Origin of the sequence: Acetobacterium wieringae (assembly GCF_026646375.1) — a bacterium.
Lineage (GTDB): Bacteria > Bacillota > Clostridia > Eubacteriales > Eubacteriaceae > Acetobacterium > Acetobacterium wieringae_A.
This window is the reverse complement of record NZ_JAIPPU010000002.1, coordinates 1-364,358: the sequence shown is the minus strand read 5'-3', so window position 1 is coordinate 364,358 and position 364,358 is coordinate 1. Positions and strand designations below refer to the sequence as shown.

Annotated in this window: 343 protein-coding genes, 6 tRNA genes, 2 pseudogenes and 1 riboswitch; of the genes and pseudogenes, 307 read left to right on the top strand and 44 right to left on the bottom strand. The window is 43.2% G+C overall.

The features are described from left to right. Window positions 1-271: 271 nt before the first annotated feature. From Q7P33_RS03440 to Q7P33_RS03235, 42 genes are all read left to right on the top strand, one after another. On the top strand, window positions 272-1,153 hold the full coding sequence (locus Q7P33_RS03440; protein ID WP_303867392.1) for a DegV family protein: 882 nt from the start codon (window positions 272-274) through the stop codon (window positions 1,151-1,153). Window positions 1,154-1,442: 289 nt separating this feature from the next. Continuing rightward, entirely contained in the window at window positions 1,443-1,751 is a 309-nt protein-coding gene (gene rpsJ, locus Q7P33_RS03435; RefSeq protein ID WP_014357213.1) for a 30S ribosomal protein S10, read from the top strand. A gap of 54 nt (window positions 1,752-1,805) precedes the next feature. After that, window positions 1,806-2,435: a 50S ribosomal protein L3 gene (gene rplC, locus Q7P33_RS03430; RefSeq protein WP_303867391.1), complete on the top strand. Its 630-nt coding sequence runs from the start codon at window positions 1,806-1,808 to the stop codon at window positions 2,433-2,435. 29 nt (window positions 2,436-2,464) lie between these two features. Beyond that, window positions 2,465-3,085: a 50S ribosomal protein L4 gene (gene rplD / locus Q7P33_RS03425; protein ID WP_303867389.1), complete on the top strand. Its 621-nt coding sequence runs from the start codon at window positions 2,465-2,467 to the stop codon at window positions 3,083-3,085. Then, window positions 3,085-3,375 carry a 50S ribosomal protein L23 gene (gene rplW, locus Q7P33_RS03420; RefSeq protein WP_148637298.1) on the top strand — a complete coding sequence of 97 codons (291 nt, stop codon included), beginning with the start codon at window positions 3,085-3,087 and terminating at the stop codon, window positions 3,373-3,375. Before rplD ends, rplW begins: the two co-directional genes overlap by 1 nt. A 52-nt stretch (window positions 3,376-3,427) precedes the next feature. Next, entirely contained in the window at window positions 3,428-4,261 is an 834-nt protein-coding gene (rplB, locus tag Q7P33_RS03415) for a 50S ribosomal protein L2 (RefSeq protein WP_303867386.1), read from the top strand. Window positions 4,262-4,303: 42 nt separating this feature from the next. After that, a complete protein-coding gene (rpsS, locus tag Q7P33_RS03410; RefSeq protein WP_070369934.1) occupies window positions 4,304-4,582 on the top strand; it encodes a 30S ribosomal protein S19 in 279 nt (92 codons plus the stop codon). A gap of 18 nt (window positions 4,583-4,600) precedes the next feature. After that, the gene (gene rplV / locus Q7P33_RS03405) at window positions 4,601-4,936 is read left to right on the top strand and encodes a 50S ribosomal protein L22 (protein ID WP_041669084.1); all 336 of its coding nucleotides are present in this window, start codon (window positions 4,601-4,603) and stop codon (window positions 4,934-4,936) included. Between the two features lie 11 nt (window positions 4,937-4,947). Beyond that, window positions 4,948-5,673: a 30S ribosomal protein S3 gene (gene rpsC, locus Q7P33_RS03400; protein WP_070369935.1), complete on the top strand. Its 726-nt coding sequence runs from the start codon at window positions 4,948-4,950 to the stop codon at window positions 5,671-5,673. A gap of 18 nt (window positions 5,674-5,691) precedes the next feature. Further along, window positions 5,692-6,132, top strand: coding sequence for a 50S ribosomal protein L16 (gene rplP / locus Q7P33_RS03395; protein ID WP_026393630.1), 441 nt, complete (start codon window positions 5,692-5,694; stop codon window positions 6,130-6,132). Beyond that, entirely contained in the window at window positions 6,129-6,332 is a 204-nt protein-coding gene (gene rpmC, locus Q7P33_RS03390; protein ID WP_070369936.1) for a 50S ribosomal protein L29, read from the top strand. Before rplP ends, rpmC begins: the two co-directional genes overlap by 4 nt. Before the next feature lie 28 nt (window positions 6,333-6,360). Beyond that, a complete protein-coding gene (gene rpsQ, locus Q7P33_RS03385; RefSeq protein ID WP_070369937.1) occupies window positions 6,361-6,618 on the top strand; it encodes a 30S ribosomal protein S17 in 258 nt (85 codons plus the stop codon). Between the two features lie 27 nt (window positions 6,619-6,645). Continuing rightward, the gene (gene rplN / locus Q7P33_RS03380) at window positions 6,646-7,014 is read left to right on the top strand and encodes a 50S ribosomal protein L14 (RefSeq protein ID WP_026393627.1); all 369 of its coding nucleotides are present in this window, start codon (window positions 6,646-6,648) and stop codon (window positions 7,012-7,014) included. 14 nt (window positions 7,015-7,028) lie between these two features. Continuing rightward, a complete protein-coding gene (rplX, locus tag Q7P33_RS03375; protein ID WP_070369938.1) occupies window positions 7,029-7,343 on the top strand; it encodes a 50S ribosomal protein L24 in 315 nt (104 codons plus the stop codon). A 20-nt stretch (window positions 7,344-7,363) separates the two neighbouring features. Beyond that, window positions 7,364-7,906 carry a 50S ribosomal protein L5 gene (gene rplE / locus Q7P33_RS03370; protein WP_303867379.1) on the top strand — a complete coding sequence of 181 codons (543 nt, stop codon included), beginning with the start codon at window positions 7,364-7,366 and terminating at the stop codon, window positions 7,904-7,906. Window positions 7,907-7,919: 13 nt separating this feature from the next. Next, on the top strand, window positions 7,920-8,105 hold the full coding sequence (locus Q7P33_RS03365; RefSeq protein ID WP_111887948.1) for a type Z 30S ribosomal protein S14: 186 nt from the start codon (window positions 7,920-7,922) through the stop codon (window positions 8,103-8,105). 32 nt (window positions 8,106-8,137) lie between these two features. Beyond that, window positions 8,138-8,536: a 30S ribosomal protein S8 gene (gene rpsH, locus Q7P33_RS03360; RefSeq protein ID WP_070369940.1), complete on the top strand. Its 399-nt coding sequence runs from the start codon at window positions 8,138-8,140 to the stop codon at window positions 8,534-8,536. A 24-nt stretch (window positions 8,537-8,560) separates the two neighbouring features. Beyond that, the gene (gene rplF / locus Q7P33_RS03355; protein ID WP_303867377.1) at window positions 8,561-9,097 is read left to right on the top strand and encodes a 50S ribosomal protein L6; all 537 of its coding nucleotides are present in this window, start codon (window positions 8,561-8,563) and stop codon (window positions 9,095-9,097) included. Between the two features lie 40 nt (window positions 9,098-9,137). Beyond that, window positions 9,138-9,506 carry a 50S ribosomal protein L18 gene (gene rplR / locus Q7P33_RS03350; RefSeq protein ID WP_070369942.1) on the top strand — a complete coding sequence of 123 codons (369 nt, stop codon included), beginning with the start codon at window positions 9,138-9,140 and terminating at the stop codon, window positions 9,504-9,506. Window positions 9,507-9,523: 17 nt separating this feature from the next. Continuing rightward, window positions 9,524-10,030 (top strand): 30S ribosomal protein S5, encoded by a 507-nt coding sequence (gene rpsE, locus Q7P33_RS03345; RefSeq protein ID WP_070369943.1) that lies wholly within the window; start codon window positions 9,524-9,526, stop codon window positions 10,028-10,030. An 11-nt stretch (window positions 10,031-10,041) separates the two neighbouring features. Then, a complete protein-coding gene (gene rpmD, locus Q7P33_RS03340) occupies window positions 10,042-10,224 on the top strand; it encodes a 50S ribosomal protein L30 (RefSeq protein ID WP_286945103.1) in 183 nt (60 codons plus the stop codon). A gap of 11 nt (window positions 10,225-10,235) precedes the next feature. Beyond that, window positions 10,236-10,679, top strand: coding sequence for a 50S ribosomal protein L15 (gene rplO, locus Q7P33_RS03335; protein ID WP_070369945.1), 444 nt, complete (start codon window positions 10,236-10,238; stop codon window positions 10,677-10,679). A 1-nt stretch (window position 10,680) separates the two neighbouring features. Continuing rightward, a complete protein-coding gene (secY, locus tag Q7P33_RS03330) occupies window positions 10,681-11,940 on the top strand; it encodes a preprotein translocase subunit SecY (protein ID WP_303867374.1) in 1,260 nt (419 codons plus the stop codon). A 23-nt stretch (window positions 11,941-11,963) separates the two neighbouring features. Then, entirely contained in the window at window positions 11,964-12,623 is a 660-nt protein-coding gene (locus Q7P33_RS03325; protein ID WP_303867372.1) for an adenylate kinase, read from the top strand. A 2-nt stretch (window positions 12,624-12,625) separates the two neighbouring features. Further along, complete coding sequence (gene map / locus Q7P33_RS03320; protein WP_303867370.1) at window positions 12,626-13,375, top strand: type I methionyl aminopeptidase; 750 nt, start codon at window positions 12,626-12,628, stop codon at window positions 13,373-13,375. Window positions 13,376-13,387: 12 nt separating this feature from the next. Further along, window positions 13,388-13,690, top strand: a complete 303-nt coding sequence (locus tag Q7P33_RS03315; protein WP_303867368.1) for a KOW domain-containing RNA-binding protein — start codon at window positions 13,388-13,390, stop codon at window positions 13,688-13,690. A gap of 3 nt (window positions 13,691-13,693) precedes the next feature. Continuing rightward, window positions 13,694-13,921, top strand: coding sequence for a translation initiation factor IF-1 (gene infA, locus Q7P33_RS03310; protein ID WP_070369950.1), 228 nt, complete (start codon window positions 13,694-13,696; stop codon window positions 13,919-13,921). 13 nt (window positions 13,922-13,934) lie between these two features. Further along, on the top strand, window positions 13,935-14,048 hold the full coding sequence (gene rpmJ / locus Q7P33_RS03305; protein ID WP_013382261.1) for a 50S ribosomal protein L36: 114 nt from the start codon (window positions 13,935-13,937) through the stop codon (window positions 14,046-14,048). Between the two features lie 144 nt (window positions 14,049-14,192). Beyond that, complete coding sequence (gene rpsM / locus Q7P33_RS03300; RefSeq protein WP_070369951.1) at window positions 14,193-14,555, top strand: 30S ribosomal protein S13; 363 nt, start codon at window positions 14,193-14,195, stop codon at window positions 14,553-14,555. A 13-nt stretch (window positions 14,556-14,568) separates the two neighbouring features. Further along, window positions 14,569-14,961, top strand: a complete 393-nt coding sequence (gene rpsK / locus Q7P33_RS03295) for a 30S ribosomal protein S11 (RefSeq protein ID WP_070369952.1) — start codon at window positions 14,569-14,571, stop codon at window positions 14,959-14,961. Window positions 14,962-14,977: 16 nt separating this feature from the next. Beyond that, the gene (gene rpsD, locus Q7P33_RS03290; RefSeq protein WP_303867360.1) at window positions 14,978-15,607 is read left to right on the top strand and encodes a 30S ribosomal protein S4; all 630 of its coding nucleotides are present in this window, start codon (window positions 14,978-14,980) and stop codon (window positions 15,605-15,607) included. 71 nt (window positions 15,608-15,678) lie between these two features. Continuing rightward, window positions 15,679-16,638, top strand: a complete 960-nt coding sequence (locus tag Q7P33_RS03285; RefSeq protein WP_303867358.1) for a DNA-directed RNA polymerase subunit alpha — start codon at window positions 15,679-15,681, stop codon at window positions 16,636-16,638. Window positions 16,639-16,642: 4 nt separating this feature from the next. Next, window positions 16,643-16,984 carry a 50S ribosomal protein L17 gene (rplQ, locus tag Q7P33_RS03280; RefSeq protein ID WP_026393609.1) on the top strand — a complete coding sequence of 114 codons (342 nt, stop codon included), beginning with the start codon at window positions 16,643-16,645 and terminating at the stop codon, window positions 16,982-16,984. Between the two features lie 99 nt (window positions 16,985-17,083). Further along, entirely contained in the window at window positions 17,084-17,929 is an 846-nt protein-coding gene (locus Q7P33_RS03275) for an energy-coupling factor transporter ATPase (protein WP_303867353.1), read from the top strand. Next, the gene (locus Q7P33_RS03270) at window positions 17,920-18,774 is read left to right on the top strand and encodes an energy-coupling factor transporter ATPase (RefSeq protein ID WP_303867351.1); all 855 of its coding nucleotides are present in this window, start codon (window positions 17,920-17,922) and stop codon (window positions 18,772-18,774) included. The genes Q7P33_RS03275 and Q7P33_RS03270 overlap by 10 nt, the downstream gene beginning before the upstream one ends. Before the next feature lie 4 nt (window positions 18,775-18,778). After that, entirely contained in the window at window positions 18,779-19,600 is an 822-nt protein-coding gene (locus tag Q7P33_RS03265; protein ID WP_303867350.1) for an energy-coupling factor transporter transmembrane protein EcfT, read from the top strand. A gap of 17 nt (window positions 19,601-19,617) precedes the next feature. After that, the gene (truA, locus tag Q7P33_RS03260; RefSeq protein ID WP_303867348.1) at window positions 19,618-20,352 is read left to right on the top strand and encodes a tRNA pseudouridine(38-40) synthase TruA; all 735 of its coding nucleotides are present in this window, start codon (window positions 19,618-19,620) and stop codon (window positions 20,350-20,352) included. A 180-nt stretch (window positions 20,353-20,532) separates the two neighbouring features. Next, window positions 20,533-20,970 (top strand): 50S ribosomal protein L13, encoded by a 438-nt coding sequence (rplM, locus tag Q7P33_RS03255; RefSeq protein ID WP_070369959.1) that lies wholly within the window; start codon window positions 20,533-20,535, stop codon window positions 20,968-20,970. A 23-nt stretch (window positions 20,971-20,993) separates the two neighbouring features. Beyond that, a complete protein-coding gene (gene rpsI / locus Q7P33_RS03250; protein WP_070369960.1) occupies window positions 20,994-21,386 on the top strand; it encodes a 30S ribosomal protein S9 in 393 nt (130 codons plus the stop codon). A gap of 84 nt (window positions 21,387-21,470) precedes the next feature. Beyond that, complete coding sequence (gene typA / locus Q7P33_RS03245; protein WP_303867345.1) at window positions 21,471-23,285, top strand: translational GTPase TypA; 1,815 nt, start codon at window positions 21,471-21,473, stop codon at window positions 23,283-23,285. 198 nt (window positions 23,286-23,483) lie between these two features. Then, window positions 23,484-23,825: a hypothetical protein gene (locus Q7P33_RS03240; RefSeq protein WP_303867344.1), complete on the top strand. Its 342-nt coding sequence runs from the start codon at window positions 23,484-23,486 to the stop codon at window positions 23,823-23,825. A 125-nt stretch (window positions 23,826-23,950) separates the two neighbouring features. Then, entirely contained in the window at window positions 23,951-25,141 is a 1,191-nt protein-coding gene (locus Q7P33_RS03235) for an AI-2E family transporter (protein ID WP_303867342.1), read from the top strand. A 74-nt stretch (window positions 25,142-25,215) separates the two neighbouring features. Here the strand turns inward: Q7P33_RS03235 and Q7P33_RS03230 are convergent, their stop codons facing one another. Further along, complete coding sequence (locus Q7P33_RS03230; protein ID WP_303867340.1) at window positions 25,216-26,064, bottom strand: Mbeg1-like protein; 849 nt, start codon at window positions 26,062-26,064, stop codon at window positions 25,216-25,218. A gap of 42 nt (window positions 26,065-26,106) precedes the next feature. Further along, window positions 26,107-26,946, bottom strand: a complete 840-nt coding sequence (locus Q7P33_RS03225; protein ID WP_303867339.1) for a putative ABC transporter permease — start codon at window positions 26,944-26,946, stop codon at window positions 26,107-26,109. Window positions 26,947-27,166: 220 nt separating this feature from the next. Here Q7P33_RS03225 and Q7P33_RS03220 point away from each other — a divergent pair, with 220 nt between their 5' ends. Both Q7P33_RS03220 and Q7P33_RS03215 read left to right on the top strand, forming a co-directional pair. Next, window positions 27,167-27,757: a secondary thiamine-phosphate synthase enzyme YjbQ gene (locus Q7P33_RS03220; RefSeq protein WP_303867338.1), complete on the top strand. Its 591-nt coding sequence runs from the start codon at window positions 27,167-27,169 to the stop codon at window positions 27,755-27,757. Between the two features lie 76 nt (window positions 27,758-27,833). Continuing rightward, the gene (locus Q7P33_RS03215; RefSeq protein ID WP_303867336.1) at window positions 27,834-30,380 is read left to right on the top strand and encodes an MrcB family domain-containing protein; all 2,547 of its coding nucleotides are present in this window, start codon (window positions 27,834-27,836) and stop codon (window positions 30,378-30,380) included. 104 nt (window positions 30,381-30,484) lie between these two features. Here the strand turns inward: Q7P33_RS03215 and Q7P33_RS03210 are convergent, their stop codons facing one another. Beyond that, window positions 30,485-30,916, bottom strand: a complete 432-nt coding sequence (locus Q7P33_RS03210) for a CBS domain-containing protein (RefSeq protein ID WP_303867334.1) — start codon at window positions 30,914-30,916, stop codon at window positions 30,485-30,487. A 191-nt stretch (window positions 30,917-31,107) separates the two neighbouring features. Between Q7P33_RS03210 and cdaA the strand changes: the two genes are divergently transcribed. The 8 genes from cdaA to hydG all read left to right on the top strand — a co-directional run bounded on the left by cdaA (window position 31,108) and on the right by hydG (window position 40,242). Further along, window positions 31,108-31,956: a diadenylate cyclase CdaA gene (gene cdaA, locus Q7P33_RS03205; RefSeq protein ID WP_303867333.1), complete on the top strand. Its 849-nt coding sequence runs from the start codon at window positions 31,108-31,110 to the stop codon at window positions 31,954-31,956. Beyond that, a complete protein-coding gene (locus Q7P33_RS03200) occupies window positions 31,943-33,157 on the top strand; it encodes a YbbR-like domain-containing protein (RefSeq protein ID WP_303867331.1) in 1,215 nt (404 codons plus the stop codon). The genes cdaA and Q7P33_RS03200 overlap by 14 nt, the downstream gene beginning before the upstream one ends. A 143-nt stretch (window positions 33,158-33,300) precedes the next feature. After that, a complete protein-coding gene (gene serC / locus Q7P33_RS03195; RefSeq protein WP_303867329.1) occupies window positions 33,301-34,389 on the top strand; it encodes a 3-phosphoserine/phosphohydroxythreonine transaminase in 1,089 nt (362 codons plus the stop codon). Between the two features lie 29 nt (window positions 34,390-34,418). After that, complete coding sequence (locus Q7P33_RS03190) at window positions 34,419-35,588, top strand: phosphoglycerate dehydrogenase (protein WP_070369970.1); 1,170 nt, start codon at window positions 34,419-34,421, stop codon at window positions 35,586-35,588. Window positions 35,589-35,659: 71 nt separating this feature from the next. Then, window positions 35,660-36,904 carry a DUF1015 domain-containing protein gene (locus Q7P33_RS03185; protein ID WP_303867327.1) on the top strand — a complete coding sequence of 415 codons (1,245 nt, stop codon included), beginning with the start codon at window positions 35,660-35,662 and terminating at the stop codon, window positions 36,902-36,904. A gap of 481 nt (window positions 36,905-37,385) precedes the next feature. After that, window positions 37,386-37,664 (top strand): TM1266 family iron-only hydrogenase system putative regulator, encoded by a 279-nt coding sequence (locus Q7P33_RS03180; protein ID WP_303867325.1) that lies wholly within the window; start codon window positions 37,386-37,388, stop codon window positions 37,662-37,664. Beyond that, window positions 37,657-38,697: a [FeFe] hydrogenase H-cluster radical SAM maturase HydE gene (gene hydE, locus Q7P33_RS03175; protein WP_303867324.1), complete on the top strand. Its 1,041-nt coding sequence runs from the start codon at window positions 37,657-37,659 to the stop codon at window positions 38,695-38,697. The genes Q7P33_RS03180 and hydE overlap by 8 nt, the downstream gene beginning before the upstream one ends. A 126-nt stretch (window positions 38,698-38,823) precedes the next feature. Next, window positions 38,824-40,242: a [FeFe] hydrogenase H-cluster radical SAM maturase HydG gene (hydG, locus tag Q7P33_RS03170; protein WP_303867323.1), complete on the top strand. Its 1,419-nt coding sequence runs from the start codon at window positions 38,824-38,826 to the stop codon at window positions 40,240-40,242. Between the two features lie 35 nt (window positions 40,243-40,277). Here the strand turns inward: hydG and cls are convergent, their stop codons facing one another. Further along, a complete protein-coding gene (gene cls / locus Q7P33_RS03165) occupies window positions 40,278-41,741 on the bottom strand; it encodes a cardiolipin synthase (protein ID WP_303867322.1) in 1,464 nt (487 codons plus the stop codon). 488 nt (window positions 41,742-42,229) lie between these two features. Here cls and raiA point away from each other — a divergent pair, with 488 nt between their 5' ends. The 8 genes from raiA (at window position 42,230) to Q7P33_RS03125 (ending at window position 53,379) form a co-directional block, all read left to right on the top strand. Next, entirely contained in the window at window positions 42,230-42,760 is a 531-nt protein-coding gene (gene raiA / locus Q7P33_RS03160) for a ribosome hibernation-promoting factor, HPF/YfiA family (RefSeq protein ID WP_303867320.1), read from the top strand. Between the two features lie 245 nt (window positions 42,761-43,005). Then, a complete protein-coding gene (locus Q7P33_RS03155; protein WP_303867319.1) occupies window positions 43,006-44,691 on the top strand; it encodes a DUF5317 domain-containing protein in 1,686 nt (561 codons plus the stop codon). 139 nt (window positions 44,692-44,830) lie between these two features. Further along, entirely contained in the window at window positions 44,831-47,341 is a 2,511-nt protein-coding gene (gene secA / locus Q7P33_RS03150; protein ID WP_303867317.1) for a preprotein translocase subunit SecA, read from the top strand. A gap of 200 nt (window positions 47,342-47,541) precedes the next feature. Then, window positions 47,542-48,634 (top strand): peptide chain release factor 2 gene (gene prfB, locus Q7P33_RS03145; protein WP_303867401.1). Its coding sequence is split into 2 segments (ribosomal slippage): window positions 47,542-47,616 and window positions 47,618-48,634, totalling 1,092 coding nucleotides; the frame shifts between segments, so codons are not numbered across the junction. 43 nt (window positions 48,635-48,677) lie between these two features. Continuing rightward, a complete protein-coding gene (locus Q7P33_RS03140) occupies window positions 48,678-49,844 on the top strand; it encodes a homocysteine biosynthesis protein (RefSeq protein ID WP_303867316.1) in 1,167 nt (388 codons plus the stop codon). Beyond that, window positions 49,841-50,245: an NIL domain-containing protein gene (locus Q7P33_RS03135; protein WP_303867314.1), complete on the top strand. Its 405-nt coding sequence runs from the start codon at window positions 49,841-49,843 to the stop codon at window positions 50,243-50,245. Before Q7P33_RS03140 ends, Q7P33_RS03135 begins: the two co-directional genes overlap by 4 nt. A gap of 2 nt (window positions 50,246-50,247) precedes the next feature. Next, window positions 50,248-50,979, top strand: coding sequence for a UPF0280 family protein (locus tag Q7P33_RS03130; RefSeq protein ID WP_303867313.1), 732 nt, complete (start codon window positions 50,248-50,250; stop codon window positions 50,977-50,979). 33 nt (window positions 50,980-51,012) lie between these two features. Next, complete coding sequence (locus Q7P33_RS03125) at window positions 51,013-53,379, top strand: homocysteine S-methyltransferase family protein (RefSeq protein ID WP_303867312.1); 2,367 nt, start codon at window positions 51,013-51,015, stop codon at window positions 53,377-53,379. Between the two features lie 292 nt (window positions 53,380-53,671). Here Q7P33_RS03125 and ade read toward each other — a convergent pair whose 3' ends face one another. Beyond that, window positions 53,672-55,387 carry an adenine deaminase gene (ade, locus tag Q7P33_RS03120; protein WP_303867310.1) on the bottom strand — a complete coding sequence of 572 codons (1,716 nt, stop codon included), beginning with the start codon at window positions 55,385-55,387 and terminating at the stop codon, window positions 53,672-53,674. Window positions 55,388-55,597: 210 nt separating this feature from the next. On the opposite strand from ade, the gene Q7P33_RS03115 reads away from it, so the two are divergent. The 4 genes from Q7P33_RS03115 to Q7P33_RS03100 all read left to right on the top strand — a co-directional run bounded on the left by Q7P33_RS03115 (window position 55,598) and on the right by Q7P33_RS03100 (window position 58,342). Beyond that, entirely contained in the window at window positions 55,598-56,335 is a 738-nt protein-coding gene (locus Q7P33_RS03115) for a flavin reductase (RefSeq protein ID WP_303867309.1), read from the top strand. 184 nt (window positions 56,336-56,519) lie between these two features. Then, entirely contained in the window at window positions 56,520-57,173 is a 654-nt protein-coding gene (locus Q7P33_RS03110; RefSeq protein ID WP_303867307.1) for a TetR/AcrR family transcriptional regulator, read from the top strand. After that, the gene (locus tag Q7P33_RS03105; protein WP_303867306.1) at window positions 57,145-57,417 is read left to right on the top strand and encodes a DUF2087 domain-containing protein; all 273 of its coding nucleotides are present in this window, start codon (window positions 57,145-57,147) and stop codon (window positions 57,415-57,417) included. Before Q7P33_RS03110 ends, Q7P33_RS03105 begins: the two co-directional genes overlap by 29 nt. Before the next feature lies 1 nt (window position 57,418). Then, window positions 57,419-58,342: an alpha/beta hydrolase gene (locus Q7P33_RS03100; protein WP_303867304.1), complete on the top strand. Its 924-nt coding sequence runs from the start codon at window positions 57,419-57,421 to the stop codon at window positions 58,340-58,342. Between the two features lie 84 nt (window positions 58,343-58,426). Here Q7P33_RS03100 and Q7P33_RS03095 read toward each other — a convergent pair whose 3' ends face one another. The 4 genes from Q7P33_RS03095 to Q7P33_RS03080 form a co-directional block, all read right to left on the bottom strand. Continuing rightward, window positions 58,427-59,881: a sigma-54-dependent Fis family transcriptional regulator gene (locus Q7P33_RS03095; protein ID WP_303867303.1), complete on the bottom strand. Its 1,455-nt coding sequence runs from the start codon at window positions 59,879-59,881 to the stop codon at window positions 58,427-58,429. 121 nt (window positions 59,882-60,002) lie between these two features. Continuing rightward, window positions 60,003-61,418: a trimethylamine methyltransferase family protein gene (locus tag Q7P33_RS03090; RefSeq protein ID WP_303867301.1), complete on the bottom strand. Its 1,416-nt coding sequence runs from the start codon at window positions 61,416-61,418 to the stop codon at window positions 60,003-60,005. A 31-nt stretch (window positions 61,419-61,449) separates the two neighbouring features. Then, entirely contained in the window at window positions 61,450-62,898 is a 1,449-nt protein-coding gene (locus tag Q7P33_RS03085) for a trimethylamine methyltransferase family protein (RefSeq protein WP_303867400.1), read from the bottom strand. Between the two features lie 38 nt (window positions 62,899-62,936). Then, window positions 62,937-63,716, bottom strand: coding sequence for an aspartate/glutamate racemase family protein (locus Q7P33_RS03080; protein WP_070369987.1), 780 nt, complete (start codon window positions 63,714-63,716; stop codon window positions 62,937-62,939). A gap of 671 nt (window positions 63,717-64,387) precedes the next feature. Between Q7P33_RS03080 and Q7P33_RS03075 the strand changes: the two genes are divergently transcribed. From Q7P33_RS03075 to dxs, 13 genes are all read left to right on the top strand, one after another. Further along, on the top strand, window positions 64,388-66,046 hold the full coding sequence (locus Q7P33_RS03075) for a BCCT family transporter (RefSeq protein WP_303867297.1): 1,659 nt from the start codon (window positions 64,388-64,390) through the stop codon (window positions 66,044-66,046). A gap of 461 nt (window positions 66,047-66,507) precedes the next feature. After that, the gene (locus tag Q7P33_RS03070) at window positions 66,508-67,725 is read left to right on the top strand and encodes an NAD/NADP octopine/nopaline dehydrogenase family protein (protein ID WP_303867295.1); all 1,218 of its coding nucleotides are present in this window, start codon (window positions 66,508-66,510) and stop codon (window positions 67,723-67,725) included. Window positions 67,726-67,868: 143 nt separating this feature from the next. Then, window positions 67,869-68,723 (top strand): 3-methyl-2-oxobutanoate hydroxymethyltransferase, encoded by an 855-nt coding sequence (gene panB / locus Q7P33_RS03065; protein WP_303867293.1) that lies wholly within the window; start codon window positions 67,869-67,871, stop codon window positions 68,721-68,723. Between the two features lie 26 nt (window positions 68,724-68,749). Further along, window positions 68,750-69,373 carry a corrinoid protein gene (locus Q7P33_RS03060; RefSeq protein WP_303867292.1) on the top strand — a complete coding sequence of 208 codons (624 nt, stop codon included), beginning with the start codon at window positions 68,750-68,752 and terminating at the stop codon, window positions 69,371-69,373. A gap of 357 nt (window positions 69,374-69,730) precedes the next feature. Next, window positions 69,731-70,615: a DMT family transporter gene (locus Q7P33_RS03055; RefSeq protein WP_303867291.1), complete on the top strand. Its 885-nt coding sequence runs from the start codon at window positions 69,731-69,733 to the stop codon at window positions 70,613-70,615. Between the two features lie 102 nt (window positions 70,616-70,717). Then, window positions 70,718-72,067: a uroporphyrinogen decarboxylase family protein gene (locus Q7P33_RS03050; RefSeq protein ID WP_303867289.1), complete on the top strand. Its 1,350-nt coding sequence runs from the start codon at window positions 70,718-70,720 to the stop codon at window positions 72,065-72,067. Between the two features lie 126 nt (window positions 72,068-72,193). After that, window positions 72,194-72,823, top strand: coding sequence for a B12-binding domain-containing protein (locus Q7P33_RS03045; protein WP_303867288.1), 630 nt, complete (start codon window positions 72,194-72,196; stop codon window positions 72,821-72,823). 9 nt (window positions 72,824-72,832) lie between these two features. After that, entirely contained in the window at window positions 72,833-73,642 is an 810-nt protein-coding gene (locus Q7P33_RS03040; RefSeq protein WP_303867287.1) for a methyltetrahydrofolate cobalamin methyltransferase, read from the top strand. Between the two features lie 60 nt (window positions 73,643-73,702). Continuing rightward, window positions 73,703-74,620, top strand: a complete 918-nt coding sequence (locus Q7P33_RS03035; protein WP_303867286.1) for a GTP-binding protein — start codon at window positions 73,703-73,705, stop codon at window positions 74,618-74,620. Window positions 74,621-74,724: 104 nt separating this feature from the next. After that, window positions 74,725-75,252, top strand: a complete 528-nt coding sequence (locus tag Q7P33_RS03030; RefSeq protein WP_303867284.1) for a hypothetical protein — start codon at window positions 74,725-74,727, stop codon at window positions 75,250-75,252. A 342-nt stretch (window positions 75,253-75,594) separates the two neighbouring features. Continuing rightward, window positions 75,595-77,025 carry an APC family permease gene (locus tag Q7P33_RS03025; protein ID WP_303867283.1) on the top strand — a complete coding sequence of 477 codons (1,431 nt, stop codon included), beginning with the start codon at window positions 75,595-75,597 and terminating at the stop codon, window positions 77,023-77,025. A gap of 235 nt (window positions 77,026-77,260) precedes the next feature. After that, entirely contained in the window at window positions 77,261-79,948 is a 2,688-nt protein-coding gene (locus Q7P33_RS03020; RefSeq protein WP_303867282.1) for an EAL domain-containing protein, read from the top strand. A 120-nt stretch (window positions 79,949-80,068) separates the two neighbouring features. Continuing rightward, window positions 80,069-81,970 (top strand): 1-deoxy-D-xylulose-5-phosphate synthase, encoded by a 1,902-nt coding sequence (gene dxs, locus Q7P33_RS03015; protein WP_303867280.1) that lies wholly within the window; start codon window positions 80,069-80,071, stop codon window positions 81,968-81,970. Between the two features lie 73 nt (window positions 81,971-82,043). On the opposite strand, the gene Q7P33_RS03010 is transcribed toward dxs, so the two are convergent. Beyond that, on the bottom strand, window positions 82,044-82,565 hold the full coding sequence (locus Q7P33_RS03010; RefSeq protein WP_303867279.1) for a helix-turn-helix domain-containing protein: 522 nt from the start codon (window positions 82,563-82,565) through the stop codon (window positions 82,044-82,046). Between the two features lie 311 nt (window positions 82,566-82,876). Between Q7P33_RS03010 and modA the strand changes: the two genes are divergently transcribed. The 22 genes from modA (at window position 82,877) to lpdA (ending at window position 104,672) form a co-directional block, all read left to right on the top strand. Then, complete coding sequence (modA, locus tag Q7P33_RS03005) at window positions 82,877-83,671, top strand: molybdate ABC transporter substrate-binding protein (RefSeq protein WP_303867278.1); 795 nt, start codon at window positions 82,877-82,879, stop codon at window positions 83,669-83,671. Window positions 83,672-83,763: 92 nt separating this feature from the next. After that, the gene (gene modB / locus Q7P33_RS03000) at window positions 83,764-84,447 is read left to right on the top strand and encodes a molybdate ABC transporter permease subunit (RefSeq protein WP_303867277.1); all 684 of its coding nucleotides are present in this window, start codon (window positions 83,764-83,766) and stop codon (window positions 84,445-84,447) included. 3 nt (window positions 84,448-84,450) lie between these two features. After that, a complete protein-coding gene (locus tag Q7P33_RS02995) occupies window positions 84,451-85,524 on the top strand; it encodes a sulfate/molybdate ABC transporter ATP-binding protein (protein ID WP_303867275.1) in 1,074 nt (357 codons plus the stop codon). A gap of 154 nt (window positions 85,525-85,678) precedes the next feature. Beyond that, entirely contained in the window at window positions 85,679-86,638 is a 960-nt protein-coding gene (locus tag Q7P33_RS02990; protein ID WP_303867273.1) for a CHAD domain-containing protein, read from the top strand. Window positions 86,639-86,766: 128 nt separating this feature from the next. Then, entirely contained in the window at window positions 86,767-87,675 is a 909-nt protein-coding gene (gene nadA / locus Q7P33_RS02985; RefSeq protein ID WP_303867272.1) for a quinolinate synthase NadA, read from the top strand. Window positions 87,676-87,688: 13 nt separating this feature from the next. After that, a complete protein-coding gene (locus tag Q7P33_RS02980; protein ID WP_303867270.1) occupies window positions 87,689-88,990 on the top strand; it encodes an L-aspartate oxidase in 1,302 nt (433 codons plus the stop codon). 1 nt (window position 88,991) lies between these two features. Continuing rightward, complete coding sequence (gene nadC / locus Q7P33_RS02975) at window positions 88,992-89,843, top strand: carboxylating nicotinate-nucleotide diphosphorylase (protein WP_369693280.1); 852 nt, start codon at window positions 88,992-88,994, stop codon at window positions 89,841-89,843. A gap of 95 nt (window positions 89,844-89,938) precedes the next feature. Next, a complete protein-coding gene (locus Q7P33_RS02970; protein WP_303867266.1) occupies window positions 89,939-90,451 on the top strand; it encodes a transcription repressor NadR in 513 nt (170 codons plus the stop codon). 314 nt (window positions 90,452-90,765) lie between these two features. After that, window positions 90,766-91,596 carry an AmmeMemoRadiSam system radical SAM enzyme gene (amrS, locus tag Q7P33_RS02965; RefSeq protein ID WP_369693276.1) on the top strand — a complete coding sequence of 277 codons (831 nt, stop codon included), beginning with the start codon at window positions 90,766-90,768 and terminating at the stop codon, window positions 91,594-91,596. Window positions 91,597-91,605: 9 nt separating this feature from the next. Further along, window positions 91,606-93,096 carry a metallophosphoesterase gene (locus tag Q7P33_RS02960; RefSeq protein ID WP_303867265.1) on the top strand — a complete coding sequence of 497 codons (1,491 nt, stop codon included), beginning with the start codon at window positions 91,606-91,608 and terminating at the stop codon, window positions 93,094-93,096. A gap of 141 nt (window positions 93,097-93,237) precedes the next feature. Continuing rightward, entirely contained in the window at window positions 93,238-94,629 is a 1,392-nt protein-coding gene (locus tag Q7P33_RS02955) for a sigma-54-dependent Fis family transcriptional regulator (protein ID WP_303867263.1), read from the top strand. Window positions 94,630-94,766: 137 nt separating this feature from the next. Beyond that, window positions 94,767-95,054 (top strand): thiamine-binding protein, encoded by a 288-nt coding sequence (locus tag Q7P33_RS02950; RefSeq protein WP_303867261.1) that lies wholly within the window; start codon window positions 94,767-94,769, stop codon window positions 95,052-95,054. Next, entirely contained in the window at window positions 95,029-95,802 is a 774-nt protein-coding gene (locus Q7P33_RS02945; RefSeq protein WP_303867259.1) for an ABC transporter permease, read from the top strand. The genes Q7P33_RS02950 and Q7P33_RS02945 overlap by 26 nt, the downstream gene beginning before the upstream one ends. Then, window positions 95,799-96,773 carry an ABC transporter substrate-binding protein gene (locus tag Q7P33_RS02940; protein WP_303867258.1) on the top strand — a complete coding sequence of 325 codons (975 nt, stop codon included), beginning with the start codon at window positions 95,799-95,801 and terminating at the stop codon, window positions 96,771-96,773. Before Q7P33_RS02945 ends, Q7P33_RS02940 begins: the two co-directional genes overlap by 4 nt. Continuing rightward, on the top strand, window positions 96,754-97,506 hold the full coding sequence (locus tag Q7P33_RS02935) for an ABC transporter ATP-binding protein (RefSeq protein ID WP_303867257.1): 753 nt from the start codon (window positions 96,754-96,756) through the stop codon (window positions 97,504-97,506). Before Q7P33_RS02940 ends, Q7P33_RS02935 begins: the two co-directional genes overlap by 20 nt. Before the next feature lie 323 nt (window positions 97,507-97,829). Then, on the top strand, window positions 97,830-98,132 hold the full coding sequence (locus tag Q7P33_RS02930) for a DUF6506 family protein (protein WP_303867256.1): 303 nt from the start codon (window positions 97,830-97,832) through the stop codon (window positions 98,130-98,132). A gap of 30 nt (window positions 98,133-98,162) precedes the next feature. After that, window positions 98,163-98,531 (top strand): Lin0512 family protein, encoded by a 369-nt coding sequence (locus Q7P33_RS02925; RefSeq protein ID WP_303867255.1) that lies wholly within the window; start codon window positions 98,163-98,165, stop codon window positions 98,529-98,531. Between the two features lie 119 nt (window positions 98,532-98,650). Further along, window positions 98,651-99,640, top strand: coding sequence for a thiamine pyrophosphate-dependent dehydrogenase E1 component subunit alpha (locus Q7P33_RS02920; protein ID WP_303867398.1), 990 nt, complete (start codon window positions 98,651-98,653; stop codon window positions 99,638-99,640). After that, complete coding sequence (locus Q7P33_RS02915) at window positions 99,637-100,608, top strand: alpha-ketoacid dehydrogenase subunit beta (protein ID WP_303867254.1); 972 nt, start codon at window positions 99,637-99,639, stop codon at window positions 100,606-100,608. Before Q7P33_RS02920 ends, Q7P33_RS02915 begins: the two co-directional genes overlap by 4 nt. 254 nt (window positions 100,609-100,862) lie before the next feature. After that, window positions 100,863-101,858: an ATP-NAD kinase family protein gene (locus Q7P33_RS02910; RefSeq protein ID WP_303867253.1), complete on the top strand. Its 996-nt coding sequence runs from the start codon at window positions 100,863-100,865 to the stop codon at window positions 101,856-101,858. 80 nt (window positions 101,859-101,938) lie between these two features. Then, the gene (locus tag Q7P33_RS02905) at window positions 101,939-103,255 is read left to right on the top strand and encodes a dihydrolipoamide acetyltransferase family protein (protein ID WP_303867252.1); all 1,317 of its coding nucleotides are present in this window, start codon (window positions 101,939-101,941) and stop codon (window positions 103,253-103,255) included. A gap of 13 nt (window positions 103,256-103,268) precedes the next feature. Beyond that, window positions 103,269-104,672 carry a dihydrolipoyl dehydrogenase gene (gene lpdA, locus Q7P33_RS02900; protein WP_303867251.1) on the top strand — a complete coding sequence of 468 codons (1,404 nt, stop codon included), beginning with the start codon at window positions 103,269-103,271 and terminating at the stop codon, window positions 104,670-104,672. Between the two features lie 109 nt (window positions 104,673-104,781). Here the strand turns inward: lpdA and panD are convergent, their stop codons facing one another. From panD to uraA, 8 genes and pseudogenes are all read right to left on the bottom strand, one after another. Beyond that, window positions 104,782-105,165, bottom strand: a complete 384-nt coding sequence (panD, locus tag Q7P33_RS02895; RefSeq protein WP_303867250.1) for an aspartate 1-decarboxylase — start codon at window positions 105,163-105,165, stop codon at window positions 104,782-104,784. A gap of 278 nt (window positions 105,166-105,443) precedes the next feature. Then, the gene (gene panC, locus Q7P33_RS02890; RefSeq protein ID WP_303867249.1) at window positions 105,444-106,283 is read right to left on the bottom strand and encodes a pantoate--beta-alanine ligase; all 840 of its coding nucleotides are present in this window, start codon (window positions 106,281-106,283) and stop codon (window positions 105,444-105,446) included. Window positions 106,284-106,287: 4 nt separating this feature from the next. Beyond that, a complete protein-coding gene (panB, locus tag Q7P33_RS02885) occupies window positions 106,288-107,124 on the bottom strand; it encodes a 3-methyl-2-oxobutanoate hydroxymethyltransferase (protein WP_303867247.1) in 837 nt (278 codons plus the stop codon). Window positions 107,125-107,145: 21 nt separating this feature from the next. After that, window positions 107,146-108,012, bottom strand: coding sequence for a Rossmann-like and DUF2520 domain-containing protein (locus Q7P33_RS02880; RefSeq protein ID WP_303867397.1), 867 nt, complete (start codon window positions 108,010-108,012; stop codon window positions 107,146-107,148). 494 nt (window positions 108,013-108,506) lie between these two features. Continuing rightward, window positions 108,507-109,430 (bottom strand): CorA family divalent cation transporter, encoded by a 924-nt coding sequence (locus tag Q7P33_RS02875; protein WP_303867245.1) that lies wholly within the window; start codon window positions 109,428-109,430, stop codon window positions 108,507-108,509. Next, window positions 109,417-109,671 (bottom strand): OST-HTH/LOTUS domain-containing protein, encoded by a 255-nt coding sequence (locus tag Q7P33_RS02870; RefSeq protein WP_303867396.1) that lies wholly within the window; start codon window positions 109,669-109,671, stop codon window positions 109,417-109,419. Before Q7P33_RS02870 ends, Q7P33_RS02875 begins: the two co-directional genes overlap by 14 nt. Before the next feature lie 57 nt (window positions 109,672-109,728). After that, window positions 109,729-110,466 (bottom strand): annotated as a pseudogene (locus Q7P33_RS02865) (NYN domain-containing protein); the annotation flags it as partial. A gap of 362 nt (window positions 110,467-110,828) precedes the next feature. Further along, on the bottom strand, window positions 110,829-112,169 hold the full coding sequence (gene uraA / locus Q7P33_RS02860) for a uracil permease (RefSeq protein ID WP_303867243.1): 1,341 nt from the start codon (window positions 112,167-112,169) through the stop codon (window positions 110,829-110,831). Between the two features lie 184 nt (window positions 112,170-112,353). Here uraA and Q7P33_RS02855 point away from each other — a divergent pair, with 184 nt between their 5' ends. Both Q7P33_RS02855 and Q7P33_RS02850 read left to right on the top strand, forming a co-directional pair. Beyond that, entirely contained in the window at window positions 112,354-113,220 is an 867-nt protein-coding gene (locus tag Q7P33_RS02855; RefSeq protein WP_303867241.1) for a shikimate dehydrogenase, read from the top strand. Beyond that, entirely contained in the window at window positions 113,210-113,737 is a 528-nt protein-coding gene (locus Q7P33_RS02850) for a shikimate kinase (RefSeq protein ID WP_303867240.1), read from the top strand. The genes Q7P33_RS02855 and Q7P33_RS02850 overlap by 11 nt, the downstream gene beginning before the upstream one ends. Before the next feature lie 57 nt (window positions 113,738-113,794). Here Q7P33_RS02850 and Q7P33_RS02845 read toward each other — a convergent pair whose 3' ends face one another. Further along, window positions 113,795-114,043 carry a hypothetical protein gene (locus tag Q7P33_RS02845; RefSeq protein WP_070370029.1) on the bottom strand — a complete coding sequence of 83 codons (249 nt, stop codon included), beginning with the start codon at window positions 114,041-114,043 and terminating at the stop codon, window positions 113,795-113,797. 348 nt (window positions 114,044-114,391) lie between these two features. Here Q7P33_RS02845 and Q7P33_RS02840 point away from each other — a divergent pair. The 28 genes from Q7P33_RS02840 to Q7P33_RS02705 all read left to right on the top strand — a co-directional run bounded on the left by Q7P33_RS02840 (window position 114,392) and on the right by Q7P33_RS02705 (window position 140,324). Continuing rightward, a tRNA-Leu gene (locus Q7P33_RS02840) sits at window positions 114,392-114,478 on the top strand. Window positions 114,479-114,483: 5 nt separating this feature from the next. Beyond that, window positions 114,484-114,560, top strand: a tRNA-Lys gene (locus Q7P33_RS02835). 257 nt (window positions 114,561-114,817) lie between these two features. Then, window positions 114,818-114,979, top strand: a complete 162-nt coding sequence (locus tag Q7P33_RS02830; protein ID WP_175440888.1) for a hypothetical protein — start codon at window positions 114,818-114,820, stop codon at window positions 114,977-114,979. Window positions 114,980-115,091: 112 nt separating this feature from the next. Then, window positions 115,092-116,261 carry an SAM-dependent methyltransferase gene (locus Q7P33_RS02825; RefSeq protein ID WP_303867234.1) on the top strand — a complete coding sequence of 390 codons (1,170 nt, stop codon included), beginning with the start codon at window positions 115,092-115,094 and terminating at the stop codon, window positions 116,259-116,261. Window positions 116,262-116,398: 137 nt separating this feature from the next. Beyond that, window positions 116,399-117,517, top strand: a complete 1,119-nt coding sequence (locus Q7P33_RS02820) for a DNA repair exonuclease (RefSeq protein WP_303867233.1) — start codon at window positions 116,399-116,401, stop codon at window positions 117,515-117,517. Next, on the top strand, window positions 117,514-119,823 hold the full coding sequence (locus Q7P33_RS02815; RefSeq protein WP_303867231.1) for an ATP-binding protein: 2,310 nt from the start codon (window positions 117,514-117,516) through the stop codon (window positions 119,821-119,823). The genes Q7P33_RS02820 and Q7P33_RS02815 overlap by 4 nt, the downstream gene beginning before the upstream one ends. 219 nt (window positions 119,824-120,042) lie before the next feature. Continuing rightward, entirely contained in the window at window positions 120,043-120,393 is a 351-nt protein-coding gene (locus Q7P33_RS02810) for a hypothetical protein (RefSeq protein ID WP_148637356.1), read from the top strand. Then, window positions 120,390-120,806 (top strand): ATP-binding protein, encoded by a 417-nt coding sequence (locus Q7P33_RS02805; protein ID WP_286945172.1) that lies wholly within the window; start codon window positions 120,390-120,392, stop codon window positions 120,804-120,806. Before Q7P33_RS02810 ends, Q7P33_RS02805 begins: the two co-directional genes overlap by 4 nt. A 20-nt stretch (window positions 120,807-120,826) precedes the next feature. Continuing rightward, window positions 120,827-122,176 (top strand): [Fe-Fe] hydrogenase large subunit C-terminal domain-containing protein, encoded by a 1,350-nt coding sequence (locus Q7P33_RS02800; protein WP_303867227.1) that lies wholly within the window; start codon window positions 120,827-120,829, stop codon window positions 122,174-122,176. A 90-nt stretch (window positions 122,177-122,266) separates the two neighbouring features. Next, the gene (locus Q7P33_RS02795) at window positions 122,267-122,599 is read left to right on the top strand and encodes an AraC family transcriptional regulator (protein WP_070370037.1); all 333 of its coding nucleotides are present in this window, start codon (window positions 122,267-122,269) and stop codon (window positions 122,597-122,599) included. 1 nt (window position 122,600) lies between these two features. Beyond that, window positions 122,601-123,338 (top strand): PHP domain-containing protein, encoded by a 738-nt coding sequence (locus Q7P33_RS02790; protein WP_070370038.1) that lies wholly within the window; start codon window positions 122,601-122,603, stop codon window positions 123,336-123,338. Between the two features lie 365 nt (window positions 123,339-123,703). Further along, window positions 123,704-124,174, top strand: a complete 471-nt coding sequence (locus Q7P33_RS02785) for an NAD(P)H-dependent oxidoreductase subunit E (RefSeq protein ID WP_070370039.1) — start codon at window positions 123,704-123,706, stop codon at window positions 124,172-124,174. Window positions 124,175-124,183: 9 nt separating this feature from the next. Beyond that, complete coding sequence (locus tag Q7P33_RS02780; RefSeq protein ID WP_276520473.1) at window positions 124,184-124,729, top strand: ATP-binding protein; 546 nt, start codon at window positions 124,184-124,186, stop codon at window positions 124,727-124,729. Window positions 124,730-124,733: 4 nt separating this feature from the next. Continuing rightward, a complete protein-coding gene (locus Q7P33_RS02775) occupies window positions 124,734-125,132 on the top strand; it encodes a ferredoxin (protein ID WP_228881509.1) in 399 nt (132 codons plus the stop codon). A 19-nt stretch (window positions 125,133-125,151) separates the two neighbouring features. Further along, a complete protein-coding gene (gene nuoF, locus Q7P33_RS02770) occupies window positions 125,152-126,951 on the top strand; it encodes an NADH-quinone oxidoreductase subunit NuoF (protein ID WP_303867221.1) in 1,800 nt (599 codons plus the stop codon). 20 nt (window positions 126,952-126,971) lie between these two features. Continuing rightward, complete coding sequence (locus Q7P33_RS02765) at window positions 126,972-128,723, top strand: NADH-dependent [FeFe] hydrogenase, group A6 (RefSeq protein WP_228881512.1); 1,752 nt, start codon at window positions 126,972-126,974, stop codon at window positions 128,721-128,723. Window positions 128,724-128,924: 201 nt separating this feature from the next. Beyond that, complete coding sequence (locus Q7P33_RS02760; protein WP_303867219.1) at window positions 128,925-131,138, top strand: ATP-dependent RecD-like DNA helicase; 2,214 nt, start codon at window positions 128,925-128,927, stop codon at window positions 131,136-131,138. Window positions 131,139-131,285: 147 nt separating this feature from the next. Further along, on the top strand, window positions 131,286-132,035 hold the full coding sequence (locus Q7P33_RS02755) for a ComF family protein (protein ID WP_303867218.1): 750 nt from the start codon (window positions 131,286-131,288) through the stop codon (window positions 132,033-132,035). Between the two features lie 315 nt (window positions 132,036-132,350). Beyond that, window positions 132,351-133,256: a UDP-N-acetylmuramate dehydrogenase gene (gene murB / locus Q7P33_RS02750; protein WP_303867216.1), complete on the top strand. Its 906-nt coding sequence runs from the start codon at window positions 132,351-132,353 to the stop codon at window positions 133,254-133,256. Between the two features lie 158 nt (window positions 133,257-133,414). After that, entirely contained in the window at window positions 133,415-134,146 is a 732-nt protein-coding gene (locus Q7P33_RS02745) for a PHP domain-containing protein (RefSeq protein WP_303867214.1), read from the top strand. Between the two features lie 108 nt (window positions 134,147-134,254). Continuing rightward, the gene (gene rapZ / locus Q7P33_RS02740) at window positions 134,255-135,127 is read left to right on the top strand and encodes an RNase adapter RapZ (protein WP_303867212.1); all 873 of its coding nucleotides are present in this window, start codon (window positions 134,255-134,257) and stop codon (window positions 135,125-135,127) included. Between the two features lie 235 nt (window positions 135,128-135,362). Next, window positions 135,363-136,373 carry a gluconeogenesis factor YvcK family protein gene (gene yvcK / locus Q7P33_RS02735; RefSeq protein WP_303867211.1) on the top strand — a complete coding sequence of 337 codons (1,011 nt, stop codon included), beginning with the start codon at window positions 135,363-135,365 and terminating at the stop codon, window positions 136,371-136,373. A 45-nt stretch (window positions 136,374-136,418) separates the two neighbouring features. Beyond that, window positions 136,419-137,420 (top strand): DNA-binding protein WhiA, encoded by a 1,002-nt coding sequence (gene whiA, locus Q7P33_RS02730; RefSeq protein ID WP_303867209.1) that lies wholly within the window; start codon window positions 136,419-136,421, stop codon window positions 137,418-137,420. Window positions 137,421-137,712: 292 nt separating this feature from the next. Continuing rightward, window positions 137,713-138,111 (top strand): holin family protein, encoded by a 399-nt coding sequence (locus Q7P33_RS02725; RefSeq protein WP_070370051.1) that lies wholly within the window; start codon window positions 137,713-137,715, stop codon window positions 138,109-138,111. Between the two features lie 199 nt (window positions 138,112-138,310). Next, window positions 138,311-138,664, top strand: coding sequence for a D-Ala-D-Ala carboxypeptidase family metallohydrolase (locus Q7P33_RS02720; protein WP_303867207.1), 354 nt, complete (start codon window positions 138,311-138,313; stop codon window positions 138,662-138,664). A gap of 257 nt (window positions 138,665-138,921) precedes the next feature. Beyond that, on the top strand, window positions 138,922-139,146 hold the full coding sequence (locus tag Q7P33_RS02715; RefSeq protein WP_070372874.1) for a DUF1659 domain-containing protein: 225 nt from the start codon (window positions 138,922-138,924) through the stop codon (window positions 139,144-139,146). 32 nt (window positions 139,147-139,178) lie between these two features. After that, a complete protein-coding gene (locus Q7P33_RS02710) occupies window positions 139,179-139,403 on the top strand; it encodes a DUF2922 domain-containing protein (protein ID WP_084633895.1) in 225 nt (74 codons plus the stop codon). Window positions 139,404-139,745: 342 nt separating this feature from the next. Beyond that, the gene (locus tag Q7P33_RS02705; protein ID WP_303867203.1) at window positions 139,746-140,324 is read left to right on the top strand and encodes an RNA polymerase sigma factor; all 579 of its coding nucleotides are present in this window, start codon (window positions 139,746-139,748) and stop codon (window positions 140,322-140,324) included. 128 nt (window positions 140,325-140,452) lie between these two features. Here the strand turns inward: Q7P33_RS02705 and Q7P33_RS02700 are convergent, their stop codons facing one another. Next, window positions 140,453-141,508, bottom strand: coding sequence for a PocR ligand-binding domain-containing protein (locus Q7P33_RS02700; RefSeq protein WP_070372872.1), 1,056 nt, complete (start codon window positions 141,506-141,508; stop codon window positions 140,453-140,455). A 569-nt stretch (window positions 141,509-142,077) separates the two neighbouring features. Here Q7P33_RS02700 and Q7P33_RS02695 point away from each other — a divergent pair. The 4 genes from Q7P33_RS02695 to Q7P33_RS02680 all read left to right on the top strand — a co-directional run bounded on the left by Q7P33_RS02695 (window position 142,078) and on the right by Q7P33_RS02680 (window position 148,352). Beyond that, window positions 142,078-142,689: an RNA polymerase sigma factor gene (locus Q7P33_RS02695; protein ID WP_303867201.1), complete on the top strand. Its 612-nt coding sequence runs from the start codon at window positions 142,078-142,080 to the stop codon at window positions 142,687-142,689. After that, window positions 142,686-143,810 (top strand): hypothetical protein, encoded by a 1,125-nt coding sequence (locus Q7P33_RS02690; protein ID WP_303867200.1) that lies wholly within the window; start codon window positions 142,686-142,688, stop codon window positions 143,808-143,810. The genes Q7P33_RS02695 and Q7P33_RS02690 overlap by 4 nt, the downstream gene beginning before the upstream one ends. Window positions 143,811-143,813: 3 nt before the next feature. Further along, complete coding sequence (locus Q7P33_RS02685) at window positions 143,814-144,014, top strand: hypothetical protein (RefSeq protein WP_303867199.1); 201 nt, start codon at window positions 143,814-143,816, stop codon at window positions 144,012-144,014. Window positions 144,015-144,527: 513 nt separating this feature from the next. Beyond that, window positions 144,528-148,352: a hypothetical protein gene (locus tag Q7P33_RS02680; RefSeq protein WP_303867197.1), complete on the top strand. Its 3,825-nt coding sequence runs from the start codon at window positions 144,528-144,530 to the stop codon at window positions 148,350-148,352. Window positions 148,353-148,545: 193 nt separating this feature from the next. Here the strand turns inward: Q7P33_RS02680 and Q7P33_RS02675 are convergent, their stop codons facing one another. The 8 genes and pseudogenes from Q7P33_RS02675 to Q7P33_RS02640 all read right to left on the bottom strand — a co-directional run bounded on the left by Q7P33_RS02675 (window position 148,546) and on the right by Q7P33_RS02640 (window position 156,254). Then, on the bottom strand, window positions 148,546-149,028 hold the full coding sequence (locus tag Q7P33_RS02675; RefSeq protein WP_369693279.1) for a transposase: 483 nt from the start codon (window positions 149,026-149,028) through the stop codon (window positions 148,546-148,548). Between the two features lie 1,417 nt (window positions 149,029-150,445). After that, window positions 150,446-151,213 carry an IS21-like element helper ATPase IstB gene (gene istB / locus Q7P33_RS02670; RefSeq protein ID WP_303867195.1) on the bottom strand — a complete coding sequence of 256 codons (768 nt, stop codon included), beginning with the start codon at window positions 151,211-151,213 and terminating at the stop codon, window positions 150,446-150,448. Continuing rightward, window positions 151,203-151,757: pseudogene (locus tag Q7P33_RS02665) on the bottom strand (IS21 family transposase); the annotation flags it as partial. The pseudogene Q7P33_RS02665 and the gene istB, both read right to left, overlap by 11 nt. Before the next feature lie 96 nt (window positions 151,758-151,853). Next, a complete protein-coding gene (locus Q7P33_RS02660) occupies window positions 151,854-152,870 on the bottom strand; it encodes a site-specific integrase (RefSeq protein WP_070371933.1) in 1,017 nt (338 codons plus the stop codon). Next, window positions 152,867-153,838 (bottom strand): tyrosine-type recombinase/integrase, encoded by a 972-nt coding sequence (locus Q7P33_RS02655; RefSeq protein WP_303867193.1) that lies wholly within the window; start codon window positions 153,836-153,838, stop codon window positions 152,867-152,869. The genes Q7P33_RS02660 and Q7P33_RS02655 overlap by 4 nt, the downstream gene beginning before the upstream one ends. Next, complete coding sequence (locus Q7P33_RS02650) at window positions 153,835-155,079, bottom strand: site-specific integrase (RefSeq protein ID WP_070372705.1); 1,245 nt, start codon at window positions 155,077-155,079, stop codon at window positions 153,835-153,837. Before Q7P33_RS02650 ends, Q7P33_RS02655 begins: the two co-directional genes overlap by 4 nt. Before the next feature lie 132 nt (window positions 155,080-155,211). Further along, on the bottom strand, window positions 155,212-155,646 hold the full coding sequence (locus tag Q7P33_RS02645) for a hypothetical protein (RefSeq protein ID WP_303867188.1): 435 nt from the start codon (window positions 155,644-155,646) through the stop codon (window positions 155,212-155,214). Next, window positions 155,640-156,254 carry a hypothetical protein gene (locus tag Q7P33_RS02640; protein WP_303867187.1) on the bottom strand — a complete coding sequence of 205 codons (615 nt, stop codon included), beginning with the start codon at window positions 156,252-156,254 and terminating at the stop codon, window positions 155,640-155,642. The genes Q7P33_RS02645 and Q7P33_RS02640 overlap by 7 nt, the downstream gene beginning before the upstream one ends. Before the next feature lie 247 nt (window positions 156,255-156,501). Here Q7P33_RS02640 and Q7P33_RS02635 point away from each other — a divergent pair, with 247 nt between their 5' ends. The 12 genes from Q7P33_RS02635 to Q7P33_RS02580 all read left to right on the top strand — a co-directional run bounded on the left by Q7P33_RS02635 (window position 156,502) and on the right by Q7P33_RS02580 (window position 173,957). After that, complete coding sequence (locus Q7P33_RS02635) at window positions 156,502-156,768, top strand: DUF4160 domain-containing protein (protein ID WP_148637377.1); 267 nt, start codon at window positions 156,502-156,504, stop codon at window positions 156,766-156,768. 11 nt (window positions 156,769-156,779) lie between these two features. Further along, on the top strand, window positions 156,780-157,016 hold the full coding sequence (locus Q7P33_RS02630) for a DUF2442 domain-containing protein (RefSeq protein WP_148637378.1): 237 nt from the start codon (window positions 156,780-156,782) through the stop codon (window positions 157,014-157,016). A gap of 610 nt (window positions 157,017-157,626) precedes the next feature. Then, window positions 157,627-157,851 (top strand): hypothetical protein, encoded by a 225-nt coding sequence (locus Q7P33_RS02625; protein WP_369693275.1) that lies wholly within the window; start codon window positions 157,627-157,629, stop codon window positions 157,849-157,851. A gap of 3 nt (window positions 157,852-157,854) precedes the next feature. Continuing rightward, window positions 157,855-158,343: a helix-turn-helix domain-containing protein gene (locus Q7P33_RS02620; RefSeq protein ID WP_369693278.1), complete on the top strand. Its 489-nt coding sequence runs from the start codon at window positions 157,855-157,857 to the stop codon at window positions 158,341-158,343. A gap of 58 nt (window positions 158,344-158,401) precedes the next feature. Then, window positions 158,402-159,160 (top strand): transposase, encoded by a 759-nt coding sequence (locus Q7P33_RS02615; protein ID WP_148637561.1) that lies wholly within the window; start codon window positions 158,402-158,404, stop codon window positions 159,158-159,160. After that, window positions 159,141-159,344: a type II toxin-antitoxin system HicA family toxin gene (locus tag Q7P33_RS02610; RefSeq protein ID WP_207707162.1), complete on the top strand. Its 204-nt coding sequence runs from the start codon at window positions 159,141-159,143 to the stop codon at window positions 159,342-159,344. The genes Q7P33_RS02615 and Q7P33_RS02610 overlap by 20 nt, the downstream gene beginning before the upstream one ends. A gap of 31 nt (window positions 159,345-159,375) precedes the next feature. Continuing rightward, window positions 159,376-159,762 carry a type II toxin-antitoxin system HicB family antitoxin gene (locus Q7P33_RS02605; RefSeq protein ID WP_148637380.1) on the top strand — a complete coding sequence of 129 codons (387 nt, stop codon included), beginning with the start codon at window positions 159,376-159,378 and terminating at the stop codon, window positions 159,760-159,762. Window positions 159,763-159,813: 51 nt separating this feature from the next. Beyond that, on the top strand, window positions 159,814-160,812 hold the full coding sequence (locus tag Q7P33_RS02600; protein WP_148637381.1) for an AbrB/MazE/SpoVT family DNA-binding domain-containing protein: 999 nt from the start codon (window positions 159,814-159,816) through the stop codon (window positions 160,810-160,812). Beyond that, complete coding sequence (locus Q7P33_RS02595) at window positions 160,787-161,365, top strand: hypothetical protein (RefSeq protein WP_148637382.1); 579 nt, start codon at window positions 160,787-160,789, stop codon at window positions 161,363-161,365. Before Q7P33_RS02600 ends, Q7P33_RS02595 begins: the two co-directional genes overlap by 26 nt. Window positions 161,366-161,946: 581 nt before the next feature. Then, on the top strand, window positions 161,947-163,950 hold the full coding sequence (locus Q7P33_RS02590) for a hypothetical protein (RefSeq protein WP_243134771.1): 2,004 nt from the start codon (window positions 161,947-161,949) through the stop codon (window positions 163,948-163,950). A 201-nt stretch (window positions 163,951-164,151) separates the two neighbouring features. Beyond that, complete coding sequence (locus Q7P33_RS02585; RefSeq protein ID WP_303867186.1) at window positions 164,152-169,749, top strand: triple tyrosine motif-containing protein; 5,598 nt, start codon at window positions 164,152-164,154, stop codon at window positions 169,747-169,749. A 257-nt stretch (window positions 169,750-170,006) separates the two neighbouring features. After that, window positions 170,007-173,957 (top strand): hypothetical protein, encoded by a 3,951-nt coding sequence (locus Q7P33_RS02580; protein ID WP_286944893.1) that lies wholly within the window; start codon window positions 170,007-170,009, stop codon window positions 173,955-173,957. A gap of 302 nt (window positions 173,958-174,259) precedes the next feature. Here Q7P33_RS02580 and Q7P33_RS02575 read toward each other — a convergent pair whose 3' ends face one another. The 3 genes from Q7P33_RS02575 to Q7P33_RS02565 all read right to left on the bottom strand — a co-directional run bounded on the left by Q7P33_RS02575 (window position 174,260) and on the right by Q7P33_RS02565 (window position 177,715). After that, on the bottom strand, window positions 174,260-174,757 hold the full coding sequence (locus Q7P33_RS02575) for a hypothetical protein (RefSeq protein WP_303867184.1): 498 nt from the start codon (window positions 174,755-174,757) through the stop codon (window positions 174,260-174,262). 265 nt (window positions 174,758-175,022) lie between these two features. Then, window positions 175,023-176,318 (bottom strand): glutamate-5-semialdehyde dehydrogenase, encoded by a 1,296-nt coding sequence (locus Q7P33_RS02570; RefSeq protein WP_303867182.1) that lies wholly within the window; start codon window positions 176,316-176,318, stop codon window positions 175,023-175,025. A 284-nt stretch (window positions 176,319-176,602) separates the two neighbouring features. Then, entirely contained in the window at window positions 176,603-177,715 is a 1,113-nt protein-coding gene (locus tag Q7P33_RS02565; protein ID WP_148637387.1) for a tyrosine-protein phosphatase, read from the bottom strand. Between the two features lie 108 nt (window positions 177,716-177,823). Here Q7P33_RS02565 and hemW point away from each other — a divergent pair, with 108 nt between their 5' ends. The 7 genes from hemW (at window position 177,824) to Q7P33_RS02530 (ending at window position 185,494) form a co-directional block, all read left to right on the top strand. Continuing rightward, window positions 177,824-178,993 carry a radical SAM family heme chaperone HemW gene (gene hemW, locus Q7P33_RS02560; RefSeq protein ID WP_303867180.1) on the top strand — a complete coding sequence of 390 codons (1,170 nt, stop codon included), beginning with the start codon at window positions 177,824-177,826 and terminating at the stop codon, window positions 178,991-178,993. Between the two features lie 148 nt (window positions 178,994-179,141). Beyond that, window positions 179,142-180,176: a heat-inducible transcriptional repressor HrcA gene (gene hrcA, locus Q7P33_RS02555; RefSeq protein WP_303867178.1), complete on the top strand. Its 1,035-nt coding sequence runs from the start codon at window positions 179,142-179,144 to the stop codon at window positions 180,174-180,176. Between the two features lie 8 nt (window positions 180,177-180,184). Further along, window positions 180,185-180,757: a nucleotide exchange factor GrpE gene (gene grpE / locus Q7P33_RS02550; RefSeq protein ID WP_070371776.1), complete on the top strand. Its 573-nt coding sequence runs from the start codon at window positions 180,185-180,187 to the stop codon at window positions 180,755-180,757. 135 nt (window positions 180,758-180,892) lie between these two features. After that, window positions 180,893-182,719 (top strand): molecular chaperone DnaK, encoded by a 1,827-nt coding sequence (dnaK, locus tag Q7P33_RS02545; protein WP_228882480.1) that lies wholly within the window; start codon window positions 180,893-180,895, stop codon window positions 182,717-182,719. A gap of 361 nt (window positions 182,720-183,080) precedes the next feature. After that, window positions 183,081-184,253, top strand: coding sequence for a molecular chaperone DnaJ (dnaJ, locus tag Q7P33_RS02540; protein ID WP_303867174.1), 1,173 nt, complete (start codon window positions 183,081-183,083; stop codon window positions 184,251-184,253). Window positions 184,254-184,579: 326 nt separating this feature from the next. Beyond that, a complete protein-coding gene (locus Q7P33_RS02535; RefSeq protein ID WP_263993002.1) occupies window positions 184,580-185,014 on the top strand; it encodes an Rrf2 family transcriptional regulator in 435 nt (144 codons plus the stop codon). 48 nt (window positions 185,015-185,062) lie between these two features. Continuing rightward, window positions 185,063-185,494 carry an MOSC domain-containing protein gene (locus Q7P33_RS02530; RefSeq protein WP_286945020.1) on the top strand — a complete coding sequence of 144 codons (432 nt, stop codon included), beginning with the start codon at window positions 185,063-185,065 and terminating at the stop codon, window positions 185,492-185,494. Between the two features lie 74 nt (window positions 185,495-185,568). On the opposite strand, the gene Q7P33_RS02525 is transcribed toward Q7P33_RS02530, so the two are convergent. From Q7P33_RS02525 to Q7P33_RS02515, 3 genes are all read right to left on the bottom strand, one after another. Continuing rightward, window positions 185,569-186,825 (bottom strand): S-methyl-5-thioribose kinase, encoded by a 1,257-nt coding sequence (locus Q7P33_RS02525; RefSeq protein WP_286945022.1) that lies wholly within the window; start codon window positions 186,823-186,825, stop codon window positions 185,569-185,571. Between the two features lie 100 nt (window positions 186,826-186,925). Further along, window positions 186,926-187,393 carry a EutP/PduV family microcompartment system protein gene (locus Q7P33_RS02520; protein WP_070371783.1) on the bottom strand — a complete coding sequence of 156 codons (468 nt, stop codon included), beginning with the start codon at window positions 187,391-187,393 and terminating at the stop codon, window positions 186,926-186,928. A 4-nt stretch (window positions 187,394-187,397) separates the two neighbouring features. Next, the gene (locus tag Q7P33_RS02515) at window positions 187,398-187,748 is read right to left on the bottom strand and encodes a BMC domain-containing protein (RefSeq protein WP_070371784.1); all 351 of its coding nucleotides are present in this window, start codon (window positions 187,746-187,748) and stop codon (window positions 187,398-187,400) included. A gap of 406 nt (window positions 187,749-188,154) precedes the next feature. Here Q7P33_RS02515 and prmA point away from each other — a divergent pair, with 406 nt between their 5' ends. The 14 genes from prmA to Q7P33_RS02445 all read left to right on the top strand — a co-directional run bounded on the left by prmA (window position 188,155) and on the right by Q7P33_RS02445 (window position 200,007). Then, entirely contained in the window at window positions 188,155-189,093 is a 939-nt protein-coding gene (gene prmA, locus Q7P33_RS02510; RefSeq protein ID WP_070371785.1) for a 50S ribosomal protein L11 methyltransferase, read from the top strand. 1 nt (window position 189,094) lies between these two features. Further along, a complete protein-coding gene (locus Q7P33_RS02505; protein ID WP_070371786.1) occupies window positions 189,095-189,841 on the top strand; it encodes a 16S rRNA (uracil(1498)-N(3))-methyltransferase in 747 nt (248 codons plus the stop codon). Between the two features lie 16 nt (window positions 189,842-189,857). Further along, a complete protein-coding gene (gene mtaB, locus Q7P33_RS02500) occupies window positions 189,858-191,180 on the top strand; it encodes a tRNA (N(6)-L-threonylcarbamoyladenosine(37)-C(2))-methylthiotransferase MtaB (protein WP_303867169.1) in 1,323 nt (440 codons plus the stop codon). Window positions 191,181-191,193: 13 nt separating this feature from the next. Continuing rightward, on the top strand, window positions 191,194-191,538 hold the full coding sequence (locus tag Q7P33_RS02495; protein WP_070371788.1) for a histidine triad nucleotide-binding protein: 345 nt from the start codon (window positions 191,194-191,196) through the stop codon (window positions 191,536-191,538). 106 nt (window positions 191,539-191,644) lie between these two features. Then, window positions 191,645-191,827: a 30S ribosomal protein S21 gene (gene rpsU, locus Q7P33_RS02490; RefSeq protein WP_013379247.1), complete on the top strand. Its 183-nt coding sequence runs from the start codon at window positions 191,645-191,647 to the stop codon at window positions 191,825-191,827. Window positions 191,828-191,838: 11 nt separating this feature from the next. Further along, a complete protein-coding gene (locus Q7P33_RS02485) occupies window positions 191,839-192,282 on the top strand; it encodes a GatB/YqeY domain-containing protein (RefSeq protein ID WP_070371789.1) in 444 nt (147 codons plus the stop codon). A 304-nt stretch (window positions 192,283-192,586) separates the two neighbouring features. Then, the gene (locus Q7P33_RS02480; protein WP_303867159.1) at window positions 192,587-194,977 is read left to right on the top strand and encodes a cation-translocating P-type ATPase; all 2,391 of its coding nucleotides are present in this window, start codon (window positions 192,587-192,589) and stop codon (window positions 194,975-194,977) included. A gap of 186 nt (window positions 194,978-195,163) precedes the next feature. Then, a tRNA-Pro gene (locus Q7P33_RS02475) sits at window positions 195,164-195,240 on the top strand. Window positions 195,241-195,261: 21 nt separating this feature from the next. Beyond that, window positions 195,262-195,338, top strand: a tRNA-Ile gene (locus Q7P33_RS02470). Window positions 195,339-195,363: 25 nt separating this feature from the next. Then, window positions 195,364-195,439: transfer RNA gene (locus tag Q7P33_RS02465), tRNA-Phe, on the top strand. A gap of 178 nt (window positions 195,440-195,617) precedes the next feature. Further along, window positions 195,618-196,925, top strand: coding sequence for an amidase domain-containing protein (locus tag Q7P33_RS02460; protein ID WP_303867157.1), 1,308 nt, complete (start codon window positions 195,618-195,620; stop codon window positions 196,923-196,925). A gap of 150 nt (window positions 196,926-197,075) precedes the next feature. Then, window positions 197,076-198,422, top strand: a complete 1,347-nt coding sequence (locus Q7P33_RS02455; protein WP_303867155.1) for a M23 family metallopeptidase — start codon at window positions 197,076-197,078, stop codon at window positions 198,420-198,422. 280 nt (window positions 198,423-198,702) lie between these two features. Continuing rightward, window positions 198,703-199,266, top strand: a complete 564-nt coding sequence (locus Q7P33_RS02450) for a hypothetical protein (protein ID WP_303867153.1) — start codon at window positions 198,703-198,705, stop codon at window positions 199,264-199,266. A 48-nt stretch (window positions 199,267-199,314) separates the two neighbouring features. After that, window positions 199,315-200,007 carry a regulatory protein RecX gene (locus Q7P33_RS02445; protein ID WP_303867151.1) on the top strand — a complete coding sequence of 231 codons (693 nt, stop codon included), beginning with the start codon at window positions 199,315-199,317 and terminating at the stop codon, window positions 200,005-200,007. A gap of 89 nt (window positions 200,008-200,096) precedes the next feature. Here Q7P33_RS02445 and Q7P33_RS02440 read toward each other — a convergent pair whose 3' ends face one another. Further along, window positions 200,097-200,948, bottom strand: a complete 852-nt coding sequence (locus Q7P33_RS02440; RefSeq protein WP_303867148.1) for a pyridoxamine kinase — start codon at window positions 200,946-200,948, stop codon at window positions 200,097-200,099. A 99-nt stretch (window positions 200,949-201,047) separates the two neighbouring features. Here Q7P33_RS02440 and Q7P33_RS02435 point away from each other — a divergent pair, with 99 nt between their 5' ends. The 10 genes from Q7P33_RS02435 to Q7P33_RS02390 all read left to right on the top strand — a co-directional run bounded on the left by Q7P33_RS02435 (window position 201,048) and on the right by Q7P33_RS02390 (window position 208,428). Then, complete coding sequence (locus tag Q7P33_RS02435) at window positions 201,048-202,442, top strand: PLP-dependent aminotransferase family protein (protein ID WP_303867145.1); 1,395 nt, start codon at window positions 201,048-201,050, stop codon at window positions 202,440-202,442. Between the two features lie 97 nt (window positions 202,443-202,539). Further along, a complete protein-coding gene (locus Q7P33_RS02430; RefSeq protein ID WP_303867142.1) occupies window positions 202,540-202,929 on the top strand; it encodes a competence type IV pilus major pilin ComGC in 390 nt (129 codons plus the stop codon). A 9-nt stretch (window positions 202,930-202,938) separates the two neighbouring features. Continuing rightward, window positions 202,939-203,430 carry a prepilin-type N-terminal cleavage/methylation domain-containing protein gene (locus tag Q7P33_RS02425; protein ID WP_303867140.1) on the top strand — a complete coding sequence of 164 codons (492 nt, stop codon included), beginning with the start codon at window positions 202,939-202,941 and terminating at the stop codon, window positions 203,428-203,430. Then, window positions 203,420-203,830 (top strand): hypothetical protein, encoded by a 411-nt coding sequence (locus tag Q7P33_RS02420; RefSeq protein ID WP_303867138.1) that lies wholly within the window; start codon window positions 203,420-203,422, stop codon window positions 203,828-203,830. The genes Q7P33_RS02425 and Q7P33_RS02420 overlap by 11 nt, the downstream gene beginning before the upstream one ends. Beyond that, window positions 203,823-204,326 carry a type II secretion system protein gene (locus tag Q7P33_RS02415; protein WP_303867135.1) on the top strand — a complete coding sequence of 168 codons (504 nt, stop codon included), beginning with the start codon at window positions 203,823-203,825 and terminating at the stop codon, window positions 204,324-204,326. The genes Q7P33_RS02420 and Q7P33_RS02415 overlap by 8 nt, the downstream gene beginning before the upstream one ends. Further along, window positions 204,323-204,745 carry a hypothetical protein gene (locus Q7P33_RS02410; RefSeq protein ID WP_303867134.1) on the top strand — a complete coding sequence of 141 codons (423 nt, stop codon included), beginning with the start codon at window positions 204,323-204,325 and terminating at the stop codon, window positions 204,743-204,745. The genes Q7P33_RS02415 and Q7P33_RS02410 overlap by 4 nt, the downstream gene beginning before the upstream one ends. A 4-nt stretch (window positions 204,746-204,749) precedes the next feature. Further along, window positions 204,750-205,712, top strand: a complete 963-nt coding sequence (gene pilM, locus Q7P33_RS02405; RefSeq protein WP_303867133.1) for a type IV pilus biogenesis protein PilM — start codon at window positions 204,750-204,752, stop codon at window positions 205,710-205,712. After that, window positions 205,684-206,274: a PilN domain-containing protein gene (locus Q7P33_RS02400; protein ID WP_303867131.1), complete on the top strand. Its 591-nt coding sequence runs from the start codon at window positions 205,684-205,686 to the stop codon at window positions 206,272-206,274. Before pilM ends, Q7P33_RS02400 begins: the two co-directional genes overlap by 29 nt. Further along, complete coding sequence (locus Q7P33_RS02395; RefSeq protein ID WP_303867129.1) at window positions 206,275-206,970, top strand: hypothetical protein; 696 nt, start codon at window positions 206,275-206,277, stop codon at window positions 206,968-206,970. 99 nt (window positions 206,971-207,069) lie between these two features. Next, on the top strand, window positions 207,070-208,428 hold the full coding sequence (locus Q7P33_RS02390; RefSeq protein WP_303867127.1) for an HdeD family acid-resistance protein: 1,359 nt from the start codon (window positions 207,070-207,072) through the stop codon (window positions 208,426-208,428). A gap of 57 nt (window positions 208,429-208,485) precedes the next feature. Here Q7P33_RS02390 and Q7P33_RS02385 read toward each other — a convergent pair whose 3' ends face one another. Continuing rightward, on the bottom strand, window positions 208,486-209,106 hold the full coding sequence (locus Q7P33_RS02385; RefSeq protein WP_303867126.1) for a MarR family transcriptional regulator: 621 nt from the start codon (window positions 209,104-209,106) through the stop codon (window positions 208,486-208,488). A gap of 420 nt (window positions 209,107-209,526) precedes the next feature. On the opposite strand from Q7P33_RS02385, the gene Q7P33_RS02380 reads away from it, so the two are divergent. The 10 genes from Q7P33_RS02380 to Q7P33_RS02335 all read left to right on the top strand — a co-directional run bounded on the left by Q7P33_RS02380 (window position 209,527) and on the right by Q7P33_RS02335 (window position 222,323). Continuing rightward, entirely contained in the window at window positions 209,527-210,621 is a 1,095-nt protein-coding gene (locus Q7P33_RS02380) for a BMP family ABC transporter substrate-binding protein (protein WP_303867124.1), read from the top strand. A gap of 63 nt (window positions 210,622-210,684) precedes the next feature. Continuing rightward, entirely contained in the window at window positions 210,685-212,223 is a 1,539-nt protein-coding gene (locus Q7P33_RS02375) for an ABC transporter ATP-binding protein (RefSeq protein ID WP_303867123.1), read from the top strand. After that, entirely contained in the window at window positions 212,208-213,272 is a 1,065-nt protein-coding gene (locus Q7P33_RS02370; RefSeq protein ID WP_303867122.1) for an ABC transporter permease, read from the top strand. Before Q7P33_RS02375 ends, Q7P33_RS02370 begins: the two co-directional genes overlap by 16 nt. Then, on the top strand, window positions 213,273-214,205 hold the full coding sequence (locus Q7P33_RS02365) for an ABC transporter permease (protein ID WP_303867121.1): 933 nt from the start codon (window positions 213,273-213,275) through the stop codon (window positions 214,203-214,205). It abuts the gene before it with no gap. Between the two features lie 414 nt (window positions 214,206-214,619). Next, complete coding sequence (gene aroB, locus Q7P33_RS02360) at window positions 214,620-215,687, top strand: 3-dehydroquinate synthase (RefSeq protein WP_303867119.1); 1,068 nt, start codon at window positions 214,620-214,622, stop codon at window positions 215,685-215,687. Between the two features lie 21 nt (window positions 215,688-215,708). After that, the gene (gene aroA / locus Q7P33_RS02355; RefSeq protein ID WP_303867117.1) at window positions 215,709-217,010 is read left to right on the top strand and encodes a 3-phosphoshikimate 1-carboxyvinyltransferase; all 1,302 of its coding nucleotides are present in this window, start codon (window positions 215,709-215,711) and stop codon (window positions 217,008-217,010) included. After that, on the top strand, window positions 216,988-218,067 hold the full coding sequence (aroC, locus tag Q7P33_RS02350) for a chorismate synthase (protein ID WP_303867116.1): 1,080 nt from the start codon (window positions 216,988-216,990) through the stop codon (window positions 218,065-218,067). Before aroA ends, aroC begins: the two co-directional genes overlap by 23 nt. Before the next feature lie 11 nt (window positions 218,068-218,078). Continuing rightward, entirely contained in the window at window positions 218,079-218,375 is a 297-nt protein-coding gene (locus Q7P33_RS02345; RefSeq protein ID WP_303867115.1) for a chorismate mutase, read from the top strand. A 2-nt stretch (window positions 218,376-218,377) separates the two neighbouring features. Continuing rightward, window positions 218,378-218,707 carry a hypothetical protein gene (locus tag Q7P33_RS02340; protein ID WP_303867114.1) on the top strand — a complete coding sequence of 110 codons (330 nt, stop codon included), beginning with the start codon at window positions 218,378-218,380 and terminating at the stop codon, window positions 218,705-218,707. 187 nt (window positions 218,708-218,894) lie between these two features. Next, window positions 218,895-222,323, top strand: coding sequence for a pyruvate carboxylase (locus Q7P33_RS02335; protein ID WP_303867112.1), 3,429 nt, complete (start codon window positions 218,895-218,897; stop codon window positions 222,321-222,323). An 83-nt stretch (window positions 222,324-222,406) separates the two neighbouring features. On the opposite strand, the gene Q7P33_RS02330 is transcribed toward Q7P33_RS02335, so the two are convergent. Continuing rightward, complete coding sequence (locus Q7P33_RS02330; protein WP_303867111.1) at window positions 222,407-224,737, bottom strand: Ig-like domain-containing protein; 2,331 nt, start codon at window positions 224,735-224,737, stop codon at window positions 222,407-222,409. Window positions 224,738-225,148: 411 nt separating this feature from the next. On the opposite strand from Q7P33_RS02330, the gene Q7P33_RS02325 reads away from it, so the two are divergent. The 8 genes from Q7P33_RS02325 to Q7P33_RS02290 all read left to right on the top strand — a co-directional run bounded on the left by Q7P33_RS02325 (window position 225,149) and on the right by Q7P33_RS02290 (window position 234,786). Continuing rightward, the gene (locus tag Q7P33_RS02325) at window positions 225,149-225,451 is read left to right on the top strand and encodes an STAS domain-containing protein (RefSeq protein WP_286808418.1); all 303 of its coding nucleotides are present in this window, start codon (window positions 225,149-225,151) and stop codon (window positions 225,449-225,451) included. A gap of 10 nt (window positions 225,452-225,461) precedes the next feature. After that, window positions 225,462-227,183: a GH3 auxin-responsive promoter family protein gene (locus Q7P33_RS02320; protein ID WP_303867109.1), complete on the top strand. Its 1,722-nt coding sequence runs from the start codon at window positions 225,462-225,464 to the stop codon at window positions 227,181-227,183. Beyond that, window positions 227,180-228,853 (top strand): GH3 auxin-responsive promoter family protein, encoded by a 1,674-nt coding sequence (locus Q7P33_RS02315; RefSeq protein ID WP_303867107.1) that lies wholly within the window; start codon window positions 227,180-227,182, stop codon window positions 228,851-228,853. The genes Q7P33_RS02320 and Q7P33_RS02315 overlap by 4 nt, the downstream gene beginning before the upstream one ends. Window positions 228,854-228,856: 3 nt before the next feature. Further along, the gene (locus Q7P33_RS02310) at window positions 228,857-230,596 is read left to right on the top strand and encodes an ABC transporter ATP-binding protein (protein ID WP_303867105.1); all 1,740 of its coding nucleotides are present in this window, start codon (window positions 228,857-228,859) and stop codon (window positions 230,594-230,596) included. Then, complete coding sequence (locus Q7P33_RS02305) at window positions 230,593-232,365, top strand: ABC transporter ATP-binding protein (protein ID WP_303867102.1); 1,773 nt, start codon at window positions 230,593-230,595, stop codon at window positions 232,363-232,365. Before Q7P33_RS02310 ends, Q7P33_RS02305 begins: the two co-directional genes overlap by 4 nt. A gap of 32 nt (window positions 232,366-232,397) precedes the next feature. After that, entirely contained in the window at window positions 232,398-233,321 is a 924-nt protein-coding gene (locus Q7P33_RS02300; protein WP_303867101.1) for a RimK family alpha-L-glutamate ligase, read from the top strand. Beyond that, window positions 233,315-234,232 (top strand): RimK family alpha-L-glutamate ligase, encoded by a 918-nt coding sequence (locus Q7P33_RS02295; protein WP_303867099.1) that lies wholly within the window; start codon window positions 233,315-233,317, stop codon window positions 234,230-234,232. Before Q7P33_RS02300 ends, Q7P33_RS02295 begins: the two co-directional genes overlap by 7 nt. Window positions 234,233-234,309: 77 nt before the next feature. Further along, window positions 234,310-234,786 carry a DNA-deoxyinosine glycosylase gene (locus Q7P33_RS02290; protein ID WP_303867097.1) on the top strand — a complete coding sequence of 159 codons (477 nt, stop codon included), beginning with the start codon at window positions 234,310-234,312 and terminating at the stop codon, window positions 234,784-234,786. An 18-nt stretch (window positions 234,787-234,804) separates the two neighbouring features. Here the strand turns inward: Q7P33_RS02290 and Q7P33_RS02285 are convergent, their stop codons facing one another. Beyond that, the gene (locus Q7P33_RS02285) at window positions 234,805-235,968 is read right to left on the bottom strand and encodes a GGDEF domain-containing protein (RefSeq protein ID WP_303867096.1); all 1,164 of its coding nucleotides are present in this window, start codon (window positions 235,966-235,968) and stop codon (window positions 234,805-234,807) included. A 463-nt stretch (window positions 235,969-236,431) separates the two neighbouring features. Then, window positions 236,432-236,507: transfer RNA gene (locus Q7P33_RS02280), tRNA-Ala, on the bottom strand. Window positions 236,508-236,906: 399 nt separating this feature from the next. Between Q7P33_RS02280 and Q7P33_RS02275 the strand changes: the two genes are divergently transcribed. The 38 genes from Q7P33_RS02275 to Q7P33_RS02090 all read left to right on the top strand — a co-directional run bounded on the left by Q7P33_RS02275 (window position 236,907) and on the right by Q7P33_RS02090 (window position 279,583). Then, window positions 236,907-238,160 carry a PocR ligand-binding domain-containing protein gene (locus Q7P33_RS02275; protein WP_070371825.1) on the top strand — a complete coding sequence of 418 codons (1,254 nt, stop codon included), beginning with the start codon at window positions 236,907-236,909 and terminating at the stop codon, window positions 238,158-238,160. Window positions 238,161-238,162: 2 nt separating this feature from the next. Further along, window positions 238,163-239,281, top strand: coding sequence for a response regulator (locus Q7P33_RS02270; RefSeq protein ID WP_303867093.1), 1,119 nt, complete (start codon window positions 238,163-238,165; stop codon window positions 239,279-239,281). A gap of 296 nt (window positions 239,282-239,577) precedes the next feature. After that, entirely contained in the window at window positions 239,578-239,853 is a 276-nt protein-coding gene (gene eutM / locus Q7P33_RS02265; protein WP_070371827.1) for an ethanolamine utilization microcompartment protein EutM, read from the top strand. A 28-nt stretch (window positions 239,854-239,881) separates the two neighbouring features. Further along, window positions 239,882-240,667, top strand: coding sequence for a propanediol utilization microcompartment protein PduB (gene pduB / locus Q7P33_RS02260; RefSeq protein ID WP_303867090.1), 786 nt, complete (start codon window positions 239,882-239,884; stop codon window positions 240,665-240,667). Window positions 240,668-240,711: 44 nt separating this feature from the next. Further along, window positions 240,712-242,373 carry a propanediol/glycerol family dehydratase large subunit gene (locus tag Q7P33_RS02255; protein WP_303867394.1) on the top strand — a complete coding sequence of 554 codons (1,662 nt, stop codon included), beginning with the start codon at window positions 240,712-240,714 and terminating at the stop codon, window positions 242,371-242,373. Between the two features lie 16 nt (window positions 242,374-242,389). Beyond that, window positions 242,390-243,037: a propanediol/glycerol family dehydratase medium subunit gene (locus Q7P33_RS02250; protein WP_303867088.1), complete on the top strand. Its 648-nt coding sequence runs from the start codon at window positions 242,390-242,392 to the stop codon at window positions 243,035-243,037. Window positions 243,038-243,052: 15 nt separating this feature from the next. Continuing rightward, on the top strand, window positions 243,053-243,556 hold the full coding sequence (locus Q7P33_RS02245; protein WP_303867086.1) for a diol dehydratase small subunit: 504 nt from the start codon (window positions 243,053-243,055) through the stop codon (window positions 243,554-243,556). A gap of 34 nt (window positions 243,557-243,590) precedes the next feature. Next, complete coding sequence (locus Q7P33_RS02240) at window positions 243,591-245,405, top strand: diol dehydratase reactivase subunit alpha (RefSeq protein ID WP_303867083.1); 1,815 nt, start codon at window positions 243,591-243,593, stop codon at window positions 245,403-245,405. Window position 245,406: 1 nt separating this feature from the next. Next, window positions 245,407-245,781, top strand: coding sequence for a glycerol dehydratase reactivase beta/small subunit family protein (locus Q7P33_RS02235; RefSeq protein WP_303867081.1), 375 nt, complete (start codon window positions 245,407-245,409; stop codon window positions 245,779-245,781). Window positions 245,782-245,793: 12 nt separating this feature from the next. Further along, on the top strand, window positions 245,794-246,168 hold the full coding sequence (locus Q7P33_RS02230) for a BMC domain-containing protein (RefSeq protein WP_303867078.1): 375 nt from the start codon (window positions 245,794-245,796) through the stop codon (window positions 246,166-246,168). 58 nt (window positions 246,169-246,226) lie between these two features. Continuing rightward, window positions 246,227-246,880: a phosphate propanoyltransferase gene (gene pduL, locus Q7P33_RS02225; RefSeq protein WP_303867076.1), complete on the top strand. Its 654-nt coding sequence runs from the start codon at window positions 246,227-246,229 to the stop codon at window positions 246,878-246,880. 4 nt (window positions 246,881-246,884) lie between these two features. Further along, window positions 246,885-247,709, top strand: a complete 825-nt coding sequence (eutJ, locus tag Q7P33_RS02220) for an ethanolamine utilization protein EutJ (protein WP_303867393.1) — start codon at window positions 246,885-246,887, stop codon at window positions 247,707-247,709. Window positions 247,710-247,733: 24 nt separating this feature from the next. Further along, entirely contained in the window at window positions 247,734-248,573 is an 840-nt protein-coding gene (locus tag Q7P33_RS02215; protein ID WP_303867074.1) for a flavoprotein, read from the top strand. A 16-nt stretch (window positions 248,574-248,589) separates the two neighbouring features. Next, window positions 248,590-248,868 carry a EutN/CcmL family microcompartment protein gene (locus tag Q7P33_RS02210; protein WP_014356937.1) on the top strand — a complete coding sequence of 93 codons (279 nt, stop codon included), beginning with the start codon at window positions 248,590-248,592 and terminating at the stop codon, window positions 248,866-248,868. A gap of 9 nt (window positions 248,869-248,877) precedes the next feature. Further along, on the top strand, window positions 248,878-249,891 hold the full coding sequence (locus Q7P33_RS02205) for a cob(I)yrinic acid a,c-diamide adenosyltransferase (RefSeq protein ID WP_303867066.1): 1,014 nt from the start codon (window positions 248,878-248,880) through the stop codon (window positions 249,889-249,891). Window positions 249,892-249,920: 29 nt separating this feature from the next. Continuing rightward, window positions 249,921-250,331, top strand: coding sequence for a heme-binding protein (locus Q7P33_RS02200; protein WP_303867064.1), 411 nt, complete (start codon window positions 249,921-249,923; stop codon window positions 250,329-250,331). A 36-nt stretch (window positions 250,332-250,367) separates the two neighbouring features. Beyond that, window positions 250,368-251,777: an aldehyde dehydrogenase family protein gene (locus tag Q7P33_RS02195; protein ID WP_303867061.1), complete on the top strand. Its 1,410-nt coding sequence runs from the start codon at window positions 250,368-250,370 to the stop codon at window positions 251,775-251,777. A gap of 14 nt (window positions 251,778-251,791) precedes the next feature. Continuing rightward, window positions 251,792-253,117 (top strand): 4Fe-4S dicluster domain-containing protein, encoded by a 1,326-nt coding sequence (locus tag Q7P33_RS02190; protein ID WP_303867058.1) that lies wholly within the window; start codon window positions 251,792-251,794, stop codon window positions 253,115-253,117. A gap of 23 nt (window positions 253,118-253,140) precedes the next feature. After that, on the top strand, window positions 253,141-254,097 hold the full coding sequence (locus tag Q7P33_RS02185; protein ID WP_303867056.1) for a hypothetical protein: 957 nt from the start codon (window positions 253,141-253,143) through the stop codon (window positions 254,095-254,097). A 58-nt stretch (window positions 254,098-254,155) separates the two neighbouring features. Then, window positions 254,156-254,704 carry a BMC domain-containing protein gene (locus Q7P33_RS02180; protein WP_070371842.1) on the top strand — a complete coding sequence of 183 codons (549 nt, stop codon included), beginning with the start codon at window positions 254,156-254,158 and terminating at the stop codon, window positions 254,702-254,704. A 141-nt stretch (window positions 254,705-254,845) separates the two neighbouring features. Next, window positions 254,846-256,222 (top strand): hypothetical protein, encoded by a 1,377-nt coding sequence (locus Q7P33_RS02175; RefSeq protein ID WP_303867053.1) that lies wholly within the window; start codon window positions 254,846-254,848, stop codon window positions 256,220-256,222. 155 nt (window positions 256,223-256,377) lie between these two features. Beyond that, a complete protein-coding gene (gene dnaX / locus Q7P33_RS02170) occupies window positions 256,378-258,126 on the top strand; it encodes a DNA polymerase III subunit gamma/tau (protein WP_303867050.1) in 1,749 nt (582 codons plus the stop codon). 87 nt (window positions 258,127-258,213) lie between these two features. Then, window positions 258,214-258,558, top strand: coding sequence for a YbaB/EbfC family nucleoid-associated protein (locus tag Q7P33_RS02165; protein ID WP_070371845.1), 345 nt, complete (start codon window positions 258,214-258,216; stop codon window positions 258,556-258,558). A gap of 6 nt (window positions 258,559-258,564) precedes the next feature. Continuing rightward, window positions 258,565-259,164 (top strand): recombination mediator RecR, encoded by a 600-nt coding sequence (gene recR, locus Q7P33_RS02160; protein ID WP_303867048.1) that lies wholly within the window; start codon window positions 258,565-258,567, stop codon window positions 259,162-259,164. Between the two features lie 27 nt (window positions 259,165-259,191). Then, window positions 259,192-260,925, top strand: coding sequence for a phosphoenolpyruvate--protein phosphotransferase (ptsP, locus tag Q7P33_RS02155; RefSeq protein WP_303867045.1), 1,734 nt, complete (start codon window positions 259,192-259,194; stop codon window positions 260,923-260,925). 23 nt (window positions 260,926-260,948) lie between these two features. Then, a complete protein-coding gene (locus tag Q7P33_RS02150; RefSeq protein WP_070371848.1) occupies window positions 260,949-261,212 on the top strand; it encodes an HPr family phosphocarrier protein in 264 nt (87 codons plus the stop codon). A 96-nt stretch (window positions 261,213-261,308) separates the two neighbouring features. After that, on the top strand, window positions 261,309-261,686 hold the full coding sequence (locus Q7P33_RS02145) for a YtxH domain-containing protein (RefSeq protein WP_303867038.1): 378 nt from the start codon (window positions 261,309-261,311) through the stop codon (window positions 261,684-261,686). 16 nt (window positions 261,687-261,702) lie between these two features. After that, window positions 261,703-262,059 carry a DUF948 domain-containing protein gene (locus Q7P33_RS02140; RefSeq protein WP_303867034.1) on the top strand — a complete coding sequence of 119 codons (357 nt, stop codon included), beginning with the start codon at window positions 261,703-261,705 and terminating at the stop codon, window positions 262,057-262,059. 89 nt (window positions 262,060-262,148) lie between these two features. Then, a complete protein-coding gene (locus tag Q7P33_RS02135) occupies window positions 262,149-262,469 on the top strand; it encodes an STAS domain-containing protein (RefSeq protein ID WP_303867031.1) in 321 nt (106 codons plus the stop codon). 22 nt (window positions 262,470-262,491) lie between these two features. Next, window positions 262,492-262,905, top strand: coding sequence for an ATP-binding protein (locus Q7P33_RS02130; protein ID WP_303867028.1), 414 nt, complete (start codon window positions 262,492-262,494; stop codon window positions 262,903-262,905). After that, window positions 262,895-263,647: a SigB/SigF/SigG family RNA polymerase sigma factor gene (locus Q7P33_RS02125; protein ID WP_148637435.1), complete on the top strand. Its 753-nt coding sequence runs from the start codon at window positions 262,895-262,897 to the stop codon at window positions 263,645-263,647. Before Q7P33_RS02130 ends, Q7P33_RS02125 begins: the two co-directional genes overlap by 11 nt. A gap of 100 nt (window positions 263,648-263,747) precedes the next feature. Further along, the gene (fusA, locus tag Q7P33_RS02120; RefSeq protein ID WP_303867027.1) at window positions 263,748-265,829 is read left to right on the top strand and encodes an elongation factor G; all 2,082 of its coding nucleotides are present in this window, start codon (window positions 263,748-263,750) and stop codon (window positions 265,827-265,829) included. A 185-nt stretch (window positions 265,830-266,014) separates the two neighbouring features. Beyond that, entirely contained in the window at window positions 266,015-266,608 is a 594-nt protein-coding gene (locus Q7P33_RS02115; RefSeq protein ID WP_303867025.1) for a xanthine phosphoribosyltransferase, read from the top strand. A 4-nt stretch (window positions 266,609-266,612) separates the two neighbouring features. After that, entirely contained in the window at window positions 266,613-267,425 is an 813-nt protein-coding gene (locus Q7P33_RS02110) for a glutamate racemase (protein WP_303867023.1), read from the top strand. An 83-nt stretch (window positions 267,426-267,508) separates the two neighbouring features. Continuing rightward, window positions 267,509-268,519 carry a tryptophan--tRNA ligase gene (gene trpS, locus Q7P33_RS02105; protein ID WP_303867021.1) on the top strand — a complete coding sequence of 337 codons (1,011 nt, stop codon included), beginning with the start codon at window positions 267,509-267,511 and terminating at the stop codon, window positions 268,517-268,519. Between the two features lie 389 nt (window positions 268,520-268,908). Beyond that, complete coding sequence (locus Q7P33_RS02100; protein ID WP_303867018.1) at window positions 268,909-272,259, top strand: PD-(D/E)XK nuclease family protein; 3,351 nt, start codon at window positions 268,909-268,911, stop codon at window positions 272,257-272,259. Continuing rightward, entirely contained in the window at window positions 272,243-275,941 is a 3,699-nt protein-coding gene (gene addA / locus Q7P33_RS02095; protein WP_303867016.1) for a helicase-exonuclease AddAB subunit AddA, read from the top strand. Before Q7P33_RS02100 ends, addA begins: the two co-directional genes overlap by 17 nt. Window positions 275,942-276,115: 174 nt before the next feature. Beyond that, on the top strand, window positions 276,116-279,583 hold the full coding sequence (locus Q7P33_RS02090; protein ID WP_303867013.1) for an FtsX-like permease family protein: 3,468 nt from the start codon (window positions 276,116-276,118) through the stop codon (window positions 279,581-279,583). Window positions 279,584-279,656: 73 nt separating this feature from the next. Here Q7P33_RS02090 and Q7P33_RS02085 read toward each other — a convergent pair whose 3' ends face one another. Next, window positions 279,657-281,423: a S8 family serine peptidase gene (locus Q7P33_RS02085; protein WP_303867010.1), complete on the bottom strand. Its 1,767-nt coding sequence runs from the start codon at window positions 281,421-281,423 to the stop codon at window positions 279,657-279,659. A 474-nt stretch (window positions 281,424-281,897) separates the two neighbouring features. Between Q7P33_RS02085 and Q7P33_RS02080 the strand changes: the two genes are divergently transcribed. The 13 genes from Q7P33_RS02080 (at window position 281,898) to Q7P33_RS02020 (ending at window position 296,217) form a co-directional block, all read left to right on the top strand. Continuing rightward, on the top strand, window positions 281,898-282,134 hold the full coding sequence (locus Q7P33_RS02080) for a TM1266 family iron-only hydrogenase system putative regulator (protein WP_303867007.1): 237 nt from the start codon (window positions 281,898-281,900) through the stop codon (window positions 282,132-282,134). Window positions 282,135-282,140: 6 nt separating this feature from the next. After that, window positions 282,141-283,148, top strand: a complete 1,008-nt coding sequence (locus Q7P33_RS02075; RefSeq protein WP_303867004.1) for an ABC transporter substrate-binding protein — start codon at window positions 282,141-282,143, stop codon at window positions 283,146-283,148. After that, window positions 283,138-283,911 carry an ABC transporter permease gene (locus Q7P33_RS02070; RefSeq protein WP_303867002.1) on the top strand — a complete coding sequence of 258 codons (774 nt, stop codon included), beginning with the start codon at window positions 283,138-283,140 and terminating at the stop codon, window positions 283,909-283,911. Before Q7P33_RS02075 ends, Q7P33_RS02070 begins: the two co-directional genes overlap by 11 nt. Further along, window positions 283,896-284,534 (top strand): ABC transporter ATP-binding protein, encoded by a 639-nt coding sequence (locus Q7P33_RS02065; RefSeq protein WP_303867000.1) that lies wholly within the window; start codon window positions 283,896-283,898, stop codon window positions 284,532-284,534. The genes Q7P33_RS02070 and Q7P33_RS02065 overlap by 16 nt, the downstream gene beginning before the upstream one ends. Window positions 284,535-284,640: 106 nt before the next feature. Continuing rightward, window positions 284,641-285,024 (top strand): RidA family protein, encoded by a 384-nt coding sequence (locus Q7P33_RS02060; RefSeq protein ID WP_303866998.1) that lies wholly within the window; start codon window positions 284,641-284,643, stop codon window positions 285,022-285,024. Between the two features lie 117 nt (window positions 285,025-285,141). Beyond that, complete coding sequence (locus Q7P33_RS02055; protein WP_303866996.1) at window positions 285,142-285,786, top strand: transcriptional regulator; 645 nt, start codon at window positions 285,142-285,144, stop codon at window positions 285,784-285,786. A 387-nt stretch (window positions 285,787-286,173) separates the two neighbouring features. Further along, the gene (locus Q7P33_RS02050; RefSeq protein ID WP_303866994.1) at window positions 286,174-286,884 is read left to right on the top strand and encodes an isoprenyl transferase; all 711 of its coding nucleotides are present in this window, start codon (window positions 286,174-286,176) and stop codon (window positions 286,882-286,884) included. Beyond that, window positions 286,868-287,752, top strand: a complete 885-nt coding sequence (locus Q7P33_RS02045; protein ID WP_303866992.1) for a phosphatidate cytidylyltransferase — start codon at window positions 286,868-286,870, stop codon at window positions 287,750-287,752. The genes Q7P33_RS02050 and Q7P33_RS02045 overlap by 17 nt, the downstream gene beginning before the upstream one ends. An 8-nt stretch (window positions 287,753-287,760) precedes the next feature. Further along, entirely contained in the window at window positions 287,761-288,555 is a 795-nt protein-coding gene (locus Q7P33_RS02040; RefSeq protein WP_303866989.1) for an RIP metalloprotease, read from the top strand. Between the two features lie 9 nt (window positions 288,556-288,564). After that, a complete protein-coding gene (ispG, locus tag Q7P33_RS02035; protein ID WP_303866987.1) occupies window positions 288,565-289,629 on the top strand; it encodes a flavodoxin-dependent (E)-4-hydroxy-3-methylbut-2-enyl-diphosphate synthase in 1,065 nt (354 codons plus the stop codon). A gap of 10 nt (window positions 289,630-289,639) precedes the next feature. Then, window positions 289,640-293,911, top strand: coding sequence for a PolC-type DNA polymerase III (locus Q7P33_RS02030; RefSeq protein WP_303866985.1), 4,272 nt, complete (start codon window positions 289,640-289,642; stop codon window positions 293,909-293,911). 79 nt (window positions 293,912-293,990) lie between these two features. After that, window positions 293,991-294,659, top strand: coding sequence for a TetR/AcrR family transcriptional regulator (locus Q7P33_RS02025; protein ID WP_303866983.1), 669 nt, complete (start codon window positions 293,991-293,993; stop codon window positions 294,657-294,659). A gap of 358 nt (window positions 294,660-295,017) precedes the next feature. Continuing rightward, window positions 295,018-296,217 carry an MFS transporter gene (locus Q7P33_RS02020; RefSeq protein ID WP_303866981.1) on the top strand — a complete coding sequence of 400 codons (1,200 nt, stop codon included), beginning with the start codon at window positions 295,018-295,020 and terminating at the stop codon, window positions 296,215-296,217. A 107-nt stretch (window positions 296,218-296,324) separates the two neighbouring features. Here Q7P33_RS02020 and Q7P33_RS02015 read toward each other — a convergent pair whose 3' ends face one another. After that, the gene (locus tag Q7P33_RS02015; protein WP_369693277.1) at window positions 296,325-297,479 is read right to left on the bottom strand and encodes a 1-deoxy-D-xylulose-5-phosphate reductoisomerase; all 1,155 of its coding nucleotides are present in this window, start codon (window positions 297,477-297,479) and stop codon (window positions 296,325-296,327) included. A 228-nt stretch (window positions 297,480-297,707) separates the two neighbouring features. Between Q7P33_RS02015 and Q7P33_RS02010 the strand changes: the two genes are divergently transcribed. From Q7P33_RS02010 to Q7P33_RS01960, 11 genes are all read left to right on the top strand, one after another. After that, window positions 297,708-298,856: an iron-containing alcohol dehydrogenase gene (locus Q7P33_RS02010; protein WP_303866979.1), complete on the top strand. Its 1,149-nt coding sequence runs from the start codon at window positions 297,708-297,710 to the stop codon at window positions 298,854-298,856. Between the two features lie 252 nt (window positions 298,857-299,108). Beyond that, window positions 299,109-300,338, top strand: coding sequence for a murein hydrolase activator EnvC (locus Q7P33_RS02005; RefSeq protein WP_303866978.1), 1,230 nt, complete (start codon window positions 299,109-299,111; stop codon window positions 300,336-300,338). Window positions 300,339-300,718: 380 nt separating this feature from the next. Continuing rightward, window positions 300,719-301,408 (top strand): cell division ATP-binding protein FtsE, encoded by a 690-nt coding sequence (ftsE, locus tag Q7P33_RS02000; RefSeq protein ID WP_070371876.1) that lies wholly within the window; start codon window positions 300,719-300,721, stop codon window positions 301,406-301,408. Beyond that, window positions 301,374-302,315: a permease-like cell division protein FtsX gene (gene ftsX, locus Q7P33_RS01995; RefSeq protein WP_303866977.1), complete on the top strand. Its 942-nt coding sequence runs from the start codon at window positions 301,374-301,376 to the stop codon at window positions 302,313-302,315. The genes ftsE and ftsX overlap by 35 nt, the downstream gene beginning before the upstream one ends. Window positions 302,316-302,351: 36 nt before the next feature. Beyond that, window positions 302,352-303,521, top strand: coding sequence for a murein hydrolase activator EnvC (locus Q7P33_RS01990; RefSeq protein WP_303866976.1), 1,170 nt, complete (start codon window positions 302,352-302,354; stop codon window positions 303,519-303,521). 102 nt (window positions 303,522-303,623) lie between these two features. Further along, entirely contained in the window at window positions 303,624-304,823 is a 1,200-nt protein-coding gene (locus Q7P33_RS01985; RefSeq protein WP_303866975.1) for a S41 family peptidase, read from the top strand. 150 nt (window positions 304,824-304,973) lie between these two features. Then, window positions 304,974-306,950: an excinuclease ABC subunit UvrB gene (gene uvrB / locus Q7P33_RS01980; RefSeq protein ID WP_303866974.1), complete on the top strand. Its 1,977-nt coding sequence runs from the start codon at window positions 304,974-304,976 to the stop codon at window positions 306,948-306,950. Window positions 306,951-307,111: 161 nt separating this feature from the next. Continuing rightward, window positions 307,112-309,919, top strand: a complete 2,808-nt coding sequence (gene uvrA / locus Q7P33_RS01975; protein WP_303866973.1) for an excinuclease ABC subunit UvrA — start codon at window positions 307,112-307,114, stop codon at window positions 309,917-309,919. A gap of 276 nt (window positions 309,920-310,195) precedes the next feature. Continuing rightward, entirely contained in the window at window positions 310,196-310,420 is a 225-nt protein-coding gene (locus tag Q7P33_RS01970; RefSeq protein ID WP_303866971.1) for a ferrous iron transport protein A, read from the top strand. 84 nt (window positions 310,421-310,504) lie between these two features. Next, window positions 310,505-312,526 (top strand): ferrous iron transport protein B, encoded by a 2,022-nt coding sequence (feoB, locus tag Q7P33_RS01965; RefSeq protein ID WP_303866969.1) that lies wholly within the window; start codon window positions 310,505-310,507, stop codon window positions 312,524-312,526. 51 nt (window positions 312,527-312,577) lie between these two features. Next, window positions 312,578-312,742, top strand: coding sequence for a FeoB-associated Cys-rich membrane protein (locus Q7P33_RS01960; protein WP_303866965.1), 165 nt, complete (start codon window positions 312,578-312,580; stop codon window positions 312,740-312,742). Between the two features lie 82 nt (window positions 312,743-312,824). Here the strand turns inward: Q7P33_RS01960 and Q7P33_RS01955 are convergent, their stop codons facing one another. Both Q7P33_RS01955 and Q7P33_RS01950 read right to left on the bottom strand, forming a co-directional pair. Beyond that, window positions 312,825-313,025, bottom strand: a complete 201-nt coding sequence (locus Q7P33_RS01955; RefSeq protein WP_070371881.1) for a cold-shock protein — start codon at window positions 313,023-313,025, stop codon at window positions 312,825-312,827. A 295-nt stretch (window positions 313,026-313,320) separates the two neighbouring features. Beyond that, a complete protein-coding gene (locus Q7P33_RS01950) occupies window positions 313,321-313,569 on the bottom strand; it encodes a hypothetical protein (protein ID WP_070371882.1) in 249 nt (82 codons plus the stop codon). Window positions 313,570-313,687: 118 nt separating this feature from the next. Between Q7P33_RS01950 and uvrC the strand changes: the two genes are divergently transcribed. From uvrC to Q7P33_RS01920, 6 genes are all read left to right on the top strand, one after another. After that, on the top strand, window positions 313,688-315,523 hold the full coding sequence (gene uvrC / locus Q7P33_RS01945; protein WP_303866960.1) for an excinuclease ABC subunit UvrC: 1,836 nt from the start codon (window positions 313,688-313,690) through the stop codon (window positions 315,521-315,523). 83 nt (window positions 315,524-315,606) lie between these two features. After that, window positions 315,607-316,581 (top strand): HPr(Ser) kinase/phosphatase, encoded by a 975-nt coding sequence (hprK, locus tag Q7P33_RS01940; RefSeq protein WP_303866958.1) that lies wholly within the window; start codon window positions 315,607-315,609, stop codon window positions 316,579-316,581. Window positions 316,582-316,617: 36 nt separating this feature from the next. Continuing rightward, entirely contained in the window at window positions 316,618-317,385 is a 768-nt protein-coding gene (locus Q7P33_RS01935) for a phosphatase (RefSeq protein WP_303866956.1), read from the top strand. Between the two features lie 48 nt (window positions 317,386-317,433). Continuing rightward, window positions 317,434-318,312 (top strand): DegV family protein, encoded by an 879-nt coding sequence (locus Q7P33_RS01930; protein WP_303866954.1) that lies wholly within the window; start codon window positions 317,434-317,436, stop codon window positions 318,310-318,312. Between the two features lie 69 nt (window positions 318,313-318,381). Next, on the top strand, window positions 318,382-319,452 hold the full coding sequence (prfA, locus tag Q7P33_RS01925) for a peptide chain release factor 1 (RefSeq protein ID WP_303866951.1): 1,071 nt from the start codon (window positions 318,382-318,384) through the stop codon (window positions 319,450-319,452). A gap of 270 nt (window positions 319,453-319,722) precedes the next feature. Continuing rightward, window positions 319,723-320,112, top strand: a complete 390-nt coding sequence (locus tag Q7P33_RS01920) for a 4Fe-4S binding protein (RefSeq protein WP_070371888.1) — start codon at window positions 319,723-319,725, stop codon at window positions 320,110-320,112. Window positions 320,113-320,190: 78 nt separating this feature from the next. Here the strand turns inward: Q7P33_RS01920 and Q7P33_RS01915 are convergent, their stop codons facing one another. Next, window positions 320,191-321,585 carry a glycine--tRNA ligase gene (locus tag Q7P33_RS01915; protein WP_070371889.1) on the bottom strand — a complete coding sequence of 465 codons (1,395 nt, stop codon included), beginning with the start codon at window positions 321,583-321,585 and terminating at the stop codon, window positions 320,191-320,193. Between the two features lie 665 nt (window positions 321,586-322,250). Here Q7P33_RS01915 and Q7P33_RS01910 point away from each other — a divergent pair. The 45 genes from Q7P33_RS01910 (at window position 322,251) to Q7P33_RS01690 (ending at window position 364,187) form a co-directional block, all read left to right on the top strand. Beyond that, entirely contained in the window at window positions 322,251-323,987 is a 1,737-nt protein-coding gene (locus Q7P33_RS01910) for a Na/Pi cotransporter family protein (protein ID WP_303866949.1), read from the top strand. Window positions 323,988-324,114: 127 nt separating this feature from the next. Then, window positions 324,115-324,199, top strand: a riboswitch (cyclic di-GMP riboswitch). Window positions 324,200-324,559: 360 nt separating this feature from the next. Beyond that, window positions 324,560-326,023 carry a flagellar hook-length control protein FliK gene (locus Q7P33_RS01905; RefSeq protein WP_303866945.1) on the top strand — a complete coding sequence of 488 codons (1,464 nt, stop codon included), beginning with the start codon at window positions 324,560-324,562 and terminating at the stop codon, window positions 326,021-326,023. Between the two features lie 13 nt (window positions 326,024-326,036). Beyond that, window positions 326,037-326,465 carry a flagellar hook assembly protein FlgD gene (locus Q7P33_RS01900; protein WP_303866942.1) on the top strand — a complete coding sequence of 143 codons (429 nt, stop codon included), beginning with the start codon at window positions 326,037-326,039 and terminating at the stop codon, window positions 326,463-326,465. 32 nt (window positions 326,466-326,497) lie between these two features. After that, entirely contained in the window at window positions 326,498-326,908 is a 411-nt protein-coding gene (locus Q7P33_RS01895) for a TIGR02530 family flagellar biosynthesis protein (protein WP_303866940.1), read from the top strand. Between the two features lie 72 nt (window positions 326,909-326,980). Beyond that, window positions 326,981-328,483, top strand: a complete 1,503-nt coding sequence (locus tag Q7P33_RS01890; RefSeq protein WP_303866938.1) for a flagellar hook-basal body complex protein — start codon at window positions 326,981-326,983, stop codon at window positions 328,481-328,483. A 184-nt stretch (window positions 328,484-328,667) separates the two neighbouring features. Beyond that, entirely contained in the window at window positions 328,668-328,862 is a 195-nt protein-coding gene (locus Q7P33_RS01885) for a flagellar FlbD family protein (RefSeq protein WP_148637465.1), read from the top strand. 31 nt (window positions 328,863-328,893) lie between these two features. Beyond that, window positions 328,894-329,745 (top strand): motility protein A, encoded by an 852-nt coding sequence (locus tag Q7P33_RS01880; protein WP_303866934.1) that lies wholly within the window; start codon window positions 328,894-328,896, stop codon window positions 329,743-329,745. Window positions 329,746-329,762: 17 nt separating this feature from the next. Beyond that, window positions 329,763-330,503: a flagellar motor protein MotB gene (locus Q7P33_RS01875; RefSeq protein WP_303866931.1), complete on the top strand. Its 741-nt coding sequence runs from the start codon at window positions 329,763-329,765 to the stop codon at window positions 330,501-330,503. Window positions 330,504-330,533: 30 nt separating this feature from the next. Then, window positions 330,534-331,547, top strand: a complete 1,014-nt coding sequence (locus tag Q7P33_RS01870) for a flagellar motor switch protein FliM (RefSeq protein ID WP_303866928.1) — start codon at window positions 330,534-330,536, stop codon at window positions 331,545-331,547. Then, complete coding sequence (gene fliY / locus Q7P33_RS01865) at window positions 331,544-332,650, top strand: flagellar motor switch phosphatase FliY (RefSeq protein WP_303866925.1); 1,107 nt, start codon at window positions 331,544-331,546, stop codon at window positions 332,648-332,650. Before Q7P33_RS01870 ends, fliY begins: the two co-directional genes overlap by 4 nt. Before the next feature lie 52 nt (window positions 332,651-332,702). After that, window positions 332,703-333,065, top strand: a complete 363-nt coding sequence (locus tag Q7P33_RS01860; RefSeq protein ID WP_070371898.1) for a response regulator — start codon at window positions 332,703-332,705, stop codon at window positions 333,063-333,065. 17 nt (window positions 333,066-333,082) lie between these two features. Then, window positions 333,083-333,439 (top strand): flagellar biosynthetic protein FliO, encoded by a 357-nt coding sequence (locus Q7P33_RS01855; RefSeq protein WP_303866921.1) that lies wholly within the window; start codon window positions 333,083-333,085, stop codon window positions 333,437-333,439. Further along, window positions 333,432-334,220 carry a flagellar type III secretion system pore protein FliP gene (fliP, locus tag Q7P33_RS01850; protein ID WP_303866918.1) on the top strand — a complete coding sequence of 263 codons (789 nt, stop codon included), beginning with the start codon at window positions 333,432-333,434 and terminating at the stop codon, window positions 334,218-334,220. The genes Q7P33_RS01855 and fliP overlap by 8 nt, the downstream gene beginning before the upstream one ends. Before the next feature lie 14 nt (window positions 334,221-334,234). Beyond that, window positions 334,235-334,501 carry a flagellar biosynthesis protein FliQ gene (gene fliQ, locus Q7P33_RS01845; protein WP_303866915.1) on the top strand — a complete coding sequence of 89 codons (267 nt, stop codon included), beginning with the start codon at window positions 334,235-334,237 and terminating at the stop codon, window positions 334,499-334,501. A 34-nt stretch (window positions 334,502-334,535) separates the two neighbouring features. Further along, on the top strand, window positions 334,536-335,291 hold the full coding sequence (fliR, locus tag Q7P33_RS01840; RefSeq protein WP_303866914.1) for a flagellar biosynthetic protein FliR: 756 nt from the start codon (window positions 334,536-334,538) through the stop codon (window positions 335,289-335,291). 24 nt (window positions 335,292-335,315) lie between these two features. Continuing rightward, on the top strand, window positions 335,316-336,383 hold the full coding sequence (gene flhB / locus Q7P33_RS01835) for a flagellar biosynthesis protein FlhB (RefSeq protein ID WP_303866911.1): 1,068 nt from the start codon (window positions 335,316-335,318) through the stop codon (window positions 336,381-336,383). Continuing rightward, window positions 336,380-338,440, top strand: a complete 2,061-nt coding sequence (gene flhA, locus Q7P33_RS01830; RefSeq protein WP_303866908.1) for a flagellar biosynthesis protein FlhA — start codon at window positions 336,380-336,382, stop codon at window positions 338,438-338,440. Before flhB ends, flhA begins: the two co-directional genes overlap by 4 nt. A gap of 36 nt (window positions 338,441-338,476) precedes the next feature. Then, complete coding sequence (locus Q7P33_RS01825; protein WP_303866907.1) at window positions 338,477-339,340, top strand: sigma-70 family RNA polymerase sigma factor; 864 nt, start codon at window positions 338,477-338,479, stop codon at window positions 339,338-339,340. 31 nt (window positions 339,341-339,371) lie between these two features. Next, a complete protein-coding gene (locus tag Q7P33_RS01820; RefSeq protein WP_303866904.1) occupies window positions 339,372-340,133 on the top strand; it encodes a flagellar hook-basal body protein in 762 nt (253 codons plus the stop codon). Between the two features lie 77 nt (window positions 340,134-340,210). Continuing rightward, on the top strand, window positions 340,211-340,912 hold the full coding sequence (locus Q7P33_RS01815; protein ID WP_303866901.1) for a flagellar hook-basal body protein: 702 nt from the start codon (window positions 340,211-340,213) through the stop codon (window positions 340,910-340,912). Window positions 340,913-340,956: 44 nt separating this feature from the next. Then, entirely contained in the window at window positions 340,957-342,396 is a 1,440-nt protein-coding gene (locus Q7P33_RS01810; protein WP_303866899.1) for a DUF342 domain-containing protein, read from the top strand. 35 nt (window positions 342,397-342,431) lie between these two features. Next, the gene (locus Q7P33_RS01805) at window positions 342,432-343,049 is read left to right on the top strand and encodes a chemotaxis protein CheC (RefSeq protein WP_084633694.1); all 618 of its coding nucleotides are present in this window, start codon (window positions 342,432-342,434) and stop codon (window positions 343,047-343,049) included. Continuing rightward, window positions 343,046-343,534, top strand: a complete 489-nt coding sequence (locus Q7P33_RS01800) for a chemotaxis protein CheD (protein ID WP_070371908.1) — start codon at window positions 343,046-343,048, stop codon at window positions 343,532-343,534. The genes Q7P33_RS01805 and Q7P33_RS01800 overlap by 4 nt, the downstream gene beginning before the upstream one ends. A 361-nt stretch (window positions 343,535-343,895) precedes the next feature. Further along, a complete protein-coding gene (locus Q7P33_RS01795) occupies window positions 343,896-344,399 on the top strand; it encodes a chemotaxis protein CheW (protein ID WP_026395950.1) in 504 nt (167 codons plus the stop codon). A gap of 14 nt (window positions 344,400-344,413) precedes the next feature. Further along, complete coding sequence (locus Q7P33_RS01790; protein WP_303866884.1) at window positions 344,414-345,445, top strand: chemotaxis response regulator protein-glutamate methylesterase; 1,032 nt, start codon at window positions 344,414-344,416, stop codon at window positions 345,443-345,445. Window positions 345,446-345,732: 287 nt separating this feature from the next. Then, a complete protein-coding gene (locus Q7P33_RS01785) occupies window positions 345,733-346,038 on the top strand; it encodes a flagellar biosynthesis anti-sigma factor FlgM (RefSeq protein ID WP_303866881.1) in 306 nt (101 codons plus the stop codon). 49 nt (window positions 346,039-346,087) lie between these two features. Continuing rightward, window positions 346,088-346,585 carry a flagellar export chaperone FlgN gene (flgN, locus tag Q7P33_RS01780; protein WP_303866878.1) on the top strand — a complete coding sequence of 166 codons (498 nt, stop codon included), beginning with the start codon at window positions 346,088-346,090 and terminating at the stop codon, window positions 346,583-346,585. Window positions 346,586-346,606: 21 nt separating this feature from the next. After that, window positions 346,607-348,211, top strand: coding sequence for a flagellar hook-associated protein FlgK (gene flgK / locus Q7P33_RS01775; RefSeq protein WP_303866875.1), 1,605 nt, complete (start codon window positions 346,607-346,609; stop codon window positions 348,209-348,211). A 56-nt stretch (window positions 348,212-348,267) separates the two neighbouring features. After that, a complete protein-coding gene (locus Q7P33_RS01770; RefSeq protein ID WP_303866872.1) occupies window positions 348,268-349,284 on the top strand; it encodes a hypothetical protein in 1,017 nt (338 codons plus the stop codon). 22 nt (window positions 349,285-349,306) lie between these two features. Next, window positions 349,307-349,912, top strand: coding sequence for a hypothetical protein (locus Q7P33_RS01765; protein WP_286808296.1), 606 nt, complete (start codon window positions 349,307-349,309; stop codon window positions 349,910-349,912). A 310-nt stretch (window positions 349,913-350,222) separates the two neighbouring features. Then, complete coding sequence (locus tag Q7P33_RS01760; RefSeq protein WP_303866864.1) at window positions 350,223-351,530, top strand: flagellin; 1,308 nt, start codon at window positions 350,223-350,225, stop codon at window positions 351,528-351,530. 253 nt (window positions 351,531-351,783) lie between these two features. Beyond that, entirely contained in the window at window positions 351,784-352,209 is a 426-nt protein-coding gene (locus tag Q7P33_RS01755; protein ID WP_303866862.1) for a hypothetical protein, read from the top strand. After that, complete coding sequence (locus tag Q7P33_RS01750) at window positions 352,199-354,049, top strand: motility associated factor glycosyltransferase family protein (protein WP_303866859.1); 1,851 nt, start codon at window positions 352,199-352,201, stop codon at window positions 354,047-354,049. The genes Q7P33_RS01755 and Q7P33_RS01750 overlap by 11 nt, the downstream gene beginning before the upstream one ends. Beyond that, entirely contained in the window at window positions 354,049-355,029 is a 981-nt protein-coding gene (locus tag Q7P33_RS01745) for an NAD-dependent 4,6-dehydratase LegB (protein ID WP_303866857.1), read from the top strand. Before Q7P33_RS01750 ends, Q7P33_RS01745 begins: the two co-directional genes overlap by 1 nt. 56 nt (window positions 355,030-355,085) lie before the next feature. Next, on the top strand, window positions 355,086-356,132 hold the full coding sequence (locus Q7P33_RS01740; protein WP_303866855.1) for a sugar phosphate nucleotidyltransferase: 1,047 nt from the start codon (window positions 355,086-355,088) through the stop codon (window positions 356,130-356,132). Beyond that, window positions 356,125-356,769, top strand: coding sequence for an acetyltransferase (locus Q7P33_RS01735; protein ID WP_303866853.1), 645 nt, complete (start codon window positions 356,125-356,127; stop codon window positions 356,767-356,769). The genes Q7P33_RS01740 and Q7P33_RS01735 overlap by 8 nt, the downstream gene beginning before the upstream one ends. Continuing rightward, window positions 356,766-357,761 carry an N-acetylneuraminate synthase gene (neuB, locus tag Q7P33_RS01730; protein WP_303866851.1) on the top strand — a complete coding sequence of 332 codons (996 nt, stop codon included), beginning with the start codon at window positions 356,766-356,768 and terminating at the stop codon, window positions 357,759-357,761. The genes Q7P33_RS01735 and neuB overlap by 4 nt, the downstream gene beginning before the upstream one ends. Continuing rightward, window positions 357,758-358,351 (top strand): HAD family hydrolase, encoded by a 594-nt coding sequence (locus Q7P33_RS01725; protein WP_303866849.1) that lies wholly within the window; start codon window positions 357,758-357,760, stop codon window positions 358,349-358,351. The genes neuB and Q7P33_RS01725 overlap by 4 nt, the downstream gene beginning before the upstream one ends. Continuing rightward, window positions 358,332-359,024 carry a class I SAM-dependent methyltransferase gene (locus tag Q7P33_RS01720; protein ID WP_303866847.1) on the top strand — a complete coding sequence of 231 codons (693 nt, stop codon included), beginning with the start codon at window positions 358,332-358,334 and terminating at the stop codon, window positions 359,022-359,024. Before Q7P33_RS01725 ends, Q7P33_RS01720 begins: the two co-directional genes overlap by 20 nt. Further along, window positions 359,021-359,710 carry a TylF/MycF/NovP-related O-methyltransferase gene (locus Q7P33_RS01715; RefSeq protein WP_303866845.1) on the top strand — a complete coding sequence of 230 codons (690 nt, stop codon included), beginning with the start codon at window positions 359,021-359,023 and terminating at the stop codon, window positions 359,708-359,710. Before Q7P33_RS01720 ends, Q7P33_RS01715 begins: the two co-directional genes overlap by 4 nt. 12 nt (window positions 359,711-359,722) lie before the next feature. After that, on the top strand, window positions 359,723-360,655 hold the full coding sequence (locus Q7P33_RS01710; RefSeq protein ID WP_303866843.1) for an ATP-grasp domain-containing protein: 933 nt from the start codon (window positions 359,723-359,725) through the stop codon (window positions 360,653-360,655). Further along, a complete protein-coding gene (neuC, locus tag Q7P33_RS01705) occupies window positions 360,652-361,806 on the top strand; it encodes a UDP-N-acetylglucosamine 2-epimerase (RefSeq protein WP_303866841.1) in 1,155 nt (384 codons plus the stop codon). Before Q7P33_RS01710 ends, neuC begins: the two co-directional genes overlap by 4 nt. 15 nt (window positions 361,807-361,821) lie before the next feature. Next, window positions 361,822-362,478 carry a PIG-L deacetylase family protein gene (locus Q7P33_RS01700; protein WP_303866840.1) on the top strand — a complete coding sequence of 219 codons (657 nt, stop codon included), beginning with the start codon at window positions 361,822-361,824 and terminating at the stop codon, window positions 362,476-362,478. A gap of 12 nt (window positions 362,479-362,490) precedes the next feature. Beyond that, window positions 362,491-363,198 carry a cytidylyltransferase domain-containing protein gene (locus tag Q7P33_RS01695; RefSeq protein ID WP_303866838.1) on the top strand — a complete coding sequence of 236 codons (708 nt, stop codon included), beginning with the start codon at window positions 362,491-362,493 and terminating at the stop codon, window positions 363,196-363,198. Continuing rightward, window positions 363,195-364,187 carry a radical SAM/SPASM domain-containing protein gene (locus tag Q7P33_RS01690; protein ID WP_303866835.1) on the top strand — a complete coding sequence of 331 codons (993 nt, stop codon included), beginning with the start codon at window positions 363,195-363,197 and terminating at the stop codon, window positions 364,185-364,187. Before Q7P33_RS01695 ends, Q7P33_RS01690 begins: the two co-directional genes overlap by 4 nt. Window positions 364,188-364,358 lie beyond the last annotated feature (171 nt).

Sequence of the window (364,358 nt, the reverse complement as noted above, 5' to 3'; positions counted from 1 at the left end):
GGTGGCCGTACTGTTGGTTCTGGTGTTGTTGCCAAAATGCTGGAAGACTAATAACAGAGCAAATACAGACTAAATAAATGTCTTATGGATATTTAAATTAGCAACCCACATAAAAATCAACCGTCCTTTTTGGGGACGGTTTTTTTATTTGGATATTGTTAAAATTATAAGTTAGTGATAAAATGATTACTTAGAGAAAATGATAAATAGATATCAATAAGCAGTATGGATAAGTTGAAAATTGCTGGCTGCAATTGGAAAGAAGTGAAAAATGATTAGACTCTTAGTAGACAGTATGTGCGATCTGCCAAAAGATTATGTAAATCATCCCAACCTGGATATGGTTTCATTAAATGTGATTATTGAAGGGGTGGCTTATAGGGATAAACGGGAAATTGATGTGGACGGCATGAATAAATTCATGGCCCGGGGAATCGTGCCAACCACATCCCAGGTGAATCCGGGGGACTTTCTGGAATACTTTGAAGAATGTGCTAAGAACAATCAGGAATGCCTGTATCTGGCTTTTACGTCGAAGCTGTCGGGAAGTTATGAGACGTCGCGCCTGGTTCTAAAAGAAGTGATGGAAAAATATCCCGATTTCAAATGTCGGATCGTTGACAGCCTCCACAGTGGCGGAAGCATTGGTCTGATTGCGGTTGAGTTATTGAAATTGATTGATCAGGGCAAAGATCTTGATTATCTAGCTGCTGCGGCGCTAAAATTTATTCCCCATGCTCATTTTTATTTCAGCATTGAAGACCTTAACTGGCTTTATATGGGGGGGCGGGTATCTAAGGGTACAGCAGTAGTTGGCGGTTTCTTAAAAATTCATCCAATCGTTTCAGTGGAAGAAGGGGAGCTAAAAATCATTGGCAAATCCCGGGGGCCTAAGAAAGCGCAAAAGACGATTATTGATAAAACGGCTGTGAACATTGTCGGCTATCTGGATCAACACGTTGGCATTGCATTTAACGGCTCGATGAAGCCGGTGGAGGAATACGAGGCGGCACTTCGTTTGATGGGTGTTAAAAATATTGAACCCGTACCGATCGGCTGCGTGTTGGCTGCTCATTTGGGACTTCAGGGGACGGGTATTTATTTTTTTGACACGGCGCCGGAGACGATCTTGAAGCAAGAAGAAAAAAATTGAAAATTGTTGTAAAATATGAAAAAACGCTTGCCAAAGGCGTTTTTTTCTTGTATAATGTGAAAGGTTGACACTCTGCGATGAAGTGAGAGGTTGCTGTCGCCTTAGGCAGGTTTTTCCCATGGAGTATGTCACGATCTTAGAATCGGACGACAACCACGAAAATCATGATTTTTATGCAAAATGATCCGTCATTTTGCTAAAAAATAATGATGAAACACCCGGATGGGTTGACGAGTGGTTGGAGTACCTAAATGACGAGTAAAAATTGATAAGGAGGTAAAATTTAGGTATGGCAAAACAAAAAATTAGAATCAGATTAAAAGCGTTTGATCACAAACTGTTGGATCAATCTGCTGAACGAATTGTGGAAACAGCAAAGAGAACAGGTGCGAGCGTTTCTGGCCCCGTGCCACTGCCAACAGACAAAGAAATCATTACAATTCTGCGAGCAGTACACAAGTATAAGGATTCCAGAGAACAATTTGAAATGCGCACTCACAAACGGTTGATTGACATTTTAAACCCAACACCAAAAACCGTAGACGCATTAATGCGATTGAACTTACCAGCAGGCGTTGATATAGAAATCAAACTATAAGCCCCAATTGGTATTATGATTGCAAAGCAATCCAATGATATTTAGGAGGAAATAATGAAAAAAGCGATTATCGGACGAAAAATTGGAATGACTCAGATTTTCACAGAAAATGGAACAGTAATTCCAGTAACTGTAGTTGAAGCAGGGCCCTGCGTTGTGCTTCAAAAGAAAACCATCGAAGCTGACGGATATGAAGCAGTGCAGTTAGCATTTGGCGAAGTGAAAGAACGACGCATGACGAAACCGCTAAAAGGTCACTATGATAAAAACAGTGTCGAGTATAAAAAAGTAATCCGGGAATTCAAACTTGACGATTATGCAAGTTATGAAACCGGTCAATTAATTCAGGCTGATGTGTTTGAAGCTGGCGAACGTGTGGATATTTCAGGAACTTCAAAAGGTAAGGGATTCCAGGGGGTTATTAAACGACATAACCAATCTCGGGGACCAATGGCCCATGGTTCAAAATATCACCGTAGTCCAGGTTCCATGGGAGCATCTTCTTCGCCTTCACGAGTATTCAAAGGCAAGAAACTTCCGGGCCAGATGGGAAACAAAAATGTAACTGCAGTTAATTTGGAAGTTGTTAAAGTCGATGCGGAGAACAATGTACTTTTAATCAAAGGTGCAGTACCAGGCATTCGAGGAGCACTTATTACAATTAAAAGCAGCGTTAAAGCATAAAAAAATCAAGCCTGAAAGGAGGAAATCAAATGCCTAAAATTGACGTTTTAGATGTAAAAGGAAATGTTGTTGGTGATGTCGAATTAAGCGAAGGAATCTTCGGAATCGAACCCAACGAACATGTAGTACATGAAGTAGTGGTTGCACTGCTTGCAAATAGACGACAGGGAACACGTTCCGCCTTGACTCGATCAGAAGTCCGTGGTGGTGGTCGAAAACCCTGGAGACAAAAAGGAACAGGCCGGGCTCGAGCCGGTACTATCCGATCTCCATTATGGAAGGGTGGCGGTGTGATCTTTGCACCAAAATCAAGAGATTACAGTAAAAAAGTTAACAAAAAAGTTAAAGCCTTAGCAATGAAATCTGTTTTCTCGGCAAAGGCTCAGGACAACGAACTGCGTGTTCTGAATCAATTGGTGATGGATGCTCCAAAAACCAAAGAAATGGTAGCGGTGTTGAACAATATCAACGCTCAAAAAGCCTTGATTGTACTGCCGGAAAACAACGAAGCGATTATCCGCTCCGCAAACAATATTCCTAAAGTTGCAACGACTACAGTCAACGAATTAAACGTATATGATATGTTGAAATATGACGTATTGATCATGACTCAGGAATCATTACAAAAAATTGAGGAGGTATACGCATAATGAAAAATCCTCGCGATATTATTATCAAGCCAATTATTACCGAGCGTAGTATGGCTGATGCCGAAGAAAAAAAATTCACGTTTAAAGTAGACAAACGAGCGAATAAAATTGAAATCAAAAATGCAGTTGAAGTTATTTTTGGTGTTGAAGTTGAAAAAGTAAGCACGATGAACATGAAGGGTAAACTGAAAAGAACCGGACGTTTCGTTGGTCGCAGATCAGACTGGAAAAAAGCAATCGTAAAATTGACACCGGCTAGTAAGGGTATTCAATTCTTCGAAGGCGTATAAGCAATAACGAGACTACAACCCGAGAAGCATACAAAAAAGGAGGTAGCGATTAATGGGTATTAGAAAGTATAAACCAACGTCCCCAGGACGTAGAAATATGAGCGTCAATACATTCGAGGAAATTACCAAGCACGAGCCTGAGAAATCCTTACTGAAGCCACTTAAAAAACATGCTGGTCGTAACGCATATGGACGCATTACTGTTAGACATCATGGTGGTGGAGCGAAGCGAAAATACAGAATTATTGACTTCAAAAGAAATAAAGATAATATTCCCGGAAAAATTGCCGGAATTGAATATGATCCTAACAGAAGTTCAAATATAGCGCTGGTTCACTATGCAGATGGTGAAAAACGTTATATTATTGCGCCACTTAAGTTAAAGGTTGGAGATGTTATTTTCTCTGGGCCAGAATCAGATATTACCGTTGGTAACTGTCTGCCACTGAAAAACATTCCTGTTGGTACAACGGTTCACTGTGTTGAACTGAAAGCTGGAAAAGGTGCTCAAATGGTGCGTTCCGCTGGTGCCAGCGCTCAGCTGATGGCGAAAGAAGGAAATTACGCAACATTGCGTTTACCTTCAGGCGAAATGAGACTGGTTCGAATTGAATGTCGAGCTACCATTGGTCAGGTTGGAAACCTTGATCATCAGAATGTCCGGATTGGTAAAGCGGGACGTACCCGTCACATGGGCATCCGCCCAACTGTCCGTGGTTCTGTAATGAATCCAAATGACCATCCACACGGTGGTGGTGAAGGACGTGCCCCAATCGGACGTTCTGGTCCAGTTACACCATGGGGTAAACCAGCACTTGGTTATAAGACACGTAAGAAAAACAAGCCTTCCGATAAATATATCGTAAGAGCCCGAAACAAAAAATAAGCACTCAACCATAAAGATAACGAACCGAGAGGAGGTTGAAAAATGGGTAGATCACTTAAAAAAGGACCTTATGTTGACGAAAAGTTACTTAAACGTATCGAAGCAATGAACGAAAAAGGTGAAAAGAATGTGCTGAAGACCTGGTCTAGAAGCTCCACACTTTTCCCACAAATGGTAGGACACACCATCGCCGTACATGATGGCAGAAAACATGTTCCAGTTTATGTTACCGAAGATATGGTAGGACACAAACTTGGAGAGTTTGCACCGACCAGAACCTTTAGAGGTCATGCTGGAGAAAAGAAATCTAAATTAAGATAGCCAGAAGGAGGTATACGAATGGAAGCAAGAGCGACAGCTAAATATGTACGTGTTTCATCCAGAAAGGCTAAGTTAGTGGCTGATTTAATTCGAGGCAAAAGCATTGGAGAAGCATTAAGTATTCTAGCATTAACACCAAATAAAGCAGCGAAAATAATTGACAAAGTTGTAAAATCTGCTTTGGCAAATGCTGAAAATAATTTCAATATGAACCCTGAAAACTTATATATCGATCAGATTTATGCAAATCAGGGTCCAACATTAAAACGATTCAGAGCGGGTGCACAGGGACGTGCAACAATCATTCGAAAAAGATCGTCTCATATTACAGCCGTATTAAAAGAAAAAGAGTAAGGAGGGCATAGATGGGTCAAAAAGTCAATCCTCACGGATTAAGAGTTGGCGTTATTAAGGACTGGAATGCAAAATGGTTTGCGAACAACAAGGATTTTGCAGATTGTTTAATTGAAGACTATGATATTCGTAAATATATAAAAGTAAATCAATACCAGGCGGGCATTTCTAAAATTGTCATCGAACGTTTTGGTAACAAGGTAAAGATTCATATCTATACTGCAAAGCCAGGTATGATCATTGGTCGTGGTGGTGCAGGAATCGATGCTTTACGACTTGAACTTGAAAAAATGACCAAGAAAACCGTTTTTATTAACATCGTTGAAGTTAAAAATGTTGACATGGACGCTCAATTAGTGGCCGAAAACATTGCTGCTCAACTGGAACGACGAATTTCCTTCCGACGGGCAATGAAACAAACCATGCAACGAACCATGAGAGCTGGCGCTAAGGGTATTAAAACTGCTGTTGCAGGCCGTTTAAACGGTGCTGAAATGGCACGTAACGAACATTATGCCCAAGGTCAGGTTCCGCTGCAAACCCTCCGAGCTGACATTAGCTATGGCTTTGCTGAAGCTGATACCACCTATGGTAAATTAGGTGTAAAAGTTTGGGTCAATAAAGGCGAAATTTTAACTGGACGTGAAGATATTTTAGCAGTAACTGCTGAAGATGACGCAAAAGCTAAGAAAAGCGCACCCCGCCGAAAAGCTCCTACTAACAGGACAGAAAACTAAGAGAGGAGGCCAACGCATATGTTAATGCCTAAACGTGTAAAACGTAGAAAACAACATAGAGGTCGTATGAAAGGAAAAGCACTTCGTGGTAACAAAATCACTTACGGAGATTTCGCTATTCAAGCATTGGAGCCAGCATGGATTACTGCTAATCAGATCGAAGCTGCCCGTATTGCCATGACCAGATATATTAAAAGAGGTGGCCAGGTTTGGATTAAAATATTCCCAGATAAACCTGTGACACAAAAACCAGCAGAAACTCGAATGGGTTCCGGTAAAGGATCTCCTGAGTATTGGGTTGCAGTGGTAAAACCAGGTAGAGTAATGTTTGAGATCGCCGGAATTTCTGAGGAAGTAGCTCGGGAAGCCATGCGTCTTGCACAACATAAATTACCAATTAAAACAAAATTTATCACTCGTAAAGATCAGGAAGCACAAGAAGTGGGTGATGAAGCATGAAACCAAGTGAATTAAGAGAATTAACAACGATCGAACTTGAAGCAAAATTGGGTGATCTGAAGGAAGAATTATTCAACTTAAGATTTCAACATGCGACTGGCCAGTTGGAAAACCCCATGCGGATTAAAGAAGTTAAGAAGACTTATGCACGGATCAAAACAATTATCCAGGAACGTGTCATGAAGTCAGATGAAGCATAATAAACCAATAGATAAGGAGGTTTAGCTTATGGAAGAAAGAGGTTACAGAAAGACTCGAATCGGTAAGGTAACCAGCGATAAAATGGATAAAACCATTGTTGTAGCTGTCGAAAGTTTTGTAAAACATCCGCTTTACACAAAACGAGTTAAGCATACTGTAAAGTTCAAAGCCCATGACGAACAAAACGAATGTAATATCGGTGATACCGTTAAAATAATGGAAACAAGACCACTCAGCAAAGACAAACGCTGGAGATTAGTAGAAATCGTAGAAAAAGCACTATAAGTCAATGTGCGGAAGGAGGTATTTCGGATGATTCAACAAGAAACGAGACTGAAAGTAGCAGATAATACCGGTGCAAAGGAATTACTGTGCATCCGAGTTCTTGGTGGTTCCGGTCGTCGATATGCAAATATCGGGGACATTATCGTGTGTGCTGTTAAAAGTGCGGCACCCGGTGGCGATGTTAAAAAGGGCGACGTTGTAAAAGCCGTTGTCGTACGAACAAAGAGCGGAATCAGAAGAGACGATGGCAGTTACATCAAATTTGACCAGAATGCAGCGGTTCTAATAAAAGATGATAAAAACCCAAAAGGTACACGTATTTTTGGACCTGTCGCACGAGAATTACGGGACAAGAAATACATGAAAATCGTATCTTTGGCTCCTGAAGTACTTTAAGGAGGAAATGAAAGATGCATGTAAAAAAAGATGATATCGTAATGGTAATTTCCGGTAAGGACAAAGGAAAAAAAGGAAAAGTGATTCAATCTTATCCTAAAGATGGAAAAGTCCTTGTGGAAAATGTAAACATGGTTACTAAACACCAAAAACCAACACAGCAAATGCAACAGGGTGGAATTATCCGTCAAGAAGGGCCAATTCAGGCTTCCAATGTATTAATTTACTGTGCAAAGTGTGATAAAGGCGTTAGAACCGGTCATAAAGTTCTAGGTGACGGAAAGAAAGTCAGATTTTGTAAAAAATGTAATGAAACATTTAATAATTAATTTCGGGAAGGAGGATCAATATGCCCAGATTAAAAGATAAATATCTAACCGAAGTAATTCCAGCATTGATGGAAAAATTTCAATATAAAAACATCATGGAAGTTCCTAAACTCGAAAAAGTTGTGATCAACATGGGTTTGGGAGACTGCAAAGACAATTCCAAAGCTTTAGAAGCCGCCGTGATCGACCTTGGAATTATTGCTGGTCAAAAACCAGTGGTAACGAAGGCAAAAAAATCAGTAGCTAACTTTAAAGTCCGAGAAGGCATGAACATTGGAGCGAAAGTAACTTTGCGAAGTGATCGTATGTATGAATTCGCCGATAAGTTATTCAACGTTGCCCTTCCTCGAGTGCGTGACTTCAGAGGTTTATCCAATAAATCCTTTGACGGACGTGGTAATTATGCTTTTGGTATCAAAGATCAACTCATTTTCCCTGAAATTGATTATGACAAAGTAGAACAGGTTCGCGGCATGGACATCATGTTTGTCACAACGGCAAAAACAGATGAAGAAGCTCACGAACTGTTAAGACTGCTTGGCATTTCATTCAGTAGAGCATAAGGAGGACGGTACAGTGGCAAAAAAAGCGATGAAGGAAAAGCAACAACGCAAAGCAAAACATTCAACTCAGGCATATACACGCTGCCGAATCTGTGGACGACCACATTCAGTTTTACAGAAATTTGGTATTTGTCGTATATGTTTTAGAGAATTAGCATATAAAGGCGAAATCCCTGGCGTAAGAAAAGCAAGCTGGTAAAAAATACCAGCAAAGAAAAGGAGGTACCGAGTATGGTTATGACTGATCCTATTGCGGATATGTTAACACGCATCAGAAATGCAAATGATGCAGGTCATAAAACAGTTGAGATGCCTGCTTCAAAAGAGAAAAAAGCAATTGCTCAGATTCTTTTAGAAGAAGGTTATATTAATAAAGTTGATTACATTGCCGATGAAAAGCAAGGTGTCATTAAAATTACTCTCAAATACGGAGAAAACAAAAGTCGTGTCGTTGCAGGCATCAAACGAATCTCAAAACCGGGTTTAAGAGTATATGCCGGAAAAGACGAAGTGCCAAAAGTATTAAACGGTTTAGGCATTGCTATCGTTTCAACATCTAAAGGCGTAATGACAGATAAAAAAGCAAGAAAAGCCGGCGTTGGCGGCGAAGTGATATGTTACGTTTGGTAACAAATTAAGACAGGAGGTAAAAAGATGTCAAGAGTAGGAAAAGCACCTGTTGCAATCCTCCCAGGAGTCGACATAAAAAAAGACGGTCAAACGTTGACGGTCAAAGGTCCATTAGGACAACTCGTTAGAACGTTTCATCCTGATGTCATCATCGATGTCCAAGAAAGCGAAGTCGTTGTCACCCGACCATCTGAAAGTAAGCTGCATAAATCGCTTCACGGTTTAACCCGAGCTTTAATTCAAAATATGGTTACTGGTGTCAGCACCGGCTTTACACGAACCCTGGAAATCAGTGGAGTCGGGTATAGAGCAGAAAAAAAGGGTAATAAGCTGGTTATGAATTTAGGGTACTCACATCCCGTTGAGATGGAAGATCCTGAAGGGGTAGAAGCTGTTCCAGAAACCAATACTAAAGTCGTAATTAAAGGCATTAGCAAAGAAGCCGTTGGCGCACATGCCGCCAATATTCGAGCAAAGCGCCCGCCGGAACCCTACAAAGGTCATGGCGTACGATATTCTGACGAAGTAATAAGACGTAAAGAAGGTAAAACAGGTAAATAACCTGCCAACCCGTCAAAGATGATGAAGGGAGTAAAACTCGATGATCAAGAAACCCATTAAAAATAAAATACGTATTGCTCGTCACTATCGGGTCCGAAACAAGGTTTCTGGAACTGAAATGAGACCACGTTTAAACGTATTTCGAAGTAATAAAAACATTTATGCTCAAATTATAGATGATACCAAAGGTATCACTTTGGTTTCTGCTTCTTCCAATGACTCTGAACTTAAAGGTCAGTTATCAAAAGGTGGAGATAAAGCAGCAGCTAAAGCTGTCGGTCAGGCCATTGCCAAACGTGCACTTGAAAAAGGCATTGAAGCAGTTGTATTTGATCGAGGCGGTTATGTATATCATGGTAGAGTAAAAGAATTGGCTGACGGCGCTCGTGAAGCCGGCCTGAAATTCTAAGTAAAGGAGGTCATTTGATGCAAAACAAGAAAATCGATCCAAGTACATTAGATTTGAAGGAAAAAGTCGTTGCCATCAACCGTGTAACCAAGGTTGTAAAAGGTGGTCGTAACTTCAGATTCAGCTGTCTTGTGATTGTTGGAGACGAAAACGGTCATGTTGGCGTCGGTAAAGGAAAAGCGATGGAAATTCCAGATGCAATTCGTAAAGGTATCGATGCAGCAAAAAAATCATTGATCAAAGTGCCAATGGTTGGAACAACCATTCCTCACTTAGTTAATGGTGAAGCTGGTGCGGGTCATGTATTACTAAAACCTGCTGGAAAAGGTACTGGCGTTATTGCTGGCGGACCTGTCCGTGCAGTATTGGAACTCGCTGGAATCAGAGATATTCGAACTAAATCTTTAGGATCTAATAATGCCCGTAACATGGTTAATGCGACGATGGCAGGCCTTGCAGAACTGACTACTGTTGAAGAAGTGGCAGCAAAACGCGGTAAGAAACCTGAAGAAATTTTAGATTAGGAGGAATCATTATGGCTAAGCAATTAGAAATTACACTAAAGAAAAGTTTGATTGGTCGAAACCCAAAACAACGGGCTACCATTCAAGCTTTAGGCCTGAAGAAAATTGGCCAAACCGTAACACATAATGATACACCTCAGATTCGTGGCATGATACATCGAACAGACTTCATGCTCGAAGTAAAAGAAGTATAGGAGGTGTCGAGATGAAGTTACATACTTTAAGTCCAGCCCCAGGTTCAAAAAAGGCACCCAAGCGAAAAGGACGAGGTACAGGTTCTGGTCTTGGAAAAACAGCTGGTCGTGGACAGGATGGACAAAAATCACGTTCCGGTGGTGGCGTACGACCAGGTTTTGAAGGTGGACAAATGCCTTTGGCGAGACGTTTACCAAAACGCGGTTTTTCAAACGCACGATTCAAAAAAACATATGCAATAGTTAATGTTGGTGAGCTGAATGCTTTTGACGCAAACACAGTGATTACTCCAGAACTATTGATGGAATACGGATTTGTCCGTAAATTAAATGATGGTTTAAAAATCCTGGGCAACGGCGAAGTTGAAAAGGCATTCACCATCAAAGCACATAAAATCAGCAAATCAGCTGAGGAGAAAATTCTCGCTGGAGGAGGAAAGGTAGAGGTGATCTAGTATGGTCTCTACCTTGAAGGATGCTTGGAAAATTCCAGATCTACGACGAAAAATAATATTTACGTTAGCGATGCTGTTTATATATCGTTTGGGATCCTTCATACCGGTTCCTTTCATCGATACCGAACAGCTTAGTCAACTCGTCAACGATAGTGGAATTTTTGGTCTGTTTGATATTATATCCGGTGGTAACTTTGGCAATTTTACTATTTTTGCCATGAGTATCACCCCGTATATTAATGCTTCAATTATCATGAACCTTCTGGCATTTGCAATTCCGGCTTTGGAAGCGCTACAAAAAGAAGGTGAAGAAGGACGAAAAAAACTGGCTCAGTATACGCGGTACCTTACCATTATTCTGGCACTGATTCAGGCACTGGGAATGAGCTTATCCTTCGGAGACTTGCTAGTTGAAAAAACACCATTTACTGTCTTTACGGTTGTATTATGTATTACGGCTGGGACTGCGTTTTTAATGTATCTGGGTGAGCAAATCACTGAAAATGGTATCGGCAACGGTATCTCTTTGATTATCTTTATCAGTATCATTTCCCGTATTCCAACGGCAATCGGCCAAATGTATCAATACCTGACAATTGGAACTTTAAATATCATCACCCTGATTGTGTTTTTGGTTTTTATTGTTGTGGTGATCTTAGGGGTGGTTGCTGTTCAGGAAGGACAACGACGCATTCCGGTTCAGTATGCAAAGCGGGTTGTTGGCCGAAAAATGTACGGCGGACAAACCACACACATCCCGATGCGTGTGAATATGGCAGGCGTTATTCCGGTAATCTTTGCCAGTTCGCTAACACTATTTCCAGCGACACTTGCCAGCTTTTTTCCGACATCGGCTTTTGCAAACTTTATTTCAACCTATTTTGCCTGGGGATCCTGGCTCACTAATATTATTTACATCACACTAATAATTGCGTTTACCTATTTTTATACAGCTGTAACATTTAATCCGTTTGATATCGCAGAAAATATCAAGAAACAAGGTGGTTATATTCCTGGGATCAGACCTGGAAAACCAACTGTAGAGTATTTGTCGAGAATTATGAACCGATTAACATTATTTGGTGGCGTCTTTTTAGCGATCATTGCTGTTATTCCTATTTTTGTAGGTAATTTTATGGGTGTCAATCTTCAATTCGGCGGAACAAGTTTGCTGATTGTGGTTGGGGTAGCCCTTGAAACGGTTAAGCAGATTGAAGCAGAAATGATGATGAGACACCATCAGGGATTTTTAAAATCTTAAAATGAACTGGAGTTAAGTGAAAAATGAGAATTGTATTATTAGGACCTCCGGGAGCTGGCAAAGGGACACAGGCGAAGCGAATTTGTGAAACTTATGGTATCCCTCATATTTCTACTGGCGATCTCTTTCGAGAAAACATGAGTAAAGATACGCCACTTGGAAAAAAAGCTAAAGAGTATATGGCACAAGGTCTTTTGGTTCCAGATGACTTAGTTGTTGATATGGTTGAAGATCGGTTGACACACGAAGATGTATTGGCTGCCGGGTATGGCTATTTGCTGGATGGATTCCCACGAACGGTTCATCAGGCAGAAGCGTTATGTCGGATCAATGCCAAACGTGATTGTGAGTTGGATTTTGCAATCAATCTTGATGTGCCTTTTGACATTTTGATTGAACGGGTTTCAGGTCGCCGGATTTGTCCGACATGCCATGCAACCTATCATATCAAGTACAGTAAACCGAAGGTCGAGGGTGTCTGTGATTTAGACGGAACACCTTTATACCAACGGGAAGACGATAAAGTCGAAACCGTTAAGAAGCGAATTGAAGTATATCAAGATCAGACAGAACCATTAATCGAATTTTATGAAGACAAACAAAAGATCATTAATATTAATGGATTGCAACATATGAAGGATGTTTTTGATAATATCGAAAAAATCCTAAATGGAGTTAATTAAAGATGATAACCATAAAATCCCAAAAGGAAATTGATCTAATGCGCCATGCCGGAAAAATTGTGGCAGGCGCTCATGCCTTAGTAGAGACAATGATCAAGCCTGGGGTAACAACACAAGAACTGGACCACGCAGTTGAAAAGTATATTCGTGATGCCGGAGCAGTTCCAACATTCAAAGGCTATGGTGGATTCCCTAACTCAATTTGCGCTTCTATTAATGAAGTGGTTGTCCATGGGATTCCTGAGAAGCGACGTTTGCAGGATGGTGATATCATCAGTATCGACATTGGAGCGACATTCAAAGGTTACGTTGGTGATGCGGCTGTTACACATGGCGTCGGCACGATTTCTGATGAAGCAGAAAAGCTGATTCGAATCACAAGAGAGTCCTTTTATAAGGGGATTGCTTATGCCAGAGATGGCTATCGCTTGTCAGACATTTCGAATGCGATTCAGAAATATGTTGAGGACAACGGTTTTTCAGTGGTCCGGGACTATGTCGGCCATGGTGTTGGAAAACAAATGCATGAAGATCCACCGATTCCTAACTTTGGGCCTAAGGGTCGCGGACCACGGCTACGGCAGGGAATGACATTGGCCATTGAACCAATGGTAAATGCCGGAACGTATGACGTTGTTACGTTAAAAGACGGTTGGACGGTGGTAACCACTGACGGAAAGCTTTCTTCACATTATGAGCACACCATTCTGATTACCGGAACGGGTGATCCCGAGCTTTTAACAGTAATATAAGTTGGTGTTTGAATGAATGAATATAGAGTTGGACAGGTGGTTCGTTCAAAAGCTGGCCGGGATAAAGGTCAGTATATGGTGGTTATTGAAGTGGTGGACGAACAGTTCACCATGGTATCAAATGGAAAGCTTCGAAAAGTGAGTAATCCAAAAAAAAAGAAGGTCAAACACTTGGCGAAGACGAATCACATAGCCACAGATATTCGTGATAAAATATTAAATGGAAAAAATGTAACTAACGCTGAGATTAGAAAAATACTCGAGTCCTATCACATGCCTGATGGTATTGGGGATGAGAATCGTGAGGAGGTTTGATCAATGGCCAAAAAAGATGTTATCGAGGTAGAAGGCTCAGTGATTGAGTCATTACCAAATACTATTTTCTTAGTAGAATTGGAAAATGGACATCAGATAACTGCGCATATTTCGGGAAAACTTCGCATGAATTATATCAGAATTTTACCCGGAGATAAAGTAGTTGTTGAATTATCCCCATATGATTTGACCCGCGGTCGTATCGTATGGCGTGGAAAAGGGAAATCATAAAGGAGGCATACAAATGAAAGTTAGACCATCAGTTAAACCGATTTGTGAAAAATGCAAAATTATTAAGAGAAATGGTCGTGTTATGGTAATTTGTGAAAATCCAAAACACAAACAAAAACAAGGTTAAACCGTCGAGTCCAGAAAAAAAGAACATGGCCGCGGCAATTTTAGTCATGTTCATGATATAAAACACCCTGGGTTTTAATTTCGTTACGTCACTAACGTGATTAATTGACCAGCATTTAGAAAATAATTAGGAGGTACACACCCTATGGCAAGAATTGCCGGAGTCGATTTACCCCGAGATAAGCGGGTAGAAATTGGATTAACTTATATCTACGGTATTGGACATTCAACATCACTGGAAATCTTAAAAGCTTTAAACATTAATCCAGATACCAGAGTTAAAGATCTTACAGAAACTGAAGTAAATGATCTGCGAAATACGATAGACAAATACACCGTTGAAGGTGACCTTCGTAGAGAAGTCAACTTAAACATCAAACGACTGATCGAAATTGGATCTTATAGAGGATTACGTCATCGTCGAGGACTTCCTGTTAGAGGGCAAAAGACAAAAACGAATGCCAGAACTCGAAAAGGTCCGAAACGTCTCGTAAGCAAAAAGAAATAAGGAGGGCTAAAGAATGGCAGTTAAAAAAGCACGAAGAAAAGTTAAAAAAATTAAAAAGAATATCGAACGTGGCCAGGCCCATATTCAATCTTCTTTCAATAATACGATTGTTACCATTACTGATATCTCCGGAAATGCGCTTTCGTGGGCAAGTTCAGGTGGATTAGGCTTTAAAGGATCACGTAAAAGCACCCCTTTTGCGTCTCAAATGGCTGCAGAAGAAGCTGCAAAAGCGGCTATGGAGCACGGCCTTAAAAGTGTCGAAGTTTTAGTTAAAGGCCCTGGTTCCGGACGTGAGGCAGCAATTCGGGCCTTACAGGCGGCGGGATTAGAAATTACCCTGATCCGTGATGTAACGCCTATTCCACATAACGGTTGTCGACCACCTAAGCGACGACGAGTATAACAGGAGGGCGAAAATAATGTCAAGAAATATAGAAGCATCATGCCGACAATGTAGACGTGAAGGTGCAAAACTGTACCTGAAGGGAGAACGTTGTTATTCTACAAATAAATGTGCGTTTGAAAGACGACCAACACCACCAGGCCAACATGGCAAAAGACGAACAAAATTATCTGAATATGGTCTTCAGTTAAGAGAAAAACAAAAAGCAAAACGTATTTACGGTGTGCTTGAAAAACAATTCCGTGGCTATTTTGAAATTGCTGAAAAGCAAAAAGGGATCACTGGTCACAACTTATTGATTCACTTAGAATCACGTATGGATAATGTTGTTTATCGGTTGGGTCTGGCAACCTCTCGTAAAGAGGCTCGTCAGTTGGTCGATCATGAACATTTCCTGGTCAACGGAAAAAAACTGAATATTCCTTCTTACATCATGAAAGAAGGCGATGTCATTGAAGTTCGACCAAGAAGCAAAAAATCACAGAAATTCAAAGATATTTTAGAAGCGACTGAAAATCGAACCATGGCTTCATGGTTGTCGAGAGATGTTGACACACTATCAGGAAAAGTCATTGGCAGACCGGCAGTAGAAGACTTAGATGTCGAAATTGCTGAACATCTTATTGTTGAATTGTATTCTAAATAGGCTACATGTTCGGGAACCAATTAACCCTCATGTTAATGTATGGATTATAAATAAGTAGGAGGGTCTGATAAATGATCGAATTCGAGAAACCAGTCATCGAAATTGTTGATAAAAAAGACGACGATACCTACGGGCGGTTTGTTATTGAACCTTTAGAACGGGGATACGGAACCACCCTTGGTAACAGTCTGAGACGAATAATGCTGTCATCCCTGCCGGGTGTGGCAGTCACATCAGTAAAGATTGAAGGCGTATTACACGAATTCTCTACTATTCCAGGGGTTAAAGAGGATGTTATAGAAATCCTTCTGAACCTTAAAGGTTTGGCAGCAGAAATTTATACCGATGAGCCTAAGGTTATTTACATTGAGGCTTCAGAAGAAGGTGAGATCACCGCTGGTGATATTATTGCCGATGCGGACGTCGATATCCTTAATCCGGAAATGCACATTGCTACCTTGTCCAAGGGGTCTACTCTGAACATGGAAATGCGCATTGAAAAGGGACGAGGCTATGTGGCAGCAGATAAAAACAAATATCCGGGTATGCCGATTGGAACCATCCCAATGGATTCAATCTTCTCTCCGATTATCAAAGTTAATTTTCTCGTAGAAAATACCCGAGTCGGTCAGATTACCGATTTTGATAAATTGACCATCGATATCTGGACTGATGGAACCACAACCCCGGAGGAAGCGCTTTCTTTAGCGGCGAAAGTGTTAAGTGAACATCTCAACCTGTTCATTAACTTGACCGAGCATGCCACTACGGTGGAAATCATGGTGGAAAAAGAAGAAAGTGAAAAAGAACGTATTCGCGAAATGTCCATCGAAGAATTGGAGCTTTCTGTAAGATCCAGTAATTGTCTGCGACGGGCAAATATCGATACAGTTGAAAAATTAACACAACGAAGCGAAGAGGACATGATTAAAGTCCGAAACCTCGGTCGTAAATCCCTGAATGAAATCAAGCACAAACTAGCAGAAATTGGATTGTCCTTGAGTCAAGAAGAAGAAAAGGCAAAGGAGTAACACTATGGCGGGATATCGAAAACTAGGCCGTCCCTCTGATCAAAGAAGAGCATTACTACGTAATCTTACCACTGCCCTTTTAGAACATGGTAAAATTGAAACAACCGTAACCAGAGCGAAGGAAGTAAAAAGAATTGCAGATAAAATGGTCACTTTAGGTAAAAGAGGCGACTTACATGCCAGAAGACAGGCAATTTCATATATCACTCAGGAAGCAGTGGTAAAACAATTGTTTGACGAAATTGCACCTAAATATACTGAACGAAACGGTGGTTACACACGAATTTATCGTGTTGGACCACGTCGTGGCGACGGCGCCGAAATGGCGATAATTGAATTAGTATAATTTAAGAGGCATACAGGGGATTAAGATGTTATTGACGCTTAATCCCTTTCTTGTATTATAAAGTTAATTAACACCCAAAGAAGGTGATTACACGTGATAATGGATAGTAAAAAAAGAATGATTGATGTGCAGGATGTGTATTTCAAATATCCTCATAATAACGAAAACGAATCCGTCGTAGCCTTGGATGGCGTCAGTTTACATATTGAAAAAGGTGAATTTGTCGGAATCATCGGACATAATGGTTCGGGGAAATCCACCCTTTCCAAATTACTTAATGCGATTATCTTTCCGACTCAAGGTGATGTAATTGTCAGCGGGCTCAATACCAAGGACCATGAAAGCTTATGGACAATTCGTCAGACTGCTGGAATGGTATTCCAAAACCCCGATAATCAGTTGGTTGCGACGATTGTTGAAGAAGATGTGGCCTTCGGGCCTGAAAATCTGGGGGTACCACCCCAAGAAATCAGAGAACGGGTAGATCGGGCTTTAGCTGTGGTGGAAATGCAGGCCTACGCCCATCAGAAACCCCATCAATTGTCAGGTGGTCAAAAACAGCGGATTGCGATCGCCGGAATTTTAGCGATGGAACCCGAATGTATCATATTCGATGAACCCACAGCGATGCTGGATCCATCCGGACGACGGGAAGTGATGGAAACAATCAAGCGACTTAATCGTGATAAAGAAATGACGGTTATTCATATCACTCATTTTATGGAAGAAATCGTCGATGCGGACCGGATTATTGTGCTGGACAAAGGCAAGGTAGTTATGGAAGGTGAACCGCGGACGATCTTTAAACAGGTAAAACGGCTCAAAGAAATTGGTCTGGATGTACCCCAAATGACGGAGTTGGCGTATGAACTGCGAAGTGCCGGACTTGAAATTGCGGATGATGTTCTAAGCATCGAGGAAATGGTGGATGTCTTATGTCAGTAGAAATAAAAAATCTATCCCATACCTATTCGGAGGGTTCACCCTTTGAATTCAAAGCCCTCAAGGATATCAATCTTACCATCGAAGATGGCAGTTTTATTGGCATTATCGGACACACTGGTTCAGGTAAATCGACGCTGATTCAGCATCTTAACGGCTTATTAACCCCGACATCAGGAACCGTTCTGGTCGATGGGAAAGATATCTTCGAAACGAAAAAAACCGAATTGATTCAACTCAGACATCAGATTGGACTGGTCTTTCAATATCCGGAACACCAATTGTTTGAGGAAACCGTCCAGAAAGATGTCGCTTTTGGCCCCAGAAATCAGGGGCTCACGGAGGACGAAATTGATCAGCGGGTCAGACAATCAATTAAAATGGTGGGTCTTGATTTTGATGCAATCAAAGATAAGTCGCCCTTTGAATTATCGGGGGGACAGATGCGACGGGTGGCCATTGCGGGTGTTCTTGCGATGGAACCTGCGGTACTGATCCTCGACGAACCAACCGCTGGTCTTGATCCCCGCGGCCGGGAAGAAATATTGGCACAGATCAAATCATTGCATCGTCAGAAACAAATAACGGTTATTCTGGTGTCTCATAGTATGGAAGATATTGGAAAAATGGTCGATAAGATTCTGGTTATGAATGAAGGGGAAGTTGTTTTTTATGATACACCAAACCGTGTGTTTACAGAAATATCCACCCTGGAGCGCATTGGCCTGGCGGTACCAGAGGTAACCTATCTGATGCGGCGACTGAAAGACAAGTATCCAGAAATTAGAGAAGATATTTTTACGGTGGAAGCAGCCAAAAAAGAAATTCTCAAAGTCATAAGAGGATAATAAAATGTTAAAAGATGTTACGATTGGTCAGTATTATCCAACCGGTTCAGTGATTCACAAACTGGATCCGAGAACGAAAATACTGTTTACCACAGCATTTGTTGTGATGTTGTTTTTTTTAAATAACTTGTGGGGATATCTTGCCACATTTTTGATTCTGGCAACCATCACCCTGTTATCCAAAATTCCGATGGGTTATATTATCCGTGGAATTAAAGGGTTAGTTCTGATTATTATGTTGACGGTTGTTCTCAATCTGTTTATGACGCCAGGAACCGTAGTGGCAACTTTAGGACCGCTGACAGTGACGTTGGAAGGATTAAAAGTGGCAACCTATATGGCTCTGCGCTTGATTTTTTTGGTGGTTGGTACCAGTATTATGACACTAACGACCTCACCGATTGATTTAACTGACGGGATGGAGTGGTGTATGCGATATATTCCCTTCGTCCGGCGATATGCGCATGAGTTAGCGATGATGATGTCGATCGCGCTTCGCTTTATCCCAACATTGATGGAAGAAACCGAGCGAATCATGAAAGCCCAAAAAGCCAGAGGGGCAAATTTTGAAACCGGAAATATTATTTCCCGGGCTAAGAATTTGATCCCAATTTTAATTCCATTGTTTATATCTGCATTTCGCAGAGCTGATGAACTGGCTACAGCCATGGAAGCACGCTGCTACCGGGGGGGCGAAAACCGAACCCGGATGAAGCAATTGGCTTTTGAATTCAGGGATGGTGCCAGTCTGGTGTTGATGTTTCTGATGATCGTGGGGCTTTATCTGACTACCTGGATTCAAATACCGCTATTATTTCCGGTTTAAGAATAAAATTCAGTGTAATGAGAAATATCCAATTAATAATCAGCTATTGTGGTACCGGTTATTGTGGTTGGCAGATACAACCCAATGGAGTGACCATTCAGGAAGTCATCATCAATGCAATCCGGGAGTTAACGGGCGAAACGGTCAATCTGATCGGATCTGGCCGAACCGATGCTGGTGTCCATGCTTTGGGGCAAAGTGCCAATTTCTTAACCAGATCCACAATTCCAGCAGAGGCATTTCATCGGGCATTGAACACGAGATTGCCGTCAGATATTCGAATTATTAGGAGTAGCGAACGAGAGCTTGACTTTCATAGTCGTTATCATGCCAGAGGGAAGAGTTATATCTATAAGATTTACGAAAGTCCAGTTGGCAGTCCCTTTTACTCAGATCGGGCGTTTTATGTGAGTCGTACCCTGGACTGGCAGAAAATGAAGGAAGCCGCATCCTATTTTATCGGTGAGCATGATTTTACGGCATTTATGGCTAGTGGCAGTTCGATCAAAACAACGATCCGTACCATTGAAGAAATTTCATTTGACAAAAACGGTGATCTTCATGAGATAACATTTCGGGGTAATGGCTTTCTCTACAATATGGTCAGGATTATGGTCGGAACCCTTTATGAAGTCGGCTATCAACGTCGAAAACCGGAGGAGATAGCTGGAATCATTAAAAGTCAAGAACGTAGTCAGGCTGGAATAACGGCTCCCGCTCAGGGGCTTTACTTAAAGGAAGTATATTATTAAAAATAAAAAGATTCGACGACATAAATTACTTGACACACCCGGAAAGATGCTATAAAATTAACGATGGACGTTAATGTATCACTAGCCCGGATACAATAAAAAACGATTTCTGATAACTCCCACTTATCAGAAAGCCAATAGATAAAATAAAGAAATTATTAACTGAGGAGGACTTTTGAGATGAATGCGAACGCCACAAAAATGGCCAAATCTCATGAAATAGACCGTAAATGGTATGTGATTGATGCAGAGGGTAAGGTATTAGGACGACTGGCGACAGAAGTTGCAAATATTTTACGAGGAAAAAACAAACCAATCTTTTCACCACATATGGATTGCGGAGATTTTGTAATCATTATTAATGCCGATAAGGTTGTGTTAACCGGAAATAAACTGGATCAGAAATTATATAAAACATATTCTGGATATTGCGGTGGGTTAAAAGAAATGACCTACCGAAAATTCTTAGCTGAAAAACCAGAACTTTTGGTTTTCAAGGCAGTAAAGGGAATGATCCCACATAACAAATTGGGTGATAAAATTGCGACTAAACTTAAAGTTTATGCTGGTAATGAACATCCACATGCTGCACAATTGCCTGAAGTTTACGAATTTTAATGCTGAGAAGGAGGAAATAGAGAATGGCTAAAGTACAATATTTTGGAACTGGACGAAGAAAAACCTCGGTTGCCCGAGTTCGATTATTACCAGGGAGTGGAAAATTCACTATTAACGGACGTGATATTGATGAATTTTTCGGAATGGAAACATTAAAGGTTATCGCCAGACAACCTTTAACATTGACCGATACACTAAATACCTTTGATGTGATTGTTAATGTTCACGGTGGCGGTTTTACCGGACAAGCTGGCGCAATCCGCCATGGGATTGCCCGTGCTCTGCTTGAAGCAGACATCAACCTACGACCAGCACTGAAACGTGCAGGTTACTTAACTCGAGACTCTCGTATGGTTGAACGAAAAAAATACGGTCTCAAAAAAGCGCGTCGTGCACCACAGTTTTCAAAACGTTAATATCAGACTTATTACAAGTCCTGCGACATTCAATGTTGCAGGACTTTTCAGTGTAACACTAGTTAATTAAGAAAGCAGGAATTTATGAATAACAAACAACCCATTATTAACATTGCAGTCATCGCCCATGTCGATGCCGGAAAATCTACCCTGGTAGATGCCCTTTTAGGACAAAGCAATGTTTTTAGAGAAAATCAGGAGGTCGTGGACTGCGTAATGGACAGTAATGACCTTGAACGCGAACGCGGAATCACCATTTACTCAAAAAACTGCTCCATTATGTATAAAGATATCAAAATTAATATTGTCGATACTCCAGGCCATGCTGACTTTTCTTCAGAGGTTGAACGAATCCTGAAAACTGTTGATACTGTTGTTCTGCTGGTCGACTCCAGCGAAGGACCAATGCCACAAACCCGTTTTGTTTTGAATAAGTCACTGGAAAAGGGTCTTAATCCGATTTTATTTATTAATAAAATTGATAAAAAAGATCAACGGGCAGAAGAAGTTGTTGATATGGTCTTCGATTTGTTTGTGGAACTTAAGGCCAATGACAAACAGTTGGATTTCCCGGTACTATATGGGATTGCTAAAGAAGGGATCGCTATTCGCGATATGGATGATGAAGGGGTGAACTTGGAGCCGCTTTTTGAGACCATTGTTGAACATGTCGGTCTGCAGGACGATCTGAGCCTGGAACCATTGCAGATGCAGGTTTCTTCCCTGGCATATGATGATTACATTGGCCGTTTGGGGATAGGTAAGATTTATTCAGGCACGATTCATGCTGGCGAGCAAATTGAAATATGTAAAACAGATGGGTCATTTAAAAAAGAAAAAATCAACCAGGTCTTCGTTTATCGCGGTTTATCCCGGGTCGAGGTCAAAGAAGCAAAGGCAGGCGATATTGTGGTTGTTTCGGGGATACCCGATATCTCCATTGGTGAAACCATTGGCGAAATCAACCAGGTACAACCGATGGAACTGATTGAAATTGAACAGCCAACCTTGTCAATGAACTTCCTGGTCAACAAATCGCCGTTTGCCGGTGACTCCGGAAAATTTGTAACAACCCGACACATTCGGGCTCGACTGGAAAAAGAACTGGAAGTTAATGTTGGTCTACTCGTTGAAGAACTGGAAGATACCACCGATGGTTTTAAGGTTTCCGGACGGGGCGAGCTGCATCTATCGATTCTTTTGGAAAACATGCGTCGTGAAGGTTACGAAGTAGCTGTTTCCAAACCCGAAGTAATTATGCACCGGGATGAAAATGGTAAACTGTTGGAGCCGGTTGAATTGGTAATTATTTCAGTGCCGGAAAAATACTCGGGTGCCGTTATTTCAAAGCTTAATATCCGGAAAGGTCGGATGGAGAGTATGTATACCGATGAAGCATGGACACGAATGGAATTTTTTGTGCCGACGCGAGGCTTGCTGGGCTATCAGAGTGAGTTTATCAACGATACCCATGGTGAAGGAACCATGGTTCGGCGTTTTGCTTCCTTTGAAGAGCATAAAGGCGATATTCCGCAGCGTCTCAATGGGGTATTGATTTCTCAATTCAGTGGTGAAACCATGGCATACTCGCTCTTTAACCTCAGTGATCGGGGTGAAATGTTGGTTGGTCCTGGAACCAAGGTTTATGAAGGGATGATCATTGGGATTAATAACCGGAGTGATGATATGACCGTTAATCCGACAAAAAATAAAAAGATGACCAATGTCCGATCTTCCGGGACTGATGAGGCGTTAAAATTGATTGAGCCGCGAATCATGACACTGGAGCAGGCACTGGAATTTATCAACGATGATGAATTAGTGGAATTGACACCCACTGACATCCGGATTCGAAAGAAAATCCTCGGGGAGCTGGAACGAAAACGTAGCGCCCGATAAAAGTTTTGGAACGCCGAACCGGCGTTCCTTTTTAAATGACAGCGAAAAATGAAATATCAGTACCGGTCCGTGAAATAACGATTGACCGCTAAACTTTCAGTGTGATATTATATATACGGTATAAGGTTTTACCAAAAAATAACAAAATGGATGGTGGCTTTTCTGCTGTTGTCTGAACTAAAGTGGAGGTAATACGATTTGATTAATATTGATAAACAAGAAGCTGAAGATGGCAAAATCATGGCAGTTTTTGCCTATATTATCTTTCTTATTCCGTTGTTTGCCGCCGGAGACAATCAATTTGCCCGCTATCATACCAATCAGGGTTTGGTGTTATTTCTGGCATGGCTGGTATGTACCATTGCAGGAATAATTATTGGCGTTGTTCCCATCATTGGCTGGATTCTTTCGACCATCCTTTTTAGTGCAGTGCCCTTGGCTTTTGTTGGTTTTGCCATTTATGGGATCATCAATGTGATCCAGTTAGAGGCCAAACCGTTGCCATTAATTGGCGGAATTACCTTGATCAAGTCCTACTAAATTGTTCTTCATACATCATAATAAATTTGTAAAAAGCATTGCTTACACAGGCGATGCTTTTTACTTGCAAAATAGTAGTACCAAAACGTTTTGGAAAACAACCCAAATATAAAGGCGGTGAACCCGTGGAAAACAACACTGAGAACAATAACGAAAATCACGATATGAGCGATAAAAATTTTCGGAATTATTTCTTTCTGATTACCTTTGGAATCTGTTTACTGGTGGCCCTGTTGAATATCAGATATCTGGTCAACTATTTAGGGTTATTTGTGAATATTATCACGCCAGTGCTAATTGCACTGGGCATTGCGTTTGTCTTAAACATCCCAATGACCTTTATCGAAGGACATTTTCTGGGTTTTATGAATCGCATAAAAAATAAAAAGAATCGAGATCTGAATAAAGGCAAACGAATGATTGCAATAACGTTGACCTTCGTATTTGTGATTGGAATTTTAGCAGGTTTGATTACCTTTGTTATCCCACAGGTGAGCGAAAGCGTTGATACATTAATGGTCAAATTGCCAGAGTATATCGATTCATTTAATACGCTAGTGGATGATGCGTTGGCATTCTTTAATCTGCCGGACACACTGTGGAATGATATTGCCATTGAATGGGATTCTTTGATGGAACAGTTTGGTAGCCTTCTGATTGATTCCGTGCCAGAAATATTCAATGCTACGAAAAACTTTACGGTTGGTTTTTTCAATGCGATTATGGGGATCGTCATTTCCATCTATTTACTGGCTGATAAAGAAAACTTGTTGGCAGTTAAAGATAAACTGATCTATGCTTATATTCGAAAAGACCGGGCTGATTTTATCCAGGACGTCAGTATCACCGCCAATCAAGTCTTTCACGGATTTATTGCCGGGCAAATAACGGAAGCATTTATTCTGGGAACCCTCTGTACGGTTGGGTTGGCTATTTTGCAGATCCCTTACGCTTTGCTGATTGGGGTATTGGTTGGTATGACCAGCGTGATTCCAGTGTTTGGCGCTTTTTTGGGCGCCGTACCCAGTGGCTTTATTCTATTGGTAGTCAACCCGATTTATTGTCTGATCTTCGTGATTTATATTATCGCTTTGCAACAGGTGGAAAGCAATGTGATTTATCCCCGGGTCGTGGGAGGATCCATTGGCTTATCCGGTTTATGGGTGCTCGTTGGAATGATTATTGGTGGTAGCTTGTTTGGCTTCCTGGGAATCATTTTGGGGATTCCTTCATTCGCGGTTTTCTATGCGGTATTTAGAAAAATTACCAATGAGCGGATTGAGAAAATGGAAATGGAACAGCAAGAGTCAGCCTAAAAGAAATGTAACTAAAAAAGCGTCCGGGAGTGGATTGCCCAGTTGGGTCAGTCGCTTCGAGGACGCTTTTTCCATTATTTTTTTGTTGAGCGTGTCTTTTCCAGTTGTTGTATGGCTTTGGAAGCCATTTGGGTTAAACTGACCGTGAAATTCTGGAAACCAGCATAAAAAGGATGGCGCATATCCAGGTTGCGAATTTCGCCATGCTGATCCAGCAGGCGATTGGGAGGATGATTGTTATGGGGGAGTTTGGATTCACTTCCGACGACAACTCGTTTTCCAGCGATGCTGTTAAGTAGGATATTAACCACATCCCAGGCCGACTCATAGGCAATGATTTTATCTTGATTAGCGATAATTTCCGTGGCATATTTGCGGATGAATTCAGCTGAAAACCCCTGACTGTTAAAGGTCACACAGCGACTAATCTTGGCGCCTGCAACAACGGTAATATACTGACCATTGTTGCCGCCTTTGGAATGACCGGTTAAGGTATAGTGCTCCATATCAAAGGCCGCATCAACAGAACGATAAAACTCCAGGGCTTTTAGTTGTTGTGGGGTATCAGTCAGAAACCCACCTTGAATATTGTCGATCCATCCGATGCCGGTGGTACCCCGAAAAGCGATGATACCAGAGTTTGGGATAACATCAGAAAAACAATACGCGACGAGTCCGTTTTCGGGCTGATTTGTGTATGCGAGTACCTTTAGGGCAGTGAGGTGTGGATTAGCCATCATCAGATGCAGGGATTGATCCCATTCGGAGGATGACATGGCGCAATCACCCTGAAGATTATTGACATTTTGCAATAGTGCCGCAACCATTTCACCCACTGAATAATCAGGTAATCGGGATGGTTCGACCGGCAGGTTCAGGGCAGCCAGCTGGCTGATCAAATTTAGTTCACTATGATACAACATGCTCTTACCTCCCTTGGTAAGAAATTAAATCGCAATGCAAAACTAGTTTGCATCAATCTCGGAATGTTTGGATTTGTTTTTTTCCATAAAGGCTTTATAGAGTTCCAATGAATTTTGATGGTATTGATGGGACATCTTGGGAAAAGCATTCATAATTCGGCGATGTGAATAACGATTGATAACTTTGTTTTCGCTGATGCGATTGGTTAGTGAGACAATCAGCTGGTGGGCTGAATCTTTGGCTTCGGTCAGGGTCCCTTCTTTAAGATCCCGTACTTTGGCTGTCACCTCGTGAGCGGTGGTGATCCCTTTCTCTTTTAAATGATCTTTAAGCTCAGTGGTTGCTTCGTAAACACTGCCCAGTTTTTTGTTGAAGGAAGCGGTTTCCCGGGTCGATTCTACCAGATCACTGACAAAGAAGACTGCCGCAATGGTGGCAATAACCTGAATCCAGAAAGCGGAGAAACTGTTAACCAGATCATTGACGATGGGGTGAACCACATACATCAGAATCACGCACAGTAGACCAAAAAGAAACGAATTCAACAGACAGACGCGTCCGTTGATGTTAAATTTATGATCGGAGTAGTCCCACCATTTGGCATGAAAGAGTTTTTCCATCCCCCAACTGGTGATATATTCCAAGGTACTGGTGAGAATAATGCCAATGAAAAAAACCAGAATCGGATCACTGACATAGGGCATCAGGAACATAATGATGATCAGTGCTCCAACGCCATAAATCGGGCAGTAGGGGCCATTTAGAAAGCCCCGGTTAATAAACTTTTTTTCCGGGATGGAGCAATACACGACTTCACACATCCAACCGATGATGGCATAAAGAATAAAATAAACAAATAGCAGACTCAGATTATAATACATAAATGATTCCTCTCAAATTATTAACTTTGAATCATTTTAACACATCAGTTTATGGTCATAAAGAAAAATCGTTCATAAAACGCCGCTTGAATCGTTGACTGCAAATATTTATCTAAGATGGGTGGATATGTTTTTGTTTTTTTAAATTGGATCGTTTATAATGGTTGATATACCCCAAATGACAATAAAGCAACCAAAAATCAATAAAAAGGGAGCATAAATGAAATACAATAGAATTGAGATAACAAGAAGCGAACAACTCATCGACATTACCGCAGCGATTCGGGAATTTGTTGACCAGTCCCGATTAAAAGATGGTTTTGTACAAATCCAAGTTCCCGAGCGAACCGCAGCAGTGATGATTTCCATTAATGATGACTGGCGGCTGGAGCGGGAGTTTTTTGATAAGTTGAATCATCTGATGCCCAAGTATGATGGCATGAAATTTACCGGTTGGACAACCGCCTGTGTCAAAGCTACGATTTTTGGACCATCGCTGCAGGTGATGGTAAGTAGCGGAACGTTGATGTTGGATAAAAATCAAAGTGTATATTTTGTTGAATTCCAGGGGCCCGGTGAACGTCAGTATTTTATCAGCAGTTTTGGCACAACCCTGGCAGAACATGAGGAAGCGTCAATGCCGGAAGAACTGGCTTTGATTTTTGAAACGCGTCAAGCTTATGAAGCTGAACAGCAACAGATAGCTGAAGAAATGCGCAACGAATGGCGTCTACGGGAAGCGAATCGGTTGAAACAGGAAGCCGAAAGCAGAGAAACAGTCGTTGCAGAAAACGATACCGATGGCGATTGATAAAAACACATACCACAATGAGCAAGAATCAAGAAAGGCAGTAACAATGAGCTGGGAATTAACAGGAGTGGATCAAATGATCAAAATTATGGAACTTGCTGACTTTAAAAGTACGGAAATGCTTGTTCCAGCTGAACGAATTGGTTTTTTTGGCGACGTAGGAGACCGATTGGCAATTATTTATCAGAATCGGGAATACCCGGCATATCTGGAAGCTGAAGGCGGAAATACCATACTGAAATGGAGTAAGGTATTGATTCGCAAACTGGGTGAAACCTTTCCTGATTATGAGTCATGGTTTCAGGGCGAGCAGTCGGATTTTTTACTGCCAAGAATGGAACTGACAAAAAGCAACGATGTATTTAGTCTGCGCCTAATAACGAGTGATGCAGTGACAGTTGGTGATGCGGTCAAAGCCAGTGATGGGGTCAAAAAGACCCTCCCGGCCGGAGCGGGGCTTCGGGAGTTGCTATTAAAATGGATTGTCGGGTACCCCAACTATTATCCCCGGGACTTTCGCTTTTCCTTTAAGGATATTATCAACGAAGAAATTCCCAAGGTGATTGAAAACTTTGAAGCGATCCAATCTGGCCATTATCAGGTTCGGGGTTTTGCCGGGGACACCCAATGGGCGGAGATTCCCTGGGTTAAAGTGGTTGACAAAAACGATCAGCGGTTGGATCATGAGGATCTGTATCTGGCATATTTACTGGCGAAGGACAGCGACAAACTTTACTTGGCGATTGTCTATGGTAAAGAAGGTCTGGGAATTCGAAGTCTTTCGGAGCAAGCCGCCAAATACCGGGAAAAGATTGTGACCGGAAATTATCAAACCAGTCATCAGGAGGTTTTACTGGCCAGTGCCACCCTGGTATCCGGGATTGTCTGCTATCGGGAATATAGCGAAACGGATATGCCTGAAGATGGGATACTGGCAACAGAATTTGAAGCGTTCAGGAAAATGTATGAACAGTGTTTGACGAAGAATCGGGACGCAAACGAAACCCTGGTCAGTGATGAAACAATTGATGAAATCAGCATCGAGAGAGAGTGGGGCAAGACCGACAAAACGGTGAGCGCCAGCCGGACAATAGAAGCAGCGGCGGATCTAAAACCAGTGGAGGAAGCGCCGGAAACAGTGGCAGAACCGCAGCAAACAAAAACCAATGCAGTGGTTGCAAAAGACCTGGATGGGAATCGTTCGGATGAAGTTATTGACTCGGATGAATTGATTAGCAGTGAAGAAAGTTTGCTCAGTAACGCAGAGGATAGCGGAGAACGACAGTCTTTTTCTGCTTCACCCCTCTCTGACACAGCAATGGACATGGAAACGGTGGTGCCTTGCGAAAGCCGAAATCCGGAAGAAATCCCTTCTGAGCAGGAAGCCGCGGGTGCCAAAAATGGTCAAATAATCAGCGGCGAAATCCAGAAACCGTGTGAGCCAGCCGCATTAAAGGTGGATCAAGTGAACGCTCAAGAAGCCAATAAAACGACCCCAGTCGAAGAGTTGACCCGGACACTGATCCGGTATCCGGCTCAAAATGATGAGCTCACTCCAGCACTTCGGTTGGTTCAGGCAAAAATGGGAAATAGAGGCTATTACTATCCGGCCGAATTAATTAAGCGTTATTATCTGTCGGTTAAGTCCAAACCCTTCGTGATGATTAACGGTCGAGTAGGGAGCGGTAAGACAAGTTTTCCTCGGCTCTTTGCAGAGGCTATTGGTGCCACACCGGAAAACGGTCGCTTTAAACGGGTGTTGGTGGGGAAGAATTGGGATGATGACAGCCATCTTTTTGGTCGTCTGGATGGTCGGGGACACTATCTTCCCGGCCCTGTCATGCAGATGTTAAAGGCAGCGAAAGAATGTCCCGAGAAACCCCATTTTCTACTGTTGGATGAAATGGATCAGTCGCCGGCAGCACATTATCTGCGGCTTTTGCTGGAAGGAATCAATGGCAGTAAGGATCCTTTTTTAACCCGGGAGTATTTTGGTGCCGATATTACGGCGTTTCGGGAATATGGCAGTTTGGCTTTTCCGGATAATTTGTATATTATTGCTACCATCAATGAAGGGCCGGGGCATTTTCCGATTCCGGAGGGAATTGTCGACAGTGGTAATGTGATTCAGATGCCAGTCGTTGAAATTGGGATTTTCCCCGATTATGGCAATCTTTCGGGTGACAGCAATTGGGAAAACAGCGCCTTTAAAATTCGCAGTCAGGCCAAGGGTTTGCCGGAAATTCTGGAGCGACTGATGAATTTACTAAAAGAGCTCCAATCATTGCTAATTGGGTATGACTGCCCGATGGGATATCGGGGCAAAAATGAAATCCTGGCTTTTGGAATTAACAGTGGAGCCGAGGGCTTGTTCACAGAACAGGAGATCATTGACTTGGCCATTGTTCAACGGATTCTGCCAGCACTGGCGCTTGATCCGCAAACCGATCGTGTCATCTATCAGGAATTAGCATGCTTTTTACTGGATAATGCGCTACGGGAAAAATTGCTGAATCTACCGCGCGATCATTTTATCAGCAACTATGAAGTTCTACTCAAAGACAAAGTCATTCCCTGTCCCAGAAGTGGTCAGGCGGTGCTAAAGTTACTAAAAACCAAATAGGATCAACAAAAAAGCCAATTAACAAAGTCATTGTCCCCTGGTCAGCATGGTCTGACCAGGGGACAATGATTGGTTAATTGGCTTGACTTATGAGCAGAAGTTTATTAGCCAGCTTCCTGCTCGGCTACCTTATCCGATAAAAAACTAATCAGTTCTTTGATCAGCTCCTGACGACGGAGGATGCCGATAAAAATACCCTGGTCATCGACAAGGGGAATAAAGTTCTGTTTGACCGCCAGCTCCACCAGATGTTCGTAGCTTTCGTTGATTCGGGCCACTTCCAGATTAATTTTAAAATCAATATCTTTGATTTCAAAAGACTCCAAATCAATTTCCGGGTGAGTGAGACTCAACGACAGTACCCGGAGCAAATCACCCTCACTGATGGTTCCGACATACTGCCCTTTCTTGTTAATAACCGGTAAGGCGGTGTAATTGGTAATGACAAACATATTATAAGCTTGATTAAATGAATCGGTGTTGGTTAAAAAGACGGTTTCACTTTTGGGCAATAAATAAAACAGATGGTTTTTCATGCAAATGATCTCCTTTTCTTAAAAAAGATGGGAAGGCTTCAATTAAAATTTATTTTAACATGCGTTTCACAAGTCTCCCTTAAAAAAATTCTTAATGATGATTGTAAAAATATGAAAAAAAACAAATTCTCTTTCACGAAACGGCCTGATTAGTGTATAATTAATAGCAACGAATGAACGAGGGAACTAAAATGGAAGAGTTTTTGTTATATATTCAATCGAGAATCACCGTCGCCAGTATCATTGAGATCGTCATTATTTCGATTATTGTCTATCGACTATTGATGTGGATTCGGGGAACTCAGGCTGAACAGGTTTTTAAAGGCTTGATTGTGTTGCTTTTTTTGGCACCCATCAGTGAATGGTTGGGTTTCACTACCCTGAATCTGATTATCACCAGCGCTTTTACCTGGGCGTTTATTTTTATTGTCGTGGTATTTCAGCCGGAATTCCGTTCAGCTCTGGAACAATTGGGAAATTATCGGATTTTTAAAGAGATGATGAAAAAACCCTCAATGGATTTTCTGGAAGACGATGTGGATAAAATCATCAAAGCCGTGGGAAAATTGGCTTGCGAGCGAACCGGTGCTTTGATTGTATTGGAGAAAGATACCGGTCTTAATAATATTGTTCAAACGGGAACGGAGTTGGATTCAGACATCAGCAGTGAATTACTGGAAAATATTTTCACCCCCAATCGGCCCCTTCATGACGGAGCAGTGATTATTAAACTGTGGTCCAGACAAATCCGAGCGGCTGGTTGTTTGCTGCCGCTTTCAGACAATCGCGATTTAAGCAGCGAATTGGGAACCCGCCATCGGGCAGGGTTGGGAATGACTGAAAAATCCGATGCCTTGGTCATCATTGTATCGGAAGAAACCGGTCAAGTTTCCTATGCCTCAAAAGGTACTTTGTATCAGGACATCATGATTGAGGTGCTCAAACAGATTATCATGGAAAACTACACCGTTAACGAGGATGGCAATATTGACAACGGATGGATTGACAAACTTTGGGGGCGATTAGATGGCAGCAAATAAAAAGAAAATTTCGTTTCGTGAACGACTGATTCGAATGCTTGCATCTGTCGGTATTGCGATCACGCTCTGGTTTATGGTCAATGGGAATGCAGATATGCTTATTACCCAGGATTTTAACAGTATTCCGATAACCTTGACCAATGTTGAATCGCTGTCAGAAAAAAATCTGGTTCTGACCGATGATAAGACCTACTACCTGAATATGCAAGTTAAGGGGACGGACAAGAGTTTAAGAAATGTCAATATGAAAGAAATAACTGCCGAAGTTGATCTTGGCGATATCGATGAGAAGGGGACCTACGATCTGGATGTGGAGGTTAAGGGACTGGCCAACTCGGTGATTATCACCAGTATGAATCCGTCCAGCCTTCAGATAGATGTGGATAATATCATCAAAGAAGATATGGATGTGGATATTGTTCAGGAAGGGAAACCCGCCGATGATCTGGCGGTGATCTCTGCCGAGTCTCAGGAAACCGTGGAAGTAAAAGGGCCTCAGGAGTCCATTGCCCGGATTGATAAAATTACAGCAACGGCCAATGTCAATGGGTTAAAAGAGGATACCACCCAAAATCTGGAAGTAACTGCTTATGATACTGCCGGAAATCCGATTACCGATTTGGAGATCTTGCCCAATGTGGTGGAAGTGGAAATCATCCTCGGCAAAACAAAGTCGATTGGGATTGTTCCATCAACAACCGGAGACCCAGCCAGCGGATATATTGTCACGGGTGTTCAGGTTGAGCCCTCCAAGGTGCTAATTGGAGCCAAGGAAGAGCTGCTCAATACCATTGAGACGATTCCGATGGATGCTATTGATGTATCGGGACAGTCCAAAACATTTACCAAAGACGTTAATTTGTCGCTGCCGACAGGATTTTATTTCCTCGATGGAAGCGGAAAAGTCAAGGTGACGGTATCCGTCGAAACGCCGGTGGAAAAAAGCTTTACCATTGATAAGGTGAGTGCTAAAAATCTGGGAACTGGCCTGGTAACGTCTAAGATCAAGGACTCTCGAGTGGTGGTTAAATTAGAAGGTGCCAGCAGCATTTTAAACAGTTTAAATGCAGCTCAGATTGAAGCCTTTGTAGATTGTGCCAACTTGGGTCCAGGGGAATATGAATTACCGATTCAGACGAATTTATCCCAGTCTTTGGTTAAATCAATTACCCCGGCAAAGACAACAGTAATAATTGAATAAAAAAAATTAGCAAACAATAATTTTTACATAAAATTTAATACAAAATCTTGCATTTGACAAACTTTTAACATATAATAGCAAGAAGTAATTTTTTCAGAGAATTACATTCACACCAAAAACACTATTTAAGGAGGAAATTAAAAGTGAAAAGAGTTTATAATTTTTCAGCTGGACCATCTTGTTTACCACTCGAAGTCCTGGAAAAAGCTGGGTCTGAAATGGTATCCTATGGAGATGCAGGCATGTCCGTAATGGAGATGAGTCATCGATCATCCTATTTTGATGATATTCTTCAAGCTGCCAAAAGTCTTTACCGAGAACTGATGAATGTTCCAGACAATTATGAGATTCTGTTTTTACAAGGTGGAGCATCAACTCAGTTTGCCATGGTTCCATTGAATCTTTATTCAAAAACCAATAAAGCCGATTTTATGATTACTGGCAGTTGGGCAAAAAAGGCTTATCAGGAGTCAGCCCGTTATGGAGAAGCAAAGGTTATTGCGTCATCACAGGATCAAACCTTTTCCTACATCCCGAAGGTGGATCCAAAGGATTTTACACCCGATGCGGATTTCTTCCATATTTGCGTAAATAATACCATCTACGGAACGCGATTTAAACCTGAAAATATTCCTGATACTGGAAATGTACCACTTGTTGGGGACATGTCTTCCAATATCTTATCTGAAGTTTATGACGTTTCTAAATTTGGCCTGATTTATGCCGGCGCTCAGAAAAATATGGGACCTGCTGGCGTTACCGCTGTGATCATTCGTAAAGACTTACTGGGTCATGCCAAAGATTTCACCCCGACCATGCTGGATTATAAAATTCATGCGGATAACGATTCTTGTTACAATACCCCACCTTGCTACAGTATTTATATCTGTAAACTTGTTTTTGAATGGGTTAAAGCCAATGGCGGTGTTGCCGGAATGGAAGCGGTCAATAAAGAGAAGGCTCAAAAACTGTATGACTTCATTGATAACAGCAAACTGTATAAGGGTACCGTTGTGCCGGAAGACCGTTCTCTGATGAATGTGCCGTTTATTACCGGATCTGATGAATTAGATGCGCTATTCGTTAAAGAAAGTAAAAAAGCCGGAATGGAAAACTTAAAAGGTCACCGTAGCGTTGGTGGAATGCGCGCAAGCATTTATAATGCCATGCCGATGGCAGGGATTGATACCCTGATTGAATTCATGCAGAAATTTGAAAAAGAAAACGCCTAGACGTTTTTGCTAAGAAAGGAAACACAACAGTGAATTATAAAGTTCAGACCCTCAATAATATTTCAAAAAAGGGACTAAAATTATTAGGTGAAAATTATACGGTTTTAGATCAACCGGAGAATCCCGATGCAATTTTACTGCGAAGCTTTAAAATGCACGATATGGATATTCCAGCATCCGTTAAATTTGTTGGCCGGGCTGGTGCCGGGGTCAATAACATTCCTCTGGATAAATGTTCCGAACAGGGCATTGTTGTCTGCAACTCGCCGGGGGCGAATGCCAATGCGGTAAAGGAACTGGTGATCGCAGGGATGCTGATTTCATCACGTAAGGTTGTTGATGGGATCGCCTGGTCAAACACCCTGGCAGATAAAGGTGACGAAGTCCCTGCACTGGTTGAAAAGGGCAAAGGCGCTTTTGGTGGGCCGGAATTATACGGCAAAAAAATGGGTGTCATCGGTCTAGGGGCCATTGGGGTGCTGGTTGCCAATATGGCTGTTGATTTTGGCATGAAGGTTTATGGTTTTGACCCCTTCATTTCAATTGATAATGCCTGGGGTTTAAGCCGCAAAGTTAAACGAGCCGTCAGCAAAGAAGAAATCTTTAAGAATTGCGATTATATTTCACTTCATATTCCTTATATGGATGAAACCAAAGATTACGTGAATGCCGATTTATTAAAGGATACCAAAGAAGGTCTGCGACTGCTTAACTTTGCTCGAGGTGGACTGGTAAACTATGATGCACTGGAAAATGCCATTGAAGAAGGGATCATCGCCACCTACATTACCGATTTCCCTAACGAACGTTTGTTGAAAATGAAAAATGTCATTAACATTCCTCACTTAGGGGCATCAACGCCAGAAAGTGAAGAAAACTGTGCTGAAATGGCCATTCATTCATTAAAAGAGTACCTGGAAAATGGTAACATCATCAATTCGGTCAATTATCCGGATTGCAACATGGGCGTTTGTGAAGCAGAAAACCGCATCACGGTGAATCACGCCAATGTGCCAAACATGTTGGGACAGATCACTAAGATTTTAGCCGACCATGATCTTAATATCGCCGTGATGACCAATAAAAACCGAGGAGCCTGGGCTTACACCATGATTGACGTTGACAGTAATGTTGGCGAAGACGTGAAAACAGCGTTAAAAGCCATTAAAGGGGTTACCCGAGTACGGATTTTAAAATAATCTACAATATGACAAAGAAGTGGTCTTCGTTCATCCGAAACCACTTCTTTATTTAAAAATAGGAGGAAAAAATGGCAACAATCAAACCCTTTAAAGCGGTGCGTCCGCTGCCGGAAAAAGCTCAGGATGTAGCAGCCCTGCCGTACGATGTCTATAATCGTGAAGAAGCGGCCATTGCCGCCCGTGGCAAACTGGACTCTTTTTTACGGGTTGACCGACCAGAAACGACCCTGGATCCTCGGATTAAAATCAATGACCCGTTTGTTTATGAAACCGCCAGAAAAAACCTGGAAAAATTGTTTCACCGCAAGGCTTTGACCCAGGATACCCAGGACTGTTTGTATATTTATGAGCTGATCATGGATGGCCGCAGTCAGGTGGGACTGGTCGTCTGTACGGCGATCGATGAATACCTTGATAATACCATCAAAAAACATGAGCTGACTCGGGCCGATAAAGAAGAAGACCGAATCAAGCACGTCGATGCCTGCAATGCCAATACCGGTCCGATTTTTCTGACCTACCGAGCTCAGGACGCCATTAACGCCATGGTTGATGGTTGGCGCAATGCGCATCAGCCGGTTTATGACTTTGTCGCTGACGATGGAATTACCCACCGGGCCTGGGTTGTTGATGATGAGACCGTGATTAACGGCCTGGTCGAAAAATTTCGTCAGGTTCAGAATCTCTATATTGCTGATGGTCATCACCGTTCGGCTTCCGCTGTTAAGGTTGGCCTGATGCGTCGGGAAGCAAATCCCAATTATACCGGTGATGAGGAGTTCAACTACTTCCTGTCAGTACTATTTCCTGATGAACAGCTGTACATCATGGACTACAACCGGGTTGTCAAGGATCTTAACGGACTCAGCGTTGAGGAATTCATCAGTGCGTTATCAGAAAAATTCGAAGTGACACCAAACGATACAGAGCCAGTGAATCCACCGCAAAAAGGTAGTTTTGGTTTATTTGTGGATGGCAAATGGTATCTGCTAACGGTTAAAGAGGGGGTCTATGATCCGGCAGATCCGGTTAATTCACTGGATGTGGCGATTCTGCAAAACAATGTGCTGGTGCCAATTTTGGGCATTGGCGACATTCGAACCGACAAACGAATCGACTTTGTCGGTGGCATCCGGGGCTTAAAAGAGTTGGAACGTCGGGCCAACGAAGACATGGTTCTGGCTTTTTCAATGTATCCCACTTCGATTGAAGAGCTGATGAATATTGCCGATGCTGGTTTGCTGATGCCACCAAAGTCTACCTGGTTTGAACCCAAATTAAGAAGCGGATTATTTATTCATAATCTTTACTAGTCAGTTATGAACTAAATGAATACTTAAAAAGGCGATTGTTTAACCGCGTTCCAGCCGAAATCTTTCGATGAGGCCGGGCGGGGAAAAATGATTACCTTTTTTTATTTTTGGTTGTTTATTTAGCGGCTGCGGATGAATCGGGACAAAATTTTCCCTGTCATTATGATTGAAGATTTAGATAATATATGATATCCTTTTCAACAACAGTGAACTAAAAGATGATGAAAAAACAGATTCTGACAGCAAACTGTAAAAGCTGTATAAGTATTTACTAAAATCAAAACAAAGTTATCGTACTGATACCATCCGGGTTCGTCCCTAATGGAAAGGCGAGAGAATCATGTGTCATTTATCCATTTCATTTTTTTGGAAGTGAATGGGTTATTTGCGTGTTTCCCTGTGCCCTCTGGTACAGGGTTTTCTGTTTTTTTGAGGATGTTATGGGTAACTTGTCAAAAAGAAGGTGAATAAGGAGAACGAGATGGAAAAAAGGATTGGATTGATTGCGATTGTTGTTGAAAAAAAAGATGCTGTAGAAAAACTGAATCAGGTACTGCATGATTACGGCGAACATATTGTGGGAAGAATGGGTATCCCCTATCATCAGCGCAATGTATCGGTAATCAGTGTTGTGGTGGATGCGTCCACCAATATTATCAGCTCGCTGTCCGGGAAGCTGGGAATGATCGAGGGAGTCAGTATTAAGACCGTTTATTCAAAACTACCGAAGGGTGAAGAAGTGGAAAACAATAATGAATAACATAACGAAAAAGCTGGAAAAAGAGCAGTTCCTGAAGCGGGACGAATTTAAATGGCTACTGGAAAACAACACGCCGGAATTAAGGGCGGATCTTTCAAACCGGGCTCAAAGAGTGGCAGGTGAAACCTTTGGTAAGGGCGTCTATGTTCGTGGGCTGATTGAATTCAGTAATTATTGTAAAAATGATTGCTATTACTGCGGCATCCGTCAGGGCAACGAAGCAGTCCATCGCTATCGCTTAAGTGAACAGGAAATTCTTGACTGTTGTGCTCTAGGATACGATTTAGGCTTTCGCACCTTTGTCTTGCAAGGCGGTGAAGACCCGGGTTTTTCCGATGAACAGATGGGGGCACTGATTAAGAAAATCAGAGCGGGGTACCCGGACTGTGCGATTACCTTGTCGCTGGGAGAACGTTCTCGGGAAGTTTATCAGGCATTTTATATCGCTGGGGCCAACCGCTATTTGCTCAGACACGAAACCGCCACGGCGGAGCATTATAAAAAACTCCACCCCCGGGAACTATTGCTGGAAAACCGTAAAGCATGCCTTCAGGATCTCAAAGCAATCGGCTTTCAGGTTGGCACCGGCTTTATGGTCGGCTCGCCGCACCAAACCGTTGAAAATCTGGTGGCGGATCTGGCCTTTATCAAAGAACTAAACCCCCAGATGATCGGGATCGGCCCCTTCATTCCCCATCAGCATACCCCTTATAAGGATGCCAAGGCTGGCACCCTGGAAGAAACCCTGCTTCTGATTTCAATTTTACGGCTAATGCTACCCAAAGCGCTGATTCCGGCTACCACAGCCTTGGGAACGATTGATCCGAATGGCCGGGAATTGGGAATTTTGGCTGGGGCCAATGTGGTTATGCCCAACTTGTCGCCAGTATCGGTTCGAAAAGACTACAGCCTTTATGACAATAAGATCTGTACTGGCGATGAAGCTGCTGAATGCCGGGAATGTTTAAGCAAACGGATGAGCGGAATTGGCTACGAAATTTTAACTCACCGGGGAGACTACCCCCAAAAATAAAATTCAGGAACGTGTTTTAATAAACCAAAAGAAAATAGGTAATTGGGAAATGCACTCAAAGTAACCATGGCTCGATATTTATTTGTTTCGAAATTACCTACAAAATAAAAACTTGAGGAGCGTAAAATGTATAATGTAATGTCAAAAAAAGCGGTTGAATTTATTGATAACCAGGAAATTTTGGACACCCTGGCCTATGCTGAAGCAAATAAAAGAAATGCTGTCCTGATTGATGAAATCATTGAAAAAGCCGGTACCTTTAAAGGATTGACCCACCGGGAGGCAGCGGTATTACTGGCTTGTGAGCTTGAAGAACAAAATAACCAGCTGGTTAAACTGGCGATGGCGATCAAAAATAAGTTTTATGGCAATCGTATTGTTATGTTTGCGCCCCTTTATTTGTCAAATTATTGTGTTAATGGTTGCATCTATTGTCCCTATCATGCCAAAAATAAAAATATCAGCCGTAAGAAGCTGACCCAGGAGGAAATTGCCAAAGAGGTGATCGCCCTGCAGGATATGGGCCATAAGCGGCTGGCACTGGAAGCAGGGGAAGATCCTAAAAATAATCCCCTGGAATATATCTTAGAAAGCATCAAAACCATTTACAGCATCAAACATAAAAACGGCGATATTCGCCGGGTCAATGTCAATATCGCGGCCACCACGGTAGATGACTACCGACAGTTAAAAGAAGCTGGCATCGGAACCTATATTTTATTCCAGGAGACCTATCACAAGAAAAATTATGAAATGCTTCATCCTACCGGCCCGAAGAGTGATTACGCCTGGCACACCGAAGCCATGGATCGGGCGATGGAGGGCGGCATCGATGATGTTGGTATTGGGGTGCTCTTCGGACTGAATATGTACCGCTACGATTTTGTGGGGATGCTGATGCATGCCGAGCATTTGGAAGCGGCCATGGGGGTTGGGCCCCATACCATCAGTGTGCCACGGATTTGTCCGGCTGACGATATTGATACCAGTGATTTTTCCAATGCCATTTCTGATGAAATCTTTGAAAAAATCGTTACTGTACTGCGCATTGCTGTACCCTACACCGGGATGATCATTTCCACTCGGGAGTCCCAGGCTTCCCGGGAGCGGGTCTTAAAGCTGGGAGTCTCCCAGATCAGCGGGGGCTCAAGTACCAGTGTTGGTGGGTATGATACGCCCGAGCCGGAAGATGAAAATTCCGCACAATTTGAACTCAATGATACAAGAAAGCTTGACGAAATCGTCAACTGGCTGTTGGAAATGGGTCATATTCCCAGCTTCTGTACCGCCTGTTACCGGGAAGGTCGTACCGGAGACCGCTTTATGCAACTGGTTAAATCTGGCCAGATTGCCAACTGCTGTCAACCCAATGCGATTATGACCCTCAAAGAATACCTGGAAGACTATGCCGCTCCGGAGACCAAATTAAATGGAGAAAAAACCATTGCCCGGGAGCTGGCATCGATTCCCAACGATAAGGTTCGCAGAATTGCTGCCGACCATCTCACCGAACTGAGTTCCGGCAAGCGGGATTTTAGATTCTAAACACAAAAGCCTCCCATGCGGGAGGCTTTTGTGTTTTACAATAACGGGGAGAACAGCCGGGATATTGATTCTTTGATCTTGACCCGGCGGCTCCGGTTGCGATAGAGTTCTTTGTTATAGTAGGTGCATTTCTTGATATCCTCGACAAAGATATTTTTTAGCCTGGTGGCAACTTTGCGGTCATAAATAAAGGCGTTGGTTTCAAAATTTAATCGAAAGCTGCGGATATCAAAGTTGCAGGAACCCACCGAACAGACTGAATCATCCACGACAATGGTTTTAGCGTGAAGGAAACCATTTTCATAAATAAAAATTTTGGCACCATATTCAATCAGCTCACCGACATAAGCCAGGGTGACCCAGTAAATAAAGATATGATCCGGTTTATTGGGGATCATTATCCGGACATCAATGCCGGATAATAGGGCGATTTTGAGCGCTTCCAGGATGCTTTCATCGGGCACAAAATAGGGTGACTGAATCAGGATATAATCCTCGGCAGTATTGATCATCCGCAGGAACCCCTGCTTGATCTGCTGGTTGATATTGTCGGGACCACTGGAAACAATTTGAATGCCAGCACCAGATTTTTGCGGAATGACGGGAAAATACTGATTGAGTTTGGTGTCGTCAATCAGGAGCTCCTCATTAGAACTGGCCCGCCAGTCCAGCAGAAAACGGTGCTGCAACTCGTAAGCCGCCGAACCGACCACTTTTAAATGGGTATCCCGCCAATAGCCCATTTTTTTCTCGAGACCCAGGTATTCATTGCCGATGTTAAACCCACCCACAAAACCGGTGACACCGTCAATGATCACGATCTTGCGATGATTTCGGTAATTGACCCGGAGATTGAGCATTTTAAACCGGGATGGGAAAAAAATGCCAATTTTACCCCCGGCGGATTCGAAGGCTTCAAGAACCGTTCGGGGAAGATAGCGGCCACCCATGGCATCAAAAAGTAGCCGTACTTCGACACCTTCCAGGGCTTTCCGGGTTAGAATATCAAAAAGTTTAGTCGACAGGGTGTCATTTTTGATAATATAGTATTCCACATGGATGGAGGATTGGGCCTCTTCCATGGCATGAAAGAGGGCATCAAATTTTTTATAACCATCGGTAAAAATCTGTACCTCATTATTATTGGTATAGAGGGATTCACTGACATTTAAATGAAATTCGATGGAATGTCGGTATTTCTCGATGGGACTATCCGGATCAATGGCGATAATACGGGACAGTGACCGTTGTTGTTGCCTCAACAGTTGGTGATACTGAATGTTTTCCGGGGTATTATAGCGAAAAATTTTTCGTTTGGTTAAATTCTGAGAAAACAGAATATAAAATAAAAAACCTAAGATTGGTACCATCCATAAAAAGAGTAACCAGGCATAGGTGCTTTGCGGATTTTTGCGTTCCAGAAAAATGATGGTGAAGGTCAGAGTAATATTTACAACAAAAACAATGGTTGAAAATATTGCGGCAATACCCAATAACATAAAAACCTCCGTAAATATATTTCACCTATTATAGCATAAATGGCAACAAATGGAATAGTCCAGATTTTGAATGATTTGATTTTGCTTGACATTATTGTGATATGAAACTTATAATAGACGTTGTCTCAGGTTTGTGGTTGAAAGTCGATGCCAGATGCAGGCGAAGCGATCCACGTAAGACAATTCAATAGCGAATTGTTGAGCATAGTGCGTCTTAGAAGTAAGTCCAGCCGGGTATACCGAGAGAAGGAGTTGTGATGCGAACACTGAGCTAAACTTCCAGCTGGCGAGTGTGGGGGAAAAGACCAGGTCAACTGAGGCAGCTTAAAAATGATTAACTTTGTTTTAGATGATATTTTGTGACAAGAATTTGACACAAAAGATTTTGACTAAAAGGGATTGGATTGGGTATAATAAGAATATACTTAAAAGCACTCAATTAATGAGTGTAAACGAGTAAGGTTGACCTTTTGAAAGGAGTTGTCGTTATGAGATTCACAATTTACGGAAAAAATATGCATGTATCAGAAGGTTTAAAAGAAACATTAAAAAAGAAACTGGGAAAATTTGATCGTTACTTTGGTCAGGAAACTGAAGTGTATGCGACCTTCAGCAAAGAAAAGAATTACCAGATGCTGGAAGTAACCATTCCTGTGGGAAAAACCATTTTAAGAGCTGAAGAAAGATCCGAGGACATGGTGACATCGATTGAAGATGTTGTCAATAAACTTGAAGGTCAGCTTAGAAAACATAAAACTAAATTGCAGAAGCGCAATCAGGATGAAGCAGCGAAGTTTAACTTGGAAGGGATTGAAGGGCTCGAAGATGATGTGTTCCAACCAAAAGTCGTTCGAACCAAAAAATTTGCGGTCAAACCCATGAATGTTGATGAAGCAACCTTACAGATGGAATTGCTGGGATATGATTTCTTTGTTTTTCTCAACGGCGATACTGATGATGTCAATGTTGTCTACATGAGAAAAGATGGGAATTACGGCTTGATCGAGCCAACTTTCTAAAATTTCTTAAGAAAAAACTGAAAAGAACGACAAACACCCCTTGAATAATCGATTTGAGGGGTGTTTTTGATGAAGTTGTTTTATGAATTCACTTTATTTTCAAATTTATACATTATTTAGGCATAAAGTTTTGACAGAACTTTTCTTTTGTTTTAAAATAGATCTATATGCATTTATATCAAACATCGATACAGATGAGAATACCTAAGAAATGATTATAAATAAATAGTGGGGTTAAAATAAATATGTTAATACTAATTGCAATTATTTTAGGTTTTTTAATTGGAAAAATTCGCAGGGGAAGTTTGCGTGGCTTCAAAGTCAGAAAAATTTCCTTGCTACCGGTAGGGATTTTAGGGATGGTGCTGCAGATTGCTTTGCATCTTTACATCTACACTGGCGGTATTTCGTTGGTTGAACCCTATCTGGAGATTGTTAATTTTGCCAGTTATATCCTGATATTAGTCATGCTGGTGTTTAATCTGGATGATTTCTGGGTTATTCTGATGGCAGTGGGGATTACTTCAAATTTTGTTGTGATTTTTATTAATGGTGGTCACATGCCTGTTTCTCAAGGCATTATTGATACGCTGCCAGCAGCTTTTGGTGAGCAAATCGTTCAGGGTTTGAGTCCTTTATACGCATTGATTCAACCGAATACGCTGTTATGGTTTTTGGGGATTAATTTACCGCTTCCGGTGCCCTATGTGCCCCTGATCATGAGTCTTTACGGATCGGTGGCTGGAGTAACGGTCGGTACGATTGTAACGCTCATTGGTTTAATTGGTTTTATTCAATATGTGATGAATAAAAAGGCTTCCATCATGCAGGATGATCACAATGATCAAGGTGAAGACGAAGGTATTTTTGGCGATGACGATGATTATGAAATCAGCGGGGTCTCGCTCCAGAACAGTTATCAGGAAGGTTATGACGAACCGGAAGATATTGACGATTATTATCGGGACATGGCGGCGACCGGAGGGATTCGTGGTGATCGGGATGAAAATGCCACGACTGTTATTCCTGCCGAAGGCTTTAGAAATACCGACAACAGCAGTGTTCAAGATAGCTTTGAAACCCGATTGATTCCGGCAGCTCTGGATGAGGTGGACTCCGGAATCGGAACGGAAACGGAAGAAATTGTCATCAGTAAGAGTGATACCCAGGAAACCCGGATCATGGAACCAGTGGATGATGGCAGTACCAAGATTATTAGTAATATCCAGGATGTTGGCACCTATGTCAAGGGCGAAAAAGAACTGGAAGCCGCAGATATGGAAGAAATTCTCAACAGTGATGATGCCGGCTTTTTTACCAAAAAGTATTATGAAGAAAAACTGGCAGTTGAAAAAGAACGGTTGATTCTGCAAATGCGGGAAATGGAACTGAATAAGGTGGCAAAATCCCTTAGTGATCCCGATGGAGAACCCCATCCTGTACCGGAATCCGACTTACGGATCGTGGAAAGCTTCAAACTTACCGATCTTGACCAACCGTTTGTATTACGGAGCGAAACCAGTACCTATGATAGCGGTGTAAAAAGCAAAGATGAAGACGATGTGGAGTTTTCTGAAGATGAGATGCTCAATGTCTGGCAGCGCCTGAATCTGGAAGACGAAAAACGTAAAGCCGAACGACGTAAACAATTGATGCGAGAAACCAGTAAAGAGGCAGAAACGCTGATCAGTGGTTCTCCCCGAGATGAGGTTGCCATTCCGTTAAAGGAAATTGAAGAGGTGACGGAACCGGTGGTGGGTCGGGTATACGACAGTACCAATGAAGACAAAGATAAATTGCTGGCCAATATGGATGATGATGAACGCAAGAATTTCCAGGAAACCGTCGATGAAAGAAAGCGGGCTGGCTATGAATTGGTTGAACTGAAGTTGGACGGAAAAGATGTGGCTTTTTGGCGCAAGAAGAAATAAATGATAAATAATTATAAAAAAGGGGACTGTATCAAAAAATACAGTCCCTTTAAAATTATATAAGTTTCATTAAAGAGAGTATGCTATAATAAAGTTTAGTGTATAAATACAGCAAGAAAGTTACAAAGGAGTGAAAAGATTGGGAATTTTAGATCAGATATTTGATAGTAATAGAAAAGAATTAAAACGGATGCAAAAAAAGGTTGACCAGATCCTGGAGCTGGACAGCCGCTATGCAGCCATGAGTGATGATGAATTAAAGGGTCAAACCCTTATCTTAAAGGAACGACTGGCTCAGGGAGAAACCCTTGATGATTTGTTGGTTGAGGCTTTTGCCACTGTACGGGAAACGGGGTTCCGGGTTTTAGGCATGAAACATTTTCCAGTTCAGCTTTTGGGGGGGATGGCCCTTCACGAAGGCAATATTGCCGAAATGAAAACTGGGGAAGGTAAAACCCTGGTATCAACCCTGCCCGCCTACCTCAATGCCTTGGATGGTCGGGGGGTTTATATCGTCACGGTCAATGATTATCTGGCAAAACGTGACAGCGAGTGGATGGGAAAAATTCATGAGTTTTTAGGTCTGAAAGTAGGCCTGGTCGTCCATGGTCTGTCATTTCAGGAAAAGCAATATGCCTACGCCTGCGATATTACCTACGGCACCAATAATGAGTTTGGCTTCGACTACCTGAGAGATAACATGGCTTCGGTGAAAGTCCAGCAAGTGCAGCGGGAACTTAACTATGCGATTATCGATGAAGTGGACAGTGTACTTGTTGATGAAGCCAGAACGCCACTGATCATTTCCGGTAGTGGGGATAAAAGCACCAAGATGTACGCCTTGGCGAACAGCTTTGCGAAAAGCCTGAAGGCCGATGATTACATCAAAGATGAAAAAGCCAAGTCAGTGATGTTGTCGGATGATGGGGTAATTAAAGCTGAAAAGTATTTTAACCTCACCAATCTGGCGGATATGGAAAACATGGAGATTTCTCACCATATCAACCAGGCTCTCCACGCCAACACCCTGATGTTTAAAGATCGTGATTATGTGGTAAAGGATGGCGAAATTATTATCGTTGATGAGTTTACCGGTCGTTTGATGCCGGGGCGTCGTTATTCCAACGGTCTGCATCAGGCCATTGAAGCCAAGGAAAATGTTAAGGTTAATCGGGAATCGAAAACCCTGGCAACCGTTACCTTCCAGAACTATTTTAGAATGTTTAATAAACTTTCCGGGATGACCGGGACGGCCAAAACCGAAGAAGATGAGTTTCAGACCATTTATAATCTCAATGTTTTGTCGATTCCCACCAATAAACCGCTGATTCGTCAGGATCTTAATGATTTGATTTATAAAAGTGAACAAGGCAAGTTTCTGGCTGTCACGGAAGAAGTTAAGCGGCGTCATGCCACCGGTCAGCCGATTCTGATCGGAACCATTTCGATTGAAAAGTCGGAACTGCTCAGTGGCTATTTAAAACGTTCTGGGGTTAAGCACAATGTCTTAAATGCCAAATTTCTGGAGAAAGAGGCTGAAATTGTCGCCAATGCCGGTCAAAAAGATGCGGTTACGATTTCGACCAATATGGCCGGTCGTGGAACCGATATCGTTTTGGGTGAAGGGGTCAGAGAACTGGGCGGTCTTCATATCCTGGGAACCGAACGTCACGAGAGTCGTCGGATTGATAACCAGCTTCGTGGTCGGGCCGGTCGTCAGGGGGATCCTGGTTCCTCACAATTTTTTGTCTCGTTGGAAGATGATCTGATGCGGGTATTCGGATCAGAAAAAATTCAGGGACTGGTTGAATCGATTGGTTTGGATGAAGAAACGCCGATCGAAAATAAAATGCTGACCCGGGGCATCGAGAATTCTCAGAAACGGGTGGAAGGTCGAAACTTTGACATCCGGAAACATGTGCTTCAATATGATAATGTCATGAATCGCCAGCGAGAGCTGATCTATGAACAGCGGCAGCAGGTTATTGATGGCAAAGATATGGAAAGTGAAATCTGGAGTATGACCGAAACACTGATCAATGCCTATGTCAGTATGTATACCGGCGATGGTCAGTATTATGACGATTGGGATCTGGAAGGGTTGCACAAACATCTGGAGGCCAATGTTTTGCCGAAGGACAGTTTCACCTTACCGGAAAAACCGGAAAGTACCGAAGTACTGGTAGAAGCGATTCTGGACGAATGCCGCAACGTGCTGGAAGATAAAAAAGAAAAGCTGGGCCTGGAACAGTTGCAAAATATTGAGCGGATGATTTTGTTAAGAAGCGTCGATTCTGCCTGGATGGAACATATTGATAACATGGAGCAGCTGAAACAGGGGATCGGACTGCGGGCTTACGGACAAAATGATCCAGTTAAAGAGTACACCAAAGAGGGTTTTGATCTGTTTGATGACATGATCATGCGGATTCAGGAAGATACAGTTAAGTACTTATTCAATTTAAATATTCAGGTAGTTCCGGCGGAAGAAGCTCAGGCAAAATCGGTGGATTTCAGTCAGATGAAGACCAACGAAAATGAAATTGAAGGAAAACCGAGTGGGCCGGCCAGTGCTCAAAACAAGGTTGGCCGCAACGATCCCTGTCCCTGTGGCAGTGGGAAAAAGTATAAGAAATGTTGTGGCGCATAAAAATAATTAAGGTTGTCGCTAAACTACCGTACCGACCAATTGTTAATCTGTTGTACGCTGCGGAATCGGACAGGCGATGCCGTGTCCGCTCCGATGCGTACAACATGATGTAACAATTGTCGGTACTGGGTTAGCTTTTAAGTCGATCTGAAATAATTTTTATTATTAGTTAACAGTAAAAAAGAAGGGGTGTGATCGTGATGATCGATTTGTATGAGGAAAAACAAATCATCAATGCAATGGCGACTAAACTGAAGGAAATGGGGAATTCACTTTGACTTGCCACGGCTTGTCAATGAAATGGAGGCCTTAGAAAAAAAAACTGAGGACCCGGAATTCTGGAATGATCAGAAAAGTGCACAAATTGTTTTAAAAGAACTAAAAATTATAAAAATCAAGGTGGATCATTATAATGCGTTGGCTGAAGCCTTGGATGATGTCCAGGTGATGCTGGAGCTGGCCGAAGAAGGCGAGTTACTGGAAGGCTTTAGTGAGTCGATTCGGGAGCTTGATGAAAAGCTGGATAATTTTCGAACCGAAACCCTGCTTTCCGGTGAATTTGACAGCAATAATGCCATTATTTCGCTGCATCCCGGAGCAGGTGGAACTGAGTCTCAGGATTGGGCTTCGATGCTGTTGCGGATGTATACCCGATGGGCAGAAAAGAAGGGGTATAAGGTTAAAACCCTGGATCTTCAGCCTGGCGATGTGGCTGGAATTAAAAGTGTCACCCTGTTGATTGAAGGGGTCAACGCCTACGGCTATTTAAAAACCGAGCGGGGCGTACACCGACTGGTGCGGATCTCTCCCTTTGACTCATCAGGCCGCCGACATACCTCGTTTGCATCCCTGGATGTGATGCCCGAGGTGGATGAATCGGTGGAAATTGAAATTCAACCCGACGAAATCCGGATTGACACTTTTCGCTCCAGCGGTGCCGGGGGTCAGCACGTTAACACCACCGACTCGGCGATTCGGATTACCCATTTAAAAACCGGGATTGTAGTGCAGTGTCAAAACGAACGCTCCCAGCATCAGAACAAAGAGGTGGCCATGAACATGCTAAAAGGCAAGCTGGTGGAAATCATGGAGCAGGAAAAGATGGATCACATTGAAGATATTAAGGGTGACTACAGCCAGATTGCCTGGGGTAGCCAGATCCGTTCCTATGTGTTCCATCCATACAACATGGTAAAAGACCACCGAACCAATGTCGAGGTCGGCAATGTCGGTAGCGTTATGGATGGCGATCTGGACGGTTTTATGAATGCCTATCTCAATACGATGGTATAGAAAAATTGTGGTACTAATTTAAGAAAAATTGTTGGAGGGGAAAATGGCAAAGAGCTATCAGGAAATTAACGAAAAAATTGCCCGGGGCGAGGCGGTGGTTGTTACCGCCGAAGAAGTCATCGGAATTGTCAAAGAACGAGGTGTTAAAGAAGCCGCCGACTATGTGGATGTGGTTACTACCGCCACCTTCGGACCGATGTGCTCATCGGGTGCCTTTTTGAATTTTGGACATTCGGATCCACCGATCCGGATGGGTGAGATCAGCATGAATGGGGTAGATGCTTATGGTGGTCTGGCCGCCGTGGATACCTATCTGGGAGCCACCCAACCGTCAGCGGACAAGGGCATTGAATATGGCGGGGCCCATGTGATTCATGACCTGATCGCCGGCAAAGAAGTTCATCTGGTGGCAAAATCTCAGGGAACTGATTGTTACCCCAGAACCGAGCTGGATACCTGGGTCAAACTGGAGGATTTAAATGAAGCCTACCTGTTTAATCCCAGAAACGTTTATCAGAATTACAATGCCGCCATTAATGGCTCCAGCCAGCGGCTTTACACCTATATGGGAATTTTACAGCCGAATATGGGCAATATTACCTATAGCACCGCCGGTGAATTAAGCCCACTGCTTAATGACCCGCTACTTAAGACCATTGGCATGGGTACCCGGATCTTTTTTGGTGGCGCTCAGGGCCATGTGTCCTGGATGGGAACCCAGTTTAATACCGCCTGTCCCCGGGACGAAAAGGGCTATCCCCAGACTCCCGGTGCGACCCTGGCGTTAATCGGAAACATGAAAGAAATGGATCCCAAATATATTCGCGGCGCTGTTTATGAAGGTTATGGCACCTCGATGTTTGTTGGGGTGGGGATCCCGATTCCGATACTCAATGAAGAAATAATGGCTTTTGTGGCGGTGGAGAATAAAGATCTGTACACCAATGTGATTGACTACAGTGTCCCCAAAAAAGCCAAGCCAGTTTTGAAAAAAGTCTCTTATGCTGAGCTGAGAAGCGGTTCGGTGGATATCAATGGCAAGAATATCAGAACCTCACCACTTTCCAGTCTGAAAATGGCTAGAGAAATTGCTGAAGAGTTGAACAATTGGATCAAAAAAGGCGAGTTTTTCCTGCAGGAGCCGATTCAGAGCTTCCCGATGGGAAATTCCCTTAAGGGTCTGGAAATCAAGGAAGGAGAATCCCGATGATGACAAAAAAAATACTCTTGTCGTTTCCTCAAAAGGCTGCCGGTCAGCCGATGGCGATGGAACTGATCAAAACCTACCATCTGGATTTCAATATCCTTAAAGCTTTTATCGATGACAATATTAAAGGAACCCTGCTGCTTGAAATAAAAGGTGAAGAAGCCGATATTGAAGCCGGGATTGTCTATTTGCGTCAACATCAGATTGGGGTCAGAGACATCGAGTCGGTGGTTGAGGTGGATCCTGACAAATGTGTTTCCTGTGGCGCCTGTACCGCGGTCTGCGCAGTCGGTGCCCTGGAAATGACGGCTGACTGGTCGCTTATTCATCACGATGACAAATGTCTGGAGTGTATGCTGTGTGTTAAAGCCTGCCCGATGCGAGCCATTCACGCGCTGATCTGAGTATGCAATACGAACCCCGAACCTATCGAAAGATGATGAAAGCCGAGGATCTGGATTATTTCCAGATCCTCGAATTTGAATCCGACCTTTTTATTGGTGTCGATCATGGCCGGATCACCCCGGAACTGATCGAGGCGGTACAGACTGAAGTACAGACGCTCCGTCAGACTATTTTTGACTACTATTATAAACATCCGGATTTTATTAAATCATTGTTGCCATTACCGCTAAATCCTGCTGCCGCTCCGATTGTAGCAGATATGCTAAAAGCTGGAAAAACAGCTGGGGTAGGACCGATGGCAGCGGTAGCTGGTGCGGTCTCAAAATATATCGGAAGGATGCTGGAGTCCCACACGAACGAGATAGTGGTGGAAAACGGCGGAGATCTGTTGATCTGGACAAAAAAAGTGCGCCGGGTGGCGCTTCATATCACCAATTCCCAATTTGCCGATCTGGGTATCATGATAAAACCCCGGGAAAAGCCGCTGGGGGTTTGTACCTCATCTGGCGTGATGGGGCACTCCCTGAGTTTTGGGAAGGCCGATGCCGTCACCGTGATCAGTGAAGACATCCCGCTGGCGGATGCGGTGGCAACCGCCCTGGGAAATCGCATCAAAAAAACGGAAGATGTGGAAAAAGGACTGGACTGGGTAAGAAATATAAAAGGAATCCTCGGGACTTTGATTATCATAGACGATCAATTGGGAGCCTGGGGTGAACTCGAACTATGCTAAAACAAGCAATCTGTCTAAAGGAAAGGAGAACCAATGAAACTAGGAGAAATACTTAAAAATAAGCGGCTGTATCTCGATGGTGCCATGGGGAGCCTGCTACAGAATAAATTGGCAGCCATTGGCCCGGTTCCCGAAGTGCTCAACCTGACCCATCCGGAGCTGATTAAAGAAATCCATCAACTATACATCGATGCCGGGGCCAATATTATTCTTTCCAATACCTTTGGGGTTAACGGCTATAAGCTCAAGGGTTGCGACTATACTGTTGAACAATTGGTGACGGCTGGGGTACACAATGCAAAAGCCTTGAAGCCCGACTATGTGGCCCTGGATGTGGGACCATTGGGAACCTTGATCGGGGCTCTCGGGGAGATGTCTTTTGATCAGGCTGTTGATTATTTCAAAGAGATTGTTGCCGCCGGTGATCAGGCGGGTGCCGATCTGATTGTCATTGAAACCATCACCGATATCTGTGAGGCCCGGGCAGCCCTGATTGCTGCCAAAGCTGTATCGGATTTGCCGGTGATTGTATCGATGACCTATGAGGAGAATGCCCGGACGCTTACTGGCAGTGATGCCTTAACGGTCGTCAACATTCTGGAGGCCCTTGGTGCAGATGCCATCGGGATTAACTGTTCCACTGGACCGGATGCGATGCTGCCGATTATCGCCGATCTGGTTCGCTATGCCTCGGTACCAATTATGGTGGAGCCCAACGCCGGTTTGCCGCACATGAAAGAGGGCAAAACTGTCTACGACATCACCATTGATCAGTTTACGCAATATATGGTAGAAATTGCCGGGATGGGAGCCTTAATTCTCGGTGGTTGCTGCGGAACCACTCCGGACTATATCAAAAAAATGAAGCAGGCGACTGTGGATCTGCCGCTTTCTTCGGTAACTGATAAAGGCTTTACCGCCGTCTCTTCCAGTACCAAAACGATAATCCTGGGCGATGACATTCACATCATTGGCGAGTGCATCAATCCCACCACAAATCCAATACTGAAGGCCTCTTTACGTCAGGGCGAACTTGCAGTGGTCACCCAACTGGCGGTTGATCAGAAAAAAGATGGGGCCAATATTCTCGACATCAACCTGGGACTGCCGGATATTGATGAAGAAACGATGATGCAGCAAGTTGTCGATACAGTCAGTAAGCTGGTGGACTGTCCGTTACAGATTGATTCATCCAATCCGGAAGTCATCGAAGCGGTACTCAGAAGCTATCCCGGCAAAGCGATTATTAATTCGGTCAATGGCGAGCAGTCGTCAATGGCAGCGATTTTTCCGATTGCTAAAAAATACGGAGCTCTGGTGCTGGGTCTGACCATGGATGAGAGCGGTATCCCCAGTCTGGCGGCCGATCGTTTTGCTATTGCCGAAAAAATCATCACAACGGCGGAATCTTATGGAATTCCTAAGAAAAATATTCTGATTGATGCCCTGGTGTTAACCGCCTCGGCCCAACAGGCAGAAGTACGGGAAACCATTAAAACGCTGGAAAAATTGCGGGCTCAGCTAGGTGTGCCAACGGTACTGGGGGTTTCCAATATTTCTTTTGGACTGCCCAACCGCGAGCTTTTAAATCGAACCTTTTTGGCGATGGCGCTGGAAGCGGGACTGACTACCCCGATTATCAATCCAGGCGATCAGGAGATGATGGACACCATCAAAGCATTCCGGGCTCTCTGGGGCTTTGATGGGCAGTGTATTGCCTATGCCAACGCCTACAAAGATAAAAGCGCCAGTGTAACCAAAGCAGAAACCGGGCGGACGTCTCTGGGACTGAAAGCGATCATTGAAGAAGGTTTGACGGATCAGGCGGCCGCAGCCACGGCCATTCTTTTAAAAACCCGAGAACCGTTGGATATTGTCAATAATGAGATTGTACCGGCCCTTGATGCGGTGGGAGATGCCTTTGAAACCGGCGAATGCTTTTTGCCCCATCTGATTTTTGCTGCCGAAACTGCCCAACAAGCCTTTGAGGTGATCAAAGAAACGATGGCTCAAGCGGGCCAGACTCAGGTAGCCAAGGGCAAAATTGTGCTGGCCACCGTTGAAGGCGATGTTCACGATATTGGCAAGAATATTCTCAAGGTGATTCTGGAGAATTACGGTTACGAAATTGTCGATCTCGGTAAGGATGTCAAGGCTGATACCATTATTCAGACCATCAACGCCGAAGCGATTAAACTGGTCGGTCTCAGTGCTCTGATGACAACCACTGTCAAGAATATGGAAAAAATCATTAAAGAAATCAAAGCCAGCTGCCCGAGAACCATCGTCATGGTTGGTGGAGCAGTACTAAACCCTGAATATGCAGAGACTATCGGTGCCGATTATTATGGCAAAGATGCCCGGGAAGGGGCCGGGATTGCCAAAACCGTATTTGCGTAACAGTAAAACAGAATTCTATGGCGGTCTTTTCAGACTGTCAAAGAAGATAACCCAGTACCGACAATTGTTACATCATGTTGTGCGCATCGGAGCGGACACGGCAAAGCCTGTCCGATTCTGCGCGCAGGCAACGAGCCAATCATAAGCTTGCTTATAGTTGGCGACTGCCCGCGACCAATGCGAAAGGAGCAAAGCGGATTTCGCATGGCGCAGCGAACAACAGATTAACAATTGGTCGGTACGGTAGTTTATCGACAACCAAAAAAGACAGCTTAAAGCTGTCTTTTTTTGGTCAGTCGTTAATCAATTGGAAGGCTTCCACATCAAAAAGTCCCAGATCGGTTAGGCGCAGGGCGGGGATTACCGGCAGGGCCATAAAAGAAAGGGTGATAAAAGGATCAACCCCGGAAGCGACGCCTAATTGATGGGCGCTGGCAATCAGTGCGGACACCTTTTGCTGAACCAGCTCCCCGGGCTCAAGACTGATCAGACCGGCCAGAGTCAGCGGTACCGAACCAATGATGCGGTGATTGCCAGCCACCACATAACCGCCACCAATTTCTGCGAGATGCTTAACAGCCAGCAGAATATCGGTGTCATTATCGCCAACGACAATCATATTGTGCGAATCATGGGCGACAGTGGTGGCAATGGCCCCATTGCGGATGCCAAAACCCTTAATAGCTGCGACACCGACGTTGCCGGAGTGGCCATGCCGTTCAATGACACACAGCTTATCATAGTTTTCATCGGGGCAAAAGGTGCCATCGATTCCTGGCAGGGCTTCAATCAAATGATGTGTTTCAATCTGATCTTTGATAATTTCGATCACATGATTCGTTTTGCCAAGGGGGAGTCGTAGTTTTTCTGGCGTGAGGGTGCGGATATGAACCGAATCGAGTAGTTTAGGATCAATCGGGTGCTGAGAGGGATGGGCCCAGGTAGCATCATCCACCAGCTGACCATTTCGATAAACCTGCTCCACCTGCATGGTGCCCAAATCCGACAGGATCACCAGATCAGCCCGGTATCCCGGGGCAATGGCACCGAGTTTTTTGAGTCCATAGGCCTGGGCGGTGTTAATGGTGGCCATCTTGATTGCCTTGATCGGGCAGAGGCCCAAATCGATGGCTTGTTTGATATTAAAGCGAATATGGCCCTCCCGATGAATATCTTCTAAATGCTTGTCATCGGTACAAAAAAGAAATCGATCCATCGGACAGTCACTTTCCAATAAGCCACTGATGATGGCATGAAGGTTTTTGGCTGCAGAACCTTCCCGAACCAGAATATAAAAGCCCGCCCGCAATTTTTCAAGGGCTTCGGACCAACTTGTGGATTCGTGCTCACTGTGGATTCCGGCGCTGGCATAAGCCTGCAGGGCTTTACCGGAGAGCCCTGGGGCGTGGCCATCAGCCAATGCGTTGCGGCACAGGGTCAGTTTGTCAAGAATCACCAGATCGCCAGCCAGCACAGCGGGATAGCACATGACTTCACCCAATCCCAGAATCCGGGGATGATCAAGATAAGCTTGCATATCGGCGGCTAAAAAAGGCCCTGCGCCGTTGGTTTCAAAGGGGGTAGCGGGTACCGATGAGGGTAGCATCACAAAAACATTTAAAGGAATTTGTTCTGTGGCAGCTAGCAAATAATCCAGTCCAGTCTTTCCTGCTACATTTACCAGTTCATGGGGATCGGCAATAATCGTGGTGGTGCCAGTAGGAACAATGGCTCGAGCGAGTTCATTGGGAGTAACCATGGTGGATTCAATATGCATATGGGCATCAATAAATCCTGGGACAATATATTGGCCCGACAACTCCACCTCATAAAGACCCTGATACGTTCCAATTCCAACAATGGCGCCATCGTTAATGGCCAGATCGCCGACACAGATTTCTTCAGAAAATACGTTGAGAATCTTAGCGTTTTTAAAAACCAGTTCAGCTTTTTCAAAGCCATTGGCAACAGCAATGTTTTTTTTGAGACATTCGTTATATTTTTTCATGTTTCATCCTATCTTGGTTTATTTGCGGCAAAGAATAATGTCAAGCTCTTATATGCCCTTTTTTTACAAAAAAATGCAATAGTGATATGAATCTTATCAAAAAAGGTTTATAATGAAAAGCAGAACATCAATTTTTTCCTGTACTTCAAGATGCTTTTAAATTATAATTATTATAAAGTAGAAAGTAATTCTAAGAAAGTGGTGAATAAAATGAAGAAATGGCGCTGCACAGTATGTAATTATGTACATGAAGGTGATACTCCACCCGACAAATGCCCGATCTGCGGAGTGGGACCGGATAAGTTTATATTAATTGAAGAAACGGAAGCTGTTGCCCCTGTTAAGGAGAAGAAATGGCGTTGTACCGTTTGTAATTATATTCATGTGGGAGATACGCCCCCCGACGTTTGCCCGGTCTGCGGAGTGGGACCAGAAAAATTTGTGTTGGTTGAAGAAGTCGAGGATGGTTTAACGGATAAAGAAAGAGAAGCCTTACAGACCTTATTGTTCAATGTCAGCTACGGCTTATATATTATTTCATCGGTCAGGGATGAAAAACTCAATGGGATGGTTTCCAATACCTTTATTCAGGTTACCAGTACTCCCTTAAAAGCCAGTGTCTGCCTGGGAAAAGGAACCTTAACCTCAGAATATGTTCGAGAATCCGGTGTCTTTGGGGTTTCGATCCTGGGTAAAGACAACCATGATCTGATCAAACATTTCGGCTACCAGAGCGGAAGAGATGTCGATAAATTTAAAGAACTCAGCTATATTACTGGTAAAACTGGCTGTCCCGGGTTGCTGGAAACGCTCTGTTTTCTAGAATGTGAAGTGGAACAGACGATTGATCTGGGTACCCACTATATGTTTATCGGCAAAGTTGTCGACGGGGATGGATTCAGCAAAGAAGAACCGATGACCTACGCCTATTATCACGCAACCCGATAATAAAAAAAACATGCAAACCATGCGAAAAAAATCGCATGGTTTTTTTATTTGCGCGGCAGATTGTTAGGCGTAGTTCAATTAGAGCTGACGTAAAGCTTTAGCAAAATGTCAGGTGCAGATATTGACAAAAATCCTCCCGGATGATATATTGAATATAAATTCAATATATCATCCGGGAGGAAGCATGGCTCGATCAAAGGAACAAAATGAAAGAATGCGGGAAACCCGTAAGGAAAAGATTCGCACTGCGGCATTGGCACAATTTGTTAAACAGGGGTTATTTGCCACCCGGATTCAGGATATTGCAGCTGAAGCTGGTATTGCTCAGGGATTGTTATATCATTATTACGGATCAAAAGAAGAAATCTATGTAGATCTAATCAATGATGCACTGGATAAAACCATTGAAGCATCCTATTCGGTTCGGGATATGGAGGCGGAACCCGGTGAAAAAATCCGCTTTGCTTTGGAACGACTGGTTGAGACCATTGAAAACAGCCAGACTTTTTTGGATACTTGTCGGTTGATTACCCAAGCAACCAATTCAACCGCAATCCCTCAGGGAGCCCAGGATCTGATTCGGGAAAAACGGAATATCCCATATCTGGTAATCGAAAAAATTATGGCGGCGGGACAAAAAGAAGGAACGATTGTAGCTGGAGATCCTAAAATGCTGGCTATTTTTTTCTGGACGAGCATTAATGGCCTGGCAATATACTATTCCAACAATAATAACAGAGAAGTAAAACTGGATTATCGTGTCATTGCATCGATGTTTTTGATTGAAAGCGAAAGAGAGGATAAAAATCATGCAAAAGATCAAACCGTTTTTAAATGAAGAAGGGCAAATCACCCAGGTTCCGGCAAAACAATCAAAAAAACTACTGGTTTATAAATATTTGGCAGAAAAATTCGAGTGTGATCAGGAATACTCCGAAAAGGCAGTTAATCAGTTAATTAATTCGTGGCATACCTTTGGAGATTCTATTTTGTTAAGACGTGGGTTAGTGGAAAACGGTTTTTTATGTCGCATGCCAGATGGCAGTAAGTATTGGAAAAATATGGAAAAGGAACAAGTGTAAGATGAGTACAAAAGCTAAAATGATGCACTATACCCTGAAGTATCGGCATCTTTTTAAAGGGCAATTACGTCCGGAAGTGATTGATAAAAACACGTCGATCGAAAAATTGCGGCAGGACTGTGATGAAACAGCCACCCGTTTTTTTAAACCAATCCCGGGGATCAGTTATATCTCCAGTGACTATCCGGGGTTTTATGCGGAGTGGGTTGAGAGTGAAAATGCTTCTGAAAAAAAAGTGGTACTTTATTTTCATGGCGGCGGTTTTGTGATGGGTAATGCCCGGTCACACCGAAATATGGTGGGCAATTTCGTCAAACATTTAGGGATTAAAGCGCTGGTGTTTGACTATCGGCTGGCGCCAGAACATCCGGCACCAGCCGCTGTCAATGATTCAGCAGCGATTTACAGCTGGTTGCTGGAACAAGGGTATCAATCAGAAAATATTGGTTTTGCTGGCGATTCGGCGGGTGGTGGGATCGCGCTGGCGACCCTTTTAAAATGTAAGGATGACCAGATCCCCTTACCGGGAGTTTGCGCCGTATTTTCGCCATGTACCGATATGACAATTTCAGGTGAGTCCCATATAACGCGGGTAAAGGCCGATCCCTGTACGCCCAAAGGGGCCAATGAAACGTATCTGGGCTATTACGTTGGCAGTGGCGATCCCAAACATCCCTATGCATCGCCATTATTCGGCGATTTAAGTGGTTTGCCACCATTGATTATTCAGGTTGGTGATAACGAAACGCTAAGAGATGATTCAACCCGTTTCGGTGAAAAAGCCAAAGCAGCTGGGGTTGATGTGCAATTGAAGGTATGGAACGGGATGTTTCATTGCTTTCCTCTATTATCACCACTTTTTCCGGAGGCAACGGTGGCTCTGGAAGAGGTTTGTCAATTTATCAGAAAAAATCTGAACGATTGAGGCTTTCATAAACGAATAGTACTTGATAAAAGAAGGTAATTAAAGAAGTAAAAAAGGTTTCCGCCAATTCAGGCGGAAACCTTTTTATAGTTCATCATCGGAGCTTTTAATCCCATGCAAACGGATCTTATACTGTAAATTCTGACGTGAGATACCTAGGTCACGGGCGCTTTTTGAGATGTTCTGATCATTGCCCTGCAAGACGTCGATGATCATTTGCTTCTCAATCTTATTGAGGGTATTTTTTAGATTTTTGTCGTCCATACTGGCCGATAAATATTTTTCATAGATTTTTTTATCGGCAGTATTTTTTCTTAAATAAGCTGGCAGTAAGTCAGGGGTCAGAATCGTATCCTGATATTGGGCAATATAGATGGCATGGGTCACAGCATGCTTTAACTCCCGGATATTGCCTGGCCAGTCATGGCTGAGCAGAATTTCCTGGGCCTCGTCAGATACCTTAAACAGCTGTTTTCCCATGGCCGCTCCTTCGGTGGAAAGGAAGGCCGGTACCAGATCCAGAATGTCCTGTTTTCGGTCTTTAAGTGGTGGCAAGTGAATCGAGAAGACGGCCAGTCGGTAATATAAATCGGAGCGCAGTCTTTTTTCTTCAATGGCTTTTAGGGGATCTTGGTTTAAAGCACTGAGTAGGCGGATATTGGCGGTTATTTCTTTGTGCCCGCCGACCTTCCGGTATTTGCCGGTTTCTAAAACCCGCAGCAGTTTGGATTGGAGGCCCATGTGCATGGAGTTGATTTCATCCAGAAAAATGGTGCCCCCTTCAGCGGTTTCCAGCAGTCCGACGGAATCAACCGCCCCGGTAAACGAACCTTTAACGGTGCCAAATAAGGTGCTCTCGAGCAGATTTTCCGGGATCGCACTGCAGTTGATGGCCACAAAATGTTTGTGGGCCTGGGGACTGGCATTGTGGATGCTTTGGGCAAAAACTTCTTTACCGGTACCAGTCGGACCGGCAATCAGAATTGGGGCGGTGGTTAGTGCTGCAATTTCCGCATGGTGAATGCATTCCGCCATTGGGCCACTGCTGCCAATAATGTCTTTGAAAGTAAATTGGGTGCCATTGTTTTTCAGTTGCTGGGATTTTAAGTCATTTTGAAGCTTATTGATGGTATTGGCCATGTGAATATAGTCCGAAATATCCCGGTAGATACAAATGGCGGCCTCGACCTTTTTTGGATCAGTTTTCGAAAAAACTGGGTAGGTGCTACTGATCACATCGGCAACTTTTCCGGAAGGGGAGGTATATTTGACATGGACATCCTGAACCTTTTTTCCGGTCTTCAAAACCAGGGATTCCATCGATTCATTTTCAAGATAATCATAAATATCAGACATGTTTTTACCAATGACGTCTTCGTGTTTCATATTCTCGATGATTTCACAGCCCTTAGAGTAACAGATGATTTTTCCACTGGCATCAACAACATGAATGCACACATCTTCGATGCGTTCAACATCCTGAATAGGAAAAGAATTTTCACCAAAAGCTTCTAAAATATGCTCGTTTTTTACTTTCACTGGTATTCTCCGTTTCGGGTTTACTGGTTAAGACAGTATGATAACATGAAATCCAAAAAAATCATAGAGACAACCCAGAAAAGGGGTTGTCCGTCTGATTGATAAGGGGATTAAACACAGATTATTGATAATTTTTTTCGATTTTTTCAATCTCGGCCAGGATTGAAGCTTCCAGAGCCGGAACCTCGTGGGTTTCCAGAATTGCATCAATTTTGGCATTGACCATGTCAAGAATATCGGACTGATCGGGATTAACCATCCGGCGCTTAAAGAATTCCGGATACCAGACGCTTCTAAAATTACTGAGGGTGTGCATTTCATTAAGGTAGTGACCGCCATGGCCAACACCTTTAATGACATCCATGGCCAGGGTTTCTTCATTCACTTCGACCCCGCTGGAGTAGGCCGACAGCTCGTTGATCATTTCATTGGCTAAAACCACCATCGCGGGCGCTACCGAGTTGCAATGATCCAGGACGCCGATATCATGAACGATGTTGGCCTTGCTTAAAATCGAAGAGAACAGTTCCATTTGAACCTCAGCAACCGACTGGGGATCGACGGTTTTGGCATCGCTGCAGCCCGCTGTGCCATAGAAGGGCAGGTTGTAATAGTTGGCCAGCTCTGAAGCCGCCGCCACCGACTTATGGAATTCAGGGGCACCATAGGAACCGATGGTGGTTTGCATGTCAAAGACAGTTGGCATCGAACCGTATATCAGTGGCGCACCTTCATTAACAGCTTGGGTTATAACGACACCAGCTAAAATTTCAGCGTTATTCTGGGTTAGCGCACCGGCGATGGTAATCGGGGAGGTGCCACCCATCATGCTGTACGGCATGTAAACCACCGGGATTTTATTGGTCGCACTGATAAAGAGTTTTTCAGTGCTTTCCACCGGATGGGTCAGTGGTGGAATCGGCTCGCAATAGTTAAAAATAAAGGGTTTTTCAGCCAGTTCTTTGTGTCCACCGGCAACAATGGCAGCGATGTCAATGATTTCCTGAAGTGATTCGATGTCATTGGTCGAAAAATTGATGGTTTTGTCAAAGTTTTTCAAGGTTTCAATAAAGGTCACCTGAGATTGGACCAATGGATCCACGTCGGCACACATCCCCACTGACAGAATAAAGCTGATGTTGGATAAATAGCTGCCCAGTTTACACATGTTTTTAATATCCGCCTTCAGATAGGGGCGGGCCATATTGGTTTTATGATCAAGGATCTCCAGTTGATCGGAATGGGTTCCGAAATAGACATTGTTTTTGCTGTTGATGACCATATTGGGTTTGCCGTCCCGGGTATATAAGGTCAATTCTTTGGGGATGGTGTTCAGGGCCTTGTCAACAACGGCTTTGGGGAATTTGACCATGTCGCCATCAACGCTACAGCCATACTTTTTCAGCAGTTCAATGGTGCGGGCACCAACGATGCGCATACCAAAATTTTCCAGCAGATCCATACTCTTTTCGTGAATGGTTTCGATTTTGTTATTATTTAATACATTGAATTCAATATTTCTTTGCGTGGTTTCCATAATGTCTCCTTAAGTCTTTAGATGATCGCTATTAAATGCGTTCGCGATAGTTTGCCGGAATATAGTCGTTCAGCAGGGCAGCTTGTTCGTTGGTGATATCTGGCGGCGTATAGGAAGCCAGACGTTCGCTGACAGCGGCCTGAACGTCATGCAGAACCGGCTTGCTGCCATTTTCCTGCCATTGGTTGGGATCTTCTTTATTAAAATATTTGGGAACAAAGAATTCTTCTTTGAACATCTTTGGAGTCCGGCCCTGGAGGAAGTTACCCCGGGGTCCGATTTTGGCAATCAGATCATGACAGAGGTAGCTTTCTTCAGTTTTGATTCCTTTTAACAGACGGCGATTCATCCGATAGGTATCTTCGTCCATCAGGAATTTTTCAAAACTCAAGATATTAAAGCTACCCAGAATTCCACAGGAATGCAGCACCAGATCGGGGGCAGCTTCCAGGGTGGAGCGAATCATCATATCGGATTCAATTCCGGCTTGCATATCAAAATCTTTGGCATCACTCAAACCGCCGCCGGTTCGGCAAGGCAGTTTGTAAAAATCGGCCAATCCCCGGGTGGCATAAGAAATTAAAGCGGTTTCCGGAGCGCCGATGCTCAGCTGAACCGTGCGTAGGTTGGTGGAAGCCGAGGTTTGGCCATATACTACCGGCAAACCGGGCTTGACCAGTTGAGACATGACCATGCCGGCCAATACTTCTGCATTGGTCATGGCAATCAGTCCGGCCACCGAAGGCGGTCCGGTGAGCACTGGCATGGCACAAGGGCTGAACCAAACGGGCTGATTCATATCAGCAGCAATCAGGAATTTTTCCAGTGGGTCATGGTCAAAACATAAGGGCGATAAAGAATTGACATGGACGATATTATTGTATACGCCACGGCGGCCTTCAAATTTTTCGATCAGTTCCAGACCTTTTCGAAAAGATTCCCGGATGTTGGATTTTAACGGGAAGGTATTGGCTTGTAAATGTAAGGCCGTTTTATTGGAATATTTTAAGATCATGGCGATGGGGCTGAAGACCCGTTCATCCAGAGACAGGTTTTTGTCATCGAGGAAAATATTAAAGTAATTACAATTGATGACATCACTGGTATCGGACAACTTAAACTGATCAACGGCATCGTCATTGGTCATCTTATGTAAGTGGCCGTTTTCCAGTCGGAAAATATTCCCGACACCAGGCATTAAAATCAGGCTGCCACCGCCAAGGGTGTGGTTGCCTTTGGAGTTTTCGATGGTAAAGCTTTCCGGTATGGTGGAAATAGCCGTCATGATTAATTTTTCATCGAGAAAGACGGTCTCCCCATCAATCCGGGCACCATGATTTTTGAAAATCTCCAGGATTTCCGGATGCTCGAATTTGATTCCAACTTCGTTGAGAATTTTCAGTGATTCGGCATGGATATTCTGGATATCTTCTTTAGAGACGTATTTTTCATATGGTTTCATAGTTATAATCCCCTTAATTGAGTTTTTTCTTTACAGACGAGCGTTTTGGACACGATTTAGATATCACCATAGTAATCACGATGAGAAACACAGGAGTAAGCATAATCCAGCAAAGTTCCCCAACTGAACACAGGTAGATCCACCGCCCGTTGAATGGCTCGGGCAAAAGGTTGCATACCGGTACATTCTAACATGATGGCCTTAATATCCGGATGTTTGGCGATGAATTCTTTTGTTATGCGAATCATATCCTTTTCGGATTCATCATAATAGCTTTCCGGAATCTCAGGTCGTTTTTCATGATCCCAGAGGGTGTCGAATTGCGGGCAGCCGTATTCATCCTGGGCCCCGGCGATATAGAAGTTACTGTTTAGATCAATGCCAACTTTTTCCAGATGCGTATCAGTCAGGAACCGTTTTTGAGCGCAGATAATACCAACGGCACTATCGGGACCGATGGTTTGCTGAATAAAGGGAACCTGTAGCAGACTGGACATAAACACCGGAATGTCAACGGCAGCTGCAACATCTTGTTGGAAATAAGCAAAATAACCGCATTCAGCTGCGATCGCTTTACAACCCATTCGTTCCAGGTTTTTCGCCGCCTGAACAATCGGAGCCCGACAGGGTGTTTTATCCTGTTCCCATACCAGGGTGTAGTTATCTACTCCCTGAGCAATTTCATACTGAATCGGAAAACCCCAGGCACTGGCATTACGGACATCGCCAGGAAAACCGGGATAGGCATCATCCAATACCATAATACCAATACCCATCCCATAACAGGTATGGTTTTTTCGGGTAGTCATGTAATTAATTCCTAAATCTCTTTGCATTTCTTCCTCCTGAATCGTTAATATGTATTTAATAGAGTTTTGCTATTTGCTGATTTAATACAAGCAAGTCTTGTGCCAAGATCTAAAACTCTTACAACGAAAGCAAAAAATGTAGTACTCTGTAGGCAGCTTAAAAAAGATCAGCAGCAGAACTTCGTTGGGTGAGGCGATCAGCACGATTCGGGTCTCAAATTAATGAAAGAAATACGGAATTGACATTATAATAGAAGACAAACAACGAAACAAAAATAATGAGTGATCCAAACAAAAGGACGATGCAGTAATTTTTAAAGAAATACCAGATTAGATGCAAAAAATAATGGCATGCAAAAAATAATGATGGTTGGCAGAAATCCCAGTTTTAAGCAGGTTTTTGTAATGGTTTTCAGGCAATCTGATTAGGCGGTGCATAATCTTTTGCAGGACTACGGAATCATTGTAAAAATGACGGCTTAAAATAGGCTTAAAACTGCAGAAATTTAAAGATCGGATTATTTTACGAATTGGCACAAAGCTTGCGATAGATACCGGATATAAAGCAGTGGCTAAATATCTGTGGGAGGTGTCAAAAAAAGCAGACGGGTTTTATGGCAAAACTGTAATTTTGGGGAAATCATTATTCTTATGTGTTTACAGGTTTAAAACAGAAAAAATTAGGAGGAGAGAATCTTATGTTAAAGCGAATACGTATTGTTCCGGTTGCGATTCCCATCGTATTAATGGGTATTATTCTCATTATCGGGTTTATCAGTCCCGATGAGTTTACTACCATTATGACTGATTTCTTTATCGCATTGATGGAGAATGCTGGTTGGATGGTTTCCATCGGGGTATTGATCTTTGTAGGCTGCATGGCACTGTTGTTTTTGCATCCCTTCGGGAGCATTAAATTTGGCGGGAAAAACGCCGTACCCAAGTATAAAACCTGGATCTGGTGGGCGATCTCACTTTGTGCCGGGATTGGAACTGGAATTGTTTTCTGGGGTGCAACCGAGCCACTGATGCACACCTTTACACCACCACCGTCAGTTGGTTTGGAACCCGGCAGTCTGGATGCGGTCATCTGGGGGATGAGCAAATCCTTCCTGCATTGGTCGTTTTCACCTTATTCCATCTATGCGGTAGCTGGGATCACCATTGGTTATGCTTACTATAATATGAATAAAAGCTATACTGCCAGTGCCGGTCTTGTTTATTTAAACGATGGTAAAGAACTGAATGCCAAGATTAATACCATCATTGACGGGATCATTCTTTTTGCCATCTGTGGTGGGGTCGCCGGTTCACTTGGTTACGGACTGCTGCAGATTGGTAGCGGACTCAATTTCGTCTTCGGGATTGAACCGGGGCCAATGGTTTGGGCGATTATTGCCTGCGTCATTATTACTTCCTACACCATTTCCAGTGCTACTGGTCTCGATCGTGGGATTGCCTGGCTCAGTGATAAAAATGCCTGGATCTTTATTGCCCTGATGATCTTTGTGTTGATTTGTGGACCGACTGCTTATGTATTCAATCTGTTTACTCAGTCATTTGGTTATTTTGTCAATAATTTTATTGATCTGAGTCTGTTCACCCAACCAATGGTGGATAGTGATTTATGGCCGCAATGGTGGGATATGTACTGGATGGTTGACTGGTTGTCCTTTGGACCCATCGTTGGTTTGTTCCTGGTGAAACTGTCCTACGGCCGAACCATCCGTGAGTTTATTGTCGTCAATGTCATTCTGCCAGCGATGTTCGGGATTCTCTGGTTCAGTGTTTTTGGCGGTTTGGCTCTGGATCTGCAGCTGCGCGGCGTGGCTGATATGGCCGGCTTCCTGACTGACAATGGCGCTCAGGCCTTTATGATGTACATCTTTGAATTCCTGCCCTTTACCGAATTAATCCGGATTATTATGCTGGTAACCATCGGGTTATCCTTTATTACTCTGGCAGATTCGATGACATCAACCATTTCGACCATGTCATTAAAACAATCCAAAGGTGTAAAAGAAGCACCGCTGCCGATTAAAGTATTCTGGGGCGTCTTCATTGGTTTGATTTCGCTGGTATTTGTTGTCAGCGGTGGGATTGACGGCATCAAGATCGTTAAAACCATTGCCGGGTTCCCGATTCTCTTTATTGAACTGGCGATGATCCTGGGCTTCCTGTATCATTTATTCTCCGGCAAATTGAAACGGGATGAACTGGAGTATGCCGATTTCATGGATGGTGAAGTGGCAGCGGCTGCGGCTGAGGCCGAAGCGGAGCTGGCGGATGCCCATATCCATAAAAAATGGTATACCCTGGATAAGCAAAAAGACAATAAAAAAAATAAAGACGAATAAAGTGTTCCTAAAAAGAGTGTGGCGTTAAGCCAGACTCTTTTTTATATGGGTCACTTGCTTAGTTGGGGATCCTGGTGGGTCTCTGATCAGTTGTTTAAAACAATTGTTAAGCGGCGAAGACAGCCCAGACAAACTCCCCCGGATTTGTAAAAATAAACCATCCGGACGCTGCAAAATACGGTAACATGCAAAAAAAAGTGACACCGTTTAGAAATCCCTTTAAATCGCCACTTATACTGAATTGTTAGACAAATACCGGTTATTGAAGGTCTTTGATGGTTTGAAATTTTGCACCTGAATTTCTGGAGTAAACAAAATGGTCGCCGGCAAACGACACGAAACCCCCGAACACTTAAAAATCAGTGCCGCTTGATATCTTGGCACGAACCTTGCTTTAATACTGCAGTGAGTAAACAAACCATCAATTATTCCAAATTGAGATGATTAAAAGGAGAAAAGATATGGCAGACATGAGTTATTTAAAAGACAAGCCCATTGCAGTATTGGGGGCTGGTGCAGTTGGTAAGGCGATCGCTGGCGACTGTGCTTTAGGCGGTGCAAAAGTCCGCATTTGTGATTTTGAACCGTTCGCCGAAAAAACATTAAAAAATGTCGAAAAAGTTGGGATCAAATTTTTTGGGGAGCAAGTCAATCTTTATGGTTTTGAGCGAGAAGGCTTTGCCAAAATGGATAAAGTAACGACCGATGTGGCTGAAGCGGTCAAAGGTGCGGGCATTATTGTCGTAGCGACACCTACTTTTGGCCATAAACCTTTTTTTGAAAAACTGATTCCCTGTCTGGAAGACGGACAAGTTATTCATATTTTCCCTGACAATTTTGGCAGCTTGATCCTCCGCAAAATGATGCGGGAAGCTGGTTGTACCAAAAATGTCATCGTCGGCGGCTGGTCAAGTTCAACCTACGGTAGCCGGGTCGAAATGCCAGGGGGTGTGATCACCCACAAAATCAGAGTATACTATCGGGCGATTACCCTGCGTGGAGCCGCCATGCCAGCGACGGATACCGAAAGCTTTATTGAAAGCTCGAAATATCTGCCCTCAATGGATGCGGTAACCGAAGGCGAAGGTGCTGTCGCTGGGGATACGGTTTTAGATACCGGCTTCTCCAATGTTAATCCGGTGCTGCACTGTCCCGGTGCCATCCTTGGGGTTTCCACCATGGAAAACTTTGGTACCATTTTTGGCGAAGATAAATTTAAATTCTCAATTTATTCCCATGCCTATTGTCCTTCCATTTCTCAGGTTCAATATACCTTCTATCAGGAAGAATGCCAACTGGCAGACACCATTGGCGTGGGCATTCAACCCTATGAAAAAGAGCATTTCTTCTCCCGGGAAAATGTCCTGGGCCAGGAATACATGGGCCTCGATTACCTGATTCCTTTTGACAAGCAGGATCCAATCCAATACGGTACCGGTCCTTTTACCATGGAAAACCGCTACATCACCGAAGATATTCCGGTTGGCTGTTACGTTTATCAGCAACTCGGTGATGTCTATGGGGTCAATACCCCCGTTGTTGACTCGATGATCAGTCTGGCCTGCGCCATCCTCGGTCGAGACCTGACTGCCAATGGCTATACTCTGGAATACATCGGAATTGATAACATGACCAAAGAAGAATTAAACGATTATTTAAGAACCGGAAAACTCAAATAATCACCCTGCTATCCTCAGACACCCCTTAAAATAAGATAAACCAAGACCCTCAACCTTTCGCACGCTTTTTAAGCGTGCGATGGTGGATGGTCTGATAAGCAGACTGGTCTTAAAAAATTAATAAAAACCTTAAGGAGCGAATGATGAAAAAAAGTATTCTTAATTTTAGAGAAATGGCTGAAAAGAAAGAAAAAATTGTCTATATTACCGGCTATGATTATTTAACGGCCAAATATGAAGAACGGGCTGGCGTCGATATGATTCTGGTTGGTGATTCACTGGGAATGGTAACCTTAGGTTACGAAACGACTTTTCCGGTAACGATGGATGATATGATTGCTCATTCATCAGCGGTCAGACGGGGTGCGCCCAATACCTTTATTGTTGGTGATATGCCGTACATGTCTTATCAGATTTCTGATGAAGAAGCGGTCTTTAATGCCGGACGTTTTACCAAGGAAGCCCTGGTCGATGCCATAAAGCTCGAAGGTGGAACCGAATCGGTTTGTAAACGAATTAAAGCCATTGCTGATGTGGGTATTCTGGTTATGGGACACATTGGCTTGACACCACAGTTTGCCGCCCAAATGGGTGGTTACAAGGCCCAGGGTAAAAGTGCTGGAGCCGCCATGGAATTATTGCGACAGGCCCTAGCCATTGAAGCGGCCGGAGCCTCCTTTATCCTGGTTGAAGGGGTTCCCGCAGTGGTTGGTAAAGCCATCACCGAACGCCTCAGCATTCCGGTTCTGGGCATTGGCGCTGGTTCGTATACCGACGGTCAGTTATTGATTTATGCTGATATGGTCGGCTATTACGATGACTTTACCCCAAAATTTGTTAAAAAATATGCCAATGTCGGGGCCGAATTGTTAAAAGGCTTTACCGCTTTCTGTGATGAAGTCCGCAACGGTGCTTTTCCGGATGACAGCGTTCACACCTATGTGATTGCCGATGAAGAAGCCGCCGAACTGGAAAAATTGTTAGCCGAAATTAAATAAAGAAAAATGAAGAAGGGTGAAATACTATGTTGAATATAGCCGATTTAGGACAATTTGTAATTGATGGCGATGAAGAGGGGATTATTGAGAATGTTAATCTTCTGATTGAAGCGAAAACCGATCCGATTGCGATCATCAATGAAGGATTATTATCAGGGATGAATGTGGTTGGTGAAAAATTTAAGAATGGGGATATGTTTGTACCCGAAGTGCTGATGGCAGCCCGGGCGATGAATGCCGGAATGGTTATCGTCAAACCGCTGATCGCCGATCAAGACATGCCCAGTCTGGGAACCATTGTTATTGGTACCGTCAAAGGGGACTTACACGACATTGGCAAAAATCTGGTCGTGATGATGCTGGAGAGCGCCGGTTTCAAGGTTGTCGATCTGGGCATCGATGTTAAAGTTGAACAATTTGTGGCGGCTGTCAAAGAACACAACGCCGATATCGTTGGCATGTCAGCGATGCTGACAACCACCATGACCTATATGCAGGAAGTCATCAAAGCCTGTCAGGATGAAGGCTTAACAGTTAAGTATCTGGTTGGTGGAGCACCACTATCACCAGCATACAGCGAAAAATTAGGGGCCATTTATGCTGCCGATGCTTCAGGCGCTGTCGATACGGCTAAAGCGTTAACTGCATAGCTAAGCGTTTAAATAGACGAGACATTAAAGAGTGTGACAGAAAAGCACCCTGACTCAGAAATGCTTGAGGTTATCGATAAACTACCGTACCGACCAATTGTTAATCTGTTGTACGCTGCGGCCAATAAGAAATCCGCTTTGCTCCTTTCTTATTAGTCGCGGGCAGTCGCCAACTACAAGCAAGCTTGTGATTGGCTCATTGCCTTCTCGAAAATCGGACAGGCTTTGCCGTGTCCGATCCGATGCGCACAACATGATATAACAATTATCGGTACTAGGTTATCTTTTTTGATAGTCAGAAGTACTCCGATTCAGGAGTGCTTTTTATAAATATGAAATAAGAAGAATGAGGCAATTATGTCAATGGGAATCATTGCGGCTATGGCTGCCGCATTGGCGGCCGGACTCATTCCGGTATTAACCAAGGCTCTGATGCTGGATGGATTGGATGCCACCACAATTTTATTTTATCGGTATGCCACTGTGTTTATCATGCTGGGACTGACTTTTATCATGAAGAAGGAACGGATCAGGGTCACAAAAAAACAAGCTGTTGAGTTAGTTGTTTTTTCGGCAGTTGGCTATGGTGGATCCACTTTTTTATTGGCCCAGGCCTTTAATTATATGCCAATGGGATTAGCCACGATGCTGTACTTTTCCTATCCACTTTTTGTGATGGTGATAATGGCCCTGATTTTTAAAGAAAAACCCAATCGGATAAAAATGATTGCCCTGGCTATTGCCATCACTGGCATTATTTTTCTGATGAACTTTAGTCTCGATCTTGTCAACTGGGGAAGTGTATTGGCCTTGGGATCAGGACTGGCCTATGGCGTTTATCTGGTCAGCCTTCAGCAAAGCAGTCTAAAAACTCTGGAAAACCGGGTGATTATCTTTTATCTGGGGGGGATTTGTGCCGTATTTTTCGGAATTCAGGGTTGTTTTTTTTCCGGCAACGCGGAGTTTTTGCGATTGCCAGCTAAAGGGATTATTTTGACCGTGGCATTAGGGGCGATCACCATCTTTGTACTGCAGATGGTTACCGTTGCCATCAAGCGCATTGGATCAACCCAAACCGCTTTGATCATCGCGTTTGAGGCTGTGGTTACCCTGATATTGGGAGTAGTATTATACGGTGAGCCCTGGAATGGCAACACCATTGTCGGGGCTGGACTGATGCTGGTATCGGTAATTCTTGTCAGTTGGCACACGGATCCTGATCCGTTATCCACTCATCATTAAGATGCTGGTGTTGGGAGCTAAAACTATAATAATCATCGAAAAAGAGTGGCAGCGTAAAGGTAATTAAAAATAAACGAGAGAAAACAATAATGAGGTAAAGAAATGGGAAAAGATCTGATTTTAAAAACGTTAAGACACGAAACCGTCGATGCGGTACCATGGGTGCCGTTTAGTGGTGTTCATGCCGGTTTTCTAAAAGGCTATACGGCCCGGGACGTGCTGACTGACGGTGATAAATTATTTGAGTCATTAATGGAAGTTCATAAGCTCTATACCCCCGACGGGATGCCAGTGATTTTTGATCTGCAAATTGAAGCTGAAATCCTCGGCTGCGAGCTGTTATGGGCCGAAGATAATCCACCGTCGGTGATGAGTCATCCCTATGCCGGTGAATTGATGGTACCGTGTAAATGCAAGATTCCCAAAATAACCGATGGGCGCATTCCGATGGTGGTTGATGTGATGAAACGGGTTAAAGAAGCAGTTGGGGAGGACACTGCCCTCTATGGTTTGATCTGTGGACCGGTCACTCTGGCTTCGCATATTCGCGGCAGTGAGTTTTTTATGGATATTGTCATGTATCCGGAGTTTGTTAAAGATTTGGTGGGATTTTGCGTGGAAGTCTGTAATGCCATGTCGAGTTATTATATTGAAGCCGGGATGGATGTGATTGCTCTGGTCGATCCGTTGATCAGTCAGATTTCACCAAAATCAATTGAGACGCTATTTTTAGAACCTTTCCAGGCAGCCTTTGATTTTATCCGCAGTAAAGGGGCATTAAGCAGTTTCTTTGTTTGTGGTGATGCCACCGTTCAGCTGGATGTGATGTGCCGCACCAATCCTGACGGGATTTCGATTGATGAGAATGTCAATATTTATGAAGCCAAGAAAATTACTGACCACTACAATATCACCATTGGCGGAAATATCCCGCTGACTACTACCCTGCTGTTCGGCAATCAACAGGACAATATGAAATATATTGTCGACATGCTGGATAACATCAATCATCATAATCTGATTGTCAGCCCCGGCTGCGACATGCCGTATAATGTTCCTGTTGACAATACGGTGGCCACCGTCCAGGCGATAAAACAAACCGAAGCCGTCCGCAAGATGATTGAAAACTATGAGGCTGTTGATGAAGAGATACCTGTGGAACTGCCAGATTATGACAACCTGGAAAAACCGCTGATTGAAATCTTTACTCTGGATTCGGCTACCTGTGCGGCTTGCACCTACATGGTCAAGGGCATCCTATTGGCCGAAGAAGAATTTGGTGATCGGGTTGAGATTAAAGAATATAAATACACCAATAAAGTGGATATTGCCCGGACTAAAAAAATGGGCGTCCAGCATCTGCCATCAACCTATATTAATGGCGAGCTGAAGTGGTCGTCAATGATCCCCAGTAAGCAGGAATTAATTGAAGTCGTTGGTCAATACTTATAGCAATATATTCTTTGCCGGTTTGGATCGATATGACAGCAGGCAAAACGAAGTATTAATTAAAATGTGAATAGAAAAAAATAAGGAGAGCAGTCCCCGAGTTGATAGCGAGGACGGATAAAGAAAATAATGTTAAATTTAAATGAATTGACACAGGCCCTGGGTGATTTGGAAGATGGTCTGGTAATGGATCTGTTAAAAGAATTTGCGGCGACTAATCCATCAGAAGCAGAAGCGCTTGAAGCGGTTGCAGCCTGTCAGGCGGGGATGGCCATCGTCGGGGATCTTTTTGAAAATGGCGAGTATTTTGTTGGTGATCTGATCTTTGCAGGTGAATTACTGACCGAAGCCATCAACGTTTTAAAACCATCCCTGGGCAGTGGCGACACCAAAGTAATGGGAACGATTCTCTTGGGAACCGTTCAAGGGGATTTACATGACATCGGCAAAAATATCTTCAGAAGCATGGCCGAAGCAGCAGGCTTTGAGGTGGTGGATATGGGCATTGATGTTAAAGTTGAAACATTTGTGAGCAAAGCGCAAGAAATAAAACCTCAAATTATCGGCATGAGTGGGGTGTTAACCCTTGCGATTGACTCGATGAAGGATACGGTCGAGGCATTAAAAGAAGCTGGCGTCGATTCAAAAATTATTATTGGTGGAAATCCGGTGACGAAAGAATCTTGTACCTTGGTTGGTGCCGATGCTTTTACGACGAATGCGGCCGAAGGCATCAAAATCTGTCAGGGTTGGGAATAGGAGCAGCATATGATAATCATTGGAGAAAAGATCAATGGCAGTATCCCGGCGGTGAAAACGGCCATCGAAAATCGTGATGCCGCATTTATTGCCGATCGGGCGGTTAAGCAGACAGCGGCGGGAGCTCATTTCATTGATGTGTGTGCCAGTACCGCACCGGAATATGAAGTTGAAACACTAAAATGGTTAATCGACGTTGTTCAGGATGTTACTGAGACGCCGCTGTGCATCGACAGCCCGAATCCCCGGGTGATTGAAGCCGTGTTTAAATATGCCAATAAACCGGGATTGCTTAACTCGATCTCGGAAGAAGGCGATAAATGCGAGGTACTGCTGCCGCTGATGGAAGGCAACACCTGGGAAGTGGTCGGCTTGACCTGCGACGACCGGGGGATTCCCAATAATCTTGAAACCAAATTGGACATTACCAAAATTATGGTCGAAAAAGCTGACAAATATGGAATTACCCCGGATCGGATTCATATTGATCCCTGTGTTATGGCCCTATCGACCGAGAATAACTCGATGCTTAATTTTGCGGAGGAAATTCGATCGATTAAAGCGCTGTTTCCGACCATCCATGTTACCGGAGCCATTAGTAATATTTCGTTTGGATTACCGGCGCGGGGTTTGATTAATAAAACAGCAATGGCCTTTGCCATTGAGGCTGGTATGGATTCAGCCGTGATGGATCCGCTGAACCGGGAGATGATGGAAACCATTTTTGCCACCTATGCGCTACTGGGACAGGACAAACACTGTCGAAAATACAGTAAGGCATTTCGTTCTGGTCAAATCGGACCCGTTGGGAAAAAATAAAGTAAAACCAAACGGAAGCATAAGGTGCTTCCGTTTTTTTCAAATATAAGGAGCAATGGAATGAAGCTTATCTTACTGACCGGATTTTTGGGCGCAGGAAAAACAACCTTGTTAAAAAAAATTTTAAACGAATACCAAAGCCGAAAAATTGGGATCCTGATGAACGAGTTTGGTGAGATCGGGATTGATGGACAATTGATCAAAAACGAAAATTTTGATCTGATTGAATTGAACAACGGCTCGGTTTTTTGTGCCTGCTTAAAAGAAAACTTTATCGGCGGATTGGCTCAATTCTTAAATCATGAACTTGAAATCGTCTTTGTGGAATCCTCTGGGGTTGCTGATCCTGCCAATATGGGAAGCATCCTAAAAACGGTGACTAAAATCGCCGGTAAAGCTTATGATTATCTTGGATCCATTTGTATTGTTGATGGACGCTATTTTCTCAAACAGTTAGATGTGATCGCGGCACTGGAAAGACAGATCATTTATGCCAGTAAGGTTATTATCAATAAAGCCGATCTACAAAATCCGGAAACGCTTCAAGTGATTGCACAAAAAATTACGACAATTAATCCGACTACAGAAATTTTTAAGGCGTCCTTTTGTGAAGTACCTCTGGCTGATCTGATTATGACGATGAAAAGTGACAACGTCAAAACCGGAACGTCGGGAAACACCTGGGAAAGCCGTCCGCAAGCCTGTGTTTTAAGAACAGAAGCACTGCTTGACTATAAAATATTTGAGAAGTTTTTACATGAAATAAAATTTTCCACCCATCGGATCAAGGGATTTGTTCGAACGGATCAGGGTGGTTTTGAAGTCAGCAGCGTACGTGATCTGGCGATCCTGACTCAATGGAATGAACCAATCGAGCAAACCGAAATTGTGATGATTTCAGCAGTCGGCATTCGGATGATCAGTGATTTGCTGCGACTCTGGAAACAGTCTTTTGGTGATACACCAATGCATATATAATTTTGTGGGAGCGACTTAAAGATTGATCGTTAATCAGGACAACGATAATTATCCTTGCCTTCTATTTTCAGTACGGCTATAATTTAACCATACGGAGGTCGAAGATGAAAAAGCTGGGGATAATACTTTTGTTTTTCGTTCTGATAATCGTTGGGCTTTCAGGTTGTGGCATTGTCGACTATTTTACAGCACAAAGGGAGCCTGCTGTCGCGACAAAACTGCCGGAAATGGTATTGAATGAGCCTTTTGTTGTAACCACAGCCAATGGTGATTACAGTGTTACCATCAACGGGGCAAGAACAACGTCGCAAAGAGATGAGGATTCCAAACCAGATCCCAAACAGGTAATCTTTCTTGACTATATGTACGAAAATATCAGCTATGAAAAGCGAAATAATATGGATTTCTTTTTGGCACAAGGGGATTTTATGGTTAGTGATGATGCGGGTAATGAGTTGGAGACTTATAATATCAAGGATCCCAAACGAATGATTCAGGAAACACCCATTGGTGGGAGTTGTGCGGCAAGCATTGCTTATGGCCTGGAAACGGATAGTAAAAATCTCACAGTCACCTTTGTCAGAGGAAAAGGTCGGGAAATCGCCCAGATTATTATTCCGATTGAAAAATAATTTGATAAAATTCAAAGAGTTCCGATTTTTACAAGAAGATCAGGATGAAATAGAGTATAGTAAGTTAAGAAAGACAAAGCAGTCTGATTTCCTTTTGGGATATCAATTGTTTTGTCTTTTTATTTTTGTAAGAATGAGCTTACGTCTAAGTATTTTTTTAGGAAAAAATACAACTCGATATTTTGTGTGTATTCAGGATTGTTTTAGTTGAATAACAATGGGGGCAAAGGTGCTCAGATATCCAATCGGATGTTTGAGCACCTTTTTATATTAAAAAACACACCATCGGGACACTTTTTCAATGACGAATAAGGTGTCAAAAAATTTAAGAAGGAGATTATTATGGAAAATCAGAAAAAATTGGGATTAGGCTCTGCAGTATCGGTCTGTGTCGGTCTGATTGTAGCAACCAGTTGTTTGCTTTTACTTGGTCAGGGAATGGGTTTGGCAGGTTCCGGGTTTATCGTATCGTTAGGAATTGTACTTTTTTTAAATGTTATGCTGTCGCTGACATTTGGCGAACTGCATGCAATCATGCCAGAGGTGGAAGGGGGGCTTGGACAATATACACTGGCGGGACTCGGCCCAGTGGCATCCATTATTTCGAACCTTTCAGCCTATGTTATTACCATGATTTTGGCTTCGTCGGTGGAAATGGCAATGTGTGGAATGGTAATCAATCAGATCTTTCTACCAATGATTCCAGCCCCGATTATCAGTGTGGTATTATTGGCGATTTTATTTATGGTTAATTATAATGGAGTCGATATTTTTGCCAAGGTTCAAAATGTCGTGGTCGTATTACTGATCGGATCTTTGATTGCTCTGGGGATTATCAGCTTTTTTAATCTGGGAACGGGAACCGTGATTACCGCTGCTCAGCAAACACCAGCGCCGGTGACTGGAATCAGCGGATATGCTTCGTTGGCCGCCCTGGCATTCTGGTTGTTCATTGGCATTGAATTTGTTATTCCCATCGCCAAAGATTTAAAGAATCCCAAACGTGATGTGACGCTGTCAATGATTCTTGGTCTATTATTGCTTTTCGGGGTTCAGGCAATGCTTGGAATTGGGATGACGCATTATGTTACCTTGGAAGCCCTGGCCAGTTCAGAAATGCCACATATGTTATTTGCAGAAAATCTACTGGGTCAATTTGGTGTTTATTGGATGGGGATTGTGACCTTGTTGGCTGGAATCAGTACTGCCAACACAGTCTTGGGTAGTGTCAGCAAAATATTGTCGGGGATGGCCCAGGATGAGATGATGCCGAAGGTGTTTGCCAAAAAGAATAAACACCATATTCCGGTGGCGGGTCTGGTGCTGATTTTTGTCGGCGACCTGGCAATGCTGATTACTGGATTCACCCAGTCTTCCGGTTTAGCTACGATTTTATTGGCGGCTTCATGTTTCTGGTTGGCATCGTATATTCTGGTCAATATTTCAGCGTTGGTACTGCGAAGAAAATATCCCGATATACCTGGCCGCAATAAAAAGTTGACCTTCTTTGGGATTCCCCAGCTTCTATGTATTGTTGGCAACATCTATATGATTTGGCATATTGCCGAAGGGGACACCCGATTGCTGGTTTATAAAATATTCTTCGGTCTGTTTGCAATCCTCATTGCTTATTCCGTGATCTGGGTAAAAGTGATTAAAAAAATCTCACTATTTGAAACGGCTGATGTTCATGAAATGAATTTAAGATGTGAAGCGGTAGGCGATACGGGGGGAAAGAATAAGCCGGCGATCATTGATTCAACAATTGTTTAGCGATTAAATCAGACCCAAGATCTGAATGATGTGTAAAAAGTATTAATATAAAACCACTGCTGGTCAATCTGCATGATCAGTGGTGGTTTTTATTTGTATCGCAAATAGAGTTTATGGTGAGGGTATTTGATTGCATCACTGCTATGAGTTTAGTATAATAAATGGCAAAGAAACGATTATCGAAAAAATCGAAAGGATAGTCATGATGGATTCCAAGAATAAACGAATAAAACAAATGCTTACGAATTTTTTGATGATCTTTGTGCCGGGATTCCTTGTTGTGACCATTTTTGCCGGGATTTTTATCAACATCAACATTGAAAACGGTAAAAACATTATTAAGATCAGACAGTTGAATAACAGCGAGATTGTCAGCGTCAACGTCAATTCGATTTTTGAAGATGTCAAGTCAGATGGAAACATTATTTTAAACTCCGGTGAAATAAAAGCGTATGTTAGCAACACGGCAGAAGCGATTAACCAAAATGAATTAAAACGAATCTTTTCCAATATGATGAACAATAAAAAAATCTATGACTCGATCCGGTTTATTGGCGTCGATGGTTACGAAAAGGTTCGGGTTAATGAGGTCGAAAATGGTGCCACAGCAGTGGCAGAAAGTGAGCTGGAATATAAGGGCGATCAGACCTATTTTCAGGAAGGGATCAAGCTTAATCCCGGCGAAATTTATATTTCACCGATGGATTTAAGCATGAAAAGTGGCGTTGTTGAAACACCCCTGAAGCCACTGATGCGGCTGGTGCTGCCGGTGTTCAACGATAAAAACGAACGTCAGGGAATTCTGGTGTTAAACTATCTGGCTAAGAATATGCTGGATCAGATCGAAAATGATTCCAAAAGCAATATGGACATGAAAATACTGCTGTTAAATAATGAAGGCTACTATCTGCTTAGTGAAAACAGCGACAAGGATTTTTCCTTTATGTATGGTGATCAGCAAGGGATCTCATTCAGCCAGGAAAATCCGGAAATCTGGCAGGCTATCCTAAACAAAGGCAGCGGTTATTATGATGACGGCAGAGACCTGTATTTTTACACTCCGATCTATCCCTTAAAAGGCTATCAAAACCTGCATTGGGTCTTGGTTGGGGCTGCACCCCTGGATGTACTGGGGGTTTTTACCAATGAGGATAACCGAACCATTGTGCTCATTGCCGTTTTGTTGATTCTGGTTTTATGTATTATCAGTGTGATTGTTTCATGGTTGTTGCTGATCAGGAAAGAAGCCAGATCCCGGGAAAAAATAACCGATGGCATTTTTAAAAATGCCAAGGAAGGGATTATGATCATGGATGCCGACATGCAGATTGTTTATGTTAATAAGGCATTTTCGACCATCACTGGCTATTCCGAAGGTGAAGCGTTAGGTAAAAAGCCCATTGATTTAAAAACAGCTAAAAAGCTTCGGGAGATCTACAGCAAAATCTGGGAGACCGTTAATGAAGAAGGAAACTGGCAGGGTGAAATTACCGATCAACGAAAAGACGGCACCACTTATCCCAAATATATTTCGATCTCAAAAATGTTTGATCGAAAAAGCAATACTCTCAGTAATTTTCTGGAAGTTTTTGAAGATTTAACCAGTGTCCGAATTACCGAAGAGGCCATCAATAAAATTAAACATTATGACGAAGCCACCGGCTTACCGACTCAGGTGCTTTTTGAAAAGAAAGTTCGGGAATACATCAAGCAAGTAAATCGGATGGCCATCGTTGTGATTCAGGTTACGAATTTTAATGCTCTCCATGATAATTTGGGAAAAAAATCAGGTGCTCTTTTAATCAATGAAGTTTCGCGGCGGATTCAGACTTTTTTGAGCGCTGAGGATCAGTTGGGAATTCTTCACAAAGACCAGTTTATATTAGCGTTGATTGACAATGACGATAAACTGGAAATGGGACACTTAATAAATAAAATGATCGCATATATTAGAGAACCAATCGAAATAGATACCGAGAAGGTTTATTTAAACGCAGCGATTGGGATCGCTGTTTTTCAGGATGACAGCGTTGATCTTGAAAAGCTGACAGAATACGCAAATATAGCCAAAAATTATGCGCTCCAAACCGGTGATAACACTTATGTTTTCTATGAGAAAGAGATCCGTGAAAACTATCTCAATAATCTAAAACTGGAAACAGAGCTGCGAAGCGCTCTGGAAAACAATGAGCTCAGTTTAAACTATCAACCCCAGGTTCAGGTTGGTAGCAGAGCAATTATCGCCAGTGAGGCATTGTTACGGTGGCATAACAAAAACCTTGGCCAAGTCAATCCGGAGGATTTTATTCCTGTCGCCGAAAGGACAAATTTAATCATCCCCATCGGTAATTGGGTCTTGGAAGAAGCCATCAAGCAAAACAACAAATGGCAGCAGCTGACCAATGTACCTCTTGGGGTGGCTGTTAATCTGTCCCCGGTTCAATTTAAAAAATCAGATTTACCGAAAATCATCAAAGAGCTACTGGATAAGTATGACATGCCCGCAGAACTATTGGAAATTGAAATCACGGAGGGGATTCTGGTGGAAAACATGGTCGGAACCGGCAGCCAATTGGAACAGATCAAAGCATTGGGGGTAAAGGTAGCCATCGATGATTTTGGCACAGGCTATTCATCACTAAAATATCTGCAGAATCTGAATTTTGATAAACTAAAAATTGACCGGGAGTTTATTAAAGATTACCCGGAGAATGATAGCGGCAGCATTGCCAAAACAATTCTGAATTTGGCTGCCCAATTGGAACTCCATGTAATTGCTGAAGGCGTTGAAACCCATGAACAGTATTTGTTTTTAAAAGAAAATAATTGTCATGAAATACAAGGGTATTATTTTTCGAAACCGTTATCGGTTTCGGACTTTGAAATGTTGATCACCGAGCAGAATTCAACTGAAGTGGATTAAAGAAAAGTATCGCATAATGTGGTATGATAAAAAACGAAGGTGTAAATCTTTATAAAAATGCTTAATCAATGGCAAGTGTTACGTGGATTTCTTTTAATGATCGATTAAAGGGAAAAAACGGTGAAAGGATTCAAATTGACTTTATTAGAAAAAATTTTGTCTCCCCAGGATTTAATCGGCCTGTCTGATGCTGAGCTTTTAAATCTGGCCGGGGAGCTACGGAGTCGGATTTTAGAAACGGTATCAAAAAATGGTGGTCATCTGGCTTCCAATCTGGGTATCGTGGAAACTACATTGGCCATTCATCGGGTTTTTAATAACCCGGAGGATCAAATTGTATTTGATGTGGGGCACCAGTGTTATAGCCACAAATTGTTAACCGGTCGACAGCAGGCGTTTAGCAGTTTACGGCAATGGAATGGGATTTCTGGTTTTACCAATCGCAAGGAGAGTGACAAAGACGCTTTTGGCGCTGGTCACAGTGGCACCTCGATTTCAGCTGCGCTCGGTCTGGCGATGGCCAATCAGTTGGATGGCAAGGAGAATTATGTTGTTGCGGTTGTCGGAGATGGCTCATTTACCAATGGAATGATCTATGAAGCCTTGAATAACTGTAATAAAAAAAATCTGCGACTGATTATTATTCTCAATGATAATGAGATGTCAATTTCAGAAAATGTCGGTGGACTTTCAAATTATTTATCAAAAATTAGAAACAGTCAGAATTATTTCAATTTAAAACACCAAACCCAGTCGTTGTTACACAAGATTCCAACCATTGGAGATGGTTTGATAGAAGGCACCCGCAAACTAAAAAAACACATAAAAAAACGGGTGGTGGCCGAGAACTTTTTTGAACATCTGGGCCTGGATTATTTGGGGCCGGTTGATGGCTGTGATCTGAAAAAATTGGAATCGGTATTGAGCGAAGCCAAAAGTAAAACCAACTGTTGCCTGGTTCACGTTCATACCGTTAAAGGAAAGGGGTATGTTCACGCCGAGGAACATCCGGAAATGTATCATTCATCAGGGCCCTTCGACCAGATTAAGGGGCTTGAGAAAAAAGCTTCGGAGAACAGCTTTTCGGCAGAGTTTGGAAAAATAATGGTGGCTGCGGCTAACATAGACGATTCCATTTGTGCGATTACGGCAGCGATGACCGGGGGCACCGGTCTGGATCCGTTTCGCCTCGCCCATCCCCAGCGTTTTTACGATGTTGGGATTGCCGAGGAACACGCGGTTACCTTTGCGGCCGGTCTTTCAGCCAACGGGAAAAAGCCAGTTTGTGCCATTTATTCGACCTTTGTCCAACGCGTCTATGATCAACTGATTCATGATGCGGCCATTCAGAAATTGCCGCTGATAATGGCTCTGGATCGCTGCGGACTGGTACCCGGTGACGGCATTACCCATCAGGGAATTTATGATTGTTCATACCTGTCTAGTATCCCGGGAATTGAAATCTACAGTCCGGAGACCTACGATGAAATGAAGCAGAGTTTTGCGACCTGTTTTGAAGCGCCGAAGCTGGCGATCATCCGCTATCCCAAAGGCGCCCAGCAGCAATACGATCGCAGCGGTTTTAATCTTTGCGGCGAGTTTTGTTATCAGGACTTTGATGACACAGGGCGCAACCAGGGAGATCCGGAAATTGTGATGGTCACCTATGGCCGTATCACAAAAAATGTCTATGAAGCAGTCCAATTATTAAAAGCGAACCACCGGATTCGCCTAATCAAACTAATTCAGGTTTATCCGCTAAATAGTCAAAAAATCCTGTCGCTGATTGGTCAGCCGAGGCTTGTTTATGTTTTGGAAGAGGGCATCCGCAGCGGCGGAATCGGCGAAAAGCTGGCTGCGGCCTTCGCCCAGCACGATGGAAATAAACCCGAAAAGATCCGAATCCGGGCGATTGAAGACCCCCTAATGGAACAGGGCGATCTGGCGGCGTTAGATGGCTATTGCGGATTTTTGCCATCGCAGATTGCTGCGGAAATAAAAGAAATAGTGCAAACAAAATAAAAACGGCGTAAGCCGTTTTTATTTTACAGTGATTTGTGGGACAGTGCCAGAATTATTATCAGAGCAGCAAAAACTATTTATAGACAGTAATCGACATCGTTTTAAAGACTGCATAAAGCTCACAGCCTTTGCTGATTTTCATGTTTTCCAGCGATTTTTTGGTAATCAGGGACATGATTGGAATCCCGATGTCTAAAATAACCTTGATGCCATCAGCATTATCAATCAGATCGATTACCTGTCCTTTAAAAATATTTCGGGCGCTGCTGGTAAATGGTTCAAGACTGAGAATGATGTCCTCCGGTCGGATCGAAAGCTTAACTGCTCCAGTTAAGTCGGTGTGAACATGGATATTGACCGTGTCAATTTTGACGAATTGATCATCACCTTCCATAAACACCGTGCCCTGATACTGATTGGCGGCCCCCTTTGATTTTAACAAATAATTTTCGAACTGGGATTGGGAAATACGGAGATGCTTTCCCAAGCGATGGGCATCAAGATCCCCTCGTTTGATCATCTCGTAAACCGTATTTTTGGTAATCTTTAATTTTTGGCTGATTTCTTCTGGGGTGTATAAAAGTTCGTCATTCACGATGATCGCCTCCTTGAGTTATGTATCGATTGACTAATTGTGAGTACGGAAAAACTTCTAAAATTCTGTAATTAAGCTGGATCAAGAAGTAACAAGTTCCTCACAATCCCATGATTACCTCTATTATAACCAATCCTGGGCGAATATTAAAGAATTAAAATGCTCATTTACAGTTAATTAATGAAAAAACGTGATGTAAATGTATATAAAAAATACAGAAGAATCATTTGACTCGGACACGTCTGTTTTGTATAATGTAAAACATCAAAACATAATAAAACATAACAAAAAAAGTGAAAAGGAGAAATGAGATGAAGTTGTTGAAAAGAGGTATTATCCTGGTTGTTTTCATGTCTTTGATTCTTGCCCTTGCTGGTTGCCAGCCTGCAGCCAAGGAGGAAAAGAAATCAGAACCGGTAGCACTGACTATTTCCGCTGCGGCCAGCTTAAAGGAGGCCATGACCGAAATTCAAAGTCTTTATTTAAAAGAGTCACCGGAAACGACCTTGACACTCAATTTTGGTTCGTCAGGATCGCTGGCACAGCAGATTCAGCAGGGTGCTGAAGTGGATGTTTTTATGTCAGCATCAGCAAAGGAGATGACAACATTAAAAGATGCCCAATTGATGAATGATGATACGGTCAAGAATCTATTGGGAAATGAAGTTGTATTGGTCGTACCTAAGGACTCTACCGCCACCATCACCAGTTTTGATCAACTGGTTGATCCGACGATTGCAAAAATTGGAGTTGGCGAACCAAGTAGTGTGCCTGTTGGTCAATATGCAGTTGACGTATTTAATTTTTATAATATAATGGAACAGATTCAGAGTAAAATTATTTATGGTAAGGATGTAAAAGAAGTCCTAACCTGGGTCGAAACAGCAAATGTCGATGCGGGTGTTGTCTACTCAACCGATGCGCGGGCATCGAGTAATGTCAAGGTCGTTGCCACTGCTCCGGCCGATTCCCATAAAGCGATTATTTATCCGGCTGGAGTTGTAAAAGCCAGTAAAAATAGTGATGCAGCAGCGGCATTTGTAACGTATTTAAGCAGCGATGCAGCAAAAGCAGTATTCGAGAAATACGGTTTTACAGTTTTATAAGACGAAAACGTAAGAGTCATCAGTAGTGATCATTGGCTAGCACCATAACGCAGTTTATGAAGCTGCCAGTAAGAAGTAAGGGAGAAGATAGAATGGGGTTTGATTTTTCACCAGCATGGATTTCAATCAAGGTTACCTTAACCGCAACCGCCATTGTCTTTTTTCTGGGATTGGTGATTGCCTGGCTGATGACCAATTATAATGGCCGCTGGAAAGGTCTAATTGATGGCATTTTAACCCTCCCGTTGGTTTTACCGCCAACCGTCGCCGGGTTTGGGATATTATTGTTAATTGGCAAGAATGGGCCAATTGGCAATTTCTTAGAAATATTCGGGGTCAACATTATCTTTTCCTGGTATGCGGCCGTAACTGCAGCGGTAGTTGTCGCTTTTCCATTGATGTATAAAACCACCATGGGTGCCTTTGAACAGATTGATCCCAATATACTCAGTGCCGCCAGAACACTGGGAGCCTCAGAAGTCAAGGTGTTTTGGCGGGTCGCCGTTCCGGTGGCCCGGCCAGGAATCGCTGCAGCGACCGCGCTGACCTTTGCCCGTTGTCTCGGCGAATTTGGAGCGACACTGATGGTGGCTGGTAGTATTCCTGGGAAAACAGAAACCATTCCCATTGCCATTTATTTTGCTACTCAGAGTGGCGAGATGCAGATCGCATTGATCTGGGTACTCATTATCTTTGCCATCTCTTTAACGGTGCTGGTAATCAATAATTATTGGGAGAGTCATAAAAAGAAACAGCAACGGGGTTTGGGAGGTTAATCGATGGCATTCATGATTGATATAAAAAAAAATCTATACGATTTTCAGCTGGCTGTAAAACTCCAATCTCAGGAAGAGATCATTGGTATTCTCGGTGCCTCTGGGTCTGGCAAAAGCATGCTTTTACGCTGTATCGCTGGATTGGTGAAACCGGATCAAGGCCAGATTATCATTAATGGTAAAACTTTTTTTGATTCTGAAAAAAAAATCAATATATCGATGGGAGCAAGAAAGGTAGGATTTCTCTTCCAGAATTATGCCCTCTTTCCCAACATGACGGTGGTTCAAAATATTGGCTTTGGCTTGGATCATTTGCCGAAAAATGAAAAAAAACGACGGATCGATGCGTTGATGGAGAAGTATCACTTGGGTGATATTGGCAATCGCTACCCAACGCAAATATCCGGGGGGCAGCAGCAGCGGGTGGCACTGGCCAGAGCAGTGGCAGTTGAGCCGGATATTCTTTTGCTTGATGAACCCTTTTCAGCACTCGATGTCCATCTTAGAAATCACATGATGAAGGAAATGGCCGAATCACTGAAAGAATTTACGGGATTAACACTGTTTGTCACCCACAACCGTGAGGAAGCCTACCGGTTGGCTGACCATATCGCCATCTTTAATACCGGGAAGCTGGAAGTCTTGGGACACAAAGATATGATTTTCAAGCATCCGGCTTCGTTGGAAACGGCAAAGATTACCGGCTGCAAAAATTTAGTCGAGGCCCGTCGTCACTCGGATTATCAGCTGGACATTCCCAAATGGGGAGTAACGATGCAAACCACCATGAAAATTGTAGCGGAATCCGGGTATATGGGGGTTCGGGCCAATCAGGTCAAGTTTATCAATAATCCGGAATACTCCGGGATTAATCGCTTCAAGGTGTATATCGCCGATGAGAGTGATGGCCCATTTCGAACCTCGCTTTATCTGAAAATTGGCTCCCCGGCCAAAAGCCTGGATGATTATCATCTTCAGGCGGAGATTAGCAGGGACGAGCGGGATCGTTTATTTGATCGATCGCAACCATACGAGATCGAGATCAACCCGGAATCGGTATTTTTTGTGATCGAATAAAATGAGCCGGAAACGGTCTCTTTGTGACAAAAAAGGAAATCAGCTTTTGTTGATTTCTTTTTTTGTTTGCAAAAATAAGTAATTAAAGCATTGCTTTAGAAAAACAGTGGGTATATAACAAATGTTAAAGAAGTTCGAAAGGCAGGAAAACAGAATGATGATGGAGAAACTGTCGCAGTTATTGCACGAAAATCAGGGGCGTTATGATAAAGGTTTACGGCTGCCTCAGATACCACCGATTAAATCAGTATGGGTAGTTGGTCAATCAAGCCTGGATATCAAAGCGAAAAAAAAACTGGTTCCAGCAGCGGAGCTTATTATGAACAGTGGATTTGATGAAATCATCAATGCGTATGATTATTTTCTAAATAATCCCAGTGATCCCGAGGGGGTTCATCAGGTGCGGGTGCGGATTCGCCGGTTTCGGGCTATTCTGGCTTTTTTTGCGCCGATATTCAAGGCCGAAAACTATCAACGGCAACAGGCTGCGCTCAGGCAACTGGCTGGGCAATTCGGTGACGTAAGACAACTGGATGTGTTGTTGGAAGGAATTGCCGAAATCGAAAAAGAAAGCATGCTTAAGATCAATTGTTTTGGAAAAATAAAAAGTTTCCTTCAAGAAAAGCGTGAAGCGGCCTTTGAGTATTTACTGTCAGAACTTAAAACCGATGGCTTTGCACTGGAATTACTGGACATCTGGATCTGGAAATACAATGAGCCCTGGGATGAAACGGCTCCGAATTTGTGTGATTCGATCAAAGATTATTCCGAAAAGCAGATTGCCAGCTGGCACAAAAAAATCAGGCGGAGCATGAAAACGCTGGAAATAAACGATCAGCAGGCTATTCATCGGGTGCGTATCAAAAGTAAAAAACTCCGCTATGTTATTGAACAGCTGTCTTCGATTCTTGATCAAAAAAACCGTAAATCGATGAACGCCTTTGAAAAAATGCAGGATGATCTGGGCTATTATCATGATGTCTTCGCCAACCAACGCTTGCTCGAACAGTTGGTCTCAGCTAGCGATGATAATCAACTGCATTATCAGGCGGGTATCATCATCGGCTGGCAGATGATGGCGGGTAATCGCAAGATCAAAAAGTTTAGTAAATAGGTCAGTACGGTAGTTCAGAAATAAACGTCAATATCTCAAATAAACTTTACAGTCAGCTTGTCAGCTGTAAAGATACGTGCTATACTTTTAATCAAGAAAACCCGATTAAAAGGTGGAGGCATAAAAAAGTGAAAGAGCGCTTGTTAAAAATAGAAAAACTAAAAAAAGAAAAAGATGCAGTGATTCTGGCCCATTACTATGTTAATGATGAAATCCAGGAAATTGCGGATTATATTGGTGACTCCTATTATCTCAGCAAAATTGCTGTTGAGCTGCCCCAAAAGGTGATTGTCTTCTGTGGGGTAACCTTTATGGGCGAAAGTGCAAAGATTCTAAGCCCCGAAAAAACCGTGATCATGCCGGAAGCCCTTGCGGATTGCCCCATGGCTCATATGGCATCCCTTGAAAAAATTGCTGAGGTTCGGAAAAACTATGAGGATCTGGCAGTGGTCTGCTATATCAATTCAACCGCTGAAATCAAAAAAGCGGTGGATGTATGTGTGACCTCCTCCAATGCTTTAAAAATTGTCAGAGCCCTGCCCCAGCAAAATATTTATTTTGTGCCGGATCAAAACCTCGGCCAGTACATTGCCAGCCAGGTGCCGGAAAAAAACTTCATATTCAATGATGGCTATTGTCATGTCCACGACGAAATCATGATTGACGAGGTAGAAGCGGCCAAAGCTGCCCACCCCAATGCCAAGGTGCTGGTGCATCCTGAATGCACGATGACAGTAATCGGTGCTGCCGATTATGTTGGGAGTACTGCCGGAATCATTGATTACGCCACGGCCAGCGATGCCGATGAATTCATTATCGGCACCGAAATCGGCATTTTGCACCAACTCAGAAAAAACAATCCCAACAAAAAATTCTATACCATCAATCAAAATCAGATCTGTCCGAACATGAAAAAGATCACTCTGGCGAAGGTTGCTTATGCACTGGAAAACGGCATCAACCAAATGGAAGTCGATGAGGAGACCCGAAATCGGGCCGTTCTGGCGTTGGAAAAAATGCTGGAACTGGCCAAATGAGGGAGCACCGGTAATGAACGGAAAAACAGATATTATTGTTGTAGGAACAGGCGTATCGGGTTTATTCTATGCCTTGAATATTCCCGATACCAAAAAGGTAGTGATGCTCACTAAAGCAGCTGCAGATGAAAGTGATTCTTATCTGGCCCAGGGCGGGATCTGTGTACTGCGGGATGCCGATGATTACAACAGTTTTTTTGAAGATACCATGAAAGCTGGGCACTATGAAAATGATCCGGCCTCAGTGGATGTGATGATTCGCAATTCCCCGCAAATAATCACGGATCTGATTGATCTGGGGGTTGAGTTTGAAACGAAGGATGGCGAGCTGGTTTATACCCGAGAAGGAGCCCATTCCCGGGCCCGGATTCTGTATCATGAAGATCTGACCGGTGCCGAAATTACCAGTAAATTGCTGGCTCAGGTCAAGAAGCGGCCAAATATTACCATCGTTGAAAACATGGCAATGGTGGATCTGATCTGTCAGGATAATCAGTGTTTTGGGGTGGTGGCCTGTGATCAGGATGGCAACATACAGCTGTACCGTTCGGACTACGTGGTGCTGGCTTCCGGGGGACTGGGCGGGCTGTTCCACAGTTCCACCAACTTGGCCCACCTCACCGGGGATGCCATCGCCATTGCCTTAAAACGTCAGATAACACTTGAAAATATCAGTTATATTCAAATACATCCCACCACCCTATATTCCCGAAAACCTGGTCGTCGGTTTCTGATTTCTGAATCGGTACGGGGCGAAGGAGCGGTGCTGTACAACCGTAAAATGCAGCGCTTTGTGGATGAATTGCTACCCCGGGATCTGCTCACCAAGGCGATTCATGAGCAAATGGAACAGGATGAAAGCGATTTTGTCTGGCTGTCGATGCAGGATATGGGACGGGAGGTCATTATCAATCGCTTCCCCAATATCTTTAAACATTGTCTGGAAGAAGGCTATGATATCACCCGGGAGTGTATTCCAGTTACCCCGGCCCAGCACTATTTTATGGGTGGCATCAAGGTCGACCTCAATAGTCGAACCTCCATGAACCATCTGTATGCCGTTGGTGAAATCAGCTGTAATCGCGTTCACGGCGCAAACCGGCTGGCCAGTAATTCACTGCTGGAAAGCCTGGTTTTTGCCAAACGAGCAGCTCAGGACACTACTGCCAATTATCAGGTCGCAAGCGCGGGCAATCATCCAACGATTGATCTGACGGATTATAAAAATTTAGAGCAGCTGCGCCTAGCCTATAAAACCATCATTCTGGACGAAATCGAAAGGAGTAAAGTGATTGAACGAATTGATAAAGCTTAATATGGACCCGTACCTTTTACAGGCCTTGCAGGAGGACATCCCCAGTGAGGACATCACAACAAATGCGGTCATTTCCGCCGGAATTAAAGCCCGGGTCGAACTGATTGCCAAAGAGAACGGGATCATTGCCGGTTTGGACGTTTTTCGGCGGGTATTTGAACTACTGGAGCCCAGTGCTACGATAGAAACCTTTGTCAGTGATGGGGATACCGTTACCCCTGGTGAGCTGCTGGCGATTGTTTTTGCAGAGGCCCGAACCCTCCTCTCCGGGGAGCGGACCGCGCTTAACTATCTGCAGCGGATGAGTGGTATCGCCACGCACACCCGAAAACTGGTGAGCTGTTTGACTGACACCAAGACTAGATTGCTGGACACCCGTAAAACGACCCCCAACATGCGAATTTTTGAAAAATATGCCGTAACCGTCGGGGGCGGATTGAATCACCGCAACAATCTGTCCGATGGGATATTGCTTAAAGACAATCACATCAATGCGGCCGGTGGTGTCAAAGAAGCCATTGCGGCGGCTCGGACATATGCTTCCTTTGTTCGAAAGATCGAGGTTGAAGTTGAAAATCTGGAAATGCTTCATGAAGCGTTGGAGGCCGGGGCCGATATTATCATGCTGGACAATATGGATGGAGACACCATGAAAGATGCCATTAAAATTATCGATGGTCGGGCCATCAGCGAATGCTCCGGCAATGTGACAGAAAGCCGGATAAGAGAGCTTGGGCAAATCGGAGTGGACTTTATTTCGTGCGGTGCCCTGACCCATTCCTCGCCAATTCTTGATTTATCGATGAAAAATCTGACAATACTATCAGATTCGTTGATGGCAAATAGAAATTGACGGCGACAGCATTGTTCACTATAATAAGTGAGACTACACCCGACTCGGCATAACTTAAAATCTGATTTGAATTATAACTATCAGGAGTGTAAACCATGAAAAAACAACAACGACAGGCAGACATTGTCAAGACCCTCCGGTCATCCCGGGAACCGGTTTCAGGAACCGCCCTGTCAGAAATTTTTCAGGTCAGCCGGCAAAGCATCGTTCAGGATATTGCGCTGCTCAAAGCAGCCCATTTCAATATTATTTCCACCAATAAAGGCTATATTATTGTTGATCCACCGCCCCGGGAAAAGATATTTAAGGTATCCCACAATCATGAAGAAATTGGCGACGAGCTCTACGCTATTGTTGATGCTGGTGGCTTTGTCAGAGATGTCTATATTCTGCATGACATATATGGAAAAATCCAGGTTGATTTGTTTCTGGCCACCCGGGCCGACGTGGATGCCTTTGTTGCCGGACTTAAAGAAAAAAAAACCAGCCCACTGATGAAACTTACCGACACGGTCCATTATCATACCGTTGAGGCGGTTTCTGACAGCATTCTTTCGGCAGTCGAAAAAAGTTTAACGGAAAAAGGCTATTTAATCAGCGTCGGATGATTTTAAAAATAAATATTGGGGTATGAACAGAGTAGCATACAAAAGAAGGAAGACATCAGGAGGTTTTCCTTTTTTATTTGCACCGGAAAGTTCATTTCACAAAAATGAAGCAGACTGTCAAAGAAGATAACCCAGCACCGACAATTGTTATATCATGTTGTCTGCATCAAGGCGGACATGGCGATAGCCTGTCCGAGCTTGCGGCAGACAACAGATTAACAATTGGTCGGTACGGTAGTTATTCGAGAACCTCATTCATTTAACAAAATGAATTGGGATTATTTTAATTGATATCAACGAAGGGTGGAAAAACAGTGAGTAAAATAGCGTGTCAGCTCTGTCCGCATCATTGCAGATTGGATACGGCAGAGATTGGATTTTGTCGGGCCCGGGTTAACCGGTCGGATGTAATAAGCGATTTGAATTATGGGGTAGTTACAGCCATCGCATTGGATCCTATTGAAAAGAAACCGTTGCGCCATTTTTTTCCCGGTTCCCGAATTTTGTCGGTCGGAAGTTTTGGCTGTAATTTAAGATGTCCATTTTGTCAAAATTACGAAATTTCCATGGCGGGCAGTGAAGAAGCCCATGGTCGGCGGATGACGCCTGAGGAACTGGTCGGCAATGCCCGAAGACTGGTTGGTGAGGGAAATATCGGTCTGGCCTATACCTATAATGAGCCGCTGGTGGGTTATGAATTTGTCAGAGATTGTGCCAAATTGATAAAAAAGAATGGCTTAAAAAATGTATTGGTCACCAATGGCTGTTTTTGTGAAGCGCCAGTCCGGGAAATCCTACCCGATATTGATGCGATGAACATTGATCTGAAAGCATTTAATCAAAAATTTTACAAAAAAATCAGCGGCGATCTGGAAACCGTCAAACAGACCATTCGGATTGCCAGCGAAGCGTGTCATGTGGAAGTTACGACCCTGATCGTGCCAGGAGAAAACGACAGTGAGGAAGAAATCCGGGCTTTATCACAATGGTTGGCATCAGTGGGAAAATCAATTCCTCTTCATCTGTCCCGCTTTTTTCCCAGATATGAAATGACCGATCGGAATGCCACCGATGTGGACCAGGTTTATCGACTGGCTGACATTGCCAGTGAATCCCTGAAAAATGTTTATGCAGGGAATTGTTGAGGCACATCAATGGGACACAAACGTTCAAAAAATCTAAATAATCGCCTGGCAAAACAATTAAAAGATATCGAACAACCAATCCGACCAGTCACCGTACCGGTCATCAAAACTGAAACGGAGCTTCATTCAGAAAAAGACGTGTATACCTTTTTTCTTGATCCGGTTGTTGCCACGGCCCCGCAGGTTGAGGCGGGTGAAATCCGCCGATTGGCCAGTGAAGGCTATGGGGGATGGATAGCCGAGGAGCATCAGGAGCCAGAAAGACGGGATGATCTGATGCCGGAGGGCTATTTGCTGCCAACTAAAAATCAGCCGGAACAGCTGCTCCATTTTTTTGCCATCACGGATATTCATATCACGGATGGGGAGTTTCCAGCCCACGGAATTTATTCAAAATTTGGTGGCGGCATCGTCTCAGTGTATTCTGAGATGATGCATTATACTACCCATATTTTAGATGGTGCGATTCATTCCATCAACGCCATTCATCATCACAATCCCCTGGATTTTGGTCTATCCATGGGTGATAACACCAATAACGCCATGTATAACGAATTGCGCTGGTCGATTGACATTTTTGATGGCAAAGAAATAAATTTGGATTTTGGGGTCAGTCCCAATCCCCGGGTCGGTCCCCGGAAGCCTTTTTATGACGAATTTGTGGCGGTGGGGCTGAATCCGCAGATTCCCTGGTATCAGGTTATCGGCAATCATGATCACAGCTGGCCGGATAAACCACTTTTGCCGGTATCGGATGATCCCGCCCGGCGGTTTCTGAGTCGATCAGAATGGATGAAGGAATTTTTTATAACGGAAACGAAGCCCAGCGGACACGGTTTTAGTCTGGAGAACAGTCAAAGTGGTTTTGCCTGCTATAGCTTTGAACCCCGGGCAGAAAAGCCGATCAAGGTGATTGTGCTCGATAACACCCAAAGGGATGATGATCAAAACGTTAAGGGGTATGCCCATGGTTCCCTGGATCGGGAGCGTTTTGACTGGTTGGGACAAGAGCTGGAGGCCGGGCAACAGGCCGGTCAACTGATGATAATTGCGGCGCATATTCCCATTGGGGTGAAATATCAGGAACCACTAACCAGGCCGTTTATGTCATGGAGTACTCTTTCACCAGTTTCGGAACAGGAGCTGCTTGAAAAACTTCAGTCATATTCCAATCTGATTTTGTGGGTAGCCGGACATCGTCATCGCAATACCGTAACCCCGATAAAGTCTCCGGATCCGGCCCAGCCGGAATACGGCTTCTGGGTGGTTGAAACAGCATCCCTCCGGGATTTTCCGCAAAACTTCCGAACCTTTGAAATTCTAAAAAACAGCGATGACACCCTATCCATTGTTACCAGAAATTTAAACCCGACCATCAGAGAAGGCTCCTTTGCCAGTATCGCCCGGTCTTATGCGGTGGCGGCCCAGCAGCTTTTTAATAGTCGGACCGAACTGCTCCCATCCGGCTCCTATAACGGGGAATTGCTGGTCAGGACATAAGCACAACCAACTAACGGCTAAAGCAAGGGGCGCCAGTGAAAAAAGAGCAGCAAAAAATTGAAACATCGATCAACCTGTTTGTTTCCGAACAGACACGGTATTTTTAGAGGAGAACTGACAATTCATGTGGAGGTAAAAGAGATGGAAGTAATGACGCTGATAGAGAAATTGAAAAACGGCGATGCCATGACTCAAGAAATGCGCAATGAGATTGTCGATTCATATAAATTGATGGATGTGGCTTTGGACTCAATTCTCAACGGACTGATGATCATTGACACTGAACTGCGGGTAAGGAAATTTAATCATAAAATCTGTGAGCTGTTTCAAATGGACGAAGCTGCTGTTTTAAAGCTGGACATGAATGCGGTGTTAAAAGAAATTGACGTGGTTGGTAATATTCTGATTAACAAACGAAAATTTTCGTATTCGGATATCACCCTAACAATCGGATCAAAACAAATTGACTGTTTTCTGGATATTACCCCAGTGGTTTTTAATGAGAAGGTCATGGGCGCCGTGCTGGTGATTCGGGAATCCAAACAGGTTCGCAAAGAAATTAATAAACTGGCTGGTTTTCGGGCCAACTACACCTTTGATAAGATCATTACGAAGAATAAAACGATGCTGGAGCTGATTAATACGGCCCGGCGAATTGCCAAAACAAATTGTACGGTACTGATCGAAGGTGAAAGTGGTACCGGGAAGGAGTTGTTTGCCCAGGCCATTCACAACGATAGCCAACGGCGTAATGGCCCCTTTATTGCTATTAACTGTGCCGCCATCCCCAAAGAGTTGGTGGAGAGTGAGTTTTTTGGTTATGAAACCGGCTCGTTTACCGGAGCCATCAAAGGTGGTATGCCGGGGAAATTTGAGCTGGCTAACGGTGGCACCCTGTTTCTTGATGAAATTGGTGAAATACCTCTGGAAATGCAACCCAAGTTGCTGCGGGTGCTGGATGAAAATAAGGTAATGCGAATTGGTGGCAGTTTTGCCAGGGAGTTGGATGTTCGGATTATTGCGGCTACCAATCGTAATCTGCTCAATGAGATGTCAAAATCAGCTTTTCGTCAGGATCTCTACTTTCGACTCAATGTCATCAATTTACGGCTGTTGCCGCTAAAAAGGCGGCCGGAAGATATATTGGTTCTGGGTCGATATTTTCTGGAGCAGCTCAATTGCGAAAATTGTGACATCAAAAAATACTTCAGCAAGTCATTTGAAGAAAAATTGCTGGCCAATGAATGGAAGGGTAATGTCAGAGAACTCAAAAATATTGTGGAGCGCGGCTATTATTTGTCAGCCGGCGTTTTTATTGATTGCATCGAGACACCGACAAAAGAGCAGAATAGTGTTTTGCCGATCCGTGACAGTGATGGGGAAACCTTGAGAGATTTGGAGAAAAACAGCATCGAACAGGCCCTTTTTCTCAATAAGGGCAATGCGGTAAAAGCAGCTGAAGATCTTTGCATCAGTCGGGCGACCATCTATCGGAAAATAAAAGCCTATGATATTCATGTGACCAGTTTATAGATGAATTAAAACATAAATATCAGCCCTTTGAAGAAAATTTTAAATATTTTTTCGAAGGGTCTTTTTTTGGCATGAAACATGCTACAATTAGTTTTGGAAAGAATAGGAAAAATGAAAAGAATAGGAAGGTGAGCATTTTGGCAAAAGTAAATCTAAGCTTACAGGTTTTACCGGTGGTGCCGGACAGAGAAATATATTTCGTCGTCGATCAGGTTATTGAGATGATCCGTCTAACGGGCCTAAAATATGTGGTGGGACCGTTTGAGACATCCATTGAAGGTGAACTCGATGAACTGCTTAACATTGTTAAACGGGCCCAAACCATCTGCACAGAGCATGGAGCCGAGCGGGTGGTTTCAATCGTAAAAATTGATTACAAGGAAGAAGGCGTCACAATTGATGAGAAAGTATCAAAATACCAGTGACAAGCTGATTCCAATCGTATTTCTATTGACCATCCTGATTCTCTGGGAGGCAGCTGTTAACCTGGGGGCTGTGGAGCGATACATTTTGCCATCACCCACCGACATTATTACGGCGCTGATTGCCAATGGTTCGGATTTGATGATGCATACCGGGACAACTTTTTTTGAAGGAATGACAGGACTGCTGGTAGCCGTATGTTTGTCACTGATTATGGCAATTGTAATGGATTTGTTTCCGGTGGTGAAAAAAGCCATCTACCCGGTGCTGGTGATGTCGCAAACCGTGCCGATTATTGTTATCGCTCCTCTGCTGGCGATGTGGTTTGGTTTTGGGATTGCCCCCAAAATTTTTGTGGTGGTACTGGTATGTTTTTTTCCCATCACCGTCAGTCTGATTGAAGGACTTCAGAGTGTCGATGGGGAACTGATCAATCTGGTGCGATCGATGGGTGCAAAAAAGCGTCAGATCTTTACAAAAATCAAGTTTCCCAGTGCCCTACCCTATTTTTTTTCGGGTCTTAAAATTGCCGCCACCTACAGTATTATGGGAGCCGTTATCGGGGAATGGCTGGGTGGCAAGGCCGGTCTGGGCGTTTACATGTTAAGAGCTCGCCATGCCTTTGCGCTGGATCTGGTTTTTGCATCGATTCTGGTAATTGTGGTTTTATCAATTGGTCTTTTTTACGGCATTGCCGGGATTCAAAGGGTCATGATGCCCTGGGAAAAATTAAAGGAGGAAGAGGAATGAAAAAGAAGATCATCGTGTTGACACTGGGAATTGTACTAATGGCATTAACTGGGTGTACAACAAAAGAAAGCGAGAAAATAACAGTGGTTCTGGATTGGGTTCCCAATACCAATCACACCGGTCTCTATGCGGCGAAGGAGCTTGGCTATTTTGAAGCCGAAGGGCTGGAGGTGGAGATCATTCAACCCAGCGAAGGCGGTTCAGCGGATCTGATTGCGGCCGGTCAGGGAGAATTTGGGGTTAGTTACCAGGAACAGGTGACCTACGCCAGAACCGCAGCGAATCCGCTGCCAATTAAGGCCATCGCTGCGATTATCCAGCATAACACATCAGGCTTTGCTTCTCCGGTGGATCGCAACATTTTAAGTCCCAAAGATTTTGAGGGAAAAAAATATGGGGGCTGGGGTTCGCCCATGGAAGTTGCCACTTTAAAAGCTCTTATGGAAGGGGCAAAGGCTGATTTTAGCAAACTGGAAATTGTCGATGTGGGAGCCATGGATTATTTTACCGCTGTAAAAGATCATGTCGATTTCACCTGGATCTTTTATGGCTGGGACGGGGTTGCTGCCGAGCTTAAAAACGAACCGCTTAATTTTATAAAGCTTCAGGATGTTGATAAGAACCTGGATTACTATACCCCGGTAATTATTGCCAATGAAGATTATCTGGCTAAGCATCCAGAAACGGCTAAAAAGTTTCTGCGGGCTGTCACCAAAGGCTATCAGTACGCCATCGAAAATCCGGAAGCAGCCGCGGATCTGTTACTGGTTGACAACCCCGAAATTGACCGGGATCTGGCGGTGGCCTCGCAAAAATATCTGGCCGCTGAATACCAGAGCGATGCCGAAAAATGGGGCCTGATGCGTTTAGATATCTGGGAAAACTATGGCAACTGGATGTATAGCCAGGGTTTGCTGGAAAACCAGCTAAATGCCGATGAGGCCTTTACCAATGAATACCTGCCAGAATAAATGTGTGCTCAAGGTTTCTGGGGTTACCAAGGAGTATAATCATAAAAATATTATCCAGAACATTAATATCCATCTTAATCAGGGCGAGTTTGTCTCGATCCTGGGCCCCAGTGGCTGCGGTAAAAGCACGCTCTTCAATGTCATTGCCGGACTATTGCTCCCGGAAGACGGCCAGGTTTTTGTAGACGAGAAGGAGGTAACCGGGGAAACTGGAAAGGTTAGCTACATGTATCAGAAGGATTTGCTTCTGCCATGGCGCAACGTCATTGACAATGCCATTTTACCACTTGAAATTCGGGGCATTCCGAAAAATGAAGCCCGGGAGAAGGTTAACGCAATGCTGCCGGTTTTTCAACTGGAAGATGATGGAAAAAAATATCCAGCCCAATTGTCAGGTGGGATGAAACAGCGGGTGTCACTGTTGCGAACCACCATGTTCTCACAAGAGATCATGCTGTTGGACGAGCCCTTTGGCGGACTTGATGCCATTACCCGAATGAAGATGCAGGCGTATCTGCTTGAGATACTAGAAAAAATTAAAGGATCGGTGCTGTTTATTACTCATGATATTGATGAGGCCATTTTCTTATCAGACCGGATTTATATCATTAACGGATCACCGGCCCAGATCGTTAAAGAAATGATGGTGCCGATTAAACACGCCAGTCCCGAGGAAATGATGACCGCAGACGCATTGCGTCAGCTGCGTAGTGACATTCTAAAATGCCTGTGAAACGTTTGGGCGAATAATGCCTCCCTTACGAAAGCGGTTAGGCCAGTACAATCACTATAAATCGTATCTCCTGGGGGCGAGGGTCTGCCCCGGGGTTATTCATCGCCTGCAAACTAGCAGTCTCATTTTTGAGACTGCTTTTCTCATTTTGAGACGTCAATTCTCAAAATGAGAAATAATTGTCTCACAATTGGTTGGAGAAAAGCGCTCGGAATCAGAAATCAGCACCGTTTACGTAAACGTTTAAATAACGAGTTGGTTCATCGATTCTGGCATGAATGTTGCTTATCATATAGTTAACGAGAAATCAAGGAGGTTAGAATATGGCGTTAAAGGCAGCATTTATTTTTATTGCCCCCAATGCAGATCCGGCTATTCACCGGTCAGCGGTTGAAACGGAACAGGTCACCCTGATCTCAGTTGGGGTATCGTCCTACGAAGCAGCAGTTGCAGCAGCTGGGCAGCTGGTTGATGAAGGGGTGGTCGCTTTTGAGCTCTGTGGTGGGTTTGGAAATCGGGGGACGGCCATGGTCAGTGAAGCCGTCAAAGGAAAAGCCGCCGTAGGGGTCGTTCGTTTTGACATTCACCCTGGTCTGGATAATAAAAGTGGTGACGATCTCTTTTAACAGCATGGCCACAGCGATTCACGTCAGGAGGTGTTTTTTATTAAAAAATTTATCATTGAATTTGGTATGGGAATGGACTTTCATGGTCAGGATGTCAATAAGGCAGCGGGAAAAGCGATTAAAGACGCTATTTCCCGAAGCTGTCTGATTGGTTTGAATCAGATCCATGGTTTAACGGAAGAAAATCTCAATGAAAAAATGATGATCGAGGCAATTATTGGGGTGTCCCGGCCTGAAGATTTAAACATTGAGATGTTAAAAAAACTATTCCCCGTAGGAAAGGTAACCATTAAAGCCAGGAAAGGAGGATTAACAACTGCCGGTTTATTCTTTCCCGGTTTTGGCGATACCGACGATACCATCGAAGCCGCCATTGTTTGCGTAACGGTGAGTGTGTAACAGGAGGGGCGTTTAATGGGTTCACAGGCGACCTGGAACAGTGTGGTGTTAGCTACGTAACAAGGAACGAGGCGCATTGCGTTTTTAAAACTTAGCAAAGCAGATACAAAGGAGGAAATATTTTGAAAATCTCAAATGAAACGATCATTGAAATGTATGAAAAAATGGTAAAAATCAGGAAGTTCGAAAATAGAGCCATGAATCTTTTTGCTGAAGGCCAAGTTGGCGGATTCGTTCACCTTTATATTGGTGAAGAAGCAGTGGCAACAGGCGTATGCGCAAGTTTACGGGACGACGACTATATCACCAGCACCCATCGAGGGCATGGACATATTTTAGCCAAAGGCGGCGATATGAAATACATGATGGCTGAGCTTTTTGGCAAAGAGTCCGGATATTGTAAAGGCAAGGGTGGCTCGATGCATATCGCCGACGCCACCAAAGGAATTCTTGGGGCCAATGGAATTGTTGGGGCCGGCCATAATATTGCGGTGGGTGCCGGACTGGCAGCTCAATATAAGGGAACCGATCAGGTATGTGCCTGTTTCTTTGGGGATGCCTCCACCAATCAAAGTACCTTCCATGAAGGACTGAATCTGGCCAGTACCTGGAAACTGCCGGTTATCTTTATCTGTGAAAACAATGGCTACGGAATATCTGTGAGCCAGGCCCGTCATCAGAATATCACCGATATTTCCCAACGGGCGGTGTCTTACAATATTCCGGGGATTACAGTGGATGGCAATGATGTCTTTGCGGTTTTTGAAGCGGTTCAGGAGGCCGTTGCCAGAGCCCGTAAAGGTCAGGGGCCAACCTTGATTGAATGCAAAACCTATCGTTGGCGGGGACATTTCGAAGGGGATCCGACGGTGTACCGTCCCGAAGGGGAGTTGGAACAATGGAAGAAAAAAGATCCCATTCCCAGAGCTGAAAAATATATCCTTGATAATCAGGTGATGACCCAAGCAGAAATGGATCAACTTAATGCAAAAATTGATGCTGAGGTTGAAGAAGCCGTTGAGTTTGCCCAGGCCAGTAAATTCCCTGATGTCGCATCCGCTGTTTTAGATGTTTATACCGATATAGTAGAGGAGGGACGAACAAGATGAGAGAGCTCACGTATGGTCAAGGAATCAAAGAAGGTATGCGGATAAAAATGCTGGAAAACCCGGACGTTTTCATTTTTGGCGAAGATGTTGGTCTATTCGGGGGCTGCTTTGGTGTCACCTCCGGTTTGTTTGAAGAATTCGGTGAAAAACGGGTGCGCGATACTCCAATCTCGGAAGGCGCCATCATCGGTGCCGCCGTTGGTGCGGCAGCGGTTGGTTTGCGACCGATTCCGGAGCTGATGTTTGTTGACTTTGCCACGGTTGGAATGGATCAGTTGGTTAACCAGGCTGCTAAAATGCGTTATATGTTTGGTGGCAAACTGAAACTGCCAATGGTGGTGCGGTTACCCTCTGGCGGTGGGGTGGCAGCGGCAGCACAACACTCCCAATCACTGGAAGCCTGGTTTACCCATGTGCCGGGTTTGAAGGTTGTCTATCCCTCGAATGCCCAGGATGCCATCGGATTGATGCTTACAGCCATTGATGATGATAATCCAGTTATCTATCTGGAAAATAAGACCCTCTATGCTGTCCCCGGACAGGTTGAAGATGAGGTCAAACCAATTCCACTGGGAAAAGCCAATATTAAGCGGGAAGGGAATGATGTCACCATCATCACCTATGGTAAACAGGTATATGACTCCCTCAAAGCCGCTGAAATGCTGGAAAAAGATGGCATTGATGCTGAAGTCATCGATTTACGCTCTCTCTATCCGTTGGATAAAGAAGCGATTTTTGAATCAGTTAAGAAAACCCATAAGGTGGTTATTGTGTCCGAAGAAGCCAAACGGGGCAGCTATGCCGGCGAACTGGCTGCGATCATTGCCGATGAGTGTTTCTATGAATGTGATGCTCCGATCAAGCGGGTTTGTGCGCTGAATACCCCGATTCCGTTTTCCGGCAATCTGGAAGCCTATGTGCTGCCAAATGCCGACGATGTGGTTGAGGCGGTTAAATCGTTATTCTAAGGCAGATAATTGAATCGGCCAAACGGGCCAGGGTTCTGGAAATAATGGAGTGAACAGCGATGATCTTATTTCCAGAACTTTTTTAAGGGTTACAAATAGACTCCCGTACCGACCAATTGTTAATCTGTTGTTCGCCGCGGAATCGGACAGGAGATGCCGTATCCGCTCCGATGCGTACAACATGATGTAACAATTGTCGGTACTACGTTATAGCTTACTAATTAGTTTTTAAGACAGAAAAAGGTGGTGGACATATGAATTCAATTGGAATCATTGCCAATCCGGCATCCGGGAAAGATATCAGGCGGCTGGTTTCCCATGCTACGGTGATTGATAATAACGAAAAGATTAATATTGTTGAACGGATTATACTGGGCGCCCAGCAAAATGGCGTAAAAAAAGTATATATGATGCCAGATCCCTATAATATGGGCTACCGGGTGGAGGATAAACTTAAAACCTCTGGCGAGCTTAAGTGTGAGATCGAAGTGTTCGATTTTTATAAGGAAGACACCGTGGAAGACACCTATAAAGCAGTGCAAATGATGAATGAGAAAAACGTCGGCTGCATTGTCACGTTGGGAGGTGACGGCACCAATCGGGCGGTGGCTAAGGATATCCAAGAAATCCCACTGATTTCGATTTCCACGGGGACGAATAATGTCTATCCGGATATGATCGAAGGAACCATTGCCGGCATTGCAGCAGCCGTTGTAGCGTCTCATCAATTTGATAAAGCGGCCTATTCAAATAGAGATAAGATTATTGAGATTGAGACAGCAGGGCAGCTTAAGGATATTGCCCTGATCGATGCGGTAATCTCCCGGGATATCTTTGTAGGTTCCCGGGCGATCTGGAAAGTTGAGGATATTGAGAAAATATTTGTGGCCCGGAGTCATCCGGCCTCAATTGGCTTTTCAGCAGTGGTAGGGGGAAAAACCATTATCACCGAAGCGGACGATTTTGGTGCATATGTCAGCATTGATAAAAATGCTCCTAAAATAAAAATACCCATGGCAGCCGGGATTGTGTTGCCGATTGGTACCAGTGAACCGGTGATTTTGAATTTCGGTGAAAAACATGAGACCACTACCTATTGCCGGGGAACCATTGCCTTAGATGGCGAACGGGAAATTGAATTTCATCAGAATCAGACCTTTATCTTTAAAATCAGCCGCAACGGGCCCTGGCATGTGGATGTAAAAAAAGCCATCGAAGTGGGACAGCAAAACGGATTTTTTACGGTTTGATGGAATCAATAAAGCAATGAGTGTTTGATTTTTTAATTTTCATAAGTTATGTGATTTCAGAATAACAGGAGGAATGCATTATGGCTAAGTTTTTAGTGATGCCCAAGCTGGGATTGACGATGACTGAAGGCAATATTGCCAACTGGCGAAAAGCAGAAGGCGATAGCGTTGCAATGGGCGAAATCATCTTTGATGTGGAAACCGATAAAATAACCAAGGAATTTGAATCTCCGGGGGCTGGCATTATCAGAAAGATACTGGTTGAAGAAGGCACTGTGGCAGTGTTAAAACCGATTGCCATCATGGGTACCGCTGATGAAGATATAACTGCGTTGCTGGCCGAGGCCGAAAGTTTGGCTGACAGTCCAGCCAGTGAAGTAAAATCCACCGCAGCAGAACCGGATTTGGGTGTTACAGTATCACCGCAACCGGTCGCTGGGGGCCGCATCAAAGCATCAGCCCGAACCAAAAAAATTGCGGCAGAACAAAATATTGATCTTACCCAGGTAACCGGTACGGGTCCCCAGGGGGCCATTACCGAAAAAGATGTTAATGAGTTTGCGTTAAGAGCAAAAACAGCGTCACCCAAAATATCTCCGACTGCCGGGGTAGTCGCTGCCGGTTTAGGCATTGATCCGGGACAGATTAACAAGGATGGCCGGATTATGAAGGCCGATGTGCTGGCCTTTAAACAAAATGCCGACCTCCTTAAATTTGCTGACCCTCAGGACAGTAGTAAGCCGATGTCAGCGATGCGCAAAATCATTGCCAGTCGGATGTCGGCCAGCCAGGCAACATCCGCCACCGTTAACTATAACCAGCGGGTGGATACGACCGCGATGAAACAGCTAAGAGAAGAGTTAAAAAGCAGCGCCAAAATTACCTATACCGATATTCTGGTTAAGATTTTAGCTCGGGTACTGTTGGAGTTTCCACTTTTAAACAGCTCGATTGTCGGCACTGACATAATCACCCGCAATTACGTCAATATTGGGGTAGCGGTTGCCCTGCCGGATGGATTGATTGTGCCGGTGGTTAAATTCGCCAATAAAAAAGATCTGGGCGAAATTTCCCGAGAAATCAAGAGTCTGGCTGAAAAAGCCCGAACCAATGAACTGGAAAGCGATGAAATTACCGGTGGCACCTTTACCATCACCAATATTGGGATGTATGGTATGGAATCCTTCACTCCGATTATTAATCAGCCTGAGGTGGCTATATTGGGGATTAATACCATAATCGACACCCCGATGGTGGTGGATGGCCAGGTGGTTATTAAGCCGATGATGAACCTGAGCTTAACAGCCGATCACCGGGTGGTGGATGGTTCGGTGGCGGCGCAGTTTGTTGCTCGTCTCAAGGAGCTCATTGAAAAACCGGGATTATTGCTGTTGTAATGGAGGTGGAATCATGAAGATTGTTATAATTGGCGGTGGTCCGGGGGGCTATGTGGCAGCGATCCGGGCGGCCCAGTTAGGTGCTGCGGTAATCTTGATTGAAAACAAGTATCTGGGCGGCACCTGTCTCAATGTCGGCTGTATTCCCACCAAGGTGCTTCTCCACACCACCGAACTGCTGGACGTTCTTAAAAATGATGCCAAAGAATTGGGCATTGCGCTTTCAGATTATCACGGCGACTGGCCGAAGCTGCAGAAAAGAAAAACAAAAATCATCAAAAAACTGGTCGGTGGGGTGAAGGGATTATTGAAGAACAATGCGATTACCACAATAATGGGCACCGCTGCTTTTGTTAATGCACATCAAATTAAAGTCATCGGTGAAGAACAAGATGAAGTGAACAATGAATCACAGGTTATCGACTTTGATTTTGCCATCATTGCGACTGGTTCAAAACCGGTGATACCACCGATACCGGGGAGCCATCATCCGGATGTGATCACCAGTGATACGGCGCTGTCATTGGACGCTGTGCCGGAAAGCCTGGGGATTATTGGCGGCGGCGTCATTGGTTGTGAATTTGCCAGTATCTACAATGCCTTTGGTTGTAAGGTCACAATCATCGAGATGCTACCGGAAATTGTTGCCAATATGGATCGTGATATTGTCAAGCCGCTCAAAGAAAAGCTGCTAAAAGATGGGGTCGATATTTTTACCAGTACCCGGGTTGAGTCAATCCAGGAAAGCGCGGGCAGTTTAACCATTACGACCAGTTCGCAGACCGGTGAGAAGATTATTACAGTTTCAAAAGTGCTGTTGTCAGTGGGCCGAAAACCGGAGCTTAGTACCCTGAATTTGGATCTGGCTGGCATCGAAACCGCCCGTGGAGCGATTGCTGTCAATCAGAAAATGCAGACCAATGTGCCCCATATCTATGCCATTGGCGACTGCAATGGCGGGGTAATGCTGGCCCATGTGGCCTCAGCTGAAGGAATCGTTGCGGTGGAAACGATCATGGGAATACGGTCACAAATCGATTTTAAAACCATTCCTTATTGCGTCTATACCAAACCGGAATTGGCCAGTGTCGGGCTGACCGAAGCTCAGGCCCGAGAAGCTGGTTATGACGTAAAAGTAGGCAATTTTCCGATGGCCGTCAATGGTAAAGCGATGATTATGGGGGAAACCACCGGGCTGGTTAAATACATAACCGATGCCGCTACCGGAGAAATACTGGGACTACATATGGCAGGTCCCCGAGCCACCGATCTGATTGTTGAAGGTGCTCTGGCCATCCGTCTGGAGGCCACGGTAGCCGAGCTGATGGCTACTATCCACGCCCACCCGACTGTCGGTGAAGCGCTGATGGAAGCTGCCCATGCCGTAGGCGGTCACGCCATTCATTTAATGCGATAGTGATTGAGAGAAAAAAAGGCATTAAAAAATAAACAGGCTGTTAAGTTTTCGGATCAGAATCTGAAAAGTGACAGCCTGTTTGTTTGAGTTAAGATAAAAACAGTGAAAACTAACGACTCTGCCCATGAACCTCATGATCTTTAAGCTCCGTTACCTGATTGTTATCATCAAGAATCAGCACCCGGGGTTTAAAAACCAGGGCTTCCTGCCGATCCATCATGGCATAGGCAATAATGATCACCTGATCGCCGGTGTGAACCAACCGGGCGGCGGCGCCATTGACACAGATCATACCGCTGCCTCGTTCACCGACAATGGTATAGGTTTCAAAGCGTTGGCCGTTATTCACATCCACCACCTGAACCTTTTCACCAGGAAGAATATCCGCCTGCTCCAGCAGCGCTTCGTCAATGGTAATACTGCCCACATAATTGAGATTGGCATCAGTGACAGTTGCCCGATGGAGCTTTGACTTAAATAGGGTGATATACATAATTTACCTCTTAATCTGGATAATATAAAAACAACAAAATCGGAATAACCGAACAATTGTAGCTTTGATGCCAGTTTCACAAACAACCAGAAGAAATCGCAATGCGAATTTCTTCGAGGTCGCAGGCAGTCGCCAACTACAAGCAAGCTTGTGATTGGCTCATTGCCTTTGCGAATTTTGTAACGTGTAGGCGAACAGTTCAGAGAACTGTACGACTTACAGTGTAAAAATTGTTTCGTGCAAACTGGCAGCAAAGCTTATGGCAGTATGGCAATTAACTATAAAATGATATTATCAATCAGCCGGGTACTGCCAAAGCGAACGGCTACTGCCGCCAGGGCCGGTGCGGTGATGGTTTCGATATCGGCCAGGGTTTCAAAATCAAGGATGTCAACATAATCTATCGTCGCCAACGGCATGGTGCCGATTTGGCCGACAATCTGATCTTTTAAGGTTTTAACCTGGTCTACGCCAGATTCATAAAGGGCTTTGGCAGCCGCCAGCGACTGGCTAAGCACCAGGGCCTGGCTGCGCTCTTCCGGACTTAAAAACACATTCCGGGAGCTCATGGCTAAGCCATCGGCTTCCCGGACAATCGGGCAGACAATAAGCTGAACTGGCAGATGTAAATCCCGAACCATTTTTTTAATCACCGCCACCTGTTGGGCATCTTTCTGGCCAAAATAGGCACGGGTTGGCTGGACCAGGTTGAATAAAATATTGACGACAGTGGTCACGCCCTTAAAATGAGTCGGCCGGGATTTTCCGCAGAGTTTTTGGGTGATCTCGCCTGCCACCTCGACAAAGGTGGAAGCGCCGGCCGGATAGATTTCGCCCGGCTCAGGAAAAAACAGCAAATCGGTTCCGGCAGCTGCGGCAAGTCGTGAATCCCGGTCAAAATCCCGGGGGTAGGCATCGAGATCCTCCCCCGGGGCAAACTGGGTGGGATTGACAAAGATACTCACGACCGTGACATCATTTTGACTTCGGGCTTCGTTAATCAGCGAAAGATGACCGTCGTGAAGATAACCCATGGTCGGTACAAAGCCGATGCGTTTACCCCGACCCAGTTCTTCAAGAGCGTTCTTTAATTCTAATATTGTTTTGGCGATCTTCATGGTCTTATTGTTGTAATGCTGCGATAACCGCATCATCAATGGTAAAGGTATGCTTTTCTTCCGGGAACTTCGCTGTCTTCACTTCGGTGATGTAGGCTGTGACAGAATCTTTTATCGTTTCGTTCAAAGCGGCGTAGCGCTTGGAAAACTTGGGTGATTGACCGGAATACATGCCCAGTAAATCATGGATGACCAGCACCTGACCGTCGCAGTAGCGACCAGCGCCAATACCGATGGTGGGTACCGAGATTTTTTGCGTAATTAAAGTTGCCAGTTTTTCGGGAATTCCTTCCAGAACAATGGCAAAGACACCCGCCGCTTCCAGTGCTAGGGCATCATCAATAACTTTTTGGGCCTGGGTGGTGTCCTTACCCTGAACCTTAAATCCGCCGAATAGGTTAACCGATTGGGGCGTCAGACCGATGTGCCCCATGACGGGAATTTGCGCTTTGACAATAGCTTTAACAGTATCAACCTGATCCACACCGCCTTCAAGCTTGACGGCGTGAGCTTTCCCTTCCTGAATCAACCGGCCAGCATTGCGAACAGCGTCTTCCACCGAAATGTGATAGGATAAAAAGGGCATATCGCCAACGATCAGGGCATTCTCGGCGCCCTGGGCAACGGCGCGGCAGTGGTAAATCATGTCGTCCATGGTCACTTCCAGAGTGGATTCATAGCCCTGGACCACCATACCCAGAGAATCGCCCACTAGAATGGAATCGATACCGGCATCATTGACGATTTTGGCCATGGAATAATCATAGGCCGTTAGCATGGTGATTTTTTCCTTGTTTGCTTTGGCTTGTAAAAAAGAACTGACAGTAAATTTGTTTTTCATTTGTTTCTTCCTTTATTTTTATTATTTTAGTAGAGGTTCTAAATGGTTATAGGTTTCGGCATCAATCCGTTTGTCTTTGATCATCTCAATGGTGGATAAACCCATGGTCTGGTAGAGAGACAGAAATTCCGGGGTTTGGGTTTTTAGGGCTTTGATATGTTTGCTGATGGTGTTTTCATCCCCCCGGACCAGCGGGCCGGTAAGGGCGTTGACGGTCCCCAATTTTTCGATATTACCCAGAGTGGCGGTGATCAGTGGCATAAAAGCTTGGATGATTTCATCTTTGGCAATGCCAGTGGTCTTAAGCAGTTCAAAACCCGAATCAACTAAAGTTACCAGATAGTTGGAAAGGATACAGGCGGCGGCATGATAAAGTACCTTATCATTCTTATCAATCACCGAATAGGGATTGCCAGTGATTGCCAGGATTTTTTGCGCAGCAATCCGCCCCGGTTGATTGCCTTCCAGGGTAAAAACGGTTTGCTTTAAATTTTTTGACGCAGTGAGGGGATCCGAAAAACTCATGATCGGATGGAGTGAACACAAACCACACCCGGAAGTTAGTAGCGGGTCAAAAAGATCGGTGGACAGGGCACCACTGGTGTGGATCAAAGTATGATGCTTTGTTAAGCAGGTGGTTTGGAGGAGTTGGTTGATAACAGCAGAAATTTGGTCATCTCCAGTGGTGATAAAAATCACGTCACTTGCGGCAGTAAAGCTGGGAAGGTCGTAGAAAACAGTGGAGTCCGTTACGTTGGCCGCACATTGCGAAGAAGTCTCGCTGCGGCTGAGGTAACCGGTTAGGGAAAGACGATGGTGTTTGAAAAAAATACCCAGAGCGGTGCCGACTTTGCCGGCACCAATAAATCCGATTTTCATGCGTTTCACCTGTTCGTAGTATTTGGCTATGACCGTAAAGAGCAGAGAAACACATATCACGCAAACCTGAGGCTGTTGAAAATCAGAATTTTTATAAGGAAAATAAGGATCGGTAGCACTTGAAATACAAGTTGTCGAAAAAAGCCGACCTGATCAATGATCAAGGGGGTCAGACTCTTGTTAATCTGTTGCAGTAATTGTCAGCACGCTGTTCGATAAACGAAACGGCGGCTGTTTAATTTTAGGCAAAGAAAAAGGTCCTTTGCACTGAAAATAAACAACTGCAAAAAGACCGATCATTACATTATAAAAATGCAAAACAGTATGGTTTTATTCAGTCTCTATCACCAGGGATTAGAGCAGGTTTTTTAATTTTTCATTCATTTTATGCATTAATCATGTGCAGCTCTTGACGATGCCACCATGTGGGTATGATACAACATGCCGAATAACAATGCAAGCGTTTATTTGAGATTAATTTAGAAAATAAAAACAAGCAGCCCTTAAAACCACTTGTTTTTTTTGAAATAAAGCAGGGTGCCAGTAACCACGACGAGGCATAAACCAATTACAAACGGGTAGCCATACTCCCAATGAAACTCCGGCATTATGATGTTCATGCCGTACCATCCGACAATCAGGGTCAGGGGTAGAAAAATAGACGTGACGACAGTGAAAATTTTCATGACATTGTTGAGGTTAATATCGAGCTGCGCCTGGTAGGCTTCCCGCACCTGCGTTCCGTAATCCCGGAGGTTCAGCACATTGGTAAAAAGTCGGTTGATGCGATTGGTGAGGATTTTAAAATAACGGAGATCCTTCTTATCGATCAGTTTATTTTCGTTTTCTTCAATGGCTTCAGAAATTTCAAAAAGTTGTTCATAATATTGTTTCAGACTTAATAGACGTTTTCGAAAAGTAATCAGATAGTCGACCAGGTCATTTTTAATGGCAACAATAAATTCTTCTTCCAGACCGGAGATTTCTTCCTCAATTGTAATCAGCACATCCCGGTCATCGTAGGTCAGCTTGTCAAAAAAGAGGTGAAAAAACTTGCTCAGACCGGATATCTGGATCTCGGCCGTCTGGGTGGCATCAACCAGGTTAGCGAAATAAGTGATCCGATCCGATGCGAAAACAAGCAGGTTGGCACGGAAATAAATTCCGATCCGTTTGGGTTTGACTGTACCGGAAATGGCGTCCGGAATTGATAGGGTAATGAAATCAAAACCATCGTGACTTTCAAACTTACAGGAGTTACCGTTGATGCATTCATCAACCAGTCGTGATCCGATATCCAATTGGGCACTTTCCGCAACAAGTTCGTCAAAATCGAGGATACACAGATATGTCTGGTCGGTGCTGGCAAAAGACTGTGAGGGGGAAACAGCTGTTAGTTGACCTGCCGTCAGTTTATAAACCAGCATTTTTAACCTTCATCTGGGGTTTATTGCGGATGAGTGCTTCCGGATTCTTGGAATTCGCAGTTTTATGGACTTCGATATCAAAGAGGTTGAGGGCTTCCAGCAGTGAACGCAGTTTGGCATAGCCGTAATTTTTACTTTTAAAGGTGGGGTGCTTCTGGGCGATTTGGGAACCAACCAGGCCCAGATTGGCCCAACCGGATGGGTCAGCATTTTCTGAAACAATTAATTGAAAGGATTGAATCAGCTCTTTTTTGAGTTGGATGTCTTTTTGTGATGAACCGTTTTTTTCAGAAGTGATGTTGCGGATTACGTATTTGACATTTTGAGAATTGGCGGTTCGGCGGGTTGTCAGTTCAAATTTATCCAGTGAGGAAAGCAGCGAGCGCAGTTTGGAATAACCATAATTGCGGCTGTCAAAATCTGGATAGCGGTTGTTGAGGCGGGAGCCAACCAGACCCAGATCGGCCCAGCCTTCTTCATCCGAGTTATCGTTGATAATTGTTTTAATCGATTGGATCAGTTGTTTTTTGGAGGCCATTCCTTCTTTGGCAGAAGACTGCTTTTGGTTTAATATTTCTTCCGGTTGAGAAGAATCCGGGTCAGCTGCCAGAACTTCCAGATATTTAAATTTTTCACAGGCCGAGATAAAGGGGGTGGGGGTTTTCTTTTCACCCATCCCCACCACATACATTCCGGCTTCCCGGAGCCGGGTCGCCAGACGGGTGAAGTCGCTGTCACTGGAGACGATACAGAATCCATCCACATTATTGGAATAAAGAATATCCATGGCGTCAATAATTAAGGCGGCATCGGTGGCATTCTTTCCGGTGGTGTAACTGTACTGCTGAATCGGGGTAATGGAATAGTTAAGTAATACCGTTTTCCAGGATCCCAGCTGGGGTTTGGTCCAGTCACCGTAGATGCGTTTAAACGTTGCCATCCCAAGGTTGGAAATTTCATCGAAGATATATTTGATATATTTATCCGAAACATTATCGGCGTCAATTAAGACGGCAATTTTCATATCATTTTTCATGGGTCACCTTTTCTATTTCGTTGGTTTCGATCACTTTGTTAGTCTCAGTATAATTGAAATCACGCTTTTTTACAACCGACCGCCGCCACAAAAAAATAACTGATCAATTCTGATCAGTTGAGGTTGTCGATATACTATCGCACCGACAAATGTTAATCTGTTGTTCGCTGCAATCCGAGAAATCCGCTACACTTCGTTCTCTTTGGTTTGCGGGCAATAAGCAAGCTTATGATTGGCGCGTTGCCTGCGCGCAGAATCGGACAGGTTACGCCGTGTCCGATTCGATGCGTAGGTCTGACCCCTGGGTCACAACAGAATATGACTATTGTTGGTGCCGGGTCAAGTTTTTACAATAGAGAATTTTAAGGCTGGTCGTAAAGATGTTCTTCTTCCCGGTCATTGGTCAGATTCAGTTTGTCAAGAACAAAGAAGATCAGACTTAAAATCATCCCGACCACGGCGGCCAGAACCATTCCTTTGAGCTGGATGCTACCAAAAGTAACTGCAATGCCGGATAGGCCCACCACAAAGACTACTGAAGTCAGAGCCAGATTACGGGATTTGCCATAATCAACCTGGGCGTCGACCAGAATCCGGATCCCGGCGGCGCCGATCATTCCATATAAAAGGAAAGAAATACCGCCGATTACCGGGCCCGGAATGGTGGAAATCAGCATTGAAAGTTTACCGACAAACGAGCAGATAATCGAAATAATCGCTGCACCAGCGATGACCTGTACCGAGTAGACTTTGGTGACCGCCATTACGCCAATGTTTTCGCCGTAGGTAGTGGTTGGCACCGAACCAATTAAACCCGATATCATGGTCGAAAAATTATCAGCAAACAGGGAGCGGTGCAAACCGGGATCTTTTAGCAGATCTCGTCCCACTACCTTGCTGGTGACAATCTGGTGACCAATGTGTTCAGATGCAATAACCAGAAGCACCGGCAAAATGATAATAATTGCTTCCAGATTAAATTGTGGGAACTGGAAATTTGGTAGCGAAAACCAGGGGGCATCAGCCACTGCGATAAAAGTAGCCGGGCCAACAACACCGGTGATCAGAGCAGTAATGTAGCCAGCTACAATCGCAATCAGGATGGGGATAACCGCCAGAAATTTACGAAACATCACCGACCCAAAAACAGCAAAGGCCAGGGTAACCAGAAAGACAATGACGTTTTCAGGAACAATGGCAGTAACCACCTGTTCATAAAGGCCACTGGCTTCGTCCAAAACGTAGCTGGTGTTACTGACGATTCCTGCCGTGCTGGCAGCGGTGCCAGCCAGCTCCAGACCAATCAGCGCCACTACCGGGCCCATAGCCGCTGGCGGCAGAACCACATTGATCCATTCGATTCCGAACTTATAAATAATCCCAGCCAAAATACAGCCGCATAAACCAACCACCACAAAACCGCCGAGGGCATAAGAATAGCCCCAGGTGGCAATAACAATACCGGCTGGTGCCAGAAAGGCAAAACTGGAACCCAGGTAAGCCGGGGCTTTACCCTTGGTGATCACCATGAACAACAGGGTACCCACGCCGTTCATAAAGAGCACGATGGCCGGGTTGATTCCAAAAAGGAAAGGAACCAGAACCGATGCGCCAAACATGGCAAACATATGTTGCAGGCTTAGCGGTACCAGCATTTTCAGTGGCACCTTTTCCTCCACTTGTATAATTCTTTGATTGTCCAAAACTTTTCCTCCGTTCTTTTCATTTTCCTTTGAGATTATAACACAGGAATGAAGCGGAGCAAAGACTTTATACAATTAAATGAATAATAATAAAAAAATCCAGATACCGGCCAGTTGAGAACATTTACCCGCCCGCCAACCTGTGATACAATGCAGCTAGAAGTAAAATCGAAGGAGTCCAAGAATGCGAATTTCAGTTGATACCAAAATATATGCCGTCATCGGCGACCCCATTGCGCAAAGCTTATCGCCCCAATTGCACAATGGATTATTTAAAGCAACCGGGGTGGACGCTTTATACCTGCCGATTGCCGTTAAGTCTGAAGATTTAGGAAAACTGGTGGATGGTTTTCGGTTAATGAACGTAGGTGGGTTTAACGTTACCAAACCCCATAAAATGGAAATCATGAAATATATCGATCAATTGGATCCGCTGGCAGAGAAAATTGGGGCGGTGAATACGGTGCTTTCTCGTGATGGAAAAATGATTGGCTACAATACCGATGGTAATGGCTTCATTAAATCGATTGAAACAAAAATTGGTAACATTCCCAGGTCGGAATTGACCATTCTGATTCTCGGTTGTGGGGGAGCAGTTAAATCGGTAGCAATGGCTTTGGCAGACTGGGGCATAAATAAGGTTATTATTGCTAATCGAACGGTGGCAAAAGCAAAAGAGCTGGCCGGTCAAATTAATGAGAGCTGGTCGGGAAAAGCTCAGGCCATTGACATGACTGCGGAGGCACTAAAAGAAGCAGTTGATGAAGCAACGGTGGTGGTCAACGGTACCAGTTTGGGAATGGCCGATACCGCCGGGCAAACGCCGCTTGACAAAACACTTCTGAAAAAAAATCTGCTGGTTTATGATATGATCTACAGTCCTGCGGTGACCCAGTTTATGAAAGATGCCCAGCAAATCGGGGCACGAACTGAAAATGGGCTGGAAATGTTGTTGTATCAGGGACTTTTAGCCTTTGAATTATGGACCGGAGTATTTCCGGATCCGGTTTTAGGTAAAAAATTACTGGAGGAAGGGATAAATGAAAACTGAAAAAAAGTGTGTTGCATTGATTGGCTTTATGGCAACAGGTAAAACCACCATCGGTTCGTTGTTGGCCCGGGAACTGGAGTATGATTTTGTCGATACCGATGCCATGGTGGAAGCGGAGATGGGGATGCGTGTAACGGAAATTTTTGCCCAACTGGGTGAAGATGCATTCCGGGATGCCGAGCATGAAGCGCTAAAAAAGGCCTTAACGATGGAGAATATAGTTTTGTCCACTGGTGGGGGAATCATTCTGTTTAAAAGAAATCGAAAATTGTTGGCCGAAAAGGCATTTGTTGTCAGTTTGTCAGCTCAGCCGGAAACCATCTATTGTCGTATTAAGGGCGATGATACCCGCCCTTTGCTAAAGAGTGAAAATCCACTGGTGCGAATTCGTCAACTGCTGGCTGAACGTCAGGAGTATTACGATGTTTGTGATTTTAAAATATCAACCGAAACCTGGACTGTCGAAGAATGTTGTCAGAAAATCGATGAAGCTTTTAAACAGTATCAGGCCAAGTAATTTAAAGAACGAATTCGAAAAAAAATACACCGATCAGTTGATCGGTGATAGGCTTCATTACTTCATGGCTTTCAGATCACAAATATAGCAATCTGTCAGTCGTTGAACCGCATCGGGGTTTTTAACGGGCCAGGTGGTTTCCAGTGCCTCGCAATGCCCCGTGGAGGTTTCTTCATCAAAGACAAAATCAATACAGCCATTGCATTTTTTATCTTTGGTTTTTTTAATTAACTCAAGAACAGACTCATTTACAAATTCGCGAAATTCCTTATAAGCGATTGTTTTATGATTTTCAAACATGCTCATCACTTCACCTGACTTTCTGGAAATAAGATTATCGGATAGGCGATTAAATTCTTTGTTAATAACCAATCCGTTACTAAACTTATAGTAACCCATAAATGAAAAAAAACAAGATAATATTTTGTCGTATTTACATTTTAAGAAAATAATTTAAAACGAAAAAAAATGATTGAAATTCTTTTTAAGCTGTGTTATCATTTATGACAGTGTCCTGTGGGACGCTAATAAGATGCGCCGAAGTGATGGAATTGGCATAAGCAGAGAACCCAGATCTTTGATCTGGTGTGAATCGCTTAGTTATCTCTATTGCATTAGTGGTACATCCTTACAACCAAATAAACTATTTTTTTCGCCGAAGTGATGGAATTGGCAGACGTGACGGACTCAAAATCCGTTGTGAGTGATCACGTGCGGGTTCGAGTCCCGCCTTCGGCACCACTTTTGCTCCCTTAGCTCAGTTGGCTAGAGCACCTGACTCTTAATCAGGGTGTCCAGAGTTCGAGTCTCTGAGGGAGCACCAATAATCGCGCATAACAGAGCCGTTTGGAGGCTCTGTTTTTTTATGCCTAATTTAGAATCCAGGCCATTTACAGTGCGTCATGGACATAAAGTGGCGGTTGGGATGGCACCTGAGATATGGGGATTTAAGAAAGCCCAGAGTTGTTTTGATTGATGGTTTTAGTACATATGGGCAATAATTAAAGCGTAATGGGCGCTTGAGTATTACTCAGCAAACTGTTATAATTACACGCAATTAAGATTTATTAGGAGAGTCAAATGGAATCAACAGAAAAAAATGCGTGTTCTTATTTAAACTGCGGTTTTAATGTCAATGGACGTTGTCCGGACATGGATGTCTTAAAGAATCCATATAAAGAGACCGGCTGCATTTTCTATAAAAATAAGAATATCCAGACAGATGATAAAAAAAGCGAATAAAAACACCGAAAGGTGTTTTTTTTATATTTTTTTGCGAAAAAATTAAAGCCCCTGTAATTTTAACGAAAACCATGATAGGATAGAGCAACAAAGAAAAAGCACGAGGTAAAAAATGAAGCAGTTAATAACAGCCCTTGAAGCTGGTTTTAATCCCCAAATATACAAAATAATCCTGAGTAAACCACGAATAAAATCAAATGACTATCAGAAAATCGTCATCAGTCAAATCGGAGAATTCTATCATCTGGAAAAATTCACGGACACCCAGGTCTTTAATGAGAACCTGGCAGCAGATCAGTTGATTGAATTTCTTGGCCAGGCGTTAAGAAACGACTATCAGCAGTATAACGCCTGGAATGATCAGTTTGAGTATATCATCCAGATCAGTAAAAAAGGCAAGGCATCAGTAACCCGTAAAGCAATTACAAATGCGCCACCCAAAGTCATCAGCCACAACCGCAAAAAAAACTACATCTTGCAGGAAGGTATCATTATTCAGCCACTGGTGGATATGGGAGTCTTTACGAAAGAGGGCAAGGTCGTTAAGACAATGACTGATAAATTCCGCCAGATCAACCGCTTTGTTGAGATCGTCGATGATGAAGTAAAAAAACTGCCCCCTGGCACCGAGCTCAATGTGATTGACTTTGGTTGCGGTAAATCCTATCTGACCTTTATTCTCTATTATTACTTGACGGAGATAAAGAACATCAAGGTGCGGATGATTGGTCTGGATTTAAAAAGTGATGTGATTGACCACTGCAATGCCAGTGCCCGGAAATATGGCTACCACCAGCTAACATTTGAACTGGGGGATATCCATGACTATCAGGCAAGCTTTCCGGTGGATATGATCATTACCCTGCATGCCTGCGATACCGCTACCGATTTTGCCCTTTACAATGCCATCAAATGGGATGCTCGGTTGATTTATTCAGTACCCTGCTGTCAGCACGAACTCAATGGTCAAATGGAAACCGGGGAACTGAGCCTGTTGACAAAATATGGCATCATAAAAGAACGAACCGCCGCACTGTTAACCGATGCCATTCGGGGGAACCTGCTTGAAGCCTGCGGCTACAAAGTTCAACTGATGGAATTCGTCGATCTGGCTCACACCCCCAAAAACATCCTGATCCGGGCTCAAAAAGCCAAAGTCAGTGAAAAAAGAAAAGCGCAGGCGCTAACGGAGGTGGAAAACGCCATGCAGGCATTTTCCTTAACCCCTACCCTGTTTAAACTCCTTGAAACAGAGAAACGCATTAATTTTAATAAAATTTAAATGTAAGATCGGTCAAAAGATGATATAATAAAAAATCAGTTAGAAAATAATAACAAAACTCTCTTTGGTCATTGCGAAATTAAAGCACAGCATTTTCGCAAACACCTGGAAATTCGATAGATGAGGAGGCAAAGCGGATGCTGACAACCTTTGTACATACTGGTGATTTTCATTTAGGTCGCCCCTTTACCTTTTTACAACAGGGAAACTACTACGGAAAAAACAAAAGAAAAGAACTCTGGAAAGCTTTTGATGAGATGATTGCATACGTCAAAGAAGAAGAAGTGCCACTTTTGCTGATTGCCGGAGATTTATTTGATAGCGTCAATGTTCTGACCATGGATATAAAAAGAGCTGCCGAAGGATTAGCCAGTCTGGAGAAAACCTGGGTGGTGATTATCACCGGCAACCATGATTATCACGGCGACAGCTCGCCCTACAAAAAAGTTGAGTGGCCCAGAAATGTCTACATCTTTAAAGAAGATGTCTTCCGTTCTGTTTATATCAAAGAATTGAATACCGAAATATATGGGATGTCCTGGGTGAAAAACGAGTACCGGGCCTTTCCCGAACGTTCCTTTAACTGCATTAAATTGAACGACACCCGCTATAACATCCTGATGGCTCATGGCGAAGTGACCAATCAAAGCCTGTATCTCCCCATTGATTTAAGAATGATCGAGAAGAAAGGTTTTGATTATATTGCGCTGGGCCATATTCACAAACCAGGATTGACCCCTGGTGGAGTCGCTTATTGCGGGTCACCGGTACCCCTGAATTTTGGGGAAACAGGCGAACGGGGCTTTATTATTTCGCAGGTAAAAACCGATTATGAAAACCAGACCTTTATTACCAGCAGCGGCTTTAATCCCATCGAATCGCGAAAATACGAAACTATGGAAATTCAGATCGCACCAGAAGATTCCTATCAGGATATTATCAATAAAGCAATCTGCTGTGATAGCGACATAAACCGCCAGCAAAATTATTATCGGATCCGTTTTACCGGCTACATCAACCCCGAAATTCAGATGGATTGGATCAATGATGATCTGGAAGACTCATTTTATTATGTCGAGACAGATACTGCCAAACTGGAACCGGATATTGATCTGGAATTGTTGATCAGGGAGAATATAAACAACCCGATTGGACAGCTGCTGACTGAACTGGGTAAAATAGCCGAACCGGAAGTCCGCAAAAAAGCGATTATTTATAGCATCGAAGCGATGATTGGCGAGGGGGTTTTGAAATGAGAATAAAAACCCTGACCATTAAAGCCTTTGGAAAATTCAAAGATCAGACCATTGCCTTCAAACCGGGACTGAATCTGGTTTACGGCCGCAATGAGGCTGGCAAAACAACAGTTCAAACCTTTATCCAGGGAATGTTCTTCGGGTTTTATAAACCCTACCGCAAAAAGAAAACCTATAGCGAAGAATATGAAAAGTATATGCCCTGGAATCAATTCGACTACAGTGGTTCCCTGGTTTATGAGGTGGATGGCCGGGAAATTCGTCTGGAACGGAATTTTTTAAGAGCCAAAGATTCATTATTCATTTACGATAATATCACCGGGAAAATAATCAACGATCAGTTCAAGTACGATGGGGTAATAAGACAGCACCTGCCACTGGGAAACCAGGGGATGACTGCCGTGATTTATAATAACACCGTCAATATGCGTCAAACTGGCCACGATAACGAAACGGGCAGCCAGGACGAAGTCCGGGATTCCTATATCGAGATGCAAAATTCCAGCGGCATTGAGATTAATTTCAAAGGAATCGCCAGACGATTGGAAGAAAAGAAAAACGCAATTGGCCGTTCAGGCCAAAGTAAGTCAAGAATTGGGGCCGCCATCCGGGAGCGGGATGAGCTTAAGGAACTGTTAAAAGAGGCGGAGGCCGCCTACGCCAAGGTCGCCGAAAACCAGGAAAAAATTATCCGGAATCAGATGAAAATGAAGCGGATCGAAGCAGAAAACGACTATCTCAGTCAGGAATCGATAGTCAAGCGAAAAAAAGAATTGTTGGCCACCTATGAACGCATTAACAAGCTGGAAAAGGAGAACAACCGTTTATCAAAAATAATCAAAGAAGACCAGATTTATGAAGGCTATAACTATAAGACGCTGGAGGGCTTAAAAGCCATTTCCAATCAGGCTGAGCGCCTCAGCGATCAGATGGATTACATTGAAAAGGAAATGGCTGATGCCTCGGAACATTTAAAAACGATCCGTCAAAAAGAAGCGGCAAAACGCAGCTCGCTGGCCGGGCATACCTTGGAGGGCATCACCGAAGACTACGAACTGTTTAAAAAAGAAGAAACCGAAGTGGCTGAGGTGGATAAAAAAACCAATGTGGTCATCAACATCATTGCCACACTGGTGACGCTCCTGGGAATGGGACTGGTGGGATTGGCCAATATGGGGATGATGGGCACCAGTCAGGGAATCGAAAATCTGTCCTTAACCGTTGGGGTGACCATGGCGATTGTCGGTGTTGTCGGCTTAAGCTACGGCATTTCGGCAACCCTTAAAAAGCGACGGATTTTAAAGGAAAAACAAATAATCCCGATTCAGGAAGAAATACTGGCCAAATACCAGTTAAAAGATGGACCCAGTTTTGACAGTTATTATAAAAAAGTAATCAGAAATCAGAAAGAACTGGAGCAGCTTCAAAATGAAGGCGAATTGATTATTATTCAGCACTCCCGTCATCAGGCCGGTTACGAAGTGCTCTTTGAACAGCGTCGGGGAATCATCCGGGAACTGGATCGGAAGTTGGCTGAATATCAGGTTAAAAACATTGCTGAATATGCCGAGCGCTGTGAAAAAGCGCAGCAATTGGAAGAACTGAAAATCCGTTTTAACGGGAACCTGGAATTATTGGAGAATCTGCTCGAAACCGTCAATGGCGGAAAAACAGAGAATGGACAGGCGGTTTGGCATAAAGCCTCCCCAAAATCTGAAGAACTGTTAAGTCTGGGCAAAGAAATTGCCAGACTGGAAGGTGAAAACAGTGCCCTCACCGATGGGATTGGTCTGCCGGTGGAAATACAGGAGACTATTAAATTTCTGGATGCCCAGATCCAGGCCTTTGATACCGAAATCAAAGCCTGCAACGCCGCCCTGGAGATTTTTGCAACCATACAAAAGGAGTATCATCAGGACTCGGCCCCGGAATTGAATAAGAATATTGGTGATATCCTGGATAGCCTCACCCAGTATTACAAAGGGGTGAAAATTGATGAAGCCATGAGGCTTAAAGTGGTCGATCCCAAAGGTGGCGACTTCAGGGATGTTGACCAGTTAAGTGCCGGAACCATGGATCAGGTTCATTTTGCCTTTCGCTATGGCATCAGCGAACTGATCAGTCACGAAATGCCTTTTATTCTGGATGAACCGTTTGTGCGGTATGATAAACAGCGAAAAACCGAGGCGCTCAAGCTACTTGCAGAACTCAGCAGTAGCCGTCAGGTGATCCTGTTTACCTGTGACGAGGTTGAAGAAAACCTGCTCAGATCCTTAGGCGCAAGCTACCATAAAATTGTCTTATAAGTGCGGGATGATCACTACTATTTTTAAGCAGATCATCGCTTGAAACAGGGGTAATCAGCGATCCGCCCTGTTTCAAGAAGCCGTAGCGGTGATTAATAAGCAGAAGTTGCTGAGCAAGCATTATTTCCCGATAATATATTAAAAAAACAGGAAAGACCTTGCTAAATGAATAAGAAATCCTTTACAATACTAGTAATAACTAAAAAAGGAGAACATTCGATGAAATTAAGTCAGGTAAGAGACCTCCTCGATGCTGTTGTTTTATCTGGAGAGAGTCATCTGGAGGAAGAAGTTCACTCTGGTTTTGGCTGTGATCTGATGAGCGATGTGCTGTGTTTCGCCAGAGAGGACGCCATTCTGCTCACTGGTCTGGTCAACAAACAGGTGCTGAATACGGCTGATATGGCAAATATGAACAGCATTATTTTTGTACGGGATAAAATGCCCAGTCAGGAAATGATTGACATGGCCAGAGAACGGAATCTCCTGGTTATGTCCACAAAATATATTCTTTTTGAATGTTGTGGCATTCTCTACTCAAACGGTCTCAAGGGAGCCCATCTTAGATGAGCTACGAACTCGTCTTTGATGTGAAGCGGGGAGATTTTGACACCGCTGGTGAAGCCTCCCGGAAAATTAAACGAACCCTCCAGCAATTAGGGGTTGCCAACAAGGTGATCCGCAAGGTGTCCATTGCTGGCTATGAGGGAGAAATGAATTTGGCGATCCATTCATCTGGCGGAAGAATTGTTTTGCAGGTAGGTGAAGAGGAACTGGTGCTGACGATCGAGGATGTCGGACCGGGGATTGCCAATATTGACCTGGCGATGACGGCGGGTTGGTCAACTGCAGGCGATGAAGTCCGACAAATGGGTTTTGGCGCCGGAATGGGTTTGCCCAATATGAAAAACAATGCCGACAGTTTTGAAATCTCCTCCAAGATTGGAGAGGGGACAAAAATTGTCATGAAATTTTTTGTCTAATCAGGAAGAAGGGGGGACATATGGAAAAATTACTGCATTCAGTATACCTTGATGAGGAAAAATGTCTGGGTTGCACGACCTGTCTGAGAAGCTGTCCCACTGGAGCCATCCGGGTTCGGGGGGGGAAGGCGACCATCAATGAGTCCAAATGCATTGACTGTGGTGAGTGTATTCGGATTTGTCCGCATCATGCCAAGCTGGCCAAAACCGATCCGCTTTCAAAAAAAGATAATTATCAATATACCGTGGCGATGGTGGCACCCGCCATCATTGGTCAGTTTAAACCGAAATATTCCATTAGCCAGATTCTTTCGGCCGTCAAAGCCCTGGGCTTTGATGAGGTGGTGGAAGTGGCCTATGGTGCTGAAATTGTCGGCCAGGCCCTGAAGTATGAGTATCATGCCAAACGATATCCCAGACCGCTGATTTCTTCAGCCTGTCCGGCGGTTGTCAAGCTGATTCAGGTGCGCTTTCCTGAACTCACTGACAATATCTGCCGCTTGAAGTCCCCGATGGCAATAACCGCCAGACTGATTAGAAAGCGGATCAGGGAAGAAGGAATCCATAAAAATAGCGATGTCGGCGTTTTTTTTATTACCCCCTGCGCTGCCAAAGCCACCATGGTCAATAACCCGGCGGCCAGTGAGTACGATAAATATGACCTAATCGATGGTGCCATTGCCATTAAGGACATTTATAGTGATATCGCCCGGCTTATCGGCAAGTGCCCGCATCAGGAAGGCCTGCATAATACCACCCCAGAATCCTGTACCTGGGCTTTGTCTGGTGGTGAAAGTGACTACCTTAAAAATAAAAATGTTCTCCATGTCGATGGAATTCAAAATGTTATTAATGTTCTGGAAGAAATTGAATGCGGTAAACTCGATACCATCGAGTTTTTTGAAGGACTAGCCTGTATCGGCGGCTGCGTTGGCGGTTGTTTGACGGTGGAAAATAATTATGTGGCTAAAATGTACATTCAGGATCGGGCCAAAACCATGAAACAAACCTCCATTATCCACATGTCCGATGAATACGTGCGAAGTGTTTATAATTCCGGGATGATGCACATCAAAGAGCGAATTCTGCCGAGAAGTCCGGAACCTCTGGATCAGGATATCAATCGCGCCATCGAAAAAATGAAGCAAATCGAAATACTCGAAAGTAAACTCCCCGGTCTGGACTGTGGTTCCTGTGGCGCTCCGGGCTGTCGGGCTCTGGCAGAAGATATTGTCGCTGGAAAAGCCAAAGAAATCGATTGTGTATTTGTCTTAAAAGATCGGGTCCGGGATCTCTCAGTTTTAACCAATGAACTGTTGCAGGTCGAACATCCCACCGAAAAACCATTGATCAAAAAAGAAGAAATTTAATACTATCCGCAGTGGCGGCTCATCAGGTTGAATCTTTTTCGCCTGCATCCGCAACAACTGATTAATGATTTATATTAAAGGAGAAAAGGAATGAAGGTTAGTGCGTTATTAGAAAACAAAGAATTCAAGTGTCTTAATCCTCAGGTAGGGATTGAGGGGGTCATTAAAAGTGGCTATGTCGGTGACCTGCTCAGTTGGGTTATGGCCAATGCCGGTCATGGCTGCGCCTGGGTGACGATCCAGACGCATGTCAACATTATTGCTGTAGCGTCGCTGCTGGAGATGAGCTGCGTGATTATTCCTGAAGGGGCTGAAGTTGAAGAAAGTACTCTGGAACGGGCCATCATCGAGGATATCCCGATTATTATTACCGGTCTTAATGCTTTTGAAGTCTGTAAAATTTTAGGAAACGCTGGCATATAAAATGGAAAAGGTAGCCATTGATCTGCACATCCACTCGGCATTATCCCCCTGTGGTGAAGCGGAGATGACCCCCAACAACATTGTCAATATGGCCCTGATTAAAGAACTGGATTTTATTGCCGTCACGGATCACAACACCGCCAAAAATTTACCAGCGGTTATGGCTGTGGCTAAAGAATTGGCCAAAGAAACCGGAACAGGCCTTTGCATTCTGCCGGGTATTGAAGTGACAACCAAAGAAGAAGCCCATGTTCTGGCCTATCTGCCAACCCTGGAGGCGGCCATGAAACTGGATGCCATTGTTTATGACCATCTTCCGGATGTGAAAAATGAAAAAGCGCTGTTCGGCCCCCAAACGATCATGGATGCTGAGGATAATATTATTGGCGAAGTCGATAAATTGTTGATTTCAGCAACTGATATTGGGGTCAATCAGCTCTGGGATCTTGTTACGGACCTGGGCGGGGTGCTGGTACCAGCCCACATCGACCGAAAATCCTATAGTTTAATTTCATCGCTGGGATTTATTCCCCTGGAATTGGCAGTAAAGACCTGCGAAGTGTCAAAAAAAGAAACCTTTGAAAATGTCCGGAAAAACTTCCGTTTTTTTAAAGACTATCAGTTCATTCACGGTTCTGATGCCCATCAATTGGAAGACATGGCCGAGCGGGAATATTTTCTGGAACTACCGGATATGCAAAGGCAGACGCTGATTAACTATCTGGGATCGATTGTTTAAGTCGTACCGACACGTGTTCGATCATGTTGTGACTGAGCGGTCAGACTCTGCGTATCGGAGCGAACAACAGATGAATAAGTGGTTTATACGGTAGTTAGCTGTGAACTTTACAGGTGTTTTTCGAAGCGCCTGTTTTTTTGTGCAAAATTATTACACTTATTTTGAAAAAAAAATAAATGGGTAGAATTTTTACTTCAAAAAACAAAAAAGTTAAAGGTTTTCATAAAAATCCGGGCCAAAAAGAGTGAAAAATTTATCTGTTATAAATATAACGAAATATTTCGTTCTGTGTTATAATGACTTCGTTAGAAAATATGCAATCACAAGCGTAAAGGTTTGCATGATTTAATTAGGAGGTTTGAAAATTGGCTGAATTAATACCAGTTGAAAATTTGGACGTAGTAAAGGCAATAGTCGCCGAGCACAGAGAAGTACCAGGTTGTTTAATGCAGATTCTGCAGGAAACCCAGGAAAAATACGGCTACTTACCACTTGAACTACAGGGAACCATCGCAGATGAGTTAGGAATTCCTCTGACTGAAGTCTACGGTGTGGCAACATTTTATTCACAATTTACACTTAAACCAAAAGGAAAATTCAAAATTGGTATCTGCTTAGGAACCGCTTGCTATGTAAGAGGCGCACAACCAATTATTGACAAGGTTAACAGCATTTTAGGAACACAGGTTGGTGATACAACTGAAGATGGAAAATGGTCAGTTGACGCAACCCGATGTGTTGGTGCCTGTGGTTTGGCTCCAGTAATGATGATTAACGAAGAAGTATTTGGACGTTTAACCGTAGATGAAATTCCAGCGATCCTTGAAAAATTTTAATTAGCTGTTATGAAAGAGTTGTCCCTTCACATTTTGGATATTACCCAAAATTCCATTAGAGCCCAGGCAAAGCTTGTGAAACTGCTGATTATTGAGTCCACGGCAAATAATGAACTCACCATTGTTATCACTGATGATGGGTGTGGCATACCGGCTGATCGGCTTGAGAATATCACAGATCCGTTTGTAACGACCCGAACAACCAGAAAGGTTGGTCTGGGTTTATCTCTATTTAAAGCAGCAGCGGAAGCATGCGGCGGATACTTTGAGATAAGCTCGACCCTTGGTGTTGGCACAAAGGTGATTGGAAGCTTTATGCGAGACCATATTGATCGTGTCCCGCTGGGGAATATGGCCGATACGGTACTCACCATGGTAATGTCTTTTGGAGAGACAGATCTTATTTATCAACACGACTTCAATAACCAACTATTTGTTTTTAATACACGAGAAATTAAAGACACTCTGGAAGTAGAATCGTTAAACGAACCAGCTATACTAAACTGGATTCGGGAATTCGTTTCAGAAGGTCTTGAAGAAATTATGGAGGAATAAATTTATGGCAAAGTCCTTAGCAGAACTAAAAGCGATTCGTGAAAAAAAATTGAACGAAATCAATTTAAGACACGGCAAGAATGGATATCGCGTCGTAGTAGGAATGGCAACCTGTGGTATCGCAGCAGGCGCTCGACCCGTTATGGTTAAACTGATGGAAGAAGTAGATGCAAAAGGTTTGGTCGATGTTACTGTTGCCCAAACAGGTTGTATCGGATCATGTCGATTAGAACCAATTGTTGAAGTTTATGATGCTAACAATGAAAAAGTAACCTATGTGCATATGACACCGGAAAAGGTTGCTAAAGTTGTAGATCAACACTTGGCTCAAGGCAAAGTTGTCGATGAATACACCATGACTGTGGTTGATGGTAAAGTCATTGATCCAACGGTTAAGGGTTAATTGAGGAGGAGAAGAGCAGATGGCATATAAACGTTCGCAGGTACTGATTTGTGGTGGTACAGGATGTACATCCTCAGGATCCATGACATTAGTAAAAGAATTAAAAAAAGAATTAGTCAAACACGATATCCTGGATGAAGTAGAAGTTGTTGCAACCGGTTGTTTTGGTTTGTGTGAACTGGGACCAGTTGTTATTGTATACCCAGAAGGAACATTCTACAGCCGAGTTGAAGCTGCTGATATTCCTGAACTGGTTGAAGAACACCTGGTCAAAGGTCGTCCATTGGATCGTTTGATCTACACCGAAAAAGGTGATGGTCATCACCCACTGTCAATCAATGAACTGGGCTTCTTCAAAACCCAAAAACGTATTGCTTTGGCAAACTGTGGTGTTATCAATCCTGAAAATATTGATGAATATATCGCATTTGATGGTTACCTGGCGCTGGAAAAAGTGCTGTTAACCATGACACCAGTCGATGTAATTAACGAAGTTAAAGCGTCCGGTCTTCGTGGTCGTGGGGGCGGAGGATTCCCAACTGGTCTTAAATGGCAGTTTGCTCACGATGCTGTATCCGAAGATGGCGTAAAATTTGTAGCATGTAACGCCGATGAAGGAGACCCTGGTGCATTCATGGATCGATCTGTACTTGAAGGTGATCCGCATGCACTGATCGAAGCCATGGCGATTGCCGGTTTTGCTGTAGGTGCTTCTAAAGGTTATGTTTATGTTCGAGCTGAATATCCAATCGCTGTTAACCGTCTGCAGATCGCTATTGATCAGGCCAAAGAATATGGTTTGCTGGGAGAAAATATCTTTGATACCGATTTCTCCTTCGACCTGGAAATTCGTTTAGGCGCCGGCGCATTTGTTTGTGGTGAAGAAACAGCGTTAATGAATTCTATTGAAGGTAAACGTGGTGAACCGCGTCCACGTCCGCCATTCCCCGCTAACAAAGGTTTGTTTGGCAAACCAACCGTATTAAATAACGTAGAAACCTATGCAAATATTCCAGCGATTATCTTAAAAGGCGCAGAATGGTTTGCATCAGTCGGAACCGAAAAATCTAAAGGAACAAAAGTATTCGCACTAGGTGGAAAAATCAACAACACCGGTCTACTTGAAATCCCAATGGGAACAACCCTCCGTGAAATCGTCTTTGAAATCGGTGGTGGGATTCCTAATGGTAAAGCCTTCAAAGCAGCCCAAACTGGTGGACCATCAGGCGGATGTATTCCAGCTTCTTTATTAGATACAAAAATTGATTATGATAACCTGATTGCCATCGGCTCCATGATGGGTTCTGGTGGACTAATCGTAATGGACGAAGACAACTGTATGGTTGACGTAGCCCGTTTCTTCCTTGATTTTACTCAGGACGAATCCTGTGGTAAGTGTCCTCCTTGCCGTATCGGTACCAAGAGAATGCTTGAAATTCTGGAACGAATCTGTGATGGTAAAGGGATTGAAGGCGATATCGAACGGTTGGAAGAACTGGCTGTTGGTATCAAAGCTTCAGCTCTTTGTGGATTGGGACAAACTGCTCCAAACCCTGTTCTGTCTACCATCCGTTACTTCCGTGACGAATACGAAGCACATATCAATGACAAAAAATGTCCCGCTGGCGTATGTAAACATCTGTTAGACTTCACAATCAATCCTGATACCTGTAAAGGTTGCGGAATCTGTGCGAAGAAATGTCCAGCCGATGCGATCACCGGTGAAAAGAAAAAACCATATACCATCGATACAGCAAAATGTATTAAATGTGGTGCCTGTATTGAAGCCTGTCCATTTGGCTCCATTTCCAAGGGTTGATTTAGGAGGTCACAAAAACAATGAAAGATGTAACATTTAAAATAAACGGTCAGGAAATGACTGTTCCCGAAGGAACAACCATTTTAGAAGCAGCCAGAATGAGCAATATCGATATCCCAACACTTTGTTACCTGAAAGATGTTAACGAAATTGGGGCTTGTCGTATGTGTCTGGTTGAAATCGCTGGAGCACGAGCACTGCAAGCAGCGTGTGTTTACCCAGTTGCCAATGGCATCGAAGTACTTACCAATTCCCCAGCCGTTCGAAAAGCACGACGCGTAAACCTTGAATTAATCCTGTCAAACCACAACCGTGAATGTACTACCTGTATTCGTAGCGAAAACTGTGAACTGCAGACACTGGCCACCGACCTGGGTGTTTCTGAAATTCCTTTCGAAGGCGAAAAATCAGGTAAACTGATTGACGATTTATCAACAGCTGTTGTCCGTGACGAAAGCAAATGTATTCTTTGTAAGCGATGTGTATCAGTTTGTACAAACGTCCAGAGCGTTGCCGTACTTGGCACCGTTGGTCGAGGCTTTACCTCACAGGTACAACCAGTATTTGACAAATCATTAGCTGAAGTTGGCTGCATCAACTGTGGACAATGTATCATCAACTGTCCAGTTGGCGCTTTAAAAGAAAAATCAAATATTCAACAAGTTTGGGATGCCATTGCTGATCCTACCAAAACTGTTATCGTTCAAACCGCTCCAGCTGTTCGTGCTGGTTTAGGTGAAGACTTTGGCTACCCAATGGGAACATCAGTAACCGGTAAAATGGCAGCTGCATTACGAAGACTGGGCTTTGACAAAGTATTCGATACCGATTTCGGTGCTGACGTATGTATCATGGAAGAAGGAACAGAACTGATTGGACGTGTGACCAACGGTGGTGTTCTACCAATGATCACATCTTGTTCACCAGGTTGGATTAAATTTATCGAAACCTATTATCCAGAAGCGATTCCACATCTGTCAAGCTGTAAATCACCACAAAATATCACCGGTGCTTTACTCAAAAACCACTATGCGCAAGCTAATGGAATTGATCCTAAAGATATGGTTGTTGTTTCAATCATGCCTTGTACTGCTAAAAAATACGAAGTACAACGAGAAGAATTATGTACTGACGGTAATGCCGATGTTGATATCTCCATCACCACTCGGGAACTTGCACGTATGATCAAAGAAGCCCGTATTCTGTTTGACAAATTACCAGATGAAGACTTTGATGATTACTATGGTGAATCCACAGGAGCTGCTGTTATCTTCGGCGCTACCGGTGGTGTTATGGAAGCGGCTGTCAGAACAGTTGCCGACGTACTGAACAAAAAAGACATTCAGGAAATTGAATATCATGTGGTTCGTGGTACCGATGGTATCAAACAAGCCAGTGTTGATGTAACCCCAGACCTGAAAGTCAACCTGTTAGTAGCTCATGGTGGATCAAACATCCGTGAGGTCATGGAAATGCTTAAAGCTGGTAAATTGGCTGATACCCACTTCATCGAGCTGATGGCTTGCCCAGGCGGCTGTGTCAACGGTGGTGGACAACCCATCGTATCTGCTAAAGATAAAATGGACGTCGACATTCGTGTTGAACGAGCAAAAGCTCTGTATGACGAAGATGCCAATGTATTAACCTACCGAAAATCTCACCAGAATCCTTCTGTCATCCGACTGTACGAAGAATACCTGGAAGAGCCAAACAGCCACAAAGCGCACCATATTTTACATACAAAATACTCAGCTAAACCAAAATTGGTTTAATTGCAGTTCGATAAACGAAAAACTCCTTAAACGAAAAAAAGGCCCAATAATGGGTCTTTTTTTGTGTTATAATAAACCGATAGAGTATCGAACAAAAGTAAGCACAGGGGGACGGTTTTTCTTGTGTCAACAATTCGATTAAGAACAATCGGACACAAAAGAACCGTCCCCCTGTGCGGAAAAACAAAACAGGAGCAAAGCATGGAAAGCATTAAGGGTACGGTGGAGCACATCGTCTTTAGAAACGCAAGCAACGGTTATACCGTCGCCCACTTTGATATCGATGGCGATCTGGTCACCGTTGTCGGGAATTTTGACGAACTGAATCATGGCGAGTACTTAAAACTTACCGGTTACTGGACTGAACATAAAAATTACGGTGATCAGTTTACCATGGAAACCTATGCCATGGAAATTCCCACCTCCACCGAAGGCATTATCCGCTATCTATCCTCGGGTATTCTGCCTGGCATAGGCGAAAAAACCGCCAAAGCGATTGTCGCCCGATTTGGAGAAGAAACCCTGGATATCCTGGATAATGACCCCCAGCGATTGTCCGAAATTAAAGGCATTGGCAAGAAAACCCTGGCCGCCATCAAAGAAGTCTACCACGAACAACGGGAAGTCCGTCAGATTATGATTCAGATTCAGGACTACGGCATCTCGGCCAACTGGGCGATGAAACTCTATAAAACTTACAAATTCGACACCATCTCGGTGCTACTAAATAACCCCTACCAGATGATTGATGATATCCGGGGGATTGGCTTTAAAATTGCCGACCAGATTGCCAACCATCTCGGTTTTGAAGCCAACAGTCCCGGTCGGGTTCTGGCGGGAATCAACTATTCACTGGGGGAATGCTATAACCGGGGCAATACCTATATGACTGAAACCGAACTGATCCAAACCAGTTCTCGAATACTTGGCGTCGATGAAGACGAGATTAACGCTCAATTAGGTGAACTGGTGCTGATGGGTCGCATCATTCAGGAGGAGATCGCCGATCAGCGGGTCTACTATCCCCGGAATCTATTTGAAGCTGAGGACAACGCGGCTCTGGCCATGGCCAGAATCAGCCAGATGACCTATAAAATAGCGGATGTCAACATTACGGCCAAAATCAGAAACTATGAGCAGGATATGTCAATCACGCTGGATGATAAGCAGCGGGAAGCCATTGCCGCCGCCATGGATAATGGGGTTATTGTCATTACTGGCGGACCCGGTACCGGTAAAACAACCATTATCAACGGGATAGTGCGAATTTTTAAAGATCTGGGTCTTAAAACCGTGCTGGCCGCCCCCACCGGCCGGGCGGCCAAGCGGATTACCGAAACCACCGGTAACGAAGCCAAAACCATCCACCGGCTGCTGGAATATGAATACAGTCAGGATGATGACTTTCCCAGTTTCAGCAAGGATGAAAGTAACCCCCTTGATGTCGATGCCATTATCGTTGATGAATCCTCGATGATTGATATTCTCCTGATGGACAGTTTGCTGATGGCCATCCAGCCGGGCACCCGGCTGATCATGGTTGGCGATGCCGATCAGCTGCCTTCGGTGGGACCGGGAAATGTTTTAAAAGACATCATTGAAAGCGGGGCGGTCAAGGTATTAAGCCTTGACCGGATCTACCGCCAGTCGGAAGAAAGTATGATCTCGGTCAATGCCTACGAGATTAATCATGGCCGGATTCCGGATATCAATAACGATTCGGATTTTTTATTTCTTAATAAAAATGACAGTGATAAACTGCTCCGGGATATTCTCGAGTTGGTCACCAATCGATTGCCGATGGCCAAAGGTTTTGACAGCACCAGTGACATCCAGGTGATCTCACCGATGAAAAACGGTAAGGTCGGTGTTATCAATCTTAACCGGGAGCTCCAGGCGGTGCTCAATCCGCCCCGGGAGAACCGGGTGCAGCGGGAATTCGGAATGGTGATTTACCGGGAAGGGGATAAGGTCATGCAGATCAAAAACAACTACCGGATCAAGTGGGAAGACACCCTGTCGCTGGAACAGGGCGAAGGGATTTATAATGGTGATATTGGAATTCTGGAAAGCATCAGTAACCGGGAAAAATCCTTTGCCATTCTGTTTAATGACGGCAAGCGGGTCACCTATGACTTTGACCAGATGGACGAAATCACCCACGCCTACGCTATGACCGTCCATAAAAGTCAGGGCAGTGAGTTTCCGGTGGTGGTCATGCCGATCGTCGGCGGGCCGCCCCTCTTTTTAAATCGTAAACTGCTCTATACGGCCGTCACCCGAGCCAAAAAGCTGTTGATTTTGATGGGCAACCAGTACGTTTTCCGGCAAATGATCAAATCCGGCGAATCCCAGGATCGCCAGACCGCCCTCCGGGATCGCATCGTCACCTATATCAAACACCCGATGGTGTAAATAAGACAGGGCGTGACTTGAGGACGATACGGATGTCAGCCCGATAGGGATGAAAGACGTCGCGTCCCCATGTCATCCCGGGCCGGGTAGTCTGATATAATCAGAATCAAAGGTAAAATGTCCCCATGAATGCGAAAAGAGGTAACCATGAACCTGAAACAAACCCTCCTGACCTTTCTTGAGAACAACCTTTTTCTCAAAAATGGCACCTGCCCCATCTGCGGCCGGGTACTTTTTATTACCGACCGGTTTTTGTGCCATCAATGTGAGGATGATCTTCCGGTCATCAGCAATCCGACCTGCAGTCAGTGTGGTCGACCAATTTTTCGTCACCAGCGAAAGGAGTGCAGCCCCTGTGCCAAACTCAATCTGCCTTTTGCCGGTGGTTATGCCCATCTAAGTTATGAGGACTCCGCTAAAAGATTGGTGCAGGCCATTAAATTTAAAGACCGGCCCCATTTGGGTATCTGGATGGGCACCCACATGGGGGCTGCTATTGCCCAATCCCAATGGGTTAACCGTGTGGATCTGATTATTCCGGTGCCCCTGCATCCCAACCGCTTGACTGAGCGGGGCTATAACCAGAGTGAAAAGATTGCCCGGGGTATTTATGACGGTTTAGCTAAAAAAAATTCAAATGCTCCGGAATTGGCCCCGGAAGTCCTGATCCGCAGCCGGGATACGCCGCACCAGCTGGGTCAGGGTCGTGAAGAACGTCTTTCCAATCTGACCGGAGCATTCACGGTTGAAGCAATCGAAGTCATCCAGAATAAAAACATTCTGCTGGTGGATGATGTCCTCACGACCGGGGCGACCCTGGCAGAAACCAGCGCCACCCTTCTGGATGCTGGTGCCGCCCAGGTTTATATCGCAACCCTTTGCGCCGTTGCCGAGTAGCCCAGATAAAAGATTCTTAAAAAGACCCGCAAAGGGCCTTTTTTTGTGGCGAAGCCACGTAAATAATGGTATGATGAACTCATTAAAACCACGGTAGGGTAAGACGTGGTGACTGGTAGGATGAGAAAAGGGGACGTTACGGAGGTCAGCCCAATAGGGATGACGTTCGAAATATCCCCATGTCATGACCAAGCCACGCAGTAGCGATGACAAACAAAATATCCCACTGTCACATCTGAGCATGGCTGTAGTTCTGAAAGACGTTGCAGCACCATGTTATACTTGAGCATCTCTGAAAAAGATAGGAATAATTATATGAAGAATACCATCAAAAAACTGCAAGCCGTCATGGCGATCGAAAATATAAAAGAAAATGAACCGATGAAAGACCATACCTCCTTTAAGGTTGGGGGTCCGGCAGACCTTTTTTTAATGCCCCAGACCCGAAAAGAACTGCAACAGGTACTGGAAATCTGCAAAGAAGCCGAAAAACCCCTCTATATTATGGGTAACGGCAGCAACCTGATCGTCCGGGATAAAGGCTATCGTGGCATCATCGTTAATACCAAGGCCCTCAATCGGGTGGAAGTTCAGGGAACAACCCTGATTGCCGAACCGGGGATCAGCCTTAAAGATCTGGCCAATATTGCGCTGAAAGAAAACCTCACCGGTCTGGAATTTGCTTCCGGCATTCCCGGCAGTCTGGGCGGTGCGGTCACCATGAATGCCGGTGCCTATGACGGCGAAATGAAGGGGGTTATTCAGAGCATTACGGTGATTACCGAAGATGGCAGTCTGAAAACCATCCCTGCCGAGGAGTGCCAGTTTGGCTACCGATCCAGTATCCTGCAACAGCACGGCTGGATTCTGATTCGTGTCGAGCTGGGTCTAAAACACGGCGACTGCCAGGCCATCGAAGCAAAAATGCTTAACTTAAACACCCAAAGACAGACCAAGCAACCGCTGGAATACCCCAGCGCCGGCAGCACCTTCCGCCGACCGGAAGGCTATTATGCCGGTAAACTGGTGCAGGATGCCGGTTTTAAAGGCTATGCCATCGGCGGGGCCCAGGTCTCCGAAAAACATAGCGGCTTTGTTATCAATAAAGGCGACGCCACTGCGGCTGATATTTTAAACCTCATCGGGGCGATTCAGGCAGCTGTTAAAGAAAAATTTGGCGTTGATCTAAAAACCGAAGTCATTGTCATCGGAAACGACTAGGCTAGGATGAGAAAAGGAGACGTTACGCCTGTCAGCCCAGCAGGATGAAAGGCGAAATGTCCCCATGTCATGACCGAGCCACGTTGTAGTGATGACAAATAGAATAGCTCACGGCAGTTTTGCAATTAACCTATCTCAATAATATGTAAGGAAATCTCATGAAAATAACCCATGATATGCACACCCATACAACCTATAGCCATGGCAAAAATACCATCGCAGAAATGGTTGAGCAGGGTCGTAAAATTGGTCTGGAAGCGATCACCATTTCCGATCACGGCCGCAGCCATCCTGTTTTTGGGGTGCGAAAAAAGAATTTTGCCAAAATGCGGGCCGAGATCGATGCTCTTAATCAAAAATACGACGATATTGACATCTACCTTTCGGTGGAATCCAACATCATCGGCGCCAACGGCGACATAGATATTAAAGAGGAAGAAAAAAAATATTGCGACTGGATCTCAGCTGGCTACCACTACGGCTATTTCCCGGCCAGTATCAAAGATATCTTTGTTTTTGCCCTTCCCAACTATGCGGCCCGGGTGCTGCCTTTTTTAAGAAAAGCGGTGGTGGAGATGAACACCCGAACCTATATCAAAATGATGGAACGCTATGACATCAAGCTGATTACCCATCCCGGCGATAAAATGCCTATCAACATCGAAGCGGTTGCCAAAGCCGCCGCCGAACACGGTGTGATCCTGGAAATTAACCCCAGACATAATCATTTAAACGCCGAAGAAATAAAAATCGCCATGAAATACCCAGTCAGCTTTGCCATCAACAGTGACGCCCATAGCATTGCTGCTCTGGGGGATATGCGGGACACCCCAGCGGTTGTCAAAGCCGCCGGCATCCCCATTACCCGCATCGTCAATATCACCGACTAGGTAGGGTGTGACTTGGGGACGTTACGCCTGTCAGCCCAGCGGGATGACAGGCGAAATGTCCCCATGTCATGGCCGGGAGTCACAGTAATTCAAAAAAAGGAGTAACCCATGAAAACCATCATCATCACCGGTATGTCTGGCGCCGGAAAATCCCAGGCCATTCAAATCCTCGAAGATCTGGGTTATTTTTGTGTTGATAACATTCCCCCGCAGCTGATTGTGACCTTCATCAATCTCTGTCAGCAATCGGCCACCGAAATTGAAAAAATAGCCCTGGTCACCGATGTCCGGGGCGATATTTTCCTGGACGGAAAAGATACCCCCCTGGCTGAGTACAAGGCTACCCGGGATGATCTCAAGCTGATCTTTTTAGATGCCCGGGACGAGGTACTGGTATCCCGCTATCAGGAAACTCGGCGTAATCATCCCCTGACCCATTTTGCCAGTAACCTCATCGAAGCGATCCGGGCGGAACGAAAAAGCCTGGAGCATTTTAGAGAAATCGCCGATGAAGTCATCGACACCTCGGACATCAAGGTCAGAGAGCTAAAAGAACAGCTGACAAAGCTGGTTAAATTGGATCGGGATCAGTCCAAACCCAAGGTAAAAATTTATTCCTTCGGTTTTAAATATGCCAGTCCCATGGGGGCCGATTTTGTCTTTGATGTCCGCTTTCTGCCCAATCCCTTTTATAAACAGGAGCTTAGGAATTTGACTGGCGAAGATCAACCGGTGCGAGACTATGTCATGTCGTTTCGGGAAGCGGAGGTTTTTTATCAGAAATTGTGGGATTTGATTGAATTTGTCATTCCCCAGTTTGCCAAGGTTTCCAAAAATACGGTGGAAATTGCCATCGGCTGTACCGGCGGCCAGCACCGCTCGGTCACCTTTGCCTGCCTGTTAAGCCAGGCTCTCAAAGAAAAAGGCTACGAAACCACCCTCAAACACCGGGACATCAAAAGAAACCGCCTCGACCACTAGGGTATGACTTGGGGACTGGTAGGATGAGAAAAGGGGATGTTACGCCTGTCAGCCCATCGGGATGAAAGGCGAAATGTTTCATTGTCTCATCCGAGCAGTGTTGTCGTTCATAAAGACGTTGCGACCCCATGTCATGCTGGCCGAACAGTCAGTTGCACCATCTCGTAGGGGCGATCCGTGATCGCCCGCATACCTGAGCAACGATGTAAAGACAAACAAAAAAGGATGTGATTTCATGGATATGAAAGAATATATAAGGGAGTTTACCTTGAAAGATATTGTCAAAGTAAGAAACCCAAAAGTTGTGGCTGTCGGTGGCGGCACCGGTTTATCGGTGATCCTCCGGGGTTTAAAAAAATATACCGATAATCTCACCGCCATTGTCACTGTTGGCGATGATGGTGGCGGTTCCGGAAAACTCCGGGAAGAACTGGGTATTCTTCCACCTGGCGACATTCGCAGCTGCATTCTGGCTTTGGCCGATGACGAAAACGTCATGCAGGAGCTCTTTAATTATCGGTTTCCCGGTGGTCCGATGGCCGGACAAAGCTTCGGAAATCTGTTTCTGGCAGCGATGAACGGCATCAGTCACGATTTTTACGATGCTGTCCGGCGGACCTCCGATGTGTTGCAGATTAAAGGGGCGGTACTGCCAGTTACCCTCTCCCAGATGGTGCTGATGGCAACCCTGAAAAATGGCCAGGTCATTGAAGGGGAATCAGCCATACCTGGGGCGGCACTGGAACAAAAAAGCCCGATCACCCAGATATTTTTAAAACAGGAAGACACCAGACCCCTGCCCGAAACCATTGAAGCCATCAGAAACGCCGATATGATTGTAATTGGACCTGGCAGTCTGTATACCAGCGTTATTCCCAATCTGCTGATAAGAGATGTAGCCCGGGCGATTTTTGATAGTCGGGCCAAACGTTTCTACATCTGTAACATTATGACCCAACCCGGCGAAACCGACGGTTATACCCAGGAAGACCACATTCGGGCCATTGAAGCCCACCTCGATCAGGCCGAAGGCCGACTGTTCGACTATGTGGTCGCCAACACCGGCAGTCTGCCCAAGAGTATTGAAGAAAAATACCAAAAATGCGCTGCCAATGTGGTCGAAATCATCTCCCCCCTGGAACAGTATGAGTATATTCTAGACGATTATGTCATCATGGAAAACGGTTTTGTCCGTCATGATGCCGACCTCCTGGCCCGTCGCATTTTTGAAACCTATATAAAATAAGGTAAGTACAAAAGAATCGTCCCCCTGTGCGAGAAAGGAGCCGCCATGACATTTTCAGCCATTTTAAAAAAAGATCTTTCCAAGCTTCCCTACGGCTCAAAAGCCTGTCAGCGGGCCGAACTGTCCGGCATGATTGGCGCCGTGGGAACCATCCACATCGAGCAATCCGGGGCCATGACCATCAGTATCAAAACCGAAAACCCCGCCGTGGCGGCCCGCTGCTATCAGTTGATTAAATCCCTGTATCAGATTAAACCAAAAATCAAGATCGAAAAAACCCGTAAATTCAAAGAACACCGGGCCTACCGGGTGGTGGTTGAACAACCATGGACGGCAAAAATAATCTTGGAAGACTGTCAGATTTTAAGTTACAATGCCAATGGCCAGGCGTTTTTTGCCAATCAGGTACCGGAGCCGTTTATCAAGCAGCAAAATCAGACAAAAGCCTACATCCGGGGAGTTTTTTTAGGGTGCGGTTCGATATCCAACCCCGAAAAAACCTATCATCTGGAATTGGTGGGTAAAAAAACGACCATCACGAAAAAAAATGACCGCAGTCCAGTGGTTGCTGGTGAGCAATGTGCCTATCTGCAGAGCATTAAAACGATTCTCGATGGGTACGAGATCAAGTCCAACCTGATCCATCGCAAAGCCCATTGGGTGCTTTACCTGAAAGAAGGGAGCAGTGTGGCCGATTTTCTCAGCGTCATCGGAGCCCATCGTGGCCTGCTGGAAATGGAAAACATCCGGATTGTCAAAGAAATGCGCAATGACGTGAATCGTCAGGTCAATTGTGAAACCGCCAATCTCAATAAAACCATTGCCGCAGCCTACGATCAGGTTGCCGATATTATGCTGATCAAAGAGCAGTTTGGCTTAAAAAATCTGCCCAAAAATCTCTACGACATTGCCGAACTGCGGCTTAACTACCCCGATGCCAGTATCAAAGAGCTGGGTGAACGCCTGGACCCCCCCGTCGGCAAGTCCGGGGTCTATCACCGCCTCAAAAAACTCAACCAGATCGCCGCCGACCTCAAACAGCGCTAGAGCATGACTTGGAAACGTTCGCCTGTGATAGGGCGTGAAAAGGGGACGTTACGCCTGTCAGCCCATCGGGATGAAAGGCGAAATGTCCCATTGTCATGCCCGAGCCACGCATCAGGGATGACGTACGAAATGTCCTCCTTGTCATACCCGGGCCGCGCGCTGTAAATGCGATAAGTTAGACGTCCCCATGCCGAACCATCCTTCACAGGATGGTTTTTTTATGTCATTTTTTCCTAGAAACTGCCATTTAAGGAGTGTACCACTAGTTAAAGAAAGGAGGACAAGCGATGAAATGAAAACAATTCTAGAATCCCTGCCCACGGTGTGTGGGGTGATCGGGTCGGTACTCGGTTTTCTTTTAGGCGGCTTCGACGGGTATTTGTACACCTTGCTGGGCTTTATCCTGATTGACTATTTAACCGGTCTGGCCCTGGCAGCAACCCGTCGGCAGGTATCCAGCCAAATTGGTTTTAATGGAATTCTCAAAAAAATGATGATCGTTGTCATTGTCGCCATGGGTCACCTGTTAGATCAGAACCTGCTAGGCGGTGGTGCGACACTCCGCACAGCGATGATTTTTTTCTATCTGGCCAATGAAGGCATCAGTATCACCGAAAATCTGGCGGCCCTGGGCTTTCCGATTCCCGCCAGTCTCAAAAAAGTTCTGGCCCAGTTGTCTGAAAAAGAATGAGTAGGGTGTGACTGGGGGGCTGGTAGGATGAGAAAAGGATGCGTTACGCCTGTGATAGGGGATGACTTGGGGACGTTACGCCTGTCAGCCCAGCGGGATGAAAGGCGAAATGTCCCCATGTCATGCCCGGGCCACGCTGCAAATGTGACAAGTAAACGTCACCATGTCTCAAAAAATTAAAACGAAGAGGAGAATATCTATGTGTATCAACAACGAACAATTAACCCCCCACTTTAACCGTCAGGAGTTTAAATGCTGCTGTGAAGGCCGTTACTGTGATGGCTTTCCGTCAGAAATGAATAGCGAATTGGTAGGCCGGCTGGAAGCCGTCCGGATGGTGTTGGAAAACCCGATCATCATTACCTCCGGGGTGCGCTGCCCGGTTCGCAATGAAGAAGTCGGGGGGATTCCCCACTCCCGGCACCTGGTTGGCGATGCCGCCGACTGCTATGCCCCGGGGCTCTCAGTTTATGCCCTGGCCGCCGCAGCCACTGCCGCCGGGTTGGGTGTGATCATTTACGAAGATGAAGGTTTTTGCCATCTGGAAATCTAACCAGCGTAAAGATAGGGTGTGACTTGGGGACTGGTAGGATGAGAAAAGGGGACGTTACGCCTGTGATAGTGTATGACTTGGGGACGTTACGCCTGTCAGCCCAGCGGGATGAAAGGCGAAATGTCCCCGTGTCATACCCGAGCCACGCTGCAGCGATGACAAACAAAATGTCCCTTATCCAAATACTTAAAAAAAGATGGCACCTTTTTCCAGTTCATTCCATTTATAAGTATAACCGATGAAAGGAGGTACACAAAATGCCAGTAACTACTGATTTTATCAGCAATAAGCTCCAGGTTCGTTCGAACCATGGGGTGGTCGACGGGAAAGAAGTGATTAAGTCAAAAACTTATTCCAATCTCAAAGAAACCGCCGTTGATGATGATATTTACGCTGTGGCTGAGGCACTTGCCAGCTTGCAGGTTCCCACCATGGAAGAAGTACTCAAAATCGAAACCACCTTACTGATTCCCGGGGTGTAACCCCCATATAATATGAAGAAAGGAGGTAAAATATGGCCGATATTAAAGCAACCATGGTTTTTGCCCGTGCCGATGGCAAAAACGCAACCATTTCCGTATCAGATGCCGATCCGGCGGTGACGCCTGCAGAAATCAATGCAGCAATGGATCAGATTCTGACCCGAAATGTGTTTGCCCCAGATAATATTGCCCTGGTAAAAAAGGTCAGCGGTAAACTGATTTCCACCACCACCCAGGACTTTGAAATGACCGTGTAGCAAAAGGCGGGGGAAACCCCGCCCCCAATGAATAGGATATGAAAAGGGGACGTTTGATGGGGCGAGTCGAGGGGACGTTACGCCTATGATAGGGTATGACTTGGGGACGTTACGGATGTCAGCCCGATAGGGATGACGTACGAAATGTCCCCAAGTCATGCCCGAGCCACGCTGCAACGAAGACAAACGAAACGTCCCCATGTCATGCCCGAGCATTGCAGTAAAAAACGTCCCCATGCTTATAAAAAAACATTTGTTCGCAAAACCGTTGAAATAACAAACCAATTCATGTATAATATAAGAAAAGAACTAACGTTCCATAAGATTGAAAGAGGTGACAAGATGAAAAATAATGAAATGATTCGTTTGGTAAAGGGCGCCCGTCAGCGGGATACCCAGTGCCAGCTGGCTTTGATAGAGGGCTTTAAACCCTTGATGCTCTCAATGATCAGGCGTTATGTGTACGAAGTGGACGCTGTTGACGACTACCTCAGCGAAGCCGCCATCGTTTTGCTCAATGCCGTAGAAACCTATAATGAAGACCGGGGCGTGCCCTTTTCCGGCTATCTCAAAAAAGAGTTGTTCTATTATTTTGTCAATGTGGCCAAAAGCCATAAAAATTGCACCTCCCTGGATTTTTCACCCGGCGTTGACGAAAATCTTTCCCTGCTGGAGGTTCTGCCCGATCCCGCCGATATTGAAGGTGACTATGTCCGGGCGCAAGACCTCTTGGCCTTACGGCAGTATCTGCCCTGCTTAAGGGAACGGCAGCGCTGGATTATTGAAGAACACTATGGCAAAAACCGCAGCTTCCGGGAAATCGCCGCCGCCCTGGGGGTTAGTGCCAACAGCTTGGTCAAACTCCACCGTCGGGCCATTGCTGATCTGCGTACCCATTTCGGCCTCAACCTGATCAACTGACAGGATAGGGCGGGGAAGCACAAGGGGACGGTTTTTCTTGTGTCAACATATTATTCATTCAAAAAGACACAAAAGAACCGTCCCCTTGTGCTCTTAAAAAAGACCACTCGCACGAGTGGTCTTTGGCTTTAATACAGGCTGTTCTTTAAGTTATTAATCTCAATTTTGAGCTTGTCGGAGATTTCATTGAGCATCGACAGCTTTTCATTGATCTCAACCATGGCGGCCTGATGCTCGCCGATGATTTTATAGGATTTGGCCGCCTGCGATTCCACCGAATTCATGCTGACCACAATGCTGTCCAGAATACTTTCGATCTTCTTGGCTGAATCCACACTCATGACCGCCAGTTTCCGAACCTCATCGGCAACCACATTAAAGCCCCGGCCAAATTCCCCGGCCCGGGTAGCTTCAATGGCTGCATTAAGGCCAAGCAGGTTGGTCTGAGTCGCCACATCCCGGATAAACTTAAGAATCGAGTCGGTTTCCTTGACCTTGTTTTTGGAAATGGTGGAAGATTCCAGCAGTTCGTCAGAGGCTTTAATCAAGGCTTCAATCTGAACCGAGAAGTTATTGACCACGTCGGTAACCGCCCGGATATTTTCAAACATATTTTCCGAAATATGCTGGAAGTTCTCGGTTTCATGAACCAGCAGACGGTTGTGATGGCCCATTTTGGAAATGGAGTTGGCAAAAACATACAGCATATCCGCTGCGGCATTGATTTTATCCCGGGGGACAATCGTAATTTTTCTTAGGGCGGCGATATACTCATCCTCATCGACCCCGATTTCCCGGGCGATTTTTCTAAACTTGTCCTCATCCGGTGGCGCATCAAGCACCTGTCCGCCAAGAATTGCCCCGATCTGCACCCCATCTACGACAATTGGCGCCGCAAAATCCACCAGTCCGGCATGACAGGAGTAAACCGCCGGTTTACCAGTGGTACCCGCTTTTTTACCACCATTGACATCACAGGATATACAGCGTTTGTTGCCTTCGGCCGAGCCCCGGGTGTATTTCATGCAAAAATCGGTAAAATTACTGGGCTCGGTAATCGACCCCTTGACATTATCAACAGAAATACTGGCCATCCCCAAAGCCTTGGCAAAACTATCCTGAAACTGCTGCAAGACGTGTAAATCAATGAGCTCATCGACAGTGTAGCTTAATTTCTTCTCCATTTTAAAACTCCTTCATAAAAAATTATCCCTAAGACATCATTTGTGTAATACTGATATCGTGTGCATAAGAAAATGTATTAATACTTATATTCCCATAATAGATACATTCTATCATGTCATTATAAAAAAGTCACCTATAAACCTTAACCCCCCGGAGATAAAAATTCACCCACCTGTTCATCTCCGGGTATCGCCGTTGTAGGGGCGAACCGAGTTCGCCCGAAATCTTAATAAAGCAAAAGAATACAAATTACCAGGCAACCTGTGTTATAATAATAAAGGAAGCAAACCGATCAACCAAAAAAATCCTGGCACACAATCTGCCACACCTTGTCTTTTTCCGATTTATATCAGATAATAGGCAGTACCTATAAACATAGGGGATGACATGGGGAAGCTAGGATGTCCCATTGTCACATCCGGTCGACAAAGTCTTTAAACGTTTGTAGGGGCGAACCGAGTTCGCCCGAAACCTTAATTAAATAAAAGACACAAAAGAACCGTCCCCTTGTGCGGTCAAAATATTTTTAAATCCATGCAATAAAACGTCTTAATAAAACGTTACTATAATGTTGGGGGTTATCCTGATGAAGCTTTTTCTTTCCATGATGGTATTAAACGACACCGTCAGTACAGAAAAACAAAAACTGAATATCGATGAAGCCATCTTCACCCGGATTGCCAATGATGATATGGCAGCTTTCGAAGAATTATACCGCCTGACGGAGCGTACTGTTTACGCCTTTGTGCTGTCAACCCTGAAAAATCATGACGATACCCTCGATGTGGTTCAGGACACCTACTTAAAGATTCGAGCCGCCGCCCATCTCTATCAGCCCATGGGTAAACCGATGGCCTGGGTGTTTACCATCGCCCGGAATCTTTCAATCAGCAAAATCCGCAGCAAACAGAAAAACGACTGCATTGAAATGACCGATCTGGAAAATGACCTGAATTTTTCCTATGTCAGTGACCAGGAAGACCGCCTGGTGATTCAGACCGCCCTGAAAATACTCAGCAGCGAAGAAACCGAAATTATTTTATTACATGCCATTTCCGGCTTTACCCACCGGGAAATCGCCCAAAATCTGGATATGAAGCTTTCAACCGTCCTCTCTAAATATCATCGGGGACTGAAGAAGCTGAAGAAATATCTCATCGAACAGGAGGTGTTAAGATGAGCACCCACAAAAAACTAAATATAGAAGCCTCCCTTTCCCGCAGTATCAGCCAGGCTCCCGGCCTGGATTTTGATAAACTGGCCGCCATCCCGGTCATCAAAATGACTGGGCACGACACGATCACCCGGCAAACCCTGGCCCCGGCTAAAGCCCGGAATACCAGTCAGCGGTATTTCAAGCCCATTTCCATGGCGGTAGCCGGTGCACTGGTCATGATTGTCTGTATCACCACCTGGTTTGGCGAGTTTAAATCGCCTGAGAGCATCATCGCCCTGGACGCCAATCAGAGCGTCGAGATCGTTACCAACAAGCACAAGCAGATTTTGTCGGTTAAAGCCTTTGATCAGGATGTCCAGGAGTTGCTTGATGAAGAGAACCTCAGCCAGTCCAATCTGGAAGACTCGGTGGGGGTCATCATCACTGCCATGATTAAAAACGGCTATCTGGATGAAACCAAAAGTGTGGTGATGATCACGGTCGAAAACCAGAATACCGCCAAAGCCGATGATCTGGCCGTCACCCTTAATCAGGTGATTAAAGACTCGGCCACTGCCGAAAACATCAGTGCCACCGTCGTCCGGCAAACCGTCACCCCGGATAGCCAGGCCGTCACCGAGGCCGAGCAGTACAGTGTCACCACCGGTAAGCTCAATGTGATGAAGGAATTAATCGCCGCTGACAGTACCCTGACCATGGAAAGTCTGGCGGGCATGTCGCTGGCCGATTTACTGGCCGTATCCAAGGAAAAGGCAGTCGATCTCACCAAGGTGATTGTTGTCGATGAACCGGAAAAAGAGACCAAGGAAGTCACCACCCCAGTAGTGGAAACCCCGGCGATTACCCCACCGGCCACCACCGAAACCAGTGTGGATACCAACGGTACCGGCAAGGTAACCAATACGCCAGATCCGGCCGTGGTTGCGACCCCGGAAACCCCGGTGGTTACCACCCCGGAACCCCAACCAACCACCGAACCGGTTGTCTCCCCACCGGATGAAAAAACACCGGAAGCAGTGGATGACGAGAAAACACCGCTAAGCGAAGAAAAAACGCCATTAAGCGAGGAGCAGACACCCTTAAGCGAAAACGATCCGATCAGCGAGCCGCCAACGAGTGAGTAGGGCGTGACTTGGGGACGTACCGCCTGTCAGCCCAGCGGGATGACAGGCGAAATGTCCCCATGTCATGCCCGGGCAGTGCAGCGTGTAGGGGCGTTTATTAATCGCCTGGTTCATGCCCATGCTTTTCAGCAAGTCGAAGATAAAAATAAAAAAAATAAAATCCGGTGCAATAAAACCTCAATCCTGGGCGTTAACCAATTGTAGAGTCAAAAAGCGTTTATTTATTGAAGTTTGAAACCGGAAAGGAGCTGATCGCTGTTATTCTTGAGAAAGGAACCCTTGATTTAAAGTTTGGCAGTCGGCTTGGTCAAAAATTGAAAGTGATGGATACATTGTTTTTCTGAAATATCAGAATGTGTCAAAGATGTGAGCTAAACCCATTATTGTTTCGGTTTTGTAATGTAAAAATCACGAATTTTATTCAAAAAAACATCGATATTTATTGCAAAACATCGTAAGAAGGTGTAGAATCATACAAGAACGCTCTTTCTCGGTTTACCGTTTCACTGTATTAGCAAACCAGCTTTTTTAAAAAGCCCAGGATGGTTTGCATAGCTAAAAATTAGGAAGGAGGAAAGAGGGACAGTTTTAACTGTAAACCAGGAACAACAATAAGGAGCAAGATTAAGCTCTGGAATTTCCAGGCGATTAGTGATGAGCTATTGCTGGAACTTCCGGATAAAAAAACCCAAATTTTAACAACGGAGGAAACAAAGTATGAAGAAGATTACTGTTAGCATTTTAACAACATTGTTAATGCTATCCATGGTATTCTCCTCAAGCGTATTCGCGGCTAATGAAGAAAAAGCATCAGCCTGGGATTCGTTTTTAGGATTATTCAGTGCTAAAACAGCTGCAACATCAGATGTTGGCGTTGAGTACCGTGGACACGTACAAAACAAAGGCGACTTCCCATTGGATGGCTCCTGGATTCAAGGACCTGATCAATTAGGAACCGTAGGCGAAAGCTTAAGATTGGAAGCATTCTGGATCAAGTTAACAAACGAAGTTCCAGCAGGCTTACACATTCAATACCGAGTTCACGTACAGAACAAAGGTTGGATGGCTCCAGTGGAAGACGGTGCTTTAGCCGGAACACAGGGCGAAGGCTTACAGATTGAATCAGTTGAAATCAAACTGGTTGACGATGCTGGTAACCCAGCAGTTGGCTATTCAGTTGAATACCGTGGCCATATCCAGAACAAAGGCGACATGCCAGCTGATGGATCATGGTACAAAGATGGCGAACAGTTAGGTACTGTTGGTGAATTCTTACGATTAGAAGCTCTTGAAGTTAAAATTGTACAGACTAAAGCTGACATGACTGCTTACAATGCAGCTGTTGCTGCAGCTGGTGCTTTAACCGAAGCTGATTACACCGCTGATAGCTGGGCTGCTTTAGAAACTGCTTTAGCTACTGTTGTAACTGAAGACAATACTCAAGCAGAAGTTGATGCTGCAACTGCGGCTATTAACGACGCGATTGATGCTTTAGTAATGGTTACTAGAATTGATACTGCTGTAGCAACTGGTAAAGACAAAATCACTGTTACATTTAATCAAGCTGTAGTAGCTACTGATACATTATCTGTTAAAAAAGGCAGTGTAGTTGTAAATCTTGATGCTATTACATATGCTGAAGACAATATGTCAGCAATAATTGACACAACAAGCAACTTGACCGAAGGTAATTATACAGTTACTCTGGTTTCAGGTGATGCTACTTCATCAGTAACATTTGCGGCAGTAAATGAAAAAGTTGCTTCAATTGTTGTGACCTCTGAAACTGCTCCTTTAAATCCAGCTGGTGTTACTATTACATCTGCTTATAACGCTAACTGTACAATTTTTGTAAATTACAAAGTATTGAACCAATACGGCGAAAGAATGACAGGCCAGACTATTAACTGGACACCTTCTACAGGTGGTGAAGTTGGCGTTAGTACAGCACCTACATCATCAGCTGATGGTACATTGGTAATTGGTAATGCAACAACTAGTACTGTATTTATTCCAGGTGCAACAGTATATCTGACAGGTGTATATCCTACTACAGGTGCTGTTGTAAATGCAAGTTTTGTAGTTGGTCTTGAATCAAAAGCTGATACAGCTGTATTCAAAGGAATTTATGACAACGTAAATGCAGTAATGATCGACACATTGCCTGCTGGTTTTGTTGATGGCAGATATGAATTACTGTATGAAGTAATGGATCAGTATGGTAATAAGATTGCAAGTCCGACAGTTTCACAACTGACAATGACTTCATCATATCCATTATTTGTTGTCGCACCTTCAACTACTGCAGGTACAACAACTCAAACAGTCAATAGTGTTTTATATCAAGGTGTAGCACTTGTTCGAGGAACTTATGCTGATAAAGGTGGTACAACCACTATTCAAGCTATTTCGAACCTGACAGGTAAAACAACAACATTTGATATTACTTCTGAAGCAAAAGCTGCAGTGAAAACATTAACTTTATCTGCTCCAACCACTATTGTGGCTGAAGGAGAAACAGCTGTGATTCCATTTGAAGCTTATGATCAATTTGGAAATGCTGTAACAAAATATTCTGACTTAAACGGCAAAGTAACATTCTCTTCTAATATTGTATTAGGTCAGTATGCAGATGGGACTGCAAAATTAACTTTTACAGCTCCTTCTACAGGTGCTACAAGCACAGCAGATCTACCAGTTTATTTAACATCACTCGTAACTGATGGTGGCAATTTCTCTAGTTTAATGGTTAGTGTTAAAGAAACTGCAGTTCCTACAACTGTAGCTGGTGTTGATACTGCTGATACTACAAGAAATGTCACAACAACAATTGCGCAAGGTGCTAGCCAGGATCTTTATGCAACAGACCTTATGATCCAAGATCAGTATGGACGCACATTAACTGATGCACAAGTTAACACATGGATGAATACTACTGCAAATTCAGCGATCATTCTTGATAGCTCGACAACAGCTAGTTCTCCATTCACTGTAGCAAGTACAGCTAGTGGTGCTGATGCAGCTCGTCACACTATTGCTGCTTCGACAGATAAATTTACTGTAACTGGAAAAACAGCAACAACAGGTTTATCTTCAACTGAGAGTTTAGTATTCTCGCTGTCAACTGCAGTTACACCTGCACCATTGTCAGGAAGTTCTAAATCAGTAACCTTTACTTTGGGAACGCAGTCTGCATATACAAGTTATGAAGTGGCAGATTTAGGAACGATGTACAATGATGGTCTTCCAGGAACACAAACATCGACTTCATATGATAAAACATTAAAAGTGTATGGAGTAAAGGCTAGTGGAGAAAAAGTTTTACTGCCAAGCACACAGTACACAGCAACAACAACTGGAAAGTTAAATATTTCAGGTGCTGGAGTGATCTCTGATAAAGCAGCTAGTGGATATGATGCTACTGAATTCCAGACAAGCACATTGGATACAGCGTATTCAAAAGTTCTGGATGTACCAGTAACTGTTAACGTAAAAGACTCTTCTGGTGCAGCAGCAGCTGTGGTAAATGCTACATTAAAAGTATCACATGCAGCAGCTAAGGTTGCTAGCACAGAGTTCCTGTCTTCACAAGTTACTGATGGCTCTTCGTTTGTAGAAGCAGGGTCTGTTTCTGCTACACGATTGAATGCGGTATTTGATACTACAAAGACAAAAGATCAATACGGTGTAGTAATTTCAGAAAACCCATCAATTACAATTTCAAATCTTGTAAAAGTAACTGGTTCTACATTCGCTGTTACGAGCAATGGGACATCGAGTGTAAGTATTGCTAATGCAACAGCAGGCGATACATTTAAAGCTACATACACATATGCTAGTGGATATGCGGTATCTGTAAACTTTACAGTAACAAGCAATGACGTAACAGCACCAACAATTACTGCTGTTGCACTATCATCTGACAATAGTACAAATACATTAGCAAAAGCTGGTGATACTGTAACATACGATGTCACTGTAAGTGAAGCTGCTACAGCTACAGTTCAAATTGCTTCATCTGCAAATAATATTGCTGGAGCTGTAACAACAGATCTGACAACTGCTTCTGGCACAGCAAAAACTATTACATTCACCGTACAAAGTGGAGATGATGGCGCTGTTACTTTAGCAACAGGTTTATATGTACTGACTGATGCTGCTGGTAATACAACAACTTACACAGCAGGACAGCTTAATACATTAGCAACAGGTTCTGTAACTGCTGATACAACTGCACCGACATTTGTGAGTGCAACTGCAGATTCAGCAACGGCAGCAACTGTTACTTTCTCTGAAAATGTTGCAATTACTACACCAGTAGCAGGTTTATTTGCAGCTAATGTGGCCAATACCGCAGATAGTGCAGCACCTTCTGTTTCAGGCACTGATGTAATATTAACATTCCCAGCCGCAACATTTACGACTGGTACAGGTTCAGTATTAGATTATACTGCTTCAGGAACAGCTGCAAATAATGTAACAGACCTTGCTGGAAATCCAGTTGTATCATTCACGGATCAAACAATTACATCTAATTTCTAAGCATACGGTGCCTGTCACTTAACTTATTCAACTTAACTTATTGAGCTGGAAAGTTTAGAAACAGAGAATAGAGACGATTCGGGTTCTTCGGAACTCGGGTCGTCTTTTTATTGTAAGCGCTTAAATACAAGGTGCCACAAAAAATAAAAAAGAACCGGCGCTAGCAGTAACCAGTTCTGGATAAATCCATTTATTATTTGCATTCCACCTGTATCTGCTCTGACCAGGGCATCAGTTCTTCCAGTACCTCCGGATCATTCTGATAATCCGCATCCGGCATATAAAGCAGCAGGTGATTAAGATAAGTGTGAACATTCAGTCCATTGGCTTTGGCTGTTTCAACAAGGCTGTATATCGCAGCACTGGCAGAAGCTCCTTTGGGTGTATCTGAGAAGAGCCAGTTTTTTCGACCCACCGTGAAGGGGCGAATGCTGTTTTCGGCCAGATTGTTAGAAAGTGAAAAGCGACCGTCAAGGAGGTAGTTTTCCATGTAACGTTTCTGGTTCCGGGCATAGATCACGGCTTTACCGAGTGCGGAGCCCTGCAGAACATTCAAGCTATCAATCCAGCACCAAAAGGCCTCCAGAACCGGTTGTTCCAGTTCCAGACGCTTAAGATAACGTTCATCGGGAGTTAACCCGGAGAGCGTCTCTTCGATTTTAAAAGCCGGTTGCAGTAATCCCGGCCGATTTCAGCCGGGGTAGGTGGCTTGCTTTCAAGGCGTTTGCCCGTGGGTACGGCCTCCAGAGCACAAGGGGACGGTTCTATTGTGCACTTTGCTGGCTGAAAAATACTGAGCAATCTGTCTGGAAAAGTTTTCGCTGGTTGCTCCGGTTTCCAACTTTTGTCTGTTTCCAATCAGTTGCGCCAGTTTCCCAGCTTCTAATCTCACTGAAGAATTTGAATTCTCCAACCAGTCCGTAAGTGCCTCAAAAGATGACGTATAGTAAGTTTGAATTTAACCTGCTATACTGGAGACATCTTATTTGAGGCACTTTTTATAGTTATGGCTAAGTCTGCAACGATCAGGCAGATCCGAAGACCATGGCAGGTATTTTTCAAGCACTTCCGGCTGTTGCAGGTAGTCACTGTTGGGGATTTCAGTCACGAAACACAAGGGGACGGTTCTAATGTGCACTTTGCTGGCTGAAAAATATTGAGCAATCTGTCTGGAAAAGTTTTCGCTGGTGGCTGGTTTAGCACAAGGGGACGGTTCTATTGTGCACTTTGCTGGCTGAAAAATATTGAGGGTGTGACACGGGGACGTTTCTGTTGTCACATTAGTTGAAGAAGTTTGAGCGATCTGACTGAAAAATTTTGTAGTAGTTGCAGTGGCTTTGTGCTTTTGTCTGTTTCCAATGAGTTGAGCTAGTTTAGGATCATCCAAACTCACTTAAGAATCTGAATTCTCCAACTAGTCCACAGTGCCACAAATATTTTCTCCCCAAATTGCCGTCAGTGCCGACAGTTGTGTCAGGCGAATTTAAGTTGTGATCGTTCCGGACTCCAGAGCCAATCGATCTGACGAAAGCGCCATTCAATCCAGACAGGAGTGCCAGTCGATCCGATGTCAGAGCCACCCAATCCGGACTACAGTGCCAGTCGATCTGATGTCAGAGCCACCCAATTCGGACATGGTACCAATAGTTTCGGTGTCAGATTCCAATGATAGTTGTCACCATTGTCGGTACTGTCGGGAAAAACGAATCAAACTAATGTGATCATCACCGCTTCCCCAGAAAAACGTTCCAGATTTCCCCACAATCATCGGTTCCCTGAATCAAACTCCCATCTTAAATAGATATTATAATTTTGAAGATCATTGGCTTAAGTAGTCAATGGTCTTTAATACATTTTTGGAGGAAATCAGTATGAAACTAATGAATGAGACGATGATTCCATTGAGATGTCATTGCTATTCAAGGATTGAGGTGATAAAATAAAGAAAAGAAAAACATGTTTAAAGGTATCACCTTCATTGTAATAAGTTACTGGTTGAATATTTCGGCTGGAAAAACCAGGCTGTCCGGAGGTTCGTGTCTCCGAGTCCGGACAGTGGTTTCAAACGTTTCGGCATCGTGCCAATTGACTATTTAAGTGTTTTTTGAATCAATTCCGTAAATTTCCCGCATGGAGCGATCATGCTCCTTGTCGATATACTGAATTTCGATGCTGTGTGAATCGTGAACAATTCGATCAAGAATGGCATCGGCAACAGTGGCTTCAGGAAATTTGGTGTACCAGCCGAGTGGGGCGAACTGAGAGCAGAAAATTGTGGAAACCTTTTTATGACGGGCGTGGATAATCTCCAGTAAGTCCCTGGCTTCCGTTTCGGTCAGTTTGATCAGCAACCATTCATCAAGGATTAGGAGTGTGTATTTCTGATAGTGCCTGATCGCTTCTTTGAACTTGCCCTCACCCCTGGCTACCGCCAGTTCAGCCAGTAGTTCCGGCAGCCGAATGTATTTTGTGGCGTAGTAGTGTTTGCAGGCTTCCATTCCCAGAGCACAGGCAATGTAGGATTTACCGGTACCCGTTGCCCCGGCAATAATAATATTGTGTGCTTCCCGGATGTATTCACAGGTCATCAGGCGTTCAATCAGTTTTTTATTAAGCTTTCGTCCCGCCTGATAATTGATGTCATTCACATTTGCCTGGGATTGATCAAAACCAGCCTTTTTGATCAATCGCTGCAACCGGTTATTCTTGCGGCTGGTATATTCCCGATCAACCATCAGACCGAACCGGTCTTCAAACGGAATATCTGCCATAGATGAGTCATTCAATTGCAGTCGGAAGGCATCAGCCATTGCTGACAGATGCATTTCAACCAGCTTATTGAGGGTGGCTTCATTCGTCATGATGCTTACCTCCATAATAGCTGGGACCTCGGGTGTAACCGTATTTATTTTCAGCCGATGATTCCGGATTCTGCTCTGGTTGATCGGACAGTTTATCCTGACCAGTTGTGAGAATATTTTTCACACTCTTATAACTGGGATGAGGCGTATAGGACAAGGCCTTTTTACAGGCGGCTTCCAGACGGTTGACCGAATATTTATCAGCCAGCTTCAGCAAACCCATACAGGATTTATATCCCTGTTGTTCGACTTTGAAGGAAGCAAGAATGGATTTGACCGTCGTAACGGTATGGGGCCCGATTTTATGGGCCCATTCAATAAAGCGATCGCCATTCCACTCCAGGTATTTCTGATGATCCTCCGGCATATGTGCCTGAAGCGTACTGTACTGGTTGGTGCGGCCATAGAGGCGTTTGTGGGAGCAGATCCGCTGATTGTGGTAGAACACTTCGACAATTGATCGGGTCAGTCGCACATCCACTTCCTGTTTGATGTATTCATAAGGAACCGAGTAATGCATTTTGTCCACTGAAATATGAAATGACAAGTTTGACAAAATGTAAAGTTGACATGAAAACGGGCACTAATATGCGATCGTCTCCATGTGAACTTTACATTTTACAACCTTGTAAGATGTAAATCAGCAAAGTGATTTAAGCCATTGCATGAGATCCTCGTCTTTTTCCCATGCCGGTAATTGTGGATTGTGCAAAACAGTGTAGGCTGTTTCAAGAGCCTTCCGCTTTTGTTTAGTATCGCAACGGGCATAAATTTCGGTTGTCGCTATTTCGGAATGTCCCAGGTAATCACGGATATAGATAAGTGGGACGCCTGATTGCAGTAAATGCATTGCTTTGCTGTGCCTCAAGGAATGAGGCGAAACTTTTTCCGGCACCAACAGGGGCGCCTTATTTCTTGCACTGCAGACATATTTATCTAAAATATAAGCAATCCCAGCACGTGTGAGTTTGGATTTACTCCTGTTAGAAAACACTGGTTGATAATAATTCTCCGATGAAAGAAGGTGATTTTCATTTAAATACTGCTGAAGTAATTGAACCGTCGGCTTCATTAATGGAACAATTCGTTTTTTATTTCCCTTTCCAGTTAAACGAACAGTAGCCGGATTTTGGAGTCGCACATCACCGACGATGAGGTCTGCAATTTCTTGTACTCTGGCCCCACTGTCATATAAAACGCTGAGCAGAACTAAATCTCGCCTTCCTGAAAAGGAACGGGTGTCAACAGCATCCAGAATAGCCTTTATACCATCAAGTGTTAAATATTCCATGATTTCTTCGGGACACTTTTTAGGCTGTATGGATAAAATTTGTTGGGATATGTGCATGTAATCTGGGGTCTGTGTTTGGATATATTGAAAAAATGCTTTGATCCCCGAAAGACGGATATTTCGGGTCGATATGCTACATTTTCTCACAATCTCAATCCAATTGAGAAAATCAAGGATTAGTTCAACTCCAAGATCGGAAATAACAACTTTAGTTGCATCCATCTTTTTTTCAACTTTAAGAAATTGAAAAAGAAGAATAAATGTATCTCTTCTCGATGCGATGGTATTGGAACTCAGTCCTTTTGTACCGGTTAGATAAACCGTCAGGTACTGACTGATATATTTTGCTAAATCAGTCGGCTTCATTTGTTCACCACTGGAATCACAAATGAGCAGACACTGTTAACGGCCTCCATTACAGCAGGATAAACTTCAGCTGTCATTTTGAGGTATTGACTGGTTGCTGCAATGGATTCATGTCCCAGATACACCGATAATATTGGAAGGACAGCATTGAGATCAACGTCATCCGCAACCGATTTCTGTAAAGTATGACAACAAAATGTATGCCGGATATCATGAATTCTTGGACCATTTCCTCGTCCAGCATGTGGAATACCCGCCTGTTGAAGAAGCTCACGAAATCGATAGTAAATAGCGTGGTGAGAATATGGTTCTCGGGCAATACCAATAAAAAGATAGTCATTAGGAAGATACAGCGGATGCAACATTTCACAGTATTGCTCAAGCACGTTTCTCATACTCGGCGAAAGGGGGATCAATCGATCCTTATCAAACTTAGCATGCTCAATGCGAAGAATACCGTTAACGAGATCCACATGTGCTAACTGAAGTTTCAAGGCCTCATTGATTCGCAGTCCTGTACAGTAAAGGAGTCTGACAAGAATCGGCATAACAAGGTGCATGGTTGATCTGCGATGGGGATAGATTTTGTCGCTACATGAAATAATTGCAGAAATTTCTTGATGCGTAAAAACATAAGCAACATATTTTGATCTTCGACTTCGTTTATTATCGATATGGATCGGAACGTACGCATCATAACCAAGAGAACCAAGATACAAAGCGAATTGGCGGAGACAGGATATCCGTTGTTCTGTGCAATTACGTTGATTCTCAAAGGGTTTCTTATTACACCATGCTTCGGCTAAATTTTTAGACAAGACCGGGTCTGTGATTCCTTGGCTCAGGGTGAATTCAGAAAATTGCTTTAAGTAATGACTTTCCTTTTCATATTTAAAGCCTGTATTTCGTTTGAATTGTACGAATTCGTTGAGAAGATCAGAAAAAGGACCACTAAAATAGTTTTTCATAACAGGAAACCTCCCATCCAGACATTTCCAAGTGGGGGGACTTCAAGCGAACATTGTCGCAGATGACTGACATCAACTTTTAGATAAATCTTTGTGGTATCCGTACAGGTATGTGTTAATGTCTCTGAAATTATCGGCAAAGGTGTATTATGTGCCAGCATTTCAGTTGCAAGACTGGCTCTTAATGCATGGGGTCCATGCCGCTTTCCAGATGGAATGATGATGCCGGCATTACGCATTGCCTGAGTAACAATCGTATGTAGACCGCTTGGTTGTAGCTCTCTAAACGGTTTTTGCAATCGTACAAATATGTGTTTATCCGTTGTTTCTGGACGGCTATGTTGGAGATAATCAATAATGGCATGTCCAACCTCGCTAATTAAAGGTAATACTGCCGACTTCTGATTTTTTTTGGCGATGAAAGAGATCGTGTTCGCTTGCCAGTCGATGTTTTCAAACTTTAACGAACAGATGTCTGAAGCCCGCATTCCAAGGCGAACAGCCAACAATACCATCGCATAGTCTCTTATTCCTTTAGGGTTAGTGCGGTTAAAATGGGTCAACATCGATTCGATTTCATCTGGGGTATAAACAGAAGGAATTCCATCCGTTTTGGGTTTTACTTTTGGCACAAACTTTGAAAGATCCGTTTTTTGGACACCCGTTTTATACAGGTAACGCATTAACAACCTTATGGTTGAAGCAAAACCCTTTAGTGTCGGCAGATGTCCTTCAACAGAAAGATATTTTACAAATCCTACCAGATGCGCACTGTTAAGATCAGTCAGGGATCGAAGATCCAGAGCATCCAGGTAAACAGATAACCTGTTGAGGCAGCAAATGTCCCTGTTTAGAGTAGATAATGAAAAATCCTGCTGTTTTCTGAATTCCACAAAATCAAGTAATTCTGTTTTGTAATGGCATGAAAACCGACAAAGTGAATAGGATTTTGGCAATGTAACAACATCATGCATCAGACAATTAGACAAAATGTGAATCGCCCGTCTCCGGCGTTTGTTAATTGCAGAAAGCTTAGCAAAAGTTTTATCGGTTTCAATCGCATAACGTTCACGCAGAAAAGCGTTCCCAATTGTTTCAGAATAGGCTTGATTCGTGACACTAAGATAATGCTTCAACCCAGTCCATGTATAGGAAAGATGTTTTACATAATCTTGAGTGCACCCATTATCCAACAGTGCTTCACTTGCATAATCAATTAATTCATTAATCGACATGTTCATTTTTTCACCTCATGCTTAAAATTTGGCAGTAGCCTCTTTAAGTATGAGATTAAATGTAAAGACAAACAACGAGAAATTCCCATTTAACTAAGAAAAATCGTCACAACTTTACATTTTGTCAAACTTGTCATTTCATATTAAATGTGAAGCTTCACATTTAATATGATAATTGAACTGTACCGTGGCTTTTTTCCATTGCGACAATTCATAAGGGGCAGGTGGCAATGGCGTAAGAAAAGGCTTTTCATCAGCAAGGTAAACACTGTGCCGACTGCCATCCTTTTTTTGAAAGGGCTTGTGATTGAGCTTTTCCAGCTGAATCTGGATTTCACGATTCAGTTCCTCAAGCGCAAAGAATTTCTCGTTGCGGATGGCCGCTGTAATCCAGTTGGTTACAACATTGACTGAACCCTCGACACCAGGTTTGTCTTTGGGCGCCTTCACTCGTGCCGGTAACACGGCGGTATCGTAGTATTCCGCCATTTCATAATAGGTTTTATTGATTTTTGGCGTATACCAGTCGTTTGTTTTATCAACGCCGGTCTTGAGATTATCAGGTATCAGCATGGTTGTGCTGCCGCCAAAGTATTGATACATATGGATATGGGCGGTAATCCAGCTTTCCAGTTCATTTTGAGAAAGGCTTCCACATAGGCATAGAGACTGTAATTCAGAACCCCGACAAAAATATGGCAGGGGATCATTTCACCGGTATCGGTATCAATGATGTAAGCCAGCTTTCCAGCCCAGTCCACTTCGATTTGCTCGCCGGGCTTGCGGGGAATGTGCATGGTTGCCCGTTTCTTGTCGCTGTACTTCTGATAATGGTGACAGAATTGCGTATACATCAGTGGGATATCTCTATTCTGTCGACAGCTTTCACAGTATTCATTCCAGAGAAGTTTTAGCGTTACCCCACTGCGCAGCATTTCCTTATCGATGTAATCATAGTCCGGAAACTTGCGGTCCGATTTTGGCACGGATTTATCAGGAAACAATAATTTTTCCAGATCTGCATCCGTTGTTTCGGCCGGTAACGGCCAGATGATGTTGCAGGCTTTGGCTCGATTAACAACATCCCGAACTGTTTTTCTGGCACAGCCACAGCTACTGGCAATACCAGTCTGGTTGATGCCAAGGTTGAACAACCTTAGAATTTCACGGTATTTGGTCATGAGAATGACCTCCTAAAATGGATTTACATCAGTTAACTGATGCATATATCCCTTATACCCTGATTGAAACCTGACCGGAACGGTTGAAACGAAAACCCGGAAGCGTTGGCACGAAACACCGAATCGACTGGCACGAATATCCGGTTCAGTTGGAAGATTCGACCGAAATACTCAACTGGTTATGTTCGTGTGTTGTCAATTCGAAAAAAAATGAAAAAATAGTAGTGAACGTGAAAGGACAATAATAATGCCGACAATTAGTATGTTTTATGGAATTATCATTCGGATGTTTTGTGCGCCAGAAGAACATAATCCGCCACATTTTCATGCGTATTATGGGGAATACAAGGCCATTATTGACATTAAAACTTGTGAATTAAAAGAAGGCAATTTGCCAAAGAAACAGCTTAAGCTTGTTTTAGCATGGGCTGAGCTAAGACAGGAAGAACTACTTGCAGATTGGATGCTGGCAATGAATAGTGAGCTTCCATACAAAATTGATCCATTAAAATAGGAGGTCGAATAATGTATTTAGCAGTTATTGATGTAGAACCTTTAAATGATTATAAGTTACTCTTAACTTTTGAAAATGGTGAAAAGAGAATATTCGATGTCAGTCCATATTTGGATAAGGGTATTTTTCAAGAGTTAAAGAATGAGGAGAAATTTAAGACCGTACGTGTTAGATTTGACAGTATTGAATGGTGCAATCAAGCGGATCTTGACCCAGAGTTTTTATTCGAAAAGAGCAAAGCATGTTAGAAGTAATTGACAAAGCTATTCCTCAAAAGCATTGTTGTAGCTGAATCATAGCACAAGGGGACGGTTCTATTGTGCACTTTGCTGGCTGAAAAATATTGAGCAAACTGTCTGGAAAAGATTTAGCTGGTGGCTCAGGTTTCCAGCTTTTGTCTGTTTCCAATTTGTTGGCCAGTTTTTGCCCAGCTAAACTCGCTGAAGAATTTGAATTCTCCAACCAGTCTATTTTTTTTCTCCGAATTGCCGTCAGTGCCGACAGTCGTGTCAGGCAAATTTTGTTCAAATGATTCCGGGCTACAGTGCCAGTCGATCTGATGTCAGAGCCACCCAATTCGGACATGGTACCAATAGTTTCGGTGTTAGTGTCCAATGATAGTTGTCACCATTGTCGGGACTGTCGGGAAAAAAGGATCAAACTAATGTGGCCATAACTGATTTTTCAGAAAATCGTTCTAGATTTCCCCACAATCATCGGTTCCCTGAATAAACCAACACTTCAAATACATATTATTACTTTGATGGTTGTGTCGAAAAATATAAATAACCAAAATATGTTGCAATGTTATAACTTAAGAGTTATAATTAAGTCATGATTGAAAGGTAATAAACGTGTATGTACAAAATAGAATTTTATTGTGACAAAAATGGTAAAGAGCCAGTGTTGCAGTATTTAGAAGAATTAGCAAGCAAAAATGACAAGGATAGCCGGATTAAACTGAATAAAATCAGAGACTACATGAAGATACTAAAAGAACATGGAACAAGAGCTGGTGAGCCTTATGACAAACACATAGAGGGTGAAATTTGGGAATTAAGACCATTAAGGGATCGCATTTAATTTATTGGTTGGGATGGAAATCGCTTTATTCTCCTACATTATTTCATGAAGAAGGTACAGAAAACGCCTAAACGAGAAATTGAACAAGCGAAACGGAATATGAAAGATTTTGTTGAAAGAGTATTGAAAATGAGTAAAACAAAAGTAAGTCCCATTGGATCAAGCTGGGATGAATTTGAGAAAAGAACATTCACCCCGCAAGAAATAATGGAATCTGATTTGAGAGTAGCATTAATAAGCGAATTAATTCGCGCCAGAAATGATCAGGGAATCACTCAAAAGCAGTTGGAAGAAGCCAGTGGTGTTAAGCAACCCGTCATTGCCAGAATGGAAAAAGGCACAACTGATCCCCAATTAATGACCATTTTAAAAATACTAAGACCACTTGGCAAAACTCTGGCTATTGTGCCAATTGAAGAAAAACACCCTCGAAACATTCGTTTGAGAACATTTAAAAAAGGCAGCACATTCAGGCAAAAACCCATGAGATAAGTACAAATAGCACAAAGGGACGGTTCTATTGTAAATTGAAGGTGAGTGAGAATTGGATATGCCGAGAAAAGCACGAACGAGAAGTAGCACTGGGATCTATCATATAATCATGAGAGGAATCAACCGCCAAATTATTTTTGAAGATACAGAAGACTATATTCAATTCTTGGAGTCGCTAACTAGACAAAAAGAGACGAGTGGAATTGAAATTTATGCTTATTGTTTAATGAGCAATCATGTTCATTTGCTAATAAAAGAAGGCAATGAGGATTTGGGAACGGTATTTAAACGAATCGGATCTAGTTATGTTTATTGGTATAACTTGAAATATAATCGGCGAGGACACTTGTTTCAGGATCGGTATAAAAGTGAAGCCGTAGAAGATGATGGCTATTTTTTAACAGTAATTCGTTACATTCATCACAACCCCTTGAAAGCAGGTATTACAAAAGAGCTATCAGAGTATCGCTGGTGCAGTTATAACGAATACACAAACAGAAAAAATATTTGTAATGTTGAAACAGGGCTTGGAATATTTTCCAATGATAGTCAAAAGGCAATCGGTTTATTTAAAGAATTTAGCGCTGATAAAATTGATACCCACGTTTTAGAATATGATGATTACATTAGATGGAATGATTCGGAAGCAAAAGCGTTTATCAAAGATATTGCTTCTGTACAAAATCCGATTGAAATACAGAGCTTTAATAAGGAATTGCGCAACGATTTAATCAGGATATGCAAACAACAAGGGTTATCCATCAGGCAGATTGAACGCTTGACAGGGATTAGCTTTGGTGTTATCCGAAAATTATAACAAAACAACGGCTCCTAGAGACATACTCAAATTACTTGAGAAAAATGGATGGGTCGAAGAACGAATCAAAGGGAGCCATCATGTCATGAAGAAAAATGGTAAAACCGAGATTATCCCTGTTCATGGAAAAGACGTCCCAACTGGCTTACTAAAAACAATTCTCAAAAGGACAGGGCTGAAATAGCCTTGTCACCAATACCAAGGAGGTAATTAAAATGTTAAGTGCATACCCAGCGATTTTTCATGAAGAAGATGGTGCCTATTGGGTAGAGTTTCCAGATCTTCCTGGTTGCCAGACTGTTGGCGAAAGTATTGGTGAAGTGATGGAAGAAGCCCAGGAAGCTTTAGGGTTGTATCTGGCATCATTAATCGAAGATGAAGAAGAGATTAAGCCAGCTTCTGATATTAAAAGTATCGTTGCTGAAGATGATTCATTCACAAGTCTCGTCGCCTGTGATATAACTCAAGATGTAAAATCTGCTAGAGCTATGAAAAAGACCTTAACCATCCCCGATTGGCTCAATAACATGGCTGAAAAGAACAGCATTAATTTTTCTCAAACACTACAAAAAGCACTTATGGAAAAACTGCATATTGCATAGATGTTCTAGTTGATTAAATAGTAGATAAAGTAGGGTTAAAAGAGGTGTTAAATGGATTTAGCAAAAGTTATGTCAGATGGTCAAATCACCATTCCAATTAATATTCGAAAAAAAATGAATCTCAAAGAAGGTGACAAGGTGGCTTTCATTGAAAAAGACGGTTATATCGTGTTAGCTGATTCTGTCATGCTGGCTCTCGAACAAGTTCAGAATGCTTTTCAGGGAGAAGGGGAACGGCTTAATCTAAAAACAGAAGAAAACGTTGTGAATTTGGTTAAAGAAATCCGCGGAGAACGTCTTGAGGAAAATAAGAAAAATAAATTTGAGAAGAATTATCAGTATATTGACGGAATCCTAAAAAAATTAGACATTGAACTGATGTATCCAATAAAAAACAATTCTATTACAATATCTACTGGGAATGATCGACAAGTTCATATGATTCGCCTTGCTAGGCCACAGTTTTTGGCTCTCGCAAAACGTGCGGTAATGATAGAAATGAATGATTTTATTTGGCAGATGTCATTATTAAATTTGCATAAGAAGTTATTATTTTCGAAAATGTTTGTGACTCTTGAAGATATTTTTGGTCCAAATGATGAACAGGGGATTGGAGATGGCTATAAGTGCTCTTTTTGCTTTCATTTTTTACTGAGATTTTCTGATGAAAAAGAAAATCTTGGATATCTGATGATTGTTCACGATCTCAGAGGTGCTATAGATTATGAACTTGCAAAAATTATACCAATAAATGAAAATCTTGATAGAAGTAAGTGTTACAGTCCCTTTGAAGATTTCACAAAAGAAGAAATAAAATATATGATCAAAAATTGTTATGGATATCTCGAAGGCTGGTTTGAAGGTTATCTTGAACGTAAATACGATAGCTTTTTTTATAAAACTGTTGGTAGCGATTTAATAGTTTACGGATACAAAGATGGAAAATTTTTTGATAAAAGTTTTGACGATCAGGATGAATATAATGAGTTCATCAAGTTGATTTCAACTTCATATGAGGTGGAAAATGAAGGAAGTGAAAGAGTGGATTGAAACATTTGAGGATCGTGAGAACTGGAAACAGTTTTTATTGAGTCATTCTAAAGAAAATCTTTCGGAACTGATAATTGACAGAATGTTAAAAGATTTTAGCTTCAGAAGAGAAGTTCATTTGAAATTGGTGAAGAGACAACTTTCTGTAGAAGAGTCAATTGATGATTATAAAGAAAGCGTCACATGCGAAATTAGCAGGAAGATTCCCGATGTAGATTATTTAGTATTGCTCAGCAGTAAATTATTGGAGCATTCAGAAAATACAAACAGTCTCCTGGAAAAGTTGTATTTATATGTGGCTATAATTACAAGCCTAGATTTTGCTATTGATAGTGGGGCAGGTTATAAAAATGAGGACGAATACTTGCTTTTCGAAGTAATGGATAAAAGTCGTGATTTTATGCTGCATGCCATTGAGAATCAGTATCATGAATTGACAACAGGGCAACTAGCGATAGTATCAAATTATCTGAAAAAAGAATCTGAAAGATATCACCCAATTGACTTAGAAAACCGTATCAAAACAGCGTTTAAGAAAATGGATTCTATTTAGCTTTGAGATGGTGCATAATGATAGTAAAGTAATTTTGAATAACAAATTTTTCAAAGGCAGGCGAGAACATGACCAATGAGACATTTCAACAGGCAGTCTTGGAAAAACTGAATCTATTAGAAACGGATAATACATAAGGAAACGAGTTGTAGCATTCGGCAATTGAGTAGGGTGCTGGGAATCGGGAAACGAATAATCGAAAATACGATAAAAGAACAATAAGTAAGAATTTTATCACAGTTTCTTACTTTGGTTGGTTTAGAAACAGTGAATAGAGACGATTCGGGTTCTTCGGGACTCGGGTCGTCTTTTTAAGTTCTTGAAGTGGCTGGAAAATATGGGGGAATCTTTTCTCTCCAAATTGATTTAGCGTTTACAGCCGTGACAGGAGCGTTCCGGACTATAGTGCCACCCGATCTAACCAGCCAATTGCGACGCAGGTGCCAATGGTATCTGTGTTAGAATTTCAATATTTAAGAGTCTGTCAAACTTAGATTGCAAAAAAGGGCATTAAGGTGTAAAATTCTAAGGAGGAGCTAACATGAAGAGAAACATAAAACAAATATAAACGGAGGTACAATGTGAAAAAACTAAGGATAGGTATTATCGTAGGTATGTGCATGATGATCATGGGCTTGCCAACCGGTGTCTTTGCCGAAGAAACAGATACAACATCAGACATGGCTTTTGGTGTGGCTTACCGTACTCATATTGAAAACGAGGGCTGGACTCAGGGCTGGATGCACGACGGCAGCCTTTCTGGTTCAGAAGGCAAAGGTCTTCGTTTAGAAGGAATTGAGATTGAATTATCGGGAGATGTGCCGGATGGTTTAGGAATACAATACCAGACTCATATTCAGAACAAGGGCTGGTTCCAGGGTTGGGTGTCAAACGGTGATCTGGCCGGTTCTGTGGGAGAGGGTCTGCGGCTGGAAGCCATTGAAATCAAACTGACCGGCACAGATGCTGCGGATTATTCAGTCAAATATCGTACACATATTCAAAATCAAGGCTGGGCTCAGGGTTGGGTAGCCGATGGCGCTTTGTCTGGATCAGAAGGTAAGGGTCTGAGGCTGGAAGCCATTGAAATTCAAATTGTTGAAACCCCAGTGAAAATCGCATTTGATGCCTATCAGGCGGCTTTGGCAAATGTTAATGAAGCAGATTATACCAGTGCTTCCTGGACGGTGTATCAGGTTGTGGTGAATGCTAATGTTGTAACAAAAGCGGATATAGCCAATAAAATTACTGAAGCAACAATGGCCATTGAAAAAGCACAGCTGAGCCTGGTCAAAAAAGCAGACCTGACCATTTATAATGACGTGCTGGAAAGCGCTAAAGAAGCCGACTATTCGGCAGAATCCTGGGCGATCTATCAAGCTGTGGTAGAAGCCAATGTGGTAACCGAAGAAAACACCCAGGCCGAAGTGGATGCAGCGACTATTGCAATCATTAAAGCTCAGAAAAATCTGTTCAAACTGGCAGATTTAACAAACTATGAAGCTGCTTTGGCAGCCGTGACCCAGGATATGGTCAAGTCGGGTTGGACGGCATATAAGGCTGTGGTGGATGCCAATGTGGTTACAAACATGAATACCCAGACCGAAGTCGACGCCGCAACAGCTAAAATTTTGGCAGCGCAGAAGAGTCTGGTGCTTTATTCTGATTTAACAAATTTCAATAAAGCAATTGCTTTATATGTTCAGTATGGTCCAGATGCGGCTAATGCGCCATATACGTCGAGTACCTGGAATAGCTATACAGAAAAGTGTGAGAGCTACGGTACACTGACAGACGGTCAATGGGTATATGATGTGATTACCAAAGAAACGGCACAAGCGACGATTGATGCGGCGACGGTTGACATAAACAGCTATATTACAAAACTGATTGCAACTGCCGATCTGACGGCGTTTAATGCCGCCAAGAATATTAAAATCAGTGATGGCCCGTATACCACGGCTTCTTTTACAGCCTATAACAATAACAGCCAGGTCAAGGCTATTGTGGAAATTGCTGCCGATACCCTAAAAGGGTATGCTCAAAGTGTAGTGGACAGTTATACTGCAACTCTGATTGCCCTGCAGCAGTCGATTCTGGTTAAAGGCTCGGATCTGACTGCTTATAATGCGGCACTGACGGCAGTATCTCAGGGGAATTATACAGCGGCTTCCTGGTCGGCCTATCAAACAGTGGTGACGGCAAATGTGGTGACCCCCGATAATATCCAGTCAGCGGTCGATGCAGCAACAGCAAAAATTTTAGCGGCTCAAAACAATCTGGTTTATACCGGTGCTTATGTGATCAGCAAAGCCAAGATCAATTCAACTAATTTTGGGGTGCGCAAGGTTGGAGATAATATTCTGACCCGGGCGGCTGATATGATTACCGCAGCGGGAATCGATAAAACCGATTATACCATCACCTTTAACCGGATTGACAGCGGTACCGCAGTGATTAATCCGACCACGGGTTTAATCACCGATGAAGGCAATACGGTGGCAACGGTCACCTTTACAATCACTCCCCTTGATGGCGGTGCAGCTGGGACAACGGCCAATTTGGATATCTTTATTAATCCATAAAAAACTAAACAAAATTGAATGTATAACTTATTTGTGCAATTGCTGAGGATGAAACAGCAATTGCACTTTTATTTTTATGAGAAAAAATACTAATAAATTGATTAAAAATGTCGATAATACATTCATGTACCATGAATATGTGCTATAATCAAAATAAACGCTTGCAATGCAAATATAAAAAGTTTTAAGGGGGAAAAAGGGATGATAAAACGGATCAATCGATGGCTGAGTATAATGCTGGTATTTATGATGGTATTGACATCAATGCCGCTTAATCTATTGGCAGAAGATGTGTCCATGAAAGTGGCGGCTCAAGAGATTTTCACCTGGACAGAGGTTGATGGTGGAGTTGAGATCACAGGCTATGATATAGGTAGTGGTGGAGCCGCTGTTGAAATTCCGGATACATTGGCCGGAAAAAAAGTCGTGGGCATTGGTAGCGATGTTTTTAAAGACCAGGTGATCACCAGCGTAGAATTTTCCAATAATCTGCTATATCTCAAAGAGGGGGCCTTCAACAATTGTGACGACCTGATGGAAATTGAACTGCCGACTTCCATGACCGATATTTATTCCAACTTAGGCAATCCGACCTTTGGAAATTGCGAAAAACTGGTGAAAGTCAGCATTCCCAAATCGGTAAAGATGTGGGGCTTTGGGATGTTTGCAGGCAGTCCGGTAGAAATATATGGCGTGAAAGATTCACCGGCTGATGACTATGCCTATGAAGCGGATCTCAATTTTCATGAGATTGAGTTTCTGACAGTGGATGATTTTCAAGTCTCACCGGCCAGTGAAATTGCTGTTGGCAATCCGATTACATTGACGGCAACTACGTCCGGAGGAGCCGGGGCAATCAGATACGATTATTTCTGGGATCGGATCAATATTGATAAAACGGAGTCCACCAATAACATTGCCAGCGATACGGCTTTGAGTTCAGTTGCTTTTACACCGGATACAGCTGGTACCTATACTTTTTATGTCAGAGCAAAAGATGAAAATGGCAAGACCGCTCAAAAGACGTATGAGAATATTATCGTGACCAATGAACCAGTGATTGCCGAAAATGGTTTTAAGGCCAGCAAGGCTTCGCCCCAATATTATGACAGTGAAATCCTACTGACGGTCGACACAGTTGCCAATACCGGCAGTGGTACACTCAACTATCGCTTTTACTATACCACTGGTGAAGAAACCCAGGTACTGGATGATTCAGTACTCCCCCAAGCCACCTTTAGACCGGATACCCCGGGCCTTTATAATCTTTATGTGGAAGTGACTGATCAGCAGGGACGGACGGCCAAAAGTGAGATTCTAAACTATAGCATTGTGGATGATCTGGCCATTAAATCATTTACGGCGTCACCGGATAATTCCCAGACCCATCCCATTGGCACGACCATTCTTCTGAATGCCGAAGGTTCCGGTGGGAAAACGGCCTACCAGTATCGTTTTTTTGCGATCTTTGAAGATGGCGGAGAAATACCAATTCAGGATTTTTCAACGGCAGCGACAGCCAGTTTTACCCCACTCAAGGCCGGCATTTATGATCTTTACCTGGAAATAAAAAATGGCAGTGGCAAAATTGTTTCCGAGATTGCTCCCGAAACACCGGCGATCATCGAAAACATGATAATTACTCCGGTTGTTACATTAACAGCAGCCAAAGATGATGGCAGCCCGGCCTATCCTGAGGATCAAGTCAGCCTGAATGCCAGTGTCTCCGGTATCAAGGACACCTATACCTATTCCTATGCCTATTCGCTTGATGAAGGGAAGACCAGGACCCCGATTGAAACCGGGATAGCGGAGACGGTCACCGATTTTCTTTTGCCTTCAGCCGGAAACTACCGCTTCTATGTCGATGTTATTGAAAATGGTGAAGTGGTGGCCCAGGCTGTATCGGATAATTATCCGGTACTGACCAGACCGTCAGCAACTCTGAAGTCAGACAAGGTATCGCCTCAAAACCGTAATACAACCGTAAAATTTACTGCCTCAGCCAGTGGTGGTAAGGGTCCTTATACTTATCAGTTTGCCTGTGACCGCGACGGTGAAGACATTTATCAGGGCGAGGCTGTGGCAACAAACACCGTGAGTCTGCCACTCAACGAAGCCGGGGAATACACCATCAAGGTGATCGCCCGGGATGCCAATGGCAAAGAAGCGGAGCAGGCAACTTTGGTTTATGAGATCCGCGATAATCCCCTGGCCCAGATAACAACCAATCCTGATCAAGAATTAACCCACTATGTCGGGGATGAAGTCATCCTCCAGGCGGATGTAGACGGCGGAACGGCTCCCTTTAAATATCGGTTTTATTATAAATTGGGCTCCAAGACGGTGGAATTGTCCGATCCCGATGTCAATGACAAGGAGGCATCGATCAGCTTTACCCCAACGATTGCCGGTAATTATAGCTTTATGGTTGAAGTGACCGATGATAACGGTTTAAAAACAACCGCAACGCAAACCGGCTACAAGGTTCTGGCAGCTGTGGCCACCAAAAGCTTTGTGACCGATAAACCATCTGGCCAGAATGTAAATACCCCAATCAAGCTGACAGCCAATGGCAGCGGTGGTAAAACACCCTATACTTACAAGTTCACCTATCAATTAAATGATGGCGGTCCGGTTGATGTCGATGAGAATGCATCGTCAACCACCAATACCGTATTATTTGAGCCAACCCAGGTGGGTACCTATACCTTAAATGTTGAAATAACCGATGATAATGGCAAGGGCCAAACCACCACCAAGACCATTGAAAATTACAAAATCGTCAACGGCCCGGTGATTGACAAAATCAGTGCCGTTAATAAAGCTGACCCGGAAACAGCAATTTACGTCAACGATCCCATTCTGATTACGGCAGCACTTAAGGATGGAACCGGAACCGGACCAATTCAATATCATTTTACCATTAAAAATGGCACGAAAGTCGTTAAGAGCGTGACACAGACTGATGTTAACAGCTTGGAGTTTACTCCGCAAACAGCCGGCACCTACAGTGTGACAATCGATGTGATTGATAATGATGGGCTGAAAGCGACCCAAATCCTGAAAAATGTGGTGGTGTTAAAAACACTGATGGCTGGGCTGAAAACGGACAAAGCTTCGGGAACGTCGATAAACAGTGCCATTAAGCTGTCGGCGACAGCAACCGGAGGGAAATCCCCCTATACCTATACCTATGAATGGGAGGATGCTTCGGGAAGTATAGGAAGCATCCCGGCAGAGCTGACCGCAAAAACAGCAGCGCTTACTTTTTACACCCCTGAAGATGTGGGCCTATATACCTTGCGGGTGATAGTAACCGATGCTAATGGAAAACAGGCTGTTTCGGAGATAGCCGGGTATCAGATCAAGAACCCGCCCATTATTGATGATTTCACGGTGCTGCCAGAGAAGGGCACAGCGGTTTATCCGGGTGAAGATATTTCACTAACAGCAGAAGTTCAGGAAAATTCTGGTCAAGCGCTGCTAAGCTATGCCTTCTATGTCAATGGCAGTAAGGAGAAGATTGTCGATGACGACAGTGATCCGACCACGGTGGTATATAAACCCTTATCGGGCGGCACCTATACCTTTGAAGTGGTAGTTTCGGATGGAGTCAGCAGTGTCAGCAAAAAAATAACCAGCTATAAGGTCAATACCGGACTGGAAGTGACCAGTCTTAAAGCCAGTAAAACCGATGGGGTGATCATTGGCGATACGATTCAGTTAACCGCGGCCGGCAAAGGCGGGGTTGCACCCTATACATATCAGTTTTCCTATGAAATTAAAGATGATGAGGAAAATGTAATCAAAGCAGAAACCGATATTTCGCCGGTGGACAATAAACTAAAAACCATTAGTTTTGATAAATTTGATCAAGTTGGCAATTATACTTTTTATGTCGAAATCACTGATAAAAATGGTATGGTCAGCTTAAACTCGGTTGAAAAGCATCTGGCAGTAACGGTAACAGACCCACCAATAATTACCGGTTTGGTGATAACCGATCCTGATGAAGAGGAAGAATTGAACAGTTCCTATGAAAAAGAAGAAATTAAATTAATCGCCAACAAAAAACCGGAGGCTGGTGGTGAGAATTTGACCTATAGTTTTTCCTACAAGGTCGGTTCAAAATCAGAGACCATCGATGCCGCCGATGTAACGGAGAATGTGGCCAGCTTCACACCGCCCGTCGCTGGGACCTACACCTTTTATGTCAGTGCCAGGGATGAGAATACTGGCTTGACCAGTGCCACCTATACCCGCAGTAAATTTGTGGTGCTAAAAACCTTCGGCGTTAAAAGCCTGAAAACCAGCAAACCCACTGGTCAGGATATCAATACCGAAATTAAACTGACAGCCACCCCGGATGGTGGACAGGCGCCGTTTACCTATGCTTTTTACCAGAAACTGCGAGAAGATAAATTGGATACAATCGATGAAACTGATTATGCGGCATGTCTGATCCCGAGCGATAAAACAAAGAATTATGCTACCTTTAAACCGGCAAGCGCAGGAACCTATATTCTGCTGGTGGCGATTACTGATGCCAAAGGCAATACTGCCACCGAAAGCATCGATTTTGATATCAACAATCCCCCGGTGGTGACTTTAACAACCGATCAAACCGGTCAACCGGTCTATGTCAAGGATACCGTTGAACTGACAGCCACGGTGGCTTCTGATACCGGTATTGGGGACTTGGACTATCGCTTCTACTGGACCCGGGGCGCCGAGAAAGGCGATCTGGACACCACATCAGAAGAGGACCGGGTGGCTCAAGCGGAGTTCATTCCGGAAGAGGCCGGTACCTATAACCTCTTTGTGGAGGTAACCGATGAAAAAAATGTGAGCAAAACAGCGAAAATCAGCAGCTTTAAGGTGCTGGGAGATGTCAGTGTCAAAAGTCTGGTGGTAGATAAGAAAACACCTCAGAATATCGGTACATTAATTAAGCTGACGGCCACCGGAACGGGTGGCAAGACCCCTTATAAGTATCAGTTTTATTATCAGCGGGACAGTTTAAATGATGAAGATGATGTGGCAGATTGGGAAAAAATTGGTTCATCCACCACATCCAAGACTGTCAGCTATCGGCCCATGAAACCCGGCCTCTATAGCTTTAAGGTGGAGATTACCGATGCCAACAAGATTGTCAGTAGCTCTGACGAAGAAACAGCCCTACTGAGTGATTATCTGGTGGTCGATCCACCGGTTATCCGGAGCTTCACCGTGTCGCCGACCGGAAAACAATATGAAGACGTACCGGTTACCCTGACCACCACCGTTGCTGGCGGCAGCGGAGTGTTTGACTATGAATTCTATTATCAGCTGGAGAAAGAAGAACGCCAGCCCATCACTGAAGAAGATGATGAGACGCCCGGTACCATCAGTTTTAAACCGGAAGAAGCCGGTACCTATAAGTTTTTTGTCGTGGTAACGGATAACGAGAATGGAGAGGAAGATTCCATTTCTGTTGAAAAAACCATTAATCGTTATACGGTAGTCAAAACGGCCGCGGTCAAAGACTTTACTATCAATAAAACCAGCATGGCATTAGGCAGCAGCGACCGGCTTTCAGCTACCGGACAGGAGGGGATCAGACCCTATTATTATCAGTTCTCCATGAAAAAAGAAGGTGACAGCGAAGAGACGATTATTCGGGCCTTCTCGACAACCTATTACTATTCCTATAAACCATCAACAGCGGGTACTTATACCTTCTATGTGGACATTAAAGATAGCAAAAATGAAACAATTTCTAGAAGTGAAATACAGAATAGTCTTGTGGTAGATTAATAATAGAATAGCCGATGGAATTAAAATTGAGCTCTTTACTGGCTGATGCTGGTAGGGGGCTCATTTCTTTAAGAAAAGCCGTTTTGATTTGAAAATTTGCGGGATTCATTAAAGAATTTTTCTCTTTTGACGATAACATCATCGTGAGAGTATGATATAATTAATTAAAAAAATTTCATTTGGATTTGATGATCGATCAATGATCGATGATATAAGCAATTTAGGACAGATCGTGAAAAATTAAAGGAGGTCTTGTCATGGCAATGAAAAAACGGACAGCGTCGATGTTATCGGCTGTTTTGCTGACTTCGGTGCTTTTTTCGCCGACAGTATGGGCTGAAGGCGCTCAGGCAACAATTGTTACCGAACCGGGAGTTCAGTATAAAACTCATATTCAGGATTATGGCTGGGAAACCACTTGGAAAAGTAATGGCGCTTTGTCAGGTACCGTCGGAGAATCCAAGCGACTGGAAGCCTTACTGGTGGGATTAACGGGCTCGCTACCGGCAGGCGCAAGCATTCAGACTTATGTTCATGTGCAGAACAGGGGCGATTTGGGTCCGTTTGCCATGGGCAATGAAGCCGGAACCAGCGGCCAGGGTCTGCGTCTTGAAAGTATTCGGCTGGTACTCAACAATATGCCGGGCTATCGTCTTTTATACAATGTTCAGGTTCAGAACCGGGGCTGGTTAAAGGATGTTAACAACTCCGATACCTGGTTTAAGAGTGGTGAAACCGCCGGAACATCAGGGCAAGGCTTAAGACTTGAGGGACTCCGAATTAAAATTGTCGAAGTGAATGAGGAGTACGAAACCTATCTTGCGACGCTGAATGCAGTTAATCCCTATTCATATACCAGCGAATCCTGGGCTGATTATCAGGAAATTGTCGATGCCAATGTAATGACAAAGAATAACAGTAAGGAAGAAATTAAACAAGCCATTGCCAACATTACAGCAGCGCAGAAAGATCTGGTGCTGGCAAAGAATTTAACTGCCTATAATGCAGCACTTGCCTCTGTACAGGAAGTGAATTATACCCCGGATACTTGGTCGGTGTATCAGGATGTGGTGGCTGAAAATGTGGTTACGAAGGATGATTCCCAGGCTGATATCAATACTGCTCTAAAAAATATTCTGGAAGCTCAGAAAAAACTGCAGTGGAAGGTTAATCTAACCGAGTATCAGGCAACCTTGGATGCTGTTCGGGAGGAAGACTATACAGCAGAGTCATGGTTAGCTTATCAGAGCGTTGTCTCATCCTATGCCATGACCGAAAACAATACCCAACCGGAAGTCGATGCGGCGGTTAAAAAAATAGATGAAGCCCAGAAAAAAATGGTCAAAAAGTTTGATTTTACCGCTTACAATGCGCTTCTCAACGCAGTAAAAGAAGAAGACTATATTGAAACTACTTGGGCGATTTATCAGGATGTGGTCGATGCCAATTTTGTGGATGAAACCTATACCCAAAGCGATATAGAAAAAGCCATTAAAAATATTGAAGCAGCCCAAAGCAAGTTGGTGAAAAAAGCTGATTTAACCTATTATCAGGCGGTATTGGATGCAGTTAACAAAGAAGACTATACGACGGTGTCCTGGAGTGCCTATCAGAAAGAGGTTCGTTCAGTGGTAGTGAATGCCATGAGCAAACCGGAGGTTATCGATGCGGCTGTTCTTAAAATTTTGTCAGCGCAAATGAATCTGGTACCGGCTGGAGACATGCGTTATTACTATGCCGCCATCAATGCGGTGATTCGAACCGACTATACAACGGCTTCATGGGATGCCTACCAGAAAGTAGTGGCAGCCAATGTAGTCATTCCGGCTGATGGCCAGGAAGCCATTGATGCGGCGACCGAAAAAATCGAAGCGGCCCAGAAAAAGCTGGAGGGAGCGGCTGAAGATCTGGAAGAATACGAAGACTTGATCGGTCTTGATCAGGATAACTATACCTCAGCTTCATGGGCTACCTATCAAAAGGTAATTGACGCCAATTTTCTTAAACCGCAGGATGGCCAGGCTAAGATCAATGCCGCGGTGACAAAACTGCGGGCGGCCAGCCTGAAGCTGGTGGAAAGAGCCGGTGATTATACCGAGTATAACAAAGCCCTGAGATATAATCTCTATCTGGGAAAAGATCCAGATGATACGACGTCGACTAAAGCAATTGTTTTGATGGCGGAAAGTGATTACACCACATCAAGCTGGGCTACTTATCAGAAAGTTCTGGATGCCAACGTCATGGATCCTGACAAATCACAGACTCAGGTCAATACGGCAGTAGCTAATATTAAAAAAGCCCAGTACAAACTATTGCGAGGTGGAAATCTGAGCCGTTATGATACGTTGCTTACCTACAATATTTACTTGGGAAAAGATCCCGATAAAACAAGTGATACCCGAGTTCTTAGACCGATGAAGGAAACAGAGTATACCGCTGCATCCTGGGCCGTTTATGCCAAGGTGCTCAGTAGCAATGAAATGGATCGGGATAAATCCCAGGCGCAAATTGACGCAGCGATAGTCAAGATTGAGCGGGCCCAGATGAAACTGATGGAGAAAGGCCGACTCGATCTGCCAAATGGTTACAACTATATTTTAGCAACGTATGCTGCTGATTTAAGCAATCCGGTGCCGCTGAAGGAATCTGATTTTACTGAGAAAAGTTGGAGTGCCTACCAAAAACAGATATCAGCCAAAGGTTATTTTGTTACAACTGACAACTCTCAGGCGGAAATAGACCGGGCTGTGGAATTGGTTGCAGCAGCGCAACGAAATCTGCTAAAGAAAAAAGGGGATATGACGGCCTTCATAAAAGCCAGAGATGCTTACATTGGAAAGGAAGATAAGTATACAACTTCAACCTGGAATGAATATTTAAGTGTGCTCAAAAAATATAATCTGATATCATCTGAAGACACTCAGGCCAAGATTGATTCGGCAACCAATGATATTATCAATGCCCAGGGTCGATTAAAGTTGGGGGCGGACATGACAGCTTACAACGAAGTCTTGAGTCGGGTTCAAAAAGAAAATTACACAACGGCTTCCTGGGAGGCTTACATGAAGGTGGTTTCGGCAAATGTAAGAACGAAGGATGATCTGCAGACGGCTGTAAATGCGGCAAAATCAGCGATTGAAGCGGCGCAGTTAAAGCTTATTCGCCAGAATGAGGTCGAGCTGAAAGCCTTTAAAGAAACCCTTGAATTGTATCAGCGTAATATCATCAGTCCGGGAGCGATTGAAGCAAAAGCGACAGTTCCGACATGGACTTATTATAAATCGAAAGTTGAAGAGTATGCGAGTTTTGATGGTAGCGGAAACTGGGTGCCAACGCTCATTTCAGCCAGTAGTGCACCGAGTGATATTATCAATGCGACAAAAGTAATTGATGGGGCGATCAGACTACTGATGCCTTCGGATGCAACAGGCTTGGATATTGATGCCTATCAGTTAGCCAAAGCCACTCTGGTTAATCTTGAGGGCTCGCCAGATACATATGTTTATACCAGTAACTCGTATACTGCCTATGTTCAGTTCTGCATCAACAATGGAATTCCGATAAGAAACCTGATTGAAGCAACACAAGGTCAGATTAATACGGCCACGGAGATGATTCCGATTGCGCTAAAAATGTTAAAAACTGCAGCAACAGGCGACGACATCAAAGCTTTTGAGGTTGAAATGGCGCATTCGCAGGCCCTTCGAAAAATTGAAGATCAGTTTACTGCCAATTCCTGGAAGGATTATGCAGCGCTCTATACGACAGTCAGTCTGGATCCGAAAGAAAATGATCAAACTGAATACCAAAATGCGACAGCGGCATTCAAAGCAGCACGTGAAAACCTGATTTATAAAGCTGATATTGTGACAGGACAGGCTAATATTACGAGTATTCGGTTGGCACTCAATGTTAACGACAATCTCAATACGGAAATTAAGCGATTGATGACTGAGAGTATACAGACAAAAATTTCAAGTGGTAGTATTCCAGTGGTATTTGATGTGAATAAGTATACTGTGACGTTTACGCAAAAAAGTGTTGCGGGTGATGCGTCACTTGTAACTGACTCGTCAAGCGCTGATTATGGTAAAATTGTAGATAAGGGGACATCTGGTCAGGCGACAGTTACGATTAAAATCAAGTCAAATGACAGCACCGATATAAGTACGGTAGCCGATTTAGTCATAACAATTGCTGATTAACCAATGTAACCAGTTGTTTAACCGATATTTTTGACGTGAAAAGTTGTAAGAACATTATCGGGTAACGGCCTTTACTTAAGGCTGGTACCCGATGTAATGAGTGATGATTTAAGCAGACGTTATTAATGAAAAAAGACCCTTTCCAAGTCTAATTTTGAACATTGGAAAGGGTCTTTTTATTATCGTAGGAAAAGACAAGCTGATAATAGAAATGAAGGTAGCTTAGGGATAGACTAGACGATTCGATAAAGTTAGAAGACAGACTTTTATTTGCGGCCTACATAAATCTGCGAAATATATTTTCAAGAAACGGTATTAACAACTTTCTCCATTCCCGCCAGATCAAACCCGGTTTCGCAATAAACCGAATAGGTGTATTTATCAGTTTTCCAGGTGGCTAAGCCCATGCCATCGGGGTTGGTCTGGTAGAGAACCGGAATCCCGGAAGCGTTTGCTTTGGTTTCGCCGCTCTGGAATTCGGTGTAAACACCCGCAATGTTGTCGATCATCACATCACCCTTACGAACCGTATAGCTGACACCATCCAGGGTAAAATTGGCCTGGGCAATGTCATCAGAGATGGTGAAGTATTTCACATCCGTGATGCCGGTTGGCAGGGTTTCGAAGGTAAAGCCGATTGCATCCTTAATCGCCTCGCTTGAGGCCTGCTCCACCATCGGGTTGGGCAGTTCGGTTTTGGAATCATCCTTTTTTTCGGCGGCAGGGGTGCAGCCAGTAAAAAGAAGAACCGTGAGAGAAACAAGAATCAAGGGAAACAACAACAGTTTTTTTGATTTCATAATAGACCTCTCTTTATTTTATATTTTAGGTAATTGCAAAACTGCCGTGAGCTTTGCGCCCAGTTTCGCACGAAACAATTTTTACACTGTACGGCGGACAGTTCGCTGAACTGTTCGCCTACACGTTACAAAATTGTTTGTGGAAACTGCACTCAAAGCAATTATTGTTCGATTTTTTTCATTTCGCAATTATCTATTTTATTTTTAGATGTTGGGGCATGTCATGGCAGCGTTTCGTTTGTCATACCGGTTGTTAAATTTGCAGCTAAATCGGACAGTTACTAGCCCTGGCCACATGGGTAAACTGACTCTTGCCGCTGGCATAATCAGCTACGCATTGACCATGACCCAGTAGTTTGTATTTATAACTAAGCAGTCCGTCCAGGCCAACCGGACCCCGGGCATGAAGTTTGCTGGTGCTGATCCCCACCTCGGCGCCGAAGCCGAAACGGAAGCCGTCACTGAAGCGGGTTGAACAGTTCCAAAAAACACCGGCTGAATCCACCAGGGTCATAAAAGTTTGGGCGGTGGTTTCGGTGGTGGTCAGAATCACATCGGTGTGACCGGAACCGTAGGTGTTGATATGGTTAATGGCCGTGTTCAGATCGGGTACAATTTTAATTGACAGGATGTAATCCAGGTATTCGGTTTTCCAGTCGATCTCGGTAGCTGCTTCCACGGCAATGATCGCCTGAGTGGCAGCATCCCCCTTAATATGAACATTTTTGGCCTCCAGTGCCGTTTTAAGTTGCGGCAACAGAGCAGCGGCGATTTTTTCGTTGACAAGCAGCGTTTCCAGGGTATTGCAGGCAGCGACATACTGGGTTTTAGAATCGACAATGATCGCAACGGCCTGGGCCAGATCGGCATCTTCATGAACATAAACATGGCAGATGCCGTCGGCGTGGCCCATGACCGGAATGTTGGAATTGTTCATAATATATTGAACAAAGCTGTTGGAGCCGCGGGGAATAATCAGATCAATGTAGTGATCCAATGCCAGCATGGCAGTGACGTCTTCCCGGGTTTCCAGATTTTGGAGCCAGTCCTTTGGCAGACCCACAGAAGCGGTGGCTTGATTGATAATTTTAGCAAGCAGTCGATTGGTTTCCAGGGCTTCACGGCCGCCTTTTAAGAGTACCGCATTGCCGCTTTTCAGGCAGAGGGTGGAAATCTGAACAAAAGCATCGGGTCGGGATTCGAAGATAACCCCAATGACCCCAATCGGGCAGGTGACCTTATAGAGATCCAGACCTTCATCCAGTTCGGTTGACAACTTGGTGGCTCCCAGGGGATCGGAGAGCTTCATCAGGCTGTGGATTCCCTGGATCACATCATTGATCTTTGCAATATCGAAGGTCAGACGTTTAAGTAGGGGGGCACCCAGGTTTTCTTCCTGAGAGCGTTTCATATCGACTTGATTGGCAGCTGCAAGTGCTTCTTTGTTTTCTTCCAGAGCGTTGGCAATAGCCAGCAGACCGGCATTTCGCAGCTGGCCGTCGGTGGCTGCTAACAGGATGCCCGCCTCCCGGGCGATTTTTCCGCATTGTTCCATTTGCATTGGCATTTCCTCCTAAATTTTGGGATTGGGTTTTTCAGGGCGAGGGTCTGACCCCTTGGTCATCACGGATCGCTCCTACAAACTAATGTGTGATAGTCGTATTTTAATAAACTGTAAAAATGGATTCGTAGGGGCGGGTTTTACCCGCCGGAGGGACGTTTGTATATTGACCAACGTTCCGGGCGAATGCGATTCGCCCCTACACTATGATGTGTGACATTATATGTGTTAACAGAGTTATTGTTTTCTTCGTTGGGGTGGGTAAGCCACCCCAATGACGGCCTTTATTTTGCCAATAAATTCTCTCGAATCTTCTTAAAATCTTTCTCTCGTAAATCAGTTTTTTCCATTAAATAGGTTTCCACATTTCCGAAATTGGTGTTGACATAGTTCATCGAAATCTTTAACCACTCGGGTTTGACACCATAAAATTCCCAGAGGTGATAATTTTCAATGCCCAGTTCTTCAGACATAATGTTACCCAGCAGGTTAAAACTCTCGTCAAAGGTCAGATTCGTCAGCGTATAGTCAGACAGGATCACATCTTCATTAACACCTAAAATACTCAAAATCAGATAGGTCATAAAACCGGTACGATCTTTACCGTTGGTGCAATGATAAAGAATTGGGTATTCCGATGGTTCGGTTAGGTATTTGAGCACTTCGGCAAAGCACTGGGCCCGATCTTCGGTCTGAATTTTATAAATATGGCGCATAAATGCATCAATTACGCCAGGTTGAGTGAAGTCCTGATGGTCCAGTTCCATATCGGCACTGGAAAAAATTGGTAGCAGATGGTATTCGGTATTTTTGGGCAACCGATCAGCCTGACGCATTGATTTGGATTCGTTTCTGAAATCAAAGACGTGTTTAAGGCGCAGGGCCGAAAAATAGTCGACGTCCTTATCGGAAAGGTGGGCCAGTTCTTCACTACGGATCACTTTTCGCCACTTGATTTTGCGACCATCGATTCCCGTGTAGCCGCCGATATCCCGAATGTTGATGGAATTTTCCAGTTGGATCAGACGTTTGCTCAACTGGGTTTCTTCACAAAAAATCAGATTGTTTTCATCTTTGAAATTATATAAGATCCGACCATTGGGGGCAATCAACCCCGGATAGGTGGATTTTTGTGGTTCGGACTTGGAAACAGGAGTAACCTCAGCGGAGGTGGTTTTACTCGGTTTATCAGGATGAGCGGATTCGGTCGTTGTCATACTTACTGGAGGCAAATTTTCAGACAGGGGTTCGTTGAGAATCGTTTCTTTAGTGAGTGCTTCAGACCAGGTGGTAGATGGGGGTGACTGTTTTTTCCGGATTCGTTTGCTAACCAGAAAATAAGCGGGGATAGCAGCAGCTGCGCCAGCAATTATGGCAAGGGTGGTCGTTTTTTTCATTGATGATTTCCTTTCTGTGACTTCCATAGGATCTGTTTTTTGATTCATTATATGTTATGATTATAGCATAAACTTAATCAAAAAGTCCTAAAATGTGAGGAGTTAAGTATGAATACGTTAAGTGTTACTGATGGCCCGGGTCTGGGAATTTACTGTCATATTCCGTTTTGTCTCAAAAAATGTGCTTATTGTGATTTTTCGTCATTCTCTCGTCAGAGTGAGGCAGTAATCAGAGTTTATTTTGCAGCCTTGCATAAGGAAATTAGAAAATTTATCGAAGAAAATAAAAAATTTGCGTTACCAGCAGTGGATACCATCTATTTTGGTGGGGGAACACCTTCTGCGGTTGATGTCAGACACATTGAAGCAACTCTTTTGCTGTTAAACGAAGTATTTCAGGTAAAGGACGACGCCGAAATCACCATTGAAATCAATCCCGGGACGCTGACTGCCGATAAAGCCAGACGCTACAAAAAGGCGGGGATCAATCGGGCCAGCGTGGGGCTGCAGGCCTGGCAGGATTTTCTGCTAAAAATCCTTGGTCGGGTTCACAGTCAAGCCGATTTTATCAAAGCGATGGAGCTCTTAAAAGAAGCAGGATTCAATAATTACAGCGTTGATGTAATGGTGGGCTTGCCAGGACAAAAGATCACCGATGTGATGGAAACCGTACAGGCGGTAATAAATTATGCCCCCACCCACCTTTCCTGTTACAGCCTGATTCTGGAGTCAGGAACACCAATGGCTAACTGGGTAGAGTCAGGTCAGTTGGAGCTGCCGGATGAAGATGAAGAACGGGAAATGCACTGGGCCGTAGATGGTTTCCTAAAAGAACAGGGATTTTTGCATTATGAAATATCCAGCTTCTGCCAACCTGGATATGAGAGTCGTCATAATGTAAAATATTGGGAATTGGTGCCTTATCTGGGTTTTGGACTGGGGGCCCATGGTTATTTTAATGGCCAACGTTATGGAAACAGTAATGAACTTAATGAGTATTGTCAGTTGCTGAAAGCGGACAAATCACCGGCAATTTTTGAACCGGCGATGACGCCGGAGGAGCAAATGCGTGAGTGGATGTTTTTGGGATTACGCAAACTGAGAGGGATTCGGGAGGATGATTTTTGCGCCCGTTTCGGAGAAAGCTATTTTGTCCCGTTTGGCGATGTTATCCAGTCGTTGATCACCGCCAGATTACTGGTATGGGACGGGACGGTTTTGAAGTTGACATCCAGGGGGCAGGACTTTGGAAATCAGGTATTTATGGCTTTTGTCTAGATGCAATCAGGTCGAAAAAATAACTTAAGAAAACTTTAAAAAGTGAGTAAGCCATTATAGAAACTAGTTGACAAAGTAGGGGTAGGGTGTTATATTTAACTCAGATGTTAGCACTCAATTATTGCGAGTGCTAATAACGAGGTGAATCATGGAACTTAACGCACGTAAAAAAAAAATATTGGAAGTGATCATCCGTGACTACATCAATACCGCCGAACCGGTTGGCTCCCGGACGCTTTCAAAAAGATGTAATTTGGGTATCAGCCCGGCCACCATTCGAAATGAGATGGCTGATCTTGAAGAACTGGGTTTTCTGGTTCAACCCCATACCTCTTCGGGACGGATTCCAACCCAGCAGGCGTATCGTTATTACGTTGATGAAATTATGGAGATCCAAAAACTCGAGAAGATGATCCGAACGGATATTCATCGCGGCTTTCTGGATCATACCACTGAACTGGGACTGACGATGTCGCATACTGCACAGGTTTTGTCACAGCTAACTAACTATACAGCAGTAGTTCTGGCACCTCGGGTCACAAATTTTAACTGTAAGCATGTTCAAATTGTTTCTTTAATTAAAAACAGGGTACTTATGGTAGTAGTGACCCAGGAGGGGATGGCTAAAAATATTGAGGTAACCCTTTCTCATGAGGTTGATACCATCCTGGCACTGAAGCTTTCCAATGTGATTAATGGATTTTTAAAAAATACCGTTCTCAGTGAGATGAGTTCGGATTTAATTGATCAAATTCAGGAATTGTCCCCGGCGGAAAGTAAATTGATCCATGAGATTATCCCGCATCTAAAAAAAGCCTTGATGGAGGACGCTTCGGAGGTTCACTCCACCGGATTAACCAATCTATTTAATTATCCGGAGTTCAGCGACGTCAATAAGATTAAGCAATTGATCAATATTGTTCAGGAAAAGCAGGTGCTCTCAGAAATGATGGCATCCAAGGATGGCAATCAGGTCATTCGGATAAAAATAGGGAGTGAAAATGACAATGAAAATCTTAAAGACTTCAGCATTATTACTTCCACCTACGAGTTGGATGGCGAAATGATGGGCGCCTTTGGCGTAATCGGACCCACCCGGATGAACTATGACAATGTGTCGTCGGTTCTTAACTATATCCGCAATGAGTTAAATTTACATATCTCAAATTTATTAATGAAATAGGTGATTAGATGATAAAAGAAGAGGAAATTAAAACAGAAACCGCTTTTGAAACAGATGAAGCGCTTTTAGATGAAGCAGAAACAGTAGCCGATGAGGCCGCAGCAGAGGAAACCGCAGAGACATCTCCGGAAGAGGTATTAAAGGAGATTGTAAAGGAGGATGAGGCCGTCTTGAATCGCCTGATCAGACTTCAGGCTGATTTTGAGAATTTTAAAAAGCGGAGTCAAAAAGAAAAAACAGAAATGTATCAATTTGCATCAGAAAACTTTGCCACCAAGCTGTTGCCGGTAATGGATAATCTGGAGCGGGCGGAAGCCGCCTTGACCGATGCCAGCGAGGAAGCCAAAGGTTATATTGATGGACTGGAAATGGTTTTTAAGCAGCTTAAGGATGTTCTCAAAGAAGAAGGACTGGAAGAAATAATCTGTGAAGGTCCCTTTGATCCCAATCTTCACCATGGCGTTGCTGTTGGTGAGGATGAAGAAAAAGAAGACCAGGAGATCATGGACGTATTCCAGAAAGGTTATAAGTTCAAGGGTAAGGTGATCCGGCCAGCTATGGTTAAGGTTTGCAGCAAATAGTATTGCAGCAGCTTCGCATTTAAAAATGAAATTATTATTAGCAATAGAATCATCCAAAATCGAAAATTCGCTGGTCTCATCACCAGAAACGAGTTTTCATATAAAAAATAGTATACAATTCAGGAGGAAATAGATATGAGTAAAGAAAAAATTATCGGGATTGACTTAGGAACCACAAACTCTTGTGTAGCCGTATTAGAAGGCGGTGAAGCCGTCGTAATCCCCAATGCCGAAGGAAATAGAACGACCCCATCGGTTGTTGCTTTTGCCAAAGATGGTGAGCGACTGGTGGGACAGGTTGCCAAACGACAGGCAGTTACTAACCCGGATCGTACCATTTCGTCAATTAAACGGGATATGGGTACTGATCGCAAAGTAACCGTCGATGACAAAAGTTATACCCCTCAGGAAATTTCAGCTATGATTCTGCAAAAGCTTAAAGCTGATGCCGAAGCGTATTTAGGTGAAACTGTCAGTAAAGCGGTTATTACCGTACCTGCCTACTTCAGTGATGCCCAAAGACAGGCGACCAAAGATGCCGGACGGATTGCCGGTCTGGAAGTACTGCGAATAATCAATGAACCAACCGCAGCAGCGCTGGCTTATGGTTTGGATAAAGATGCCAATGACAAAATTATGGTCTATGACTTGGGTGGTGGAACATTTGACGTATCCATTCTGGAACTGGGGGATGGCGTTTTTGAAGTAAAAGCAACCAATGGAAACAATCACCTGGGTGGTGATGATTTCGATCAGAAGATCATTGACTGGATGGCTTCTGAATTTAAGAAAAGTCATGGAATTGATCTTAAAAATGACAAAATGGCTCTGCAGCGACTTAAAGAAGCAGCTGAAAAGGCCAAAATTGAATTATCGACGGTTATGAAATCAGATATTAATCTACCCTTTATCACCGCCACGGCAGAAGGTCCACAGCATTTGGAATTATCCCTGACCCGGGCAAAATTCGATGAGCTGACTTCAGATCTGGTTAAGAGCACCATTGGACCGGTTGAAAAAGCCATGAAAGATGCCGGCCTTTCTAAAAATGAATTGGATAAGGTAATTCTGGTTGGTGGCTCGACCCGAACCCCATCCGTACAGGATGCCGTTAAAAACATTACCGGTGAAGAAGCCTACAAAGGGATTAACCCGGATGAATGTGTAGCCATCGGAGCGGCGATTCAAGCGGGGGTATTAGCTGGTGAAGTTCATGACGTATTACTGCTTGATGTCACCCCATTATCTCTGGGAATTGAAACATTAGGTGGAGTATTCACCCGGTTGATCGATAGAAACACCACAATTCCAACCAAAAAAAGCCAGACATTCTCAACTGCAGCAGACAATCAAACGGCTGTTGACATCCATGTTTTACAGGGTGAACGAGAAATGTCCAAGGATAACAAGACATTGGGTCGCTTCCAATTAACCGGGATTCCAGCAGCACGACGAGGAATTCCACAAATTGAAGTAACCTTTGATATTGATGCCAATGGTATTGTCAATGTGTCCGCTAAAGACATGGGAACCGGTAAATCTCAAAATGTTGTTATCAAATCGACCACCAACATGAGTGACGAAGAAATTGATAAAGCAGTTAAAGAAGCAGAACAACACGCTGAAGAAGATAAAAAAGTTAAAGCTTTGATTGAAGCTAAAAATATTGCCGATTCCACAATCTATCAAACCGAACAGTCCCTCAAGGAAATGGAAGGCAAGGTTTCAGATGAAGATAAGGCCAAGGTTGAAGCCGCCATTGCGGAGCTGAAAACAGCCAGTGAAGGGGATGATGTGGAAGCCATCACAAAGGCAACCGAAGCATTAAATGAATCCTTCTACCCATTAGCTCAAAAAATGTATGAGCAAGCTGCTGCACAACAGGCACCTGACGAACAGGAAACTACAGATCAGGGTGATGACGATGTTGTGGATGCTGAATATGAGGAAGTTAAAGAGTAAGAATTGCCAGAAACCGGCAAAAACCAGTGGCAGCCAAGGCTGCCACTCTTTTTCGTGGAGGCAACGAGCCAAGCGCAAGCGCGCCTGCAGTTGGCTACTGCCTGCAAACGGCTCAAAATGTGGGTGAGCGTTTTGAAAAGTTTCGTGGAGGCAATTGTAGGGGCGATCCGTGATCGCCTGGAGCGTGGATCAAGAAGCTGACGTTTATGTGCGGGCGATCGAGGATCGCCCCTACGGACCATGATTTGCAGGTGGCTGAAAGAGACGCTTCACGAAAAAAGACTTTAACTCTGCTGTTCAAAAAGGTATAATAAGTAGTTGTTTAGTTGGTGTTTAGGATTCAAAAGAGGTGAGAGTATTTATGAGTGAAAAAAGAGATTACTACGAGGTGCTGGGGGTCGGTAAAGACTCCAGTCCGGATGAGATAAAAAAAGCATACCGAAAAAAAGCCATGGAGTTCCATCCGGACAAAAATCCGGGGAATGCTGAAGCTGAAGAAAAATTCAAGGAAGCCAATGAAGCCTATGAAATTCTAAGTGATGCCGATAAGAAAGCCCGTTATGATCAATATGGTCACGCCGGGGTTGATCCCAATGCTGGTTTTGGCGGCGGTGGCGGCGGATTTTCTGGTGGTTTTGGTGGTTTTGAGGATATCTTTGGCGATATTTTCAGCGCCTTTGGCGGCGGCGGTGGGTTTAGCGGCGGCCGTGGTGGTCGACGTTCCAACCGGGGCTCAGACATGAAGATCAGTATTAATCTGTCTTTCCATGAAGCCGTTTTTGGCATCGAAAAGAAAATTAAGATTAAGCGTAATGAAGAATGTAGTAGTTGCGGTGGTTCTGGTGCTGAAAAAGGATCGACTTCAAAAACCTGTGACCAATGTGGCGGTTCGGGTCAGGTTTATGTCAGACAGCAGACGCCATTTGGAACAGTTCAACAGGTTCACACCTGTGACAAATGTCATGGTGAAGGAAAAATCATTGATAAACCGTGTCCCACCTGTCATGGTTCCGGACTTGAATCCAAAGAACGCACCATCAGCATCAAAATTCCTGCTGGTGTCTATGACGGTTCAATTCTGCCACTGCGAGGTCAGGGCAACGCCGGGCCAAACCACGGCAGTGCCGGTGATCTGCTGGTGTATATAAGCGTTCGGGAAGACCCCTTATTTAAACGCAGTGATGACGATGTTTATTATGAACTGCCCATTACCTATGCCCAGGCGGCGTTGGGTGACAGCATTGTGGTACCGACCATTGACAGCAAAATCAAGCTTAAAATACCAGAAGGTACCCAAAACGGTAAGGTATTCCGACTTAAAGGAAAAGGGATACCCAATGTTAACGGCCGGGGTCGGGGGGATCAGTTTATTACTATTAAGGTGGAAGTACCCCGTAAGCTCAATCGTGAACAGCGTCATGCTTTAAACGAGTATGCCAAGGTAACCGGAGACGATGCGCATCCGGAAGGGAAACGTTTCTGGTCTCGGGTTGAAGCCGAAGAAAAGGAAAATCATCCGAAAAAAGATGCCTGATCATTTTCAGGCGACAAGTTCGAAAGCCCTCGCCAAGCATCATTTGATGTGTATAAGACAACACAACAATTGGCGGTACGCCATGCGTATTAATCAAAAGTTAATTTATGCCGGAGAAATCCGGCATTTTTTAGTTGACAAAGAAAAGCTGGAGGCATATAATGAAAACGAAAAACATATAAAACTGATATGAATTGAGTATGCGATATAAAAATGTGAGAAGTAGAATGCGGAAGGAAGAGGATTGAGACCACAAATCACCAGGCTTATGCGGGGATGTTGTCAGTGCTCAATTAAAACCACCGACTATCAGGAGGATACTGATTATGAAAATATCAACTAAAGGGCGTTATGCGTTGCGGCTGATGCTGGATCTGGCGATAAATAACACTGGGGAATATATTCCCATCAAACGGATTGCTGAGCGTCAGGAAATTTCTGAAAAATATCTGGAACAGATTATTACCCAAATTTCCCGGGCAGGGTTTGTCCGGAGCGTTCGGGGTTCTCAGGGCGGCTATCAGCTGGCCAACCCGCCCGAAGATTATACTGTCGGGATGATTTTGCGGCTGATGGAAGGGGAGTTATCTCCGGTTGCCTGCTTGGATGAACCGGGTGGCTGTGATCGGGCGGATCGTTGTGTTACAGTTGATGTCTGGCGGCAAATAAAAGAAGCAGTTGAAAATGTGGTGGACAATATTACCCTGGCAGATCTGGTAAAGTCCTATCATGAAAAGGGCACCTGCGAGTATTTTATTTAAACACGATGAAGTGGCAATAAAAATATATGAAAGAAGCAGGTGAACCAATTGGGAAAGGTTAGCGCTGTTTATCGAAGCGTAAAAAAGGGTGAGCGCAATCGTCTGGATCAGCCCGCTCTTTTTATCCCGGGGTTTGGACTTGAGGGGGATCATCACGGTGGCCGGGATCAAAGACAGGTTTGTTTGTTTGGCCGTGATGACACCGATCAAATAAAAATAATTAGTGGGGCAGGTTTATGCACGGGGCGGTTTAATGAAAACATCACCACCGAGGGCATCGAGCTGTTTAAATTGCCGCTGGGTACCCGGGTAAAAATTGGCGAAACCGTTCAGGAGATTACCCAGATTGGAAAAAAATGCTTTGGCTGTGAAATCGGTGATGAAAACGGAAAGTGCGTTTTGGCCAATGAGGTTGTCTTTACTGCTGTGATCGTAGGTGGCTATATAAAAGCTGGCGATACCATTGCAGTACTGGTGTAAGCTGTTTTGTGTAGTAACATAAATGCCGCTGTTTTCGTTTTGGAAAACAGCGGCATTTTAGGTGTTGTTAATGATTAAACCAGGTTTTTTAGCAACCGGGTGTAGTCGGTGATCGTCGTGTAGTTTCGATGGTTGAGCAGTAGCTCTTTTGAAATGTCCATGCCCAGTAGCGTCGGAACCAATCGGGCGGCTTCGGGCAGCCGCAGCAGATCGTAACAGATGCCCCGATTAGCCAGTCGTGACATCACATTGACACCGGTGTAGGCAAGGGCGTTTTGCAGCTGATCGGTGAGATAGCCTTCCACATCAAGTGTTTTTAAGCTGTAGCTTTCCTCCCGGTGGGCTTCCACCAGTTGGCGAAATTCCGTTTGGAAGGTGGTATAAAGATCGGTGATGGTATCTCGTAGATAGGCCTGAAAATCGGCTTTTTCCGGGGCGGATTGGGTGTCATCGCCAAACCAGGAAAGATAGTTCAGGGTCAGGCTGGCAGTCAGTCGGCCAAAATCCTGGGCCAGGGGACCGAAACCGGCAAATTCACCATCAATGATGCGGACATCATCGGCGCTGATCATGATGTTGGAGCTATGCAAGTCGGTATGGATCAGGCATTCCCGATCGTTAAGAAACTTGTCTTCCAGCCGCCTAAACTGAGCTTTAATCTGGGGATTTTCAACCAGTTCAGCCCGTTTTTCAGCGGTGCCAGGAATCATCTCCCGTTCCCAGGAAACGCCGATGTTTTCGTGGAAAAGGAAGGGCACCAGGGCAGTATATTCGGGGTTGACAAAGAAGCGTTCAACCTCGGATTTTTTATAATTGGTAAGATGCAGATTGGATGAGTAAAATAGATTGCGGGCAAAAAAAGCGCCGATTTTTTCGGTGAAGTGCCCGTGTTTAACCATCCGGCACAGCTCAAATCGTAGCAGACTCAAATCCATCAGATCTTCCATGACGATGATTCGATTGGGTTCGTCAAAAAGATAAATTTCTGGGCTGATGCCGGGATAAACCGAGTTCCAGAAAATAAGGGTGGCAATTTCAGAACGCATTCGGCCCAGATCCAGAGTCCAGCCTTCGGAATCGGTATCTTCGACGGTATTATTCTTTTCGTCTTCAATCCGAAACCGGGGCATCGAGAGCATTTGTTTCATGACCACTGATTTACCGGTTTGGTCATAGACGTGATAAATTAAATTGACAAAGCCTTCAATACTTTCCTTGACGGCGTGTAAATCCACCACGGTAAGGAAAGCATCAGCCGGAAAGATCGCTTTTTCTTTAAGGTAGTCGGCAACGCCTGCCGTTGTTAAATTGCCATAGCTGTCATAGGTCATGTTTTCACTTCCTTAATTTAAATAGGGTGCGGGCGAACACGGTTCGCCCCTACGAAGTATTAATCAATTAATTGATTAATACGATGCGGTGGTGATATCTTTATTTATTCCGGTGAGGTTCCATAAAATGATGGATGGCGGCTTCCAGTTCGGGGATGCCTTCGCCGGTATAGGAGCTGACCACATAGATGTGTTTGGGATTGATACCGGCATAGATCAGCAGATTACGGCTACGCTTGATATTGCATTCACCCAGATCCGTTTTGGTGATCACCCCGATGGAGGGGATGTTATAGGTGTGAACGAAGTTCGGCGGTACGGCATTCTGAGGATCGACGCAGGAATTGACCAGGATCACCAGTCCGGCATCCATGGTGATATTGATGGCCTGACGTGAAAAAAACGGGAGTTCAATAAACTCCCCCGGGGTATCAATAAACTCGTCATAATATGTGACCATCTGGGTTTTGGAATACTTGAGTTCGTCTTCGCCCAGTCGTTGCATCAGGGTGGTTTTTCCGCTGCCGATTTTTCCGATGAGGGCCACCCGTTTTTTATTGCTGGCCATTGATTTAAGAGTAGGTAATTTTAGGAATGTCGAAACCTAAAATATGATTAAGGGTATTAAGGATTTCGGTCACGGCGGCCTTCACATCAGAGACCCGACCAGTGATGACCAGAGAACCACTGAAACGATCAAGAAATCCGATTTCGACCGGAGCAGCCTTGGTGGCAGCATCAGCGGCAATGATGGCCGCTTCGCTGGGCGTAATGGTTAAAATGCCAATGGCATCAGCATTTTCATCGTCTAAGCCCAATTTAATATAGATTTCATTTTTGGGTTTGGCAATAATGTGGGCCAGGGTTACCTGTTTACCGGGAACGTATTCCTGAATGGTGCGTTTTTTCTTTTCAGTTTCCATCGTGTCACCTTTTCTATCTGTATTTTTGTTTCAGTCTAACAATTGTCGGTATTGTTTTTTTATCTAGAGATAACTTTGAATTAATTTAAGTATGGCCATTATAGCATTAATCGGGAACCGGTTACATCGATTAACGATATTTTACAGAAAGCTGGCAAAAAATTTCTGTACCCGCACTGTGCCGTACCGACTAATTGTTAATCTGTTGTCTGCTGCGGGATCGGACAGGTCTATCGCCTGTTCGCCCCGATGCAGACAACATGATGTAACAATTATCGGTACTAGACTAAGACAAAGAAGTGAAAAAATCTATTTCTTTTCTAAGGTAGATGGGTTATAATGATCAATTGTTAAACATGCGGAAAACGTGGTATAATACCACAACGATTAAACTGGAGGTAAGGGAATGCTTTGGAAAGAAGTTCAAATCACAACAACATTGGAAGCGGAGGAAGCAGTGGTTAATGCTTTTTATGAAGCCGGGGCGGATGGCGTGGCCATTCAGACCTTGCAGGATGCGCTTTTAATTCAGCAAGATCCTAAGGTTAATTTTGTCGATGAAGCCCTTCTGGAAATTGATCCCAATGTTTCCATTGTGCGGGGATATTTCAGCGAGGTGGAAGATACCGAAGAAGCAGTACACAAACTGATTAGCTCAGTGAAGATGCTGCCTTCTTTTGGTCTGGATCCCGGCGCTTGTGAGATGCTGATTACCGAGGTGGAAGAGGAGGATTGGGCCAACTCCTGGAAAAAGTTCTATAAACCCACCAAGGTCGGCAAAAGTATTGTCATCAAACCGACCTGGGAAGCCTATGCCCCCGAAGAGGATGAGATCGTCATCAACATTGATCCCGGTATGGCTTTTGGCACCGGCACCCATGAAACCACTCAGCTTTGTGCCATAAAGCTGGAAGAGTATATTAAGCCTGGCGACGTGGTGCTGGATATTGGCTGTGGTACCGGAGTGCTCTCATTGATTGCCGGTAAACTGAAAGCAAAAAAAGTAGTGGCGGTTGATTTTGATACCCTGGCCGTAAAAATTGCCCGGGAAAATGCGGAGCTCAATGATTTAGGCGCTCTGGTTGAAATCCGCGAAGGAAATCTGTTGGATGTCATCGATGAACAGGCCGATGTGATTGTGGCCAATATACTGGCTGCCGCCATTGTCGAGTTGTCAGGGATCATCAAACCCTATCTGAAAGAAAACGGCATCTTTATTTCTTCCGGCATCATCATTGACCGGTTGGGGGACGTCCTCAATGCTTTGGAAGCGGAAAACTTCAAACTGGTTTATGTTCAGCAAATGGGCGAGTGGGTTGGCGTGGTTGCCCAGAAAAGAGACTAGCATGCATCGCTTTTTTGTCGAACCCGGTCAGATCTCCGGATCCACCGTTGTTATTTCCGGGGAAGATTTCAAACATATTACCAAGGTTTTGCGGTTGGGAAAAGATGATCGCATCGAAGTTTGTGATGGTCTGGGCAATGACTATCTGATTGTATTGGACAGCCCCACAGATCGGACAATTTCCGGCTATATAAAGAGCCAGGAACCATCCCAGGGCGAAACGCCGGAGCTTTTAATCACCCTCTATCAGGGCTTGCCCAAGGGCACCAAAATGGAAATGATTATTCAAAAAGGGGTGGAGTTAGGCGTTTATGAGATCGTCCCCTTTTCTTCATTGCGGGCGGTTGTACAAATCAAAGACAAACAGGATAAAAAAATCGAACGCTGGCAGCGGATTGCCTATGAAGCAGCCAAGCAGTCGAAACGGGGCATCATCCCGCAGATCGGGAAACCACTCACCCTGGCTGGTGTTTTGCAGGAAACGGATCGCTACGATCTGATACTCTTAGCCTATGAGGATGAAAACCGGCAGACCCTTAAAGAAGCACTGACCGCTTTTGAAAAAAAGCATGTCGCTGATAAACCGCTAAGAATTGCGGTGATTATTGGCCCGGAAGGGGGCTTTGATCCCCAGGAAGCGGCGGCCTGCCAAGCTGCCGGAGTGATCAGCGTCAGTCTGGGTAAACGGATCTTACGTACGGAAACCGCCGGGATGATGGTGCTCAGTCAATTAAATTTCTGGAAGTGAGGTGGAAAGAAGCGGTATGAACAACACAAATAACAAAGTTGCTTTTATGACCCTGGGCTGTAAGGTCAACACCTACGACAGCGAGGCGATGATGGAGCTTTTTGAGTCGGCTGGCTATACCATTGTGGATTTTTCCGAGGTGGCCGATGTTTACGTCATCAACACCTGTACGGTTACCCATCTGGGCGATCAGAAATCTCGAAAAATGATGCGCAAGGCCAAGCGGATCAACCCCGAGGCGATTATCTGTGCGGTGGGTTGCTATGTCCAGGTGGCTCCTGCGGAAGTGGAAAAAATAGCGGAAGTGGATTTAATGATTGGCACCAAAAATCGGGGCGATATTCTGTCCTATATTACTGCCCATCGCAATGATGTCAGCCAGCGGGATTTTGTCTCGAATATCATGGATGAAAAGGTATTTGAACCGCTGATGATTTCCGAGGTCAAAGGAAAAACCCGGGCCTTTATTAAAATTCAGGAGGGCTGCAATCAATTTTGTACCTATTGTATTGTCCCCTTTGCCAGAGGTCCGGTGCGAAGCCGCAACCAGCAGCAGATTATTGATGAAGTCAACCGGGTGGTGGCAATGGGCTATCAGGAGGTGATCCTGTCCGGGATTCACATTGCCTCCTATGGGGTTGATCAAGAAAACATCGGTAAATCCGATCTGGTTGATCTGATTGAAACCCTTGACAAAATTGAAGAGCTTAAACGGATTCGGCTGGGGTCGATGGAACCCAAATTTATAACCCCTCAGCGGCTTAAGCGGCTGGCGGCACTTAACAGCTTCTGTCCGCATTTTCATTTATCTTTGCAAAGCGGTAGTGATACCGTGCTCAAACGGATGGGCCGCCGTTATACGACGGCTGAATACATGGAGATCGTCAACCAGATCCGGGAGGTCTTTCCATTGGCCGCCATCACCACGGATATCATGGTGGGCTTCCCCGGAGAAACGGTGGCAGAATTTGCTGAGACGCTCGACTTTGCCAGGGCGGTAGGCTTCTACCAGATCCATGTATTTAAATATTCCCGGCGATCCGGAACAAAAGCGGCCCATTTTCCGGATCAGATCGATGAAAGCCTGAAAAATTCCCGCAGTCATGAACTGAGCGAATTGTCCCGGGAATTGGAAGCGGCCTTTCTTAAAAAAAATGATGACAGTGTGGTTGAGGTGCTTTTTGAAGCAACCCACGATGATGCTGGCTATTCCGGCCACACCAAGAACTATCTGCCAGTGATACTCAAAACCGAGGAAGAAATAAGTGGTAGAATCATCCCGGTTAGGGTATCATATATTAGTCGGTATGCTGATAAGTTAGTCGGAGAATCTATATAATAAGGAGGAAGATATGTCCCAAGACTGTATTTTTTGTAAGATCGTCAATAAGGAAATTCCCGCCGATGTGGTTTATGAAGATGACCGGGTCATCGCCTTTAACGATATTGCGCCCCAGGCCCCGGTTCATGTGATTATTATCCCCAAAGAACATTTTGATTCGATCCTGTCGGTTCAGGCAGGCAATGATATTATTTGCCATGTTCATACGGTAGCCAATCGGATTGCCCTTAAAACGGGGATTGCCGAGAGTGGTTTTCGACTGGTGAATAATTGCGGTAAGGATGGTAATCAGACCGTTCCGCATCTGCATTATCATTTATTGGGCGGCCGACCATTATTATGGCCACCAGGCTGAAAAATAATTGACAGCGCTCTAAATATTGCGTATAATAAAGTTTGACTCATACCATGTTGATTGACAATACCGGAAATTAGCAACGGATTAGAGGGGGGGGTTGAAAATGTCTGAAGTAAAAATCAAAGAAAATGAAACACTCGAAAGTGCATTGCGACGTTTCAAAAGAAAAACTGCAATGGCTGGGGTTATGTCTGAAATTCGCAAAAGAGAGCATTATGAAAAGCCAAGCGTAAAGCGAAAAAGAAAATCAGAAGCAGCTAGAAAAAGAAAGATGAAAAAAAGATAGGATGTGACTAATTGGCATTAAAGGATCAATTACAGGCTGACTTAAAAACAGCAATGAAGGAAAAGGATAAGGTCAAGAAATCGACCGTTACCATGATTCGGGCGGCTATTTTACAAGTCGAGAAGGATCAGCAAGTGGAACTGGCAGATGACCAGATTCTTGAAATTATTGCCAAACAGCTCAAACAACGTCGGGATGGCCTGGCTGAGTTTGAGAAAGCTCAAAGAGACGATTTAATCCAGCAGGCTCGCGAAGAAATAGTAATTATCGAGAGCTACCTTCCTACACAATTAACACTTGATGAAATCAAAGTAATTGTGGCTGAAACAATAACAGAAACCGGTGCTGTTGATGCCAAAGACATGGGAAAAATAATGAGTGCCCTGATGCCGAAGGTTAAAGGTCGGGCGGATGGTAAGCTTGTGAATCAAGTGGTCAGAGAAAGTCTGGCATAGCAAAAAATATTATGACTACACATATGAAGAGGTTTGTCCCTGGGACAGGCTTCTTTTTTTGTCTAAAAATCGAGGTTTTGTTCCGTAGTACCGTACCGACCAATTGTTAATCTGTTGTTCGCTGCGGGATCGGACAGGTTTATCAACCTGTTCGCCCCGATGCGTACAACATGATGTAACAATTGTCGGTACTACGTTTGCTGTATATTATGTGAACGGTATTTTAAGACAGCGGGCAGCTATAAGGTATTTTAAGATTGTGGTGATATAATCGCAGCAGTGAATAAATTACCGGGAGGACTCAATGGAAAATAACATCAACCTTGAAATTGGACTGACGCAAGTCCAGGTTGAAGAAAGGATAGCGGCCGGGAAGGTTAATATCCAACCCCAATCCAAAACAAAAACCATCGGCAGAATTGTCAAAGACAATAGCTTAACTTTGTTTAATATACTTAACATCATCCTGGCCTTGATGGTTATTTTTGTTGAGTCCTTTCAAAATCTATTGTTTATTAATGTTGTTGTTATTAATACCTTAATTGGCATTGTTCAGGAAATCAAGGCAAAAAAAACCATTGATAAACTCTCGCTGATCTCCCAACCCCATGTGACCGTGTTGCGGGAGGGTAATCCTCAGGAAATCGTTTTTGAAAAAATAGTATTGGATGATATCCTGATCTTGACAGCCGGCAAACAGATCCCTGCTGATGCTCAGGTGGTAAAAGGGGAATTGGAAGTCAATGAATCGCTGTTGACCGGCGAGTCGGATTCGATTATGAAATATGAGGGCGATTCGCTGCTGTCCGGCAGTTTTGTGGTTTCCGGGGAAGCCAGCGTTTTGGTGACTCAGGTTGGTCTGGAAAACTATGCCTCAAAACTGGTTGACGCTGTTAAGGTAGCTAAGAAACCAAACTCTGAAATTATGAAGGCGCTGGGCTTTATTATGAAAAGCATCAGCATCGTTATCGTACCGATTGGTCTGCTGTTACTCTATAAGCAGCTGATTGTCCAGGCGTTGCCGCTTCAGGCTGGTGTTACCCAGACGGTGGCGGCATTGATCGGGATGATTCCGGAAGGGTTGGTACTGTTAACCAGTGTCGCCCTGGCTGTTGGGGTAATCCGGTTGGGACAGCATCAAACGCTGGTTCAGGAGCTTTATTGCATCGAGACTTTGGCCCGGGTTGATGTGCTTTGTCTGGATAAAACCGGAACCATCACCGAGGGCAATATGGAAATTTTGTCAATGGAAACCCTTTGTCATGACAAAAATCCGGTTCAGGCGATCCGGGCTCTGATTGCCAATCTGAATGATGATAATGCCACGTATCGGGCTCTCTGTGAAAGTTGCAAGGGCGAGGCGCCCAAATGGCAGTGTGACCGGGTGGTTCCGTTTTCCTCGGAGCGGAAGTGGAGTGGTGCTTTTTTCAGCGAACAGGGCACCTTTGTGATTGGGGCACCGGAATTCATTTTAAAAGAGCGTTACCCGGAAATTCAGGATAAGGTTGAAGGTTATGCCAGTGAAGGCAACCGGGTTTTAATGTTGGGTTATGCTTCGGAGCCGTTTAAAGATGACGGTAGCTTGCCGGATCATATCAAAACGGTGGCACTATTGCCAATGGGCGATAAAATTCGTCAGGAAGCCAAGAAGACCCTCGAGTTTTTCAGAAATCAGGGCGTCACAATCAAGGTTATTTCCGGAGATAATCCGGTAACGGTATCTCAGGTTGCCCATCGGGCAGGTTTGCTGGATTGGGATAATTTTGTGGATGCCGCCACCCTCACCACAGAAGAGGATGTTCGTAAAGCGGCACAGGACTATTCGGTTTTTGGTCGGGTAACCCCGGGGCAGAAACGATTATTAATTGAATCGCTTAAAAATCAAGGTCATACCGTGGCGATGACAGGGGATGGGGTCAATGACGTACTGGCTTTGCGAGAAGCGGATTGCAGCATTGCCATGGCCGAAGGCAGCGACGCAGTGCGCCAGGTTTCACAGTTGGTCTTACTTAATTCCAACTTCGCCAGTTTTACCCGGGTCTTGATGGAAGGGCGTCGGGTTATTAATAATATTACCAGGGCAGCTTCGCTATTTTTGGTGAAAACCATGTTTTCGCTGTTGCTGGCGGTGATTGTGATCATTGCCAATGAGGCCTATCCGTTTGTTCCGATTCAATTGACGTTGATCAGTGCGTTGACAATTGGAGCACCTTCGGTTTTTCTGGCCCTGGAGCCCAATAAGAACCGGATTACCGGGAACTTTCTCGAAAAGGTGCTCAAAAAATCTTTGCCGGGGGCACTGACGGTGGTGTTCAATGTAGTGATGATTATGATTGCCGGTGCGTATCTGTCTCTTGATCATCAGCAAATTTCGACTCTGGCGGTTATTTCCACCGGCTTGATTGGCTTAGTGATTCTTTTTCGGGTCTGCCAGCCACTTGATAATAAGCGATGGGCCTTATTCTTTGCGATGACGGTTTCATTTTTATGCTGTGTGCTGTTTTTGGAAGATTTGTTTTTCCTGACTCCGATTCCGGATTTTTTGCCGGTGATGTTTATCGTGTTGGGCATCACGACCTTGGATATCTATCCTTTGATCAGAATTTTTGACTGGGGGGTTAATCAGGTTGAGGGTTTTCTGAACCGCCGAGAAAAAGAACCAAACGCTGCTAAGGCAACCGTGTTGGAAAAATAGATATGAATAAAGCTTTTTCACAAAAGAATCAAAAAATGATTCTTTTGTGAAAAAAAGACTTGCATTAGGGTTTGCGATCGTGCTATAATGAGCAAGTCGTCAAAGATAAACCGTATCGAAAAGCACAAAGATAAAAAAGTCCTTGACAGCTGAAACAAAAACATTTATAATAGCTAAGTATTGTATCGAGGTGTAGCGCAGTTTGGTAGCGCACATGGTTTGGGACCATGGGGCCGGAGGTTCGAATCCTCTCACCTCGACCATTTTTTTTAGAAATTACTTGGGGGCCTTTAGCTCAGTTGGTTAGAGCAACCGGCTCATAACCGGTAGGTCCGGGGTTCGAGCCCCTGAAGGCCCACCATATTTTTTTGCCAAGTTTTATATATGCCCAGATAGCTCAGTCGGTAGAGCAGGGGACTGAAAATCCCCGTGTCGGTGGTTCGATTCCGCCTCTGGGCACCACCACTTATAAAGATAACAGCGCAAGCTGTTTTTTTTATTTTTTGGATTATTGTCAGGTTTTGGTGGTACAGTATTAATAAATGACTTGCTTGTAGTTTTTTTCAGATCTTCATGGTTTGTTCACAGGAAGTACACATTATGGATGTATAATTGTTACAAATGTTGGAGAGGTGGGGAAATGAAACGAAGAAAAAATGCCATCAGGCGGAAACGAAGACGAACAATGATCGGGCTGGCACTCATGACGATCATGGCAGTGGGTGTCGTATGTATCGGTGTCATGGCAAATTCAGATGTTGTTGCTACCAGTGCTTCGAGTATTTTTGATGCGAAACCAGAAAATAATACGTCTAAGACCGGAGGCAACATAAAAATTCGGGAAAGTGACGAAACAATTGATAGTGCCATGCTAAAACCGATAAATGACTATTTTCAAATCTATTTTCGTGCCATGGCCAATCTGAAAACGGAGGATCTTTCTGGGATTTTTGCCGAGCCCAGCAGTGAAAATGCATGGATCAATCAAAGCGCCATGGACTATCTGATCCAACTGCGACAAAGCCAGAGTAATGATCTGAGAATAAGTGACTATCAAATTGGCTTGACTGTGACAAGCGTTGATACCGAGCTGGATGAGGTCGAAGTAGTTCTGTTGGAAGACCATACCGTCAACTTTGCCTTTATCCCTGATGTAGCGTCTTCCAGTTCCGGGATTACCCACACCTTTTATCTCATAGAGACTGCTGATGGATATGTGATCACTGAACATTATAAAGAAGAGGACAGCTTTTTAATGCTGGAAGAGGCAATTGAAGACAGTTATGACGATCCCGAGGTGGTGGCGGATGAATTGCTGATTAATGCATTGGCTGTTGTCGAGGCGCTGGCCTGGGAAAAGGATGACTTCAACACAGGGGCATGGGAAAGCGCGACAGTAGAAGCGGATAATGACTATGACGCTGATGCGGCGCTGGATTACGCCATGACCTGGGTCGATGCCATTGAAGTAGAGCGAAATGATGCGTATGGCATTTATGATCGTTATGGTGGTAACTGCAACAACTATATTTCACAGTGTCTTTTTGCTGGTGGAATCCCTATGGACAGCGACGGTGACAACAATACCCAGTGGAAGTGGTACGGCGAAGAAGTGGATCTGGATGAAGTGGAATGGGGTCGGAGCCCTGCCTGGACTGGGGTTGAGGAGTTTTACACCTACGCCAGCGAAAATGACGGCTATGGACTGGTGGCATGTGTTGATGAGAACGTCTATTCGGGATCGGTTGGTGACGTATTACAATATGGACAAGATGGAGACTGGCTCCATTCAGTTATCATTACAGATGTGATTACTGACAGCGATGGAAAACTGGCAGATTATCTCATTAATTCGAATACCACGGATCGAATCAATTATCCGGCCAGCGCCTATGGTTATTCAGATTTGAGATTGATTAAAATTTTAGGCTGGAACGATAGTGAATAGTTGCAGCAGTTTTTAGAATCACACCTTTTCTTCCTGATTTATGAAACGAATACCATTGAGAATAAAAAACCTTTAGACATACAAAATACTTGTAAAATATAAAACGATATGGTATCATAATTGTAAATAAATTGTAACAGGAGGAGAGGCATGGAAAAAACTCAGAATTTTTTTGAAAAAGTCCGAGCAAGAATTAAAAAATACCGGTTTAATTGGTCGACCAAGCAAGTTGAACATGATGAATTCGTAGAGATTGAACATGTCAATCACAGGGAAACGTTGAATAAAAACAAAAAACGACTGTTTAAAATGCGGGGCTCCGCAGTAGTGGTTTGTACTTTTTTTGTATTAGTGGGAGCCGGAGCAGTCGATGCCCAAACTCGGGCCTACGAGGTGATTTACAAAGGTACCAGTATTGGTTATGTTGATAGTCTGGAAGTGCTGGAAGCAGCAGTACAAGATACCAGTGCTAATAAAAGTGGACGAAGAAACCGGGAAGGTAGTGATTATGAAATCCGGACAGCCCGATCAACGGATTTTTTGACAACAGAAGAAGTAACCCAAGTCATAACTGCCATCAGGACTCAGGATAAGAATAATGAGCCAGAGGTTTTGGTTGCCCGAGTTGATAACCCGGAACCAGCTGCAGCTTCTCCGGAAACATCCATAACAGATGCCGAAACGCTTCAAACCGCTTCGGTTGAAACTGTCGAAGAAGAACCAATCCTTGAACCGGAGATAACCACTGCCAGTGGGGCTGCGAGTCATACGTCGGAGACACCGGTAAATCCTGAGGAAGAAGTCGCGGCGGTCATGACAGAGGTGCCGGTTGAAGATGTACCCGTTATCGAAGCACCGATGACTGAGGTTGTTGCTGAGGATATTCAGCTGGAGACACCTCCGGCAGATGAAGTACCGGCGGTGGATACGCCTGTGTTAGAAGAGCCAGCTAATGAAGCGCCAGCAGAGGAAAACAACACGACCGCATCACCGGTTACTGAAATTCCGGAAGAACCGGTTGCTGAGGTACCAGTGGTTGAAGCTCCAGCTGCTGAAACTCCAGCGGAAGAACTGGCCAATGAGACACCGCAGGCTCAGTTTATGCTTCCGGCCAGTGGCCGGGTAGGAGAAATTCTCCGCGACTACGATGGCGGCTACTACAGCAACCATTATCGAGCGGCTGCGGTTGATATCTTAAACAGCGAAGGAACCGCCGTTTATGCAGCGGCCTCAGGAACGGTCACCTTGTCCAGCTGGTATGGCGGTTACGGCAAGTGTGTGATCATTGATCATGGTAACGGCTATTCAACCCTTTATGGACACTTCAGTTCTGTGGATGTAGTAGAAGGTCAGACGGTTTCTCAGGGTCAGCGTATCGGGGGAATGGGATCGACCGGGTCGTCCACCGCTAATCATGTTCACTTTGAAGTACGGGTCAATGATGAAGCCCAGCCGATTGGCAACTACTTCAATATCAGTACCGGCGATTATATTTAAACCAAAAGACACTGAAATGACAGTGACTGAGGTTGTCGCAAAACTCCCGTACCGACCAATTATTAATCTGTTGTACGCTGCGGAATCGGACAGGCTCTGCCGTGTCCGCTCCGATGCGCACAACATGATATAACAATTGTCGGTACTGGGTTATCTTTTTTGACAGTCTCAGTTACCGAAATGACGGTGTCTTTTTTTTACCAAAAATCTTGCAGAACATATAAAGATATGGTATCATTATGTAACGAAAACGTAACGAATAACTACAAGAGGTAAATAAATGGACGAGACTGTAAAGATTGAAAGAGAAAAACGACGAATACAACGAAAAAGAAAGCGACAGCGCAGTAGTATTGTCACCATTATGATTTTATTTATTTTGGCATCAGTGGGAGTTGTTAGTGCTCAAACCCAGGGGTATGAAGTTTTTTATCATGGCGAAAGTCTTGGTTATGTGCAGACGTCAGGCGTATTTAAATCGGCAGTTGATCGAATTGAAACAAACCTCAGGGAATGTTACAATTACGATAATATTCATTTGGGTAATGGTTTTGAACTGATTCCGGCACGGGTAGAGAATCCCATGGATTTTGATACCTGTGTTAATGTCTTAAACAGTAAGGGGATTGCGCTTTATGTAGATGGCGCAGCTGTTTTAGTCGATGGTGAAAGAATTGGGACGATGACATCATTGGATGATGCAGAAAGTGTCATTACGGCATATAAGAACTTAAGTAACAACAAAAATGCCAGCGGGATAAAAAGCGTGGAAGTTACGGTGCCGCTATCGGAAACAAAGGATTTTGCAACGATGTTGACGGCCTTAAAAGTCCATTTAAAATAAAATCGATCAAACACCAGCTTGCTGGTGTTTTTTTGCAGGAGGTGAGCGATGGGTGAAATGACGCGGGAAAAAGCTATGGATCTGGCGGTAAAATATCTCTCTTTTAAGTCACGAACCAGCAGTGAAATGGTGGCATATCTGAAGAAAAAGAACGTCCCGGATAAGATTATTTCTGAGGTGATGCAAAAGCTGGATGAATACCATTATATTGATGATGCAGTCTATCTGAAAAATTATCTTGAGAATAATCGACACCTGAATTATTATGGTTCCCGTCGACTGCTTCAGGATCTGAAAAAGCGGGGTATTGAAGATGAATTACTGCTTTCACTGGTTGATCTTTTTCCCAGAGAAATGGAAATGCACTGTTGTGAGATGGTAGCAAAAAAGAGTTTAGTGCGATTAAAAGGTCAAACGCCATTTCAACAGAAAAAGAAACTGTACGAAAAACTGGGACGGATGGGTTACCCCACCGAAATGATTCTGGAAGTGATCAAAAACCTGGTATTAACTGATGAATCCATGGAATTATCGGCGGATGAGTTGGTACGGGAAGAAAAAAAACAGCGGGAAAAGCTGGATCGGGACATTCAAAAATATTTGCGTACTCAGCGCCAAAAAGGGTTGGCGGGGAAAGCGTTGATTTATCAGATCAAAAAGAGTTTGATGGGTCGAGGATATCCCTATGAGTTGATCACTGAAAAGATCGAAGCGATGGAAGAAGAGCTGTTGGACGAATAAAAAATCGGGAGATCAATGATCTCCCGATTTTTTTATAAATATCCGATGGACCAAACCGTGTTACCGGATAGGTCGCTTATATTTTACAGCTATAATCCCAAACGTTTTATCAGATAAGGGATAGCCCGCTCAAAACACACACCATAACGCTTTTCCTGTTGGAGCTCCACCGTTTTGAGAATGCACTCCCGGGTGTAGTCTACGGCGATCTGAGTGGCTTCCTGTAAATTAAAGTCGTTAAGCAGTCCAGCCAGTAGTGTACTTCCAAAAATATCCCCGGTACCATGAAAATAATCAGCTACCCGGTCATTAAAGACGTAGTCGAATGTACGGGATTCTACATCGTAGGTCGCTGCTCCCAGTTTGGAGGGGTCAAATGAAATACCGGTAACCACCACTTTTTTAGAACCCAGTTGGGACAGTCGGAGTAATAAGCCTTCGACATAGTTTTGATCATAGTCTTCGCCAATATATGGTTCATCCAACAGCAAGGCGGCTTCGGTGAGGTTGGGAACGATGATGTCCGCTTTGGCGCAAAGGGTAGTCATTCCCTTGGCCATTTCGGGCGTATAAATCGAATAAAGCTCGCCGTGATCGGCCATTACCGGATCCACCAGAATCAGGTTTGTTTCTATTCGGAAGCGATCAAAGAGACTGGCAACCAAATCGATCTGTTCGAATGAGCCTAAAAAACCGCTATACAATGCATCAAATTCCAGCTTAAGCGACTGCCAGTGATCAGAAATTGGACGGATATCGGCGGTTAAATCCCGGTAGGTAAAGTCCTCGAAACCACCAGTGTGGGTGGATAAAACGGCGGTGGGCAAGACGCTGGTATCAAATCCGGCAGCGGAGATAATCGGCAGTGCTACAGTCAGAGAACATCTGCCGACACAGGATATATCATGGATCGCGGCAACCCGCTTTTGTTTATTTTGCATTTAAATCTCCTTATTTTAATTAATCTTATTATATGCTACAATTGAACCTGTGGAAAGTCTCAGTTAATCAAAAAACTATGGATTCAGATTGGAGGAGCAATGCTTACCATACCATTTAAAAATAAAGGTTCCTTTTTGTATGTAGAAATTTATGAATTTATCAAGAAGGAAATAACCGACGGTAACTTGAAATATGGAGAAAAGCTTCCATCCAAACGAAGTCTGGCCAGTCATCTGGCAGTCAGCGTTAATACTGTGGATACAGCCTATAGTCAGTTGGTAGCGGAAGGCTATCTGGAAGCCATTCCCAAAAGAGGTTATTTTGTTTGTCAGATCGCAACCTATCTTATGAAAGATACGAATCGCATTCAGGATAAAAGCGCCATCATAAAAAGAACAGAAGCGGTTACAATTGATTTTTCTCCCAATGCCATTGATCAGCGTATTTTCCCCTATGAAGCCTTTCGTAAAATATTTAAATCGACGTTTAATGAGTATGACAACAGCTTATTAAACAAACCCGATATTCAGGGGGAACTGGAACTAAGAAAGGCCCTGGTGGATTTGCTCTATCACTCCCGGGGGGTACGATGCCGTGAGGAGCAAATCATCATTGGGTCTGGAACTGATCATCTCCTACAGATTCTAGGTCTTCTGTGGGGCCGCAATAAACCGGTGATATTAGAGAATCCGGTTTACTTAAAAGCCTATCATATTTTTGAAAAAATGGGCAATCCGGTTATTTCCATCGATATTGATGAAAAGGGGATTCAAATCGAACCGCTGAAAAATTATTCAAATGTCGCGATTTATGTGACACCATCCCATCAGTTTCCTTTGGGAATGAGTATGCCGATTGATCGTCGCATTCGGTTGTTGAATTTTGCCAACCAGGAAGAAGGAAACTATATTATAGAAGATGATTACGACAGCGAATTTCGCTATAATGAAAAGCCATTACCGTCGCTACAGAGTATTGACAATAGTGGCCGCGTAATATATATGGGTACCTTTTCAAAATCGATCGCTCCGTCGTTCCGGATCAGTTACATGGTATTACCCGAAGAATTGTTAAAGGTCTATCAGGAGACGGCGGAGGCTATTAGCTCACCGGTTTCCAGTTTGGAACAAAAAATGATTGGAGCCTTTATTGCCAGTGGATTTTTTGAAAAACACGTGAATAAAATGCGGAAAGTTTATAAAGGAAAACGGATTGTTTTGATGAATGCATTAAAAGACCTGGGCAGTCAGGTCAAGATTACCGGGGAAAATGCGGGTCATCATTTATTGGTACAGCTTGATAATGGCCTCACGGAAGAAGAAATGTATCAGCGGGCCCTGGCCCGGGGGATCCGGGTTTATCCAGTTTCACCCTATTTTATTCACGGTTTGCCGGAGCATTACAAAAGCATGGTTTTGTTGGGATATGGTTCACTCACCGATGAACAGATTCACAACGGGATTGGGATTCTAAAAAAAGCATGGAATTTATAATGATTATATTGTGCAAGGAGTAAATAAGCTAAATATTTACTCTTTTTTTTATTTTACAAGAGTGGTAATATCGAGTAAAAAGAGATAGGGGATAAAAATGGGAAGTAAATGCAAAGCAAATGGCAAGCCGAAGCGTCACAGACAAAATGATTTTAACGGTTTTACACTGATGGAAATAATCGTTGTGATTGCAATATTAGGGGCATTGGCTGCTTTAGCTATTCCACGGTTTACCGGTGTTCTCGCAAATTCTCAGGAAAAGACAGATCAGGCGAATATCCGCATTGTTGAGAGCGCCATTGAGCTCTACCAGGCTGAAAAAGGGGAGCTGCCAACAGGGGTGGATACCTTTAACGAACTGGTTACTGAATTACATCGGGTTGGCTATCTAAAAAATGCAGAACTTAAACCGGTGAGCAAGGGAAAGAGTTTTAGTTATGATGCCACATCAGAAGTGGTCAGTTTGGTAGCCAGTCCAGGCAATTAACAGTTCAATATGGAAACGACTACATCACCCCAATTAAGGGAGAATAATAAGTGTTTACGGGAGAATGCTGGGTACACGTTGATGGAATTGTTGGTATCCCTTGCAGTTTTATCGCTGTTGACACTTGCTTTGTATGGCACTGGCTTTGGCAACCGAAGTTCATTTAATCAGAATGCTTATGAAGCAGAGTGTGAACGTGTTTTTTACGCTTTGCTTCAGTATCAGAATGAGGCAATAATGGATGGATACCAGCGACAGGTGCGGTTTTTAAATACGGGGATGCAGGTTATCTGGACTAAAAATGGGGTAAGTCATCGTGATTTTATTGCCGTGGAAACCTTAACTTTCTCAGGAGACTACACCGGTGCGGCGGTATTAAGGCTTTACGAACACGGAACTGTATCCCAGGGGGGGACGGTCTATCTTACTGGGGCAAATGGTGTGGTCAGAAAAATCGTCGTCCAGATAGGAAATGGAAGGATTTATTTAGATGAGCCATAAGCATATAACGGGTATTTGGCAGCTTGTCAAACCACCAGAAGGATATACACTCGTGGAAGCCATTATCGCCATAGCGGTATGTGGATTTGGTTTGGCAATGATTCTGGGGTTATATGGAATGGTCATAAAAACGGAAATAGTATCAAAAGCCATTTTTGAACAATCGGTTGAAATCAATAGCATTGCAGATGAGATTAGTCTTGGCTTAAAAAACGGATCAACAGAAGATCTGCGGGAAGTTATTGAGGTCATCCTGGAAAGCAAGTATCCGGACTACGAGCTGATAGGATTAAGAAAGGACAGTCAAGTCAGTTTGTATCATCTCGAGATTATTCATAAAGGTGAAAAAAATTTGGATAAGTTGTTTCATATTAAGATTTTCTGGAGTCTGCATGAGTAACCGAAAATCTAAAAAGGATCAGGGATTCAGCCTGATTGAAGTGCTGACTGCATTGATGGTAATCTCTCTGATCCTTGGGATGTTGTTATCCGGACTGATCTATATAAACACAATCAGTGATCAGGCGAAAATCAATCAGGAATTGTATTACAACGAGCGCTATATTACACTGTATTTTCAAAAACAGGTGCTGAAATCAGAAAAAATCTATTATAAAAACAATCGGATCTATCTTCAGGATCTGGAAAGTCCGGATCTTTATTATAATTATTATCTCTACAGCAACGGATTTTTAAGACGCTATAAGGTTTTCAAAAATGGCTTAACCCCGATCGGGTCAGGTGGTAATAGTCAGTTTTTGGATCACATTCAGTCATTTTCACTATCACTGGGATCCAATCAGGAAATTATTATCAGGTATAATCTGGCTATTGAAGGTGTTGTATATTATCGGGAAACAATCATTTCCCACGGAAGAGTGGTGGAGTTTGTATGATTAAAACAAATAAGAATGGTTTTGTTTTGCCGCTGGTGGTGGTGGTCATAGCTCTTCTGGCAGCGGCTGCAGGCTATGCGTTAACCCGGGGAATGGCTGAACTTCAGGCGAATGTTCATAACCAGAATTATCAATTGTCGATTTTGACGGGAAAAAATGCGATGGCGATTTTGCAGGCTGAATTGGAAAAAGATGTCAATTATTCGGGAACAAACGGAAAGCAAACCGATGAGAATGGCGGATTTTATGAAATTCGAGTGTTTAAAACTGCGGATCAACTGCGCTATGTGGAGGTCAAAAGTGAATACCGTGATTATCAGAAAAATTTCAGTGGTGCAATCGAATTGCAACCTGATCTGATGGCAGTGCCGGGAGGTCAGATTGTGAAGTTTAACTGGAAAATGTTAGGGGGTGTTTAGTCATTTGAAAAAGAGCAAGCGACTTTGGATCATTGATTGGGGAAAAGCGTTGATTAAAATCGTTTTAGGTGAAGTCAATGATTCGGGATCAGTCCGAATTATCGCATATCGCATCGAAAAAAATCCGAAACAGATTTGGCCTGAAACTGACTCTGAAACAAAGCGGGCAACCAGTAAGCTTTTACGGTCATTATTAAAAGGCTATCACCGTACGGATGAGGTAATCTTGTTAATTGATCAAGCTGAGATGATGGTGGCAACCTTTACCTTTCCAATGATGTCTCTTGCAGATTTGGAAGACGCAATTTTCTGGCAGATGCAACTGCTTACTTCAGAAGACCTGGATCATTGGCGAATTGATTTTGTTGCTCGGGTTCAAAACCAATGGTTTGAATGCCTAGGGATGGATGAACAGACAGTGGATGTAGTGGGCGTTGCGATAAAAAAAGCACGACTGACCAGATATATACGGTTTTTTAAAAAACATGGTCGGAGTTTAAATGCCATCGTTCCACAGTTTTATACACTTGATTCACTTCTGATTGAACAAGACGATCAATCAACTTTGATTATTGATATTGGTAACAGAAGCACCCGGCTTTTCCATTACAAAGGAAACGTCCTCAGTGAGAACAATCAGCTCGAATTGGAAAGCGGTTGGGATGGGATCGTTTATTTGCAGCAGATAATAAAAGCGGTTGAGCAGATCTTTATATCCCCGTTGGGTTGCGAAAAAGTCGGTCGGGATGGAACTATTTATTTGATGGGAGGCGAGAGTCTGCATCCTGGGGTTCGGGAATATCTGTCAAAATCAATGGGAACGGAAGTGCGACCGATCGATGAGCTGCTGGAGTCGAACCAGAGCCTGTTTTTTACCGAACAAATTTCCCGGGCGCAATTATGTTTAATTACACCATGCGTATGCGGTTTGATGAAATATGCACAGATCAGAGGGGGAAAAAATTGATTTGAAGCATGAAATGAATTTGTTACCAGTGAATCCAGTTAAAAAGAAACGGTCCGATAAAACAATATCAAAAGGTTTAATACTTTTTAGCGGAGCACTGTTGGGTGTTTTGATAATTTATGGCTTCTTAACGTTTCTTGAGGAATCCTGTCTGGCAGAGATCAGACAGATAGATATGTTAATTGAGAATAAAGCAAACTACCAGGTTATTTATACCAATCTTAACCAGCAAAAAGCGGTGTTGGAACACCGGCAATTGCTTTTGGAAGCAATCAGTAGTGGAAAGGCATTGCCATATCAAGCGATGTCAGAAATTAATAAAGTGCTGCCCGCCGGGATGCTTTTGTCGAATTACGACTATCAGGAGGGTCGGTTGATTATTTCAGGAGAAACCAAAAAGAAAGAAGAGATTTTTGAGTTTAAAGAAAAACTTGCGAATTTGGCGGTTTTTGAAATGATTAATATGGTTAGTACCGCTCGAAAAAATGATGTTTCGACTGATAAAAACAGTATGGAAGAAATGTGGGGATTTACACTCGACATTCAAATAGCTGAGGTATAAATGGTGAAAAGCAAGACGGCAAGGAAGTCCAGTGAAAGCAACTCAAAAACAGCGCGCCAAATAAATCAAAAAATCAAGGTTCAAAAAGGCATTATTGCCAGCGCAGTGATTGTAACACTGATGGCTTTATTGGTGATCCCCAAATATGAAAGTTATTGTGAACAAAAGCTGATTTTGGCAGAAAAAGAACGTTATACTATGGAATTGCCTGACGAAATGTCCGAAGAGCACTATTTAAATGAGTTAGAAATGATTCGGCAACAATTGGACGATAACCGGAGCAGTTTGCCGGAACGGTTGGATACGGTCAGTTTGTATGAGAACATTGGCAGAATGGCTGAAGTGGCAAAGGTGGGGGTGGTATCTGTGGAGTTTGGAGCAGCGGATATCCAAATTGATGAAAGTCTGGGGATACAGATTAATCGGGATTTTCAGAACAGTGACGAAAAGACGATTACCGGGCCTGATGGTAAGATTTTAACACGCTGCGAATATGTTGTGGTATGCACAGGAAATGATGATACCTTTATTGATTTTCTCAATGAACTGAATCGGTGTGTACCGGTGATTCGGGTTATCAGTTATGAAATAGAAGCAGGAGCGATGGGGGAAAAACGGCTGCGAATGCGACTGGAAAGCTTCGGAATTCTGGCAGATAACCGGGATAATCAAGAGATTGTGCGGGAGACCAATTGAACGAAGCGTTTAAGTAAGTTTGAAACAAGAAAAACAGCTGTGATTTTTGGTTATTGCAAAGAGGATTATAACAACACAGTCGATGAGAGAGGGAAAAAGATGAACGAGAAAAAAACGAAGCGATTCATTGGAACGCTTTCAGGTATTGGGATTGGGGCAATTGGTATATATATGATCAGCCATCCAAGAACTTCGGTGGGACAACTGGTTGTATTGTTGATGGCGGCGCTGGTGGTTTTTGCTTTGATTAATCTGGTCTCGGTCTTTTTTAAATCTCACGATGGTAGCAAACGAATGACCGTAATCGGAGCATTGGTCAATTTAGGTTTTGCGGTGGCGTTGTTTTATTTCCGGCTGACTGTAGCTGAACTGATACCTTATGTATTTGCAATCTATGTGGTGATTAATAGTATTGCAAAATTAATTTCAGCAGTAACCTATTGGCGGGATGGGGTTCCTAATTATGGTTTTTACTTTATCAGTGGGGTACTTAATTTTATTTTTGGTATTTACCTGTTTATCAACAGTTATTTTCAGACGGCGAGCTTTGCAATTGTATCGGGAATCTATCTGGTCTGGTATGGGGTGACGTTACTGTTTGACGCTTTTAATGATTGGGAGACACAGGAACACATGAGCAAGACGGCGAAGCGGATGCAACGAAAAATGCGGATTGCGCTGCCATCGTTACTGGGAGTATTTGTGCCAATGGGGTTGATTAGAAAATATGATGCAAAGGTTGCATCTGAAGATGCCAACGCCTATATATTATCCCAGGAAGTTTTGGTGCCGGAAAAAGCGGGTATTAATCCCATGAACGTGGAAATTCTGGTGCACTTATCCAAAAAATTTATGGAAGCGTTTGGGCATGTTGATTTGATTTTCGGAAATGAAGCTCTGTCTTACGGGAATTTTGATGGACACTCCTACCGTTTGGGCGGAGCCATGAGTGATGGGGTGCTTTTTATCTGTGATAAGGATCGTTATTTGCGAGAATCCGTCATTCATGATGGGAAAGTGTTAATCTCGTTTAAAGTTGCTTTCACCGATAATGAGCTGGCGATCATTAAGGAGAATTATCAACGCTTTCAGGAAAATATGTTTGAATGGTTTTGTGATACCCAATTGGCAGAGCAGGGAATGCTTAAACCAGGTAATTACACGGGTGTGGAAGATGTTATCTACAAAGGTACCGGGGCTCGGTTTTATAAATTTAAGAAGGGGCCGCTAAAGACCTATTTTGCTTTAAATACCAATTGTGTCAAAGTAGCGGATTCACTGTTTGAGAATACCGGCTTTGAAAAGCCGGCGACTGGTAACATTGTTACGCCGGGAGCCTATTATCAATTTCTGATGGGGGCATTGGAACGACCAGGAACTAAAATTTATGAGAAAAAGATATACTCTCGTGAAACCTTTGGCAATTCGGAAGAAATTGACCGTCAGGAGAAATTATAAGGCTGTTCACTTTTAAAAACAAAGCCACTTGTTTGCTAAAACAAGTGGCTGGTAGTATTATTGACGAGTGATAACCTCAGTCAGACTGGATTGAATGGTAACAAACAGACGATGAAGGTCGTTGATCTCCTCCGCTGAGAATTCAGCCAGTGCCTGATTAAAGGGCTCAAATAGTTTGGCGTTAGTGGATTCGAGCTGACTAAAGATAAATTGTCCATTCGGGGTCAAGGTAAAGACCACCTCCCGAACGTTAATCGGCGATTTTTCCTTTTCGATCAATTCTTTTTCAAGCAGTTTGGAGGTGCATTTTGAAATTGCACTTTTTGAAATCCCCAGTTTATTTGCCAATTGGGTCAGATTAATACCAGAAAATTGTCCAATCATATCCAGGGCTTTCAATTCGGAAGGATATAAAGAATAAGTTGATTCACCGATAGTAAAAGTTTGGGGTAAAATAAGAATATTCTGGTAAAGCACAGCAGAATCGATCATCAGTTGCTTTACTGCGGTAGCGTCAGCAACAGAATCCAGGGAAACTGGATTTGACAGGCTGGGTTTCTCTTTTTTGGGAACGGCACCTGCTTTTTTTTCTTCAGTTACACTTTTTTTCTTGGACTCTTTCTTTGAATCTTTTACTTCTTTGTTTTCCGGTTTCTTGCTTTTTTTCTCTTTTTTCAAAATGACACTCCTTTCAATACAAAATGGTTTCCAGGTACATGCAAACTTAAAAATAGTGAGCAAAAATTTGTTTTTTATTCACTTTCATTAATATTTTTGTAATGTGTAGGTGAACAGATCGTCGAATTGTCTACCGTACAGTGCAGAGATTGTATTTTATAAAACTGGACACAATGCCGAGGGCAATTTTGCAATTATCTGTAAGCGACTTTATTAACAGGGTGAAGAATCGGGTTCACCCTGGTTACAGTATAATAATACCGAATTTACAGCTTCAGTGCAATAAAAACATGATCCAAACAGTCGATTTATTCAACTTTTTTAGATTGCATTTTATTTGTTTTTTAGTTAAAATATTATCGTGGCTAAGACTGTTTATCTTAATAGTTCTAGACCAGATTAGAAAATAGGAGGAAGAGAATGAAAAAAAGATTGGGAGTATTGATGCTTGCTCTGGTTTTAGTGGTTGTAAGCGTTGCCGGATGCAGTTCGGGATCAACATCCAAAAAAGATGAAGTTACCAAGGTGGGCTTTATCTACGTTGGGCCAGCGGATGATGGCGGCTGGTCACAGGCACATGACAATGGCCGGGCAAAAATGGTTGAAAACATGGGTGGCAAGGTCGAAACAATTGTTAAAGAAAATGTCCCCGAAGAAAAAAGCGCTGTTGTATCGACGATCCGAGATATGGTCGATCAGGGATGTACCATTATTTTTGGAACCAGTTATGGATTCATGGATGGAATGGTCGAAGCGGCAAAAGAATTCCCTGACGTAAAATTTGAGCATTGCTCCGGTTACATGACAGCGGACAATTTAGGAACTTACTTTGGAAAAATTGAAGAACCTCGATACCTGTCAGGTATTGTTGCAGGTTTAACAACCAAAACAAATAAAATTGCTTATGTTGCGGCTATGCCGATTCCCGAAGTTATCCGTGGAATCAACGCCTTTGCTTTGGGTGTGAAATCAGTAAATCCAGCGGCAACCGTTAATGTTTCCTGGACGAACACCTGGTATGATCCGACTGTTGAAAAAGCCGCTGCTGAAGCACTGATTCAACAAGGCTGCGACGTAACAGCGCAACATCAGGATTCAACAGCAACCATGGAAGCTGCTAAAGAAGCGGGTAAGTTATCGATTGGTTATGACTTAAGTGCAGCAACAACCATGCCGGAAGTCTACATGACTGCACCGCTTTGGGATTTTAGTGGTTACTACACGGATTCAGTTCAGTCAGTGATTGACGGAACATGGAAATCACAGCAATACTGGGGTGGTATGAATGACGGAATTGTTCTTTTGGACGAACTGACAGCTCTGGCACCAGGAACTGCGAAAGGTCAGGTTGAAACTGCTGAGGCAGCAATTAAATCTGGTTCGCTGGTTATCTTTGCAGGCGAGTTAAAAGATCAGACGGGTGCTGTAAAAGTACCAGCTGGTACATCCATGACAGATGAAGCACTGTTGAGCATGGATTGGTTTGTAGATAATGTAGTTGGTAGTTTAAAATAGTAAAAGCGGTTTAACGGACAGAGTCTTTGGGCTCTGTCCGCTATTTTTAGTAAAGGTGAAAGCATGAACAATGATTATGTCGTAAAAATGGAGAACATCACAAAGGTTTTTGGCAAGGTCAAAGCCCTGGATCATGTGGAATTTTCATTAAAAAAGGGAGAAGTACATGCTATATTAGGAGAAAACGGAGCGGGTAAAAGTTCACTGATGAATGTTCTTAACGGTATTTATATGCCGGATGAAGGACAGATTGAAGTGAAAGGACAGCCTGTCAATATAAGTTCTCCTAAGATTGCACTGGATTTGGGTATTGGAATGCTGCCGCAGCATTATAAATTGGTGGATGTATTTTCAGCCATGGAGAACGTGGCCGCCGGCAGTCGAAAAACAAGTCCTTTTTTAAATAAGAAAAAGATTTTAGATGAGATGGGGAAATTGATTGAACAATTGGGGATGGACATTAATCCCAATAAAAAGGTATATGAAATGTCTGTCGCTGAGAAGCAGAGTCTGGAAATCTTTAAGGTTTTGTATCGGGGGGCCGATATTTTAATTCTCGATGAGCCGACTGCGGTTTTAACCCCTCAGGAAATAAAGAATCTCTTTGAAATTGTCAAAAAAATGGTGGCAACAGGTTGTTCGGTCATTATTATTACCCACAAACTGGAAGAAGTCATGGAAATCAGTGACCGAATTACCATTATGCGCAAGGGTACTACCATTCAAACGGTGAATAAGGAAGAAACCACGCCCCAGGAATTGGCAGGAATGATGGTTGGCGACGTGATGGAGCTCAATGTGCCGTATGTTCCAGTTGAACGGGGCCAGAAATGCCTGGAAGTAAAAGACATCACAGCCATTGATCGCAATAAGGTTCATATTCTGGATCATGTCAGCTTCGATCTCTATGCCGGGGAAATTCTGGGAGTAGCGGGTATTGCCGGTAGTGGTCAGAAAGAATTATGCGAAGGAATCGCCGGACTCTACCATATCAAATCGGGAGAAATAATTTTCGAAGGTGAGAACATTGTCGGGAAAAATCCTGAAAAAATCAGTCAGATGGGGATTAGTCTGAGTTTTGTGCCTGAGGATCGTCTGGGGATGGGGCTGGTTTCTTCGATGGATATTATTGATAATGTTTTATTGAAAGACTACCGCAATAAAAAAGGTCTGGGTATTTCCCGGGAGGTTTCTCGTGATAAGGCTGAAGCCCTGGTCGAACGACTCAATGTATCGACGCCGGCCATTGAAAATCATGCCGTCAGTTTGCTTTCTGGTGGTAATATTCAAAAAGTTTTGCTGGGTCGTGAAATTGAATTGGAACCGAAACTGCTGGTGACTGCTTATGCCACCAGGGGTTTGGATGTGGGATCGTCACAAATTATCTACGATTTACTCAATGAACAAAAAGTAAAAATGAAACCGATCATGTATGTAGGAGAAGACCTTGATGTGCTGATGAGTCTTTGTGATCGCATCATGGTTTTATGTGAAGGTCGGGTCACCGGGATTGTCGATCCTAAAAAAACCACCAAAGAAGCCATAGGACTCATGATGTCCGGAGTAAGAAGTGAAGGAGAAGAAGCATGCTCCATATCGTAAAAAAAGAAGTTCCGAAGACTCGGGAAAAAATAATTGTCAGGCTATCAGCCGTTTTGGCAGCTTTGGCCGTGGCATCGATCATTGTTCTGGTGGCTGGGGCGAATCCACTTGAATTGTATATCGGGATTGTCCAGGGCTGCTTTGGTTCACTGTACCGCTTTGCGGCCACTGTCGAAAAGATGGTACCCTTACTGGTTCTATCTTTGGGGGTGCTGGTGGCATTCAAAATGCGTTTCTGGAACATCGGTGCTGAGGGACAGTTTCTGATGGGCGCCGTGGGAACCACCCTGGTGGTACGGCTCCTTCCGGACTTGCCACTGCCGGTTATGCTCGTGCTGATGATCATCGTTTCATTTTTATTTGGGGCCGTCTGGTTGATGATTCCAGCCTTTTTCAAGGCCCGATTTGGAACCAATGAAACCCTGTTCACCTTAATGCTTAACTACATTGCGCTGACGCTGGTAACTGCTTTGCAATATGATTTCTGGAAAGATCCGGCGGCCAATGGGATGCCCAAAATTGCCAATCTTCCGGAAAATGCCTTGCTTCCCAGTGCAGGTGGCTTTAATTTAAGTATTTTGATGGCGGTGATCATTGTGCTGGCAATGTATTATTTTATGAATCGTTCTAAAATTGGCTTTGAAATAGCGGTATTGGGTGAAAGTGAAAACACCGCCCGCTATATTGGGATTAATGTCACCAAAACCATTATCATTGCTGCACTGGTCAGCGGTGGTTTATGCGGGATGGTCGGGATGATGCAAACCACTGGTGTCAGTGGGGCCCTGTCGACTGAAATTACCGGTGGGTTGGGTTTTACTGCTATTATCGTGGCCTGGTTGTCAGGGCTTAAGGTTCCCTTTGTAGTGGTCAATTCTTTTGCTTTTGCAGTGCTGCTTCAGGGCGCTTCTTATATTCAGACGGCTTTTCAGATCCCTGGTTCAGTGGCGGAAATGATTCAGGCGATTATTCTGTTTTTTATTCTGGGCAGCGAGTTTGTACTGCAGTATCGGTTGGTTTCTGATAAAACGAAAAGTGAGGTTGCATAAATGGAATTTGTTTTTTTCTTGGCAGCAGCGGTTAAAGCCGGAACCTGCTTGCTTTATGCAACTCTGGGAGAAATTATTTCAGAAAAAGTTGGACACCTTAATCTGGGGGTTGAGGGGATGATGCAGATGGGTGCTGTCATTGGCTTTATTGCCGGTTTTACCTTTGGCAATCCTTATACGGCGGTTGTTTGTGCCGCTTTGGCCGGTGCTGCCGGAGCCTTGATTTATGGGTTTTTGACCATCAGTTTGAAGGCTAATCAGGTGGTTACTGGTCTTACACTCAGTATTTTTGGCGTGGGTTTCGCTGCTTTTTTTGGTAAGAACTTTGTCGGTAAAAAAGTACCGGATGCCATTACCACTTTTTTTGCTCCGGTTAAGCTACCGATTTTAGGCGACATTCCTTATCTGGGACAGATCTTTTTTAATCAGAGTGGCTATGTTTATTTTTCTTATTTTTTGGTCATTGCCATTTATATTTATCTCTATAAAACCAAATGGGGGCTTAACACCCGGATGGTCGGAGAAAACCCGGTGGCGGCTGATGCCAGTGGTATCCCGGTCGATAAGTACAAGTATTTCAACATTGCCCTCTGTGGTGCTCTGTGTGGGCTGGGTGGAGCCTTTTTATCGCTGGTCTACATCAGTATTTATCCGGTTAATGTGGTCAGCGGCCGGGGTTGGATTGCCGTGGCACTGGTTATCTTTGCAATGTGGAATCCTGGTAAGGCAATGCTGGGGGCCTACTTTTTTGGGGCTCTGGATATTGCCAGCTTCTGGTTGCAGCAATACAACCTGCCGGTTTCGATTTACCTGTTTACTGCGCTGCCTTACCTGGCAACGGTGTTTGTTTTGATCTTTACATCGATGCGTAAGAGCAGCAACAAAAAAGAACCGGCCTGGCTCGGTAAAAACTATTTCAAGGAAGACCGATAAACCCAAGACCGCTGAGTTTATCATTAAACTACCGTACCGACCAATTGTTAATCTGTTGTTTGCTGCGCAATGCGAAATCCGCTATGCTCCTTTCGCATTGGTCGCGGGTAGTCGCCAACTATAAGCAAGCTTATGATTGGCTCGTTGCCTTCGCGCAGAATCGAACAGCTACGCCATGTTCGCTTCGATGCGTAGGGACTGTCCCCTAGTTCACAACAGGATGTAACAATTGTCGGTACTGCGTTAGTGTAACCGTCTTGTTTAAGGCGGTTCTTTTATAAAAAAATCTGTCTTTCACTGAAAGACATGTGTAAACAAAACTCAAACTATTTTAAGGGTGGGAACGTGCTTTATGGTTTTAAATTGAAAAAACTATGATATAATAGAGGTTAAGATTTTAAAGGAGCCGAGAAAATGAAGGAATTAATTTGCAAAACAGAGAATACACACCAGTACCCGATTATTATTGAAAAAGGTATTAAAGGGCGGTTGTCCCAAATGAAAGCGCTCTTTTCCCAGTATCATAAGGTAGTGATTATCACCGATAAAAATGTTGCCAAAGAATACTTAGGTGAGGTGGAACGGCAGGTTCGTCAAGCTGGCCCCAAAGTTTACAGCATTGTCATTCCGGCTGGGGAAGCCAGCAAATGCTTGTCCCAAACTGCCGAGATTTACAACGAACTGATAAAGTGCAATATCACTCGAAGTGATGCCATTCTGACTCTGGGTGGCGGTGTAGTAGGGGATTTAGGCGGCTTTTGTGCAGCCACTTATCTCCGTGGCATCGATCTGATCCAGGTACCCACTTCGTTGTTGGCTCAGGTAGACAGCAGTGTTGGCGGTAAGGTCGGGATTGATCTGGATTATGGCAAAAATTTGGTGGGGGCTTTTCATCAACCCCGTGCTGTGATCATCGATCCCTTATTTTTAGAAACACTGGAAGATCATTATATGATTGACGGTATGGCTGAGGTGATCAAATACGGTTGTATCAGCAGTGCACCACTGTTTGTTAAGCTGATGGGTTATGCCTATTACGAGGATCTGGTCGAAGATATGGAAGAGATCATTGCCAAGTGCTGTCAGATTAAACGGGATGTGGTTCAAACCGATGAGCATGAACAGGGGTTGCGCCGGATCCTTAATTTTGGACACACTATTGGTCACGTTGTGGAAACCTATTTCAAATTCAAGAAATACTCACACGGGGAAGCGGTGGCAATTGGTATGGCTCAGATTACCAAGAAAACCGTTGCTGAAGGGATCAGCCAGAAAGATACCTATGACAACATCATCGAAATTCTGGAGAATTACGGGCTCCCAACTGAACTGCCGAAAATGCCTTTGGACAAGGTTCAAGAAATTCTGTTCACTGACAAAAAATTCGAGAATAACTCGCTTTATATCTGTGCCCTGGAAAAAATTGGCAAGGCCCAGATTGTTAAAATCCAGAAACCCCAGGCCATCGAACTGTTTAGATAATAGAAAATTAAGAGGAAGAAAATGAGAACGATAGAAATTACACCAAGGTTATTAAGCGGCAGTCTGGAAATACCGCCGTCAAAAAGTGTCAGTCATCGGGCAATTATTGCGGCGGGGTTGGCAAAGGGTGAAAGCGTGATTTCAAATGTGCTGATGTCACAGGATATGATTGCCACCTGTGATGCCATGATCGCTTTGGGGGCCAGCATTGAAAAGCAAGAAGAGCAAAACGGTCGTTTTACCCTGACGATTAGGGGCTGCGATTCGCTGGTGCTTAAGTCGGAGACGATCCAGTGCAATGAATCGGGGTCAACCTTGCGGTTTATTATCCCAATTGTGTTGCTGCAGCCGAAGCGGGCGATTATTACCGGAAAAGGGCGGCTGGTTACCCGGCCGATGAAACCTTATTATGATATATTTGCTGAAAAAGGCATCCAGTATGAACATCTTGATAAGGATCAGGATTTACCCCTGGCAGTGGAAGGAATGTTGACGCCAGGCGTCTATCAGATAGATGGCGGGGTTAGCTCACAGTTTATTACCGGGCTGCTTTTTGCCTTGCCGCTACTCAACGGTGATTCGGTGATCGAACTGACATCAACACTGGAATCCAAACCCTACATTGACATCACGCTGGACGTTTTAAAGAGTTTTGGGATTGTGATTATCAATGAGAATGATCAGCGTTTTGTGATCAAAGGGAATCAGGCCTATACTTCCAGTAACTATCGGGTTGAAGGTGATTTCTCGCAGGGAGCATTCTGGCTGGTGGCGGGTACCATTGGTAAACAGATGGATTGTTGCGATTTGAATGTTGCATCGCAACAGGGAGATAAGGTGATTGTTGACATCTTAAAAGAAATGGGTGGCGATATCAGTATTGGCGCAGATAAATTAATTGTCAAAAAAGCCGAAACCTCGGGAACCATTATTGATGTATCCCAGTGCCCGGATTTGGTTCCGATATTGGCAGTTGTTGGGAGTCTGAGTAAGGGAACCACCACAATTATCAATGGCGAGCGGCTCCGTTTTAAAGAATCGGATCGCCTGATGGCCACGGCTGATGTGCTGAACAAACTGGGTGGTAAGGTGGAAGAAACTGCCGATGGTCTGGTGATTCATGGGGTTGACCGTTTCACTGGCGGCCAGGTTACGAGTCATAACGATCACAGGATTGCCATGGCGGTGGCGATTGCATCGATTCGCGCTACCGGAAACGTTATTATTGAGGGCGCTGAAGCCGTCAATAAATCCTACCCCCATTTTTGGGAAGACTTTAAGACAATGGGAGGTGAGTGGATTGGGCTCGACCTGGGGAAATAAATTTAAACTTTCAATTTTTGGTGAATCCCATGGCAATGGCATTGGTGCTGTCATTGATGGCCTTCCGGCCGGGATTGACATTGATCTGGACCGGGTTCAGAATGAGCTAAACCGCCGGGCCGCCCGGGGAAATCCACTGGCCACGCCCCGCAAAGAAGGCGATCAGATTGAAGTCCTCAGTGGTGTTTTCAATGGTAAAACCACTGGGGCTCCGCTGGCCGGATTGATCCGCAATCAAAATACCCGTTCTGGTGATTATGCCAAAACCAAAGATCTGATGCGACCGGGTCACGCTGATTATGCGGCCAGCGTGCGCTATGGTGGCTTTCAGGATTATCGCGGTGGTGGCCACTTTTCCGGTCGTTTGACGGCACCTCTGGTATTTGCCGGAGCCATTGCCAAAGAGATCATCCGGGTGATTCGACCAGAGCTGGCAATCGGTAGTCGGATTGTATCGATCGGGAACGTCAAGGATACTGAGATTTGTGACTGGAAAGTTTACAAAACTTTGATTCAGGGCTTTGCAAACCCGGCCTTTCCCCTTTATCACGCCAAACTGGAAGATGCCATGAAACAGGAGATCATTGCGGCGATGGCCGAAGAGGATTCGGTGGGTGGTACGGTGGAAGGCTTTATTACCGGTCTGGAACCGGGAATTGGCAATCCCTTTTTTGAATCCATCGAAAGCCGGTTATCGGCCTTACTGTTTTCCATCCCGGCAGTCAAAGGGGTGACCTTTGGCGCTGGTTTTGAGGTGGCCAGCCTGCGAGGGTCTCAAACCAATGACGCGCTGCGCATTATGGATGGACAGATCGAGGCTGTTACCAACTATAACGGCGGCATCAATGGTGGAATTTCAAACGGAATGCCAATTGTTTTCCAGGTGGCTTTTAAACCAACACCATCCATCGGTAAGGAACAGCAGACCATTAATCTGGCGGAAAGAAAAGACGCAGCTCTGACTATACAGGGGCGTCATGATCCCTGTATCGTTGTCAGGGCCTTTCCGGTAGTGGAAGCCGCTACCGCCATCTGTCTGGCCGATTTTTTAATTTAAGGAGGTTGCCATTGAAGTCATTAGATGAAATCAGAAATGAAATCGATGCGATCGATGCTCAGATGCGGGTGTTGTTTGAGCAGCGTATGGATTGTATCCAGGCGGTCGCTGAATATAAATACAGTAACCACGGGAATATATTCGATCAAAGTCGGGAAGAAAAAATGTTGGAAAAAAACCTGATCCAGTTGCAAAACAAGAATTATGGAAAAGAATATGAACGGTTTTTGAATGAAATTCTGGTTTCCAGCAAGAAATATCAGAAAGATTGGATCCAAAAAAAGGAAAAGGATGAGCGAGGCAAATAGCAATGGATATCGGAATGTTGATAATTGTATTGGTGATTGTTATTCCTGGATATTTTTTGGTTAGCAGGCTCTCAACGACGCTTTATTCAGATAACCAGAAAATGGAAGCAGAGACCGAAAGACGTTATGGCTTTCAACGTCTGGAAAATGAACGGATCGAAAAAGCCAAAGCAAAGGAAAATAATAAAGTTCGGAGCAATTTGAAACCGTATCAACGAATCCCGAAGCGAATTGTCAAGGCTCCCCAAAAAACTGACATGACGGTGGTAAAAAAATATCGCCACCAGGTTACGGCCGAAAAGTTAAATAAAGTAAATATTAAGCAGAAGTGATGAGAAATCCGTTTTAAGGCGAAATCAGGTAGAACTGCGGACAAAAAAGCAGCAGAAAAAAATAATTTGATAATCCTGAAAAAATAGCTTTAATATTTCTGCACAATTTTATATAATAGCTACAATTAATTTTTTGCAAATGAGAATTAGGATGCATAAAAATGCATGCGGGAAAGTAGAAGGAAAGATGAAGAAGTTTAATAAAGTACTAATCGCCAATCGCGGAGAAATTGCCATCCGGATTATCCGGGCCTGTCAGGAACTGGGCATTCATACCGTAGCCATCTATGCACAGGAAGATAAGCTGTCTCTTTTTAGAACCAAGGCTGACGAGTCCTACCTGATCACTGGCACCGGTGGCCCGGTGGAAGCCTATTTGGATATGGATAAGATCATTACCTTGGCTAAGAAAAAGGAAGTCGATGCCATTCATCCTGGTTACGGTTTTCTTTCAGAGAATCCACTTTTTGCAAAACGCTGTGAAGAAGAAGGAATTGTCTTTATCGGACCAACCCATGAAATGATGGAAAAAATGGGTGATAAGATTCAATCGAAAATTGTGGCCAAAAGTGTCAATGTGCCAACCATTCCCGGGGTTGAAAAACCAATAACCTCAGATTCTGAAGCTCTGGAGTTTGCAAAGAAAGCCGGCTATCCGATTATTCTAAAAGCAGCTGCAGGTGGCGGAGGTCGGGGCATGCGAATTGTCCGGGAAGAAAAAGACCTCTTAAAAGAGTTCCATTCGGCCACCAGTGAAGCAACCAAGGCTTTTGGCGACGGCACCATTTTTGTGGAAAAATATTTGGAAGAACCCAAACATATTGAAGTACAGATTCTTGGAGATCACCACGGCAATGTCGTTCATCTTTTTGAGCGGGATTGCTCGATCCAGCGCCGACACCAGAAAATTGTGGAATTTACCCCGTCATTGAGTATCAATGAGGAGCAGCGCCAGGCCATTTGTAAGGATGCCATCAAGTTGGCCAAGGAAGTCAATTATCGGAATGCCGGAACGATTGAGTTTCTGGTTGATAAAAAGGGCGATCACTATTTCATTGAAATGAACCCCCGAATTCAGGTGGAACACACCGTCACCGAACTGGTTACCGGCATCGATCTGGTTCAGTCGCAGATTTTAATTGCCCAGGGTTTACCACTGGATTCGGCCGAAATTGGCATTCCCAGTCAGGATTCGATTGAGACCCGGGGAGCTGCAATCCAATGCCGAATTACCACGGAAGACCCGAAAAACCACTTTATGCCCGATACCGGACGCTTGGATGTGTACCGAACCGGGAGTGGCTTCGGGATTCGTCTTGATGGCGGCAATGGGTTTACCGGAGCTGAAATTACCCCTTACTATGACAGTCTGCTGGTAAAAAGCACCGCTTTCTCCAGAAACTTTGAAGATGCCCGTCGTAAAGCGGTACGGGGGCTCAAGGAGATGAAAATTGAAGGGGTTCAGACCAATAAAGATTTTCTAATCAATGTGCTTCAGCATCCCACCTTTATCGGAGGAAAATGCGATACCAAGTTTATTGATGATCACCCAGAACTGTTTGAAATAGAAGATCAGAAGAGTGAAGCGTCCAATGTCCTCAAATATTTCGGAAATATCATCGTCAATGAAACCTTTGGCAATAAGCCTGATTATGATGAACCGTATATTCCTGCAATTCCTGTGGATACTGAATTTCGGGGCAGTAAACAGATATTGGATGAACAGGGCCCTGCTGGCTTGGTGCAATGGATCAAGGATCAGGAAAAACTGTTGTTGGTTGATACCACCTTTAGAGATGCGCATCAATCTATCGCAGCAACCCGGGTTCGCAGCCGGGATATGATCAAGATTGCCCGAGAAACTGCCGCTCTGGTGCCAGATCTCTTTGCTCTGGAAATGTGGGGCGGGGCAACTTTTGATGTGGCGTATCGTTTCTTAAAAGAATCTCCATGGCGACGGTTGGATGAACTGCGCAAGCGCGTACCAAATATTCTATTCCAGATGCTCCTTCGTGGCGCCAATGCAGTTGGTTATAAAAACTATCCGGATAACGTCATTCGGGCTTTTGTTCAGGAAGCGGCCAAAAGTGGTATCGATATTTTCCGGATATTTGATTCCCTCAACTGGATGGATGGGATGAAGATTTCCATTGATGAGGTCTTAAAAACCGATAAGATTGCTGAAGTCAGTATCTGTTATACTGGCGATATTCTGGACACCTCGCGAACCAAATATAATCTCGATTACTACCTGAGAATGGCCCGGGAAATTGAAAAAACTGGGGCCCATATTCTGGCGATTAAGGATATGTCCGGCTTATTAAAACCTGGTGCTGCCTATAAGCTGATTGAAGCTCTGAAACAGGAAGTGGCCATGCCAATTCATCTGCATACCCATGATACCACTGGTAACGGAGTAGCCACTGTGCTCTTTGGACAGATGGCTGGCGCTGATATTGCGGATGCGGCTTTAAATGGCGTCAGCGGTTTAACCTCGCAGCCGGCGCTTAACTCGATTGTGGCGGCACTCAAAAATACGCCCCGCGATACTGGATTAAATGAGGATGAGCTCCAGATTTTATCCGATTACTGGGGGACGACTCGGCAGGTTTACAGTAAGTTTGAATCGGAAATGAAATCGGGCTCCACCGAGATTTATAAGCTGGAAATCCCAGGCGGTCAATATTCCAACCTCCGGGCTCAGGTGGAAAGTTTTGGCTTGGGTCATAAGTTTCGAGAAGTTAAAGAAAAATATCTGGAAGCCAACCTGATGCTGGGAGATATCGTCAAGGTAACCCCTTCATCAAAAACCGTTGGAGATTTAGCTATCTTTATGGTTCAGAATGATCTGACCGTCGACAATATTAAAACCAAGGGCAAGGAATTAGCTTATCCGGATTCAGTGGTCGATTTTTATAAGGGTATGATTGGCCAGCCGGAAGGCGGCTTTGATCCGGAGCTGCAAAAGATAGTTTTAAAGGGAATCGAACCGATCACTGTGCGGCCCGGAATCCTGTTACCGGACGAAGATTTTGATAAAATAAAAAAAGATTTCCAGGAAGAGTTTGGCATTGAACTGGATGATCGGGAAGTATTAAGCGTCGCTCTGTATCCCAAGGTCATGAAAGAGTATTTCGAATTCCTTCAGGAATACGGCGACTTCATGCGAATGGAAAGCCATGCCTTCTTCTATGGGCTAAAAGTGGGTGAGGTGATCGACGTTGAAGTGTCCAAGGGCAAACGCTTTATCATTAAACTGGTCAATATCGGCGTGCCAAATGATGAGGGGATGTGTCCGGTGATGTTTGAAGTGGATGGTTTCCGTCGGGAAATCTACATTGAAGATAAGCGCAGTCTCTCTGCCAAGCAGAAGGTTACAATGCTCAAGGCTGATCCCAAAAATTCGAAACAGATTGGTTCAGGGATTCCAGGAACGGTTTTAAAAGTGCTGGTCAACGAAGGCGAAGCGGTTAAACAAAATCAGGCGCTGGTTGTTGTTGAAGCGATGAAAATGGAAACTGAAATGGTCGCCAGTGAAGATGGCAAGGTCAAGCGAATTTACGTCTCCGAAGGTCAAAGTGTCCAATCCGGCGAATTAATTGTCGAAATGGAATAAGTATTCATTACAGGCGTTATAACTAAAAAAGAAGTGATCACCATTAAGTTGGCGGATCACTTCTTTTTAATTTTCTTAATTTGTTATACGATGGTAAGAGAAACTGGGAGACTGACGGCCGTTACCGGTAGGCAACCGGCTTTTGTGTTGGTAATTTCCACATAATAGTAGGTGGTACCCGCTGGTCCGGAAGTATCGACAGCAAAGGTTTTATCGGTAGCGCCATCAATTGGCTTGCCATCGGCGTTGATGGCATCGGTACTTTCAAACCACTGATAGGTGAGTTCGCCGCCGTCACTGACCTGGGCATCCACTGTAAAAGTAGCCGTGGTAATATCGGCCTTGGGGGTGCCAAGGGCAGCTTGGGCAGTCCGGGTCGCTTGGGCTAAACTGGTGGCTAAAGCGACGCCGCTGAGCTGAGAAATGCTGGTCGGTTGTGTATTAATGGTTGGCATTTCAGATAATTCCGTAGTTGTAGCGGAAGGACTGGTTTCATCAATGGCTTCCGGAGCTGCAGCGTCCGGCAAAACTGCCGGATCAGCGCTGGTAACAACGATACCAGCCAAGACTGTTACTGGTTCAGCATTTTCTGACGAGACTACGCAAGTATAATAGTTCGTCCCCGGGGTGCTTGATACCGGCGGGTCATAAATTGGACCCATGATTTCTGGCATTGGAATTTCTGAATCGCCGGAACGGTAAGACCATTGATAGGTTAAGGTCTTGCCTTCAGTGACACTGGCCTCCACAAAGATTGGCGCAGGATCTTCATTTAAGTAGACCCGCTGGGATGTCAGCTCAGAACTGGCAGTAATTAAAGGTTGAGCAGAAACGGTGAGGGCTATGGTCGCTTGGACATTATTCAAGTTGACATAGCCGGCTGGCATGACCAGAGTTCCCGTATAGAGGGTTTCGCCAACCTTTTTAGTATCAACGGTGTTTGGCGTCCAGGTGACAGAACAGGGGAACACATCACTGCCATAGCCTTGAACAATGACCACTACCGGCAGGTTATAACTGCTGTCATAAGCAATGGTCTCAGCAATAGCGTTGTTGGTGGCATTGATGGTATTGATCATAGTGACCGCGGCGATATTGGTTTTAACGGTAATTTTACAGGTATCCGTTTTATTGCCGTCCTGAGTTCGGGCAGTAATCGTGGCTTCACCATTGGCTACGGGTGTGACCACTCCATTGGTGACCGTCGCAACATTAGCGTTGGAGGATTCCCAGATAATCGTTTGATTCGTCGCATTGGCCGGGAAAATAACCGTATTTAGTTTTAAGGTATTGCCCATAATCACATCGGCTTCCACCGGGGTGACCTGAATTGCTTCCACGGGGATGTTAATGGGTGGACTGGGGGGAGTCGGCGGTGATGGTGGTTCGACCGGATCAACTGGGTTCAGAGGCGGTACATCATATTTGGAGTTGATGATCGTTCCCGAGCTACTGGAATCGGAATACCAGCTGCTACTACCGCTACCTGAATTCGTATCGGCGGTACGGTTGGTGTTGGTTGATACCGTCAGTCCGCCATTGGCATCGGTAACCACCGGTTTGGTGGTAATATATACGACATCCGGGGTGATGGTGCCGGTGATATTCAGAACATCATTGGTGGTGGCACTGGTGATACTGCCTTCGCCGGTAATTTCCACCCGGGTTTCGGTGGCCAGGGATGTGATAACGGCATTGTTACCAAGGATGACGTTGGTTCCTTCACCGGTTGCTGTTAATAAGACAGTTCCAACATTAGCATTAAGGGTTAGAGACACCTTCGATTCAGCGACAATTTTTTCAATAACGGCATTGCTTACCAAGGTGGAGCCGCTGGCATTGGTGCCAAAACCAATCAGCTTGGCCGGTGTATTCAGAACGATATCGCTGATACCTCGGGATTGGATGGATTCAATGGTACCATTTTCCTGGGTGGTAATTGATGTTCGGCTGGCAGCTTTATCGACATTCAGCGTTTTTACCTTGCTCTGGTTGTCGACGATGATTGTGGCAGCGGCTCGGGAGGTGAGATTTTCGACCGTTGCTGCACCGAGAAGGACAATTTTTACGCCCTGTTTTTCGAGGGTGACATTCTGGTAGGAACCACCATCCAGATAAACGGTGCCACCGCCTTTGATTAACAATTCTCCTTGAACGGCAGAGTTCGTCAATCGGATATCGCCATCGACGACCGAGTCAACAACAGTTAGATTGCCGGTAAAGGTGGCATTTTCATTGTTGACACCAGAAACCTTAATCTCCCCGTTCTGATAGGTAGCTGTTTCAGTGTAGGTGCCCGCCACAGTATAGCTTTTCATTTCGCTTCCTTCTTGGCTGCAGCCGCGAACAAACAAAATGGCGGTCAGGAGGATAAGTAGGATAATAATAATAGAGATAATAGAGTTCTTTTTCATGACATTCCTTCCCTTTATTTATTTAAAATTTTAATTGAAATCACTGGTTCACAGATTTGTTCTAAGTGTAATGATTTTAACACAAAACATTGTTGTTGTAAATAGAATGTAACGAAGATGTAAAATAAAAATCAATATGTAAATAAAAAACGATAATCGTATCAAAAAGAGGTGCAACCTGATAACAGGTTGGTAATCAGGCTAATTGTCATTTAGATTCATTATTTTATAATATGACAGCGGTGTATTCAGCTACGGTGAATAGTGATACAAGATTACATTTTGAATGCTTTTGCAATTGCACACCGCAAATTATTGTGGTATGATCAATTAAAATTCAAAATAAGAAATCTTTATTCCATTTAAAAAATGCGCAATGATATTATTAATTCAGAAAGAAAGGGTAACAAAATGAAAATTGAAGTAAAACAAGAAGGCGAATTATTTGTAGTAGAACTGGAAGGTCGAATGGACACCAATACCTCTCCCGAGTTTCAAAAAGAGATGGAAGCCTACTACAGCAAAGAAGGATTTCAAATGATCCTGGATTTTGATCAGCTGGACTTTGTCAGTAGCGCCGGGTTAAGAGTATTGCTGTTGATCCAAAAAAAATCCAAGGCCCTTAATGGTAGTCTGGTGATTAAAAATGTTAAACCGGAAATTCAGGAAGTGTTTGATATGACTGGTTTCTCTGATATTTTAACCATCGAATAAGGGTGAAAAAATGACAGCAGATAAAATTTCGGAAGGGATTTCGAATGACAGCTTTAATGCGTATCAGGATGAGTGTATTCCTGAGCATTTAAAAGGAATGTCCAATGAACACTTAATTAAAAATTTTTATATGATGGAAAAAACTCCTGAGGTTACACAATTGCGTGTGCTTCAGGATATTTTAAAATCTGCCCAAAATACTGAGTTTGGAAAAAAAATGGGTTTTTCGGAGATTAAAACAATTGATGATTTCAGAAACAGGATACCATTTTCAGACTATGCTCAGGTAAAAGTCGAAATCGAACGGCTTAAAGCAGGCGCCCAAGATGTTTTTTTTAATGGCGCAGCCGCTAGTTTTATTGCCACCAGTGGTTCCACCGGTGTACCCAAGCTACTGCCGGAAAGCAAAAACGGCGAGCTGGTCAAGGGCCTGGTCTCACAGATTCGCGCCATCATACTGCTGATGCTGGCGCCGGAAGTGATGGTTCCAGGAAAAAAGGTGCTGGCCATTGCCAACCCTTCGGAATATGGAAAAACTGAAGGCGGCATTCCGATTGGTTCAGCGTCTGGTCAAGCGGCCAAGGACATGCCGGTTGAGATGTTAAAAAAAATGGTGTTACCGTCAGAAATGATGCTGGCGAAAGATCTGAGCAACGAAGCGACGGATTATCTAACGATTCGCTATGCCTTAGCAGAAAAGCATCTGGTTGGGGTTGTCTGCAGTAATATTGCTCACTTTAACATCTTGCTTAAAAAAATGAATGCCACTGCCACAGACTTATTGGAAGATATCAGCACGGGGCAGATATCTGAAAAAATCAATATTGGCCAGGCGCTGCGGGAAAAATTGGTTTCACAATGTCAGCCAAACCCGGAGCGGGCGGAGGAATTAAGAACAATTCTTGCGCAAAAAAAGACCCTCGATGTGGCGGAAATCTGGCCGGAATTCTCAGTCGTATCCTGCTGGATGTCGTCCAGTGCGGCAAAAATTGTTGCCGATGTGAAAAAGATTTTACCCCCGACGGTCAAGTTTTTGGAATGGGGCTATGGTGCCAGCGAAGGCAAGTTTAACATCCCTGACCGGCCTCAGGATGCGGCCGGATTACTGGCGCTTTTTGGTTATTTTTTTGAATTCTTGCCAGTGGGGTCAACAGATGGGAAAACACGGTTGGTTCATGAATTGACAGAAGGTGATTATTACGAACTTATTATCACCTCCTATTCCGGATTGTACCGTTACAACATGAAAGACATTGTTTGCGTCACGGAGATCAAGGACCAGAACCCAAGGATTGTTTTTGTCTGCAAGGAATCCGAATATCTGGCAATTGAAAATCAAAAAATCAGAATCTATGAAATCGAAAGATCCCTCCAGGCTGTCGCCTCGAAGCAAAATGAAGAAATTCGTTTTTATCAGATTTTTTGGGATCAAGATGATAAAAAACTGGTCTTTATTCTGGAGCCATATTCGAAAACGCTTAACAGTGAGGTGTTCAAACAGGTGTTGGAAAACCATTTGTGTGAGATGAATTTTTGTTATAAACTGTTGAGAGAAGCGTATCAACTGTTGGCAGCGGAGGTGATCCTTGTCAAAGACGGGTATCGGGACTCACTGTTTACCCGGTCAATTATGCCGGGTAAGAATGTCAATCAGACCAAGCTTCCGACTTTTGTAAAAAAATACCCGGAAAGTGACTGGATCACTCGCTGGGCAAAGGAAGGCGAAAAATGATAAAGTTAATTCCCAAACTGGTCTATTCTCTTAATATCAAAAAGGGGTATAAAAAAATCGAGAATTTTGATCATTTAACTGAAAATGCCCCAGAAATCAATAAACAGCTGATGCTTAATATGCTGAAAAAAAATGCCGATACCGAGTATGGCAAACGCTACCATTTTGATCAGATAAATACCATCGAAGACTATAAAAAAATGGTGCCTTTTTCCATTTACGATGATTATGCTCCCTATATCGAGCGGATGATTGCTGGTGAAACAAATCTGCTGACCACCGATAAGATTGTTCACTATGCCCTGACCTCGGGCAGTGTGGATAATCCCAAGAAGATCCCGGTTTCGGAGCAAACGGTTGACCTGTACCGGGAATATGCCACCCAGTTCAGCTTTGCCATCATTGCCCGGGCTCTGGGGAAAAAATGGCAACGGGGTCGTGGTCTAAACCTGATGGAAGTCAAATTCGAAACCCTGCCCAATGGTTTGTTTGCCGGGTCGATTTCAGGACGGGGCGTTTACAGCATTAAAGATCTGCTGTTTCTGATGTTCACCTCGCCCAAAGAAATTGTCTTTCCCCGGGAAATTATGGACACCAAATATGCCCATCTTCGCTTTGCCCTTGAAGAACGGTCATTATCGTATATTGCTTCAGCTTTTATGACAGCAGTATCGGATTTAATGAAATATCTGGAAATAAACTGGGAATTACTCGTTGAAGATATTGAAAAAGGCACGATCCATCCCGACATAAAGATTCCGGATGATATTAAAGATGAGCTACTTAAGCAGATTAAGCCCAATCCCAAACGGGCAGCGGAATTGCGTAACGAATTTGAAAAAGGCTTTGAGACCCCGATTGTGCCGAGAATCTGGCCCGAGCTGGCCTTTGTACATGCCATCGGCAGCGGTGGATTCTCAGTCTATACCGATAAAATGCGCCATTATTTAGGGGAGATTCCCATTTATTTTAGCGTCTATGCGGCCTCGGAATCGATCATGGCAATCTGCAACGAAATGGAATCCCAGGAATTTGTACTGATTCCGGATTCGGCTTTTTATGAGTTTATTCCCGTCGATCAGGAAGGTGAAGAAACCGTGACCATGGAGCAACTGGAAACCGGCAAGGATTATGAAATTGTCCTGACGAATACCTCAGGTTTTTATCGCTATCGAATCAAAGATGTGGTTCGTGTTGTGGGTTGGTATAAAAAATGTCCCAAGATCCAATTTGTCTACCGGCTTAACCAGATGGTCAGCATTGCTGGGGAAAAGACAACTGAAGAGTGCATTTCCTGGGCGGTTAAAGAATTTGCCAAAGCCACCGACTGTGAACTGGTGGATTATTCGGTTTATGCCGATGTGGCGATATCACCGGGTCGCTATGTAATCTTTATTGAAGCAGAAAAGCGCTTAGCCAGAGAAAAATATCAGGAATATCGGCAAATTATGGAAGAGAAGCTGGGTACGGCCAACCCGTCGATTGGTTCCAAGGTAAAAAGCGGGGTCTTGAGTCCTTCGGAGATTTCCTTTGTTCAGGAAGAAACCTATGCCCTCTATCGTGATTTGATGATCATGCGGGGGATCTCCGGGAATCAGTTAAAACCGGTCCGAGTCATTGACACCCTGGTCAAAGAGAACTTCTTCTTTGCTTTAGTGGATAAGGAGTAGCCAATGGTCAGTTTATTGATTCGGTATTTAAAAGATTATCGACTCCAGATGATTCTGGTTTTTGTATTTGTGCTCAGCCAGGCGGCTGCTCAACTCTATCTACCGACGATGATGGGGGATATTATCGAAAATGGTGTGGCTCAGGGAGATACCCCCTATATCTTGAAAAGCGGCGCAATGATGTTGGGCGTTTCGCTGGTGGCGGCGGTTTGTATGGTGGCGTCCAGCTACTATTCGGCCTATGTAACAGCTTCCTTTACCAGCCGGATCCGGGCTGATGTTTTTGACAAGGTCAAGGATTTTTCCCAGACGGATTTCAACACGTTCGGGGCAGCGACCCTGTTGACTCGCTCCACCACCGATGCTACCCAGATGCAAATTGTGGTCATCAACGGTTTGCGATCATTGCTACTGGTTCCAATCACCGGTGTCGGAGCTCTGATAATGGCCTTTCGGGAGAATGTCACCCTGACACTTTTGCTGCTGGGATCGTTTTTGATTACGACAATCATCATCGGTTTGACCACCGCCCGCAGCATGCCCTTATTTAAGCTGATGCAGCAAAAAGTGGATCGGCTAAACCTGCTAATGAAAGAAAAACTAACTGGGGTTCGGGCGATTCGGGCCTTTAATCGTCAGGATTATGAAACCGAGAAATTTAGTCAGGCCAATCAGGAAGGGATGCAGGCAGCAGTGAAGGCAAATTATGCGGTGGCTTTTTTTGCGCCGCTGATGCAACTGATGATGAACCTGACGATGGTGATTATTCTGTGGCTGGGGGCTCAGGAGGTACAGCAGCAAATTGTCAGTCTCGGCGGTTTGATGGTGTTTATTCAATATGTCTTGATGTTTATGTCGGCCCTGGGGTTGGTATCGGCCTTGTTGATGGCCTATCCCCAGGCGGCTGTTTCAGCCACCCGGGTTAAAGAGGTGCTCGACTTTGATTTCTCAATTCAGGATCGGGAAGAACCGGTTGCATTAAAAAACGTTACCGGACGGATTGAATTTAAAGACGTCAGCTTTGGTTATAGCGGTGCCGAGATCAATGTCCTGGAACGTTTGAATTTTGTCGCCGAGCCGGGAAAAATTACTGCCATTGTCGGAGCCACCGGTTCCGGGAAAACCACCCTGGTCAATCTGATCATGCGGCTTTATGAGGTCAGTGACGGGGCGATTGTGATTGATGGCGTTGACATCCGGGATTGTACTCAGCATGATTTAAGAAGTGTCATTGCCTATGCGCCTCAGGAATCGGTGCTATTTAGCGGCACGGTGCAAGAAAACATCCGGGTTGGTAAGGATGGTGCCAGTGAGGCGGAAGTCACCGAAGCTCTATCAATTGCCCAGGCCCTTGACTTTGTCAATGAACGGGAAGGTGGCCTTAATAGCACGATTTCCCAAGGGGGAAAAGATCTTTCAGGCGGCCAGCGGCAGCGGCTTTCGATTGCCCGGGCGGCGGTCAAAAAAGCTCCGATTACGATCTTTGATGACTGTTTTTCGGCTCTTGATTTTAAAACCGACTCGCTGGTGCGAAAAGCCATTGGTGAAAAATTTGGCGATAAAACGGTGTTGATTGTAGCCCAACGGATCAGTACCATTAAACATGCCGATCGCATTCTGGTGCTTGATAATGGTGCCATTGTTGGTCAGGGTAAACATGAGGAATTGATCCGTGACTGCCAGGTTTATCAGGAAATTCTGAAATCCCAATCCTATAGCGATGGGAAGGAGGAATCACTGTGAAAGCAAAGAAAAGAAAATATAGTTTTGGTGCCCTTGGCAAGCGACTGAGTCATTATTTAAAAGATAAACGACATGTCATCTTTTTTGTGGCCGTCGCACTGATTGCCAGTACTATTTTTGCGATTTTTGCTCCGGTGGTGACCAAGGATGTGACTGATAGCATTGCCGACAGCATTACTAAGAATACCGATATTGATTTTTCCTATATCGGTCAGCAATTGCTGATTTTGGCGGCGCTTTACATCTTAAGTGCCGGTTTTGCCTATTATGCAACCATGCGTACCACCTATCTGTCACAACTGGCGATTAAACGCTTGCGATCAGATATTCAGGAAAAACTCAATAAACTGACGCTAAATGTGTTGGACCAGAGTGAGCGGGGAGATTTACTTTCCCGGGTCACCAACGATGCCACGACCTTATCCGGAGCACTGGAAAGCAATCTGACCCAGATTCTGGTTCAGGCTACCAGTATTATCGGGATTATTGTGATGATGCTGATACTCAATGTGCAGCTGAGTCTGATCTTCTTTGTGGCAATTCCACTTTCTTATTTTGTGATGAAATTGATCACTAAAAAAACTCAGGTGCTGTTCCGGCGGCAACAAAAAGAACTGGGAGCCTTAAACGGACTGATTGAAGAGGTCTATGATGGTCATTTAATTGTTAAATCGTTTAACCACGAAGCAAAGTCGTCAGAAAAATTTGATGCGATCAATCAACGCTTCTTTAAATCCTATCTGAGTTCCCGATTTTACTCGGGCCTTAGCTCACCGCTGATGAAGCTGATCAATAACTTGGCCTATATCGGTATCTGTGTGGTCGGGGGAATTTTTGTTATTACTGGCACCATGACGATTGGGACGATTCAGGCCTTCCTGATTTATGCCAATAATATTGCCAGTCCCACAGCCCTGATTTCTAATAACCTGAACTTTATTCAGGCTGGGGCGGCAGCAGCGGAGCGGATTTTTGAGTTTCTTGATCAGGAAGAGGAGCAGCCGGATCTGGGCACCGAGATACTGGATGTAACCATGGCGACAGGCCGGATTGAGTTTAACCATGTCGAGTTTGGCTATATTCCCGAACGAACGTTGTTTCACGATGTGTCGCTGACCGCCGAGCCGGGCGAAATTCTGGCGGTGGTGGGTCCCAGCGGTGCCGGAAAAACGACCCTGGTCAATCTGTTAATGCGTTTTTATGAAATTAATCAGGGCAGCATCTTACTGGAAGGAAAAAACGTTAAAAATCTGACCCGGCCCAATTTGAGATCTGCTTTTGGGATGGTTCTCCAGAATACCTGGTTGTTTGACGGAACCATCGAAGAAAATATTGCTTACGGCAAAAGCGGGGCAACCCTCGACGAAGTGATCGCTGCAGCAAAAAAAGCTCAATGCGACGAATTTATCAGAAAATTACCTTTGGGCTATGAGACCCGGATCGGTGGTGATTTTACCACCTTGTCTGAAGGGGAATGCCAGCTGTTGGCCATAGCCCGGACGATTATTGCCGATCCCAAGGTATTAATACTGGATGAGGCGACTTCGTCAGTGGATACTCGAACCGAAATTCTGATCACCCAAGCCATGGAAGCGATGATGAAGGGACGAACCACCTTTATTATTGCCCACCGGCTCTTTACCATCAAAAATGCCGATAAGATTATTTTTATGATGGAAGGTGATATTAAAGAGGTCGGCAGCCATGCCGAGTTGATGAAACTGGGTGGTTTATACGCCAATTTATATTTAAGTGCATCAGATAATTAAAAGCTCAGATAAATAAAATCTAGGAGGTTAGAATGAAAGGTTGGTTATTAAGGAATCCTGGTAAAATGGAAGATCCTTCAATTGTGAAAATTATGAAGGTGGTGGAAGAATTGCATGTTGATCTGACAGTGGTCGATCCATTACAGATTCATGTTGTTTGTGACCGTGATTTTGATGGAAAACTCTATGTTGGTGACGAGATCATGGAAGTGCCGGATTATGTGGTGGCAGCCTTCTTTACGGAAAAGAACTATCATACCGCAGCTGCATTGCGAATGCTGGAATCACTGGGGGTACTGTGCATCAATTCGTATGATGCTATCAAAAATGTCGACGACAAGTTGCTGACCTTTCAGTTGGTAGCGGAGTCGATTGAAGCGGTCTGCTTCCCCAAAACCCTATTGGTCACTGAATATACTGAAGCATCCTTTGTCAGCAAACTGTTTGAGTATCCGGTGGTGATGAAGGTGATGCATGGCAGTAAAGGCAAAGGCGTAGTGCTGGTTAACAGTGAAAAAGAACTGGACAACCTGATCAGTATGAGTACTGCCAGTGAAATTGGTGATCAGATTATTATTCAAGAATGCATCAAAGCCTCTTCCGGTCGGGATCTACGGATGATTCTGGCCAACGGAAAATTTGTCAAATCATTTATCCGCCAGAACGAAAAAAGCTTTCGTTCCAATCTGGCCAAGGGCGGTCACATCGTCGAGTATACCCCGCCGGCTGCGGTGATTGAGGCCGCCGAACAGGTCGCCCAGCTACTTAAAATCAATATGGGTAGTGTCGATTTTCTCTTTGGTGAAAATGATACCTTCTATTTATGCGAAGCCAATGCCATGCCGGGAGTGGCCTTTGACATTAAGGTTATGTTTGCTGACTTAGTGACACAAGTCAAAAATCGACCGGAACCGCTTTGGAAAAAACGTCTGCGGGAAGGTGGCAAAACATGTTAGGCTGGTTATTAGTTAATCACGAAACCCTGGCCGAACCATCGATCCAGACAATTATTGCACTGATTGACAAGATGGGTGTCAATATTCGTACTGTCGACGTCAGTGAGGTTCAGGTGATGTGCGAACCGGGGGCAAGTCAGCACTGTTTTATTGGCGGCGAAGCAGTGGATATTCCGGACTTTTCATTGTCGGCTTTCTTTGGAGGCAATAATTACCACAGTAAGGCGGTGGTTAAAATGCTTGAATCCCTGGATGTGCTTTGTGTCAATAGTTCCGAAAGCCTGAACAACACCGCCGACAAGTTGTTGACCTTTCAAAAACTCGGGGCCGCCAATCAGGGGTTTTTATTCCCCAAAACGGTGCTGATGACCCCGAAAACAAAACCGTCTTTTATTGCCAGTGAGCTGGGACTGCCCTGTGTAGTCAAGGTGATGCATGGTAGTAAGGGCAAAGGCGTGGTACTGATTAAAACCGAAAAAGAGCTGGAGAATATTCTTGATCTTTACGCCGCTATGAATTTTGATGATCACATCCTGATTCAGGAGTGCATTGCCGCTTCAAAGGGCCGGGATATGCGGATTATGTTAAGTGGTGGAAAATTCTCCACCGCTTACATTCGGGATAATGGCGATAATTTTAAATCCAATCTGTCACAAGGTGGTGATCTGCAGTTTATTACGCCACCGGATGCGGTGGTAGAAATTGCCGAGCAAGCAGCCGCAGTGCTGGATATCTACTTTGGTAGCATTGATTTTCTGTTTGGCGAAAATGATACGTATTACATCTGTGAAGCCAACTCGATGACCGGGCTGACCTATTCCAAGGATGCGCTCAGCAACAGCCAGAGTAATCCACTGCTGCTGACCCTGAAGAATATTATGGCGGAGGCACAGAAGCGAAAAATAAAATAGAATCATTATTGAACAGTCGACTCCTGCGGGACAGTCGGCTGTTTTTGCTTAACTGAAATTGCTGGAGGATAGAAAAAATGATCCATACTTTTGAACCAGTTTATAATAAAAACTCAAAAATTCTGATCATGGGAAGCTTCCCATCGGTTAAATCACGGGAAAACGGCTTTTATTACCAACATCCCCAAAACCGGTTCTGGAAGGTTATCAGTGCACTGGTTGGCTGGCCAATCCCGGATGTTATTGAAGAACAAAAAAAGATGTTGCTGGAAAACCGGATTGCGATATGGGATGTGATCTATTCCTGTGACATTAATGGCTCAAGCGATAGCACGATCAGAAATGTGATACCAAATGATATTCAGGCATTATTGGATCGGTCTGCCATCATCACAATTTATGCCAATGGTGGCAAGGCTTATGAATTATATAACCGCCATTGTTATCGGGAAACCGGCAAAATGATTATCAAGCTGCCGTCTACCAGTCCTGCCAACGCCAGTTATTCCTTGGAAAAACTGGTGGCACGTTGGGGTGAATTAATAAATTTATAGTGGTATTGTGCGTGAAATTTATTCTTGATAACGTTTGATTTGGTTACGACCGTTTTCTTTAGCCTGATATAGAGCTTGATCAGCCTTCAAGATAAAGTCTTCAAGAGCAGTGGCTTCATTGCTGTGGTTTTCCCGACAGGTATTTGCGACAACATGGACAACATAACCGATGCTTACGGTAACAACACCAAAGGGAGAGGCTTCATGCCTGATTTGCAGAGCTTCAATTGATTGGCGGATCGCTTCAACTAGGGTTGTTATGCGCGCAAGATCAGTCGGTACAATGATGGTTACAAACTCTTCGCCGCCATAACGGGTGGTCAGTCCCTCGAATGGATAGTGAGACAAGCACTGGGCGACTTGTATGAGACATTGATCGCCTTGTAGATGGCCATAGGTGTCATTATAGTTTTTAAAATAATCAATATCAACCATTAACAGGGCAAACGAGGTGTGGGGATGGTTTAAGTAGTAGCTTTCCAACTTCCGGCGATTGGGGATTCGGGTCAGACCATCCAAATCGATGAGGTATTCCAATTCTTTTTTTTGATCCAGGATGGTCTGAGTACTGGCGAGCTGTGTCAGTTTTGAGGTTAAGATTGTCTGGGCGATGACAACGGCAAAAGCGGTGCTGGCAATCACATTGACAAAGTTTCCCTGAACCAACAGGATGGAACCGGGGGTAAACAAAATGGATAATACCAGAACCAGGAAGCTGGGCAAAATGATACAAATCACTTCCAGCAAGGAGAGGTATAGAAAGCTACCAATCAGTAAAACGTTAATCAGGTAGAGAAAGGTGGAGCCTTGTTCGACCGATAAAACAGCCGTAATCAAACTGGCAAAGAGCAGACAAAGCCCAGTGGCGCTATAAAAAAAGATGAACTGTCTTTTCTTTACAGCCTCAGGAGAATAGGGGCTTCCGACACCGATGATGTAAATAATACTTGCCAGTATCCAGCTGATTCGCAAAGTCGCCTCGATGGTGGTTAAACCGCTAAAACCACTGTCTAAATAATAGAGTACTAACAATAATAAATTGACAGATGAACCGATTATTCCAATAATTTTTAAGCGCTTAACATTATCACACATCAAGGTTTTCCTTAATAGTGTGGATTGTGTTTTTTCATACGCCGCATAAGGTTTGAGTGTGCGGATTACCGAATGTAATGTTTTCATAGGGCTCCTTAATTTCAATGACAGTTTTTAAGCTCATTTTAACAGATATCATTGATGAAGAAAAAAGAAATATTTGAGAGGGTAGATTATTTTAAGTGAAGAAAAACAAGGCTTAATAGTATGATGACAAGGAGATAAAAGCTCAATAGCTAAATATTAAAAATTCGAAGGGGAATTTTACATTGAACAGTTTAGAAAAAGAGAAGTTTTTAGCTGAACCAAAATATACATAAGGTTAAAGAAACGAACAATTAAATTCTTCCATAATAAAGGAATTCATTTTCCGGATGATTGGAAGAATAACATACATAAAATGACAGTGTAATCTTATATAAGCTCAGTAACTTTTGATATGGGGCTTTAATTTTTTTAAATAAACACCAAGGTTGGGGATTTTTGAAAACTCAAAGCTTTCAGACAATAAAAAAAGAGAACCTCAACGGTTCTCTGATGCGTTTTTAATTGGTGGAGATGAGGGGACTCGAACCCCTGGCCTTCTGACTGCCAGTCAGACGCGCTCCCAGCTGCGCCACACCCCCAAAGTGTGATAACTTTTGGACACTTGTATAGTATAAAGGGTTAATTGATGAATTGCAAGTATTTTTTCAAAAAAACGGTGAAATAATTAATTTGGTCTAATCTGTGGATAAAGCGGGTGAAAAAGTATAGGTTGTCCGACGATTAAATTAAAAAAACTAAATTATTCCGTAAAACCGATAAAATTCAGCATCGTAGATTTAGTCGAGTCAAGAAAATATCAGATTTAGCAAAAACAGTGAATAATACAAGATTATAAAACAAGATTGTACTGATACAAAGCAAAATATTCTAAAACAGTAAAAAAAATGCCAAAAATTTCCTGTATGTGTTATAATATTACTCAGTGGAAATCGATGTAAAATGAAAATTATGGGATTATTGTCTAAAGGGGTTGTTTTATGAGAGTCTTACTTAAGATTACTGACATTATTGACGTAGAGGTGTTACAGAGAATTCAAGATTCTTTTTCAGACGCCACCGGACTCGCCGCTGTAACAGTTGATTACAAGGGGAATCCGATTACGGAATACAGTAATTTTTCAGAATACTGTACCTGTGTCAGAAAAGAAAGTAGTAACCGGGAGTGCTGTTTTCAGTCGGATGCCCATGGTGGTATTGAATCGGCACGATCGGGAAAACCATCGATTTACATTTGTCATGGTGGATTGGTAGATCTTGCCGTACCCATTATGGTAAAGGGAAATTATCTAGGTGCGATTATGGCCGGCCAGGTAAAAATTGATGAAGAAGAAATGAAGCGTCTGCCTTTTGGTACCAGCCATGAATTAACTGATTTTTCAAAAAACCCTGAAATTTTAGATTTGTATGACAAAACCTTAAAAACGACATTAACTCAGGTAAGGGCGGCGGCAGATCTGCTATACACCATCGCCAATTATTTGGTTGAGAAACAGATGATTCACATTATCCAGGAGGAATTGCATAATAAAAACCTGGAACTGATGGAAGAGGTTAAATTACGCAGCGAGGTCGAGGCGTCATTAAAAGAAGCCGATTTAAAAGCGCTGCAGGCTCAGATTAATCCGCATTTTCTGTTTAATGTTTTAAATACCATTGGTCGCCTGGCCTTGCTGGAAGGGGCAGATAAAACACAGGAAATGATTTATGCATTTTCCGATATGATGCGATACACCCTAAAAAAGGAAAAAAACAATGTCGTTACGCTTAAAGAAGAGATGGAACATGTGCAAAACTATCTGTCAATTCAAAAGATGCGTCTGGGTAATCGTCTGAATTACTTAGTGAAAGTGGATGAAATGGCAGAAGATATCTTATGTCCGTTTATGACCGTCCAACCATTTGTAGAAAATGCTATTATTCATGCGATTGAACCCAATGCCAAGGGTGGTGAAGTTCGAATAACGGCGGATATCCTTAAAGAAATCGCCATTTTGAAGATTGTTGATGATGGGAAAGGGATCCCGGATGATCGCATCCATAAAATTTTGGACGGAACGTATGAAGCCGACGGACGGGAAAAAAACACCGGAATTGGGATTAATAATGCAAATAAGCGACTGATGTATTACTATGGCGTTGATTATGGGGTTGAAATAAAAAGTGAACTGGAAAAAGGTACTGAGATCACAATTAAGATACCTCGTAAATCTCTAACGGGGAGGGGATTATAATCATGTATAAACTGTTTATTGTTGAGGACGAGCATTTAGAAATCGAAGCGATTAAACTCATTCTTAGTCAGCACGGCGAAAACATTGAAGTTATTGGTGAAGCATCTTCTGGATTGGTAGCAATTGAAGAAATCCGTCGGTTAAACCCGGATATTATCCTGTTGGATATTAACATTCCGGAAATTAATGGTATTGATGTATTAAAAACGATTAAAAAGGAAGACCATGAAAAGAAAGTCATTTTGATAACGGCGTTTAATGAATTTGATTTTGCCCATCAGGCCATCAAGGCTCGGGTCGATGATTTTCTGTTAAAACCGATTCGCCCCCAACAACTGATGGATTCCATTAATCAGAGCATTGCTTCATTAAAAAATAATGCCAAAGAACGTTTTGATGAAAAAATGAATGAAGTTATTTTTGCTATTATCCAGAAAAAATACAGTGATGCCAGAACTGCCCTGATCAGTTATCTGGATATGATTTATGATTACCATACCTATGATATTATGTCGGTACAGGCAGAAATCAAGCATTTTATGGAGGAACTTAATATTGTGACCCAGGATATGTGCGGATATGAGCTAAATAGTCCCCTTTGCTCAAGCAATAATATGCAATTTGTCAATGGCTATAAAAATCGTTATGATCTAAAAATCGAAATCATGAAAACTATTGACAAGGTTTTTGATCGAATGCTGGACAATAAAGAAACACGTAAGAACAATATCGAAGATATTTTGAATTATATTGACCGAAACTGTTACAAGGATATTTCCCTTGATCAGGTTGGGGAGTATGCCAATATGAGTTCCTACTATTTGAGTAAGATCTTTAAAAAAGAAACGGGGGTTAATTTTGTAACCTATTTAACGGAACGTAAAATAGAAATAGCCAAAGATATGCTGGCCAATACGGATGTTCCAATTATCAATATTGCATTGGATCTTTCTTACCATGAACCGAATTATTTTAGCAAGGTATTTAAAAAGAGTACTGGAATGACACCCACTGAGTATCGGAAAGAGCGTCGTGGAAATGCGATGGAGGAAGATGAACATGTAGGGAATAACCATCCAAAAGATGAAAAATTCGCTGACAAACATCGGGAAGTATCCTGATAAAAATAATGACAGAATAAGTAAAAAATATCGAACAGGAAAACCTGATGGTGAACCTGTTCTTTTTTATGTCTAAAAAAAGGAAAGGATTACTTTAAAGTGCAGGTATTCGACAAAATATTCCACTGCATTTTTATGAACAGATACAAAAAAACTGCGACAGTAAAAGGTTTTCAAGATGTGCCACAGAAATCCAGAATATTTTTATAAGAACAGCGCAAGTAATTATCATCGGCTTTGCATTAGAATATAGGTAGTTCAGTAACAAAATCTTGTAATTAAGGAGGATAGAGCTTATGACAAACGAAGCTTTAGGCATGATCGAAACCAAAGGTCTGGTTGCAGTAATTGAGGCTGCAGATGCTATGGTAAAATCTGCTAACGTATCATTAGTAGGCTACGAAAAAATCGGTTCTGGATTAGTAACTGTTATGGTTCGTGGTGATGTTGGAGCTGTTAAAGCTGCAGTTGATGCAGGCGCTGCAGCAGCTGACAAAGTTGGACAGGTTGTTTCAGTACACGTAATCCCAAGACCACACGGTGATGTGGAGAAAATTTTACCAAGTCTATAATATTTTATAATTACGGAGGTGTAAATTAATGAAAGATGATTTAATGAACAAATTGATGGAAGAAGTTATGAAGAAAATGAGTGAAGTTGAAGAAACAGGTACTGTTGCTGCTGCAACTGGTGTTTGTGGATTGACCGAATTTGTAGGAACAGCAGTTGGTAACTCAATTGGTTTTGTTATTGCAAACGTGGACAGAACTTTACATGAAGCTATGAAAATTGATCCTAAATACAGATCAATCGGTATTCTTTCTGCTAGAACTGGTGCTGGTCCTCAGATTTTCGCTGCTGATGAAGCTGTAAAAGCTACCAACTGTGAAGTTGTTTCTTGTGAACTGGCAAGAGATACTGAAGGTGGCGCTGGTCATGGTTCTTTAATTATCTTTGGTGCTGAAGATGTATCGGATGCAAAACGTGCTGTTGAAGTTGCTCTTAACGACTTAAACAGAACCTTCGGAGATGTATATGCAAACGCTGCAGGCCACTTGGAATTCCAATATACTGCCCGTGCAAGCTTCGCTTGTAACATGACTTTAGGCGCTCCAATCGGAAAAGCTTTTGCAATTATCGTTGGTGCTCCAGCTGGTATCGGCGTATTAATGTCTGATGCTGCTTTAAAAGCTGCTAACGTAGAACTTTGTGGTTATGCTTCACCTGACAATGGCGGAACAAAATACTCGAATGAGTCAATGATCTTCATTTCTGGAGACGCTGGTGCAGTTCGACAAGCCGTTTATGCTGCTAGAGAAGTTGGTAAACAAGCTTTAGAAGCTCTTGGCGGTCCTTGCCCACCTGTAACAACTCCTTATATTTAAGTAGCTGTTGTTAGTTTTCTAAGAAAGAAGGAGGAATAATGACTATGAAGTCAAAAAGATTTGAAGCTTTAGCAGCTCGTCCAGTTAAAAAGGATGGTTTCGTTAAAGAATGGCCAGAAGTCGGTCTAATTGCAATGAATAGCCCTCAAGATCCAACACCAAGTCTGGTTGTTGAAAATGGGGTAGTTGTCGAGCTGGATGGAAAAAAACGAGCTGATTTTGATATGCTTGATACATTCATCGCTAACTATGCAATTCGTTTAGAAAAAGCCCAAGAATATATGGCAATGGATTCTTTAAAAATTGCCAATATGCTTGTTGATATTAATGTGCCAAGAGACGTTGTTGTTGATATTACAACATCAATCACACCTGCAAAAATTGTAGAAGTACTTGGTCACATGACAGTACTCGAAATGATGATGGCTCAAAGTAAAATGCGAGCTCGTTTAATGCCTTCTAACCAATGCCACGTTACCAACGTCAAAGATAATATGGTTCAAATCGCTGCTGATGCTGCAGAAGCTGCTATTCGTGGATTTGATGAAATGGAAACAACCGTTGGTATCGGCCGTTACGCACCATTTAATGCACTCGCCATCATGGTTGGTGCAAATGTTGGTCGTCCTGGTATCTTAACACAATGTGCTGTTGAAGAAGCGACCGAACTTGACCTTGGTATGAAAGGTTACACCGCTTACGCTGAGACGATTTCTGTATATGGTACAGAACCAGTTTTCATGGATGGTGATGATACTCCATACTCTAAAGCTTTCTTAGCATCAAGCTACGCTTCCCGTGGTTTGAAAATGCGTTTTACATCTGGTTCTGGATCAGAAGTACAAATGGGTTATGCAGAAGGCAAATCAATGCTTTATCTTGAAGCACGATGCTTATACATCACTAAGGGTGCCGGTGTACAAGGAAGCCAGAATGGTTCAGTTTCTTGTATCGGTGTTCCAGCTGGTGTACCAGGTGGTATCCGAGAAGTATTGGCTGAAAACTTATTGGCAGCATGCCTCGATTTAGAGTGTGCTTCTTCTAATGACCAGACCTTTACGCACTCTGACTTACGACGAGTTGCTCGTTCATTAATGCAAATGGTACCAGGAACCGATTATATCTGTTCTGGTTACTCTGCTACTCCTAACTATGATAATATGTTTGCAGGCTCTAACTGGGATGCGGATGATTATGATGATTGGAATGTAATCCAACGTGACTTAAAAATCGATGCTGGCTTACAGCCTGCTGATGAAGATACCGTTGTTGCTGCTCGTGCTAAAGGCGCTCGCGCAATGCAGATCTTGTTCAGAGAATTAGGCTTGACTGAAATCACCGATGCTGAAGTTGAAGCTGCAACTTATGCCCGAGGATCTCAAGATATGCCGGACCGTGATGTTGTAGCTGACTTAAAAGCTGTTGAAGATTTAATGAATCGTGGTGCAACTGCGGTTGACTTCATTAAAGCTCTTGACCGAGGTGGCATGAGAGATGTCGCTGAATCGATCTTTAACATTCAGTTACAGAAATGTGCTGGTGACTACTTACACACTGCTTCTAAATTAAGCTCTACATGGGAATGTATTTCAGCAGTAAACTATCCAAATACCTATCATGGAGTTAAAACTGGTTATGTAATCAGTGATGAAAGATGGGCACAAATCCAAGATATTCCATGGGCTGTTGACCCAGCAAGCATATAGGAAGGGGTGTAATAAAATGGCTATAAACGAACAAATGTTAAAAAGCATTATTGAAGATGTTTTAAAAGAAATGACTGGCGCTGCGCCAGCTTCCGCACCAGCTGCATCTGCTGCCGGCGCTGTGAAACTTTCTCCAGTCGGAGAAGCAAAACAGGGAATGGCAAGTGATGAAGTAGTGATCGGTTTGGCTCCTGCTTTTGCAGAGTCTCAAACAGTAACCATTACCGGTATTCCGCATGATAAAGTACTAAAAGAAATCATCGCTGGTATTGAAGAAGAAGGTTTAAAAGCCCGAATCATTAAAGTTTACCGAAGCTCTGACGTTGCTGTATGTGGTCACACTGCTGCTAAACTTTCTGGATCTGGAATCGGAATTGGCTTACAGTCAAAAGGCACTTCATTGATTCACCAAAAAGATTTACCACAGCTAAGTAACTTGGAATTGTTTTCTCAAGCACCATTGATCGATTTGGAAACATATCGAATGATTGGGAAAAATGCTGCAAAATATGCCAAAGGCGAAAGCCCGGCACCTGTTCCAGTAAGAAACGACCAGATGGCTCGTCCAGCTTACCAGGCAAAAGCAGCCTTATTACATATCAAAGAAACTGAACATGTTGAAGCCGGTAAAAAAGCCGTCGAACAACAAGTTTCGTTTGTATAAGTGGAGGTGACCAGAATGACACAAGAACAAATGTTGGAACAAATCGTTAAACAAGTTATGAGTTCTATGAGTGCTGCTGCAGCTCCATCACCAGCAGCTTGCGGAACTGTTTCAAAAGCTGATTATCCAATCGGAGATAAAAGACCTGAATTGATCTTCTCTGCTACAGGAAAAGCTTATAAAGAATTAACCCTTGATAAATTGCTTTCTGGTGAATTATCACCAGAAGATTTACGAATCAGACCAGAAACACTTGAGCTGCAAGCTCAGGTTGCTGAATCTGTAAATCGTGATGCATTCGCCAGAAATCTAAGAAGAGCTGCTGAGCTGATTGCTGTACCGGATGCACGCTTGCTAGAAATCTACAATGCTCTTCGCCCATATAAATCGACTAAGGAAGAATTATTGGCGATTGCAGCAGAACTAAAAGATAAATACAATGCTCCTATCTCAGCATCTTTAGTTGCTGAAGCTGCAGAAGTTTACTATGCAAGAAAGCGATCTAAAGAATTTATTTAATAAAGCATTTTAGGAAGTGTTGGGAGGACATAATATGATTATTGCAGGAATAGATATTGGTAACGCCAGCACGGAAACCGCGCTAGCCCGATATGTCGACGGGAAACCTGAATTTCTTTGTAGTGGCATTGTTGATACTACTGGAATGAAAGGAACACGTCAGAATATTCATGGAGTTTTCGCCTCTCTCAAACAAGCTCTTGAAAAAGCTGATTTAACCGTAGAAGATGTTGATTTAATCCGGATCAATGAAGCTGCACCCGTTATAGGCGATGTAGCTATGGAAACAATTACGGAAACAATTATTACGGAATCAACCATGATCGGTCACAATCCCTCTACACCAGGGGGATTGGGGATCGGCGTGGGTGTGACTGTAGACATAAGAGAAGTTAATAATTGCGATAAGGGCGAGTCAGTGATCGTTGTTATCCCCAGAGAAGTGGATTTTGAAGATTCCTCTCGGATTATTAACCATGCTGTTAATAACGGCATATTTGTTAATGGTGCCATTGTCCAACGTGATGATGGCGTTTTAATTAATAACCGTCTTATGAAAAAAATTCCGATTGTTGATGAAGTTTCACTGATTGATAAGGTGCCGAGAAACATGCGTGCCGCCATTGAGGTTGCCGCAGCAGGTTCGGTAGTTGAACAACTATCGAATCCATACGGTATTGCAACCGTATTTGATTTAACGTCCGATGAGACCAAGCAGGTTGTCCCTGTATCTCGTGCTCTTATCGGGAATCGTTCAGCTGTTGTTATCAAAACGCCGGCAGGGGATGTCAAAGAAAGAAAAATCCCGGCTGGCCAAATTATTATCCAGGGCACGAACAAAAAAGCCCAGGTTAATGTGGATGATGGTGCTGAAAAAATCATGGATGCAATACGTTCCGTAGCTCCTGTAGAAGATATTAGAGGTGAAGCTGGCACAAATGCCGGTGGAATGCTGGAAAAGGTCAGACAGGTCATGTCGCACTTGACAGATCAACTGCCAAGTGCAATTAAAATTCAGGATTTATTAGCCGTCGATACGTTTGTCCCACAAACAGTCAAAGGTGGGGTGGCGGAAGAGTTTTCCATGGAAAATGCCGTTGGTATTGCCGCTATGGTTAAGGCTGATAAATTACAGATGAACATGATTGCCCATGAATTGGAAGCTGAACTGGGTGTAAAAGTTGAAGTAGGCGGAGTCGAAGCCGATATGGCCATCCGTGGCGCACTTACCACACCAGGTAGCAATAAACCTTTAGCAATTATCGATATGGGTGCTGGATCGACGGATGCAGCAATTATTAACAGGGCAGGTGAAATCAAATCCATTCATTTAGCAGGTGCCGGTAACATGGTTACGCTGCTGATCGCTTCGGAATTAGGACATGACAACATGGCGCTGGCGGAAGATATTAAAAAGTATCCCTTGGCCAAGGTTGAAAGTTTATTCCATATTCGTCATGAAGATGGAACTGTTCAATTTTTTGATAAACCATTGGATCCCAGAACCTTTGCTCGGGTAGTCATTTTAACACCCAACGGAATGGTGCCAATGCCGGGGAACTACTCTTTAGAACGTATCCGAGCTGTCCGACGCGAAGCAAAGACAAAAGTATTTGTTGTAAATGCCATTCGTTCGTTAGAACGAGTGAGTCCGACTGGAAATGTTCGGGATATTGAATTTGTTACTTTGGTCGGTGGATCAGCTCTTGATTTTGAGATTCCCCAATTAGTAACAGACGCCTTATCCAAGTACAGCATTGTTTCCGGGCGGGCGAATATCAGAGGAGTTGAGGGTCCGCGTAACGCAGTCGCTACCGGTTTGGTACTTGCTTACGAAGAAGGTGAATAAGATGCGGATGGATTTTGATGCTCCAAAACCAGAAATAAAAATTGTCCATGGAAAAAATATAATGTTTCAAAAAGTCGTTGATGAAGTATTACACGGAATTGAAGAAGAAGGGGTACCATTTTCCATCGAAGAATTGGAAGATGCCAATCCGGTTGAGCTTGCTTTTCGGGGTGCGGAACTATCGCATCTTGGAGTAGGAATTGGAATTACTGAAAATGAAGTAGTTCTTCATTATATTAAATTAAAAGAGGATCAGCCAATTTTCAGAATTCCAGCTTACAGTAACGAGGCAACATTACGGGCGATTGGAAGCAATGCTGCCCGACTGGTAAAAAAAATGCCTTTTAAAAATCTGGATAATACGGAACTGTCGTAAGGAGGGGTTGATTTGAATAGAGGAGAGGCCATTGGCCTAATAGAAGCTATTGGGTTGGCCACAGCGGTTGAAGCTGCCGATGCGGCAGTCAAGTCAGCAAATGTAAGACTGATTGGCTATGAAGCGTGTAAGGGTGACGGCATGTCAACCATTAAGGTGGCTGGTGACATTGGAGCTGTTAAGGCAGCAGTTGATGCGGCTACAGCTGCTTGTGCTAAAGGTCGTGGCGTTTGGGCAACCAAAGTGATTGCTAGACCCAGCGAAGGAATTGAAAAGCTAATTTATAACAGTGAAACTGTGGGTTATAATCCACCAGTAGAACCAAAAGCTGACGTTGTCACTATAGAAGAAAATGAAGAAACAGCAGAAATAGACTCAGAGGAATAATTGCTGAGTCGGCTGATGGATTCAGACAGAAATGATCTTTTGAAGAAAAGGTGCTAGCATGAACGAAAATGAAAAACAAGTAATTGAGCAAATCGTAATTAACACAGTAAAAAAACTGATTGCTGAAAAAGATAGTCCGAATCGTGTGGTATTGGGAATCTCCAATAAACACATTCATCTTTCGAAAAAAGACATAGAAACACTTTTCGGAGAAGGTTATGAACTGACAAACATGAAAGACTTAAAACAACCTGGACAATATGCGGCCAAAGAATCAGTTAAAGTGATTGGGCCTAAGGGATGTTTTGATAAGGTTCGAATTTTAGGACCAGCCCGTCCTGAAAGTCAGATTGAGATTTCACTGACAGATGCCAGAACACTGGGAATCAAAGCCCCAGTTTGCGAATCAGGACAGCTGGAAGGAACGCCGGGGATTACCCTCGAGGGTCCATGCGGAACAGTTACCCTCACTCATGGCGTGATTGTTGCCCTACGGCATATTCATATGCCTCCTGATATTGCAGAGAAGTTAGGCATTAAAGATAAAGACTGGGTGAGTGTTGAAACATGTGGTGTTAGAAAAACAATTTTCTGCAATGTACTCGCTCGAGTGTCCGATAAATTTGACTATGAAATGCATTTGGATACCGATGAAGCGAATGCGGCAGGACTTAACAACGATGATTATCTTAAAATAATCCCGAATAGGTGAAATGATGGATTGGAAATCTGGTAATGACGCAATATTGGAATTTGCAGAATTAATCCGAGAAAAAAAAGCTAATGCTTACACGGGTGAGCTAAAAGTCGGCGTGGATCTCGGGACTGCGAATATTGTCATCGCAGTGGTTGATGAAAATAATCGTCCCATTGCTGGAGCGACTCAAGGCGCGTCAGTTGTTCGCGACGGAATTGTCGTTGACTATCTCGGTGCGAGTCAAATTGTACGAAAACTCAAAGGTGAGGTTGAAGGTATCCTGGGTGTCGATTTGACATATGCCAAGGCTGCCACAGCCATTCCTCCTGGTATCCTGGCAGGGAATACGAAGATTATTTCCAATGTGGTTGACTCAGCCGACTTTGTGGTAACAAATGTGGTTGATGAACCAACAGCGGCGGCAACGGTGCTTGGCATCCAAAATGGTGCGGTCGTTGACGTTGGGGGTGGAACCACTGGAATTAGTATTCTCAAAGATGGTGAAGTTATTTTCACAGCCGATGAAGCGACCGGAGGGACACATATGAGTCTGGTACTGGCAGGTTTTCATCACATTAGCTTTGAAGAAGCAGAAGAACTTAAAAAGAACGAATCACAGAAAAAAATCTTCCCGATTATTAAGCCCGTGGTACAGAAGATGGCATCCATCGTCAATCGCTTTGTGATCGGGTACGATGTTGACGTTATTTATGTGGTTGGTGGAGCGTGTGTCTTTAATGATTTTGAAAAGATATTTGAAGATGAAACAGGCATCAAAACCATTAAACCGGTAGAACCATTATTGGTAACACCTTTAGGGATCGCCTTTAATTGTCAAAGGTAAGAAATGTGGTGATAGAATTTGGACATGGAGAAAATACTCGAAAATGGATTATTGGATACACTTATTCAAAAAATCGTTGACGAGGTTGTCAGGCGAATAAAAAATCAACCTAAAAAAGCAGTTGTTTTCTTTACAGGAGCTACGATTGGTTTTAAGGATTCGATGGATTCATTGTTGAAATTACAAAAAGATGGTTGGCAATTAAAAGTTGTTCTTTCTGATGATGGCATGAAGGTGTTAGATCCTGATGCCATCCAAAAAGAGTTAAATCTTGATGTAATTTACCACAGTGGTAACATCAAAAGCCAAAAAGAGCTGTATGGATCGGCAGATATGTTTGTGATTGCTACCATGAGTGTGAATACGGCTGCCAAACTGGCGGTTGGAATAACCGATACAGTGCTTTTATCGCTCATTAATCATGGATTTATGGCTGGAACGCCAGTGGTTGCAGCAGTTAATGCCTGTAATCCGGATGATCCTCAAAGAGCATCACTGGGAATGGGTAAATCATCCCCTAAATATCGGGAGATGTTAAATAATAACATTGAAACACTGCGAGATTTTGGGATGAAGTTAGTATGTGGCAAAGACGTATATGCTACTTGTGTTGGTGGAACTCCCACAGAAACAAATGATTTAATCGTTACAAAGACAGCTGTCCCAGTTAAAAACGAAACGGCGGTAATTCAGGTCTCAGCTAGTAATACCAATGAGTGTCTGATTAACAAAAACGTTATCTCACGGGTTGATATTTTGAAGGCCCAGGGATCAAATGTGATTAAGATACCATCAGCATCAATTTTGACAGGGTATGCAGCGGAAGCCGCCAAGGAATTTGGGCTTCAGATTATCAGGGTTTAATAAGGGTGGTGAATATATGCAGTTAGCAAAAGTAGTTGGAAACGTCGTATCAACCCAGAAAGATCCTAATCTTGTGGGATGTAAATTATTGATCATAAAAAAAATTGATGAGTATGGGGAATTTGAAAAATATTCAAGTTCGTCGACAGCAATAGCCGTTGACTCGGTGGGTGCAGGTATTGGAGAAACGGTGATCGTAACGTCGGGGAGTAATGCCCGTTATGTTTACGGTGACAAAATGGCTCCATTAGATATGACCATTGTCGGCATTGTTGATGAAATTCAGATTGTTTAGTGGGGTGATATGATGCCAAATGTATATACCCGAGGAGGGGACAAAGGGGAAACAGGTCTTTTTGGATCCAGTCGCACCCCGAAGGATAATATCCGTGTCGATGCATATGGAACCATGGACGAAGCAAATTCGGCCATTGGTTTAGCATATTCACTTTGTGATGATCAAGAGATCAAAGAAATACTGCACTATTTGCAGAAACGTATTTTTGTTTTAGGAGCAGAACTTGCCAGCGATGAAAAAGGAAAAGCCATGCTGGCGGACAAGATTACTCAGGCAGATGTAGATTACATGGAATGCACGATGGAACAATATTTAGCAATTATTGGACCTCAAAAGGCATTTATTATTCCCGGTGCTAGTCCCGCATCAGCAGCTTTGCATGTTGCTCGCACCGTTGTCAGACGCGGTGAGCGATTGATTGTAAAATACAATCGCGAGAATGAAGAAAGTCGTCCAGAATTGGTCAAATTCGTCAATCGACTCTCGGATACCCTTTTTGTGCTGGCGCGGACAGTTGAGTTTAATGGTGTTGTAAAAGAAATAGTCGAGCGGGTTAAAGTAAAATTGAATCTACTGGAAACTGCGCAAGCAGAAAGTATCAATGAAGAAGCGTGTGAAAAAGAATATAGTCTACTGACACTAGCCAAGAAAATGGCGGCTGCGGCCAGAGTTAAAGCTGAAGAAATCAATGTACCCATTGTCTTTTCTGTGGTCGATTCCGGTGGAAATTTAGCCTACTTTGAACGGATGGAAGATGCGTTGATGGTCAGCATTGATATTTCAGTGAATAAGGCCTATACTGCAAATGCATTGAAAATGTCCACTGATAAAGTTGCCAGCGTTGTTAAAGAGAATGGTTCACTCTATGGCCTTCAATGGACTAATAATGGTCGGATGGTCGTCTTTGGCGGGGGATATCCTTTAAAAGTTAATGGCGAAGTTATAGGTGGAATTGGCGTTAGCGGCGGAAGTGTTGATGAAGATATGATTATTGCAAAGAGTGCGTTAGCTGTGTTATAAAAAAAACTAATTAATCAGGAGGAAGAAAAATGACGACTACTGGAAAATTATTAGATATGGCTAAAAAAATGGCAGAAGCGGCGGCAGCAAAAGCAATCGAAATCGATGTACCAATGGTTATTGTAATTTGTGATGCCAGTGGTAATACCGTATTATTTAACCGGATGGAAGATTCTTTATTGGCCAGTATGGACATTGCAACAAATAAGGCTTACACTGCAGTTGCGCTCAAAATGGGAACCGATCAAGCTGCTGACCTTGCCAAAGAATCGGGACAACTTTTTGGAATCGCAAGTTGTGATAAGGGAAGAATGGTTGTGTTCGGCGGTGGATTCCCGATTTTTGAAGGGGATAAAATCATCGGTGGTATCGGAGTAAGTGGCGGCAGTGTTGCAGAAGACATGACTGTTGCTCAAGCTGGACTAGACGCTATAAAATAAGACAAAAAAATTAACACGATCCAGGAGGTACCTCGTATGAATATAGATACTACAGGTATAGAATATATTGTAAAAAAAGTAATGGCAGAAATCGATTGTGCAGTTGAAGGCGGAAAACCACTTAAAGATGGTGAACTTGGGATCTTTAATGATATGGAGAACGCCATTGATGCTGCTTATGAGGCTCAAAAATCATTCATGAGACAGTCGATGGCCTTTAGAAGCAAATTAATTGCAGCGATGCGAGCAGAAATGCTCAAAAAAGAAAATATGGAAATGATTTGTCAGATGGCAGTTGAAGAAACTGGTATGGGAAATTATGAACATAAACTTTTAAAACATGAATTAGCAACTGTAAAAACACCCGGAGTGGAAGATCTTGTTGCCGATGCCTTCACTGGCGATGACGGGTTAACCTTAATTGAACAGTCTCCGTTTGGCGTGATTGGCTCGGTTTCACCTTCGACTAATCCCAGTGAAACAGTTATCTGTAATTCAATTGGTATGTTAGCAGCAGGAAACACAGTCGTATTTGCACCCCATCCCAGCGCCAAAAAAACCAGTGCATTAACAGTTAAATTGTTAAATAAAGCAATTTTAGAGGTTGGTGGTCCTGAAAACCTGATCGTTACAACAGCTGAGCCGACCATTGACAGTGCCAATACCATGTTTGCCAGTCCCAAAATTACAATGCTTTGTGCTACCGGTGGACCAGGTGTAGTTAAGACTGTATTACAGAGCGGGAAAAAAGCGATTGGAGCTGGTGCTGGAAATCCTCCTGCGCTGGTTGATGAAACCGCTGATATCGAAAAAGCCGGGAAAGATATTATTGATGGCTGTTGCTTTGATAATAACTTGCCATGTATTGCGGAAAAAGAAGTTGTTGTCGTCGAACAAGTTGCTGACTACCTGATCTTCAACATGAAGAAAAATGGCGCATATGAACTCAAAGATGCCAAGAAAATTGCCGAATTGGAAGAGTTGGTTATTCCTGGTGGTCGTCTGAGTCGTGACTATGTGGGACGAAGCGCCAAAGTAATTCTTAAAGGTATCGGAATTGACGTTGACGACTCCATCCGGGTAATCATTATGGAAACCAGCAAAGATCATATCTTTGCTGTTGAAGAATTAATGATGCCAATCCTTCCAATTGTTCGCGTAAAAGATATTAAAGAAGGAATTGATGTCGCTGTTGCTTTGGAACATGGCAATCGACATACCGCGATTATGCATTCAACAAATATCAATAACTTAACTGAAATGGCAAAAAGAGTGCAAACCACTATTTTTGTTAAAAATGGCCCTTCATATGCTGGTATTGGAGTTGGTGGCGAAGGGTATACAACCTTTACCATTGCTGGTCCGACCGGTGAAGGCCTAACATCTGCTAAGACATTTACTCGTAAAAGAAGATGTGTATTAGTAGGAGGATTTACGATTAAATAATAGAGGTGTTGTTCATGAGCGCAAATTTAGTAGAATTGGTACAAAACGCCGGCATTGTTGGTGCAGGCGGGGCAGGGTTTCCAACCCAGGTCAAATTAAATTGCAAAGTTGATACTGTTGTTGTCAATGGAGCAGAATGCGAACCACTATTGCGCGTCGATCAACAACTGATGGCACTGGAGGCTGTTAAAATGTTAACGGCACTCCAGGCTGTTATGGATCACACACAAGCAAAGGAAGGCATTATTGGCCTCAAGAAGAAATATACACCTGCTATTGAAGCATTAAACAAAGAACTGCCAGCATTTCCCCAAATTAGAATGCACTTGTTAAAAAATTTCTATCCAGCTGGAGATGAACAGGTTCTTGTTTATGAAACAACGGGACGGATTGTGCCTGAAGCCGGAATTCCGTTAAATGTTAATACATTAGTTATAAATGTGGAGACACTTTTGAACATTTATGATATAATGGTAGACAATAAACCGGTTACAGATACATATTTAACAATAACAGGTGAGGTTAAGAATAAGCTCACAACAAAGGTACCACTTGGTATTACTGTTCGTGAAGCTTTGGAATTAGCCGGTGGAACAACCATCGAGGATTTTGTCGTGATTAACGGCGGACCGATGATGGGCAAAATCGTCGATTTAGAGTCAACGATTACAAAAACAACGAAAGGACTCATTGTTTTAGCAAAAGATCATCCATTGATAATTTCTAAGACAAAGTCCATCAAGGAAACTATGAAAATGGCAGGGATGGCTTGTATGCAATGTAACTATTGTACCGAGCTGTGTCCGCGATACTCTTTGGGCCATAACCTGGAACCCCATAAGTTAATGCGGATCGCTGCCTATGGTTCAACTTGTGACACGTCCACTCAAGCTACAAACGCTTTTCTATGCTGTGAATGTGGCTTATGTCAATATGCATGTGTAATGGACTTACAACCTTGGAAGTTCAATACCATGCTAAAGCGAGAACTGGGAAGCAAGGGGATCAAAAATCCTCATCACAATGCACCAACATCAGCTGTGCCCTTCAGAGAAGGCAAACAGTTTAACGTCTACCGTTTGGTATCACGATTGGGACTGACGAAGTATGATCTTCCGGCTCCGATGGTTGAAACGGATAAGACGTTTACTAAAGTCAACCTATTATTGTCACAACATATAGGTGCTCCTGCAGTAGCAGTTGTAAACGTTGGTGATCATGTGGAGCGAGGACAACTTATCGGGGATATTCCTGAGGGTAAACTAAGCTCAAAAGTTTTTGCTAGTATTAGCGGTAGGATTTCAGCCGCGGATAGTGAAAAAATCACTATCGAGTCCTAAATCATATTTTAAGGGGGATAATTATGGACTTTACAATGTTAATCGCTGCATTTGGCGGTGGCGTCTTAGCCACATTTATGGGCGGGATCACAGCCTTTGTTTTCACCGGTTTAACCGTTTTGGCGGCAATCATGGGTGGAGATTTTGGGGCACCTGCAATTGGTATTATTAGTTTTGGTTCCTGGTTTGGTCCACATGTAGCCTTCGCTGGTGCTGTAGCTGGTGCTGCGTTTGCAATGACAAGAAATCATATTGAAAATGGTCAAGATATCGTAACACCACTGGTAAAATTTGGTGATCCGATGGTATTGATCGTTGGTGGTATCTTTGGTATGGTTGGCTTCCTGATCCAATACATTGTTGGACCACTGGTTGGACCAATTATCTTTAGTGGTATTCTGGGCGAAGGTGCCGCCGGTTGGACTGATACGGTTGCTTTCACCGTAATGCTGTCTGGTATTATTGTACGTTTAGTATTTGGTAAAACTGGTGTTACAGGAAAAACACCAGCTGGTGAAAAACGCGAATGGGTTACCACTGGAAGCCGTTTAGGATTTGTTCTTACTTACGGGGCAAGTATTGGTATTTTAATTGGTGGCGTTGCTGCTACATTAGGTACATTGGGCTTAGTTGGTGGAAGCCAAGAAGCTGCGTACTTATTCTCAATGACTCCAGTTATTGGATTCTCTGTTGCTGCTATTTCGCTGATTCTGATTATGTGTGGACATTATTTTGAAGGATGGCATCATATTGTTTTACCTTCAGGTTCTACCGCAGTAATCGTATTCTCAGCTACACTTAATCCTTTTGCTGCAATTATTGGAGCAGCAATTACAGGTATGTTCACAGCTTTTGTTGGTGAATGGGCTGCAAAAACTTTCAATAGCCATTGCGATACCCATATCGACCCTCCTGCTGTAACGATCTTCATTACGCAAACAATCAACTTTGTTATTTTAGGCGGATTAATTTTCGTTTAAACCGAATGAACGCAATCTGGTAAAATAAAACATTCACAGTATAGAAAGAAGTGGTATTTTGAAAAAAGCAGTTGGTTTTATGGAATTTAAGAGCATTCCAGTTGGTATAGAATCCACTGATGAAATGCTGAAATCCGCAAATGTTGAGCTGCTGATGGCATCACCCTTATGTCCTGGAAAATACGTCAGTATTATTGCGGGAGATGTCGGTGCTGTCGAAGCGTCAATAAAGAATGGGGCACATGTGGGTGGTATCCATATGTTAGAATCTCACGTTATACCGAATATTCACCCTGATGTTCTGCCAGCAATGTTAGGCGCTGGGGAAATTGGTGATGTGAAATCGCTGGGTATTGTTGAAACGATTAATGCAATTTCTTCAATTTTAATCGGAGATATTTGTGCGAAAGCATCAAACGTAGAACTCCTTGAAATTCGAATTGCAAGAGGCTTGGGTGGTAAAGGCTTTGTATTAATCACTGGCGAAATTTCTTCTGTTAAAATGGCCATTCAGACGGCCCAGACGGAAATGGCAGAATCGAATCTCATTACGAGCTATTCGGTAATATCATCTCCACATAAGGATATCGCTAAAATTCTATTTTAACTGAAGATTAATATTTAAATGTATAAAAAACAAATGGCTTCGGTCATTTGTTTTTTATACATCAAAATTCTATTTTTTATAAGTGTACCAAGGCCATTTATAAAAAATAGAAGGAAAATTACGCATTAAAAGGAGATCGTCATGGCTCGTAAAAGTAAACCTAAATCACAATTAACAAAGGACACAGCTATTCAAAGTGGTTCGGATCTATCGAATTCAAGTGAAGTGGGGAATGAAGAAGTGGGAAAATTGGACGATTTTATAAAAAAGGTTAGCAGAGTGATCACGGGCAAAGAGGAGAATGCCGAGGATTCGAGTGATAACAGTCCCAAGAAATCGGAAACACCAAAAACTGAGGCACAGGTAGAACTGGAAAAAGAGTCACAGTTAAAAGCAATAGCAGAGGCGGAGGAAAAAGCTAAAGCGGAGGCGAAAGCCAAAGCGGAGGCAAAGGCCGAAGCAGAGGCAAAAGCTAAAGCGGAAGCAGAGGCGAAAGTCAAGGCAGAAGCGAAAGCTAAAGCGGAAGCAGAGGTGAAAGCCAAAGCGGAGGCAGAGGCGAAAGCCAAGGCAGAGGCAGAGGCGAAAGCCAAAGCGGAGGCAGAGGCGAAAGCCAAAGCGGAGGCAGAGGCGAAAGCCAAGGCAGAAGCGAAAGCGAAAGCGGAAGCAGAGGCGAAAGCCAAGGCAGAGGAAAAAGCTAAAGCGGAAGCGAAAGCCAAGGCAGAGGCAAAAGCTAAGGCGGAAGCAGAGGCGAAAGCCAAGGCAGAAGCGAAAGCTAAAGCGGAAGCGAAAGCTAAAGCGGAAGCAGAGGCCAAAGCCAAGGCAGAGGCAAAAGCTAAAGCGGAAGCTGAGGCGAAAGCCAAGGAAGCGGCGAAAGCAAAAGCGGAGGCAGAGGCGAAAGCCAAGGCGGAGGCAAAAGCTAAAGCGGAAGCAGAGGAAAAAGCGAAAGCTGCGTCTAAAGCTAAGGCGGAGGCAAAAGCCAAGGCAGAGGCGGAGGCGAAAGAACTTGCTCAAAAAGCAGCAGAAGCAAAAGCAGCGGCAGAGAAGAAGGCGAAAGCAGTGGCAGAAAAATCCAAAGCATTAATCGAAAAAGTTCATCATAAAGTTCAGGAAGAAGCAGCCGCAGTAAAAAAAGCTGCGATTGAGAAACAAGCGTTGGAAGAAGCAAAAAAGCAGGAAGAAGCAAAAAAACAAGCAGAGATTGAAGCCAAAAAAGAAGCTGAGGCCAAGGCAAAATTAAAGGCCGAGCAGGAAGAAGCACAAAAAATTGAGCGAGCTCGTCAAAAAGAAGCCGAAGAAAAGGAAAAAAACAAAATCGAACTGGAGGATCGGTTACGTAAAGAAATCAGGAATAAAGCAAAAGAACTGCATGAATTAACTGAAAGTGCGATTGAACGTGCAATTACAAAAGAGAAAAAAGTTCGCGCTGAAATAGCCGAAAAAAGACAAAAAGCTCAAGCTGAAAAAGAACAGGCAAAAAAGACCAAAAAAGAAAAAGACCTGCCGTTTCATCTTTTATAAAAGTTTAGGAAGTTCCTTTTGATAGTTCAAAAGGAACTTCTTTTTTGATCAATGAGTGTTATAGTGCATGCATGCATTTGACTATACAATTAATCACGATTGTAATATAATAAAGAAGAATAAATTAAAATTAAGTACAGGAAAATGAGGGAACAATGTCATACTTAGCACTCTATCGGAAATATCGGCCACAAACTTTCGATGAGGTTGTGGGACAGGATAGTATTACGAAAATTCTTCGAAATCAAATTAAGTTTAACCGAGTTGGACACGCTTACCTTTTCTCAGGAATTAGAGGAACCGGAAAAACATCGTTGGCAAAGATATTTGCAAAAGCGATCAATTGTCCCAATGGAATCGATGGAAACCCATGCAATCACTGCGATGTTTGTTTGAAAATCGATCGTCCGGGAGTAATGGATATCATCGAAATCGATGGTGCTTCCAATCGCGGTGTTGATGAAATACGCGAAATTCGTGAGCGCATAAAATATCCGCCGACTGTTGGCAAGTACAAAGTATACATTATCGATGAAGTGCACATGCTCACAAAAGAGGCTTTTAATGCGTTATTAAAGACGTTAGAAGAACCACCGGAACACGCCGTATTTATTTTGGCCACAACGGAACCAAATAAGTGTCCAGTGACAATTTTATCCCGTTGTCAACGCTATGAAATCCGTCCGATTCCAAAAGCGTTAATTATCGAACAAATGAAAAAAATTTGTCAGGATATTCAGGTGACCATGTCCGACGAGAGCTTTGATTTTATTGCAACCCGGGGTGAGAACTCAATGCGTGATTCCCTCAGTTTACTGGATCAGATTATTGATCTCAAGGATGAAGCTGGCCATGTCACGGTTGAAGACCTACTGGCGTTTACAGGTATGGCGGAAAAACAGGCTATTGGTGATCTGGTAAAACGGATCCTTGCTCATGACAGCGCAAGTGTCTTGGGTAATTTACGGAACCTGATTGATAACGGTAAAGATTCAATTCTGTTAATGGATCAGATCATCGAATTTCTACGGGGAGTGCTAATTACAAAAACAGCAAAAGACACGGCTAAAGAAATACTACTTTGCAGCGCTGATGACTTTATTGTTTACGAGCAATTAGGAAAAGAATTGACGCTTGATCGGTTATATCGAATGATCAGTCTTTTAATAGAAGAAAAAAACAAGCTAAAATACAGCAATCTACAAGCAATTATTGTTGAAATGGCTTTGTTAAAGATATGCCTGGGCGATCAACTGACAGCAATAATTCCGGCGGTCGAAACAGTTCACCAAAACAATGAAAAAAAACCGTTATCGCAAAGTAGATCTCAGGATAGGTTGGAGAAAACAAGCCGGATGTCAGAAATTCAGGCAGCGTCACTAAAACGTCCAGCTGAATATGGAAAAGTAAAAATTGATATAAACGAGTCGGCGGCAGATGTTTATTCGATATCGTCAAAGATAGCTGAAACAGCTGAAATCGCAGACGAGGAGCCAGAAGGTGAACCAGACAAGGCTCAGGTTCAAGTAAAATCGGATGTTGAAATACAAAGAGGAAGCAGCCGTCACGATGGGATGCTATTCTTTAAAATACTTTGTGAAGAAATCGGAAAAACGAACTCAGGTCAAGCTATGTTTTTAAAGCGCGGTGAACCAACGTTGGAGGATGACGAGCATCTTTCGATTGTTTATTCACTTGAAAACAGGAACTTTTACCAGTTTGTCAATAAACCAGAGTTAATTAAAGGTTTTGAAATAGCTCTTTTGCAAAAGTTGGGCAAGGAAATTTCGATCACAATTAAACTGGAAGACGAGAATTTCAATGAACTTGACCTGGTCGAAAAAACCTTGAGAATCGTTAATGATCAGGCAGTAAAAATAATCAACGTCGATGACGAACTGTAAAATTAGGGTAAAAAGATAGTGATAATCATAGACCATTAGTGTTATAATAATGAAGTTATTAAGAATAGGAAATCACAGGAGGATAGAATGGCAAAAAGAAAATTGCCGGTCGGAATGGGCGGCGGAAACATGAATAACATGATGAAACAAGTGCAGAAAATGCAACAAGATATGGCTAAACTTCAAGCCGAACTGGAAGAACGTGAAGTAGAAGCTACCGCAGGCGGTGGTGCTGTTAAAGTGGTTGCAACAGGGAAAAAAACGATTCTGTCAATTAAGATCGATCCGGAAGTGATTGATGAAGATGATATTGAAATGCTGGAAGACCTGGTAGTTGCTGCGGTCAATGAGGCCATCGTCAAAGCAGAAGACATGGTCAATGCTGAAATGGGTAAAATTACCGGTGGAATGAATATTCCAGGTTTAATGTAGTATTCGATGGGTTATTATCCAAAAACCCTTGAGCGGTTGGTTCTGGAGTTGGGTAAACTGCCGGGGATCGGAGAAAAATCAGCACAACGGTTAGCGTTTCATATTCTCAGCCTCTCAGATGAAGAGATCTCGAGTTTATCTGAAGCACTAACGTCTGCTAAAGCAAAAATTGGACTATGTCATAAGTGTTATACCATCACTGATAAAGAAATCTGCGATATTTGTGAGAATCCGAAGCGGGATCAACAAACCATCTGCGTTGTACAAAACAGCCGGGATATTTTTGCAATTGAAAAAACCCGGGAGTATAATGGGCTGTACCATGTTCTGCATGGCGCCATCTCACCGCTGGACGGGATTGGACCGCAGGACATCAAAGCCAGAGAACTATTACTGCGTCTTGGAGAAAATGACATTAAAGAAGTTATCATGGCAACAAATGCTACCGTAGAAGGGGAGGCCACAGCCATGTATTTAGGGAATCTGATCAGTCCCCTTGGTGTAAAAGTCACCAGGTTGGCAAAGGGTATTCCCATCGGTGCGGATCTTGAATATACAGATGAAATCACATTAATTAAAGCCTTTGAAGGAAGAAGTGAGATATAAATCTCTAATAATTAAAGGAGAATTAAGATGTTTGTTAAAGAAGGAATCATTGCATCACCAGGTATTGTCATTGCGAAGGCACTTGTTTACGAAAAAGTCATAGTTGAAGTAAATAAAAATAAAGTAGAAGACCCAGACAAAGAAATCGAAAAGTTTCAAAATGCGATAAAGAATAGTCATGAGCAGTTGGAAACAATCCGGATAAAAGCAATTAGTGAGCTCGGTGAAGAAGAAGGTGCGATCTTTGAAGCCCATGCCATGGTTTTGGATGATCCGGAATTTGTTGAAGGTGTAGAAGCAGAAATAAATGAAAACCATCTCAGTGCCGACAATGCGGTTAAAATGGTAACCGATCGCTTTTATGAAATCTTTGATCAAATGGATGATCCCTATTTCAGTGCCCGGGCAGCTGATATAAAAGACGTCGGAACACGAGTGCTCCAGAATATTCTGGGAATTGTCCAGGCAGATTTATCGCAACTGGATGAAGACGTGATTATTATTGCCGATGATTTGACGCCATCAGATACGGCACAAATGGATAAAAAGCGGGTGAAAGGTTTTGCCACCAATATCGGCAGTCGAACATCGCATACCGCCATTATGGCCCGTAGTCTGGAAATTCCAGCCGTTCTTGGTTTGTGTGATATTACTGAGACTGTTAAAACCGGAGACTTAATGGTTGTTGATGGTTTGACTGGCAGGGTTTGCGTTAATCCCGGCAGTGAAGAGTTAGAATTCTACGAAAAAGAAAAACAAAAATATCTGGATTATCTAAAAGAGTTAGAAGAATTAAAAGATTTAGATGCAATTACGTTGGATGGCAGAAAGGTCGAGCTGGTTGGAAATATCGGCGAACCCAATGACGTGGCAGGAGTTTTGAAGAACGGAGGAGTCGGTGTTGGGCTTTACCGGACCGAATTTCTGTACATGAACAGCGATGTGATGCCTGGCGAAGAAAAACAGTTTGCGGCTTACCGGTCAGTATTAGAAGCGTTTCCTGATGGGCCGGTAATTATCCGAACGCTGGATATCGGTGGGGATAAAAAACTGCCCTATTTGCCGATGGATGACGAGCTAAATCCTTTTCTGGGTTTACGGGCGATTCGTTTGTGTTTTAAAGAGGTCGGCTTGTTTAAAATCCAGCTCAGGGCAATCCTACGGGCCAGCGTATATGGTCATGCGCATATTATGTTTCCGATGATCTCCTCGATTACCGAAGTGAGGCAAGCAAAAGCCATCCTGCAAGATTGTATGAAAGAACTGGATGATGAGCAGGTTGCTTATGACAAGGACGTAAAAGTCGGAGTTATGATTGAAATTCCGTCGGCAGCGATCGCCGCCGACATTATTTCAAAAGAAGTTGATTTCTTCAGTATTGGCACAAACGATCTCTGTCAATATACTCTGGCGGTAGACAGAATGAATCAGGAAGTCTCATACCTATATGACCCGTTTAATCCAGCTATATTGCGTCTGATTCAATTGGTAACGGCTACGTCGGACAAAAAAGATCAGTTCTTTACCGGGATGTGCGGTGAAATGGCCGGTGATCCTCTGGCGGCAGTCCTGCTATTGGGTCTGGGTCTTGATGAATTCAGTATGAGTGCGTTATCAATTCCCCAGATTAAGAAGATTATTCGTAGTGTTCGCTATGAGGATGCAAAGGCCATCGCCGCTACTGCGCTTAATATGGAGACCGGTGAGGAAATAATGGACTTTGTACAGGAATCAATGAAAAAATTAAATCTATATATTTAAAAACAATCATTAGGAGGATTACAATGATAAAAAAAGAAGTAACAGTTTTAAATGCAACAGGTTTGCATGCCCGCCCTGCGTCAATGTTTGTACAAACAGCCGGGAAGTTTAAATCAAAAATATTTGTGATCAAAGAAGGAAATTCAATTAATGCCAAGAGCATTATGGGCATTATGGCTGGCGGGATTTCTCAGGGAACAACCATTGAGATTCAGGCCGAAGGAGATGATGAAACTGAAGCAGTGGATGCACTGGTGCAATTAATTAATGATAAGTTTGGCGAATAGTTTCTTTGAAATAAAAAAATTGAGAAATAACTGTTAATTAAGGAGATTATGAGGTAAAATGAGATAAATATCACAATGAATAATGGAGGAATTAAAATGAGCAGTAACAAATTATATTTTGTTGGCGGGCTTTTTCTGGGAACCATCATCGGCGGGACATTGGGTGTGTTGCTGGCACCGTCGTCAGGCGATGAAACTCGAAAGAAATTGATTGAAGGCACTGAAGGTGCGCTGGGTAATGCCTATGATCAAGCCGTGGAATATGGTGAAAATCTCAAAGAACAATTCCAGGATATGCAAGAACAATTTACTGAACGGGTAAATGAATATAAGAATCAGATCGAAAGCAAAATTCAGGAAATTCAAGACGAAGTTGAACAGGATATTGCTGATCTGAATGAGGAATTGGAAGCCCTTGAAAAAGAAGAAGCGGAGTCAAGTGAAGAGGCTGAAGTTGCAGCTAAAGAAGAGTAGAGGTTGGAAGTTATAAATGATAACGCTAAATTTTAGCTTGTGGGAACTGGCTCTTTTACTAGTGGGCGTTGCCTTTGTATTCGGAACCGTTTATTTAATTAAGCTGTTTAAAAGTCTGGCAGCAACCTTCGACACAACCACGAAGCTTTTGGAAGAAAACCGTCTGGCTCTTCACAGTATTATTGAAAATACTGACGACATTACGAAATCGACAGCACAGATTGTGGATAAGTCAAATCTGATGGTAGACGAGGTTGAAATGGCGTTTAATACCATTAAACAGGATGTGATTGAACCCGTGGTTAAGGCCGCATCGATCTTGAAGAGAGGCTTGGGAGTTTTTCAAACCAGAAATAGAAAAGATAAGGTATAGGCCGTGGATTACAGCCCTAGGCCCAATGACGGTGATTACCTCATTGGGCCTTGTTTTGAATTACAGATTAATTGTGAAATGGAGATTATATGAGCAGTAATAACATAATTGAAATGGAAAAAACAAGTATGGTTAGTATTAAAGGCGAAATCGACATTTATTCTATTGAAAAATTCAGGGAAATAATTGAAGAAAGAATAAAAACACAGGCCCCGGAAATTATTTTAGACTGTTCAGAGTTATCGTATATGGATAGCACCGGCATGGGGGTTCTCATTGAATTGCGAAATAAAACAAAAGAAATGGGACAAAAAATTATTATGATGAATCCGCGTCCCAACATCAAAAAATTGTTGTCACTCACAGGCGTTGATAAGATCATTGAAATCGTAGACAACCCTGTAAACTAGCAAATTGAGAAGGGGAAGAAGAATGGATAGTATAAAACTGACATTACCGACCAAACCTGAGTATGTCAGCCTGGCTCGGCTAACAATTGCGTCAGTGGCAAATAATATGGGATTTTCAATTGGCGATGTGGAAGATCTGAAAGTTGCTGTATCCGAGGCGTGTACAAATGCCTTGAACCATAGCAAGAATAGCGATACAACCTATGATTTGACCTATGTTGTTGAGAACAATAAACTCGTTTTTACGGTAACCGACCGAGGTGTTGGTTTTGAGCCAGAAACAGTGGCCAAACCGGATCTTAATGGCCAACAATTAGGGGGGTTTGGTTTATTTATCATCAAATCACTAATGGATAGGGTGGAAATAGTTAGTGAGAGAGGATCTGGAACCTCAATTACCATGATCAAGAACCTATCGATGACCCATGAAATATGAAAGAAAAATCAGTAAGGAAGATGTCAAAAAGCTATTTGCCGAGTACGAAGAAACACGGGATCGGGAGCTAAGAGATCTGATTATCGAAAATTATCTTTATATTCCCAAGATTCTGTCCCGGAAATATGGGCATAAGAACGGCGATAATGAAGATATTTTTCAGGTCGCCTGTCTGGGTTTGATGTATGCGGTAGAACGCTTTGACGTCAGTCGCGGCTATGAGTTTGATACCTTTGCCACACCAACGATTATTGGCGAAATAAAGCGCTATTACCGGGATCGGGAATGGCTGATCCGGATACCCCGGAAGGTTCAGGATCTCAATCGGGAGATAAACCAAACACGAACGACCCTGGAACATAAGCTGATGCGGTCGCCAACTATCTCTGAAATTGCCGTATATCTGGAGATATCAGAAGAGAGTATCATAAAAGCGATGGAGAGTAGCAATGCGTACTATCCGAAATCGTTATCAATGGAATACGAAAGCAATCAGGATGGACAGGAAGTCAGTCTGATGGATTTATTGGGAAACCTGGATAACAATATGGAAAATGTCGAAAATATCGATCTTTTAAAGCAAAAAATTCAATCGCTTAATCCGGTTGAACGGATTATTGTGGAACAACGATTTTTTCGGGGTAAAACCCAAAAAGAAGTGGCAGAGTTTATTAACAAATCCCAGATGACAGTTTCGCGAATTGAAAAAAAAGTTATGAAAAAAATAAAAGAAGATCTATAAATAAATCTTTTTGTGGATTATTTTTTAGAAATAATATAAAATAGCTTTATACAAAAAAAACCAATTAAATCATTGGCAAAATAAGCGAGGGGGAAACAGCATGAAAACGTATCCAACAAAGAACATCCGTAACATTCTTATACTAGGTCACGGTGGGAGCGGAAAAACAACCTTGACTGAAGCATTGGCATTTAATGCAGGTGCCGTTGATCGTATGGGAAAAATTGACGAGGGAAATACCCTATCGGACTTTGATCCAGAAGAAAAAAGACGAAAGTTTTCTATTTCATCATCTATTATTCCTTTAGAATTTGGTGGACATAAGATCAATCTTATTGATGTGCCAGGTTATTTTGATTTTATTGGGGATGCCTATGCGGCACTTCGAGTAGCCGATGCCGTTGTTATCGTCGTTGATGCACTGTCGGGTGTTCAGGTCGGAACTGAAAAAGCTATCGAACTTTTGGAAAAAACAAATATTCCAGCATTTATTGTTGTTAATAAAATGGATCGTGAAAATGCCACCTTTGCCAAGGTAATGGACGAATTAAAAGAAACCTTTGGCAATAAGGTTGTGCCTTTTGAATTACCAATGGGTGAGGGTGAGGCGATGAATGGGGTTGTCAACATCGTTGATCTGACTGGCAGCCAGAGAAAAGACAATCGCTGTTTTGATGTGCCCATCACAGACGAGATGAAAGCAGAACTGGAACCCTATCGGGATATGATCATGGAGTCGGTGGCCCAGACGAGTGAAAGTCTGATGGAGAAATATTTTGAAGGGGAAGAACTGACCCGGAATGAAATTCACACCGGGATTCGTCAGGGGATCGATAATGGCGAAATAATTCCGGTATTGTGTACTTCCGCAGTTTTGAATATTGGGGTGGAAACCCTGGAAAACATGATTATCGAATACCTACCGTCGCCCGGCAAGGGGAAATTCGAAATTGGAAAAGACCCCCGGGACAAAAAAGAAATCGAGCGCAAATGTAGCAATAATGAACCATTTTCGGCACTGGTGTTTAAAACGATTGCTGACCCCTATGTTGGTAAGTTATCAATATTCAAAGTGATGTCAGGGGTTTTGGATCATTCCGTTGAAGTATATAATGCAACCCAGGAAGTTAAAGAAAAAGCTAATCATATTTACGTATTAAGAGGAAATAAACAGATCGAGGTCGAAAAGCTGGAAGCTGGAGATATCGGAGCGTTTTCCAAGTTAAATGATACCGTTACCGGGGATACCTTAACCAGCCTCAAGTCGCCCATCGTGTACGATAAAATAGAATTACCCAAGCCGATTATATCGATGGCGATTGAACCAAAAACAAAAGCAGATATCGATAAATTAGCTACCGGCCTACACCGTCTGGTAGAAGAAGATCCAACCATGACAGTGAGTCGAAACAAGGAAACCAAGCAAACATTGGTCTCCGGTTTGGGAGAAATGCATCTGGAAATTATTTCTCAAAAACTGAAACAAAAGTTCGGCGTCGATGTCAATTTGGTTGATATGAAGGTGCCATATCGGGAAACCATTAAGAAGAAAGCAACTGCCGAAGGAAAACATAAAAAACAATCCGGTGGAAGCGGCCAGTTTGGTCATGTCTGGATTGATTTTGAACCCGGCGATGATCCCAATGCACCATTTCAATTTGTTGATAAGGTAGTTGGAGGGGCGGTTCCTCGTAACTTTATCCCGGCCGTGGAAAAGGGTTTGGAAACGTGTATGATTGAAGGTGTTCTGGCTGGCTATCCGGTAACCGGTGTCAAAGCTACGCTATATGATGGCTCCTATCATGCTGTGGACTCCGATGAAATGTCCTTTAAAATGGCGGCCACCTTGGCTTACCGCAAAGGAATGAAGGATGCTGCACCGGTTCTTCTGGAACCGATTTATCACATCGATATTACCGTCCCGGAAGAGTATATGGGTGATATCATGGGTGATTTAAACAAAAAACGTGGGCGTATCATGGGAATGGAATCAGCAGCAGGGGGACGACAGCGGATTTTAGCAGAAGCACCGCTGGCGGAAATGTTCAAGTATGCCACTGAATTACGTTCTATGACGCAAGCCAGAGGCGAGTTTTCAATGGAATTCGTTCGTTATGAAGAAGCCCCAATGATTATTGCTGAAAAAGTTATCGCTGCGGCACAAAAGGAAAAAGAACAATAGATTTGAGTTTACATGAAGCGGGAAGAAATTCCCGCTTTTCTTTGCGTGAAGGCAACGAGCCAATCACAAGCTTGCTTGTAGTTGGCGACTGCCCGCGAACCACGATGAAGCGAAGCGGAATCGTGGTTGTTTAAATCAACAAGAGTATGTTATAATAATTCGATTAGGTTACGAAGGAGCAGTCAATGGAATTATTAGAAGAAAAAATCAGACAAGAAGGTCGTGTCAAAGGCCAGGGAATCCTTAAGGTGGATTCTTTTTTAAATCATCAGTTGGATGTGAAATTATTTGAAGAAATGGGAAAGGCTTTTGCCAAACGCTTTGCCGGAGAGGGAGTCAATAAAATCCTGACAATTGAGACATCAGGAATTGCCATTGCAACCAGTACAGCCAGGTATTTTGACTATTGTCCGGTGGTTTTTGGAAAAAAATATGTGTCGCTTAATTTAGACGAGGAAATTTATTCCAGTGATGTCTATTCCTATACCAAACAGCAGGCGTATAAAATTATGGTTTCAAAAAAATATCTTAACCCGTCAGATCGTATTTTAATTATCGATGATTTTCTGGCCAATGGCAAAGCTGTCGAAGCCTTAATCGATTTAATCAATCAGGCCGGGGCCACCCTGGTTGGCGTGGGGATCGCTATCGAAAAAGGGTTTCAGGATGGCGGGTCGTTAATTCGTGAGCAGGGTGTCGAATTGGAATCTCTGGCAATCATCGATGATATGAGTGAGGAAAAAGGGATCATATTCCGTGATCAATCAAGAAAGAAGTGAAACGATGGACAACAATGGACCCATTGGCGTCATCGATTCGGGCATCGGTGGTTTTACCGTCCTGAAAGCACTTCAAGACCGACTACCCAATGAGAATTATCTCTACTTTGGCGATTCAATGCGAATGCCCTATGGTGAGCGTGAAAATGACGAACTGATCATGCTGGCAAATACCATCATCCGTGATCTTGAAAATAGAGGGGTAAAAGCGGTGGTATTAGCCTGCAACACTCTTTCTTCGCTGATTGTTGAACTGAGTGCACGGGTGCCGCTGTTTAGTGTCATTGAAGCCGGAGTTCAGGAAACGCTCAACTGGCGGGATCGGGGCCTGGTTGGTCTGATCGCCACTACGGCTACCGTTAAAAATCGGGGCTACGAAAAGGAACTGGAACTATGGACCCGGGAGGTCGAGTATATTGCGCAGGGAACTCATACCCTGGCCAAAGTCATTAATGATGGTCAGGGTGATTTGAAAATCCTGAAAAACAATATTCGAGAAGCCGTTGAACCGATTTTACTTAAAGGTATCAAGCAAGGCATCATTATCGAAGAACTGTTACTGGGGTGTACGCACTTTCCGATTGTGGCAGTTACCATCAGACAAATGTACCCGGAGCTTGAGCTGATCAACCCGGCCAATGGCTTGGTTCGCCAGTTGAATAAGCATCTGACCGAGTTTAACTATTTTAATACTCAGGAGGAAGTTGGCGGTACCCAAATTCTCACGACAGCCGATTATGATATTTTCGAGCGAATGATCAAAGAATTGGAACTTGATTGTGATTCGCTGGAACTAACAGAATTGGAATTACCGTAAACCTGCTCAGTACAGAAATTTAATAAGATCATGGCAGTTGGTCGTAAACCAAGAATGAACTGCCAGTAAAATAAGGAGTAACTATGACAACAGAAGCACCAGTAAAAAAAATAGTATACAGCGGCATCCAACCATCGGGAACCTTTACCATTGGCAATTATTTTGGCGCCATGAAAAACTGGGTAACGATGCAGGAGGACTATCGCAGCCTTTTCTGTGTGGTCGATCTGCATGCTATCACCATGCCCCAGAACCCGGCCGATTTGTGCCGACGGACGTATGAATCGATTGCGTTGTTGTTAGCCCTGGGGATTGACCCGGAAAAATCGATCCTTTATGTTCAATCAATGGTACCAGAGCACTCGGAACTGGCCTGGATTCTAAATTGTTCAACCTATATGGGCGAACTGAGCCGAATGACGCAGTTTAAAGATAAATCTCAAAAGCAGGGAGAAAACATCCGGGTTGGTCTGTTTGACTATCCGGTGCTGATGGCTGCAGATATTTTGCTTTATCAAACCGATCTGGTGCCGGTGGGCAACGACCAGCGCCAGCATGTTGAACTGGCCCGGGACATCGCCATTCGTTTCAATCAGAATTTTGGTAATGTTTTTAAGGTGCCGGAAGCGTATTTTGGTGAGTCTGGTGCTCGGATCATGAGTCTTCAGGAACCCAATCGAAAAATGTCTAAATCGGATGAAAATACCAACGCCTTTATCTCGTTGTTGGATGACTCTAAAACGATTGTCAAGAAGTTTAAGCGGGCCGTTACGGATTCAGATATGGCCGTTTACCATAACCGTGAAGAAAAACCCGGCGTTTCCAATTTAATGGAAATTTATTCCTGTGCCACCGGAAAAAGTCTGGAAGAAATCACCCGGGAATTTGAGGGCAAGGGCTATGGAGATTTCAAACTGGCCGTTGGCGAAACGGTTGCCGATACCCTGTTGCCGGTTCAAAACGAGTATCACCGGCTTCTCGGAGAAAAGGCATATCTGGAACAGATTATGCATGTTCATGCTGAAAAGGCTTCCCAGATAGCCTGGAGAACTTTGTCAAAGGTGCGTAAAAAAGTCGGTTTTGTGACCGTATAATAAGAGTTTGCCGGCTTTAGAGTTTTCGTACTGACCAATAACCGAAGGGTCAGACCCTTGTTAATCTGTTGAATGCGCACCATGCGAAATCCGCTTTGCTCCTTTCGCATTGGTCGCGGGCAGTCGCCAATTATAAGTTTGTTTGTGATTGGCTCGTAGTCTTCACAAAATTCGTATAGTTGCATTTACCGGTTAGAAAATTTAGACGTTTGTATGCAGCTGTTCGCTTTGAGGCACAGGTCTGCCCCCTTGGGTACAACAGGATATAATAATTGTCGGTACGATGGTATTCTTTATCGACAGTTTTGATCACCATCTTCTAAAAAGAGATGGTGATTTTTTAAAATGGCGGATAATTAAGTGGGGTAAAATTCAGAAAGGAAAAACGGATGGGTATTACAATGATCGTCGGCCGACAATCTCAGCGTTTGAGTGAGGAAGTCTATCGCCAGATCGGTTCGGCCTTGGATGCGGGAAAAGAAAAGTTATATTTAGTGGTACCGGAGCAGTTTACATTGGGTGCAGAAGAAGCATTGATCAAGGCAAATCAGTTGTCCGGGTTGCTTGACGCCGAAGTGCTGAGTCCCAAACGGCTGGAAAATCGAGTGCTTTTGGAAACCGGCGGGCTCACCAAGACCTATATGGACAGCCATGGCAAAAATATGCTGCTGCAAAAAACCCTGGGAGACATTCAGGAACACTTAACCATTTATCGTTCGAGCGTGAAGAAACCCGGTTTTCTACTAAGCATAGCAGATCTGATTGGTGAACTTAAACAGAATGAGATTACTCCGGAACATCTGGAAGAAACGAGAAAGAGCTTGAATCAGGGGATCATGCCTCAAAAACTGGGAGATGTGACCAAAATTTATCGCCATTTTCAGGAATTGTTGGGAAATGATCGTAAAGATGAAGAAGATCTGCGTAATTTTGTCTGCGGAAAAATACCAATGGCAGAATTTCTAAAAAATAGTGAGATCTGGATCGACGGTTTTCAGAATTTCTCAGCCCAGGATTATCGGATGATTGGAAATCTGCTGGAAACAGCCAGAGAAATCCATATTGCGCTGCCCTGGGATCCTAATTCTGTGGCCAGGGATCAAGAAGTGTTTCGCTTAACAGCCAGTACCATGGACACCATCAAAGCAATTGGGGCTAGCGCACAGGTTTCATTTAAACTGGAAATGATAGCTGGTCAGCATCAGAAAAAATCGGAGCTTGCTCATCTCGAAGCCAATCTTTTTGCTTATCCCAAGCTGGAATACCCGGAAGCAGTCAATCAAATCAGCCTGACCCAATGCCAGAATACCTGGGAAGAGGTGGAAATGGGCGCCCACAAGATTCTTGAGTTGATCCGGGAAGAGGGGCTGTCCTTTCGTGACATTGTAGTTCTGGCCGGTGATCTGGACGAATACAGTAGCATTATCAAGCGCATTTTTGCGCAATACCAGATCCCTTTTTTTATGGATGACCTGCGAGCCATTGGCGATAATCATCTGGTCGAAGCAGTGGTGACAGCGTTGGAGGCGATCCAGAATAACTACCGGCTTGATGATATTATTGGTTTTGTTAAAACCGGGTTTTCACCGATAACCCTGTCCGAATGCGAAGATCTCGAAAACTATGCCCTGGAGTTTGGCATCCGGGGTAAACAATGGGATCAGGAATTTACTAAAATCAGCCAGAATTCGGCTCTGGAGCTTATAAGCCTTAATGCGTTGCGGGTTAAACTGATTACCCCCCTGACTTCGCTCAAGGAAGAGCTCAAAGCTGGACAAACCTGTCAGGATTATACCCGAGCCCTCTATGAATTTTTGGTAGCGATCAAAACCCCGGAAAAAATTGAGGCACTGGTGGAACAACTTTCACAGGCACAGAATTATGAAGCGATGGAGATTTATCACCAAATTTGGAATATTTTGATGGAGGTCTTTGATCAGATTGTTGAAACCATGGGAAGTGATGAAGTGACTGGCGAAGAATATTTGCGGATCTTAAAAAGCGGATTTCAAGGCTATCAGTTGGGGATTATACCACCCTACCGGGACTATGTCAGCATCACTGATCTGCGCCGGAGTCGTAGCTCGGCCTTTGAGGTTCTGATTGTTTTTGGTCTGAACGAAGGAAAAATTCCCGGTGCTGGGAGCGAGCCCAATCTTTTCTCAGATCTGGAACGGCAGATTCTTGGGGAGCACCGGATCCAACTGCAAAACAATCGCAGTTTTCAGATGGATCAGGAACGGTTTCTGGTTTATGATCTGTTAACAAAACCTCAGTCACGGTTGATCCTCCATTGGGCTTTAGTCGATCTGGAAGGTAACAGCCAACAGCCCAGTATTCTGCTCAGCCAGATTCTGGGAATCTTTCCGACAATCGAGATCGTCTCAACCCTTACTGATGGAGTAGCGGCGTTCTGGAACCGTCTCAGTACTCCCGATGCGACCCTGTGGCATCTGGTTCGTTACCTTCGAAAAAGTCGGATCGAGTCCAGCGCGCCGCAGCAGGAATCGGTGCTGTGGGCTGAAGTACTGGACTGGTATCAAAACAATCCGGCCTATAAAAAAGACATTGATAATCTGATGGAGGCTCTGAACTATACCGGAGTTTCTCAGGACATGACCAGATCGGAGGCTACTGCGCTTTACGGTAAAAACCTGCGAACCAGTATTACCCGATTGGAAACACATCGTCAATGCCCCTTTTCCCATTATGTTCGATATGGCTTAAAACCTGAGGGGCGACCCATTTACACGATTGCAGCGCCAGAAATTGGTACCCTGCTCCATGAACTGATTGACGGTTTTTTTAGGGTGGTCCGGGAGCAGCATCTTGATCTTCGCACCCTGCCCAAGACTAAACGGGATATCCTGTTGGAAGGCGTGCTGGAAAGCTGCCTGCCTCAGATCAAAACCAATGTTTTTAACAGCACCGGTCAAAATCAGTATTTAGGCAAAAAACTGGAACGGGTTGGTAAAAAATCAATCGATATCCTGGTACAACAACTGTGTGCCGGGGATTTTGAACCCCAGGCCACTGAGTTCTGCTTTGAACAGGAGTTAAGCCTGCCGGATGCTGATCTGGGTGAGGTCAAAATTTACGGTAAAATTGACCGGTTGGATCTCTACCAAAAAGATGGACACACCTGGGTCAAGGTAATTGATTATAAAACCGGCAGCAAGAAACTGGGTTATGATGATATTTATTATGGTCTTTCGCTCCAACTGCTGGTTTATCTCGATGGGGCGATGACTGTTATTCCGGCTGAGGAGATTCTGCCTGGCGGAACGTTCTACTTTTATGTGGACGACCCGATGTTGCGGTTGGATTTTGGTGAGAATGTTCAGGCCGCCATTAATAAGTCCTTTAAGCTTAATGGGTTACTGTTGGATGATGAGATGGTCATTGCCGCCATGGATCATGATGCAGATACTAAAGCATCGGATATTTTACCAGTATACCGCTCTGAATTTAAACTAAAACAAAGCGAATTTACGAACATTATCGACTACGTGCGTAAAACGGTGATTCGTCAAATTAAGACTATTTATCAGGGTGATATCAAGATCCGTCCGTATAAAAAAGGCGCTGATTATGCTTGTCAATATTGCGATTACAAAGGCATCTGCCAGTTTGATGAGTCGATCAGCCAGGGTGGTTATGAGCTGCTCAAATCAGCGATGAAAAAAGAACAGTTCTTTACATTAATCCAGGAAGGTGAAAGCAATGAAATGGACCAGTGATCAGTTAGAAGCAATCGAAAACCGGGAAACCAACATGCTGGTTTCTGCTGCGGCCGGATCAGGTAAAACGGCGCTGCTGATCCAGCGGATTATACGCATTGTTATTGAAGAAAAGGTGGGGGTTGATGAGCTGCTCATTCTGACCTTTACCCGGGGGGCTGCTGGTGAAATGAAAAATCGTCTGAGTCAGGCTTTGGCCCGGGAACTGGAAAATCCCAAAAATGACCGCAGCTTTTTAATGAAGCAAATGAATATTCTAGGGGGGGCTTCTATTTCCACCCTACATTCTTTTTGTCTTAGCGTTTTACGTCAGTATTTTCATAAGGGTGACATTGACCCGGGTTTTGCCATTGGCAATGACACCGAAATTGCACTGATGCTCAAAGAGGCTCTAGAAGAGGTTTTTGAAGAAGAATACCAGCGAACCATCGCCTGGAGAGAGTCAGAAGCATCGGATCAGAGCCCGGAAAAAAATCAGAAACAAAATGAACAAGATATTGATTTTTTGGATCTGGTCGAAAAATACAGTGGCAATAAAAATGATCAGGCATTAAAAGACACGGTGGAAACCCTGTATCGTTTTCTGGCCACCCAGCCCAATCCCGAGATCTGGAGTCGCCAGGCCCTAACATTGTTTGATTGCGATCAGAAAAGCCTGAAAACTTCGGTGTGGGGTAATGCCTTAAAAAAAATAATCGAAACCGAGCTTCAGGGTGCCATGGATGCCGCCATTAAAGCCAGAGATATCAGTACGGCTGTCGGCTTTGAGAAAACCCATCAGCAGATGAGTAGCGAAGTAGCGATGCTAAACACCCTGGAAAAAGCGCTGCAAGCCGATCTGGTTGCCGGGCTGGACGTGTTAAAGAATCTTGGCTATGAGCGCTTTAAAGGGACGGCTAAAGCGGATAAGGAACTCAATGAGCAAATAAAAAAATATCGTGATGAAGCCAAAAACAGTATCACAAAACTGCAGAAACGTTTTGCCATCAATATAACGGAGATGGTTCAGGAACTTAATGATCTGAAAAAACCGATGACCGATCTGGTGGCACTGACTGAGAAATTCTGGGCTGCTTTTCAGGCCCAAAAAGCCCGGAAAAACCTCGTCGATTACAATGATCTGGAGCAGCTGACCCTTAAAATTCTGATGGATCCGGAAGTGGCTGAGGAAGTTCGCGCCCGCTATCGCTATATTTTTCTGGATGAATATCAGGATACCAATGAAATGCAGGAAACCATCCTTCAGCAAATTGTTCGTGAAAATAATTATTTTATGGTCGGGGATGTTAAACAAAGCATCTACCGTTTTCGGCTGGCTGATCCAACGATCTTTATCGGCAAGTATGAACGTTTTGGTCGGGACGAAAACCCCAATAATCGACTGGTCACCCTTAATCAGAATTTTCGATCAGCCCAAGGGGTGATCAATAGCGTCAACGCTGTTTTTGAGAAAGTCATGAGTGCCGGACTCGGTGAAGTCAATTATGACGAGCAGGCTCGGCTTAACAAGGGTCTGCCCCATGAAGGCCCTTATCAAAAAACCGAGATCCATATCATAGAAGAGCAAATACAGGAAATTGATGCCAGTGATCGCGAAGCGTTTGAAGAAGTGGATCAGGAAAATCTGTCGGCAGTCGAAGTGGAAGCACGTTTTGTGGCCAGGCAAATCCAAGCGTTGGTGGGTACTACCTTTTTTGATACCCGTCATAATCAGGAACGGGTCATCGGTTATGGTGATTTTGGAGTGCTGATGCGCAGTGTTGCCGGAAGAGGGGATGTCTATCTCAAAGTCTTCAGCGAAATGGGGATTCCCACTTATTTTGACGGCGGTACCAATTATTACGAGTCGCTGGAAATTACGATGATTCTAAACCTGCTTAACCTAATGGACAATCAGCACCAGGATTTGCCGCTTTTGAGTATTATGACTTCACCAATCGGCAATTTTACCACCACCGAATGTACCCGGTTGCGGATTGCCCATCCTCAGGGATTTTTTTATCAGGCAGCGGAAGCCTATGCCCAGGCTGAAGGTGACCAGCTGGCGCAAAAACTGGTTGCCTTTTATCAAAAATTGACAAACTGGCGCGATCAATCCAAACTGATGCCAGTGGAGGATTTTCTCTGGAAAATCTATCTGGAATCCGGTTATTACGCTTTTGTCGGGGCCTTGCCCGGTGGCGCACAGCGGCAGTCCAATTTACGGATTTTGTTGAAGCGGGCCGGTGATTATAAAAAATCGACCCTCAAAGGTCTGTATCAATTCATCCGCTTTGTTGAAAATATGAAGAAATACAAACAGGATATTTCGCCGCCAGCCCTGGTTGGTCATGATCAGGCGGTGGTTCGGCTGATGACGATCCATAAAAGTAAGGGGTTGGAATTTCCGATTGTAATTCTTACCGGAACCGGAAAAGGCTTCAATAAACGTAGTAATTATGCCCAGGTGTTATTTCATAAAGAGCTGGGGATCTGCCCGGACTATGTCAATTTGGAAAAACGCTACAAACATAATTCACTGGCTAAGGAGGTCTGCAAGGCCCAAAGTAACATCGAAATGTTGTCTGAGGAAATGCGGCTGTTGTACGTGGGGATGACTCGAGCTGAAGAAAAGCTGGTGATCGTTGGAACGGTGAAGAACTGCGATAAATCCCGGCAAAAATGGTATAACGAGCCGGACGAATACCACCTTCTCAATGCCGTCAGTTTGCTGGATTGGGTGATGATGGGCGTATTGGCGGGTCGGGATCCGGCGCTGTCCAATCGGGAGTTGGATGACTTTAGCATTTTTTATCATCAGGCTGACCGGTTCTCTGAAAAAGCGGAAACTGAACAGAACGCAGCCGACCGGTCACTGGTTAAAGATTCGGGGAGGGATGATCCTGAAGCAGTAGCAGAGAAGACAACAGGCGTTATTTCACAGGCAGACCGCGAGGCTATTCACCAGCGCCTGGATTTTCGCTATCCTGCCAAAGCGGAGAATGAACTACCCAGTAAGATGAGTGTGACGGAAATTAAAACGTATCAGAAAAGCGATCTGACAGATCCGTCTGAGCGACTTAGAATGATAACTCCAAAACAGGAGAAACCAAAATTTCTGGAACAAAAACAGACGGACTTCACCGCTGCTCAGCGGGGCTCGGCCCTCCATCTGTTGATGGAAGTGGTCGATTTAAAACCGATCCGGGATGAATTACTAAATAATGGCCAACTGACCCTGTCGGTCTTTCTAAAAAAATACCTGACCAACCAGATTGAGATCCTGATTCAAAAAGAGTTTCTGCCAGAAGCGTTGGCCCGAACCATCCGCATTGATAACCTGATCCGGTTTTATACCTCAACTCTGGGGGTCCGGCTATTGTCAGCTGAAACAATCAGGCGGGAAATACCATTTAACTTTGCTTACTCTCCGGCAGCCATACGAGCAGATTGGGCGGGAATTTCGAAGAAGGTTATTGTTCAAGGAATTATTGACTGTGCCTTTATTGAAGCCAATCAATGGGTGGTAATCGACTATAAAACTGACTATTTGAAAGATACCCACCACCGCCAGGAGATAATTAATGGCTATGAAACGCAGATCAATCTATATGCCCAAGCCCTCACTGACCTCACCGGAATTCCGGTGAGGGAAAAAATAATCGCCTTGATTACCATGAGAGAAAATATCAGTGTTCCGTAAGTGAATGAATTATTTGACCGGTAATTGGGTGTTTTCTTAATCAAAACATGGTAGAATATTAAAATAAACAGGTTCTACTTTGCTTTTCCAGAGCACTTTGACTTAGCGAGATTGTATTAAAGTACGATTGGCGGCAGAGCTAGACATAAAATAATTATAACAAAGGACAGTCCAATGAAAGCATTGCAAAAAGATACACTCAGAGAAATAAAAAAATCCAGAAACCGTTTTTTGTCGATCGTTGCCATTATTGCTCTGGGGATCTGTTTTTTTGTGGGGGTTAAAACAACCGGCCCCAGCATGAAACATACAGTCAGTGAGTACTATCAGAACCAGCACCTGATGGACATGCGGCTGGTTTCCACCTATGGTTTTTTGCCAGCGGATGTGGAGGCCATCAAGAACACCCCGGGAGTGGCAACCGTAATGCCCAGCTATTCGGCAGATGTGATCATTGAACGGGGCGATAAACGGCCGGTCATCAAAATGATGGCTTTCCAGAGTGATCAGACGCTTAATCAGCCAGTGCTTGTGGATGGGCGGTTGCCGGAAAATGCGGGAGAAATACTGATGGAACAGCCTCAGGAGGACAAAGGCATGGGGGTTTCCAGTCATATTTATCAACTGGGCGAGGTCATCAAGTTATTCCCGGAGGTCGGAGATAAAGCCCTCTCCGAGTCGATTAAACAGGATCAATTCACCATTGTTGGTTTTGTCCGATCACCCCAGTTTGTTTCCATCGAGCGTGGGAGTACCTCGGTCGGCCGGGGGGAGATCGATTATTATGGGTTTATTCCGGTTGAAAATTTCGCCTTTGAACGTTTTACTGAAGTTTATCTCCTGTCTCAGGCCAGTGTCGATGGGGTTAATCCCTATTCTGATGAATATACGTCAGCCATCGCTAGCCTGGAAAATAAGCTGGAAGCATTAGGAATCGAGCAACTGGAAATCAATTATAGCGATATAATGAACAAAGCTCAGGCTGAACTGGATAAGGGACGGGTCAAGTACAACGATGGGGTAGCCCAATTCAATGAGGGGATCGCTCAGGGGGAGAGTAGCTTGGCTGACGCCAGAAACCAGTTGGTTGATGGCGAGGCAGCCCTCAGTGCTGGCTGGGATGAATATTACTTCACCATCGCCCAGACTCAGGCTCAGCTTGATGATGCCCGCAATCAAATCGTTCAGGGTGAAGCCCAGCTGATCAATGGCGCCGAAACGTTAAAACAGGAACTGGCGGCAGGGGAAGCCCAACTGGAAACCTTGCGTCAGGGCATTAGTGAGCTAAAAAGTGGTATTGCTCAAATGGAAGCGCAGGATCCTTCTGATCAACTGCCGGAGTTGGAAGCTCAACTTGCCGAGCTGGAAAACCAGATTGCCCAGGGCGAAAGTGCTTTAGCGAACCTCAAAGGTCTGCAGGCCGGAGTAGAATCCCAGATTCAGAGTTTGGATCCGACTGCGCCAGATTATCAGGAACAATTGGCCGCTTTGGAAGCCCAACTGGCTGCGATCAACAGCCAGATTACCGAAGTCGAAGCGGGCTTATCCCAGGCTTACGCCGGAAGAGACCAGATCCAGCAGGGTATCGATGACATTTACGCTTTTCAGGCACAGTTAAATGGGATGAGAATCCAGCTGGCCGAGTTGGAAACGACGCTATCCCAGGCAGAAACGGCTCTGGCCCAGGCCAAAATCGATGGTGAAAATCAGTTATCAGCCGGATGGACAAAACTATCCGACAGTAAGAAACAGCTCAATGCCGGGATTGCTGCTTTTGAGGCAGGCCGGGAAGAGGGACTGGCTACCTTGATTACTTCCCAGGCACAATTAGAGGCTGGATGGGGGGAACTGGCTGATGGCGAAGCTCAGCTGGCACAGAAACGGACCGAGGGTGAGGCGGAACTGGCTAACGCTGCCAATGAATTGGCCAAAGCCGAGGCAAAAATTGGAGATCTGGAATTTGGAAAATGGTATCTGTTCAACCGTGATGATAATCCCGGTTACACCAGCTATGGTGAGGATGCCCAGCGGATTGATAATATTTCGGGAGTCTTTCCACTTATTTTTCTACTGGTGGCAGCGCTGGTATCTTTTACCACCATGACCCGGATGGTAGAAGAACAGCGAACCCAGATTGGTACCTTGAAAGCGCTGGGTTATCGTCATTATCAGATTGGCTCGAAGTTTTTTATCTATGCCCTGTTAGCAGGTAGCATCGGTTCCGCAATTGGTTTAATTATCGGGATCAACACGCTGCCATATTTAATTGCCAGTGCCTATGGTCTGCTATATCAGGTACCTAATTTAGTCATTGCACCGCCCTGGTTGCCAATTATCGTTTCCTGTTTAATTGCGATTTCCTGTACCGTGGCGGCGGCTGTGATCGTTACTCATTATGAGCTGAAAGAACACCCTTCGGAATTGATGCGTCCCAAAGCTCCAAAAATCGGGAAACGGATTTTTCTGGAAAGCATCCCATTTATCTGGAAACGATTGGGTTTTATTGAAAAAGTTACTGCCCGTAATCTGCTGCGTTACAAGGGCCGGTTTTTTATGACCGTGATTGGGATCGCCGGGTGTACGGCCCTGATTCTAGCCGGGTTCGGGCTTCAGGATGCAATCTTCTCAATGATCCCCCGGCAGTTTGAGAACATTACCGTCTTTGATGGCTACATGGCGTTAAAAAATGAAGGAACTCTGGCCGAAAAAACAGATTTCAAAAAAATGCTGGATAGTGATAGTCGTTTCAGTGAAAATATGCTGGCCCATCAGTCCAAGATGACCATTGAAAAAGCTGGAGCTGGGAGTGGTAAAGCGGCTTATCTGTTTGTACCGGAAACAGCCGCGAAGATTGATCAATTTATTCACCTGCAAGATAGAAATTCAGGAGAATCCATTAATCTGGAAGCGGCCGGTGCGGTCTTATCGGAAAAAGTTGCCAATAGTCTGGGACTCAAGGTAGGGGACACTATCCGGATTTACAATGATGATGAAAGTCACGAGGTGGTTTTAGGCGCTATCACCGAAAATTATCTGGAAAATTATCTTTACTTATCACCAGCTGTTTATGAAAAAGCCTTTGGAAAAGCGCTGATGGTGAATATGGCCTACGTTAATATCCCTGATACCAATACGGACCTGGAAAATGCCATTGCTAATGAGTGGCTGGCCAAAGATGGTGTAGTGGCAGTGAACTTTACCGGAAATATTGTTAAATCATCATCAGACAGCCTCAGCAGTTTGAGTATCGTGGTCGTTGTAATGCTTATTTCAGCGGGTGCGTTGGCAGCAGTGGTGCTTTATAATCTGACCAATATTAATATTTCGGAACGCGTTCGGGAAATTGCCACCATCCGGGTGTTGGGTTTCTATGACATGGAAGTATATAAATATATTTTTCGGGAGAACATAGTCCTTTCGGTGATTGGGATCGTGGTTGGTTTATTCTTAGGTGTTCTGCTGGATGGGTTTATCATCAACACCGTGGAAACCGATATTGCCATGTTTGCCCGGGAAATTGAGCCAACCAGCTTTATTTACTCGGTGATCTTTACGCTGGCCTTTACGTTTATTGTAAATATTCTAATGACCCCGCTGATCAAGCGAATCAGCATGGTGGAATCACTAAAATCAATTGAATAGTTTGGACAAAAAAAGCCGACTGGAAATAATAAATTTCCAGTCGGCTTTAAAATTGTTGTCAAGCCGAGGGATTCTATATCGGATTAATGATAAACGAATCACCAGAGGTATCAAAAGGGGTTCCTTTGGGAACAACCTTTATTTCAATGCTTTCCAGGCGGTAACCGTAGCCGGAGGAGCCGGATTGTTCGCCGTTGGCTGCCCAACTCAGCCAGCCCAAATTTTGAACATGGGTACGGTAGTAGAGGTCAAATTGATTGGCATCGGCACCGGTGAGTTTAATTTGAATGGCTTCGAGACGTAATCCTGCTCCGGATGTACCACTGAGCTCACCGTCATAACGCCAATCCTGCCAGCCGATGTCCTGGATATGGGTTTGATAGGCAATACCCAGGTCGTAGCCAGGATTATCCAAGAGAATTTGAATGGCTTCCAGGCGGTAACCTAAACCGGAAGTGCCGCTGAGCTCGCCATTTCGTTTAAACATCGGTTCCCAGCCAATATTTTGAATATGGGTTTTATATAAGACCGATAAAGGTTTATCCGTGACAACCTTTTGTAAGGCCTGATCCAACTGGATTAAACCATAACCGAAATCATCATCTTTGCCAGGATCACCCAGATCCAGAGCAGTGCTTGTCAGAGCCGTTTCGACATCGCTGGCACTTAAATCACCGTTGGCTGCCAGTAATACACCGCAGGCACCCGCAACGATGGGGGATGAGAAAGAGGTGCCACTGTCGCTTTTATAACTATCAGAAATTGAGGTCGTATAGACATTTTCACCAGGTGCAGCCAGATCGACCATGTTGTTATATTGGGAGAAGGTAGCCCGCTCATTGGTTCGAGTGGTAGCGGCCACCGAAATAACACCATCGTATGAAGCAGGATATGAAGGTAGTCCAGCCTCCGGATCGGTTGGTTCTCCCTCATTCCCTGCTGCTGCAACCAGAACCTTGCCCCGGTCTTTGGCGTATGCAATAGCGGCAGCTTCGCTGCTGTTGTATTCATAACCGCCATAACTCATATTAATGACTTTGATATCAGAGCGATCAGCGGCATCCATCAGAGCAGCGCAGATATTGGCAACTGAGAGCCCTTTCGTTCCGACCCGGTAGGGGGCAATTTTTATATTGGCGGTGCCGGCCACCCCCGAAAGACCGATGCCGTTATTGGCAGTTGCGGCAATAAACCCGCTGACCAAGGTACCGTGTCCGTCCTGATCAGTGACTTCTGAGCTTTTAGTAACATAGTCATATCCGGCAATAATTCGTCCTACCAGATCCGGATGGCTGGTATTTAAACCGGTGTCTAAAACAGCGATACCAACGGTTTCAGAATTGGATACCTGATCCCAGGTTTGGTCGGCACCGATACTTACAAACTGCCAGGCTTTACCATCAGTTATGTACGGATCGTTCGGCAGTGAATAGGTTCTCAGGACACTATTGCGATCGGCCACCAGCACATTGGGGTTTTCATTGATGGTTTTTATAAACGCATCAATGTCGACATCGCTTTTTACCTCTAAAACATCAACCCGATCTGAGATAGCTTCACCGGATACAACCTCATTGGTCGATAAAGACAAACTTTGAACATTAAAGGGACTGGTATTTTTGTAAATGATCACGATTTGCTGATCGATGTTTCCGGTACTGTCCACATCAGGAATTTCGGACAGGGTATTGATGGTCATCTGTTCTCTCTCACTCACTTCACTGGGATTGTCTATAGCAACAGTTTGAGCTGATTCATTTGCCATGATTGGGGCTGGCAAAAAAAACATTAACAGCACAATACTGAACAAACACAGTTGGTGTTTCGTTTTTGGTTTCATGGAACTCTCCTTGAATATTTATGTAGTTGCTACAACACGAATTCTGAGTAACGACTCAAAATATGTGTCTATAATTGTAGCACAATTATCCTGTGATTGCCTTATTTTTACAGCGGAATGAAGTTAAAATGAGGGATGATTTTGAAATTTATAGGCCTGACTTGCGAATTGGTTTATTAAGACGAACTGTCGTTTCATCAAAAGAAAAGAAGCGTCAATTCACAATCCGTTTTTTTTAGAAATACGAATCAAAAGTCGAATTTTTACACCTTCTTTTTATTTTAAATAAACTATATAAATGTTAAAATGATTACAATTGAATGTGTTTACCTGACAGAAAAGAAGTTCTGATTTGGAAGGAATTGGTTTGAAATTTAAATCTGCGTGAGCAGGTTGTTTTATTGCTGCCTTCCTGTTTACAGGAGGTTTTTTTTGAGTGCTTGAAAGGAGTGATCGAACATCGAACGTGTAGCGGTGCTAACTGCGATTTTAGAAAATCCGCAAGAAGTACAGGAAGATTTTAATCGGATTATCGCATCCTATCAATCGCTGGTCATTGGTCGGATGGGCTTACCACTTTCGGACAAGGGCATCTCCATTGTCTGCGTCACCTTGTGCGGTAATATGGACGAGATAAATTCTTTAAATGGTCAGTTGGGTAAATTAAAAGAAGTACATTCAAAATTAACTGTTTCAAAAAAAGAATTTTAGAAAAGGATGGAGAAAATGATTAAAAAAATGAATGCAAAAAAAATGATTGTTCTGGTTGGCTTGATGATGGGAATGATCCTGGCGTTTACTGCGTGTCAGGCAAAGCCGGCAGAACCACAAACTGTTAAGGTCGGAACTCTGGCAGGACCGACGGGAATGGGAATGGCCGAAATGATTGTTAATGGTGTCGATCTGGGAGAAAATGTGACCACTGAATTTACCGTGGCCGGTGCACCGGATCAACTGACAGCCAGTGTGATCAGTGGAGAATTCCAGCTGGCCGCCTTGCCCAGCAACCTGGGTGCGGTATTGTTTAATAAAACAGAGGGTCAGGTTGTTCTCGGATCGGTCAACACCTTGGGCGTACTATATATTGTAGCCGATGAAACCGCAGGGGTAACCAGTATTGCTGATTTAAAAGGAAAAACCATTGTTGCCAGTGGACAGGGTTCCACCCCGGAATATGTTTTGAACTATTTGCTGGAAAAAAATGGTTTGACACCGGGTGTGGATGTTACCATTAATTATGTGGCTGAACACAGTGAAGCAGTTACACAATTGGCGGCTGGACAGGCCACTATTGCGATGCTTCCGGAACCGTTCGTGACGACGATTACGACAAAAAAACCGAATATTAAAATTGCGGTGGACATGTCAGAAGCCTGGGAAGCGGCCAGCAACGGTTCACAACTACAGATGACAACATTGGTTGTTAATAAAGAGTGGGCTGAAGCCAATCCTGAGGTACTGAAGAAATTTATGGAAGCCTATGAAGCTTCCATTGATTCGGTCAATGAGAACCCGGCTGAAGGGGCGAAAAATATTGTAGCAGCTGGGATTATGACGGATGCGACCCTGGCTGAAAAAGCGATTCCCAATTGTAATATTGTTTTTATTCCAGTTAAAGAGGCGCAGCAGTCTTTAAATGAATATTACACCATATTAGCCGGTTTTGAACCAAAAGCAGTTGGAGGAAAAGTTCCTGGTGAAGAGTTCTACGTTCTTGGAAAATAAAACACCATTCAATGCGATCATCAAAAAAATAGGAGTCGCCATTTTTTGGGTACTCCTTTGGGCCCTGGCAGCCTGGTGGGTCGATAGCCCACTGGTGCTGCCATCGCCACTTAAAACCCTTGAAGGTGTAATTATCCTGGCAGGGGATTTTGAGTTTTTTGTGAGTATCGTGGCAACCCTACTACGGGTTTTCGGAGGCGTTTTTATTTCAGTGGCGCTGGGTCTGGTACTGGGACTGGTCGGCGGACTCAACAAACCTTTTTATGAGATCATGAATCCATTTGTCAGTACCATCAAATCGTTACCAGTGGTTTCGGTGATCATTCTGATTAATCTGTGGATTGCCTCGGGGGTGGTACCGCTAGTGGTCACCTTTCTGATCTGTTTTCCAGTCACTTGGACAAATGTGGTGCAGGGGGTAAGAACCACCGACAAAAAGCTGTTGCAGATGGCTAAAATTTATAATGTCGATCAAACTAAAATAATCCGGGATATTTATGTACCATCGGTTAAACCGTTTGCGGTTTCAGCTCTGATGAATGCCATTGGTCTCGGCTGGAAGGTAACCGTTACCGCCGAAGTGCTGGCCAATGCGTTGCCATCCATTGGGATGAATCTGTATTATGCAAAAATATATTTAGAAACAGATTTGTTATTTTCCTGGACACTTGTCATCGTGGTCTGTAGCCTTGCCATTGAAAAAATTACCCTCCATGTGATCGGAAATAATCGAAAAGGGGAAGGTCAATGTCCATTATCATAACAAACCTCAGTAAAAAATTGGGGGAAGAGACAATTTTTGAGGACTTTAATCTGGTGATTAAAAAAAATAAAATCACCGGCATTCTCGGTCCTTCCGGGGCTGGGAAAACCACCCTGCTCAATCTTTGTAGCGGTCTGGAACAGCCTGATCGTGGAACCCTTGCAGGAATTAACTTCCAGTCGATTTCCTATGTTTTTCAGGAGCCCCGATTGCTGCCCTGGCGAACCGTTCGGGAAAATCTTCGGTTTATTTTCAAAGAAAAATCGATAAAAATGCCGAGCCCTCATGATGACGATATCGATGCGATGCTGGAATTGGTGGGACTAGCAACGGTGGGAGACCATTATCCTCAAGAACTCAGTGGTGGGATGCGCCAACGGGTTTCGATAGCCCGGGCGTTCCTATACCCGTCTGAATTATTGCTGATGGATGAACCATTTAGCAGTTTGGACTGTGCACTAAAAAATCGTCTGATCGACGATTTTTTAAAGATCTGGATCCAGGACAAGCGGACGGTGATTTTTGTCAGTCACAATGAAGATGAAATCAGTCGGTTGACTCAGGAAGTGTTGATCTTTTCTGATAAACCGGTCCAGCTGCTAAGTCGAGAAATCCGGGGATGAAATTAATCGAAATATTTAAATCCGGATTGAGTTATCAGGTGAAAATTGTTTAATCATATGTTAAACTGAACCGATAAGCAAAAAACCAATTTAAGGAGAAGTCAATATGAATAAAAAAGCAATAATTGCTGAGAAAGCACCGGCGGCGGTAGGGCCATATTCACACGCTTATTTGGCGGGGGATACCTTGTACACGTCGGGTCAGTTGGGTCTGATTCCGGAAACTGGTGAATTGGCAGAAGGTGTAGCAGAGCAGGCTAAACAAGGTTTGGACAATTTAAACGCTGTTCTGGAAGAGGCTGGGTTCAGTCGGAGTGATATTGTCAAAACCACGGTGTTTCTGGCAAATATGGCTGATTTTGCAGTGGTTAATGACATTTATGCCGAGTTTTTTGAAGGCCAGGCAGAGTATCCCGCTCGTTCCTGTATGCAGGTCGCGGCTTTACCCAAGGCAGCGCTTTTCGAAATCGAAGCCATTGCTGTAAAATAAGATTACGAATGCACAAAAACAGATCGAATAATTTAAACGCCCATGGTCATGCCGTTTCGGCAAATGATCATGGGTATCTTATTGATTATATGTAAATATGAAAAAGCGAGGGTAAGTTTGAATAAAAAATTGCAGACCTATGTATCACTGGTAGATTTTTTAGCCGATTTTATGGGAGATAGTACGGAAGTGGTTCTTCATGATCTGACGGACTGGCATCATTCTGTGATTGCGATTCGCAATGGCCATATTAGCTGTCGGAAAGTTGGTGATCCGATTACTGAAACGAATTTGAGAATTCTCCGAAGTGAAGTGCATAAAAAAGTACCCTATATGAACAATGATCCCAAAAAATTCAAGAAAAAAGAATCAATCAAATCGGCATCATGGTTTATCAAGGACGAAAGTGACGTTTTAATCGGGATGATCTGTATCAATTCGGATTGCCAGGATTTAATTGCCGCCAGAGAACTATTGGATAAGATGATCCGACCACCGCTGGTAGAGACTGCAGCACAAGAAAAAGGCCCGGATAAAATAAACATTGATGTTAAAGAACTGGTCGACAATAATTTAAATCACATCTCCCGGGATTTGTCGAAGAAATTGAAGTCTTTATCAAAGGATGAAAAAATTGAACTGGTGGGAAAACTCAACGAGATGGGTACTTTTTCGGTGAAGGGCACCGTCTGGTATTTGGCCAAGTGTATGGGGGTATCGGTACCGACGCTGTATCGTTATCTTTCAACAACAAAAAAATGATTGAAGTAACCAACGCCGTTTTGAATTATATGGGTAACGGTTAAAATGATAAATTCAACGTTAAAATGGTTAAGGTTATTCTTAATCAGAATAAAAATAAAAAAAATTTTTATTTAATCGTTTACTTTTTGCCTGAAAGATGTTATATTGATATCAATAATTCTCATTTTCACAATAATTTCCAGGAAGACCTCAGGCTTAGCCTGAGGTTTTTCCTTTTTTGACGGCGATAAAGTTGATGTGAAGAACGAGAATTGAGTCTTAAGGAAATCTTGTTTCGATTCAGCTCCGGGTGAGAGAATTTACAAATCCTTAAAAATAGAATATAATATTGATAGTAGAAACAAGAAAACAATTTCCTAAATACAATAGAAATTGAGGTGCAATATGACGAGTCAGTTAAATAATGATAACCTGCCTGAACATATAGCCATAATCATGGACGGTAACGGCCGCTGGGCGAAGGCAAAAAATCGGCCCCGATTATTTGGCCACAATGCTGGCATGAAGACATTGAAGAAAATTGTCCGGGCATCCTCTGATGCTGGAATAAAAATAATTACCATGTATGCTTTTTCAACTGAAAATTGGAAAAGGAGTCCCGAAGAAGTTGAGGGACTGATGAATATTGCAGTTGAATATTTTCACAAAGAGGTTGGAGAACTCCATCAAAACAATGTTAAAATTAATGTTATCGGTAACTTAAATGGACTGGCAAAAAAAGTCAGAGAAGCCGCTGTAAAGGCGATGAGCACCACCGCAGAAAATACTGGGCTGGTGTTAAATATTGCCCTGAATTATGGTGGCAGAGATGAAATTCTTCATGCTGTCAAAGCGCTGTTGGATCAGGGGATTGAGTCGGAAGTAGTGACAGAACAGCACATCAGTGATCAACTTTACACCAAAGGTCAGCCAGATCCAGATCTGTTGATTCGTACCGGGGGGGAAAGCCGGCTCAGCAATTTTATGCTGTGGCAGATGGCCTACGCCGAATTTATGTTTACGGACGTTTATTGGCCTGATTTTGAAGTCGACGTCTATTACGAAATGATTAAGAATTTTCAGAAAAGGAATCGGCGATATGGATCGGCCGAGTAGCAGCCTTGAGAGTCGTCGGGCAGAACGGGCACGGGCTGAAAATCGACGGGCTGAAAAGAGTTCCATGAAAACCAGAATCTGGACTGGGGTCATTGGTCTGCCGTTGCTTATTTTTATTCTGTATACCGGGGGATTTATTTTGGTTGTCGGCGTGTCAATCCTGGCATTTGTCGGAACAATGGAATATACCCGAGCCATCAATAAAATGATTCGGCCTAAAATGAACGTTGTTTTAATGATTATCCTGACGATTATGCTGATGGTGACCATCAAACTGGATTATTACTTTCTGATGCCGGTTCTGCTGGTGGCCTTTATCATTATTTTCTGTTACGAAATCCTATCTGGAAATGCGGGAATTGAGCGTGGTAGTGCCACCTTGATGGGGCTCATTTATGTGCCGATTATGTTTGGTCACCTGTTTCTGTTTGAAACGGTTAATAAAGGACCCTATTATATGTGGTTGATTTTCGTGATCGCGTTCACAACTGATACAGCGGCATATTTTATCGGTAAATCAATCGGCAACCGCAAGATTGCTCCGTTGATCAGTCCCAAAAAAACCATCGCCGGTTCAGTCGGTGGTGTTGTTGTTGCGGCCTTGTGTACCATTCTTTACGGCACCATTTTGAGCTCTTATTTCAGCTTTGTACTGCCCTGGTATTTATATCTGGTCGTTGGGGTTTTTGGTAGCATCGCTGGACAGTGTGGCGATTTAACCGCCTCGATGATCAAGCGAAAAGCCAAAATAAAAGATTTTGGCACCATCCTGCCCGGTCATGGCGGAATTTTGGATCGCTTTGACAGTATCCTGTTTATCATTCCGCTAATTTATATTTTTGCCAAACTAACCATTGGCATTGCGTAGGTGAAAATTTGAATCTCTATACCATCCTGATTACACTACTGATTTTATGTGTCCTGGTGATTGTGCATGAACTGGGACATTTTATGGTGGCCAAAAAAACTGGCATCTTTGTCGAAGAGTTTGCCATTGGCATGGGGCCAAAACTGTTTGGCCGACAGGGCAAAGAAACCCTGTTTACTATTCGGGCCTTTCCGGTGGGGGGCTTTTGCAAGATGCGGGGCGAGGAACCGGAATTTGATGCTGATGGCAACCTGGTTCCTAAAGATCCAGCGATCCCAGTTGATCCCCGTAGCTATGAAGCCAAAAGCCGGGGCCAAAAGCTGTTGGTACTCGTGGCCGGTTCGGCAATGAACATCATTTTTGCGGTGGTTTGCCTGATTGTGGTAGCCCTTTTTACCGGTCATACCAACGTCTTTGATGCCATCGTCACGGCCTTTTTAAACACCTGGCGGTTTTCCGGTCTGATTTTTCAGAGCTTTGGGATGCTGTTTACCGGTCAGGTGGGTCTGGATCAATTGGCTGGTCCAATTGGCATGGTATCGATGGTGGATACCTTTTTACAAAGCGGGCTGATTATTTTACTGGCTTTTACTGCCATGCTCAGTGTTAATCTGGGGATCATCAACCTGTTTCCATTGCCAGCACTGGACGGCGGGCGGATCTTTATTCTTTTGATTGAAATGGTGGTGCGCCGGAAACTCAGTCCCGAATTGGAAATGAAGATTAATTATTTTGGTTTTATCGCCTTGATTGCCCTGGCAATTCTGATTGCTGTGAATGATGTCATGCGCTTGGCAGCATAGGAGACGGATATGAAAAAACGAAAAAAGACCCGGGTGGTCAACATCGGCGGGGTAACCATAGGCGGTGACAGTCCCATTGCCATCCAATCAATGACCAACACTGATACCAGAAATATCGAAGCGACGATTGCCCAGATTAAGAGTCTGGAAGCTGTTGGCTGTGAGATTGTCCGGGTAGCGGTGCCTGATGAAACAGCGGCCAGTGCGATTGCCGGGATTAAAAAGGGTATCGGCATTCCCCTGGTGGCGGATATTCACTTTGATTATCGACTGGCTTTAAGTGCGATGGAAAATGGGGTTGATAAGCTGCGCATCAATCCTGGGAATATCGGTTCGGAACACGGCATCCGGGAAATTGTTGCCATGGCCACTGAACGAAACATCCCGATTCGGATTGGTGTCAATGCCGGTTCTCTGGAAAAAGAAATCCTGATGAAAAATGGGGGCCAGGTTACTCCGGCCGGGATGGTTGCCTCAGCTCGACGCCATATCCAGATTCTGGAAGATGCCGGCTTTGATAATATGGTGGTTTCAATGAAGGCTTCGGATGTGCGCTTCACGATTGAATCCTATGAACAATTTTCCGAAAGTTATGATTATCCACTGCATCTGGGGATTACGGAGGCCGGAATTCTCCGTAGCTCGGCGGTTAAATCAGCTCTGGGCATCGGCTATCTGCTCCTCAATGGATTGGGGGATACCCTGCGGGTGTCAATAACTGGCGATCCCCTGGAAGAAATCGAGGTTGCCCGCGATATTCTCAGTGGCATTGGCTTATACACTGGCCGCCGCCCCCGGGTTGAAGTGATCTCCTGCCCTACCTGTGGGCGCACTGAAATTGACCTGATTGGCATCGCTGAGGAAATTAATAGGCAGTTGCGAACCGTCGAAAAAAACATCAAGGTGGCAGTGATGGGTTGTATTGTTAATGGTCCCGGGGAAGGCAAGGCCGCTGATATTGGTATTGCTGGCGGTAAGAATAAAGCCGTGTTGTTTAAAAAGGGTGAAATAATAAAAAGCATTGCCGAGGATCAAATTATCTCGGTGTTAATGGAAGAAATAGAAAAAATGTGAGGCGAGATCTTTGAGTATTTTAACCCGACGTCAAGAACGATATCAAAAAATAATAGCAGATTATCATCTGATCACTGATAGTATAAAAATCAATTCCAGAAACGAGGAATTGATTTTTAAATTTTCCAGTCCGAAAAAACAAACGGATACCGAATTTATCAAAAAAGAAATGCAGGAAATCTTTGATTATGCCAAGGCACTGGAAATCGAGGTGGCACCACTAAACTATCAGGATGGTGAGCATCTTCTGGCCACCGATGGCCAGGGGGTCAGTCAGTTACTGATTGGCATCAATCAGAAGATTGCCAATATTCTGTTGATTAATACCCTGATTGCCGAAGGCAACACTTTTTATGTTCGGGGGCGATCCACCGGGGAACTGGATGGCGAAGTGCTGGCGATTTTTACTGGTCGTTTTAAGCGACTGATTGCCGAGCAGTATGGTCTGGAATCGGAATTGGTGGTTCGTTTCACAGATGAAGACTCAGTAGCGGAAAAAAGTCAGCAGGATCTGGAAAAACGATTGGCGGCCATTAAGCCGGTAACTTCAAGTAACAGTACATCTAATTCAGGCAGTACCGCCAGCTCGGCTAAACTTCCCAAGGCTGAAAAGCCCGGAGATGTGGTCATCGGTAAAAAAATAACCAATTCCTGGGATTGGTTGAAGAATGTTGATTTTAATATAAATGGTGAATCGGAAGGAAAAACTGTGGTCGTACGAGGCTGGGTTTTTGGGGTTAATACCCGGCCACTGAAAAATAATAAGACCTTGCTGACCTTTAATATCACCGATAATACCAACAGCATTACCGGGAAACTATTTACCGACAAAGAAGAGGTCATCGCTGGCATCAATGAGGGAAGTTGGTATCTAATTGAAGGCAAAATCAATTATGATGAGTATTCTCAGGAAATGATGTTATATCCCCGCAATATCAATCTTTCCAAAGAAACCATCAAAACCGATGATGCCCCGGTTAAACGGGTGGAGCTTCATATGCACAGCCAATTCAGTGCCATGGATGCGGTCAGTAAGGTGGATCAAATTATGAAGCAGGCCACCAATTTTGGCCACGATATCATCGGGATTACGGACCATGGCGTGCTGCAGGCTTATCCGGAAATGATGGAACTGGGCCGCAAGAAAAAAATCAAGGTGCTCTATGGGGTGGAGGGATATCTGGTTGAAGATCAGCTGAATATGGTTTGCGGCAATCAGGATCAGGACTTCTGTGGCGAATTTACTTTTTTTGATCTGGAAACCACCGGTCTGGTACCAGGCAATCATAAGATCATTGAAATTGCGGCGGTACGCATTAAGAATAAACAGATCATCGATAGCTTTTCGACCCTGGTCAATCCTCATTGTGAAATACCGGCATTTATCACAAATCTAACCAATATCACCAATCAGATGGTGGCCGATGGGATGGAAGAACGGGAGGCCCTGGAACGGTTTTTGGATTTTGCAGGTGAAACCATTCTGGTCGCTCACAATGCTGCGTTTGACATGAGTTTTTTAAATAAGGCTTTAGCCGATCATGCCATTGTTCGGGAAAATACTGCAGTGGATACCCTGGCTCTGTCCCGCTGTCTATTGACTCAGATTACCCGCCATAACCTGAAAAAGCTCTGCTCACATTTTAAAATTGATATTCAGAATCATCACCGGGCCCTGGACGATGCAGCGGCCTCAGCCAAGGTATTTGTCAAGTTGTTGGATCTGGCGGAGAAAAAAGGCTGTACTTCAATCCAGACCCTCAATACCCTGTCCAGCCGGGACCGGAGTATCCGTCTTAATGCCACCAACCATATTATTATTTATGCCAGAAACCAGGCGGGGATCAAGGATTTATACCGGATCGTTTCGGAGTCGCATCTTAATTATTTTTATAAAAAACCGCGAATTCCCAAGTCACTGCTGGCAAAAAATCGGGAAAACCTGTTGTTGGGTTCAGCCTGTGAAGCTGGCGAATTATTTTCGGCAATGGTGCACAATAAGTCTCAGGATGAGATCCAGCAGATCGCCAGCTTTTATGACTATCTGGAGATTCAACCACTGGGTAATAACCAATACCTGATTGATAATAACAGCGTCGCGGATCAGGAGGCCCTAAAGACTTTGAATCGGTGGGTCATTGCTTTGGGAAAAAGCCTGAATAAACCGGTGGTTGCCACTGGGGATGTTCATTTTGTCAATCAGAATGATGCCCTTTATCGGGAGATTCTGTTTACCGGCCAGGGGTATAAAGATGCCGGCAAACAACCCCCGCTATATTATCGAACTACACAGGAAATGCTGGATGAGTTTGACTACCTCGATGACGAAACCGCCCGGGAAGTGGTGATTGATAATCCCCGCAAAATCGCAGCGATGATTGACGAGATCCTGCCGATTCCTGATGGCACTTATCCACCAGTGATTGAAGGATCAGATGAAGAGATTCGGGAAATGGTTGAAGGCCGGGCCCGGGAGCTCTTCGGCCAGCCACTACCGGAGATTGTCGAAAAACGGATTAAGAAAGAACTCGATTCGATTATTGGTAACGGCTACTCGGTGCTCTATCTGATTGCCCAGAAATTGGTTTATCATTCCATGGAAGACGGCTATCTGGTGGGATCCCGGGGTTCGGTGGGATCTTCCTTTGTAGCCACCCTCTGCGGGATTACGGAAGTAAACCCGCTGGCACCACATTATCGTTGTCCCAGGTGTAAACATTCCGAGTTTTTCAACAGTACCGAGGTCGGGGTAGGGCCGGATTTAAAAGATGCCGATTGCCCGCACTGCGGCACCAAGCTTGATAAAGATGGCTTTGACATACCCTTTGAAACCTTTTTAGGATTCGAAGGCGACAAGGAACCTGATATCGATCTTAATTTTTCCGGAGAGAACCAGGCCGAAGCCCATCGCTATACGGAGGTGCTGTTTGGTAAGGGGAAAGTCTTTCGGGCTGGTACCATTTCCACCATTGCTGAAAAAACGGCCTTTGGCTTTGTAAAAAATTATTATGATGAAAAAGAAATTAAAGTAACTCGGGCCGAGTTGGAACGGGTGATCTCCTGCTGTGCTGGGGTCAAAAAAACCACCGGACAGCATCCCGGCGGAATTATGGTCGTGCCAACCTACAAGGATATTTATGATTTTTGTCCGGTTCAGCGTCCGGCTGATGATACCGAAAGTGATACCGTCACCACTCATTTTGCTTATGAATCCATCAGTGGTCGACTACTGAAACTTGATATTCTGGGACATGATGATCCGACAATGCTTAAAATGCTCAAGGATTTTACCGGCATCGATCCGGTAGGTATTCCGCTGGACGATGAAAAAACAATGAGTTTGTTTACCTCAACGAAAGCTTTAGACTTTAAGGACAATGACTTTGAGTCGCCATTGGGGGTATGCGGAATTCCTGAATTTGGAACCAGTTTTGTCCGCGAAATGCTGTTGGATACCAAGCCGACGGCTTTTTCCGACCTGATCCGGATTTCTGGCCTGTCCCATGGCACGGATGTGTGGCTCAACAACGCTCAGGATCTGATCCGCGATAAGAAAGCCACCATCAAAGAAGCTATCTGCACCAGGGATGATATCATGATCTATCTGATTTATGCCGGTCTGGAGGCAAAAACGGCCTTCACGATTATGGAAGCAGTGCGAAAAGGCAAGGGATTGAAACCTGAGTGGGAAGAAGATATGCGCAAGAATAAGGTACCAGAATGGTATATTGATTCCTGTAAAAAAATCAAGTATATGTTCCCCAAGGCCCATGCCGCTGCTTACGTCACCATGGCCTTCCGGATTGCCTGGTACAAGGTTTATTATCCTCTGGCTTATTATGCCACCTACTTCTCAGTTCGAGCCAGCGAGTTTGATGCCCAACTAATCAGCCAGGGCAAGGGGGTGGTGGTGCAGCGAATGAACCAGATCAAAGATCTGGGCACCAAGGCTTCCAACAAAGAAAAGTCGCTCTTGACAGTGCTGGAGATTGCTCACGAAATGATGTGCCGAGGTTACAGTTTTAAAAATGTGGATGTCTACCAGTCCCACTTCAGTCAGTTTCGCATCATTGGTGACTCCCTGCTGCCGCCGCTGAATGCTTTAGAAGGGATCGGTGATAAAGCTGCCCAGCGGATCTTTGAAGAAGCGCAGTTGCGCCCTTATATGTCCCGGGAGGATTTGCAGAACCGTACTAAAATCAGTAAGTCGGTGATCGAAACTCTGGAAAAACAGGGTTGTCTTAACCAGCTGCCAGCTTCCAATCAGATTACCTTTTTTTAGCAATGCAAAATGATCGATCCTTGCAAAAAAATCGTTTTATGCTAGAATTAAATCAATATCAGAGAGCGAGGAACAAACATTGGCTAATTACAAAACTGGTCTGGAAACAAAGCAAAAGATTTATGTAACTGCAAAACAGTTATTCTATGAATATGGATTCACAAAAACAACACTGGCGCAAATTGCAGAAGATTCGGGAACAAACAAAGCGATGGTTGCATATTATTTCAAAAATAAGAACAACCTGGCACTGGAAGTATATAATGAGTATATGGTTGCGAATAAAGTAAAAACCCAGAAGGCCATCGACGAAAAATTCCCTGGATGCAATGCGGTGTTAAGAACCGCAATTGAGTTTCGGGTGCAGAATCGCAATTGTCGGTTGAATCGTCATTTGAACCAGTTTTATCATGAGTTGTGTGACACCAATGCATTGATGAAAACAGAAAGTGCGTCGGTCGGGTTTGTCGAGAATATCAACCGGTCTTATAAGCTTGGACTTGACCGATTGGAAGTAAAGGCATTGGCATTGGCAAATCTGGCAGTTGTTCATGGACTGCACGTCTCCCGGGATGATGGTTATTTAGACTGCAGCAGCGAGTATCTGGCTGAACTCGAAATTCGGTTGCTCTTTCAGAGCTTACGATTTGAAAATAGCTTTATTGACCAGTGCATCGAAGAGTCTCGGAGGATGATTGATGCCATTCATCTGAAAGTTGAGAAAAATTTTATCGTCATAGCGGGTTAAGTATTTGTAACTGCTTAACGATATAAAAACAATACCATCTGTTGCTGATTTGAAATCAGCTAACGATGGTATTGTTTTTTTGTGCAAATTTGCCAAGAATTTTTGAGTGAAATATATTAAACATGATAAATATACAGATTTTTATCACGAATTAATGTAAGTAAAAAAAGAATGGTATAGCAAAGATACAATCAAAATAATAAAAATTACGAAAAATAAAGACATAAAAACGATTACTTTTACCATATAACAGGATTTAATTAATAATTAACAAAAAAAGAGGTGACAAAAATATAAAAAGATGGTATTGTTTAATAAATTAACCACGTTTATAATTTAGAGTCGAAAGGAAAACAAAATGGAAAAAAATAATAACAGTAGTTTATGGGTTCAGATTGCAGCATTGTCGGTAGCATTACTGATGTATACAACCAGCATGACGACACCAGCATTAGCCGAAATTGCAAAAGCATTTCCGGATGCAGCACCGGAGACAATTAAATTATTATCAACTATTCCTTCGCTGATGATGGTGTTCTTTGCCCTGATTTCCGGTAAGTTAACCCAATACATAAGTATTAAGAAGATTATTTCCATTGCGATGGTTTTAATTTTTATTGGTGGGATTCCATCAGCATTTGTTGGAGATCTGCAATTTATGATAGTTATGAGGTTTGTCTTCGGAGCTGGATACGGTTTGGTTTTCCCAATGGCATCGGCGGTTATTACTGACCTCTTCTCCGGGCAACAGGCGAACAAGCTGATGGGCTTCAAAAGTGCAGTTGGTGCTGCGGCAGGAATGGTTTTCCAGATGATGGGTGGCATGTTGGCCGCTTATAATTGGCGTTTTTCATTTCTTGGTTTTTTATTGGTGATTCCAATTGCGCTGATTATCTGGTTTAAACTTCCGGATACCGGGGTCAAAAAACCGGAAAAAGTTGACGATTTGGCGATAAAAGAAAAGAAAGTAACAACGATGACCTTCATTTTAGCAGTTGCTTGTGGGTTGGTTAATATGGTCCAATTCAGTTTTATGACAAATGTTGCCATGGTCATGAAAGCCGATGGAATTGGTAATGCTACGCAATCGGCTACGGTTCTGAGTATTTTTACGGCTTCAGCTTTTGTGGTAGGATTGCTCTATGGAAGCATTGCCAAAAGATTAAAACAATATAGTGCTTCATTTGGTGTTTTGTGTGTGGGATTGTCTTTTGTGATTTTGCTCTCAGCGAACAGTCTGACATTGCTCATACTGGGTGCCATTATTTTCGGTATTGGATTTGGAACTTTTAACCCTGCGATTGTAATGGCTGTAGCTGCCAGTGCAACAAGCCCGAAATATGCGGCGGTGGCCATTTCAATTTATGTCAGTGGAACCGGGATTGGACAATTTCTATCACCTTATGCTCTGAAATTTTTACGTGAGACATTTAACTTGACATCAGCACGAGCAGACTGGCAAATTGCAGCACTTACGTTAATACTTGGCAGCATTATTTCAATGGTTTTGGTAGCCGTAAAAATTAAAAATAGTGTCGAGATCAAACAAACGGTTTAATAAGGGATTGGCAGCAAAAAAAAGAGACAGTAGTAAACAGTTACTACTGTCTCTTAAGTTGTAGAAGATGTCACGCAAAGGAAGCGGCTTATCTGGATAGTAAGTAATTAGTGATAAGCTTGTGAAATTTCTCGGGCCCAGGCATCCACTGCCAGCACATCATCAAGATTGGGACGGGCAATTACCTGATGCTGTTCCATCACCTGCCGGTTGATTCGGGGAATATCCAGAAACTGGATTTCCTGATTTAAAAATCGAGACACTGCAATCTCATTGGCAGCATTAAGGACACAGGCCATGGTGCCACCAGTTTCCAGGGCATCATAGGCCAACTGCAAGCAGGGAAAGGCGATTCGATCAGGTTCTGCGAAGGTTAGTTCACGAATCAGGCTAAAGTCCAGAGATGGTCGATTGTTGGCAACCCGTTTGGGATAAAAAAAAGCGATTTGAATCGGTAGAGCCATATCTGGCATGCCCAATTGGGCGATGGTGGAATGATCGATAAATTCCACCATTGAGTGGATAATGCTTTGAGGATGAACCACCACGTCAATCTGATTATTGCACAGATTAAAGAGCCATTTAGCTTCGATGACTTCAAGCCCCTTGTTCATCAGGGTCGCTGAATCAATGGTAATTTTCTTTCCCATTGACCAGTTGGGATGCTTCAAGGCCTGGGCCAGAGTAACCGACTCCAGCTGTTTGGGGGTATATCCCCGGAAGGGCCCGCCGGATGCGGTAATAATAATCCGGTCAATTTCTTCATGCTTATTCCCCATCAGACATTGAAAAATGGCACAGTGTTCACTGTCAACCGGAAGCAGTGAAACCCCGCTGGTGGCGACTGCATCCATCACAAGCTGGCCACCAGCTACCAGTGTTTCCTTATTAGCCAGAGCAATGTCAATACCCGCATCAATGGCGGCAAGAGTCGGTTGCAGACCAATCATTCCAGATACCGCCGTGAGCAGTAGATCATTTTCCGATGCTGTGGCAACTGCAATCAGGCCTTCTAAACCAGTCACCACTTCCACCGCTAAACCTCTTGTTTTAAGGCGCTTTTCCAGAATTAGTGCAGAATCGCTATCCATCACACAGACAATCCGGGGCGAATAGGTGACAATCTGTTTTTCCAGCAGTTCAATGCTGGTATTGGTGGTTAAACCGACAATATTTAAAGCGTTGCTGTTTTCAGAAACAACTTCCAGAGCCTGGGTTCCAATTGAGCCAGTTGACCCAAGAATACTGATGTTTTTCATAATTACCTCTTCAAAACGTAGTTCAATCAATTTTATAAAATCATATAATAGTATTCTTAAAAATAAGAGATAAATCATAAGAAAAGCCGTTTATTATTTATTGTGTTCGGTTTATTCCATGTTATTGATCAATCATTTCAATAATGTATCTCAAACAAGAAAAAATTTCCATTTATTCAGCCATTTCGATGGCATATAATCATGTAAACGAATAATTTTGGAGGTGTTCTTATGGCAAGAACCTATTATTTTCCACCAGTAGTCATTATGGAACCGGGAGCAATTGAACTGATTGCGCCAGAGATCAAACGTATGAACGTGAAAAAAGCCTTAGTTGTAACCGATAAGGTACTTGTTGAAGCAGGTATTGTTCAAGATGTACTCAATGTATTAGATGGAGCAAAAGTTCCGTATGCCTTATTTTCAGATGTTAAACCCAACCCTACTGTTGCCAATGTAAATGCTGGTCTTCAGGCTTTACAGGAAAATGAATGCGATTTTGTCGTCAGTATCGGCGGGGGATCGCCCCAGGATACCGCCAAAGGAATTGCCATTCTGGCTACCAATCCCGGGGATTTACGGGATTACGAAGGCGTTGGCAAAACTGCCAATAAATCCCTGCCAATTGTGGCGATTAATACCACCGCCGGAACCGCCAGTGAAGCGACCATCAATTATGTTATCACTGATGAAGAGCGTAAACTCAAAATGGTTATTGTTGATCCCAACTGTCTGGCAACCGTAGCGGTCAATGATCCGGTTTTAATGCTCAAAATGCCAAAATCATTAACGGCTGCCACCGGTATGGATGCGTTAACGCATGCCATTGAAGGTTATACCACCGCCGGTGCTTCACGATTCACCGATCTTTTTAATCTCGAAGCCATCAAAGCCATTTCTGGTAGCCTAAGACAGGCCGTTGAAGATGGTGATGATTTGGATGCCCGGGATGCCATGGCTTATGGTCAGTTTGTCACCGGGATGGGATTCTCGAATGGCGGATTGGGAATCGTCCATTCTATGGCGCACCAGTTAGGCGGATTCTATGATTTGCCTCATGGGGTTTGCAATGCCATTTTGTTGCCTTATGTTACGGCATTTAATGCTGACGCTGTTGGTGATCGACTAAAAGATGTTGCCCAGGCGATGGGTGTCGATACCAGTCGTCGTGAGCCGAAAGAAATCAATATCATGGCCATCGATGCCATAAAAAAACTATCCAAAGATGTGGGGATTCCGGCCGGACTAAAAGAAATCGGAGTCAAAGAAGAAGATTTCAGTGAATTGGCTGATCTGGCACTGGCCGATATTTGTACCGGTGGTAATCCCAAATGCCCAACCAAAGAAGACGTGATTGCTATCTATAAAGCAGCTTTTTAAGTCAAAAATTTCAACATAAATATTAAAAAGACATTCTGAATTTTTAGAGTGTCTTTTTTTACTATGAAATATAAATCAAAAAACATCGCATTATTAAACATTTTATACAAAATATTTTCAAGTTATTTTATTGTTTTTGTTTTAATTACGACAGGATTATGGTATAATACAACCGTTACAAAAATAATAAAATTACTAGGAAAGTAACAACTAGACAGGGTCACAATTATATAATTGTGGGAAAGGGGAAAAATGAAAAAACATCGAGTTGTATCAGGTATCGTTACTGGTTCCCTGGTTTTGGCATTTTTAACAGCACCCGTCAATGCGGCTTCGTTAACCGAGCAGTTAGCCCAAAGCAATGCTCGACAGGCAGCAGCAAAGTATCAAGTCGACATGACTCAGAATACCATCAATGGGATTGAGGACGAAATCGGCAAAGTCAATGAAGAGGTAAACCGGATCAATGGAATAATCGGTGCAATCAATGCCGATATATCTTCCATTGAAGCAAATATTGCAAAAAAACAGGAAGAGCTGAAAATTGCTGAGGCCAAGAAGCAAGAACAGGAAGCAGCCATGAGCGATCGGGTTCGGGCGATGTATATGTACGGCAACGGCAGTATCATGGAATTTATTTTCTCAGCTTCAGATTTCTCGGATTTTATTACAAAATTAGATATGTCCCGTTACATTATGACGGCAGACAAGGACTCCCTGAATGCTCTGGAAGAAACGAAAAAAGTGATCGATGAAAAGAAGCTGAGCATTGAGGCAGATCGATTAAAAACAGTAGCGAAAAAAACCGAACAGGAAGTTGTACTAACTCAACAGGAAGAAGTTTTGGCTCAAAAGGATCAGCTATTGGCCCAAAACCAGGCAGCCTTAGAAGAATACAAGGCCATTGAAGCAGCTGAAGCAGCTACTTCAGCAGATATTGAAGGGCAGTTACAGGTCTATTATGAACAACAGCGGGCCACCGCTGAGCAGGCAGCTCAAAATAACGGCAGCACCGGTGCGACGGATGGCTCGGCAGGTGGTGATACGACCAATACTGGCGGTGGCGACACATCCGGTGGCGGATCAACGGCGCCTCCGGTATATTCCAGCTCGTATGTCTGGCCTTGCGATGGCAATATTACCAGTGAATTTGGCTGGCGAATCCATCCCATCTGGGGTGATTCCCGCTTCCATGCTGGCGTCGATATTGGCGCATCAACCGGGACACCGGTGGCCTGTGCCGGAAACGGAACTGTGATTTCAGCCGGTTGGAATGGCGGTTATGGAAACTGTGTCATTGTTGATATCGGCAATGGTTTGTCGGCAGTATATGCCCATTTAAGTGCAATTAATGTATCATCAGGCGAAACGGTTGCGGCCGGTCAGACCGTTGGAGCGGTTGGCAGCACTGGCGACTCAACAGGTGCTCATCTTCATTATGAAGTGCGTTTGTATGGATCACCAATTAGTCCCTATATTTAGAATTAATTTTTCCAACCGTTACACGGTATATATGATGAGAAAAGATGAACAACGTCTTTTCTCTTTTTATTTTGCCAATTGAATTTCTTAAATCAATAGAAAAACAGGGATTCGGACGAATTTCGATACATTTGTTACAAAATATTTATTTTTTTAATGAAATTATTCAAAAAGTATGCTAAAATGAATACAGTTTCAAATGAGGAATGATTTGAAGGCCAAAAAACGGACCAATACCCGGAAGTCTTTTTCAATTAACATTCTTTTGATTAAAATAATCTTAACTTGTCAAAAAACATTTAAGCAGAAAATAGGATAGCGCGTGTTAAAATGCCCTGTCAAAGCAAGCGAATGATAAGTAAATTAGGAGTGGCTAAGATATGATCGAATTTAAAAATGTAACCAAGGGTTACGATAAAAACAAGAGCGATGCGCTTAAAAACGTCAGCCTCTTTATTGATAAGGGTGAGTTTGTCTTTCTGGTGGGTCGAAGTGGGGCCGGAAAATCAACATTTATTAAGCTTCTTTTAAGAGAGATTGAAGCGACAGAAGGTTCAGTATACATTAATAATTTTAATGTCTCAAAATTGTCAAAAAAAGAAATCCCTTTCTTAAGACGAAAAATGGGGATTGTCTTTCAGGATTTTCGGCTGCTGGAAAACAAAAGCGTCTATGAAAATGTGGCCTATGCCATGGAAATAATCGGAAAATCTGAAAAGCAGATCCAGAAACGGGTGCCGTTGGCTCTGGATATGGTTGGCTTATCCCATCGGATGAACCACTATCCCCATGAGTTATCTGGTGGTGAGCAACAGCGGGTGGTTATTGCCCGGGCGATTATTAACAACCCCTCTATTTTGATTTGTGATGAGCCGACCGGAAACCTTGATCCCGAAACATCCTATGAGATTATCAGTATTCTGGAAGAAATCAACCGTAGAGGAACAACTGTGGTGGTGGTTACCCATGACCGGGAAATCGTTGATACCATGAAAAAACGGGTTTTGACATTGGAAGACGGTGTTCTCAAAGTAGATGACGCGACAGGTAGGTACGGATATGAAGTTTAGTTCCATTAAAACAATGCCCAAAAATGTTGTCCGGGATACCTTAAAAAGCATTGAACGAAATAACCTGATGAGTGCGGCTTCGGTGCTGTCGGTAATTGCTGCGTTGATTATCCTGGGGATTTTTCTGATCTTAACCATCAATGTTCAGGAAGTGACCAAAGATGTGGAATCGAAACTGGAACTGAAAATCTTTCTCCAGTCCGATTTTACCGACACTCAAAAAGCAACCATAGAACAGGCTTTGGAGAAAAGTGACCTGATTGAAGAAGTTACCTTTGAAAGTGCCGAAGAAGCTTTGGAAAAGTTCACCGTCAGTCTGGAAGATTATGCGCCGCTGCTCAGTGGTTATAATTCAGAAAACAACCCAATGCCGGCATCCTTTGTTGTCCGGGTGACTGATCCGGATGATATGGATGAAGTTCAAACTCTGGCCATGTCGTTTGAAGGCCAAGGGGTTGAGTACGTCCGATATGGTCAGGAATATGTGGAAGCACTGGTGAGTTTCAATAAATTTACCAATACTTTAAGTATAGTGGTATTGGTGGTGTTATCAATGATTTCCATCTTTATTATTTACAATACGATTAAATTAACCGTTTTTGCAAGACGACGGGAAATTGGCATTATGAAATATGTGGGTGCAACCAACGCCTATATCCGGGCGCCGTTCATTCTGGAAGGGACGCTGTTGGGGTTGATGGGAGCCATTGTTGCTTTCCTGATTATTCGGATCACCTATTATTATATTTTGGGATTAGTTGGCGGAAATTTATTTTTGCCAGTGGATGCCAGTTTGGCTTCTCCCGATGCAGTGATGGGACAATTGATTTTCTTCTACCTGATTTACGGAGGGTTTATCGGTGCCGTTGGTAGCGTATTTGCGATTCGCAAATTCTTGGATGTATAAATGATTAGACTTGGTCAAACACAGGAGGATTGTTGGATGACAAAAAAACATATTATTTCAGGCATAGTGGGTATGATGGTGACATTGGGGATACTGATATCTCCGGTTAATGCTGCATCCCTGACCGAACAGCTGGCAGAAAGTAATCAAAAACAGGCGGCTGCACAATACCAGATTGACATGACCCAGAATACGATTGCTGGTATCGAGGCCGAAATCGGCAAGGCCAACGAAGAAATGAGCCGGATCACGGGCGTCATTGATAAAATTAATTCTGAGATAGCCGTATTGGAAGCGAACATTGCCAAAACTCAGGAAGAACTCAATATTGCCGAAGCCAAACGGAAAGAACAGGAAGAAGCCATGAACGAACGTGTCCGTACTATGTACATGTACGGAAATGGTAGTATGTTGGAGTTTTTATTTACTTCATCCGATTTTGCCGACTTTGTCACCAAGGTTGACATGTCCCGCTATATCATTGAATCGGATAAGGCATCATTGGACGCTTTAGCTGAAACAAAGAAAATAATCGATGAAAAGAAAGCTAAAATTGAGGCCGACCGGCTGCAGACAGTTTCTAAAAAAACTGAGCAGGAAACGGCCTTAGCCCAGCAGCAGGAAATTAAAGCTCAGAAAGACAGTCTCTTGGCCCAAAACCAGGCGATCGTCGCTGAGTATCAGGCAATTGTGGCGGCTGAAGCAGCCAACGCAGCGAGCATTGAAGCTCAGGTTCGGGAAATGATGGCAGCCCAGGCAGCCGCTTCTGGCGGGTCAACCACTGGTGGCAGCACGACCTTTGTCCCATCAAACGGAACCTATCAATGGCCGTGTCCGGGCTATTATCCATCCGCCGATGATGATTTCTTTGGCACCCGGTTACACCCCATCTGGGGTGACTACCGGACCCATTATGGCGTTGATATGGGTGCACCATCCGGAACACCAATACTGGCCATGGGGAACGGTTCGGTTTTATCAGCCGGCTGGAATGGTGGTTATGGAAATTGTGTAATTTTGGATTTAGGCAACGGCCTTCAGGCCATGTATGCTCATATGAGCGGAGTTGCTGTATCGGCAGGTCAAACTGTCAATAAAGGCGATGTCGTTGGTTACGTCGGCTCCACTGGTAATTCCACCGGTGCGCATCTCCATTTCGGCGTACTTTCCGGCGGATCATTTGTTGATCCTTTAGGATATTTTTAAGCGAAACATTGTAGACTATAACGAAAGAACAGGAGAAAAGAATCATGATTCTTTTCTCCTGTTTTATTTGTATAATAATAAAATTTAGGATAAGGTGAAAACATGGAAAATAAGTCAAAAAAAGCCAAGCTCATCGTGGTAATTGTGGTGTTGATCATCACAAATATCATCACCTTCACAGTGGCCACAACAAGCAATTATCTGGTCGGCAATAAGTTGATTGTGACGGTTGACAGCAGTGAAACGGCCGCTGGGATTAAAAAACTATTGGCACTAAAAGAACAGATTGATCTGGAGTATTATAAGGATGTTGATAACACCACATTAATTGATGGGGCCATCAAGGGGATGTTTGACAGTCTGGGTGATCCCTATAGCAGTTATTTTACATCCGAAGAATTTAAGAAATATATGGAATCAGCCACCGGCGTATATGAAGGCATTGGGGTTGTGGTGACAGAAGATGATCAGGGCGTGACATATGTAATTGCCCCACAAAAAGACACACCGGCTGATCAGGCCGGGATAAAAACGGGCGATAAAATTATCAAAGTAGATGGAGAAGATGTCAGTACGATTGGCTCAGATGCAGTGGTTGCCAAGGTAAAGGGGCCAGCAGATACCACCGTTAATATTACCCTTTTGCGTGGCGAGGAAGTCATTGATATGCAATTAGTACGCAAAGTCATTGAAGCAAAAACGGTGGAATCCCGGGTGATCGGCGATAAAGGCTATATCCAGATCAGTGAATTTACAGATAAAACCGCAGACGATTTTGATACTCAGCTGAATGAATTGCTGGCTCAGAATATTACCGGTCTGGTGATTGATTTGCGTAGCAACCCCGGTGGTGGCGTAAAAGAAGCGGTGGAAATTGCTGACCGGATTCTGGGTGAAACCCTGGTTGTTTATACGGTTGATAAAAACGGCAATAAAACTGAGTATACCTCGGATGGCACGGAACAGCTTAGCCTACCAATGGTTGCCCTGGTGGATGGTGGAACGGCAAGCTCGGCTGAAATATTGGCTGGAGCCCTCCAGGATACGGGTGCTGCCCAGCTGATCGGCACCAAGACTTTTGGCAAGGGGATTGTTCAGGAAATCATCAGTCTCACCGATGGCGGAGGCTTTAAGGTGACCAACTCTGAATATTTCACTCCCAATGGCAACAACATTCACGAAAAAGGGTTAGAACCGAATAGTGTGATTGAAGCCACCGACTTTATGAAAAATAATTTTTTCACCGACGAAGAAGATGTTCAGCTGCAAAAAGCCTTACAGGTTCTCAGTGGAACTAATTAGAATTTATGAGCATGCCGTGACGGCATGCTTTTTTTAGTTGAGAGGAATAATTAAGATTTTATTAAATGATAAGGATTATTGTTTGCCATTAAAAAAAAGCTGTGATAGAATAATGGAACGAATGTTCATCGAATTGATTGGAGGGTGCTGATGAAAGATATGAAGCATGCATTTAAGGTTGTCTCGGAATACGAACCCAAGGGCGATCAGGGTCCGGCCATCGAAAAAATCGCCAACGGAATCAAGGCGGGATTAAAGTATCAAACCTTATTGGGTGTCACTGGCTCCGGAAAAACTTATACCATGGCCAAGGTGATTGAAGCGGTGCAAAAGCCGACCTTGGTGATTGCTCATAATAAAACTCTGGCGGCTCAGTTGACCAATGAGTTTCGGAGTTTTTTTCCGGACAATGCGGTGGAGTATTTTGTCAGCTATTATGATTATTATCAGCCGGAAGCTTATGTACCGCATTCGGATCTATTTATCGAAAAAGACTCATCCATCAATGACGAGATTGATAAATTGCGTCACTCTGCTACAGCAGCTTTATTTGAACGCCGGGATGTCATTGTGGTTGCCAGTGTGTCCTGTATTTATGGACTGGGGAGTCCTTATGATTATGAAAATTTGATGCTGTCACTTCGTCCGGGGATGGAAAAAGATCGGGATACGATTATCCGTAAGCTGGTGGATATTCAATTCACCCGAAATGACATTGCTTTTGAGCGGAATAACTTTCGGGTTCGCGGCGATATTCTGGAAATATTTCCTTCGGCTTCATCCAATAGGGCGATCCGACTGGAATTTTTTGGGGATGAAATTGAACGGATTACTGAGATTGACACCCTGACCGGGGAGATTTACGGGGAGTTGAACCATGTCTCGATTTTCCCGGCTTCTCACCATACGACCACCCCGGAAAATCTGGAACGGGCGATTGCTGGCATTCAGCAGGAACTGCGGCATCGCTATGATGAGTATACTCAAAACAATCGTCTGGTGGAAGCCCAGAGGATTCTTCAACGAACCAACTACGACATTGAAATGCTCCGGGAAATGGGCTATTGCAACGGTATTGAGAATTATACCCGCTACATCAACGGACTGCCCCCAGGATCACCACCCTATACCCTGATCGATTATTTTCCCAAGGATTTTCTGATGATTGCCGATGAGTCCCATGTCTCGATTCCCCAGATTGGCGGAATGTATGCCGGGGATAGAGCCCGTAAGAGTAACCTGGTGGACTATGGCTTCCGGCTGCCTTCAGCCTATGATAACCGCCCCTTGAATTTTTCCGAATTTGAGAGCAAGATCAATCAGATTGTCTTTACAACGGCAACCCCTAGCAAATATGAAAAAGAACACAACCAAAATACCGTTGAGCTGATTATCCGGCCGACCGGTCTGATCGATCCGGAAATCACAGTTCGCCCGGTTGCCGGTCAGATCGATGACCTGCTAGGTGAAATCAAATTGACCACCGGCAAGGGCAATCGGGTACTGGTCACCACGTTAACAAAGAAAATGGCTGAAGATCTAACCGACTACCTCAAAGAAAATGGTGTCCTTGTGAACTATCTGCATTCGGATGTGGATACCATTGAGCGAATGAAGATTCTAAGGGATTTACGGTTGGGTACCTTTGAGGTGCTGGTGGGCATCAACCTACTCAGGGAGGGGCTTGATCTGCCGGAAGTCGGTTTGGTGGCGATTTTGGATGCTGACAAAGAAGGATTCCTGCGATCAGAAACGTCTTTAATTCAAACGATTGGTCGGGCAGCTCGTAATCTGGATGGTCATGTCATCATGTATGCAGACAAGATGACGCCCTCGATGGATCGGGCCATTAGCGAAACCAATCGCCGCCGGGATATTCAAAGCGCCTACAACGAAGCCCATGGGATTACCCCCAGTTCGGTCAAAAAAGATATCCATGCTGTTATCGAGGCGACCAAGGTGGCCGAGGAAGCGGCAACCTATGCAATTGGTGATGAAGCCTTGGATATTGATGTAAAGATTAAAGAACTGGAAGTAGAAATGCTGACTGCGGCCGAAGCTCTGGAGTTTGAACGGGCAGCTAAACTGCGGGATGAAATTCATCATCTGAAAAATTACCGAAGATAGCTTAAGTTGATGGTATGACGAGATGACTGAGACTGAATTTTAGTTGTTTTTTATTTGCAGTGTCGGCTAATATCGGACAACAGATGTACCAGACCATGACAGAATGGTGTTTTTCCATTTAATAATTCATGCGGTAATATAAGGAGAGAGTAAACACAAATATGAAATATATCGAAATAAAAGGTGCCAAAGAGCACAATTTAAAAAACATTAACTTAAAAATACCCCGGGATCAGCTGGTGGTATTCACCGGGCTTAGTGGCTCGGGGAAGTCCTCGCTTGCCTTTGACACCATTTATGCCGAAGGACAGCGCCGTTACATGGAGTCGCTTTCTTCCTACGCCCGGCAGTTTCTGGGGCAGTCCCAGAAGCCCAATGTGGAAAGCATTGACGGTTTATCCCCGGCAATTTCGATTGACCAGAAAACCACTAATCGTAACCCCCGTTCTACGGTAGGGACAGTCACCGAGATTTATGATTATCTGCGATTGCTCTATGCCCGGATTGGGATTCCCCATTGCCCCAAGTGCGGCAAGGTGGTACAATCGCAATCGGTGGATCAGATAGTCGACAGCATCATGGCGCTACCGGAAAAAACAAAATTTCAGATTCTGGCACCGGTAATCCGGAAGGAAAAGGGACAGCATAAAAAGATCATCGATCACATCAGAAAAGAAGGCTTTGTCCGGATCATTGTTGATGGGGAGGCGATGGAAGTTACCGATGAAATTAATCTTGATAAAAATAAAAAGCACACCATTGAAGTGGTGGTGGATCGTCTGGTGGCGAAGGAAAACCTTGGCAAACGGTTGACCGACTCACTGGAAATTGCCCTGAAGCTATCTGGTGGTCTGGTGATCTGTGATGTGATTGGCGGCGAGTCACAGCTTTTTAGCGAAAAACTGGCCTGTGCCGATTGTGGCATTGCCATGGACAAATTGGAGCCCCGGACGTTTTCGTTTAATAATCCCTTTGGAATGTGTCCGGATTGTCACGGTCTGGGATTTCATCAGGAAGTGGATCCGGATTTACTGATTCCCGATAAAAGTTTATCGATTGCCAACGGGGCCATCAAATTCTTTGGTTTAAAGAGTGATTCCAAGTATTATTACAATCTGATTAAGGCGCTGGCCAAAAAACACCAGTTTGATATTGAGTTACCCCTGGAAGATGCCAGCGAGGCATTTTTACAGGCGCTTCTTTATGGCAGCGACGAGGTTCTGGAAATCGCCTATGAAGGTAAGTTTTCGGGAACCTATAGCTCCACCTTTGAAGGACTGATTAAGAACATGGAGCGACGTTACCTGGAAACGACCTCGGAGCGGATGCGGTCGTTAATTGAGCGCTATATGTCCGAAACCCCATGTCCCACCTGTAATGGCAAGCGGCTCAATCCCACCAGTCTGGCAGTAACAATTCATGATCGAAATATCATCGAAATTACCGATATGGCCATTGGTCAATTGCTTGATTTTTTTAAAGCTCAGACCATGACTGACCGGGAAATGATGATTGGCGAGTCGATCTTTAAAGAAATTGAGGCCCGGCTCACCTTCTTGAAAAATGTCGGACTGGAATACCTGACCCTATCCCGGAATGCTGGTACGCTTTCGGGTGGTGAATCCCAGCGGATTCGGTTAGCCACCCAGATAGGCTCGGGTCTGGTGGGGGTATTATATGTTTTGGATGAACCCAGTATTGGTCTCCATCAACGGGATAATCAGAAATTGCTGGAAACGCTGCGGCGCTTAACCGACTTGGGAAATTCACTGATTGTGGTGGAACACGACGAGGAAACCATGCAGGCTGCTGACCACATTGTCGATATTGGCCCGGGGCCCGGGGTTCACGGTGGCCAAATTGTCGCACAGGGAAGCCTTTTAGACATTATGGCAGTGCCGGAGTCGATCACTGGCCAGTATTTCAGTGGTAAGCGCTTTATCCCGATTCCGCAAAAGCGCCGGGAAGGAAGCGGAGAGATGATAAAGATTGTCGGTGCCCGGGAGAATAACTTAAAAAACCTGGATGTCGATTTTCCGCTGGGAAAATTTATCTGTGTAACCGGAGTTTCCGGATCCGGTAAAAGCACGCTGATCAATGAGATTTTATACAAGGGAATTTCTCAGAAACTGTATCGCAGCCTGAAAAAACCGGGAAAATATACCCGTATCGATGGGGTTGAATTCATCGATAAGGTAATCGATATTGATCAGTCACCGATTGGCAGAACCCCCCGCTCCAATCCAGCCACCTATACCGGGGTCTTTGACCTGGTTCGGGATCTGTTTGCCAAAACCCCGGAAGCCAAGGCCAGAGGTTATCAGAAAGGCCGATTCAGCTTTAATGTCAAAGGTGGCCGTTGTGAAAAATGCAGCGGTGACGGGATTATTAAAATTGAAATGCATTTTTTGCCGGACGTTTATGTACCCTGTGAGGTCTGCGGCGGCAAGCGCTATAACCGGGAAACCCTGGAAGTCAAATACAAGGGCAAAAACATTGCCGACGTACTGGATATGACGGTGGAGGAAGCCCTGGAATTTTTTGGCAATATTCCTAAAATCAAAGAAAAGCTCCAAACCCTCTACGATGTCGGTCTCAGTTATGTAAAATTGGGACAGCCATCGACCCAATTATCTGGTGGAGAAGCCCAGCGGGTAAAATTGGCCACTGAATTAAGTAAGCGCAATACCGGTAAAACTCTCTACGTTCTTGACGAGCCTACCACTGGTTTGCATATTGCTGACGTCCATCAGCTGATTAATGTCATCCAGCGGCTGGCTGACAGCGGTAGCACGGTGGTCGTTATTGAGCACCAGTTGGATATGATCAAAGTGGCCGATCATATCATCGATCTTGGACCGGAGGGGGGCGATGGTGGCGGCACCATTATTGCCATCGGGTCTCCTGAAGAAATCGCCCGAGAGCCCCAATCCTATACCGGCCAGTATCTCAGGAAAATCTTGCCGTAATTGATAAAAAAGCTAACCCAGTACCGACACTGGTTCGATCATGGTGTGTCTCCAGGTCATTGGTCGGTATGAAGGTTTATCGACTAAAAAAGAATGCTGTTTTCAGCGTTCTTTTTTAGATACGTTTAAAAAATGCTTAAGACCAGAAAAAGTTACTGACTCTAATTGACAATGAATTTCAATTAGAGTATAATAAAGCTAACAAAAAGAAAGTCATCTTTAACAAATGATGACGGTTACCATAAATATAAAACAAGAAGAATAGAAGGTGTGTTTATGTTTACGTTGAAAGATTTAAGACCAGGTCAGAAGGCATGTGTTGGTTCGATTGCTGTGGAAGGTTTAATGCGTCGTAAACTCATGGACATGGGTGTGACACCAGGGGTAGAGATTCAAGTTAATAAAACAGCTCCATTTGGGGATCCCATAGAGGTTCGCCTGAGAGGTTATTCCCTCAGCCTTCGGAGAAAAGATGCTGAAAATATTTTAATGGTTCAGTAATAAACGCTAAAACCACCTTTTGAGGTGGTTTCGTTGTTTAAAAGAGTAATCAGCATTTGTGAAAAAGGGAAATGAGGAATGGAAATGAAATATAAAATTGCGTTGGTGGGAAATCCCAACTCAGGAAAAACGACGCTGTTTAATTGTCTCACCGGCAGTAATCTCTACGTGGGGAATTGGCCAGGGGTAACGGTTGAAAAAAAAGAGGGAGATTTGAGAGGCACCAGTAAGGACATGACCTTGGTGGATTTGCCGGGTATTTACTCACTGGCACCGTACTCGATGGACGAGATCGTCTCCCGAAATTTTTTGCTGGATGAACGGCCAGATCTGATTATCAATATTATTGACGCTTCCAACATTGAGAGAAATCTGTATTTGAGCACCCAATTGATGGAACTCAATTGTCCGATGGTGGGAGCGCTGAACATGATGGATGTGGTCAAGAAAACCGGGGTGGAGATCGATGTTCGGGAGATGGAAAAAATCTTCGGTTATCCGTTTATTGAAATATCGGCACAGAAGGAAACCGGCATTGACGAATTGATCAAAGTGGTTGAAAAAACTGTTGATATTCAACGACTTAAAGAATTTCCGCAGATCTTTCCGCCGGATATAATGACCGTATTTAATGAATTTGATGCGCTTATTCAGAATAAATATCCCGAGCTTTTACCCGATTACCCACGGTTATTCCGGGTCATTAAACTAATCGAAAAAGATGAAGAAGTGCTCCTGAAAATTGATAAAAATATTGAGTTGTTAGCAGATATCGGTATCGCAAGAAAAAAAATCGAAATGCTCTCAAATCATGATGTCGACAGTGCCATTGCCGATTATCGTTATCGCTTTATCACCGATGGGATCAACAAGGCAACAAAAAAAACCAAAGAGCAGAACACCCCTTTTCAGGAGCGACTGGATCGGGTGCTGATGAACCGCTATGCTGCCCTGCCGATTTTCTTTTTCTTTATGTTTGTGATTTATTATGTATCAATTACCTTGGTAGGTGAAATTACTATTGGTGGGATTGAGTGGTTTATCAATGATGTGCTGATGGTAACGGTGGCTGCTGGTCTGGGAAGCTTGGGAGCAGCAGATTGGATCATTGCCCTGATCAATGACGGTATTATTACCGGAGTTGGCGCAGTATTGACTTTCGTACCACAGTTGGTGGTGCTGTTTATTTTCATCTCCATTCTTGAGGACAGCGGTTATATGGCCCGGGTTGCCTTCATTATGGATCGGATTTTTCGACATTTCGGTTTATCTGGTAAATCCTTTATCCCGATGGTGGTGGGATTGGGATGTTCGGTGCCGGGAGTAATGGCTACCCGAACCCTGGAAAATGAACGGGAGCGGAAGCTGACGGCGGTTCTGACCCCGTTTATCTCCTGTGGGGCCAAGATGCCCATCTATGTTTTGATGGCGTCGGTGTTTTTTGTTGAATATCAGACCCTGCTGGTATTCTCTCTCTATCTGGTTAGCTTGACGGCAGTTTTCACATCCGGATTTGTGCTGTCGAAAACCTGGTTTAAGGGAGCCGATTCCGGTTATCTGCTGGAGATTCCGCCGTTACGATTGCCAAAGCTTAAGAATACCGCCACTCAGGTATGGCAACGAACCAAAGAATTTATTGTCCGGGCCGGAACGATTATATTTGCGGCTTCAGTGGTGCTGTTGTTTTTGCAGAGCTTCACCCCGGATCTTCAAATGGTTCAAACTCCGGATGAAAGCTTTTTAGCGGCATTCGGCAAAATCATTGCACCAATCTTTATCCCACTGGGTTTTGGCAACTGGGTCGCTTCGGTAGCGCTATTAACGGGTATTGCCGCCAAAGAAATGATTATCAGTACCATGAGTGTGCTTTTGTCTGGTCAGGAAGGCAGCTTTACCGAAGCGATCAGTCTGATCTTTACACCGGTTTCCGCCTACAGCTTCGTGATCTTTGTTTTACTGGCATCGCCGTGTATGGCCGCCATTGCCACCATGAAAAAAGAATTGGGAAGTTGGCGTGATTTTATTTTTGCATTGGCTTATCAAATTGGGTTGGCCTATACCATTGCTTTAATTGTCTATCAGGTTGGCAGTCGAATTTTTGGCTAATTCAGCAGTGGACGCATTGTATCAGTGTAATAAAAGAAAGAAGGGATAAAAATGATTACCTGGATTTTAGCAGCATTAATTTTGGGTGCGGCGGGTTATATAATTTTCAAAAAAGCAAAAAAAATGAAGGCCGGAGATTTTTCCTGCGAGGGCTGCAAAGGTGGCGACGGTTGCCCAAGCTGCCATCTTAAATCAGAGTCGCCTAAAGAAGATTAATAATTGGTCGGTATGGTGTTAAGTAGTGAGCAAGAAAAAAGCCCCACCAGCGCAGCTGGTGGGGCTTTCTAAAAAGACTTAATTATGCAAGAAAAACGTTGGTAGCCTGTAAGCCACGATCCGTTTTTTCAGTATCAAAGGTAACGCGTTGTCCTTCAACTAGGCTCTTACGACCGTCAGCAATAATTGCTGAGAAATGGACAAAGACATCGTTGCCGCCATCCACTGAAATAAAACCAAATCCTTTTTCGTCGTTAAACCATTTTACTGTACCATTATTCATTTTTGGTACCTCCTAAATATTAATTGTAAATCGTAATGCAAAAACAAAAACACATATTTTTGCAAATCATCTCAACGTAAAAATGACTTGCAAAAATATGTGAAATCAATAAATACACTTTAATTCCTTTTTATTATAGCACCTGACGCAGGTCACTGTCAATTTATTTAACAAACACTTTAGAAATTAAAGGAATCGTCGCAAATAACGCATCAGGTCTAGGTAAAGATCAACAAAAGAACGGATCCAACTTGTTTTGGGAACAAGTTGGATCAAAAAAAGCTGATCTCAAGATTTATGTGGTACAATAGCTATTGAAGTCAATGGACTCATATTTTCTTTTTAATAAATCTTTCGCTTCCTTTAAAACTTCTTTTTCTGATAGTGGAAGTCTTATCTCACGTATTTCGATGATTTTGAAGGGATTGTCTTTTATTGATTTTGTCAGGGTAAATCCGCCATAAATTTTCGGAACAATCTTCACTTCGAAATTACCGAATGAAATCAGGGTATTGTGGCCATCTACAGTTATTTTTTCAAACATGGTAACACTTCCTTTCTGTATAATAATCGGATGTTTAAAAAAGTAATATTATTATACCAAAATGTGGGTACGAATAAACAAAAAATTCCAAAAAAATATTTATTTAAGGTTGATGTCTATGTATGATAAAGAGAAATTAAAAGATCTGCCCCAGAACCCCGGGGTTTACATAATGCGAAATAAACCAGGTGAAATAATTTATGTTGGGAAAGCCATTAATCTGCGCAATCGAGTGCGGCAGTATTTCCATTCGATCAGTCAACTGACGGCCAAAACAGCAGTTTTGGTATCTCACATCGAAACCATTGAGACGATTGTTACCGATTCGGAAATGGAAGCGTTGATTCTGGAATGTAATCTGATAAAAACCCATCATCCCCGTTATAATATTCTGCTGAAAGATGACAAAAGTTATCCCTGGATTCGGCTTACGGTTAATGAAGAATATCCCCGGATTCTGATGACCCGGGAGTATAAAAAAGATGGAGCGAAATACTTTGGACCCTTTACCAGTTCATATGCAGTAAAAAATACCATTGAAGCAATTTTAAAGATCTATCCCCTAAAAACCTGCAACCGTCAGGTTGCTTATGGCAAAAAGTCCGGTCGGCCTTGCCTGAACTACCATATCGGCCAGTGTCAGGCCCCCTGTCAAGGGAATGTATCGATAGAAAAGTACGCCAAGGACATCCAGTCAATTCTGGATATTTTAAATGGTCGACATCCGGATTTGCTTAAGGATTTAAGCGATAAAATGACAACTGCCGCTTTAGCGCAGAATTATGAAGAGGCGGCTAAATATCGGGATCAAATTGCTGGGATTGAGCATATTGTCGAAAAGCAGAAAATCAGTTCCAGCACCAGACAGGATCAGGACTTTATTGGGTTTGCCGTAAGTGAGAATCTGGGATGTGTTCAGGTTTTTCATGTTCGGGAAGGGAAGCTGATGGGGCGCGATCATTTTTTTCTCGAAGATATTGGAGAGGTCAGTTCCCGGGAAGTTTTAGAGAGCTTTGTTAAACAATATTATGCCAGTTGTGGGTTTATTCCCCGGGAAATAATTTTAAAAGAGTCGCTGGAAGACAAAAAAGTCATCGAAGAATGGTTGGGGAATCTGGCCGGTAAAAAAATTGAAGTATTATCACCGCAACGGGGACAGAAAATAAAAATGTTGGAAATGGTGGCGGATAATGCCGATCTGGCTTTGAAACAGCAGCTGCTGGAAAAACGGGAAAAAGAAATTCGCTCTAAAAGTCGCCTGGTTGGACTTCAGGAGCTACTTGGTTTAACCCGGCCGCCCAGTCGCATTGAGGCCTATGACATTTCCAATATCGGCGGCACCAATAATGTCGGTGGTATGGTGGTGTTTGATGATGGCAAGCTCAACAAGAAAGCCTGTCGTCGTTTTAAGATTAAGTCTGTGGAAGGACAAAACGACTATGCCAGTATGCAGGAAATGATCTTCAGACGGATGGAACGGGCCATGAAAGCCCCAGAAGGTAATAACTTTCTACCGTTGCCGGAAATCATGATGATCGATGGCGGTAGTGGACATGTCAACGCAGCAGAAAGCATTGTTTCGCTCTATCCGATGGAGATTGCGGTGTGCGGATTGGTTAAGGATGATCACCATCGACTTCGGGGAATTTTTTTTAAGGGGACTGAATATCCGATTAAAAAGGCTACCCCGTTGGGAGTTTTTCTGTTTGAAATTTCTGAAGAGGTGCACCGCTATACCCTGGGTTACCATCAGATTTTAAGAAAAAAAGAAATGCTGGCTTCTCAGCTGGAGGAAATACCCGGTGTTGGAAAAAGACGCCGGGAGGCCCTAATGGCTCATTTTGGACAGGTGGAGAGAATCAAAAAAGCCACGCTGGAAGAACTCCAGGCGGTTCCTGGGATGCAGGTGAAAACAGCCCAGGCGATTTTTACGTATTTTAAAAACAAGACATAAAAAAACTTTTAACAATGGAAACTTTGAGGTAGAATAACTTGAGTAGACTAATCAGCAGTAAATCAATGAAAAGAGATAGAAGAATGAATGGCAAAGTAAATCTGGATGATTTTTGTAAAGAAATTAAACTTGAAAAAATTTATTATCAGTCAACGGAATTGGATCTGTTAAACAGCGGGATCAACCGACCCGGGCTACAGCTTCATGGTTACTATGAACACTTTGATTCCAAACGAATTCAGGTTATTGGTAAGGTGGAAGTCTCCTATTTACTGGATCTGGATCCAGCGGTGCGAAAACAGAAAATTGATGACTTTTTTTCCTATGATTTTCCCTGTTTTATTGTTTGTTGGGATCAGGATGAGACCCATCTGTTTGAAGAAGCGGCTCAAAAATATGGTCGAACCCTCTTAAAGAGCAGAGTAACCACCACCACTCTTTTTTATGATCTGGTCAATTATATTGACCAGCTCTCAGCCCCCCGGATCAGCTTACATGGGGTTCTGGTTGAGGTTTTTGGGGTAGGGGTACTGATTACTGGGCCCAGTGGCATTGGTAAGAGCGAAACAGCGCTGGAAATTGTTAAACGGGGGCATTGTCTGATTGCCGATGATGTAGTTGAGGTTAAACGGATTCGGGATGGTCACCTGATGGGAACTGCTCCGGAACTGCTTCAGCATTTTATGGAAATTCGCGGCATCGGAATTATTGATGTTAAAACCCTCTATGGCGCCAGAGCCGTGAAGCGGGACGTCGAAATTGATATGGTTATTCGTCTGGAGAATTGGGATGAACGCTCACCTTATGACCGCCTGGGTCTGGATGAACAAACCTTGGATATATTGGGAATCGAGGTGCCGGAAGTGATGATTCCCGTATCGGGAGGTCGAAATCTGGCCTGTATCATTGAAACCGCCGCCATCAATAATCGAACGAAGGAGTATGGCTATCATTCTGCCCAGGTTTTTTGTGATCGGGTTGCCCATCAGAATGACCTGGAAGTGCAGAAACGGGAAGCCAAGAAAAAACTGGAAGAAAAAAAACCAACCGACGATTAGGATAGTTCAAGAAATACATAGAAATGAGATATGAAAATGAGAAAGTATGTTTTAGATGCTCATACCCACACGATTGCCTGTGGGCATGCGTATAACACCGTCACCGAATTAATTAATGCGGCCGCACAAAAAAATCTGGAAATGATCTGCATAACCGAACACGGTCCAGATTTACCCGGAGCGCCAACGCCGTTGTTTTTTGCCAATTACCGGGTGATCCCTGGAAAAATAAACAATGTCCAGTTGCTAAAAGGGATTGAAAGCAATATCATCGATGCGGACGGTAGCACGGATATTCCGATGGCATTTATTGACTCGCTGGAAATTATTTCTGCGTCACTTCACACACCCACTTTTAAACCGCAAACAAAAGCGATTAATACCGGGGCGGTATTGGGAGCCATTGCCAATCCCCAGGTTGACTTTATTTGCCATCTCGGCAATCCTACCTACGAACTCGATTACGAGGCGATCTTGCAGGATGCTAAAAAATATAACACCTTGATTGAAATAAACAATGGCTCATTTTTTATCCGAAAGGGTTCCAAGCCGAATTGCGAGTGGATTGCCAACCGCTGTAAAGAATTGGAGATACCAATTATTATTGGGAGTGATACCCACTTTGCCTCAGATATTGGTGATTTTCCCTATGTCGATAAGGTTTTGGATGCAGTTGGTTTTCCCGATGAGTTGATTATTAATCTGGAGAGTAAACGGCTAATTGATTATCTCGAAAGTAAGGGGCGGGTTCTTTTTGCTGATCCCCGGGAGTATGCCCAAGAATTGTTTTTGATAAATGACTAATTTTATGATAAAATAAGCTTTTAAATCAAGTGGGAAAGGATACAAAGGATGAGAATAAAAATCATAACCGATTCTGCCTGTGATATACTTAAAAGCGATCAACAAAAATTTGACATTGAAATCATGCCAGTTTATGTGGTCGAAGATGAAACAAATTATCGTGATGGGATTGATATTTCACCTGAAATTGTTTGTGACAAGATGCGTAAAGGGGTGCGTTTTAAAACATCTCAAATTCCCTATGGGGATTTTTATAAGCGATTTGAAGAGTTAATTGCTGAAAAACAGCCATTTATTTATCTGGCCTTTTCCAGTGGGCTGTCCGGCACCTACCAGGCAGCGGCGTTGGCAGAACGGGATCTAAAAGAAAAGTATCCCGAGGCGGTCTTTCATGTCGTTGATACCAGGGCGGTTTGCTATGGACTGGGGCATATTGTCTACGGGGCGGCAAAAGCGGCAGCGGAAGATTGCAGTATGGACGAGCTGATGCTGCGGATTAATTATTACGTTGATCATGTTAAACATGTTTTTACGGTGACGGATCTCCAATATTTGTATCGCGGTGGCCGATTGAATAAGGGGACCGCCATAATCGGGAATATGCTTAACATCAACCCCTTATTGGAAGTCAGTAAGGCCGGAGAATTGCAGCAAATTGACAAGGTCAGAGGTGAAAAGAAGCTGATAAAAAAAATGGTCGATTATTTGGAAGAAAACGGTGATCAGATGGATCGGCAAACCATTGGCATCAGTCACGCTGATAATCCCGAATTAGTCGATTTGTTTGTCAAAATGGCCGGTAAGCGATTGAATAATGATCGATTTAAAATTGTTCCCCTTGGTTCGACGGTTTTGACACATTCTGGTCCGGGAACTTTGGCCGTTTTTTTCTTCGACGAATGGAAGGAAGCGTTTCAATTTGAGTAGTGTCAAACGAAAACAAGCCAATGGGAATTAAAATTATAAAAATTCAATTAAATAAAATTAAGGAGCACCATGTTAGATAAGTTAGATTTTTTAGCAGAAAAGTATGCTGAATTAAATGAAAAGATCAGCGATCCCGAAGTGATTGCTGATCAGAACCAGTGGAAGAAACTGGTTAAGGAGCACGCTCATATTGAACCGATCATCCAAAAATACAATCAGTTTTCCGATACCTTGACAGCTATTGACGATACCAAAGAGATGCTGTCTGATAAACAACTGGAAAAAGACTTTAAAGAAATGGCTGAAGCAGAGTTGGACGAACTGTCTAAAAAGAAAGTGGAGCTGGAAGAGGAACTGAGAGTTCTGCTACTACCTAAGGATGCCAATGATGATAAAAACGTTATTGTAGAAATTCGGGCCGGAGCTGGTGGCAGTGAGGCAGCCCTGTTTGCCGGAGATCTTTTTAGAATGTTTACCCGTTATGCTGAGCGGCAAGGCTGGAAAAGTGAGATCATGAGTTCCAGCATTCCTGACATCGGGGGAATCAAGGAAATCATTTTTGCCATTGAAGGGACTGGGGTATACAGTCGACTGAAATACGAAAGTGGGGTTCATCGGGTACAACGGATTCCCAGTACCGAGTCTGGTGGTCGAATTCATACCTCAACCGCTACGGTGGCAGTGTTGCCGGAGGCTGAAGACGTCGAAATTGAAATTGGCGCCAATGATTTGAGAGTAGATGTCTATCGTTCTTCTGGAAATGGTGGGCAAAGTGTCAACACCACTGACTCGGCGGTTCGGATTACGCATATTCCCACGGGGATGGTGGTCACCTGTCAGGATGAAAAGTCCCAACTGAAAAATAAAGATAAAGCGCTGAAAATTTTAAAAGCCAGACTTTATGAAATAGAACAGCAGAAACAGCAAAGTGAAATTGCCGAAAACCGGAAAAGCCAGGTCGGCACGGGTGACCGTAGTGAGCGGATTCGAACTTACAATTTTCCCCAGGGACGGATATCCGATCACCGCATCAATATGACTGTTTATCAACTGGATGCGTTCCTCGACGGCGACATTGATGAAATGGTCAATGCCCTGATCACCAACGACCAGGCTGAAAAACTGAAACAGCATTTATAATCAGTGAAAGAAGCTTTTCCAATTGGGAGAGCTTTTTTTGTTGCAGGGAATTAATTGATAAAAAATTAACCTTATTTAGAAAGAGTACTGGTAAAGAGCTGTAATATTTTATCAGTGGGAAGAAGATTAATAAAGTAACACGATAAATACCTATAAAAATTCCGGATTAGGTTGACATTTTCGGGCTTTATCAGTAGAATGAAAATCAGTTGAAAAAATTCAAACAACAATTTGATCAAACGATCAAATTGTCCTTAAGGAGGAGTAACAATGAAAAAAGTAGTCGTAGCAGATCAGTCAGCATGTGTCAAATGTTTAGGTTGTGAATTAGCATGTGCAAACGCATTCTACAAAGAACCAGTTTCAGAATTGGCTTGTATTCGCATCACCGAAAAAGAAGATGGTAGCCCAAAAACGTTGGTATGTGTTCAATGTGGTAAATGTGCAAAAGCATGTGAAGCTGGTGCCATCACTCAAAATGCCAAAGGTGTATACATGATCAGTAAAAAATTATGTGTAAACTGTGGAAAATGTGTTGAAGCATGTCCATTTGGCGTACTGGTTAAATCAGAAGATCGGGATGTCCCATCAAAATGTATCGCCTGCGGTATCTGTGTTGAAGCATGTCCACAAGACGTATTGGCAATTAAAGAAGCTTAATTTTAATTTATCACTCAAAAATGATCCCTGTTCGAAAACCTTCGAACAGGGATCATTTTTTTGAGACATAAAGGTTGGTTAAAAATCAATCCGCTTTGTAATATAATCGACTACTTCAGCGATGGGGATGCGAACCTGATCCATGGTGTCGCGGTCCCGGAGGGTAACGCATTCATCGTCCAGGGTATCAAAATCGACGGTTACACAGAAAGGTGTACCGATTTCGTCCTGACGACGGTAACGCTTGCCAATGCTGCCAGCTTCGTCGTATTCAATCATAAAGTGCTTTGACAGCAGGGTGGAGATTTCCAGGGCTTTATCGCTTAATTTTTTAGAAAGTGGTAAGACAGCAGCTTTGTAGGCCGACAGGAAGGGATGTATCCGCATGACGTTCCGTTCTTCGGTTTTGTCACCGCTGGTGATGGTTTCTTTTTCCATAGCATTGCATAAGAAGGCCAGAAAAACCCGGTCAGCTCCCAATGAGGGCTCAATGCAATAGGGGATATATTTTTCATTGGTAACCGGATCGGTGTACTTCATGTCTTTTCCCGAGTGATTCTGGTGCTGGGTTAAATCAAAATCGGTTCGGTCGGCAATGCCCCAAAGCTCACCCCAACCAAACGGGAAGCGGAATTCCACATCAGTGGTGGCATTACTGTAATGGGAAAGCTCTTCTTTCTCGTGGTCCCGGAAGCGGATGTTTTCATCTTTCATCCCAAGATCAAACAGCCATTTCTTACAGAACGCTTTCCAATAATCAAACCATTCCAGATCAGTGCCGGGTGCACAGAAAAATTCCAGTTCCATTTGTTCAAATTCTCGGGTTCTAAAAATAAAGTTACCTGGTGTAATTTCATTTCGGAAGGACTTGCCAACTTGGGCGATTCCAAACGGTACTTTTTTGCGGGTTGTTCGCTGAACATTTTTAAAATTGACAAAAATACCCTGGGCTGTTTCCGGTCGCAGAAAGATTTCGCTGGCGGTATCTTCATTAACCCCCTGAAAGGTTTTAAACATGAGATTGAACTGACGGATATCCGTGTAATCCATTTTTCCGCATTCCGGACAGACAATATTATGTTCTTCGATAAAAGTCTTCATTTCGTCGTTGGACCAGGCATCAACAATGACATCTTCGCCTTTTTCAAAATAGTAGTCAGCAATAAGCTTATCGGCACGAAAACGGGATTGACAAGCTTTGCAATCCATCAACGGATCATTGAAGCCTCCTACATGTCCAGATGCGACCCAGGTTTTGGGGTTCATCAGGATGGCAGCATCTAGACCAACATTATAAGGAGATTCCTGAACAAATTTTTTCCACCAGGCTTTTTTAACGTTATTTTTCATTTCAACACCCAGTGGGCCATAATCCCAACTGTTGGCAAGACCATCATAAATTTCTGAACCGGGGAAGATAATTCCCCTCATTTTGGCAAGACTGACAATTTCAGCCATGGTAAATTCTGACATTTTTTTCCTCCTGATTAACATTATTTAAATAGTATTTGGTTTAATAAAAAAAACCGTCCCTTGTTAAAAAACAAGGGACGGTATAACCGCGGTTCCACCCAAGTTGTCTGCCGGTAATGACAAACCACCTTAAAAATTTAACGAATTTCACGGCAACACCAGTTAAATCACTTAAGGATTTAATGGCGGCAACTCAAAAAGTGCCATTCATAGAGTTTGATTACAGATCTTTCACCAGCATCTGTTCGCTTTAAACCATTGACTCACTGAGTTATTCTTTTCTCAACGCTTTTGTTATTTATTTGTAAACTAAAATGAAGAATATCAAATACAAGCGCGGATGTCAACCCAAACTTTTGATATTTAGACGAACTTTGATTTTATTTCTTAAATTAATACCAAGGCGGATTTGTGAATTATCGTTAACGAGGATAACGATAATAATGAAAAGATAATAAAAAAGCAAGTTAAAAATTAAAAAAAAGGTTCTCTTACCGATTGGTTAATGTTAAAATTATGTTAAATTCAAAAAGGTAATGTAAAACAAAAGAATATAGTTATCTTGGTTAACATTAAAAGATTAGGTTGTTATAACCTGGTCTTTCATTATGTTTATTAATTTGGAACAAATGTTGCCTTAATCAATGTTTATTTTGGAGGAAATAATGACGTTAGAAATGCTGATTGGCCTTTTCGGAGGTTTAGGGTTATTTGTTTTTGGGATGCACATGATGAGCGAAGGCTTAAAGACGGTGGCTGGAACAAAAATGAAAAAACTATTGGAAGTTTTGACTAATAATAAGGTCAAAGCAATCCTCGTGGGAACCGTTGTCACAATGATTGTTCAGAGTTCCAGCACCACCACTGTGATGGTGGTGGGTTTTGTTAATGCTGCGCTGATGACACTTACTCAGGCGGCTGGGGTTATTCTTGGCGCCAATATTGGAACAACGGTCACTGCTCAGTTAATTGCTTTTAATGTAACGGAACTCGCGCCAGTTTTTATCGGCTTTGGTGCTCTGATAACGCTTTTCAGTACCCGCAAAAAAAATCGCGATTGGGGCAGTATCATGCTTGGTTTTGGAATCTTATTTTTTGGCATTGCTGCGATGTCAACAGCGATGGAACCACTCCGGGATAGTGAGGATTTCATTTATCTGTTATCAACCTATGGAAAAAATCCGCTACTGGGAGTTTTGATCGGAGCCCTGATCACCGGTATCATCCAAAGTAGTAGCGCCTCTATCGGTTTGCTTCAGGCACTGGCTCTGTCAGGGGTATTTGCCAGTATTGGCGGAACTGGTGCGATTCAAATCTGTATTCCTATTTTAATAGGTACCAATATTGGAACCTGTGTGACTGCTCTGATTTCTTGTATTGGTACCTCCACAGCAGCAAAGAAAGCGGCCTTTATTCATCTGTTTGTTAATGTATTTGGAGCCGTCTGGGTGATGATCCTGTTGGTGGGAATGGACAGCATTATGGCAATTAATCCTATTTACGAATTTATTGTCAGTATTTCTGGTGTGTTTATCAGTAGCAGTGGTGAGGCGGTTCCCAATGTGGCAAGACAGATTGCCATGGCGCATACCTTCTTTAATGTTGCCAACACCATTGTGTTGTTTCCTTTGATTGGTTATTTTGTAACCTTTCTGGATCGGGTTTATCCGGAGAAAGAAGAAGAAAAAGGATTGCAGCTGGATGATCGATTGCTTAATAATCCTTCGATTGCTTTAGGTCAGGTTGTCAAAGAAACAAATCGTTTGGCCGAAATGAGTTTTAAGAATTTTAAAATCGCCTGTGAATCCATCATGGATGGGAATGAAAAGCTGGTTGAAGAAATCATTAAGCGGGAAGAACGCATTGATGAATTTCAGCAAGGCATCGTGGAATACTCGGTTAAGTTGTCAAACGAAAATATGTCAGAAGAAGAAAATGATCGTCTTGCCTTTGTTATGAAAGGGAGCCATGATCTGGAACGAATTGGCGATCATGCCATGAATATCGGGGAATTGGCTGAGATGCGAGCGACTAACAAAATCGTCTTTAGTGATATTGCCAATCAGGAAGTGTTAAATTTAATCAGTTTGACTTCCAACACCCTCAGAGATATGGTAGAATTAATGGAAACAGAAGAATCAAGATTATGTTATAAAATCCTTGACGAAGAAGAAGAAATTGATGAAATGACAGAAAGATTAAAGGATGACCACATCCGACGCCTTAACGAGGGAGTCTGTAACCCTTATGCCGGAGTCATTTTTCTGGATTTGTTGACCAATATTGAACGGGTTGGTGATCATGCCTCGAACATTGCCCAGGGCATTTTGGGTTTAAAACTGCATCAGGGGTTGATTGACAAAGATGAATATGACAATGAGATGGAAGATAGTCATCAATAAATACAACCAATACGGTATGTTGTAACGCAGGTAAATACAGCTAAATAGAGGTATTTACAAGAAATTTATCTTAAGGAAAGTAATGTTTTCATTGACAACAAGAGGAATATATCGTAACATTATAACAACGTAATATTGGCATACTTATTGAAAAGTAAGGACGCAAAACTACAGGGTCTAAATACAGTAGTACATGACAGCCAGTTGCAATTAAGATGGTTATAACCACAATGAGCAGCGGTGTTGTCGCTGCTTTTTTTTGTCAGAAATTAACCATAAATTGAGTTGCAGGGTTTTCCGAGACGGTTATTTAATAATGACCGGTTTGTTTTTCAGGAAAGATTCTTTTAACGGGAATAATTGTCATTTAAAATAGGAGTTTTCTTAAAGTCCAATTTAATTTGCGATTTAGATGTTTACAGTGGTCGTTTTCGCTTATATAGTATAGTATAGAATTATGATTATCTCAGCTGTTTTGGCTGTTATAATAAATGAACAATTTTAATTGTTCGATCATGTTAACGGTGCGATTGTGTATCGGTAATAATCAAGTTTACGAAGGGAGGTAGGCAATGAATTTAGAGTTTCAAGCGACAGGAAGGTCGACAATGACGGGATTGAGAGGGCTGAGTGCACAAGTAGAAAATCCGTCCACCAGTCAGTCAAGCGGACATGAAAAAAGTGCCCAATTCAAAGATTTGCTGGATCAGTCAAAACAGACGATCAGTCATGTGGATTATCATTTGGAGAAGGTTCGAAAGAATCAGCGGGAAGCCAAATCGATTGCGGAAAACAATCGACGGCAAAGTGATCAAACATCGTTAAAAGATGTTGAAGTCACGACTGCTGATGATCAAATTGAAGAACCAAAGATAGTGGACCAAAAAAATGACGAAGAATCGGAAACACGTTCTTCTACAACAATGGATTCTGCACAGTTAATGGCTATGCAAAGTTTTCAGGGAGGTATCGAAACAGCGCTAACTCGGCTCAACCTGAAATTAGGTATCGAAGGGACTGAAGAGTCACAGACGATGGATGAACAAGGACAACTACTCATCGTGACAACTGAGAGTAGTGAACCATTAATGACATCTGCAAAAGAAGGTATGTTGCCGTTTGAAAAAATCGGGGAAGATGAAACACCGGTGTTGGAGCAAAACAGTGAAAGTTTGAATGATGGAACTGTTTTCGAAACGAAAAGCGAAGCGGAGCTGCAAAAAACGGTTGGGTCTGAGTTGGATTCAATTGATGTAACAACCAACAGACGTAACCCGAATCAGGAATTGGTTAGCCAGTCAGTCAGCGTCGATGGTTCCGATTCACAGACCGTTTCTCAAAGCCAACCGCTGGAAAACAAATCTGAAGTTGCGGTTGATGGAGCAAATAAACCTGTTTTAACGGAAGATTCTGAGGCTGACCAATTTGAATTAACTGACGTTCAAACGAACAAGATCAATCAAACAGAAAAACAGAGTTTGGGTGAAAATGGTGTTCAGGAAATTGATATGGCCGCTGTTAATGCAAATAAAAGCGCAGACGTTCAAGCTACGAACAAAACAGAGGTCGCGCAGCAGGTTCAGCAAAAGATTCTTCAAAATTTCGAACCCAACAAGCCAATGGTGTTTCAACTAACCCTGTCACCAGAAAATTTAGGTGATATCGATGTCAAATTGAGCTACGATCAGGGAAAACTGGTCATCGATATTTTGGCTGTCAGCCAGGAAACCCAAAAACTATTGGGAAACCAAATTAATCAATTGGTGAAGGGCTTGGCGCTTCAGAATGTACAAGTGGAAACGGTGCATTTAAATACCCCGGTAGAACAAAGCAGCGATAGTCAGGATGCAACATTTATGATGAACAATGGTTCCGACCCCAATCAAAATCAAAATCAAGCTCTATTAAGAGAACGTTTTATTAAAAACAGCGGGGTGATGAACAGCATCACAACAAATGGTGACGAAGATGAATCGGTATTGATTCCTCAGAATCTCCAGAACTATACGAACCATCGCATTAATTACTTGATTTAAGGAGGAAGATAAAATGGCGATTGATAATATTAATAATTACTTAAGTACCGCAGCAACGACATCAACAACAACGGCTACTTCGACAAAGAAGACTGGCACATCGTTGGATATGGATGATTTTCTCAAGCTGATGGTGGCTCAGCTTAAAAATCAGGATATGAACAATACCGCAGATACCTCGCAATATACGACTCAGATGGCCCAATTTTCGATGGTACAGGCTTTAACGGAACTGAACGAAATGACCAAAACGGCTTATTCCATGAGCTTAATTGGAAAAGAGATTACGTTGGCAGAAAATGCTTCAGATGGTTCGCTTCACGTTGTTGCCGGGACAGTAGAAGGTGTAAATTTATATAATGGCGACGCTCAGGTGATTGTGAACGGTGTCTCTTACCCGATGAGCAGCATTATGGAAGTTGGGCAGGCAAAGTCAGAATAATTGACATTTAGTGTTTAAAAAGAGGTGATCAAATGGCAGACAGTATAAATGGAAATTTTTATCGGTTAAATGATGCCATTATTCGACAAACCGAAAAAATAACCAATCCCACGAATCAGACCTCTAAAGTCACGAATCCGGAAAAAAGCGAAAACAGCTTTCGGGAGCTTCTCGATCAACAAATAAAAAACAGTGTCACATTTACAAAGCACGCCAGTATCAGAAAAGAACAGCGGAATATTGAAGTGTCTGACAGTGATTTGGAAAAGTTGGGAAATGCCTGTGACAAAGCTCAGGAAAAAGGGATTGGCAATGCATTAATTATGATGGATAATTCGGCATTTATCGTCAATGCAGCTGATAAACGTGTTATTACCGTAATGGACAAAAATGAAATGAAAAACAAACTATTCAATGATATTGATGGTGCCGTGTTTATATAGTTGGACCTCGATGAGGAAACTGGAAGCTTTGACCGATAGATAAGCTTCGAACGGCACAGAAAGGAATCAAAAATGATCAGATCTTTATACTCAGGAATTTCCGGGATGGCAGCCCACCAGACCAAATTAAATGTAATTGGTAACAATATTGCCAATGTTAATACCTACGGCTTTAAAGCCAGTCGCGTGGTCTTTAGTGATGTGCTTTATCAGAATTTATCAACCGCGACTGAAGCAACCAACTTGACTGGTGGTACCAATGCCAGCCAGTTGGGTTATGGTGCCAAGGTTGCCAGTATTGATATGCTCAATACTATTTCTTCCGGAGCCAGCACCGGTCGAGCCCTGGATGTCTACATCGCCGGTGAAGGTTACTTGGTTGTACAGCCGGAGGCTGGCAGCAATCGCTACACTCGGGTTGGGAATTTGAAATTCGATGCCTCAGGAAATCTAACCGATGGTGCTGGTAGCAAGGTCATGGGGATACCTCTGGACGCAGATAACAATCCTGTACTCGATGCCGATGGTACCCTGGCAATTGATGGCCTTCAGGCAATTAATGTTCCACCAGCAGAATTAGAAAAATATACCGGCATTACTATTGGTAAATCGGGCGAGATTACTGGGATCAAAGCTGGCGATCCGGAATTTACAAAAGCAACGGGCAATGCATGGTTAACTGGAATCACCCTTCCAGCGGATTCAAATTACACCGGTAATGTTCAACTGGCCGTTGGCGAAATGGTAAATATCGATGCTGCGAGTACTGAAGTAGCTGCGCTTACAATTGAGCCAACCGCAGATGTTGCAGGGACATTAACATTGACGAAAACGGGAGATGTATACACACTGGATCCAGCAAATCTCACACTTAAAGACGGAACGACGCCGATAACAGGTGATCTGACAGGAACCTTATCTTCGAGTGGAATTTTGACTTTTGCAAATCTGCCAGGGCTTAAAATTGACACAACAAAACTAGTATCGACCGCAACAGATTTAGAGAGCGGTGTGGACATTGGTACGATCGCTTTGGATGGTTATACTTCAGTCGTTGCAACGGTTAAAAATCAAGGTGGTGTAACGGAATACCTAAGAACACCACAAGGGACAGATATAGAATTTGATCCGACCACAGACAGCAGTCTTGTCCTTACCAGTACAACCGGTGGTACCGTTACGCTCAATGTTGACCCAACTGCTTTTGATGCGATTGTCCAGGATTTGGATACAAATCCGATTGAAAATACGCAAGTCGGAAAAATCGAAGCTGGTAGTGACAAACCGGTAACCCTGGGCTACCTGGCAATTGGAAAATTTGCCAATGTCGATGGTTTACTGCAAGATGGTAATGGTTACTATATGGAATCCGCCAACTCCGGAACTCCGGTTGCGACCAAAGCTGGAACTAATGGCACTGGAGGAACCGAATCAGCCAATCTGGAAATGTCAAATGTTGACTTATCTCAGGAATTTACCGACATGATTGTTGCTCAACGTGGTTTTCAGGCAAATTCCCGGATCATCACTGTTTCGGACTCCATTCTGGAAGAATTGATTAACCTGAAACGATAGCAAAAATAATTAAGAAGAGCTCACTCGAAGGAGAAAATTCCTTCGGGATGAGCTTTTTATCCTGGCCAGATACCAAAGGGGTGATCACCTTTTGGTATCTGGCTGTTACTTAGTATAAAAGTTGAAAATTACTTCTGTTTAGGTTATACTATGAAAATAAAAAAATATATTTTAAGGTGGAAATATGATAGAATTAACCAGATTAAACAAACAAAAGAATGAAAAATTTCTACTTAATTGTGAGATCATTGAAATTATTGAAGAAAAACCAGATACCACCATTCGCCTCACGAATGGCAAACACTACGTGGTAAACGAAAGTTCTGCCCAGGTGCTATCAAAGATAATTGCATATAAACGCAACATTTTCAGCCGTTAGCCACTAAATTTCTGACAGGAAGTATATATTTATGGAAATATCAACAATCATTGCTTATGTCCTAGTCGTCTTTACGATGTTTTTTGGGATGACATTCAGTTCCGCAAATGGTTTTAACATCGGGGCAATAATGAATTTTATTGATCCTCAAAGCATGTTTATTACCATCGGGGGAACATTTTTCGTGTTAATCGCCTCCTTTCCGTTCAAATCGTTTAAACATATCCCAAAGCATTTAAAAATGATTTTTTTTAAAAGTAAACAAGACCCGCTGGAATATGTGGATACTCTGACAGAACTTTCCAAAGAGGCGAGACGTAAGGGATTGTTGGCTCTGGAAGCGAAGGCTGCCGATATTCAGGATGAGTTTCTAAAAGAAAGCGTACTGCGAATTGTCGATGCAATTGAACCGGACAAATTGAGATCCTGGTTTGATCAGAAAATCGATTATATCTCGGAACGAAATGATCTCGAACGAAAAATATATGATATGGGCGCTGCGTTGGGGCCGGCCTTCGGGATGATCGGAACCCTGATTGGTTTGGTAAACATGCTAAAAAACATGAGCTTTGAAGGTGGTGCCAGCACCCTGGGTTCAGATATGTCGGTCGCATTGATTACGACCTTTTATGGATCAGTACTGGCAAACTGTGTCTTCATGCCCATATCCAATAAATTAGAAATTGCGCAAGAGCGAGATCTGCTGATAAAAGAACTGATTATCGAGGGGGTAGTTGCCATAAAAGAAGGCGAGAATCCCAAATACATTCGAGATAAATTAATGAACTTTTTGACGGAAGACGAAATCAGAAAGGCAAGTGGTGAAGCACCATCAAAAGGTGGAAAATCCAAAGGTAAAAAAGGAAAAGCTGTTGAAAGTTAAAAATAGGGGTATACATTATGGGTAAGCGTAATAAGAACAAAAAGGGAGTCAACAAAGATGCCTGGCTGAATACCTATGCAGACATGATCACCCTGATTTTAATCTTCTTTATTCTACTTTTCTCGATGTCAACGTTGGATGCAGCAAAGTATAAGCAATTGGTTGAAATATTTAATCCGGCAGCGGTATATGAAACGACCGGAACAGCGACGGAGTCAGATGGTTCGACATCGCCAAATGAGGATATTTCGGTGGAAGAGATTGTTGATTTGGAAGATCTTTACCAATACCTGAGTCAGTATACCAAGGAAAATGGTTTGGATGATGCCGTCAGTATCGAAAAATATGAAAAAGCAGTTTCGATCAAGTTTATGTCATCAATCTTTTTTGAACCAGACAGTTCCCGTATTAAAGCCGGTGGACAGCAGGTTTTAGCAGATATTGGCCAGGCCTTTAAGGCCGTGGAGCCGACTATCAAATCAATCCGGATTGATGGTCATACAGCGCAGGCAGATTCACCAGTCGATGATCGGGATTTATCCAGCAGCCGAGCCAATGAGGTGCTAAGATTCTTACAGAATGGCTATATTACTGATCCGGCAAAATTATTGTCAGTGGGATTTGGGCAGTATCGACCCATCGCACCCAATGATACCGAAGAAAACCGTGCCAAAAATCGCCGGGTTGAGATCATTATTTCCGAAAATGAAGATTTTTTCAGCGACATTGCGACAGGAACAGATACAGTTGCACAATAGAATTAGAGACAAACACTTAGGAGAAATAAAATGGCAGAAATTCTTTCGCAAAGTCAAATTGATAGCCTTTTAAGCAGCCTGATCAGTGGTAAGGACGAGCCTGAAGCGCCAAGTCCGGTGGCTGGTAAGAAGGTTAAAGATTACGATTTTAGAAGACCAAAGCTTTTTACCAGAGAGCAACTTAAGCATTTATTCAGTATTTATGAAAATTATGCCCGGCTGGTGTCTTCTCATATAACAGGAATTCTGCAGACTTACAGTTTGGTAGAAATAATCGAGGTGGAAGAACAGCAGTATTACGAGTTTAATAATGCCCTCCCCGATTCGGTTTTAATGGGTCTGATTGACTTTGATATTAAAGACAGCGAAGATGAAGAAGATCTGGTCATTATGGATCTTTCCAAAGACGTTGGTTTTTGCAGTTTTGACCGATTATTGGGCGGCTCAGGAAAGCCCTTGAAAGAAGATCGAGAGTTTACTGAAATTGAAATTGGGGTTATGGAATATTTCTTCAGAGGGATGATCAACCTGATGAAAAATGTCTGGTTTGATTATCTGGAAATATCCCCTCGATTAATAAAAATTGAAACCAATTCCCGGATTCTCCAGGGAATCGGGGCTGATGAAAATGTCGTCATTATTGTTATGAGTATCAAAGTAAATGAAACTCAAGGTAAAATTAATATCTGTATTCCGGCGTCAACCCTGGATATGCTCTTTAAAAAGAAAATGTCTCAAACCAAGAAGAATATCAAAAGAGGGGATCAACAGGCAGAGGAAAAGAGACGTTTAAATATTATCAATGAAATCAGAAAGACAGAGTTGGAAATAAAAGGTGTTTTAGGTGACACCGAGGTACTCTCCCAAGATATTTATGAGCTGGAAGTCGGAGATATCATCAAGCTGAATAAACCGGCAAATTCGATGGTTGATATTGTTGTCAATGATGAGGTCTGGTTTAGGGGGGAAATGGGTGATTATAAGAAAAAAAGAGCGATTCAGATAAAAGAGCTTAACGAGAGGGGAAGTGAACTATTCATATGACAGAAGCAGTAGAAAATCCAGATAAGCTATCCGGAATGGAAGTTGATGTTATCGGCGAGGTTATGAACATTAGTATGGGTACAGCCGCCACCGCAATGTCAACCATTTTAAATACCAAGGTTAATATCACGACGCCAAGAATTGAAACAATCGGAGTTGAAGCGTTTGAGTTCGCTTACCTTGAGCCAGTAATCGGGGTTTTGATTAACTATGTAGAGGGAATCGAAGGGGCTAATGTCCTACTGTTACAAGAGTCGGACATGAAAAAAATACTGTCCCAGTTGTTTGATATGGACACCAGTGATGATATTGAGTTCGATGAAATCAGTAAAAGTGCCATTGGTGAAATCATGAACCAGATGATGGGAGCAGCAGCGGGCGCATTGGCTTCGTTTCTCGGGAAAGTTGTCAATATCTCACCGCCAATCTTGCTGGATACCACCAGTAAAGCCAGTATTCGTGATTTGTTTTCCTTGAAGGGCGATAATCTGGTCAGTATTAAATTTAATCTAAGCATTGAAGGCTTGGTTGAAAGTGAATTTATCAGTGCAATGGAACCGGCTCTGGCCCGGGAAATTGTAACCATGTCAATGGGTGCCAGCGGCATGGATGATGAGGAAGAAGTTGCCCCACCCCCACCGCCACCGCCGGTACAACAGGCTCCACCGGTACAACCGGAAGCGGCCTACCAGCCACCTTCCCAGGCGCCGCCACCACCAGAACCAGCTCGGGTGGTTCGAAATGATCCGCCACCAGCGGCTTATGCTCCACCCCAACAACCGGTTCAGGTCAATCCCTATGAATATCGAAAACTGGGAGAAGAGCAACCAATGAATATCCCAGGTGATAATTTGGATTTACTGATGTCTGTGCCAATCCAGATTACGGTGGAATTGGGTCGAACCAGAAAAAAAATAAAAGATATCGCCGAGTTGACTCTAGGCAATATTGTTGAGCTGGATCGTCAGGCAGGTGACCAGGTGGATGTCATTGCCAACGGACGACTTATTGCCCGGGGTGATGTGGTCGTTGTTGATGATAACTATAGCGTAAAAATTACCGAAATAATAAAAGTCAGAGACAATTCTGAACAACAAAAATAGCAGAAATTAGTATAGATAACAAATTTAAAGCATGAATTAAAAGGAGAAGAAAATGAGTAAAATTTTAATTGTAGATGATGCGGCTTTTATGCGGATGATGATCAAGGATAGTTTGAAAAAGGGTGGTTATACCGATTTTATCGAAGCTGAAAATGGCGAGATTGCGTTAGCAGAATACAAAGAAAATCGACCGGATTTAGTGCTTCTGGATATTACGATGCCAGTGATGGATGGAATCCAGGCACTCCAGGCAATCAAAGGATTTGAGCCTCAATCCAAGGTTATTATGTGTTCAGCCATGGGCCAGGAAGGGATGGTAGTCGAAGCCATTAAAAATGGTGCATTGGATTTTATCGTAAAACCCTTTAAAGCAGATCGTCTCCTTCAAACCGTTAATAGTGCCCTTGGCAAATAAAAGAGAGAAGGTTCAAATTGGGTTCGAGTGATGTATTTTCAATAATTCTAGCACTACTGGGAACCATCGGGGTCATTGTTTTAACCTATTATGGAAGCAGATGGTATATTGAACGGTTCATCAAACGGCCGGGATCATTATCTGGTGAACATCATATGAAAGTCATCGAACGATTAATTGTCGGGAAAAACGGTTCAATTATTATCGTTGACATTCAGGGGGTTCAGTATCTGGTTGGCGTCACTGAACATAACATTCAAATTTTGTCACAATTGGATGAGCCCATTTCGTATCAAAAAAAGCAGGAAATATCTAAAGAGAGCTTTTTGAGTATGGTAAAATCATTTTCTCAAAAGGAAAAACAGAATGAATGATATAATTGAGACATCAAAAATTAGAAGTGCGCGTTTAAAAAAAATACTGATTAGCCTGACGGTCATTGTCATTTTGTTTTCTCTGACTGCGGTAAAAGCCCATGGTGCCGAGTTGTCGGTGGAAGGTTTGTTGGCAGGGGAAAGCTCGGATACGGTAAAGATTATCGTTCTGATGACCCTCCTTGCGATTGTGCCGACACTACTCTTAATGATGACATGTTTTGGCAGAATTATCATTGTCCTGTCGTTTTTACGAAGCGCCCTGGGGTTGCAACAAACCCCGCCTAATCAGATTCTGGTGGGTCTGGCTCTGGCTATTACTTTTTTTGTGATGTCACCGGTTTTAACTGAGATCAACGAGGTGGCTCTGCAACCCTACAACGCCGGTACAATTAATACCCAGCAGTTTCTGGATTCGGCAGTGGTGCCGATAAAAGAATGGATGCTGATGCAAACCACCACCACGGATGTGGATTTGTTTAAAAATCTGGCAATTCAGGCAGGCCAAACCGGTATTGAAAACGTACAGCCAGCGGAGTTGCCGATGACCGTAGTTATTCCCGCCTTTATCATCAGTGAATTAAAGCGGGCCTTTTTAATTGGGTTTTTGCTGTTTATCCCATTTTTGATCATTGACATGATTGTTTCAAGTGTGCTTATGTCCATGGGGATGATGATGCTGCCGCCGGTTATGATTTCTCTACCATTTAAACTGATGCTCTTTGTGGTGGTGGATGGATGGGGGTTACTCGTTAAAACCCTGATTATGACCTATAATTAAGAAGGGAGCAGCAAATGAGTACAGGCGATTTAATTGGTATCTTTAGAGATGCAATCTTTACCGGGATGAAGGTAGCTGGTCCCATTCTGCTAATTAGCATGCTGGTGGGTTTGATTATTTCAATTATTCAGGCAGCGACATCCATCAATGAACAGACGATGACATTTGTTCCCAAACTGATCATCACTGCACTGATGATGATTATTGCCGGTGGGTGGATGCTTCAACAGATGATGGATCTGATCTTTCGGATTTTCGAGCTGATTGCCACCAAGATCTAACAGATAAATATGGGTGATCGATGTGACATTTGATATGAACCAGTATTTGATTTTTTTACTTGCGAGTTGCCGAACAGCCGGGGTGATTTTTTTTAATCCTATATTTGGCCGAAATAGCATCCCCAGCATTGTGAAAGTTGGCTTATCTCTGGCCATTGCAATGTTTGCTGTCTTTGAACTTGGAACAACCCAGGTAATTAATTACAGTGCGATTGAGTTTATCGGAGCGATGCTTCAGGGTTTTATCATCGGCATTGTGATTGGTTTTATTATGACCCTTTTCCTTTCGGTTTTTCAACTGGGTGGAGAAGTGATTGACATGCAAATGGGCTTGAGTATGGCATCGATGTATGACCCGGCCACCAAGGCCAATATTTCAGTGACCGGAAACCTACTGACTGCCATGTATGTTCTGATCTTTTTTATTTCGAATGCGCATCTGGCCCTCTTTACCGTAGTGATTCAATCATTTCAGGTTATCCCGCTGGGGTTTGGACAGATCAGTGATAAGGTGGCTGTTTATTTTATCGAACTGATGTATTATATCTTTATCTATGCCGTCCAGGTCGCAATCCCAATTATTGTCACTGAAATCGTATCTGAATTTGCAGTAGGGATCCTGATGCGACTGGTACCGAACATTAATGTATTTGTTATCAATATCCAAATTAAAGTGATCATTGGTTTGATTGTTATCTTCACGCTAATTCCGGCATTGGCTAATTTTATGACCCAAATGAATTTGCTGATGATGGAAAAAATAACTCAGGTACTGACATTTTTCATTTAGCACAGTAAAAAATCGGAGAAAAGAATGGCAGGATCAGAAAAAACCGAAAAAGCAACCCCCAAAAAAAGAAAAGACGAGCGGAAAAAAGGGAATACCTTTCAAAGTAAAGATGTTGTCTCTGTGGTACTTCTTTTTGTAGCATTTTTTATTTTAAACCAGCTGGTGCCTTTTATTTATCTACAGATCAAAAATTTCTATACTGCCCAAATGAAGAAAATGACAACTATGGAGACCCTTACCGTGTCCGGCGTTAATCAGCTATTTCGGGAAGGGGCTCTGGTATTTTTTATTTCTGTATTGCCGGTGGCAGTAGTCATTATGTTTGTTGCAGTTATTATGTCAGGGGTTCAAACCGGTTTTCTGGTAACTGGAGATGCCCTTAAACCCAAATTCAACCGAATTAATCCACTATCAGGAATCAAGCGGATGTTTTCACTGCGATCATTGGTGGAGCTGCTTAAATCACTGGCCAAAGTAGCATTGATCATCGCCATTATTTATACAACTATTATGGCCATGATTCCGATGACACCGGATATGCTGATCACTAAAATTGATGAAAATGTGATGTTTATGATGGATCAGACCATGTCCATGGTTCAGACCGTCTGTATGATTTTTGCGGTAGTGGCCATTCTGGATTATGCCTATCAACGCTACGACTATGAAAAGAAACTCAAAATGACAAAGCAGGAAGTCAAAGACGAATACAAGCAGACGGAAGGAAATCCCGAAATTAAAGGGAAGATCCGGCAAAAACAACGTGAAATGAGCATGAGTCGGATGATGCAGATGGTTCCGCAGGCCGATGTCATTGTCAGAAACCCAACTCATTATGCAGTGGCTTTAAAATACGATGCCGATCAGGATGTGGCCCCGCTGGTGTTGGCAAAAGGGAAAGACCATATTGCCCTGAGGATTGTTAAAGTTGCTGAGGAAAATAAGGTATTGGTAAAAGAAAATAAGGGCTTGGCCCGCAGTCTGTATGAATCTGTGGAGATTAATGCGTACATCCCGGCAGAACTCTACAAAGCCGTAGCAGAATTAATGGCATGGGTTTATAGTACTCGTAAAAAGGAAAATGTCAAATGAAAATCATTCAGAACCTTGTCGTTGTCTTTGTAATTCTGACAATCGCCCTTATTATAATACCATTACCGCCATTCATTTTGGATTTTATGTTTATTTTAAACATATCCATCTCCCTTATTATTCTGTTAACAACCATGTATATCAAGGGGCCGCTGGACTTTTCGATCTTTCCATCACTACTTTTGATTACCACCCTTTTACGGCTGGCCCTTAACATTTCCTCAACCCGTCTGATCCTTTCAAACGGCGGACAAGCCGGAGCAGTGATTGCAACATTTGGTTCATTTGTATTGGGTGGTAACGCCATTGTTGGTTTTGTTGTCTTTATTATTATCGTCATCGTCCAATTTATTGTTATTACCAAGGGAGCGGAACGAATTTCTGAAGTATCGGCCCGTTTCACCCTGGATGCGATGCCCGGAAAGCAGATGTCTATTGATGCAGATCTGAGTTCGGGAGCAATTACCGATACCGAAGCGCGAGAACGGCGCCAGAAAATTCAAACCGAAGCGGAATTTTATGGTTCCATGGATGGGGCTACCAAGCTGGTTAAAGGCGACGCAGTCGCTTCGATGATCATTGCTGTGATCAATCTCGTCGGCGGGATGATAATCGGAATGATCCAGGGCGGAATGGCCCTGGAAGAAGTGGTTTCGGTTTATACGATTGCCACTGTAGGGGACGGTCTGGTTTCTCAGGTACCGGGATTGATGATTTCCGTGGCCACAGCCATGATTGTGACCCGGGCTGCCTCAGAAAACAACCTGAATGTGGATGTCAAGAATCAATTTCTGTCCCAGCCCCAGGTACTGGTTATTGCCGGGATTGGCGTTTCTGCGATGGCATTTATTCCCGGGGCACCTGCATTTCAAATCCTGTTGTTAGCGGTCATGCTCAGTGGATTTGGTTTATTACTGATCCGTCGCTCCAATGTCAAAGTGGTAGTGGATGAGGTTGAACAGATGACCCAACTGATTCAGGAAGAAAGCAGTGAGGTTGATTTTTACCGGAACATCGATAATGTATATAATATCATCGGGGTCGAACCGATCGAAATGGAGTTTGGTTATTCCCTGTTGCCGATGGTGGATGAAGGCAGCTCAGGTAACTTTATCGACCGGATCGTTATTTTTAGAAAACAATTTGCAATGGACATGGGCGTGGTTATTCCCACTGTTCGATTAAGAGATAATGGACTCATTAACCCCAATCAGTATATAATTAAGATTAAAGGCGAAGAAATTGCCAAGGGCGAAGTTCTGGTTGGCTATTACCTGGCTCTAGATCCAACCAATACCAGCGAACCCATTGATGGGATTGAAACCATTGAGCCAGCCTATGGCATTAAGGGGAAATGGATCACAGAAAATGAGAAAGAATTGGCTGAGGTTTACGGTTACACGGTTATTGATGCCCTTTCTGTGATTGTGACGCATATGTCTGAGGTTATTAAGAAGCATATGCATGAATTGTTGAGTCGACAGGACATCAATACCCTGCTGGAAAACGTCTCAAAAGCAAACCCGGCCATTGTCGAAGATGTCATTCCCAATATTATTTCAATTTCTGATTTCCAGAAAATTCTGATTAACCTCTTAAATGAAGGAATCCCCATCCGGGATATGGAAAGTATCCTTGAAACCCTGGGAGATCATGGTACCAGCATCAAGGATACGGATATGCTCACCGAATACGTCAGACAGAAACTCAAACGAACCATCACCAGAAAATACACCGATGGCAATAGCATTAAGGTTATTGCGTTGGATCAGGAAATTGAAAACATCATCCTGAGTTCAGCTAAAAAGAACGAGCATGGAACGTATCTGGCCATTGATCCGCAGGTGGTACAAACCATTGTTGAAAAGGTTACCGAGCAAATTGAAAAACTCAAAGAAATCATTGATCATTCGATTATTCTCACATCCCCAATTGTGCGTATTTATTTTAAGCGATTAATTGAACAATTTATGGCAGACTTAACCGTCTTATCCTTTAATGAAATAGATACTAATATTCAGATTCAGGTGATCGGAATGATAAAGTTGGAGAATTAATCAGAGCAAAGCCTTCTAAGAATAAGGAGTGTCAGAATGAATGTTGCAGAAATATACAGGAAAAAAAATGAACTGAATGATAATGTATCGGAAGAACAGTCAGTTGATCAGGTGCTTGAGCAGTCAGTGGAGACACCGGGGACAGAAAAGATTGTCGATGAGAAGACGATGGCACTTTGGCAACTCTATAAAGAACAGCGCACGACTGAGATCCGGAACGAAATCGTTCTGCAATATAGCGGTCTGGTTAAGAAAATTGTGTTAAGATTTAAGGGTAGTTACAACAATTTTGGACAACTGGACGATATGGTTAATCAGGGGATGATTGTCCTGATTGATGCAGTGGAAAAGTTTGATCCGGAGATGGGGAATAAATTTGAAACCTTTGCGACCTTAAAAATTAGAGGCGCAGTGATTGATTTTATGCGCAAGCAGGATTGGGTACCGCGTAGCCAGCGGAGTCTTTCAAAGGTGCTGGAAGAAACCTACGGTGAGTTATATGCCGCTCTGGAAAGAGAACCCAGTGAAGCAGAAATTGCCACCAAAATGGGTATATCGGAGGCTAACCTACAGAAGATTTTGCAGCAGCGACATAATTCCATTGTTTTATCGTACGAAGAAGCCATCAATGAAAAAATGATGGAAGTCTCTCCACTGATTACTGAAGAGCGAGCGGATGACTCCCCGGAATCCACCATCTTGTTTGATGAACTGAAAATGAAGCTGGGCGAAGCCATTGACCAACTGAAGGAAAAAGAACGACTGGTAGTCTCACTTTATTATTATGAAAATTTAAAACTCAAAGAAATCGCCGAGGTGCTGGGTGTGACTGAGTCGCGGGTTTCGCAGATTCACTCTCAGGCGATGATAAAAATGAGAAATCGATTAAAAAACTATTAAATTAAAGAATTATTAATTAGGAGGTATTGTAATGGACAGAGGATCTTATTCAGCTGCAGCGGGGATGTTGTCCGGCCAACGGGCTATTAATGTATTGTCACAAAACGTCGCAAATGTCATTACTGCGGGATATAAAAATCAAATAACAGTACAGTCAAGTTTTGCAGAGTATATGGCCTCGCGGATGAGTACCGATCCGAATATTGCCCAGGCGGATATCGGTCCTGGGGCTTATATTACGGTGAATGCCGAACAGTTCATCGATTTTACACAGGGTGGCTTTGTAAAAACGGATCGTAGTGTCGACATGGCGATTCAGGGGCCGGGCTTTTTTGTCATCCAAAATGCCAATTTTGGTCAAGTGCTGACCCGCAATGGTCAATTTGAGTTGGATGCTCAGGGCTTTCTGGTATTGCCAGGGGTTGGCCAGGTCTTAAATCCTGCCGGACAGCCGATTCAATTGGCTGGTAGTGATTTTGATGTGGAGGCAGATGGTGCAATTATCCAAAATGGGGCGGAAGTCGCCCGGATAAATATTGCGACGGTGGCAAACGAACAGGATCTGATGCCAGTTGGCGAAGGGTTTTATCAGGCAGCTAACGGTTTTCAGGCAGCACCGGCACTGACTTTTACGGTTTATCAGGGGTATACTGAAGAGTCAAATGTGGATATGAGTAAAGAAATGACTGATCTGATTGCTAAACAGAATAATTTCACTTCATGCTCACAAATGCTAAAGATCTTTGACAAGATCAGTGAAATTGCGTCAAATACAATTGGGAGAGTTGGATAGAGAATAATTCTTTGAGTCCAAGAAGAAAGTATCAACGACTCGATGAAGTTTTCATAAATTACAGGAGGAGCATGATTATGATACGAGGATTTTATGCAGCCAAAACGGGTATGGTCAGTCAGCAGAATGCGCTTAATATTATCAGTAACAATGTGTCGAATATCAATACGATCGGGTTTAAACCCCAGGTTACAGCGTTTGCATCGTTATTATACCAGAATATTGATGGTGGGTCAGGCGCACAAATCAGTACCGGGAGCGGATCAAAGGTTCAAAAAATAGGCATCGACTTTTCGTCTGGCGAACTTGAACCAACCGGACGGGATCTGGATTGTGCGATTGAAGGCGACGGCTTTTTCGGGGTTTTGAACAAAACCACAAACACGATAACTTACACCAGAGATGGTGTTTTTCATATCAGTGTTGAGGGGGATCAACGATTTTTAGTCGATGCAATTGGAAATTATGTTTTAGGCAAGGATGGTAATCCACTAAATGTAACTGACGGTTATGACAGTGAATTAATTGGCGTTTTTTCCTTTCCAAACCGGTATGGACTCGAGTTACTGGGAGGGAACCAGTTTGCGCAAACGAATGTATCGGGGCCGGCACAGGTGGATACGGTCAGTATTATTCGTGAAGGTTATATCGAATCATCGGCTACCGATTCCGCTACGGAGATGGTAAAAGTGCTACAGGCCAACAGTGCCTTTTCATTTAATTCACGAGTCGTTCAATCCGCCGATGAAATGGAAAAGACGGTAAATCAACTGAGATAAATAGGATGGAATAAAGAAAAAGCGTAGGGAAAAGGGGATGGATTATGTGTGAGGAGAATGCCAAAACAGAACATGCAGCTTTGATTGAAGTTAGTATCAGTGATGATAAAAAGCAGGCTTTTATCAAACTGGAGAAACAGGAAGAAGGCAGCACCATTTTTACCAAAGAAGAGCTGCTGGCCGCTCTGGCAGAGAACCAGATTATCCACGGGATTATTGAAAGTGCGGTTGAAAAGCTGGCTCAGCGACCGATTTACAAGATCCGGATCAAGGTAGCCGAAGCGACTGACCCGATTGATGGTAACGATGGGGAAGTCAATTTACTGGTAAAAAAAGATGCTGACTATAAACCGGAATACAGCGGACATGAAACCATCGATTACAAAAATCTTGATTATTTTCAGATGGTTAAGAAGGGTCAGGTTTTATGCGAGATTACCAAAGAAACTCCAGGAATTGACGGGATAGACCTTTATGGCCAGGTGATTCCGGCCCACAAAGGAAGAAAGCCCCAGATACCAGCTGGCAAAAATACCAGCCTGACGGCTGATGAATCCAAACTTCTGGCAGACTGTGATGGTATTATCAAATTTGTTAATACCATTAATATTGAAGAGATGATGCACATTCGCAAGAATATCGACTTTTCAACCGGTAATATTAATTTTCCCGGAGACGTGACGATTGATGGTGATGTCAGCAGCGGCTTTTCGGTGAAAGCTGGGGGTAATCTAATTATTAAAGGGGTCGTTGAAGATGCTAAAATCGAGGCTGCCGGGAACGTGGTTATTGCCAAAGGGATCTATGGGGGGAACTCTGGAGATGTGATCGTCGGTCAGGATCTTCGTTGTAATTACATCGAAAATGCTGTTTTGCACGTTGACGGTGATATTACCGTGGATTATATTATTGATGGCAAAATCACCTGCAATGGTAATATCTATCTATCTGGTAGTAAAGAACTGGTGGTGGGCGGTGAAATACAATTGCTGGGCGAGCTGGTCGCTCGAACTATTGGCAATGATCGGGAATATCCCACGATTATTCGGATTATGGGAGAAAAAATCATTGATCAGGCTGAAATTGACCGATTATGCGTAAAAGCGGCAGAGGTCCGGCAGCAGCTGGCGGATAGTAGCGAAAAAGAAGCGCAGGTAACGGCGCTGTTGCTGGCTCAGGAAAAGAAGGACATGCTCAGTCGTAAACACGACAGCCCCGCTATGGAACAGATCGCCACCCTGAAAAAACAGATTGATCGACAGGTACTGACCCTTAAAAAAGAAATTGAGGAAATAGAGAATGCCATTATTTATGTCGAAAAAAAGGCCAGTATCAATTATTACGGATCGGTTTCAGCCAAGCGAAAACTCTACCGGGGAACCCGGATTTTCTTTGGTGATATGCCCTTTTCGTTTGAGTTTGACAGCCTGGAACACTGCAAAATATATTGGGACAACGATATGATCATAAACGGGATGCTGTAGTAAGGAAATATGATTGAGGGGAAAGAGGTAAAAATTTGTTCGAGAACTATGATGAACTAAATGAAATGCAAATTGATATGCTCCGGGAGATCGGTAATATCGGGGCTGGCAATGCGGCTACCGCACTGGCCACAATCTTAGACGAAAAGGTGGATATGAGTGTTCCCTCGGTTCGGATTACCGGCTTTGACGAGGCGGTTGCCAATCTGGGTGGTGCCGAAACCATGACCGTGGCGGTGTTGGTTAATTTCAGCGGCGATGCGCATGGGATGATTATGTTTTTACTCAACGTGGAAGATGCCAAAAGCATTATGGACATTCTGGTTGGTGAAGATGATGGCGAAGAAGGACTCAGCGAAATGAAAATTTCCGGCATCAAAGAAATTGGAAATATTCTGGCATCTTCTTATGTCAATGCCATTTCGGCGTTAACTGGACTGACAATCGAGGTATCCGTTCCCTATGTGGCCATTGACATGGTCGGGGCTCTGATGAGTGTTCCGATTATTGAGTTTGGAGCAATTGGTGACAAATTAATGTTTATTGAAGAAAATTTTCTGGGCGAAACCAACGATTTAAAGAGCAACATGATTATGTTTGCCGAAATCAATACATTAAAAACGATTATGCAAAAACTAGGGCTGGAAATATGAGTCAGGCAATTGTAATTGGGATATCGGATTATAAATTAGCCAAGGGCCCGGAGGTATTGGTCACCTATGCTTTGGGTTCCTGTGTGGGCGTTTGTTTGTACGATAAAGTCACAAAGGTTGGCGGTTTATCTCATATTATGCTGCCAGACAGCACCAATTTTTCGAACAAGGACATCAATCGCAAAAAATTTGCGGATACTGCCATTGTGGATCTGGTTGATGAAATGAAACGAGCCGGATGCGGCAATAACCGCATCGTTGCGAAAATTGCCGGTGGCGCCCAAATGTTTGAGGTTCAGCCCGGCAGTAAGCTGGGAGCCATTGGGGAACGCAATATTCTTTGTGTCAAGCAGGTATTGAGTCAACTACGGATTCCCATTCTGGCCGAAGATACCGGACTTAATTTTGGACGAACTCAATATTTTGATCTGGCTACAGGCATTATGAAGATACAGTCTCTGAATCGTCGGATTGAGGAGTTTTAAAGCTCGCTCAGCTGAATATAGTATTGTTTTGTAGGGGCGAATCGTGATGATCAAAGGGTCAAATTCTCGCCCGCACACGACCTGAATAATTCGATCTGTTTAATCAAAGGTTCGTTGAGTTATTAATATGGTTTTAAATTAAAATAACCAATTATTTGTTGAGCACCTTGTGCCCAACATTTTTTTCTTGAATATAAATTCACAGCTTCATTCACAATAAGTTTAAACGGCATTAATCAGGGTAAAAAAAGAACAAGAAATTTATAAAAGAGACGAGTAAATTAGGGTGTACCTTTTTAAGCGTTTCAAGTATAATGGTTACAATGATAACTTTAAAAAATATTTGAAGAGGAGATTTATAATGGCAGAAAATGTTGTAGATAATTACAATCTGGAAGAAGATACTCAGCACGGTCGATTTCTAACCTTTTCCTTAGAAGATGAAGTATTTGGCATTGAAATAAAATATGTAACTGAAATTATTGGAATGCAGTCAATAACTAAGGTGCCTGAAGTACCAACCTATATTAAAGGGATCATCAATCTGCGCGGGAAAATTATTCCGGTGCTTGATGTGCGGCTGCAGTTTGGAAAAGAACCGGTGGATTATAATGACCGTACCTGTATTGTGGTTATTGATATTGAAGCGGTTTCGGTGGGACTGATTGTCGATAACGTGGAAGAAGTACTGACCATTGACGATGAAGAAATTGCGCCACCGCCGTCTAATAAAACAGGGTTTGAAAATCGCTTTATGAAGGGAATCGGAAAAGCTGGCGGCAAGGTTCAATTGTTGTTGGACTGTGAACGGTTGCTTAAAAATGAAGAAATCGAAGTGATTGAAGAATTGCTCGAAGAAAAATAAGTGGAGGATCCGTGATGAGACTTAAGCAAAGAATTAAGGTGCTGATCGTAGACGATTCCCTGGTCTTTCGTGAGTCTTTATCAAGGGAAATATCGAAAGATCCTGACATTGAAGTCGTTGGGACCGCAACTGACCCTTATATGGCCAGAGATTTGATCATCAAATTAAAACCAGATGTTTTGACGCTGGATGTTGAAATGCCAAAGATGAATGGCATTGAATTTTTGAAAAAACTGATGCCTCAGTATCCCTTGCCGGTCATTGTCGTCAGCTCGGTTTCAAAAAATGTTCTGGATGCTCTGGATGCCGGGGCCGTGGAATTTGTCACCAAACCCAATGTCACCCGCCCCGGGGGGATGGCATCTTTTGTTAATGAACTGATTATCAAAATAAAAATTGCCTCCACCGCCAAGGTCGGCAATCGCAAAAGCGACTATACACCCAGCCGACCGGTGGCCAATCAGGGTATTGACACCATGAGTAAGATCATTGCCATTGGTGCCTCCACTGGCGGAACCGATGCGATCCACACGGTAATCTCCGGTCTGCCTCGAGATATGCCTCCGATTATCATTGTTCAGCACATGCCCCCGGTGTTCACCAAGCTCTATGCCGAGCGTCTGAATAATACCTGCGAACTGGAAGTTAAAGAGGCCGAGGACGGCGACGCCTTAAGACCCGGCCGGGTTCTGATCGCCCCCGGAAATTTCCAGATGCGTCTGGCCAAACGGGGTACCGGTTATATTGTTAAATGCACCCAGGAAGAAAAAGTCAGCGGACATTGTCCCTCGGTTGATGTTCTTTTCGACTCCGTGGCTGCTGTGGCCGGTAAACAGTCGGTTGGTGTCATCCTCACCGGCATGGGCCGGGACGGCGCCAATGGTCTGCTGAAGATGAAAAAAACCGGGGCGTACACTATCGGTCAGGACGAGAAATCCTCGGTGGTCTACGGCATGCCGATGGTGGCATACAACATCGGTGCGGTTGACAAACAATTACCTCTGGATCGCATTGCCGACGAAATTATCCGATTCTTATCAATATAAGACCGGTATCGATTACGGGCGAACACGGTTCGCCCCTACGAACAAAAAACACCAACGTAACCCATCATCTCGTGGGGGTGATCATTGATCGCCCCCCCCCACATCTCCTGAATCCAGACACCATCACTTAAGCGGCGGTCTGGATTTTTTCTTCATCCCGCCATCATTATTTTCTTTCTTTTGCTAAAGTTTTCTTTTATAATGACGATAAGTATAACAAGCAGAAATATCATCAAAATTCAGACAAAATTTAACAAAATAGATTATTCTATAGAGGAGGTAAAGTCATGAAAATATCAATAGGCAATAATCCCGTTGTTCAATCCAAAATCGGTCAGGATACAGCCACAGAATCAGCCCGTCGTGTTAATTCTGAAAACAAAAAAAATCCCATTGCTAAAACAGACAGTACCGACATTTCCACCAGTCGTAGTGCATCGTTTGAAGACAGTCGGGTTGCCACTGCAAAATCAGCCATTTTGTATGACGTCACCGTCAAAGATTCAGACCGTTTAAGTGAGCTTAAAGCGGCCGTTCAAAACGGTACCTATAATGTATCTACCAGTGATCTGGTCGATGCGATTTTAAAATAAGTTCCCGGCATATTGAAATAGTCGGGAACTTGATTCGAGGAGGCTTAATATGCTTGAAACAACAGAATATCAAGAAACACTCGATAGTTTTTATAACTATCTTTTCGGGGTTATTAAGCTTCATCGGGATACCATACCCAAACTCAAAGACGAATTGATGCTGATTCAGAGCAATAGCATCGATGAGCTAAACGATAACCTTAATCATCAGCAGCTATTTTTGTATCAAATTAAAACATTTGATCAGGATATTACCGCCTATATGGAAAAACTGGGTGTCAGTGGTAAAAATATTTCCGAAGTGATTAAGCAACTACCCGAAGAAGAACAGACACGATTTGAAGAATTGCTGGCCGAATTTAAAGAAACAGCCAAAGAAATTAAGTTCTATAAAGATAAATGTCAGACTCTGCTCCAGACAAAACTGCATACTGTCAATAAAAATATTGCCCAGTTTAAAGCAAAACAGGATAAAATGACGTATGGAGAAGATGGTAAAGAAGAGGGTAGTGTCAAACTTCCCAGCGCTTTCGAAAAGAGCGTTTAAAATAGATTAAGGAGAAATGATATGACCGCAACATTTGTATCATACAACATAGCCAGTCGGGCCATGGATACTAGCCAGGCTAGCATTAATATCGTGGGAAATAATATTTCCAATGTTAATACCGAAGGATACACCCGCCAACGGGTAGATATTGTGTCGGTTACCACCAGTGGAAAGGTTGAAAAATATGCAACACCAGTGGTTTCTACCGGACTTGGCTCCAAAGCGACAGGTACCACCCAGCTGCGGGATCCTTACATTGATGCCCGATACCGCAATCAGAATTCCGAAAACAACCGCTATGAAACCATGGTTAAGGGCATTGGTAATCTTGAAGATGTCTTTGATGAAGCCTCGGCCGAAGCCCTACAGGGAGAATTGTCCAGCTATATTAATGACCTTCAAAGCTTGTCACAAACGCCAACCAGCTCGGACATTGCCCAAGTGGTGAGGTCAGCTGCCGAAAAAGTCACCCAAATGCTTAACATGTATGCCAATCAATTGGATGAAATTCGTACCGAGCAAACTGAAAACCTCGAAGTTACCGTTAAGAGTGAATTTAATACCTATGTTAAAAATATTGCAGCGCTGAATGAACAGATTCAACGGGAAGAAATTTATGGCAATACACCCAATGAACTGTATGATCAGCGCAATTTGTTGATTGACAAGCTTTCAGAGGTTTCCAACGTTAAAGTAAGCATGTCTCCCGCTGATCGGATTTCGGAGAACCTCTCCATTCCGCATTATCGCATCACCATTGAAAACCCCAGCGGTGGCGAACCAATTCTAATTGTCGATAATGATAAATACGCTGAAATGAGTCTAGATGCTACAAGCGATCCCCTTGACGTGAAACTCTCGGTTGTTGATACTGCCGGTAATCTTCGAGACGATACCAACAATCTAATCAACGACGGCAAGCTTGAAGGTTATTTAAGTATTATCAACGGTAAAGGCAGTTTTGCCAGTGCAACGGAGAATGATGCCAAGGGTATTTATTATTATAATGAAAAGATTGACATTTTCGCCAAACAGTTTGCCGAAACGATGAATAAATTAAACAGTGAAATTTATGAATCGGACGGATCAGGCGGTTATGTGCTCAATGATTATAGCACCGATCCCAAGAATCTCTTTACCGACTCTTCTGGTACCTCGACGGCAAATCTGACTGCCCGAAACATACAGGTGTCAACGGCTTGGCTCAGTAACCCATCTTATATTAATACCACCCGTAATCCGGCAATTGATCCGACTCCGACTGGCTATGAAGCAACGCCAGCTGGGGCTGATAATGTACTGCGAATGATTGAAAATATGAGCAGTAAAATTGATTTTAAGGACAGTAACGGCAATATCATTTTGAATGGTACCTTTAATGAATACATGACCAGTGTGGTCAGTGAAGTGGGGACTGATGTGGAGTTATATACTAATTTCTCTAAAACTGCCACCAATGTGTTCCAGACCATTTCCGACGCCAGAGACTCAGTCTCCGGGGTTTCTCTCAATGAAGAAGGAATCAACCTTTCAGCTTTCCAGAAGATTTATGGAGCAGCGGTGCGGTATTTTAACGTACTGGATGAAAATCTCGACACGATTATTAATCGGATGGGTGTCTGATTACTGTAGAATGAGAACTAGTATAAAACGATTATAACAGGAAGGGAAGTGAAATTATGCGAATTACCTATCGAATGATGACCTCAAAATATTCAACCAACTTAAATAGTTTGTCATCAGATTTAGATAAACTAAATACCCAGGTGGCAACTGGACGAAAATACGCCAAAACTTCTGAGGATGTGTCATCGGCAGTACGGGGGTATCAGATCAGACGGAATCTGGCTAAGGTAGAGGGATATCAGGATAATATTAAACATGCCGATGGATTTCTAACCAACTCGGAAACGACATTAGGTCAGATTGAATCATCGCTGGCTGAAGCTACTGATAAAATATTGCAGGGGATGAATGGCACCCAAAGTGAAGGTGACCGAAAGATTATTGCCAGTGAACTGCGCACCATCCAAGCTCAAATGCTGGAAACTATGAACACCGAGGTAACCGGGATGTACCTGTTTGGCGGCAGCAATAATCAGAAACCATTTGAAGTTGTTGATGGAAAATTACAGTATAATGGTGTGAAACTAGATGATCTGGTTAAGGGTTCAGTTGAAGCAGAGACACTGGAAAAAGACAGCATGTATGTCGATATTGGCTTGGGCGTTAAATTTGATGATGCTACTGGCGAGGTTGACCGTAATTCAGTTTTCAATTATTCATTTCCGGGGCTGAGCTTTATGGGGATGGGAACTGATGCTTCAGTAATCACCGGAGAAGATGTTTCTAACAATCTATATGATCTGCTGGGACGGATTGCAACTGAATTTGAAAAATCAGATGGAGATTATTCTGTTGAGAAAGTCGATAGCCTTTATGGGATGTTTAAGGAAAACAGTCTAAAAACCTATCAAGCAACCACAGAAATTGGTGCAAAAACCCAGTATCTGCAATTTATGACTAGCCGTTATGAAACTCAGGATTTTAACCTACAGGAACGACAGACTCAGGTTGAAGGTGTTGATGCTGCCTATACCTATATCGCTTTTCAAAGTCAAAAGGTCGCTTATCAGGCGGCCTTACAAATGGGGCAAAGTGTGGTACAGCAGTCCGTTTTTGATTATATGTCTTAAATAAGGAAGAAAGGAGAATGCTATGGAACAGTTAATTACGATTGAAACCGTCCCAATTAAGATTGAATATGTTGAGAAGGAACCGCTGGCGTTATCATCCGTTCATGCGCAAAATCGTCAAGCTGAAAATCAGATTGAAGCGCAGCCGGTTCAGACTCTCCCAATTCGCATCAACCTTCAGGATTCCTTTGTTCCCAGTTCTACCTATAATTGGGATAACTCGACCTATACCGCAACAGCCAAGATTGGTGATGACGGCAATCTAAAACTGAATATTCAAATGGAAGATGGGGATTCCCGGGCGATCCGGTTTACCCAAGCCAACCGTAGCATTAATTCAATGGCAAGAAAAATGGAAAGCGAGCTTAATCCTGAGTACGCTAATATGGAGCTGAGCATTCCGATGGCTTCATTGCCAAGTGCGATGCCGACGGTTGACAATTTTAAAACAGAGTTTATGCCTCCTGATTTGAAGCTGGTCGTTACCCAGCGAGCCGACGTTGTTATTAAATATGTCGGTGGACCGATCTATGTACCACCCAGTGCAGACCCTAATTATAAACCGCCACTTGGGTTTGAACAGCAGCTTAATGGTTCGGTTGCACCACTTTTGGATGAAAAAGTATAGTGATAAAGAATAGAAAAACTGATCATAGTTCAAGTTTACTTAAACGCTGAGATTGGTTTTTCTTTTTTGTATTTTTATTTGAAAAAGTTCTAAACTCATAGACACAATAGCCGATAATAAATACAACAAAGAAAGATCATGTTATTAAAAAGGCCAATTAAAAATTCAAGAAAAGTATAAAAGTTTCTAAAGTTAAAGAAAACTTGGTCGATATTAATAACAAGAGCGAAAAAGCTTATAATTTGGCGGACCTTGCGTACGGAGGAAGGCCTACAAATTAAAGAATAATAAAAAAACGGAGGAAAAAACAATGAGAATCAATCATAACATTGCAGCATTAAACACTTACAATAAGTTATCTGCAAACACGGCGGCTACTTCTAAGTCATTAGAAAAATTATCTTCAGGTTTAAAAATTAACAGAGCTGGCGATAACGCAGCTGGCTTGGCAATTTCAGAAAAAATGCGTGGTCAGATTTCGGGTTTAAACACATCTTCAAGCAATGCCAGTGATGGTATTTCACTAATCCAAACTGCTGAGGGGGCTTTAAACGAAACCCATTCAATTCTTCAAAGAATGAGAGAGCTGGCTGTACAATCGTCAAATGATACTAACACCGATGCAGATCGCGGTGAAATTCAAAAAGAAATCAACCAGTTGACAAAGGAAATTGACAGAATTTCTAACGATACTGAATTTAATACACAAAAACTGTTAAATGGTGATAAAGCTATTAAAACAACAACAAGTGTTTCAGGTGTAACAAATGCTAATGTTAGTGTTGAGGCGGGAGTCGCTGGAGGCACATATAAAGTTGTGACTGATATCACTGCAGCAACCGTTACTGGAATTTCTGCTACAGGAACAGGTTTCGCAAATGCAAGTGGAACGGTACAACTTAGTGGAGGCGATCTTGGTACAACCGATTTAAAGGCAGGTACTTACACAATTACGGTAGATTCAACAGCTAAAACAGCTTCATTAACTGATGTTGATGGTAGACTAGTTGAATCAATCGATACTACAGGCACAAGCAAAGTAATAGGTGGAATTGATATTTCAGTTGGTGCTGCAACAGATGGAACACTTACTTTTACTGTTGGTACAGCTAAGAAAGAAGAAATAACAGTTACAAACGCTGCTGGAAAAGAAGTTAAAGGAATAAATGTTGAGCTAAATTATGATGCTGCTGATGCAAGTGGTTCTATTGTAGTTGATGCAAAAAATGTATTAACTTTCCAGATTGGTGCAAATACAGGTCAATCTACTACTTTAGGAATTGACAACATGAGTGCGAAAGAACTTGGTGTAGATGCATTGGATTTAACAAAACAATCCACTGCAAATAGTGCTATTACTACAATTGATGATGCTATTGCTGAAGTTTCTTCTCAAAGAGCGAAATTAGGAGCCGTTCAAAATCGATTGGAACACACCATTAACAACCTTGGCACATCAGCTGAAAACTTAAGCTCAGCTGAATCTCGTATCCGTGATGTTGATATGGCTAAAGAAATGATGGAATTTACCAAAAACAATATTCTTTCACAAGCTGCTCAATCAATGCTTGCTCAGGCAAATCAGCAACCACAGAGTGTATTACAATTATTACAATAATTGAACATAAAAAAAAACCGCCGGACGGCGGTTTTTTTTATGTTCAAAATTTTATAAGCTGTCTTTACAAAGAAAGAATTAACACGTATACTTAAAATAGAAGATTTATTATTATTAGGGTATTATTAATTGAAATTAATACGAGAATTTCTCAAGAATAGATTTGTATTGTCGATGAATAAAGAGACAAGTAAATAAACAGTTTCAAAATAGATTAAGATTGGTGAATATTGAATCAATCGAGGAGGTAGTAGTGAAAATTCAGGATAGCAAAATATTAATTAATGATATATTAATTTCATCGAATGAGTATATTCAAAATGCAAAAAAAGCGTTAAAACACTTGTCTGAAGAGTTTTACCAAGCACCAGAAAGTAAATCATGGACGGATTTGGCTGATTTTTTTGAAGGGATTCAATGGATATTGGAAACAATAAGTCGTATTGATCAAATTAGTAATTTAGAAACGATTATTTCGAATTATAAGATTTGGAATGAGTATGTTCAGAATATAAAAGGTTTAAATGAAATTGTTCGAGAATTGGATGATGCAATGAAGAATAATGACCATGTATTAATCGGCGATTTACTTCAATATGAAGTTCTGCCGATATTTGAAGGCGCCGAACATAAACTAGGTCTTTTAATGGTGCTGGGAGGACATCAACATGTTAGCTGATAATATTGTTTTAATAAAAAAAAGATATCCAGAAATTTATAAAGCTGTAAAAAACTGCGAAGAAAAGAGTTTCAAAGCCAGCTTTATAGTTGAGAAAGCCGCAGATGGCAATCAAACCTTAAAGTATTTTGCAAGCGATCGGGCTCTGTTTGTACACAGCAAATACGATCCATTGCGTGAGGCTACATCAATCATTGACAAGTTTATTGCAGATGAAGAGTTGACTTCTGATACCCATGTGCTTTTTTATGGCCTGGGCTTGGGCTATCACATCGAAGAGTTTACGAAACGCTTCACTGATATTAACTTTTCAATCTTCGAACCATCAATTGAAATTGTTAGTGCTTATCTAAATCATAAGTTATTCAAAAAGCTGTCGCTAAAAAAATTGGTTTCTTTTCATTGTGATAATAATGTTGTGGCACTTTATAATTCACTTATTCAGTCTGAAGATAAAAAATTTGTAATTTGTGTACTTCCGGTTTACCCTAAAATATTTAGCCAAGAATATGAGACCTTTTTATCTGATTATTTACAACTGGTAAAATCTCAGCGTAGTCAGCTAAGTGTAAATTATGCTTTTAAAAAACGTTGGATTATCAATAGTGTGAATAATTTCAGAACCATATTAACAACACCAAATATTTTAATGGATAATCAAGGACAATTTAAAGATAAAACGGCAATCTTAGTTTCGGCTGGTCCCTCATTGGACTATGAAATTGAAAATCTAAGGAATATTAAAAACAATAACCTAGCATTTATATTCTCAGTGGGAACTAGTATAAATACATTAATACATCATGGTATTTATCCCGATGCGATGACAACTTATGATCCTACAGAACATAACAAGCTGGTATTTAACAATATTAACGAATGCGGTATTAAGAGTATTCCGATGATTTTTGGATCAAGTGTAGCTTATGAGGTAATAGAGGAATATAAGGGTCCTAAACTACATACTATAACAACACAAGATACAGTATCTGATTATTTTTTAAAAAGAGTAGTTAATGAAAGAATAGCGAAAGTCACTGATGCTTCATCGATTGCAGTTGTAACTTTTGAGTTGTTGGTGAAGTTAGGTTTCAAGCGCATTATTTTAGTTGGTCAAAATTTATCATATGCTAATCGTAAAATATATGCAAGTGGTGTAACACATCGTTCAAATGAGGTTGATACTGAACGTTTTGAACTGAATACGGTTGAAAATGTCAATGGTGAGCTTGTTGAAACGTCTGAACATATGTTGCAAATGAAAAAGCAGCTAGAAGTATTAATCGAGAATTCTAATGTTGAGGTTTTTAATACAACTGTAGATGGGGCAAATATTAGTGGTACAAAATATGTACGTTTCTTCAATTTGATTCAAGAAAACCTAACCGAGAAAATTATGGACGGAAATGAATTTAGTATTGAGGTTCAAGAATGTTATAATAAAACTTATTTAGTACAGCAATTACAGAAATTTATATTATCATTTCAGCTTTACCAAAATCAATTGACAAACTTAAAACGGATTCTAGAAGAGCTCAAGAAAGTTACAGATGTGAAAAGAATCAACTCATTAATCAGTCAATTGGAGGTTTCAATAAAAGAACTTGAAAGAAATAGTTTCTTCAGTTATATCGCACAACCTATCAATCGTGTTGAATATGCTATTTTGGTAAATAAAGCCAATGGTATTAAAAACGAAAAAAACGTTATGATAAAATACAAGAAAATCACACAGCCGACTGAAATTTTAATCAACCATTTGCTCCAGGACATGGAATTAAACAAAAGCATTGTTTGTGTTTTGGAAAATACAATAGAAGATTATGCAAAGGTGTGCTGATGAAGAAGGTTCTTGTGACAGGTGCTGATGGTTTTATAGGTAGTCATCTGGCTGAGGAATGTGTGAAAAATGGAAAACAGGTAAAGGCGTTTGTATATTATAATTCGTTTAATTCTTGGGGATGGCTGGATACCCTACCAAATAGTATTCTGAATGAAATTGAGATTATGACAGGCGATATCCGTGATCCTAATGGTGTTCGTATAGCCATGAGAGGGATGGAAGAAGTATATCATTTGGCGGCTCTGATAGCGATCCCGTTTTCTTATCATTCTCCAGATACCTATGTGGATACGAATATTAAAGGAACACTCAACGTATTGCAGGCGGCGAGAGACCTTGATACTTCAAGAGTATTAATAACGTCAACCTCTGAAGTTTATGGAACCGCTCAATATATCCCTATTGATGAGAAACATCCCCTTCAGGGGCAGTCCCCCTATTCGGCTACAAAAATCGGTGCAGACCGCCTAGCAGAATCGTTTTACCGTAGCTTTAATACACCTGTCACGATTGTCAGACCATTTAATACCTATGGTCCACGGCAATCCGCCAGAGCTGTTATACCCACGATTATTACCCAGCTATTATCAGGTAAAGAAGTAATCAAACTTGGTTCATTGTCACCAACCCGGGATTTTAATTATGTAAAAGACACTGTAACAGGTTTTATTGAAATTGCTAAAAGAGACAAAACCATAGGTGAAGAGATCAATATTGCCACTCAACGAGAAATATCTATTGGTGACTTAGCAAGAGAGTTGATAAAGCAAATTAATCCTAATGCTAGAATTGTCTGTGAAGAAGAACGGCTTAGACCCGAAAAGAGTGAGGTTAATCGACTATTAGGTTCCAATGAAAAGATTATGCGTTTGACTGACTGGAAGCCAGCATTTTCGCTTGAGAATGGTTTGAGTGAAACCATTGTTTTTTTTCGGGAAAATATGGGTAAATATAAAACAGATATTTATAATCTTTGAAAGGTGTTTTTTGTTATTTTGAAAAGAAATACCAAAGAGTAATAAAGGATTAACTAATGAAAATTGAAGATTTTCTGATCGATGAAAATAAATCTTTGCTGGAAGCCATGTCTCAACTGGAAAATGCTGCAAGAAAAGTACTATTTGTGACAAAAAAAGGACAGTTTGTAGCAGCGCTGACAGACGGTGATGTACGTCGCTGGATTCTTAAAAAAGGAAGCTTGGATGCAAAAGTTAAAGAATTAGCAAATTACAAGCCCAAGTATTTAAATGAAAGTGAAAAGGATAAAGCAAAAGAATATCTAAAACAGAATTTTATCGAAGGTGTTCCGATCGTAGATGAGGATCACAACATCATATCCATCATAATTTGGAATGATGAAAAAGTGGAAAAAAAGAATATACTCAATATACCTGTTGTTATAATGGCTGGAGGGTTGGGAACACGACTATACCCCTACACCAAAATTCTTCCTAAACCCCTTATTCCCGTAGGTGAAATCCCCATTGTTGAACACATCATCAATCGTTTCGTGAAAAACGGGTGTAGTGAGTTTTATCTTATTCTTAATTATAAAAAGAACATGATCAAAGCATATTTTAATGATTTGGACAAAGTGTATCAGCTCAATTATATTGATGAAACTAAGCTCTTGGGTACAGGCGGTGGGCTGAGCCTATTAAAAGGAAAAATAACTTCGACTTTTATTTTATCCAATTGTGACATCCTTATAGATGAAGACTATCAGAAAATATTGAATTTTCATAAAAAACAAGGCAACTTTATTACGATGATTTGTTCTATGAAACGGATACGGATACCATATGGAGTGGTGGAAATCAGTGAGACGGGAGAGATTGAGGTGATGAAAGAAAAACCAGAAATTTCAGTATTTGTCAATACTGGCATGTATGTGGTTGATGGCCGAGTTGTTGTAGAAATTCAAGAGGATAGAGAGATGGGTTTCCCTGATATTATCGAGAAGTATCGCAATCAGGGAGAAAAAATTGGCATCTTTCCTATTAGCGAAAATTCCTGGTTGGATATGGGACAATTGGATGAGCTGGAAATCATGCGAAAAAGGCTGGAAAAGGATGAATAAAAAGTTGCTTTTGATTGGTGGAGGGGGACATTGCAAAACTATAATTGAGGCGATTAAAACTAGGAATGATTATGAAGATATTGGGATTATTGACGTTTCTGAAAATGTTGGAAAACAAATCCTATGTTGTAAAATTGTGGGAACTGATCAAGAACTGAAACAATTTTATCATAAAGGTTTTACAGATGCGTTTATTAGCCTAGGCAGCATTGGAAATCCTAATAAGCGATTAAGCTTATATAAACAGATTAAAAGCTTAGGATTTTGTCTTCCAGTAATTAGCCATTTATCGGCAAATATCAGTCAATATGCGAGTATTTCTGAAGGCAGTTTTGCTGGTAAAAATGTGATCATAAATGCAGACACGAAAATTGGAAAATGTGTTATTCTAAACACTGGCAGTATCATTGAACATGACTGTGGCATTGGTGACTTTGCGCATATAGCTCCTGGTTCTATTATTAGTGGGAATGTAACTATTGGAAAAAAGACACATATAGGTGCAGGTAGTGTCATACGACAAGATACCATTATAGGAGATCAAACAATCATTGGAATAGGTAGTGTAGTGGTAAATGATATTGAAAGCCATTGCGTTGCATTTGGGAATCCTTGTCGAAAGGTGGATAATAATTGAGTGTTTATATTATAGCGGAAGCGGGTGTTAACCACAATGGTCAGTTTGAGTTGGCAAAAAAAATGATAGAGGTAGCAAAAGCATCAGGTATCGATGCTATAAAATTTCAAACCTTTTGTGCTGAGAAATTGGTGATTGCCAAATCTCCAAAAGCAGAATATCAGGAGAAGACGACTGGAAAAGATGAAAGTCAATTGGAAATGCTAAAAAAACTGGAACTATCAAAAAATGAATTTATAGAGTTGAAACATTATTGTGATAAACTTGGTATAGAATTTTTGTCTAGTCCCTTTGACTTGGAAAGCCTTGAATTTCTACATAGCATCGGTTTAAAATACTGGAAAATTCCTTCAGGTGAGATTACAAACCTACCCTATTTAATTAAAATTGCCAGTACTAAATTACCGGTCATACTCTCTACCGGAATGGCAACTTTGAATGAAGTTAATGAAGCTGTTTATGTTCTAAAAAAAAATGGAACCGAGAAAATCTCGTTGCTACATTGCACAACCGAATACCCAACCCCCTACGAGGATGTTAATTTAAATGCGATGTTGACTATGCATAAGAAATATAATTTGCCTGTCGGTTATTCTGACCATACAATGGGAATTGAGATTCCTATTGCGGCGGTAGCAATGGGAGCGAATATTATTGAAAAACACTTTACACTAGATCGAAAGCTAGATGGACCGGATCATAAAGCCAGCCTAGAACCCGATGAGCTTAAGGCAATGGTGGAAGCCATTCGTCATGTTGAAAAAGCTTTGGGGGATGGAGCTAAGCAGCCAGCAGAATCGGAAAAGAAAAATATTAGTAACGCAAGAAAAAGTATTGTTGCTAAGAGAAAAATTACTAAAGGTGAATTGCTTACAGAAGAAAATTTGACAGTAAAACGTCCAGGAAATGGTGTATCACCAATGATGTGGTTCGAAATACTTGGAAAGAAAGCTGTAAAAAGCTTTGAAGAAGATGAGCTGATTGAGGTATGAAAAAGTGTATTTTCCTCGATAGGGATGGTACAATTAATAAATATAAGGTTCTGCTACACAATAAGAATGATCTTGAATTGGAGGAAGGAGCCGCTGAAGCAATTAAGCAAATTAATGAAAGTGAATATTTATGCATCGTTGTAACAAATCAATCAATTGTTGCCAGAAATATATGTACCTATGAAGAAGCTATTGCGATCAATGAGCATCTTAAAAAACTGCTTTTTGATGCTAATGGCTCTTATTTGGATGCAGTTTATATGTGTCCTCACCATCCTGATCGAGGTTACCCAGAGGAGAATAAAAAGTTCAAAATTGAATGTGAGTGTCGAAAGCCGAAAATTGGGATGGTAATGGAAGCACAAAAAGAATATAACATTGATTTAAATAAATCCTATCTGGTTGGGGATACAACAATTGATATAATGACTGGCAAGAATGCTGGGTTAAAGACAATACTTTTAAATACGGGTTTAAAAGGAAAAGATCATAACTACGATGTTGAACCAGATGGATATGCAGAAAATTTATGTGATGCAGTTGAATTAATTCTAAAGAGGGGACTAACTAATGGATACAAAGAAAAATGAGTGGAATAATTCTTATGCAAATAAAGATAATTATGTTTTTTATCCACATGAGGAGATAATAAGATTTGTTTCTAAGTATATCAAAAAACGGGTAGGTGTTTCTGACTTTAAGCCGATCATAGAAGAAAAAAAGGGTCTAGATATGGGATGTGGTATTGGCCGACATATTATCTATTTGGATGAGATGGAGTTGGAACCATATGGAATTGATATTTCAGATTATGCAATAGAATATGCGAAAAAATGGTTCTATCATGAAAATAAAATGCATTTGATCGATAGATTAACGGTAGGATCGGTTGAACAATTTCCATATGAAGATAATAGTTTTGATTTTGTAATTTCACATGGAGTTTTGGATAGTATGGAATTCAATACTGCTATAATAGGCGTACGGGAAGTATTTCGAGTTTTAAAAAAAGGCTGCTATTTTTATTTTGATGTTGTTTCAGGTAATGATTTTAATCATTATCGTGAATATGCAGGAGAAGAACTAGTAAAAAGTGAGCATGAAAAAAATACGATTCAATCTTATTTTAACTATGAAAAAATAAAAAAACTCTTAGGTGATAACTTTGAAATTATCGAATGTATATTGATACAAAGAGAGTCAGTAATAAATCAAATAAAAAACTCACGGTATCATATTATTGCGAAGAAGAGGGAATTATGAATCAACAAGGTAGTATAACAAAAGAACAGTTAAATAACTTTGAAAAATATGTTAGAAGACAAGATTTAGCTCGATTTATGGCAAGATATGAGCTGTTTAAAATGATTCGACAAACCAAAGGTTCAATTATTGAATGTGGTGTTCATCAAGGTGGGGGATTAATGGGTTGGGCAAAAATATCTTCAAACTTGGAACCATATGCCATCCATAGAAAAATCATTGGCTTTGATACTTTCGAAGGTTTCGTAGAAATAAACAAAGAAGATGAGTCAGCGTTTGAGAATATTAGCCTTGTAAAGGGCGGGTTTTCGTGTGAATATGATGTTTTTTCAGAATTAGAAGGTCTAATAAAAGAATATGATAATAACAGATTTTTAAATCAGTTTTCAAAAGTTGAATTAGTTAAAGGTGATGCAGTCAACACAATACCGGATTATATAAATAAAAATCAGCATTTGATTGTAGCACTTCTATTTTTAGATTTCGATTTATACGAGCCTACAAAAACTGCTTTAGAGCACTTTTCTTCGAGAATACCTAAAGGTGGTATTCTTGCTTTTGACGAGATAAATAATCAATTTTGGCCGGGAGAAACGGTAGCATTATTAGAAAGATATAATGATTTAAATCAGTTAGAGATTAAAAAATTTGATTTTGATCCGAATATCGCTTACATTCAGTTTTAACGGAGTTTAAAAATGAAAATTTTGGTAGAAGGTATAGGAAGTATGGTTTTTGGTTCGCAATTGAAGTATTATCGTGAACTAGATTGGGAGCTGGTAGGAATAGATATAACTGGTTATTCTTTTGGTTTATATCAAGTTGATAGAGCATTCATTGTTCCAAAATACGATGAAGAAGAATGTTGGGGTAAGATTGAAGAAATACTTCAAAAAGAAAAGATTAAGTTAGTTTTTCCTACGGTTAATGAGGGTTTATTAAATTGGAGTCGTCATAAAGAACAATACAAAAGGGATTTTAATACTTATGTAATGATTTCGGACGAGAATGTTATTAATGTTTGTGTTGATAAATGGAAAACCTATCAGTTTTTCAAAGAAATTGGTATACCCACACCAACAACATCTTTGAGTTTAGACTATGAATTAGTTAAGCCCCGTATTGGCAGAGGCAGCGCCGGGATTAGCTTTAAACGCGAAATAGATGCGGCTTCTTTCAAAATGGAAGGGCATATTTCACAAGAGTTTATTGAAGGTGAAGAGTATACAATTGATGTGCTATGTGATCTTAATTCCAAACCGATTTACATCATACCAAGAAAACGTCTAGAAACTGAATCTGGGGTTTCGGTTATGGGTGTAACAATAAACGATCAGGAAATTATAGAGCTTACAAAAGTAATTATTAAGGAGCTTAAACCAATCGGAATCATCAATATTCAGTGCTTTAAAAATGAACAGGGGATTAAGTTTATTGAAATAAATCCCCGATTGGCAGGTGGGTGCTCATTATCATTTGCATCTTCTGATAATTGGTTTAGTGCTGTTGAGTGCTTCTACAAAAAAATCGAATATCAAAGCAAAGAAGTTATTTACAACAACTGCATGTTTAGGTATTTTAATGATTTAATTATAAATAAAAATCAATTATTACCTTCAGGTGAGTTATGAAAAAGATTTTAGCAGTTACGGGCATAAGATCCGAATATTTTATTTTACAACCAGTGTTTGATGAAATTCTAGAAAGAAAAGAGTTATCATTAAAGGTGGTTGCTACAGGTACACATTTATCACCATTGCATGGTGAGACATATAAAATAATCGAAAGAGATGGCTATGATATCATTAAACTGGAGTCTTTATTGGCAACAGATAGCCTTTCTGGGCGGTGCAAGTCATTGGGTATCCAGTTGATGGGTCTGGTCGATATTATTAATCGAGAAAAACCGGATTGGTTGCTGGTATTGGGGGACAGGGAAGAGAGCTTGGCGGTTGCAACTGCAGGCGCTTATCTAAACATACCAGTGGCACATATTTTTGGTGGGGATCGTGTTGTCGGCAATGTCGACGATTCAGTACGTCATGCTGTTACGAAGCTTGCGCACCTCCATTTTCCCGCAACCAAAGAAAATGGAGAACGAATTCTTAGGTTGGGGGAAGAAAAATGGCGGGTTCATGTGACGGGGAATCCTGCGTTAGATTCAATCCGCAAACAACCCGAATTGACGCTTGAAGAAATAAATGATCGCATTGGGACAAATTTAAAACCTGATAAGCCGTTTATTCTATTAATTAATCACTCATTAAGTTCGGAATATAAGTCATCTCAACAGCAAATGGCAACGATATTGGAAGCGGTAGCTAGTTTAGGCATTGAAACAATTATTATTTACCCAAACTCCGATGCCGGTAGCACTGCAATAATTGATGAGATTGAAAATTGTGCAAATAAAACGCCATTTTTTCATGCATTTAAAACATTACCAAGAGAAGTGTTTGTAAACCTACAAAGAAAAGCAGCCTTATTATTAGGAAATTCGAGTAGTGGTATACTTGAAGCGCCATTTTTAAAACTGCCAGTTGTGAATGTAGGAAATAGGCAGAAGCAGCGACAACATGCAGAAAACATTATTTTTGTTGAATGTGAAAGAGTAAAAATTATAGCTGCAATAAACAAAGCTTTATACGATCAAAGTTTTTTAGATATCTGCAAAAACTGCAAAAATCCATATGGTGATGGTTTTTCTGGCGAGAGAATTGCCCGGATTATTGCAGAAACTGAAATCAATGATAAACTAATTAATAAGCAGATTGTTTATTAATGGAAGAGAGACCTAATGGAAAGAGTATTAATTGTTTCCCCACATCCGGATGATGAAACGCTTGGCGCAGGAGGGTATCTCTTAAAACAGAAAAAATTCAGAAATGAAGTTTTCGTCTTGAATATGACCCACATCAGTGAGGAGTATGGCTATAGTTATGAACGAGTTCGGATAAGAAACAATGAAATCGAAAGGATGTGTGAAGCATATAAGCTCGACGATTACTTTAATCTGAGTCTTAAACCGGCTGGATTAGATAGATATGATGAAAGTGAAATAATTCAAAAAATCAGTTGCGTTATTAAGAAAGTTAAACCTACAATTGTCGTTTTACCTTTTTTTTCAGATGTACATTCAGATCATCGGATAACTTTCAATTTATGTTATTCATGTACAAAAACCTTTCGCTATCCATTTATAAAAAAAATCATGATGATGGAAATTGTCTCTGAAACAGAATATGCTTTGCAAACTTTCAATCCAAATTATTTTGTTGATGTTACTGAATATATTGAGCAAAAAATTCAAGTTCTAAACTATTTTGAAAGTGAAGTTGGCACCCATCCTTTTCCAAGAAGTGAAGAAACTATTCGTGCAAATAGTATGGTTAGAGGAGCAATGGCTGGTGTAAAATATGCAGAAGCCTTTATAATTTTAAAAAGTATTGATTAAGGGAGGCTTGGCATGAATAGACTAATCGGAATTATACCAGCTAGAAGTGGATCAAAGGGACTTATTGATAAAAATATTAAAACATTGATTGGTAAACCTTTAATGGCTTATACAATAGAAACAGCATTAAAAAGCGAGGTTTTTGACAAGCTTATTGTTTCTACTGATAGTCAGGAATATGCGGAGATAGCCAGGTTTTATGGAGCAGAAGTCCCTTTTTTAAGACCAAAGGATTTGTCAGGTGATGAAGCTACTACAAATGATGTTATTGTAGATGTTATAGAAAGACTTGAAGAGTGTGGTGAGAAGTTTGATTCATTGATGATACTTCAGCCAACTTCACCGCTTCGGAAGATCGAAGATATTGTGAGTTCAATTAATTTGTTGAATGAAAAATCAGCGAATGCAGTAATCAGTTTATGTGAAATGGATCATTCGCCGCTATATGCCGGTTTTGTTCCAGAAGATTTGCGAATTGATGGTTTTATAAAGAAAAAGATTAGTTCCAGAAGACAGGATCTTCCTAAATATTATCATCCTAATGGCGCAATTTATTTAGCGAAGGTTGATTATTTTATGGAATATCGGGATTTATATCAAGATAAATGTTATGCTTATATTATGGATAAAAGAAGATCGGTTGATATTGATGATCAATTTGATTTTGAGTTCGTTGAGTTTATTATGAAAAATTCAATCAAAGGAGAAGTGAGAGAATGAATGTTATTGTAAATCCAACATATCATGAGGTTAATAATGATGTTGGAAAAAGTTGGGAGGAGAAACAGAGTGAGCGTTACAAAGAATACCGGAGGAAATGGGTGAATAACCCACAATACTTTATTTTAGAAGATGCACCACTTCATCTGGATATTGAAACATCTAGTGCATGTAATTTGAAATGTCCAATGTGTCCAAGAACAATAATGATCCAAGATATGTCATCTGACTTCAAACCATGCAATATGGAATTGGAGACATATAAACGTATTATCGATGAAGCAGCTGAAATCGGGGTTTATTCGATAAAATTAAACTGGCGTGGGGAACCGCTAATTCATAAAGATATCATAGAAATGGTTCGTTACGCCAAAGAAAAAGGAATTGTAGATGTGATGTTTAATACAAATGCAGTATTATTAAATAATCAAATATCAAAAGAACTGATTGAGGCAGGTTTAGATAAACTTTTCTTCTCTTTTGATTCTCCCCATAGAGACAAGTATGAAGAGATTAGAGTAGGCGCTGAGTATGATACGACGTTGGAAAACATCAAAAATTTTATGAGAATTAGGGAGGAATTTGGTAGCGCCAATCCGCTGACACGTGTTTCTATGGTTAGAATGGAAAGTAATGAGGATGAGTACGATGAATTTATAAAGTTGTTTAAAGATATTGTTGATGTTGTCGCATATGTTGAATATAATGAACCAGTGCGCACAGACATAAAAGTCTACAATCCAGAATTTGCTTGTAGTCAACTTTGGCAAAGGATGTTTATTGCAGCTGAAGGCGATGTGCTTGTATGTTGTCTAGATAGTGAAAAGGATTTTATCGTTGGTAATATTCATGAAGATACACTCAAAGGCATATGGAAAAATGAAAAATATAATAGAATTAGAGAATTGCATAAAAACGGACAATATAATCAAATTAAAATGTGTGCAAAATGCAGCATACCCGAAAGAAAAGAAAGTGGAACGGTTTAGGGAAATGATAGGTGCCTGAAGGGATTCTTAACTTCGCAGCAAAAAATCTACCCAACGTGGATGCCTTATTTGAAGCCTATCATTGCTATGTGAGTGAAAAGACTGATGATTACAACGTAAGCGCTTAAATACAAGGTGCCACAAAAAATAAAAAAGAACCGGCGCTAGCAG

Excerpts from the sequence above, each read along its gene's own strand:
- Q7P33_RS03440 (WP_303867392.1), top strand. The coding sequence starts at position 272 with ATGATTAGACTCTTAGTAGACAGTATGTGCGATCTGCCAAAAGATTAT.
- rpsJ (WP_014357213.1), top strand. The coding sequence starts at position 1,443 with ATGGCAAAACAAAAAATTAGAATCAGATTAAAAGCGTTTGATCACAAA.
- rplC (WP_303867391.1), top strand. The coding sequence starts at position 1,806 with ATGAAAAAAGCGATTATCGGACGAAAAATTGGAATGACTCAGATTTTC.
- rplD (WP_303867389.1), top strand. The coding sequence starts at position 2,465 with ATGCCTAAAATTGACGTTTTAGATGTAAAAGGAAATGTTGTTGGTGAT.
- rplW (WP_148637298.1), top strand. The coding sequence starts at position 3,085 with ATGAAAAATCCTCGCGATATTATTATCAAGCCAATTATTACCGAGCGT.
- rplB (WP_303867386.1), top strand. The coding sequence starts at position 3,428 with ATGGGTATTAGAAAGTATAAACCAACGTCCCCAGGACGTAGAAATATG.
- rpsS (WP_070369934.1), top strand. The coding sequence starts at position 4,304 with ATGGGTAGATCACTTAAAAAAGGACCTTATGTTGACGAAAAGTTACTT.
- rplV (WP_041669084.1), top strand. The coding sequence starts at position 4,601 with ATGGAAGCAAGAGCGACAGCTAAATATGTACGTGTTTCATCCAGAAAG.
- rpsC (WP_070369935.1), top strand. The coding sequence starts at position 4,948 with ATGGGTCAAAAAGTCAATCCTCACGGATTAAGAGTTGGCGTTATTAAG.
- rplP (WP_026393630.1), top strand. The coding sequence starts at position 5,692 with ATGTTAATGCCTAAACGTGTAAAACGTAGAAAACAACATAGAGGTCGT.
- rpmC (WP_070369936.1), top strand. The coding sequence starts at position 6,129 with ATGAAACCAAGTGAATTAAGAGAATTAACAACGATCGAACTTGAAGCA.
- rpsQ (WP_070369937.1), top strand. The coding sequence starts at position 6,361 with ATGGAAGAAAGAGGTTACAGAAAGACTCGAATCGGTAAGGTAACCAGC.
- rplN (WP_026393627.1), top strand. The coding sequence starts at position 6,646 with ATGATTCAACAAGAAACGAGACTGAAAGTAGCAGATAATACCGGTGCA.
- rplX (WP_070369938.1), top strand. The coding sequence starts at position 7,029 with ATGCATGTAAAAAAAGATGATATCGTAATGGTAATTTCCGGTAAGGAC.
- rplE (WP_303867379.1), top strand. The coding sequence starts at position 7,364 with ATGCCCAGATTAAAAGATAAATATCTAACCGAAGTAATTCCAGCATTG.
- rpsH (WP_070369940.1), top strand. The coding sequence starts at position 8,138 with ATGGTTATGACTGATCCTATTGCGGATATGTTAACACGCATCAGAAAT.
- rplF (WP_303867377.1), top strand. The coding sequence starts at position 8,561 with ATGTCAAGAGTAGGAAAAGCACCTGTTGCAATCCTCCCAGGAGTCGAC.
- rplR (WP_070369942.1), top strand. The coding sequence starts at position 9,138 with ATGATCAAGAAACCCATTAAAAATAAAATACGTATTGCTCGTCACTAT.
- rpsE (WP_070369943.1), top strand. The coding sequence starts at position 9,524 with ATGCAAAACAAGAAAATCGATCCAAGTACATTAGATTTGAAGGAAAAA.
- rpmD (WP_286945103.1), top strand. The coding sequence starts at position 10,042 with ATGGCTAAGCAATTAGAAATTACACTAAAGAAAAGTTTGATTGGTCGA.
- rplO (WP_070369945.1), top strand. The coding sequence starts at position 10,236 with ATGAAGTTACATACTTTAAGTCCAGCCCCAGGTTCAAAAAAGGCACCC.
- secY (WP_303867374.1), top strand. The coding sequence starts at position 10,681 with ATGGTCTCTACCTTGAAGGATGCTTGGAAAATTCCAGATCTACGACGA.
- Q7P33_RS03325 (WP_303867372.1), top strand. The coding sequence starts at position 11,964 with ATGAGAATTGTATTATTAGGACCTCCGGGAGCTGGCAAAGGGACACAG.
- map (WP_303867370.1), top strand. The coding sequence starts at position 12,626 with ATGATAACCATAAAATCCCAAAAGGAAATTGATCTAATGCGCCATGCC.
- Q7P33_RS03315 (WP_303867368.1), top strand. The coding sequence starts at position 13,388 with ATGAATGAATATAGAGTTGGACAGGTGGTTCGTTCAAAAGCTGGCCGG.
- infA (WP_070369950.1), top strand. The coding sequence starts at position 13,694 with ATGGCCAAAAAAGATGTTATCGAGGTAGAAGGCTCAGTGATTGAGTCA.
- rpmJ (WP_013382261.1), top strand. The coding sequence starts at position 13,935 with ATGAAAGTTAGACCATCAGTTAAACCGATTTGTGAAAAATGCAAAATT.
- rpsM (WP_070369951.1), top strand. The coding sequence starts at position 14,193 with ATGGCAAGAATTGCCGGAGTCGATTTACCCCGAGATAAGCGGGTAGAA.
- rpsK (WP_070369952.1), top strand. The coding sequence starts at position 14,569 with ATGGCAGTTAAAAAAGCACGAAGAAAAGTTAAAAAAATTAAAAAGAAT.
- rpsD (WP_303867360.1), top strand. The coding sequence starts at position 14,978 with ATGTCAAGAAATATAGAAGCATCATGCCGACAATGTAGACGTGAAGGT.
- Q7P33_RS03285 (WP_303867358.1), top strand. The coding sequence starts at position 15,679 with ATGATCGAATTCGAGAAACCAGTCATCGAAATTGTTGATAAAAAAGAC.
- rplQ (WP_026393609.1), top strand. The coding sequence starts at position 16,643 with ATGGCGGGATATCGAAAACTAGGCCGTCCCTCTGATCAAAGAAGAGCA.
- Q7P33_RS03275 (WP_303867353.1), top strand. The coding sequence starts at position 17,084 with ATGGATAGTAAAAAAAGAATGATTGATGTGCAGGATGTGTATTTCAAA.
- Q7P33_RS03270 (WP_303867351.1), top strand. The coding sequence starts at position 17,920 with ATGTCAGTAGAAATAAAAAATCTATCCCATACCTATTCGGAGGGTTCA.
- Q7P33_RS03265 (WP_303867350.1), top strand. The coding sequence starts at position 18,779 with ATGTTAAAAGATGTTACGATTGGTCAGTATTATCCAACCGGTTCAGTG.
- truA (WP_303867348.1), top strand. The coding sequence starts at position 19,618 with ATGAGAAATATCCAATTAATAATCAGCTATTGTGGTACCGGTTATTGT.
- rplM (WP_070369959.1), top strand. The coding sequence starts at position 20,533 with ATGAATGCGAACGCCACAAAAATGGCCAAATCTCATGAAATAGACCGT.
- rpsI (WP_070369960.1), top strand. The coding sequence starts at position 20,994 with ATGGCTAAAGTACAATATTTTGGAACTGGACGAAGAAAAACCTCGGTT.
- typA (WP_303867345.1), top strand. The coding sequence starts at position 21,471 with ATGAATAACAAACAACCCATTATTAACATTGCAGTCATCGCCCATGTC.
- Q7P33_RS03230 (WP_303867340.1), bottom strand. The coding sequence starts at position 26,064 with ATGTTGTATCATAGTGAACTAAATTTGATCAGCCAGCTGGCTGCCCTG.
- Q7P33_RS03225 (WP_303867339.1), bottom strand. The coding sequence starts at position 26,946 with ATGTATTATAATCTGAGTCTGCTATTTGTTTATTTTATTCTTTATGCC.
- Q7P33_RS03220 (WP_303867338.1), top strand. The coding sequence starts at position 27,167 with ATGAAATACAATAGAATTGAGATAACAAGAAGCGAACAACTCATCGAC.
- Q7P33_RS03215 (WP_303867336.1), top strand. The coding sequence starts at position 27,834 with ATGATCAAAATTATGGAACTTGCTGACTTTAAAAGTACGGAAATGCTT.
- Q7P33_RS03210 (WP_303867334.1), bottom strand. The coding sequence starts at position 30,916 with ATGAAAAACCATCTGTTTTATTTATTGCCCAAAAGTGAAACCGTCTTT.
- cdaA (WP_303867333.1), top strand. The coding sequence starts at position 31,108 with ATGGAAGAGTTTTTGTTATATATTCAATCGAGAATCACCGTCGCCAGT.
- Q7P33_RS03200 (WP_303867331.1), top strand. The coding sequence starts at position 31,943 with ATGGCAGCAAATAAAAAGAAAATTTCGTTTCGTGAACGACTGATTCGA.
- Q7P33_RS03185 (WP_303867327.1), top strand. The coding sequence starts at position 35,660 with ATGGCAACAATCAAACCCTTTAAAGCGGTGCGTCCGCTGCCGGAAAAA.
- Q7P33_RS03180 (WP_303867325.1), top strand. The coding sequence starts at position 37,386 with ATGGAAAAAAGGATTGGATTGATTGCGATTGTTGTTGAAAAAAAAGAT.
- hydE (WP_303867324.1), top strand. The coding sequence starts at position 37,657 with ATGAATAACATAACGAAAAAGCTGGAAAAAGAGCAGTTCCTGAAGCGG.
- hydG (WP_303867323.1), top strand. The coding sequence starts at position 38,824 with ATGTATAATGTAATGTCAAAAAAAGCGGTTGAATTTATTGATAACCAG.
- cls (WP_303867322.1), bottom strand. The coding sequence starts at position 41,741 with ATGTTATTGGGTATTGCCGCAATATTTTCAACCATTGTTTTTGTTGTA.
- raiA (WP_303867320.1), top strand. The coding sequence starts at position 42,230 with ATGAGATTCACAATTTACGGAAAAAATATGCATGTATCAGAAGGTTTA.
- Q7P33_RS03155 (WP_303867319.1), top strand. The coding sequence starts at position 43,006 with ATGTTAATACTAATTGCAATTATTTTAGGTTTTTTAATTGGAAAAATT.
- Q7P33_RS03140 (WP_303867316.1), top strand. The coding sequence starts at position 48,678 with ATGGCAAAGAGCTATCAGGAAATTAACGAAAAAATTGCCCGGGGCGAG.
- Q7P33_RS03135 (WP_303867314.1), top strand. The coding sequence starts at position 49,841 with ATGATGACAAAAAAAATACTCTTGTCGTTTCCTCAAAAGGCTGCCGGT.
- Q7P33_RS03130 (WP_303867313.1), top strand. The coding sequence starts at position 50,248 with ATGCAATACGAACCCCGAACCTATCGAAAGATGATGAAAGCCGAGGAT.
- Q7P33_RS03125 (WP_303867312.1), top strand. The coding sequence starts at position 51,013 with ATGAAACTAGGAGAAATACTTAAAAATAAGCGGCTGTATCTCGATGGT.
- ade (WP_303867310.1), bottom strand. The coding sequence starts at position 55,387 with ATGAAAAAATATAACGAATGTCTCAAAAAAAACATTGCTGTTGCCAAT.
- Q7P33_RS03115 (WP_303867309.1), top strand. The coding sequence starts at position 55,598 with ATGAAGAAATGGCGCTGCACAGTATGTAATTATGTACATGAAGGTGAT.
- Q7P33_RS03110 (WP_303867307.1), top strand. The coding sequence starts at position 56,520 with ATGGCTCGATCAAAGGAACAAAATGAAAGAATGCGGGAAACCCGTAAG.
- Q7P33_RS03105 (WP_303867306.1), top strand. The coding sequence starts at position 57,145 with ATGCAAAAGATCAAACCGTTTTTAAATGAAGAAGGGCAAATCACCCAG.
- Q7P33_RS03100 (WP_303867304.1), top strand. The coding sequence starts at position 57,419 with ATGAGTACAAAAGCTAAAATGATGCACTATACCCTGAAGTATCGGCAT.
- Q7P33_RS03090 (WP_303867301.1), bottom strand. The coding sequence starts at position 61,418 with ATGGAAACCACGCAAAGAAATATTGAATTCAATGTATTAAATAATAAC.
- Q7P33_RS03080 (WP_070369987.1), bottom strand. The coding sequence starts at position 63,716 with ATGCAAAGAGATTTAGGAATTAATTACATGACTACCCGAAAAAACCAT.
- Q7P33_RS03075 (WP_303867297.1), top strand. The coding sequence starts at position 64,388 with ATGTTAAAGCGAATACGTATTGTTCCGGTTGCGATTCCCATCGTATTA.
- Q7P33_RS03070 (WP_303867295.1), top strand. The coding sequence starts at position 66,508 with ATGGCAGACATGAGTTATTTAAAAGACAAGCCCATTGCAGTATTGGGG.
- panB (WP_303867293.1), top strand. The coding sequence starts at position 67,869 with ATGAAAAAAAGTATTCTTAATTTTAGAGAAATGGCTGAAAAGAAAGAA.
- Q7P33_RS03060 (WP_303867292.1), top strand. The coding sequence starts at position 68,750 with ATGTTGAATATAGCCGATTTAGGACAATTTGTAATTGATGGCGATGAA.
- Q7P33_RS03055 (WP_303867291.1), top strand. The coding sequence starts at position 69,731 with ATGTCAATGGGAATCATTGCGGCTATGGCTGCCGCATTGGCGGCCGGA.
- Q7P33_RS03050 (WP_303867289.1), top strand. The coding sequence starts at position 70,718 with ATGGGAAAAGATCTGATTTTAAAAACGTTAAGACACGAAACCGTCGAT.
- Q7P33_RS03045 (WP_303867288.1), top strand. The coding sequence starts at position 72,194 with ATGTTAAATTTAAATGAATTGACACAGGCCCTGGGTGATTTGGAAGAT.
- Q7P33_RS03040 (WP_303867287.1), top strand. The coding sequence starts at position 72,833 with ATGATAATCATTGGAGAAAAGATCAATGGCAGTATCCCGGCGGTGAAA.
- Q7P33_RS03035 (WP_303867286.1), top strand. The coding sequence starts at position 73,703 with ATGAAGCTTATCTTACTGACCGGATTTTTGGGCGCAGGAAAAACAACC.
- Q7P33_RS03030 (WP_303867284.1), top strand. The coding sequence starts at position 74,725 with ATGAAAAAGCTGGGGATAATACTTTTGTTTTTCGTTCTGATAATCGTT.
- Q7P33_RS03025 (WP_303867283.1), top strand. The coding sequence starts at position 75,595 with ATGGAAAATCAGAAAAAATTGGGATTAGGCTCTGCAGTATCGGTCTGT.
- Q7P33_RS03020 (WP_303867282.1), top strand. The coding sequence starts at position 77,261 with ATGCTTACGAATTTTTTGATGATCTTTGTGCCGGGATTCCTTGTTGTG.
- modA (WP_303867278.1), top strand. The coding sequence starts at position 82,877 with ATGAAGTTGTTGAAAAGAGGTATTATCCTGGTTGTTTTCATGTCTTTG.
- modB (WP_303867277.1), top strand. The coding sequence starts at position 83,764 with ATGGGGTTTGATTTTTCACCAGCATGGATTTCAATCAAGGTTACCTTA.
- Q7P33_RS02995 (WP_303867275.1), top strand. The coding sequence starts at position 84,451 with ATGGCATTCATGATTGATATAAAAAAAAATCTATACGATTTTCAGCTG.
- Q7P33_RS02990 (WP_303867273.1), top strand. The coding sequence starts at position 85,679 with ATGATGATGGAGAAACTGTCGCAGTTATTGCACGAAAATCAGGGGCGT.
- Q7P33_RS02980 (WP_303867270.1), top strand. The coding sequence starts at position 87,689 with ATGAACGGAAAAACAGATATTATTGTTGTAGGAACAGGCGTATCGGGT.
- nadC (WP_369693280.1), top strand. The coding sequence starts at position 88,992 with ATGGACCCGTACCTTTTACAGGCCTTGCAGGAGGACATCCCCAGTGAG.
- Q7P33_RS02970 (WP_303867266.1), top strand. The coding sequence starts at position 89,939 with ATGAAAAAACAACAACGACAGGCAGACATTGTCAAGACCCTCCGGTCA.
- Q7P33_RS02960 (WP_303867265.1), top strand. The coding sequence starts at position 91,606 with ATGGGACACAAACGTTCAAAAAATCTAAATAATCGCCTGGCAAAACAA.
- Q7P33_RS02955 (WP_303867263.1), top strand. The coding sequence starts at position 93,238 with ATGGAAGTAATGACGCTGATAGAGAAATTGAAAAACGGCGATGCCATG.
- Q7P33_RS02945 (WP_303867259.1), top strand. The coding sequence starts at position 95,029 with ATGAGAAAGTATCAAAATACCAGTGACAAGCTGATTCCAATCGTATTT.
- Q7P33_RS02940 (WP_303867258.1), top strand. The coding sequence starts at position 95,799 with ATGAAAAAGAAGATCATCGTGTTGACACTGGGAATTGTACTAATGGCA.
- Q7P33_RS02935 (WP_303867257.1), top strand. The coding sequence starts at position 96,754 with ATGAATACCTGCCAGAATAAATGTGTGCTCAAGGTTTCTGGGGTTACC.
- Q7P33_RS02930 (WP_303867256.1), top strand. The coding sequence starts at position 97,830 with ATGGCGTTAAAGGCAGCATTTATTTTTATTGCCCCCAATGCAGATCCG.
- Q7P33_RS02915 (WP_303867254.1), top strand. The coding sequence starts at position 99,637 with ATGAGAGAGCTCACGTATGGTCAAGGAATCAAAGAAGGTATGCGGATA.
- Q7P33_RS02910 (WP_303867253.1), top strand. The coding sequence starts at position 100,863 with ATGAATTCAATTGGAATCATTGCCAATCCGGCATCCGGGAAAGATATC.
- Q7P33_RS02905 (WP_303867252.1), top strand. The coding sequence starts at position 101,939 with ATGGCTAAGTTTTTAGTGATGCCCAAGCTGGGATTGACGATGACTGAA.
- lpdA (WP_303867251.1), top strand. The coding sequence starts at position 103,269 with ATGAAGATTGTTATAATTGGCGGTGGTCCGGGGGGCTATGTGGCAGCG.
- panD (WP_303867250.1), bottom strand. The coding sequence starts at position 105,165 with ATGTATATCACCCTATTTAAGTCAAAGCTCCATCGGGCAACTGTCACT.
- panC (WP_303867249.1), bottom strand. The coding sequence starts at position 106,283 with ATGAAGATCGCCAAAACAATATTAGAATTAAAGAACGCTCTTGAAGAA.
- panB (WP_303867247.1), bottom strand. The coding sequence starts at position 107,124 with ATGAAAAACAAATTTACTGTCAGTTCTTTTTTACAAGCCAAAGCAAAC.
- Q7P33_RS02875 (WP_303867245.1), bottom strand. The coding sequence starts at position 109,430 with ATGCTGGTTTATAAACTGACGGCAGGTCAACTAACAGCTGTTTCCCCC.
- Q7P33_RS02855 (WP_303867241.1), top strand. The coding sequence starts at position 112,354 with ATGCGAATTTCAGTTGATACCAAAATATATGCCGTCATCGGCGACCCC.
- Q7P33_RS02850 (WP_303867240.1), top strand. The coding sequence starts at position 113,210 with ATGAAAACTGAAAAAAAGTGTGTTGCATTGATTGGCTTTATGGCAACA.
- Q7P33_RS02845 (WP_070370029.1), bottom strand. The coding sequence starts at position 114,043 with ATGAGCATGTTTGAAAATCATAAAACAATCGCTTATAAGGAATTTCGC.
- Q7P33_RS02830 (WP_175440888.1), top strand. The coding sequence starts at position 114,818 with ATGGAATCAACAGAAAAAAATGCGTGTTCTTATTTAAACTGCGGTTTT.
- Q7P33_RS02825 (WP_303867234.1), top strand. The coding sequence starts at position 115,092 with ATGAAGCAGTTAATAACAGCCCTTGAAGCTGGTTTTAATCCCCAAATA.
- Q7P33_RS02820 (WP_303867233.1), top strand. The coding sequence starts at position 116,399 with ATGCTGACAACCTTTGTACATACTGGTGATTTTCATTTAGGTCGCCCC.
- Q7P33_RS02815 (WP_303867231.1), top strand. The coding sequence starts at position 117,514 with ATGAGAATAAAAACCCTGACCATTAAAGCCTTTGGAAAATTCAAAGAT.
- Q7P33_RS02810 (WP_148637356.1), top strand. The coding sequence starts at position 120,043 with ATGAAATTAAGTCAGGTAAGAGACCTCCTCGATGCTGTTGTTTTATCT.
- Q7P33_RS02805 (WP_286945172.1), top strand. The coding sequence starts at position 120,390 with ATGAGCTACGAACTCGTCTTTGATGTGAAGCGGGGAGATTTTGACACC.
- Q7P33_RS02800 (WP_303867227.1), top strand. The coding sequence starts at position 120,827 with ATGGAAAAATTACTGCATTCAGTATACCTTGATGAGGAAAAATGTCTG.
- Q7P33_RS02795 (WP_070370037.1), top strand. The coding sequence starts at position 122,267 with ATGAAGGTTAGTGCGTTATTAGAAAACAAAGAATTCAAGTGTCTTAAT.
- Q7P33_RS02790 (WP_070370038.1), top strand. The coding sequence starts at position 122,601 with ATGGAAAAGGTAGCCATTGATCTGCACATCCACTCGGCATTATCCCCC.
- Q7P33_RS02780 (WP_276520473.1), top strand. The coding sequence starts at position 124,184 with ATGAAAGAGTTGTCCCTTCACATTTTGGATATTACCCAAAATTCCATT.
- Q7P33_RS02775 (WP_228881509.1), top strand. The coding sequence starts at position 124,734 with ATGGCAAAGTCCTTAGCAGAACTAAAAGCGATTCGTGAAAAAAAATTG.
- nuoF (WP_303867221.1), top strand. The coding sequence starts at position 125,152 with ATGGCATATAAACGTTCGCAGGTACTGATTTGTGGTGGTACAGGATGT.
- Q7P33_RS02765 (WP_228881512.1), top strand. The coding sequence starts at position 126,972 with ATGAAAGATGTAACATTTAAAATAAACGGTCAGGAAATGACTGTTCCC.
- Q7P33_RS02760 (WP_303867219.1), top strand. The coding sequence starts at position 128,925 with ATGGAAAGCATTAAGGGTACGGTGGAGCACATCGTCTTTAGAAACGCA.
- Q7P33_RS02755 (WP_303867218.1), top strand. The coding sequence starts at position 131,286 with ATGAACCTGAAACAAACCCTCCTGACCTTTCTTGAGAACAACCTTTTT.
- murB (WP_303867216.1), top strand. The coding sequence starts at position 132,351 with ATGAAGAATACCATCAAAAAACTGCAAGCCGTCATGGCGATCGAAAAT.
- Q7P33_RS02745 (WP_303867214.1), top strand. The coding sequence starts at position 133,415 with ATGAAAATAACCCATGATATGCACACCCATACAACCTATAGCCATGGC.
- rapZ (WP_303867212.1), top strand. The coding sequence starts at position 134,255 with ATGAAAACCATCATCATCACCGGTATGTCTGGCGCCGGAAAATCCCAG.
- yvcK (WP_303867211.1), top strand. The coding sequence starts at position 135,363 with ATGGATATGAAAGAATATATAAGGGAGTTTACCTTGAAAGATATTGTC.
- whiA (WP_303867209.1), top strand. The coding sequence starts at position 136,419 with ATGACATTTTCAGCCATTTTAAAAAAAGATCTTTCCAAGCTTCCCTAC.
- Q7P33_RS02725 (WP_070370051.1), top strand. The coding sequence starts at position 137,713 with ATGAAAACAATTCTAGAATCCCTGCCCACGGTGTGTGGGGTGATCGGG.
- Q7P33_RS02720 (WP_303867207.1), top strand. The coding sequence starts at position 138,311 with ATGTGTATCAACAACGAACAATTAACCCCCCACTTTAACCGTCAGGAG.
- Q7P33_RS02715 (WP_070372874.1), top strand. The coding sequence starts at position 138,922 with ATGCCAGTAACTACTGATTTTATCAGCAATAAGCTCCAGGTTCGTTCG.
- Q7P33_RS02710 (WP_084633895.1), top strand. The coding sequence starts at position 139,179 with ATGGCCGATATTAAAGCAACCATGGTTTTTGCCCGTGCCGATGGCAAA.
- Q7P33_RS02705 (WP_303867203.1), top strand. The coding sequence starts at position 139,746 with ATGAAAAATAATGAAATGATTCGTTTGGTAAAGGGCGCCCGTCAGCGG.
- Q7P33_RS02700 (WP_070372872.1), bottom strand. The coding sequence starts at position 141,508 with ATGGAGAAGAAATTAAGCTACACTGTCGATGAGCTCATTGATTTACAC.
- Q7P33_RS02695 (WP_303867201.1), top strand. The coding sequence starts at position 142,078 with ATGTTGGGGGTTATCCTGATGAAGCTTTTTCTTTCCATGATGGTATTA.
- Q7P33_RS02690 (WP_303867200.1), top strand. The coding sequence starts at position 142,686 with ATGAGCACCCACAAAAAACTAAATATAGAAGCCTCCCTTTCCCGCAGT.
- Q7P33_RS02680 (WP_303867197.1), top strand. The coding sequence starts at position 144,528 with ATGAAGAAGATTACTGTTAGCATTTTAACAACATTGTTAATGCTATCC.
- istB (WP_303867195.1), bottom strand. The coding sequence starts at position 151,213 with ATGACGAATGAAGCCACCCTCAATAAGCTGGTTGAAATGCATCTGTCA.
- Q7P33_RS02660 (WP_070371933.1), bottom strand. The coding sequence starts at position 152,870 with ATGAAGCCGACTGATTTAGCAAAATATATCAGTCAGTACCTGACGGTT.
- Q7P33_RS02655 (WP_303867193.1), bottom strand. The coding sequence starts at position 153,838 with ATGAAAAACTATTTTAGTGGTCCTTTTTCTGATCTTCTCAACGAATTC.
- Q7P33_RS02650 (WP_070372705.1), bottom strand. The coding sequence starts at position 155,079 with ATGAACATGTCGATTAATGAATTAATTGATTATGCAAGTGAAGCACTG.
- Q7P33_RS02645 (WP_303867188.1), bottom strand. The coding sequence starts at position 155,646 with ATGCTGATACCTGATAATCTCAAGACCGGCGTTGATAAAACAAACGAC.
- Q7P33_RS02640 (WP_303867187.1), bottom strand. The coding sequence starts at position 156,254 with ATGACCAAATACCGTGAAATTCTAAGGTTGTTCAACCTTGGCATCAAC.
- Q7P33_RS02635 (WP_148637377.1), top strand. The coding sequence starts at position 156,502 with ATGCCGACAATTAGTATGTTTTATGGAATTATCATTCGGATGTTTTGT.
- Q7P33_RS02630 (WP_148637378.1), top strand. The coding sequence starts at position 156,780 with ATGTATTTAGCAGTTATTGATGTAGAACCTTTAAATGATTATAAGTTA.
- Q7P33_RS02625 (WP_369693275.1), top strand. The coding sequence starts at position 157,627 with ATGTACAAAATAGAATTTTATTGTGACAAAAATGGTAAAGAGCCAGTG.
- Q7P33_RS02615 (WP_148637561.1), top strand. The coding sequence starts at position 158,402 with ATGCCGAGAAAAGCACGAACGAGAAGTAGCACTGGGATCTATCATATA.
- Q7P33_RS02605 (WP_148637380.1), top strand. The coding sequence starts at position 159,376 with ATGTTAAGTGCATACCCAGCGATTTTTCATGAAGAAGATGGTGCCTAT.
- Q7P33_RS02600 (WP_148637381.1), top strand. The coding sequence starts at position 159,814 with ATGGATTTAGCAAAAGTTATGTCAGATGGTCAAATCACCATTCCAATT.
- Q7P33_RS02595 (WP_148637382.1), top strand. The coding sequence starts at position 160,787 with ATGAAGGAAGTGAAAGAGTGGATTGAAACATTTGAGGATCGTGAGAAC.
- Q7P33_RS02585 (WP_303867186.1), top strand. The coding sequence starts at position 164,152 with ATGATAAAACGGATCAATCGATGGCTGAGTATAATGCTGGTATTTATG.
- Q7P33_RS02580 (WP_286944893.1), top strand. The coding sequence starts at position 170,007 with ATGGCAATGAAAAAACGGACAGCGTCGATGTTATCGGCTGTTTTGCTG.
- Q7P33_RS02575 (WP_303867184.1), bottom strand. The coding sequence starts at position 174,757 with ATGAAATCAAAAAAACTGTTGTTGTTTCCCTTGATTCTTGTTTCTCTC.
- Q7P33_RS02570 (WP_303867182.1), bottom strand. The coding sequence starts at position 176,318 with ATGCAAATGGAACAATGCGGAAAAATCGCCCGGGAGGCGGGCATCCTG.
- Q7P33_RS02565 (WP_148637387.1), bottom strand. The coding sequence starts at position 177,715 with ATGAAAAAAACGACCACCCTTGCCATAATTGCTGGCGCAGCTGCTGCT.
- hemW (WP_303867180.1), top strand. The coding sequence starts at position 177,824 with ATGAATACGTTAAGTGTTACTGATGGCCCGGGTCTGGGAATTTACTGT.
- hrcA (WP_303867178.1), top strand. The coding sequence starts at position 179,142 with ATGGAACTTAACGCACGTAAAAAAAAAATATTGGAAGTGATCATCCGT.
- grpE (WP_070371776.1), top strand. The coding sequence starts at position 180,185 with ATGATAAAAGAAGAGGAAATTAAAACAGAAACCGCTTTTGAAACAGAT.
- dnaK (WP_228882480.1), top strand. The coding sequence starts at position 180,893 with ATGAGTAAAGAAAAAATTATCGGGATTGACTTAGGAACCACAAACTCT.
- dnaJ (WP_303867174.1), top strand. The coding sequence starts at position 183,081 with ATGAGTGAAAAAAGAGATTACTACGAGGTGCTGGGGGTCGGTAAAGAC.
- Q7P33_RS02535 (WP_263993002.1), top strand. The coding sequence starts at position 184,580 with ATGAAAATATCAACTAAAGGGCGTTATGCGTTGCGGCTGATGCTGGAT.
- Q7P33_RS02525 (WP_286945022.1), bottom strand. The coding sequence starts at position 186,825 with ATGACCTATGACAGCTATGGCAATTTAACAACGGCAGGCGTTGCCGAC.
- Q7P33_RS02520 (WP_070371783.1), bottom strand. The coding sequence starts at position 187,393 with ATGGCCAGCAATAAAAAACGGGTGGCCCTCATCGGAAAAATCGGCAGC.
- Q7P33_RS02515 (WP_070371784.1), bottom strand. The coding sequence starts at position 187,748 with ATGGAAACTGAAAAGAAAAAACGCACCATTCAGGAATACGTTCCCGGT.
- prmA (WP_070371785.1), top strand. The coding sequence starts at position 188,155 with ATGCTTTGGAAAGAAGTTCAAATCACAACAACATTGGAAGCGGAGGAA.
- Q7P33_RS02505 (WP_070371786.1), top strand. The coding sequence starts at position 189,095 with ATGCATCGCTTTTTTGTCGAACCCGGTCAGATCTCCGGATCCACCGTT.
- mtaB (WP_303867169.1), top strand. The coding sequence starts at position 189,858 with ATGAACAACACAAATAACAAAGTTGCTTTTATGACCCTGGGCTGTAAG.
- Q7P33_RS02495 (WP_070371788.1), top strand. The coding sequence starts at position 191,194 with ATGTCCCAAGACTGTATTTTTTGTAAGATCGTCAATAAGGAAATTCCC.
- rpsU (WP_013379247.1), top strand. The coding sequence starts at position 191,645 with ATGTCTGAAGTAAAAATCAAAGAAAATGAAACACTCGAAAGTGCATTG.
- Q7P33_RS02480 (WP_303867159.1), top strand. The coding sequence starts at position 192,587 with ATGGAAAATAACATCAACCTTGAAATTGGACTGACGCAAGTCCAGGTT.
- Q7P33_RS02460 (WP_303867157.1), top strand. The coding sequence starts at position 195,618 with ATGAAACGAAGAAAAAATGCCATCAGGCGGAAACGAAGACGAACAATG.
- Q7P33_RS02455 (WP_303867155.1), top strand. The coding sequence starts at position 197,076 with ATGGAAAAAACTCAGAATTTTTTTGAAAAAGTCCGAGCAAGAATTAAA.
- Q7P33_RS02450 (WP_303867153.1), top strand. The coding sequence starts at position 198,703 with ATGGACGAGACTGTAAAGATTGAAAGAGAAAAACGACGAATACAACGA.
- Q7P33_RS02445 (WP_303867151.1), top strand. The coding sequence starts at position 199,315 with ATGGGTGAAATGACGCGGGAAAAAGCTATGGATCTGGCGGTAAAATAT.
- Q7P33_RS02440 (WP_303867148.1), bottom strand. The coding sequence starts at position 200,948 with ATGCAAAATAAACAAAAGCGGGTTGCCGCGATCCATGATATATCCTGT.
- Q7P33_RS02435 (WP_303867145.1), top strand. The coding sequence starts at position 201,048 with ATGCTTACCATACCATTTAAAAATAAAGGTTCCTTTTTGTATGTAGAA.
- Q7P33_RS02430 (WP_303867142.1), top strand. The coding sequence starts at position 202,540 with ATGGGAAGTAAATGCAAAGCAAATGGCAAGCCGAAGCGTCACAGACAA.
- Q7P33_RS02425 (WP_303867140.1), top strand. The coding sequence starts at position 202,939 with ATGGAAACGACTACATCACCCCAATTAAGGGAGAATAATAAGTGTTTA.
- Q7P33_RS02420 (WP_303867138.1), top strand. The coding sequence starts at position 203,420 with ATGAGCCATAAGCATATAACGGGTATTTGGCAGCTTGTCAAACCACCA.
- Q7P33_RS02415 (WP_303867135.1), top strand. The coding sequence starts at position 203,823 with ATGAGTAACCGAAAATCTAAAAAGGATCAGGGATTCAGCCTGATTGAA.
- Q7P33_RS02410 (WP_303867134.1), top strand. The coding sequence starts at position 204,323 with ATGATTAAAACAAATAAGAATGGTTTTGTTTTGCCGCTGGTGGTGGTG.
- Q7P33_RS02400 (WP_303867131.1), top strand. The coding sequence starts at position 205,684 with ATGCACAGATCAGAGGGGGAAAAAATTGATTTGAAGCATGAAATGAAT.
- Q7P33_RS02395 (WP_303867129.1), top strand. The coding sequence starts at position 206,275 with ATGGTGAAAAGCAAGACGGCAAGGAAGTCCAGTGAAAGCAACTCAAAA.
- Q7P33_RS02390 (WP_303867127.1), top strand. The coding sequence starts at position 207,070 with ATGAACGAGAAAAAAACGAAGCGATTCATTGGAACGCTTTCAGGTATT.
- Q7P33_RS02380 (WP_303867124.1), top strand. The coding sequence starts at position 209,527 with ATGAAAAAAAGATTGGGAGTATTGATGCTTGCTCTGGTTTTAGTGGTT.
- Q7P33_RS02375 (WP_303867123.1), top strand. The coding sequence starts at position 210,685 with ATGAACAATGATTATGTCGTAAAAATGGAGAACATCACAAAGGTTTTT.
- Q7P33_RS02370 (WP_303867122.1), top strand. The coding sequence starts at position 212,208 with ATGCTCCATATCGTAAAAAAAGAAGTTCCGAAGACTCGGGAAAAAATA.
- Q7P33_RS02365 (WP_303867121.1), top strand. The coding sequence starts at position 213,273 with ATGGAATTTGTTTTTTTCTTGGCAGCAGCGGTTAAAGCCGGAACCTGC.
- aroB (WP_303867119.1), top strand. The coding sequence starts at position 214,620 with ATGAAGGAATTAATTTGCAAAACAGAGAATACACACCAGTACCCGATT.
- aroA (WP_303867117.1), top strand. The coding sequence starts at position 215,709 with ATGAGAACGATAGAAATTACACCAAGGTTATTAAGCGGCAGTCTGGAA.
- Q7P33_RS02340 (WP_303867114.1), top strand. The coding sequence starts at position 218,378 with ATGGATATCGGAATGTTGATAATTGTATTGGTGATTGTTATTCCTGGA.
- Q7P33_RS02335 (WP_303867112.1), top strand. The coding sequence starts at position 218,895 with ATGAAGAAGTTTAATAAAGTACTAATCGCCAATCGCGGAGAAATTGCC.
- Q7P33_RS02330 (WP_303867111.1), bottom strand. The coding sequence starts at position 224,737 with ATGAAAAAGAACTCTATTATCTCTATTATTATTATCCTACTTATCCTC.
- Q7P33_RS02325 (WP_286808418.1), top strand. The coding sequence starts at position 225,149 with ATGAAAATTGAAGTAAAACAAGAAGGCGAATTATTTGTAGTAGAACTG.
- Q7P33_RS02320 (WP_303867109.1), top strand. The coding sequence starts at position 225,462 with ATGACAGCAGATAAAATTTCGGAAGGGATTTCGAATGACAGCTTTAAT.
- Q7P33_RS02315 (WP_303867107.1), top strand. The coding sequence starts at position 227,180 with ATGATAAAGTTAATTCCCAAACTGGTCTATTCTCTTAATATCAAAAAG.
- Q7P33_RS02310 (WP_303867105.1), top strand. The coding sequence starts at position 228,857 with ATGGTCAGTTTATTGATTCGGTATTTAAAAGATTATCGACTCCAGATG.
- Q7P33_RS02300 (WP_303867101.1), top strand. The coding sequence starts at position 232,398 with ATGAAAGGTTGGTTATTAAGGAATCCTGGTAAAATGGAAGATCCTTCA.
- Q7P33_RS02295 (WP_303867099.1), top strand. The coding sequence starts at position 233,315 with ATGTTAGGCTGGTTATTAGTTAATCACGAAACCCTGGCCGAACCATCG.
- Q7P33_RS02290 (WP_303867097.1), top strand. The coding sequence starts at position 234,310 with ATGATCCATACTTTTGAACCAGTTTATAATAAAAACTCAAAAATTCTG.
- Q7P33_RS02285 (WP_303867096.1), bottom strand. The coding sequence starts at position 235,968 with ATGAAAACATTACATTCGGTAATCCGCACACTCAAACCTTATGCGGCG.
- Q7P33_RS02275 (WP_070371825.1), top strand. The coding sequence starts at position 236,907 with ATGAGAGTCTTACTTAAGATTACTGACATTATTGACGTAGAGGTGTTA.
- Q7P33_RS02270 (WP_303867093.1), top strand. The coding sequence starts at position 238,163 with ATGTATAAACTGTTTATTGTTGAGGACGAGCATTTAGAAATCGAAGCG.
- eutM (WP_070371827.1), top strand. The coding sequence starts at position 239,578 with ATGACAAACGAAGCTTTAGGCATGATCGAAACCAAAGGTCTGGTTGCA.
- pduB (WP_303867090.1), top strand. The coding sequence starts at position 239,882 with ATGAAAGATGATTTAATGAACAAATTGATGGAAGAAGTTATGAAGAAA.
- Q7P33_RS02255 (WP_303867394.1), top strand. The coding sequence starts at position 240,712 with ATGAAGTCAAAAAGATTTGAAGCTTTAGCAGCTCGTCCAGTTAAAAAG.
- Q7P33_RS02250 (WP_303867088.1), top strand. The coding sequence starts at position 242,390 with ATGGCTATAAACGAACAAATGTTAAAAAGCATTATTGAAGATGTTTTA.
- Q7P33_RS02245 (WP_303867086.1), top strand. The coding sequence starts at position 243,053 with ATGACACAAGAACAAATGTTGGAACAAATCGTTAAACAAGTTATGAGT.
- Q7P33_RS02240 (WP_303867083.1), top strand. The coding sequence starts at position 243,591 with ATGATTATTGCAGGAATAGATATTGGTAACGCCAGCACGGAAACCGCG.
- Q7P33_RS02235 (WP_303867081.1), top strand. The coding sequence starts at position 245,407 with ATGCGGATGGATTTTGATGCTCCAAAACCAGAAATAAAAATTGTCCAT.
- pduL (WP_303867076.1), top strand. The coding sequence starts at position 246,227 with ATGAACGAAAATGAAAAACAAGTAATTGAGCAAATCGTAATTAACACA.
- eutJ (WP_303867393.1), top strand. The coding sequence starts at position 246,885 with ATGGATTGGAAATCTGGTAATGACGCAATATTGGAATTTGCAGAATTA.
- Q7P33_RS02215 (WP_303867074.1), top strand. The coding sequence starts at position 247,734 with ATGGAGAAAATACTCGAAAATGGATTATTGGATACACTTATTCAAAAA.
- Q7P33_RS02210 (WP_014356937.1), top strand. The coding sequence starts at position 248,590 with ATGCAGTTAGCAAAAGTAGTTGGAAACGTCGTATCAACCCAGAAAGAT.
- Q7P33_RS02205 (WP_303867066.1), top strand. The coding sequence starts at position 248,878 with ATGATGCCAAATGTATATACCCGAGGAGGGGACAAAGGGGAAACAGGT.
- Q7P33_RS02200 (WP_303867064.1), top strand. The coding sequence starts at position 249,921 with ATGACGACTACTGGAAAATTATTAGATATGGCTAAAAAAATGGCAGAA.
- Q7P33_RS02195 (WP_303867061.1), top strand. The coding sequence starts at position 250,368 with ATGAATATAGATACTACAGGTATAGAATATATTGTAAAAAAAGTAATG.
- Q7P33_RS02190 (WP_303867058.1), top strand. The coding sequence starts at position 251,792 with ATGAGCGCAAATTTAGTAGAATTGGTACAAAACGCCGGCATTGTTGGT.
- Q7P33_RS02185 (WP_303867056.1), top strand. The coding sequence starts at position 253,141 with ATGGACTTTACAATGTTAATCGCTGCATTTGGCGGTGGCGTCTTAGCC.
- Q7P33_RS02175 (WP_303867053.1), top strand. The coding sequence starts at position 254,846 with ATGGCTCGTAAAAGTAAACCTAAATCACAATTAACAAAGGACACAGCT.
- dnaX (WP_303867050.1), top strand. The coding sequence starts at position 256,378 with ATGTCATACTTAGCACTCTATCGGAAATATCGGCCACAAACTTTCGAT.
- Q7P33_RS02165 (WP_070371845.1), top strand. The coding sequence starts at position 258,214 with ATGGCAAAAAGAAAATTGCCGGTCGGAATGGGCGGCGGAAACATGAAT.
- recR (WP_303867048.1), top strand. The coding sequence starts at position 258,565 with ATGGGTTATTATCCAAAAACCCTTGAGCGGTTGGTTCTGGAGTTGGGT.
- ptsP (WP_303867045.1), top strand. The coding sequence starts at position 259,192 with ATGTTTGTTAAAGAAGGAATCATTGCATCACCAGGTATTGTCATTGCG.
- Q7P33_RS02150 (WP_070371848.1), top strand. The coding sequence starts at position 260,949 with ATGATAAAAAAAGAAGTAACAGTTTTAAATGCAACAGGTTTGCATGCC.
- Q7P33_RS02145 (WP_303867038.1), top strand. The coding sequence starts at position 261,309 with ATGAGCAGTAACAAATTATATTTTGTTGGCGGGCTTTTTCTGGGAACC.
- Q7P33_RS02140 (WP_303867034.1), top strand. The coding sequence starts at position 261,703 with ATGATAACGCTAAATTTTAGCTTGTGGGAACTGGCTCTTTTACTAGTG.
- Q7P33_RS02135 (WP_303867031.1), top strand. The coding sequence starts at position 262,149 with ATGAGCAGTAATAACATAATTGAAATGGAAAAAACAAGTATGGTTAGT.
- Q7P33_RS02130 (WP_303867028.1), top strand. The coding sequence starts at position 262,492 with ATGGATAGTATAAAACTGACATTACCGACCAAACCTGAGTATGTCAGC.
- Q7P33_RS02125 (WP_148637435.1), top strand. The coding sequence starts at position 262,895 with ATGAAATATGAAAGAAAAATCAGTAAGGAAGATGTCAAAAAGCTATTT.
- fusA (WP_303867027.1), top strand. The coding sequence starts at position 263,748 with ATGAAAACGTATCCAACAAAGAACATCCGTAACATTCTTATACTAGGT.
- Q7P33_RS02115 (WP_303867025.1), top strand. The coding sequence starts at position 266,015 with ATGGAATTATTAGAAGAAAAAATCAGACAAGAAGGTCGTGTCAAAGGC.
- Q7P33_RS02110 (WP_303867023.1), top strand. The coding sequence starts at position 266,613 with ATGGACAACAATGGACCCATTGGCGTCATCGATTCGGGCATCGGTGGT.
- trpS (WP_303867021.1), top strand. The coding sequence starts at position 267,509 with ATGACAACAGAAGCACCAGTAAAAAAAATAGTATACAGCGGCATCCAA.
- Q7P33_RS02100 (WP_303867018.1), top strand. The coding sequence starts at position 268,909 with ATGGGTATTACAATGATCGTCGGCCGACAATCTCAGCGTTTGAGTGAG.
- addA (WP_303867016.1), top strand. The coding sequence starts at position 272,243 with ATGAAATGGACCAGTGATCAGTTAGAAGCAATCGAAAACCGGGAAACC.
- Q7P33_RS02090 (WP_303867013.1), top strand. The coding sequence starts at position 276,116 with ATGAAAGCATTGCAAAAAGATACACTCAGAGAAATAAAAAAATCCAGA.
- Q7P33_RS02085 (WP_303867010.1), bottom strand. The coding sequence starts at position 281,423 with ATGAAACCAAAAACGAAACACCAACTGTGTTTGTTCAGTATTGTGCTG.
- Q7P33_RS02075 (WP_303867004.1), top strand. The coding sequence starts at position 282,141 with ATGGAGAAAATGATTAAAAAAATGAATGCAAAAAAAATGATTGTTCTG.
- Q7P33_RS02065 (WP_303867000.1), top strand. The coding sequence starts at position 283,896 with ATGTCCATTATCATAACAAACCTCAGTAAAAAATTGGGGGAAGAGACA.
- Q7P33_RS02060 (WP_303866998.1), top strand. The coding sequence starts at position 284,641 with ATGAATAAAAAAGCAATAATTGCTGAGAAAGCACCGGCGGCGGTAGGG.
- Q7P33_RS02050 (WP_303866994.1), top strand. The coding sequence starts at position 286,174 with ATGACGAGTCAGTTAAATAATGATAACCTGCCTGAACATATAGCCATA.
- Q7P33_RS02045 (WP_303866992.1), top strand. The coding sequence starts at position 286,868 with ATGGATCGGCCGAGTAGCAGCCTTGAGAGTCGTCGGGCAGAACGGGCA.
- ispG (WP_303866987.1), top strand. The coding sequence starts at position 288,565 with ATGAAAAAACGAAAAAAGACCCGGGTGGTCAACATCGGCGGGGTAACC.
- Q7P33_RS02020 (WP_303866981.1), top strand. The coding sequence starts at position 295,018 with ATGGAAAAAAATAATAACAGTAGTTTATGGGTTCAGATTGCAGCATTG.
- Q7P33_RS02010 (WP_303866979.1), top strand. The coding sequence starts at position 297,708 with ATGGCAAGAACCTATTATTTTCCACCAGTAGTCATTATGGAACCGGGA.
- Q7P33_RS02005 (WP_303866978.1), top strand. The coding sequence starts at position 299,109 with ATGAAAAAACATCGAGTTGTATCAGGTATCGTTACTGGTTCCCTGGTT.
- ftsE (WP_070371876.1), top strand. The coding sequence starts at position 300,719 with ATGATCGAATTTAAAAATGTAACCAAGGGTTACGATAAAAACAAGAGC.
- ftsX (WP_303866977.1), top strand. The coding sequence starts at position 301,374 with ATGACGCGACAGGTAGGTACGGATATGAAGTTTAGTTCCATTAAAACA.
- Q7P33_RS01990 (WP_303866976.1), top strand. The coding sequence starts at position 302,352 with ATGACAAAAAAACATATTATTTCAGGCATAGTGGGTATGATGGTGACA.
- Q7P33_RS01985 (WP_303866975.1), top strand. The coding sequence starts at position 303,624 with ATGGAAAATAAGTCAAAAAAAGCCAAGCTCATCGTGGTAATTGTGGTG.
- uvrB (WP_303866974.1), top strand. The coding sequence starts at position 304,974 with ATGAAAGATATGAAGCATGCATTTAAGGTTGTCTCGGAATACGAACCC.
- uvrA (WP_303866973.1), top strand. The coding sequence starts at position 307,112 with ATGAAATATATCGAAATAAAAGGTGCCAAAGAGCACAATTTAAAAAAC.
- Q7P33_RS01970 (WP_303866971.1), top strand. The coding sequence starts at position 310,196 with ATGTTTACGTTGAAAGATTTAAGACCAGGTCAGAAGGCATGTGTTGGT.
- feoB (WP_303866969.1), top strand. The coding sequence starts at position 310,505 with ATGAAATATAAAATTGCGTTGGTGGGAAATCCCAACTCAGGAAAAACG.
- Q7P33_RS01960 (WP_303866965.1), top strand. The coding sequence starts at position 312,578 with ATGATTACCTGGATTTTAGCAGCATTAATTTTGGGTGCGGCGGGTTAT.
- Q7P33_RS01955 (WP_070371881.1), bottom strand. The coding sequence starts at position 313,025 with ATGAATAATGGTACAGTAAAATGGTTTAACGACGAAAAAGGATTTGGT.
- Q7P33_RS01950 (WP_070371882.1), bottom strand. The coding sequence starts at position 313,569 with ATGTTTGAAAAAATAACTGTAGATGGCCACAATACCCTGATTTCATTC.
- uvrC (WP_303866960.1), top strand. The coding sequence starts at position 313,688 with ATGTATGATAAAGAGAAATTAAAAGATCTGCCCCAGAACCCCGGGGTT.
- hprK (WP_303866958.1), top strand. The coding sequence starts at position 315,607 with ATGAATGGCAAAGTAAATCTGGATGATTTTTGTAAAGAAATTAAACTT.
- Q7P33_RS01935 (WP_303866956.1), top strand. The coding sequence starts at position 316,618 with ATGAGAAAGTATGTTTTAGATGCTCATACCCACACGATTGCCTGTGGG.
- Q7P33_RS01930 (WP_303866954.1), top strand. The coding sequence starts at position 317,434 with ATGAGAATAAAAATCATAACCGATTCTGCCTGTGATATACTTAAAAGC.
- prfA (WP_303866951.1), top strand. The coding sequence starts at position 318,382 with ATGTTAGATAAGTTAGATTTTTTAGCAGAAAAGTATGCTGAATTAAAT.
- Q7P33_RS01920 (WP_070371888.1), top strand. The coding sequence starts at position 319,723 with ATGAAAAAAGTAGTCGTAGCAGATCAGTCAGCATGTGTCAAATGTTTA.
- Q7P33_RS01915 (WP_070371889.1), bottom strand. The coding sequence starts at position 321,585 with ATGTCAGAATTTACCATGGCTGAAATTGTCAGTCTTGCCAAAATGAGG.
- Q7P33_RS01910 (WP_303866949.1), top strand. The coding sequence starts at position 322,251 with ATGACGTTAGAAATGCTGATTGGCCTTTTCGGAGGTTTAGGGTTATTT.
- Q7P33_RS01905 (WP_303866945.1), top strand. The coding sequence starts at position 324,560 with ATGAATTTAGAGTTTCAAGCGACAGGAAGGTCGACAATGACGGGATTG.
- Q7P33_RS01900 (WP_303866942.1), top strand. The coding sequence starts at position 326,037 with ATGGCGATTGATAATATTAATAATTACTTAAGTACCGCAGCAACGACA.
- Q7P33_RS01895 (WP_303866940.1), top strand. The coding sequence starts at position 326,498 with ATGGCAGACAGTATAAATGGAAATTTTTATCGGTTAAATGATGCCATT.
- Q7P33_RS01890 (WP_303866938.1), top strand. The coding sequence starts at position 326,981 with ATGATCAGATCTTTATACTCAGGAATTTCCGGGATGGCAGCCCACCAG.
- Q7P33_RS01885 (WP_148637465.1), top strand. The coding sequence starts at position 328,668 with ATGATAGAATTAACCAGATTAAACAAACAAAAGAATGAAAAATTTCTA.
- Q7P33_RS01880 (WP_303866934.1), top strand. The coding sequence starts at position 328,894 with ATGGAAATATCAACAATCATTGCTTATGTCCTAGTCGTCTTTACGATG.
- Q7P33_RS01875 (WP_303866931.1), top strand. The coding sequence starts at position 329,763 with ATGGGTAAGCGTAATAAGAACAAAAAGGGAGTCAACAAAGATGCCTGG.
- Q7P33_RS01870 (WP_303866928.1), top strand. The coding sequence starts at position 330,534 with ATGGCAGAAATTCTTTCGCAAAGTCAAATTGATAGCCTTTTAAGCAGC.
- fliY (WP_303866925.1), top strand. The coding sequence starts at position 331,544 with ATGACAGAAGCAGTAGAAAATCCAGATAAGCTATCCGGAATGGAAGTT.
- Q7P33_RS01860 (WP_070371898.1), top strand. The coding sequence starts at position 332,703 with ATGAGTAAAATTTTAATTGTAGATGATGCGGCTTTTATGCGGATGATG.
- fliP (WP_303866918.1), top strand. The coding sequence starts at position 333,432 with ATGAATGATATAATTGAGACATCAAAAATTAGAAGTGCGCGTTTAAAA.
- fliQ (WP_303866915.1), top strand. The coding sequence starts at position 334,235 with ATGAGTACAGGCGATTTAATTGGTATCTTTAGAGATGCAATCTTTACC.
- fliR (WP_303866914.1), top strand. The coding sequence starts at position 334,536 with ATGAACCAGTATTTGATTTTTTTACTTGCGAGTTGCCGAACAGCCGGG.
- flhB (WP_303866911.1), top strand. The coding sequence starts at position 335,316 with ATGGCAGGATCAGAAAAAACCGAAAAAGCAACCCCCAAAAAAAGAAAA.
- flhA (WP_303866908.1), top strand. The coding sequence starts at position 336,380 with ATGAAAATCATTCAGAACCTTGTCGTTGTCTTTGTAATTCTGACAATC.
- Q7P33_RS01825 (WP_303866907.1), top strand. The coding sequence starts at position 338,477 with ATGAATGTTGCAGAAATATACAGGAAAAAAAATGAACTGAATGATAAT.
- Q7P33_RS01820 (WP_303866904.1), top strand. The coding sequence starts at position 339,372 with ATGGACAGAGGATCTTATTCAGCTGCAGCGGGGATGTTGTCCGGCCAA.
- Q7P33_RS01815 (WP_303866901.1), top strand. The coding sequence starts at position 340,211 with ATGATACGAGGATTTTATGCAGCCAAAACGGGTATGGTCAGTCAGCAG.
- Q7P33_RS01810 (WP_303866899.1), top strand. The coding sequence starts at position 340,957 with ATGTGTGAGGAGAATGCCAAAACAGAACATGCAGCTTTGATTGAAGTT.
- Q7P33_RS01800 (WP_070371908.1), top strand. The coding sequence starts at position 343,046 with ATGAGTCAGGCAATTGTAATTGGGATATCGGATTATAAATTAGCCAAG.
- Q7P33_RS01795 (WP_026395950.1), top strand. The coding sequence starts at position 343,896 with ATGGCAGAAAATGTTGTAGATAATTACAATCTGGAAGAAGATACTCAG.
- Q7P33_RS01790 (WP_303866884.1), top strand. The coding sequence starts at position 344,414 with ATGAGACTTAAGCAAAGAATTAAGGTGCTGATCGTAGACGATTCCCTG.
- Q7P33_RS01785 (WP_303866881.1), top strand. The coding sequence starts at position 345,733 with ATGAAAATATCAATAGGCAATAATCCCGTTGTTCAATCCAAAATCGGT.
- flgN (WP_303866878.1), top strand. The coding sequence starts at position 346,088 with ATGCTTGAAACAACAGAATATCAAGAAACACTCGATAGTTTTTATAAC.
- flgK (WP_303866875.1), top strand. The coding sequence starts at position 346,607 with ATGACCGCAACATTTGTATCATACAACATAGCCAGTCGGGCCATGGAT.
- Q7P33_RS01770 (WP_303866872.1), top strand. The coding sequence starts at position 348,268 with ATGCGAATTACCTATCGAATGATGACCTCAAAATATTCAACCAACTTA.
- Q7P33_RS01765 (WP_286808296.1), top strand. The coding sequence starts at position 349,307 with ATGGAACAGTTAATTACGATTGAAACCGTCCCAATTAAGATTGAATAT.
- Q7P33_RS01760 (WP_303866864.1), top strand. The coding sequence starts at position 350,223 with ATGAGAATCAATCATAACATTGCAGCATTAAACACTTACAATAAGTTA.
- Q7P33_RS01750 (WP_303866859.1), top strand. The coding sequence starts at position 352,199 with ATGTTAGCTGATAATATTGTTTTAATAAAAAAAAGATATCCAGAAATT.
- Q7P33_RS01745 (WP_303866857.1), top strand. The coding sequence starts at position 354,049 with ATGAAGAAGGTTCTTGTGACAGGTGCTGATGGTTTTATAGGTAGTCAT.
- Q7P33_RS01740 (WP_303866855.1), top strand. The coding sequence starts at position 355,086 with ATGAAAATTGAAGATTTTCTGATCGATGAAAATAAATCTTTGCTGGAA.
- Q7P33_RS01735 (WP_303866853.1), top strand. The coding sequence starts at position 356,125 with ATGAATAAAAAGTTGCTTTTGATTGGTGGAGGGGGACATTGCAAAACT.
- Q7P33_RS01725 (WP_303866849.1), top strand. The coding sequence starts at position 357,758 with ATGAAAAAGTGTATTTTCCTCGATAGGGATGGTACAATTAATAAATAT.
- Q7P33_RS01720 (WP_303866847.1), top strand. The coding sequence starts at position 358,332 with ATGGATACAAAGAAAAATGAGTGGAATAATTCTTATGCAAATAAAGAT.
- Q7P33_RS01715 (WP_303866845.1), top strand. The coding sequence starts at position 359,021 with ATGAATCAACAAGGTAGTATAACAAAAGAACAGTTAAATAACTTTGAA.
- Q7P33_RS01710 (WP_303866843.1), top strand. The coding sequence starts at position 359,723 with ATGAAAATTTTGGTAGAAGGTATAGGAAGTATGGTTTTTGGTTCGCAA.
- neuC (WP_303866841.1), top strand. The coding sequence starts at position 360,652 with ATGAAAAAGATTTTAGCAGTTACGGGCATAAGATCCGAATATTTTATT.
- Q7P33_RS01700 (WP_303866840.1), top strand. The coding sequence starts at position 361,822 with ATGGAAAGAGTATTAATTGTTTCCCCACATCCGGATGATGAAACGCTT.
- Q7P33_RS01695 (WP_303866838.1), top strand. The coding sequence starts at position 362,491 with ATGAATAGACTAATCGGAATTATACCAGCTAGAAGTGGATCAAAGGGA.
- Q7P33_RS01690 (WP_303866835.1), top strand. The coding sequence starts at position 363,195 with ATGAATGTTATTGTAAATCCAACATATCATGAGGTTAATAATGATGTT.